Source organism: Streptomyces sp. NPDC096324 (assembly GCF_044763015.1).
Lineage (GTDB): Bacteria > Actinomycetota > Actinomycetes > Streptomycetales > Streptomycetaceae > Streptomyces.
Map to the genome: position 1 here is coordinate 170,374 of NZ_JBIWFK010000008.1, position 363,307 is coordinate 533,680.

The 363,307-nt window shown below is 71.7% G+C and carries 310 protein-coding genes and 6 pseudogenes (1 of these 316 cut by a window edge); 154 read left to right on the forward strand and 162 right to left on the reverse strand.

What is annotated here, in order from left to right; all coding sequences use genetic code 11:
* Nucleotides 1–176, forward strand: the 3' portion of a protein-coding gene (locus ACIQ7M_RS23270; RefSeq protein WP_403647353.1) for a ferritin-like domain-containing protein. 556 nt of this gene lie to the left of the window's left edge; the window shows 176 of its 732 coding nt (coding positions 557–732); its start codon lies beyond the left edge, outside the window; the stop codon is at nt 174–176.
* Between the two features lie 204 nt (nt 177–380).
* On the opposite strand, the gene ACIQ7M_RS23275 is transcribed toward ACIQ7M_RS23270, so the two are convergent.
* The 4 genes from ACIQ7M_RS23275 to ACIQ7M_RS23290 all read right to left on the reverse strand — a co-directional run bounded on the left by ACIQ7M_RS23275 (nt 381) and on the right by ACIQ7M_RS23290 (nt 5,170).
* Nucleotides 381–2,159: a phospholipid carrier-dependent glycosyltransferase gene (locus ACIQ7M_RS23275; RefSeq protein WP_403647356.1), complete on the reverse strand. Its 1,779-nt coding sequence runs from the start codon at nt 2,157–2,159 to the stop codon at nt 381–383.
* Between the two features lie 203 nt (nt 2,160–2,362).
* Nucleotides 2,363–3,025, reverse strand: coding sequence for an HdeD family acid-resistance protein (locus ACIQ7M_RS23280; protein ID WP_386979969.1), 663 nt, complete (start codon nt 3,023–3,025; stop codon nt 2,363–2,365).
* Between the two features lie 143 nt (nt 3,026–3,168).
* A complete protein-coding gene (locus ACIQ7M_RS23285; RefSeq protein WP_403647360.1) occupies nt 3,169–3,366 on the reverse strand; it encodes a hypothetical protein in 198 nt (65 codons plus the stop codon).
* A gap of 178 nt (nt 3,367–3,544) precedes the next feature.
* Nucleotides 3,545–5,170 carry an MFS transporter gene (locus tag ACIQ7M_RS23290; protein WP_403647363.1) on the reverse strand — a complete coding sequence of 542 codons (1,626 nt, stop codon included), beginning with the start codon at nt 5,168–5,170 and terminating at the stop codon, nt 3,545–3,547.
* Between the two features lie 315 nt (nt 5,171–5,485).
* On the opposite strand from ACIQ7M_RS23290, the gene ACIQ7M_RS23295 reads away from it, so the two are divergent.
* Nucleotides 5,486–8,149 (forward strand): LuxR C-terminal-related transcriptional regulator, encoded by a 2,664-nt coding sequence (locus ACIQ7M_RS23295; RefSeq protein WP_403647365.1) that lies wholly within the window; start codon nt 5,486–5,488, stop codon nt 8,147–8,149.
* Between the two features lie 70 nt (nt 8,150–8,219).
* Here the strand turns inward: ACIQ7M_RS23295 and ACIQ7M_RS23300 are convergent, their stop codons facing one another.
* The 10 genes from ACIQ7M_RS23300 to ACIQ7M_RS23345 all read right to left on the reverse strand — a co-directional run bounded on the left by ACIQ7M_RS23300 (nt 8,220) and on the right by ACIQ7M_RS23345 (nt 19,765).
* Nucleotides 8,220–8,639: a hypothetical protein gene (locus ACIQ7M_RS23300; protein WP_386979960.1), complete on the reverse strand. Its 420-nt coding sequence runs from the start codon at nt 8,637–8,639 to the stop codon at nt 8,220–8,222.
* A 117-nt stretch (nt 8,640–8,756) separates the two neighbouring features.
* Nucleotides 8,757–10,076 carry an alpha-glucosidase/alpha-galactosidase gene (locus ACIQ7M_RS23305; RefSeq protein ID WP_403647368.1) on the reverse strand — a complete coding sequence of 440 codons (1,320 nt, stop codon included), beginning with the start codon at nt 10,074–10,076 and terminating at the stop codon, nt 8,757–8,759.
* A complete protein-coding gene (locus ACIQ7M_RS23310; protein WP_403647371.1) occupies nt 10,073–11,059 on the reverse strand; it encodes a carbohydrate kinase family protein in 987 nt (328 codons plus the stop codon). The genes ACIQ7M_RS23305 and ACIQ7M_RS23310 overlap by 4 nt, the downstream gene beginning before the upstream one ends.
* A 6-nt stretch (nt 11,060–11,065) precedes the next feature.
* On the reverse strand, nt 11,066–11,896 hold the full coding sequence (locus ACIQ7M_RS23315; RefSeq protein ID WP_389839991.1) for a carbohydrate ABC transporter permease: 831 nt from the start codon (nt 11,894–11,896) through the stop codon (nt 11,066–11,068).
* Nucleotides 11,893–12,855, reverse strand: coding sequence for a carbohydrate ABC transporter permease (locus ACIQ7M_RS23320; RefSeq protein ID WP_386979949.1), 963 nt, complete (start codon nt 12,853–12,855; stop codon nt 11,893–11,895). Before ACIQ7M_RS23320 ends, ACIQ7M_RS23315 begins: the two co-directional genes overlap by 4 nt.
* Nucleotides 12,856–12,923: 68 nt before the next feature.
* Complete coding sequence (locus ACIQ7M_RS23325) at nt 12,924–14,216, reverse strand: ABC transporter substrate-binding protein (RefSeq protein ID WP_403647376.1); 1,293 nt, start codon at nt 14,214–14,216, stop codon at nt 12,924–12,926.
* Between the two features lie 11 nt (nt 14,217–14,227).
* Complete coding sequence (locus ACIQ7M_RS23330; RefSeq protein WP_403647379.1) at nt 14,228–15,073, reverse strand: endo alpha-1,4 polygalactosaminidase; 846 nt, start codon at nt 15,071–15,073, stop codon at nt 14,228–14,230.
* A gap of 221 nt (nt 15,074–15,294) precedes the next feature.
* Nucleotides 15,295–15,819, reverse strand: coding sequence for a universal stress protein (locus ACIQ7M_RS23335; RefSeq protein ID WP_403647382.1), 525 nt, complete (start codon nt 15,817–15,819; stop codon nt 15,295–15,297).
* A gap of 5 nt (nt 15,820–15,824) precedes the next feature.
* Entirely contained in the window at nt 15,825–17,093 is a 1,269-nt protein-coding gene (locus ACIQ7M_RS23340) for an arsenic transporter (protein ID WP_403648178.1), read from the reverse strand.
* A 296-nt stretch (nt 17,094–17,389) separates the two neighbouring features.
* Nucleotides 17,390–19,765 carry a SpoIIE family protein phosphatase gene (locus ACIQ7M_RS23345; protein ID WP_403647385.1) on the reverse strand — a complete coding sequence of 792 codons (2,376 nt, stop codon included), beginning with the start codon at nt 19,763–19,765 and terminating at the stop codon, nt 17,390–17,392.
* Nucleotides 19,766–20,316: 551 nt separating this feature from the next.
* Here ACIQ7M_RS23345 and ACIQ7M_RS23350 point away from each other — a divergent pair.
* The gene (locus ACIQ7M_RS23350; protein ID WP_403647388.1) at nt 20,317–22,299 is read left to right on the forward strand and encodes an RICIN domain-containing protein; all 1,983 of its coding nucleotides are present in this window, start codon (nt 20,317–20,319) and stop codon (nt 22,297–22,299) included.
* A gap of 26 nt (nt 22,300–22,325) precedes the next feature.
* Here the strand turns inward: ACIQ7M_RS23350 and ACIQ7M_RS23355 are convergent, their stop codons facing one another.
* Both ACIQ7M_RS23355 and ACIQ7M_RS23360 read right to left on the reverse strand, forming a co-directional pair.
* The gene (locus ACIQ7M_RS23355) at nt 22,326–23,300 is read right to left on the reverse strand and encodes a 2-hydroxyacid dehydrogenase (RefSeq protein WP_403647391.1); all 975 of its coding nucleotides are present in this window, start codon (nt 23,298–23,300) and stop codon (nt 22,326–22,328) included.
* Nucleotides 23,297–24,466, reverse strand: a complete 1,170-nt coding sequence (locus tag ACIQ7M_RS23360) for a lactate 2-monooxygenase (RefSeq protein ID WP_403647394.1) — start codon at nt 24,464–24,466, stop codon at nt 23,297–23,299. The genes ACIQ7M_RS23355 and ACIQ7M_RS23360 overlap by 4 nt, the downstream gene beginning before the upstream one ends.
* Before the next feature lie 113 nt (nt 24,467–24,579).
* On the opposite strand from ACIQ7M_RS23360, the gene ACIQ7M_RS23365 reads away from it, so the two are divergent.
* Entirely contained in the window at nt 24,580–25,791 is a 1,212-nt protein-coding gene (locus tag ACIQ7M_RS23365; RefSeq protein ID WP_403647397.1) for a PucR family transcriptional regulator, read from the forward strand.
* 7 nt (nt 25,792–25,798) lie between these two features.
* Here the strand turns inward: ACIQ7M_RS23365 and ACIQ7M_RS23370 are convergent, their stop codons facing one another.
* The gene (locus ACIQ7M_RS23370) at nt 25,799–26,350 is read right to left on the reverse strand and encodes a hypothetical protein (RefSeq protein ID WP_386979926.1); all 552 of its coding nucleotides are present in this window, start codon (nt 26,348–26,350) and stop codon (nt 25,799–25,801) included.
* 342 nt (nt 26,351–26,692) lie between these two features.
* Here ACIQ7M_RS23370 and ACIQ7M_RS23375 point away from each other — a divergent pair, with 342 nt between their 5' ends.
* Nucleotides 26,693–27,115 (forward strand): protease inhibitor, encoded by a 423-nt coding sequence (locus tag ACIQ7M_RS23375; RefSeq protein ID WP_384802129.1) that lies wholly within the window; start codon nt 26,693–26,695, stop codon nt 27,113–27,115.
* A gap of 320 nt (nt 27,116–27,435) precedes the next feature.
* Nucleotides 27,436–29,013 carry a phosphatase PAP2 family protein gene (locus ACIQ7M_RS23380; protein WP_403647400.1) on the forward strand — a complete coding sequence of 526 codons (1,578 nt, stop codon included), beginning with the start codon at nt 27,436–27,438 and terminating at the stop codon, nt 29,011–29,013.
* Nucleotides 29,014–29,034: 21 nt separating this feature from the next.
* Here the strand turns inward: ACIQ7M_RS23380 and ACIQ7M_RS23385 are convergent, their stop codons facing one another.
* Entirely contained in the window at nt 29,035–30,537 is a 1,503-nt protein-coding gene (locus ACIQ7M_RS23385) for an MFS transporter (RefSeq protein ID WP_403647403.1), read from the reverse strand.
* Between the two features lie 213 nt (nt 30,538–30,750).
* On the opposite strand from ACIQ7M_RS23385, the gene ACIQ7M_RS23390 reads away from it, so the two are divergent.
* Complete coding sequence (locus ACIQ7M_RS23390; RefSeq protein ID WP_403647406.1) at nt 30,751–31,287, forward strand: SRPBCC family protein; 537 nt, start codon at nt 30,751–30,753, stop codon at nt 31,285–31,287.
* Between the two features lie 4 nt (nt 31,288–31,291).
* Here ACIQ7M_RS23390 and ACIQ7M_RS23395 read toward each other — a convergent pair whose 3' ends face one another.
* The 4 genes from ACIQ7M_RS23395 to ACIQ7M_RS23410 all read right to left on the reverse strand — a co-directional run bounded on the left by ACIQ7M_RS23395 (nt 31,292) and on the right by ACIQ7M_RS23410 (nt 37,457).
* Nucleotides 31,292–34,120: an NHLP bacteriocin export ABC transporter permease/ATPase subunit gene (locus ACIQ7M_RS23395; protein ID WP_403647409.1), complete on the reverse strand. Its 2,829-nt coding sequence runs from the start codon at nt 34,118–34,120 to the stop codon at nt 31,292–31,294.
* Nucleotide 34,121: 1 nt separating this feature from the next.
* A complete protein-coding gene (locus ACIQ7M_RS23400; protein ID WP_403647412.1) occupies nt 34,122–36,344 on the reverse strand; it encodes an NHLP family bacteriocin export ABC transporter peptidase/permease/ATPase subunit in 2,223 nt (740 codons plus the stop codon).
* Nucleotides 36,341–37,150, reverse strand: a complete 810-nt coding sequence (locus tag ACIQ7M_RS23405) for an HlyD family efflux transporter periplasmic adaptor subunit (protein ID WP_403647415.1) — start codon at nt 37,148–37,150, stop codon at nt 36,341–36,343. Before ACIQ7M_RS23405 ends, ACIQ7M_RS23400 begins: the two co-directional genes overlap by 4 nt.
* A gap of 91 nt (nt 37,151–37,241) precedes the next feature.
* Nucleotides 37,242–37,457, reverse strand: a complete 216-nt coding sequence (locus tag ACIQ7M_RS23410) for a type A2 lantipeptide (RefSeq protein WP_326783939.1) — start codon at nt 37,455–37,457, stop codon at nt 37,242–37,244.
* Between the two features lie 700 nt (nt 37,458–38,157).
* Here ACIQ7M_RS23410 and ACIQ7M_RS23415 point away from each other — a divergent pair.
* A complete protein-coding gene (locus tag ACIQ7M_RS23415; protein WP_403647418.1) occupies nt 38,158–39,540 on the forward strand; it encodes a S1 family peptidase in 1,383 nt (460 codons plus the stop codon).
* Between the two features lie 175 nt (nt 39,541–39,715).
* Here ACIQ7M_RS23415 and ACIQ7M_RS23420 read toward each other — a convergent pair whose 3' ends face one another.
* The gene (locus tag ACIQ7M_RS23420) at nt 39,716–41,884 is read right to left on the reverse strand and encodes a SpoIIE family protein phosphatase (RefSeq protein ID WP_403647421.1); all 2,169 of its coding nucleotides are present in this window, start codon (nt 41,882–41,884) and stop codon (nt 39,716–39,718) included.
* 299 nt (nt 41,885–42,183) lie between these two features.
* Between ACIQ7M_RS23420 and ACIQ7M_RS23425 the strand changes: the two genes are divergently transcribed.
* Entirely contained in the window at nt 42,184–44,613 is a 2,430-nt protein-coding gene (locus ACIQ7M_RS23425; RefSeq protein WP_403647424.1) for a SpoIIE family protein phosphatase, read from the forward strand.
* A gap of 12 nt (nt 44,614–44,625) precedes the next feature.
* The gene (locus ACIQ7M_RS23430) at nt 44,626–45,132 is read left to right on the forward strand and encodes a metallophosphoesterase family protein (protein WP_386979897.1); all 507 of its coding nucleotides are present in this window, start codon (nt 44,626–44,628) and stop codon (nt 45,130–45,132) included.
* A 55-nt stretch (nt 45,133–45,187) separates the two neighbouring features.
* Here ACIQ7M_RS23430 and ACIQ7M_RS23435 read toward each other — a convergent pair.
* Nucleotides 45,188–45,850: pseudogene (locus ACIQ7M_RS23435) on the reverse strand (XdhC family protein); the annotation flags it as partial.
* Between the two features lie 603 nt (nt 45,851–46,453).
* Nucleotides 46,454–46,675, reverse strand: a pseudogene (locus tag ACIQ7M_RS23440) (XdhC family protein); the annotation flags it as partial.
* Nucleotides 46,676–46,891: 216 nt separating this feature from the next.
* Between ACIQ7M_RS23440 and ACIQ7M_RS23445 the strand changes: the two are divergent.
* Together ACIQ7M_RS23445 and ACIQ7M_RS23450 are read left to right on the forward strand one after the other, a co-directional pair.
* Complete coding sequence (locus tag ACIQ7M_RS23445) at nt 46,892–48,877, forward strand: GTP-binding protein (protein ID WP_403647428.1); 1,986 nt, start codon at nt 46,892–46,894, stop codon at nt 48,875–48,877.
* A gap of 111 nt (nt 48,878–48,988) precedes the next feature.
* Nucleotides 48,989–50,857 (forward strand): endoglycosylceramidase, encoded by a 1,869-nt coding sequence (locus ACIQ7M_RS23450; RefSeq protein WP_403647431.1) that lies wholly within the window; start codon nt 48,989–48,991, stop codon nt 50,855–50,857.
* Nucleotides 50,858–50,864: 7 nt separating this feature from the next.
* On the opposite strand, the gene ACIQ7M_RS23455 is transcribed toward ACIQ7M_RS23450, so the two are convergent.
* Nucleotides 50,865–52,124 (reverse strand): YncE family protein, encoded by a 1,260-nt coding sequence (locus ACIQ7M_RS23455; protein ID WP_403647434.1) that lies wholly within the window; start codon nt 52,122–52,124, stop codon nt 50,865–50,867.
* A gap of 228 nt (nt 52,125–52,352) precedes the next feature.
* Here ACIQ7M_RS23455 and ACIQ7M_RS23460 point away from each other — a divergent pair, with 228 nt between their 5' ends.
* Nucleotides 52,353–53,024, forward strand: a complete 672-nt coding sequence (locus ACIQ7M_RS23460; RefSeq protein ID WP_403647437.1) for a TetR/AcrR family transcriptional regulator — start codon at nt 52,353–52,355, stop codon at nt 53,022–53,024.
* A gap of 539 nt (nt 53,025–53,563) precedes the next feature.
* Here the strand turns inward: ACIQ7M_RS23460 and ACIQ7M_RS23465 are convergent.
* The gene (locus tag ACIQ7M_RS23465; RefSeq protein WP_403648181.1) at nt 53,564–54,793 is read right to left on the reverse strand and encodes a glycosyltransferase; all 1,230 of its coding nucleotides are present in this window, start codon (nt 54,791–54,793) and stop codon (nt 53,564–53,566) included.
* A 194-nt stretch (nt 54,794–54,987) separates the two neighbouring features.
* Between ACIQ7M_RS23465 and ACIQ7M_RS23470 the strand changes: the two genes are divergently transcribed.
* Nucleotides 54,988–55,980 (forward strand): polyprenyl synthetase family protein, encoded by a 993-nt coding sequence (locus ACIQ7M_RS23470; RefSeq protein ID WP_403647440.1) that lies wholly within the window; start codon nt 54,988–54,990, stop codon nt 55,978–55,980.
* A gap of 275 nt (nt 55,981–56,255) precedes the next feature.
* On the opposite strand, the gene ACIQ7M_RS23475 is transcribed toward ACIQ7M_RS23470, so the two are convergent.
* Entirely contained in the window at nt 56,256–56,621 is a 366-nt protein-coding gene (locus tag ACIQ7M_RS23475; protein WP_386979877.1) for a nuclear transport factor 2 family protein, read from the reverse strand.
* A gap of 171 nt (nt 56,622–56,792) precedes the next feature.
* Between ACIQ7M_RS23475 and ACIQ7M_RS23480 the strand changes: the two genes are divergently transcribed.
* Complete coding sequence (locus ACIQ7M_RS23480) at nt 56,793–57,086, forward strand: hypothetical protein (protein ID WP_403647444.1); 294 nt, start codon at nt 56,793–56,795, stop codon at nt 57,084–57,086.
* 133 nt (nt 57,087–57,219) lie between these two features.
* On the opposite strand, the gene ACIQ7M_RS23485 is transcribed toward ACIQ7M_RS23480, so the two are convergent.
* The 3 genes from ACIQ7M_RS23485 to ACIQ7M_RS23495 form a co-directional block, all read right to left on the reverse strand.
* Nucleotides 57,220–58,122 carry a helix-turn-helix transcriptional regulator gene (locus tag ACIQ7M_RS23485; RefSeq protein WP_403647447.1) on the reverse strand — a complete coding sequence of 301 codons (903 nt, stop codon included), beginning with the start codon at nt 58,120–58,122 and terminating at the stop codon, nt 57,220–57,222.
* Nucleotides 58,123–58,424: 302 nt separating this feature from the next.
* Nucleotides 58,425–60,173, reverse strand: a complete 1,749-nt coding sequence (locus ACIQ7M_RS23490; RefSeq protein WP_403648184.1) for an ABC transporter ATP-binding protein — start codon at nt 60,171–60,173, stop codon at nt 58,425–58,427.
* 96 nt (nt 60,174–60,269) lie between these two features.
* A complete protein-coding gene (locus tag ACIQ7M_RS23495; RefSeq protein WP_403647450.1) occupies nt 60,270–60,842 on the reverse strand; it encodes a rhodanese-like domain-containing protein in 573 nt (190 codons plus the stop codon).
* Between the two features lie 82 nt (nt 60,843–60,924).
* Between ACIQ7M_RS23495 and ACIQ7M_RS23500 the strand changes: the two genes are divergently transcribed.
* Nucleotides 60,925–61,212, forward strand: a complete 288-nt coding sequence (locus tag ACIQ7M_RS23500) for a metal-sensitive transcriptional regulator (protein ID WP_369486316.1) — start codon at nt 60,925–60,927, stop codon at nt 61,210–61,212.
* A gap of 3 nt (nt 61,213–61,215) precedes the next feature.
* On the opposite strand, the gene ACIQ7M_RS23505 is transcribed toward ACIQ7M_RS23500, so the two are convergent.
* Nucleotides 61,216–61,959, reverse strand: coding sequence for a sulfite exporter TauE/SafE family protein (locus ACIQ7M_RS23505; protein ID WP_403647453.1), 744 nt, complete (start codon nt 61,957–61,959; stop codon nt 61,216–61,218).
* 215 nt (nt 61,960–62,174) lie between these two features.
* Nucleotides 62,175–63,527: pseudogene (locus ACIQ7M_RS23510) on the reverse strand (rhodanese-like domain-containing protein); the annotation flags it as partial.
* A 310-nt stretch (nt 63,528–63,837) separates the two neighbouring features.
* Here ACIQ7M_RS23510 and ACIQ7M_RS23515 point away from each other — a divergent pair.
* From ACIQ7M_RS23515 to ACIQ7M_RS23535, 5 genes are all read left to right on the forward strand, one after another.
* A complete protein-coding gene (locus ACIQ7M_RS23515) occupies nt 63,838–64,923 on the forward strand; it encodes an S-(hydroxymethyl)mycothiol dehydrogenase (protein WP_403647456.1) in 1,086 nt (361 codons plus the stop codon).
* Nucleotides 64,923–65,552: an MBL fold metallo-hydrolase gene (locus tag ACIQ7M_RS23520; protein WP_403647459.1), complete on the forward strand. Its 630-nt coding sequence runs from the start codon at nt 64,923–64,925 to the stop codon at nt 65,550–65,552. Before ACIQ7M_RS23515 ends, ACIQ7M_RS23520 begins: the two co-directional genes overlap by 1 nt.
* A gap of 165 nt (nt 65,553–65,717) precedes the next feature.
* Complete coding sequence (locus ACIQ7M_RS23525; protein WP_403647461.1) at nt 65,718–66,644, forward strand: SDR family oxidoreductase; 927 nt, start codon at nt 65,718–65,720, stop codon at nt 66,642–66,644.
* 61 nt (nt 66,645–66,705) lie between these two features.
* Nucleotides 66,706–67,536 carry an SDR family NAD(P)-dependent oxidoreductase gene (locus ACIQ7M_RS23530; RefSeq protein WP_403647464.1) on the forward strand — a complete coding sequence of 277 codons (831 nt, stop codon included), beginning with the start codon at nt 66,706–66,708 and terminating at the stop codon, nt 67,534–67,536.
* 57 nt (nt 67,537–67,593) lie between these two features.
* Nucleotides 67,594–67,947 (forward strand): VOC family protein, encoded by a 354-nt coding sequence (locus ACIQ7M_RS23535; RefSeq protein WP_386983677.1) that lies wholly within the window; start codon nt 67,594–67,596, stop codon nt 67,945–67,947.
* A 127-nt stretch (nt 67,948–68,074) separates the two neighbouring features.
* Here the strand turns inward: ACIQ7M_RS23535 and ACIQ7M_RS23540 are convergent, their stop codons facing one another.
* Nucleotides 68,075–69,475 (reverse strand): pyridoxal phosphate-dependent decarboxylase family protein, encoded by a 1,401-nt coding sequence (locus ACIQ7M_RS23540; RefSeq protein WP_403647467.1) that lies wholly within the window; start codon nt 69,473–69,475, stop codon nt 68,075–68,077.
* A 260-nt stretch (nt 69,476–69,735) separates the two neighbouring features.
* Between ACIQ7M_RS23540 and ACIQ7M_RS23545 the strand changes: the two genes are divergently transcribed.
* Together ACIQ7M_RS23545 and ACIQ7M_RS23550 are read left to right on the forward strand one after the other, a co-directional pair.
* Nucleotides 69,736–70,431 (forward strand): L,D-transpeptidase family protein, encoded by a 696-nt coding sequence (locus ACIQ7M_RS23545; protein ID WP_403647470.1) that lies wholly within the window; start codon nt 69,736–69,738, stop codon nt 70,429–70,431.
* A 71-nt stretch (nt 70,432–70,502) separates the two neighbouring features.
* Entirely contained in the window at nt 70,503–70,694 is a 192-nt protein-coding gene (locus tag ACIQ7M_RS23550) for a hypothetical protein (protein WP_365488181.1), read from the forward strand.
* Nucleotides 70,695–70,817: 123 nt separating this feature from the next.
* Here ACIQ7M_RS23550 and ACIQ7M_RS23555 read toward each other — a convergent pair whose 3' ends face one another.
* Both ACIQ7M_RS23555 and ACIQ7M_RS23560 read right to left on the reverse strand, forming a co-directional pair.
* On the reverse strand, nt 70,818–72,206 hold the full coding sequence (locus ACIQ7M_RS23555) for a S1 family peptidase (RefSeq protein WP_403647473.1): 1,389 nt from the start codon (nt 72,204–72,206) through the stop codon (nt 70,818–70,820).
* Between the two features lie 349 nt (nt 72,207–72,555).
* Nucleotides 72,556–73,908 carry an NAD(P)/FAD-dependent oxidoreductase gene (locus ACIQ7M_RS23560; protein ID WP_403647476.1) on the reverse strand — a complete coding sequence of 451 codons (1,353 nt, stop codon included), beginning with the start codon at nt 73,906–73,908 and terminating at the stop codon, nt 72,556–72,558.
* A 258-nt stretch (nt 73,909–74,166) separates the two neighbouring features.
* On the opposite strand from ACIQ7M_RS23560, the gene ACIQ7M_RS23565 reads away from it, so the two are divergent.
* The 4 genes from ACIQ7M_RS23565 to ACIQ7M_RS23580 all read left to right on the forward strand — a co-directional run bounded on the left by ACIQ7M_RS23565 (nt 74,167) and on the right by ACIQ7M_RS23580 (nt 77,588).
* On the forward strand, nt 74,167–74,802 hold the full coding sequence (locus tag ACIQ7M_RS23565) for an HAD family acid phosphatase (RefSeq protein WP_403647479.1): 636 nt from the start codon (nt 74,167–74,169) through the stop codon (nt 74,800–74,802).
* 55 nt (nt 74,803–74,857) lie between these two features.
* Complete coding sequence (locus tag ACIQ7M_RS23570; protein WP_403647482.1) at nt 74,858–75,244, forward strand: PPOX class F420-dependent oxidoreductase; 387 nt, start codon at nt 74,858–74,860, stop codon at nt 75,242–75,244.
* Nucleotides 75,245–75,635: 391 nt separating this feature from the next.
* A complete protein-coding gene (locus tag ACIQ7M_RS23575) occupies nt 75,636–76,613 on the forward strand; it encodes a polysaccharide lyase family 1 protein (RefSeq protein WP_403647485.1) in 978 nt (325 codons plus the stop codon).
* 168 nt (nt 76,614–76,781) lie between these two features.
* A complete protein-coding gene (locus ACIQ7M_RS23580; protein WP_403647488.1) occupies nt 76,782–77,588 on the forward strand; it encodes a pectate lyase in 807 nt (268 codons plus the stop codon).
* 75 nt (nt 77,589–77,663) lie between these two features.
* Here ACIQ7M_RS23580 and ACIQ7M_RS23585 read toward each other — a convergent pair whose 3' ends face one another.
* From ACIQ7M_RS23585 to ACIQ7M_RS23600, 4 genes are all read right to left on the reverse strand, one after another.
* Entirely contained in the window at nt 77,664–78,038 is a 375-nt protein-coding gene (locus ACIQ7M_RS23585) for a Zn-ribbon domain-containing OB-fold protein (protein ID WP_386983692.1), read from the reverse strand.
* A 231-nt stretch (nt 78,039–78,269) separates the two neighbouring features.
* Nucleotides 78,270–79,040 (reverse strand): TetR family transcriptional regulator, encoded by a 771-nt coding sequence (locus ACIQ7M_RS23590; RefSeq protein WP_403647491.1) that lies wholly within the window; start codon nt 79,038–79,040, stop codon nt 78,270–78,272.
* Between the two features lie 375 nt (nt 79,041–79,415).
* Entirely contained in the window at nt 79,416–79,775 is a 360-nt protein-coding gene (locus ACIQ7M_RS23595) for a luciferase family protein (RefSeq protein WP_386983657.1), read from the reverse strand.
* A 145-nt stretch (nt 79,776–79,920) separates the two neighbouring features.
* Nucleotides 79,921–80,601 (reverse strand): DUF6445 family protein, encoded by a 681-nt coding sequence (locus ACIQ7M_RS23600; RefSeq protein ID WP_386983655.1) that lies wholly within the window; start codon nt 80,599–80,601, stop codon nt 79,921–79,923.
* A gap of 212 nt (nt 80,602–80,813) precedes the next feature.
* Here ACIQ7M_RS23600 and ACIQ7M_RS23605 point away from each other — a divergent pair, with 212 nt between their 5' ends.
* Nucleotides 80,814–81,572 carry a peptidoglycan-binding protein gene (locus tag ACIQ7M_RS23605; RefSeq protein ID WP_403647496.1) on the forward strand — a complete coding sequence of 253 codons (759 nt, stop codon included), beginning with the start codon at nt 80,814–80,816 and terminating at the stop codon, nt 81,570–81,572.
* A gap of 227 nt (nt 81,573–81,799) precedes the next feature.
* Entirely contained in the window at nt 81,800–83,632 is a 1,833-nt protein-coding gene (locus ACIQ7M_RS23610; RefSeq protein ID WP_403647499.1) for a hypothetical protein, read from the forward strand.
* Here the strand turns inward: ACIQ7M_RS23610 and ACIQ7M_RS23615 are convergent.
* Nucleotides 83,626–84,303, reverse strand: a complete 678-nt coding sequence (locus tag ACIQ7M_RS23615; RefSeq protein ID WP_403647502.1) for a nucleoside/nucleotide kinase family protein — start codon at nt 84,301–84,303, stop codon at nt 83,626–83,628. The two genes, ACIQ7M_RS23610 and ACIQ7M_RS23615, sit on opposite strands and share 7 nt — an antisense overlap.
* Before the next feature lie 129 nt (nt 84,304–84,432).
* On the opposite strand from ACIQ7M_RS23615, the gene ACIQ7M_RS23620 reads away from it, so the two are divergent.
* Both ACIQ7M_RS23620 and ACIQ7M_RS23625 read left to right on the forward strand, forming a co-directional pair.
* Nucleotides 84,433–85,170, forward strand: coding sequence for a beta-phosphoglucomutase family hydrolase (locus ACIQ7M_RS23620; protein ID WP_403647505.1), 738 nt, complete (start codon nt 84,433–84,435; stop codon nt 85,168–85,170).
* Nucleotides 85,167–87,512: a glycoside hydrolase family 65 protein gene (locus ACIQ7M_RS23625; protein WP_403647508.1), complete on the forward strand. Its 2,346-nt coding sequence runs from the start codon at nt 85,167–85,169 to the stop codon at nt 87,510–87,512. Before ACIQ7M_RS23620 ends, ACIQ7M_RS23625 begins: the two co-directional genes overlap by 4 nt.
* Nucleotides 87,513–87,536: 24 nt before the next feature.
* On the opposite strand, the gene ACIQ7M_RS23630 is transcribed toward ACIQ7M_RS23625, so the two are convergent.
* From ACIQ7M_RS23630 to ACIQ7M_RS23655, 6 genes are all read right to left on the reverse strand, one after another.
* Nucleotides 87,537–88,793, reverse strand: a complete 1,257-nt coding sequence (locus ACIQ7M_RS23630) for a serine hydrolase domain-containing protein (RefSeq protein WP_403647511.1) — start codon at nt 88,791–88,793, stop codon at nt 87,537–87,539.
* 212 nt (nt 88,794–89,005) lie between these two features.
* Nucleotides 89,006–90,469 (reverse strand): CAP domain-containing protein, encoded by a 1,464-nt coding sequence (locus ACIQ7M_RS23635; protein ID WP_403647514.1) that lies wholly within the window; start codon nt 90,467–90,469, stop codon nt 89,006–89,008.
* 103 nt (nt 90,470–90,572) lie between these two features.
* The gene (locus ACIQ7M_RS23640) at nt 90,573–90,914 is read right to left on the reverse strand and encodes a YkvA family protein (protein ID WP_403647517.1); all 342 of its coding nucleotides are present in this window, start codon (nt 90,912–90,914) and stop codon (nt 90,573–90,575) included.
* 60 nt (nt 90,915–90,974) lie between these two features.
* The gene (locus tag ACIQ7M_RS23645) at nt 90,975–91,910 is read right to left on the reverse strand and encodes an MBL fold metallo-hydrolase (protein WP_403647520.1); all 936 of its coding nucleotides are present in this window, start codon (nt 91,908–91,910) and stop codon (nt 90,975–90,977) included.
* A gap of 51 nt (nt 91,911–91,961) precedes the next feature.
* Nucleotides 91,962–92,345 carry a hypothetical protein gene (locus ACIQ7M_RS23650; protein WP_382779871.1) on the reverse strand — a complete coding sequence of 128 codons (384 nt, stop codon included), beginning with the start codon at nt 92,343–92,345 and terminating at the stop codon, nt 91,962–91,964.
* A 422-nt stretch (nt 92,346–92,767) separates the two neighbouring features.
* Nucleotides 92,768–93,694: a MurR/RpiR family transcriptional regulator gene (locus ACIQ7M_RS23655; RefSeq protein ID WP_403647523.1), complete on the reverse strand. Its 927-nt coding sequence runs from the start codon at nt 93,692–93,694 to the stop codon at nt 92,768–92,770.
* A 196-nt stretch (nt 93,695–93,890) separates the two neighbouring features.
* On the opposite strand from ACIQ7M_RS23655, the gene ACIQ7M_RS23660 reads away from it, so the two are divergent.
* Nucleotides 93,891–94,289, forward strand: a complete 399-nt coding sequence (locus ACIQ7M_RS23660) for a hypothetical protein (protein WP_386983633.1) — start codon at nt 93,891–93,893, stop codon at nt 94,287–94,289.
* Between the two features lie 11 nt (nt 94,290–94,300).
* On the forward strand, nt 94,301–95,122 hold the full coding sequence (locus tag ACIQ7M_RS23665; protein WP_403647526.1) for a DUF1206 domain-containing protein: 822 nt from the start codon (nt 94,301–94,303) through the stop codon (nt 95,120–95,122).
* Between the two features lie 114 nt (nt 95,123–95,236).
* Here ACIQ7M_RS23665 and ACIQ7M_RS23670 read toward each other — a convergent pair whose 3' ends face one another.
* Together ACIQ7M_RS23670 and ACIQ7M_RS23675 are read right to left on the reverse strand one after the other, a co-directional pair.
* Nucleotides 95,237–96,529: a ThuA domain-containing protein gene (locus ACIQ7M_RS23670; RefSeq protein ID WP_403647529.1), complete on the reverse strand. Its 1,293-nt coding sequence runs from the start codon at nt 96,527–96,529 to the stop codon at nt 95,237–95,239.
* A gap of 32 nt (nt 96,530–96,561) precedes the next feature.
* Nucleotides 96,562–98,715, reverse strand: a complete 2,154-nt coding sequence (locus ACIQ7M_RS23675; RefSeq protein WP_403648187.1) for an RICIN domain-containing protein — start codon at nt 98,713–98,715, stop codon at nt 96,562–96,564.
* A gap of 812 nt (nt 98,716–99,527) precedes the next feature.
* Here ACIQ7M_RS23675 and ACIQ7M_RS23680 point away from each other — a divergent pair.
* The 5 genes from ACIQ7M_RS23680 (at nt 99,528) to ACIQ7M_RS23700 (ending at nt 105,348) form a co-directional block, all read left to right on the forward strand.
* A complete protein-coding gene (locus ACIQ7M_RS23680) occupies nt 99,528–100,322 on the forward strand; it encodes an SDR family oxidoreductase (RefSeq protein WP_403648189.1) in 795 nt (264 codons plus the stop codon).
* A 149-nt stretch (nt 100,323–100,471) separates the two neighbouring features.
* The gene (locus tag ACIQ7M_RS23685; RefSeq protein ID WP_403647532.1) at nt 100,472–101,947 is read left to right on the forward strand and encodes a cytochrome ubiquinol oxidase subunit I; all 1,476 of its coding nucleotides are present in this window, start codon (nt 100,472–100,474) and stop codon (nt 101,945–101,947) included.
* Complete coding sequence (locus ACIQ7M_RS23690) at nt 101,944–102,987, forward strand: cytochrome d ubiquinol oxidase subunit II (protein ID WP_403647535.1); 1,044 nt, start codon at nt 101,944–101,946, stop codon at nt 102,985–102,987. Before ACIQ7M_RS23685 ends, ACIQ7M_RS23690 begins: the two co-directional genes overlap by 4 nt.
* A 34-nt stretch (nt 102,988–103,021) precedes the next feature.
* Complete coding sequence (locus tag ACIQ7M_RS23695; RefSeq protein ID WP_403647538.1) at nt 103,022–104,806, forward strand: cation:proton antiporter; 1,785 nt, start codon at nt 103,022–103,024, stop codon at nt 104,804–104,806.
* A gap of 107 nt (nt 104,807–104,913) precedes the next feature.
* The gene (locus ACIQ7M_RS23700) at nt 104,914–105,348 is read left to right on the forward strand and encodes a hypothetical protein (RefSeq protein ID WP_386983622.1); all 435 of its coding nucleotides are present in this window, start codon (nt 104,914–104,916) and stop codon (nt 105,346–105,348) included.
* An 18-nt stretch (nt 105,349–105,366) separates the two neighbouring features.
* Here the strand turns inward: ACIQ7M_RS23700 and ACIQ7M_RS23705 are convergent, their stop codons facing one another.
* Nucleotides 105,367–107,190: a glycoside hydrolase family 15 protein gene (locus tag ACIQ7M_RS23705; RefSeq protein WP_403648192.1), complete on the reverse strand. Its 1,824-nt coding sequence runs from the start codon at nt 107,188–107,190 to the stop codon at nt 105,367–105,369.
* A 192-nt stretch (nt 107,191–107,382) separates the two neighbouring features.
* On the opposite strand from ACIQ7M_RS23705, the gene ACIQ7M_RS23710 reads away from it, so the two are divergent.
* Together ACIQ7M_RS23710 and ACIQ7M_RS23715 are read left to right on the forward strand one after the other, a co-directional pair.
* Nucleotides 107,383–108,336 (forward strand): DUF389 domain-containing protein, encoded by a 954-nt coding sequence (locus ACIQ7M_RS23710; RefSeq protein ID WP_403647541.1) that lies wholly within the window; start codon nt 107,383–107,385, stop codon nt 108,334–108,336.
* Between the two features lie 74 nt (nt 108,337–108,410).
* Nucleotides 108,411–109,394, forward strand: a complete 984-nt coding sequence (locus ACIQ7M_RS23715; RefSeq protein WP_403647546.1) for an aldo/keto reductase — start codon at nt 108,411–108,413, stop codon at nt 109,392–109,394.
* A gap of 77 nt (nt 109,395–109,471) precedes the next feature.
* Here the strand turns inward: ACIQ7M_RS23715 and ACIQ7M_RS23720 are convergent, their stop codons facing one another.
* Together ACIQ7M_RS23720 and ACIQ7M_RS23725 are read right to left on the reverse strand one after the other, a co-directional pair.
* Nucleotides 109,472–110,155 carry a DUF2238 domain-containing protein gene (locus tag ACIQ7M_RS23720; protein ID WP_403647549.1) on the reverse strand — a complete coding sequence of 228 codons (684 nt, stop codon included), beginning with the start codon at nt 110,153–110,155 and terminating at the stop codon, nt 109,472–109,474.
* Between the two features lie 239 nt (nt 110,156–110,394).
* Nucleotides 110,395–111,423 (reverse strand): hypothetical protein, encoded by a 1,029-nt coding sequence (locus ACIQ7M_RS23725; protein ID WP_403647552.1) that lies wholly within the window; start codon nt 111,421–111,423, stop codon nt 110,395–110,397.
* Between the two features lie 252 nt (nt 111,424–111,675).
* Here ACIQ7M_RS23725 and tgmA point away from each other — a divergent pair, with 252 nt between their 5' ends.
* Entirely contained in the window at nt 111,676–111,867 is a 192-nt protein-coding gene (gene tgmA / locus ACIQ7M_RS23730) for a putative ATP-grasp-modified RiPP (protein WP_037617579.1), read from the forward strand.
* Between the two features lie 14 nt (nt 111,868–111,881).
* A complete protein-coding gene (gene tgmB / locus ACIQ7M_RS23735) occupies nt 111,882–112,835 on the forward strand; it encodes an ATP-grasp ribosomal peptide maturase (RefSeq protein ID WP_403647555.1) in 954 nt (317 codons plus the stop codon).
* A 23-nt stretch (nt 112,836–112,858) separates the two neighbouring features.
* Here tgmB and ACIQ7M_RS23740 read toward each other — a convergent pair whose 3' ends face one another.
* Entirely contained in the window at nt 112,859–114,511 is a 1,653-nt protein-coding gene (locus tag ACIQ7M_RS23740; protein ID WP_403647558.1) for a serine/threonine protein kinase, read from the reverse strand.
* A gap of 398 nt (nt 114,512–114,909) precedes the next feature.
* Here ACIQ7M_RS23740 and ACIQ7M_RS23745 point away from each other — a divergent pair, with 398 nt between their 5' ends.
* Both ACIQ7M_RS23745 and ACIQ7M_RS23750 read left to right on the forward strand, forming a co-directional pair.
* Nucleotides 114,910–116,403 (forward strand): serine hydrolase domain-containing protein, encoded by a 1,494-nt coding sequence (locus ACIQ7M_RS23745; protein ID WP_403647561.1) that lies wholly within the window; start codon nt 114,910–114,912, stop codon nt 116,401–116,403.
* A 110-nt stretch (nt 116,404–116,513) separates the two neighbouring features.
* A complete protein-coding gene (locus ACIQ7M_RS23750; protein ID WP_386985308.1) occupies nt 116,514–116,990 on the forward strand; it encodes a hypothetical protein in 477 nt (158 codons plus the stop codon).
* Here ACIQ7M_RS23750 and ACIQ7M_RS23755 read toward each other — a convergent pair.
* The gene (locus tag ACIQ7M_RS23755; RefSeq protein WP_037617573.1) at nt 116,975–117,190 is read right to left on the reverse strand and encodes a hypothetical protein; all 216 of its coding nucleotides are present in this window, start codon (nt 117,188–117,190) and stop codon (nt 116,975–116,977) included. The two genes, ACIQ7M_RS23750 and ACIQ7M_RS23755, sit on opposite strands and share 16 nt — an antisense overlap.
* A gap of 147 nt (nt 117,191–117,337) precedes the next feature.
* On the opposite strand from ACIQ7M_RS23755, the gene ACIQ7M_RS23760 reads away from it, so the two are divergent.
* Nucleotides 117,338–117,829, forward strand: a complete 492-nt coding sequence (locus tag ACIQ7M_RS23760; protein ID WP_403647565.1) for a VOC family protein — start codon at nt 117,338–117,340, stop codon at nt 117,827–117,829.
* Between the two features lie 46 nt (nt 117,830–117,875).
* Here ACIQ7M_RS23760 and ACIQ7M_RS23765 read toward each other — a convergent pair whose 3' ends face one another.
* The 9 genes from ACIQ7M_RS23765 to ACIQ7M_RS23805 all read right to left on the reverse strand — a co-directional run bounded on the left by ACIQ7M_RS23765 (nt 117,876) and on the right by ACIQ7M_RS23805 (nt 126,778).
* Nucleotides 117,876–118,226, reverse strand: coding sequence for a UBP-type zinc finger domain-containing protein (locus tag ACIQ7M_RS23765; protein WP_403647568.1), 351 nt, complete (start codon nt 118,224–118,226; stop codon nt 117,876–117,878).
* Nucleotides 118,223–119,677 (reverse strand): ATP-binding protein, encoded by a 1,455-nt coding sequence (locus tag ACIQ7M_RS23770; protein WP_403647571.1) that lies wholly within the window; start codon nt 119,675–119,677, stop codon nt 118,223–118,225. Before ACIQ7M_RS23770 ends, ACIQ7M_RS23765 begins: the two co-directional genes overlap by 4 nt.
* Complete coding sequence (locus ACIQ7M_RS23775) at nt 119,674–121,350, reverse strand: FAD-dependent oxidoreductase (protein WP_403647574.1); 1,677 nt, start codon at nt 121,348–121,350, stop codon at nt 119,674–119,676. Before ACIQ7M_RS23775 ends, ACIQ7M_RS23770 begins: the two co-directional genes overlap by 4 nt.
* Nucleotides 121,351–121,445: 95 nt before the next feature.
* Nucleotides 121,446–122,789: a DUF4032 domain-containing protein gene (locus tag ACIQ7M_RS23780; protein WP_403647577.1), complete on the reverse strand. Its 1,344-nt coding sequence runs from the start codon at nt 122,787–122,789 to the stop codon at nt 121,446–121,448.
* Nucleotides 122,790–122,837: 48 nt separating this feature from the next.
* The gene (locus tag ACIQ7M_RS23785; RefSeq protein WP_386985320.1) at nt 122,838–123,662 is read right to left on the reverse strand and encodes an amidohydrolase family protein; all 825 of its coding nucleotides are present in this window, start codon (nt 123,660–123,662) and stop codon (nt 122,838–122,840) included.
* 262 nt (nt 123,663–123,924) lie between these two features.
* Nucleotides 123,925–124,770 (reverse strand): N-formylglutamate amidohydrolase, encoded by an 846-nt coding sequence (locus ACIQ7M_RS23790; protein ID WP_403647580.1) that lies wholly within the window; start codon nt 124,768–124,770, stop codon nt 123,925–123,927.
* A gap of 178 nt (nt 124,771–124,948) precedes the next feature.
* Entirely contained in the window at nt 124,949–125,401 is a 453-nt protein-coding gene (locus tag ACIQ7M_RS23795) for a cyclic nucleotide-binding domain-containing protein (RefSeq protein WP_403647583.1), read from the reverse strand.
* Nucleotides 125,402–125,562: 161 nt separating this feature from the next.
* On the reverse strand, nt 125,563–126,366 hold the full coding sequence (locus ACIQ7M_RS23800; RefSeq protein WP_403647587.1) for a VOC family protein: 804 nt from the start codon (nt 126,364–126,366) through the stop codon (nt 125,563–125,565).
* Between the two features lie 196 nt (nt 126,367–126,562).
* Nucleotides 126,563–126,778, reverse strand: a complete 216-nt coding sequence (locus tag ACIQ7M_RS23805) for a DUF4177 domain-containing protein (protein WP_103547584.1) — start codon at nt 126,776–126,778, stop codon at nt 126,563–126,565.
* A 228-nt stretch (nt 126,779–127,006) separates the two neighbouring features.
* Here ACIQ7M_RS23805 and ACIQ7M_RS23810 point away from each other — a divergent pair, with 228 nt between their 5' ends.
* From ACIQ7M_RS23810 to ACIQ7M_RS23825, 4 genes are all read left to right on the forward strand, one after another.
* Entirely contained in the window at nt 127,007–127,648 is a 642-nt protein-coding gene (locus ACIQ7M_RS23810) for a DUF6629 family protein (RefSeq protein WP_403647591.1), read from the forward strand.
* 166 nt (nt 127,649–127,814) lie between these two features.
* Nucleotides 127,815–128,573 carry a L,D-transpeptidase family protein gene (locus tag ACIQ7M_RS23815; RefSeq protein WP_403647594.1) on the forward strand — a complete coding sequence of 253 codons (759 nt, stop codon included), beginning with the start codon at nt 127,815–127,817 and terminating at the stop codon, nt 128,571–128,573.
* A 143-nt stretch (nt 128,574–128,716) separates the two neighbouring features.
* Complete coding sequence (locus ACIQ7M_RS23820; RefSeq protein WP_403647597.1) at nt 128,717–129,415, forward strand: response regulator transcription factor; 699 nt, start codon at nt 128,717–128,719, stop codon at nt 129,413–129,415.
* Nucleotides 129,412–131,277, forward strand: a complete 1,866-nt coding sequence (locus ACIQ7M_RS23825; protein WP_403647600.1) for a sensor histidine kinase — start codon at nt 129,412–129,414, stop codon at nt 131,275–131,277. Before ACIQ7M_RS23820 ends, ACIQ7M_RS23825 begins: the two co-directional genes overlap by 4 nt.
* A 39-nt stretch (nt 131,278–131,316) precedes the next feature.
* On the opposite strand, the gene ACIQ7M_RS23830 is transcribed toward ACIQ7M_RS23825, so the two are convergent.
* Together ACIQ7M_RS23830 and ACIQ7M_RS23835 are read right to left on the reverse strand one after the other, a co-directional pair.
* The gene (locus ACIQ7M_RS23830; RefSeq protein ID WP_403647603.1) at nt 131,317–133,218 is read right to left on the reverse strand and encodes an AMP-dependent synthetase/ligase; all 1,902 of its coding nucleotides are present in this window, start codon (nt 133,216–133,218) and stop codon (nt 131,317–131,319) included.
* A gap of 203 nt (nt 133,219–133,421) precedes the next feature.
* Nucleotides 133,422–134,774, reverse strand: a complete 1,353-nt coding sequence (locus tag ACIQ7M_RS23835) for an MFS transporter (protein ID WP_403647606.1) — start codon at nt 134,772–134,774, stop codon at nt 133,422–133,424.
* A 394-nt stretch (nt 134,775–135,168) separates the two neighbouring features.
* Between ACIQ7M_RS23835 and sthA the strand changes: the two genes are divergently transcribed.
* The 4 genes from sthA to ACIQ7M_RS23855 all read left to right on the forward strand — a co-directional run bounded on the left by sthA (nt 135,169) and on the right by ACIQ7M_RS23855 (nt 140,143).
* Nucleotides 135,169–136,572, forward strand: a complete 1,404-nt coding sequence (gene sthA / locus ACIQ7M_RS23840) for a Si-specific NAD(P)(+) transhydrogenase (RefSeq protein WP_403647609.1) — start codon at nt 135,169–135,171, stop codon at nt 136,570–136,572.
* Between the two features lie 303 nt (nt 136,573–136,875).
* A complete protein-coding gene (locus ACIQ7M_RS23845) occupies nt 136,876–137,817 on the forward strand; it encodes an NADP-dependent oxidoreductase (RefSeq protein WP_403647612.1) in 942 nt (313 codons plus the stop codon).
* A 104-nt stretch (nt 137,818–137,921) separates the two neighbouring features.
* Entirely contained in the window at nt 137,922–138,779 is an 858-nt protein-coding gene (locus tag ACIQ7M_RS23850) for an AAA family ATPase (RefSeq protein ID WP_386985347.1), read from the forward strand.
* On the forward strand, nt 138,776–140,143 hold the full coding sequence (locus tag ACIQ7M_RS23855) for a VWA domain-containing protein (RefSeq protein WP_403647615.1): 1,368 nt from the start codon (nt 138,776–138,778) through the stop codon (nt 140,141–140,143). Before ACIQ7M_RS23850 ends, ACIQ7M_RS23855 begins: the two co-directional genes overlap by 4 nt.
* 49 nt (nt 140,144–140,192) lie before the next feature.
* On the opposite strand, the gene ACIQ7M_RS23860 is transcribed toward ACIQ7M_RS23855, so the two are convergent.
* The 9 genes from ACIQ7M_RS23860 to ACIQ7M_RS23900 all read right to left on the reverse strand — a co-directional run bounded on the left by ACIQ7M_RS23860 (nt 140,193) and on the right by ACIQ7M_RS23900 (nt 150,092).
* Nucleotides 140,193–141,164 carry an alpha/beta hydrolase gene (locus ACIQ7M_RS23860; RefSeq protein ID WP_403647618.1) on the reverse strand — a complete coding sequence of 324 codons (972 nt, stop codon included), beginning with the start codon at nt 141,162–141,164 and terminating at the stop codon, nt 140,193–140,195.
* Between the two features lie 178 nt (nt 141,165–141,342).
* Complete coding sequence (locus ACIQ7M_RS23865; RefSeq protein ID WP_403647621.1) at nt 141,343–143,202, reverse strand: M1 family aminopeptidase; 1,860 nt, start codon at nt 143,200–143,202, stop codon at nt 141,343–141,345.
* Between the two features lie 228 nt (nt 143,203–143,430).
* Entirely contained in the window at nt 143,431–144,093 is a 663-nt protein-coding gene (locus ACIQ7M_RS23870; protein ID WP_403647624.1) for a spherulation-specific family 4 protein, read from the reverse strand.
* Complete coding sequence (locus ACIQ7M_RS23875) at nt 144,090–145,019, reverse strand: NAD-dependent epimerase/dehydratase family protein (protein WP_403647627.1); 930 nt, start codon at nt 145,017–145,019, stop codon at nt 144,090–144,092. The genes ACIQ7M_RS23870 and ACIQ7M_RS23875 overlap by 4 nt, the downstream gene beginning before the upstream one ends.
* A 7-nt stretch (nt 145,020–145,026) precedes the next feature.
* Nucleotides 145,027–145,740, reverse strand: a complete 714-nt coding sequence (locus ACIQ7M_RS23880) for a sugar phosphate nucleotidyltransferase (protein ID WP_386984010.1) — start codon at nt 145,738–145,740, stop codon at nt 145,027–145,029.
* Nucleotides 145,741–145,811: 71 nt separating this feature from the next.
* Nucleotides 145,812–146,813, reverse strand: a complete 1,002-nt coding sequence (locus ACIQ7M_RS23885; RefSeq protein ID WP_403647631.1) for a GDP-mannose 4,6-dehydratase — start codon at nt 146,811–146,813, stop codon at nt 145,812–145,814.
* Nucleotides 146,814–146,925: 112 nt separating this feature from the next.
* Nucleotides 146,926–148,314 carry a hypothetical protein gene (locus ACIQ7M_RS23890; RefSeq protein WP_403647634.1) on the reverse strand — a complete coding sequence of 463 codons (1,389 nt, stop codon included), beginning with the start codon at nt 148,312–148,314 and terminating at the stop codon, nt 146,926–146,928.
* Entirely contained in the window at nt 148,311–149,846 is a 1,536-nt protein-coding gene (pelF, locus tag ACIQ7M_RS23895) for a GT4 family glycosyltransferase PelF (protein WP_403647637.1), read from the reverse strand. The genes ACIQ7M_RS23890 and pelF overlap by 4 nt, the downstream gene beginning before the upstream one ends.
* 84 nt (nt 149,847–149,930) lie before the next feature.
* Entirely contained in the window at nt 149,931–150,092 is a 162-nt protein-coding gene (locus ACIQ7M_RS23900) for a hypothetical protein (protein ID WP_403647640.1), read from the reverse strand.
* A 477-nt stretch (nt 150,093–150,569) separates the two neighbouring features.
* Here ACIQ7M_RS23900 and ACIQ7M_RS23905 point away from each other — a divergent pair, with 477 nt between their 5' ends.
* Nucleotides 150,570–150,917: a PRC-barrel domain containing protein gene (locus ACIQ7M_RS23905; RefSeq protein ID WP_386984018.1), complete on the forward strand. Its 348-nt coding sequence runs from the start codon at nt 150,570–150,572 to the stop codon at nt 150,915–150,917.
* 359 nt (nt 150,918–151,276) lie between these two features.
* Nucleotides 151,277–152,518, forward strand: a complete 1,242-nt coding sequence (locus ACIQ7M_RS23910) for an NAD(P)/FAD-dependent oxidoreductase (RefSeq protein WP_403647643.1) — start codon at nt 151,277–151,279, stop codon at nt 152,516–152,518.
* A 7-nt stretch (nt 152,519–152,525) separates the two neighbouring features.
* On the opposite strand, the gene ACIQ7M_RS23915 is transcribed toward ACIQ7M_RS23910, so the two are convergent.
* Together ACIQ7M_RS23915 and ACIQ7M_RS23920 are read right to left on the reverse strand one after the other, a co-directional pair.
* Nucleotides 152,526–154,910: a SpoIIE family protein phosphatase gene (locus ACIQ7M_RS23915; protein ID WP_403647646.1), complete on the reverse strand. Its 2,385-nt coding sequence runs from the start codon at nt 154,908–154,910 to the stop codon at nt 152,526–152,528.
* 133 nt (nt 154,911–155,043) lie between these two features.
* On the reverse strand, nt 155,044–155,736 hold the full coding sequence (locus tag ACIQ7M_RS23920) for a TetR/AcrR family transcriptional regulator (protein WP_403647649.1): 693 nt from the start codon (nt 155,734–155,736) through the stop codon (nt 155,044–155,046).
* A gap of 91 nt (nt 155,737–155,827) precedes the next feature.
* On the opposite strand from ACIQ7M_RS23920, the gene ACIQ7M_RS23925 reads away from it, so the two are divergent.
* The gene (locus ACIQ7M_RS23925) at nt 155,828–156,520 is read left to right on the forward strand and encodes a class I SAM-dependent methyltransferase (protein WP_403647652.1); all 693 of its coding nucleotides are present in this window, start codon (nt 155,828–155,830) and stop codon (nt 156,518–156,520) included.
* Nucleotides 156,521–156,725: 205 nt separating this feature from the next.
* Here the strand turns inward: ACIQ7M_RS23925 and ACIQ7M_RS23930 are convergent, their stop codons facing one another.
* Genes ACIQ7M_RS23930 through ACIQ7M_RS23945 form a run of 4 tightly spaced genes read right to left on the reverse strand, consistent with a single transcriptional unit; the run spans nt 156,726 to nt 159,584 of the window.
* Nucleotides 156,726–156,920, reverse strand: a complete 195-nt coding sequence (locus ACIQ7M_RS23930) for a hypothetical protein (protein ID WP_403647655.1) — start codon at nt 156,918–156,920, stop codon at nt 156,726–156,728.
* Nucleotides 156,920–157,345: a hypothetical protein gene (locus ACIQ7M_RS23935; RefSeq protein ID WP_403647658.1), complete on the reverse strand. Its 426-nt coding sequence runs from the start codon at nt 157,343–157,345 to the stop codon at nt 156,920–156,922. Before ACIQ7M_RS23935 ends, ACIQ7M_RS23930 begins: the two co-directional genes overlap by 1 nt.
* Nucleotides 157,346–157,392: 47 nt before the next feature.
* Nucleotides 157,393–158,883, reverse strand: a complete 1,491-nt coding sequence (locus tag ACIQ7M_RS23940) for a sensor histidine kinase (RefSeq protein WP_403647661.1) — start codon at nt 158,881–158,883, stop codon at nt 157,393–157,395.
* Complete coding sequence (locus ACIQ7M_RS23945; RefSeq protein ID WP_403647664.1) at nt 158,880–159,584, reverse strand: response regulator transcription factor; 705 nt, start codon at nt 159,582–159,584, stop codon at nt 158,880–158,882. Before ACIQ7M_RS23945 ends, ACIQ7M_RS23940 begins: the two co-directional genes overlap by 4 nt.
* Nucleotides 159,585–159,856: 272 nt before the next feature.
* On the opposite strand from ACIQ7M_RS23945, the gene ACIQ7M_RS23950 reads away from it, so the two are divergent.
* The 8 genes from ACIQ7M_RS23950 (at nt 159,857) to ACIQ7M_RS23985 (ending at nt 166,810) form a co-directional block, all read left to right on the forward strand.
* Nucleotides 159,857–160,744, forward strand: a complete 888-nt coding sequence (locus ACIQ7M_RS23950) for a hypothetical protein (RefSeq protein ID WP_403647666.1) — start codon at nt 159,857–159,859, stop codon at nt 160,742–160,744.
* Nucleotides 160,745–160,823: 79 nt separating this feature from the next.
* Nucleotides 160,824–161,717, forward strand: coding sequence for a hypothetical protein (locus ACIQ7M_RS23955; RefSeq protein WP_403647669.1), 894 nt, complete (start codon nt 160,824–160,826; stop codon nt 161,715–161,717).
* 229 nt (nt 161,718–161,946) lie between these two features.
* Nucleotides 161,947–163,908 carry a hypothetical protein gene (locus ACIQ7M_RS23960; protein WP_403647672.1) on the forward strand — a complete coding sequence of 654 codons (1,962 nt, stop codon included), beginning with the start codon at nt 161,947–161,949 and terminating at the stop codon, nt 163,906–163,908.
* A gap of 193 nt (nt 163,909–164,101) precedes the next feature.
* Nucleotides 164,102–164,836: a DUF4232 domain-containing protein gene (locus ACIQ7M_RS23965; RefSeq protein WP_403647675.1), complete on the forward strand. Its 735-nt coding sequence runs from the start codon at nt 164,102–164,104 to the stop codon at nt 164,834–164,836.
* A 418-nt stretch (nt 164,837–165,254) separates the two neighbouring features.
* Nucleotides 165,255–165,419, forward strand: a complete 165-nt coding sequence (rpmG, locus tag ACIQ7M_RS23970) for a 50S ribosomal protein L33 (RefSeq protein ID WP_384794120.1) — start codon at nt 165,255–165,257, stop codon at nt 165,417–165,419.
* An 87-nt stretch (nt 165,420–165,506) separates the two neighbouring features.
* Nucleotides 165,507–165,767, forward strand: coding sequence for a type B 50S ribosomal protein L31 (locus tag ACIQ7M_RS23975; RefSeq protein WP_403647679.1), 261 nt, complete (start codon nt 165,507–165,509; stop codon nt 165,765–165,767).
* A gap of 52 nt (nt 165,768–165,819) precedes the next feature.
* Complete coding sequence (ykgO, locus tag ACIQ7M_RS23980; RefSeq protein WP_361693717.1) at nt 165,820–165,942, forward strand: type B 50S ribosomal protein L36; 123 nt, start codon at nt 165,820–165,822, stop codon at nt 165,940–165,942.
* A gap of 262 nt (nt 165,943–166,204) precedes the next feature.
* Nucleotides 166,205–166,810, forward strand: coding sequence for a GPP34 family phosphoprotein (locus ACIQ7M_RS23985; RefSeq protein ID WP_386984041.1), 606 nt, complete (start codon nt 166,205–166,207; stop codon nt 166,808–166,810).
* A 280-nt stretch (nt 166,811–167,090) separates the two neighbouring features.
* Here ACIQ7M_RS23985 and ACIQ7M_RS23990 read toward each other — a convergent pair whose 3' ends face one another.
* Nucleotides 167,091–168,248: a hypothetical protein gene (locus ACIQ7M_RS23990; RefSeq protein WP_403647683.1), complete on the reverse strand. Its 1,158-nt coding sequence runs from the start codon at nt 168,246–168,248 to the stop codon at nt 167,091–167,093.
* Between the two features lie 312 nt (nt 168,249–168,560).
* Here ACIQ7M_RS23990 and ACIQ7M_RS23995 point away from each other — a divergent pair, with 312 nt between their 5' ends.
* From ACIQ7M_RS23995 to ACIQ7M_RS24020, 6 genes are all read left to right on the forward strand, one after another.
* Complete coding sequence (locus ACIQ7M_RS23995) at nt 168,561–169,535, forward strand: LacI family DNA-binding transcriptional regulator (RefSeq protein ID WP_403647686.1); 975 nt, start codon at nt 168,561–168,563, stop codon at nt 169,533–169,535.
* Nucleotides 169,536–170,108: 573 nt separating this feature from the next.
* Complete coding sequence (locus ACIQ7M_RS24000; protein ID WP_403647689.1) at nt 170,109–171,419, forward strand: ABC transporter substrate-binding protein; 1,311 nt, start codon at nt 170,109–170,111, stop codon at nt 171,417–171,419.
* An 8-nt stretch (nt 171,420–171,427) separates the two neighbouring features.
* The gene (locus ACIQ7M_RS24005) at nt 171,428–172,408 is read left to right on the forward strand and encodes a carbohydrate ABC transporter permease (protein WP_403647693.1); all 981 of its coding nucleotides are present in this window, start codon (nt 171,428–171,430) and stop codon (nt 172,406–172,408) included.
* Nucleotides 172,405–173,301 carry a carbohydrate ABC transporter permease gene (locus tag ACIQ7M_RS24010; RefSeq protein WP_386984047.1) on the forward strand — a complete coding sequence of 299 codons (897 nt, stop codon included), beginning with the start codon at nt 172,405–172,407 and terminating at the stop codon, nt 173,299–173,301. The genes ACIQ7M_RS24005 and ACIQ7M_RS24010 overlap by 4 nt, the downstream gene beginning before the upstream one ends.
* 49 nt (nt 173,302–173,350) lie before the next feature.
* Nucleotides 173,351–174,694, forward strand: a complete 1,344-nt coding sequence (locus ACIQ7M_RS24015) for a glycoside hydrolase family 36 protein (protein ID WP_403647696.1) — start codon at nt 173,351–173,353, stop codon at nt 174,692–174,694.
* On the forward strand, nt 174,691–176,721 hold the full coding sequence (locus ACIQ7M_RS24020) for a beta-galactosidase (protein ID WP_403647699.1): 2,031 nt from the start codon (nt 174,691–174,693) through the stop codon (nt 176,719–176,721). The genes ACIQ7M_RS24015 and ACIQ7M_RS24020 overlap by 4 nt, the downstream gene beginning before the upstream one ends.
* Before the next feature lie 8 nt (nt 176,722–176,729).
* Here the strand turns inward: ACIQ7M_RS24020 and ACIQ7M_RS24025 are convergent, their stop codons facing one another.
* From ACIQ7M_RS24025 to ACIQ7M_RS24060, 8 genes are read right to left on the reverse strand one after another with little or no spacing between them, the layout of a single operon-like run.
* Nucleotides 176,730–177,143 (reverse strand): gas vesicle protein K, encoded by a 414-nt coding sequence (locus ACIQ7M_RS24025; RefSeq protein ID WP_403647702.1) that lies wholly within the window; start codon nt 177,141–177,143, stop codon nt 176,730–176,732.
* On the reverse strand, nt 177,133–177,378 hold the full coding sequence (locus ACIQ7M_RS24030; RefSeq protein WP_382780063.1) for a gas vesicle protein: 246 nt from the start codon (nt 177,376–177,378) through the stop codon (nt 177,133–177,135). The genes ACIQ7M_RS24025 and ACIQ7M_RS24030 overlap by 11 nt, the downstream gene beginning before the upstream one ends.
* Entirely contained in the window at nt 177,375–178,253 is an 879-nt protein-coding gene (locus ACIQ7M_RS24035) for a GvpL/GvpF family gas vesicle protein (protein ID WP_403647705.1), read from the reverse strand. The genes ACIQ7M_RS24030 and ACIQ7M_RS24035 overlap by 4 nt, the downstream gene beginning before the upstream one ends.
* Nucleotides 178,234–178,647 (reverse strand): gas vesicle protein, encoded by a 414-nt coding sequence (locus tag ACIQ7M_RS24040; protein ID WP_403647708.1) that lies wholly within the window; start codon nt 178,645–178,647, stop codon nt 178,234–178,236. Before ACIQ7M_RS24040 ends, ACIQ7M_RS24035 begins: the two co-directional genes overlap by 20 nt.
* 57 nt (nt 178,648–178,704) lie before the next feature.
* Nucleotides 178,705–178,956, reverse strand: coding sequence for a gas vesicle protein GvpG (locus ACIQ7M_RS24045; protein ID WP_403647711.1), 252 nt, complete (start codon nt 178,954–178,956; stop codon nt 178,705–178,707).
* A 10-nt stretch (nt 178,957–178,966) separates the two neighbouring features.
* Nucleotides 178,967–179,680 carry a GvpL/GvpF family gas vesicle protein gene (locus ACIQ7M_RS24050; RefSeq protein ID WP_403647714.1) on the reverse strand — a complete coding sequence of 238 codons (714 nt, stop codon included), beginning with the start codon at nt 179,678–179,680 and terminating at the stop codon, nt 178,967–178,969.
* Between the two features lie 3 nt (nt 179,681–179,683).
* A complete protein-coding gene (locus ACIQ7M_RS24055) occupies nt 179,684–180,148 on the reverse strand; it encodes a gas vesicle structural protein GvpA (protein ID WP_403647717.1) in 465 nt (154 codons plus the stop codon).
* Between the two features lie 27 nt (nt 180,149–180,175).
* Nucleotides 180,176–180,526: a gas vesicle protein gene (locus ACIQ7M_RS24060; protein ID WP_403647720.1), complete on the reverse strand. Its 351-nt coding sequence runs from the start codon at nt 180,524–180,526 to the stop codon at nt 180,176–180,178.
* Between the two features lie 166 nt (nt 180,527–180,692).
* Between ACIQ7M_RS24060 and ACIQ7M_RS24065 the strand changes: the two genes are divergently transcribed.
* From ACIQ7M_RS24065 to ACIQ7M_RS24075, 3 genes are all read left to right on the forward strand, one after another.
* On the forward strand, nt 180,693–181,664 hold the full coding sequence (locus tag ACIQ7M_RS24065; protein ID WP_403647723.1) for a histone protein: 972 nt from the start codon (nt 180,693–180,695) through the stop codon (nt 181,662–181,664).
* A gap of 4 nt (nt 181,665–181,668) precedes the next feature.
* Complete coding sequence (locus ACIQ7M_RS24070) at nt 181,669–182,685, forward strand: SRPBCC family protein (protein ID WP_403647726.1); 1,017 nt, start codon at nt 181,669–181,671, stop codon at nt 182,683–182,685.
* A gap of 348 nt (nt 182,686–183,033) precedes the next feature.
* Nucleotides 183,034–183,204 (forward strand): hypothetical protein, encoded by a 171-nt coding sequence (locus ACIQ7M_RS24075; protein ID WP_403647729.1) that lies wholly within the window; start codon nt 183,034–183,036, stop codon nt 183,202–183,204.
* Nucleotides 183,205–183,297: 93 nt separating this feature from the next.
* Here the strand turns inward: ACIQ7M_RS24075 and ACIQ7M_RS24080 are convergent, their stop codons facing one another.
* A complete protein-coding gene (locus tag ACIQ7M_RS24080) occupies nt 183,298–183,834 on the reverse strand; it encodes a DUF5709 domain-containing protein (RefSeq protein WP_403647733.1) in 537 nt (178 codons plus the stop codon).
* Nucleotides 183,835–184,072: 238 nt separating this feature from the next.
* Here ACIQ7M_RS24080 and ACIQ7M_RS24085 point away from each other — a divergent pair, with 238 nt between their 5' ends.
* The 4 genes from ACIQ7M_RS24085 to ACIQ7M_RS24100 all read left to right on the forward strand — a co-directional run bounded on the left by ACIQ7M_RS24085 (nt 184,073) and on the right by ACIQ7M_RS24100 (nt 191,785).
* The gene (locus ACIQ7M_RS24085) at nt 184,073–184,246 is read left to right on the forward strand and encodes a CsbD family protein (protein WP_386984072.1); all 174 of its coding nucleotides are present in this window, start codon (nt 184,073–184,075) and stop codon (nt 184,244–184,246) included.
* 399 nt (nt 184,247–184,645) lie between these two features.
* The gene (locus ACIQ7M_RS24090) at nt 184,646–186,157 is read left to right on the forward strand and encodes an MFS transporter (protein ID WP_403647737.1); all 1,512 of its coding nucleotides are present in this window, start codon (nt 184,646–184,648) and stop codon (nt 186,155–186,157) included.
* A gap of 388 nt (nt 186,158–186,545) precedes the next feature.
* On the forward strand, nt 186,546–188,834 hold the full coding sequence (locus ACIQ7M_RS24095; RefSeq protein WP_403647740.1) for a M4 family metallopeptidase: 2,289 nt from the start codon (nt 186,546–186,548) through the stop codon (nt 188,832–188,834).
* A gap of 407 nt (nt 188,835–189,241) precedes the next feature.
* Nucleotides 189,242–191,785, forward strand: a complete 2,544-nt coding sequence (locus ACIQ7M_RS24100) for a discoidin domain-containing protein (protein WP_403647743.1) — start codon at nt 189,242–189,244, stop codon at nt 191,783–191,785.
* Nucleotides 191,786–191,886: 101 nt separating this feature from the next.
* Here ACIQ7M_RS24100 and ACIQ7M_RS24105 read toward each other — a convergent pair whose 3' ends face one another.
* The 8 genes from ACIQ7M_RS24105 to ACIQ7M_RS24140 form a co-directional block, all read right to left on the reverse strand.
* Nucleotides 191,887–192,216, reverse strand: coding sequence for a hypothetical protein (locus tag ACIQ7M_RS24105; RefSeq protein WP_403647746.1), 330 nt, complete (start codon nt 192,214–192,216; stop codon nt 191,887–191,889).
* A gap of 276 nt (nt 192,217–192,492) precedes the next feature.
* Nucleotides 192,493–193,341: a Ppx/GppA phosphatase family protein gene (locus ACIQ7M_RS24110; protein ID WP_386986355.1), complete on the reverse strand. Its 849-nt coding sequence runs from the start codon at nt 193,339–193,341 to the stop codon at nt 192,493–192,495.
* A gap of 301 nt (nt 193,342–193,642) precedes the next feature.
* On the reverse strand, nt 193,643–194,119 hold the full coding sequence (locus tag ACIQ7M_RS24115; protein ID WP_386986357.1) for an ATP-binding protein: 477 nt from the start codon (nt 194,117–194,119) through the stop codon (nt 193,643–193,645).
* A 151-nt stretch (nt 194,120–194,270) separates the two neighbouring features.
* Complete coding sequence (locus tag ACIQ7M_RS24120) at nt 194,271–194,711, reverse strand: OsmC family protein (protein ID WP_403647750.1); 441 nt, start codon at nt 194,709–194,711, stop codon at nt 194,271–194,273.
* Nucleotides 194,712–194,763: 52 nt separating this feature from the next.
* Nucleotides 194,764–195,444, reverse strand: coding sequence for a response regulator (locus ACIQ7M_RS24125; protein WP_386986362.1), 681 nt, complete (start codon nt 195,442–195,444; stop codon nt 194,764–194,766).
* Nucleotides 195,441–196,805 carry a sensor histidine kinase gene (locus ACIQ7M_RS24130; RefSeq protein WP_403647755.1) on the reverse strand — a complete coding sequence of 455 codons (1,365 nt, stop codon included), beginning with the start codon at nt 196,803–196,805 and terminating at the stop codon, nt 195,441–195,443. Before ACIQ7M_RS24130 ends, ACIQ7M_RS24125 begins: the two co-directional genes overlap by 4 nt.
* 207 nt (nt 196,806–197,012) lie before the next feature.
* Complete coding sequence (locus ACIQ7M_RS24135; protein WP_403647758.1) at nt 197,013–197,861, reverse strand: ABC transporter permease; 849 nt, start codon at nt 197,859–197,861, stop codon at nt 197,013–197,015.
* Nucleotides 197,858–198,793 (reverse strand): ATP-binding cassette domain-containing protein, encoded by a 936-nt coding sequence (locus tag ACIQ7M_RS24140; RefSeq protein ID WP_389851117.1) that lies wholly within the window; start codon nt 198,791–198,793, stop codon nt 197,858–197,860. The genes ACIQ7M_RS24135 and ACIQ7M_RS24140 overlap by 4 nt, the downstream gene beginning before the upstream one ends.
* Nucleotides 198,794–199,033: 240 nt before the next feature.
* Between ACIQ7M_RS24140 and ACIQ7M_RS24145 the strand changes: the two genes are divergently transcribed.
* The 6 genes from ACIQ7M_RS24145 to pgm all read left to right on the forward strand — a co-directional run bounded on the left by ACIQ7M_RS24145 (nt 199,034) and on the right by pgm (nt 206,906).
* Entirely contained in the window at nt 199,034–199,654 is a 621-nt protein-coding gene (locus ACIQ7M_RS24145) for a TetR/AcrR family transcriptional regulator (protein ID WP_403647761.1), read from the forward strand.
* Nucleotides 199,651–200,427 carry a hypothetical protein gene (locus ACIQ7M_RS24150; protein WP_403647764.1) on the forward strand — a complete coding sequence of 259 codons (777 nt, stop codon included), beginning with the start codon at nt 199,651–199,653 and terminating at the stop codon, nt 200,425–200,427. The genes ACIQ7M_RS24145 and ACIQ7M_RS24150 overlap by 4 nt, the downstream gene beginning before the upstream one ends.
* A 188-nt stretch (nt 200,428–200,615) precedes the next feature.
* On the forward strand, nt 200,616–202,796 hold the full coding sequence (locus tag ACIQ7M_RS24155) for an MMPL family transporter (protein WP_403647767.1): 2,181 nt from the start codon (nt 200,616–200,618) through the stop codon (nt 202,794–202,796).
* 343 nt (nt 202,797–203,139) lie between these two features.
* Entirely contained in the window at nt 203,140–203,973 is an 834-nt protein-coding gene (locus ACIQ7M_RS24160) for a PP2C family protein-serine/threonine phosphatase (protein WP_386986381.1), read from the forward strand.
* Nucleotides 203,974–204,096: 123 nt separating this feature from the next.
* On the forward strand, nt 204,097–205,092 hold the full coding sequence (locus ACIQ7M_RS24165; RefSeq protein WP_403647772.1) for an MASE1 domain-containing protein: 996 nt from the start codon (nt 204,097–204,099) through the stop codon (nt 205,090–205,092).
* Between the two features lie 173 nt (nt 205,093–205,265).
* The gene (gene pgm, locus ACIQ7M_RS24170) at nt 205,266–206,906 is read left to right on the forward strand and encodes a phosphoglucomutase (alpha-D-glucose-1,6-bisphosphate-dependent) (protein ID WP_403647775.1); all 1,641 of its coding nucleotides are present in this window, start codon (nt 205,266–205,268) and stop codon (nt 206,904–206,906) included.
* A 40-nt stretch (nt 206,907–206,946) separates the two neighbouring features.
* Here pgm and ACIQ7M_RS24175 read toward each other — a convergent pair whose 3' ends face one another.
* Entirely contained in the window at nt 206,947–208,065 is a 1,119-nt protein-coding gene (locus ACIQ7M_RS24175) for a serine hydrolase domain-containing protein (protein ID WP_403647778.1), read from the reverse strand.
* Between the two features lie 246 nt (nt 208,066–208,311).
* On the opposite strand from ACIQ7M_RS24175, the gene ACIQ7M_RS24180 reads away from it, so the two are divergent.
* The 3 genes from ACIQ7M_RS24180 to ACIQ7M_RS24190 all read left to right on the forward strand — a co-directional run bounded on the left by ACIQ7M_RS24180 (nt 208,312) and on the right by ACIQ7M_RS24190 (nt 210,774).
* Complete coding sequence (locus tag ACIQ7M_RS24180; RefSeq protein WP_403647782.1) at nt 208,312–209,010, forward strand: TetR/AcrR family transcriptional regulator; 699 nt, start codon at nt 208,312–208,314, stop codon at nt 209,008–209,010.
* 53 nt (nt 209,011–209,063) lie between these two features.
* The gene (locus tag ACIQ7M_RS24185) at nt 209,064–209,534 is read left to right on the forward strand and encodes a DUF5990 family protein (RefSeq protein ID WP_386986394.1); all 471 of its coding nucleotides are present in this window, start codon (nt 209,064–209,066) and stop codon (nt 209,532–209,534) included.
* Nucleotides 209,535–209,742: 208 nt separating this feature from the next.
* Nucleotides 209,743–210,774 (forward strand): medium chain dehydrogenase/reductase family protein, encoded by a 1,032-nt coding sequence (locus tag ACIQ7M_RS24190; protein WP_403647786.1) that lies wholly within the window; start codon nt 209,743–209,745, stop codon nt 210,772–210,774.
* 39 nt (nt 210,775–210,813) lie between these two features.
* Here ACIQ7M_RS24190 and ACIQ7M_RS24195 read toward each other — a convergent pair whose 3' ends face one another.
* Nucleotides 210,814–211,137 (reverse strand): putative quinol monooxygenase, encoded by a 324-nt coding sequence (locus ACIQ7M_RS24195; protein WP_403647789.1) that lies wholly within the window; start codon nt 211,135–211,137, stop codon nt 210,814–210,816.
* Nucleotides 211,138–211,331: 194 nt separating this feature from the next.
* On the opposite strand from ACIQ7M_RS24195, the gene ACIQ7M_RS24200 reads away from it, so the two are divergent.
* Together ACIQ7M_RS24200 and ACIQ7M_RS24205 are read left to right on the forward strand one after the other, a co-directional pair.
* Complete coding sequence (locus ACIQ7M_RS24200) at nt 211,332–211,979, forward strand: DUF2975 domain-containing protein (RefSeq protein ID WP_403647792.1); 648 nt, start codon at nt 211,332–211,334, stop codon at nt 211,977–211,979.
* Nucleotides 211,979–212,233 carry a helix-turn-helix domain-containing protein gene (locus ACIQ7M_RS24205; RefSeq protein WP_386986404.1) on the forward strand — a complete coding sequence of 85 codons (255 nt, stop codon included), beginning with the start codon at nt 211,979–211,981 and terminating at the stop codon, nt 212,231–212,233. The genes ACIQ7M_RS24200 and ACIQ7M_RS24205 overlap by 1 nt, the downstream gene beginning before the upstream one ends.
* Here the strand turns inward: ACIQ7M_RS24205 and ACIQ7M_RS24210 are convergent.
* The 4 genes from ACIQ7M_RS24210 to ACIQ7M_RS24225 all read right to left on the reverse strand — a co-directional run bounded on the left by ACIQ7M_RS24210 (nt 212,226) and on the right by ACIQ7M_RS24225 (nt 216,406).
* Nucleotides 212,226–213,026: a phosphatase PAP2 family protein gene (locus tag ACIQ7M_RS24210; RefSeq protein WP_403647795.1), complete on the reverse strand. Its 801-nt coding sequence runs from the start codon at nt 213,024–213,026 to the stop codon at nt 212,226–212,228. The genes ACIQ7M_RS24205 and ACIQ7M_RS24210 overlap by 8 nt on opposite strands.
* Nucleotides 213,027–213,980: a YihY/virulence factor BrkB family protein gene (locus ACIQ7M_RS24215; protein WP_403647798.1), complete on the reverse strand. Its 954-nt coding sequence runs from the start codon at nt 213,978–213,980 to the stop codon at nt 213,027–213,029. It lies immediately after the preceding gene.
* Nucleotides 213,981–215,723, reverse strand: a complete 1,743-nt coding sequence (locus ACIQ7M_RS24220) for a diacylglycerol kinase family protein (protein WP_403647801.1) — start codon at nt 215,721–215,723, stop codon at nt 213,981–213,983.
* Between the two features lie 185 nt (nt 215,724–215,908).
* On the reverse strand, nt 215,909–216,406 hold the full coding sequence (locus ACIQ7M_RS24225; RefSeq protein ID WP_403647804.1) for a lamin tail domain-containing protein: 498 nt from the start codon (nt 216,404–216,406) through the stop codon (nt 215,909–215,911).
* Nucleotides 216,407–216,574: 168 nt separating this feature from the next.
* Here ACIQ7M_RS24225 and ACIQ7M_RS24230 point away from each other — a divergent pair, with 168 nt between their 5' ends.
* The 4 genes from ACIQ7M_RS24230 (at nt 216,575) to ACIQ7M_RS24245 (ending at nt 218,596) form a co-directional block, all read left to right on the forward strand.
* Entirely contained in the window at nt 216,575–216,844 is a 270-nt protein-coding gene (locus tag ACIQ7M_RS24230) for a DUF6400 family protein (protein ID WP_386987940.1), read from the forward strand.
* A complete protein-coding gene (locus ACIQ7M_RS24235) occupies nt 216,831–217,088 on the forward strand; it encodes a hypothetical protein (protein WP_386987938.1) in 258 nt (85 codons plus the stop codon). Before ACIQ7M_RS24230 ends, ACIQ7M_RS24235 begins: the two co-directional genes overlap by 14 nt.
* A 395-nt stretch (nt 217,089–217,483) precedes the next feature.
* Entirely contained in the window at nt 217,484–217,975 is a 492-nt protein-coding gene (locus ACIQ7M_RS24240) for a hypothetical protein (protein ID WP_403647809.1), read from the forward strand.
* Nucleotides 217,976–218,224: 249 nt separating this feature from the next.
* Nucleotides 218,225–218,596, forward strand: a complete 372-nt coding sequence (locus tag ACIQ7M_RS24245; RefSeq protein WP_403647812.1) for an alpha-amylase — start codon at nt 218,225–218,227, stop codon at nt 218,594–218,596.
* 19 nt (nt 218,597–218,615) lie between these two features.
* Here the strand turns inward: ACIQ7M_RS24245 and ACIQ7M_RS24250 are convergent, their stop codons facing one another.
* Together ACIQ7M_RS24250 and ACIQ7M_RS24255 are read right to left on the reverse strand one after the other, a co-directional pair.
* Entirely contained in the window at nt 218,616–219,116 is a 501-nt protein-coding gene (locus ACIQ7M_RS24250) for a cysteine dioxygenase (protein WP_403647815.1), read from the reverse strand.
* A 39-nt stretch (nt 219,117–219,155) separates the two neighbouring features.
* The gene (locus ACIQ7M_RS24255; RefSeq protein WP_403647818.1) at nt 219,156–220,046 is read right to left on the reverse strand and encodes an amidohydrolase; all 891 of its coding nucleotides are present in this window, start codon (nt 220,044–220,046) and stop codon (nt 219,156–219,158) included.
* A 147-nt stretch (nt 220,047–220,193) separates the two neighbouring features.
* Between ACIQ7M_RS24255 and ACIQ7M_RS24260 the strand changes: the two genes are divergently transcribed.
* Nucleotides 220,194–221,198 (forward strand): LacI family DNA-binding transcriptional regulator, encoded by a 1,005-nt coding sequence (locus ACIQ7M_RS24260; RefSeq protein ID WP_386987926.1) that lies wholly within the window; start codon nt 220,194–220,196, stop codon nt 221,196–221,198.
* Between the two features lie 43 nt (nt 221,199–221,241).
* Here the strand turns inward: ACIQ7M_RS24260 and ACIQ7M_RS24265 are convergent, their stop codons facing one another.
* From ACIQ7M_RS24265 to ACIQ7M_RS24275, 3 genes are all read right to left on the reverse strand, one after another.
* Complete coding sequence (locus ACIQ7M_RS24265) at nt 221,242–221,901, reverse strand: hypothetical protein (RefSeq protein WP_403647821.1); 660 nt, start codon at nt 221,899–221,901, stop codon at nt 221,242–221,244.
* Nucleotides 221,898–223,547 carry a serine/threonine-protein kinase gene (locus ACIQ7M_RS24270; RefSeq protein WP_403647824.1) on the reverse strand — a complete coding sequence of 550 codons (1,650 nt, stop codon included), beginning with the start codon at nt 223,545–223,547 and terminating at the stop codon, nt 221,898–221,900. Before ACIQ7M_RS24270 ends, ACIQ7M_RS24265 begins: the two co-directional genes overlap by 4 nt.
* A gap of 118 nt (nt 223,548–223,665) precedes the next feature.
* Nucleotides 223,666–224,526, reverse strand: a complete 861-nt coding sequence (locus tag ACIQ7M_RS24275; protein WP_403647827.1) for an oxidoreductase — start codon at nt 224,524–224,526, stop codon at nt 223,666–223,668.
* Nucleotides 224,527–224,756: 230 nt separating this feature from the next.
* On the opposite strand from ACIQ7M_RS24275, the gene ACIQ7M_RS24280 reads away from it, so the two are divergent.
* Nucleotides 224,757–225,497, forward strand: coding sequence for a flavodoxin family protein (locus ACIQ7M_RS24280; RefSeq protein WP_403647830.1), 741 nt, complete (start codon nt 224,757–224,759; stop codon nt 225,495–225,497).
* Between the two features lies 1 nt (nt 225,498).
* Here ACIQ7M_RS24280 and ACIQ7M_RS24285 read toward each other — a convergent pair.
* Nucleotides 225,499–226,411: pseudogene (locus tag ACIQ7M_RS24285) on the reverse strand (PucR family transcriptional regulator).
* Nucleotides 226,412–226,415: 4 nt separating this feature from the next.
* On the reverse strand, nt 226,416–226,985 hold the full coding sequence (locus ACIQ7M_RS24290) for a TetR/AcrR family transcriptional regulator (RefSeq protein ID WP_386987908.1): 570 nt from the start codon (nt 226,983–226,985) through the stop codon (nt 226,416–226,418).
* An 83-nt stretch (nt 226,986–227,068) separates the two neighbouring features.
* Between ACIQ7M_RS24290 and ACIQ7M_RS24295 the strand changes: the two genes are divergently transcribed.
* The gene (locus ACIQ7M_RS24295) at nt 227,069–227,560 is read left to right on the forward strand and encodes an FBP domain-containing protein (RefSeq protein WP_403647834.1); all 492 of its coding nucleotides are present in this window, start codon (nt 227,069–227,071) and stop codon (nt 227,558–227,560) included.
* A 197-nt stretch (nt 227,561–227,757) separates the two neighbouring features.
* Here the strand turns inward: ACIQ7M_RS24295 and ACIQ7M_RS24300 are convergent, their stop codons facing one another.
* The gene (locus ACIQ7M_RS24300) at nt 227,758–228,462 is read right to left on the reverse strand and encodes a hypothetical protein (RefSeq protein ID WP_403647837.1); all 705 of its coding nucleotides are present in this window, start codon (nt 228,460–228,462) and stop codon (nt 227,758–227,760) included.
* 406 nt (nt 228,463–228,868) lie between these two features.
* Here ACIQ7M_RS24300 and ACIQ7M_RS24305 point away from each other — a divergent pair, with 406 nt between their 5' ends.
* From ACIQ7M_RS24305 to ACIQ7M_RS24315, 3 genes are all read left to right on the forward strand, one after another.
* Nucleotides 228,869–229,309 (forward strand): ATP-binding protein, encoded by a 441-nt coding sequence (locus tag ACIQ7M_RS24305; RefSeq protein ID WP_403647840.1) that lies wholly within the window; start codon nt 228,869–228,871, stop codon nt 229,307–229,309.
* Between the two features lie 177 nt (nt 229,310–229,486).
* Complete coding sequence (locus tag ACIQ7M_RS24310; protein ID WP_403647843.1) at nt 229,487–230,011, forward strand: hypothetical protein; 525 nt, start codon at nt 229,487–229,489, stop codon at nt 230,009–230,011.
* Between the two features lie 85 nt (nt 230,012–230,096).
* Nucleotides 230,097–232,199, forward strand: a complete 2,103-nt coding sequence (locus ACIQ7M_RS24315; protein ID WP_403647846.1) for a glycoside hydrolase family 15 protein — start codon at nt 230,097–230,099, stop codon at nt 232,197–232,199.
* A gap of 20 nt (nt 232,200–232,219) precedes the next feature.
* Here ACIQ7M_RS24315 and ACIQ7M_RS24320 read toward each other — a convergent pair whose 3' ends face one another.
* Both ACIQ7M_RS24320 and ACIQ7M_RS24325 read right to left on the reverse strand, forming a co-directional pair.
* The gene (locus ACIQ7M_RS24320; protein WP_403647849.1) at nt 232,220–233,041 is read right to left on the reverse strand and encodes a maleylpyruvate isomerase family mycothiol-dependent enzyme; all 822 of its coding nucleotides are present in this window, start codon (nt 233,039–233,041) and stop codon (nt 232,220–232,222) included.
* 181 nt (nt 233,042–233,222) lie between these two features.
* A complete protein-coding gene (locus ACIQ7M_RS24325) occupies nt 233,223–237,305 on the reverse strand; it encodes a discoidin domain-containing protein (protein ID WP_403647852.1) in 4,083 nt (1,360 codons plus the stop codon).
* Between the two features lie 324 nt (nt 237,306–237,629).
* On the opposite strand from ACIQ7M_RS24325, the gene ACIQ7M_RS24330 reads away from it, so the two are divergent.
* Nucleotides 237,630–237,977, forward strand: coding sequence for a DUF1330 domain-containing protein (locus tag ACIQ7M_RS24330; protein ID WP_403647856.1), 348 nt, complete (start codon nt 237,630–237,632; stop codon nt 237,975–237,977).
* Between the two features lie 185 nt (nt 237,978–238,162).
* On the opposite strand, the gene ACIQ7M_RS24335 is transcribed toward ACIQ7M_RS24330, so the two are convergent.
* Nucleotides 238,163–239,392, reverse strand: a complete 1,230-nt coding sequence (locus ACIQ7M_RS24335; RefSeq protein ID WP_403647859.1) for a carbohydrate-binding protein — start codon at nt 239,390–239,392, stop codon at nt 238,163–238,165.
* Between the two features lie 185 nt (nt 239,393–239,577).
* Nucleotides 239,578–240,216, reverse strand: a complete 639-nt coding sequence (locus ACIQ7M_RS24340; RefSeq protein WP_403647862.1) for a TetR family transcriptional regulator — start codon at nt 240,214–240,216, stop codon at nt 239,578–239,580.
* A gap of 451 nt (nt 240,217–240,667) precedes the next feature.
* On the opposite strand from ACIQ7M_RS24340, the gene ACIQ7M_RS24345 reads away from it, so the two are divergent.
* The 3 genes from ACIQ7M_RS24345 to ACIQ7M_RS24355 all read left to right on the forward strand — a co-directional run bounded on the left by ACIQ7M_RS24345 (nt 240,668) and on the right by ACIQ7M_RS24355 (nt 248,274).
* Nucleotides 240,668–242,089 carry a lipase family protein gene (locus ACIQ7M_RS24345; protein WP_403647865.1) on the forward strand — a complete coding sequence of 474 codons (1,422 nt, stop codon included), beginning with the start codon at nt 240,668–240,670 and terminating at the stop codon, nt 242,087–242,089.
* A gap of 173 nt (nt 242,090–242,262) precedes the next feature.
* Nucleotides 242,263–245,220: a hypothetical protein gene (locus tag ACIQ7M_RS24350; protein ID WP_403647868.1), complete on the forward strand. Its 2,958-nt coding sequence runs from the start codon at nt 242,263–242,265 to the stop codon at nt 245,218–245,220.
* A gap of 234 nt (nt 245,221–245,454) precedes the next feature.
* On the forward strand, nt 245,455–248,274 hold the full coding sequence (locus ACIQ7M_RS24355; RefSeq protein ID WP_403647871.1) for a hypothetical protein: 2,820 nt from the start codon (nt 245,455–245,457) through the stop codon (nt 248,272–248,274).
* A 96-nt stretch (nt 248,275–248,370) separates the two neighbouring features.
* Here the strand turns inward: ACIQ7M_RS24355 and ACIQ7M_RS24360 are convergent, their stop codons facing one another.
* The 3 genes from ACIQ7M_RS24360 to ACIQ7M_RS24370 form a co-directional block, all read right to left on the reverse strand.
* Entirely contained in the window at nt 248,371–249,240 is an 870-nt protein-coding gene (locus ACIQ7M_RS24360) for a nuclease (protein ID WP_403647874.1), read from the reverse strand.
* Nucleotides 249,241–249,429: 189 nt separating this feature from the next.
* Nucleotides 249,430–250,260: an aldo/keto reductase gene (locus ACIQ7M_RS24365; protein WP_403647877.1), complete on the reverse strand. Its 831-nt coding sequence runs from the start codon at nt 250,258–250,260 to the stop codon at nt 249,430–249,432.
* A gap of 189 nt (nt 250,261–250,449) precedes the next feature.
* Nucleotides 250,450–251,604, reverse strand: coding sequence for a S1 family peptidase (locus ACIQ7M_RS24370; protein WP_403647880.1), 1,155 nt, complete (start codon nt 251,602–251,604; stop codon nt 250,450–250,452).
* Nucleotides 251,605–252,024: 420 nt separating this feature from the next.
* Between ACIQ7M_RS24370 and ACIQ7M_RS24375 the strand changes: the two genes are divergently transcribed.
* The 4 genes from ACIQ7M_RS24375 to ACIQ7M_RS24390 all read left to right on the forward strand — a co-directional run bounded on the left by ACIQ7M_RS24375 (nt 252,025) and on the right by ACIQ7M_RS24390 (nt 258,763).
* Nucleotides 252,025–253,191 (forward strand): serine/threonine-protein kinase, encoded by a 1,167-nt coding sequence (locus tag ACIQ7M_RS24375; RefSeq protein ID WP_403647883.1) that lies wholly within the window; start codon nt 252,025–252,027, stop codon nt 253,189–253,191.
* A 372-nt stretch (nt 253,192–253,563) separates the two neighbouring features.
* Nucleotides 253,564–255,318 carry a hypothetical protein gene (locus ACIQ7M_RS24380; protein ID WP_403647886.1) on the forward strand — a complete coding sequence of 585 codons (1,755 nt, stop codon included), beginning with the start codon at nt 253,564–253,566 and terminating at the stop codon, nt 255,316–255,318.
* A gap of 162 nt (nt 255,319–255,480) precedes the next feature.
* Nucleotides 255,481–257,574, forward strand: coding sequence for a SpoIIE family protein phosphatase (locus tag ACIQ7M_RS24385; RefSeq protein ID WP_403647889.1), 2,094 nt, complete (start codon nt 255,481–255,483; stop codon nt 257,572–257,574).
* Between the two features lie 58 nt (nt 257,575–257,632).
* The gene (locus ACIQ7M_RS24390; protein ID WP_403647892.1) at nt 257,633–258,763 is read left to right on the forward strand and encodes a YihY/virulence factor BrkB family protein; all 1,131 of its coding nucleotides are present in this window, start codon (nt 257,633–257,635) and stop codon (nt 258,761–258,763) included.
* A 2-nt stretch (nt 258,764–258,765) separates the two neighbouring features.
* Here the strand turns inward: ACIQ7M_RS24390 and ACIQ7M_RS24395 are convergent, their stop codons facing one another.
* Nucleotides 258,766–260,844, reverse strand: a complete 2,079-nt coding sequence (locus ACIQ7M_RS24395) for a SpoIIE family protein phosphatase (RefSeq protein WP_403647895.1) — start codon at nt 260,842–260,844, stop codon at nt 258,766–258,768.
* Nucleotides 260,845–261,091: 247 nt separating this feature from the next.
* Here ACIQ7M_RS24395 and ACIQ7M_RS24400 point away from each other — a divergent pair, with 247 nt between their 5' ends.
* On the forward strand, nt 261,092–263,572 hold the full coding sequence (locus ACIQ7M_RS24400; RefSeq protein WP_403647898.1) for a SpoIIE family protein phosphatase: 2,481 nt from the start codon (nt 261,092–261,094) through the stop codon (nt 263,570–263,572).
* Nucleotides 263,573–263,639: 67 nt separating this feature from the next.
* On the opposite strand, the gene ACIQ7M_RS24405 is transcribed toward ACIQ7M_RS24400, so the two are convergent.
* From ACIQ7M_RS24405 to ACIQ7M_RS24425, 5 genes are all read right to left on the reverse strand, one after another.
* Nucleotides 263,640–265,358 carry a SulP family inorganic anion transporter gene (locus ACIQ7M_RS24405; protein ID WP_403647901.1) on the reverse strand — a complete coding sequence of 573 codons (1,719 nt, stop codon included), beginning with the start codon at nt 265,356–265,358 and terminating at the stop codon, nt 263,640–263,642.
* A 54-nt stretch (nt 265,359–265,412) separates the two neighbouring features.
* Nucleotides 265,413–268,136 (reverse strand): cation-translocating P-type ATPase, encoded by a 2,724-nt coding sequence (locus tag ACIQ7M_RS24410; protein ID WP_403647904.1) that lies wholly within the window; start codon nt 268,134–268,136, stop codon nt 265,413–265,415.
* A gap of 1 nt (nt 268,137) precedes the next feature.
* On the reverse strand, nt 268,138–269,103 hold the full coding sequence (locus ACIQ7M_RS24415) for a polyphosphate kinase 2 family protein (protein WP_386984602.1): 966 nt from the start codon (nt 269,101–269,103) through the stop codon (nt 268,138–268,140).
* 41 nt (nt 269,104–269,144) lie between these two features.
* Nucleotides 269,145–269,648 (reverse strand): three-helix bundle dimerization domain-containing protein, encoded by a 504-nt coding sequence (locus ACIQ7M_RS24420; protein ID WP_403647908.1) that lies wholly within the window; start codon nt 269,646–269,648, stop codon nt 269,145–269,147.
* Between the two features lie 528 nt (nt 269,649–270,176).
* A complete protein-coding gene (locus tag ACIQ7M_RS24425) occupies nt 270,177–270,629 on the reverse strand; it encodes a phospholipase (protein WP_389845594.1) in 453 nt (150 codons plus the stop codon).
* A gap of 306 nt (nt 270,630–270,935) precedes the next feature.
* Between ACIQ7M_RS24425 and ACIQ7M_RS24430 the strand changes: the two genes are divergently transcribed.
* The 4 genes from ACIQ7M_RS24430 (at nt 270,936) to ACIQ7M_RS24445 (ending at nt 273,551) form a co-directional block, all read left to right on the forward strand.
* Nucleotides 270,936–271,382, forward strand: coding sequence for an SRPBCC domain-containing protein (locus ACIQ7M_RS24430; protein ID WP_386984596.1), 447 nt, complete (start codon nt 270,936–270,938; stop codon nt 271,380–271,382).
* The gene (locus ACIQ7M_RS24435; RefSeq protein WP_403647913.1) at nt 271,379–271,732 is read left to right on the forward strand and encodes an ArsR/SmtB family transcription factor; all 354 of its coding nucleotides are present in this window, start codon (nt 271,379–271,381) and stop codon (nt 271,730–271,732) included. The genes ACIQ7M_RS24430 and ACIQ7M_RS24435 overlap by 4 nt, the downstream gene beginning before the upstream one ends.
* Before the next feature lie 297 nt (nt 271,733–272,029).
* Nucleotides 272,030–272,629, forward strand: coding sequence for a cysteine hydrolase family protein (locus tag ACIQ7M_RS24440; RefSeq protein ID WP_386984592.1), 600 nt, complete (start codon nt 272,030–272,032; stop codon nt 272,627–272,629).
* Nucleotides 272,630–272,639: 10 nt separating this feature from the next.
* A complete protein-coding gene (locus tag ACIQ7M_RS24445) occupies nt 272,640–273,551 on the forward strand; it encodes a GlxA family transcriptional regulator (protein ID WP_403647916.1) in 912 nt (303 codons plus the stop codon).
* Between the two features lie 17 nt (nt 273,552–273,568).
* On the opposite strand, the gene nhaA is transcribed toward ACIQ7M_RS24445, so the two are convergent.
* A complete protein-coding gene (gene nhaA, locus ACIQ7M_RS24450) occupies nt 273,569–275,470 on the reverse strand; it encodes a Na+/H+ antiporter NhaA (protein WP_403648195.1) in 1,902 nt (633 codons plus the stop codon).
* A gap of 172 nt (nt 275,471–275,642) precedes the next feature.
* Here nhaA and ACIQ7M_RS24455 point away from each other — a divergent pair, with 172 nt between their 5' ends.
* Nucleotides 275,643–278,030 carry an ATP-binding cassette domain-containing protein gene (locus ACIQ7M_RS24455; protein WP_403647919.1) on the forward strand — a complete coding sequence of 796 codons (2,388 nt, stop codon included), beginning with the start codon at nt 275,643–275,645 and terminating at the stop codon, nt 278,028–278,030.
* A 102-nt stretch (nt 278,031–278,132) separates the two neighbouring features.
* On the opposite strand, the gene ACIQ7M_RS24460 is transcribed toward ACIQ7M_RS24455, so the two are convergent.
* Both ACIQ7M_RS24460 and ACIQ7M_RS24465 read right to left on the reverse strand, forming a co-directional pair.
* The gene (locus tag ACIQ7M_RS24460; protein ID WP_403647922.1) at nt 278,133–278,615 is read right to left on the reverse strand and encodes a potassium channel family protein; all 483 of its coding nucleotides are present in this window, start codon (nt 278,613–278,615) and stop codon (nt 278,133–278,135) included.
* 179 nt (nt 278,616–278,794) lie between these two features.
* On the reverse strand, nt 278,795–280,024 hold the full coding sequence (locus ACIQ7M_RS24465) for an epoxide hydrolase family protein (protein ID WP_403647925.1): 1,230 nt from the start codon (nt 280,022–280,024) through the stop codon (nt 278,795–278,797).
* Nucleotides 280,025–280,222: 198 nt separating this feature from the next.
* Here ACIQ7M_RS24465 and ACIQ7M_RS24470 point away from each other — a divergent pair, with 198 nt between their 5' ends.
* Nucleotides 280,223–281,629, forward strand: coding sequence for an FG-GAP-like repeat-containing protein (locus ACIQ7M_RS24470; RefSeq protein WP_403647928.1), 1,407 nt, complete (start codon nt 280,223–280,225; stop codon nt 281,627–281,629).
* A 31-nt stretch (nt 281,630–281,660) separates the two neighbouring features.
* Here the strand turns inward: ACIQ7M_RS24470 and ACIQ7M_RS24475 are convergent, their stop codons facing one another.
* Entirely contained in the window at nt 281,661–282,038 is a 378-nt protein-coding gene (locus ACIQ7M_RS24475) for a winged helix-turn-helix transcriptional regulator (protein ID WP_386984580.1), read from the reverse strand.
* Nucleotides 282,039–282,145: 107 nt separating this feature from the next.
* On the opposite strand from ACIQ7M_RS24475, the gene ACIQ7M_RS24480 reads away from it, so the two are divergent.
* Nucleotides 282,146–282,511, forward strand: a complete 366-nt coding sequence (locus ACIQ7M_RS24480; RefSeq protein ID WP_403647931.1) for a DoxX family protein — start codon at nt 282,146–282,148, stop codon at nt 282,509–282,511.
* A 121-nt stretch (nt 282,512–282,632) separates the two neighbouring features.
* On the opposite strand, the gene ACIQ7M_RS24485 is transcribed toward ACIQ7M_RS24480, so the two are convergent.
* On the reverse strand, nt 282,633–283,805 hold the full coding sequence (locus tag ACIQ7M_RS24485) for an amidase domain-containing protein (RefSeq protein ID WP_403647934.1): 1,173 nt from the start codon (nt 283,803–283,805) through the stop codon (nt 282,633–282,635).
* A 90-nt stretch (nt 283,806–283,895) separates the two neighbouring features.
* On the opposite strand from ACIQ7M_RS24485, the gene ACIQ7M_RS24490 reads away from it, so the two are divergent.
* From ACIQ7M_RS24490 to ACIQ7M_RS24500, 3 genes are all read left to right on the forward strand, one after another.
* Nucleotides 283,896–284,852 carry a GlxA family transcriptional regulator gene (locus tag ACIQ7M_RS24490; RefSeq protein ID WP_403647937.1) on the forward strand — a complete coding sequence of 319 codons (957 nt, stop codon included), beginning with the start codon at nt 283,896–283,898 and terminating at the stop codon, nt 284,850–284,852.
* A gap of 117 nt (nt 284,853–284,969) precedes the next feature.
* Nucleotides 284,970–285,968 (forward strand): type I glyceraldehyde-3-phosphate dehydrogenase, encoded by a 999-nt coding sequence (gap, locus tag ACIQ7M_RS24495; protein WP_386985064.1) that lies wholly within the window; start codon nt 284,970–284,972, stop codon nt 285,966–285,968.
* 88 nt (nt 285,969–286,056) lie between these two features.
* Nucleotides 286,057–286,374: an antibiotic biosynthesis monooxygenase family protein gene (locus ACIQ7M_RS24500; protein WP_403647941.1), complete on the forward strand. Its 318-nt coding sequence runs from the start codon at nt 286,057–286,059 to the stop codon at nt 286,372–286,374.
* Nucleotides 286,375–286,433: 59 nt separating this feature from the next.
* On the opposite strand, the gene ACIQ7M_RS24505 is transcribed toward ACIQ7M_RS24500, so the two are convergent.
* The 5 genes from ACIQ7M_RS24505 to ACIQ7M_RS24525 form a co-directional block, all read right to left on the reverse strand.
* Nucleotides 286,434–287,615 carry a hypothetical protein gene (locus ACIQ7M_RS24505; RefSeq protein ID WP_403648198.1) on the reverse strand — a complete coding sequence of 394 codons (1,182 nt, stop codon included), beginning with the start codon at nt 287,613–287,615 and terminating at the stop codon, nt 286,434–286,436.
* A 191-nt stretch (nt 287,616–287,806) separates the two neighbouring features.
* A complete protein-coding gene (locus tag ACIQ7M_RS24510) occupies nt 287,807–289,102 on the reverse strand; it encodes a glycosyltransferase (protein ID WP_403647944.1) in 1,296 nt (431 codons plus the stop codon).
* A 126-nt stretch (nt 289,103–289,228) separates the two neighbouring features.
* Nucleotides 289,229–289,756 carry a hypothetical protein gene (locus ACIQ7M_RS24515; RefSeq protein ID WP_403647948.1) on the reverse strand — a complete coding sequence of 176 codons (528 nt, stop codon included), beginning with the start codon at nt 289,754–289,756 and terminating at the stop codon, nt 289,229–289,231.
* A gap of 8 nt (nt 289,757–289,764) precedes the next feature.
* Nucleotides 289,765–290,280, reverse strand: a complete 516-nt coding sequence (locus ACIQ7M_RS24520) for a SigE family RNA polymerase sigma factor (protein ID WP_386985070.1) — start codon at nt 290,278–290,280, stop codon at nt 289,765–289,767.
* Between the two features lie 128 nt (nt 290,281–290,408).
* Nucleotides 290,409–291,746, reverse strand: coding sequence for a flavin-containing monooxygenase (locus tag ACIQ7M_RS24525; protein ID WP_403647951.1), 1,338 nt, complete (start codon nt 291,744–291,746; stop codon nt 290,409–290,411).
* A gap of 256 nt (nt 291,747–292,002) precedes the next feature.
* On the opposite strand from ACIQ7M_RS24525, the gene ACIQ7M_RS24530 reads away from it, so the two are divergent.
* The 4 genes from ACIQ7M_RS24530 (at nt 292,003) to ACIQ7M_RS24545 (ending at nt 296,214) form a co-directional block, all read left to right on the forward strand.
* Nucleotides 292,003–292,653: a TetR/AcrR family transcriptional regulator gene (locus tag ACIQ7M_RS24530; RefSeq protein ID WP_403647953.1), complete on the forward strand. Its 651-nt coding sequence runs from the start codon at nt 292,003–292,005 to the stop codon at nt 292,651–292,653.
* Complete coding sequence (locus ACIQ7M_RS24535; protein WP_403647954.1) at nt 292,653–294,365, forward strand: GMC oxidoreductase; 1,713 nt, start codon at nt 292,653–292,655, stop codon at nt 294,363–294,365. Before ACIQ7M_RS24530 ends, ACIQ7M_RS24535 begins: the two co-directional genes overlap by 1 nt.
* Nucleotides 294,362–295,072 (forward strand): acetoacetate decarboxylase family protein, encoded by a 711-nt coding sequence (locus ACIQ7M_RS24540; protein WP_403647957.1) that lies wholly within the window; start codon nt 294,362–294,364, stop codon nt 295,070–295,072. Before ACIQ7M_RS24535 ends, ACIQ7M_RS24540 begins: the two co-directional genes overlap by 4 nt.
* A gap of 215 nt (nt 295,073–295,287) precedes the next feature.
* Nucleotides 295,288–296,214: an SGNH/GDSL hydrolase family protein gene (locus ACIQ7M_RS24545; protein ID WP_389845546.1), complete on the forward strand. Its 927-nt coding sequence runs from the start codon at nt 295,288–295,290 to the stop codon at nt 296,212–296,214.
* A 93-nt stretch (nt 296,215–296,307) separates the two neighbouring features.
* Here ACIQ7M_RS24545 and ACIQ7M_RS24550 read toward each other — a convergent pair whose 3' ends face one another.
* Nucleotides 296,308–297,744: a cellulose binding domain-containing protein gene (locus ACIQ7M_RS24550; protein ID WP_403647961.1), complete on the reverse strand. Its 1,437-nt coding sequence runs from the start codon at nt 297,742–297,744 to the stop codon at nt 296,308–296,310.
* A gap of 297 nt (nt 297,745–298,041) precedes the next feature.
* Between ACIQ7M_RS24550 and ACIQ7M_RS24555 the strand changes: the two genes are divergently transcribed.
* Nucleotides 298,042–298,929: a GntR family transcriptional regulator gene (locus ACIQ7M_RS24555; protein WP_403647964.1), complete on the forward strand. Its 888-nt coding sequence runs from the start codon at nt 298,042–298,044 to the stop codon at nt 298,927–298,929.
* Between the two features lie 21 nt (nt 298,930–298,950).
* Here ACIQ7M_RS24555 and ACIQ7M_RS24560 read toward each other — a convergent pair whose 3' ends face one another.
* Nucleotides 298,951–299,724, reverse strand: a complete 774-nt coding sequence (locus tag ACIQ7M_RS24560) for a crotonase/enoyl-CoA hydratase family protein (RefSeq protein ID WP_403647967.1) — start codon at nt 299,722–299,724, stop codon at nt 298,951–298,953.
* A gap of 72 nt (nt 299,725–299,796) precedes the next feature.
* Entirely contained in the window at nt 299,797–301,005 is a 1,209-nt protein-coding gene (locus ACIQ7M_RS24565; protein WP_403647970.1) for a cytochrome P450, read from the reverse strand.
* A 376-nt stretch (nt 301,006–301,381) separates the two neighbouring features.
* On the opposite strand from ACIQ7M_RS24565, the gene ACIQ7M_RS24570 reads away from it, so the two are divergent.
* A complete protein-coding gene (locus ACIQ7M_RS24570) occupies nt 301,382–302,209 on the forward strand; it encodes an alpha/beta fold hydrolase (protein WP_386985088.1) in 828 nt (275 codons plus the stop codon).
* Nucleotides 302,210–302,282: 73 nt separating this feature from the next.
* On the opposite strand, the gene ACIQ7M_RS24575 is transcribed toward ACIQ7M_RS24570, so the two are convergent.
* Nucleotides 302,283–305,123 carry a SpoIIE family protein phosphatase gene (locus tag ACIQ7M_RS24575; protein ID WP_403647974.1) on the reverse strand — a complete coding sequence of 947 codons (2,841 nt, stop codon included), beginning with the start codon at nt 305,121–305,123 and terminating at the stop codon, nt 302,283–302,285.
* 433 nt (nt 305,124–305,556) lie between these two features.
* Between ACIQ7M_RS24575 and ACIQ7M_RS24580 the strand changes: the two genes are divergently transcribed.
* Entirely contained in the window at nt 305,557–306,612 is a 1,056-nt protein-coding gene (locus ACIQ7M_RS24580) for an AI-2E family transporter (RefSeq protein WP_403647977.1), read from the forward strand.
* 78 nt (nt 306,613–306,690) lie between these two features.
* Here ACIQ7M_RS24580 and ACIQ7M_RS24585 read toward each other — a convergent pair whose 3' ends face one another.
* On the reverse strand, nt 306,691–307,137 hold the full coding sequence (locus ACIQ7M_RS24585; RefSeq protein ID WP_389845526.1) for an SRPBCC family protein: 447 nt from the start codon (nt 307,135–307,137) through the stop codon (nt 306,691–306,693).
* Between the two features lie 110 nt (nt 307,138–307,247).
* A complete protein-coding gene (locus ACIQ7M_RS24590; RefSeq protein WP_403647982.1) occupies nt 307,248–307,820 on the reverse strand; it encodes a hypothetical protein in 573 nt (190 codons plus the stop codon).
* A 96-nt stretch (nt 307,821–307,916) separates the two neighbouring features.
* Here ACIQ7M_RS24590 and ACIQ7M_RS24595 point away from each other — a divergent pair, with 96 nt between their 5' ends.
* From ACIQ7M_RS24595 to ACIQ7M_RS24610, 4 genes are all read left to right on the forward strand, one after another.
* Complete coding sequence (locus ACIQ7M_RS24595; protein WP_403647985.1) at nt 307,917–308,426, forward strand: molybdenum cofactor biosysynthesis protein; 510 nt, start codon at nt 307,917–307,919, stop codon at nt 308,424–308,426.
* A gap of 237 nt (nt 308,427–308,663) precedes the next feature.
* Complete coding sequence (locus tag ACIQ7M_RS24600) at nt 308,664–309,026, forward strand: ArsR/SmtB family transcription factor (RefSeq protein ID WP_403647988.1); 363 nt, start codon at nt 308,664–308,666, stop codon at nt 309,024–309,026.
* Complete coding sequence (locus ACIQ7M_RS24605; protein WP_403647991.1) at nt 309,023–309,565, forward strand: SRPBCC family protein; 543 nt, start codon at nt 309,023–309,025, stop codon at nt 309,563–309,565. Before ACIQ7M_RS24600 ends, ACIQ7M_RS24605 begins: the two co-directional genes overlap by 4 nt.
* Complete coding sequence (locus tag ACIQ7M_RS24610; protein ID WP_386987612.1) at nt 309,562–310,116, forward strand: TIGR03086 family metal-binding protein; 555 nt, start codon at nt 309,562–309,564, stop codon at nt 310,114–310,116. The genes ACIQ7M_RS24605 and ACIQ7M_RS24610 overlap by 4 nt, the downstream gene beginning before the upstream one ends.
* Nucleotides 310,117–310,145: 29 nt before the next feature.
* Here ACIQ7M_RS24610 and ACIQ7M_RS24615 read toward each other — a convergent pair whose 3' ends face one another.
* Nucleotides 310,146–312,368, reverse strand: a complete 2,223-nt coding sequence (locus ACIQ7M_RS24615; RefSeq protein ID WP_403647994.1) for an FUSC family protein — start codon at nt 312,366–312,368, stop codon at nt 310,146–310,148.
* A gap of 466 nt (nt 312,369–312,834) precedes the next feature.
* Between ACIQ7M_RS24615 and ACIQ7M_RS24620 the strand changes: the two genes are divergently transcribed.
* The 3 genes from ACIQ7M_RS24620 (at nt 312,835) to ACIQ7M_RS24630 (ending at nt 317,334) form a co-directional block, all read left to right on the forward strand.
* Nucleotides 312,835–314,904, forward strand: coding sequence for a serine/threonine protein kinase (locus ACIQ7M_RS24620; protein WP_403647997.1), 2,070 nt, complete (start codon nt 312,835–312,837; stop codon nt 314,902–314,904).
* An 87-nt stretch (nt 314,905–314,991) separates the two neighbouring features.
* Nucleotides 314,992–316,074, forward strand: coding sequence for a MerR family transcriptional regulator (locus ACIQ7M_RS24625; RefSeq protein WP_403648000.1), 1,083 nt, complete (start codon nt 314,992–314,994; stop codon nt 316,072–316,074).
* Nucleotides 316,075–316,449: 375 nt separating this feature from the next.
* Nucleotides 316,450–317,334, forward strand: coding sequence for a lamin tail domain-containing protein (locus ACIQ7M_RS24630; protein WP_403648003.1), 885 nt, complete (start codon nt 316,450–316,452; stop codon nt 317,332–317,334).
* A gap of 185 nt (nt 317,335–317,519) precedes the next feature.
* On the opposite strand, the gene ACIQ7M_RS24635 is transcribed toward ACIQ7M_RS24630, so the two are convergent.
* The 5 genes from ACIQ7M_RS24635 to ACIQ7M_RS24655 all read right to left on the reverse strand — a co-directional run bounded on the left by ACIQ7M_RS24635 (nt 317,520) and on the right by ACIQ7M_RS24655 (nt 323,327).
* Nucleotides 317,520–318,542: an ABC transporter permease gene (locus ACIQ7M_RS24635; RefSeq protein ID WP_403648006.1), complete on the reverse strand. Its 1,023-nt coding sequence runs from the start codon at nt 318,540–318,542 to the stop codon at nt 317,520–317,522.
* Complete coding sequence (locus ACIQ7M_RS24640; protein ID WP_384796568.1) at nt 318,539–319,501, reverse strand: ABC transporter permease; 963 nt, start codon at nt 319,499–319,501, stop codon at nt 318,539–318,541. Before ACIQ7M_RS24640 ends, ACIQ7M_RS24635 begins: the two co-directional genes overlap by 4 nt.
* The gene (locus ACIQ7M_RS24645; protein ID WP_403648010.1) at nt 319,494–321,068 is read right to left on the reverse strand and encodes a sugar ABC transporter ATP-binding protein; all 1,575 of its coding nucleotides are present in this window, start codon (nt 321,066–321,068) and stop codon (nt 319,494–319,496) included. The genes ACIQ7M_RS24640 and ACIQ7M_RS24645 overlap by 8 nt, the downstream gene beginning before the upstream one ends.
* A gap of 1 nt (nt 321,069) precedes the next feature.
* Entirely contained in the window at nt 321,070–322,170 is a 1,101-nt protein-coding gene (locus ACIQ7M_RS24650) for an ABC transporter substrate-binding protein (RefSeq protein ID WP_386987593.1), read from the reverse strand.
* A 143-nt stretch (nt 322,171–322,313) separates the two neighbouring features.
* Entirely contained in the window at nt 322,314–323,327 is a 1,014-nt protein-coding gene (locus tag ACIQ7M_RS24655; RefSeq protein WP_386987590.1) for a LacI family DNA-binding transcriptional regulator, read from the reverse strand.
* Nucleotides 323,328–323,486: 159 nt separating this feature from the next.
* Here ACIQ7M_RS24655 and ACIQ7M_RS24660 point away from each other — a divergent pair, with 159 nt between their 5' ends.
* Entirely contained in the window at nt 323,487–326,090 is a 2,604-nt protein-coding gene (locus tag ACIQ7M_RS24660; RefSeq protein ID WP_403648014.1) for a PA14 domain-containing protein, read from the forward strand.
* A 245-nt stretch (nt 326,091–326,335) separates the two neighbouring features.
* Nucleotides 326,336–327,538: an MFS transporter gene (locus ACIQ7M_RS24665; RefSeq protein WP_403648017.1), complete on the forward strand. Its 1,203-nt coding sequence runs from the start codon at nt 326,336–326,338 to the stop codon at nt 327,536–327,538.
* 8 nt (nt 327,539–327,546) lie between these two features.
* On the opposite strand, the gene ACIQ7M_RS24670 is transcribed toward ACIQ7M_RS24665, so the two are convergent.
* The 3 genes from ACIQ7M_RS24670 to ACIQ7M_RS24680 all read right to left on the reverse strand — a co-directional run bounded on the left by ACIQ7M_RS24670 (nt 327,547) and on the right by ACIQ7M_RS24680 (nt 329,901).
* The gene (locus tag ACIQ7M_RS24670; protein WP_403648020.1) at nt 327,547–328,017 is read right to left on the reverse strand and encodes a hypothetical protein; all 471 of its coding nucleotides are present in this window, start codon (nt 328,015–328,017) and stop codon (nt 327,547–327,549) included.
* Between the two features lie 37 nt (nt 328,018–328,054).
* Nucleotides 328,055–328,660: a hypothetical protein gene (locus ACIQ7M_RS24675; protein ID WP_403648023.1), complete on the reverse strand. Its 606-nt coding sequence runs from the start codon at nt 328,658–328,660 to the stop codon at nt 328,055–328,057.
* A 311-nt stretch (nt 328,661–328,971) separates the two neighbouring features.
* The gene (locus ACIQ7M_RS24680) at nt 328,972–329,901 is read right to left on the reverse strand and encodes an alpha/beta hydrolase (RefSeq protein ID WP_403648026.1); all 930 of its coding nucleotides are present in this window, start codon (nt 329,899–329,901) and stop codon (nt 328,972–328,974) included.
* A gap of 109 nt (nt 329,902–330,010) precedes the next feature.
* On the opposite strand from ACIQ7M_RS24680, the gene ACIQ7M_RS24685 reads away from it, so the two are divergent.
* Nucleotides 330,011–330,457: a MarR family winged helix-turn-helix transcriptional regulator gene (locus tag ACIQ7M_RS24685; RefSeq protein WP_389845476.1), complete on the forward strand. Its 447-nt coding sequence runs from the start codon at nt 330,011–330,013 to the stop codon at nt 330,455–330,457.
* 254 nt (nt 330,458–330,711) lie between these two features.
* Nucleotides 330,712–331,008 carry a hypothetical protein gene (locus tag ACIQ7M_RS24690; protein WP_386988460.1) on the forward strand — a complete coding sequence of 99 codons (297 nt, stop codon included), beginning with the start codon at nt 330,712–330,714 and terminating at the stop codon, nt 331,006–331,008.
* Nucleotides 331,009–331,125: 117 nt separating this feature from the next.
* On the opposite strand, the gene ACIQ7M_RS24695 is transcribed toward ACIQ7M_RS24690, so the two are convergent.
* Both ACIQ7M_RS24695 and ACIQ7M_RS24700 read right to left on the reverse strand, forming a co-directional pair.
* Nucleotides 331,126–331,686 carry a GNAT family N-acetyltransferase gene (locus ACIQ7M_RS24695; RefSeq protein ID WP_403648031.1) on the reverse strand — a complete coding sequence of 187 codons (561 nt, stop codon included), beginning with the start codon at nt 331,684–331,686 and terminating at the stop codon, nt 331,126–331,128.
* 167 nt (nt 331,687–331,853) lie between these two features.
* Nucleotides 331,854–332,381 carry a MarR family winged helix-turn-helix transcriptional regulator gene (locus tag ACIQ7M_RS24700; protein WP_403648034.1) on the reverse strand — a complete coding sequence of 176 codons (528 nt, stop codon included), beginning with the start codon at nt 332,379–332,381 and terminating at the stop codon, nt 331,854–331,856.
* A 96-nt stretch (nt 332,382–332,477) separates the two neighbouring features.
* Here ACIQ7M_RS24700 and ACIQ7M_RS24705 point away from each other — a divergent pair, with 96 nt between their 5' ends.
* Complete coding sequence (locus ACIQ7M_RS24705) at nt 332,478–332,840, forward strand: HGxxPAAW family protein (RefSeq protein WP_403648037.1); 363 nt, start codon at nt 332,478–332,480, stop codon at nt 332,838–332,840.
* A gap of 54 nt (nt 332,841–332,894) precedes the next feature.
* Here the strand turns inward: ACIQ7M_RS24705 and ACIQ7M_RS24710 are convergent, their stop codons facing one another.
* Complete coding sequence (locus ACIQ7M_RS24710) at nt 332,895–333,149, reverse strand: hypothetical protein (protein WP_403648041.1); 255 nt, start codon at nt 333,147–333,149, stop codon at nt 332,895–332,897.
* A gap of 94 nt (nt 333,150–333,243) precedes the next feature.
* Nucleotides 333,244–334,335 carry a PP2C family protein-serine/threonine phosphatase gene (locus tag ACIQ7M_RS24715; protein ID WP_403648044.1) on the reverse strand — a complete coding sequence of 364 codons (1,092 nt, stop codon included), beginning with the start codon at nt 334,333–334,335 and terminating at the stop codon, nt 333,244–333,246.
* Nucleotides 334,336–334,616: 281 nt separating this feature from the next.
* On the opposite strand from ACIQ7M_RS24715, the gene ACIQ7M_RS24720 reads away from it, so the two are divergent.
* From ACIQ7M_RS24720 to ACIQ7M_RS24755, 8 genes are all read left to right on the forward strand, one after another.
* Complete coding sequence (locus ACIQ7M_RS24720; RefSeq protein ID WP_403648047.1) at nt 334,617–335,393, forward strand: hypothetical protein; 777 nt, start codon at nt 334,617–334,619, stop codon at nt 335,391–335,393.
* Nucleotides 335,394–335,730: 337 nt separating this feature from the next.
* Nucleotides 335,731–336,099 carry a hypothetical protein gene (locus ACIQ7M_RS24725; RefSeq protein WP_403648050.1) on the forward strand — a complete coding sequence of 123 codons (369 nt, stop codon included), beginning with the start codon at nt 335,731–335,733 and terminating at the stop codon, nt 336,097–336,099.
* Between the two features lie 502 nt (nt 336,100–336,601).
* Nucleotides 336,602–336,745, forward strand: a complete 144-nt coding sequence (locus ACIQ7M_RS24730; RefSeq protein ID WP_403648053.1) for a hypothetical protein — start codon at nt 336,602–336,604, stop codon at nt 336,743–336,745.
* A 183-nt stretch (nt 336,746–336,928) separates the two neighbouring features.
* Nucleotides 336,929–337,693 (forward strand): MerR family transcriptional regulator, encoded by a 765-nt coding sequence (locus tag ACIQ7M_RS24735; RefSeq protein WP_403648055.1) that lies wholly within the window; start codon nt 336,929–336,931, stop codon nt 337,691–337,693.
* Between the two features lie 811 nt (nt 337,694–338,504).
* On the forward strand, nt 338,505–339,407 hold the full coding sequence (locus tag ACIQ7M_RS24740; protein WP_403648058.1) for a CAP domain-containing protein: 903 nt from the start codon (nt 338,505–338,507) through the stop codon (nt 339,405–339,407).
* A 237-nt stretch (nt 339,408–339,644) separates the two neighbouring features.
* The gene (locus tag ACIQ7M_RS24745; protein ID WP_403648201.1) at nt 339,645–340,007 is read left to right on the forward strand and encodes a MarR family winged helix-turn-helix transcriptional regulator; all 363 of its coding nucleotides are present in this window, start codon (nt 339,645–339,647) and stop codon (nt 340,005–340,007) included.
* Nucleotides 340,004–341,440 (forward strand): MFS transporter, encoded by a 1,437-nt coding sequence (locus ACIQ7M_RS24750; protein ID WP_403648061.1) that lies wholly within the window; start codon nt 340,004–340,006, stop codon nt 341,438–341,440. The genes ACIQ7M_RS24745 and ACIQ7M_RS24750 overlap by 4 nt, the downstream gene beginning before the upstream one ends.
* A 33-nt stretch (nt 341,441–341,473) precedes the next feature.
* Nucleotides 341,474–341,656: a hypothetical protein gene (locus tag ACIQ7M_RS24755; protein ID WP_403648064.1), complete on the forward strand. Its 183-nt coding sequence runs from the start codon at nt 341,474–341,476 to the stop codon at nt 341,654–341,656.
* A gap of 146 nt (nt 341,657–341,802) precedes the next feature.
* Here the strand turns inward: ACIQ7M_RS24755 and ACIQ7M_RS24760 are convergent, their stop codons facing one another.
* Both ACIQ7M_RS24760 and ACIQ7M_RS24765 read right to left on the reverse strand, forming a co-directional pair.
* On the reverse strand, nt 341,803–345,318 hold the full coding sequence (locus ACIQ7M_RS24760) for a ricin-type beta-trefoil lectin domain protein (RefSeq protein ID WP_403648067.1): 3,516 nt from the start codon (nt 345,316–345,318) through the stop codon (nt 341,803–341,805).
* Nucleotides 345,319–346,332: 1,014 nt separating this feature from the next.
* On the reverse strand, nt 346,333–346,572 hold the full coding sequence (locus ACIQ7M_RS24765; protein ID WP_403648070.1) for a hypothetical protein: 240 nt from the start codon (nt 346,570–346,572) through the stop codon (nt 346,333–346,335).
* Between the two features lie 561 nt (nt 346,573–347,133).
* Between ACIQ7M_RS24765 and ACIQ7M_RS24770 the strand changes: the two genes are divergently transcribed.
* From ACIQ7M_RS24770 to ACIQ7M_RS24780, 3 genes are all read left to right on the forward strand, one after another.
* Nucleotides 347,134–347,595 (forward strand): DUF2867 domain-containing protein, encoded by a 462-nt coding sequence (locus ACIQ7M_RS24770; RefSeq protein WP_403648073.1) that lies wholly within the window; start codon nt 347,134–347,136, stop codon nt 347,593–347,595.
* 316 nt (nt 347,596–347,911) lie between these two features.
* Nucleotides 347,912–349,513, forward strand: coding sequence for an SAM-dependent methyltransferase (locus ACIQ7M_RS24775; RefSeq protein WP_403648076.1), 1,602 nt, complete (start codon nt 347,912–347,914; stop codon nt 349,511–349,513).
* 289 nt (nt 349,514–349,802) lie between these two features.
* Entirely contained in the window at nt 349,803–350,120 is a 318-nt protein-coding gene (locus ACIQ7M_RS24780; RefSeq protein ID WP_403648204.1) for a UBP-type zinc finger domain-containing protein, read from the forward strand.
* Between the two features lie 140 nt (nt 350,121–350,260).
* Here the strand turns inward: ACIQ7M_RS24780 and ACIQ7M_RS24785 are convergent, their stop codons facing one another.
* Complete coding sequence (locus tag ACIQ7M_RS24785; protein ID WP_403648213.1) at nt 350,261–350,383, reverse strand: hypothetical protein; 123 nt, start codon at nt 350,381–350,383, stop codon at nt 350,261–350,263.
* Between ACIQ7M_RS24785 and ACIQ7M_RS24790 the strand changes: the two are divergent.
* Both ACIQ7M_RS24790 and ACIQ7M_RS24795 read left to right on the forward strand, forming a co-directional pair.
* Nucleotides 350,363–350,714: pseudogene (locus ACIQ7M_RS24790) on the forward strand (SpoIIE family protein phosphatase); the annotation flags it as partial. The gene ACIQ7M_RS24785 and the pseudogene ACIQ7M_RS24790 sit on opposite strands and share 21 nt — an antisense overlap.
* A 155-nt stretch (nt 350,715–350,869) precedes the next feature.
* Nucleotides 350,870–351,496 carry an O-methyltransferase gene (locus tag ACIQ7M_RS24795; RefSeq protein ID WP_403648079.1) on the forward strand — a complete coding sequence of 209 codons (627 nt, stop codon included), beginning with the start codon at nt 350,870–350,872 and terminating at the stop codon, nt 351,494–351,496.
* 44 nt (nt 351,497–351,540) lie between these two features.
* Here the strand turns inward: ACIQ7M_RS24795 and ACIQ7M_RS24800 are convergent, their stop codons facing one another.
* Nucleotides 351,541–352,275, reverse strand: coding sequence for a DUF4142 domain-containing protein (locus tag ACIQ7M_RS24800; protein ID WP_403648207.1), 735 nt, complete (start codon nt 352,273–352,275; stop codon nt 351,541–351,543).
* Between the two features lie 668 nt (nt 352,276–352,943).
* A complete protein-coding gene (locus tag ACIQ7M_RS24805) occupies nt 352,944–353,996 on the reverse strand; it encodes an Lrp/AsnC family transcriptional regulator (protein ID WP_403648082.1) in 1,053 nt (350 codons plus the stop codon).
* A 200-nt stretch (nt 353,997–354,196) separates the two neighbouring features.
* Between ACIQ7M_RS24805 and ACIQ7M_RS24810 the strand changes: the two genes are divergently transcribed.
* Nucleotides 354,197–354,535 carry a hypothetical protein gene (locus ACIQ7M_RS24810; protein WP_403648085.1) on the forward strand — a complete coding sequence of 113 codons (339 nt, stop codon included), beginning with the start codon at nt 354,197–354,199 and terminating at the stop codon, nt 354,533–354,535.
* 142 nt (nt 354,536–354,677) lie between these two features.
* Here ACIQ7M_RS24810 and ACIQ7M_RS24815 read toward each other — a convergent pair whose 3' ends face one another.
* Nucleotides 354,678–355,685 (reverse strand): alpha/beta hydrolase, encoded by a 1,008-nt coding sequence (locus ACIQ7M_RS24815; RefSeq protein WP_403648088.1) that lies wholly within the window; start codon nt 355,683–355,685, stop codon nt 354,678–354,680.
* Between the two features lie 148 nt (nt 355,686–355,833).
* On the opposite strand from ACIQ7M_RS24815, the gene ACIQ7M_RS24820 reads away from it, so the two are divergent.
* On the forward strand, nt 355,834–356,340 hold the full coding sequence (locus ACIQ7M_RS24820) for an AsnC family transcriptional regulator (RefSeq protein ID WP_403648092.1): 507 nt from the start codon (nt 355,834–355,836) through the stop codon (nt 356,338–356,340).
* Nucleotides 356,341–356,636: 296 nt separating this feature from the next.
* Here the strand turns inward: ACIQ7M_RS24820 and ACIQ7M_RS24825 are convergent, their stop codons facing one another.
* Nucleotides 356,637–358,436 (reverse strand): endonuclease/exonuclease/phosphatase family protein, encoded by a 1,800-nt coding sequence (locus ACIQ7M_RS24825; protein ID WP_403648095.1) that lies wholly within the window; start codon nt 358,434–358,436, stop codon nt 356,637–356,639.
* Nucleotides 358,437–359,015: 579 nt separating this feature from the next.
* Here ACIQ7M_RS24825 and ACIQ7M_RS24830 point away from each other — a divergent pair.
* Nucleotides 359,016–359,825: pseudogene (locus ACIQ7M_RS24830) on the forward strand (IS5 family transposase).
* Between the two features lie 355 nt (nt 359,826–360,180).
* Here the strand turns inward: ACIQ7M_RS24830 and ACIQ7M_RS24835 are convergent.
* The gene (locus ACIQ7M_RS24835; RefSeq protein ID WP_403648098.1) at nt 360,181–360,693 is read right to left on the reverse strand and encodes a PadR family transcriptional regulator; all 513 of its coding nucleotides are present in this window, start codon (nt 360,691–360,693) and stop codon (nt 360,181–360,183) included.
* 94 nt (nt 360,694–360,787) lie between these two features.
* Between ACIQ7M_RS24835 and ACIQ7M_RS24840 the strand changes: the two genes are divergently transcribed.
* Entirely contained in the window at nt 360,788–361,339 is a 552-nt protein-coding gene (locus tag ACIQ7M_RS24840; RefSeq protein WP_403648101.1) for a hypothetical protein, read from the forward strand.
* Between the two features lie 776 nt (nt 361,340–362,115).
* Nucleotides 362,116–363,307: FG-GAP-like repeat-containing protein (locus ACIQ7M_RS24845; RefSeq protein ID WP_403648104.1), on the forward strand; the 1,192-nt coding region annotated here is incomplete at its 3' end.

A 363,307-nucleotide genomic window follows, 5' to 3' on the forward strand; every position in this document is an offset into this window, starting at 1 on the left:
TGTGGCGACTTCTCCTGCTCGCGGTCTCGCTCGTCGTCGCCGTCGACCACGGTCCGGCACTGCGCCGACTCGGGATCGGACGCCTGCGGTTCGTCGCCGACGTCATGACCTCGTCCCACGCGGTGGTCTCGGCGGTGCTGGTGCCACGCCCCGACGCGTGGACGAGTGAGTCCTGACGGCAGGCCGGTGACAAGCCGCTTCGCCCCCGAACCGCACTCCCCGACTCCCGCCGACCCGTACACGGTGGCGCGAGTGTCGGGCTGTTGTACGTTCCCGGCCGTCGTACAAGGGGAACGCGCGGCACGATCGAGGTGGCGGTGCTGACTCCGTTCCTCGGCGTCGCCTGGTTTCGGCACGCACTTCGCCAACTGTGCCTTCGCTCAAGCCCTCCGGAAGACGGTCATGGAATGGCCGACCTCCTCGATTGGCCTGCTCGTCGCCAGCAGCTTCTTCAGCCGGGTGTGGGCCCCGTCGATCGCGCTGTCGGAGACGACCAGCAGACCGTGCACCCGGGACATGGGTACCGTGCGGGGGTCGGTCGCGTGGATGCCGTAGGCGGACGGTACGCCGGCGCCCTTGTAGACGAGCCACACCTTCTCGTGCGGGTAGCGCCCCTTCAGCCGGTCGGCGAGGCGGCCGAGGTCCTGGCCCCAGTCGACGTTCGAGTCGTGCAGCCGCAGATAGGTCCTCGCCGTGCCGCCGAACGCCTCGTTCGAGTACGGCAGGTAGTACGGGTACGTCAGCAGTGAGCTGACGGCCACGAACAGGACCAGCGCCGCCGTCCCGGTCCGCGCCCGGCTCGGCCACCGTCGGCGCACCGCTTCCGCCCACGCCGGCAGGCCGGCCGCCTCCGGGCGGTGCCCGCGCACCGCGACGGCACAACCCGCCGCGATCGCGAGGAACACCGGCACGAACAGGACGTAACGCACGCCGACATCGCGGGAGCCGGTCATCGCCGAGACCAGCAGCAGCGCCGGGGGGACCAGGAGGTACGGGGCCGCGGGGCGCAGTCGGCGTACGGCCAGGAGGGTGAGCGAACCGGCCGTCCAGAGCGCCGTCATGCCGAGCGGGGTCTTCACCAGCAGCGCCGCCGGCAGGTAGTACCAGAGAGACCCGTGATAGGGCCGGCCGAAGAGGAAGCCCCGCCAGGTGGCGTTCTCGAAGCGGAACTGGACCTGCATCCCGTCCCGGTAGGGCCGCGGCAGGGGCAGATGGTTCACGAGCAGCGCGTGCAGTCCGTGCACGGCCGGGAGGTCCGAGGGTGCCGTCCAGCGCAGCCGGGGATCGACGGCCAGATAGGTCGCCCACACCACGGCGAGGGCCACCAGGGTCATTCCGGCGACGGCCGCTGCGGCGAGTCCGAGCAGCCGGGCCCTCGCCCGCGCGTCGCCCGTCGGTGCCGTGCCCGGGTCGGCGTGGCCGGCGTGCCACACGGACACCACCGCGAGGAGCAGCACCACCGGTACGGCCGGCAGCATGCTCATCTTGGTCGCCACCGCCGCGCCGAGCGCGGCGGCCGAGAGCGGCAGGTACAGGAACGGCCGGCGCCTGGCCCGCCACACGAGCCACACCGACGTCAGCAGGAAGCCCGACGCCGGCACGTCGAGCGTGGCCAGCGAGCCGTGCGCGATCACGTCGGGCGAGAAGGCGTAGAGCGCGAGGGCCACCAGCGCGCCCGTACGGCCCGCGAGTTCACGGGCGAACGCGAGGACGACCAGCCCGGACAGCAGCGTCACGACGATCACCGGCAACCGCGCCCACAGCATCACCCGCCAGGGATCGTTGCCGGACTCGTACAGCACGTGCCGCCCGAGCTCGGTCTGGTCGCCCGTGAACGCGGGGTCGAGGTGCGGGTGCGCGAACAACAGCCCGGTCCCGATGATCAGTTTGCCCAGCGGCGGATGCTCGGGGTTGTAGCGCAGGTCGTGCTGCTGGACGTAGACCGTGGCGGTGCCCACGTACACGGGCTCGTCGATCGTCGGGGTCTGCTCGACGGCCGTGCTGACCATGGCGACGGCCATCTGGACCAGCAGCAGGGCCACGGCCACCACGAACGCGGCGCGTCTGTGCCGCCGCAGCCGCCCGAGGAGCGCGCGCGGCGCCGTCGCGCTGTTCACCGGCACGCGCTCGTCGTGCCTGCTGGCCAGAAATGTCGGCATGCCCTTTGGTACGTCCGCTCCGTACGAGCCTGCTCATCGGGCGGCCCACGGATTCGGGTACGCGCCGAGGCGCCGGCCGGATCATCCGGCCGGCGCCCGGGCAGGGCAGTCACGAGTATGCCCGGCGTTCCGCGCGACTCCGGGAGCCGCGGGCGGCGATGTGCGCGGGGCCGGGGGCTCGGCCCTTTCGTCGGTGTCCCTCCTCAGTAGGGCGAGGCCGGGTCGCGCGGCGCGACGGCCACGGCCCGGCGCAGGGCGGCCCGCCAGGCGAAGGCGATCGCGAGTTCGACCAGGCCGATCAGCACCATCCACAGACCGAGCAGCCGGGTCAGGGCACGGGCCGACTCGGTCGGCAGCGCCAGGACGACGATGCCCGCGATGACGCCGATCGCCGCCCCGCAGAGGACGAAGCCGCGGTGCGGCAGGTCCCTGGAGGAGAGGGCGGTGTACGCGGTCAGCACACCGGACACGAGCCAGACGACGCCGAGGATCAGCGAGAGCGCGGCGATGGTCTGCATCGGGTTGCGCAGACACAGGACGCCGGCCAGCACGTAGAGCACCGCGATCAGCAGTGTGGCGAACCGGTTGCCCTGCTCCCGGTGGCCGAACACGGACACGAACCGGAACCCGCCGATGACCAGCAGGTAGAGGCCGAGGAGAACCGCGAGGACGTGCAGGGTCTCCTCCGGCCAGACCAGGACCAGGATGCCGGGGATCAGCGTCGCGACGGCCGAGCCGAGGAGCCAGGTCCAGGAGGCGCCGACTCGGTCCAGCAGCACCACGGGGTCGCCCGGGGGCGCGGAAGCCGGGCGGCCGGGCCCGGGCTCCGGCCCGGTGTGCGGTGCCGAACCATGCGATTCCGTCATGGTTCCTCCTCACGCGGTCGAGCGGATCACGCGGTCGAGGGGACCGGTCGTGGACCGCCGACGGGACGGTGGGTGGATTCCCGCCGTCCACGGTCCCGTGCGCCAGGCCCCGGCGGCTCACCCCCGGCGGGTGATCCTCGCGGTCACCCCGGCAGTTGGCGCATCTCCACGACCCGCAGGCCGAGCGACCGGCAGCGGGCCAGGAGCCCGTACAGATGCGCCTCGTCGACGACGGGTCCGAACAGGATGGTCTGACCCGAGATCAGCACGTGGTCCATCTCCGGGAACGCCTCGGTAAGCGTCTCCGACAGATGTCCCTCGACGCGGATCTCGTACTGCATGCGGGGCTCCCCCCGGCGGGCGGCCTGGGGCGGGCGGTCGGCACCCTTCCCCACGATCATCCGCCGCCCCGCCCCGCCCGCCCTCACCCGCAGGAGGTGAACCTGGGACCGGGCGCCGCCTCGCGCGGTCACGCCCGTCCGGGCCACGCGCGTCCCTGCCCGTGCGAGCCCCGCGCGGTCACGCCTGTTCGAGGGGAACGGCCGAGCCGCCCGTACCGGGTTCCTTCCCTCGGCCCGTTCGTCCGGTCGGCAGATGCGTCGTGACCAGGAAGCTCGCCAGCGTGATGCCCCCGGCCGCGAGGATCGCCGCCTTCAAGCCGTTGAGCTGCGCCGTCGCGTAGGAGTCCGTGACGGCGTCGACCTCGGCCGGCGGCAGCCCGGCCTGTTCGGCCGCCGAACGCACCTGGTCGGTGGGGACGAAGCTGATGCCCGCCTCCAGCGCGACGCCGGTCTTCTCGCGTGTCTCCTGCGACAGGTCCGGATGGTCCGCCACCTGGGTGAGGAAGGCCTGCGCCAGGGCGCCGACGAGGATCGACCCGATCAGCGCCGTACCGAGCGCGGAGCCCAGGTTCTGGGCGGTGAACTGGAGCCCGCCGACCTCGCTGCGCTCCTCCTCGCCGGCGCTGGACTGCACCACGTTGCCGAGCTGGGAGGCGAGCAGCCCCATGCCGACGCCCAGCAGGGCCATGGCCCCGGCGAACTGGGCGTCGTCGATGACCGGTTGGATGGTCGCCAGCAGCCAGGTGATGGCTCCGAGCAGCGTCAGCAGGGCCAGCCTGACCACACGGCGCGGCCCCATCACCCGCCCCAGCCTGGAGGCCAGCACGGAGGCCGCCAGCATCGTGACGGACACCGGGAGCAGCCGCAGCCCCGTCTGGAACGCGTCGAATCCCTGCACCACCTGGAGATACAGCGGGATGGCGAAGAACAGCCCCAGCAGGATGAGGTTCTGGCTGACCAGCGTCAGCAGCCCGGAGCGCAGCGGCAGCCGGTGCAGCAGCGACAGATGGATCAGCGGATCGGTGCCCTGGGCCTCCCGGCGGCGCTCCCACCTCGCGAAGGCCGCGAGGACGAGCACCCCGGCGGAGACGACGAACAGCGTCGGGGCGAAACCGAGGACGGTGAAGGGCGGGTTGCGGGGCTGCACCCACCCCCAGGTGCCGCTCTGGAGGACGCCCAGCACGCCCAGGCCGAGTCCGGCCGCCGACAGGAAGGCGCCGACGCCGTCCAGCCGGGGGCGGGACTCGGGCCGCGGCTTCTCGGGGATCGCCCGGCGGAAGCACAGCATCGCCACCACGACCACGACCTCGCCCGCGAAGACCAGCCGCCAGGTGAGGTACGTCGTCACCCAGCCGCCCAGCAGCGGTCCGACCGCGATACCGGCGCCGGCCAGCCCGCCGATGACCCCGTAGGCGACGGCACGGTCCCGCCCTCTGTAGGACTCCGCCACCAGGGCCGCCATGGCCGGCAGCACCAGCGCGGCCCCGAGCCCCTCGATCACCGACCAGCCGAGCGCGAGCATCCACAGCGTGGGGGCCACCGCGGTCAGGGCCGACCCCACGCCGTAGACGACGAGCCCGACGAGGAACAGCCGACGGCGTCCGAGGATGTCGCCGAGCCGTCCGCCGGTGGCCATGAAAGCGGCCATGACCAGCGCGTAGAGGGTGATGACGGCCTGGATGGCGGTGACCTCGGTGTCGAAGTCCTCCACGAGCTGGCTGATGGACACGTTCATGACGGACGTGTCCAGGACCATCAGGAACTGGGCCGTCCCGAGGACGGCCAGAGCGTGCCAGTGTTTCACCGGTGACCACCTCATCGATTCGGCCCGCGAGGCCGCTCCACCGGACGGCGGCGTCCGGCCCGGCCCCGCGTCCACGGCACCTCCATGGCACCCGGAGTCACGCCTCCCCGCCATCCGGGGATCCGCTCCCATGACACCCGACGCGAGGTGCCCGCGCCTCACCCCCGCCGGGGGACCGGAAAGCCTGTCTTGCGACATTCGGGACAGCGGGTGACGATCAGTGTGCGGGGGTTACACCGGGGAGGGAGTCGTGGACCCGGACCACATCGGATCGGACGCGTCGCCGCTGCCGAGACATCGCGGAGGCAGGACCCCATGGCCGGGCTGCTGACACCGGGTGGTGACCCGCTGCTCGCCGTCCGGTTCACCGTCCCGGACCTGACGGAGACCTTCGTCCGCAGGCCGCGGCTGACCGGACGCCTCACCGAGGGCGTGCGGGGTCCCCTCACGCTGGTCAACGGGCCCGCGGGCGCCGGGAAGACACTCCTGGTCGCCCACTGGATCTCCACGAGGGACCGCCCGGACGACGTGGCCTGGCTGACCGTGGAGCACGAGGACACCGGCCCCGGCATCTTCTGGACGTACGTCCTGGAGTCCCTGCGGCGCCATGGAGCGGCCGTCCCCGACGACATCGGCAGCCCGTCGAGCCCCGGCGACGTGGACCACTCCCTGCTGACCCGGCTGGCGGCCTGGCTGAGCGAACGCGCGGAACCCGTGATCCTGGTGCTCGACGAGTTCGACCGGGTGGGCGCCTCGGCGGAGGTCGCCGACGAGCTCCAGTTCGTCCTGCGCCACGCGGGCGGCGGACTGCGGCTGGTCGTCGTCAGCCGTACGGAGCCCCAGCTACCGCTCCACCGCTACCGGGCCGCCGGAGCGGTCGCCGAGGTCCGGGGCGCCGACCTGGCGTTCGTCCCGGGCGAGACGGCGGCCCTGCTGAACCGTCACGACATCCGGCTGTCGGACGAAGGCGCCCGGTCGCTGACGGAGTGGACCGGAGGCTGGGCGGCCGGACTGCGCCTGTGCATCCTCGCGGCCCAGCACGTCGACGACCCGGACACCTTCATCAAGAACTTCGAGGCGGGCCAGAGCACGCTCGCGGACTTCCTGCTGGCCGAGGTCCTGGAGGCGCAGGAGGAGGAGACACAGGATCTGCTCCTGCGGTCGAGCATCCTCGACCAGATCCACCCGGATCTGGCCAACGCCCTGACGGGCCGGGACGACGCGGACGCCATCCTGGCCGGGCTCCAGCACGCCAACGCCTTCGTCGAGGCGATCGGCCACTCGTGGTACCGGCTGCACCCCCTGTTCGCGGAGATCCTGCGGGTCCACCTGCGGGTCAGACTCCCGGGACTCGAGCCGGAGCTGCACCGGCGCGCCGCCCGCTGGCTGAGCGAGTCGGGCCTGCTGGCGGAGGCCCTGCCGCACGCGGCGGGTGCCGGGGAATGGGACCTCGCGGCCGGCCGGTTCGTCGACGAGCTGGCCATGGGCGAGCTGCTGACGGGACTCGACGCCGAACGCCTCGACGGACTGTTCGCCGCCATGCCGTCGGACGCGGCCGGGCCGGCGGCCTGTCTGGTGCGCGCCGCCCGCGAACTCGTCCGCCACGACGTCGACCGGGGCCTGGACCATCTGCGCCGGGCGGAGGAGCACTTGGCGGGGGAGGGGGCCGGTCCCGCGGCCCTGCGGCTGAGCCACGCCCTGCTGCGGGTGTTCGCGGCCCGGCTGACCGGCTCCGCCGACCGGGCGCAGGCGGCGGCCGAGGACATGACGGCGGCGGAGCTGTCCCTCCCGGCCGAACTGCTGGAACGGCACCCCGAACTGCCGGCCCTGATGCTCACCGGACTGGGCTCGGCACAGCTCTGGGCGGGGCGGCTCGACGCTGCCCGGATCTCGCTGTCCGCCGCCACCCAGGTCGACGACGGACCGTCCACCGCGTCACCGCGGCACGAATCCCTCGGCCGGCTCGCCCTGATCGACCTTCTGTGCGGGCGGCCGGGCCGCGCGGAGTCGCACGCGCGGGCGGCGGTCGCGGGGGCGGAGCGCTCCGGACTGCCGCCCCCCGCCCGCACGGGCGTCGCCCAGCTCGTCCTGGCGGCGGTCGCCGTCGAGCGCGACGATCTGGCGGCGGCGCAGACCCACCTGGACCAGGCGACCGCCTCCAGCCCGGTCGCGCACGATCCCGTCGCGACGGCGGGCCTGGCGCTGGTGCGCTCCCGGCTGCTCCTGGCCAAGGGACATCCGAAGGAGGCGCTGCGCGTCCTGGGCGAGCTGAAGCGCCCGCCGCACGGGATCGAGCCCTCGCCGTGGGTGACCGACCGGGCCGCGCTCACGATGTCGACCGCCTACCTGGCCCTCGGTGAACCGCTCGCCGCGATGGACGTGCTCGTGGAGGAAGGGGCGACCGGGCCGGAGGCCACGGCCGCCGCGGCCCGTGCCCGGCTCGCCACCGGTGACCGGGAGGCGGCGCGCGCCCTGCTCGACGCACTGTCCTCCGAGGTGGACGAGGGGCCGGCCATCGCCGTCCGGGTGCTGCTCGCGCGGGCCCAGACGGCGGACGCGCTGGGGGACGACTCCACCGCCCAGCGGCTGGTGGCGCGGGCCCTGCGGACGGCCAGGCCGGAGCATCTGAGACGGCCGTTCCTGGAGGCCTGCCCCTGGCTGCGGACCTATCTGCGGCACCGGCCCGTGCTGGTCCAGGGCCATGAATGGCTCCCGGAGGCGGCCGTGGTCCGGGGCACCGGCCGGGCGCCGCGGGCGGGTGACGAACCGTCGGTCGCGCCGGTGATCGAACCGCTCAGCGAGCGCGAGCAGGAGGTGCTGGAGCGGCTGGCGCAGATGATGTCGAGGGACGAGATCGCCGCCGATCTGCATCTGTCGGTCAACACGGTCAAGACCCATCTCAAGAGCGTCTACCGCAAGCTCGCCGCGACCCGCCGCGGCGAGGCCGTACGACGGGCCCGCGACCTGCACCTCCTGTGAGCCGCGGACCCGTCGCGTCGGACGCCGGCCGGTCCGGGCGAGCCCGGTCCGGCTCCGGCGCCGTCGTCGGCTACGGGGTGTCCGAGTCCGGCCGTGCCACGCAGAGCGCCCAGATGACGAATCCGTACAGGGCTATCAGCGTCAGCGACCAGACGGGGTAGTACGGGATGTCCAGGAAGTTGGCGATGATCAGCAGCGCGGCGATGCCGACACCGATCACCCGGGCCCAGGTGGCCGCCGTGAACAGGCCGAGGCTCACGACCACGGCGACCGCGCCGAGTACCAGGTGGATCCAGCCCCAGCTCGTCAGGTCGAACTTGAAGACGTAGTTCTGTCCGGTGACGAAGACGTCGTCCTCGGCGATGGCCATGACGCCCCGCAGGATGTCCAGGACGCCGGAGACGAACAGCATCACCGAGGCGAAGATCATCAGGCCGCTCGCGGCCGTCAGGGTGGCCTTGGAGCGGGTGTGATGCTGGGTGGTTGCCATGGCGAGACCTCCGTTGCACGGGCTGCGACCGCAGCCACTCACCCCCGAGCCTGCGACACCCGGGCCCCACCGGCCTCACCCCCTGAGGGTGACGGTGAACGGACATCCGCCCCCGGCTCAGTGGCCCAGCAGCACCCTCAGCTCGGGCTGGAGCAGATCACCGTGAGCCCGTACGAGGTCGTCGCACAGGTCCCAGATGCGCTCGACGGGGAGAGCCGCGGCCGTCGCGGGGTCGGCCATCGCGGCGTGCCGGATGTGGCGCGGCTCGTTGTCCGTGGCGGCGCGGACCACCAGGTCGGTGACGGACACGTACGCGCTGTTCAGCGCCGCGCACTGCGGGGGCAGCGCGCCGACACGGGTCGGCCGCACTCCCAGCGCGTCCGTCAGGCAGGGGACCTCGACGACGCAGTCCGCCGGGAGGTTGTCGATCAGACCGCGGTTGGGCACATTGCCGTAGATCGTGCGGGGGGTGCCGGTCAGGGTGCTGTGGATGATCTGCGGGGCGTACTCCAAGGTGCCCTCGACGGGGAGGGGCACCCCGGAGGCCAGGGCGTCGCGGGTGCGCCGGTAGCTCGCCGCGTTCTCCTCGATGATGTCCAGATAGGCGCCCACCGGCAGTCTGAGCCGCTCGATCTCGCTGTCGTGGTGGAGGTACCACGGCACGTACTCCGAGGAGTGCTCGCTCGTCTCGGTGGGGTAGTGGCCGAGGCGGCGGTACATGTCCACGCGGACCCGGCGCAGCAGCTCCGGATCCTTGGCGATGGCCTCGTCCAGGAGCGGGTGGAGGTCCTGGCCCGCGCGCTCGAAACGCAGCACCCACGCCTGGTGGTTGACCCCGGCGGCCAGATGGGTGACCTCCTCGAAGGGGACGCCGACGATCTCGGCGAGGTCGTGCATCGTCCAGTGCACCGAGTGGCACAGGCCGGTGACGCGCAGCTTCGGGGCGATGCGGCTCAGATAGAGGACGTTCATCGCCATGGGGTTGGTGTAGTTCAACAGCATTGCGTCCGGGCAGAGTTCGGCCATGTCGGAGGCAAGTGCGCGGAGCACCGGGAAGGTGCGCAGGGCCCGGAAGATGCCGCCGACGCCGAGGGTGTCGCCGATGGTCTGGCGCAGTCCGTAGCGGGCGGGCACGGCGAAGTCGGTGCGGGTCGCGCCGTCCATGCCGACCTGGATGATGTTGATGACGAAGTCGGCGTCCTCCAGTGCCGCCCGGCGGTCGCGATGCGCGGTGACGGTGGGACGCGCGCCGCGAACGTCGGCGATGTACCGGGCCGCACCCTCGGCGGTGTCGAGCCGCTCCTGGTCGATGTCGTGCAACGCGATCCGCGCGTGCGCGAGTTCGGGGAACGTGAACAGGTCGGCCAGCAGCCCCTGGGTGAACACCACGCTCCCGGCTCCGATGAAGGCGATCTTCGGGGCGGTGACGTCGTTCATGAAGGACTCCTGGTCTCGCGGGTGCGGAGGGCTGGTGGAACGGCGGGGAGGTGCGCGCGGGCCGCGGCCAGGGCCTCGTCCCAGGTGGGCTGTGCCGCTGTGCCGCCGTGCGCTCGTGCCGAGAGCGAACCGCAGGCCGCGGCCACCGTGAGCGCGGAGCGCAGGTCGAGGCCGCGCAGGGTCGCGGCGACGAAGCCGGCGTCGAAGCTGTCGCCCGCGCCGACGGTGTCCACGGGGTCGACGGCCACGGCCGGCGCGTGCGTGAGCCGTGTCCCGGTGTGGGCGAGGGCGCCGTTCGCGCCGTCCTTGACCACGACCGTCGGCCCCCGGCCGGCCAGGACGGCGGCGGCCGCGCCGGGTTCGGCCGCCCCGGACAGCGCCGATGCCTCGGCCGCGTTGGGCAGCAGGAAGTCGGTGAACTCCAGCACGGGACGCAGGAGTTCCGGGTCCCAGCGGCCGGCAGGATCGTCATTGGTGTCGAGGGATGTCGTCGCGCCGCCCTCCCGTGCCAGGGCGAACAGTGGTGCCAGGGAACGCGCCAGACGGGGCATCAGGAAGAACGAGGCCGCGTGCACGTGCCGGGAGGCCCCGATCAGCTCCGGCGGCACGTCCTCGGCACCGGTCGCGGTGAGACAACCAGGCGCCGTGAGGATGGCCCGGTCCCCGTCCTCGGCCGTGACGACCGTCGTGAGCGGCGTGGGCCGCACCGGATCGGTGACCAGGAAGGCCACGTCGACGCCGCGCCCGGCCAGCGCCTCGCGCACGAAGGCGCCCGCGGGATCGTCACCCACCCGGCCCGCGAACGCGACCCGCAGCCCGAGCCGCGCGGCCCCGCACGCCATGATCGCGGCCGAACCGCCGAGCACCAACCCCGCGTGCTCGACGAGCTGTTCGCGCTGCCCGAACTCCAGAGGGCCGCGCAACGGGCCGACGACGACATCCGGGTTGGCGTCACCGACGACGAGGAGATCGAAGGATTTCATGGTGGCCTAGCCCTTCAGACCGCTCGAAGTGAGCGACTGGACAAAGGTCTTCTGCGCGAGCAGGAACGCGACTAGCACGGGCAGCACGGTGATCACGTTGCCCGCCATCACCGCCGACCACCGCGTGTGGTGCTGTCCCTGGAAGGTCGTCAGACCGAGCTGCAAGGTGTACCGGGTGTCGTGGTTGATCGCGATGAGCGGCCAGGACAGGTCGTTCCAGGTGCTCAGGAACGTCAGCACCGCCACCGTGGCCAGCGCGGGCCGGGCCAGCGGCAGCACGATCGAGAACAGCACCCGCAGTCGCGAACACCCGTCGATCCAGGCCGCCTCCTCCATCTCCCGGGGCAGCCCCAGGAAGAACTGCCGGAACAGGAAGACCGCGAACGGGGTGACGAGCGAGGGCACGATCAGCGCGCCGAGCGTGTCGATGAGACCCAGCTCCTTCATCACCAGGAAGGTCGGGATCATCGTGAGCTGGAAGGGGATCACCATCGTCGCGAGCATCAGGGCGAGCAGCGTCCGCGATCCGGCGAACCGCATCCGCGCGAAGGCGTAGCCACCGAGCGCTCCGAGCAGCAGATTCGACAGGACGGCCGCGACCGCGACGATCAGTGAATTGGCGAACCAGCGCGGGAACATCGCGTTCCCGAGCACATAGCGGTAGCCGCCCAGGTCGATCCCCTTCGGCCACAGCGCGGGCGGGAACCGGTTGATCTCCGCGTCGGACATCACGGAGCTGAGCACCAGCCACACCAGCGGCAGCGCGAAGCACAGGGTCAGCGGCGCCAGCAGCAGATGCCAGCCGCTCGGCCTCCGGGAGATGACGGGTGAACTCATCGGACCGCTCCTTCGGTACGTTCCTGCCGGCGCCGTACGAGACGCAGCACGCCGCCCGCCACCAGCAGGGCGACCGCGAGGACGTACGCCGCCGCGGCCCCGTAGCCCGCCGTGAACGTCTGGAACGCCTGCTGCCAGACGAAGTAGACGACCACGCCGGTCGAGCCGAGGGGGCCGCCCTTCGTCGTCACATAGATCAGGTCGAAGACCTGGAGGGCCGTGATGAGCTGCCACAGCAGCAGGAACACGGTGACCGGGGTGAGGGTCGGCAGGACGATGTGGCGCAGCACCCGCCAGCGGCCCGCCCCGTCGATCCGCGCGGCCTCCACGAGTTCGGGCGGCACGTCCTGGAGCGCGGCCAGATAGACGACGACGCAGAACCCGACCCCGCTCCACAGCGAGATCAGCACCAGCAGATAGATCGCCTGGTCCGGATCGGTGAGAAAGCCCTGCGGGGACAGCCCGAGCTTGTGCAGCAGGGAGTTCGCGGCACCGAACTCGGGATCGAGGATGAACGAGAAGAGCACGCCCTGCGCGGTCGCCGAGACCACGAACGGAACGAAGACGAGCGTGCGGTAGAGGCCGATGAACCGGATACGACGGTTCAGCGCCAGGGCCAGCATCAGCCCGCCGAGGAGGCTGAGCGGTACGTACAGGGCCGCGTACAGCAGGGTGTTGCCCACGGCCGTACGGAAGTTGGGGTCCTGGGCCAGGGCGCGGTAGTTGTCGAGGCCGACCCAGCGGCCCGGGGTGACCAGGTCGTCGGCGCGGAACGAGAGCAGCAGCGACCACACGACGGGCACGATGCTCAGGCCGAGGATCACGACGACCGCGGGGCTGATGAAGGCCCAGGCGGTGGCCGTCTCACGGCGGCCGCGGCGGCGGGCGGCGCGCCGCGCGGCGGCCGGGGTCACCGCGGGGCCGGGTACGACGGTGAAGGCACGGGGAAGGGTGGACATGACGGCCTCCTTCAGCCGGAAGTCGGCTGGGAACGTCTGAAGTCGGTTTCACCGGGGACGAGTTGAGGTCACCTGGGGATGAGCAGGGCCGCGTCGGCCGTGTCGGCGCACCGGCGGAGGGCGTGGGCGGGGGAGTCCTTGCCGAGGAGGACCGAGACGATCGCCCCGCCGAGCGCCTGGGAGATCTGCGGGTAGGCCGCGTGCACGGGCCGGACCCGGGCGGAGGCCAGGGTGTCGGTGAACACGCCGAGTCCGGTGGTCGTGCCGGCGTGCTCGCGCCACTCCGGACGCCCGGCGGTGCCGGAGCCTAGAGGGAGGCTGCCCGCCGCGATGTCCCAGCGCGCGTCCTGGGCCGGCCGGTTCATCCAGCGCACGAACTCGACGGCCGCGCGGGAACGGGCGGAACCGTTGTCGAACACGGTCCAGGTGTCAGGACCGGAGATGGTGACCGGCCTGCCGCTGTACGTCGGGAGCGGGACGACGTCGTAGTCGACCTTCGCGGTGATGATGTCCGGCAGCTGCCAGGGTCCGGTCGCCACCATCGCCATCCGGCCGCTCAGGAACACCTGGTACATCTGCTCGCTGCCGGGCTTCGGGTCGACGTACACGCTCTTGTCCTGGGCCAGTCGGGCGACCGTCGTGAGGGCCCGGGTGCCCTGCTCGGCGAAGCCGATCCTCTTGCCGTCGGCGGCGACAACCTCGCCGCCGAGGTCCCAGATCATCGGCCACAGCCGCCAGACGGTGTCCTCGTCGCCGGTGCCCGGCCAGCCCGTGCCGAACACCCCGCGCCCGGGATCGGTGAGTCTGCGCGCGGTGTCGGTGAAGTCGTCCCAGCTCCAGCCCGCCTTCGGGAAGGGGATCCCGGCCTGCCGGAACAGCTTCTTGTTGTAGACGACGGCCAGCGAGTCGAGCACGGCCGGGGCGGCGCGCACCTTGCCGTTGACGGTCACCGCGTCCCGTACCGGCGTCCAGAAGGAGCTCCACGGCGGGTCGCCCTCGTGCAGCGCGGCCGTCAGGTCGACCACGCGGGGGCTGCGGGCGACGCTCGCCAGGTCCGAGCCGAAGATGTAGGCGATGTCGGGGTACGAGCCGGCGGCGAGCGCGGCCGTCACTTTCTGGAGCATGGCGTCGGCCACCACCCCGCCGCCCGAACTGTCCACGCGGACGTGTGGATGGGTGCGGTTGAACTCGGAGACCAGGGCCTCCAGGGCCTTTCTGGCCGTGTCGCTCTGCCCGTGCCACAGCTCGACGGTCACCCTGCCGTCGGCGCCGACGCCGTCCGAGGGGTTTCCGCAGCCCGCCAGCGCTCCGGCGGCGGCCGCTCCCAGGAGCAGCCGGCGCCGCGCGATCTCGTGTGTCATCCCGGCCCCCGTCAGCGCGTCCGGCGGACGTAGTCCGCGCTGCCGGGCGTCGAGACCTTCACGTCCCGGCGCACGATGCTCAGCCGGCCGCCGAAGGCCGCACGGGCCTTGCGCAGACCGCCGTCGGTGTACTCGATCACCACCACCCGGTCGTGGAAGGCCTTCGCGTACGTGCCGCACTCGTCGTACTCGCCGCACTCCTCCGCCACCGCGAAGTCGAGCCCGGTCCGCGACCGGAGTCCCGCCAGTTCGGCCGTGTTCTTCTGCCCGATCGCCAGATGCCGGGCGTGCGCTCGCCGGGCGAGCAGGGTGATGAAGGCGGTGGCGTCGTCCGAGGTCAGCAGGTTGCGCGAGCGGGTATAGCTGTCGTAGTTGTCGGGCTCGACCGCGTCGAATCCCTTGTCGGCGCAGTCGTCGAACCACCGGCCGACCCGCTCGGCCACCCTCCGCCGCTTGTCGGGCGTCCGGATGTCCAGCAGCGCCTCGTTCCAGTCCTTGTCGACGACGACCTTGCCGTCGGCGTCGCGCAGCAGCAGGTCGGCGGGCCACTGTCCGCGTTCCTCGGGCTGGGCCTGGAAGGCGTTGACGTAGCAGATGTTGTAGAGGCCGCGGGCCGGTGAGGACGAGCGGTCGCGGCTGACGACGCGGACGTCGGCGGCCGGGGGGTAGGCGCCGCCGATCTGGTAGTCGAACCCCGCGTGGAGCGGGGGGAGGCGCACGGCGGTCGCCGTGCGCGCCGGTTTCGGCGAGGCGCTCGTTTCCTCGCCCGCGCCGCAGCCGGCGAGCGCGAGGAGGCCGGCCAGGGTCGTGGCCGTGCCCAGAACTCCGGTGCGGAGAACACGTTTGACGGGGGGCATGTCCGCTCCATCAATCGCGAGTACGTCCCCGCCTCGGACGCTTCGAGCGATCCTGGCGACTTTGGCCGGACTTGAACCTGGTCCGTTACCGGCTGGGCGCACCTCTGCGTGCCGGGTCGCACCACGGCACGCTGAGGATCAAAGCGCGCATGCCCGACTTCGTCAAGTGACCGCCTCGGCCGTGGGCGCCGCAGGTAGGCTGCTCCGCCCGGCCGGTGTCCTCAGGGACGCGGGTGGTGCGGATGGTCCGGGTGGTGCGGCGGATGCGGGGGCGGGGGCGGCAACGTCGTGACGTCCGGTGCCGGTTCGGGCCACACGAGCAGCACCGGGCAGGGGGCGTGGTCGACGACGAAGCGTCCGGCCGGTCCCAGGCTGTGCGGGCCGAGCCGGCTGCGGTCGCCGTCGCGGGCAAGGACGAGCAGACCGGCGCCCTCCGCCGCCGCGACGACCTCCCGCTCCACCCGGCCGGTGCGCTCCACACGGGTGGCCGGGCCCCCGAGCCGATGGGCCGCCGCGTCGAGGAGCTCGGCCGCGGAGGCCGTGCCGAGGGTCTCCAGGAGGTCGCCGGGATCGGGCTCGGAGCGTCCGCGTCCGAGGAGCCCGGCGAAGGCGCCGTGCGCGAGACCGGGCACGGCCGGGTCCGTGACATGCAGCAGCACCACCTCACTCGCCCCGGGAGCGTGCGTCCCCACGGCGTCCACGCACGCGGGCCAGGTTCCCTCGACCAGCCAGACGACCACCCGCATGTCCATCAGCCTCCGATGACGTGGAGCGAGACCCACAGCGCCAGGACGGCGGGGACCAGCGCCGCGGGCACGGCGATCAGGCCCAGCCGGGTGAACTCCTTCAGGTCGACGCCGTGTTCGTGCTGATGCACGATACGACGCCACAGCAGCGTCGCGAGGGAACCCGCGTACGTCAGATTGGGCCCGATGTTGACGCCGAGCAGGACGGCGAGCACCGCGCCCGCGCCCGAGTCGGCGGCCAGCGGCAGCAGGACGAGCACCGCGGGCAGGTTGTTGATCAGGTTGGCCAGGACGGCGGCGATCGCGGCGATGCCGAGCAGGGCAGGCAGCGAGCCGCCGGTCGGAAGGAGGTCGTCGAGGGCGTCGGCCAGCCCGTTGTCCACGACCGCGCGGACGACGATGCCGAGCGCGAGGACGAAGGCGAGGAAGGACGGAGCGGCCGCGCGCACCACGGTGAGCGGGGTGGTGCGGCGCCGGACGAGAGCCCGGCCGGCCAGCACGAGCGCCCCCGCGGCGGCGGACCAGGCCGGGTCGATGCCGACGGCCGAGGCGAGGACGAAACCGGCGAGGGTGCAGCCCACGGTGATCAGGGCGAACAGCGGCACCTCCGGCGGTTCCTCCGCGCGCCGGGCGGCCGCGCCCGCCGCGAGGTCACGGGCGAAGAAGCGCCGGAACACCACGTACTCGGCGCCGATCGCGACCAGCCAGGGCAGCACCATCAGCGCGGCGAACCGGGTGAAGCTCAGACCACTGGCGGTGAACGCCAGAAGGTTGGTGAGGTTGGAGACCGGCAGGAGCAGCGAGGCGGTGTTCGACAGGTGGGTGCACGCGTACACGTGCGGCTTCGGGCGTGCCCCCATCCGCGCCGCCGTCGCGAAGACGACGGGGGTGAGCAGCACGATGGTGGCGTCCAGGCTGAGCACCGCCGTGATCGCCGAGGCGAGCGCGAACACCGCGGTCAGCAGCCGGCCCGGCTGCCCCGCGGCCCAGCGCGCCATCCAGGCGCCGCACGCCTGGAAGAGCCCTTCGTCGTCGCAGTACTTGGCCAGGACGAGGACCGCCGCCAGGAAGCCGATCACCGGACCCAGATGGGCGGCCTCCTCGCGGGTGTGGTCCCAGGAGATCGCCCCGGTGGCCAGGACCAGGCCGGCGGCCGGCACGGCCACGACCGCCTCCGGCCAGTTGAACGGCCGGACGACCGCGCACACGAGGACGGCCGCGAGCAGGACGACGGACAGGGTCTCGGCGAACGGGCTCGCGAGAGCGGCGGCCAGGGGGGCGTCGGCCGCGCCGGGAACGCCTTGGACGAGCGGGCTGTTCAGGATGGTGTCCTCCGGGCGGTGATGGCGGCGCCCGCCATCACATCAGACGGGGCGGCGCGGGCCCGTGAAGGCCCTCCCCCGCGTCGCCGCCCGCCCGGCCTCCGACTCCGGACGGCCGCGACACCGGGTCGGCGAACGGTCCCCGAACGGCGCCCACTCGTCGCGGAACGGTGCCGAACGGCCCTCACTCTCGTGGGACGGCCCCCCGCAGGGCGCTCACTCGTCGTCGGCCGGTCCCGGGAAGGCGCTCATTCCTCGCCGAGCAGGGACAGCTCCGCCCAGATGGTCTTGCCCTCCGGCGTGTGCCGGCTGCCCCAGCGCTGGGTGAGCTGGGCGACGAGGAGCAGCCCGCGCCCGCCCTCGTCGAACGTCTTCGCCCGGCGCAGATGCGGCGCGGTGTGACTGCTGTCCGAGACCTCGCAGATCAGGATCTCGGTGTCGTGGATGAGCCGCAGCCTGATGGGCGGCTCGCCGTAGCGGATGGCGTTGGTGACCAGTTCGCTCACCACCAGTTCGGCCGTGAAGGTGGCCACGGTCAGGCCCCAGAGCTCCAGTTGATCGGCGACCTGCTTGCGGATCGGCGCGACGAGGGAGGGGTCGGCGGGGATGTCCCAGGTCGCCACGTTGGACGGGGCGAGGCCCTGCGTACGGGCGAGCAGCAGCGCCACGTCGTCCGGTGCGCCGCCCGCGGGAAGCAGCGCCTGGAGGATCGCGTGGGCCGCTCCCTCCAGATCCCGCGACGACTCCTCGAGGGCCCGGCAGAACAGCCGGAGGCCGGCCTCGACGTCCCGGTCGCGGCTCTCCATCAGGCCGTCGGTGTACAGCGCGAGCACCGTGCCCTCGGCCAGGTCGAGTTCGACCGACTCGAAGGGCAGCCCGCCCAGGCCGAGCGCCGGACCGGGCGGCACGTCGATCTGCCGGGGCGGCCCGTCCGGCGGCAGGACGACGGGCGGCGGATGGCCCGCGCTGGCGAGCGTGCAGCGCCGGGACACCGGGTCGTACACGGCGTAGACGCAGGTGGCGCCCACCTCTCCGGTGGTCCCCTCGGCCCCGGCCTCGACGGACAGCCGTACGACGAGGTCGTCGAGGTGGGTGAGCAGTTCGTCCGGGGCCAGATCGATGTCGGCGAGGGTACGGACGGCGGTGCGCAGCCGGCCCATGGTCGCCGAGGCCTGGATGCCGTTGCCGATGACATCGCCGACGACCATCGCGACCCGCATCCCGGACAGCGGGATCACGTCGAACCAGTCGCCGCCGACCCCGGCACGCGCCGCGGGCAGATAGCGCGAAGCCGCCTCCAGGGCCGCCGTCCGGGGGAGGGACTGGGGGAGGAGACTGCGCTGGAGGGCGAGCGCGGTCTGCCGCTCGCGGGAGAAGCGGCGGGCGTTGTCGATGCAGACGGCGGCCCGGGCCGTGACCTCCTCGGCGAGCAGCACGTCGTCCGCGGTGAAGGGTTCGGGCCGCCGGAACCGGCTGAGGACGACCACCCCGAGGGTCCGGCCGCGGGCCCGGACGGGCACCGACATGGTCGCGTGGACGCCGTACTCGCGCACATGTCTGCCGCGCGGTCCGTCCCAGCTCAGCCACTCCTCCAGCGTGCCCGTCGCGTTCGGCGCGACGAGGGGCCGGCCGGCGAGCAGCGAGTCGGCCTGCGGCGAGGACGCGGGATAGACGTCGATGTCGCCGGGTTCGAGGACCGCCTCCGGGCTGCCCGCGTTCACCGACCGGTGGGCCGCCCGGCGGAGCGTGACCGGGGCGGCGGGGGGCCCGACGTCGTACTCGCCGCCGTCCTCCGGCGGGTCGAGCAGGTCGACGCTGACGAAGTCGGCGAGGGCGGGGACGCAGACGTCGGCCAGCTCCTGGGCCGTCCGGGTGACGTCGAGGGTGGTGCCGACGCGCACGCTCGCCTCGTTGACCAACTGGAGCCGCTCGCGGGCGCGGTACTGCTCGGTGAAGTCGTGCGCGGACACGCACACGCCGATCACGCGTCCATGGGTGTCGGTGAGCGGGGCGATCCGCGCGAGCCAGTGGTGCGCCCGGTCCTCGCCGCCGCCGCGCGCGTACGTCTCCACGGCACGGGCCCGGCCGGACGCGAGGACCTCGGTCATCTCCCGCTCGAGCAGCTCGCCGTTCCGCCGGGAGCCGATCTCGGAGACCCTGAGGCCCCGGATGCGGTCCTCGGGGAGGCCGGTCACCTCGGACATCGCGTCGTTGAGGCCGTACAGCCGCAGCCGTTCGTCGTAGACGGCCATGGCGCAGGGCGCCTGCGCGAGGACGGCGCGGACGAGCGGGTCCTCGAGGGTACGGGGCTCCCGGCCCTCCAGCGGGGTGACCACGAGCCAGGCGCCGTCCCGCTCCAGGCGGTGGGCGAGCAGCCACACGGACAGGATCCGGCCGTCGCGGTGGCGCAGGGCGAGCACTCCGTACCGGCGGTCGCCGGCCGACCCCGGGAGCGAACCCGGGGTTCCGGGGGCCAGGAGATCCGCCGCCGGGCGGCCCTCGACCTCCTCGGGGGTGTGACCGAGGAGCCGGCGGGCGCCCTCGCTCCAGTGGATCAGGGTGCCGTTCCCGTCGATGACCACCCGTGCGGTGGCGGCCTCGTCGAGAGGGTGGACCGGGCTCATCGTCGCCACTTTCCCTTGTACGCACACTCACAGTGAACCTGCGCGTCGTCCGGGTTCCAGACTAGTGGCTGTGCGTCGTGCGCACCCTCGAACACGGAGAGCCCGGACAGTCGTGCGTGCGGGACGGCCCTGCGCACGGATCCGCGGGCCGTTGTGCTCCGCGCGCAGGGAGCGTGCGTGAGAACCCGGTGCGCGCGCACGGTTCGCACGCGGCGCGGGAAGCGGGGAAGGCCGGTACGGCCCCGCCGGGTCGCCGTTCGCTTTTGACGGGATTTCAATAAGGCTGATCTCGCTCGTGCGCCTTGTTGGTGACGAGTGTGTTGTGCGAGGGTGAGCCTCCCGCGCTTGGTCAAGGGCCGGGTCTGAATCGCTGTCCGCCATTCCCGGCTGTCGACGAGCCCAAGAGGCTCCGGAGCGACGGTCGCCGCACGGCCTTCGTCCCCGGCCGTTCTCCCGGCGCTCCGTCAAAAGGTCCACACCAATCGGGATTCCTTTTCGACGGGCAAGCACGACCTGTGTGCCACCTTGCACCTCGGAAGGAACCCGCTCCCGTGCGCACCCCCCACCCGCCGCAGCCCGATCGTCCGCCGGGCGGATATTTCGGCGAGCCCGACGACGAACTCGCCGCTGTGCTCAGAGGCGGGGCGGAGGCCGACACCACCCGTCCCGTCGCCCTGCTGACGGCCCGGCACTGGCGGCCGGCGTACGACTACGCGGTGATCTGCCTCGCCACTTCGTCGCGGGTCGCCTCCCTGGTGACCGACGCGTCCTTCCACCACGTCCTCGACCGTATCGGCGAGGGCGGGCAGGCCCTCGCGCTGCGGCCCGAACTCCTCGTGACGGTACGGGACACGGTCCGGACCTGGGCCGCGGACGACCGGATGTGCGACGCCCTGCCGGCCCTGAGGAAACCCGCGGGCGGCCGCGGAATGCGCGCGGCGAAGTCCATGACGGGCGAGAACCGCAAGCTCGCCGAACACGCCTTCCTCGGTCTTCCGGGCGCCGCCCGATGCCTGTTGTGGCACACCGAGGTGGAGGCCGAATCGCTGTCCGTGCCGGCCGGTCTTCTCGGCATGGAGGAACCCATCGCGGTCGCCGCCTGGGAACAGGCCCGCGAGCAATTCCGGCAGGCCTGTCTCCGGGCTCATCTGGAATTCGCCCCGACGAGGGAATGCCGTTTCCACAACCGGCTCCTCGACGCGCCGATCCGGCGCGGCGACGCCCTGCTGCCGGATGTGCGGCAGCATCTGTCGGAGTGCTCCTACTGCCGCCACGCGGCGGCGCAACTCGGCCATTTCGAGGGCGGGTTGGGGGTTCTGATCGCCGAGGCCGTGCTCGGCTGGGGCGCCCGCCGCTACTTCGACTCGCGCCGGTCACGCGGACGGCAGGGGCTGCTGCCGCGCAGCGTCTCCCCGTTCCGGGGCAGGCGGCAGCGTGGCGGTGACGGACCCACGAAGAGCGGACGCCTCCTGGGAGAAGGACGCGGGGCGGGCCGCGAGCGGTCCGGAGAGGGCACCCGCTCCGGGGGCGACCTACGCGCGGAGAGCGGCGAGCCCCCGGCAGGCCGTCGACGCTCCGGCGCGGCCGGACGCCGCAGCGCCGAGGGGCCCCTCGGCGCGGGCGGAGACCTCGGTGCCGACGGACGCCTCGACATGGGCGTGGGACCCGGTGCCGAGGGGCGCTCCGGCGCGGGCGGAGGCTTCGGGGGCGAGGACTTCTCCGACGCGGGCGGAGGCGTCGAGGCCGAGGGGCGTTCCGGCAGGGGCGGCGGCCTCGCGGCCGACGGGCGCTCCGGCGCGGGCCCCGGCGCCGAAGGACGCTCCGAAGCCGGTGCGGGCCCGGGGGAGGGCAGGCGGTCCGGCGGACGACGGCGTGCGCAGTCCCCGTCCTCGTCGACGGGACGCCGGGCCGCGAGGTCGGCGGAGGGGTCCCAGCAGGTCCTGGTCACCGGGGCCGGACTGTCGGCCGCCCTCGTGGCGACGGTCCTCGCGGTGAGCCTGTGGCCGAACGAGGAGGGCGGCACCGACTCCGCCGCCGCCATCGGCGCCAGCAGCAGCCGGACCCTGTCGCCGGGTTCGCAGGTCCCGCCCGTGATGTCGACGCCGTCCACCGCGGCCGGAGTCGCCGCGAAGGGTGAGCGGACCCGGCTGCGCAACGTGGACGCCGACCTGTGCCTCGACGTACGCGACGCCAGGGCCGTCGAGGGCGCCGAGGCCACGCTGGACGTGTGCTCGTCCGCCTGGACCCAGCAGTGGGTGTACGAGAAGGAGGGGCTGCTGCACAGCGTGGCCAGTCCCGGGCTCTGCCTCGACGCGGAGGCCGACGACGGCGTCCTCGTGCTCGGCCGCTGCGCCGTCGAGGACACGGAGCGGCGCGAGGACCTGCGCTACGACCTCACCGACGAGGGCGAGCTGCTGTCCCGCGGGCGCGACGGACTGGCCGTCGCACCCGCGTCCACGGACCCCGGCGCCGACATCGTGGTCAAGGTCCGCGACTACTCCGACATCCAGCGCTGGCGGACCGAACGCCCTTAGACGGGGGCCGAGTCCGCCGTGGCCGGTTACGAGACGACGTCCTGGGGCGGCTTGCCCGCGATGAAGTCCGCGGCGTTCTGGACCGCCGCCAGGGCTATCCGTACGAGTGTCTCGCGGGTGACACCGGCGACGTGCGGGGAGAGCACGACGTTCGGCGCCTTGAGCAACCGCAGGGCCGGGGTGGGCGGTTCGGGGTCGAAGACGTCGAGGCCCGCTCCGGCGAGGGCGCCCGCGTGCAGCGCGTCCGCGAGGGCGTCCTGGTCGATCAGGGCGCCCCGCGAGGTGTTGACGACGAACGCGGTCGGCTTGAGCAGCGCGAGCCGTTCGGCGTCCAGGAGATGACGTGTCGCGTCGGTCAGCGGCGCGTGCAGGCTCACGTAGTCCGACACGCGCAGCAGTTCCTCCAGTTCGACATGGCGGGCGCCGAGCCGGGTCTCCGTCTCGGCGGACGCGCGCGTGGGACCGGCGTACACGACGCTCATGTCGAACGCGACCGCGCGCCGCGCGACCTCCTCGCCGATGTGGCCGAGTCCCACGATGCCGAGCGTCTTGCCGGACAGCTCCGTGATCGACTGCTGAAGCCGGGGCAGCGCCCAGTCCGCCTCGGTCAACGCCGTGTGCGCGGGCACCAGTTGCTTGGCCAGGGCGAGCATGAGGGCGAAGGTCTGCTCGGCCACGTTCTGCTTCTCGGCGCCGCTGGAACCGATGTTGCACACGGGCACGCCCCGCTCGCGGGCCGCCTCCAGGTCGACGTAGTCGAAGCCGTGGCTCGCGCACTGGATCAGCTCCAGGTCCGGTGCGGCGGCGATGTGCTCGGCGGTCACCGGTCCGAGGCCGGTGACGACGACATGCGCCTCGCGCAGCGCGGCCGGGTCCTCGTCCGTGGCCTCCACGACGGTGACGCGGGCCTGTCCCGGGAAGAGGGTGGCGAGCGCCGCTCCCGCCGTACGGCCGCCCACGTGCGGAGAGACGACGGCGAGCACGTTCCTGGTGACGGTCATGCGGTCTCCTCGATGAGGTCGTCGGGGCCGAGCGAGGCGGGGCGGGCGTGTCCGGACAGGGCGAGGGTCAGATCGAACTCGGCGAGCAGACAGCGGACGACGTGCTCGACGCCCGCCTGGCCGTCGAGGCCGAGACCATAGGCGTACGGGCGTCCGACGAGCACCGCCCGCGCTCCGAGGGCGAGCGCCTTGAAGACGTCGTCGCCGGTGCGGATGCCGCTGTCGAAGAGCACGGTGAGACGGTCGCCCACCGCCGCCGCCACGCGGGGCAGCGCGTCGGCGGCCGCGACGGACCCGGCCACCTGCCGGCCGCCGTGGTTGGAGACCACCACGCCGTCCATCCCGGCCTCGGCGGCCTTCCGGGCGTCGTCCGGGTGCAGGATGCCCTTGAGGACGATCGGCCCGTCCCAGTTCTCCCGCAGGAAGGCCAGGTCCGGCCAGGTCTTGCCGGGGTCCGCGAACATGCTCACGAAGTGCATCACGGCCGCGTTCGGATCCTCGTGCACCGGCTTGGCCAGTCCCGCCCGGAACGCCGGGTCGGAGAAGTAGTTGGCGGTGCCGACGCCGTGCAGGAAGGGCAGGTACGCCTGGTCGAGGTCACGCGGGCGCCACGCCAGCAGCGGGGTGTCGAGCGTGACGAACAGCGCGGTGAACCCGGCCGCCTTCGCCCGGTCCAGGAAGCTGCGGGTGACCTCGCGGTCCTTCGCCCAGTACAGCTGGAACCAGCGCTCGCCGTCGCCCATGGCCTCGGCGACCTGCTCCATCGGGGTGCTGGAGGCGGAGGACAGGATGTACGGGACGCCCTGCGCGGCGGCGGCCCGTGCCGCGGCGCACTCCGCGTCCGGATGCATGATCGACAGCACGCCGATCGGCGCGAGCGCCAGCGGCGCGGGCAGCGGGCGCCCCAGCACCTCGACGGACAGGTCGCGTTCGTGGACGTCCCGCAGCATGCGCGGCACGATCCTGCGCCGGGCGAGGGCCGCGCGATTGGCGCGCGCCGTGCTGCCGTCGCCCGCGCTTCCCGCCACGTAGCCGACCGGACCGGGACCGAGCCGCTGCTCGGTCAGCTCCTCCAGCCGCGTCAGATCGGTGGGCAGCCGCGGCACGGCGCCCGTCATTCCGTTCAGATAGATCTCGTACTGGAAATCGGCCCAGTGCTTCGCCATCCGTACGTCCCGCCTCTCGTCCGCAAGACCGCGCTGTACGAGGTCGATCCTGGCGAGGGTGACAAGTCCCGTCCACCGCGGTGCGCACATCGCGCGGCTGGAATCATCACGGTGTGACAAACAAGCCCTCCGAGGTCCGCGAACGCGTCAGGCAGGAGATGATCGCCGACCCGCGGGTCGTGGAGGCGATCGTCGCGGCGGTGCACGAACAGGTCCCGGTGTACGCGGCGCTCGACGACAGCCGGCTGCCCGAGGTACGGGCCATCGCGGCCTGGGGTCTGGAGCGGCTGCTCCACCTGTGGGCCACCGACGGCACCCTGGGACCGGCCGACCTCCGGCGCTTCCGGGGCATCGCCTCGGCCCGCGCGGCGGACGGGCGCCCGGTGCAGGCGGTGCTGCGCGCCTACCGGGTCGCGGGCACCGTCCTCACGGACGAGGTCGCCGCCCGCGCCCCCGCCCTCGGCGCCGCCGACGCGTTCGCGCTGGCCCGCATGCTCCTCGTCAGCCTCGACACCCTCTCGGAGGAGATGGCCACCGCGTACGCGGCCACCAGCGAGGACCTGGCCACCGACCGGACCCGGGCGTTGCGGGTGCTGCTCGACGACCTGATCGCCGGGCGGCACGCCTCCGTGGGCGCGCTGGCCGACCGCTCCGCCCGGCTGGACGTCCACCTCCCGGACCCCTGCTGTCTGCTGGTGGCCGAGCCTGCCGCCGCGGACCGGTCCGATCCCGCGCACGCGACGGCGACGGACCTGCTCGACCCCGCGTACGGGACCGCGACGGACCTGCTCGACGCGCTGGCCCCGTCCGGCGCCGAGGTGACCTCCCTGGCGACGGTACGGGGCTCCCGCGCCGTCCTGCTGCTGCCGCTCGCGGCGTCGGCCCGCGCGGGGACGGTCCTCGGGGAACGGTCCTGGCGCGGCTGTGTCATCACCGGCGAGGGCCTGGACCGGATCGCGCTCGCGCACCGGCTCGCCGCCGACGCGCTCGACACCGCCCCGGCCCACGCCCACCGGTCCGGGCAGGTGCTCACCGACGCGGACGCGCAGGTCCTGGCCCTGCTCGGGGGCCGCCCGGCGGCCGCGCCGGACCACATCGCGCGGCTGGTGCTCGGACCGCTCGCCGAGCCCGCGCAGCGGCATCTGCTGGACGCCCTCACGACGTACGTCGACGCGGGCTCGGCGAACGCGGCCGCGCGGGCCCTGCACCTGCATCCGCAGTCCCTGCGCTACCGCCTGCGGCGCGTGCGCGAGCTGACCGGCCGCGACCCCCGTGACCCCTGGCACCGGCTCACCCTGGACATCGCCCGGACGATCCGCGACTGAGGCTCCGTCACTCCGCGTCGGCCGGATCGTCCCCCGTCCCGGCGTCCGGGCCCTGCTCACGGACGCGCTGCACATGCTCCAGCGAGTCGCGCAGTTCGCCCAGCCAGTCGTCGGTGTGCCGCTGCACGAGACGGACGCACCAGGCCAGGGCGTCGCTGCGGCTGCGGGCGACCCCGGCCGCGACGAGCGTGTCCAGAACCTGACGCTCCGGCTGGCGCAGCCGGGTCATGACGGGCGCGGCGACATGGGTGAACAGGGCGCGCTCGGTGCCGCACTCCACGCCCCAGGAGACCTTCTTGCGGAAGCGGTGCTCCGCCTCGCGGGCCACCTCCACCCGGTCCTCGCGGGTGCGCTCGCGGAACTCCTGGATGCGGGCCAGGAGCGCCGCCTCCTTCTCGGCGGCCGAGGCGCCCTCGGCGAGCCTCGGCTCGGGGATGCGGCCGACGACGGTGATCTCCTCACGGTCGGCGGTCACCTCCGTCAGGCTCTCGAAGAGATCGTCGGGCAGGCGGCCGGCGAACCAGCCGCGCAGCTTCTCGCGTTGCTCCGATGTAATCATGTAATCACCATTACTCTTCCGTGAGTGCGGCGCAAGGGGTCCGGGAGGAGTCCGCCGACAGCGGAAGTCGAGGCGGCATGCCGGTTCAAGCGGAATGTTTCAGGCCTATTGCTGAGCCGTGTCTTTCCGGCCAGCCGACCGTTAGTGGTCGCCGACGGGCGCACAGTTACGGGCTTCACACGTTCGAATTCTGTGACTTCGCGCCACTGATTCAATACTCAAAGTTACCGAAACGCGTGGGGTCGATGTGTGTTTCCTGTGCGTTCTCGGCAGACTCGCGCTCGCCGAACCGGCACCGACCGAGCCGGTCTCGCATTTCATTCGAGCGGAAGGATGCACACAATGCCGAACACCGCGCGTTGGGCAGCGACTCTCACCCTGACGGCCACCGCCGTCTGCGGCCCCCTCCTCGGGTCCGCCCAAGCAGCCCCCTCCGGGCTCTACGCCCCCTCCGCCCTGGTGCTCACCACGGGCCACGGCCAGACCGCCGCCGCCGCGACTCCGGAACGCGCGGTCACACTCAACTGCGCCCCGACGGCCTCCGGGACCCATCCCGCCGCGCCGGACGCCTGTGCGGAACTACGGGCGGTCAAGGGCGACCTGAACGCGCTGACGCCACGCAACGACGTCTTCTGTACCAGGCAGTACGACCCCGTGGTCGTCACGGTCGAAGGCGTCTGGCAGGGCAAGCGCGTCTCGTACGAGCACACCTTCGCCAACGAGTGCGTGAAGACCTCCTACGGGATGACGGTCTTCGCGTTCTGAGAGACCGGGATCGCGTGGCCGACGTGAACATGGACCGGGATCCGTAGCTGGGGAGTGCGGGACCCGTCACGAAACGCCATGTGATTTCGCACCGAGGGCCGGTCAGACGGAGTGGGGCCGTCGACCGGCCTTCGGCATGTCCGCGTGACGCCGACGCGGGCGCCACCCCGTGGAGTGCGCCGCGGCGCCCACCGGCCGCCCCCCGGCCCGCGCTCGTGCCGTACCACGCCGGGGCGGTCCGTGCGCCGCACGGCCCCTGTCCGTCACCGGTCCGGGTCACCCGGGATGCCGGCGCGGCCGAGGCGGAGTAGCGGTGGAGCATGGGTGCACTCCTCGACTGGGACCAGCGGCTGTTCACACGGGTGGCCACCGTACGGGTGCCCGGAGCCGATCCGGCGCTGCGGCGGCTCAGCCACGCGGCCGACCACGGCCGCCTGTGGCTCGGCACGGCCGCCGGGCTCGGCCTCGTCGGCGGTCCTTCCGGCCGTCGGGCGGCGCTGCGCGGCCTCGGCTCGCTGGCGCTGGCCTCCTTCACCGTCAACACGCTGGTGAAGTGGAGCGCCCGACGCCCCCGCCCGCTGCTGGAAGGCGTCCCCGCGATCCGGCGCCTGGCCCGTCAGCCGCACACCACGTCCTTCCCGTCGGGACACTCCGCCTCCGCCGCGGCCTTCGCCACCGCCGTCGCCCTGGAGTCCAGGCGCTACGGCCTCCTGGTCGCGCCCGTGGCCGCCGCCGTCGCCTTCTCGCGCGTCTACGTGGGTGTCCACTATCCGGGAGACGTCCTCGCCGGTGTGGCCATCGGCGCGGGCGCGGCCGCCCTCACCTGCCGCTGGTGGCCGCTGCGGCCCGTCCTGCCGGAGCGGGAGCGGCCCGCGGCACGGGCGCCCGCGCTGCCGCTCGGCAAGGGACTGGTCGTCGTCGTCGACGAACCGGCCGGTACCGCGGTGTCCGGGGCGCCCGGGTCGTACGCCGGGCGGCTGCGCGCCCTGCTGCCCGAGGCCGAGGTGATCGAGGCCGGCCCCGACGACGACTTCGCCGAACTGCTCGCGGCGGCGGCCGACCGGGCGGTGGAGACCGGCGGCGCGCTCGGTGTCTGCGGGAGCGACGCCAGGACCGGGACGGCCGCCCGCGCGGCGGCCGAACGGGGGCTGGCCCTGGCCGTGTTCTCCGCCGGCACCGCCGACCGCTTCGCGCTGGACGTGGGCGTGCCGGACGTCGAGGACACCGCACTCGCGGTGGTCCGGGGCGAGGCGGTGTCGGTGGACGTCGGCGTCGCCCGTTCCGGGACGGGGGAGGACACCTGGTTCCTGAACGAGTTCAGCATCGGCCCGTACCCCGAACTCGCCCGGCTGCGGGCGGATTTGGAACAGCGCCGGCCCGCCGCGCCGACGACGGCCTTCGCGCTGGTCCGGGTGCTCGGCGCCGCCCGCCCGATCGAGGTGAACGTCAACGGCCGGCCCCGCCGGCTGTGGCTGCTCCTCGCGGGCAACGGCCGCTATGTACCGGAGGGAGTGACTCCCGCGTTCCGGCCGCGGCTGGACGACGATCTGCTCGATGTGCGCCTGGTCGACGCGAGCCACCGTCTCGCCCGCACCCGCGCCGTCGTCGCCGCGGTCCTCGGGGCCCTGGAGCACTCACGGGTCTACGAGGCCGAGCGCGTTCCGTGGGTGGAGCTGGACGGCATCGCCGGAGGGGACACCCTCGCGTTCGACGGTGAACAGCGCCCCGGCGCGCCGGGGTTGAGGCTGGAGAAGGAGTACCGGGCGCTGGTCGTGTACCGGCCCGTCCGGGGGACGGCCGAGCCGGTCCCGCGGGCGCGCGGGACCGCCGCGCGGTCCCGCGGCCGGGGACGGGGGAGGGGCCGCCGTCTCCCTGCGGACGGCGGCCCCTCGGCCTGACGGTGATCCTGCGTCACCCGGTCACATGTGGACGACCGGTGCGGCGTCCGGGTCCTGGGCCGGCGTGCCGCGGCGGTAGAGCACGAGCGCGAGGAGCGCTCCGGCGGCGAAGAAGCCGGCCGACCACCAGAAGGCGGTGGTGTAGCTCTCGATCGTCGACTGGGCCTGGACGAGCTTGTTCGTCACGTCCTTGCCCGCGAGGTAGCTGGTCGCGGCGCTCGCGGCGAGCGTGTTCAGCAGCGCGGTGCCGATCGAACCGCCGACCTGCTGCATGGTGTTGACGGTCGCGGAGGCGACACCCGCGTCCTCGGGAGCGATCCCGCTGGTGGCCAGCGACATGGCGGGCGGCATCACCATGCCGAGACCCGCGCCGATCAGCAGCAGAGGGGGCAGGACGTCGGTGGAGAAGGACGAGCCGATGCCGATGCCGGTCAGCCAGGCCATGCCGAGCGCGGCGACCGCGAAGCCCGCGGGGATGACGGCCTTCGGTCCGATCCGGGGGACCAGGACCGTGGTGGAGACCTGGGCCATGACCATCAGGGTCGCCATCATCGGCAGGAACGCCACACCCGTCTTCGTGGGGCTGAAGCCGAGGTTGAGCTGGAGGTAGTAGGTCAGGAAGAGGAAGACGCCGAACATGCCCGCGCCGGTGATCAGCACGGCGAGGAACGAGGCGGCCCGGTTGCGGTCGAGCAGGACGCGCATCGGCAGCAGCGGGTGCGCGGCCCGTGTCTGCCACCACGCGAACGCGGCCAGCAGGACACCGCCCGCGACGAGGAAGCCCCAGGTGGCGGGCGAGCTCCAGTCGTGCGACTCGGCGTTGGAGAAGCCGTAGACCAGGGAGAAGAGGCCGGTGGAGACCAGCAGGGTGCCCGGCAGGTCCAGCTTGGAGCCCGCCGCGTCACGGTGACCGCTCAGCAGGACCCAGCCGCCCGCGAAGGCGACGACCGCGAAGAGGAGGTTGACGAACAGCGTCCAGCGCCAGTCGAGCGCGTCGGTCAGGAGGCCGCCGAGCAGCAGGCCCACCGCGCCGCCGGCACCGGCGATGGCGCCGTACACGCTGAACGCCTTCGCGCGCTCCTTGGCGTCGGTGAACGTCGTGTTCAGCAGCGAGAGGGCGGCCGGTGCGAGGAGGGCGCCGAACACGCCCTGGAGGGCGCGCGCGGTGACCAGCATCCCGAAGCTGGTCGAGACACCGCCCAGGACCGAGGCGCCGGCGAATCCGGCGACGCCGACCAGGAACGCGGGCTTGCGGCCGAAGAGGTCCGCGATGCGCCCGCCGAGCAGCAGCAGGGAGGCGAAGGCCAGGGAGTACGCGGTGACGATCCACTGCCGGTTGCCGTCGGAGAAGCCGAGGTCCGCCTGGGCGGAGGGCAGGGCGATGTTCACGATGGTGGCGTCGAGGACCACCATGAGCTGGGCGATGCCGATGATCGAGAGGATCCACCAGCGCCGCTTCGACGAGGGCGCGGACGGTGAGTCCGCGGCACCCGCGCCGGTGCCTTTGGTCAGGGTCTGGGACATGGCAGAAGCACTCCAGGGAAGACGCTCTTGCGTGCACGTAAACGAAACGGTTTCGTACACATCGACCCTCCGACCATAAACCCCGATCGAGCGAAACGGCAACGTTTCGCTAGGCGGCCGGGTGTGACGTGCGTCCCATGGGCGTCCCTAGACTGGTTGCGGGGCCTGGAAGCCCTCTGGCCGGGGGACTCTCACCGAAGGACCGAGGACACCATGTCCACCGAAGTCACCGCGGGTACCGGGGCGTATCTGACCCTGGACGACGGCCGCCCCGCCGTCCGCTTCCGCCGCGTCCACGACCTCGCCGCCGACCGCGTCTGGCGGCTCGTGACCGACCCGGACGCACTCGCAGCTTGGTTCCCCTCCCGTGCCGAGATGGAGCTGCGCCCCGGTGGCGCGATCACGTTCAGCGGCGACCCGCACATGCCCGGGTCGACCGGGCGTGTCCTCTCCGTCGACCCGCCCCGCCATCTCTCCTTCGGGTGGGGCGGCGACGAACTGCGCTTCGACCTCGAGGCCCTCGACGGCGGGCGCACCCGTTTCACGCTCACCGACGTGCTCGCCGAGCGGAACACGGCCGCCCGCAACGGCGCCGGCTGGGAGGTGTGCCTCGCCGCCCTCGACCGGACGGTGCGCGGTGAACCGGCCGAGGGCCCGCGGGCCGGCGGGATCGCGGCCTGGAGGGAGATCTACGAGGACTACGTCGAGGCGGGCGTCCCCTCGGGCGCCCCGGTACCGGGCGCGGACTGATCGCTCAGGCGAGCTGCCGCCGCACCAGTTCGTGCAGCCGTCCGCCCGTGTCCGCCAACAGCTCCGCGGGCGGGCCCTGCTGGGCGATCCGGCCGTTCTCCATCACGACGACCCGGTCCGCGTCCAGCACGGTCGAGAGCCGGTGCGCGATCACCACCCGGGTGGCGTTCAGGGCCTTGGTGCTCTCGATCACCGTGCGCTGCGTCGCGTTGTCCAGTGCGCTGGTCGCCTCGTCGAAGAAGAGGATGCGTGGGCGACGTATCAACGCCTGGGCGATCATGAGACGTTGGCGCTGGCCGCCCGAGATCGCGCCGCTGCCCGCCACCAGCGTGTGCAGCCCCATCGGCATCCGCCTGATGTCCTCGGCCAGACCCGCCATCTCGGCCGCCTCCATCGCCTCCTCCGGCGTGTACGCCTCGGTGCCGCAGATGCAGTCGAGGATCGACCCCGTGAAGGGCTGCGCGTGCTGGAGCACCACACCGCACTGCCGCCGTACGGCGGACTGGTCGAGGGCTCCGAGATCCTGGCCGTCGTACAGCACACTGCCCGACACCGGCCGGTCGAAGCCGATCAGCAGCCGCAGCAGGGTGGACTTCCCGCAGCCGCTCGGCCCGACGACCGCCACGAACTCGCCCGGCCGGACGGCGAACGACACGTCGTCCAGGACGAGGGGGCCGTCGTCGGCGTACCGGAACGACAGCCGCCGTGCCTCGATCGAGCCGGACAGGACACCGGGACGCGTGCTCGCCCCGCGCACCTCGGGCGTCGCGTCGAGCACCGGCCTGATCTCCTCGAACATCGGCAGCGCGGCCACCGCGGAGACGAGCGCGCCGGTGATCTGGGTGACCGACGTCAGCAGCATCGTCAGCGACGTGCTGAACGTGAGGAAGTCCGCGGCCGACAGCGAACCGTGCGCCGGGCCCGCCAGGAGCATGAACATCAGCAGGGAGCACAGCGGCAGATACACCGCGCCCATCACCGTCGTCAGGTTCTTGACGCGGCCGACGCGCTGCTGGAGTTCACGGCTGCGCGCGAACTCGCCCGCCCAGGCCGCGTACGCGTAGTTCTCGGCCGCGGCGACGCGCAGCTTGGGCAGCCCGCGCAACGTCTGGAACGCCTGGTTGTTGAGCTTGTTGCCCAGCACCACCAGACGGCGCTGCCCGCGCACCTGCCACAGACCGAGACCCAGGAACACGGCCGCGACGACCACGAGCATGCCGATCGCGGCCATCGCCATCGGCACGCTGTACCAGACCAGCAGGCCCAGGTTCATCGCGCCGACCGTGCCCGCCTGTGCCAGCGTCGGGCCGATACCCGCGAGCAGCCGCCGGATCGCGCTCACGCCCATCGCGGCGCTCGCGAGCTCACCGGTCGAACGGGCGGCGAAGAACGAGGTGGGCAGCCTCAGCAGCCGGTCCCACACGGCCGGTTGGAGACTCGCCTCGATCCGGCCCTCCATCCGCAGCAGGGTGAGGTTCTGGAGCAGCATGAACGCCGCCGACACGACGCTGGTGACCATCAGCGCGAGACAGACCTGCGCGATCAGGCCGTGCTCCGCCTTCGGAACGTATTCGCCGAGCACCCGGCCGGTCGCGATCGGCACCAGGGCGCCGATCGCCACGGTCACCAGAGCGCTGACCGCGAGGGTGCGCAGATCCCCGCCGGCGCCCGCCAGACAGAAGCGCAGCAGCCGCAGCGGGCCGAGCCCCCGCTCGGGCAGCGGGCGGTAGAACATCACCGCCCGAGGCTCGAACTCCGACGCGTTGGCCTTCTCCACCGGCGTCTCCCGCCCGGAGGACGGCTGTACGGCGACGTAGCCGCCGCGCCGCCACAGCAGCGCCACCGGCGCGCCGGACACCGCCCGGCCGCCGACCAGCGGGCCGATGTCGTCACGCCACCAGCGCCCGTCGAGACGTACGGAACGGGTGCGGAGCCGTGAGGCGAGCGCGATCCGTTCGACGGGGTCGAGCCGCTCGCTCTCCGCGCCGCCTCCCGCCCGCTCGGCCAGGGTGATCCCGGCCGCGCGGGCGACCAGCTCGCAGGCCGCGTACGTGGCGTCGGCCTCGGCCGCGGTCGCGCGCTTCGCCGGCCGTCTGCCGATCGAGGCGAGCAGTGTCCGGTCGGCGTGGTCACGGACGGCCTCACCGGCCTTGATGCCCGCCGCGGTACGGTCCTCGTGACCGGCCTCCAGCTCCTCGATCCAGCGGTCGAGCGTGGACAGCAGCCGGTACTGCTGGTCGACCATGCCCTGCCAGAGGCCGGGGTCCATCAGCAGGTCGGCCGCGGCCTCGGCCCCGTACAGCGAGCCGTACTGCACGCTCCCCGGCGGGACTTGCATCCAGAACACGTCGTCGTCGGTGGGCGCGGGGGCGTTCTCGGCGGCCGTCGGCGCCTGGAGGAGGACGGACAGGCCGCGTCCGACGCCGAGCGCGAGGGCGTGCTCCAGCGGGCTCGACGCCGGCGGCACGAACTGGGGGTTGCCGTACGCGTCGTACGACCAGGTCGCCGTGCCGGCCTGCTCGTACAGCTCGCGCAGCCCGATCCGGCGCAGCTCGCAGCCGCGCAACGGCCTCCCCACCAGCGTGTGCTGAGGACCCGTCACCGGACCGAGCAGCAAGGAGCCCGCTTCGAGCCGGCCGAGGTGATGCCAGTGACCCTGCTGGGCCGCGTCGACCGCGAACAGGTCCATCGCGCCCGCGACCACCAGCCACAGGACCTGCGGACCCTCCAGATCGAGACGGCTCAGGCCCGCGCCGCCGACCGGGGTTCCCATGCCGCCGAGCGCCCCGAGCACCACGTCCCGCTCGTGGACGCCTTCGTGAACCGTGGTCATCTCAACGCTCCCTGACCAGACCGGCGTAGGGACCGCCGGCCGCCACCAGTGCCTCGTGCCGCCCGCGTTCCACGACCGAGCCGTGTTCGAGCACGACGATCTCGTCGCTGTCCCGCACCGTGCTCAGCCGGTGGGCGATCACCACGCAGGCGCAGCCGCGCCGGCGCAGGTTGTCCATGACGGTCTGCTCCGTCTCCGCGTCCAGGGCGCTGGTCACCTCGTCGAGCACCAGGACGCTGGGCCTGCGCACCAACGCCCGTGCGATCTCCAGGCGTTGCCGCTGGCCGCCGGAGAAGTTGCGTCCGTCCTGCTCGACCCGGCTGTGGATCCCGCCGGGACGGCGCGCGACGACGTCGTACAGCGCCGCGTCCTGGAGGGCGGCGGTCACCGCGTCGTCGGTGATCGAGGGATCCCACAGCGCCACGTTGTCGCGGACCGTCCCCTCGAAGAGGAACACGTCCTGGTCGACGAACGACACGGACGACGCCAGCGCCCCGCGCGGGATGTCCTCCAGACGGCGGCCGTCGATGCGGATCGCGCCCTCCCACGGCGTGTACAGGCCCGAGATCAGCCGGGACACCGTCGACTTGCCGCTGCCCGAACCGCCGACCAGGGCGACCTGCTGCCCCGGGCCGACCGTCAGCGAGAACCCGGCGAGCAGCGGCTCGTCGAGCGGGCTGTAGCCGAACGTGATGTTCTCCAGCTCCACGAGACCCCGCAGCCGCCGGGTGGATCCACCGGTGCCGGGGCGGTCGTAGAGCGGGTCGGCCCGGAAGTTCTCCACGTCCTTGAGCCGGGCCACGTCGGCCGCGAAGTCCTGGATGCGGCCGGCGACACCGTTGAGCCGGGTGACCGGCGCGGTGAACCGGGTGACCAGGGCCTGGAAGGCGACCAGCAGACCCACCGAGATCTGTCCCTCGACCGCCCGCAGACCGCCGATCCACAGGATCAGCGCGCTGTTGAGCATCGCCAGCGTCGGGGCGACCACCCCCAGCCAGGCGCTCGGCACCCCGAGGCGCTGCTGCTCGTCCAGCGTGGTGGCGTGCTGTCCGGCCCACTTGCGGAAGTAGCCGTCCTCACCACCGGTGGCCTTCATCGTCTCGATCAACTGGAGTCCGGTGTAGGCGGTGTTGGTCAGCCGGGCGGTGTCGGCGCGCAGCTTGGCGGTGCGGGTCGCGCGCAGCCGGATCACCACGCGCATCGCCACCACGTTGAGCAGCGCGACGCCGATGCCGACGGCCGTGAGCTGCGGGTCGTACGTGTAGAGCAGCACGGCGTACAGGACGACGACGACCGCGTCCACACTCGCGGCGGCGAGATCGCGCGCCAGGGTCTCGGCCACCGCGTCGTTCGACTGGAGCCGCTGCACCAGGTCGGCCGGGCTGCGCTGGGAGAAGAAGGTGACCGGCAGCCGCAGCAGATGACGCAGGAACCGGGCGCTGGAGAGCGTCGAGGAGATGAGGCGGCCGCGCAGCAGGTTCGCCTGCTGGAGCCAGGTCAGCACCACCGTCAGCAGCACCGAGGCGCCCATCGACGCGAACAGCACGCCCAGCAGCGAACTCTGACCGCCGATCAGATACTGGTCGATGAACGTCCGGCTGAGCGCCGGGACGGCCGCGCCGACCGCCACCAGCAGCAGGCTCGCCAGCACCGCGACGGGCATCGTGCCCGAAGTGCCGCGCAGCCGGGCGGGCATGGCGCCCAGTACCCCCGGTCTGCGGCCGCCCCCGCGAAATCCGGGGCCGGGCTCCATGACCAGGACGACCCCGGTGAAGCTGGAGTCGAAGTCCTCCATCGGTACGAAACGACGGCCCTTGCCGGGGTCGTTGACGAACACGCCCCGGCGTCCGAGACGCCGGCCCATGCCGTCGTACACGACATAGTGGTTGAACTCCCAGAACAGGATCGCGGGCCCCCGCACCTCGGCGAGCGCGGCCGTGTCCATCTGCATGCCCTTGGCGGTCAGACCGTAACCGCGCGCCGCCTTCAGCAGGTTGCTCGCGCGCGAGCCGTCCCGCGAGACACCGCACGCGATGCGCAGCTCTTCGAGCGGGACGTGCCGGCCGTGGTGGCCGAGCACCATCGCGAGGGACGCCGCACCGCACTCCACGGCCTCCATCTGGAGCACGGTGGGGGTGCGGACGGTCTTGACCCGGGTCCTGGGCACACTGCGCCGGGGCGGGGCGGCGCGCCGTCTGCCGCGGGTGTCCGGCGCGGCGCTCACGGCAGGAGCCAGTCGACGGGGCGCTGACCGGCCAGCCGGACCGAGGCCGTGGCCAGGGTCATGGAGGTGAGCGCGTAGGGCGGCCCGTCCGCGGACGACCACTTGAGGCCGCTGCGGGTGCCCGACGAGCGGTCGAGCCCGACCAGCACGGCGACCGGCCTGCCCTTCTCGCTGAACTGCTCGCCCAGTTGGGCGTCACCGAGGTAGGCGGCGATCTGCTGCCGGGTCTGCGCGCTGCGGCCGACCGTCTTCACATGGCCGCGCAGCACTCCGTAGCGCTGGGCGGGCACCGACTGGACGGTGAGGTCGACGGCGGCGCCCGCGGGAATGGCGGCGGCGCTCGCGGCGGAGACGTACACCGTCGCGTACAGGGGGTCGGTGGCGTGGGCGACCTTCTCCACGGCGGCGACGTTCGCGCCGGTCGAGATGATCGCGCCGATGGTGGCGGCCAGGGCGGTGACACGGCCCGCGGCGACCGTGCGGACGACGGCCGTCTCCCCGCTCGCCGTACGCACCTTCAGTACGGGGGCGTTCCCGGGAAGCCGTTCGCCCTCCTTCGCGAGGACCGCGGTGACCTGCCCGGCGACCGGGCTCTGGAGGATGTAACTGCCCTCCGCGTGGGTGAGGACGGCGGGCGCGCCGACGGTGGAGGCGACGGTGCCGGTCACCGCCCAGACAGAGGCGGCGGCCATGGCGAGGACCGTCACGGCCAGCGCGAGCCGGCCCTGCGGGCGGGCGAGGCGCACCGGAAGGTCGAGCTCTTCGGGGGACCGCAGCTTGGCGAGGGCCTGTTGGCGGAACTGCACGGGACTCTTCTCACCTGTTCGAGAGGCTCACGGCACCCGAGAGTCCCGGAACCTGTGGGGCGGTTCCGGGACTCGGCGGCGTGAAACGCGATCAGAGACCGGCGACCAGGCCGGTGACCGGGGCGGTGTTCAGGCCGGTCACACCCTCGACGGTGCCGATGGCCGTGCCCACGATGCCGGAGACCGGGGCAACGCCGTCCACCAGGCCGGTGACGGTGCCGACGGCGTTCAGCGCGAGGCCACCGGAGACGTTGTCGAGGTCGGCGTCGGAGATCTCGGCGGTCTCGACACGGGGGGTGGAGTTCATGATGGAACTTCCCTTCATATGGATATTCACAAGGGGGAGAGCGGCCCCCTCTGGGGGACAGACGACGGCCGCCACCGCGGGGGTGCGGCTCCCGTTCCCGGGAGCTGTGCGACCTCCGCGGTGCAACGGATCAAAGCACGGCCGCGGGGCGCGCTTCCAATCAACCAGGGCTCTCACCTGCGAACTTGCGCTCCATGGGCGGTGAACCGTGCAGGGGCGCACACGCCTCTGCGGCCACTTCTTCACATGCTGCGCGGCATCGGTTCACCCCGGCCCTTGCCACCCGCGCGCCGAAGGGGGCGGTCCCGGCCCATCGGGGTGCGGGGGGCGCGCGACTGTGCAGATCCCCGGTGCGCCGTGCCCCCGGTGAGCACGGGCTGTGCAGATTCCCTGAATCCGGGATTCCGCCTCCGCTCGTCGACGGAGCGTCACGGGCTGGTCGCCATCCGTGCCGATCGAGGGCGCGGCACCGTCGGCGGCCGGCCGAGGGCCGCGTCCCCGGCTCGCTCGCGCGCCGCGGCCTCGGCGCCTAGGAAATGACCCGGTTGTCTCCGCAATCGACGGCTTTGGCGAAGTCAACTTCCGCAATTTGCAATGGCAGTTGAACACCCCGGGTGGCACACGCGTATCAACCGGCAACCAGGCGCCCCCTAGTCAGCTGCCGGACGCGGCATCGACCCCGTCCCCAGGAGGTCAAGAGTTGAGTCACAAACGGATACCCAAGCGCAAGGCCGCGATCGCGGTAGGCGGCGTGGCGGCGCTCGGAGCGGCAGCTCTGCTGCTGCCCAACGCCAACGCGTCGCAGTCGAACGGGGACGCCGCCACTCCCAGAACCTTCAAGTCGAACGACGTCTCGGACGTCGCCTCCATGCTGGCCTCCCAGCTGGGTGACGCGTTCGCCGGCTCGTACTACGACGCGGCGAACAAGCAGCTCGTCATCAACGTCGTCGGTAACAACAGCAACGTCGTCAACCAGATCGAGCGGGCCGGTGCCGTGGCTCACCAGGTGCAGAACAGCACCGCCGCGCTGCAGGCCGCCGCGAAGACGCTCAAGACCGACGCCACGATCCCGGGCACCTCGTGGTCCGTCGACCCGAAGACCAACGAGATCCGCGTGACCGCGGACTCCACCGTCACGGGCGACAAGTGGAACACGGTGGAGTCGACCGTCAAGAACCTCGGTTCCGGCGTGGCGACCCTCTCGAAGTCGGCCGGCACGCTCAAGACCTTCGTCGACGGCGGCGACGCCATCTTCGGCGGCAACGCGCGCTGTTCGCTCGGCTTCAACGTCACCGCGGGCGACGGCACCCCCGCCTTCCTCACCGCGGGTCACTGCGGTGTCGCCGCCGCCCAGTGGTCGGACGCGCAGGCCGGCGCGCCCATCGCGACCGTCGACCAGGCCACCTTCCCCGGCGACGGCGACTTCTCCCTCGTCAAGTACGACGACCCGGCCACGCAGACGAACAGCGCCGTGAACGTCGGCAACGGGCAGAGCGTCCAGATCAACGCGGCCGTCGAAGCCGCCGTGGGTCAGCAGGTCTTCCGGATGGGCAGCACCACGGGTCTGCACGACGGCAACGTGACCGGTCTCAACGCCACCGTGAACTACCCGGAGGGCACCGTCACGGGCCTCATCCAGACCGATGTCTGCGCCGAGGCGGGCGACAGCGGCGGCTCCCTGTTCACCCAGGACGGCGGCGCGGTCGGCCTGACCTCGGGCGGCAGCGGTGACTGCACGGCCGGCGGCGAGACCTTCTTCCAGCCCGTCACCACCGCCCTGGCGGCGACCGGTGCGACGCTGGGCGCCGGTGACGCGGGTGCGGGTGCGGGTGCGGGCGACGCGGGTGCCGGTGACGCCGGTGCCGGCGGCGCGGTGGACCCGAGCGCGAGCGCCGCGGACCCGGGCGCCGCGGACCCGGGCGCCGTGGACCCGGGCGCCGGCGGCGACGCGGTGGACCCGAGCGCGAGCGCGGTGGACCCCGGCGCCGGCGGTGACGCGGTGGACCCGGGCGCCAGTGACGCGGCGGGCGCGGACGCCGGCCAGAACGCGACGCACCACAAGTCCCACAGGAAGCACCAGTAGTCCGGTGCCGCGGCCTGACAGTGGGCCGCGGCCACGGGTGACGGTCCGGACCTCGTGTCCGCCCCGTGAAGCCGGTGAAACCGGCGATCAAGAACCACTGACCGGCCAACGGAACAGGGAATTCCGGTCGACAGTGGACAGGTCCGGCCCTCCGGCGGGAGGGCCGGACCGCTCCTCATCCGGCGTCGGTCCCACCGCGCGGCCGTACCCGCAGCAGGAGCAGGGCGACATCGTCGGGCCGCTCCCGCGTGGCTTCCCCGCCCTGCTGGAGCAGCGTGTCGGCCAGCTCGTCCAGGGGCTGGTGCCCGTTCGCGGCGAGCCGTCGCGCGAGGTCGGCGAGCGCGTCCTCGATGTCGACACCCGGGGACTCGATCAGACCGTCGGTGTAGAGGGCGAGCACCGACCCGGGGACGAGCGGCACCTCGGTCGTCGGATAGACGGCGTGGGCGTCGATCCCCAGCAGCGGCCCGCCCGCCAGGTCGAGCACCTTCACCTTGCCGTCCGGCCGGAGCAGCAGCGGCGGCGGATGCCCCGCCCGGGCCATCACCGCGACCCCGCGCGCCGGGTCCAGGCGCAGATACAGACAACTGGCGAACAGCTCGGTGCCCAGGTCGATGAGCAGCCGGTTGGTGCTCCCCATCACCTCCTCCGGCGCCTGGCCGACCGCCGTGTACGCGCGGACGGCGGTACGGATCTGCCCCATCAGCCCGGCCGCCGTCACGTTGTGCCCCTGCACGTCCCCGATCACCGCCGCCGCCCGGCCGTTCGAGGACACCATGTCGTAGAAGTCCCCGCCGATGTCCATGCCCTGGGTCGCCGGCAGATAGCGCGCCGCCGCCTCCACCGAGGCCAGCGGCGGCAGCGACGCCGGCAGCAGCGCGGCCTGCAGCCCCTGCGCGAGCTGGAGCTTGGCGTCGTAGAGCAGGGCCCGCTCCAGCGCCTGGGCGATCAGCCCGCTCAGACTGGTCAGCACCGCGCGCTCGTCGGCCGCGAAGTGGTGGGACTGCGCGTACCCGAGGACGCAGGTGCCCACCGGCCGCCCGGAGGCCACCAGCGGCAGATACGCCCACGCGCCCATGCCGTCGGGTGTGGCGTTCCGCGCCGGATACAGCCGCTCCAACTGCTCGCGCGAGTCGAAGAACGCGGGCACGCCGGTGTTCAGCGCCTGGGTGCCCGGGGTCTGCTCGCTCAGCGGCAGCCCGTTGAAGCGCTCCACGATGTGCGCGTCCGGATAGCCCCGGTGCCCGAGGACGTGCATGCGCCCGGCCCGGCTGGCGAGGACGACGAGGGACTGGCTGCCGACGGCGGGCGAGATCTCGTCCGCCACGAGCTGCACCACGTCCTGCACGCCCGCCGCCTCCGTCAGCGCGCTCGCCAGGCTCAGCACATGGGAGATCGTCACCAGACGGGGGCTGCCGTCGCGTCGCTGCGGTCCCGCCCGCGTCATCTCCGACACCGGCCGGGCCCGCGAGATCCGCACGCTCAGCCCGCTCGTACTCGGATACAGCCGGAACGACAGCCATTCGCCCGGCGGGCGCAGCGCGACGAAGGAGGTCACGTGCTGGCTGATCAGCGCCGCCCGGTAGCGGTCCTCGTAGACCGGGTCGTTCAGCCAGGGCACGGCCGCCCACAGCTGGGTGCCCAGGAGACCGCTGACCGGTACCCCGAGCAGCTCGGCCGTCGCCGCGTTCGCGAACCCGACCCGCCCGTGCAGATCCAGCGAGCACAGCCCGTACGGCAGCCGCCCCACCATCCGTGCCGCCTCCACCGAGCCGAGCGTGCCGCCCGGCGCCGTGGGGGAGGGCGTGAGGAGGTCCGGCTCGGGGTGCAGCGGGCGGTTCTCCGCGGCGGCCCGCTCCAGCCGCAGCGCGAGCCGGTCGCAGGCCGCCGAGAGGCGATCGCGCTCCCGGTCGGAGAGGTCGGGCGGATGCGAGCCGGGCCAGGTCACGTAGACGGCCCCGTACACCGTGCCCGCCGTCGCCACCGGAAGCGCGACGAGCGCGAAGGGATACGGGAGCACCACCGCGATCCGGGGATACCTGCGGGCCATCTCGTGCTCGCCCCCCACCCAGACCAGCCGCCGCCCCCGTACGGCCTCGGCGACCGGGATCGGCGCGTTGAGCCCCACCCGCTCCCACGGCGCGGCGAAGGCCCGTGGCAGTCCCGCGGAGACCGTCATCTCCAGCACCGGCTCCTGGGCGGACAGCAGATAGACGGCTCCCGAATGGGCGTCCACGTCGTCCATCATCGCGGCCAGCGCCAGCGACAGCAGCGGACGTCCCACGGGGGCCGGCCGAGCGGCCGGCGCCTGCGCGGTCTCCTGTCCGTCGGACACGGCGACCACCTCCTCGCGGGGCCGTCCACGACCTCCGCCTTCCAGGGGACAAGGCTCCTCCCTGTCGGCCGATCGCGCACGGCGAGCCGACCCGTCCGCCCCGGCGGGCGCCCGGCCCGGCGACCGGTTCCGGCCGGGCGGGACACGAACCGTCACTTTCGTCATGAGAGCGCTGTGTGAAACACATGAACCCCGGTGGATTCGATTTCGTTCGATCGGCCGTCCCGCACGGCCTTCACCGCAGGCCCGACGCGTTCGGAACGGTCACAGGGGCTGCGCCCGAGCCCGGGAAGCGCTGTAATGACGGCGTGGTCAGTGAGGGTGCTGCGGAACGCGGAAGGAGAACGTCGCGTGCCGAACTTGCCCTGAAGACGCTCACCGCGGATCTCGACCCGCGCGAACGGCTGCACCGCCTGCTGGAACAGGCACTCGTCTTCACCGGTGCGGCCGTGGCCGCCGTCTACTCACCGAGTGTGAGCGGCGGTGAACTGCATCTGGCCGAGTCCGCGGGGGTGCCCAGGACGCTGTACGGGCTCCGCGACAGCTACCCCCTGTCCGGCGGCTCCCCGGCCGCAGAGGCCCTGCGCTCGGGACGGCCCTGCTGGCTCGGACCGGAGGAGCTCGCCCGCTGCGCCGACGCCCGGCGGCTGGCCTCCCAGGACTTCTCACTGGCCGTACTGCCGCTGCGGGACAACGGCTGCATGGTCGCCGTCAGCGACGGCCCCGCCGGCTTCGGCGACGAGGACCGGGCCTGCCTCGGGCTGATCGCCGAAGCCGTCGTCGTCCCGCCCGCGCCGCCGGACGCGGCGGCGGACCTGCCCGCCAGCTCGTTCAGCCTCGCCATGGACACCGGACACGTCGAGGTCGACCACGACGTGCTCGAACTGTTCGGACTGTCCCCCACCGCCTTCGACGGCAAGGTCGAGACCCTGCTGTCGATGGCCGTGCCCGAGGACCTCCCGGCACTGATGTCCGCGGTGGAACCGGACCACATGTCGATCGGTGAACGCGAGCTGGAGTTCCGTATCCTCCAGCCGTCCGGCGGCCACAAGTGGCTCCGGCTGCGCGCCCGCCTGCTGCCCTCCGCCGAGGGCCGCCCCGCACGGCTCGTCGGCACCGTCTCCGACGCCTCCAAGCTGCGCTCCGGCCTGAGTGACGTGGGCCGCGTCCAGCGCCTCGCCGCCGCCCTCGCCACCGCCGGCACGGTCCGCGACGTCGGCCAGGCCGTCGTCGCCGCCCTGCGCAAGCCCCTCCAGGCCGACCGGATCGCCGTCGCCGAGCTGGAGGGCGACCGTCTCGTCGTCACGCTCCTGGACCCGCCTCAGCCGGAATTCTGGCCGGAGCTGTGGCGCAGTGAATGGCGCTCGGAGTGGCCCGACGCCCCGGTCCGGGCCATGCCCACGCTCGCCGCGGCCCTCAGCGAGGGTCGGCCCGCCATCTGGCCCGCCGGCGCGGACCTGGAGCCCGCGCTCGCCGAGGTGGGCCCCGGCGGACTCGCCGTGCTGCCGCTGCCCGCGGGCGGCCGCATGGCCGGCGCCTGCCTGATCGGCTGGGACGCCCCGCACGAGTTCGGACCCGAGGAGCGGGCGCTGCTCACCGCCTCCGCGGGCCTCGCCGGGCAGGCCCTGGTGCGCGCCCACGCCTTCGACGCCGAGCACGAACTGATCTCCATGCTCCAGCGGACCCTGCTCCCACGCCGGCTGCCCCGGCTGCCCGGCGCGGTCGCCGTCGCCCGCTATCTGCCCACCACGTCGGGCCTGGACGTCGGCGGCGACTGGTACGACGTCATCCCGCTGCCCGACAACCACGTCGCCCTCGTCATCGGTGACGTGCAGGGGCACAACGCCTCGGCCGCGACCGTCATGGGCCAGATGCGCACCGCCCTGCGCGCCTACGCCGTCGAGGGCCACCCGCCGGACGTGGTGGTCTCGCACGCCAACCGGCTCCTGCTCGATCTGGAGACCGACCTCTTCGCCACCTGCTGCTATGTCGACGTCGACATAGAGGAGGGGTCCGCCTGGTATGTGCGCGCCGGACACATCCCGCCGGTACTGCGTCACCCGAACGGCCGCACCGAGGTCCCCGAGTCCGAGACCGGGCCGCCCCTCGGTGTCATCCGGCAGGCCGACTACCCCATGAGCCCGCTCAGGCTCCAGCCCGGCACCATCGTCGCGCTGACCACCGACGGACTGGTCGAGTCCGTCGAGGTCGACATCGAGGACGGTCTGAGACGTCTCGCCGAAGGCCTGGCCGGCTCGGACCCCGCCCACCTCGGTCTCGTCGCCGACGAACTGCTCACGGGCGCCAACCGCAGCGACGACGTGGCCCTCCTGCTGATGCGGTACGACGGCATGGATGTCCTGCCGCTCCGCGAGAGCTGGACCGTCTGGCGGGTCCCCGAGGCGGTCCGGCACGCCCGCCGCTACACCCGGCGCGCCCTGCGGAGCTGGGGCGTCGGCGCGTACACGGACGCCGCCCTGCTGATCGTCTCGGAGCTCGTCACCAACGCCCTGGTGCACACCGACGGCCAGGTCAGGCTCGACCTCACCCTCGTCAACCACCGCCTGCGCATCGCGGTCGCCGACAACTCGCCCCGCACGCCGATCAAGCCCACCAGCATCGGCTGGGAGGCCACCGGGGGCCGGGGCATCCTGCTCGTCGAGGCGATGTCGGCGACCTGGGGCACGGTGCCGGTGAGCGGCGGGAAGCAGGTCTGGAGCGAGATCGCGCTCGACTGACGAGGGGAAGCCGTGCGACTGCTGCTCATGTCCGACACCCACCTGCCCAAGCGGGCCCGGGAACTCCCCGCCGCGCTGCTCGCCGAGCTCCCCTCGGCCGACGTCGTGATCCACGCGGGGGACTGGGTGGACACCGCCGCCCTCGACCTGCTGGAGGCCCGGTCCCGGCGGCTCATCGGGGTGTACGGCAACAACGACGGCCCGGCGCTGCGGGCCCGCCTCCCCGAAGTCGCCCGTGCCGAGCTGGGCGGCCTGCGCTTCGGTGTCGTCCACGAGACCGGCTCCGCCCAAGGCCGCGAACAGCGCTGCGCGCGGCGCTTTCCCGACCTCGACGTCCTGGTGTTCGGCCACAGCCACATTCCCTGGGACAGCACCGCGCCCACCGGGCTGCGCCTGCTCAACCCCGGCTCCCCGACCGACCGCCGCCGCGAGCCGTACCGCACGTACATGACCGCGACGGCGACCGACGGCCGGCTCACCGAGCTGACCCTGCACCGGCTGCCCCCGCGCACGGGCTGATCCCGCGGCCACGGGGCCGGACACGGGCCACCCGGCGCCGGTTGGCCGGCTCCTCTCACCGGGGATGGATCGCCCCGCCCCTGGCCGCCAGGGGCAGCCCGCTGCCGCCCCAGCGCAGCGCGATGATCTCCGCGGCGACGGACACGGCCACCTCCTCCGGCGTACGGGCCCCGAGGTCGAGGCCGACGGGGGAGCGCAGCCGGGACAGCTCGTGCTCGGGCACACCGGCCGCGCGCAGCCGTTCCAGGCGGTCGTCGTGGGTGCGGCGGCTGCCCATCGCCCCGATGTACGCGGCCGGGCGGCGCAGTGCCTCCTCCAGCAGGGGTACGTCGAACTTGGGGTCGTGCGTCAGGACGCAGATCACCGTGCGCGCGTCGGTCGTCGTGCCGCTCAGGTAGTGGTGCGGCCAGTCCACGACGACCTCCACGGCCGCCGGGAAGCGCTCGGGCGTGGCGAACACCGGACGGGCGTCGCACACCGTGACCCGGTAGCCGAGGAAGGCCCCGATGCGGGCCACGGCGGACGCGTAGTCGATCGCGCCGAAGACGAGCATGCGCGGAGGCGGCGCGAAGGAGTGCAGAAAGACGGTGACGGCGTCCTCCCGCCGCTCACCGTGCGGCCCGTAGTGCCGACGTCCCGTCGCCCCCTGAGCCAGCTCCCCGCGCGCGTCGGCGGCGACGGCGACGTCCAGCCCCCTGGACCCGAGCGACCCGACGACCCCGCCGTCCGGGTCCGTCGGCCCGGGCGGGGCGGAGGCAGCGGGGTCCGGGTCTGTCGAGCCGGGGGCGGCGTCCAGGCTTGCCGAGCCCGGCGTGCTGTCCGGGCCCACCGGGCCGGGTGTGGCGTCCGGGCCTGCGGGGCTGGGCGTGCCCTCCGGGCCGTCGGGGCCCACCGGGCAGGGTGCGCCGTCCGAACCCACCGGGCCGGAACCCACCGGGCCGGGGGTGCCGTCCGGGCCTGCGGGGCTGGGCGTGCCCTCCGGGCCGTCGGGGCCTGTCGGGCCGGGCATGCCGTCCAGACCAGCGGCGTCGTCGGGACCTGCCGGGCCGGGCGTGCCATGCGGGTCGGTGGGGGGCGTCGGGCCGCGGGGCCCCGTTTCGGCCGGGCTCTCGTCGGGCCGGACGGCCAGTGTCGCCCCTCGTGGCGCCGGGCCGTCCAGTACCGTCGCCAGCGTCACCGGGCGGCCCGCCGCCACCGACTCGGCCACCGTGCCGAAGGCCGGATCGCCGGCCGCCGACACCCGCCGGACCAGCAGGGTGATCTCCCCGCCGCAGGTGAGTCCGACGGCGAAGGCGTCCTCGTCGCTGTACCCGAACGTCTCCAGGCGCGCCTCGCCCGAGGCGATCACCTCCCGGGCCAGTTCGAAGACCGCGCCCTCGACACAGCCGCCGGACACGCTGCCCACGACCTCGTCCCCCGGACCCACCGCCATGGCCGCGCCCGGGTCGCGGGGCGCGCTGTCGCCGACCGCCACCACCGTGGCCAGTCCGAAGGGCGAGCCGGCCGTGTACCACGCGTGGAGCGCGGGGAGGATGTCACGCATCGTCCGCTCCTCTCGCGTGCGGTCACACCTCTCGGGTCACCTTCAAGGATCCGCCCCGCGACGAGATTTCGTTGAGCGTTAATACGTTGCCGTCCCGGCCGGCCTCCTGCTGCACTGGCGGGAACGTGTTCACCGGGACCGAGGAGCAGCACATGCGCGCACCGTTCATGTCCACCCAGGAAGGAATCACTCTCATCTCAAAGGACATGACACCCGGTGCATATGCTCAACCTGGGAATCCTGGCGCACGTAGACGCCGGTAAGACGAGCCTGACCGAGCGGCTGCTGCACACGGTCGGGGTCATCGACGAGATCGGCAGCGTCGACGACGGGAACACCCGGACCGACTTCCTCGCGCTGGAGCGGCAGCGCGGCATCACGATCAAATCCGCCGTCGTCTCCTTCGCGATCGACGACCTCACCGTCAACCTGATCGACACCCCCGGTCACCCGGACTTCATCGCCGAGGTGGAACGGGTCCTCGGCGTGCTCGACGGCGTCGTGCTCGTCGTCTCGGCCGTGGAGGGCGTGCAGGCGCAGACACGCGTGCTGATGCGGACGCTTCAGCGGCTGCGCATTCCCACGCTGATCTTCGTGAACAAGATCGACCGCCGCGGAGCCCGGCACGAGGAGATCCTGGCCAAGATCTCCGAACGCCTCACCCCGGCGATCGTCCCGATGGGCGAACCCGGTGAACTGGGCACGCCGGACGCGCACTTCACCCCCTACCCCGCCGACCGGCTGCGGCCGCACCTTCTCGACCCCCTCGCCGGGCACGACGAGGAGCTGCTGGCCGCGTACGTCGAGGACGGCGTGTCGTACGAGCGTCTGCGCGGCGCGCTCGTCCGGCAGACCGGACAGGCCCTGGTGCACCCCGTGTTCTTCGGATCGGCCATGACGGGCGCGGGCGTCACCGATCTCGTCGCCGGAATCCGGGAGCTGCTGCCCGTGGCCGAGGCGGACGCCGACGGGCCGCTGTCGGGCAGCGTCTTCAAGGTCGAACGCGGAGCGGCCGGCGAGAAGATCGCGTACGCGCGGATGTTCTCGGGAACCCTGCGGACCCGCGACCGGCTCACCCTGCGCGACGGCGAGGAGGGGAAGGTCACCGCGATCAGCGTCTTCGACCAGGGCTCGGCGGTCCGCGAGGCGTCCGTGAGCGCGGGACGCATCGGCAAGCTGTGGGGACTCGGCGCCGTCCGGATCGGTGACACCATCGGCGAACCGCCGCTCTCGCCGGCGGGCGGACACCACTTCGCCCCGCCGACCCTGGAGACCGTCGTCTCTCCCGCCCGCCCGGCCGACAAGGGCGCGCTGCACACGGCGCTCACCCAACTCGCCGAGCAGGACCCGCTCATCGGACTGCGGCACGACGAACTGCGCGGGGAGATCTCCGTGTCGCTCTACGGCGAGGTGCAGAAGGAGGTCCTCCAGGCGACCCTGGCCGACGAGTTCGGCGTCGACGTCCTGTTCCGCGAGACGACCCCGCTCTGTGTCGAACGGCCCCTGGGCACCGGCGCCGCGGCCGAGTTCAACAAGAAGGACCCCAATCCCTTCCTCGCGACGGTCGGCCTGCGCGTCGAACCGGCGCCGGTCGGCTCAGGGGTGGACTTCCGGCTGGAGGTCGAGCTCGGATCGATGCCGTACGCCTTCTTCAAGGCGGTCGAGGACACCGTCGCGGAGACGCTGGGGCAGGGACTGCACGGCTGGCAGGTGACCGACTGCGTCGTCACGATGACGCACGCGGGCTATTCGCCGCGCCAGAGCCATGCCCACCAGGGCTTCGACAAGAGCATGTCCAGCACGGGCGCCGACTTCAGGGGCCTGACCCCGCTGGTGCTGACCGCCGCACTGCGCGCGGCCGGGACCCGGGTGTACGAGCCGGTGCACCACTTCCGTCTGGAGGCGCCCGCGGACACCCTCGGCGCCGTGCTGCCCCTGCTGGCCCGGCAGCGGGCCGTGCCGCGGACCACCCGGATCCACGGCTCCTCGTGTGTGCTGGAGGGGATCCTCCCGGTGGTGCGGGCGCACGAGCTGGAGCAGCAGCTCCCGGGTCCGACGCGAGGGGAGGGCGAGCTGGAATGCGCCTTCGAACACTACGCGCCGGTGGCGCGGGACGTGATCCCGGACCGTCCCCGGACCGACCTGAACCCGCTGGACCGCAAGGAGTATCTGCTGAACCTGACGCGCAGGGTGGGAGGTTGAGCCCGCGGCCGGCCGCGCTCGCGGCCGCCGCGCGGGGCGGGGTGAAACGAGAAACTTACTCATGAGTCAGAGGTGTTGACGGTCTCCGGCACCCGCAGGACTGTTGTGAGCATGCCAAAGTTACGTGCGCGTCTGATCGGCGTCCTCGTACTCCTCACCGGATTCCTCACGGCGGCGGGCACCGAGCCCGCCGCCGCGGACGGACTCCCCGACTCCCTGTGGTTCGACCAGCCGGCCGCCGCCGCCCTCACGGTCGCGAACGGCCGCTTCACCGACGGCCTCGGCCGCGAGGTCGTGCTGCGCGGCTACAACGTCTCCGGCGAGACCAAACTGGAGGAGAACGGCGGACTGCCCTTCGCCTCGGTCGCCGACGCGACGAAGTCCGCGACGGCGCTGCGTGCCCTGGGCGGCGGCAACTCCGTGCGCTTCCTGTTCTCCTGGGCGCACGCCGAACCGGTCCGCGGCCAGGTCGACAGCGCCTATCTCGGCGCGGCCACCGACCAGATGCGCGCCTTCCTCGACGCGGGCATACGTGTCTTCCCCGACTTCCACCAGGACCTCTACTCCCGGTACCTCTTCAACTCGGGAAGCTGGTACTCGGGCGACGGCGCCCCCAAATGGGCGGTGACCGCGGGCGGTTACCCGCAGGAGTCCTGCGGCATCTGCCTCTTCTGGGGCCAGAACATCACCCAGAACAACGCCGTCAAGGCGGCGCAGTACGACTTCTGGCACAACTCCTACGGCCTCCAGGACGCCTTTCTCACCACGGCCCAGGCCACGATGACGTACGTCCGGCAGCACCTCACCACGGCCGAGTTCGCGGGCGTCACCGGCTTCGACCCGTACAACGAGCCCTACGCGGGCAGTTACGAGGCGGGGCAGACGAGCCGCACCTGGGAGCGTGACCTGCTCTGGCCGTTCTACGGCAGGTTCCGGGCCCGTATGGACGCGGCCGGCTGGCAGGACAAGCCCGCCTTCGTGGAACCGAACCTCTTCTGGAACGCCAACATCTCCTCCCAGAAGCAGGAGGGCGGACTGCTCGACGCGGGCACCCTCGGTCCGCGTTATGTGTTCAACACCCACTTCTACGACCAGAAGGCCATCTCGGGCATCCTCATGTGGGGCAAGGCGTCGGACGGCCAGTACGCGAGTGACTTCGCCGCCGTCCGGGACCGGGCCTCGGCCACCGGGACCACGGCTCTCGTCAGCGAGTTCGGCCATCCGCTCTCCGGCACGGTCTCGGACAAGGCCCCGACCGTCGACAAGGCGATGTACCAGGCCCTCGACTCCCGCCTGCCCGGTTCCGGCTGGTGGACCGGGGCAGCGTCCTCGGGACCGGTCCTGTCCGGTACCCAGTGGCAGTGGGACATCTACAGCGGCCGTCACCACGAGCTGATGAACGACAACCCCGGCAAGGTTCTGACCTCGGGCGACGCCTGGAACGACGAGGACCTCTCCGCCGTGCGCCTCGACGACTCGGGCACGGCCGTACTGCGCCAGGACGCCCGGCTGCTCGACCGGCTGTACCCCGGCGCCACCGCCGGCTCCACCCTCGCCTTCACCTACGAGGACCGCTCCCGCGACGGCTCCACCACGCTGACCTGGAACCCGGTGCCCTCGACCCTGCCCCAGGTCTCCCAACTGGTGGGCACGGGTCAGTACGGCCTGCTCGTCTGGCGCTCCGGCGGCGGGTCCGCGCCCACCGAACTCCATCTGCCGGCCTCGTTCCCCACCGCGGCCACGACGGTGGTGTCCGATCTCGGTGCGCTGGTCTCCCCGCCCGCCTACACCACGACGACACCCGTGGCCGTGGCTCCCGAGCCGGGCGGGACCGGAAGCCGGCGCCTCCTGCTCACCGCGTCCGGCTCGGGAACCGTGCACTACGCGCTGGTCACGAACGGGGCCGCCGCTCCGTCCGCCGCCCTGCTGAACGGTGCCCGGACCGAACTCGCCGCCTGGGCCGCCGCGCGATTCGGCTGAGTGCCGGTCAACTACCTGACGAACCCATCCAGTTCACCTCGACGTGGCCGAGCCGGACCCGCTGGGGATGGTCGCCGACCGGTACCGACACCGTCTTCCGCCCGGTGGCGAAGTCGATGGCGGTGACTTGGTCGGCGCCGCTCTCGGAGACGACACAGTCCTTGCCGTCCCCGCTCACGGTCGCCCAGTACGGCTTGGAGGCGGGGATCAGCGGCCCCTCCTGGAGGGTCGCGCGGTCGACGACCGTCGCGTAGTCGTCCATGGTCCCCGCGACGCACAGCGCGGTGCCCGACGGGTTCATCGAAATCCCGTGGTGGCGCGAGTCGTTGACCCATGTCGTGCGGTCGCTGCTCGTCGCTGGGTTCTTCGGGAGGGTCTTGACCCGGGTGATCCTGTCGGTGGCCACGTCGTACTCCAGGAAGCCGTTGAAGAACGAGACCTGGAAGTACAGCTTGGACTCGTCCGGCGAGAAGACGGCCGGGCGCACGGCGTCGGAGTAGTCCCTGAGGCCGATGGCGTCGAGGCGCTGACGCATGTCGATCACCTTCACCTGCTTGAAGGTGGCCGCGTCGACGACGGTGATCTTCCGGTCACCCTTCGTCCAGTCCAGCCAGGGTTCGTCGAGAGCGGTGGTCACGTCGCCGATGGCCATGTTCCAGATGTACTTGCCGTCGCGGGTGAAGATGTTCTCGTGCGGTTTGTCGCCGGTGGCGAACGAGCCGAGCTGTCTGCCGGTCGTGATGTCGAGCACGTGCACGGTGTTCGCGGTGGAGGCCGACACCGCGACCCGGGTGCCGTCCGGCGACACGGCCATGTGGTCGGATCGGTAACCCGACACGGCGAAACGCCAGTTGATCCGTCCGGTGGCGAGGTCGATCGAGACGACGTCGGCGAAGCTCGGGCGCGAGACCACCACCGACCGTCCGTCGGGCGTGGAGTACATGTCGTCGACGAACTGGTCGTGCCCCTCGCCGACGCCGTTGCGGATGCCCATGAAATAGGCCCACTTGATGGGGTCCGCGTTGATCGCCGCCATCCGCTCGGCCTTGTCCGGGATGACGTCGACCCGGCCGACCTTCGCGAAGTCGCCGGTGGACTTGATGACGTCCGCGGTGCCTTCCCAGTTGTTCCCGACGAACATCACCTCGCGCAGATCGGAGGCGCCGGCCTGGACGGCGGCCGCGGACGCGGCGGTCGCCGTGCCGCCGAGGGTCAGCGTGAGGGCCGCGGCGAGCGTACAGAGGTGTCTGGCTCTGAGCACGGGCATGGAGGGTCCCTGTCGTAGTGGGGGAGTGCGGGTCGGCGAACCGGGTGACGCGTGCTGTGCGTGCGCGACAAGAGAAGTGGTGTGATCATGACAAGCTGCAATCTGAACACGCGTGCTTTCAAAGTGTGCTTACTGGAAAGTAAGGACTGGGGGAGCCTCTTCACAAGGGGCGGTGCACGAGAAAATCGCCGAAGGGGCGAACGCCGGCTCGGGTCAGGGGAGGAACGCGTGGACGGCAGGGTGAGACGGCCCACCGGCCGGTACGGCGGCCGGACGGCCGAGGAGCGGCAGGCGGAGCGCCGCCATCGCTTCCTCGACGCGGGGCTGGAACTGTTCGGCGCCGGGCCCGGCTACCGGTCGACGACCGTGGCGGCCCTCAGCGAGGCGGCGGGACTGTCCACCCGCCAGTTCTACGAGGCGTTCCGCAGCCTCGAGGACGTGCTTGCGGTCCTCCATCTCCAGGTCAACGACTGGGCCGAGCGGGCCGCCCTGGACGCGCTGGCCGAGGCCCGTGACCTGCCGCTCGCCGAGCGCGCCACCGCCCTCTTCCGCGCCTACGCGGCGAACGTGACGAGTGATCCGCGCCGTATCCGCATCACCTTCGTGGAGATCATCGGCGTGAGCGCGCGGCTTGAGGAGCAGCGGCTCGCCCGCCGGGCCCGGTGGGTGGAGTTCATCTGCGGGGAGGCGGCCGGCGCCGTGGCCCGCGGGGAGGCGGCACCGCGCGACTACCGTCTGGCCGCCACCGCCTTCATCGGCAGCGTGAACGGCCTGCTGCACGACTGGAACGCCGGCTGGGTGGACGCGACCCTGGACGAGGTGGTGGAGGAGCTGGTCCGCCAGCTCCTGGCGATCCTGCGGCCCGCGGGATGGGTCACGGACGGCACCCCGGGCTCGTAGACGGCCGTGGCGGGGCGGAGGCGGGGCGGGTCCGCGGCCCTCAGGACCGTCCGCGGTGGTCCAGTGCTCTGACCGGCAAGGTTCGCCGGGTCGGTGGTCGGGCCGGTTGGATGTGCGGCGACGTCCGTTCCGACCGCTGGGAGGCGTGAGCGGCGGAGCCTGTGCGGCTGAGGCACTCCCGGCCGCCACCGCCTGCGGCAGGCTGCTCAGCAGCGCGTTGGCCGCGGCCGACCCGACCTTGCGTGCCTGGCACTGGGGTCCGTGCGACCCCGAGGGGTTCGCAGCCATGGGCGTCGGCGAAACCCTGCTGCACACCCACGACATCACGCAGGGACTGACCGTGGACTGGCTGCCACCAGCACCGCTGAGCGCAGTCGTACTCAACCGGCTCTTCCCTGACGCCCCGCCCGGAGACCCCACCCAGGTACTTCTCTGGTGCACCGGTCGCGGGGACCTCGACGGCCTCCCTCGCCCAACCTCATGGCGGTGGGAAGCAGCACGATCGGATTGATCGAGCCGGCCCCGGCGAACCCTCCCGGTCAGAGCCCCAGCCGGGTGAGGGTCCTCGCCACCGGGGCCACCCCGTCCTCCGCGCGCAGGCGTTCCGCCAGGGCCCGTGCGTTCCGGCGGTACGCGGGGTCCGTGGTCGCCCGGACCAGGGCCGCCGCCAGCCGCTCGGCGCGCAGTCGGCGTGGCGACAGGGTGCCGGGCGCGACCCCGAGCGCGACCAGCCGCGCCGCCCAGAAACCCTCGTCGAACTGGACCGGGACGGGCACGGCGGGAACCCCGGCCCGCAGCCCCGCCGCCGTCGTGCCGGCCCCGGCGTGATGCACCACCGCCGCCATCCGGGGGAACAGCGCGGAGTGCGCCACCTCGCCGACGGTGACCATGTCGTCGCCGGTGGCGTGCAGCCCGCCCCACCCCCGCTGGATCACCCCGCGCAGCCCGGCGGCCCGCAGCGCACGCACGATCTCGCCGCTCAGCCGCCCGGGATCGGGAACGGTCGCGCTGCCGAGGCCCACGAAGACCGGAGCGGGGCCCGCGTCCAGGAAGTCCTCCAGCGCGGAGGGGAGGCCGGTGCCCTCGCTCACGTAGGGCCACCAGTAGCCGGAGACGTCGAGCCCGCGTCTCCAGTCGCTCGGACGGGGCACCACCAGGGGGCTGAACCCGTGGTGCACCGGCCAGGCCAGCCGCTCGCGGGCGCGCCGGGCCGCGACGGTCCCCGCGGGCGGCAGGCCGAACCCCTTGCGCAGGTCCCGTACCGTTTCCGCGAAGACCCGCTCGACCGCCAGGTTCACCCCGTACCCCGCTGCCCGGTTCACCGTGGATCCCCAAGAGCCGGCGGCGGCCACCGGGGGCGCGAACTCCCTGGTCGGCGCCAGTGGCTGGAGGTGCGCTCCCATGCTGGGCAGGCCCAGGCCCTCCGCGACCGCGTACCCGAGCGGTCCCAGCGAACCGGACAGCAGCAGGACGTCGGCGGCGCCGGCCGCCTCGATCATGCCGTCGGTCAGCCGCCCGGCCAGTGACCGCGCCAGCCCCGCGAGCCTGATGATCTTCCCGGCGCCCGTGGCGCGGTGGAGCCGCCGCCCCGGCCCGGACTCCAGCTCGGCCCGGGGATCGACGGGCAGCGGATGGAACCCCACCCCCGAGCCCGGCACCAGGTCGGCGAAACACCCGTGCGTCACCAGGGTCACCTCGTGCCCGGCCCGCACCAGGCCGTGCCCGAGTCCGGTGAACGGCGCCACATCGCCCCGCGAACCCGCGGTCATGATCGCTACTCGCACGAGATCCAGTATGGCGAGGTTCGAGGCCCCTGACCCGCTCCCCGTACGGTCGGCAATCAGGACTCTCAACAAACCAGCCATGGCGCGAAGTTGCTCTGGCTCGTCATCATGGCGAATGATCGAATCGGCGCTCGAACAATTCAGTGGTGGGGGTGGACTGCGTGCGAGCGAAGTCGTACATGGATCTGCATGGGGAGATGTCCGCGGACATCGAGGCGGAGCGGAACGCCGCGCTCGACCTGCTCGGCCCGGCGGCCGCGTCCGTGCGGGCGGCGGTCGCCGAACTCCTGGAACACCGGACCTTCGCCTACCCCCACTCCGTTCTGCCGATGATCGTCCACGCCGTGGAGACCGGGGCGGCCGGACCGGCCGTCCCGCTGGCCGTCGTCCATGAACTGTGGTGGACCTCCGCGTGCTACCTGGACGACCTCGCCGACGGCCAGGCCGTCTTCGCCGCCGGTCGTCTCCGCGAGAGCGAGGCGCTGCTCGCCACGGTCGTCAGCGGAATACCCCTTCCCCTGCTCGTCGTTCAGTCGCCCCGGATCCCGGAGAAGGCGCGCGGACCGCTGTCGGCCGAGATCGTGCGGTGCTGGATCGGCGCGAGCGAGGGGCAGTTGAGGGACCTTCGCGCGGACATGGGCGCGGTCACGCGCGACGCCGTCGTCACGGCGTACCTCGGGAAGTCCGGCGCTCCATACAGCATGGTCACCGCCATGGCGGCGCGACTGGCCGGCTGCTCGGACGAAAGGGTCGAACTGTGGCGGGAGTTCGGCAACGTCTTCGGCATCCTGTGGCAGATCTTCAACGATCAGCAGGACATCCTGACCGGCCGCAACGAAGACCTCGCGAACGGCACGGTGACCTATCTGCTGGCGTGCGCGGTGGAGAACGCCGGGCACGGCTCCGCGGGCCACGTCCTCGAACTGCACGCCGCCGGACGCCGCTCGCCCGACGCGTGGGCGGCGCTCACCGCCATCCTGCTCGCACCGGACGTGCTGCGCCGCTACGAGGAGGACATCGGCGTCTTCCGCGACCGGGCCCACCGCATCCTGCGCGAACTCGGGGGCGACACGGCCCATTCGGCGGTGCTCCACGACTTCGTGGACCGGGCGTCCCCCATGCTGCTCCGGGCGGCGCTGCCCACCGCCCGGGCGGTCACGCCCCAGCTCTGACGGCGACTTCGCCGCCCTCGACGCCGACGGGCGCCGGGCGGTCGTGACTCACCGGGGCCGGATGCGCGGCCTTCGGATCGTACGAGGTGCCGGGGAACGCGGCTGTGAGCGCGCGGTCCGCAGCAGCGAGTCCAGCAGGGAGGCGGACATCCGCAGGCCCGCCGCCAGGGCTCCCGTCCGGCGGCGACGGTCCGGACGGGAACTCCCCATCGCGGCGCCCGCGGAGAAGGTCCAGGTCACACGAGACGTGACCTGGACCTTCGGCCAGTTCCTCCCTACTCGTCCCATGCCTGTACCAGTGTCTGCTCGATGATCTTGCCGTCGCGCAACGACATCATCGACGTGCTCATCACCCGCACCCCGTCCGCGTACACGCACGTCTCGGTGTAGGCGACGTGGTCGCCCTGGACGACGCACTGGTCCATCTTGTGCGTCATGTCCCGGCTGTAGACGTCGTTGAGCATCTCGGCGATCTCGGTCCGACCGTGTTTGACCATCGGGTGACTGGGCTGGGTGTTGCGGTCGACGATGCGCAGTTCCGCGTCGTCCGCGTAGAGCGACAGCAGATCTGCCGCACTGTGTCCTTCAATGCCCCGGCGCAGCACCTCGGTGTCGAAGGCGGGGGCTGCCGCTGTGCCCATGGGGACCTCCTCAGGAAGGCGCGGACCGGCCACCAGCCGACCACGAAGCGCCTCAGTATCGAGCGTCCTCCGCCTCGGGGCCCACGGCAAACGCAGGCGCCCGATGCGCCTCTCGGGTGAGCGCGGGCCCGGGGCCGTGTCCGCCCCGGGCCCGCGGCCGTTGCTGATTGCATGATCTCAACACGACGTATCGCCGCCGCCGTTGGCCTCGCCATCGGCGTCACAGGGCTTGCCGCGCCGATGGCGACGGCCGCGGGCTCCGAGCCGCACGACGGGAAGGTGAGCCCCGTGGCCACGCTCGACTCGCTCGCGACGAGCGACATCCCCGCCGCGCACCGGAGCGGGCTGCCGCGGCCCTCCGGTCAGCTCGGGGAACTGAACAGGCTGAGCGAGCTGAACCAGCTCCACCGGGCGACCGACCTCACCGCACCTGTCGCCGGCGTGCTTCCGGGTAGCGACGCCTAGGGCCTGTCCGACCTAGGGTCTGTCCGACGGTCGGCGGTCATGGGGGCTCCGGTGGAACGGCGCCGTTCCACCGGAGCCCCCCGGGCGTGGCGGGAGGGCCGTGCGCTGCGGGAGGACCGGGTGCTCTCGCGGGTCACCCCGTCTCCGCCCGTCCGCGTACCGCCGTACGGAAGGCGATGGGGGCCTGCCCGGCGCGCTGGTGGAAGTACTTGGCGAAGTTCGTGGCGCTGGAGAAGCCGAGCCGGTCGGCGATGCGGGCGGCGGCCAGGTCGGTGTGCGCGAGCAGCCGCTTGGCCTCCAGGATCACCCGGCGGTCGATGAACTCCTTGGCGCCGATCCCCGCCGAGTCGAGGGCGGCCCGGGACAGGGTGCGGGCGGAGTAGCCGAGGGTGAGGGCGTAGTCGTCCACCCGCCGGGTGCGTGCGAAGTCCCGCTCGACGGTCGCGCGGAAGCGAAGAAAGGTTTCACTGGGCCCGGTGACAGGGGTGTCGGACCCCTCCAGATGGGCCAGGCGCAGGATCAGCACGTCCAGCAGATGACGCAGTACGGCGCCGTGCGCGTCGCGCGGCAGCCGCCCGGGCGCCTGGAACTCGTGCTCCAGATGCTCGGTCGCCACGCGCAACGAGGCGGCCGCCCCGTCTTCCGGGGTGCGCAGCACACGGGCGTGCGGGTCGTCGAGCCGGGCCGCGCGGACGGTGGCCGCGCCCGGGAAGTCCCGTTCGAAGACGATCAGCGTCCCCTCGGCCCGCGTGAGATCTCCCCACTGCAGGACCTGCCCGGGGCGCGTCCACAGCCAGGAGTCCCGCTCGACGTCATGGGCGGTGAAGTCCACGGTCTGGCGCAGGGTGCCGGAGGCCAGCGTGAGCACCTGGTGGAAGCCGGGACGCTGCGGTACGTCGAGCCCGGTGCCGTGGGCACGGGTACGGGCGCGCAGCGCGGCCAGCGAGATCACTTCCAGGCCGGCGGGCGGGCCCACGGGGGCCGCGGAGATGATCCCGGGGACGGTCTGCCCGGCCGGGTTTCGGTTGTTGACCATGATCAGTCGCCTGCGTATCCGGGTGGGACGTGCTCGCCGCCCGGTCGGGGCCGGCCGTGCGTGGACGACCGCCCCCGGGGCGGAAAGAAGGGCATCACCATAGAGGAGAGCAGGTCCGTCGCCAAGGAACTTCCGCGTGCTTCTCCGCAGGAGCGTGCCGCCGGGGTGTCGATGTGCGGGGGCGCGGGGCAGGCGTGCCGGGCGGCGGGGCGGCGGGGCGGCCGGGCGTCGGCGTCCCCGGCTTGCCGAGGTGTCGGCGTGCCGAGGTGTCGGCGTTCCGGGCCGCGATCACGGTGCCGCGGTCATCCCGCGGCCGCGAGGAACTGGGTGGCGGCCAGTTCGGCGTAGAGCGCGTCCGCCGCGACGAGTTCGCGGTGGGTGCCCACGGCGCGGACGCGGCCCGCGTCCATCACGACGATGCGGTCGGCCGTCGTGACGGTGGACAGCCGGTGCGCGACGACCAGGACCGTGGTCGTACGGGCCACATCGGCGACCGTGTCGCGCAGCGCGGCCTCGTTGACCGCGTCGAGCTGGGAGGTGGCCTCGTCGAGGAGCAGCAGCCGGGGGCGGCGCAGCAGGGCCCGGGCGATGGCGACGCGCTGACGCTCGCCACCGGACAGTTTGGTGCCGCGATGTCCGACGAGGGTGTCCAGGCCGTTCGGCAGCCGGGACACGAGGCCGTCGAGGCGGGTCGTCCTCACCACCCGTGTCAGCTCGCCCTCCTCCGCCCCGGGATTGCCGAGCAGGAGGTTGTCGCGCAGCGAGCCGGACAGCACCGGCGCGTCCTGCTCCACGTAGCCGATGGCGGACCGGAGCCTGGGCAGCTCCCACTCCTCCAGCGCGCGGCCGTCCACGCTGATGACGCCCGCCTCGGGCTCGTAGAACCGTTCGATGAGCGAGAACACGGTGGTCTTGCCCGCGCCGGAGGGGCCGACGAACGCGGTCAGGCCCCGGGCCGGGACGGCGAACGTCACTCCGTGGTGGACGTACGGCAGATCGTCGGCGTAGCGGAAGCGGACGTCCTCGAACGCGACCGTCGCGGGCTCCGTTCCCGGCGCCGGCAGCGGGGCGGGCGGGGCGGCGGGTTCGGCGGGCAGCCGCAGCGCCTCCTGGATGCGGGCGAGCGCGGCGGCACCCGTCTGGTACTGCGTGACCGCGCCGACCACCTGCTGGATCGGTGACATCAGGTAGAACACGTACAGCAGGAAGGCGACCAGGGTGCCGACGTCGATGGCGCCGGTCGCGACCCGGGCGCCGCCCACCGCGAGGACCGTGATGAAGGCGACCTGCATCGCCAGACCGGCCGTGTTCCCGGCGGCCGCCGACCACCGGGCCGCCCGCACGCTCTGCCGCCACGACTCCTCGGCCGCCTCGTGGACGCTTCGCTCCTCACGGTCCTCGGCGCCCGACGCCTTGATCGTCCGCAGCGCGCCGAGGGTCCGCTCCAGCGAGGCCCCCATCACCCCGACGGCGTCCTGGGCCCGTCTGCTCGCCCGGTTGATGCGCGGCACGATCACGCCGAGCACCGAACCCGCGCACAGCACCACACCCAGCGTGACGCCGAGGAGCACCGGGTCGACCAGGCCCATCATGACCACCGTCGCGACGAGGGTGAGACCGCCGGTGCCGAGGCCCACCAGCGAATCGGTCGTGACCTCGCGCAGCAGGGTCGTGTCCGAGGTGATGCGCGCCATCAGGTCGCCGGGCTCGCTGCGGTCCACGGCGGGTATGCGCAGCCGCAGCAGATACGAGGAGAGAGCGCGCCGCGCGCCCAGCACGACCGACTCGGCGGTGCGCCGCAGGACGTACGAACCCAGCGCTCCCACCGCCGCGTTGGTCACGACCAGGGCCGCCATGCCGAGCAGGGAGCGTCCGATCGGGCGGTCGTGCGACAGATCGTCGATGAGCCCGCGCGCCACCAGCGGCAGCAGCAGACCGGTGGCACCGGTCGCGAGCGCCAGCAGGGCGCCCCCGAACAGGGCCCGACGGTGCGGTCGTACGTACCCGAGCAGCAGATGCCACGCGGGCACCTCGGGCTCGGCCTCGGTCAGGCTCACGGTGCTCCTCGCGGGGGTGGGGACGGAACACTCAGGCTACGTCGGCGGTCCGGGCCGTCCTGTCCCGACTGCCCCCGGTCCGGGCGGACTTCAGGACACGCGCTCCGCGAGGGCCGTGAGGGTGGCGTCGAGGTCCGCCGGACGGGGCCGGTTGTGGGGGAGCTTCGAGAGCAGCGCGGCCATGCCGCAGGTGTTCGTGAGCGCGGAGAAGACCAGGCCGCCCGCGACCCCCGCGGACAGCAACTGCCAGGCGGGATGCAGGAGTCCGAGGGCGAGGCCGATGAGGACCAGGGCGCCGGCGGTGAACCGGACCTGGCGCTCCATGGACCAGCCGGCCCGCGTGGTGGTGGCCGGGCGGTGCAGTTCGTGCCCGCGCTCCGCCCAGGCGCCGGTGCCGCCGGTGAGCGTGGCCGCCGGCACACCGTGCTCGGCCAGCAGGGCGCAGGCGTTCGCCGAGCGGTTGCCGGAGGCGCAGACGACGAGCAGTCCGGTGCGGGCGCTCCCGAGCACGGGCAGGGCGCTGCGGAGCCGGTCCAGCGGAACGTTCAGGGCGCCCGGCAGATGGCCGGAGGCGTACTCGCCGGGGGTGCGGACGTCGATGACGGTCAGCTCGCCGAGGCGGCCGCGGGCCTGGTCGACGTCGAGGGAGGCGGGGGTGTTCATGCGGAGTGTCATCCTTGCTCTTCGGGGGTGCCCCGCCGGTGCGGAGTAAGATACCCCTAGGGGTATGGATTGAGGAGTCTTCGTGGAACTGGAACTCGCGGGTGACGAGCTGAAGTCGGTGCTGAACCGGCTGCGCCGGGCGCAGGGACAGATCTCCGGCGTGATCCGGATGATCGAGGAGGGACGGGACTGCGAGGACGTGGTCACCCAGCTCGCCGCCGCCTCCCGCGCCCTGGACCGGGCCGGTTTCGCGATCATCGCCACCGGACTCCAGCAGTGCCTGACCGACGTCGAGAAGGGCGCGCGGAACGGCGAGGACAGTGACCAGATGCGGGCCCGGCTGGAGAAGCTCTTCCTGTCGCTCGCCTGAGCCTCACAGCACGACGTCCAGGAGCATCAGCGCGGCCACGGCCAGCAGGGCCCAGGCGAAGATCCGCTGAAGCGTGCCGCCGGACAGCCGGGCCGCGAGCCGCTTGCCGTCCCACGCGCCGAGGACGGCGGCACCGGCGAACGGCGCGACGACCGCCCAGTCGACGCTCTGCGTCGTTCCCGCGCGGGCGAGCAGCGCGGCGAGCGAGTTCGCCGTGATCACCAGCAGGCTGGTGCCGACGGCGGCCCGCATCCGCAGACCCACGACGTTCACCAGGGCGGGTACGGCGAGGAAGCCGCCGCCCACGCCCAGGACCCCGGTCACCGCGCCGAGGCCGGCGCCGGTGCCCGTGATCCGGCCGGTCCCCGCGGGCGCCCCCGTCGCAGCCGGCGACGGCCGGAGCATCCGGACCGCCGCGAGGCCCGCGACCAGCGCGAACGCGCCGGTCAGTACGGCCGGAGGCAGCAGTCCCGAGACCGCCCCGCCCAGTGCCGCGGGGAGCAGCCCCGCCAGCGCGAACAGCGCTCCGGCGCGCCAGCGGACGGTGCCCTCCCGGGCGTGCGCGGACAACGCGGTCGCCGAGGTGAGGGTGACGATGACCAGACTCGCGGTGGTGGCCGCCGAGGGGGTGAATCCGAGCAGGTAGATCAGGGCGGGCACGGTCAGCACGCTGCCGCCGCCCCCCAGCGCCCCGAGCGCGAGCCCCGTCACGGCCCCGGCGACGAGAGCGAGGATCAGAACACTCACGCGGCGGGTTCCTCGAACGTGCCGGAAGCCGGGCCGGAAGCCGGGCCGGAAGCCGGGCCGGGGTCGGCGGGCGCTGTCGTGTCGGCGGGGGCCGCGGGGGAGGCGGGACCGGTGGAAGCGGCACTGTCGGCCGGACCGGCATGGGCGGTGAGGCCGGTCGGCGCGGCGGCTTCAGCGGGGGTGACCGGAGCGCCGGGACGGGCCGGGGCGCTGCGTGTCATCGGCAGGCCGGAAGCGGCCGCCGCGGCGAAGGCGTCGTCGACGGCCACGACGTCCCGGCCCGTCGCGTCGAGCAGCGAGGCGGCGACGGCGGCCCGCACGCCTCCGGCGCAGTGCACCCAGACGGTTCCGGCGGGTATCTCGCCGAGCCGGTCGCGCACCTGGTGGATGGGGATGTGCACCGACCCCGCGATGTGCCCACCGGCCCGTTCGGAGTCCCGCCGTACGTCCAGGACCACGGTCTCGCCCGGTGTGTGCGCCTGGGCCAGTCCGGCGAAGTCCGCGCGCCGGAAGGCGCGCGGCCGCTCCCCCTCGCGCAGCCAGTCGGCCGGCGAGCCGACCGCCGCCGCGGCCGGCCGGTCCACGCCGACCCGCACCAGCTCGCGCTGGGCGCGGGCGAGCTGTTCCGGGGACTCGGCGAGCAGGGTGACCGGCCTGCCCCAGGGCAGCAGCCAGGCCAGATGGACGGCGAGTTGACCCTCCGCCTCGAAGTTGACCGCTCCGGCGACATGCCCGGCCGCGAACGCGAGCCGGCTGCGCAGGTCCACGACCCATTCGCCGGCCGCGAGCCGCGCGGCGATCTCCGCGGCGTCCGCGGGCGCGGGCGGGGTCAGATCGACGGGGGCCGGGCCCGCGGCGTTGGCGGGGCCCATGTGGGCGTAGTACGCGGGCACGTCGTCGAGTCCGGCGAGCAGGTCCGCGACGAACGTGTCGACGTCCTTGACCAGGGCCTCGTTGCCGGCGCGCTCGCGCCCGACGGTGGTCGCGTCGCCGTCGGCGGTCCCGGCGGAACAGAAGCTGCCGAAGCCGTGGGTCGGAAGGACGGCGGTGTCGTCGGGCAGCTCCGCCGCCAGCCGGTGCGCCGACGCGTGCTGCGCCCGGGCCAGTTCCCCGGTCAGCCGCGGCTCCACCAGGTCGGGCCGGCCGACCGTGCCGATGAGCAGGGAGCCGCCGGTGAAGGCCGCGACGGCCCGTCCGTCCTCCTGGAGGACGTACGCGGTGTGGTGCGGGGTGTGGCCGGGCGTGGCCAGCGCCTCCAGGGTCAGTCCGGCGTCCACCCGCACCGTGTCCCCGTCGGCGACCGGCACCCGCTCGAACGCGACGCGGGCACCGGCCGGGACCAGGTAGGCGGCCCCGGTGAGCCGGGCCAGTTCCAGGCCGCCGCTCACGTAGTCGTTGTGCAGATGCGTCTCGACGACGTACGCGATCCGGGCGCCCCGCCGGGCCGCCGCGGCGATCACCCGATCGACGTCCCTGGGCGGGTCGACGGCGACGGCGGTGTGCGGGCCGCCGGCCAGATAGCTCCGGTTGCCCAGGCCCGCCACCTCGATGGTGTCGACGAAGAACACGGCAGCACTCCTCTCCCGCGGGAAGCCCGAGGGCTTCGCGGCTCGGTGAAAATTACCCCCGGGGGTATATCTCCACCGTAGCAGAGGTACCCCCGGGGGTATCTGAGGGGCGTGGTCGGTGGGCCTTCGGGGCCGATCGGGACTCCCGGGCGGCGGGCCCGGGCAGCGGACGACCGGCGCGACCGGCGGGCCGCGGGTGACCGTCCGCCGTACCCGGACCGGAGCCGCCGCGGCCCACCTGGCCTTCTACCGGCGGGTCACCCCGTAGGGTCGTTCGACGGAAGGTCCACCCAGCGAAGGGCTTACTCACATGGCGCAGGAAGTACGGGGCGTGATCGCACCGGGCAAGGACGAGCCGGTGCGCGTCGAGACCATCGTCGTGCCCGATCCGGGGCCGGGCGAGGCCGTGGTGAAGATCCAGGCCTGCGGGGTCTGCCACACGGACCTGCACTACAAGCAGGGCGGCATCAACGACGACTTCCCGTTCCTGCTCGGCCACGAGGCGGCCGGAATCGTGGAGTCGGTCGGCGCCGGAGTCACGGACGTGGCACCCGGCGACTTCGTCATCCTCAACTGGCGCGCGGTGTGCGGACAGTGCCGGGCCTGTCTGCGCGGACGCCCCTGGTACTGCTTCAACACCCACAACGCGAAGCAGAAGATGACCCTCAAGGACGGCACCGAACTGTCTCCGGCCCTCGGTATCGGCGCCTTCGCCGAGAAGACGCTGGTCGCGGCCGGACAGTGCACCAAGGTCGACCCGGCCGTCTCCCCGGCGGTCGCCGGACTGCTCGGCTGCGGAGTGATGGCCGGCATCGGGGCCGCCATCAACACCGGCAACGTCGGCCGGGGCGACACCGTCGCCGTCATCGGCTGCGGCGGCGTCGGCGACGCGGCGATCGCGGGCTCCCGGCTCGCCGGCGCGGCGAAGATCATCGCCGTGGACATCGACGACCGCAAGCTCACGACCGCCGAGAAGCTCGGCGCGACGCACACCGTCAACTCCCGCACGGCCGACCCCGTCGAGGCGATCCGCGAACTCACCGGCGGCTTCGGCGCCGACGTCGTCATCGAGGCCGTGGGCCGCCCCGAGACGTACACGCAGGCGTTCTACGCCCGCGACCTCGCCGGCACGGTCGTCCTCGTCGGCGTGCCCACCCCCGACATGAAGCTCGAACTCCCGCTGATCGACGTCTTCGGCCGGGGCGGGTCGCTCAAGTCGTCCTGGTACGGCGACTGCCTGCCCTCCCGCGACTTCCCGATGCTCATCGACCTGCACCTCCAAGGACGCCTGGACCTGGGCGCGTTCGTGAGCGAGACGATCGCCCTGGACGACATCGAGGCGGCCTTCGAGCGGATGCACCACGGCGACGTGCTGCGCTCGGTGGTGGTGTTCTGATGACCGCGCGCATCGAACACCTCGTCACCTCGGGCACGTTCGAGCTCGACGGCGGCACCTGGGAGGTCGACAACAACGTCTGGATCGTGGGCGACGACCACGAGGCCGTCGTGATCGACGCCGCGCACGACGCCGACGCCATCGCGAAGGCGGTCGGCGACCGCCGCCTGCGCGGCATCGTGTGCACCCACGCCCACAACGACCACATCGACGCCGCCCCCGCCCTGGCGGAGCGCACCGGAGCGACCGTCTGGCTCCATCCGGACGACCTTCCGCTGTGGAAGCTCACCCACCCCGACCGCATGCCCGACGCCTGGCTCCAGGACGGCCAGGTGATCGAGGTCGCGGGCACCGATCTGACCGTGCTGCACACCCCGGGCCACGCCCCCGGCGCGGTCTGCCTCTACGACCCGGGCCTGCACACGCTCTTCTCCGGCGACACCCTCTTCCAGGGCGGCCCGGGGGCGACCGGCCGGTCCTACTCCCACTTCCCGACGATCGTCGAATCCATCCGCGACCGGCTCCTCACCCTGCCCGCCGACACGGTCGTCCGTACGGGACACGGCGAGACGACCACGATCGGAGCGGAGGCTCCGCACCTGGAGACATGGATCGCCCGCGGCCACTGAAGCGCCTCGCCGTGCCGCCGCCCCGGACGTCCGTCCGTTTCCGCCGCGCGGCGGAAACGCGACGACGCCACACGGATACCTGACAGAAGATGTCCGGCTTCCGCGAGACGCTCGTACACACCACGGGTGAGCGCCCGTGGACACGACGGCGCGTGGAGGTCGGACATGTCAGGGCCCTTGGAAGGCACGCTGCGGGACAGGGTCGCGCTGGTGGCGGGCGCGACCCGGGGCGCGGGCCGCGGGATCGCCGTCGAACTGGGCGCGGCCGGTGCCACGGTCTACGTGACCGGCCGCAGCACCCGTGAACGGCGCTCGGAGTACGACCGCCCGGAGACCATCGAGGACACCGCGGACCTGGTCACCGCGGCGGGCGGGCGGGGCATCGCGGTCCCCACCGACCATCTCGTCTCCGCCGAGGTGGCCGCGCTCGTCGAGCGGATCGCCGACGAACAGGGCCGCCTCGACATCCTGGTCAACGACATCTGGGGCGGCGAGAAACTCTTCGAGTGGGACGCGCCCGTCTGGGAGCACGACCTCGACAACGGACGCAGGATGCTCCGGCTCGCCATCGAGACCCACGCGATCACCAGCCACCACGCATTGCCCCTGCTGCTGCGCCGACCGGGAGGCCTGGTCGTCGAGATGACCGACGGCACCGCGGAGTACAACCGGGACACCTACCGCGTCTCCTTCTTCTACGACATCGCCAAGTCCGCCGTCCTGCGCATGGCGTTCGCCCTCGGGCACGAACTGGGCCCGCGCGGCGCCACCGCCGTGGCGCTCACCCCCGGCTGGCTGCGCTCCGAGATGATGCTCGAAGCCTTCGGCGTGACCGAGGAGAACTGGCACGACGCCGAGGCGAACGAACCGCACTTCGCCATCTCCGAGACGCCGTTCTACGTCGGGCGCGCCGTCGCCGCGCTGGCCGCCGACCCCGAACGCGCCCGCTGGAACGGGCAGTCCCTCTCCAGCGGGCAGCTCGCCCGGGTGTACGGCTTCACCGACCGGGACGGCAGCCGGCCGGACGCCTGGCGCTACATGGTCGAGGTGCAGGACAAGGGGAAGCCCGCGGACGCCACGGGGTACCGCTGACAGGCGGCCCGTGCGTGCCGGCCTCTGTCGCTGCGACGATCATGGAGGTACCTTCCCAGCCATGACAGCGATGAGGCGGTTCGAGGGGTACGGGGTTCTGATCACCGGCGCGGCCCGCGGGATCGGCGCGGCCACCGCCCACCGCCTGGCCGCGGAAGGCGCGCACGTCCTCGTCACCGACGTCGACCCGGTCGCGGCCGGGGAGACCGCCGCCGCACTGCGCGAACTCGGCTCGCGGGCCGAGGCGTTCCCCTGCGACGTGGGGCGGCGGGACCAGGTCGAGGCCGCCGTGGCCCGCGCCGTGGACGCCTTCGGCTCGCTCGACGTCCTGGTCAACAACGCCTACCGGTGCACCCCCGACGCCCCGCTCTTCGAGGACGAGAGCGACGAGGACTGGGCCGCCGACCTCGACATCACCCTGACCGGCGCCTACCGCTGCGCCCGCGCCGCGCTCCCGCACCTGGTCGCCTCCGGCCGTGGGGCCATCGTCACCATCGGCTCCGTCAACGGCATCCAGGACTTCGGCAACCACGCCTACAGCGCCGCCAAGGCGGGCCTGATGTCGCTCACCCGCACCCTCGCCGGCCACGCCGCCGGCCGGGGTGTGCGGGTCAACCTGGTGGCTCCGGGCACGATCCGCACCACGGCCTGGGAGGGCCGCGAGGACGATCTCGCCTCCGCGGCCCGGCTGTTGTACCCGCTCGGCCGGGTCGGCGAGCCGGAGGACATCGCGGCCGCCGTCGCCTTCCTCGCCTCCGGTGACGCCGCCTGGATCACCGGCACGACCCTGTGCGTCGACGGTGGCCTGCTGGGCGTCAACAAGCGGTTCCGGCAGGTGGTCGGGGGAGAGGGAGAGGGAGAGGGAGAGGGAGACGGCGAGGACGGAAGCTGAGCCGGGCGGCAGGTGTGGTGCCGGTCCGTCCCGCGCTCTTCCTGACAGGATGGTCCCATGGAACGTGTGCTTGGAATCGGCGGATACTTCCTGCGGGCCGGCGACCCGGGGGCCCTGAGCGCGTGGTACCGCGACTGCCTGGGCCTGGACACCGACGAGCACGGGCTGTGGCACCCGGACGCCGGGCCGACGGTCTTCGCGGCCTTCGAGTCCGGAACCGACTACTTCGGGTCCCCCTCCCAGCAGACCATGCTCAACTTCCGCGTCCGCGACCTGGACGCGATGCTCGCGCAACTGCGCGCCCGGGGAGCGGACGTGGCGGAGGAGACCCAGGACATGGACGGCGTCGGCCGATTCGGCTGGGTCACCGACCCGGAGGGCAACCGGATCGAGCTGTGGCAGCCCGCCTGACGCGAGGACGGGCCGAAGCCGTGCTGTTCCCCCGCAGCGCGCCGGGAGAAGCTCCCGGCCGGGCGGGCGGCGCGGGGCCGGCCGCCTCGAACGCTCGGCCTCGCGAGTCCGGCCCGGGCGCGGGACCTCACAGGCGCGGCTCCGCGCAGTGCCGCTCGACGGCCGTGAACACCCTGTCCGTGTCCGCCTCGGACGTACGCCAGTTGCTGAACGCGGCACGCAGCCCGTGGGTGCCGTCGTAGGTCGTCGGTGTCACGAAGGCCTCGCCCGAGGCGGCGACCGCGTCGGCCAGCGCCTGCACACGCCGCTCCGTCGGGTCCTCGGCGAGCGTGAAGCACACGACGTTCAGCCGCACCGGCGCGAGCAGCCGCAGCCCGGGGGCACGGGCGATCCGCTCGCCCAGTCGCCGGGCGAGCGCGACGTTCCGCTCGACGATCTCGCGATGCCCCGCGCGTCCGTAGGCCGCCAGCGAGAACCAGGCCGGGAGCGCACGCAGCCGGCGTGAGTTCTCCGGCGTCAGGTGCAGGAAGTCGGGTTCGCCGCCGGGGAGTCCGAGATACGGCGAGGCGTTGTGGAAGACCCGGACCTGGAGGTCCTGCCGACGGGTGAACTGGACGGCCGCGTCGTAGGGGACGTTGAGCCACTTGTGCAGGTCGACACAGACGGAGTCGGCCTCGTCCAGACCGGCCACCAGCGCGGAGTGCGCGGGCGACAGCGCGGCGAACCCGCCGAACGCCGCGTCGACGTGCAGCCAGAAGTCATGGCGCCCCCTGAGCGCGGCGACGGCCCGCAGATCGTCGAAGTCCACCGTGTTCACCGTCCCGGCGTTCGCCACGACGACGGCCGGACGCCCGTCGAGCGCGCCGAGCGCGGCGTCGAGGCGCTCCACGTCCACGGCTTCGCGGTTGCCGGGCAGCACCGGCACCCTGCGCAGGCTGTTCCGCCCGAGGCCGAGCACCGACAGGGCCTTGGTGACACTCGAGTGGGGGCTGCCCGACAGCACGTCCACGGGGCCGAGCGCGCCCGCTCCCTCGTCGGAGACCGACACACCCCGGCGCTCGCCGAGCCACTCCCGCGCGATGGCGAGCCCGACCGTGTTCGAGACCGTCGCACCGCTCACGAACGCCCCGTGGTGCTCCTCGCCGAGTCCGAACAGCTCCCGCAGCCAGCCCAGCGTCTCGTGTTCCAGCGCGCTCGCGAAGGATCCGGCGGCACCCGAGACGTTCTGGTCGTAGGCGCTGGTCAGCCAGTCCCCGGTGAGCGATGCGGGCGTCGCGCCGCCGGTGACGAATCCCAGGTAGCGCGGGCCCGCGGAGCCGGAGAACCCGGGCGCCCAGCGTCCGGCGAACCGGGCGAGGGCGCCCTCGGCACCGGCGCCCTCGGCCGGGAGCGGATCGGGGACGGGCGCCTTGCCGAGCCGGGCGACGGGACGGCCGTCGAGGCCGCTCACCTCCTGGACGGCGAAGTCCCGGGCGGCCTGGAGGAGTTCGGGGAGGCGGTCGAGGTCGCCGGAGAGAGCCGAGTGCATGACGGCAGCCTATGAGCAACATCCCTCGAAAGAGCGGTCCACTTCGGGGAAACCGGACCGGTCCGCGGCGGACGTCCGGCGGTGAGGGGCGGTGTCGGGCGGAGCGGGGCGCCGGCACGTCACCGGGGGACGGGGAACCGGAGCCGTCACAGCGAGGAATGTCACTGTTCTGTGCCTATGGGGCCGGCCGTACAACGCAATACCCTCTAGGGCTGTCTAGCAGTGCAGACGGAACGATGAACACAACAGGAAGGTCCGCCATGGGGGACATTCGCAGGCGGGGAGCTGTCGCGCTCGGACTCACGGGACTGGTGGCGCCGCTCACCCTCGCGCTGGGCGCGACGCCCGCGCAGGCCGCGAGCTGTACGACGGCCGCCGGTCCGTATCAGAAGCAGGTGGAGAAGTTCCTCGGGCGGCCCGTGGACGGCCGGCAGTCCGCCGCCGACTGCAAGGCGATCCAGGCCTTCCAGAACAAGCACGGCATCACCCCGAACATCGGGTACGCGGGCCCCGTCACCTGGGGCGTGATGGATCTCATGAACAAGCAGAAGGCCGTGGGGACCAACCCCAACCGGGACGGCAAGTGCCCGGTCAACAAGGGCCGGATCGCCTGCGTCAACCTCACGCTCCAGCTCAGCTGGATCCAGGACGGCAGCCGGCTGGTCTACGGGCCGGTCCCGGTCCGCACGGGCAGGGACGGCTACGAGACCCGCACCGGCCTGAAGAAGATCTACTGGCGTGACATCGACCACGTCTCGACCATCTACAACGTGGCCATGCCGTACAGCCAGTTCTTCGACGGCGGTCAGGCCTTCCACTCGGTGGGCCTCAGCATGTGGAACCCGCCCGGCTCCCACGGCTGCGTCAACATGACCCCGACGACGGCCAAGAAGTACTGGTCGCTGCTCAAGAACGGGGACGACGTCTACGTGTACGGCCGCAAGCCCGGCACGTGAGTGACGAGCTTCACGGTCCGTTATGTCGCCCGGTGGGCCTTTACTCACATCATCTTCACGTCAAGGGCCGTATGCTTCACGGCATGTGCACCACTCTTGACAACGACACTCAGCGATCCGCTGCCGAAGTCAACGAGGAGATCCGGGCCCTCTGGTTCCGGGCCGGTGGGTCGCTGAACATGGACGAGCGGCGCGAGTATCAGCGCCTGGTCCTCGAGTGGGCGAAGGCCGCCCCGTCGTCCTCGGCGACCCGGGCCGCCTGACCTTCCGCGTCCGGCTGGGCTCCCCGCTCCAGGGGAGCCCTCGCCTCGAACCTCGGCCCCGGACTCCGACGACACGGACTTCGACGACCCGGACCCGGTCTCCCGGCTCCGGGTCCGAACCCCTCAGCCCCAGCTCTGTGAATACTGGCGCCGGTAGGCGTTGCGGTCCTGCTCGGTACGGATGAAGCGGGTCGCCACGAACGCGATGACACTTCCCCCGATGACGAGCAGACCGGGGCCGACAGTGTTCGGGTCGATGAGCTCGGAGACGAACGTCGAGGCCGCCCCGCTCTCACCCACCGCTTCCACCGCGCCCGGAGCCGCCGAACCCGGCGCTCCTCCCTGCGAGGCCATCGCCGACGCCGACGGGGCGACGGACGGCTGGGCCGCACCACCGGCGGCACCCTGCGCGGGCTGGCCCGCGAGCGTCACGCCCAGCGCCGTCAGCGCCTTGGTGACGGGCTGGAAGAACGTCGTACCGCCGCTCTTGCAGTCCCCGTTTCCGCCCGAGGTCACCCCGAGCGCGATGCCCTCGGAGAACAACGGGCCGCCGCTGTCGCCCGGTTCGGCGCACACCGTGGTCTCGACCAGCCCGGTGACCGTGCCCTCCGGGTAGTTGACCGTCGCGTTGAGCGCGGTCACCTTGCCGTCGTGCAGTCCGCTGGTGCTGCCGCTGCGGAAGACCCGCTGGCCCACGGCCGGATCGGCGGCGCCGGTGATCCGTACGCCGTTGCCCCCGCCGATGGCCACGACGTTGCTCGCGTCCGAGGGCTGACGGCCGTTGTCGTACTGGATCAGCGAGAAGTCACTGCCGGGGAACGCCGTCGTGACCGTGCGCCCCTCCTGCTGGCGACCCGTGTTGTCGGAGAACCAGACCGATCCCTCGGGGCCGCAGTGTCCAGCCGTGAGGATGAACTCACCTTGCGGGCTGGTCACGTTGAAGCCCGCCGAGCAGCGCCCGCCGGTCGAGAAGATCGCCTGCGCGCCGTTCACCCGCGTGGTGAACGTGCCCTGGGTCCGCTGCATCCGCACCGAGTCGCCGATGCCGTCGGCCAGTTTCGTCATGCGCGACCAGTCGGTGGCGGAGACCGTGCTGTCGGCCTGGACCACCACCTCGTTCTTCGTGTAGTCCACCGCCCACGCGGTGCCCGGCACCCGGGGCGCCGAACTCAGCGTCTGCGTAGCGGACTTGAGGTCCTGCATGCTGTGCGTCACGACCTTCGGGCGGGCACCCGCCCGCTTCACCGCGTCCGCCGCGTCGGCGTCGGTGACCGCCACGACGGGTCGCCCGTCGGCGGCTATCCAGTTGCCGGCGGTCCGCGAGGTGCCCAGCCGGGACACGAGACCGGCACCCGTGTCCGCCGCGGCCCGCGCCGTACTCGCCGCGGTGCCCGACGCGTCCGACGGTTCGCTCGCCATGGCGCGGGTCACCATGAACCCCCCGCAGAGCAGCCCGCCGACGGCCGCGAGTCGCGCCCCCCGTTGGACGATCCGTCGTCGTGCGTGCCTCATGCCTGGGCTCCCGAAACCGTACGGGGCGGCGTCACCGCCGCCGAAGGCCCCGGTCGAGGGCCCTCCCCTCATACGTGCGCCCCGGCCCGGTTGTTCACCGCCGTCCGGAGTGGTCGAGGAGCTGGCCGATTCGCGTCGGAACGGCCGCTTCAGGAGCGTGCGCGTGTGCCGGTCCCGCCTCCCCGGCCATGGCTTCGGAGCGCCGAAGTCGCCGTGCCCCGGCGGACGTCGACACGGCCGGGGCACGGACGACCGACGCGGCCGACCGGACGGGCGGGACCGTCGGGACGGCCGGAAACGGACGGGACCGTCGGGGCCGCCGGAACGGACGGGACCGTTCGGCCGGACCTCAGGTGAGGGCGCGGGTCCGGGCGGCCACCTCGTCCCGGGTCAGATACACATCCGTACGCTCGAAGTCCCGCAGCGTCCCCTTGCGGTCCGCGAGGAACCCGGTGCGGACGAAGTCGTCGCCCGCCACGGCGTTGAGGAGCCAGTTGGCACCCGTACGGAACCGGGCGACGCCCGTCCGCAGGGCGTACAGGTGGTATCCGCGGGCCACGAGCTGCGCGGGCGCGCCCTTGAGGCCGATGCCGAGCGGCTTGGACACGGCGTCGTGGCCGCCGAGGTCGACGACCAGACCGAGGTCCCTGTGCCGGTACGGCACGGTGGGCTCACCGCGCAGCCTCGCCGTCAGGACCTTGGCCGCGTGCCGGCCCTGCCGGGCCGCGTGCTGGGCGGTGGGCGGGCAGGGAGAGCCGTCGCCCTTGGCAAGGTCGGGCACCGCCGCGGCGTCGCCCAGCGCGAACACCCCGTCGAGGCCCGGTACCCGGAAGTCGGGTTCGGCGACGAGCCGTCCGCGCACGGTCTCCGCGCCCAGCGAGTCGACCAGCGGACTCGCCGCGACGCCCGCGGTCCACACAAGGGTCCGCGACGGCAGCACCCGCCCGTCGGTGAGGGTGACCTCGTCCTTGGTGACCGAGGCGACGGAGGTGCCCAGCGAGATCTGCACGCCGCGTTCGCTGAGCGTCCGCAGCGCGTCCGCGCCCAGTTTGTCCCCGAGCTCGGGAAGCAGCTTCGGGGCGACGTCGACCAGGTGCCACTTGATGAGCTCCGGGTCGATGCGGGGGTGGTAGCGCCGTGCCGCCGCGGTGGTCAGACGCTGGAGGCAGGCCGCCGTCTCGGTGCCCGCGTATCCGCCGCCGACCACCACGAACTGGAGCCGCGCGGCCTGCTCGTCGTGGTCCGGCGTGGCCGCCGCCAGGTCGAGTTGGGCGATCACGTGGTCGCGCAGGTACACGGCCTGGGCGAGCGTCTTCATGCCGCGCGCCTCCTCCGCCAGCCCGGGGATGTCGAAGGTGCGGGTCACGCTTCCCGGAGTGAGCACCAGGTAGTCGTAGCGCAGGTCGACGAGCTCCCCGGTGATCTTCCGGACGACGCACACCTTGGCCTCCGGATCGACACCGATCACTCCGCCCGGCACCAGTGCGGTGCGGGGCAGGATCCGGCGCAGCGAGGGCGCGACGGACTGCGGGGTGACCACACCGGCGGCGACATGGGGCAGCAGCGGCAGGTAGAGCTGATAGCTCGTCGGGCTGATCAGGGTGACCCGGGCCTCGCCAGGGGCGAGGGTCCGTTCCAGGCTTCTGGCGGCCTCGACTCCGGCGAAACCCGCGCCCACGATGACGATGTTCGGTCCTTGCATCAGAGCAGCCTCTCTCCACTGGTGCCAGCCGCGAGCCCAGGCTCACACGGGTCGCGGGCGTGTGCCACTGCACCGCCGCGTACCCCGAAGCGTGTGAAACACGATCTCTACCGATCAGTAACTACCTCTTCCTTCTCCGTACACGCGCTGCCAGGATCATTTCCGCCACGGCGACGGAGCCAGGCACCGTCGCCTTCTCGATGTGCGGGTTCGACCAACTCGCGCACTCCGACGAGCAGATGTGAAAAGGGGACAGGCATGACGCGACGTGGTGTGGTGCGGCGGATAGGTACGGTGTCGGCGGTCGTGGCGTTCGGGATCGGGGGGACGGTCGGTGCGGCCGGTTCCGCCGCCGCGGCCCCGGCCCAGGCGGTCGCGAGCGCCTCCGCGACGGCCGATGTCGACTACGCCACCTGGCAGAGCGATGTCCAGGCCGTCATCGACCAGGCGGTGCCGTACGTCGAACAGCGCACCGCGAACGCAGGCGGCCAGAAGCTCGCGGTCGTGTTCGACATCGACAACACCGCGCTGGAGACGGACTTCCACCCCTGGTACGAGCTGCCCACCCCGGCGGTCAAGGCCTCGCTGGCCCTCGCCCGCTACGCCCACTCCCGGGGCGTGGCCGTGTTCTTCGTGACCGCCCGTCCGGGCATCATCGCCAGTGAGACGAAGTGGAACCTGAAGTGCGCCGGCTACCCGGTCGACGGGCTCTACGTGCGTGATCTGCCCGACCTCTTCGACGAGGTCAGCACCTACAAGACCGGCAAGCGCGCGGAGATCGAGTCCCGCGGGTACACGATCATCGCCAACGTCGGCAACAACACCACCGACCTGGTCGGCGGCCACGCGGAGCGCACGTTCAAGCTGCCGGACTACGACGGCCAGCTGTCCTGACCCGGACGGCTCGGGCGCCGGCGGGGCCGCGGACCGGCGCCCTTAAACTTCGGCCATGGACGAGGCCTCGCTGGACACGCTCGGATCGGGCAAGTACCTGCTGATCACCAGCTATCGCAAGAACGGTACGGGGGTCGCCACGCCCGTGTGGGTGGTGCGGGACGGCGCGGCGCTGTGCGCCTGGACCGTCGCGGACAGTTGGAAGGTGAAGCGGATCCGCAATCGGGCCGACGTCCTGGTCGGTTCGTGCGACGTGCGCGGCAGGCCGACGGGCGAGCCGGTCCCCGCCACGGCCGAGATCGTCGACGCGGCGGAGACGGCCCGCTACCGCAAGCTCCTCGCCCGCAAGTACGGGCTGGTGGGCCGGGTCACCCTGTTCGGCAGCCGCCTTCGCCGCGGCGAGAGCGGCACGGTCGGCATCCGGATCACCCTGTCCCCGTGACGCCTCCGCTGTGACGTCTGCGTCGTGAGGACGGCTTGCGAGCCGTGAGCTGTATCCCGGGAGGGCGCCGAGGGCGCCCTCCCTTTCGCATGCCCGCCCAGCCGTCCACGGCGGCGTGGGTGCGTGGCCGGCACGGGAGTTGGCCGGATGTGTACTGCGGGAGACGTTGACTAGAAAGCGCTTTCCGCCTACGTTCCCGTTCAGCAGCGTGACCCACGTGTGACATCTCGCATACGAGACATCAGCTCTATGAGCCGCACCACCTGGGCAAGTCGCATCATCGAGGCTCGCGTTCGGACCGTGAACGTCGTGTCGCACACCCTGCGCTGTTCAGATACAGGTACGGCATCCGTGTACATGTCCAGAGTCGCCTCTGAAGGGACACACCCGCATGCGTACGCTCCCCCCACGCCGGCGCATTCGCCCGGCCCTGCCGGTCATCGGGGCCGCCGCCCTGGCGGTCACCGCCGCACTCGTGCTGCCCCAGTCGGCCGCGGCGGCCGAGACCGCGCCGGTCGGCTTCGGCGCCGGGACCACCGGCGGCGGCGGCGCGACCGCCGTCACCGTCACGACACTCGCCGCCTTCAAGACCGCCGTCACCGGTGACACGGCCAAGGTCGTGAAGGTCAGCGGCCTGATCTCGCTCAGCGGCCAGGTCGACATCGGCTCCAACACCACGGTCCTCGGCGTCGGTTCGGCGTCCGGGTTCACCGGTGGCGGACTGCGGCTGAAGAAGGTCACCAACGTCGTCGTCCGCAACCTGAACATCAGCAAGCCGGTCGCGCCCGCCGACGGGATCACCGTGCAGGCCTCGACGAAGGTGTGGATCGACCACAACGCCTTCTCGTCGGACCGCGACCACGACAAGGACTACTACGACGGCCTGGTCGACATCACCCACGCCTCCGACTACGTCACCGTCTCCTGGAACACGTTCAAGGACCACTACAAGGGCTCGCTCGTCGGCCACAGCGACAACAACGCGAGCGAGGACACCGGGCACTTGCGGGTGACGTACCACCACAACTGGTTCAACAACGTCAACTCCCGCATCCCCAGCCTGCGTTTCGGCACCGGGCACTTCTACGACAACTACGTCGTCGGCGCCGACACCGCGGTGCACTCCCGCATGGGCGCCCAACTGTTCGTCGAGAACAACGTCTTCCGGAGCACGGCGGTCGCCGTCACCACGAACCGCGACAGCGACGTGGACGGCTACGTCAACCTCAGCGGCAACGACCTCGGCGGAGCCGCGACCGAGATCTCGCAGGTCGGCACGTTCACGAAGCCGCCCTATGGCTACACGGCCGAGCCGGCCTCGACGGTCATCGCCTCGGTGACGTCCGGCGCGGGCACCGGGAAGCTCTGACGCGCCGCCTTCGGGCCCTCGGTCGGCCGACCGCCCCCCCCCCGGGAGTCCGACCGGCATCCCGCTCCGCCGACCGCACTCCACGAACCGCACCCCCACCAACCGCACCCCCACCGACCCCGCTTCACCACCCTGCTTCATCACCCCACGGGAAGAAGGCATCGGGACATGACGTCATCAGCACGTCCGCGCGCCAGGCGGCGCGCCCTCACCGGCACCCTCGCCGCACTCGGCCTCTCGGTCGCCATGGTGATGGCCGACGGCGCCCTGACACCGGCGAGCGCCGCCACCTGGCCCACCGCGACCGGCAGTCAGGCCGTCTCCTCCACCATCTCGGTCTCCGGAACCAAGGACTACGGGATGAAGCGCCTCTACGGCACGGGCGACCTGGGCACGGGCAGCCAGGACGAGGACCAGGGGCCGATCCTGGAACTGGCCGCGGGCGCCGTCCTGAAGAACGTCATCATCGGCTCGCCCGCGGCGGACGGCATTCACTGCCTGGGCAGCTGCACCCTGCAGAACGTCTGGTGGGAGGACGTCGGCGAGGACGCCGCGACGTTCCTCGGCTCCTCGTCGTCCAACGTCTACACCGTCAGCGGCGGTGGCGCGAAGGAGGCCAGCGACAAGGTGTTCCAGTTCAACGGCGCCGGAACGCTGAACGTGTCGAACTTCGCCGTGCAGACCTTCGGCACGTTCGTCCGGTCCTGCGGCAACTGCAAGACGCAGTACAAGCGGACCATCAACCTCAGCGCCATCGAGGCGACCTACAAGGGAAGCAAGCTCGTCGGCATCAACACCAACTACGGCGACAGCGCGACCCTCAAGTCCATCAGGATCGTCGGGGACAGCGGCAAGAAGATCGTCCCCTGCCAGAAGTACGTCGGCAACAACACCGGCGCCGAGCCGACGACGAACGGCAGCGGCCCCGACGGCACCTACTGCAAGTACGCGACGTCCGACATCACCTACGGCTGACGGTCGTCTCCGGCGGCTGAACGGTCCGGCCCCACAGGCCGGTTCGTCCAGCCGCGCACGGCGGCGCGCGGGCGCTCAGCCCCAGCCGCCGCCGTACGGGCCGTCGACGAGCTGGAACACCGGCTGCCGGCGCACCGGGTCCTGGGCGGTGGAGAGCTGGACCCGGTCGCCGCTGTGGATGGCGGCGGGCGAACCCATGACCCGGCCCCTGACCGTGAAGCCCTCCGCCATCTCGATGAGGGAGACGTTGCGGGCGGCCGGGGTGTTGCGGTGGATCACCGTGGAGTGGCGCACGACGCCCGTGCCCGCGCTCGCCTCCGTACGCAGGTCGCTGCCCGCGCACACGGGACACAGCAGGCGGTTGTACATGGCGGTGGCGCACCAGTGGCACCGCTGGAAGAGAAGTACGTCCCCGGCGCGTTCCGCCGAAGCGGTGTCGAGGCGCTCCACGGAACCCGCGTCGAGCACGTCCGTCGACGCGTTGAGGCCCGGGTGAAGGGCGATTCCTGGGTGGTACACGATGTCATCTCCCTGCGCTCGGCCGGAATCTGATGTGCGCGGAACGCCGTGCACGACCACAGGTTATGGCACTGAGTGCCACTCGTAAAGGCACTCCGTACCCTCAAATGAAAGAAGGTCACCGGAGCCGGCCGGCGCCGGCCGCCCGGGGGCGGCCCGCGCTCAGTCCCGCGCGAAGGCCGATTCGATCTCCCGCACCACGCGCCACATGGGCGTCCCGCGACGCGAGACGACGACCACCACGTCCTCCGCCCGCGCCACGTCGTCCGCCTCCACCGCGCCCTCCGCCTCCACCGCCTCCTCGCGTACCGGCTCGGCGGGCGTGGCTCCGAACGTCCTCTGCACGTAGCCGAGAGCCTTGTCGACCGCCACCTCGGCGTCACCCGTTCCGTCCGAACGCAACCAGGAGCGCAGGGCGTTGTTGTGCGCGGCGACCACGGCGGCGGCGACGACGTCGGCGCGCAGCGTGTCCGCGCGGACCCCGGCGGACACCCCGCGCAGATACTCCGCGAGGGCACGCTCGTAACGCCAGACGACCGACAGTTCGTACGCGCGCAGGCCGGGCACCTTCTTGGTGAGGCGATAGCGCTGCACGGAGAACGTCGGGTTCTCCGCGTACATGCGCAGCACCAGCCGGGCGGCGTCGCAGACGCGTCGCACCGGGTCCTGGGTGCCGGCGTCCTCGCCGAGGAACGCCGTCATGTCGGCCAGGCAACGCTCGTGGTCGGGGAAGACCACGTCCTCCTTGGACGGGAAATAGCGGAAGAACGAACGCCGTCCGACGCCGGCGAGGGCCACGATGTCGTCGACGGTGGTCTCCTCGTAGCCGCGCTCCAGGAAGAGCTGGAAAGCGGCTCCCACCAGGGCGTCCCGCATCGGCGGCTTGACGGTGGTCGCGTCGGCGGGTTCCCGGCGCCCCGGTGCCTCGTTCATGGTCGGAAACTAGCATCGAGTCCGAGATGGTGGCACTCGGTGCACTCTCATGGGGGACTGAGTTCCCTGGCCCTTCTCGCCCGACGTGTACGAGAGTCGGCCCGGGGACGGCCCCGGCAGCCCCCGGGCCGATCCTCGGAGAGTGGCGTTCCCTCATGTGGATGATGGGTGCTCACAGGTGAACTCCGCTTGCAGAGAGCGAAGTTGACAGTCCATAAGCAGTGATCGACTATGAGGTCGAGCCATGGCCCGCCGCGTCGTCGCCCCCGGACGACGCGGTGCGAAGAGCCTCGGCACTCGTTCCCGCACGAGTGCCGAGGCTCGATGCGTTCCTGCCGGTCCAGGCGTGTCGGTCCCGGTCGGTCGGGGTGCCGGTCAGTGGTCGTTGCAGGTCGCCGAGAAGATGTCGTCGCCCGCCAGGTGTCCGTTCAGGTGGGCCTGAAGGGCGACGCTCACCAGGGTCAGCAGGAGGTCGATGTCCGAGTCGACCTCCAGATGGATGGTCACCCAGCGGGAGCCGGGCACCACACGAATGGCCGTCGAGGTCTTGAGGTGATCCTCGAAGCGCCGGATGGCCCGGTCGGTGAGGTGCAGGTCGACATCGTGTTCGGAATGGAAATGGACGATCTCGCACTGCGCCGCGCACAGCGCGCGCCCCGTGCCGCAACTCGGCGGGGATTCCGCGAGGTCCGGCCAGTTCGCCAGTCGCGTCATGGCTCTGGAGGCCAAGGTCATGCGCCCATCATGACGAGCACACCTCCCGGCCACCAGAACTTGGCGCGGATGTCATCCCTCCACCGCGTGGGAATGTCCGGTTTTCGCCTGGTAATTGAAGAGGCTTCAACCATCCATCCCGGGATTCCGCCGGGGCCGGTCCGGCTCACGCCATCCAGAAGAAGACGGCGGTCATCCGTTTGTCCTCCATGGTGGTCCCGCAGTAGCCGGTGGCGCTGTGCATCAGGTTGGCGTTGTAGAGGAGCAGCCGGTTGTAGCGGTGCGGGACGCGGATGTCCTCGACGAAGGAGTCCGGCGGGACGAAACGTGTACCGAGGGCCTCGACCAGATTGTTGTGCGGTGCGACGACGACATTGCCGCCCAGTCGGCCGCCGGGCAGAGCCTGCCGGAAGAAGGCCGTTCCGCAGTCCTTGGCGACGTTCGGGTTCAGATAGAGCACCGCCGCGTACCGGCACAGGGCGCGGGAGTCCGTGTGGGGGCGGGGCTCTCCCTCGTCCTTGCCGACGACCTGGACGCAGTTGTGGTTGAGAGTGGCGCCCGACGGGGTCGACTGCTGCCACAGCTTCGGGGCGCCGGTGGCCTTCCTCACCAGCCGTTCCACGCGGGCCAGTTCGCCGGGCTCCAGACCCGGCATCGTCCGCAGGCCCGGCCAGCTCTCCGAGGTGTACGGGTGGCCCTTGGCCCAGTCGTCCCGGCCGACGCACCGGGCCCGTACGGCGTCCGGGTCGGGCAGCACGTCGTCGAAGACCCAGTAGTCTCGGTCGCGTGTGGGCTTGCGATAGGGGAGGACCGGCAACGCCGGTGATCTCGGAGGTTGTGGGGGCATGCGGCCGACGATATTGACGCATCCGTCAGCGATCTCCAGGGAACGGGTCAACCTTCCGCCAACTCGGTTCATGGATCGGCCAATTCGGTTCATGAATCGGCCAAGAGCCAGGGTCGCGGGTGGTCACCGGGTGCGCGGTGAACGTCCCGGGCCGATCCCGCGTATCACTGCACAGGGACGGCGGGAGACCGCGTGCACGGAAGGAGAGCAGTGTGTCGACACGGCCCGAACGCGGGGGGCCCAGCGGGCGCTCCGTGATCGAACCCACGCACATCGAGCGCCGCCGCCGCTCCGAGTCCCTGGCGGAGCTGCTCCGGCAGGTGCGGGAGAAGGAGGGGATGACCGACGACGCGGACGACGCCTTCGCCCCGGTCTCCGCGCCGACACCCCTCGTACGGCTCCTGCCCGTCCTGGAGGAGGACGAGACCGAGGAACTGCCGCCGGTCCCGGGAGGCGAGGACTACACCGCCGACACTCCGCCGGCGTACGGGGTCCAGGCGGCCGAGGGAGCACCCGCCGGTGAAGCACGCTCTCACGAGAAGCGGCCCGGAGGCGCCCATGGACCGGCGCGCGGTCCGGGTCTGCGCCGAGCCGCGATAGCCCTCGCCGTCGCGGCGGCGGGTCTCACCGGCTTCGCCCTCGCCCTCCTGGTGCCGGGCGCGGCTCGGGGCGACGCGTCCGGGGCGGCCGGGGAACACTCCCCGACGGCACCGGCCGACCGTGCCGCCGACCCGGACGGCGCCGGCACGCTCCGGCAGGGGGACAGCGGACCCGAGGTGACGGCCCTTCAGCAGCGCCTGCTCCGCGTCCCGGACGTGTACGACCACGGCAGCACCAGCGGCACCTACGACGCCGCGCTCACGGCGGCCGTGGCCCGCTTCCAGCTCTGGTACGGCATCCGGGGCGACGAGTCCGGTGTCTACGGCGACGACACCCGGGCCGACCTGGAATCCAGGACGGCGGCCCCCTGAGACGGCCGGGGCGGCCGGCGCGGTGACGGTCGCTCCCTCCGCCCCGGCCACCCCCCTCCCCGTCCTGCCGGACACCGCCACGCCCGTGCCCCGGACGCCCCGCTCCCGTGGACCGCGTTGTTCGTGAGGCCGACACCTCCGCTCCCGCTCGCGCTCACCCGCCCACCCGGCGTCCGCGCGATCCTGGCCGCGACGGGGCGACCTCCGGCGCGAGGGGCTGATCCGCCGTGCATCTTCCCTACCAGCGGGGCGCGTTGCACGACCTCCCCGACGATCCGGACGCCTACGACGCCGTCCTCGCGGCCGTCGCCGAACAGGCGCTCGCCCGGATCACGCCCGAGGGGAACCTCGAACACCCCGCCGCCCGCGAGGACATCGGGGACACCTCGCTCGGGATCACCTCCCTGCTGGCCCTCGCCTGGCAGCGCTCCGGGGACGCCCGTCTGCCCGAGGCCGTCCGGCGCAGCCTCGCCTTCCATCTGCGCGAACGCGTCCCCACCGAGGACAATCCCGGCTATCCGAACCTGCGCCGCCGCGACTCGGGCGAGCCGTACGCCCGTTACGTACCGGAGGCGGGCGCGCACCCGCTGGGGGACTGGCCCAGTACGGTGTGGGCGCTGCTCCAGGCCCTGAACGTCCTGGACGCCGGTGACGGCATCCTCGACGCCGAACAGCGCCAGGAACTCGTTGAGTTGGCCCACGGCTACTGGCGCCGGCCGACCGAGGTGACCTTCTTCAACCCGCAGGAGGCGGGCAACCAGGCGATCGCCTGTGTCGTCGGCGGTCTGATGCTCGCCGGTCAACTCCCCGCCGTGCAGGCCGAATCCGTGCGCGCACGGGCCATGCGGCTGTACCGGGAGGAGATCCGCGCCCACCGCGTACGGGACCGGGGCGCCCTGCTGCCGCCCGAGCACCGCGGCGCGTACGACAACAACTACGGGCCCATCTCCCTGTCCTTCCTCGCGCAGGCCCACCGCGTCAGCGGCGAGGACGTGTTCGCCGAGGACGGCGAGGCGCTCGCCCGGTACATCGACGCACGGCTGACCGTCGGCGGGTTCGACGTGGGAGGCCCCCGGTACAGCGAACAGCACTGCGGTTTCGAGGCCGTCCTCGGGCTGCGCTACTTCGGCCGTCGCGTCGGCGCCGACCTCGGACGCTACCGCGGCGACACCCGCTGGGGCCGGCACGCGGTCCACCGCGACGGCGGCGTCGACGGCCACTTCGCGTTCATGCTGGTCTGGCAGATCCAGGACCGCTCACCCTGGCACCGCCTCCCCTCGCAGGGCCCGCTACGGCATCAACTCCGTTCGGGCACCGTCTCGGTGGCCTTCGACGACCGGATGACGCCCGCTCTGGTGGAGGCCGCCGGCACGTACTGCCTGGCCGCCGCGGTGAACAGGCAGCACGGCTTCGGCCCGGTCGCCGAGGGCTTTCTGTACTGCCGTCCCGTGGGCGCGGTCCGCGTCCGTGATCTGCGCGCCGGTCCACTGACCGCCAAACTCGTCACCAAGCCCGTCGTCGGCCCCGACCACGTCCTGCGCCACGTCCGGTCCCTGTACGTCACCGACGGCACCCGGCTGTGGACGACGGTCGTCGTGGAACGCCTGCCGGGCAGCCCCTACCTGCTAGCCGGGCTGCCGTACGCCGCCGACGACGGGCAGCGGGTGCGCCGGACCGCCGAGGCACGTGTGATGTCCGCCGGAGGCCTGCGGCTGACACACCCGCGCTCGACGGGCGCGGACCACTTCGACGCACGGTCGGACACCACCCAGGAGGAGGCGGCCTTCGCGCTCGCCGCCGACCCGCGCGTCCACGGCAACCCGGACGAGGGCTGGCGCCACCTCGTCTCCTCCACGGCCCTCGAAGCGGACCCCGTGCCCGACGCTCCGGACGACCTGCACGTCTTCGCCGTCCGCTACGGACCCGGCGGCCCCTACACCCCCACGTTCGCCGGCTCCTCGGCCCGGCCGGCCTTCCGCACCGAGGAGTTCACCGCCTGGATCGGCGATCCGCGGGGCGACGCGTACGGGGAGCCCGAAGGCGGGATCCGGCCTCACTGACCCGCCGGTCCGCCCGCGCCCGTTCCGACGACCGCCGGTCCGACGACGAGGTCGGCGCGGTCCCGGGTCGCGGCGACCAGCTCGGCGTTGCGCTGATCCGTCCCCAGCACCCACGCCACCGCCGTGTCGTGGTCCTTCCCGAACTCCTCGTGGCGCGCGACCAGCCGCCGGACACGGTCCGCCTCGTCGAGCTCGCAGAACCACACCTCGTCGAGCTGCGCACGAGCCCGCGCCCAGGCGTCCTCGCGCAGCAGCAGGTAGTTCCCCTCGGTGACGATCAGACGGGCCGTCCGGGGAACCGCGAGGGCCCCCGCCAGGGGCTGTTCGAGGACCCGCTCGAAACCGGGCGCGTAGACGAGCTCCTCCTCGTCCTCGCGCAGCCTGCGCAGCAGCGCCGCGTACCCCGCCGCGTCGAACGTGTCCGGAGCGCCCTTGCGGTCCCGGCGCCCCAGCCGGTCCAGCTCGGCGTCCGCGAGATGGAACCCGTCCATCGGTACGTGGGCGACGGGGAAGGACGCGATCTCGCCGAGCCGTCCGACCAGCCGCTCGGCGAGCGTCGTCTTGCCCGCCCCAGGGCTGCCGGCGATCCCGAGAAGGGCGCGCCGGCCGGGCCGTACGAGTGCGGCGGCCCGCTCGACCAGTTCACCGAAGGACGGACCCGCCTCGGTCATACGAGCCCGGACCCGGGCGCGGGGGCAGCGATCTCCATGCCCTCCAGTATCGACGACGGCCCCTGGGCCAGGGCGGTGATGTGGCGCTCGCCACCCGGTGGAGGCCGATCCCGGGGGCAGACTCCTCGTATGACTGAGCTCGGCCTGCCGAAACAGATCCTGGCCTGCCTCTTCGACCTCGACGGCGTCATCACCAGAACCGCGGTGGTCCACGCGGCCGCCTGGAAGCGGACGTTCGACGACTTCCTGCGCCAACGCGAGGGCGACGGATTCCGTCCCTTCGACGACGCCGACTACGCCGCCCACGTGGACGGCCTGCCACGCGCCGACGGCGTACGGTCCTTCCTCGCCTCACGCGGCATGCAACTCCCCGAAGGAACCTCCGACGACCCGCCGGACCGGGAAACCGTCCACGGACTCGGCAACCGCAAGAACGCGCTGCTTCTCGACATGATCCGCACCGACGGGGTCGAGGCCTACGAGGGAACCCTGCGCTACATCGAGGCGGTCCGGGCGCACGGCCTGCGCACCGCGGTCGTCTCCTCCAGCGCCAACTGCCGTGACGTCCTGCGCTCGGTGGGGGCGGAGGACCTCTTCGACGTACGCGTCGACGGTGTCGTCGCCGCCGAACGGCGACTGCCGGGCAAGCCGCGCCCCGACACCTTCCTGGCCGCCGCGAAGGACCTCGGCGTCACCCCGTCCGAGGCCGCCGTCTTCGAGGACGCGCTCGCCGGCATGGACGCGGGCCGCTCGGGCCACTTCGGGTACGTCGTCGGCGTGGACCGTGTGGGCCAGAGCGCCGCCCTGCGTGCCCACGGCGCCGACATCGTCGTACGGGATCTGGACGAACTGGGGGAGCGCCCGTGATCACTCATTCCTCGTACGGAGTCGAGCCCTGGGCCCTGCGCGAGAGCGAGCTCCACCTCGGACTGCTGCCGCAGAGCGAGTCCGTCTTCGCCCTCGCCAACGGCCACATCGGCTGGCGCGGCAACCTCGACGAGGGCGAACCCCACGGTCTGCCCGGCTCCTACCTGGGCGGCGTCCACGAGACACACCCGCTGCCCTACGCGGAGGCGGGCTACGGCTATCCGGAGTCCGGGCAGACCGTCATCAACGTCACCAACGGCAAGATCGTCCGGCTGCTCGTCGACGACGAGCCGTTCGACCTGCGCTACGGACGGCTGCGCTCCCACGAGCGCGTCCTCGACCTGCGCACCGGGCTGCTCACCCGCACCTGCGAGTGGACCTCACCGGCCGGCTCCACGGTCCGGGTGCGCTCCACCCGGCTCGTCTCGTTCACCCAGCGGGCGATCGGGGCCGTCGCCTACGAGGTGGAGGCCGTCGACAGCCGGATCAGGGTGGTCGTCCAGTCGGAGCTGGTCGCCAACGAGCAACTGCCCGGCCGTGACGGCGATCCGCGGACGGCGATCGCCCTGGAGTCGCCGCTGGAGGCGGAGGAGCACTTCGCGGCGGGGGGCCGGCTGCGGCTCGTGCACCGCACCCGGCGCAGCGCCCTGCGGGTCGCCGCGGCCGCCGACCACACGGTCAGCGGCCCGGAGGGGACCACTCTGAGCAGTGAGAGCAGCGACGACGTCGCCCGCCTCACGGTCACCTCCGTGCTGGAGCCGGGCCACACCCTGCGCCTGGAGAAGCTCGTCTCCTACGGCTGGTCCGGCAACCGCTCCCTGCCCGCGCTGCGCGACCAGGCCGACGCGGCCCTCGCCGCCGCCCGGCACAGCGGCTGGCGGCAGCTCGCCGACGAACAGCGCGCCTACCTCGACGACTACTGGGCGCGCGCCGACGTCGAGGTGGACGGCGACGAGCAGATCCAGCAGGCCGTCCGCTTCGCCCTCTTCCACGTGCTCCAGGCCGGCGCCCGCGCCGAGCAGCGCGCCATCCCCGCCAAGGGCCTCACCGGCTCCGGCTACGACGGCCATGCCTTCTGGGACACCGAGACCTTCGTCCTGCCGCTGCTCACCTACACCTCGCCGGGCGCCGTCGCCGAGGCGCTGCGCTGGCGCCAGAACACCCTCCGGGCCGCACGCGAACGGGCCGCCCAACTCGGGCTGCGCGGAGCCGCGTTCCCCTGGCGGACCATAGCGGGATCGGAGGGTTCGGCGTACTGGCCGGCCGGCACCGCCGCCTTCCACGTGAACGCCGACATCGCCGACGCCGTCGTCCGCTACACCGCCGCCACGGGCGACACACGCTTCGAACGCGACACCGGCGTCGAACTGCTGACCGAGACGGCACGGCTGTGGCGCTCCCTGGGACACCACGACCACCAGGGGAAGTTCCACATCGACGGGGTCACGGGGCCCGACGAGTACAGCGCCGTCGCCGACGACAACACGTACACCAACCTGATGGCCCGCGCGAACCTCCTGGCCGCCGCCGACGCCGTCGAGCGGTACCCCCGGCAGGCGGCGGAACTCGGCGTCGACGAGGAGGAGAGCGCGGCCTGGCGCGACGCGGCCGAGGCCATGCACATCCCGTACAACCACGAACTCGGCGTCCACGAGCAGCACGCCGGATTCACCCGCTACCAGCGCTGGGACTTCACCGCCACCCGCCCCGACCAGTACCCGTTGATGCTGCACTTCCCCTACTTCGACATCTACCGCAAGCAGGTCGTCAAACAGGCCGACCTGGTGCTCGCCCTCTACAAGTGCAGCCCCTACTTCGACGAGGAGCACAAGGCCCGCGACTTCGCCTACTACGAACCCCTCACCGTCCGCGACTCCTCCCTGTCGGCCTGCTGCCAGGCCGTGATGGCCGCCGAGACCGGCCATCCCGGCCTCGCCTACGACTACCTGGTCGAGGCCGCGCTGATGGATCTGGAGGACCTGGAGCACAACACCCGCGACGGACTGCACATCGCCTCGCTCGCCGGGACCTGGACGGCCCTGGTCGCCGGCTTCGGCGGGCTGCGCCACCACGGGGCGACCCTGGAGTTCGCGCCCCGGCTGCCGGAACGCCTCAGCCGCCTCGCCTTCTCCCTAGAGGTCCTCGGCCGCCGGCTGCGCGTGGAGATCGGGCAGGACGCCGCCACCTACACGCTGGCGTCCGGTGACCCGCTGGAGATCAGCCACCACCGCGAGCCCGTCACCGTCGACGCCGACAAGCCCCGCAGCCTGCCCATCCCGGCACCGCGGCTGCGCCCCGCCCCCGACCAGCCGCCGCACCGGCGGCCGAACTCCCGGGGGTGAGACGCGGCGCGGGCCGTCGGCGGGTCAGTCGCGGGTGACGGAGGGCGCGATGTCCTCGTGCCGCTCCGCGGGCGCCGCGTCGGGCGTGGCCACGCGTGCCGCCGCCCTGGTCGCGGCCGTGCCGCAGAACGCGGGCTCCAGGGCGCGGTACATCGTGTTGAGCACGGTGGTGTTGTTCGAGGTGTTGGCCAGGGCCGTGAGACTGCGCTTGCCGTCCTTCGTGGTGAAGGCGTACGTGTAGTAGCCCTGCACGGTGCCGGTGTGCCCGTACACGGAGATCCCGCAGGACAGCTCGCGGCGGCGCAGCCCGAGGCCGTAGGACGTGGTGCTGTTGACCCGGGTCCACTTCGTCATCTGGGTGAGCTGGGCGGCGGACATGAGCTTGCCGCGCAGCAGTGCGGAGAAGAAGACGTCCAGGTCGTGCGGGGTGGAGATGATCGCGCCCGCGCTCTGCGCCCAGGAAGCCGTCTGCTTGGTGGAGTTCACCAGGGACGCCCCGGCCGTGTCCGACCTGAGGTAGCCCTGGGCGTGCCGGCCCGGGATCGTGGTGGAGGGGTGGACGTAGAAGGTGTCGGCCAGGTTCAGCGGGGTGAAGACGCGCTTCTGGTACTCGGTGGCGACGGTGTGCCCGGTCAGCTTCTCGATCAGCATGCCCGCGACGACGAAGTTGGTGTTCGAGTACGAGTAGGCGGCGCCCGGCGCGTTGGTGCGCGGCTTCTGCAGCGACAGCCGCACCAGGTCCCGGTAGCCGAACACCTTGTTGCGGACGGCCTCGAAGCCGGAGACGGAACGGGCGAACATGTCGTTGGTGTAGTCGTACAGACCGCTGCGATGGCTCAGCACGTGCCGCACGGTGATCCTGTCGTCGGGCAGGAGCCCCGGCAGATACGTGTTGACCGGCTTGTCGAGCTTCAGCCTGCCCTCGTCGACGAGCTGGAGCAGCACCACGGCGGAGAACGTCTTGGTGACGCTGCCGACGCGGAACCGGTCGTTCGTGCTGATGGTCCGTCCGGTGGCCCGGTCGTCGACCCCCTCGACCAGCCGGTGCACCGTGCCGTTGTCGTCGATTCTGGCCATCGCCCCCGGTGCTCCCTGGGAGCGTGCCGTCCGCAGGATCGCCCGCAGGCCCGCGTCGTCGGGCGCCGCGGCGGCGGCCACCGCGGGCCGTTCGCCGCCGGCGTCGTGCGGGTCCGCCGGCGTCACGGCCTGTGCCGGGCCCGCCAGCAGGGACGCCACGACCGCGCCCAGCGCCGTCCCCGTAACCGCCGTTGCTGAGACCATCTGCTTCTCCCGAGTGCCATCTGCCGGTCCGACGTCCCGGCCCCGGCCGCGCCGCGGATGCGGGCGACGGCACCATCTGTACGCGCTGACGGGGCGCGCGGGTTGCATCGCCATGGGGATGACGCGGAAACGGCGAGGTGGAATCGGCGAATTGGCGGAAAGCGGCCGCGTGCCGGGCGTGCCCGGTCCGTGCGGTACGGGCTGACGCCGGCTCAGCCGCCGAAGAGCTGGGTCCAGTAGGTGCCCGCCCTGCCGCCGCCGGCCAGGCCGATGCCTATGTGGGTGAAGTCCCGCTTGAGGATGTTGGCGCGGTGTCCGGGGCTGTCCATCCAGCCCTGGACCACCTCGGCGGGGGAGCGCTGTCCGCAGGCGATGTTCTCGCCGATGGCGCGGTGGGTGGAGCCCGCGGCGGCGGCGCGGTCCCAGGGCCTGCCGCCCTCGGGGGAGATGTGCGCGTAGAAGTCGCGGGCCACCATGTCGGCGCTGTGGGCCTGGGCCGCGGTGGTGAGCGTCGCGTCGGCGGTGAGGGGCGGCAGTCCGGCCGAACCTCGCTCGGCGTTGGTGAGGGCGACGACCTCGCGAGCCGTCCGGTCCAGGCCCGCCGGGCTGAACGGCTTGGCCCACAGCGCGGTCCAGTACAGGTCGCCCGTGCGGGCGTCGGGGACGTGGGCCAGTCCCGCGTCGGCGAACGCGGGATCGCACAGCGTGCGCCGCGACCGCGCGTCGGAGAGGCAGTACTCGACGAACTCGTGCGGGGTGCGCGGGCCGGAGACCAGATGTTCGCCGATGGTGAGGTAGGCGTATCCGGCCGAGACGACGCGCTGGTGGACGAAGACGCCGTCAGGGACTTCCGAGGCCAGCGTCCCCCGGACCGCCATGGCGCCCGCGTGGCTCCGCGCGGCGGCGGTCAGCCGGGCGTCGAGGCGGACGGGCGGGGAACCGGCCGCGGCGCGCGCGGAGTTCACCGGCCCCAGGAATCCGTCGGGATCGGGGCCGTACTCCGGCGTCCCCGGCGTGCCCGGCATCCCCAGTGTCCCCGGCGCCGTGCCCCGGGCGGTCGCGTCCGGCGCTGCGCCCGGCCGGCCGCCGCCCCGCGCCGAGCCCCGCGCGAAGGCCGGTGCCGGGTCCGGCGCCCGCTGTGGCCTCGGGGGCCGGACGCCCCCGGTGCCCGACGCCGGTCCGCCCGGCGGAGGGGTGTCCTCGGTGACATCGACCCCGAAATCCCGCGCGATGCCAGCGAGACCGTCCGCGTACCCCTGCCCGAGGGCACGGAGTTTCCAGGCCGGACCGTGCCGGTACACCTCGGCGAGGAGCAGCACGGTCTCGCGCTGCGGCCGGGGCGGGGTGAAGCGGGCGAGGACCCGGCCGTCCGGCGCGGTGACCTGAACCGAGGGGGAGGGCAGCCGGCCGAGGGGAGTCGCGAGGTCGGCGGGGCTGACGACGAGGGTGACGCGGGACGCTCCGGGCCTGAGCCGCGGCGGATCGACGGTGAGACGGTCGCCGTCGAGCCGGACACCGGGCGCGGCCGGCTGGTTGTAGAACACGAAGTCCCCGTCGCCGCGCACCTTGCCGCCGTCGTCGGTGACGAGCGCGGACACGTCGAAGGGGCCGGGGACCCTGAAGGTCACGGCCCCGTCCGGCAGGGGCGTGTTGCCCCCGGGAACCAGCTCGCTCATGCCGCCGCCCGTCGATGTCGGTTCCGGGCCCCGCGCCGCGGGTGCGGAGCACGGGCCGTCGACCCCTCAACGGACGGCCCGGCTCCCGCGGTTCCCGTGCCCCCTACGCCTTCCGCGACTCGCGCGGGACCGGACGGGGGCCGCGAGCGGCTGAGGCCTGCGGGCGGAGCGCTCCGGAGGGCACCGCCGAGCGCAGCGAGCGCAGGGCGAGCAGCATGACGCCGATGTCGTCCAGGTAGACGGGGTCGGGCACCAGGTCGGTGGGCAGCAGGAGGTAGGCGACCGCTCCCCAGAACACCCAGCGGGGCCCGGTCGGCAGTCCGGCCCGCCGCAGATCACGGCGGGTGCGTACGAGCCGGCGCAGGAGCACCAGCGCCACCGCCAGCGCGGCGGCGGCGAGCACCGCGGCGATGACGAGGACCGTGGTCCACGAGGTCGAGTCCATGCGTCCGTCCAGAGTTGTCGTCGTGTGCGCTTCCTTCCCGTGTGCCCGCTCGCGCCCCGGCTATCGCCCCCGGGCGGGGCCGTCCGGGGGCACGGCTCCTCGTTCCGGGGTGTCGCGGCGGCAGATGACGAAGTCGTCGAAGGCGTGCCGCCCGGTCCGCGAGCCGATGGACTCGACGGCCCGGCGGATGTCCAGGAGCTGATCCGTGGTCATCTCGAGCGGTGGCTCGTCCGGCTGATAGGTGGTGCGTACGGGGTAGTCCCGCCCCGGTTCCCGGGTCATCTCGATGTGACAGCCGAGTACGTGGGTGACGGGGCGGCGCCCGCAGAAGTCGACGAGCCGGTCGACGGTACGGGTGAAGGCCGGCCAGTCCTCGACGTACAGACGTCCTGGATAGACCGTGTCGCCGGTGAGCAGAATACCGGTCCAGGGGTCGAAGAACGTCACGGCGGCCTCGTGGTGCCCGGGTGTGGCCAGACACTCCAGCACCCGGCCGCCGAGGTCGACGCGCGCGACGGCGTCGGGATCGTCGTGGAACCCGAAGAAGTCCCAGGCGTCGCCGAGGGACGCGTCCACGACCTCGGTGCCGGGACGGCCGGTGAACTGGCCGTCCCCGGCGATGTGGTCGCCGTGCGGATGGGTGTGCAGCACCAGCAGCCCGTAGTCGTCACGGGGATGCCCGGCGAGCCAGGAGTCCATCAGCTCGTCGACGACCCGGCGCAGCGGGAAGTGGTCGGCCGAGGCCGTGGCGCCCGTGTCGATCAGGACGGCCCGCGCGGTCCCGAACAGCAGGAACATGAAGGGCGCCTCGTAGTCGATCGCCATGTTCTGGCGAAGGATCACCGTGTGCTCGTCGTAGGCGTGGACCTGGATGTCGGGGTCCGTGTTGTGCTTGGCCGAGGGCGAGCCGTGGATCCACCGCACGTCGAGCGGTGGGGCCGGCGCGGAATCGTCGCCTCCACGGGCGCCGTCGGTCTGCTGCCCGGCACTGTCCACGCTGTCTCCCTCGGCCTCGGTCCCGCCGGGCCAGTGACAGGGCCCGGGACCTCAGTGTCGCGGGTGCGCGTGGTCCACGAGTGCCTGGGACACCGTACGGATGCTCCGGGCGATGTGCTGGAGCTGCATCACCTCGGCGGCGTACATCTTGATCGAGTGCTCGATGACGCCCTCCTGCAGGCCGAGGCCGGGCAGCTCGGAGCGTGCGGTCTGCAGTGCCGTACGGGCGACCCGTATCTCCTGCTGCACCTGGAGGTGCGCGTGGCGGGCGAGCAGGACGGGGTGCTTGTGCAGGACGGGGTAGCTCGCGTAGCGGCTCGGTACCAGCTCGCGCAGCCATTTCACCGCCGATCGCTCCCAGTCGAAGCTGCCTGGGGTCTTGACCTGGCACGGCCAGTCCGAGGTGATCGGTGAATACGTCAGGGCCATGTTCATCGCTTCCGGGTTACGTCGGCGGGGGACTCTGGGGGCGGCCCCGGCATAGGGGTACCGGGGCCGCCACCACGGGTCTCGAACGCGAGACCCGCTCGAACACCCGGGACCCGATGCGGGTAGGAGCGGAGGCCCCCGGTGCTCATGGGTCGTGACCTGGAAGCATCCGGGGCACGATCCGAAAGAAGTATTTATATATGCCGCCAGAAGCGCAAGGACATGAAAACATTCATGCGTGCTTTGTTGTGAATGATCCCGTGATGCCGGGGTGACAACGGGTGCGGATGAGACGTCCGCGTGATACAGAGCCCCTGTTCGTGACCCTTGTCCGTGACCCCTGCTCGCGACAGGGGCCTTCCGCGGAGGGCGGGGCCTCCCGCGCCCGCCGCGGAAGGCCGGGCCCGGTCCGGGGTCCGGCCCGGGGGTCAGTCCCGCAGGAAGAACTGGTGCTGCTCGGCGACCTGCTCGTACTCCTCCAGGCGCGCCTGGGTGCGCTCCGGATCGGCGTCGGTCATGGCCTGAAGCAGCGCCGCCGACAGCACCACGGGCGCCGCGTAGGAGTCGAAGACGAGACGGGAGCCGGTCCCGGTGGCGAAGGTGACGTCGGCCTCGTCCGCCAGCGGGCCGAGCCCGAGGTCGGTGACGAGGGCCACCTTGAGGCCCGCGCTGCGCGCCACCCGCATCGCCGTGAGCGTCTCCTGGGCGTGCCGGGGCATCCCGAAGGCCAGGACCCAGCTGCCGCCCGCCTCCCGGGACTGGAGCAGCGCGTCGTAGGCGACCGAGCCACCGCGTGTCACCACCCGCACGTCCGGGTGGATGCGGCGGGCGGCGTACGTGAAGTACTCGGCCAGCGAGCCGGAGATCCGCAGCCCGAGCACCGTCAGCGGCGTCGACTCCGACAGGGCCCGGCCGACGCGGATGATCTGGTCGGGATCGGTGAAGTCCCGCCGCAGGTTCTCCAGGTTCTCGATCTCGGCGTCCACCGCGGCCTGGAGTTCGTTGCTCGTGACCTCGGCGGGGGTTCCCGGGGTGCTGCTGCCCAGGGTGCTGAGCGCGATGGCCTGGAGGCGCTCGCGCAGGGCGGGGTAGCCACTGAAGCCCACGGCCGCCGCGAAACGGGTCACGGAGGGCTGGCTCACACCCACCCGCTCGGCGAGGTCGGTGATCGACAGGAAAGCGGCTTCGGTGATGTGCTCGATCAGGTACTGGGCGATGCGCCGCTGCCCGGGAGAGAGCCGGGGGCCGTCGAACAGCTCCCTGAGCTGGGACGTCGGCGCCACGCCGGCCTCGGGTGCCGCCTTTCCCGAGGTGATCGCGGATGCCTGCGCGCGTGCCTGCTGCGGCGATGGCACCGGTGCGCGTCCTCCTTCATGTCCCACGAGAACTCAACATAGCTCACGGACCTTTCTGACCTGGGCCGGTCCGGGCGCAAGCAATGCTCGCGTTACCTGTTTCGAGCGTGGTCGCGGGGTACTCGCACCACCGTCACGACGTGCTCGCGTCCGCGGGCGCGCGTGTCTGTTCGCCGACGCGAGGGAGAGGGTTTTCATGAGCGTGCAACAACTGCCCGCGTCAACGGTTCACGTGATGCTCGGGGACTGTTCCGCGGCCGACGCCAGTAGCGTGCTCGCCGTCCTGTGCGGCCGTTTCGCCGCGGACCGGGAGAGGGCGGACGAGCCCCACGAGTCCGGGAGCGGCCGGCCGACGGTGTGGACCGTGCTGTTCGACACCGCCGGTGATCCCAGCGGCACCGCCGGGCCTGCCGGGGAACTTTCGGGGCAGCCGGTCGTGGAGGCACAGGGTGGCCCCCGGGCGACACAACGTCTGCGGGAGGTTCTCGGTGCCGCCTTCACCGTGCACGAACTGGGCACGGAGGCCGGTGACCAGGAGGTTCAGATGAAACTGCGGCTGGAATCGAGTACGGCGCACGAGACGCGGCCCGTGTGAACGCCGGGTCGGTGGCCCGCGAAGGAGAGATCGGCGCCCGTCGCGCGGCGACCGGCTCCGCACGAGAGGGAGCCGCTCGCGCGGGGCTGGCCGCCCGCGGGGTGATCTATGTCCTGGTCGGCCTGCTGGCCCTGCGCATCGCCTTCGGCGACAGCGGCGGGCGGCAGGCGGACCGGGGCGGTGCGCTGCAGGAGATCGCCACGAAGCCGTTCGGCGCGGCCCTGCTGTGGGCTCTCGGCGCGGGGCTCGTCGGCATGGCGCTGTGGCGCCTTTCCGAGGCGGTGTTCGGCGCCGCCGGACAGGACGGCGGTAAGGCCGGCAAGCGTCTGATGTCCGCCGCGCGGTGCGTGTTCTACGGGTTCGTCGCGTACTCGGTGCTCGCCTTCGCGGCCGGCTCGCGCGGCAGCGGTTCGGGAGATCGCCAGTCGCGGGACGTCACGGCCAAGGCGCTGGGCGTGCCCGGCGGTCAGTGGATCGTCGGCGCCGCGGGCGTGGGTCTGATCGTGGCGGGTGGCTGGATCGCCGTACGGGCCGTGATGCGCAAGTACCACAAGCACCTCAAGCTCGGTGAGATGTCGCGGCGGATCCGCAGGGCGGTCGACACGACGGGCGTGGGCGGCGGGGCCGCGCGGGGTGTGGTGTTCGCGGCGGCGGGAGTCTTCGCGGTCCGGGCCGCGGTGGAGTACGAGCCCGACAAGGCCAAGGGGATGGACGGCACGCTGCGGTCCTTCGCGGCGGCGCCGATGGGCCCCTGGCTGCTGGCCTGCGTCGCCGCCGGTCTCGTCCTGTTCGGTGTGTTCTCGTTCGCGATGGCACGGTGGCGGAGGGTGTGAGGCCGCCCGGACGCCGCCCGGCCTCTGTGCGGCCCGTGTGGTTCCTGCCCGGCGGCGTCGTGAGGGCGCCTCCGCCGTCTGTGTGACGGAGGCACCCTCACGTGTGCGGGCCGGTCAGGGCTGCGCGGCGAGTGCGAAGCTCTGGGCGGCCGACCCGTCACAGCCGCGCTGCGTGAGCTGCGCGCTGTTGGCGGCGGAGCCCGCCGCGCTCAGGCACTTGCCGCTGTGCCGGGCGACGAAGTGGTACCGCCCCGTGCTCTCCCTCACCGGCTGCCACTGCTGATTCTGGCCGCTCGACCAACTCCACAGTTGCAGTGGGGCGTTGTCGGCCGTCGAGCGGTCGGTGACATCGACGACCTGCTGCGGATCCAGGCGCTGGGTGATCCGCGTGTAGCCGCTGTCCGTCGAACGGAACTGGAACTGCTGCGCCCGTGTGCCGTTGCAGGCGTACTGCTGGATCGCGGTCCCGTTCGCCGTCCCGGCCGAACGGGCGTCCACGCAGGTGCCGTTGCCGGAATTGGCCAGGGAGTACCAGGTGGTCTCGGAAACGGGGTCCGCCGGCGGCACCGACGTGCCCGTCCCGCCGAGCCACTTGAGCCCGTCCAGCAGGAACCGGTTCTGGGCCGCGCTCGCGAACGTCGACGACAGGGTGGTGTTCGTCGCGTAGTCCATCGCGTTGTGGCCGAAGTTCGCGTACAGCATCCGGTACTTCGTGTTGGTCCACACGACCGGGTAATAGCCGCTGTACCAGGTCTGGTTCGGGTCGGTTCCCAGCGGGAAGCTGCTGGGGTCGACCGAGGCGAGGACGCGGATGTCCGGGTTCTGTCGCAGGTCGTTGGACCAGCTGTACCACTCGCTGACCGACGAGGTGAAGGTGGCGGGCAGGTTCACGGTCGAGGGATGCGTCCGGTCCTCGGTCTTCAGGACGGCGATCGTCGGACCCCAGGTGTTGGACCTGAAGTTCCCGCTGCCCAGGAACTGGTTGTGGTACCAGGGCCAGCTCTGCGCGTCGGTGGTGAAGGCGGAGACGTGGAAGCCCATCCAGCCGCCGCCACCGCGCATGTACTGCTCGAATCCGGCGCGTTGCGCGGCGGTCTGCGGCAGGTCGTCGAGGAACAGGACGACTTGGTACGCGTTCACACCGCCGTTGCTCAGCAGGTCCCAGTTGTCGCTGGCCGTGTAGGTGAAGCCGTTCGCCGCGGCCTGCCCGGGGAACCAGTCGTTGGCCTCGTGCACGAAGCTGATGTGGGCCGCGTCCCAGGTGCCGTTGTAGAGGGCGAGCACCTTGAACGGGTCCGCCGCGGCGCTCGCGTTCGCGGCCGGCGGTGCCGCGAGGCCGAGCAGGGTCGCCAGCAGGACGAGGACCCGCAGGACCCCGCGCGCCGGCACGGACTGGCTGATGCGCATCCGGTTCTCCTTCCCGTACGTGTCCGGGGTGCTCACGGGTAGCCGACGAGGTCGGCGACGTTGGTCGAGGAGTTGGACGGGCCGCCCCGGTCGTTGACGACGTGCCGGATGGTGCCCGTGCCGCCGAGCGAGACGGTCACCATGTCCTTGAAGCGCACGCCGGCGTTGTTCGGTGCCTCGATGGCGTGCTCGGCGGCGACGGCGGGGTTGACGTTGAAGTAGCAGTAGCTGCCGAACCCGTACACCTCGTGACCGGTCACCGAGGGCGCGACCTTGTAGGCGGCGTAGCCCTGTGTCGAACCGTTCATCCACGCCGCCTGGCTGGGCGGGTCGTAGGGCATCTCGTTCTGGTAGAAGTACGTGCGGCCGCCGTTGCCGTTCCAGACGGTCTGGTACTTCTGGTAGTGCTCGACGAACAGGCCGTACATGGTCACGTCGTCGCCGTTCACGACCAGCCCGGTGTCGGCCGTGTTGCTCGTCCAGCCGACTCCGCTGCCGTGGTCCGCGCGCCACAGCCACAGGTGGTCGCCGATGACGTCGTCGCTGTTGACGGTGAGGCTGGTGGTGGCCTTGCCGACGCCCGCGCCGCCGACGCGGAAGAACACGTCGTGCAGGGAGCTCGGGTCGGCGCCGTGGTCCGCCGAGGAGCCGCTCGGGCCCATCTCCAGGAGCTGCGCGGAGTTGGTGGTGCCCGCGTCGATCAGCAGTCCGGCGAGCTGGACGCCGTTCACGTCGGCGACCGTCATGGCGGTGACGCCGTTGTCGGGGACGAGGGTGGCGAGACCGAGGCCCAGGACCACGGTGTCGGCCCGGGTGACCCTGAGTGTCTGGTCGAGGTGGTAGACACCCGGCGTCACCAGCAGGTTCCTGCCCTGCGCCAGTGCGTCGTTCATCTGGGCCGCCGTCGCGCCCGGCTTCACGACGAAGAAGTCGGACAGCGGCAGGGACGTGCCCGCCGGGGTGCCCGAACTCCAGCTCGTGCCGCTGGAGTTGGCGCGTACGGACGGGACGAACACCTTCCAGGCGCCAGCCGTGTCGACGTACAGGAAGGGCTTCTCGCGGGAGACCGGCGTCTGGCCCACCGTCGTGTACGGGGGGTTCGGGAAGCTGTTCGAGGGGGCGTTCTTCGCGCCGACGAAGACCATGTTCCAGTTGGAGCCGGTCCAGTTCGACCATTCGGTGTTGCGCGACAGCCACTGCTGCTGCGAACCGGAGTTCACCTGGCCGTCGATCTTCGTGTCGGCCATGTAGCCGCCGCTGGACCAGCCGCCGTCGTCCAGTGCCAGGTTGCCGCGCAGATGCACGCGCCGGTAGGGCGCGGCCTGCGACACCGCCCAGCGGTCCGTCCCGGATGTGGGGGTCACCGACAGGTTCTCCGCCGAACGCCAGAAGTTCTGGGTCGCGTTGCCCTGGAACCAGTCCGCCTCCGCGTGCACCGCGCCCCGGATGTTCACGTCGTCGGGGGACAGGCCGAGGCCCGCGACCTGGGTGTAGAAGCCGACGTTCGCGTCGGCGGCGTAGCTGCCGGGCTTGAAGAGGAAGGCCTTGCGGGCGGTGCCGAACTGGTTGGTCTGCTGCTGGGAGAAGGCCGCGTCGAGGCTGTTCTGGATGGTCGCGGCCGGGGTCGAGGGGTCGAAGACGGTGACGTTCGGGCCCAGGTCCGGTGTCCCGGGCGGCTGTTGGGTGTCCACGGCGGCGACGTGGAAGGACTGCGCCGTTGTGCCGTTGCAGGTGTACTGCTGAAGCTGCACGCTGTCGGCGGTGGAGGCGCTCGGCACGTCGAGGCACTTGCCGCTGCCCCGGTTCACGAAGTGGTAGGCGCCGCCGGCCTCCGCCACGGCCTGCCACTGCTGGTTGGCGCCGCCGCCGTACGTCCAGAGCTGGACGGGCGCGCCGTCCGCGGTCGACACGCCGGTGACGTCCCAGGCCTTGGTGCTGTCGGCCCGGTTGCCGGCCTGGGAGTACCCGCTCGACGTGGCGGCGAACTGCCACTGCTGGGCCTGGCTGCCGTTGCAGGCGTACTGCTGGACCACCGTGCCGTCGGCCGTTCCCGCGGCGCGGGCGTCGACGCACTTGCCGCTGCCCGCGTTGACCACGGTGGCCCAGCCGGCCGGCACCGCGGCCGGCTGCGCGCGTGCGGCGCCCGGTGCGGTGGTGCCCTGCGCCGTGGTCGCCAGACCGGACATCGTCGTCGCCACGAGCGCGGTCACCGTCAGCAGTCTGGCCGTTCGGCCGCGCCCGGAGTCTCTTCGGGATCCGGGCAGGGGGAATCTGGACATGCGGGACACTCCTGAACTGGGTGGGGGGTTCATGTCCGTGAACACTGAATGCATGCATGGAGGTGGGGTGATCGGTGAACCTAAAGGTCTGCACCAAAGACGTCAAGACATGAAACAAAGAACGCCGTCAAATCGCGTTCAAACACGAGGAGTTGAAGGTTCTCGCGGGAAGGGCGCTGGAACTCGGCTCCATGGCAAGGGTGTTCACCTGCCTGATGTCTCCCGGCGTCGCGGTGCCCGGCGATTCACTTCTTGAAGGCCCGTCACGCGCGCCGGCGGGCGGCGTGTCAGGTGTGGGGTTCCTTACAGGGCGATGACATGACGGCGAACCACTCCCGCCTCACCCGCATCTCAGGGCACTCTGGTTCCGGGCCGGTGGCTCCTGTCCTGGAGAGACTCGGAGACCCACCGGCCACCGCGCCGACCGGCATCGCCGGTTCGTGTCCCGCGGCAAGGGAAGCGGCAGCCGCGGAACAGCGCCCCGGAGCACCTCCGGGGCGCCGTGCGTGCCCGGCGGTTGCTCCGCCGGAGGGACCCGGCTACCTCCAATGGCCGAGCGGGGCGAGTCCGCCGTCGCCGACCTCCCACAGGAGTGATTGCCTCGGTGGGGGACCGCCGAGAACCCGAAGCCGGCCCGGCGCGGCGGACGGCGTACGGACGAACGGGAGACGGTGGTGACCGCAGGCACGGACATCGGCGCGCAGCTCGCGGCGCTACCGCTGCTGAAGGGCCAGAAAGCCCTGGTGACCGGGGCGAACTCGGGCATCGGACTGGCGACGGCGATCGCCCTGGGCCGGGCGGGTGCTTACGTCGTCGTCAACTACGTCTTCGGACAGGAGGCCGCCGACGACGTGGTCCGGCAGATCCGGGACTTCGGTGTGCGGGCCTTCGCGCACGAGGCGGACGTGTCCGACGAAGGCCAGGTCGTCGGCATGTTCGCCCGCATGCTGGAGGAGTTCGGCACGATCGACATCCTGGTGGCCAACGCCGGCCTGCAACGGGACGCGCCCGTGACGGAGATGACCGTCGAGCAGTGGCACAAGGTCATCGACGTCAACCTCACCGGCCAGTTCCTGTGCGCCAGGGAGGCGACCAAGGAGTTCCTGCGGCGCGGAGTCGTGCCGGAGGTCTCCCGTTCCGCCGGGAAGATCATCTGCATGAGTTCCGTGCACCAGATCATCCCGTGGTCCGGCCACCTGAACTACGCCGCCTCCAAGGGCGGCGTCCTCATGCTCATGCAGACACTGGCACAGGAACTCGGCCCGCACCGGGTCCGGGTCAACGCGGTCGCGCCCGGCGCCATCCGGACCCCGATCAACCGCAGCGCCTGGGAGACCCCCGAGGCGGAGGCGGACCTGCTCCGGCTGATCCCCTACCGCAGGGTCGGCGACCCCGACGACATCGCCGCCGCCGTCACGGTCCTGGCCTCGGACCTCATGGACTACGTCGTGGGCACGACCCTGTTCGTCGACGGCGGGATGACCCTCTTCCCCGGCTTCGCCACCGGCGGCTGAGGCGGTGGGCGCCCGCGTTCCCGCGGGGCGTGTCCCCGAAGCACCGGGCCCGCCCTCCGGGCGGACGGCGTGACGTCGCGGACACGCCCTGGCCCTCCCCGCAGTTCCCCCACCCGTGTCCACCGCCGCCACCAGCCAATGAGGCCCGCATGAACAAGGCGTTCGTCCTGTTGGCCGGCACCCCCGAGCAACTGCTGCCCGCGCGTGAGCTGATGGCCTTCACCCTGGCCTCCCACATCATCCTCGTGCCGCTGGGCGTGGCCCTGCCGTTCATCACCCTCGTCATGCACCACCGCGCCCTGCGCCGGAACGACCCCGTCGCCCTGCTGCTCGCCCGCCGCTGGTCGGCCGTCATGGCCGTGCAGTTCGCCGTCGGCATCGTCACCGGCACGGTGCTCTCGTTCGAGTTCGGGCTGCTGTGGCCGAAGATGATGGGCACCTGGGGAGACGTCTTCGGCCTCGGTTTCGGGGTGGAGGCCTGGGCGTTCTTCCTGGAAGCGGTGCTGATCGCCGTCTACCTCTACGGCTGGCGCCGCCTCCCCGCGTGGCCGCACTTCTGGCTCGCCACACCGCTGCCGCTCGCCGCCCTGATGGGCGCGTTCGGCATCATCGGCGCGAACGCGTGGATGAACACCCCGCAGGGCTTCGAACTGGACGCCCAGGGCAGGCCCACGGACGTCGACATCCGGTCGGCCGTGTTCACACCGATGTTCGGCCCCCAGTACTGGCACTTCGTCGTCGCGATGTTCCTGACGGCGGGCTACGTCGTGGCCGGGGTCTACGCGGTCGGCTGGCTCCGGGGCCGGCGGGACCGGTACCACCGGCTCGGGTTCTGTGTGCCGTTCACCGTCGCGGCGATCCTCACGCCCGTGCAGTTCTTCCTCGGCGACAACATCGCCCGGCAGGTCTACCTGAAGCAGCCGGTGAAGTTCGCCGCGATGGAACTGGTCTGGAAGTCCGGCTCGCACACTCCCGAGTACCTCTTCGGCCGGCTCCAGTCCGACGGGACCGTCAAGGGCGGCATCAAGGTCCCCCAGCTCGACTCGATCCTGGCCGGCGGCAGCCCCGGCACCGAGGTCACGGGACTCACCTCCGTGGTCGCCGCCGACCGCCCCACCGTGCGACAGGCGACCATCGCGCACTGGGCCTTCGACATCATGGCCGGCATCGGCAGCGTGCTGATCCTCCTCGCGCTCTGGTACGGATGGTGCTGGCTGCGGCGCCGTGACCTGCCCCGGTCGCCGTGGTTCTTCCGGTGCGCGGCGGTCGCCGGGGTGGCCAGCGTGGTCACGGTCGAATGCGGCTGGATCACCGCCGAGGTGGGCCGCCAGCCCTGGATCGTCTACGAGCACATGCGTGTCTCCGAGGCGGTCACACCCACCGGGGCCGGCTCGCTGTGGACGATGTTCGGCGTCGTCGTGGTGGTCTACGCGCTGATGTTCGGCGCGTTCCTGGGCGTCGTGATGAAGATGAGCCGACGCTGGCGGCTCGCGGGCCCGGCCGGGGAAGAGGGCCACGGTCCGGAGGCCGACACGCCGTACGGGCCCCGCCGGGAGAGGGTCGGCGCGGCACACGGTCCCACCGCGCCACCGGAGTCCGGACCCGGGCCGGGGGACACCCGGTGACGGCCACCGTGGCCGCCTGGATCCTGCTCCTGGCGACGGCCGCCTACGCCTGCGGCGGCGGGGTCGACTACGGGGCCGGGTTCTGGGACCTGGTGGCCGGCGGCACCCGGCGGGGCAGGCGGCCGCGCGGACTCATCGACGACGCGATGGAACCGGTCTGGGAGGTCAACAACGTCTGGCTGATCTTCGTCTTCATCCTCATGTGGACCGGCTTCCCGGTCTTCTTCGAGGCGGTCTTCAGCGCCCTGTGGCTGCCGCTGGCGCTGGCCGCCGTCGGACTGGTGCTGCGCGGGGCGGGGTTCGCGCTGCGCAGACCGACCCAGCGGCTGTCCCGGCGCCGGGTCTTCGGAGCCGTCTTCGCCGTCGCCTCCGTGCTGACCCCGTTCTTCCTCGGTGCCGCGGTCGGCGGTGTGGCCTCCGGCCGGGCCGCTCCGGGCACCACGGCCTCCGCCGACGCGTGGGCCGACACGACCTCCCTCGTCACCGGGTTCCTCGCCGTCGCGGCCACGGCGTTCCTCGGGGCGGTCTTCCTCACCGCCGACGCCCACCGCTTCGACGCCCCGGACATGGTCGTGTACTTCCGGCGGCGCGCCTGGTGCAGCCTCGCCGTTGTCGCCGTCCTGGCCCTCGTCGGCCTCGCCGAGACACGCGACCACACCGCGTACGTCTACCACGGCCTCACCCACGGCCTGGGGCTGCTGCTGGTCATCCTGTCGGCGGTGGCGGCGGCGGCCACCGCCTGGCTGGTCGCCGGACGGGCCGCCGGCTGGGCCAGGTTCACCTCGGTGGGCGCGGTGGCCCTGGTGATCGCCGCGTGGGGCGCGGCGCAGCGGCCCTACCTCGTGCCCACCTCCCTCACGGTCCAGGAGGCGGCGGGCGCGCCGGGCTCGCTGCACTGGCTGCTGATCGTCACGGCGATCGCGATCGTGCTCGTGGGACCCGCGCTGGTGGTGCTCTACCGGCTCGACACACGAGGCCTGCTCGAAGCCCAGACCGATGCCGACGTCGAGGGCGGCGCGGGCCGCCCCGGCACCGGCTGACGGTCCGGCACCCCGGAAGGGCGCGGAGACAGCCGTGACGGACAACCAGATCCTCCAGGGCCTCGGACTGATCGCCGTCCTGGCCGTCGGCTCCCAGCTCCTGGCGAGCCGGCTGCGGATCCCCGCCCTGATCGTGCTGCTGCCGGTCGGCTTCACCGCGGGCGCGCTGACCGACATCGTCAACCCCGACGAACTGCTCGGGAACGCCTTCTCCCCGATGGTCTCGCTCGCCGTCGCCGTGATCCTCTACGAGGCGGGGCTCGGCCTGGACATCAGCAGACTGCACGGACACATGCACCGGGTCGTGGCACGACTGATCTGGATCGGCGTCCTGATCACCTGGGGGGCCACCGTGCTCCTCGCCGTACCGCTGCTGGGCATGTCGACGAGTTCGGCGGTCATGCTCGGCGTGATCCTCGTCGTCTCGGGTCCCACCGTCGTCGGACCGCTGCTCCACTTCGTGCGTCCGACCGAGCGGCTGCAACGCATCCTGATCTGGGAGGGATCGCTGATCGACCCGGTCGGCGGCATCCTCGGCGCGCTCGTCTTCCACGCCGTCGTCGCGAGCGGCAGCAGCGATCTGCGCGGCAAGATCGGCCAGTTCGCGGCGAGTTCGGCCGTCGGACTGATCGGGGGCGCGGTGGGCGCCGCCGTCCTGTGGTTCCTCCTCCGCCGGCTGCACCTGGGCGAGGTACTCGGAACGACGGCACAGCTCGCCGCCGCGGTGGGCGTGGCGGCCCTCTGCGACGCGATCCGGGACGACACCGGGCTCATCGCCGCGATCGTGATGGGGATGGCCCTCGCCAACCTGCCGGGCGTCTCCCTCCCGGCACGCCGTCCCTTCCTGGAAACCCTGGTCTCGCTGATCATCGGGCTGCTGTTCATCTCGATCTCCGCCACGGTCACCCCCGCGTCCCTGCGGCACGTCGTCCTGCCCACGCTCGGTCTCGTCGCCGCCCTGGTCCTCGTCGTCAGACCCCTGGTCGCGCTGCTGTCGACCGCGCGAACGGACCTGCCCCGCGGCGAGCGGGCGTTCATCGGCTGGATGGCACCCAGGGGAATCGTCGCCGCGTCCACCGCCTCGACGTTCTCCGCCACACTCGTGGCCGACCACGTCGGCGGCGCCGAGAAGATCCTGCCCGCCACCTTCCTGGTGATCGTCGCCACGGTGACCCTGTACGGGCTGAGCGCGCACCCCGTCGCCCGGCGCCTCGGCGCGCTGCGTCCGGCCCGGGCCCGCCCGCTGCTCGTGGGCGGCGACCCCTGGGCGATCGACCTGGGCGGCGCGCTGCGCTCCGCCGGCCTGGACGTGCTGATGTGGGCCGGACGGGAGGAGCAGCGCGACCTGATCCGGGGCGCCGGACTGAGCCTGGCGCCGGGCGAGCTGCTCGCCGCGGCCACCGGCGAGGGAGCCGAACTCGAAGGCATCACCGGGGTCCTGCTGCTCACCGAGGAGGACGACTTCAACGCGCTGGCCTCGGAGACCCTGCGCGGCACGGTCGACGGGTTCGTCCACCGGCTGGGGCCGCCCGGTCTGAGCCATGGCGTGGTGGCGCCCTACACGAGCGGTGACACCCTGTTCGGGTCCGGGCTGAGCAGACCGGAACTGGCCCGGCGCTACGAGGACGGCGCCCGGATCGTCTCCCGCCCCGCCGCCGACGGCATCCCGGACGGACACGCGCTGCTGTTCCTCGTGCGCCCCGACGGGCGGCTGGATGCCGTAACCGGCACCCGGACCCCGCAGCCGGGCGCCGGGGACACCGCGATCCTGCTCGGTCCGGCCCGGACACGGACACCGGGGCGGGTACGGGCGGACTGACGCCGCCCGGCACGGGCAGGCCACCCGGCCGCCCGCCGCACCCCCGTACGACACCAACGGGCCAGTGCGGATTGCGGTCCGCCCCCCGGCTGGATCTCATGGTTTCCATGCAGCGACAAGCTTCCGAGCCCGACGACCTCGTACCGCCGATGGAACGCTCGCACTGGGTGGCCTTCGCCGGGATCCTGCTGATGGTCAGCGCTCTGTTCAACCTCCTCACCGGCTTCGTGGCGGTCTTCAACCACGGCTACTACTCCAAGGTGTACTCCCAGGGCAACCGGTTGCTGATCCTCAACTACACGGCCTGGGGCTGGATCTTCGTCGCCGTCGGCATCGTCATGGCCGTGCTGAGTCTCGGTGTGCTCGTGGGGTCCAGAGGGGCGCGGCTGGCGGGCATCTGCCTGGCCGTGTTCGCTCTGGTCGCGCAGATGATCTTCCTGCCGGTCTACCCGTGGTGGTCGCTGTTCACGATGCTCGTCTCCCTGCTGGTCATCTACGGACTGCTGGCGGAGCCGAAGCATGTGCACGGGGCGCGGGTGTAGCCGGCCCCGGCCCCGCGTTCAGTCACGCAGCCGGTCCAGTGCCCGGTCGAGCGTGGTGGCGGCCATGATCAGCGACAGGTGGGTGAACGCCTGCGGGAAGTTGCCCAGTTGCTCGCCGCTCGGGCCCACCTCCTCCGCGAAGAGACCGACGTGGTTCGCGTACGTGTGCATCTTCTCGAAGGTGTAACGCGCCTCGGCCAGCCTGCCGGAGCGGGCCAGCGCGTCGACGTACAGGTAGGTGCACAGGCTGAAGGTGCCCTCCGAGCCGCGCAGGCCGTCCGGGGAGGCGGCGGGGTCGTAGCGGTAGACGAGGCTGTCGGAGACCAGCGTCCGGCCCATGGCGTCGAGCGTCGCCAGCCACGTCGGGTCCTTCGCGCCCAGGAAGCCGACCCGCGGGACGAGCAGGAGCGAAGCGTCCAGGACACCGCCGTCGTAGTGCTGGACGTACGCCTTCTCCTCGTCGTTCCAGCCGCGGTCCATCACCTGCTCCAGGATGGTGTCCCGCGCCCGGGTCCACAGCGCGGTGTTCCCGGGCCGGCTCCAGTCGCGGGCCAGCCGCAGGCCGCTGTTGAACGCGGTCCAGCACATCACCCGGCTGTACGTGAAGTCCTTGCGTCCGCCGCGGGTCTCCCAGATGCCCTCGTCGGGGCGGTCCCAGTTGTCGGCGAGCCAGTCGAGGGTGCGGGTGACGGCCTTCCAGCCCGCGTAGTCGGCCTGGACACCGATCTGACGGCACTCCGAGAAGCCGTAGAGGGCCTCGCCGTAGATGTCGAGCTGGAGCTGGTCGGCGGCGGCGTTGCCGACCCGCACGGGGAAGGAGCGGCGGTAGCCCTCGAAGTGGTCCAGGACCTCCTCGCCCAGCAGGGGCGTGCCGTCCACCCGGTACATGATCTGGAGCGCTTCGCCCTCCTGGTCCAGGCGTTCCAGCAGCCGCTCGCGCAGCCAGTGGGCGAACGCCGTCGCCTCCTCGGTGAACCCGAGGTCGAGCAGGGCGTGCAGCGAGAGGGATCCGTCCCGCACCCAGGTGTAGCGGTAGTCCCAGTTGCGTTCGCCGCCGACCTGCTCCGGCAGTCCCATGGTGGCCGCCGCCACCGGGGCACCGGTGGGCGCGTAGGTCAGGAGCTTGAGCGTGATGGCGGAGCGGTGCACCATGTTCGGCCAGCGGCCGCGGTACGTGGAGTTGCGCACCCAGTTCTGCCAGAACTCGACGGTTTCCGCCATGTTCTCGTCGGTCCCCGGCACGGTGGGCGGCGGTGGCGCGACGGCGTCCGGACCGTCCACGGTGAACACGGCCACCGCCGACTCGCCCGCCCCGAGGGTGACCGTGCTGCGGACGTCCTGGCCGTCCCGCTCCAGGGGGAAGGTGGTCTGCAGGAACGCGCTGATCCCCGGGCCGCGGAAGGCGGCGCCGTCGGGACCGACGGAGAGTTCGTGTCCGGCCCGCCCGTAGTCGAAGCGCGGACGGCACTCCAAGGCGTACTCCATCGTTCCCCGTACCGTCCGCGCGGTGCGGATCAGACGGTGCCGGGCGGAGGCGGTCCCGGACCGGTCGGGGGGCATCCAGTCGAGGACCTCGCCCACTCCGTCGGGTGACATGAACCGGGTCACCAGGACGGCCGTGTCCGGGTAGTAGAGCTGCTTCCAGGTGCCTTCCGGGCGGGAGGGCGCCAGCCGGAAGTGGCCGCCGCGGTCGTGGTCGAGCAGCGCGGCGAAGATGCTGGGGGAGTCGAAGCGCGGGGCGGCGAACCAGTCCACGACGCCCTTGGCGGAGACCAGAGCGGAGCACTGGAGATCCCCCACCAGGCCGTGGTCGGCGATGGGCGGGTAGCGGTCCATGCTGATCCAATCTCGAGGATCCAGGCATCTTCACTATCCGGCATGCCGCTCGTGCGCGCTTGTCCGCCTGTGGGGAGCCGCGGGCGCGGGCGGTCGCGCGCCCGCGCGGCCGGATTGCCGAACGCCGGGTCGCCGGAGTTACTGGAGGGACCGTTCCCCATCGAGGAGGCGCGCGCCGGTGTCCCGGGAGGTACCCGCATGGACCTGATCCACGTGCGCATGGTGAGTCCCGCCCGGCTGACCGGGGCCGTGGCCTCCCTGCTCGCGGCGGACCCCCGTGTCGTGAACCTCGTGGTGCAGCCGGGCATCGCGCGGAAACCGGACGGCGACGCCCTCTCCTGCGACGTGCTGACCGGAGGGGCCAACGACGTGCTGCGCGGCCTGCGGGAGCTGCGCCTGGACGAGGTGGGCTCCATCGTCGTCGAACCCGTCGACATGGCCATCACCGGACACGCCCTGACGGCCGGTGCCGGTCGCCCCGGACCGCTGGCCCGGGCGCCGGTCTGGGAGGAGGTGGAGGCCCGCATCCGCGCCCAGGGCACGTACGCGCCGAGCTTCTACCTCTACCTGGTGGTCGCCGGGCTCATCGGCGCGGTCGGCATCGTCACCAACTCGCAGATCCTCATCGTCGCGGCGATGGTCGTCGGGCCCGAGTACGGCGCCATCGTGAGCGTCGCGCTGGGCATCGACCGGCGCTCGGGGCGGCGGGTCCGCGAGGGGCTGACCGCCCTGACGCTCGGGTTCGCCCTGGCCATCGCCGTCACGTTCCTCTTCGGTCTGCTGATCCGCGGCTTCGGCCTGCAGTCACGGGCGTTCGAGCTCGGGGTACGCCCCGTCTCCCACCTCATCTCCACACCCGACTTCTTCTCGGTGGCGGTCGCCACGCTGGCCGGGATCGTGGGTGTCGTCTCCTTGTCCGAGGCCCGGACGAGTGCCCTGCTGGGTGTCTTCATCTCCGTCACCACCATCCCGGCCGCGGCCGCTCTCAGCGTCTCCGCCGCCTTCGGGAGCTGGGCCGAGGCGCGCGGAGCGATCATCCAACTCCTCATCAATGTGACCGTGTTGATCGTGGTGGGCGCGCTCACGCTCCGGGGGCAGCGCGCCGTGTGGCGCAGGGTCGGGCGGCGCGCGGCGCGGCCCGCCGACGGATGAGGGCCGCACCGGCCCGCGAGGACGCGCGGAGCGGGGACGTCCGGTCGGGTCCGGGGAAGTGACAGACTGAGGCCATGGACGAGCGCGCATTCGACAGGTCTGGCCAGCATGCTTCCGTCATCGGTCTCGGCACCTGGCAACTAGGGGCCGACTGGGGTGAGGTGAGCGAGAAGGACGCCCTGGCCGTGCTGGAGACGGCGGCGGAGACCGGGGTGACGTTCTTCGACACCGCCGATGTGTACGGCGACGGGCGGAGCGAGGAGACCATCGCCACGTTCCTGCGCGGCCGTCCGGACCTGCACGTCATGGTCGCCACCAAGATGGGCCGCCGCGTCGACCAGATCCCGGAGAACTACGTCCTCGACAACTTCCGTGCCTGGAACGACCGTTCCCGCCGCAACCTCGGCGTCGACCGGCTCGACCTGGTGCAGCTGCACTGCCCGCCGACGCCCGTGTACTCCTCGGACGCGGTGTACGACGCCCTCGACACGCTGGTCGAGGAGGAGCGGATCGCGGCGTACGGAGTGAGCGTCGAGACGTGCGACGAGGCACTGGCCGCCATCGCCCGCCCGAACGTGGCGAGCGTCCAGATCATCCTCAACCCCTTCCGCATGAAGCCCCTGCGCGAGGTCCTGCCGGCGGCCAGGGAGGCCGGCGTCGGCATCATCGCGCGGGTCCCGCTGGCCTCCGGGCTGCTCTCCGGCAAGTACACCAAGGACACCGTCTTCGCCGCCGACGACCACCGGACGTACAACCGGCACGGCGAGGCCTTCGACCAGGGCGAGACCTTCTCCGGGGTCGACTTCGCGACGGGTGTGGAGGCGGCGGCCGAGTTCTCCGCCCTCGCCCCCGAGGGGTACACGCCGGCCCAGCTCGCCCTGCGGTGGATCGTCGCGCAGCCCGGCGTGACCACGGTCATCCCGGGAGCCCGCTCACCCGAACAGGCCCACGCCAACGCGCAGGCCGCGAAGCTGCCGGAGCTGTCCCGGACCACGCTGGACGCCGTCAGTGAGCTCTACGACCGACGGATCAAGGACCAGGTGGAGAATCGCTGGTGACAGCGCGGCGGGCTCCGGCGGCACGCTCCCGGGTCTCCTGGAACCCGTGCCGCCGCGTCCCGCGCCACAGGCGGTGTTCAGCCCTCGGAGGTCCGGCCCGACGCGAGCGCGTCGAGCTGCCGGTCGTGCACGCGGCTGAGCACCAGCACCGAGACGGTCGCGCCGATCAGGGCGCAGAACATGTCCCACTGGGTGTCCCACACGTCCCCCTGCGTCGCCAGGAAGGCGTCCGCGCCGTGGCCGCCGATCACCGCGGCCGCCCACTCGAACATCTCGAAGAGGGCGCTGAAGGCCAGGCACGCGCACACCGTCAGCGGCGCCAGCCACCTGCTGCCGCGCAGCGGTGAGGTCCTGCTGAGCAGCTCCCGCACCAGGACGGCCGGCACGAAGCCCTGCATGAGATGACCGAACCGGTCGTACGGGTTGCGGTCGAGCCCGAACGTGTCGCGCACCCAGTCGCCCAGCGGCACCTGCGCGTACGTGTAGTGCCCGCCCACCGCGAGCACCAGCGCGTGCGCCGCGAGCAGGCAGTACAGCAGGTTCGTCAGCGGGAACCGCCGCCGGCCGAGCACCACCAGCGGCAGCCCCACGAGCACCCACACGGTCTCCAGCAGCCAGGTCGTCCCGTCGTGCGCGTGCCATGCGGACAGCGCCATGCCCGTCACCACGACCCCGAGGAGCGTGGCGGGGAGGGCGTCGCGCGCGGCGCGCCCGGGGAGAGCGGGGTGCGGGCCGGTCGGTGCGAGGGCTGATCCGGGCATGGCGGGCTCCTTCGTCCAGGTGGCCCCATCGTGGTGGAGCGCCGGGGCTCCGGCATGAGTACGGGTACTCACCCGGTCCGCGTGTCATCACCATCCGGGCCCGCGCGGCGCGATGGCGGACATGGTCGTGACGTACCCGCTCGCGACGAACGTCCGTTCCCGCGCGGCCGTGCGGTCGGTTCACCCCCGACCGCACGGCCGCGCGGTTCACCTGCGGCCGAACGCGCCGCCCGGTCGGCTCACTCCCGGTTCGCCGCCCCGCGCAGTGCCGTGATGGCGCTGCCGATCGCCTGCTGGAGCTCCTCCAGGCGCTGCACCATGTCGTCCTCGTAGATGTCGTCGGCGTCGTCGAAGGTCAGCTCCTCGAACACCTTCGTGGCCTTCTGCAGGCTGCTGTAGAACTTCGTCCGGCGTTCCTGGACGCGCAGTTCGGGGTCGGCCTCCACGGTCTCGACGACGAGGTTCTTCATCGTGTCGTACGCCTCGGTGGCCCACTCGCCCGCGTCCTCGCCCTCGTCGAGCTCGTCGAGGAGGGACAGATGCCGCTCGGCCTCGGAGCGCAGCTCCGCCGGAGCGTCCAGGGTCTGTCCGGCCGGCGTCCTGATCTGGCCCTTCTCCGCGATCTGGCGCACGTATCCGATGCGGTCGGCCGCCCTGTTCTCGGTGGCGACCGCCTTCTTCAGCTCGTCCGTACGGGCGATGTCGCGGGCCAACTCGGTCTGGAGCGCGGGGTCTTCCTTCACCCGGTCCAGGAGCGCGGCCCGCGCCGCCTTCGCCGTCGAGGGGTCGGCGAGGATCGCGGCCCGCAGCGCGGTCGGGTTCTCGGCCACCTCCAGTGCCTTGGTGGGGCGGATGCCCTCGGCCTCGGCGGCCTCGGTGATGGCGGCGCCGCGCTCCGAGGCGGCACTGGAGCGGGAGGCGTAGTAGGCCGACCAGGCCTCCCCGTCCGGCAGTTCGACGTCGGCGCCCGGCATCAGGGTCTCGAATTGGGGAACCAGTCCGTCGTCCGCGGCCCTGTCCCAGGCCTTGTAGTAGCGCATGACCCGCTCGGGCGAGCATCCGGCCAGTTCCGCGAACTCCTTCGCGGACACCTTCCGCGTCTCCTCGACGGACTGCCCGCCCGGACGGACGCTGCGCGCCACCTTGAGCGCGAACGCCCAACCACCGTTGCGCGCGTAGGCGCCGAAGTCGTGCGCGTCGCGCTCGATGAGGTCCGGAACGCCGGCCTGCTCGGCGGCGTCTTCGGATGAGGTGATGGCTGCGGTCACCGGGAACTCTCCTGGGGTGGTGGGGCGTTGATGTCACGGAGGATGAAGCTATGGCCTAAGGTCTGCGTGGAATCAAGGTGACACTCGGAGACCGCGGCCCAGCGGACACCCCAGTAAATCCGAAATGTGCAAGCCCAGAAACGACGCGATGTGATGACCTTCACCCCGATGTGGCAGAAAGTGATGAATTCCTTACGGCCGTGTCACGTACGGGTGTGTATTGGCCATCGCGCGACCGCGGGAGGATCTTTCGTGCGACCGTTCACTCTCAACTACGCCCGGCCCTCAGGGCAGTCGGCCGCAATACCCCCGTACCACTTCGACGTGTCCCTGCAACTGAACGTGCTGCCCGACGGCAGACCGGCCGTCAGTGATCGCGCGTTGCTGATGGCTACCGGCACCACGACCTCGACGGCCGGTTCTCAGACGCACTTCGACGACTGACGGATGCCGCGCGCATGACGGTTCTCATACTCACGGCCGAACAGGACGTCACCGCCGACATGGTGGTGGCCAAACTGCATGAGCGGGGCGTGCCCATGGTGCGCCTCGATCCCGCCGACCTGCCCGGCAGGGCGGTGCTGTCCGCCGACTACGCCCACGGTGACTTCGACGGCTATCTGTCGGTCAACGGCCATGTGCTCAGCATGGGAGGTCTGCGCTCCGTGTGGGTGCGCAGACCCGGAGAGCCGGCGGCCCATGCCGCCGAACCCTCCGCATGGCTCACCGCCGAGACCAGGCAGGCCCTGTTCGGCATGCTCTACTCCGCCTCGACCCGCTGGATGAACCACCCGCGCCGCGCCGAGCAGGCCCGGCACAAGCCCTGGCAGCTACGGGTGGCGCACAGCAGCAAGTTCGCCGTGCCGCCCACGGTCATCACGACCGCTCCCCGGGTGGCCGAGCAGTTCGTCCAGGAACACGGGGACGTGGTGGTGAAATCGGCCTCGGGGCCGCCGCCGGGCCAGCCTCCGGCGGCCCTGCCCACCACGCTGGTCGGACCCGGCACGGACTTCTCCGGAGTCGCGGCCGGACCCGCCCTTCTCCAGCGCTACATTCCCAAACGCGCCGACATCCGGCTCACCGGCATCGGTACCCGGCTCTTCGCCGCCCGGAAGACCGCCGAGCCCGGTCAGGTCGACGGCCGGTTCGGCGAGACGGAGAACGGCTGGGAACCCATACCCGTGCCCCACCGCATCGCCCGTTCGGTCCACGACTACCTCGCCTTCACCGGACTCGCCTACGCGGCCTTCGACTTCGCCGAGGACGCGGACGGCATCTGGTGGTTCCTGGAGTGCAACCAGGGCGGCCAGTTCGGCTTCATCGAACTGGAGACCGGACAGCCCATCGCCGACGAGGTCGCCGTGTGGCTGGCGCAGCGAAGGCCCGGCCTCCGCATCCCGGAAGGACACTGACATGGGTCATCGGTGACGGCCGGTCACTCCGTGCCCGTCCGGAAGGAGTCGAGGACGGCCTTCAGCGCCTGCCGCTCGGCGGCGCTGTCCCAGTCGTCGGCCGGGGTCGTCCAGCGCAGCGAGAAGCCCCGGTGGTCGCCGATGAGGAAACCGCGGCCGAGGGTGCGCACCCGCACACCCCCGACCACGGAGTACCACTCCATGTCGGCGCCCTTCATGCCGTGATAGGTCACCGGCCGGATGGCGCCCACGCGTTCGTAGTCGGTGGACACGGCCCGCAGGTTCGGCTCCAGGGCGCTCCAGACGGCGACCGGGTCCGGTCCGAGCTGGGTGCTGTACGTGACGGCCAGGGTGCGCGGGTCGCCACTCGCCCCGAACGTCACCCGGTAGGCCTGGTCGTCGGAGGACTGGGTCTCGACGGGCTTCCAGCCCTTCGGCAGGGCCACGGAGAAGCCCTGGGGCGCCCGGTAGAGGGAGAACCCGGCCGGCAGCGTCGCACCGGTGGTGGCCGAGGCGGAGGGAGTGGGGGAGGGGGACGGCTTCGCGGACGCCGTGGGCGTCCGCGAGGCGGGCGCGCCCCCGGAGCTCGGGGCGGCGGACGGCGCACCGGCCGCGGCCCGTGAGGGTGCCGCGCCGGACACGGCGGTGTCGTCCCCGTCCGACCCACCGCGCATCGCGGCGAACGCCAGGGCGCCGGCGACCGTGACGGCGACGGCCGCGCCCAGCAGCACCGGCCGGCTCAGGGACAGGCCTCCCCGGGTGCGCGCCGGTCGCCCCGAACCCTCGTCCTCCGCGGCCCGGCCCTGGTGGTCCCCGGCGGGATCGAGGAGATCGGGCAGCGGCTCGGGCGGTGTGATGTCCTCGAAGTTCTGCCGGAGGATGCGTGTCAGCGACTCCCGCACGACGGCCTCGGGCACCCGCTCGACGGGGTCCCAGCGCAACAGGCCCAGGATGGCGGGCGAGAGCGGGCCCGCGTCGCGCGGGGCCCTGACCGGCAGTCGCTCCACCGCCCGGAGCGTGGCCTCCGCCTCGCCCCGGTCCCGTACGACCGGCCGCCCCTCGACCAGCGCGTACATCATCGCGCCGAGCGCCCAGAGATCGGCCGGGGGCGCGCCGCCCTCGCCGCGGGCCTGCTCGGGAGAGGCGTACGAGGGAGCGGTGACGCGCGTCGCGTCGGGGGACGCCGTCAGACCGAAGCCGGTCACGGTGACCCTGCCGTGCTCGTCGGACCACACCTGGCTCGGGCCGAGTTCGCCGTGCGTGACTCCCTCGTGGTGCGCGGCGGTGAGGACGTCGAGGACGCCGAGCCCGATACCGGCCGCCCGCACGGGGTCGACGGGACCGTGCAGGAGGAGCTCGGACAGCGGGGCACCCGGCGGCCGCTCCGTGACGGTCCACACGAAGCCGGGCTCCTCGACCACCTCGAGGACCGCGGCCACTCCTCCGTGACAGGCCGGGCCGAGGATCTCGGCCGTGCGCAGGATCCGGTCGGCGGCGGGCTCCGGCGGCTTCTCGCCCCGGTGTCCGGCGGCACGCGACCAGGTCAGGACGACGGGCCGTCCGAAGGCGGTGTCCTCGCCGTGCCACAGGGCCCGGCCCTCCTCGCGCAGGAAGACGTCGAGCAGCCGGTATCTCCCGGCGATCAACTCGCCCGAGGAGTCTTGCGCCTTGGCCATCGTCATCCCTCGTCGTGTACCGGACAGTCGCCTTTCCCAGAAGTACGCGGGAGGTGACGAAGAGTGTTCAACGGGAGACGACTGGAGATGAGTGTTTTTACCCGGGCGCGTCGTCGTCGCTCGTCCGTACGAACAGTTCAGGCCCCCGTTCGCGGGCGGTTCACCGCCAGGCCTCCTCGTCGCGGTAGCCGCCCGAAAGTGCCGTCAGCGCCAACTCGCTTTTCATTTAAGGCAGTTGCCACGTGGCTGGAACAGGAAGGGCGCGGGAGCCGGTGGGACGTGGACAGCGGGGAGCCGTCCGGGAAAGATGCCAGATGCACACAACGCTGTCCGTCCGCCGTGCCCAGTTCGTCGCCCGTCGTCCGTCGCTTCGCCCGAGCCACCCGGAGGCCGTCCGTATGAGTGCCCGACCGCTGCCCCAGAGCCCGCCCGCCGAGCAGGGAGTCGACGCCTCGGGCATCACCGCGTTCCTCGACGCCGTCGAGGCCGACCCGGACATCGAACCGCACAGCCTGATGATCCTGCGCCACGGGCACCTCGTCGCCTCCGGCTGGTGGGCGCCGTACACGCCGGAGCGCCTCCAGCTCCTCTACTCGCTCAGCAAGAGCTTCACCTCGACGGCCGCCGGATTCGCCGTGGCCGAGGGACTGCTGGACCTCGACCGGCCGGTGATCTCGTACTTCCCCGAGTTCGAGGCCGACATCACCGATCCACGCAGTCGCGCCATGCTCGTCCGGCATGTCGCGGCCATGGCCAGCGGTCATCTCACCGAGACCTGGGCCGACGCGATGCGGACCGACCGGACGGAGGCGGTCCGCGGATTCCTGCTGATCCCGCCGGACCGCGACCCCGGCACCGTCTTCGCGTACAACCAGTCGGCCACCTACGCGCTCGCCTCGATCCTCCAGCGCGTGACCGGCCTGTCGCTGACCGAGTACCTGCGGCCCCGCCTGTTCGACCCGCTGGGCATCGGGGAGACCGACTGGACGCGGAACCGCGCCGGCCGGGAGATCGGCTTCAGCGGACTGCACGCCACGACCGACGCGATCGCCCGACTCGGGCAGCTCTATCTGGACGACGGCGTCTGGGAGGGCCGGCGGCTCCTGCCGGCCTCCTGGATCGCGGAGGCGACCCGCGCGCACGTCGCGAACGCGGACGGCAGTCCCGGGGGCGCCCGGTCGGACTGGCAGCAGGGCTACGGATTCCAGTTCTGGCGGGGACGCCACGGATACCGCGGCGACGGGGCGTTCGGACAGTTCTGCGTCGTGCTGCCCGAACACGACGCCGTGATCGCGACGACCGCGGCGACCGACCGGATGCAGGAACTGCTGGACCTGATGTGGCGCCATCTCCTGCCCGCGTTCGGGGCGGCACCACAGCGGGACGCGAGCGAGCGCGACGAGGCGCTGAGCCGACGGCTCGCCCGCCTCGCCCTGCCACCGGTCGAGGCCGCCGCCGAGCCCACGGAACCCCTGGGCACCTGGTCGCGGACGGAGTTCGTGCCCGCCGGAGGCGTCTGCGCGGCCCAGCGGACGCTGACGGGCGTGCTCGTCGCCGAGAGCGACAAGGGAACCGGCGTCACCCTGGCCGAGGGGGACCGGCGACTCGAACTGCGCCTCGAAGGAACCGGCTGGACCGTCGATCCCGGCCGGACGCCCCTGGCGGTGAGCGGCGGCTGGACCGGTCCCGGCACCCTGCGCGTCGACGTGCTCTTCCTGGAGACCCCGCACCGGCTGACCGTGGAGTGCGTCCTCCCCGACCGGACCTTCACCGCCCGCTGGCACACGACCCCGCTGCACGCCCCCTCCCTGCACTCCCTGCGAGCACCGTCGCGAGCGGCGTCAACTGGTCCCCGGAAAACGCCACACCTCGCCACCCCTTCCGCCACGTAGAGATATCCACCACGATGCATATGCCGAGGTCCTGACGGGCGGACGCGGGCCTTCCGACCCGCGCCGCCCGCGTGCCTGCCGGGCGGAGAGAACCGACTCCGGGGTGATGCATGACGAATCTGATGTGGACGCGGAGCGTGGAGTGGCTGGCCGCGGCCGCCACGGACCCGAGGGCGTGCAAGCGCGACTGGGACCAGGGGAGCGGCGGTGTGCTCCTGGAGGCCGGGCGCTACTGGGACGTGCTGAGCGTGCCCGAGCAGCTCGGCCTGCTCGCCCTCGACATCCTGTGGTGCGACCCGGTCCGGCTGCCGGGGCCCACACTGCTCGACTGCGCCGCTCAGCGCGTGGGCTTCTTCCTGCCGCCCGACCCCGCGAGCCGGTGGGAGGGTTCGGGGCTCCGCCATCTCGGCAGGGGTTCCTGGGTCGCCGTACCGCCGCCGTACCGTTCGGCGGGACCGCTCGAATGGATCGTGCCGCCGGACGGGACGGGCGCGCTGCACCCCGCGCTCCCCCTGGAACTGGCGCTGCGCCAGGCCAACGGCACACTCGCCGTCCTGGCACCGCCGGCCGATCAGCCGGTTCCGTAGAAGTGCGCCTGTCCTCCGCGCCACTTCACCCAGGCCGGATCGTCCAGCAGGTCCTCCGCGTCCGGCAGTCCCGCCCGGCCGAGGAACTCCAGCAGATCCTCGTCCGAGAACGCCACGCCGAGGTTCTCACCGCGCGCGGTCACCTCACGGCCACTGGTATCCAGGGCCGGATGCACAACCAGAGGAGCCCGTCCGGACATATATCCAGGATCGCCCTTGGCGCCGCGCCGCGCATCCCGGCGGACGGACCGCGGACGGACGCGGGCCGACGCCGCTCGCCGGACGGCGTGAAAGTGGTTGTATTCAGTACGGAGTGCGTTTCCCGTTCCCCGGGTGAGGAGCTTTCTATGGGCGCCATGGACCTGCCAGCGATCGAAGCGGAGCGTCAGCGGATCAAGGACGCCCATCTGATGGCGGAGAGGCCGCGGAGCACGGCCCGCGGTGTGCACCATGTGGCGCTGCTCTCCGCGGACGTGGAGCGGACCGTACGGTTCTACCAGGGCGTCCTCGGCTTCCCCCTCACCGAGATGATCGAGAACCGGGACTACAAGCGCTCGACCCACTTCTTCTTCGACCTCGGCAACGGCAACCTGCTCGCCTTCTTCGACTTCCCCGGCCTCGACCTCGGCCCCTACGCGGAGGTCCTCGGCGGACTGCACCACCTCGCCATCTCCGTCGACCCCGCCACCTGGCGTGACCTGCGCGACCGGCTCGACGCGGCCGAGGTCGAGTACATGGAGGAGAGCGGTGCCTCGATCTACTTCCGCGACCCCGACGGCGCCCGGATCGAACTGCTCGCCGATCCGCTCGGCGAGATGTACGGCAACAAGGTCCTCTGAGACGGCGGCCGGCGGCCGGAGCCCCCGGGGTTCCGGCCGCGGGGCCTCAGCTCAGCAACTGGGCCCAGTTGGCGGGAACCCGGTCGGCGGGGCCGGGCACGGGCTGGTCGAGCGGGTGGCTCACCGGGGGAGAGAGCTCGGGACCGGCCTCGTAGAGCTCCGAGGTGTCGTAGTCCCAGAACCAGTTCTCGCCCGGCTCGAAGCTCTGGATGACGGGATGCCCGGTGCCGTGCGCGTGCGCGGTGGCGTGCTTGGCCGGGGAGTCGTCGCAGCAGCCGACATGCCCGCACTGGGCGCAGCGCCGCAGATGGAGCCACCATCCGCCGGCGGCGTCGCACTCGGTGCAGCCGGTGCCGCTCGGCGGTACGGACGTGTCGATTCCGTTCGGCGTGGTCATGACCGCTCCTCCGTGGTTTCCGCGGCGGTTTCCGCGACGGTCAGGGGCAGGCGTACCTGGAAGCGCGTGTCACCCGGCACGGACTGCACCATCAGACTGCCGTGGTGCTTGTTGACGACGATCCGCCAGGAGATGTCCAGACCGAGCCCGGTGCCCTCGCCCACCGGTTTGGTGGTGAAGAACGGGTCGAAGATCCGGTCACGGATCTCCTCGGGCACTCCGGGGCCCGTGTCACGGAACTCGACGAGCACATGGTCGCCGTCGGGAGCGGTGTGCACCGTCAGCGTCCCCTCGCCGACCATCGCGGAGGCGGCGTTGTCGATGAGGTTCGTCCACACCTGGTTCAGCTCACCCGGATAGGCGGGGATCCGGGGCAGCGTCCGGTCGTACTCCTTGACGATCTTGATGCCGGAGCCCATCTTGCCGGCGAGCATCATCAGGGTGCTGTCGAGCAGATCGTGCACGTCGGAGACCTGGTAGGGCGCGCGGTCCATCTGCGAGTACTGCTTGGCCGCGTCCACGAGATGCGAGATGCGGGTGGTGGAGTCCTCGATCTCGTTCATCAGCAGCTCGGTCTCGACCGTGTAGTTGAGCCACCGGACGGCGCCTTCGAGCGTCGGCCCGTCCACGGCGGCCGCGACCTGGTCCAGCCAGTCGGTGTCGAGACCCGCCTGCACGAAGGTCGGGGCGAGCTGCCAGCCGCCCGCGATGTCGTGGTCGTCGAGCCAGTCGGCGAGCGCGTCCTCCCGGTCGGAGGCCTCCAGCGGGGTCAGCGGGGTGGCCTTGGCGACCTGTTCGGCGGTCCGCTCCTGGATCTCGACCAGCGTCTCCAGAGCGTCGCGCGCGTACGGCCCCGAGGCGATCATCCCCAGCTTCTGCCGCATGTGGGCCACCCGGTCACGCAGCGCCGAGGTGGCCCGTACGGCCGCCGCGGCCGGGTTGTTGAGCTCGTGCGTGAGCCCGGCCGACAGCGAGCCGAGGGCCAGCAGCCGCTCACGCTGCCCGACGGTGCGCTGGGCGTTCTGGCTGCCGAAGAACATGCCCTCCAGCAGATGGACGGCCATCGGGAACCAGTCCCGCAGGATGGCGGCGAACGTCGCCGCGGGCAGCACGAAGAACCGGGACGTCTCGGTGACCCGCATGGAACCCTTGTACTGCGCGTCACCCGGGTCGCTGAGATAGGCCTGCATGGCCCCCGCGTACACCCCGCGCTTCGACGTGCGGCTGATCTCCACGTCGTCCGCGCCGACCCGGCGCGACATCACGACCGTGCCCTCCAGGAGCACGTAGAAGCAGGTGGCCGGATCACCCTCGGTGTAGACCGGCCCGGGGTCGAACTGCTCCGTACTGCCCTCCCGGCACAGCCGGTCCAACTGGTCGACGTCGAGCTTCTCGAACAGGAACAGCGTGCCCAGTTCCGCCGCGTCGCACGGCACCGGCCGCGCGCTCACGACTGCTCCAGATAACGGTGGACGAGCATGACGGCCATGGCTCCCTCTCCGACCGCGGACGCGACCCGCTTCGCCGACTCGGCGCGCGCGTCCCCGGCCACGAACACGCCGGGCACATTGGTTTCCAGGTGGTACGGGGGCCGGTCCAGCTCCCAGCCGCGCGGCGGCTGTCCGTCGGGCGTCATGTCGGGGCCCGCCACGATGAAGCCGCGGGCGTCGCGCAGGACCGTGCCCTCCAGCCAGTCGGTGAGCGGGGCCGCGCCGATGAACACGAACGTCCACTGCGCGTCGACGAGTTCGGTGTGACCGCTCTCCACATCGCGCAGGGTGAGCTGTTCCAGATGGCCGTCGCCGTGCGCGGAGTCCACGACCGTTCCGGTGCGCACCGAGATGTTCGGCGCGTCCGAGATCTGCTCGATCAGGTAGTGCGACATCGAGGCGGTCAGCGAGGAGCCGCGCACCAGGATGGTCACGGACTTCGCGCCCCGGGCCAGGTACATCGCCGCCTGGCCCGCCGAGTTCGCGCCGCCCACGATGTACACGTCGTGGCCCTGGCAGGCGGCGGCCTCGGTCAGCGCCGAGCCGTAGAAGACGCCGCAGCCCGTCAGCTCGGCGACACCCGGGGCCTGGAGCTGCCGGTAGGAGACTCCGGTCGCGAGGATCACCGCGTGCGCGGAGATCGCGGAGCCGTCGGAGAAGTGGATCGTGCGCGAGGCCCCGGTGACCTCCAGCCCGGTCACCTCACGCGCGGTGAGGATCTCGGCGCCGAACTTGGCCGCCTGCCGCCGCGCCCGGTCGGTGAGCTGTCCCCCGGAGACTCCGTCGGGGAAGCCGAGGTAGTTCTCGATCCGTGAACTCTGACCCGCCTGTCCGCCGGTCGCGGACCGCTCCACGAGCACGGTGCGCAGCCCCTCGGACGCGCCGTACACGGCCGCCCCGAGCCCGGCCGGTCCGCCGCCGATGACGACGAGGTCGTAGAACTCCGATGCCGGTGTCGTGGCGAGCCCGACGTGCGCCGCGATCTCGGGGTCCTCGGGCTCGACGAGCGGTGTGCCGTCCGGGGTGACCACCAGCGGCAGCCGGTCGCCGTCCTGCCCGGCGGCGCTCAGCAGGCGCTGTCCCTCCGGGGTGTCGGAGGAGTACCAGCGGTAGGGCACCTGGTTGCGGGCCAGGAACTCCCGCACGCCCGAGGAGCGGGCCGACCAGCGGTGCCCGACCACCTTGCAGGCGCCCACGGGCCGGTAGTCGCTGGCCCGCCACGCGTCCAGCAGGTCGTCCACGACCGGATAGAGCTTCTCCTCCGGCGGATCCCAGGGCTTGAGCAGATAGTGGTCCAGGTCGATCACGTTGATCGCGTCGATGGCCGCGTTCGTGTCCGCGTACGCGGTCAGCAGCACCCGGCGGGCGCCCGGGTACACGTCGAGGGCCTGTTCCAGGAACTCGATGCCGTTCATCTGCGGCATGCGGTAGTCGGCGAGGATGACCGCCACCTGGTCACCACGCAGCTTCAGCTCCCGCAGGGCCTCCAGCGCGGCGTCGCCCGATTCGGCGCGCACGATCCGGTGGCCCTCGCCGTAGCGGCGCCGGAGGTCACGGGCGACGGCTCGCGAGACTCCGGGGTCGTCGTCGACGGTCAGAATGACGGTCCGCGCCGGACTGGCGGCCTGGGTCATACCTCTCCCACCCCGAGCAGGTCAGTTGCGTTCCGGCCGAGCGGATGCCCGGGGGGCCGCGGGGCCGGTACAGAGCCAATCGTATGTACGATCGGTCACCTTTGCTCGGGAACCGGCCACCCGCCCGTCGGCTCCGCCGCGTCGATGGGGGCCGGCAGGGGGTCGCGGGCCTTCGGGAGGATGTTCGTGACGTAGTCCTTCACGGCCGCGTCCAGGCCGATGTCGTGCTGGGCGCGCTCGGACAGGAACCAGCGGTGTTCGAGCAGCTCGTGGTACAGCTCGGCCGGGTCCATGGAGCCCCGCAGTTCCGGGGGCACCGCCCGGACCGTCGGCCGGAACACGTCCCGCACCCAGCGGTGGGCGAGCACCTCGGGCCGGGCCGCGGGCGGGCGTTCCGCGCGCTGACCGGGCGGGGTGCCCGTGGTGGAGCCGCCCAGGGCCGGGGATCCGGGTGCGGAGGAGCCCGGCGCGTAGTCGTCCTGGGTGGCCATCCAGCTCTCCAGGTCGTTCAGGAGCCTGCGGGCCTGGTTCTCCTCGGTGTCGAGTCCGGTCAGCCGCAGCAACTGGCGCTGGTGGTGGCCCGCGTCGACGACCTTGGGCACGAACGTGACGGTGTCGCCGTTGGACGAGCTCGCGATGTGCATCTCGGCGACGTCGAAACCGAGGTCGTTGAGCCGGCGGATGCGGCGGTCGATGTAGTGGTACTTGCCCGCCGGGTAGACGGAGGTGCGGGTCAGTTCCTCCCACAGGCTTCGGTAGCGGGCGCAGATCTCCCGGCCGAACTCGATCGGGTCCACCGAGGGATGCAGGGCGCCCGCTGCCTCCAGGTCGAGGAGTTCGCCACTGATGTTCACCCGGGCGAGATCGAGGTCGTACTCGCGCTGGCCGGTGCTGAGCCGCGGGTGCAGTTCACCGGTCTCGGCGTCCACCAGATAGGCGGCGTAGGCTCCCGCGTCGCGCCGGAACAGCGTGTTGGACAGCGAGCAGTCGCCCCAGGCGAAGCCGGCCAGGTGCAGCCGCACCAGCAGCACGGCCAGCGCGTCCATCAGCCGGTGCATGGTGGCGGGCCGCATGGTCGTCTCGAACATCGACCGGTACGGCAGCGAGCCGCCCAGGTGCCGGGTGATCAGCACCGACTCCAGGGGATCGCCGGCCGCGTCCGCGCGGCCGGTGACCACGGCGAGCGGGTCGACCGCCGGTATCCCGAGCCGGTCCAGGCCCAGCAGCAGTCCGTACTCGCGCACCGCGGGCCGTTCGGCGAGTTCTTTGACGGCAACCACCTCGTCACCGGCGCGGGCGTAGCGCACGACGTGCCGGGAGATGCCGCGCGGCAGCGGCACCAGATGGTGCTCGGGCCACTCCTCCAGGGGCAGGTGCCACGGCAGTTCGAGCAGGAGCGCGGGATGCTCCGGGTTGGTCGCGCTGAACTGCAGAGCCATGCCGGGCTGCCCTCACCTCGGGGTCGAACACTGGTCGGGGCCCAGCATCTACGAATGATCGCCCAGACGGAAGACGCGCCGGGCGTTGCCCGACAGGAACAGCGAGGTGGTCTCCTCGTCCAGGCCCAGCTCGTCGAGGTGCTCCAGGGCCCGACTCGGCTCGATCATGGGGTAGTTGGAGCCGAACAGGACCTTCCGCCGCCCCCGGCCGCGCAGATACGCGACCAGCTCCGGGGGATAGCGGCGGCTGGTGTAGGCGCTGGTGTCGATGTACACGTTGGCGTGCTTGTCGGCGACCGCGATCATCTCCGTGGTCCACGGATAACCGATGTGCCCGCAGACGATGGTCAGTTCGGGGAAGTCGAGCGCGACCTGGTCGATGTACGGGATGGGGCGGCCGGTCTCGGAGGGGCGCAGCGGTCCGGTGTGCCCGACCTGGGTGCAGAACGGGACGCCGAGTTCGGCGCAGGCGGTGTACAGCGGGTAGTAGAGCCGGTCGGTGGGCGGCAGTTGCCACAGCCACGGAATGATCCGCAGGGCCACGAAGCCCAGTTCCCCGACGGCCCGCCGGAGTTCGCGCACCGCGGCCACCGGCCGGGTGAGGTCGGCGCCCGCCACCCCGCGGAGCCGTCCGTCCGAGCGGGCCACGAATCCGGCGACCTCGTCGTTGGTGATCAGGGCGCCCTGAGGTCCGTACCAGGCCGAGGCCAGGCCGGTGTCCACCCCGGCCTTCGCCAGCGCGGCCAGGGTGACCTCGACCGGCAGCTCCTCCTCCAGCGTCCCCATGCCGGTCCAGCGGCGCAGGGACTCGAACATCTCGTGGTTGGAGTGGCGGAGAGTGGGGTGCTGCATCCACGCGTCGACGACCGGCATGGTCCTGTGCCCTCCCTGAGGCGGTGTCTGAGCGCTTGCTCACCCCGACCCTAGGGGGCCCCGTGCTCCCTGGCCACCCGCTCGCCCGGCGCTCCGCCGCTCCCCGCGCGGTCAGCCGCTCCCTCACCCCACCTGGCCGGTCCGGTTCGCCGTGGCACCTGCGCGATCCGCCGCCCCCTCACCACCTGGCCGGCCAGGTTCGCCGTGGCCACCGGCCGGCCTCGCGCTTCCTGGTCACCCCGCCGGGGTGCGAGGCTCCGCGCTACCCGCCCAGGGTGTCGGTGCTCCGGGTCCACTCGTCCACCGCGTCCACGAGCGCGGTCAGGGCCGCGGCCAGGCGCGCGAACCCGGGACCCACCGGACCCCCCGGCTCCTTCATGTATGTGTCCCGCCGGATCTCCACCATCAGCGCCGTGACCCCCGGCTCCCGTTCGTAGTACCGCAAAGGGACGTACGCGCCCGAGAACGGGCTGTCGATCCCCACCCCGCCGAGCCCCGCGAACGCCTTCTCCGCGAGCGCGACCAGTTCCGGCGGCGTGTGGAAGGAGTCGGTCCCCAGGCAGACCGGCGGCCGCGGCCCGTCCCCGTGCAGTTCGTAGGGCAGCCGGGCCGTCGGATACGAGTGGACGTCGATGACCACGGCCCGCCCGGTGGCGGCCAGCCTGTCGCTCACCGCCGCCGTCATCGCCTGCGCGTAGGAGTGGAAGTAGCGCTCGATCAACGGCCGGGGATCGGTGTCCGCGGGGCGCAGCCGCGCCCGGTGCGTCGTCCGTGTGTAGACCGCGCCCATCCCGACCGCGAGCATCTCCTCGCGCTCGTCCGGGAAACGCTCGGGATCGACGACCAGCCGGGACAGTCGGTTGACGAACCGCCACGGTGTCAGCCCGGCCGCCTCGGCCGCGGCCGAGGCCAGTTCGGCGGTGTGCGCGTCGGTGATGTGGTCCAACTCGCTCTCCAGTGCCGGATCGTCGAGGAGGATGCCCTCGCGGACCGGCGCGGGGATCTCCCTGGAGGAGTGCGGCACGTGCAGGATCACGGGCGAGTGGACCGCTCCCGGCAGGAGCGCGAAGGAGTCCGGGCCGTCCGGGGAAGCGAGGATGTCGTTCATAAGAGATCACTGTCGCAGCCGGGTCCGACAATGGGCAGGACCCCATGACCTCGCCACGTGCGCGCGACCACGCCGGGCGCACTCAGGGACGCCGCGTACGCGCCTCACGACGTGCCCTCGTCATCACGTCGCGTGCGCGCCACCACGCCGGGTACCCGCGGCCACGCTGCCCCCGCACTCAGCCACTGCCCCCGCGGCGCGCGTAGTGCTCGATGAGCGCCGCCCGGGTCGTCTCGAGACGGTGGGCCAGGATCGCGCCGATCGTCCGTGTCAGCGAAAGCTCCAGCGAGGGATCCTGGTCGCACAGCGTCCGAACCTCGGTGGCGTCGAACTCGTAGGCGCGCACCGGGCTGAAGGCCTCGGCACCGAAGTCCCAGGTGTGCGGACGGAACAGCCACGACCAGCCGAGCAGGTCGCCGGGCCCGAGCTGGGCGACGGTGATCCGGCGGTCGGCGACGACCCGCTGGTACAGCGAGACCGTTCCCGAGCGCACCACCCAGAAGCGGTCGGCGGTGCCTCCCTCCTCGAAGATCGGCCCGTCCGCGGGGAAGGACACCTCGCGGGCCACGCTCATCAGCCGATCGCGGTGTTCGGGGGAGAGCGCGTGCAGGAGCCGGAGAGCAGTGGGCATCGCGGACCTCCATCGGGTCGCCGCCTGGACCGCGAGGCCGGCGGCGCCTGTCGTACCGGTGGTATCCCGTCATCTCCATTGGAGCCCGAACGGCGTAATCCGGCGCGTCGGATGACGGGCGGGTTCGCCGTGGGACGGTCGTGCGTGTGTGGTCCGGCGCGTCATCCGGCGGTCCGGGACGTCACCGAGAAGCGAGCCCCGTCGGGGTCGATGATGAGGGCCTCGACCGAGCCGATGCCCTGCTGGTGCGCGGCGCCGCCGTGGGCGCGTGCCGCGCGGACGCAGGCCTCCACGTCGTCGACCGCGAAGTGGATCTGCCAGTGCGGCCGCAGGCTCGGGTCCGGGGCCGCGCCCAGGGCGCCGGAGTGGATCCGGGCCACCACGTCTCCGAAGCTGCGCAGGACGACCTCGTTCTCCTCGTAGTCGACCTCGCAGCAACCCGGGACGGAGGAGGCCCAGCCCAGCACCTCGCCGTAGAAGATGGCGGCGTCGAAGGCGTCGCGGGTGTGCAGACGGATGAACGAGGGGGCCGCGTTGCGCCAGCGTTCCCAGCCGGACACCAGGTCGCCCTCCCAGATCCCGAACACCGCCCCGTCCCGGTCGGCCAGCAGCGCGGCCCGGCCCGGGGGGAGCGAAATGGGGCCCACCGCGGTCGTGCCGCCGCGCTCCTGGCTGCGCGCGACGGTCTCGTCGGCGGAGGCGACGGCGAAGAGCGCGGTCCAGGCGACCGCCGTCTTCGCCACGAAGTCGACCTCCGCGACCCCCGCGACCGGAACTCCACCGACACTGGCGATGCGGTACTGCTCACCCATCCGGGTGCCCGACGCCCACCTCCAGCCCAGAACCGCGGTGTAGAAGCTCTGGGCGGCCCGCAGGTCACGGGTGGTGAGACTGACCCAGCACGGCGCGCCGAAGACCGCCTTGCTGGTGACGACACCGGTGTCGAGAGTTCCGTCGCTCTTCATCGCCGCCCGTCCTGACGCGATCGGCGGACAGCGGTCTCGCGGGGTGCGGGGCCCTCATGGGGCTCCCGGGCGTGAGTTCAGCCGTGAGAGGCCCTCCGTACCGGAAGGCCCCCGACGGCGTCAGCGACACCTGCGGATCCGCTGTCCCATCACCAACAGCATCTCCCGCTTCGGCGCGGCGCGCACCACGCGATCGTCAGACGCGCGGTCGCTCCAGGGTGAGGAGCAGGCCCTCCACGGCGCCGGGGCCTATGCGGCCCTTGACGTCCGCGGCCGTGATCGCCTTGAGCGCCCACCCGTCCTCGGCATGCTTGTTCAGGACCTTTTCCAGCTTGTCACTGTCCAGCGCGTCGCCGATCAGCGATTCACGGAACGTGACGACCTTGTATTCGAAGGTGTAGGGGGTGCTCATGGTTGCGGAGCTCTCCTGCGTGTCGGTTGGCATGGCCGCCCCACCCAATCACTCTTCGCGGCCGTGGCACAGGGGCGAACCGGACCGTAGGGACACCTTTGTTGAAACTTCAGGAAGTGCCGCGCCGGGGAGGGGTCCTGACGGCCGGCCGGAGGGAGGAGCGCGGCCGAGGCGTCGTAGCGTGGACGCGGGTCTACGGAAGCCGTGACGGCGGATTCAGGGGGCGCGATGTGCTGGAGTGCGACGGCCGACCTGGCGGCCGGTGCCGGGGTCGCCGCGGTCGGGGCGGTCTGTGTGCTCCGGGCGCGGCGCCGGACGGATCTCCCGTTGGCCGCGCTGCCGTTGCTGCTCGGCGCCCACCAGATCGTCGAGGCCCGCGTCTGGGACACCGGTGGGGGTACGGGGCCGGCCACCGTGGCCTGGGCCGTGATCGCCCTTCCGCTGCTGGCCGTGTGGGTGCCGGCGGGCGTGCTGTGCGCGGCGCCGAGTCATGCCCGGCGCCGGCTGCTGCTCCCGCTGGCGGCCGGCGTCGCGACCGCGGCCGCCCTCGCGCAGGCCATGACCGTCCGTCCCGTCAGGGCCGAGATCCGCGGCCACACCATGGGGTACGTGATCGATCTGCCCCAACCTGAACTGGTCATCGCGGGCTACCTCCTCGCCACCGTCGGAGCGCTGCTGATCTCCGGCGACCGCGGGCTGGTGCTGCTCGGCTTCCTGACCGGAGCGGGCGCGGTGATCTGCTGGTCCCTGTGGGAGCTGGAGTTCGTCTCCACGTGGTGCGCGTGCGCCGCGGTCGTCTCGGTGACGCTGCTGGGCTGGGTGAACTCAAGGGAGGCCGTCGCCCCGCAGGAGCGGGTGCGTCAGGCCTGAGGTGACGCGTGACACGGAACCGGGGTGATCCGGTGATCCGACGCGGCATCGGTGATCCGAGATCATCCCGGCCGGGCGCCGCACCGGTGATCCGGCGCATCCCGGGTACGCGGCGAACCGTGGATGACCTGACGAGTTCCTCATATGTGTCGGCCAGGGTCGAGGCATGATCAACTCCGCACACCGTGTTCGCGCGGCGATCGTCGCCGTGTCCTTCCTGCTAGCCGGCTGCGGCGGCGGCACGGCCGAGAAGGCCGGCGCCGGAGCCGGCGGCGCTCCGGCGCGTGACGTCGGGGCGACACGGGCGCCCGCACCGACCGCCTCACGCACGGCGGCCCCCGGGCGACTGCCGGGAATCGGCCCGAGGACCCTGGCCGCGATCCCGTCGAGGACCCGTCAGGCCGTCGTGGTGACCGGCAGCGGCAGGGACTCCTCGCGGTCCACCGTCGTGCTGTACGAGCGCACGGAGGCGGGCTGGACGGCGGGCCCGAGCCGGCCCGCGCGCAACGCCCTCAAGGGCTGGACCGACCACCACCGCTCCGGCGACCTGCGTTCCCCGATAGGCGTCTTCACCCTGACGGACGCGGGCGGGCTGCGGCCCGACCCCGGCACCCGGCTCCCGTACGACCGCTCGGGCGCCTTCACCTCGCCCGGCACCGGCTTCGACGGCGAGCCGTTGGCGGGCTCCTTCGACTACGTGGTCGCCGTCGACTACAACCGCAGGCCCGGCACCACCCCCCTGGACTGGACCCGGCCGATGGGGGCCGGCCGCGGCGGCGGCATCTGGCTGCACGTCGACCACGGCGGCCCCACCCACGGATGCGTCGGCCTGCGCGAGAAGGACCTGGTGGAGCTGATGCGCGCACTGGACCCGGCCCTGCACCCGGTGGTGGTCATGGGAGACGCCGCCTCCCTGGCCCGCTGAACGCACGCCGAGGGTTCGCGGGCTGCCGAGTGGTCCCCCCGGCCCCGCCCGCAGTGTGCCGGGGGGTTGTCAGGAAGGTGTCAGGGTGTGGGAAGACCCTCTCACCGGCCGCGGGGCGCCCGGCAGCCCCTACGATCGGCCGCGTGTGCGCATATGTGCTGGTGGCGGAGGACGACGAGAAGCAGGCGGAGCTGATACGCCGTTCGCTGCTGAGCGAGGGGCATACGGCAACCGTGGTCCACGACGGCGCGGCGGCGCTCGACGAGGTCCGGCGGCACCGGCCCGACCTCGTCGTCCTGGACCTGATGCTCCCGGTGGTCGACGGCTTCGGGGTGTGCCGGGTGCTGCGGCAGCACGACGACATCCCCATCCTGATGCTGACCGCCCGCTCCACCGAGGACGACGTCCTGCTCGGCCTGGAACTCGGCGCGGACGACTACATGACCAAGCCGTACAGCCCGCGCGAGCTCATGGCCCGAATCCGTACGGTACTGCGGCGCGGCGGAGGGGCCGCGGGTGAACGGCGGCCCGACCCGGTCGTCAGGGCGGCGGGGATCGTGGTGGACCCGCTGCGGCACACGGTCCTGTGCGACGGGTCGCCGGTGGACTGCACCCCCGGCGAGTACGCGATCCTGCTCGCGATGGCCGGCGAGCCCGAACGGGTCTTCTCCCGGCGGCAGTTGCTGCACCACACCCGGGGCATCGACCGGGCCTCGACCGAGCGGGCCATCGACGTGCACATCATGAACCTGCGCAGGAAGATCGAGGCGGACCCGCGCAGACCGACGCGTCTGGTGACCGTCTTCGGCGTCGGGTACAAGCTCAGGGGCGACCGGCCGTGAGCCGCGCCGTACCGCTGCGCAGGAGCCTGCTCGTGAAGCTCCTGATCACGTCCGTGCTCATCGCCCTGTGCTCCGTGGCCGCGACCGCCTGGCTCGCGGTGCAGACCACCACCCGGGCCATCCAGGAGGAGCAGGGCCAGGTGCTCGCCGAGGACATGGACATCCTGCGGCAGCTCAGCGGATACGCGGCCACCCACGCCGACTGGTCCGGAGTCGACGGGACACTGCGCGCGATCTCGCTGCGGACCGGCCGGCGCATCGCCCTGACCGCGGGCGACCGCACCCCCTTCGCGGACTCCGCGTCCCGCGGGACCTCCCTGCCGCCCCGGGCCGCCGCCACCGTGGATCCGCTGCGCACCGACACCTCCACGGAACCCGGGGCGCAGCTCACCGGAATCGACCCGCGTGCCGTGGGCCCGTACCGGCTGACCACGAACGAGCGTCTGAGGGTCGCCAAGCTCGCCACCGTGCGCCAACTCTGCTTCTCCCGCAACGGCGTTCGCACCCGCGCGGAGCGGATGCCCAGCGGCCGGACCGTGTTGAAGGGCGTGGACGGGACGATCGACCCCGGGTACGTGCCGACCGAATGCGCCGACGGCCTGCTCAACACCCCCACCCCGACCGAACAGAAGGCCCTGGACGCGCTGTCGGCACTCACCCGCACCTGTCTGGACCGGCACCAGGTGCACCTCGACCACTCCGTGGCGCTGCCGCTGGAGGCCGTGAGCGGCGCCACCGCCGTCCCCTACCTGACGGGGAAGCGACCGGTCGACCAGGACGGACCACTCGCCCGCACGGCGAACGCCTGCGTCGCCGAGGCCCGGCGCGGTCAACTCGATCCCTACGTCGCCCCGGTCGCCGAACTCTTCCTCGGCACGGGGGACACGCCCGTGCCCCGCTTCGACATGTCGGCCGCCAACAAGGCCAAGGTGTTCGGGGTCGCCGGACTGGTCCTCGCCCTCACGGTCGCCGTGACCGCGCTGGTCGCCACCCGGCTCGTACGCCCCCTGCGCGCGCTGACCCAGGCCGCGCGGCAACCGCCGGAGCGGCACGTACGCGTGCCCGTCACCACCCGGGACGAGACCGGCGTCCTGGCGCTCGCCTTCAACGAACTGACCGAGCGCCGCGAGCGGATGGAGGCCCAGCGCAAGGCGATGGTCAGCGACATCGCGCACGAACTGCGCACACCGCTCACCAACATCCGGGGCTGGCTGGAGGTGGCCCGCGACGGCATCGTCGACCCCGACCCGGAACTCCTCGCCTCCCTGCACGAGGAGGCCGTTGTCCTGCAGCGTGTCATCGACGACCTCCAGGACCTCGCGGCCGCCGACGCGGGTACGCTGCTGCTGCACCATGAGGAGGTGCGCGCCGACGAACTCCTCGAACAGGTCGCCGCGGCACACCGCGTCGGCGCGGATGCGGTCGGCGTGCGGCTGGTGACCGAGGTGGCCGGCACGCCCTGGCTGGACGCGGACCCCGTACGGATGCGTCAGGCGCTCGGCAATCTGGTGTCCAACGCGACCCGCCACACCCCGGCCGGCGGCACCGTCACCCTCTCCGCGCGCCGCGAGGAGGACGAGGTCGTGTTCGCGGTGGCCGACACCGGCGGCGGCATCGCTCCCGGAGATCTGGCCGACGTCTTCGACCGGTTCTGGCGGGCGGAGAAGTCCCGCAGCCGGCGCACCGGCGGCAGCGGCCTGGGCCTCGCCATCGTGCGCCAACTCGTCGCCGCCCACGCCGGGACCGTCTCCGTCACCAGCGAGGTCGGCACGGGTTCGGTCTTCACCCTGCGGCTGCCCCGCACCTCGCACCACATCCCGCACCACATCCCGCACCCGGCCCCGGTCACCGGCTCCGGCTGAGCACGCAGGAGACGCTTCAGCCGGTCCCCGGCAGCCCGGTCACCGGAACACGTTGTCGGAGTCGTCCAGGATCGACGGGTCGCCGATCATCGCCTCCCGCGGCACCCGCGTCGAGGTCTGGTACATCGCCTCGATCTCGGCCGCGTACCGCTGGGCGATCGCGTCCCGGCGCAGCTTCAGCGACGGCGTCAGCAGCCCGTTGGACATGTCGAAGGGTTCGGGGAGGACACGGAAGACCCGGATGGACTCGGAGCGGGACACGGTGGAGTTGGCCGCCGCGACCGCGCGCCTGACCTCCTCGCGCAGCTCGTTCTCCTCGCGCGCGTCCCGGGCCGGTGTCTCCCCCTTGGCCCGGGCCGCGCGCCAGTGCGTCACGAACTCCGGGTCCAGGGTGATGAGAGCGCCCACACAGGGCCTGTTGTCGCCCACGACGGCCGCCTGATGGATGAGCGGATGGACCCGCAGCCGTTCCTCCAGCGCCGCGGGGGCCACGCTCTTGCCCCCGCTGGTGATGATGATGTCCTTCTTGCGCCCGGTGATGGTCAGATAGCCCTCGGAGTCGACCCGGCCGATGTCCCCGGTCGCCAGCCAGCCGTCGCGGAACGAGGCCGCTGTCGCCGCGGCGTCGTTGATGTAGCCCTGGAACACGGAGGGCCCCCACACGAGGATCTCCCCGTCGTCGGACACATGGATCTCCGTGCCCGGCAGCGGACGTCCGACGGTCCCGAACTTCTCCCGCCCGACCGGCTGGGCGGTGATGCCTCCGCTGGTCTCGGTGAGTCCGTATCCGTCGTGGACGAAGATGCCGATTCCCGCGAAGAACAGGGCGAGTTCGCGGTTCAGCGGAGAGCCGCCCGAGACCGCGCCGCACACGCGTCCGCCGAGTGCGGCGCGCAGCCGCCTGTACACCGTCTTCTCGTAGAGGGAGTGCTGGAGCCGCAGATCGAAACCGGGGCCCGGTCCCGTACCGAGCCGCTGTTGCTCCTCGGCCCTGGCGAAGTCCTGCGCCGTGCGCACGGCACGCTCGAACAGCACGCCACGGCCCGCCCGTTGGGACGCCCGCACGAAGTTCTTGTAGATCCTCTCGAACACGGACGGGACGGCGTACAGATAGGTCGGCCGGAACGAGAGCATGGCCTCGGAGAGGGTCTCCTCCCGCAGATCCGGTTCGTGTCCCATCAGGATGCCGCCGCGCAGACAGATCCCCTGGATCATCAGCCCGTAGGCGTGGGAGAAGGGCAGGAACGCGAGCACCGCCGGCTGTGTGTCCGGCGGGGCCGCCGTCCGCCTCCAGCCTTCGAGCAGTGTGTCGCAGGGGCTCGCCAGGCTGCGGTGGGACAGGGCACAGCCCTTGGGCTGTCCCGTCGTGCCGGAGGTGTACGCGACGACCGCGGTCGAGTCGGCCAGCACGATCCGGCGCAGCGAGTCGACCGCGTTCGCGGGTATCGACCGGCCGCGCTCCACGAGCTGGGCCATCGCGCCGGCGTCCAACTGCCAGACGTGGCGCAGGAACGGGAGCGCGGCGCACGCGGAACCGACCGTCATGATGCCCTGTTCGTCCTCGACCACCACGCCCACGCAGTGCGCGTCCCGCAGGATCCACGCGACCTGCTCGTGCGACGACGTCGGATAGACCGGCACGATCTCGGCGCCCACCGACCACAGGGCATAGCTGAGCACCGTCCACTCGTACCGGGTGCGCGCCATGATGGCCACACGGTCGCCCGGCCGGATGCCGGACCGGACGAACCCCCGTGCCACGTCGACGACTTCGTCCCACAGCTCGGCCGCCGTCACCTGGACCCAGCCGCCCGATGGGCCTTCGGCGCGGCGCGCGAGCTGCGGCAGATCGGGGGTGTTGAGCGCCGTCACGCGGAGGCTGTCGGCAAGTCCCCCCTGGGTGGGTGCGATCGGCGGTGCGGAAAGGTGGGACTGATGCATGCGCCGCTCCGGGATTCTCCTCGACGCGACCTCACCCCCGGAGGCGCCGATGCCAAGGATTACTGAATGTAGCCCACTGGGGAGCGTTCCGTGTCCTGTTCCCGTATGCCGTGGCCGCTGCCGAGTCCTCGTTCGATCGGCCTGTCGGCCGGAGGCGGTGCGGAGCTCCACCCGGGGCGCGGGCACGGCGGGTGTGCCCGGGTCTACGGGCCGGGAACGGCGGGTTCGGATGTGGGGGGTACGCAGTACCACGCGAGCCCGGCGGCGGTCAGGTAGGCGAACGCACCGACGGCCGTGCTGACGCGGAGCCCTTCGCCATAGGTGGTCGCGGTGGCGAGCAGGGTGCCGCCGAGGGCGACACCGGTGGCACTGCCCACCTGGCGGGCCGTGTTGAAGAGGGCGGAAGCCGTCCCCGAGTACGCCGGAGGCGCGGAGCCCATCACGGTCGAGGTCGTGCCGGTGAGCGCGAAGGAGGTGCCGAATCCCACGGCCATCATGGGGGCGATGAGCAGGGGGTAGGCGGGGTCGGCGCCCGCCGCGGTCCAGCCCGCCAGACCCGCGGCGGCCAGGAGCATCCCGACGATCACCAGGGGCCGGTCTCCGGTACGGCGGGCGAGCCGGGCCGACAGGACGGAGGCGAACATGGTCATCGCCACCGCGGGGAGCAGCGCCGCCCCTGCTTCGAGCGCGCTGAAGCCGCGCTGGTGCTGGAAGTACAGGCTGGCGGTGAACACCATGGCGTAGAAGCCGAAGTTGAAGAGCAGGCCGATGGCGGCGCCGCCGCCCAGCGCGCGCGACCACAGCAGGTTCAGCGGCACCGCGGGGGATCGCGCCAGCCGTTCGCGGACGACGAAGGCGACGGCCGCCAGTACGGACAGGCTCGCCCCGGCGAGGACCGCCGGAGAGGTCCAACCGCGTCGTCCCGCCTCGTTGAGCGCGCCCGTCAGCAACGCCACCGCCGTCACCACCGCACACTGCGCGGGCCAGTCGACGGCGCGGGAGACCGACCGGGGCGAGGAGCCCACGTGGCGCAGCGTCAGCAGCAGACAGGCGATGCCCACCGGCAGATTGATCAGGAACACCCATCGCCAGCCGACCGTGGACACCAGCAGACCGCCCAGCAGCGGCCCTGCCGAGGCCGCGATGCCGGCCATGGATCCCCACAGCCCGAAGGCCCTCGAACGAGCGGCCGGAGCGTGATAGGTCTGCCGGAGCAACGCCAGCGAACCGGGCACGATCAACGCCGCCCCCAACCCCTCCACCAGCCGGGCCGCGGTCAGGAAGGGGGCGCCGGGCGCGAGGGCGCAGGCGGCGGAGGACACCGTGAACACGGCCACACCCGTGCAGAAGATCCGGCGGTTTCCCCACCGGTCGCCCAACGCGCCGCCCAGCAGCAGAAAGCCGGCGAAGACCAGGGTGTATCCGTCGGTGATCCACTGGACGCCCGTGACAGAGGCCGACATCTCCCGGCCGATCACCGGCACCGCGACGCTGACGATCGTCACGTCCAGGATCACCATGAAATACCCGGCGCACACGGCGATCAGCGGGAGCAAGGACGGCTCCCCGCTTTCCCCGCCGGCTTGACCCGGGTCGGCTGACGCTTCGTCATCGACCGGTTCTGAGAACGCCATACCCGCGATCCATCCTTTACCAGCATTCTTGACAAAGGCCACATTACGGGTGTCGCCGAGGGCGGGAGAGGACGTCGGTGCGGGAGCCCCGCGCGCTTCCGGCGCCGGGCGGACTCGGCGCGGCAAGTGACAGGGGAGACAGCGGCAAGTGACAGGGGAGACGAGTGATGTCGGCCGCCGGTGAGCGCGCCGCCACCTCCACGCCGCCACGAGACGCGAGCCCCTTGTCGAGAGGCCGGGCCGGCGGGGAGCCACGGGCGGATTTCTCTCATGTTCACCCTTCCGGGAAGCGGTCCCCGGCTGACAGACTCCGTTGGTGCGCGACTTCGACATGCTTGTCATCGGATCCGGCCCGGGTGGACAAAAAGCCGCCATCGCAGCGGCGAAGCTCGGCCGTCGGGTCGCCGTCATCGACCGCCCCGACATGGTCGGCGGGGTCTCCATCCACACCGGAACCATCCCCTCCAAGACGCTGCGTGAGGCGGTCCTGTATCTCAGCGGCCTCAGCCAGCGGGATCTGTACGGCCAGAGCTACCGGCTGAAGGAGGACATCACCGTCGCCGATCTGACCGCTCGCACCGAGCACGTGGTCAGCCGCGAGGTGGACGTCATCCGCAGCCAACTCTCGCGCAACCACGTGTCCCTGTTCGCCGGCATCGGCCGCTTCGTGGACGACCACACGGTCGCCCTGGTCGAGCCGAACGGCAACGAGAAGCGGTTGAGTGCCGACCACATCGTCATCGCGACGGGCACACGTCCGGCGCGGCCCGACACCGTCGAGTTCGACGGGCGGACGATCATGGACTCGGACAACGTCCTGAACCTGGAGCAGGTGCCCCGTTCCATGGTCATCGTCGGCGCCGGCGTGATCGGCATGGAGTACGCCTCCATGTTCGCCGCTCTCGGCTCCAAGATCACGGTGGTCGAGAAGCGGTCCGCGATGCTCGACTTCTGTGACGTCGAGGTGATCGAGTCGCTGAAGTACCACCTGCGGGACCTCGCCGTCACCTTCCGGTTCGGCGAGACCGTCGCCGCCGTGGAGCGGCACTCCCGGGGCACGCTAACGGTCCTGGAGAGCGGCAAGAAGATACCCGCCGACGCGGTCATGTACTCGGCGGGGCGACAGGGCCTCACCGACGAACTCGACCTCGGCAAGGCGGGGTTGTCCGCCGACCCGCGTGGGCGGATCACGGTCGACGAGCACTACCGCACCGAGGTGTCGCACATCTACGCCGTCGGTGACGTCATCGGCTTCCCGGCACTCGCGGCCACGTCGATGGAACAGGGCCGGACGGCCGCGTACCACGCCTGCGGTGAGCCGGTGAACCGGATGCACGACCTCCAGCCGATCGGCATCTACACCATCCCGGAGATCAGCTTCATCGGCCGGACCGAGGACCAGCTCACCGAGGACTGCGTGCCGTTCGAGGTGGGCGTGTCCCGCTACCGCGAACTGGCCCGGGGACAGATCATCGGCGACTCGCACGGCATGCTGAAGCTGCTGGTCTCGCCCGAGGACCGGAAGCTCCTCGGCGTCCACTGCTTCGGCACCGGCGCGACGGAGCTCATCCACATCGGCCAGTCCGTCATGGGCTGCGGCGGAACGGTCGACTACCTGGTCGACGCCGTCTTCAACTACCCGACGCTCGCCGAGTCCTACAAGGTCGCCGCGTTGGACGCGACCAACAAGATCCGCCAGATCGACCGCCTCAGGGACTGACCGCCGGTACGGGACTCCCGTACGGGCTCGCCGTGCGGGATCTCCGTACGAGATCGTCGCGCGAGATCGCCGTACGGGACTTCGCGAACGTACTGCGCGACACGGTCCGGGCATGGCACCGTGGACCCAGGGTCTGGCCCGTCGCTCCCCCCGTGGTGACGGGTCAGACCTCTGTGCCGTCCCGGCAGGAAAGCCGCCCGTCCCGGAACTATCGTGAAGAGCGGCCGGTCCGTGCCGGAGCCCGAGGACCCGGTGGGACCGACTCGACGGCGGCCCTGTGCCGTCCCGACGAGGAGGAGCCGGATGAACGGCACGATGCGGGCGGTACGCGGTCATCGGCGGGGTGGTCCCGAGGAGCTGATCTGCGAGGACGCGCCGAAGCCGGTCCCCGGTCACGGCGAGGTGCTGGTCGAGGTGCGGGCGGCGTCCGTCACGCCGGGGGAGCTGGACTGGGACGCGACCTGGACCGACGGCCTCGACGGCGGCAGCCCGCGGCTGCCGGCCGTGCCGTCCAAGGAGGTCTCCGGGGTCGTGGCCGAGCTCGGCCACGGGGTGACGGACTTCAGGCCCGGCGAGGCGGTCTACGGACTGATCCCCTTCACCCGGGACGGAGCCGCCGCCGAGTACGTGACCGTGCCCGCGGCGGTGCTCGCCGCGAAGCCCGGGCCGCTCGACCACGAACGGACGGCCGCGCTGCCGCTCGCGGGCCTCACCGCGTGGCAGGGCCTGGTCGACCACGCGGGCGTCACGGCCGGGGCGCGCGTGCTGGTGCACGGCGGCGCGGGCGGCGTGGGCTCGCTCGCCGTCCAGGTCGCGGCCGCGCTGGGGGCCGAGGTGACGGCGACCGCCTCGGCCGGGGACGCGGACTTCGTGGCGGGCCTCGGCGCCGAGACCGTGATCGACTACGCCGCGCAGCGCTTCGAGGACGAGGTGAAGGACGTGGATGTCGTCTTCGACACCGTCGGAGGGGACACACTGGCCCGGTCCTGGGAAGTGCTGCGCCCGGGCGGAGTCCTGGTCGGCGTCGTCGAGCCGCCGTCGCCGCCGGAGGGGACGGACGCCCGCGCGGTGTTCTTCGTGGTCGAGCCGGACCGTGCCGGTCTGGAGGAGCTGACGGCACTCGTCGAGGCGGGCCGGCTGATGCCGCAGGTCGACCGGATCCTTCCCCTGGAAAGCGCGCCGGGCGCCTACGCGGCCCTCGAACGCGAGCACCGGCGCGGCAAGATCGTCCTGCGGGTCTCCTAGGCGGGCGTCGCTGCCTGGTGGGGGCCGTCACACGTGACAGCGAGGGTGAACAAGCGCTTAGATAGTGGTTCCGACCTCGTTCGCGCGTGCTGGAGGCCCCGTTGCTGTTCACATCCGTCGACGACGTCTCGGCACGCCTCGCCGACACGGGCTATCTGGCGTCGCCCGCGGTCGCCACCACGGTCTTCCTGGCCGACCGGCTCGGCAAACCCCTCCTCGTGGAGGGCCCCGCGGGCGTCGGCAAGACCGAACTCGCCAAGGCCGTCGCCCAGGTCGCCGGAGCCCGGCTCGTCCGCCTCCAGTGCTACGAAGGCGTGGACGAGTCACGGGCGTTGTACGAGTGGAACCACGCCAAGCAGCTTCTGCGCATCACCGCGGGCCGGGACGAGACGTGGGACGAGACCCGCACGGACATCTTCTCCGAGGAGTTCCTGCTGCCGCGCCCGCTGCTGACCGCCATCCGCGGCGACGATCCGAAGGTCCTGCTGATCGACGAGACCGACAAGGCCGACATCGAGGTCGAGGGCCTGCTGCTCGAAGTGCTCAGCGACTTCCAGGTCACCGTCCCCGAACTGGGCACGATCACGGCGACCAGCCGCCCCTTCGTGGTGCTCACCTCGAACGCGAGCCGTGAACTGTCCGAGGCCCTGCGCCGCCGCTGCCTCTTCCTCCACATCGGCTTCCCCGACGAGGAGTTGGAGCGCAGGATCGTCCGGCTCAAGGTGCCCGGACTCGACGAGTCGCTCACCGAGTCCGTCGTCCGGGTCGTCGGGGCGCTGCGGGAGATGGACCTGCGGAAGGCCCCCTCCGTCGCCGAGACCATCGACTGGGCCCGCACCCTGCTCGCGCTGGGCGCCGGCACCCTCGACGAGAACGTCGTACGCGACAGCCTCGGCGTGATCCTCAAGCACCAGGACGACGTACTGAAGGCGGCGGCCAAGCTCGACCTGGGCGCCGTGTGAACGCCGTGCCGGCGGACGGTGCCGCGGACCGGCTGACCGGACTCGTCGGCGCGCTGCGCTCGCACGGTGTGCGGATCGGCACCGGCGAGACCGTGGACGCCGCGCGGGCGGTGGCGGCGCTGGGCTTCGCCGACCGTGACCGGCTGCGCGAGGGCCTAGCCGCCACCCTCCTCCACAACCCGGGGCAGCGCCGGGTGTTCGACCCCGTCTTCGACGTGTACTTTCCGCGGGGCGTGGGCGGGCCGGACGGCTCGGCGCCCGCGGACCGGGACGAGCTGCGCGAGCGCCTGGCGGCCGCCCTGGCCGCCGACGACCAGGCGCTCATGGGGCAGTTGGCGATCGAGGCCGTCGACGGGTTCGGCGGCTACGGTGGTACGACGGCGACGGACGGCTGGTCGTCGTACCAGACCCTCGACCGACTGCGGCCGCAGACACTGCTGGCCCGTGTGCGGGACACCGTCCGTACGGGGGGCGGCGCGGCGGGGTTCACCGACCGGCTGCTGGAGGACGAGATCCGCCGGCGTATCGAGGTGTTCCGCCGGCAGGTCGCGTCGGAGGCACGGCGGCGGATCGCCGAGCGGCGCGACCGTGACGAGATCGCCCGGCGCGCGGTCGCCCCGACCGCCGACCGCGTCGACTTCCTGTTCGCCGGCCGGGACCGGCTCGCCGAACTGCGCAAGGCCGTGCAGCCGCTGGCCCGCAAACTGGCCACCCGTCTCGCCGCGCGCCGCCGCCGCGCCCACCGCGGCACCATCGACCTGCGGCGCACCCTGCGCGGATCGCTGTCCACGGGCGGGGTGCCGATGCGCCCCGTGCTGCGCAGGCGCCGCCCCGTGCGGCCCGAACTGGTGCTGCTGTGCGACGTGTCGGGATCGGTGTCGGGCTTCTCGGACTTCACGATGCTGCTCGTGCAGGCGCTGCACGACCAGTTCAGCAAGGTGCGGGTGTTCGCCTTCGTCAACCGCGTCGACGAGGTGACCGGTCTCATCGGGCCGGGCGCCGCCGACCCCGAGGGGCTGAGCGCCCGGATCCGCGCGGAGGCGGCGATCACGGGCTGGCACGGCAGCAGCGACTACGGCGTCGCCCTCGGCGAGTTCGCCGAGCGGTACACCGGCGCGGTCGGCTCCCGGACGACCGTCTTCGTCCTCGGCGACGCCCGGACGAACATGAGCGACCCCAACCTGCCCGCCGTACGGCAGCTCACCCGGCAGGCCCGCCGCCTGTACTGGCTGAACCCCGAGGCGCGCTCGCAGTGGGGGACGGGCGACTCGGCCGCTCTCGCCTACGCCGACCTCGTGGAGATGCACGAGTGCCGCAACGCCCAGCAGCTCAGCGCGCTGATCGGCCGCCTGCTGCCCGTCTGAAGGGCCCACGGGCACGGCGGGTCCCGGCCGTCGCCGCGCCAGGAGGCCGTCAGCGTGCCAGCAGCCTGCGCAGCCAGACGAGCCGGGCGGCGCGGGCGGCCCGGGCGAGCCCGGTGTGCGGGGCGAAGGCGTCGAAGCCGTGGAAGCCCCCGGGCCACACGTGCAGCTCGGCCACGCCGCCCGCCTGCCAGATCCGCGACGCGTAGGCGACGGCCTCGTCCCGGAAGGTCTCCGCGGAGCCGACGTCCAGGAAGGCCGGGGGCAGCCCGGACAGGTCCGCGGCACGCGCGGGGGCGGCATAGGCGGGCACGTCCGGGCCGCCGCGGGCGTCGCCCAGCACGGCGGTCCAGGCGGTCTCGTTGGCCGTACGGTCCCAGGCGCCGACGCCCGCCATCTGGTGCGCGGACGGAGTGTCGTTGCGGTCGTCGAGCATCGGATACATCAGGACCTGCCCCAGCGGCCGCGGTCCCTTCCGGTCCCGGGCCAGCAGGGCGAGCGCCGCGGTGAGGCCCCCGCCCGCGCTGGCGCCCGCGATCACGATCCGCTCCGGATCGCCGCCGAGCTCCCCGGCGTGCCGCGCCGTCCACAGCAGTCCGGCGTAGACGTCCTCCACCCCGGCCGGGTACGGGTGTTCGGGTGCCAGCCGGTACTCCACGGACACCACGACCGCGTCCAGCTCCCTCGCCCACTCCAGGACGACCTCCGCCCCGGCCCGGTTGGTGCCGAGGACCATCCCGCCGCCGTGGGAGTGGTAGATCACCGGGCGCGGCCCGTGCTCGGGCGGCGCCACGGGCCGGATGACGAACAGCGAGATGTCGGGGGCCCCCGGCGGCCCCGGCACCGTCAGGTCCGTGGTCGTGAAGGCGCCGCCGTCGGTGAGGTCGTACGCGGGTACGGCGGCCCGCTGCACGGCGCGCAGGGCGGCGATGTCCGCCAGGGTCGGCCCGGACGGCACGGAGGGCCCGGCCGCCGCGAGGGCGGCGTCCAGTTCGGGGTCGAACGGGGGCGGTACCAACAGCATGACGTCTCCTCGTGCCGAGCCCGGCGGCTCCCGGATGCCATGATCGGGCGCCGTGCTCCCGGACCGGGAGCCGCCGTACGGCGGAACCTGCCCCCGGCCCGGCCGGCCATGCCCGCCGCGGTGGCGCCCGAGGGCGCCACCGCGACGAACGGGAGAGGGCCGGACCGGGGAGGACCCGTCAGCCCACGATGCGGTGGGTCGTCCAGAACGACGTCAGGTCCGTGGTCGTGGCGGCCTGGGCGGCCGCCTTGAACTCGGCCGTGGTCGAGACGCCGTACCAGTGCGAAGTGGCGTAGCTCTTCAGCAGGTTGGCCATGACGGTGTCGCCGAGCACGCGCCGCAGGTCGTGCAGGGCGCACTTGCCGTAGCCGTAGACGACGGTGGAGTAGCGGGACGAGTGGGCGTCCCAGTAGGCCATCGAGTTGGTGATGTTCTCCGCGCTCGACGCCCAGGAGACGCTGCTCCAGCAGCTCGTTCCGGTCTTGCCCTGCGCGAGGTCGGTGGCGTAGTCGGTGAACGCCTCGTCGAGCCAAGGGTTGTTGTACTCGTCGTCACCGACGATCCCGTAGAACCACTGGTGCCCGATCTCGTGGGTGAGCGCCGTGGTGCTGACCAGGTCGAGGACGAATCCGGGGTACTCCATGCCGCCGAACCAGTAGTTGTTGTCGATGACCGCGTCCAGCTCGCCGTACGGGTACGCGCCGAAGCGCGCGGCGTGGGCGTCCACCGCGGACTTGGCGGTGGAGAGCATCGACTGGGAGTCGGAGGAGCTGATGCCCGAGACGGAGTAGATGTTGATCGCGGTGCCGGCGGTGGAGGTGCCGGAGATCTTGCTGAACGGACCGGCGGCCCAGGCGAAGTCCCGGACCTTGGAGGCCGTGGCCGTGGTGACCGTACGTCCGCTCGAACCGGCGGTGTCGACCGAGGTGCCGGTGGCCGGGACGAGGAGGCTCGTCGGATGGTCGAGCGTCACCTTGAAGTCGGCGGCCAGGGAGTAGAAGGACTCGCCGTTGTTGGTGTACGGGTCCAGGTGCCAGCCGGAGCCGTCCTTGACCGCGAGTACCGGCAGGGCGTTGCCGATGTTGACGAAGGCCCCGTCGTAGCCGAAGCGGTCGGCGCCGCTGGGCACGGTGATGGCCAGGTCGAAGCCGATCGTCGCGCTCTGGCCCTGCGCCAGCGGTGACGACAGGCTGATCTGGAGCGCTGTGCAGGCCACCGAGAGCGAGCCGGCGGTGCCGCCGCTGACGTTGCTGACGACGATGGGCATCGCGGAGCAGGTGCCGTGGTAGTTGTCCCACAGCCTCAGGTACACCTCGCTGAGCGAGGTGGAGGAGGCGTTGGTGAAGGTCACGCTCTCGTGACCGCTCCAGGAGGTGCCGCTCGTGTTGCTGGTCAGGCTGACCGTGTACCCGGGGGCGGCGGGGGTACGGGTGGAGTCGGCCGGCGGGGTCGTTCCACCCGAGGTGTTCAGGGCGATGTCGTCGAGGACGAAGCTCGTCTGGAGGCTGGAGTCCTCCGTGCCGGTGAAGGCGAGGGTGACGGTCTGGCCGGCGAACGCCGAGACGTCGAAGGTCTTCTGGACGTATCCCGAGGCCTTGTTGAGGTTCGAGTACGTCGCCAGGGTGGTGCTGCCGATCTTCGCCGTCAGCTTGTCGTAGGCCGTCGACGAGGTCGTCTCGGTCGTGTCGATGTGCAGCCAGAACGTGAGACTGGCACTGCTGCACCCGGACGGGATCGTGACGCTCTGCGAGAGCGTGTCCGTGTGGGTGCTGCCCACGCCGTCCAGCCAGGCGAAGGTGGTGCCGCCGTGGGCGGTCTGGCCGGTGCGGCTGGTGATCACGGAGGTCGAGGACTGGGTCCAGGGCGAAGCGCCGCTCTCGAAGCCGCCGTTGGTCACCACCTGGGCGGGCGTGCAGGCCGCCGCGGCGGCCGGTGCGGTGCTCGTCTCGGCGGCCGCGGGGATGCCGGGGAGCGAGACGGCGGCCAGGGCGGCGACGACGACGGCGCGCGCCAGGGCCTTGAGGGGGGTCGGTCTCACACGAAACTCCTTTGAGGCGGCCGGGATTCCGGCAGCTCGGTGGCCGCCCGGGACGACTGGGGTGCGCCGCTGGGTGGCCGCGATCCGCGCACGGGTGCGCGCGGTCGCCTGGTGAGATTTCCGTGCCGTCACCCTGGGGTCAGGGCGACGGCATCGGAAAGCCTCGCAGATTTGACCTAGACATGCCATCAATCCACGGCAAAGGAGAGTGCGCGGGCCGGATGCCGCTCAGGACCCCGGCCGGCTCAGGGCGGGGGTCAACCGCGACCAGGGATTGGGGAGTTCGCCGATCACCGGTCCGGCCACCGCCGCACCGCGGTCACGCGCGGTGCGCACGGCCAGCGGGACGAGTGCCTCGGGGACGCCGTAGACCAGATGACAGAACCGCTCGGGCGGATGCCGCATGGTCCACGCCGGTCTGCTGAACGCCGACACATAGGTGGACCAGTGGCCCTCGAACGTGACGAGCAGATCCGCGCAACGGGCGTACCCCGGCGCCGGGTGGACTCCCATGTTCAGCACGACCGGAGCCGTACCGGTCCGGCGCAGCTCCTGCACCAGCCGCCGGCAACCGGGCAGCGCCTCCGGAGTGGGCGCCACCCGGTCGAGGAAACACCCCTGGGTTCCGTACCAGTCCCGGTGCCGCAGGACCTCGTCCGCGACGAGATCCGGATCGCGCGCGCCGTAGTCCGTGTCGACGTAACCGAGCAGCCGGGCCCCCGCCGAGCTCAGCGCGTCCGCCGCCGCGGCGAACGCGGGATCCGGGCCCCGGCCAGGTCCGTCGGCCGGGTTGATGACGACCCCGTACGTCCCGTCGGCCGCCGCGATCAGACGGTGCCAGGCCCCCGGGTCCTCGGCCGGGTGGACGTACAGTGGAATCAGCAGGCTCATGGGGTGCGGTCGCCTTCGGCCCGCGGGAGGGAACCGGCTCCCGCCGTGGCCCGCCAGAGCGCGGCCAGCGAGTCGTCGAGCGTCAGCGCGGGCCGCCAGCCGAGCGCTTCCTCGGCGGCGGTGATGTCGGAGCACTGCCACGACACCTCGCCCGAACGCGCGGAGCCGCCGCCGTTCTCCTCGATGCGTCCCCGGAACCCGGCGACCCGTGCCAGACCGCCGACCAGTTCGCGCACCGGGACGGCCTTGCCGCAACCGATGTTCAGGACCCGCGGCAGAGGTCCGGGGGCCGTCGCGGCGGCCGCGGCCGCCCGTGCCACATCGCGCACGTCCACGAAGTCACGGTACGCCGAGAGGTCCCCCAGCCGGACGACCGCGTCCGGGTCGGGGCCGGCGTCGCGGAGCAGCCCCGCGATCCGGCCCGGCAGCCCCGTGGACGGTGCTCCGGGACCCACGGGGTTGCCGACCCGCAGTACCACCGCGTCGAGGCCGGAAGTGGTGACGGTGACCGTGCCCGCGAGCTTGGTGGCCCCGTACGGAGTGAGGGGACAGGTGGCCGAGGACTCGGTCACGGCGGTGTCCCGGACGCCGGGACCGTACTCGGCGGCCGACCCCAGATGGACCAGCCGGGCGGCCGGCGCCGCCTCGCGCAGCGCGGCGCACAGGACGGCGGGACCACGGGAGTTGACCTCGGAGAGGGTCACGGCGTCGCCGCCGGTCGCGCCCGCGCAGTTGACGACGGCGTCGGGCGCGGCCGCGGCCAGGGCCGGGACCAGCAGCTCCCGGCGGGCGGTGGCCAGGTCGATGCCGAACTCGGCGGCGGGCGAGCGCCCGCCGCCGAGCACCCGCACGCCCGGGAGGGTGCGCAGGTGCTCGGCGACATGGCCGCCCAGATAGCCGGTGAAGCCCAGGACGAGAATGCGCATGCGGTGGTCAGGCTCCCTTGAGCAACAGCGACTTGCGGGTGGTGAACTCGGCGTTGGCCCGGTCGTAGTCGTCCGGGCGCCCGATGTCGAGCCAGTACCCGTCGAACTCGTAGGCGTGCGGCTCGCTGCCGCTCCGCAGCAGGTCGAGGACCAGCTCGTCGAAGCCCAGCGGCAGCCCCGGTGTGTAGCCCTCGAGCGTGGAGCGCGACAGGCCGTACACGCCCATGGAGACGTGGTAGTCCATGCTCGGCTTCTCGGTGAAGGCGACCACCTTGCGGTCGTCGGTGGTCAGCACGCCGAAGTCGATGCGTACCTTGCGCGCGTACGTCGCGATGGTCAGCGGTGCGCCCGAACCGCGGTGCCGCAGCAGGAGGTCGCCGTAGTCGAGGTCGGTGAGCACGTCGCCGTTCATCACCAGGAACGACTCGGGCAGCCGGTCGCGCATGGTCAGCAGCGGGCCCATGGTGCCGAGCGGGCTCTCCTCGGTGGAGTAGTCGATGGCCAGGCCCCATTGGGACCCGTCGCCGACGTAGGCGCGGATGATCTCGCCCAGGTGGCCCACGGCGATGGTGCAGCTCGTGAAGCCGGACGAGACGAGCTGGCGGAGCACGATCTCCAGGATGGCGTGCTGGTCGCCGATGGGAACGAGGGGTTTGGGCAGGGCGGTGGTGTACGGCCGCAGCCGAACGCCCTTGCCTCCGGCCAGAATCACTGCGTGCATGGGGTGCGCTTTCCTTCGTGGGGCGTGCCGAACGGAATCGGACGTTGTGAACGGTCAGAAGCTGTGAACGGTCAGATGTTGTAGATGCCGGTCTTGTAGCGGGCCAGGTTCGCCGGTTCACGGAAGAACTCGACGGTCCGCGCGAGCCCTTGTTCCAGGTCGTGGGCGGGACTCCAGCCCGTCGCCCCGGCCAGCCGGGTCGCGTCGGCGACCAGCCGCATCACCTCGGAGCCGGCCGGACGGATGCGCCCGGCGTCCTCGCGCACGTCGAGGGCTGTGTCCATCACCTTGCCGATCAGTGCCACCAGGTCGCCGACCGAGATCTCCCCGCCCGTACCGGCGTTGAAGGTCCGGCCCACGACCCGGTCCGCGGGCGCCGTGCCCACGGAGAGGAACGCCTGGGCGGTGTCCTCGACGAAGGTGAAGTCACGGGTGGGCCGCAGATCGCCGAGGGTGATGACGCGTTCGCCCGCGGCCACCTGACCGATGACGGTGGGGATGACCGCGCGCATCGACTGGCGCGGGCCGAAGGTGTTGAACGGCCGCAACGTCACCACGGGCGTGTCGAAACTCGCGTGGTAGCTGTCGGCCAGCCGGTCCGCGCCCGCCTTCGAAGCGGCGTACGGGGACTGGGTGTTGATGGGGTGGTCCTCGGTGATGGGCACGGTCTGGGCGGTGCCGTAGGTCTCGCTGGTGGAGGTGTGCACGAGCCGGGGTGTGCCGAGCGCGCGTACCGCCTCCAGCACGTTGAGGGTGCCGGTGACGTTGGTGTCCACATAGCTGTGCGGTGCCTGGTAGGAGTACGGGATCGCGATGAGTGCGGCCAAGTGGTAGACGCAGTCGGCGCCTTCGGCCAGCCCGCGCACCGAACCCGGATCCCGGACGTCGCCCAGCACGATGTCCACCTGGTCCAGGACGTCGGGGCGCAGGGTCTCCAGCCAGCCGTACGAGGAGAAGGAGTTGTACTGCGCCATGGCCCTCACCCGGTGCCCTGAGGCGACCAGCGCCTCGGTGAGGTGGGAGCCGATGAAACCCTCGGCTCCGGTGACGGCGGCGAGCGGTTGGGTGGTCAACTCGGTGGTCCTTCCGGTTGGTTGTTCGTGAGATGGGCGATGGGTGATGGGTGATGCGGACGAAGGCACGGCGGCCCTCCGGATCCGTGCCGGAGGGGCGGTGCGGGACGGTTCAGGCGTGCGGGGCCGGTCGCCCCAGCAGCCGCAGGGCACAGGCCGCCAGAACCAGGCAGGCCGTACCGCAGGACAGGGTCAGCGCGTCGGGGCCCGGCAGGGAGCGGAGCACGGTGGCCGAGGCGGCACCGCAGGCCGCCGCCAGACAGACCACGGCCGGCAGCCAGGCGGCCCCGAACGCCTGGAGCAGCAACGCGGTCCACAGCGTGGCCGCGAGCAGCAGCAGGGGGGCCGGTTCGGCGCCGGTGAGCAGGGCCGCGGGCAGCAGCGGGAGCACGTAGAGCAGCAGACAGAGGCCGAGGACGCCGGTCGAACGCACCAGGAAGGCGGCGGGCGTCGCGGTCGCCCGCAGCACCGACACCGACATCCCCCGATACCGGTACAGCAGCCACTCCGCCGGTCCCATGCTGACGGTCAGCACGACCACGGCGTACGGGTGCTGCCGGCCCTCCAGCAGCACCAGCGCCCCGGCGGACAGCCCGAACACGCCGTACGGCAGCGACCGCAGCAGCGACGGACGGGCCGCACCCGGCACCGGGGAGGCCGCGAGCGCCGCCCGCAGCGCCCATCCGGCCCCGGCGACCGAGCCGAATACGGACAGCAGTGCCAGCGCGACCCGCGGCACGGGTCCGGGGTCCCACCAGGGCAGCGCCGCCGCGCCGGCGATCAGCGGGGTGAGGGCGGCCAGCAGCAGCCGCTCCCCGCCGAGGACGAGCAGCACCCCGGCCGCCGCGAGATACACCGACTGCGCCGCGGCGACCTCGATCGCGGTGCCGGACCCGCCGGTCGCCACGCCGGTCAGCGCCCCGGCCACCGTGGCCGTGAGCGCGCCGAGCGGTGCCCCCACGAGCAGGGTCAGGCCCGCTTCCCGGCGGCCGACGGCCATCCGCACGTAGGCGCGGTGGCCGAGCGCCTGGCCCCAGGCCCAGGAGACGAGGCCGGCCACCACCAGGACGCGGAGATCACGCCCCGCGTGCCACAGCGGCGCGGTCAGCAGGTAGGCGAGGCCCGGCAGCGCGAACAGCGCCCCGCGCAACGCGCAGCGCACATGGTCCGGACGCCAGGGGTCGGCCGGCCGCGTCGGCTCCGGAAAGGTGCGCGGCACCCGTTCGTACAGCGCGGAGGCGAGCGAGAAGAGGTTCGGATGCCCGTACCGCTCCTGGATGACCTCGGCGGTCAGCCCCTCCGACTCCAGCAGGGCCGCCACCTCGTACGGGTGGACCGCCGGGCCGATGCCGTCCGCCAGTTCGGCGGCGAGCCGGTCGACCGCGTCCCGCTCCGCACCGGGGCCGGGAGCGGACCGGGCGGGCGTGCGGTCGGCGGCGAGCCGCAGGGACAGCGTGTCGCCGCCCGTGCCGCCCGGTTCCAGCGCCATCGGTCCGCTCATCCGACGAGGCTCCTCGACCTGGACGCGGCCGCGCGGCCGGCCGGTACCGCCGACGGGGCGCCGGCGGACGCGGGAACGCGCGGGCCGGTCCCGCCGAGCGCCGACAGTTCGAGGTAGATGGTCCGGAAGGTGTCGACCGTCTGCCGCAGGGTGAACTGCTCGATGACGCGCAGCCGGGCCGCCTCGCCCATCGAGGCGCGCCGCCCGGCGTCGCCGAGCAGTTCGAGGGCGGCGGCGGCCATGGCGGCCGGATCGCGGGGCGGGACGACGAGACCGCTGTCGCCCACCGCCTCGCGCACCCCGCCCACGTCCGTGGAGACGGTCGCCCGCCCGCACGACATGGCCTCGATCAGGGTGAACGGGAAACCCTCGCTGATGCTGGAGAGCATCACGACGCTGCCCGCCGCGTAGGCGTCCTTGATGTCGTCCACACGGCCCTCGAAGGTGACCGCTTCCGCCTGGCCCAGTTCGGCGGCCAGCGCCTCGCAGCGTTCGCGGTAGACCTCGCCGCCGCGCGGGGTGCCGCCGAACAACCGAAGCCGTGCGTCCGGGAGTTGTGCCCGCACGAGCGCGAACGCCCGGATCAGGGTCTCCAGGTCCTTGATCGGGTCGACGCGTCCGGCCCAGCTCAGCGTCGGCCGCTCCGGCTCCGGGCCGGCGTGCGGAAAGGCGGCCGGGTCCACGCCGTTGTAGACGGTGCGGATCGACTCGGGCGCGGCGCCGCCCTGTTCCTCCCACAGCCGGTTGTAGCGGTTGCCCGGGGTGATCAGGGCCGCGCGCCGGTACGTCTCCTCGGCGAGCAGCCGGAAGAAGCCCAGCACGAGCGCCTTGACCGGCCAGCGGTACGGGGCCGTGCGGTAGCCGAGGTAGCGCTCGCGCAGATACACGCCGTGCTCGGTCAACAGCAGCGGGACGCCGTGTCGTTCGAGCGCGGCGAGGCCCGGCAGTACGGCGACGCCGCCGCTGACCGCGTGCGCCACCCCGTGTTCGGGCAGCGGCGCGGTGAGCGGGCGCAGCGCGTGCTCCAGCAGGGCGGTCGCGGTGATGGCGTCGTGCAGGGTCGGCCGGGCCTCGCGGACGGCCAGACCCGGGCGGTTCCACACGCCGGTCAGGACGCCGATCGCCCGGTCGCCGCGCAGGAAGGGACTCAGCGTCCCGTCCGCCGCGGCCCGCGCCATCGCGTACAGGGCTGTGGCGAACCCGTCCTCGGCGCACGGATCGAGCAGCGCGGTCAGGAACTGTTCGTAGGCGGTGGTGAGTTGCCTGCGGCGCCGGCCGCGTGGGGGGCGGCCGGCGGGCGCGGGCCCCCACATGGGGACCGTGACGACGTCCGCCACGTGTGCGGGAATGTCCCACACGGCGGGTTCACGTCCGGTGCCGGTCACGGCGATGACGCCGAAGTCGAAGTCGGGCATGCCGGCGACGAGTTGGTCGCACCAGACACTGACGCCGCCGTGACTGTGCGGGTAGGTGCCTTCGGTGAGCAGGGTGACGCGCGTCGTGCTGGGGCGCGCGCCGCGGGGAACGTGCATGGATGTGCTCCACGGCCGAGGTTGGGGTGGTCGGGCCCGTCCCGTCCGCGAAGGCGCGTACGGGATCTTCGGTCGGTGCGCGGCTCAGTTGTCCGGGCGGTGGGTGAGCTGCTCGGGCACGCCCGTCGGCAGGTCGCAACCGGCTCGTACGTGCGCGGTGTTCGCGTGCGCCGGGCCGGCCGGCGGGCCGGACGAGGCGCAGAGCGCGCCGGCAGTGGGCGCGGTCGCGCGAATGGTCCGCTTCATGCGGTGAAGTCCCCTCCCCGGGCAGGGGTGAGCACCGCTCCCATGGAGCGGACCAACCCCCTGGCGTGACGCCACAGCCCCCCTCAGACGTGGTCGTCGACGCGTTCGTCGCGTCACATAGTGGTCTGTCTGTGGAGCTTTTGTGCGCTTGCTCCAGGACATGACGGAAAAGCGTGTCAATCGGAAGGGTGATCGCCGAGCGCGGCGTCGACACCGGAACCGTCACGGTGAGCGGTCGTCCGATTACCCAGTGAAACGTTACTGTGCTTGTCCGGATTGGGGTCGAGTGGATCCGGAATGGAGTCGTCCGCCCTGCGGGGGTGTCCGTGGTCCACGCCGCGACGAGTTCCGGCTGAAACATCGGTTTCAGGCCACCCCGAACCGGGTCTGTGAAGAACCCGTGGGTCATGGGTGTCAGCGGCCGGGGAGCGGACACCCGTCAACCTCCGGCGGAAAGAACGAGTTGGAGGATTCTTCGTGAACGAGAACCTTTGGGGCTACGCCCCGACCAGCGGGCACACGCCCGACGACGATCTCTCCGGCTACCGGGTGGAGGCCACCGACGGCCACATCGGCAAGGTCGACAAGCACTCCGACGAGGTCGGTTCTCAGTACATCGTCGTCGACACCGGCATCTGGATCTTCGGCAAGGAGGTCCTGCTGCCCGCCGGAACGATCACCTCTGTGCGTCACGAGGACAGGACGATCCATGTGGCCCGGACGAAGGACGAGATCAAGGCGGCGCCGGAATTCGACAAGGAGAAGCATCTCGGAGATCCGCACTACCGCGACCAGCTCGGCGGCCACTACGGCTCCGGCCACTGACGTGACGCCGACCGCCGGTGCCGCCCGAATCCGGGGCGGCGCCGGCGGTCTTTCGCTGTCCTGAGGACACCGTGGGAAACAGGGGACCCCGGCTGGACGGGGGAGACCAGCCGGGGCCGCTTACCTGGTGTGCGGAGGCCGCTCCGCGTCACATAGGGGCCAACATACGGCCATACCGATCTATTCCACCTCGGAGTGCCGGAATGTCGGAATCCCGGAGTGCCGGAATCCCTGGAGGGCCGCGTCGCGCGCTGTCTCCCTCGGGACGCGTGGGGGTGGTCACCGGCGTGGCCCCGCATCCGACGGGCGGGCCCGGCGGGAAGATCGGTTACCGACCCGCTGCTCGGAGGATGGTGCCCATGACCGCGAAGCGCGGTGTGCCCGATGTCCTGATCGTCGGCGCCGGACTCGCCGGACTGGCGTGCGCCCGCGATCTCGCCGGGTCCGGCTTCGAGGTCCGGCTCCTCGAGGCCTCGGACGGGGTGGGCGGCCGGATGCGCTCCGACCCGCACGACGGCTTCGTCGTCGACCGCGGCTTCCAGGTCTTCAACACCTCCTACCCGCAGGTCCGGCGCAGGCTCACCCTGCGCGAGCTGCGGCTGCGGCCCTTCGCGCCCGGCGTCCTCGTCCACACGGAGGACGGACCGCTCCGCTTCGACGACCCCACGCGCGGCCGACGGCGACTGGGCGACCTGCGTCCGGGGCGCCTCGCGGGAACCCGTGACCTGATCGCGCTGGCCGCCCTGTCCGGCCGGGACATGCTCGCTCCCGCCGGATGGCTCAAGCGCGGAGAGGACCGTACGACCCGTACCGCGCTCGCCGCGGCCGGGTTCTCCGAGGAGTTCGTCGAGCGGTTCTTCCGCCCCTTCCTGTCCGGGGTGTTCCTCGAGGACCAGCTCGAGACCTCCGGCCGGGTGTTCCATCTCGTCTGGCGCAGCATGCTGCGCGGCACCCTGTGCCTGCCCGGTGCCGGCATCGGGGCGGTGCCGCGCCTGCTGGCCGGGGCGCTGCCCCCGGACGCCCTGAGTCTCGGCACCCCGGTCACGCGGCTCACGGACGACGGGGTCGAGGTGGACGCCGGAGGCGAGATCGCCGCGCGGGCCGTGGTCGTGGCCACGGGCCCGGGACCGGCCGCCCGGCTGCTGCCCGGCCTCGACCTCCCGGACTACCGCGTCGTGACGACGTACTACCACGCTGCGAACCGTTCGCCGCTGGCCGAACCCGTCCTGCTGACGGACACCAGAAGGCGTTTCCTCAACACCTGCGTCCTGAGCGAAGTGGTGCGCGGCTACGCCCCGCCCGGGATGTCGCTGATCGCCACCTCGGTCCTCGGGCACGACCAGGAGGGCCGGGAGACCTGGCTGCGCGACGCGCTGGCCGAGGTGTACGGCACCGACACCGGTGACTGGGACCTGCTGACGGTGCGGACCGTTCCCGACGCCCTGCCGGCGATGCCGCCCCCGCAGCCGCTCGGCCGGACCACCCGGGTGGCCCCCGGCCGCTACGCGTGCGGGGACCACCGCGCCACGGGCTCGGTCCAGGGCGCGCTGGCGTCGGGAGCCCGCGCGGCCCGCGAGGTCGCGGCCGACCTGGCACGCTAGGGCCTGGTCAGGCGCTGTCCGGGATGCCGGCGTCCGGGGCCTGGGTCAGTGTCTGTTCCGTCCAGATCGTCTTGCCCGGGGCGGAGTAGCGGATGCCCCAGTTGTGGCTCATCTGCGCGCAGATGAAGAGGCCGCGTCCGCCCTCGTCGGCCGTGCGGGCGTGGCGCAGGCGCGGTGCCGCTCCGCCGGCGTCGCTGACCTCGACGGTGAGCGTGGCGTCCTTGATGAGGCGCAGCCGGATCGGCGGCGCTCCGTACCGCAGGGCGTTGGTGACGAGTTCGCTGACGATCAACTCGGTGGCGAAGGCGGTCTCTTCGCCCACCCGCCACCCGCGGAGCCGTTCCTGGGCGTGGTGCCGTGCCGTCGCCGGCGCCGTGGGCTCGAAGTCCAGGTCCCAGGTGGCGACCCGGTCCGGCGGGAAGACCCGGGTGCGGGCGAGCAGCAGGAGGACGTCGTGGTGGCCCGCCGTGTCGCGCAGCCGGTAGAGGACGTCGTCCCGTATGTCGCCGAGGGGGCGGTCCAGATGGGTCAGCGCGATCCGCAGAGGGCCCTTCGCCCGGTCGCCGTCCGGGGTCTCGGGGACCGGGAAGGTCGTGGTGCGCAGCGCGAGCACGCTGCCGTCCCGCACGGGGACGGAGGCGGTGGCGAAGGGGGGTCCGTCCCGGCTGCCCAGAAGGGGGCCCGTCGGGATCTGCGGCACGTGCACCACACCGCCGGGGTGGGCCACGACGGGCGCGGGGTGACCGGCGGAGGCCATGACGCAGGTCTCCTGGAGCGGGTCGTGGATCGCGTAGACGCAGCCCGCTCTGAGCGGCTGCCGGCGCAGCGGATCGCTCGCCGGCAGGGCCTCCCGCTCGTGGGCGAGCCGTACGACCGTGTCGTTGAGACGGGCGAGCAGTTCGTCGGGGTCCAGGTCGAGCGCCGCGAGCGTATGGATCACGGTCCTGATCTGGCCCATGGCGGTGGCGGCGTCGATGCCGCTTCCGCTGACCTCCCCGATCACCAGGGCGGTGCGCGCCCCGGGCAGACCGAAGGCGTCGTACCAGGTGCCCGCTCCCGCGTCGGCCGGGACGTGCAGCGGCGCGAATTCCATGGCCGTACGCGACGGGGGTTCGGGCGGCAGCAGATGGCGTTGCAGAGCCGACGCGATGGTGTGCTCGCGGGTGTAGCGGCGGGCGTTGTCGATGCTCAGCGCGGTGTGCGCGGCCAGTTCCTCGGTGACGGCGAGGTCGTTGTCGTCGAAGGCGTCGTGCGGCCGTACGCGATAGAGGCTGAGCAGTCCGAGCACGGCGCCCCGCAGGGCCAGCGGGGCGGTGAGCAGCACCTGGGCCCCGGAGGCGCGGATGGCGCGGGCACGCTCCGGATCGGCGGACAGCCAGGGCGTGTTCTTGTCCAGCGTGACGGTTCGCGGCTTGAGGTCGCTGAGCACCTGCGAGTACGGCGTCGGCGTCGGCACGGCTCGGACGTCGCCGACGGGATGGGCCTGCGCCCGGTGGGAGGGGCCCTCGAGACGGAAGGCCGCGCGGCGCAGCGGGACGTCGCGCCCGAGGGGGCTGAGCGGGGGGTCCTCGCCCCGCACCACGGCGTCGACCACCTCGACCACCGCGATGTCGGCGAAGCCGGGCACCAGCGCCTCGACCAGTTCCTGGCAGGTCGTGACGACGTCCAGGCTCCGGCCCACCCGTTCGCGTACCGAACCGAGCGCCTGGACACGTCTGTCGCTCCGCATGGACTCCGTGACGTCGGTCATCGAGACGACCACGCCCCGCGCGTTCCTCAAGGGGAACGCCGAGATGTCCGCGAAACGCTCCCGGGACGAGGCGTCCACCGGTTCGAGCCGTACGGCGTGGTCGGTGACCGACGTGCCGTTCGTGAGGACGCCCCGCAGGAGGTCGTCGAGCTCCTGGGGACGGGAGGGGCGCATCACATCGCCGACCGGCCGGTCGAGAGCCTTGCCCGCCGTGACGCCGATCAGCGTGCAGGCCGCCTCGTTGACGCTGAGGACGCGCAGCGCGGGGTCCAGGACGAGGAAGGCGTCGTGCGTGTTGGCGTGCAGGATGTCGAAGACCGCGGTCGGTGTGTCGAGGCGGGCGCCGTCGCCGTCCGCCTCGAACACGCCCCAGGCGACCGCGCCGTCGGAGAGCGGCACCACCTGGATGCGGAGGTCGACCGGGCTTCCGTCGACGTCATGGATGACGAGGGGTCCGGATCCGGGCCTCGTGCCGTAGCCGGAGTCGTCGCCCGCGTCCCCGAGGTCGGGTGCCACCAGGGCGAGGGCCGTCCGACCCACGGCCTCGGAGTCCGACCGCAGCCAGATTTCGCGGGCCCTGCGGCTCCACCGGAGGACGACGCCCGCGCCGTCGACGACCATCAGCGGAGTGGTGGCGGTCATCGACCGTCACCTTCGCCGCGCCTCCGGCCGGACACCCCGGTGTCCGGGAGCGCCGTCGACGGCTGAGTCACCGGCGGAGGCCAGGTCGCGGGCTGTGGCCTTTTCGATCCTTTTGGCCCATAAAACCATCATTCTACGGCGCGAGGTGGTTGCTCGCTGGTGCGGCAGGGGGCTCGGAGGCCCGGTCGACGTCGGGCGGCAGCAGTGACCGCAGGGCCATGTCCGTCAGCCGGGCCTCTTGAGCGGCCCGGTCCGGCATCACCGCACTACGGAGCGGGCGTCCGGCGAGGAGCGAGATCAGCCACCAGGCGGCGGTGTCGGCGTGGATGTCGTCGCGGATGTCGCCGTCGCCCTGGCCGCGGCGCAGCAGGCCCGCGAGGGCTTCGGCGAAATTCCGGTGGATGTTCCGGGCGGCGTCCCCGAGGGCCGGATCGTGGGCCAGGGCCGCCGCGTCGGCGAAGAGGAAGCCGTGGGCGCCGCGCTGGTGGAAGCGGTCCATGTGGGCCGGGTCGAGGAAGGCCGCCAGTACGTCGGGGACGGGGCGTCCGGTGTCCGCGGCCTCGGTCAGGAGCGCGGTGACCGCCGTGGTGACGTGGTCGAGGGCGGCCTGGTAGAGGGCGGACTTCGACCCGAAGTTCTGGAAGACCACCGGTTCCGTGACCCCGACGCGCCGGGCGATGTCCGAGACCTTGCCCCGTTCGTAGCCGGTCTCGGAGAAGACCTCGGTGGCCGCGGCCAGGATCGAGGCGCGCCGCTCGGCGGCGGGCATCCGGGTGCGCGTACGGGTCTTGCCCTGGTGGGCGGAGGTCTTCTCGGCGTCGGTCACATCGGCCATCGTAAGCCCGTTGCGCATTTTCTTAGTCGGGACTAAGTTAGCCACGTACTTAGTCGCAACTAAGTTAAGGAGAGTGACCGGCATGTCCATCGGGCGCCTCATGCAAGGAAAGCCGCACGCGGACACCCCCGGGGTGACGATCGGAGCCCCGCGCTCCTACGAACTGTGCGGAGCGGTCTGCTTCGCGGGCCGGCGCAACCGCGCCTTCTCCCGGCTGGCCGCGCTGAGCGGGGCCGAGAGCGGGGACCGCGTGCTGGACGTGGGCTGCGGCACCGGGTATCTGACCCGGCGGATGGCCGCCGTCGTCGGGCCGCGGGGAACGGTGACGGGCGTGGACCCGTCGCCCTCGGTGCTCGCCTACGCGCGACGCAGGAGGGGCGCCGGACAGGGCGCCGCCTGCGCCTACCGGGAAGGGGTCGCGGAGAACCTGGACTTCCAGGACGGGTCGTTCGACACCGTCGTCACCAGCTTGATGCTGCACCACCTGCCCGAGGAACTCCGGCCGGCCGCACTCGCGGAGATGGGGCGCGTCGTGCGGCCGGGCGGACGCCTGCTGGTCGTCGAGTTCCGGCCGCCGCGCGGCGCCCTCGGGCGTCATCTGGTGCACGGGGGCCTCGGCCACGCCATGTCCCACAACCGGACCGACCTGCTGGACGGGCTCGTCACCGGCGCGGGCTTCGAGATCCGGGGGAGCGGCGACGTCCGCCCGTGGCTGACGTACGTCCAGGCGGAACGTCCGGTGTCCCGGGACCGGACGGACCGCCCGAGCCGGTGACCCACGAGCCGCGGCGGCCGGGGGGAACGACCGGCCGCCGCCCCCGGACAGCCCGGTGGCGCCAACTCCGCGCACCACCCGCGGCGTCGGCTCCCGCGCACTCCGCGCGGCTTCAACTCCCGTATGCCGCACGGTGGATGAAGGCCGCCGGCCGCTGCCTGGTCGGCCGGGCTCGCCCGGAGCGTGAACTCCGTCCATCGTGGCGTCAGTCGTCGGCCATGGCCGACTCGGCCGAACGCGCCGCGGACTCGGCGTCGTCGACCAGTTTCTGCAGATGGGCGACATCCGTGGACGCCGGGCCGGGCGACACGGGGGCGCTCCCGGCGTCACCGGAGCCGCCGCACGCGGTCAGGAGGAGCGCGGTCACGACGAGGGCCAGTGCCGCACGTCCCGCGCGCATCAGGAGCCGGCCCCGTCGTCGTGGCTCGCACACCACTTCTGGACGTCCGCGAGATCCTTTCGGCGGCTCTCCAGCGTCGGGACGAGCGAACGCCGGAAGGTCAGCCGGTGGTCGAGATAGGTCTCGATCTGCGTGTCCCCGGCGGACTTGGCGTTGGCCAGGCGCTGCTCCAGCCTGGCGATCGAACCGCGCTGCGAGGCCTCCCCGTTCAGCCGGCCCAGGATGCGGTCGATCCTCCGGTCGATCTTCGGCGCGCGCTTGCAGAGCGCCTTCGCGCCGTCACCCGTCGGCGCGACCGAGGGGTGCGTCCCGGTGCCGTCGGCCGACGCGGCCCCCGCGCCGCCGAGCAGCGCGCCCACCGCCATCAGCGCGACGACGGTCTTCCCGGCCCTCGGTGCCGCCGGCTTCCTCGATGTCCTCGCCATGCCGAACTCCTTTTCGTTCCGGTGCGGTTGCCCGTACGGCCGGCACGCTAGGAGTCGTCTTTGTGGAATTCTTGTGGCCGGACCCCCGCGGTCGTGATCACCCAGTTGCGCGGTGCGGGGAGTGCCGGCTCACCACCGGGCCCGCCGCCCCACAGGGGGAGTGCGACCTCGATCCGGGTCCCCGTTCCGGCCGGCGGTTCGAGGACACGGACACGGCCCCGGTGCAGGTCGACCTGCTGGGCGACCAGGGTGAGTCCGAGGCCCGAGCCCGGACTGTCCGGGCGCCGCTCGAAGCGCTCGAAGACCGCCGCGCGACGCTCGGGCGCGATCCCCGGCCCCCGGTCGTCGACGCACAGGACGGCGTGGCCGCCGCTCGCCCGCAGCGTGACGTCGATGTGCGCGGGGCGTCCGTCGGCGCAACCGCCGTGCACCAGCGCGTTGGTGAGGAGGTTGTCCACGACCGTGCGCAGCCCCGGCTCCCAGCCGTGAACCCGTAGCCCCGGCGGACAGTCGCCGGCGATGCGCGCGAGCGGATGGCGCCGCCGCCGCTCCCGCACGCTCGCCTCGACCACATCCGCGAGGTCCACCGGACCGAAGGCGTCCGCCTCGACCAGGTCACCGTGGCCGAGCTCGCGCAGCATGACCAACAGCCCCAGCAGCCGGGCGTGTTCGCGGCGCAGGTCGTCCAGGACCTCGGCACGGTCGTGAGCGGGCAGCGCGGGATGCTCGGCGAGGATCTCCAGGTTGGTCTGCATGCTCATCAGCGGCGTGCGCAGTTCGTGCGCTGCGGCCGAGGCGAACGAACGGGCGGTGCCGAGCGCCTCCTCGGTCCTCGCGGCCTGTTCGTCGTAGCGGCTCAGCACCGTCTGGAGGGTGTGCGCCAGATCGTCGACCTCGGCGATCCGCGCCGGCGTGTGGTCGAGGCGGGCGGCGCTGGTCCGCGGATCCAGACCGCTCGCGCTGTCCCGCAGCCGCCGCAGCGGACGGCTCGCGCGGCCCGCCACCGCACCGGCCAGCAGTCCCGACAACGGCGCGGCGAGCAGCGCCACCGTCACCACGCGCCTGCGCACCAGCCGCAGTTGGGTGTCCGCGGCGGTGTCGGGCGCGAAGAGCCAGAGCGTGCCGCGCACCCCGGGACGCGTACCGGACACCCGCTGGGACAGGACCCGCCAGGAGTCCCCGCCGACCCGCAGCGTGACCGGCACCGGCGCGCTCGCTGGAAGCGTCACCCCCTGGTCCGGCTGCGGGCCGCCCGTGTACGTCTCCGACGGGCCGATCAGTCGTACGCCGACATCCAGGGCGGAGGTGAACAGCCGCCTCTCGCGGGCCCGTTCGACCGCCGCCGACCGGTCCGCGGCACTGGCGCGCAGCAGCCCGCGGGCGTCCTTCGCCACGGCCGCCGCGCTCGTCCGCAGGTGGGCGTCCTGCTGGCCGTGCAGATCCGCCGCGACCAGCCGCAGCAGCAGCCAGCCGGTGGCGAGCACCAGGATGGGCACGGTCGCGCCGACGGCGAGGGCGATACGGGTGGACAGCCTCATCGTCCCGCCCCCGGCCCGTCGTCGCGCAGCACGAACCCCACGCCCCGCACGGTGTGGATGATCCGGTCCCGGCCCGGTGCCTCCAGCTTGCGCCGCAGATAGCTCACGAACGTGTCCACCGCGTCGGTGCGCACGTCGAAGTCGTACCCCCAGACCCGGTCGAGGAGCTGATCCCGGCTGAGCACGATGCCCGCGTTGCGCGCCAGGACGTGGAGCAGCTCGAACTCCCGCCGGGTCAGCTCCAGTCGCCGCCCGTCCAGACTGACCGTGCGGGCCGTGGGGTCCAGCGACAGCCCGCCCACCCGTACGGCGTCGGTGTCCTTCGGCGGCCGGCGCCGCAGCAGCGCCCGGAGCCTGAGCACCAGCTCCTGCAGCGCGAACGGCTTCACCAGGTAGTCGTCCCCGCCGGCCTGGAGCCCGGCGATCCGGTCGCCGGTCTCGTCGAGCGCGGAGAGCATCAGGACGGGTACGTCGTTGTCCTCCTCGCGCAGCGTCCGGCACACGTCGATGCCGCTGAGACCGGGCATGGAGATGTCCAGCACGATGGCGTCCGGCGGCGTCCGACGGGCCGCCTCCAGCGCGGACCTACCGCCGTCGGCGAGATCCACGGTGAAACCGCCCAGCCGCAGACCCCGTTCGAGTGACCGCCGTATCGCCGCGTCGTCGTCGACGACGAGGACCCGGCCCCGATCTCCGCCCATCCATCACCACACCCCGGCTCGCAGGAACGGACCGTTCGGGCCGGCCCGTCTCGTCGCCCATCGTGCACCAGAGGCTTCGTCGGCGGACCCGCACGGTACACCCGTACGAAGGTGTGACCAGGCACGAAGCGGTCCGCGCCCCGCACGGCTGTGGCCCGGCACGAAACGGTAACGAAGGACTTCGCGGGGGGTGAGGGAACGGCCGCGCAGCGTAATGTCCCGCGTGTCCTGGGCGCTCGTGGGGGGTGGCCCGGTGTGGGGAGGGGTGTGTCATGGCTGCCATGACGCGGGTTCGAAGAGTGTCCACCGTCGTCCGGGTCCGGCTGATCGCGACGGTCTGCGCGGGGCTCCTGTGCGCGTCTCTGGCCGGGTGCGGCACACACGGTTCGCCCACGGCCGAGGCGTCGACGGCCTCCGCCGGCACCTTGGCGTCAGCGGCGCCGTCGTCCGCGGCCGCGTCCACGCCCGATCCGACGCCCTCGGTCGGCGAGTTGGCGACGCCGACCGGGACTCCGGCCACGGAGGAGGCCACGACGGCCGCCTCCCAGGAACCGGTGCAGGCCGGCGGCTCGGAGGCGTCGGCCCTGTGGGGCAAGGCGTACAGCGGCACCGCGAGCGTCTCCGTCGACATCTACGACTACTGCTCCACCGACGGGTCCCGGCACCTGGCGGGCAGTCAGACGTACTCCATGAACAGCACCCTCGACCTGAGGCGGCCGGAGTCCGGCGGCGACCAGACCGAGAGCAACCCGTTCTCGATGCTGTTCGCGGCGGGCTACGCCTCCCAGGCCGGCGCGGTGTCCTTCCGGTCGTCGTCGGTCAGCACGGTCTCGAGCCAGGACCTGGCGGGCAACTACCGGGATCCGAATCTCCTGCTGACGTACTGGGACATCGACTGGTCCGGCGGCGAGCTGGACGCACGGCTCACGGATCCGCACGCCCGGGAAGCCGTCGTCCTGAACCTGCTCAACTGGCCCGGCCTGCTCGTCGCCTGCCGCTCCGACCTCGGTCAGATGCCCGGCGGCTTCCCGCACGCGCTGGCTGCCGGCACGACGTTCACGGGCCGGCTCGACGGCTCCGGGGCGTCGCTCACCGCCGAGGGAAGCACCGTCGACGGCGTGGTCGCGTTCAAGTTCACCTTCGACGGCACGGCCTCGTGACGTCCATATCGGCGCCCCCCCCGCGGAAGGCCATGACGGCACGGCGGGAGGGCGGGGCGACCGCACCGGGGGCGGCGGGATGACGACACCGGACCGGCTGGACACCTGGAGCATACGGATCGCCGAGCGGGCCGCTCCCGGGGAGCGCGGGTTCGCGGCGCAGACCGCTCGCGCGTACGCCGCGGGCGGCGCTCCCCGCCGCGGCCTCTTCTCCGCGCCGCGTCAGGCGCCCGGAGGCATGGGCGGCGGAGCGGTCGCCGTCCTTCCCGCCGTGCTGGACGGGCTCGCGTACGCCGCCGAGTCGCTGAAATCCGCCCTGAGCAGCCCCGAGTTGAACAACCTGCTGTCCGCGACGGGACTGCTGGTCGGGTTACGGGCCGAGCGGCGCGCCGAGGCCGCGACCCGGCGGCCGCGGGAGGACGGTACTGCGTTACCGGACGACCGCTTGGCGGCCGGGTTGGGCACACCGTCGCGGCCGTCGGCGTCACCGGCACCGCCACGGATACCGTTCCCGTCATCGCCGAGGCCGGTGCCGGACGACGGGGGCGGGCCGGACGGCGCGGCCGACGGCGAGGACTTACCCGGAGCCGTGCCAGGAGTGGCGGTTCCCTCGGGCGGCGCAGACGCCGGTTCGGACACCGCTTCGGGCGCCCCCACGGCGGACGTCGTACGAGCCGCCCTGCGCATGAGCGCGCGGCTCCGGGTCCGCGGGCTGGCCCCGGACGAAGCCGACGAACTGACGGCACGGCTCATCGCCCGGCTGGTCACCGAGGACGACCCGGTGGAGGCCGCGGCCTTCCTCGACGCGCTCGTCGGCGAGGAGCCGCCCCCGCCGTCGCGCGGTCCGGACACCCGGCGCCTGAAGCTGCGCCGACTGCGTTCGGCGGCGTCGGGCCTGCTCCACCGCGCGAGCCGCCCCGGTACGACCCCGCACGGCCTCCGGTCCGGTCCCGACACCACGGACCAGGAATGAGTACGGCGCCGTCGCCCGCACGGGCCCGCAGGTCGTCCGGGCGCGAAGGCGGGTGCCGTGGGGCGTCGACCGGGCAGGCTCCCCGGTCGTCCCGGCGCGCGGACGGATGTCGTGCGGCGGCGACCGGGCAGGTCCGCGGGTCGTCCGGGCGCGAAGGCGGGTGCCGTGGGGCGTCGACCGGGCAGGCCCGCCGGTCGTCCCGGCGCGCGGATCGATGCCGTACGACGTCATGAGGTGGCCGGCATCGCTCAGGCCCGCCCGGTCCTGGGGGCCGCCGCCCTGGCTGTGGCTGACCCTGGCGCTCCTCCTCGCCCAGCTTCCCGCGCTGATCGGACACACCCTCGACGTGAGCAAGGGGCTCGGTCAGGTCGGCGAGGCCGGACGCGGCCGCTTCGTCACCGCGGTGCTCAGCCTGGTCCAGCTCCTGCCCCAGTTCTTCCTGCTCGCCGCGGTTCTCGCCCTCCTCGTCCCGCGGGCACGCTGTCGTCGCGTCGAGCGCCGCTACGGACTCCTGGCCCCCGACGACCCGCTGATGGCGCCCCCGGCGCCGGCATCCGGGAGCCGGGACGGCGGCGCCGACCCGCACTTCGCCGCAGCGATGACGGCGTTCCTCCAGGCGCACGCACCCGGCACCCGGCTGCGTCTGAGCACGCAGGACGGCATCTCCGCCCGCGTCTATCCCGGCGGCGGGCGCACGGTACGCGTCGGTGTCTTCGCCCCGCTCGTCCATCTGTGGCACACGGACATCGACGCGGCCCGAGCGGTCCTCCTGCACGAACTCGGCCATCTGCGGAAGGGCGAGCAGCACGCCACCGGGCTCGGCAGCCCCTTCACCGCCCTGGTCCGCGTCTGGCCGTACGTCCTCGCGGGCTTGGTGGTTCTCCCGGTCACGCTGCTGTTCGTCACGGGAGACGCGACCGCGTCGCTGACGCTCGCCGAGGTCGTCCTGGTCCTCGAGAGCGTGCCGAAGGTGCTGCTCCTCGTGGTGGCCGCGCTCTGGTCGGCGGAGCTCGGCGCGGACCGCTTCGCCGCTCGGGCCGCGGGCGCCGACGCCGTCGTACGCGCTCTGCGCAGCCTGGGGAAGGGCGATCACGGAGGCCTCGCACGGCTCTACCATCCGCCCGTCGGCATGCGCGTCCGGTGTGTGTCGCGAGCCGGGACCACCCGGGTCCGGCTCCTGTCGACGCTGCTGTGGCCGCTTGCCCTGTTCGCCCAGTTGCCGCTGGCGATGCTGGGGGCGTTTCCCGCGTACGTGCTGCTGGGCGCGTCCGCCGACCGGGCCGGCCGGCAGGTTCTCGCGCTGGCCCACGAGTCGCTGGCCGGACAGCCCGCCTGGTGGGCGACGCTCGCCGTCGCGCTCGTCTGGCCGTTGGCGACGGGAGAGGGACGCGTACCGAGGGACACGCCGATGACGGAACGGCCGGGGGCAGCCCGGTCCGCGGCCGTCCACGCGGCGGCCGTCCTGCTTCCGGCGGTGCTGCTGCTCGTCGGACTGTTGCCCCTCGCCCCCCGCCCGGTCGGCGGAGTCTTCGCCGACGACCCGGCGGGGCGGACCACCCCGGCCGCCACGCGGGCACCGGGCGGCGGCGGAACCGGAACCGATGCCGGAGCGGGGGCGGAGGCGGGGGCGGGGGCGGGAAACAGTGGTGAGGCCGGAGCCGGGGTCGGGGCGACGCCCACGGCGTGTCCCGGTCGCGCCGCGCCGCGTGATCCGAGCCGTCCCCCGGGACTCCCGGCCTTCACGGCCGGAAATCCGTCGCCGTCCGCCGGCGGTCCGGATCGTTCGGGGGGACCCCGCACCTTCCGCACGCTCGCCGTCGTCTCCGCCGATCCCCTCTCGGGCATGCGCGCCCAGGCCCAGGAGGTGGCCGAGCGTCTGCGCGGGGCCCGCTGGACCCTGCGCGACGACGGCACCCTGGCGGCCGACCTGGCCGAGGTCCCCGTCCTGCGCACCACATCCGTCGACGGCACGACACGCCTGCTGACCGGGGAACGCACCCGGCGCACGGACGTCAGCGCGACCACGACCTGGATGGACGCCCGCCTCGTCACCGGCACGGGCCCGACGGTCCGGCTGGACCTCGTCAGGGCCGTGACCGGAGCCACGCGAGCGGTGGTCGACTGCCGGGAGTTCACCTCCAGCTCGACCACCGCGCAACGCGTGTCGCTGACCTTGTCGGACAGGCCCTAGGGCCGCCCCGGTGGCCTCCGCCCGGAAGGCCGCGGCTGTCGTCCGGTCCGGCCGTCCCCGGGGATCGGTGGCCGCCGCGTCACCGTCGTGTCACAGGCCTGTGCACGCGTGAACCACGGCAGCCGTCCGTCGATCTACAGCGACGAGTGCCGGTGAACGTCCGGCACCTGAACATCTCAAATCGGGGGACCACATGCAGTACGGGACGCACTCCGGGCCGCGTGTCCGCGGAGCCGCTCTGGCCATGGCGGCCATGTCCGCGGCCACACTCCTCATGACCGCCTGCCAGCCCGGCCCGGACACCGCGGGTTCCGGCACCAGCTCGCCGTCGGGCACCGCGAAGAAGCCGGCGGCCTCGGCCTCCGCCTCCCCGACGCCCGCGAAGCCGTCCGGCGGGACGGGAGCCACGGCCGAGCCCGCGGGCGACTCCTCTCCCAAGACCCCCGCCTCCGTCCCCGCCACCGCGACACCGGCGACGAAGACTAAGACGTGCGCGGCGGAGTCCCTGAAGGCGTTCATGTACCAGGCCGACGTACGGCCCCCGGGCACCGGAACCGGTGCGGCCGTCGTCGAGTTCACCAACATGTCCGGAGCGACGTGTGCCCTCCAGGGGTATCCGACCGTGGCGGGCGCGGCCAACGGCTCCCCCGAGAAGAACAAGCCGCTGACCGTGAGCCGGACGGGCCCCTCGGCCACGGTGGTGCTCGCCCCCGCCGCGAAGGCCTGGGTCAAGATGACGTTCGTCCAGGTCCAGGGCGAGGCCGACGGCTACTGCGTGTCCGGGTCCACCCCGGTCAGCTACCCGACTCTCGTGGTGGGTCTCCCCTCCAGCGGAGCGCACCAACTCGCCATCGAGGGCGGCGGAGTGCTGGCCGAGTGCGACGACAAGGTGACGGTCACGGCCGTCACCGCGACGAAGCCCTCCTGACCGTCACCGGCGCGCCGTCACCGCCGCCGCCACGGCTGTGCACCGGCGGCTTCGGCACCCGCCTGCGTGGGGCGTCCCGCGAAGCCGTCCCCAGGTTGCCGGAGCGGGGCCGTGCCGGTCACGGCCCCGCGTGCGGCGACCGGATCGACGCACCGGGCGGGACCTATGGACCGGGTCCGGCCCGGTCCTGGGGAACGGGCCTCCCCGCACCCGGGAAGCGTGGCTGGACATGATGCCGACCACGGTGAGCCCGGTCGCCGCCGGGCCCTGCGCGAGGTGTGGTCGCGCCGGGTCCGGGGCGTGTCGTACGCCACGTCCGGGGTCCGGGAATGCCGACAGCCGGTGCGCTGTTACAGCTCACGTAACTGATTGGCATGCGCGAGTCAAGGCCCGTGCGTGGTGGGTGAAGGAGGACCTCATGGCACGCAGTACCGCGCGCCCCGTCGTCAAGCTCAGGTCGACGGCCGGGACCGGCGTCACGTACGTGACGCGCAAGAACCGCGTGAACGACCCCGACCGACTGGTCCTGCGCAAGTACGACCCGCTGGCGGGCCGGCACGTCACGTTCCGGGAGGAGCGCTGACCGAACGCCGGGCGTACCCGGCGGACGTACCCGTCGTAGCACCGGCGTATCCGCAGTCGAACCTGCCGTAAAAGAGGAGGGAACCCCATGAGGCCCGACATTCATCCCGCATCCCGTCCGGTCGTCTTCCGGGACCGTGCCGCCGGCGTCGCGTTCCTGACGCGATCCACCGCGCGTTCGGCCAAGACGATCGAGTGGGAGGACGGCGCCGTTCACCCGCTCGTCGACGTGGAGATCTCGTCGGCGAGCCACCCCTTCTACACCGGCAGGTCGCGGGTCCTGGACACCGCCGGCCGCGTGGAGCGCTTCGAGCGCCGCTACGGCCGCGCGGCGTCGAACCGGCACTGACCGCCGGGGCGCGCCGAGTTCGGCGGAAGGCAGCACAGAAGGAGGACAGGCCATGAAGGTACGCGCGTCACTGCGCTCACTGAAGTCCATGCCCGGGGCCCAGGTGGTCCGCAGGCGCGGGGTGGTCTTCGTCGTGAACAAGAAGAACCCGCGTCTGAAGGCCCGCCAGGGCTGACGGCACATCAGATGAGGTAATCCGGTCCGGCCGGCACACCACGTGCCGGCCGGACCGACGCGTGCGGACCACGCCGCGGCACGTCGTCGACCGGCCCGGCCCGCGGCTCACAGACGCACCGGTGTGCCGGGAGTTACGATCACGAGCGTGACGTGCCCTTCCTCCGCGGACGACGGATCGCCCGCGGAGACCGGTGCGGTGGATGCGCTGGATCCGATGCGTGACGGTCGCGCCGGGCGAAGTACTCCGAGGGGAGCCGTTCGTGACCACGGCCAGGGACTTGTTCATCATCACGATGGACAAGGAGCCGCAACGTTCTGTGGGGCAGGGCGACCTGTCGCTCGCCCTCGCCGGAGCCGAGGTGATCGATCTTCTCGCCGGCGAGGTCATCACGCTGGACGGTGACCGGATGACACCGGCGAGACAGCCGGCCACGAACGACCGTCTTCTGGGCGAGGCGGCGTCCTCGCTCGTGCGGCAGGTTCCGTACGAGCGCGTCGAGGACTGGCTCTGGCGCAGGGGGCGCGATCTGGCCAAGGCCTATCAGACCGACCTCGAACAGGCGGGTCAGCTCACCCGGCAACGGCGGAGCCGACTGCCGTTCGGCGGCGAGCGGATGGAACTGGTGGACTCACCGGCCCGCAGCCGGGCGATGCACCGCTGGGCGGCGGACGAGCCCGTCCTCGCCGCGCTCGCCGAAGTCGTCGGCATCCCCGCCGAGGAGGCCGACGACAACTCGTCGGTCGAGGACGAGGCGGTGACGACCGTCCTGGTCGCCGTGCACGACGCGGTGATGGAACTGGAGGCCGTCCGCCAGCGCCGGGCCATCGAGAACGCCGCGTTCGCCAACATCTGGCGCGGCGCCTGAGGCGACCCGGGCCGACCAGGGCCCGTCCCCGATGGGCGACCGCCTCGACGCGGGCGGTTCGCCCGACGCTCGGGAGCGGCGGAACGGCCGTACCGCGCGGGGCCGACGCCGCAGGGCAGGCGCCCGCGCCACGAGTGCCGGCGCCCCCGTCATGAGAGCTGGGGTCCACGTCACGCGGGCCGGGATCCATGTCACGAGTGTTGGCGCCCACGTCCCGAGGGCCGGGTGTGATCGGTGACGGGCGCGGGGGAGGCCGGTGCGCCGTCCCCCGCGCCCTGGGTCACTCGGACGCCTCGCGGGCCCGCCGCTCGCTCTCGCGCGCTTCCTGGAGGTGTGCGTCGACGCGCTGCCCCCGCCGGGGCAGCAGCGAGTCCGTGACGCGTTGGAGCGTCTTCGTCAGCGGATGCTTGTCCTGCCCCTGGGCGGAGACCCGCGCGGCGGACGTGGCGTCGCGGTACTCGGCCATCTCGGAGAGTGCCGCGTGCGCGAGCTCGGTCGCCTCCCGGTACAGGTCGCGCGACTTCGTCATCGCCTCCAGAGCCTCGGAGTACGAGGCCACCAGGGTCCGCGCGTGGACGAGTTCCTCTTCGAGGGTCAGCAGGCTCCACTCCTCGCGCAGCGCCGCGAAGGCCGCCGCGGCGTCGTCCGGCAGCGGCCAGGGCAGCGCCGCGAACTGCACGATCTTGTCGAGGAGTTCCGTGGGCTCGGAACCGTCCAGGAAGACGCTGCGCACCCTGAACGCCTGCTCGTCGAACCCGATCCGCGCCGGTGTGCCGGACAGGATGACGGCGCCGCCCCGCGGCACGGACGTCCCGAGGTCGCCGATCGCCCAGTTGACGGCGTGGAACTGCTCGGGCGTGGCCCGGTGTTCCACGACGCGGTGCAGCAGCGCGGGCGGCAGCAGCCGGACCAGCGGGAGGCGGCCCTCTGCGTCGGGAGTCATCGCCTCGTGCACGACGACGTTGATGCTCCAACTGTGCCGGGCGATGTCCTTGAGCAGACGGCGCAGCGCCGCGTCGTCCTTGGGCAGCGGGTTGACGTCCTGGAACAGCAGCCCGGCCGCGGCGTCACGGTCCCAGGAGAGGTCGCTCCGCTCGGGCCAGAGGAGCGCGGCGGGGGAGGTCCACCCGGGATCCCAGGGCCGCTCCGCCTCGGCCGCCAGCGTCCAGCGCCGCTCGCCGTCCACGTGCGGACGTCCGTCGGTGGTGAGCCGCGCCCGCACGGTCACCTCGTCCTCGACGAACCAGCGGGCCTCGAAGACGTGCCCGTCCGGCGTCGTGGAGTTCTCCTTCTCCAGGAAGTCCTGGATCCTTTCCCTGTTCTTCAGTTCCCGCAGGTGCTCCCGGATGGCCGCCTGCGGGGCGGGACCTGTGTGGCGCCCGGCGGCCAGCCAGACCGTTTCCGGGGCGGTGAGACGCTCTGTGGAGGACTTCGGCATGAGTCACTTTGCTGCTGGGGTGTGGTGTGCCCTCCCAGTATGGTCGCCTTTGGCCAGGAGCCGGGAGGCGAGGCCCCTCGGGATCACGGACCTCCGCCATCGGGTGACTATGGGCTTTTCGTTGACGATTGACTGTTTTGGGGTCATCGCGAAGATTCCGAGCGAGCCCCTGACCCCGGCGCCGGCCCGCCCGCGGCGCGGACCTGCGCGGATGCGGGACGGGTCGCGACCGGCCGGAACCTCGTCGACGGGAGGACGCCGGTAGGGTTGCGGTCGGAGAAGGGGCGGACGCCGATGCGGCAGCGGGTGACCATGAGTGATGTGGCGCGGGCCGCGGGAGTCTCGTCCGCCACCGTCTCGTATGTCCTGAGCGGAAAACGTCCGGTCACGGAGGAGACGCGCACAGCGGTCGAATCGGCCATCGAGCGGCTCGGATTCACCCTCAACCCCGTCGCCCGCAGCCTCCGTACGGGCAAGTCCACCATGGTCGCCCTGGTCGTGCCGGACATCGCCAACCCCTTCTACGCGCTGCTCGCCCGTGCCATCCAGGACGAGTTGCGCGGCCGGGGCTACCACGTGCTGGTGAGCAGCACGGGAGCCCGGCGGGACGAGGAGGAGGCGCTGCTCCACGAAGTGGTGCACCAGCGGTTCGCCGGCGTCGTGATGACGCCGTTCCGGCTCCCCACCGACGCCTTCGACGTGCTGCGCGCCGCCGGAATCCCGGCGGTGGTCAGCGCCGACGTCTCGTTCGGTGACGTCGATCTGGTGACGCCCGACGCCGACGGCGCGGTCCGTGAGGCGCTGGCGCACGTGGCGGCCACCGGCCGGCGCCGCATCGGGGTGATAGCCGGTCCGCTGGACGCCGCGGGCGGTGATCCGCGCCTGGAACGCGTCCGGCGGCACGCGGCCGATGCGGGGCTGCGCATCGCGCGGGAGCACATCGTCCACGGCGAGCACACGCGCGAGGCGGGAGCGGAGGGCTTCGAACGGCTGATGCGCGCGCGGCTCCGGCCCGAGGCGGTGCTGTGCGGCAACGACATCACGGCCGTCGGCGCCATGGACACGGCCGAGCGTCTCGGGCTCGACATTCCCGGCGATGTGTCGCTGGTGGGGCACGACGACATCGAGTTCGCCTCGCTCGTCCGGCCGCGTCTGACGACCATCCGCTACCCGGCGCGCGAGGTCGGCCGCGTCGCGGCCGGGCTCCTCCTGGAGCAGATCGACGGCCGGACGAGGCGAAGGACCGTGCGGGTCGGCACGACCTTCGTGGCGCGCGCGTCGGTCTGACGGCCGCGGCCTCCTCGACCGCGCGCGGCCGTCCGGCAGGCGTGAACCGCCGCCCCCGGTAAGCCTTTTCCCTCGCGCGCCTTTGCCCGATCGATAGTCGAGGCCGGTGGCGTAATCGATTACGTTGCGCGAGACTGAGGGCCGGACGAGCACCGGCCGGGGGTCCGCGACCCCTGACCCGTCATCGGTCTGCCGTATTTGGCAGGGAATGACCCGCTCGTCGATGTGCGCTGCCTGTAAACAAATTCAACCAGCACCTGTTTGCTTTTGAGTGACTGAGTCGCGAAAGCCAACATCGTCGACGCTGTCGTGCGGCGCGTCGCGTGGGGGTCGGCGGACCGGGCGAGGTGATGGGCCCGATGGTCCGTACCAGTGGCGTTACGCCCTTTTGCGAGGCCCATGAGGGTAGTCCGTGACGTGTCGGTCACGTTTCGAGTAAGGCGGGTGCGAGGTCTTGACGCGGTGGCGACATGAGGCTGTCATTACGCCCACGTTGTTCGGTCGAGTTGGTTTCTGATCGATTTCGGCCTCCCCGCCGACCAACTCGACCGAACCCTGCCCTCAGGAGCCGTCATGCACCTTCCCCTCTCGGGTCTGTCCGCCCCAACGCCCAGTCGTCGCACCCTCATCCGCGGAATCGGCGGCGCGGTCGCCCTCGGCGCGGGCGTACCCCTGTTGAGCGCCTGCGGCGGCAGCGGCACGGCGTCGGACCCCAAGACGGTCACCGTCGGCTCCAACGCGTCCGACGCCGTGCCGAAGAAGGCCTTCGCCGACGTCTACGCGGACTTCAAGAAGCAGTCCGGCATCGCGGTCGACGTCAACACGAAGGACCACAACACCTTCCAGGAGCAGATCAACTCGTATCTGCAGGGCACGCCGGACGACGTCTTCAACTGGTTCGCCGGGTACCGCATGCAGTTCTTCGCGGCCAAGAAGCTCGCCTCGCCGATCGACGACGTGTGGGCGAAGATCGGGGACAACTTCCCCGAGGCGATGAAGAAGCTCAGCAAGGGCGAGGACGGCAAGTACTACTTCGTCCCGATGACGACGTACCCGTGGGCGGTCTTCTACCGCAAGAGCGTGTTCCAGCAGTACGGCTACAAGGTCCCCACCACGTGGGACGAACTCATCGCCCTGTGCAAGCGGATGAAGAAGGACAAGCTCGTCCCGATCGCCTTCGGCGACAAGGACGCCTGGCCCGCGATGGGCACCTTCGACCAGATCAACTTCCGCCTCAACGGCTACGACTTCCACGTCCAGCTCATGGCCGGCAAGGCCTCCTGGACCGACGCCAAGGTCAAGGCCACCTTCGACCACTGGGCCGAACTCCTCCCGTACCACCAGGACGGCTTCATGGGCCGCACCTGGCAGGACGCCGCGCAGACGCTGGTCGCCAAGAAGGCCGGCATGTACCTCCTCGGCACCTTCGTGGCCCAGCAGTTCACCAAGAAGGAAGACCTGGACGACCTCGACTTCTTCCCCTTCCCGGAGATCGACTCCGCGTACGGCCAGGACACCGTGGAGGCGCCCACCGACGGCCTCATGGTCAGCAAGGCCCCCAAGAACCATGCCGGAGTGCTCAAGCTGCTGGAGTACATGGGCAGTCCGGCCGCGGAGGAGCTCTACCTCAAGGGCGACCCGAGCGTCGTGGCCGCCTCCAGCAAGGCCGACACCTCCGCGTACTCGGCGCTCCAGAAGAAGGCGTTCGACATGATCGGCGGCGCCAAGACCCTGACGCAGTTCATGGACCGCGACTCCCGGCCCGACTTCACCTCGACGGTGATGCAGCCCGGACTCCAGAAGTTCCTCCAGAACCCCAAGGGCGTGGACAGCTTGCTGTCGTCGATCGAACGCCAGAAGAAGCAGATCTTCGCGACCGCGTGAGCGACATCATGACCACCGAAACGACGACGAACTCCCCGGAGGCGGCCACCGAGCCGCCCCCGGGCGCCGCCTCCGCACCGAAGCGGGCAGCACGGGGCCGAAGGCGCCTGCTGACCCGCCGAGACCGGTTCACGCTCGCCCTCATGGCGGGCGTGCCCACGGTCCTGCACGTGGCCCTGGTCTGGGTCACCGCCCTCGCCTCCATCGCCCTCGCCTTCACCACCTGGGACGGCATCGGGTTCGACTCGATCAAGTGGGTGGGCCTCGAGAACTTCAAGCAACTCTTCAACGACAACCCGCAGTTCTGGCCCGCCCTCCAGCACAACGTCATCTGGTTCGTCGTGCTCATCCTGATCCCGACACCGCTCGGCCTTTTCCTCGCCGTCCAGTTGGACAAGAGGATCCGCTTCAGCCGCGTCTACCAGACCGCGTTCTTCCTGCCGGTCGTCATCTCGATGGCGTGCATCGGATTCGTCTGGCAACTCGTCTACAACCCGGACACAGGCCTGATCAACAGTCTCATCGGCGCCAACGAGCCCGGCCACTACATCGACTGGATCGGCGACCCCGACCTCAACCTGTGGGCCGTCCTCGTCGCGGCCTCCTGGCGGCACACCGGCTACATGATGATCCTCTATCTGGCCGGGCTCAAGGGCGTCGACCCGTCCCTCAGGGAGGCCGCCGCGCTCGACGGCGCCAACGAGTGGCAGACGTTCAGACACGTCATCTTCCCGACGCTGCGCCCCACCAACACCGTCGTGCTGGTCGTCACCATCATCGAGTCGCTGCGCGCCTTCGACCTGGTCTTCGTCTTCAACAAGGGCGCCCAGGGGACCGAGTTGCTCTCGATCCTGGTGACCAACAACATCATCGGCGAGTCGAGCCGCATCGGGTACGGCTCGGCGATCGCCGTGGTCCTGTTGGTCATCTCCCTCGTCGTGATCGTCCCCTACCTGATCGCGACCTTCCGGAAGGAGCGACGAGCGTGAGCGCCTCCACCCTCGCGACCGGAGCGCCCCGGCAGCGCACACCACTGCGCCCGGGCCGCGTCCTGCTGCACGTCTTCCTCGCCGGTACCGCCCTGGCCTGGCTCGCCCCACTGCTGTGGGCGGTCTTCTCGGCCCTGCGCCCGTACAGCGAGACCAGCGACAAGGGCTATGTGTCCTGGCCCGACACGCTGAACCTCGACAACTTCAAGAACGCCTTCGAGCAGTCGGACATGACGCACTACTTCGTCAACACCCTGCTGATCGCGGTGCCGGCCGTGCTGCTCACCCTGTTCCTGTCGTCGATGGTCGCGTTCTACGTCAGCCGCTTCGACTTCCGCCTCAACCTCGCGCTGCTGCTGGTCTTCACGGCCGGCAATCTGCTTCCGCAGCAGGTCGTCATCACCCCGCTCTACCGGATGTACCTGCTCACCGACCTGCCCGGCATCACGGCGAGCGGCAAGCTGTACGACTCCGCGCTCGGCCTCGTGCTGATCCACGTGGCCTTCCAGTCCGGGTTCTGCGCGTTCGTGCTCAGCAACTACATGCGCTCCCTGCCGGACGAGCTGACCGAGGCGGCGCTCGTGGACGGAGCCTCGGTCTGGCGGCTGTACTGGCAGATCACCCTGCCGCTGTGCAAGCCCGCCATGGCGGCCCTGGCGACCCTGCTGTCGATCTGGATCTACAACGACTTCTTCTGGGCCCTCGTGCTGATCTCGACCGGCGAGAACATGCCGATCACCTCGGCCCTGAACAACCTGTCCGGCCAGTACTTCACGGACCCCAACCTGGTCGCCGCCGGCGCCCTGCTCACCGCGATTCCCACGCTCGTCGTGTACTTCGCGCTCCAGCGGCAGTTCGTCAGCGGTCTGACCCTCGGCGCCAACAAGAGCTGAGACGACACCACCCGAAACTCCCAGGCGGCTCCACGTGAAAGAGAACGACGTGCCCCCATCCTTCACCCCCGTGGCCTCCGTACCCGTGGACCCGCGCACCGCGCGGGTCCACGAGGAGGGCTGGCAGTCCTGGAGCCCCAGCGGCTCCTACGCCCTCGACGACACCCCGTATCGCCCGACGAACGACAACTGGGCGACCGTCTGCTACCGGCCGGGCCGCACGGCCCCGCCCGCGACCTTCCAGGGCGAGGGACTGCTCGCGCTGGACCCGGGCGACGGCTCCCCGGTGCGGCTGTGGGCGGCGTCCGACCCGGCCGTCTCGGTGCCCTCGATCCGGCTGACCGTCCACGACGGCCGTGCCGAGATCAGCGCCGACGGCGCGGTCACGGAGTCCGCCCACGCCGGACCGGACGGAATCCAGGGCGCGCTCGCCGCCTGGGCCGACGCCCTCGCGATCCCCGCCCCGCGGCCCGCGCCGACGGTGTGGTGCTCCTGGTACGAGTACTTCACCGCCGTCACCGAGGACGACATCCACGAGAACCTCCGCGCCATGGACACCCTCGAACTCCCCGTCGACGTCGTCCAGATCGACGACGGCTACCAGAGCGCGCTCGGCGACTGGCTCACCCTCTCGGGCCGTTTCCGTTCCCGCGCGGCCCTCGCGGACACCATCCGCGCGCGCGGCCGTCGCGCGGGGATCTGGACCGCGCCGTTCCTTGTCGCGCCGCACAGCGAACTCGCCGCACACCACCCCGAGTGGCTGGTCCACGACGAGCGGGGCGCGCCCCTGCACGCCGGTCACAACTGGGACCACGACCTGTACACCCTCGACATCACCCACCCCGAGGCCCGGTCCTATCTGACCGACGTCTACGCCACCCTGCGCGCCGAGGGCTACGACTACTTCAAGACCGACTTCCTCTACGCGGGGGCACTGGACGGCGCCCGGCACTCCGGGGCCGACGCGCTGACCGCCTACCGCGACGGAATCGCCCTCATCCGCGAGGCCATCGGCCCCGACGCCTACCTCCTGGGCTGCGGAGCGCCGGTCCTCCCGTCCATCGGCCTGTTCGACGCCATGCGGGTCAGCCCCGACACGGCCCCGCACCGGCGCCCCGAAGCCGGCGACCACAGCCAACCCGGCCAGGACGCCGCCGAGTTCACCGGCACCGGCCGCCAGTGGCAGCACCGGCGCCTGTGGATCAACGACCCCGACTGCCTGATGGCCCGCCCCGTCGTCGAGACCCGCGAACGCTGGGCGGCCCATGTCGAGGCCACGGGCGGCCTGATGGCCTCCAGCGACCGACTGCTGTCCCTCGACGAGTGGGGCGTGGCCACCACCCGCCGACTGCTGTCCTCGGGACACGCGCCGGCCTCGGGAGGAGCCGCATGAACGCCGAACGCACCCTCTCCGTCCCCGGCATCGTCTACGGCGGCGACTACAACCCCGAACAGTGGCCCGAGGAGATCTGGGCCGAGGACATGCGCCTGATGCGCGAGGCCGGCGTCACCATGGTCAGCGTCGGCATCTTCTCCTGGGCCCTCATGGAGCCCTCCGAGGGACGCTTCGACTTCACCCGCATGGACCGGCTCCTTGACCTCCTCCACGAGAACGGCATCGCCGCCGACCTCGCCACCCCCACGGCCGCTCCGCCCGCCTGGTTCTTCCGGGCGCACCCCGACGCGCTCCCGGTCGACCGGCACGGCCGCACGCTGACGTACGGCAGCCGGCAGACGTTCTGCCCGAGCAGCCCCGCCTACCGCGCGGCGGCCCTCCGAGTCACGGGCGCGCTCGCCGAACGCTACGCCGCCCACCCGGCCGTCGTGATGTGGCACATCCACAACGAGTACGGCTGCCACAACGCGGCCTGCTACTGCGACATCAGCGCGCGGTCCTTCCGTGACTGGCTGCGCGTCCGCTACGGCGACGACCTGGCGTCCCTCAACCACGCCTGGGGCACCACGTTCTGGAGCCAGTGGTACTACGACTGGGAGGAGATCCTGCCGCCCCGCGCCACCGGGGCCGTCCCCAACCCCACGCACCAGCTCGACTGGCGTCGCTTCTGCTCCGACGAACTGCTGTCGCTGTACACGGCGGAGCGGGACGTCCTGCGCGCGGCCGCCCCCGCGACACCGGCCACCACCAACTTCATGGTCATGGACACCTTCGACGCGCTCGACTACTGGCGGTGGGCGCCGGAACTCGACATCGTTTCCAACGACCACTACCTGATGTCCGCCGACCCGGCCTCCGAGATCGACGTCGCGCTCTGCGGCGACCTCACACGGTCGCTGGCCGCAGGGCCCTGGCTGCTCATGGAACACTCCACGGGCGCCGTGAACTGGCAGCCCGTCAACCGGGCCAAGGTTCCCGGCGAGATGCGCCGCAACGCCCTCGCCCATGTGGCCCACGGCGCCGACGGCATCGCCTACTTCCAGTGGCGGGCCGCGAAGGCGGGCGCCGAACAGTGGCACTCGGCGATGCTGCCGCACGCGGGCACGGACAGCCGCATCTGGCAGGACGTCGTCCGCCTCGGCGCCGATCTCAAGGCCCTGGCCGAGGTACGCGGCAGCACCGGCACCGCCGAAGTCGCCATCGTCTGGGACTGGAACGCCCGTTGGGCACTGGAACTGCCCTCCCAGCCCAGTGGCGACCTCCGGTACAAGGATCTGGTCCGTGCCTGGTACGAGCCCCTGTGGCGGTCCGGCGTGGCCGTCGACTTCGTCCGCCCGGACGTGGACCTCTCGGCCTACCGCCTCGTCCTCGCCCCGAGCCTCTACCTCGTGGACGAGGCCGGCGCCGCGAACCTGACCGGCCATGTCGAGCGCGGCGGCACCCTCGCGATCGGCTTCCACAGCGGGGCCGTCGACGAGAACTGCCACATCCGGCTGGGCGGTTACCCGGGCGCCTTCCGCGACACGCTCGGCATCCGCGGCGACGAACTCTTCCCCCTCCTCCCCGGCGAGTCGGCCGGACTGACCGGCCAGGTGCCCTCGGGCGCCACGGCCACGCTGTGGTCGGAACGGCTGCGCCTGAACGGCGCCGAGCCCATCGCCACGTACACGGACGGTCCCCTGGCGGGGGTCCCGGCGGTGACGAGACACCCCCACGGCGCGGGCACCGCCTGGTACCTGGCGACCCTTCCCGACCCGGACACCCTCACCGCCCTGCTGGACCGCATCCGCGCCGAGGCCGGGGTCACCGACGCCGGTGACCTGCCCCCGGGAGTGGAGACGGTCCGCCGCCGGGGCCGCGACGCCGACTACGTGTTCGTCATCGACCACGCGGGCCGGGGCGCGGACATCCCGGTCCCCCCGGGCACCACCGAACTCCTCACCGGCAAAACCCTGTCGGGCTCCCTGCGGGTCGATCCGGGGGAGGTGGCGGTACTGAGGAAGCCGCGGGCGACGGGCGGGTAGCCGCCGGATCAGTCGGGGGGCGGGAGCAGGGGGCCCAGCGGGCCGAGGTCGAGGTTGAGGTCCTCCATGGTGAGGCCGTGGGTCGCGCACAGGTCGCGCATCCGGTCGTGCAGGACCATGAGCGTCGTACCCAGCCGTTCCTCGTCCTCCTCGCTCAGATCACCCTGGTCGACCCGGCGCAGCGCCTGACGTTCCATGACCTGCCGCAGCAGTTCGACCAGCGTCAGGACCAGCCGCATGAGATCACGCTCGACCGTGTCCGGGTCGGTGTTGATCCGCCCGGCCGCGGCGCGCCCCCGCGTGCCGGGTCGCGGCCGGTCCGTGGGCGCGGCCGGCAGCAGCCGGAAGGCCCGGGCCGCGGCCTCCGCCGCCTCTTCCAGGGGGTCCGCGGCGCCCTGGGTGCCGTCGTCCTCAGCCGGCATGGCCGCCTCGCGGGGGAGCGGACCGGTCCCAGGGCGACGGATTCTCCGCGCTGACGGAGACGATCAGCGCGCGCAGCGAGATCCGTACGAGATCGATGTCGGCGATGGACAGCATCACGTCACCGGTCAGGACCACCCCTCCGGCGAGCAGGCGGTCCAGCAGGTCGACCAGCGCGACCTGACGGTCCGGCAGCGGCTCCAGGGAGGCCGAGGCCGAGGGGCCGGGCACGGTCATGGCGCGACACCCCGTACGTCGCCGCCGGTTCCGCCGGTGCCCGCCACGTCGTCCGTGGCCTCCTGGGGTGGCATCGCGAAGGAGTACGGGGCCCACGGGCCGGTGACCTCCACGCGGACCCCCGGCAGGCCCCGGCCCGCTCGGGCGGCCTCCTCGCGGAAGGCCTCGCCGTGCCCGCGGGGCACCAGGAACGCGTCGTTGAAGACGTTCTCGCCCGCGTCGTCGCCGGCCAGGGGGCCCTGCTGGGGCCGGTGGGCCGCCCGGTCGGTGGCGTACGCGCGGGCCACGTCCGCCACACGCTCGGCCGCCTCCTGGGCCGCCCGATAGACGGCCTCCCGGTCGCCGCGCTGCCGTCTTCGGGCGCTGAGGTAGGCCCGCCCCGGAGTCGTGTCCGCCGACGCGGTGGACTTTGGCGCGGACTCGGCGGTGGCTGCGGCCGCCTCGACGTAGATCTTCACTCCCCATTCGACCTGGTCCGCCAGGTGATCCAGACGCTCGGCGAACACCGGGATCGCGGAGCGCAGCATGTCGCGTGCGCTGTCGTCGTCGACATAGACGGTGGCCAGCCGCAGCGGCAGCGCGGGGGTCAGCGCCGTGACCTCCTCCACGATCGCGTGGTGGGCCCGGGCGACCGCCTCCAGCCAGTTCAGGTCCTCCAGATGCCGTCTGAGCCCCTCCTCGCGGAAGTCCGCGGCCGGCACCGGGCTCACCACGAGAACGATCGCCGTCGCGTCGCCGTCCTCCCCGCCCTCGGCGATCAGGTGGACCGGGGCGCCGGAGACTCCCGCGAGTCCGGCCAGCGTCGGGGCCAGGTCCGGGTGCGCGCGTGCCACGGCGTACGCGTAGGTGACCGGTTCACTCGTTCTCGTCGTCATCGCGATCAGCCCTTCGGCGGGTGGTGCCGCGCGGTTCCGGCTCCACCTCGGGGATGCCCCGGTCCCGGCGCAGGGCGTTCAACTCGGCACGCAGCCGGCGGTTCTGCTCGGCCAGCGAGTGCTCGTCCCCGGCCCCCGACGTGAGCGAGGGGTCGTGTTCCCACCAGTCGATGCCCATCTCCCTGGCCTTGTCGACCGAGGCGACCAGCAACCGGATCTTGATCGTGAGCAGTTCGATGTCGAGGAGGTTGATCCTGATGTCGCCCGCGATGACGATGCCCTTGTCGAGGACGCGTTCCAGGATGTCGGCCAGATTGGCGGACGAGCCCTGCGCGTACTGCGGTGTGGCCCGGGACGGATAGTCGCCCAGGCGGTTGGAGAGCGGTTGACTCACGACGGTGTCCTCGAGTTCTCCCGGGTCGGGGCCGGGATGCGATCGGGATCGGGCCGGTCAGGGCGGGCCGCCCTGTTGGTACGCCCTGATCTCGTCCAGTCGGTCGAGCAGTTGGTCCTCGACCCGGTCGAATGTCTCCTCGTCGATCTCACCGGCGTTCAACTGCCTTTCCAGCTCGGCGAGTTGGAGCCGTATCGGCGCGGGGTCGTAGTACTCGTCCTCCGCGGCCTCCAGAACCCGGTCCATCACCCAGGCGACTCCGCGCACGGGTGCCAGGGGGAGCGTGACGAGTTGTGTGAACAGGCCCATGACCTCTCCATCAGCTGAAGCTGTACGGAGGGAGGGGGCCGTTGAGACGGAACTCGAACCCCTCGCCCATCTGGTGCGCCAGGCTCAGCTCCGTGGCGAGGAAGAGCTCGTCCTGCTCCTCGCTCACCAGGAACGAGACGTTGAGGAAGTCCGTACCGGTGGGCGGAGAGGAGTCGATCTCCCGGGCGAACGGGCGCAGCGCCTCGATCACGCCCGAGGCCAGTGCCTCCTGGCGGGCCCGGACCTCGTTGGCGACCATCTCGCCGAGCCGTACGGCCGTGTCGGGGGCCGCCGTGCCGGCGCGGATGTCGTCGTTGAGCTGCCGGGCCTGCTCCGAATCCGTGAGGATCTCCCGCAGCAGCATCTCCTCGTCCTGCGACGCCTTCAGGTTGTACTCGACGCAGCCCTCCAGCAGGCGCAGTCGGTCGGCGTACTCGTCGCCGCGCTCCTCCAGTGTCTGCTTGACCGTGTCCTCGTCCGGGGCGGTGTAGCCGAACCTGAGGGGCAGCACGGTGCCGTCCGCCAGCAGACGCTGCTGCACCTCCTGGTGACGGCCGATGTCTCTGCGTTTGGGGCGCAGTTCCTCCGGTGCGTCGCTCACGACCGCGCAGAGCGGCCCTGCGGTCACCGTGCGCAGCGGGGAGGCCGCAGCGCCGACCCCTTCGAGCCCGTCGAGGCGCAGCGGATGGTCCTTGAACGTGATCGAGTAGATGTATACGGCCATGGCTCACTCCTCCGCGCGGGACGTGCTGCGCTCCCGCCGGGAAGATCGCTTGGCAGGCCGCCGCCGTCGTTCCACCGTCTCCTCCTCTTCCTCCTCGTCGTCGCCCTTGCCTGTCACTCCCCGGAGGGTGTCGGTGACAGCCTCGGCGGCGCCGCTCAGGGCTCCCTTGGACTTGCCCTTCGCGCCGGACTCCATCGTGTCGCCGACGATGTCGGTGAGCTTGGACGGTGCCTTGTCGCCGGACTCCAGGTCGAGGCGGTTGCACGCCTCGGCGAAGCGCAAATAGGTGTCGACGCTGGCGACGACGATGCGTATATCGATCTTCAGGATCTCGATGCCCACGAGGGACACACGGATGAAGACGTCGATGACGAGCCCGCGGTCGAGAATCAGTTCCAGAACGTCGTAGAGAGTGCCGGATCCGCCGCTCCGGGCGACGTTGCCACTACTCTGCGGCACCATGGTCATGGTGCCTCCCTTCACCGGCGTGATGTATCAGCGCCGGTCGATCTGTCCACGCGTATAGCGGCGCTTCCTCTCGTAGGCCACCAGGTCGCCCTTCTTGTCCAGGGTCACTCGGTAGGTGGCCATCACGCTGGTGGTCTCGGGGACGCGCTCCAGTTCGAGTACCTCCACATCCGCCTCCCAACCGTCGTCGGTGGGTCTGATCGCGGAAACGGACTCGGGGGCTCGGCCGAGCAGCGTGTGGAGTTGTTCCACCGCCGAACGGATGGCATGGGCCGCGCCTCCGGAGCGTGAGCGGGCCGCGCGGTCACCGGTGGGCCGCCGGCGCGCGGCACCACCGTCGGCGCTCGGTCGCCGTTTGGCGGGCTCTGCTGCGGCCATGGTGTCTCCGGTCGTCGGGAGGGACGCCGTACTTGGAAAAAAGCGTGCAATCTCATCATATAGGGGTACTTGGGGCGTCAGGTGTGGACGGCCTGCCCTGAGGCCGCCCGCTGAGCGCGTGGCTCCGGGGGAGGTGAGGGCTGCGTGGTCCGAAGGGAAAAGGTTCATGGATGACACAACCAAGATCGCTCTGGCCGCGGCTGTCGCCGGAGGCTACCTACTCGGGCGTACGAAGAAGGGCCGCCTCGCGTTCGCCGCGGCCACGTATATCGCCGGGCGCCGATTCGCTCTCGATCCGAAGCAGTTGGCCACGGAAGGGCTGAAGCGGCTTTCGGACGTACCGGGTGTCGCGGAGCTCCAGGAGCAGGTGCGCGGCGAACTGATGGACGCCGGCCGCAAGGCCCTGGCGGCCACGGCCGACCGCCGCCTCGGTGAGCTGGCCGACAGCCTCCACGCACGAACACTGCGTGTCGGCGAGAAGCCCGAGAGGGACGAGGACGAAGAAGAGGGCGAGGGCGACTTCGAGGAGGACGCGTACGACGAGGACGAGGGTCCCGACCAGGCGGACGACGAGCGCGACGACGCGTACGAAGACGAGTACGAGGAGGACGAGGAGGACGAGGGCGACGGCGAACCCGAGGGCGAAGCCGAAGAGGAGGAGCCGGAGGAAGAGGAAGAAGAGGAAGAGCAGGAAGAGCAGCCCGAGCGGCCGCGAAGGCAGCGCCGGGGCGCACGGGAGGCGGAGGGCGGGCGCGCCGCCGGATCCCCGCCCGGCGGGACCGCGAAGAAGGCCGCGAGGAAGAGCGCGCCTTCGGCCGCCAGTGGTTCGGGCAGGAGGCCCGCGGCGAAGAAGACCGCGGCCAAGAAGACATCGGCGGCGGAACGGCCGGCGAAGAAGGCCGCGAAGAAGACCTCGCCCCCGGCGAAGAAGACCGCGGCGAAGAAGGCGCCCGCGAAGAAGGCAGCTCCGGCCAAGAAGGCCGCGGCCGAGCGGTCCCCCGCGAAGAAGAGCGCCGGCGCCGCGAAGAAGACCGCTCCGGCGAGGAAGACCGCAGCGAAGAGGGCGCCCGCCAAGAAGACCGCCGCGAAGAGATCTTCGTCCAAGACGGCCAAGAGCGCTTCCGGACGACGGAGGTAGGGCCATGGCCACCAAAGAACGCGAGAAGGACAACGCCGGAGTCTCGGGCCTGGACGCGCTGCGCGACGAGCTCACCGACTTCCTGGGCGCCCAACTGGAACACCTGGTGGAGAAGGCCGGTGACAAGGTCGCGGACGTCACCGACAACCTCTTCGACTCCGCCGAGAACGGCGGCCCCCTGCTCGGAGCCGGTTCTCGCATCCTGCAAGGGGAATCGCCGCTGAAGGCGATCGTGTCGGAGAAGGCCAAGAGCGCCAAGGACAGCGTCGTCGGCAAGGTGAAGGAGGCCTTCGGCGGCGGGGGCGGCGGCAAGGCCAAGTCCGGCAGCACCAAGGTCATGAACATCATCGAGGTGCTGGACGTCGGTGTCCCGGTCCGGAAGGCCTACGACCACTGGACCCAGTTCGAGAAGTTCAGCAGCTTCACCAAGGGTGTGCGCAGTGCCTCCCAGGACGGCGAAGGCGGCAGCGACTGGAAGGTCAAGGTCGGCCCGTCCACCCGGAGTTGGAAGGCGACCGTCCAGGAACAGGTTCCGGACGAGCGGATCGAATGGACCTCGGAAGGCGCCAAGGGCAGTACACGCGGCTGCGTCAGCTTCCACGAGCTCACACCGGACCTCACCCGCATCGTGGTCGTCGTCGAGTACTACCCGTCCGGCTTCTTCGAGAAGACCGGCAACATCTGGCGCGCCCAAGGCCGCCGTCTGCGGCTGGACTTCAAGCACTTCCAGCGCTACGTCACGCTCACCGACGAGGAAGCCGAGGGCTGGCGCGGCGAGATACGCGGCGGCGAGGTGGTCCGCACCCACGAGGAGGCGCTGGAGGAGGAGGAAGCGGCAGCGGGCGAGGAGGACGAGGAAGGCGCGGAGGACTACCAGGACGAGGAGCTCCCCGAGGAAGAGGAAGAGGAGGACGAGGAGCTCCCGGAGGCGGACGAAGAGGTCCCGGAGGAGGACGGCGAAGCGGGGGAGGAGTACGACGAGGAGGACGGGGAGTACGAGGACGAGGACGAGGAGCAATAGGGACGAGCACCCGGGCACGCCGCGTGGGCATGCCGACAGGGCACGGCCCCTTGCCACCCCGTAAGGCGCGGACCTCGCGTGGGCATGCCGACAGGACACCGTCCCTTGCCACCCCGTAGGGCACAGGCCTCGCCGACCCCGTAGGGCACGGACCTCGCCGACCCCGTGGGGCACCGGCCCCGCCACCCGGCCGGGTCCGGTGGCTGCGGGATGCGCGATGCGGCGCGGCCGGTTTCCTCCCGCCCCGGCGGGGGACCCGTGGCGACAGCCCGGAGTCGCACGAACACCGGACCCGACGGGTCCGGAGACAGGCCGAGCCGGGACCGACCGAAAGGATGAGAAGGAGCCATGACCGCCGACATCGGGACCAGGAGCACCTCGCGACCGGAGACGGGATGGGCGCAGGCGCGCCGCCGGCGCCGGACCGACCCGCGGACCTGCCTTCCGGCGACAGCCGGGACATCGGCCCGCCAGGACCGGACCGCCCCCGACTGGAACATCGTCAGGGGTGAGGACTGACCGGACGTCACTTCTCCGTACGGCCCGGCCCGTCCGCGGGCCGGGAAGCCGTCACGGTTCGTTCGGGCCTAGGAAAGCCGACACGGGTGGGCGTCAGGAGGCGGAGTCCGTCTCGGAGCGCAGCCGGCGGATCTCGTCCGCCGGAGGCCGCCGCACGCCCTCGTCCACCAGGCGCTCGGGCATGTCGTCGTCCGGGATCAGGTGGACGTCGGCCTGCTCGGCGGGGTCCGCGTCTCCCTCGGCACCGACGTCCTCGGCGATCATGTCGTGCTCGGCGTCGACGTGGGCGCCCACGTCGAGGGCCAGGAACCTCTCCTCGGGATCGGGGCCCACCTCGTTGTCGAGGGGCTCGCCTCCGTCGTCCCTGAGGTCGTCCGACTCGTCGTCCTCGTCGGGGTCCCGCAGGGCCGGATCCGTCCGCTCCTCGGCCAGCTTCTCGTCCAGGCTCTCCCCCTGGCGCTGTTCACGCGCCGTGGTGCCCAGGTGGTCCACGGCGAGCGGGCGCTCGGGCGGCGACCACCCGTCGTCGAAGGGGTCCGAGCCCCGGTATTCGAGGGTGTCCTCCGGATCGAGGATGCCCTCGTCCTCGCGGATGTCGGGACCTCCCGGCTGGTAGACCTCATCACCCATGACGTCGTCCTCGCTCTGCTGCCCGAGACGGGCACGATCCTCCGGACGGATCCGAATGTCATCGGCCCATGTCTCCAGGCTCACCCAGCACACCGGTTCCGGCATGCCGGAACCGCGTGCGATCACGGAGGGTCACCGAACGGCGGGCGATGATTCTCGATCTCCACGTTTGGTACCCGTGGGACGGGTCACCCGACTCCTGACACTCGAAGCCGATCGTGATGGGGAGTGAGACATCGTGAGTGGCGAGCAGAAGGCCAAGGCCAAGATGGAACAGGCCAAGGGCAAGACGAAGGAAGCGGCCGGGCGCGCCGTGGGCAACGAGCGGATGACCGCCGAGGGCCGGGCCGAGAAGGCCAAGGGCGACGCACGGGCGGCCAAGGAGAAGACGAAGGACGTCTTCAAGGGCTGACAAACGCCGAAAGGGCGGAAGGCGGACTCCCGGTCTCCGGGAAGCCGGCACGGCCGCCAGGCCGACCACGTGGGGCCCGTTCCGGGGAACGGGCCCCACGGTCGTGCGCCCACCGAGGACCCGGGACCGGTCAGCGCCCGCCGAGGACCCGGGACCGTCAGCGCCCGTTGAGGGCCCGGGACCCAGCGCCGCCGAGGGCCCGGGAACGCTCAGCGCCCGCTGAGAGCCCGCCGCCGGCCGCTCCGGGCCGACCGCACGGCGAGAGCGCCGCGCCGGGGCGGACAACGTCCGCCCACCCCGCCGTCAGCCGTGCGCATGGCGCGCGGCCCCCCGAGCTCGTGTTGCCCCGCGCCCCCACGGGCCGAAGATGGTGGGGGGCGGCTGAGAGGAGTCCCCGGCGTGGAACCGGACGCGCAGGAAGACGGACGAGGGGACCCCGCGCGAGGGCCGGCCGAGGGCGCCGATCCGCGGCGTTGGCGCGCCCTGTGGGTCACCCTGACGGCCGGGTTCATGAGCCTGCTCGACGTCACCATCGTCGCCGTCGCCCTGCCCTCCATGCAGCGCGCCCTGCACGCCTCCGCCCCGTCGATCCAGTGGGTCGTCTCCGGCTACGCCCTCACCTTCGCCCTGGTTCTCGTGACGGCCGGACGACTGGGCGACGCGATCGGCCGACGGCGGATCTTCCTCCTGGCCCTGGCCGCCTTCGTCCTGTGCAGTGCCGCGGCCGGCGCCGCGCCGACGATCACCCTCCTCGTCGTCGCTCGACTCGCCCAGGGCGTGGCCGCCGGGTGTCTGGCACCGCAGAACTCCGCCCTCATCCAGCAGATGTTCCGGGGTGCCGAGCGGGGGCGGGCGTTCGGGCTCTTCGGCGCGACCGTCGGCATCTCCAGCGCGGTGGGCCCCGTCATCGGCGGCCTGATCCTGATGCTCGCCGGCGGGCCCCAGGGCTGGCGCTGGATCTTCTACGTGAACGTGCCGGTCGGCGCCGTCGCCTTCCTGCTGGGCCTGCGACTGCTGCCCGAGGTCGCTCCGCGCCGCCGGGAACGGCTCGATCTGCGCGGCGTCCTGCTGCTCGGCAGCGGGGTGCTGGCGCTGATGCTTCCCCTGATCCTGGCCGAGTCCGGCGGCGTACGAAGGCTGTGGTGGCTCTTCCTGGTCGGGCTGGGCCTTCTCGTGGTGTTCGCCTGGTGGGAACGGCGGCTGACGGCGGCCGACGGGCAGCCGCTCCTGGATCCGCGCCTGGTGACGAGCACCCGAGGCTACGCCGCCGGAGCGGCCATCGCCGCCCTGTACTTCGTGGGGTTCAGCGGGGTGTGGCTGGTGTTCGCGCTGTACTTCCAGAACGGCCAGGGCTTCTCCCCGCTGCGCTCGGGGCTCGCGGTGACCCCCTTCGCCATCGGTTCGGCCGCGGCGGCCGTGGTGGCCGGACGGCTCGTCGAGCGGCTGGGCCGGCTGCTGACCGTCTGCGGCCTCACCGCGGTCGCCCTGGGGCTCGGCGGTGCCGTGCTGATCCTGCGCCTCGCTCCCGGGGATCAGACCGTGTGGTACGCGGCGCCGGCCCTGTTCGTCGGCGGGCTGGGCAGCGGATGCGTCATCTCGCCGAACGTCACGATGACGCTCCGGGACGTGCCGGTGCGGATGGCGGGCGCGGCCGGCGGCGCCCTGCAGACGGCCCAGCGGCTGGGCGGCGCCGTCGGTACGGCGGCGCTGCCGGGGCTTTTCTACATGGTGCTCGGCACGGGACGGCACGACTTCCGCTCGGCCCTGGTGATCGCCGTCGGCTCCGGGATCGTGGCCATCCTGTGCGCCCTCGCCCTGGCGGTTCACGACTGGCTGCGCGACCACGAACCCCGGTCGCCGGGCCGCCCCTCCGGGACGCCGCACGAACACACCCACGTGCATCACCCCTGAGACGCGCACGAGGGAAACCGGCCGTGGGGAAGCCCGGGCCGTCGGCCCTGCTCACAGCCAACGCACAGCGGCCGAAAAGGTGTGACGGGCGGATGAACTCGCAGTAGGTAATGGCCAGTTCAAGCCGAAGTCTTGTCCGCTCCATGACAAGGTCATCAGATGGGTGTCACTCTGCTGTCGGCCATGCACGCTTCGTACACGCACCAGTGACCTCATCCCCTCCGGAACGTCCCCTTCCCGCGCACCCGCACCCCGACGATTCACGCGCCGCCGACTCCGCGAGCGCCATCGTGCGGCAGTCGCTGCGGCGCCGCTTCCCGCCCGGGTCTCCACGGACCGGCCGTACCCGACGGCCGGGCCGCCCGGGCCACCCCCCTCGCAGATGGAGATGACCTTGAACCGGCAATCCCCTTCCGCCCCCCGGCGCAGACGCGCCGCCCTCCTCGCCCTCACCGCCGCGAGCTCGTTACTGGCGCTCGCCGTCCGCCCGGCTCCCGCGTCCGCGGCCCCCGCCGATCCGTCGCCCACCAGGACCGTCGCCCGCGTCGCCGCCGAACCCCGGTCCGCTGCCCGCCAGGTCCCGCTGTCGCCCGCCCGGCGTGCCGCGCTGGTCAAGAGCGCGGGATCGGCCGCGAGTGCCACCGCCGAGCGCCTCGGCCTCGGTGCCCGCGAGAAACTCGTCGTCAAGGACGTCACCCAGGACGGCGACGGTACGACCCATACGCGCTACGAGCGCACCTACGCGGGACTGCCGGTGCTCGGCGGTGACCTGGTCGTGCACCTGAAGAGCGGCCGGAGCACCGTGTCCGAGGCGAGCCGGGCAGCCGTCGCCGTACCGAGCCTCACGCCGAGGATTCCCGCCACCGTCGCCGCGGCCAAGGCCCTCGCGCTGAGCCGGAAGGCGTCCGTCACGGGGTCCCGTGCCGACGGAGCGCCCCGGCTCGTCGTCTGGGCCGCGGGCACCCGCCCGGTCCTCGCCTGGGAGTCGGTGGTCGACGGCGTCCAGCGCGACGGCACACCCAGCGAACTGCATGTCGTCACCGACGCGTCCTCGGGCAAGGTCGCCTCCCGGTACGAGGCGGTCGAGACGGGCACGGGGACGGGCCAGTACGTGGGTACGGTGCCGCTCTCCACCACGCCGTCCGGATCCTCGTACCAACTGGTCGACGCCGACCGCGCGGGCCATCGCACCTACGACCTCAACCAGGGAACCTCCGGCACCGGCACCCTGTTCACGGACGACAACGATGTCTGGGGCAGCGGCGCCCAGAGCGACCGGCAGACCGCGGGTGTCGACGTCGCCTACGGAGCGGCGGCGACCTGGGACTACTACAAGCAGGTCTTCGGCCGCAACGGGATCCGTAACGACGGGGTCGCCGCCTACAGCCGGGCCCACTACGGCAACAACTACGTCAACGCCTTCTGGCAGGACAGCTGCTTCTGCATGACCTACGGCGACGGCGCGAGCAACACGCACCCCCTGACCGCCCTCGACGTCGCCGCCCACGAGATGAGCCACGGCGTGACCGCGGCCACCGCGGGCCTCACCTACGCGGGAGAGTCCGGCGGTCTCAACGAGGCGACCTCGGACATCTTCGCCGCGGCCGTGGAGTTCCACGAGAACCTCGCGGCCGACGTGCCCGACTACCTGGTCGGCGAGAAGATCGACATCCGCGGCACCGGCGCGCCGCTGCGCTACATGGACAAGCCCTCCAGGGACGGTTCCTCCCGCGACTACTGGGACTCCTCGCTGGGCGGCATCGACGTCCACTACTCCTCGGGACCGGCGAACCACTTCTTCTACCTGCTCTCCGAGGGCAGCGGCGCGAAGACCGTCAACGGAGTGTCGTACGACAGCCCGACCCACGACGGTCTGCCCGTGACCGGCATCGGCATCGAGAACGCCGCCGGGATCTGGTACCGCGCGCTGACGACCTACATGACGTCCTCGACCGACTACGCCGGTGCGAGGGCCGCCACGCTGCGGGCCGCCGGCGACCTCTACGGGGCCTACAGCCCCACGTATCTCGCCGTCGCGGACGCCTGGGCGGCCATCAACGTCGGGGACCGTATCGCCCTCGGGGTCAACGTCGCCCCGCTCACCGACCAGACGTCCGGGGTCGGCCAGGAGGTCTCCCTCCAGGTGGACGCCTACACCACCAACACCGGTGCGAGCCTGACCTACACGGCCACCGGGCTGCCCGAGGGACTGTCCATCGCCGACACCGGACTGATCTCCGGGACCCCCGTCACACCGGGGACCAGCGACACGACGGTCACGGTGACCGACAGCACCGGCGCGGCCGTGTCGGTGGCCTTCCACTGGCGGATCGCGTACGTCTACGCCAACAGCACCCGCGTCGACATCCCCGACGTCGGCCCGGCGGTCGAGTCGCCCATCACGATCACGGGCCGGCCGGGCAACGCCTCGGCGACCACCGAGGTCTACGTCAACATCGTCCACACCTACCGCGGTGATCTGACGGTCGATCTGGTCGGCCCCGACGGAACCGTGTACTCCCTGCTGAACCGCAGCGGGGGCTCGGCCGACAACGTGGACCAGACGTTCACGGTGGACGCCTCCGCGCAACCCGTCGACGGCACCTGGAAGCTGCGCGTCCGCGACCTCGCGTCGATCGACGTCGGCTACATCCAGCAGTGGAGGATCACGCCCTGATCCTCAACTGACCCGATCCCGCCCGGACCGCAGTCGCGGTCCGGGCGGTCCGCTGTCCGCGCCACTCCATGGCCGCGGGTGTCCCGCCCCCTCCGGGCGGCGGGACGCCCGCGGCCATGCGTCGTCTTCAAGCCTTGACGGAACCGGACGTGCTCCCGCCCGTCGGAGACGCCCCGCGTCCAGGTCGCGACCCCGGAGCGCCCCGCCAACGCGGGCCCGGCACACACAAGTTGAAGAATCTCGTGTCACGGGACTTGCCACCCAGATGGTTCATTACTTAAATCAAAGCGTGAACTAAGCGCGCCGGAAGGCCGGTTCACAGTTCTCCTCTCGTAAGCGGCTGTGTCCACAGTCGCTCAACAAGTGTGTCCGCTCCGCTCGTCACCCCACCCGCATGGAGTCACGGCATGAAACTCAGAACCCTGGGTGTCGCGCTGGCCGCAATGGCCGCGCTCGTCACCCTGCCCTTGCAGAGACCGGCCGCAGCGGCCGAACTCCCCCTGTCCCAGGGCAAGACGGCCACGTCCTCGTCGGACGAGAACGGGGGCACCCCCGCCGCCTACGCCGTCGACGGCGACAACGCCACCCGCTGGTCCTCGGCCGCCACGGACACCCAGTGGCTCCAGGTCGACCTCGGCGCCTCGGCCACGATCACCAAGGTCGTCCTCAACTGGGAGGCCGCGTACGGCAGTGACTACCGCGTCCAGACGTCACCGGACGGCAGCACCTGGACCGACATCAAGACGGTGACCGGCGGCGACGGCGGCACCGACACCCTCGACGTCTCGGGCCAGGGCCGCTACGTACGGATGTACGGCGTCCACCGCGCGACCCCGTACGGCTACTCCCTCTGGGAGTTCCAGGTCTTCGGCACCGGCGGCACCACCACCCCGGCGACCTGCGACACGGCCAACGCGGCGCAGGGCAGGACGGCCACCGCCTCCTCCACCGAGAACGCGGCGAGCCCCGCCTCGGCCGCCTTCGACGGCAACACCGGCACCCGTTGGTCCAGCGCCTTCTCCGACCCGCAGTGGGTCCAGGTCGACCTGGGCGCCTCCGCCGACCTGTGCCGGGTCGACCTCAACTGGGAGGCCGCGTACGGCAGGGCCTTCCAGATCCAGTCCTCCACGGACGGCCAGAACTGGACCGTCCTCAAGTCGGTCACCGACGGCACCGGGGGCACCGCCTCCTACGACGTCTCCGGCAAGGGCCGCTACGTACGGATCTACGGGACGACCCGCGGCTCCGCGTACGGCTACTCACTGTGGGAGGTCGCCGTCCACACCGGCACAGGGAGCAGCGTCCCGCCCGTGCAGGGCGGCGGGGACCTCGGGCCCAACGTCATCGTCGTGGACCCCTCGACGCCCGATCTCCAGGGCAAGTTCGACCAGGTCTTCGCCCAGCAGGAGTCGAACCAGTTCGGCTCCGCCCGCTACCAGTTCCTGATGAAGCCCGGCACGTACAACAACATCAACGCCCAGGTCGGCTTCTACACCTCGGTCTCGGGCCTCGGCCAGAACCCCGACGACGTCCACATCAACGGCGACATCACCGTGGACGCGGGCTGGTTCAACGGCAACGCCACCCAGAACTTCTGGCGTTCGGCGGAGAACCTGTCGATCACCCCGGTCAACGGCACCGACCGCTGGGCCGTGGCCCAGGCCGCGCCCTTCCGCCGCATCCACGTACAGGGCGGCCTCAACCTGGCCCCGAACGGCTACGGCTGGGCCTCCGGCGGCTACATCGCCGACTCCAAGATCGACGGTACGGTCGGCCCGTACTCCCAGCAGCAGTGGTACACCCGTGACAGCTCCGTCGGCGGCTGGACCAACGGCGTCTGGAACATGACCTTCACCGGCGTCCAGGGAGCACCGGCGACGAACTTCGACTCCGGCCCCTACACCACTCTGGACACCACCCCGGTCTCCCGCGAGAAGCCCTACCTCTACCTGGACGGCAGCACCTACAAGGTGTTCGTGCCCTCCAAGCGCACCAACGCCCGCGGTGTCTCGTGGCCGAACACGGCCGGCACGTCGATCCCGCTCGACCAGTTCTACGTCGTCAAGGCCGGCGCGACCGCCGAGACCATCAACGCGGCCCTCGCCCAGGGCCTCAACCTGCTGTTCACCCCGGGTGTCTACCACCTCGACCGGACGATCGACGTGACCCGGGCCAACACCGTCGTCCTGGGTCTCGGCCTCGCGACGATCGTGCCGGACAACGGCATCGACGCGATGCACGTCGCCGACGTCGACGGGGTCAGGCTCGCCGGATTCCTGATCGACGCGGGCCGCTCCAACTCCAACACCCTGCTCCAGATCGGCCCGTCGGGCTCCTCGGCCGACCACTCCGCCAACCCCACGACGATGCAGGACGTGTTCGTGCGGATCGGCGGCGCGGGCCCCGGCCTCGCCACCAACTCGGTCGTGGTCAACAGCGACGACGTCGTGATCGACCACACCTGGCTGTGGCGCGCCGACCACGGTGAAGGGGTCGGCTGGGACACCAACCGCGCCGACTACGGCCTCGTGGTCAACGGCGACGACGTGCTGGCGACCGGCCTGTTCGTCGAACACTTCAACAAGTACGACGTGCTGTGGAACGGCGAGAACGGGCGCACGATCTTCTTCCAGAACGAGAAGGCGTACGACGTGCCCAACGCCGCCGCCGTCACCCACGACGGCATCGTCGGATACGCGGCCTACAAGGTCGCCGACTCCGTCTCCACGCACGAGGCCTGGGGTCTGGGAAGCTACTGCAACTTCACCACGGACTCGTCGATCGTCCAGGCGCACGGCTTCCAGGTCCCGGTGAAGACCGGGGTGAAGCTGCACGACATCCTGGTGATCTCCCTGGGCGGCAAGGGCCAGTACGCCCATGTCGTCAACAACACCGGCGCGCCCACCTCGGGGACGGACACCGTCCCGTCCAAGGTCACGCAGTTCCCGTGATCCTGAACGAGGTCACGCGGTTCCCGTGATCCTGAACGGCGCCGCCTGACCGGTACATGGGTGCCGGCGCTCCACCCCGGTCCGGGGGAGCGCCGGCACCCTCACCGGGCTCGTGTCGTGCCGCGCGGCGTGTCGAGCCGCGTGTCGTGCGGCCGGGCCGCCTCCTCGTCGGGCGGTCCCGCCGGGTCCACCCCGGCGGCGTGCGCCAGGAGACGACGGGCCAGTTCACGAGCCTCGGCGGGGGTCAGCGAGGCCCACACCCCGTGCTCGTCGCCCTGGTCCGGGCCCACGTCCAGGGTCACGCGGCCGATCTGCCGGCCCGGTGTGGGCAGGCGCAGCTCCTTCACGAAGATCCTGCGGCCGCACGAAGTCACCAGCGGCAACTCGCCCGCCCCGGCCGCCCGTAGTCGCCGCTGCCCGGACTCCGTCATCGCTCTCACGCCTTTCCACGAGCAGAACCGCCGGTGGGTCCACCGCACCAGGTGGAACTCCGCGCTCCGGCACCCGCCGGACTGTTCAGGTCAGCGTCGAGTGGTACGGGTTTGTTCCCGGTCTCCGGGCGCGGCGCTTCCCCGCGACCGGGCGCGCGAACCGCCCGTTCGTCGCGTGACGTTCGAACACGGGGCGGTGTCCACGCAATTGACGGACTCCCGCCGGATCGGCGAGGGGGAGCGCGGGCGGCCCGGCCGCCCGGCGACCGGGCCGGGTCAGCGCCGGGTGGAGCCCTTGCCGCGCAGCGCCCCGAGGCGCTCCAGGAGCAGGCCCTCCCGGGTGGACCAGGGGGAGATCTCCACGCTCGTGGCCCGGCAGGCCTCCATCAGCGCTTCCGCGACCATGGCCCCGGCCAGGGACTGGCCGGCCCGGTGACGTGAGATGCCGGGCAGACGGCCGCGGCCCGCCGACCCGTTCTTGGCGAGGACGCCCACCGCGGCCCGTACCTCGTCGAGGGTCAGCCGCTGCGGAGCCCGGGAGCGGTCACGGCCCGCGGTGGTGTAGCGGGCGAGCTGGGTGAAGGTCTTGGAACACGCGAGCACCCGCCCGTCCGGGTCGGCGTGCGGCAGGTCGGCCGCGGCGAGGCGGTCGCTCAGGTGGTCGCGCACCTCGGCGAGCCGTCGCTTCGAGGACACGGCCTCGTCGAGCTTCCAGGTGCGGGTGACCGTACGGGCGCCCAGCGGCAGGGAGTGGGCCGTCCGGGGCTGTCTGGACGTGCCGGACGCGACCTCCACCGTCCCGCCGCCGATGTCGAGCACCAGCAGGGAGCCGGCCCGCTCGCCCGCCCAGTGGCGTGCCGCCACATAGGCCAGCCGGGCCTCCTCCTCGCCGGACATCACCCGCAGCCGGGTGCCGGTGGCGCTGGCCACCTGGGCGAGGACCTCGTCGCGATTGGGCGCGTCGCGGATCACCGACGTGGCGAACGCGTAGACCTCCGGCAGCGCGCCCCGGTTCTCGGCGAGCGTTTCGGCCACGGCCCGCTGCACGCTGCGCACACCCGACTTGTCCAGCCGTCCCGTGGCGTCCAGCGTCTCGTGCAACTGGAGCCGTACCTTTCGGGACATCACCTCTTCCATGGCGACCCCGGCGCGGCGCCGCGCCACGGTGAGCAGAGCGCTGTGACACCCGACGTCTAGTACACCTGCCTGCCGCACTGTGTTAACCACCCGTTTTCCTGTCGAAGGGGATCCGCGAACGCACCATTGTCCCGCAAGCGGGCCACGGTGACGCGACACGATTTCGTTTCGGCTCGTCAGGGCCCCGTCAAGGGCTGGTGAGGGTGCCGCGGCGGCTCCGGGCGGCCGCCCAGGGGGATTTCGCGCGCGCCGCCCTGTGGCCGCTGTCGTACCGGTGACGTGGGTGGCGTCAGGGGGCGGAGTGACTCATGTCACTGTCCGGCGTGTCGGCCAATGTCACGACGGCGGTGATCCGTTTGCCGACGGGCTCCCGGCGCACCTCGAAGGCATGGCACACGGCCATGACGATTTCCAGCCCGTGCTGGCCGACGCGGCCCGCCTCGGCGGCTCGTGCCACCGGCAGCGTCGGGTCGGAATCCCAGACGGTGGCCCTGACGGCGCCCTGGTCGACCTCGAGCGTCAGCAGGCACGGTCCGCCCGCGTACTTGACCGCGTTGGTCACCAGTTCGCTGACGACCAGCGGGACCATGCCCATCACCCGTCCGGAGACGGGCAGGCCGGCGACCGCCTGCACCCGCGTCAGGAAGTCACGGGTGAACGCCCGCGCCTCGGCGATGCAGGCGGAGTCACCGTCGTACGCGACTGAGGCCTCGATCAGTGCACCCCGCTGTTCCTGCTGTCCCGCTTCGCTCACCTGCTGGCCCATACGATCCGTCCCGCGTCCACCTCTTCGACGTTCGCCGTCTGCCCCGGAAATCCGGCTTCACTCCATCCGGCCGCGCATGCGTCCGCGAGGCACGGAAGCGGTGCCCGGAAGCGGCGACGGGTACCGGGCCCGGCACCGGGTCCCGGCACGGTCAGGCCCCTTCGACCGTCACGCTGACGGGAGTGCCGGCCTCGATCGTGCGGCTGACCGTGCAGAGCCGGTCGTGCGAGCTCTTGACGGCGCGGGGCAGGATGGCACGGGCGCGGTCGCCGGCCTCGCCGTCCGGGAACGCCACGGAGAAGGTGACCGCGAGGTCGGTCATCCGGTTCCCCAGCTCGTCGCTGATCTTGTCGCCGGTCACCGTCAGGGTGAACCGCGTGGGTTCCACGTGGCGGGCGGTCGCGACATCGACGTCGGCCGCGGTGCAGCCCCCGATGGCGGCGAGAAGCAGCTCCACCGGGGTGAACCGCTCCTCCCCGCCGGGTCCGGACCCGGTGCCGAAGTCGATCGTCCCGCCCCGCGCGTTCGTCGCGGTGAAGTGCCCGGTGCCCGTGCGCTCGACGGTGACGCGGCGCAGAGTGTCGTCAGTCATACCGCCGACCCTAATCTCGCGCCGCGTCGCCCGCCTCGGACGACCCCTCGGCTCAGTCGGGCGGGTTCGGGCTGACGACCCCGAGGTCGTAGGCGAGGATGACCGCCTGGACGCGGTCGCGGACGCCCACCTTCGACAGGACGCGGCCGACGTGCGTCTTGACCGTCGACTCCGCCACGACGAGCCGGCCGGCGATCTCGCTGTTGCTCCACCCCTCGCCGATGGCGACGAAGATCTCGTACTCGCGCTCGGTGAGGGCATGGAGGCGGGGGTCGTCCATCGGCCCGGCGGTGCCCGACGGATCGCGCGGGAGGTGCCGGGCGTACGTGTCCAGGAGGCGCCGGGTCAGGGCGGGGGCGATCACCGCGTCGCCCGCGGCGACCGCCCGGATCCCGGCGAGCAGTTCCTCCGGATGGGCGTCCTTGAGGAGGAACCCGCTGGCACCCGCGCGCAGTGCGGCGTAGGCGTACTCGTCCAGGTCGAACGTGGTCAGGATCAGCACCCGGGAACGGCCACCGGAGGCGACGACCCGGCGGGTGGCCTCGATGCCGTCCATGCCGGGCATCCGTACGTCCATGAGGATCACGTCCGGGCGCAGTTCGGCGGCCCTGCGGACGGCCTCGCCGCCGTGGGACGCCTCGCCGACGACATCGGTGTCCGGAGTGCTCTCCAGAAGCATGCGGAAACCGAGGCGCTGCAGCGGCTGGTCGTCGACGATGAGGACGCTCGTCACGCGGCACCGCCCGTGACGGCCGAGGGGGCGAGGTCGGTGCCGTCCGGAGGGGTGAGATCGAGGGTGGCCCGCAGGGTCCATCCGCCGTCGGGGTCCGGCCCCGCGACGACCGTCCCGTCGTAGAGCGCCGCGCGTTCTCTCATACCGGGGATTCCGTGTCCTTCGTCGTCGTGCGGCCCGGAGCGCACGGTGCCGGTGCCCGGGCCGGTGTCATGGACGTCGATGTGCAGGAGGGTCTTCTCGACGCTCACCCTGAGATCGACGCGTGTCTCGGGCCCTCCGTGCTTGAGGGCGTTGGTGAGGGCCTCCTGGACGATGCGGTACACGGCGAGCTGGACGCCGCGGTCCAGACCGCCCAGCTCGCCGCTGCCGCGGTGCACGACCACCGGCCCGGCGGCCCGGATCCGCTCGCACAGGGCGTCGATGTCCCCGATCCCCGGCTGCGGACTCAGCTCGGGCGCGCTGGGTGTCAGGGTCTGCTCGCGCAGGACCCCGAGCATGCGGCGCAGTTCGCCGAGAGCCTGCCGGCCGGTGTCACCGATGAGCAGCAGGGCCTGCTTCCCGCGTTCCGGCGCCAGGTCGCTCGCGTACGCGCCGCCGTCGGCCAGGGTGATGATGACGGAGAGGTTGTGGCCGACGATGTCGTGCATCTCGCGGGCCACGCGGGTGCGTTCGGCGGCGGCGGCCAGTCTGCTGCGCTGGTCGCGTTCGACCTCCAGCCGGGTAGCGCGGTCCCGCAGGACGGCGAGCTGGCCGCGCCGGATCCGGACGGCGAGACCGAGCGCGACGGCCGCGGTTATCGTGCTGAAGAGGAAGAACAGCGCGTCGAGCACATGCACGCCGGACGGCAGGCGCACGGCGACCAGTCCCAGCGCGCCGGCGGTGACCGCGCAGGCCAGGGGCAGCCGCCGCAGCTCTCCGTGCAGGACCAGGCTGTACAGGGCGATGAGTACGGCGACGTCGGCGCGCAGCCAGACGCCCAGCGCGAGCTGGAGGATGAGCACGGCGGTGATCACCGCGAAGGCGAGGAAGGGCCTCCTGCGCCGCCACAGCAGCGGGAGCACCAGCCCGGCCTGCAGCGCGAGCGTTCCCGGCAGGGACAGGTGGGTGAACTCGGTGTCGAACGGATGGTGCCGGCCGTCGCCGTCTCCGTCGTGCACGAGGTCCGGCAGGCAGAACAGCAGCGCGACGACAGCCGTCACGGCCGCGTCGAGGATCCAGGGATGCCTGCGGTCGCCCCGCTTGAGCCGGCGGCCGATACGGGACAGCGCACGGGCCAGCGGGTGGTTCCACGGCAGTTCCGCCTCCGCGAAGGGCGGGTCCTCCGCCGGGGCGCGCGGGGCGGTGTCGTCGATGTTCATGGGAGTCACTGGTCCGCGTTCATGGGTCTCACCTGTTCATTGTGGGTCCGGCCGCGTCCTCGTACGCGCCTCCCCGTCTCCTTCACCGGGGCCACCGGGGTCATCTCGTACGGCCGCCACCACAGGGTTTCCCCGTACGGGCGTCACCGCGGGTCCTTCGCGGTGACGCCCGGGGTGCGGGTGCGGTGCCGGTGCCCGTGTCGGGCGTCAGGCGTCCGTGCGGACGAGCCGGTAGGCGGCGCCCGCCAGCGCCAGCACGGTCCAGCCGAGGAACACCACCAGTCCGGCGGTGGGCGACAGCGAGGTCGAGTCGTGCGTCAGCGCGAACATCGACTCGCCCGCGTTGCTCGGCAGGTACGGGCTGATGTTGTCCTGCCACGAGCTCGGCAGCAGCGAGATCAGGCCGGGCACCAGCATCAGCGAGGCGACCAGGACCGAGATACCGCCGGCGACCGAGCGGAGCAGCGCGCCGAGGGCGGTGCCGATCACGCCGACCAGACCGAGGTAGAGGCCCGCGCCCAGCAGGCTGCGCACCACGCCCGAGTGGGACATGGTCAGGGCCGCGGGCGTGCCCGAGACGATCCCGCTGTCGACCGTGAAGGCGACGAAGACACCGACGGTGGCGACGACCAGCGCGACCAGTCCGAACACCGAGGCCTTGGACCACAGCACCGGCAGACGGCGCGGCACGGCGGCCAGCGTGGAACGGATCATGCCGGTCGAATACTCGCCCGCGGTGATCAGCACACCCAGCACGCCGAGCGCCAGCTGCGCGAAGTTCGTGCCGAACACGGAGAGGCTGAGCGCGGTGGCCGCCACGTCGTCCCGGTGCAGGGGACGCCCGGAGTTGAGCTCGGACTTGTAGTGCGCGGCGGCGATCACGCCGAACGCGACGAGGAACAGCAGTCCGAGGCCGAGCGTGATCCACGTGGAGCGCAGGGACCACAACTTGGCCCATTCGGAGCGCAGCACACGGCGTCCGGTGACCTTGTACTCCGGACGGGACGCCCGCGCGGGGGCGGGTGCCCGGCTGTCGGTGACGGTGACGGTGCTCATGCCGCCCTCCCAGGGGCCTCGACGGTGACGCTGGCGTGGTACTCGACGGCGTCGCGGGTCAGCTCCATGAAGGCCTCTTCGAGCGAGACGGTCCGGGAGCTGAGCTCGAACAGCGCGATGCCGTGCTCGGCGGCCTTGAGACCGATGTCCCGTGCGGACAGTCCCGTCACCTGGAGCTCCTCGGACCCGGCCGCACCGGTGATCTCGACGCCGGGACCGGCCAGGACCTCGCGCAGCCGCGACGCCTGGTCGGAGGCCACGGTGACGGTGTCGCCGCCCGCCTGCTGGACGAGTTCACGCACGGTGGTGTCCGCCAGCAGACGCCCTCGTCCGACGACGATCAGGTGGTCGGCGACGAGCGCCATCTCGCTCATCAGGTGCGAGGAGACGAAGACCGTACGGCCGTCCGCCGCGAGTCCGGTCAGCAGGTTGCGGATCCACAGCACGCCCTCGGGGTCGAGGCCGTTGACCGGTTCGTCGAGCATGATCGTGGCCGGGTCGCCGAGGAGGGCCGCGGCGATGCCGAGGCGCTGGCCCATGCCGAGGGAGAAAGCGCCCGCGCGCTTCTTGGCCACGGACTGAAGACCGGTCAGTTCGATGACCTCCTCCACCCGGCGGCGCGGAATGCCGTGGGTGTAGGCCTGAGCCATGAGGTGGTCGAAGGCGGAGCGGCCCGGGTGGATCGACTTGGCCTCCAGCAGGGCGCCGACCTCCTGGAGCGGGGCGCTGTGCCGCGCGTAGTGCTTGCCGTTGACCGTGACGCTGCCGTCGGACGGCGCGTCCAGTCCGACGATCATGCGCATGGTGGTCGACTTGCCCGCGCCGTTGGGGCCCAGGAAGCCGGTGACGGTGCCGGGCTTCACGACGAAGTCCAGCCGGTCCACCGCCGTCTTCTCCCCGTACCGCTTCGTCAGCTGATGTGCCTCGATCATCGAAGTTCCCTTGCTTTCGGGGGCAGGCCCCCCACCTGACTGCTCACCAACCACGCTAGGAGACGTCGGCGCCGGATCCGTGGTACCGCAGAGCCCGGTTGGGCGGAGGCGTGTAGTACCGCGGTATCACCCCGCTACGGCGCTCGGATGACGGGGCCGGTCCGGCGCGGCTCCCGTACACCGCCAAAATGGCAGAGCTGACAATTGACAGACCCGGCGCATGGTGGTGAGGGTGTGACCATGCCAGAGAGAACCGAGAAGCCAGGTCTGCGCGAGCGGAAGAAGGAAGAGACCCGGCGCGGACTGCGCGAGGCCGCCGGCCGGCTCTTCGCCGAACACGGGTTCGCGCAGACGACGGTGGCCGACATCGCCGCGGAGGCGAACGTGTCGGAGCGGACCTTCTTCCGCTACTTCGACAGCAAGGAAGCCCTGCTCCTCCCCGACGGGATCGAGCTCTTCGCCCGCATAGAGGAAGCCTTCCTGGCCCGGCCTGACAGCGACACGCCGCTCGAAGCGGCCTGTGGCGCCATCACGGACGCGGTCTCCTACTTCGCCACCAGCAGCCTGACCGCGCTCGCCCATCCGCTCGGCGAGATCCGCGAACAGGCGCGCGAGGGCCTGTCCCGGCAGTTCCAGCAGTTCGAGGCACGCCTGACCGCACTCGTCCTGGAGCGCCTTCCGGCAAAGGCGCCGGACGCGGACCTCCAGGCAGCCGTCATCGCCAACTGCGCGCTGGGCGCCGCGCGCGCCGTCCTGCGGACCCTGCGCGACCGCCGTACGGCCGGAGTGCCCGTGGAGCCCGACCGTCTGCTCCCGCAGGCGTTCACCTTCCTGACCATGATCGGAGCCACCCCCTCGTGAACCGTCGCCGTCGCTACGCCGTCACCGCCCTATGCCTGACCGCGGTGGTCGCGGCAGCCGTGACCACCGACCTCGTCGTGGAGCACAAGGTGCGGGGCCGGGTCGAGGAGACCGCCGAATGCCGTCTCGGCGCGACCAAGGGGGTGCGGGTCGACCTCGACGACACCCTGGCCGGACTCAAGGCGCTCACCGGCACGGTCGGTGCCGTCCATGTGAGCGCCGAGGGCGTGCGCCGCCAGGGCACCGACATGGACGTCGACGCGCACCTGCGCGACGTGTCCACCGGCGGCGCCACCTCGGGCGGGACCGCCACGGCCACCATCGCCTACGACGCGCTGGACCGGAGTGCCGGTGTCCGGGGCGACGCCGGCGCCGACGGACTGAAGACTGGCACGGACGGCACCCGTCTCACCCTCACGGGCTCCGCGGGCGGTACCGGTCTTCCCGTCACGGTGGCCACCACCCTGTCCACCACGACCCACAGCCTCACCATCACCCCCGCGAGCGTCCTGGTCCTCGGCCGCGAGGTCCCGGTGTCGGAGCTCTCCGCGCTGCCGGGCGCCGGGGGACTCGCGGCCAGGCTCAAGCCCCGCACCATCGAGATCCGGGAGCTGCCCCGGGGCGCCGCGCTCGTCGGCGCCCACGCCGAGAGCGCGGGTCTCGTCCTGGACTTCACCGTGGCCCCCGCCGGTGCGGGGCAGGCGGTGCGGACGGCGAACACGGCGCGTACGGCGTCCGCGTGCGCGTCGGGCAAGGGGCAGGCCGAAAGCTGATCCCACGCGTCCGCGGGGTGCGGGGTGCGGGGTGCGGGGTTCGAGGTGGGGCGCGGAAGGCGGGGCGCGGGGGGCGAGGTGGGGAAGGCGGGGCGCGGGTTCGATAAAAATGGCAGAGCTGACAATTGACGGCGCTGTCATCTTCCCGCTTAAGTTGTGGCAGCCCTGTCACTTCTTCTGGAGGCGCGGTGTCCCTTCCCCCTGCCCCGCTGTCCCTGGCGCCGCTTCCCGTCGCGCCCCGCCCGTCCGCCCTGCACCGCACGGGCGCCTTCTGCGCGCGGCACGCCGTCTGGGTGATCGCCGCCTGGCTGGTGGTGCTGGCGGCCGCGTTCGCGGGCCGGCACGCGGTCGGCGCGACCTTCGGCGACGAGGTCACCCTCCCCGGCAGCCAGGCGAGCAGCGGCGCCGACCTGCTGGCCGAGTCCGACCCCGCAGCGGGCGCGCCCGGCGGAAAGGTCGTCTTCCACGTCGGCTCGGGCAAGGTGTCCGACCACGCCGCCGCTCTGGAGGCGACGCTCGGACGACTGAGGGACCTGCCGCGTGTCACCGCCGTCGCCGCACCCGTGACCAGCACCGACGGCGCGACCGCGTACACCTCCGTGTCCTTCGACCGGAAGCTCAAGTCCCTCGGGCACGACTACACCGAGCGGCTCGACGAAGCGACAACTCCCGCCAGGGACGCGGGAATCGACATCGGCTACGGCGGCGATCTGCACGACGTCGTGCGTCCCCCCGCAAACGACGCCCTCGCCGAGGCGACCGGCGTCGGCGCCGCGCTGATCGTGCTGCTGCTCGCCTTCGGCAGTGTCGCCGCCGCCCTCATGCCGCTGGTCACCGCCCTGATCAGTGTCGGCGTGGGCCTCGGCGTGGTCGGCATCGTGGCCGGCACGCTCACCTTCGCCACCTCGGCACCCACCCTGGCCACGATGATCGGGCTCGGCGTGGGCATCGACTACGCGCTCTTCCTGATCACACGGTTCCGTCAGTACGTGATCGACGGGGACGATCCCCGCACGGCGGTCGGCCGGACAACCGCCGTGAGCGGCAAGGCGGTTCTGGTCGCCGCCGGCACGGTGGCCGTGGCCCTGCTCAGCCTGTACGCCTGTGGTCTGACCATGATCGGGCGGCTGGGGCTCGCCGCCACGGTCGCCGTGGTCGTCACGGCAGCCGCGGCGCTCACTCTGGTGCCGGCGGCCATGGGGCTCGTGGGCCACCGCGTCGACGTCCTCCGGGTCCGTCGCAGGCCGGTCGCCGAGAGCTCCGGTGACCACGACGGATGGCACCGCTACGCGCGCCTGGTCGCCCGGCGCCCGTGGAGGTTCTTCAGCGCCGGACTCGCCGTCGTCGCCGTTTGCGCGATACCGCTCTTCTCGATGCGCCTCGGGCACATCGACGACGGCGCGGACCCGGCGGGCAGCACCACCCGCGACGCCTACGACTGGATCGCCGACGCCGACGGTCCCGGCTTCGGGCCGGGGGTCAACGGCCCCTTCACCCTGGTCGTCGACCTCGCCCACGCGACCGTGTCCGCCGACCGGGTCGCGGGCCGGGTCACCGACGGCCTGACGAGGACGGACGGCGTCGCCCGCGTCACGCCCCCGCGCACCAGCCCGGACGGCAGGATCCTCGTCACCACCGTCGTCCCCACCACCGGCCCCCAATCGGCCGACACGGGGGCCCTGTTCGCCACCCTCACCGACACCGCCCTGCCCCGGACCCTCGAAGGCACCGGAGCGACAGGGCACTTGACGGGCAGCACCGCGGGTCAGCTCGAGTTCCGCGACACCGTCACCGAACGACTGCCCCTGATCATCGGCATCGTGCTCGTCTCCGCGTTCCTGCTCCTGACGGTCGTCTTCCGCAGCCTGGTGATCCCCCTCAAGGCGGTCGCCCTGAATCTGCTCACGACCGGTGCGTCGTACGGCGTCCTGGTCGCCGTCTTCCAGTGGGGCTGGGGCGACGGTCTGCTCGGCCTGAGCGAGCCCGTGCCGATCGAGTCCTACGTCCCCATGATGATGTTCGCCATCGTCTTCGGTCTGTCGATGGACTACGAGATCTTCCTGCTCTCGCGCATTGCCGAGGAATGGCACGCGACCGGTGACAACGAGCGCTCGGTCGGCACCGGCCTCTCGCTCACGGGACGGGTCATCACCTGTGCCGCGCTCATCATGACGGCCGTGTTCCTGTCCTTCACCGGCTCACCGGCCGTCGTGGTGAAGATGCTCGCCCTCGGCCTCGCCATCAGTGTCGTCCTCGACGCCACCGTCGTACGCCTCGTCCTGGTGCCGTCGCTCATGTTCCTGATGGGGCGCGCAAATTGGTGGCTGCCGGCATGGCTGGATCGCCGGCTGTCGAGGTGGTCCGTCTGATACCGGGGACTCGGCGGTCGGGGAGGGGGCTCGGTCGCACGCCCGTCGGCCGAGGGCACGCCCAAGGACGGTCTCGACCCCGGGGACGTCCTGCCGCGGCTCAGTGTGCCGTGGAGGATCGACCCGGCGCGCGGAGGTGAGGTCCGTGCGGCGCGCACCTCGACCTGATCGTCGACGGCCCGCGCCGACCGGGACACGGACCCGGCGGCCCTACCGCTCCGGGCCCGCCGGTGGCCGTGCGGTGTCCGGTCGATGTAAGGTCGCGCCGCCGTGGTCGCTATCATCCGATTGTGGTGTTTTCCTAACATTTCTCTCATGTGTGCCCTTTCCTTCGGGGTGGTCGATGACCCGCAAGCTGCCGACGGGCGACGACGACGAGCTGCTCACCAGGCTCGGATCGCTGACGGCCCAGGCACGTGAACGCGCGGAGTTCCAGCGCTCACAGGTCGAACTGGCCATCGCGCTGCAACGCGGCATGCTTCCGGGGGACATGCCCTCCGCCCCGGGATTCGACGTAGCCGTCCAGTACGCGCCCGCCTGTTACGGACTCAACGTGGGCGGGGACTGGTACGACGCCTTCCGGCTGTCCGACGGACGCATCGGCCTGTCCATCGGCGACGTGCAGGGCCACAACATCGAGGCCGCCGCGTTCATGGGGCAGGTCAGGGTCGGCCTGCGGGCCCTGGCTTCCGTCGCCGGCGACCCGGGGGAGCTCCTCACCCGGACCAACGACCTCCTCCTGTCCATCGGCTCCGACCTCTTCGCGACCTGTACCTTCATGCGGCTCGACCCGGCCACCGGCATGCTGGAGAGCGCGCGGGCCGGGCACATACCCTGCGTCTGGGCGTCGGCGGACGGGAAGTCCGGCATCACCGAGGACGAAGGCGGGCCCCCGCTCGGCATCGAGGCCGGGATGCGGTACCCGGTGACCCGGCACCGCCTCACCACCGGCGGCGTCTTCGTCCTGCTGACCGACGGTGTCGTCGAGGGCCCCTCGATGCACGTGGACGAAGGGCTCGACCGGGTCGTACGGCTCGCCGGAGTCGCCGCCGTCGCGGGCCTGTCGGCCGGTTCACTGGCCGCCCGCGTCATCAAGGGCGCCGAGCGCGTGGGACACGAGGACGACGCGGCCGTCCTCGTGGTCCGCCACGGCCCGCCCACCATCCCGCTCCGGTGACGCGGCAGGCCGTCCGGCGTCCTCGACGGGACCGTCGTCGGGCTCCGGCGACGCGCTCACCGTCGTTCGCGGCGCACGGACGCTCGCCTCGCCGACAGGGCCCCGGCGGTGTCTGATGGCTCTGTGGTGGCTACACAGGAGATGCGCCGGCCGGCCGTCTTCGCCCTTCAGACGCTGGTGATCGCCGCCTGCTACTACGGAGCAGGGCGGCTGGGACTCATGCGGCGGCTCACTGTCGAAGGAGCGGTGTTCACCCCCATCTGGCCGCCCACCGGCGTCGCCGTCGCCGCCCTGCTGCTCCTCGGGATCCGGGCGTGTCTCGGGATCGCGATCGGGGCGCTCCTGGTCGTCCTGTCCCTCTCCTCGTTCTCCACGCTCCAGCCCTCCGCGGCGGGCATCGTCGCGGGCAACACCGTCGCCCCGGCCTGTGCCTACCTCCTGCTGCGCTCGGTGCGCTTCCGCAGCGATCTCAGCCGCCTGCGCGACGGTCTGGCCCTGGTGTTCCTGGCCGCCCTGGCCGCGATGACGATCAGCGCGACCGTGGACGTCGGGCTGCTGGTGGGCACGGACAAACTCGCCCTGGGCGACTTCTGGCCGGTCTGGCTGGCGTGGTGGGTGGGAGACGCGATGGGAGTCCTCATCGTCACCCCGCTCCTGCTGATCCTGTACGGCGTACGCATGCCGATCGACATGACGCGATGGAAGGAGGCCGCCGTCCTCCTGGTCGCGGTCGGCGCCACGGTGCCGATCGCCACCCGCAGCTCCATCAGCCTGCTGTTCCTCGTGTATCCGCTGCTCATCTGGGCGGCGCTGCGCTTCGAGCTGCCGGGCAGCCTGGCCTGCGCTCTCTTCGCCTCCGTCATGGCCACCGTCGCGGCGACGGAGGACGTGGGTTCGTTCCAGGAGCTGAGTCATACCGAGGTCATGGTCAAGCTCCAGGCGTTCAACGGGACCATGGCGCTGACGGCCCTCCTCCTGTCCGCCGTCATCACCGAACAGCGCAACACCAGACGCTCCGTGGAGATGGCCTGCCAGGAGCTGGTGCAGGTCCTCGAGCACCTGACCGCCGGGAACCCCACGCCCCGACCACCTCCCGCGGAGGAGGACGGCCACGCCTGACGGCGGGAACTCCCGCGCCGCCGCCACGTTCTCCCGCGGGTGCCCGGCCGCTCCCCCGAGGAACGCGGTCCGGCGCCGATTTCGGCTGCCGCGACGGCACCGTGCCGCCGTGCGGCCCGTTGGGGAAGGATGAGACCACCAGCGAAGAACCACCGATGTGGAGGTGCGGGCACATGCAGCACGAGCGAGCGGGCCGTCCGGCCGGTCCCGAGGATCTCGTCGACGTAGCCCGGTTGGTCACCGCGTACTACGCGCTCCACCCCGACCCGGCCGAACCCGGCCAGCGTGTCGCCTTCGGCACGTCCGGACACCGAGGTTCGTCCCTGGCGACCGCGTTCAACGAGGACCACATCGTGGCGACGAGCCAGGCCATCTGCGAGTACCGCGACGGCCGGGGCATCGACGGGCCGCTCTTCCTGGGCGCCGACAGCCACGCGCTCTCGGAACCCGCGAAGGTCACCGCCCTGGAGGTGTTCGCGGCCAACGACGTGTCCGTGCTCCTCGACAGCGCGGACGGCTACACGCCGACTCCCGCGGTGTCGCACGCCATCCTCACGTACAACCGCGGACGCTCCACGGGCCTCGCCGACGGTGTGGTCGTCACCCCCTCCCACAATCCGCCCGCCGACGGCGGCTTCAAGTACAACCCGCCGAACGGCGGCCCGGCGGGCTCCGAGGCGACCTCCTGGATCCAGGACCGGGCCAACGAACTCATCAGGGACGGCCTCAAGGACGTACGGCGCATCCCCTACGCCCGCGCGCTCGCCGCACCCGGCACCGGCCGTCACGACTTCCTCGGCACCTACGTGGCAGACCTCCCGCAGGTGCTGGACCTGGACGCGATCCGCGCGGCCGGGGTCCGCATCGGCGCCGACCCGCTGGGCGGGGCATCGGTCGCCTACTGGGGGCGCATCGCCGAACAGCACGCGCTGGACCTGACCGTGGTCAACCCGCTCACCGACCCCACCTGGCGGTTCATGACGCTGGACTGGGACGGAAAGATCCGGATGGACTGCTCGTCGCCCTACGCGATGGCCTCGCTCATCGAACGGCGCGACCGCTTCCAGATCTCCACGGGCAACGACGCCGACGCCGACCGCCACGGGATCGTCACCCCGGACGGCGGCCTCATGAACCCCAACCACTATCTCGCCGCCGCCATCGCCTACCTCTACTCCCACCGGGAGCGGTGGCCCGCCGGGACGGGGATCGGCAAGACCCTGGTGTCGTCCGGGATGATCGACCGGGTCGCCGCCGACCTCGGCCGCCGGCTGGTCGAGGTGCCCGTCGGATTCAAGTGGTTCGTGGACGGGCTGGTCGACGGCTCCCTCGGGTTCGGCGGCGAGGAGTCGGCGGGCGCCTCCTTCCTGCGCCGCGACGGCTCGGTCTGGACCACCGACAAGGACGGCATCATCCTCGCCCTGCTCGCCTCCGAGATCACCGGAGTCACCGGGAAGACGCCTTCCGAGCACTACGCCGGACTCACCTCGCGCTTCGGGGAGCCCGCCTACGAGCGCATCGACGCCCCGGCCTCGCGTGAGGAGAAGGCCCTCCTCGCCAAGCTGTCACCCGCGCAGATCACCACCGACACGCTCGCCGGGGAGCCGGTCACCGCGGTCCTCACCGAGGCGCCGGGCAACGGCGCACCCATCGGCGGCATCAAGGTGACCACCGAGAGCGCCTGGTTCGCGGCCCGTCCCTCGGGCACCGAGGACGTCTACAAGATCTACGCGGAGTCGTTCCTCGGAACCGATCACCTGCGCCGGGTGCAGGACGAGGCGAAGGCGGTGGTCTCCGCGGCCCTGTCCGGCTGAGCCCGGCCCTGCGGCGCCGTGTCCCCGCGGCACGGCGCCCTCAGCCGTACAGCGCCACCCGGTACAGAGCCGCGAGCGCCTCGTCGATGGGATGGGGCCGCGGCACGCCGGAGGAGTCGAGCCTGTTCCACCGCTGGGTGTTCACGGCGACCGCGAGCCGCCGTCTGCCGTCCGCGCGGGTCATGGCGAGCGCTCCACCGCCCCAGACCGTGCCGCCGTGACCCCAGAAGGTGTCCTGGCCGGGTCCCTCCATCGGATGCAGACCGAGGCCGTACTCGATCGTCCTGAGCTCCTGCGAGACGACCGGCACCGTACGCCGCATCTCCGCCAGTGACGACGGGCCGACGATCTCCCCGGCCGACAGCAGGCCGTAGAAGTCGTTGAGGTCCGAGACGGTCGATATCAGCGACGCCGACGGCCCCACCCAGGACATGTCGAACACGCTGTAGTCGCGGGGCGGGTCGATCATGCCGAACCACGCCTCGTAGAGCCGCGAGTGCGGCCCGTCCACGTGCGGTCCCGAGGGGAAGCCGGTGTCCCGGAGCCCGGCCCGTTCGATGACGCTCTCGGTGATGCACCGCTCGGCCGAGGCACCGGTCACCTGTTCCAGGAGCTGGGCGAGGAGCAGGTAGTTGGTGTTGGAGTACACCCCCGGAGTACCGCCGGGGGAGCCGAACGCGGGCGCCGAGACCCCCATCGCGATCAGCTCGGCGGGGTCGAATCGCGTGAACCGGTGGTCGTCCATGCTCTGGGGTCCGGTGTCCGCGATGGCGGGATACGCCTTGAGCGAGGGGTAGGCGTACGGCAGGTACTCGGCGAGGCCGCTGGTGTGGTTGAGCAGCATCCGGACCGTTGTCGCGTCGCCGCGCGCTCCGGGGACCAGTGCCGGAAGGTACCGGCCGACCGGTGCGTCGAGCCCGATCCGGCCGGCCTCGACCTGCCGCAGCACCGCGGCGGCCGTGAACGTCTTGGTGATGCTACCGACCCGGTGCCGCATTCCGGCGGTGACGGGGCGGCCGGTGGTGAGGTCGGCGACCCCGGCCGCGCCGCGCCAGACCAGATCGCCGTCCCGTACCTCGGCGAACAGCCCCGGCACACCGGCTCGGTGGACGCTCTCGACGGCCGCTTCCAGCGCCGCGGTGTCCAGTGGGTTCTTCACGTCATGCGTCCTTTCGACTTCCCCGGAGGCGGGCTCCGCTCGCGGTCGCCCGACCCCGGACAACAGGGCACGAGTGGTCCGTCGGCCCGACTCGTCGGGCGTTCGGCAGGTCTGTGTTCCATTATGCACGCGGTGCGTGCAACGCCAAGTGCACATATGAGTGCATGGGCAAGTGCATGACCGAGTGCATGGCTAAGCGCACAGGTAAGTGCATAGGCTGGGCCGCGACACGGCGAGAGGAGCGGGATGGCAGGCCGAAGGCGTTGGTCGACCGAAGAGATCCTGGACGCGGCCGCCGAGCTGCTGCGCACGAGCGACCCGGACTCGTTCAGCGTGCGCAAGCTGGCCGGGGCCCTCGGGACCGATTCCTCCAGCCTCTACCGGCACTTCCGCAGCAAGACCGAACTGCTGCGCGCGGTCGCCGACCGGATTCTCCTGACCGCCATGGACGGCTACCGCCCCGAGGGCGACTGGAGGCAGCGCGTCACGGCCCTGGCCCTGCGGGTGAGGGAGGCCTTCGGCCAACAGCCCCAGCTCGCCTCGGTCTGGGGACGCCACGCGTCGAGCGGCACCGGTTCCCGCCTCGTCATGGAGGAGGCGCTCCAGGCGTTGCGCGCGTCCGGACTGCCCGATGAGGAGATCCCCGCGCGCTACCACCGGTTCGCGGTCCTCGTCTCCGCGCTGATCGCCTCCGAGGCCGGGGTCGACACCGTCACCCCCGAGGAGCGCGAGCAGGGCCTGGAGCTGTTCCGCGTGGCGGTACTGGGCGCGGACCCCGAACGCTTCCCGGCCCTGGCCCACTTCGCCCGGGACATCCGCCCTCTCGTCGTGGACCGCCGCGCCGCGTTCGAGGAGATCCTCGCCGCCCAGCTCGACGGGATCGAAGCCGCGGTCCGTACGGGCCGGCCCCGCGGCCCGGGAGCACCGGCGGACGGCGGGCTCTAGCTTCGGGGGGCGCGCCGGGTGTCCGTCGGTGGTTCGGCGGCATGATGGCCCGTATGCGCATCCGTATCGACGCCGACGACCTGCCCGGCCGCACCTGCCCCGCCCCCACCGGCCGTGGCACCGTCCCGGTGTACGACAACATCCACGTGGCTGTGCAACGCCGGGACCGTCCGGCCGAACTGCTCGATCCCCAGCCCGGCGACGGTGCCCGCGCGACCTGGACGCTCGACTGCACGGCCACGCCCTCGCCGACGGGGATCGAACTGACGGGCCCCTATGTGCAGCGCCGCCTGGGGCACCTCTTCGTCTATCTGTCCTGGGGCACGGTCGACGAAGCGGGGGTCTTCAGCATGTTCCGCCGCGCCAAGCTGATGCTCGACGCCGTCCCCTCCGACGTGCTCGCCGAGGCCGCCCGTGAGGGGCTGCTCGTCGGGCGGCTGGGGCTGACCGACGCGCACGGCAATCCGCGATGCGCCCGCGTCATGCCGCCGGACATCGAATGGACGGCCGAAGCCGCCGTCTGACAACCGGAGCCGTCTGACAACCGGAGTCGTCCGGCGACCGGAGTACGGCCGGGGCGCCGGTGCGCCCGCCGGCCCCGTCCATGTCGGTCGCGCATCCGCGCTTCGAGTTAGAACCTCTAACGAAAGCTCTTGACGCTCACGCCTGTCGGTTATAGCTTCTAACTAAAGCGATAGCAGATAACTCGCACGGAACGCAGTGGAGGTCGTCATGAACGCCGAAGGGCTCGTCGAGGTCGTCCTGCCGGGCAAGGTGGAGCCGGAGGGGCTGGAGATCCGGCACGGCGCCGTGCCCGTCGCGGGCCCCGGTCAGGTCGTCGTCCGGATGGAGGCGACCGGCGTCTCCTTCGCCGAACAGCAGATGCGCCGCGGTCGGTACTACGACCAGCCGCCGTTCCCCTTCGTGCCCGGCTACGACCTCGTCGGCACGGTGCTCACCACCGGCCCGGGAGTGGACCCCGGCCTCGTCGGCACCCGGGTCGCCGCCCTCCTCAAGGTCGGCGGCTGGGCCAGCCATGTGCGCGTGGACGCGGCCGACGTCGTACCGGTGCCCGACGGGATCGGCGCGGCGGAGGCCGAGACCGTGGTCGTCAACGGCATCACCGCCTGGCAGATGCTGCACCGCAAGGCGCGGATCCGCGCGGGCGGGACCGTTCTCGTGCACGGCGCCAACGGCGGCGTCGGATCGGTCCTGGTCCAGCTCGCGCGCGCCGCCGGAGCCAAGGTCATCGGCACGGCCTCCCCACGCCACCACGACGCCCTGCGGGAACAGGGCGTCGTCCCCGTCGACTACCGCACCGGGGACGTCGCGGCACGCGTACGCCAACTCGCGCCCGGCGGGGTCGACGCCGTGTTCGACCACGTCGGAGGCCGCAGCGCCGTCGACTCCTGGCGGCTGCTCGCCCCCGGCGGGACGCTCGTCTCCTACGGCAGCGCCTCCACCCGCGACGACACGGGGTCCAAGCAGTGGCCCGTGCTCAAACTGCTCGGCCGGGTGTGGCTGTGGAACGCCCTGCCCAACGGCCGCCACGCGTACTTCTTCAACATCTGGGCCGGCCGTGCCCTGTCCCGGAGCCGCTTCCAGGCGCGGCTGCGCGCCGACCTCGCCCAGGTCTTCGGCGCCCTCCAGCGCGGTGACGTCACCGCGCGGATCGCCGCCCGGCTGCCGCTGACCGAGGCGGCCGAGGCCCTGCGGCTGGCCGAGTCCGGCACCGTCGCCGGAAAGGTCGTCCTCAACCCGTAGGGCCGGACCGTCGTTCCGCGGCGCGGTTCCCTAGGGCCGCTACTCGACGACCATCTCGCCCAGCAGGGACCAGTCGTCCTGCGGGATCTTCATGTTCACGATGCGCGGTGTCGAGGTCAGGTGCCGGGGCAGGGCCTGCTGGGCGGCCTTGAAGTGCGCGGACTGGACGTGGGACGCCCCGGCCTCGTCGTCCCGGAAGGCCTCGACCAGGACGTACTCCGTCGGGTCGTCAAGGCTCCGGGACCAGTCGAACCACAGACAGCCGGGCTCGGCGCGGGTGGCCGCGGTGAAGTCGGCGGTGATCTCGGGCCACTTCTCCGCGTCCTCGGGGCGGACGCTGAACTTGACGGTGATGAAGATCATGAGGGCTCCTCGCGTCGGTGTCGAGCCATTCTGCGCCGCTCGCGGCGGGTGAACACCAGGGGCCTGCGGGCCGATCAGGGGAACCCCCGCGTCCGGATCGCTCCCGTCCGGCACCCGGCCTCGAACGGCCTTGCGGAGCCCCGTCAGGCTCTGTATCGTTTTTCGATAACATCGATAATCGATATGGGGGAGTCATGGCGAGGGTACGCAATCCACTGGAGCCGATGTCGAGCGCGGTCACGATGATCGTGGCGCTGTTCGCGGCGGTGACGGTCCTGGGCGTGTTCGGTTCGATGTTCATGGACGGAGTCAGCGTCCTCGGCATCGGGGACACGACGATCTGCGTCACGGACACGACGACGACGGTGGGCGCCGACGACGAGTCGTCCCCCATGGGGTTCAGGGCGGCGCCGGGGGTCTCGATGGGCCTGGACGCCAACCCGAGGTTCTGCACCGACGATCCCAGCGCGGTTCAGGGCCTGCTCAACACCGCGACCCAGCTTCCCTCCTTCGTCTTCACCGTCGGAGCGCTCCTGCTTGTCCTGCGACTGATCAGAGGAGCCGAGGGCGACGGCCTCTACACCGCGCGGACGGCGCGGCGGCTGCGCAGCGTGGGCTGGTGGCTGCTGGCCGGAAGTGTGCTCGCCGCGATCACGGAGTCCGTGGGCGAGAAGGCGCTGATCCATTCACTGAGCAGAGGCGGCGATGTCAGCGCCCTGTCCGGGCTCGTCTCGTGGGACGCTCCGTACATGGCGATACTCACCGGCCTCGGCGTCCTCTCCTTCGCACGGATCATGCGCGTCGGCGTCGCCATGCGAGAAGACCTCGACGGAACGGTCTGATGCCCGAGGACAAGGAGGAGCACGCGATCGAGGTCCATCTCGACCGTCTGCTCGCAGCACGCGGGATGACCCTGGCGGAGCTCGCGGACCGGGTCGGTGTCACTCATGTGAACCTGTCGATCCTGAAGAACGGCCGGGCCAGAGCCGTACGGTTCACCACGCTGACCCGTCTCTGTGAGGTGCTGGAGTGTCAGCCGGGCGACGTCCTCAGCTACCGCCCGCCCGAGCGGGGGACCGGAGGGACCGTCATGTGACGGCCCGTTCACCCGGTCCGGGCGCGTCCGCTTCGGGCTGTTCGTCGGTGAGTTCGGGCTCCAGACCTTCACCGACCTCGGCCCGGCGCCTCCCGGTGTCGGCCCGCCAGGCCTCGAACGCCCAGGCGGTGAGGGTGACGACGGTCAGGCCGAGCAGCCAGCCGCCCAGCACGTCGCTGAACCAGTGGACGCCCAGCGCGACGCGGGTGAAGCCGACACCGACGACGGAGAGCACGGCGGCGCCCCAGCACAGCGCACGCCAGGAGCGCGGCACCAGGGGCAGCAGGACCAGCAGCAGGATGGCGAACGAGGTGGTGGCCGTCATCGCGTGGCCCGACGGGAAGGAGAACCCGGGCGCCCGTGCCACCGGATCCTCCAGCGACGGACGTGCCCGCTCGACGACCGTCTTCACCAGGAGCCCGATGAACCCGCCGGCCACCGCAGTGACCGCGGACCACGCGGCCAGACGCCAGGCCCGGCGGTACACGAGCCACACCGTCAGCAACGCGACAGCCGTACGCAAGGTGACCGGATCCCAGACCCGGTCGGAGAGGAAACGCAGCGTACCCGTCCAGGCGGGATGTCCCAGGGCGATCTCGTGGAGCCGGCGGGCGGCGCCCGCGTCCAGCCGGCGCAGGGGCTGCCATCTGCCCTCGATCAGGACGAGGAGCAGCCCGAACGGCACCGCGGTGATCGCGGCCACCGCGGCCGAGCCGAGCAGTCGGGCGCCGAACCGGCGGTCGGCCGCCCGTCGGCGCTCCCGCAGCTTCTGGATCGTCACGCGCGCCGCCATTCAGACTCCCGGATCGGGTTCGACCGGACCGGGGCGACGGGCGCGCGAGGCTTCGAGCTGCGCGGCGAAGGACAGTCCGAGGAACAGGGCGATCGAGGTCAGATAGGCCCAGAGAAGGAGGGACATGAAGGCGCTGAGGGGGCCGTAGACCGTGTCGAAGCTGCCGCTGACCCCGAGGTAGAGACTCAGCAGCCAGGTCAGCGCCGTCCACAGCACCAGGTACACGGCGGCGCCGAAGACCAGCCAGGTGTAGCCGGGCTGGCGGCGGCGGGGTGAGCGGCGGAAGATCGCGCTGGCCGAGATGAGGGCGAGGAGCAGACCGGAGGGCCAACGCAGGACATCCCAGGCGGTCTTGGCGGCTCCGTCGAGGTGATAGACCGTCACGACGGCGGACGCCAGGTCGCCGCCGGCCACCATCAGGACGAAACCGAGGCCGAGCGGGATTCCCGCGCTCAGGGACATGACCAGGCCGCGCAGATACTTCCGGTGGAAGACGCGGTCGCGCTCGTTCCCGTAGATCCGGTTGGCACCCCGCTCGATCTGGCACATGGCGGTGGTCACGTTGACCAGGGAGAAGGCCAGTCCGAACCACAGGGCGACCTGCGCCCCGTCGCCCGCCGTGTGCCGGCTGCGGCGCAGCGCGTCGTCGACGACGTCGGCGCTCGGGCCCGCGGCGATCCGGCGGATCGTCAGCTCGGCGACTCTGCCGATGTCCTCGGTGTGCATGACCGAGGACAGGCCCACGAACGCGATGGCGAGCGGGATCAGGGCCAGCACCGTCTGGAGGGCGAGCGCACGGGAATGGCTGAACCCGTCGGCGTAGCGGAACCGGACGAACGCGTCGCGCAGCAGGGGCCAGCCGCCGTAGCGGCGCAGCGACGCGAGGGCTTCGTCGGCGGAGAGTTCGTCGCCGGACATGGCGTGGGTCTCCGGGACCTTCGTCGCGGTACCCATTCACTTCTCCCGGGAGGGCAGCATGACGGTCAGCGCGCCGGGGACGACCTCGGCGGTGAGGCGCTGGCCCGGGCCCACCGGGTCCCCGTCGAGTTCCCTGGACTGAGGCGTGTCGAAGGTGAGTTCGGCGCGCTGGAAGGTGAAGAACTCCACGGGGACCTCCTGGTGGTCCTCGCCCGCTGCCGCGAGGGTGTGCGCGGTGGACGGCCGTTGAGGTGTGGCGCGCCCGCGGAGCAGTGTCCGCAGGGCCCGGAGCCAGCCGCCCGGTCCGCGCGGGTCGAGGACGAGGAGGTCGAGCTGTCCGTCGTCGGGGCGGGCGGCGGGCAGCAGCGTGACCCCGCCCTGCACGGTTCCGACGTTGGCGACGAGCACCATGCGGGCTGTGCGGCGGAACGCGGGGGCTCCGTCGAGCCGGATCGTCACCCGCATACGTGGTGTGCGCAGGGTGCCGATCCCGGCCAGTGCGTAGGCCGGCCAGCCGAGGGCGGCCTTGGCACGAGGATCGGTGTGCTCCATCATCGCGGCGTCGAGACCGGCCCCGGCCATCGCGGCGAACCGGGTGGCGGTCAGGCCGTCGCCCTCGACGGCCGCGAGGTCGAGCGGGTGCGGAGCGCCTGTCAGCGCGGCTTCGAGCGCTTCGACCGGGGAGAGCGGCAGACCGAGATTGCGGGCCAGCAGATTGCCGGTGCCGCAGGGGACGACGGCCAGGGGGACGCCGCTGCCGGCCAGGGCGTCGGCGACCGTGCGGACCGTTCCGTCACCGCCGCAGACCACCACGAGCGTCGCGCCCTCGCGGACCGCTCGGGCCGTCTGTCCGGCCCCGGGATCGTCCGCGGTGGTCTCCAGGAACACGGGGGCGCGGTGGCCGTGCCGTTCGAGGGTCCGTCGTAGTTCGTCGCGCTCGGACGCGTCGGTCACCGTGGGATTGAGGATCACGGCGGTCGTGCCGGGCGGACGCTCCTCGACGGCCGGTGCGGTGGGCGTGCCGCCCGTGGACGGCGCCGCGGTCACGGACGGGTCGACCAGCAGGGCGCGCCCCACGATCAGCAGGGACAGCCCGCCGTTGACGAGGCCGCCCAGGACGTCGGTGGGGTGGTGCATGCCCCGGTAGAGCCGGGCGGCAGCCACGAGCAGCGGCAGGAGCAGCAGCAGCCCGGCCACGACCCTGCGCCACGGCCCCCGGACCCGGGAGAGCGCGAGAACCGCCAGACCCGCGTAGAGCGCGGTCGCGGCGCCGGTGTGCCCGGAGGTGTAACTCGACGTGGGCGGCGACGCGTCGAGGCGGTCCACGTCCGGCCGGTGGCGGTCCACCGACTCGGTGATGGCCAGGAAGACCAGCGACTGCAGCGAGACGGCGACGGCGAGGAAGACGGCCTGACGCCACATCGGGAGGCGGGGTATCAGGAGCAGCCCCACACAGGCCGCGAGCGTGATGGCCACGACCGTGAGGGTGTTGCCGGCCTCGGAGGCGACGGACGACAGCGCGGTGAGGGTGCCGGTGCGGACGTGTTCGAGGCGCTCGTTCACGGTGTCCTCGGCCGTCAGCGGCCACAGCCCGCGGGCGGGACCGGTGATCAGCAGTCCGAGGCCCACCATCGACGCGGCCTGGCACGCGGTCAGCGCGGCGATGCGGGCGGCGGTCCGGCCGGTGCCCCGGGGCAGCGCGAACGAGCGGGCGGAGCCCACGGCTTCGGTGCGGCTGACGGTCGGTCCGGCGGCTCTGTCCGGTACGGCGGTCGGCATCGGGTCTCCCAGGGGCAGCGCGTTACGGCCGGATTCCGCCCGGGACGCGCTTCCTCCCGGGTCCACGGCCGTCTGCCCCGGATCGCCGCGAACAGGCCTGTCACGACGTGCTTCCGGACGAGACACGGTCCGCCCCGGGTGGCGCGACCACGCGGTCGCGCCACCCGGGGCGGTCGTGTTCCGGCTCAGCCGTGGTACGTGATGTAGCCGTTCCCGTCGCGGTCGTTGGCCGACTTGGTGTACGAGTGGACGTCGGCGCGGGCGCCGGACGACTTGTACAGGTAGATGCTGTCCTTATCGTTGTTCCAGATGAAGTTGCAGTTCTGGCGGTAGACGACGTTGGCGGCGTCCGAGTCGGTGCCGTGACCGCCGCGGAGCTTCACGGAGTCCCCGGGCTCCAGGTAGTGGTTCGCCGGGAAGGTGAACTTGTTGCCCGTCGCGTCCTTGACGACGTACCCCTTCAGGTTCACGGTCGTGCCCGACGAGTAGTTCTTGATCGTCAGGTACTCGTTCTTCGTGTTGCCGCTGGAGCAGCTGTTGGAGTCCCGGCCGGGCGCGTCGTACTGGACGGCCTTGATCTTCAGCGCGGACGAATACTCCGTGGCCTGGGCCGGAGCCGTGGCGACGGCGGCGAGCGTGCCGGCAGCGGCGGCGGTGACAGCCAGGGCAGTGCGGATACGCATGAGGAATCCCCCCTCAGTGGTGCGAATGGAGCCCCGCGAGCATACCGATGATGTGATCAATGGATGACGAAGTTGTGAGGGACTCGTAAGACCCTCTGGTCGCGGGCTCGCTGTGACTTCGCCCACCTCCTCTTGTCCGACAAGAAAGGCATACCTAAGTTCTCTCCCATGGCCCCACGAATCCCCCCGCTCCCCAGCGGCCCCGACCCCGAGCTGGTCGAGTTCTCGGTCGACCTCACCGCCCAGGAGGTCCTGCGACAGGCCCAGGTCCTGGCCGTCCTCGGCCCCGACTGGGACCCGATGGAGGTGATGCGCCAGGAGGAGGCCGCGTACGCCCTGCTGTACTCCGGGCTCGACGAGGAGCAGCGGCGCGTGTACGACGACCTCGTCGCGGCCGGCGTGCTTCCCGATCGCGGAGACGGCCGTGCTGCCGCTTGACCCGCAGGCGGACGTCGGGCGGCGCGCCTGGGTGACATGCCCGAACTGCGCGGACAGTCACGGATGCGCCTCCTGCGAACAGCGGCGGTCGTGCTCCGACCACTGGCGCTACCTGCTCTCCACCACCGGAAGCCTCCTCCACCTGCAGTGTCCGTCGTGCACCCATGTCTGGGTCCACGAGACCGGATTCGGCGCCACCCGGTCCTTGTGGAGCCGCATCACGGGCGGTCGCCCCGGGCGCTGACCCGGCGGACCGGCGTCGCGGGCACATCTGATCCGCCCACCCCTGATGGTTCGCACGTCACGGCGGGGTTATCCTCAGGGCCCCAGGCGGGTCGAACTCGTCCGACGCGCCGCTGTGGGAAGATCACAGCCCCGCACGACAGCAGTCCGGGCCGCACGCCATCGCTCGTAGATTCGAGGACGCTCGCGGCCCACCGGTGGATGACGGACCGGCCCGCGCGGGTAAAGACACTCCATGCGCATCTGCGCGAACATCCCACTGCCGAAGGACTGCCGGTCTTGGACCTCCCACACTCAGAATCTCCTGCCGCGCGGCGTCCCGGACGCACCTGGACCGTCCGCATCTCCGGCCACAGCGACCGCACCGCGTCGGTCACGTGCTCCTCTCCCTGCGCCATGCCGCCGCGGTCCCGTGACCTCGCCGCGCTGCGCCGTTTCGCCGAGGCCCACATCGGGGCGCACGCCCGTGCGGCCACCGTGCACGCGGACGCCGCCTGCGCCTGCCGGCAGGCGCAGTGCGCCTCGCACGAGGGCAGCCAGGTGCACTGCATGGGCAGCGTGCTGCTGGTGCTGCGCCATGATCCGGCCATTGCCCAGGTGTGGAACCTGATGGAAGTCTGCGCCGCCTGCGCCCCCTTGATGACGCACACCCGCGTCCTGGGTCGCGCGCTGCCGCGCACCCGCACGCCGTCCGCGCCCTCCGCTCCGGCGGCCACCACCGGTGCCCCCGCGGTCGCTCCCGCGGTTCCCGGCGGCTTCAGCGCTCCGAGCGGACCCGGCTTCAACAGCGCGGACGCGCCCCCGGCACCGTCGCGCCGCCGCTCGGGCGGACGTGGCCACGCCCAGGCCCGGCAGGGCCGACGGGACCAGGGCAGATCACGCGGCTGACCGCGGGCCCGGCCGCGCCCGGCCGACCCGCGGTCCCGCCCGCCATCGGCCCGGCGCCGAGCGCTTGGCGTGACAGAGGTGTGCGCAAGGCCCGGAGCGGGACATTTTCGTGAACGGCACCTGTTCGGTTGAGAGTTCATCATCGACTGAAAGGTGTTGCATGACTTTGCGCAATTCTTGCAGGCGTTGCAAGGTGGCTCGCGCCGCGGCTCCACGGCCGCCGCATTCGCCGACCTGAAGGACGCCTCCATGTTCACCACCAGCCGCTTCGTCCATCCGCGCGGGCTCAGGGCGGCTCTGGGCCTGTCCGTCGCGGTGCTGGGTCTGTCCGGTGCCGCCGGCGCACCCGCCGTCGCGCACGACGCCGGACCGGGCGTCCTCGCGAGCGGTGCCGTCGACGCGACGCCCGTCCCGGACTGCGTCCACTACTACAGCGACTGGCGCTACACGACCGTCGTCAACGACTGTGACACCACCGTGGACGTCACCGTCCAGTACACCGAGTACCAGGACGCGCCGTGCCGCACCCTGCCTCCCCGGGCGATCGCCACCTTCGCCGGCTACGGCCCCCAGCTCAACCACGTCACCGGCCTGAGTGCCTGCACGCCGCCGAGCTCCTGACGTCGCCGGCCGGACGCCGTCACGCCGCCGGGCTGTCCAGGGGGCGCAGCTCGTCGGCGTACGAGACGGAGACGCGGCGCATCAGACCGTCCTCGCTGATGTCGTACTGCCCGAGGCGCCACAGCGGCGGCGAGTAGGCGTGCAGGGAGACCGCGTCGTCGGTGGCGCCGGTGAGGCGGTGGATGTGGTCGGGGCCGAAGCAGAACGACTGGCCCGCGCCGACACCGACGGACAGATGGAGGCCGCCGATACGGGGATTGGACTCGGTCAGCGCGCCCTGGACCACCCGCACGGCACCCGAGGAGATGTCGTGGTCGTGCCAGCCGGTGTCGTTCCGCCGGGTCCAGCACAGCAGCCAGAGGTCGACGTACGCGTCGCGGTGCAGCGAGACGTAGTGCCGCTCCTCGTGGGAGAAGGCGACCAGGTCCCGCCACAGGCCGGGCCGGGCGGCGAGGTCGTCGACGAGCTGCCGCAGCTCGTGCTTGTCGAGCGTGCGGTCCGGCAGGGACGAGTACGTCACGGCGGGGTTCCCTTCCAGAAGTGGTCCGCGGGGCGGCGCTCAGGCGCGGCCGCGCAGCAGACGGGCGGGGTTGACGGTGCGCAGGGCGTGGACGGCGGCGTCCGCGCCCAGGTCGGGGACGACGGGCGGTGCGTAGGGCCGGTCGCTTCCGCTGACGACGCCGTCGATGCCGACGGCCCGGACGAGCGCGTCCACGGCTCCCGTGCCGTACGAGGACGTGTCGTAGAAGACGTCGAAGTCGACCTCGCCACGGCCGCCTCCCCGCGCCGCGAGCCGTTCGCCGTGCAAGGGGGCCAGACCGGCGAGCGCGGCGAAACAGACGCGCAGCCCCGGGTGGCGGGCGCGGCCGAAGGCCCGGAACGCGAACCACGCGGCGTGGAGCTGCTGTTGATAGGGGACCAGAGCCGCCCACCAGGGTGGGGCCGCGGGAGCGGGCGGTGCCGGGCCGGGGTGGACGAACAAGGGCTTGCCGAGCCGGGTGAGGACGTCCAGGAACGGAGCCCGACCGTGCCAGCCCGCCGCGTCCAGGAGCGCGGTGGCCGGGAGTTGGAGACCCACGCAGCCCCGGCGGAGTTCGCGTTCCACCGCCTCGGGGTCCGGTTCGCTCAGGCAGGCGGAGGCCCACACGCCGAAGGGCGCGGGAAGGGCGAGTGCCCCGTCGTGGAAGGCGCTCAGCAGGGGCAGGGCTTCCGCCGCGGGCAGGTGCTCGACGCCCAGCGGGCCGGACAGGGAGACCAGGGCGAGTTCCAGACCGTCGGCGACGGCCAGACGCGTCCGGGCGCCGATGTCGTGGTCGGCCGGATCCACCGCGTAGGGCGGCTCACCCTCCAGGCGCAGCGTCCAGCCGTCGAGGTGCGGCGGCGCGGTGCGCGCACGCAGCAGCTCGACGAGATCCGGTGGCCAGATGTGCTGGTGGACGTCGACGGGCATCCTGAAGTCCTTGAAGAGTCCGAGCGGTCGCCGCGCGGGAGCGTCATGAGTTAAGCGCTTCAGTGATGCGCTTAACTTAAACGGTTAACAACCGGTTGTGTCAATCACTCGCCCGTACCGCGGGCGCGGCCCGGTAGGCTTCCCGGCATGGTCAGGCCCCAGAAGCGCACCACCCTCAGGGAGGTGGCCGAGGCCACCGGCCTCTCCACCGCCGCCGTCTCCTACGCCCTGCGCGGCAAGCAGGTCTCCAAGGAGACCGAGGAACGGGTGCGCAAGGCCGCCGCCGAGCTCGGCTACGAGGCCGACCCCATCGCCCGGGCCCTCGCGAGCGGCCGCACCAGCATGGTCGGCGTGCTCGCCGGCGACCTCCAGGATCTGTGGCAGCAGCAGCTCATGGCGGCGATCGGCCGGGAACTCCTGGCGGGCGACCGCTACGCCCTGATCCTGGACGCGGGCGGCGACCCCGACCGCGAGCTCGTTCTCGCCAAGCAACTGCGCGACCAGCGTGTCGACGCCCTCGTGGTGTCCCCGGTGAACCCCGCGGCGAAGCAGTGGTCGGCGATCGCCGACGCGCTGCCGGTCGTCGCCGTCGGCGACTCGCTGGGCCGGGCGCGCACGGCCGGACAGGTCATCTTCGACAACCGGGCCGGGATCGACGCCGTGCTGGAATACCTCCACGGTCTCGGCCACCGCAGGGTGACGGTCCTGACCCCGACCCGGCCGAGCACGCCCGACCGGCCCGCCGACGTGTATGTGCGCGAGGCGGCGGACCGCATAGGGCTGCTGGCCGAACTCGTGCCCTGCCCACAGGAGTTGGGTGCCGCGACCGTCGTCGCGCGGCGGGTCCTGGACGGGGAGCGGCGCGCCACGGCCGTCTTCTGTTTCTCCGACTCCCTGGCCTACGGCGTGTACGCGGCCGCGGCCGAGGCGTCACTCGTCGTGGGACGCGACGTCTCCGTGGTCGGCTTCGACGACCACCCCGTCTCCCGGGTCCTCGCGCCGCCGCTGACCACGGTCGGCTGGGGACTGGCGCAGATCGCCGCGGAGGCCGCCCGGTTGACCGCGTCCGCGATCGAGGGAAAGCGGGCGCGCAAAAAGGCGATCCTGTGCGCCCCGGCCATGTGCGTGCGCGGTTCGGCCGTGGCCGTGTGACGGTCACCATGGCGGCGGGACAGCCGGGCGGGTGCCCGTGACGTCAGGGGCAGTGGTACGTGAGCTTCGTCGACACAGTGCGGTGCACGGGGGAGAGCAGGCGCAGCTCGGCGCGTGCCGCGTACCGGCCGTCGCCCTGGAACGTCCACAACAGGTGCATGCGCGCCTGCTTCTGATCACGCGCCAGGTCCTCGTGCAGGATGTCCGAGGCCGTGCCGTCGCTGCGGACCCAGCGGTACGTGAGCTCACCGGCCCTGCCGTTGGTCGACACCGTGGCCGTGATGTCGGTCGTCTCGTCGCAGCCGGGGGACGGTGACGCGGCGGAGACCGTGACGTCGTCCACCGCGAGGGACGGCGGGGAGCGGTGCCACAGGAGGAACGCGACGACGGCCAGCAGCACCACGCCCGGCAGCGCGTGCCGACGCCAGGTCCGGCGCCGTACCCGCACGGGCGGGGCGACACGGCCGATCCGGCGCATGGTGTCGGCGGTCACGCCGGGGCCGAAACGCAGCAGCGTGCCCTCGACCCGGTCGGGCCGGACCTCCCCGGCCGTGCCGCCCGACAGCTCGATGGTCGCCGAGTTCTCGGTGAGGGCGAGGGTGTCGGAGGAGTCCGGCCGCTGGATCCAATGGCTGGCCAGCACGGTCGCGCTGTAGTCGTCGTCGGGGGAGGAGGCGCCCGAGGCGCTCTGGTTCTGGTTCATCCGATCGAACACCGCCGGGTGAGAAGCTGCTCCCAGCCGCCGCCGTCGGCGGAGGCCGGCTGGGTCCTGGCCTGCACGCCCCAGTAGCAGCCCGTGCCCTGGAACGTGTGGTCGAGGGCGATGGTGTACTGGGTCGCACCGCTGCGCCGGTACGTCTCCGCCGCCCCGTCCTGCGTTCCGGACTGGCCGCTGACCTCACCGGTGAACCACGCGACCGTGAGCGTGACCGGCCCGGTGCCGTCCGTCGTGACGGTGACCGTCGCCGCCGCCGTCGAGGTCCCCGTCTGCCGGAAGCCGCTGAACACGACGGACTTGACGCCGACGGTGGGGGAGGGCGACGGGGAGGTCGTGGTGGGCGAGGCCGACGTCGTGGCCGGCGTCGTCGGCGGTGCGAGGGTGGCCGACGCGGACGCGCTGGTGGTGGCGGACGCCGACGTGGACGGCCCGGCGGTGGAATCCGTGGCCGAACCGGACGGCGTGGGCGAGGCCGACGTGGACGACGAGGCCGACGGCGTCGGGGAACCGGAGTCCGCCGTCGCCGTGGGGCCGCCGTCACCGGTCGGCTGCGCGCTGGTGGTGGCCAGTGCCTCCGCGGCCCTACGGGGTGTGCCGAAGTCCGGGGCGTGCCGGTCGATGCCGTACGTCAGCAGGAGGGCCGCGACGAGCGCCGCGACGGACACCAGGAGCGAGCGGAGACTCGGCCGCCAGATCCGGAGCCAGTCCGGTGTCCTGGCGAGGATCGTGCGCGCGGTGTCCGTGGCGTGACGCGGCACGGAGGGGGCGGAGGGAAGCAGCAGAAGGAACAGGGCGGCGAGCGCCGCCAGTTGCCGACGGCCGCGCTCCTCCCAGTCCGGACCGTACGCTCCGCCGGCCGTCGCCTCGAGTTCCGCGACGAAGTCCTCGGCGTGGGCGGGCCGTTGTCCGGGCGCCTTGGCGAGACCCCGCTGCACGAGCGAGCGGACCGGCTCGGGGACCTCGTCGGCGGGAATGACTCCGTCCACGTGCTGGAGGGCGAGTTCGGCGAGGTTCTCGCCCGTGTAGGGCTTGTGGCCGGTCAGGCACTCGAAGAACGTCGCGGTCGCGGCGTAGACGTCGGCGGCCGGCGAGGCAGGCGCGCCGGTCCACTGCTCGGGAGCCATGTACGACGGCGTGCCCGCGATGCCGGCCGTGGTGCCGTCGGTGGCGGCGATCCCGAAGTCCACGAGCTTCGACGTGCCGTCGGGGCGGACGAGGACGTTCTCCGGCTTGTAGTCACGGTGGACGACGCCGACGCGGTGGGCGTCGGCGAGGCCGAGCAGCGAGCCCTTGAGCAGGACGAGAGCGGCCTCCGGGTCGAGCGGGGCCTGCTGGGCGAGCAGGACCCGCAGGCACACCCCGTCCACCAGTTCCATGACGATGGCCGCGCCGTCGGGTCCCTCCACGTACTCGTAGAGACCGGCCACGTGGTCGCTGCGCAGCCCGCCGAGCAGCCGCGCCTCCGCCCGGAACTCCTGTACGAAGCCCGGACGCGTGCGCAGCGACTCGCTGAGGTACTTCACCGCGACCGGATGCCCGGTCTCCTCGTGCACGGCCAGCGCGACGCGACCGCTCGCCCCCGAACCGAGCTCGCGGGACTCGGTGTAGCCCGGTACCGCCCATGTGCTCATGACTCATGCCTCCCCGAGACGTGGGGCAGTCCGGTCCCCACGCGCTCCAGTCAGGTGCTGAGACACGATCGGGGCCGCTTCGGTTGCAGACGGCGCGGAACGGATCGTGGGGTGTACGTCACCCCAGTTCGGCGAGGTCCTCGGCGGTCAGTTCCAGTGCTCCCGCGGCGATGTTCTCCTCCAGATGTGCCAGGGAGCCGGTGCCGGGGATGAGGAGGATGCCCGGAGAGCGGGCGAGCAGCCAGGCCAGCGCCACCTGAGGCGTCGTCGCCCGGTGGCGCGCGGCCACGGCCTCCAGGTGCTCGGCGGTGACGGGCTCGAAGCCGCCGACCGGGAAGAAGGGGACGTAGGCGACACCGGCCTCGGCGCAGGCGTCGACGAGGGGATCGTCATCGCGCCGGGACAGGTTGTAGAGGTTCTGGACGCAGGAGATCGGCGCGATCTTGCGGGCCTCGGCGAACTGGTCGGCCGAGACGTTGGAGATGCCCAGGTGCCGGATCAGGCCCTCCTCGCGCAGCGCCATCAGCGCTTCCAGCGGCTCGGCCAGGGAGGTCGCGCCCGCCTCGCCCACATCACCCATCCGGAGGTTCACCACGTCCATCCGGTCCAGGCCGAGCGAGCGAAGGTTCGCCTCGACGCCCCGGCGCAGATTGCCGGCCGTCAGACCCGTCTTCTCCGCCGCGGGCAGCGCGATGTCGGCGCCCTCGACCAGGGCGCCCACCTTGGTCACGATCACCAGGTCGTCCGGGTAGGGGTGCAGCGCCTCCCGGATCAGCTCGTTCGCCGACACTCCGTCGCGCGCGTAGTAGTACGAGGTGTCGATGTGGTTCACCCCGAGCTCCACGGCGCGTCGCAGAATGCCCAGCGAGGTTTCCCGGTCCGGCCGCTCGCCCCGCGGCCAGCCGGTCAGCTTCATCGTGCCGTAGCCGATACGCGCGACATCCAAGTCGCCGCCGAATTCCCATCGTTCAGTCGTCACGACCACCACCTTAGGCGGTGTCCGCGACGTCGCGGCCGCCCGGCGCCGGAGCCGAGGGCCGGGTTCGGGCCCGGCGGCCCGGAAGCCGTGTCGGTCGTACCGCCGAGTCGTTCGAGGACAAACCGGGACACACGCGAGACGCTGCTCCGGGGCAACCGGTCGGACCCGGCATCCGGGTCACCCCGTTCCCCGGCCCTCACCGCCTCGGCCCCCGTACGAAGGAGTCATCCGTGACCGAGTCACCGTCCACCCCGGCGACCGACGACGCGTACCGCTTCGAAGACCTGCGCGCGCTGTTCATCAACTGCACCCTCAAGCCGGCACCGGCGCTGAGCCACACCGAGGGGCTGGTCGACAAGAGCAGCGCGATCATGGAAGCGCAGGGCGTCACGACCGAGGTCGTACGCGCCGTGGACCACGACATCGCGCGCGGTGTCTACCCGGACATGACCGAACACGGCTTCGCCGCGGACGACTGGCCCGCCATCCAGGAACGGGTGATGGCCGCCGACATCCTCGTCCTCGCGGGGCCGATCTGGCTCGGAGACAACGGCTCGGTCACCAAGCAGGTGGTCGAGCGGCTCTACGGTTCCTCGGGGGTGCTCAACTCCGCGGGCCAGTACGCGTACTACGGGCGTGTCGGAGGCTGCCTGATCACCGGCAACGAGGACGGCGTGAAGCACTGCGCGATGAACCTCCTCTACAGCCTCCAGCACCTCGGCTACACCATCCCGCCGCAGGCCGACGCGGGCTGGATCGGGCCGGCGGGACCCGGCCCGTCGTATCTCGACCCGGGTTCGGGCGGTCCCGAGAACGACTTCACCAATCGCAACACCACGTTCATGACCTGGAACCTGATGCACATGGCGGCCCTGCTGAAGCGGTCCGGGGGCATTCCCGCCCATGGCAACCAGCGTTCGCGATGGGACGCGGGCTGTCGTCCGGACGCCCCCAACCCCGACTACCGCTGAGTCACAGACTCCGTGCGGGCCAGTTCAGCAGCCGGGCGCCGATGACGGCGGTCTGCAGCGTGTAGCGGTGTGCGGGGTCGACGGGGTCGGTGCCGGTGAGCTGGTGGATGCGTTCGAGGCGGTACGTCAGCGCGCGCACGCTCAACGAGAGCCGGCGGGCCCGCCGCGGCGGCGACGCAGCCCGTCTCGAAGTACGCGGTCAGCGTCTCCAGGAGGGGCTGGGCGCCGCCGCGGGCCGAGGTGAGCGGTCCCAGCGCGACGAGGACCGGATCGGCCATCGCCTGGCGGTCCCGGGTCAGCACCGGGTACACGAGCAGGTCGGCGGCGCGCAGGACGGGCGCGTCCAGTCCGAGACGCTCGGCGAGTTCGAGGGCGTTCAGCGCCTCCTCGTAGGACTGGACGACCCCGCCGGGTCCGGGCCGGGGCCGGCCGACGGCCACCCGTCCGCCGCCGGCGGCCGCGTTCGCCTGCTGGGCGAAGTGGGTGAGGACGTCGTCCTGGTCGCCGGGTGCGATGCACAGCATCCTGCCGTCCTTCGTGGTGAACAGGATGCTGCGGTCGCCGAAGCGGGCGATGAGCGCCCGCTCCACCTGGCGGGGTACCGGCGCCGACTCGTCGTAGGCCGTCGGGCCCTGCGCGACGGCGACGGCGTGTGTGGGGGAGAGCCGCAGACCGAAGCGTTCCGCGCGCTCGGCCAGCCGGCCCAGGTCGCTGCGCCCGTAGAGGAGGTCGTCGATGAACTCGCGCCGGGCGGCCTCCTCCTTGCGTACGGCGAGGAGCTGGGCCCGGCCGTAGCCCTCGGCGAAGGCGTCGATGACCTGTTGGACCGCGGCCGGCGCGCCGTCGGCCGAACCGGGTGAGGCGGGCCAGGCGGCGCGGGCGGCGGAGAGGTGGGCGCTGATGAGGGCGGGCAGGGACTCAGGGGGCCGGCCAGTTGCGCAGCAGGGCGTCCAGGGCGTCCAGGACGCGCGCCCAGCTCTCGGAGGAGTCGGGGGCACTGTGGCTGAAGCCCCCACTCGACTCCAGGCTCACATAGCCGTGGAACACACTGCCCAGCAGACGGACGGCATGGGTCTCGTCCGGTTCCGTGAGGTCGTAGCCCCGCAGGATCGCCCGCATCATCCGCGCGTGCTTGACGCCCGCGCTCGCCGCCGCGGTCTCGGGGTCGAGCGGCAATCGGGCGGCGGCATAGCGGCCGGGGTGTTCCCGGGCGTAGTCGCGGTAGACGTTCGCGAAGGCGGTCAGGGCGTCCCGTCCGGCCCGTCCGGCCAGCGCGGCGGCGCCCCGCTCGGCGAGTTCGTCCAGGGCGAGCAGGGCGATACGGGTCTTGAGGTCCTGCGAACTCTTCACGTGCGAGTACAGACTCGCGACCTTGACGTCGAACCGCCTGGCCAGGGCCGAGACGGTCACCTGATCGAAGCCGACCTCGTCGGCCAGCTCCGCTCCCGCCCGTGTCAGGCGTTCGGCGTTCAGTCCCGCGCGGCCCATGTGCTTCCTCTCTCTCGCCCTCTCCCTCGGCGTAACTGATTATGCATTTGCCTAAAGCCTTTAGGCAAATTACCGTGAGTCTTATGAAGCCGTTGACCGAGCAAGAGATCCGTACCGCGTTCGTGAACTGCACCAAGGGTGAGGCGAAGCGTCTGTCCGTCCCGCGCGACCTGGCGGAGCGGCCCTGGGACGACCTGGACTACCTCGGCTGGCGGGACCCTCAGGCGCCCGATCGCGCCTATGTCGTGGCCGAGCTGGGCGATGGGCTGAAAGGCCTCATGCTGCGCTGTCCCAGCGCGATGGTGGGGCAGCAACGGCGCAGCATGTGCTCGATGTGTGTGACCACCCACACCGGAGGCGTCTCCCTGATGGTCGCGCCCAAGGCGGGGAAGGCCGGGCAACAGGGCAACTCGGTCGGCGCCTACCTGTGCAGCGACCTCGCCTGTTCGCTGTATGTGCGGGGGAAGAGGGACGCGGGCGTCGGAGGGCGGCTGCACGAGTCGCTGACGCTGGAGGAGAAGATCCAGCGGACCGTGGCGAACCTCGCCGCTTTCATCGCCAAGGTGACGGCCTGACCGGAACGGCACGGCATGGCTCGGTGCGGCACGTGCGGTGCGGTGCTGCATGGCATGGCATGGCACGACTCGGTGTGGTGCGGTGGCGGGCCGCGGCGCGAACGCCGCGGCCGTGGCACCGGACTTCACCGATCTCCGCGGGGCCACGAGGCCGCGTGGATGTGCAAGCCCCGTACGGCGAACGGGGTTCGACCGCTTCAGTCGCTGTCCGTCTTCGCCGCCGCCTTGACCTTCGCCTCCGCCTTGACCTTGGGATCGGCCTTTGCGGGCTGTTCCGCGGCGGTCGACGGCGCCGGCGGCTCGTCGGCCTCGACGGCCGTGTAGAACACGGACGTGCCCTGCTTGGCGCGGTGCGCGTGGCTCTTGGCCACGAGGTTCTCGAGGGTCGTCCGGACGACATTGGTCTGGATGCGGCGCTCGGGATGCGTCTGGACCAGTGCCGTGGACACCTCCGCGGCGGAGCGGGGTTCCCGCTGCTCCGTGAGGTAGCGGCGGATGAGTTCGATGAGGGTGGGCTGCGTCGAGGTGTCCTTGGCCGTGGGCCTCTTGGCCGCCGACGCCCGCGCCGCCGTGGCCTTCCCGCTGTCGGCCTTCTTGCTGTCGGACTTCCTGACCCGGGCTCGCTTGCCTTCGGCGGACTTGGCGGGGGCCTTCTGACGGGGCACCGAGGCCGCCGCCGTCGGCTCGGGGCCGGTCCCGACGGGCGCGGCCGTCGCCCCCAGCGCCTGCCGCAGGTTGGTGAGCACGGAGTGGTCGTGCCGCAGAGCGTTCAACTGCTCCTGCAGCGCCTCCATTTCCGCACCGATGCGCTCCTGTTCCTTGGCGTTGCGCTCCAGGTCGGCGACCACCTGGGCCGTGTACTGCGATGTCAGTTCGGTAGACGTTGTTGTGGTGTCGGGCACGATGGGGCCTCTCTTCGGAGCGCGGTCGCCACATGAACACCCCCAGGAAGATGCCGTGGGGCAGGGCGTGTTGGTGTCGGACCGGGCTGCATGGCTGGGCGACCGCACGTGGTGCGTATGCCCCGGCTTACAGATAGTACGGACAGTGTTGGCCCGTTGTTCCCTTCGCGTGCGGGTTCGCCCCAAAGGGGAGTTCGGTTCGTCCCACGGAATTGACTCCCCCAGGTGTCACCCGGGCACCGGAGCGGGCACATGAACCCCGGCCCCAACTCCTCGCCGGGGGCAGGTGTGGAGGGCCGCGGTGGTGTGCCAGGAGTGTCGGTGGTGTGCCGACTGTCCCGGCGGCGGGCGGGTACACGACCCGTACGACAGGGCACGGACGAACGAGCGGGAGCGAGGTCGGGCGATGGCGGTCAGGGCGATGGGCTGGGCGCACTCGTTCCCGGTCTCCGGAGGGGTGCGCGCCGGGCGGCGCTGGACCCGCGGGCACCTGGAGTCCTTGGCGTGGACGGCCGAGGAGCCCGACACCGTGGACGCCGTCGTGCTGGCGGTCTCCGAGCTGCTCACCAACGCCCACGTCCACGCCCACAGCGACGCGCATCTCGTCCTCACCTGGGACGGCGACTGCCTGCACGTGAGTGTCCACGACGAGGACTCCACCCTGCCGCTCCAGCGTGACCCGGAGCCGGGAGCGGTGTCCGGCCGCGGGGTGGGCATCGTGCGGATGCTCGCCGACGAGTGGGACATGAAGTGCCAGCGGCACGGAAAGACGGTCACGGCATGCTTCCGCCCGACCGGCGCCCGACGGGATGACGCCGAGGCTCGGCAGGCTGGTGACGGCGCCTGACAGGGCGGCGCCGAGGCTCGGCAAGAGGGTGACGGCGCCCGGGAGCGGTGTCGTGACGAAGCCCGGCAGGTGGTGACGGCGTAGGCCGACTCTCCCCCCACGGCCGGCGGCGCCCCGTGCGCGCCCGGACGGCCCACTCGGCGGGCGGGGCCCTGCACCGCCGCCTACCGTGAACGGGTGAGCGGCTCCAGCGTTCCGCCCGAGGGCGGGGACGGCGCAGACCGGCCGGCCGGCCACCGAACCGACTACGCGGGCGCCATCTACGGCTCGATCCTGGCCGCCTCCGTCGTGGCCACGGCCGGAACGACGGGGGAGTTCCCGCGTCTCGAGGCCGTCGTGCTGCTGGTGGTCACCGGCCTGGTCTTCTGGGCGACCCATGTGTACGCCCAGATCGCCGGCGAACGCATCGTCGGCCAGGGGTGGTCCCTGCGCCAGATCCGCCGGATCGGCACGCACGAGTGGTCCATCGTCGAGGCGGCCACCCTGCCCGCCGCGGCCGTCGCCCTCAGCGCCCTCCTCGACATGAGTGTGAACACGGGCCTGTGGATCGCTCTGGGCATCGCGGTGGGCCAGCAGGTCATGTGGGCGTGCCTCGGCGCCGTCCGCGCCGGCGCCTCCCGGGGGCTCGTCGTCGCCGAGGGTTTCGTGAACCTGGCCCTCGGACTGATCATCGTCGCCGCCAAGGTCGTCCTCAAGCACTGAACACCCACGACCACCCCGGACCTCGGACGGCTGGTTAGCCTGGAGCGGAGGGGGAGGCTCGGGTGACGGCCCAGAGGAGGCCGGTATGGCCGGTACGGCAGACACGAATTCCGGGGTCGGCGCCGACGACGGGACGCGGGGCGCGCCCCGCGCCTCGCACGGCGCGGACAGCGGGCCGCAAGACGAGCCCGGCGCCCAGCACGGCACGGGCGGCAGTACACAGAGCGCGCCCGGCGCCCGGCACGGCACGGGCGGCGGTGCACAGGACCAGCCCGGCGCCCGGCATGGCACGGCCGGCGGTCCACAGGACGGCTCCCGAGCCTCGTACGGCGCGGACGGCGGGAGACACGGCGCACCCGGCGCCCCGTTCGGCACGGGCACCCCCCGCTACCTGTCGATCGCCGACCACGGCCTGATCGGCGACCTGCGCAGCGCGGCCCTGGTCGGCACCGACGGCACCATCGACTGGTACTGCTGCCCCCGCTTCGACGCGCCCAGCGTCTTCGCCTCGATCCTGGACGCCGACAAGGGCGGCTGCTTCGAACTCGCCGCGGACGTTCCGGCGCGCACGAAGCAGTTCTACTTCCCCGACACGAACGTGCTGATCACCCGGTTCTTCGCGGACGACGGAGTCGGGGAGATCCAGGACTTCATGCCGGTCGTCGACGACTCGCGCGAGACCGACCGGCACCGCCTGATCCGCCGCGTGGTGTGCGTCCGCGGAACCCTGCCCTTCCGCGCGCGCGTCGCCCCCCGCTTCGACTACGGGACGACTCCGCACACCGTGCACATCGACTCCGGCCAGGCCGTCTTCGCCACGCCCGCGCTGAGGCTGGCCCTGACGGCCACCGTGCCCATCGAGGCGGCAGGGAACGACGTGTGGTCGCTGTTCAAGCTGCGCGAAGGAGAGACCGCGGTCTTCACCCTCGACCAGGTCACCGACGAGGTGGCTCCGCGGTTCTGCGCCGTGGCGGAGGCCGAGCGGGAGTTCGAGGCCACCGTGCGCTACTGGCGGCGCTGGCTGTCGCAGTCGCGCTACCGGGGCCGCTGGCGGGAGATGGTGCACCGCTCCGCGCTCACCCTGAAACTGCTCACGTACGCCCCCACCGGCGCCATCATCGCCGCGCCCACCACCAGCCTGCCGGAGCGGATCGGCGGCGAGCGCAACTGGGACTACCGCTATGTGTGGGTCCGCGACGCCGCGTTCTGCGTGTACGCGCTGCTGCGTCTCGGCTTCAAGGACGAGGCCGAGGCGTTCATGAACTTCCTGTGCGCGCACGTCCAGTGCGAGATACCCGCGGACATCGGCCCGGACGGCCCCCTGCAGATCATGTACGGCATCGACGGGCGTCGTGACCTGCCCGAGCGCGAGCTGAGTCATCTGGAGGGCCATCGCGGATCGTCCCCCGTACGCGTCGGCAACGGAGCCGTCGGCCAGCTCCAGCTCGACATCTACGGGGCCCTGATCGACTCGCTCTACCTCTACGACAAGTGGGGGCAACCCCTCTCCAGCGCGCACTGGAACAGCGTCAGCGGAATCGTCGACTGGGTGTGTGAGAACTGGGACCAGCCGGACGAGGGAGTCTGGGAGACCCGCGGAGGCCGCAAGCCCTTCCTCTACTCCCGCGTCATGTGCTGGGTGGCCATCGAACGCGCCATGCGGCTGGCCCGGCACCGCGGCCTGCCCGCCGACCTGAACCGCTGGGGCACCGCCCGGGACACGATCTACCGGCGGATCATGAGCGAAGGCTGGTCCACGGCACGCAACGCCTTCACCCAGACGGAGAACAGCGACATCCTCGACGCGTCGCTGCTGATGATGCCGCTCGGGAAGTTCATCTCCCCGACCGACCCGAAGTGGCTCGCCACCCTCGACGCCCTGGGCGAGGAACTGGTCTCCGACTCACTGGTCTACCGCTACGACCCACTGGCGAGCCCCGACGGCCTCAGCGGAGAGGAGGGCACCTTCTCGATCTGCTCGTTCTGGTACGTCGAGGCACTCACCAGGGCGGGCCGCCTGGACGAGGCCCGGCTGGCCTTCGAGAAGATGCTCACCTACGCCAACCACCTCGGCCTCTACGCGGAGGAGATCGGCCACACCGGGGAACAGTGCGGCAACTTCCCCCAGGCCTTCACCCACCTCGCCCTGATCAGCGCCGCCTTCAATCTCGACCGCAACCTCGGCTGACCCCCGGCGGGACCGCGTGCTCAGGGCGCCGTGAACAGGCCGGGGAAACGGGGCGCGAGCCAGGGCTTGCGGCCCCGTACGAGGATGCGGCCGCGCAGGATGGGGCCGACCTGTCCCAGACGGCCGAGGCCCATCAGCAGGAAGGTGACGGGTTCGATGGAGATGGTGCAGTCCGGTCCGGCCGGCGGCTCCGGGTCGACGGTCAGCACACCGTCGGCCAGGGTCACACCGAACCCGCCGCCACCCCACAGCCGTATGTCATAGCGGGCGTTCATACCGGCGGTGCGCAGCGGGTCGGTGACCCGTGGCATCGCCGTGAGCATGAACGGCAGGGTCAGCCGGACCCGGGCCCGGTCGAGCATGTGCGGCCGCTCCAGGGCGCGGGCGAGGTCGTAGCCGTGGCCGAGCATGTGCGTGAGCAGATACGACCCCAGCTCCTGGGGGCTCATCGAGCCGAGCGGGGTGACCACGGGCCCTTCGGAGGTGTCTTCCTCCAGGGCCTTCACACAGGCGTCGGCGTGCTCGACGATCATCGCGGCCAGGGGCTCGGCGCCCCGTTCCCCGAACTCCGCCAGCGACCGCTCGTTGGCCCCGGCGAGACTCTGCGGCGTGCCGTCCCCGTAGGGGCGCGCGTGGCCCGCCGCGAGCCCGGCCATCAGTTCGTTGGCCAGCGCCAGATGGGCGGCCGCCTCGCCGACGCTCCACTCGGCCCCGGGGATCCGGCGTTCCATGTCGGCGTCGGCCCGCAGCAGCGCGGCGATCTCCTCGGCGGTCTCGCGTATCGCGGCGGCCAGCCCCTCGGGCAGCCCCCTTCGCACGTCCTGCCCAGCCACTGCGTCCACGTCCTCGCCCATCCTGTCTCCTGCCGCCGTCGCCTCCTCCGGTCCGCGGGCGGACCGGAGGAGGCGACGGATTACCGGTCACCGGGCGTACAGAAGACCAGGCAACCGGAGCGGCGACAAGACCCTGAGCAGCGAGAACGCGCTACGAGGGCGGACTTCGGTGGCAATGCGGGCATTCGCGTCAGGAATGCGCCGACGTCGGGTGACCGTTGTACGCCTCCACCTCCAGCGAGGGGCGGCCGGAGGGCAGCGCGGCGGCGGGCCAGGACAGGGTGACCTTCCGGGACTCGCCGGGCAGCAGCCACAGATAGTTGTCGCTGTACAGCGTCGGCAGGACGCGGTCACCACTGGCACGGTCCACGAGGGAGAGCCTGGTCATCGCGGCGACGGCCTTGCCCCGGTTGCCCACGGTCGCGGTCATCTCGTGGCGCGCCCCGGTCCGGGAGACACGGGTGACCGAGGCGGACAGCCGGACCTGTTCGGCCTCCGTGAGTGCCTTCATGGCCGCCGGGGTGCGGTAGCGCCAGTAGGTGTTGCGCGACAGCGGACGGCCCGCGGCGTCCTCCAGCGTCAGCCGGAGCAGGTGCAGGTCGGGCAGCGCGTCGGTCCACGCGAGGGTGAACGCCCGGGTGGTGGCCGCGGCCGGGACGTCGACGTCGGTCGTCCGCGCGGCGCCGAGCTGCCGGCCGGAGAGGTCGTGGAAGCGGGCGGTGACCCTCGCACCCTTCACCGCGGCGCGGGTGTGATTGACGGCGATGACCTGTCCCGTCCTCGGGTCCGCCTGCACATGCAGGGGCTCGCAGGCCGAACGGGCTCCGTAGTAGGTGCCGTTGACGTCGAAGTCGTAGTCGTAGGTCTGCCAGACCGTGCTGTGCCACGCGGGGTGGGACATCCACAGCATGAGACCACTGGCGTCGTCCCACAGGTTCGCGTTCCAGGCCTCGAACATGGCCCGGGTGTTCTCGTAGTTGACGAACTGGGCCTTGCGGGCGAAGTCGTCCAGGTCCGTCGCGGTGCCGAGGCGCGCCTCGACGGCCGCCTTGTAGTTCTGCGGCGCCTGGTTACCGCGCTCGCTCCAGTCGTGGTAGTACCACGCACCTCGGATCGGCCACTCGGGCTCGTCGCCGGTCATGTTCCGCAGGCTCGCCGCGGTGGAGACGACCGGCATACCGATCTCCGTGTGGAATCCGAAGCTGTCGCTGCCGTACGTCGACGGCTCGTAGTACTTCTCCGGCTCCACCCAGCCGTAGGGGCCGCCGCCGGTGATGATGCCGCCCGCCGAGTTGTTCTGGTACAGGATGCCGGGCGCCTGCCGTTCGACCGCCTCGCGCATGCCCTTGTCGATGGCCGCCGGCGGATTGCCCTCGTTGGCGCCGCACCAGACGACCACGCACGGGTGGATGCGGTAGCGCAGCACGGTGTCCCGCGCGGTGGAGTTGAACGCGTCGTGGTCCGGCGGGTCCATGCCCCAGGCGTTGGGGAAGTCGTTCCACACCAGGATTCCGTGCTCGTCACAACTGGCGTAGAACTCCTCGCGGTTGATGCTGCCGACCCAGTTGCGGATCATGGTGAAGTTCATGTCGCGGTGCATGCGCACCGCCGCGTCCATGCGGGCCGCGGGCATCCGGCGCAGCAGCTCGTCCCAGCCCCAGTTGCCGCCGCGGGCCAGCACCCGTACGCCGTTCACGCTGATCTTCAGCGGTTCGGGGGTGTTGGTCACCGACTTGACGTCGGTCCACGCGTCCCCGTCGTCGGACACCTGGATCGTGTACGTCTTCGGGTAGGCCGCCTCCCACACGATGGCCACCCGGTCGAAGCGTCGTGCGGCGCCGAGGTCGACCCGGAGCCACTGATGGTCGGCGTACTGCGAGGACCAGCGCGTGCCGGGGTCGCCGTCGGTGGCGGCGGACGCCGGGTGGCCGTCGTCCTCGGTGGAGGCGGTGACCGTTCCGCGCAGCGCGAGGTCGGTGCCCGGATCGGTGCTGTCGAGCACGGAGAGGGACCACAGCGAGTTGCCCCAACTGGTGTTCCGCTTACCGCAGTCGATACGTACGAAACGGGCGGTTCGCGGCGCGAACTCCTCCACCTGGAGGCTCGCGTCGCCGTCGTTGAAGGGCAGCGGAACCGCGGTGTTGTCGACGGTTCGCGCGTCCTGCCAGTCGGAACCGTCGGCGGACACCTGCACCACGTAGGTCCGGGCGTACGCCTTCTCCCAGACCAGGTCGACCCGGTCGAACGACTGGGCGGAGCCCAGGTCCACCTCGATCCACTGGTCGTCCCGGTAGGCGGACGACCACCGGGTGGCCGGGTCGCCGTCCGTGACGTTGCCGGCTCCGTGGCCGTCCTCGTCCACCGAGGAGGCGGTGGCGTCGGCGTGCAGGGCGAGGTCCGTACCCGGCCGCGAACCGTCGAGGACCGAGAGGGTCCACAGCGAGCTGCCCCAATCGGTGGCGCGGGTCAGGCACTTGATCCTGATGTGCCGGGCCCGCTGGGCGCCGAGGTCCAGGGACTGCGTGTACGCGTCGCCGGTGGCGACGAAGGGGAGCGGTACGTCGTACTCGTAGCCGAACTGGCGTATGCCGAAGCGGGTGGCGCGCCGGTCGCTCTCGGTGCCGTCCACCCGGGCGACGAGGGTGAGGTCGTGCAGGCGGGGGCTTCCGAGGCCGTTGGGCCACCAGAGTTCGGGATCGCGCAGCCGCAGCCGGCCGAAGGCGTCGGGAGCGAACACGACGTCGACGGTCCGGCCGGCCGGGACGGTGACCGTCTTCGAGACCCGTACGTCGTCGAACGCGGCGGTGACGGTCGCCTCGTGGTCGGCGCTGTCGGCGTTGCGCACCGGGACGACGATGGTGAGTTCGGCCGTCGAGGTGTCGGGCAGGTCCGGCAGCACGGTGTCCACCCGCGGGTCGCCGATGACGACGTGCCCGGTGGATCTCAGACGGACGTGGTTCCAGATCCCGGCCACCCGGTCACGCACGGCGGGCATCCAGTCCCAGCCCGAAGAGGCCAGGTAGGTCGGCGAGTTGAGGTTCATCTGACCTGCTCCGGCATCGACCCAGGCCTCGCCGGCCGGGCCCTTGTCCCCGGGGCTGCCGGGGACGGGCATCGGCGTGATCCGCACCGCCAGCGCGTTCTCGTCCTTCACCCGCAGGAGGTCCGTGACGTCGTGTGCCGAGCGGGCGAAGGGATACAGCAGGTCGCCCACGCTGTGCCCGTTGAGCCAGATGTCGGCCTTGTGGTTGATGCCGTCGAACTCGAGCCAGACGCGGCGTCCGGCGCCGGTCCGCAGGCCGCGCGGCACCGTGAAGTCCCGCTTGTACCACCAGGCGTGGCGGGAGAGTGCCTCCGGGACGCGCAGGTTGTTCAGGCCGGCGACGGGGTCGGGCAGCTTGCCCTGGTCGACGAGGGAGGCGAGGACGGTGCCGGGCACGGTGGCGGGCAGCCAGCTCCGGGTGTCCACGCCGGTCTTCGACAGCGCGGCGCCGTCTCCCCCGGCCCAGTCGTCCATGGTCAGCGTCCAGCCGGACTCCAGCGGTACGGTGCCGTCCTCGGCCACCTTCAGCGCGGGGGCGTGGCCGTCGTGCGTGCCCCAGTCGGTCCAGCCGGTCGCCGCGGGCCGGTGTTTCCGCGCCGTGCCGAAGACCTCGAACCCGTTCAGGCCGAGCGGGTTGGCGCTGGACCGCTTGCGGGAGGTCAGCCGTACCCAGCGGGCCGTGGCCGGCTTGGGGAGCTGGATCTCCACGACGCCGCCGGTTCCGGCGGTCGTACGGTACACACTCGACCAGGACGTGTGGTCACGCGATGTCTCGACGACGAAGTCGACCGCGTAGCTCGACAGGATCTCCCTGCCGGTGGTGCCGTCGGCCCAGTTCCCGCTCGCCGGAGGCGTGAACACCGGGTCGCCCGCGTCGGCCTCGAAGGTGAGCCGGATCCAGGTGACCTCGCAGTCCGCCTGGAGATCGACCGAGATCCACTGCGGGTCACCGCCCGCCGCACGCCATCCGGTGCCGCGCACGCCGGGGGAGTGGACGCGGTCCACCACGAACTCGCCCGGCGTGGGGGCGTAGTCGGTGGAGGAGACGGTCACCGGCCGGTACACGGCCAGCTCTTCGGCGGACGCCCGCGTGCCGTCGGGGCCCGGCCGCTCGGCGGCCGAGGCGGTGCCCTGGAGCGTCGTACCCAGGCCGAATCCGGCCAGCAGGGTGGAGCCGGTCACGACGACCGATCGTCGGGAAGGGGAGTGCGCAGGATTCGGCTGAGCCATCAGCGGGTTGTCCAATCACACGGTGGTGCTTGCCGAGTACGGGGTTTGGCAACGTTGTCAGGATGAATGACAACGTTGCCAAAGATGTGACGTGTGATCGCTCCTGTCAAGGGTTCCGTCGTCGATCGCGCTCCAGCCGAAGAGCGGGAACCGGACGAAGTCGGCTCCCGGAGACCGCTGTTCCGGATCCGCCGTGACGCCGGGTCAGGGGGTTCGTCGGGGCGCCCGAGCGGGCGCGGGGCCCTTACCTCCCGGGTAATCGACTCCCCTGGGCGCGGCGGGCAAGGTTGTTCGTGTACGGAGCCCCGACGGCCGGAGGATGCCATGACCGCGTACGCCATCGCCCATCTGCGGGAGGCCGTGCCGCACCCGGAGATCGCCGACTACATCGAGCGGATCGGTGCCACCTTCGCGCCGTACGGCGGCCGGTTCCTCGTGCACGCCGCGCGGCACGAGGTGGTGGAGGGCGACTGGCCGGGCCATGTCGTGGTGATCGGTTTCCCGGCGATCGCCGAGGCGCGTGCCTGGTGGGACTCGCCCGCCTACCGGGAGGTCGCCCCACTCCGCTCGCGGCACATCGAGGGGGACATCATCCTGGTCCCGGGTGTCCCCGAGGCGTACGACCCGACGGCGACGGCGCGGCTGATGCGGGAGGGGCTCGCGGCAGGGTAGCCCCTGCCGGGTGCCGGGTGCTGGGTGCCGACGGGAGGATGCTGTCGACGCGTCGAGGGGGATCGTGGCACCCGGTGCCGGGTGCCACGATCCCCCTCAGTGGTGCGGCGCGGCGGGGAGGCCTTGAGCCGATGGCCGCGGACGGTGCGCCGGGCGGGCACGCCCCGTCCGGCGCCGAACGGATGTCAGCAGGTGCCCTCGTCCTGCCACGGACCCCAGTCGACGCCGGTCGGCGTCTCGTTCTGGGTCCACCACTTGGCCTTCCAGTTGTGGTGGTTGTACGAGGCCTCGTTGCCCGCGGTGTAGACCGTGGCCGCGTTCCAGGCCGCCTTGCAGCCGCCGCCCGGCGTGGGGGTCGGCGTCGGTGTGGGCGTCGGCGTGGGGGTCGGGGTGCCGGTGGGCGGCGTCGCGCCGGCGAACTTCACCGAGTACTTCGCGAAGTCCCAGGAGTTCTGGGTCACGCTGGAGCACGTGCCCGACGTACGGCCGCCGTTGTCGGCGGGGGAGCACTGGCGGTCGCGGTTCAGGGACCAGAAGGTGAAGCGGTCCATGGCGTGGCTCGTGGCGAAGTCCAGCACTGTCTGGAAGTCGGCCTGGGAGAAGTACTCGCCGGTGTCACTGCGGCCGTTCATGCCGGAGAAGCCCTCGTGGGCGTACGCGGTCGCCTGGTCCCAGCCGAACGTCGACTGGAGGATCGTGTTGAAGTTGGCGAGCGCGCCGGTCTGGGACGCGGCGCCGTTGAAGCCGCCGTCGAAGGGCATGATGGAGAAGTTGTTCGGGGTGAAGCCCTGCGACTTGGCCTCCAGCAGCATCTGCTTGCCGAACCAGCCGGTTCCGTCGGCCGTTCCGGCCGTGGTGACGGACACGTACAGGCCCGGGTTGTTCTGCTGGAGGATCTTGGCGGCGCCGATCTCGTTCCTGACGGCCGCCGTGTTCTCGTACTCCGGCTCCTCGAGGTCGAAGTCGATTGCGTGCAGTCCGTACTTGGTGATGACCTGCTGGTACGCGGCGGCGGTGGAGGCGGCGTCCGAGCAGGCCTGGCCGAGCTTGGTGCCGCCGTAGCCGCCGATCGAGACGGAGACGTCGCCGCCCTTGGCGCGGATGGTGTTGATGACCGACTGCACGGCGGTGTCCGAGGACACCGCTGCGGTTCCGTCCCAAGTCGGCGTGCAGCCACCGCCGTTGGGGGCGAGGATGAAGGCGAGCTGGAAGGCCTTGAGGCCGGTCGCGTCCATGATGGCGCCCGCGTCCGGCGGGTCGTTGTCCAGCGGCATCAGGTAGGGGGCGGCGGCGTACCACCGGTTGCTGAGCGCTGTGGTCGCGCCCGAGGCGCTGCCCGCGACGAGAGCGGTCGTGCCGACCGCGGCCAGGCTCACGGCGGCGGCCGCGCCCAGACATGCGCGAAGACGTCTCACTGTGCCTCCAGAGGGGTGGGGGAGGCTCCAGCTTCCGGGTTCTGTCACGATCACGTCAATATGTTGGACTAGACCAAATGAGGCTTTGGACTAGACCAGGCGAATTCTTTACCCGCCGCCGCTCTCACGTCGCCCACGAGCGGCGCTCAGTGCCAACCGGGCTGCCGTAGCGGCCGTTGCCGGTGTCAGTAGGGCAGGCCCTCCGAGGCCGCGTGGAGGGCCGCGTGCATGCATGCGGCGAGATCCTCCTCGGAGGCCTGCGCCGCGTCGGCGAATCGTACGGCGAAGTCCTCCGCGGCCGCGCGCAGCGCGCCGTTCACGGTGGCCGCGTGCACCTTCACCCGCAGATCGTCCGCGCTCCTGCCGGAGCGCCGGGCGAGGACCTCGGTGAGGACGGGCAGCGCGTCGTCGTGGGCCTGGAGCCAGACGGCACGCAGTGCGGGCTCCGCGGGGGTCATGCGGATCAGGTCGAGTACCGCCGGGTCGGCGGACGGCAGCGTCCCTCGGCGGCAGGAGCGGGTGAGGAAGTCCAGTAGGCCGGTCTCGGGCGGCCAGTGGCGCAGTTGGTCCGTGGCGGCGTCGAGTCCCGCCGTCAGTAACGGGCGTACGCAGCTCTCCTTGGTGGGAAAGTGGCGCCACAGTGTGCGGGTCGAGACGCCCACCGCCTCCGCGATCTGGTCCCCCGTGGTGCTCGTGACGCCCTGGGAGACGAACAGGCGCACGGCCTCACGGGCTATGTCCAGCCGGAGAGCCTCCTTGCGTCGTTCGCCCAGTGACGGCCGCGTGGCCGTCGTGGCCCGGTCTGCGGGTGCCGCTTCGCGCACCGTCGCCCCACCACCCCTGTCTCATCGACCGGAGCAGCATAGCGAGCCGCGCAGAACTGACGCGCGCAGACATCTTGTCACTGAGTGACATCCGATCCTACTCTCCTGATGTGACTCGGGAGTAACTAGCGGGTGTCGAACGGGACTTCGACGTCCGTCGCTTCCGGGAGCAGAGACAGGAGCGATGCCCCACCACGCGCCGCCGGCCGACGGCGCGCGGGCGGTTCCTTCGCCCTGTCCACCTCCGCGATGTGGCTGGGCGCGTGGTCCCGTCCTGCCCAGGTCCACGTCCGGGCAGTGTCATTTCCCCCCTCACCGACCCGTCACCGCCACCGCCGGTCCAGCGGTGGCGGTCCGGTCGGCACCCCTCAGCCAGAACCGGCGTCACGCCCTTGACGCCGTCGGCATCCCGCACGACCCCCACGTTTCGACGAAGCAGGGAGTGAGCCGCATGCATCGACCCCACAGCACCCCTCGGCCGCATCCGTCCGCCGGCCGACGCCCGCGCGCCGAGCGGAAGCAGCCCTCCGCGCGCCCCGAGTCCGCCGCACGCGACCGCGGCCGCCTCCTCGCCACCGCACTCGCCGTTCTCGCCTGTCTCAGCATCCAGGCGCTCCCCGCGGCGGCCGCCGACGCGGGCTCGGTGGTGTCCCGGGGCGTGACCATCCCCGCGTTCTACACGCCGCCCGCGAACCTCCCCGCGGCCAACGGCGCCCTGATCCGCAGCGAACCCCTTCCCCTCGCGCTCAGCCTGCCCGGCCTCGACGGTCCGCTCCCCGGCACCGCGACCCGCCTGATGTACAAGTCGACCGACTCCAACGGACAGCCCGTCGCCGTGACCGGCGCCTACATCGAGCCCTCGGCCGCCTGGAAGGGCGGCGGCGCGCGCCCCCTGGTGGCCGTGGCCCCCGGCACCATGGGCCAGGGCGACCAGTGCGCGGCCTCCATGGGCCTCGAACACCCCATCACCTTCAACGGCGAGACGGTCTCGGTCGGTTACGAGGACCTCGCGGTCTACCGGCTCCTGGCCAAGGGGGTGGCGGTGGTCGTCACCGACTACGTCGGGCTCGGCGCGACCGACCGGCTCCACACGTACGTCGACCGTCTCGACGGCGGCCACGCCCTGCTCGACGCCGTCCGCGCCGCCCGCGGGCTCACCGGGGCCTCGGTCGCCGCCGCCTCGCCCGTCGGCCTGTTCGGCTACAGCCAGGGCGGCGGCGCCAGCGCGTCGGCGGCCGAACTCCAGCCCACCTACGCCCCGGACATCACCCTGGCCGGCACCTACTCCGGCGCACCGCCCGCCAACCTCACCTCGGTGATCAAGGGCATCGACGGCAGCGCCCTCGCCGGCGCGCTGGGCTGGTCCCTCAACGGCTTCCTCCAGTCCGACCCCGATCTCCAGGACTTCGCCGACGCCCACATCAACGCCGCGGGGAAGGCCGCGCTGAACGACCTCTCCACGATGTGCGTCGGAGACGCCATCCTCGGCTACGCGTTCAAGAAGAGCACCGCCTGGACGACGGACGGCAAGTCCGTCAGCCAACTCGTGGAGAGCACACCGGCCCTCCAGGCCACGCTCGCCGACCAGCGCATCGGCAACCTGAAGCCGACCAGTCCGGTACGCCTGGTCACCGGCGTCCAGGACGACATCGTCCCGCACGCCCAGGCACGTCAACTCGCCGTCGACTGGTGCCGCAAGGGCGCCGACATCACCTATGACGCCATCGTCCTGCCCAACCTCGGCGACGGTCTGCTCCTCAACCACGTCGCCCCCCTCATCGCCGACCAGGGCGACGCCATCTCCTGGCTGACCGACCGCCTCTCCGGCAAGCGCGCCTCCTCCAACTGCTGGACGATGCCCCTCCAGCCCTGACCCTCCGGCGCGGGCTCCGGCGACCCCCCACGGCGCCGGAGCCCGTGCGTGTCCCATCCGAAAGGCAAGCGGTCGTCATCGTTCAACGAGTGCCTATTCACGGCAAAGCACCCTGAAGCCGTCCGGGAGTTCCTAGGCTCGCCTCCTCTTTCCCAGCCTCCGGGAGGACCCGCGTGCCGCAGCCCCATCGGACGAACGAGAACGATCTCGTCCTCCCCAGCGGTTTCGACGACATCGTCCGAGTGATCGACCGGTACGTCGTCGACCGCCGCAACGGCGCTCCGCACGGGCGGCAGAGCCCGGGACACCGGCTGCCCGCCCTGCTGTTCACCCGCGAACCCGCGCCCGGCGGGACCGTCTCGGGCACCACTCCGGCCGACGCCGCGACGCCGGACACCGGGCAGGGCGAGCCCGATCCCGTGCTGTCGGCCCTGGTGCACGCCTACCACCACCGCCTCGTACGCCTGAGCACCGGCGAGACGGGCCACCTGGCCAGCCTCGCGCCCCACGCGCTGGTCGACGAGGAACTGCTCGCCTGCGAGCACCCCGGCGAGGACACCGACCGGCCCGAGGGCCCCCACGTACGGCTCCTCGACCGGGTGGCCCGGCAGTTGCGCGTCACCATGCCGGACGGCTCCGGCACCTTGCGGCTGACCGAGTTCGACGCCTGTCTGTCGGTGCTGCGCGCCGACATCGCCGACGGGGACGTGCGGGACGAACGGCGGGCGCTGCGCGACCGGATCTACGACAAGTACGCCTGGAAGTTCGGGTTCGCCGCCGAGGTCACCGCCCTCGGCGACGAACTCGGCGCGCGGCAGTGGTCGGCCATCACGAGACTGGTGACCACACCGCTGGCCTGGCTGTGGCGGTGGTCGTACGGCGTACGGATCGACCGCGGCGCACGCTTCCGGTGGGTCGGCGGGATGCTGGACGAGCCCGGGCGCAGCTTCCTCAACGCCGCCCTGTCCCTGCGCGACGCCCACCTGCGGTCCCGGGCCCAGGACCGGGCCGACCGGGAGGCGGGGGTCGACGCCGGGGCTCCGGCGGCCGCGGCCGCCAGGTCCGCCGCGTCCGCCGTCTCGGCCCGCGACGAGGCCGTGGTCCGGCAGGTCCTGCTGACCGCACTCCTCCACGACCTCGCGCGGGCGGCCCGCCCGCCGGTGTGGAGCGCGCGCAGACCACGGCGGCGATGGCCCTTCGTCCTGCTGCTGCCGACGGTCGGCGGCGACGACTCCCCGAGCCGCAAGCTCCTGAACTCCTTCTCCGCCGTGTCCGAGGAGCCCGGGACCTGCCCGCTGCTCGTCCTCGGCGCCGCCACGGCGGACATCCCGCCGTACGCCGTCGCCCTGCCCCGGCCGGGCATCCCGGGCCAGAACGCCCGGCCGAGCACCTACGGCGCGACGGCCCAGGCGGTGGCCTCGGTGCTCGCCGCGGGCGCCTCCGGACACTCGGCCGAGGCGGTACGCGCGGTGCCGCTCTCCCGTGTGCCCGACAACGGCACGAACGCCGAACGGCCCGCGGTGCAGCGGACCGTGCGCTCCCGCGAGCGGCGCGGGAGCGACTGGCTGCGCCCCGCCGTGGCCGGCGTTGCCGTCCTGGCGGTCCTGGCCGTGATCGCCGCCGGACTGTCGCGGGTGCCGGGGCTCGGCGGGACACATCACCGAACCGAGCCCCGGCCCGTGTCCCGCGCCACCGACACCTGGTGTCCGCGGGTCGGCACGGGCGAGCGCGTGGGGCTCACCGACGGCAGCGACGGCTGCGAGCTCGCCCATGGTCTGTACGCGCCCGAACTGAGGTCTCTCGAAGCCCGGTTGGGCCGCCAGAACGCGGACGTCGACCGGTCGAAGCCCTATCGCACGCTCGTCTTCTTCGCTCCGCTGAGCGTCGGCTCCACCTCTCGCCGCACGGTGCCCACAGGCTTCCAGATGCTGCGGGGAGCGCTGCTCGCCCAGGACCAGGTGAACCACCTGAACCTCAAGTCCCAGATGCCGATCCGGCTTCTCGTCGCCAACGCGGGGGAGTACTTCACCTACGGCTCGCACGGCGGACTCAACACCCGGAACGACAGCCATGTGGATGTGGCTCACATGATCGTCCGGCGCATTCACCGGGACCACATCGCCGGTGTCATCGGCCTCACCCAGAGCCGCCCGGAGTCCCTCCAGGCCGCGATCGAACTCGACGCCCAGGGCGTCACCGTCCTCGGCACCGGAGTCTCCGGTCAGCCCATGGTCGAGGGCGACTCCCCGGTGTCGTACTTCCAGCTCTCGGCGCCGGACGAGCGGGTCGCGCGCGTCATGGCGTCCTTCGCCCGGCGCTCACCCCGGCTGGCGGCCCTGGCCAAGGCCGCGCCGGGGCACAGCGCGCCCGCCGCCGTCCTGGTCTTCGACCCGCACGACGCCTACTTCAGCGTGGACCTGAAGACTCGGTTCACCCGCGCCTACGGTTCGGCCGGGCCGGTCTACCCGGTGCCGTACGGCGAATCGAGCAAGGACAGCCGGACGGCCGCGGTGGCGGCCGGTGTCTGCGCGCTGATCCGCAGGACCAACGGCTTCGTCGTCTACGCGGGCCGGTCCAGCGTCATGTACGACCTCTTCTACTACCTGCAGAGCGACAAGCAGTGCCGTACGCGTCAGGGCCGTGTCGCCGTGCTGGCCGAGAGTCCCGCCCCCGGGCTGGTGCAGCATCCGGAGACGATGCCGAGGGAGTTCGGCTCGCTCAGCCTCTTCTACAACCAGTTCAGCCTGCCCGACGCCAAGGGGCCCTTCGCCACGAGCTTCAAGGAGTCCTACGACGTCTCCGCCGACAGCGACGGCGCCGCGGGCTACGACGCGGTGCGGGTCTTCTTCCGGGTGATGAACGACATGCTGGACACCGACCCGCGGTTCACCCCCAGTGCCGTCGTCACGTATCTCCAGTCGACAGGAGTCACCGACTTCGTCGGCGAGTCGGGGATCATGACCTTCGGGAAGGGCCGCAAGTATCCGGTGAACAAAGAGGTCGACATCCGGGAGATCACCGCGGACGGCTCCATCGTCGACGACCTGACGTGCGGGGCGGTGGACGTGAAGGCGGCTCCGGTGACGCGATGGGGACCCTCCGGCACCTTCATCTGTCCCGAGGACGACTGAGACCCTCCTCCGGCACGCGTCCGGGCACGGACGCGTGGCCGGGGCCGGCCGCCGACACCGCGCACCCTCCTCGCCGGACCGACCGACTCCGCTTTCCGGTAAGGGAGTTGGGGACACGAAAGATCGCCGGCACGAGGCAACCCTCCGGCTCCCTCCTCCGTCCTCGTGGGACGGGGGAGCGCTTCGGGACCAACGGGGCGACGGGGGTGATTGCCGACCAGGAGGAGAAGAACCTTGTTCCGTGTCCGGCGCACAGGGGTTGTGGCCGCGGTGTTACTCGCGGCGCTCGCGGGATCGCCAGGATCGTCCCAGGCACACCAGAACACGGCCGGTTCCGCGCGGTCCGCGGGACTCGCTTCCACCACGGACGCCGACGACCCCGGCGGACTGCCCGCCGGATGGAGCCTCACCGGTGAGGGAGCGGCACGGCAACTGGTCTGGCGCTCGGACAAGCCGGTGCCCATCAGCGACGCGGGGGTCGCCTTCTACTCCGGGGACCGCTTCCTCGGCCGGCCCGTCGGATCGTCCGACGGCCGCTCCTTCCGGCTCGCCCTGGGCCCGGCATCACTCGGGAAACCGTCCGACCTCCAGGCGCGGACCGGTGAACGGCGCCTGGACGCCGCGGGAGCCGGGGCCGTCCGGCCCACCGCGCCGGACGGCCCCGGGGAACGGCCCGGACTGTCCGGCCGGCCCGCGACACGCCTCCCGGTGAACGCCGTCGACCCCGGGAAGCCGGGCCCCTACCGGACGGCCACCGGCGACTACGAGCTCCCCTCGGTCAGCCTGCCCGGCCTCCCCGAGCGCGTGGAGATGCGCGCCGTCGTGGTCGCGCCCGTGAACGCCCGGGGACACCGGCCGCTGGCCCTGTTCCTGCACGGCCGTCATGCCACCTGCTACACCGGCCACGGCAACGACACCGGCGGCGAATGGCCCTGCCCCGCGGGCAGCAGGCCCATACCGAGCTACCGGGGCTACCTGGCCGACCAGAAGCTGCTGGCCTCGCAGGGATACGTGACCGTGTCCATCGCCGCCAACGGCATCAACGGTCAGGACTACGCGGCCGAGGACGGCGGTGCCCAGGCCCGGTCCTCCCTGGTGCGGCAGCACCTGGCCCGCTGGGCGAGCTGGTCCGCCGGCCAGGCCTCCGCGCCCCGGATCGTAAGGCGGTCGGCCCCCGCGGACCTGTCGCGCGTCCTGCTGGTCGGCCACTCGCGCGGCGGCGAGGGCGTGAACCGGGCCGCCATGGACAGCCTCTACCCCGCCCCGGCCGACCAGGACGGCTACCGCGGGCCGGTGCGCTGGCACATCCGGGGCACCGTCCTCATAGGCCCCACCATCTTCGGGCAGAACCCGGCGCCCGACGTGCCCTCCGCGACGATCCTGCCCGGCTGCGACGGCGATGTGTCCGACCTCCAGGGGCAGATGTACGTGGACGCGACCCGCGGAGTCAGCCGCGGTGCCGCCCTGCACAGCTCCGTCTACATGGTCGGCGCCGACCACAACTTCTTCAACAGCGAATGGACTCCCGGCCAGGCCCAGGCCCCCGCGGAGGACGACTTCTGGACCGGCGACCAGCCCGACCGGGTGTGCTCGCCGGGAACCGCCACACGTTTGACGGCCCGCCGGCAGCAGACCGCGGGCGCGACCTACATCGCCGCCGCCGCGCGGCTGTTCGTCGCCGGTGACGACCGCGTACGGCCGCTGCTCGACGGCTCGGGGCGGCGCGCGCCCTCCGCCGGACCCGCGCGGGTCCTCACCCACGCGGTCGGCGGACGCCGTACCCCGGCGTTCCTGCCGGACGGTCAGGTCTCCGTCGACGGCGGGACGCTGTGCCAGGAGGTGACCGAAGTCGTGTCGGCGGCCTGCCTCGGCTCCGGAAGGAGCGGTGTCTCGCCGCACTTCGCCCCGTGGGCGGCGTCGCGGGAGCCGGGCCGGCGTGCCGTGGCCCTGCGCTGGACGGCCGCCGGCTCCACGGTCCGGATCCGCTCGGAGCGGCCCGTCTCGATCGCGGACTCCCGGGTTCTGGCGATGCGTCTGATCGTGCCGCCGAACACCAGGGACACCCGGTTCGACATCGGTCTGACCGACGCCGCCGGCCACCGGGCGACGCTGGGGCGCGTCCGCCTCGACGGTCTGCCCGGCACCGACCGCACCGCCTCCTACTGGGGCCAGGAGGTCCGGCTGCCGCTGGCCGCCGCGATCCGCGCGGGAGTCGATCCACACCGGCTGAAGTCCCTGGAGATCGTCCCGCGCACCCGCTCCGGGCAGGCGTTTCTGCTCGACGCGTGGGGATGGCGCGCCGGAACCCCCGAGGTGCGGGCCGCTGACCTCGCCCGTGTCGACGTCGGCCGGCTGACCGTCGACGAGGGCGACACGGGCTCGCGGACCTACCACGTGCCGGTGAAGGTCACCGGACACGGCAACGGCACCGTCCGGTTGTTCGTCGCCGATCCGGACACGGGCCGGACCACCTCGCGCGAGGTGACCGTACGGGCCGGTGACCCGGCCCCCGACGTGCGGGTCGAGGTCCGGGGCAACGAGCGCTACGGCTACGACGTGTCCCACGACGTCTTCGTGAAGGCCGTCCACGGCGCGGTGATCGGCGCCTACCGGGGCGGTGTCACCGCGCGCAACGACGATCCGATGCCCACCTTCAAGGTGACCCCGCCCTCCGCCCGCGCGGCCGAGGGCCGCAAGCTGACCTGGCGGGTCGCCCTCTCCGCACCGGCCGACGTGGACATGCAGTCCGACATCGCCGTCGTCCGCGTCACCGGCGGCCACGAACTGTCCACCACCGACGTGGATCCGCAATGGCTGCGGAACATGTCAGGCAAGGAACCGCTGCCGTCACGGCCGCTGTCCCAGGTGAACGGATTCTTCCTGTTCGTCGGCATACCCGCGGGCCGCACGAGCGCCGAGTTCACCGTCCCCACGGTCCGGGACCGGCTCGCCGAGCCGGAGGAGACGGTACGGCTGCGCATGACCGTCTACGACGAGACGGGCCGCCCGCACGACGGACCGGAGTTCACCGGCACGGTCCACGACCCGGCGTAGCCCGCCACGGCCCGCGCCCCGGCCGGACCCGGACCCTCGGGACCGGGCCTCCGGCCGGCGCGCGGGCGCCGTGCCCCGGCGGCTGCCCGTGGACGCCTACTTCTCGTCGAAGACGAGATCTTCCGGAGGGAGGTTGAGCCGCACGGTGTCGCCGTTCGTGACCTCCACGATCGTGTCGAAGCCGGTCCACTGTCCGGTGGACAGGACGAACAGCCGGTCCTCGCGCTGCTCCAGATAGGGCCGGAAGCCCTCCAGGGACGGGTCGCCGTCATTGAGCTGGAGGTAGTCCGCCAGCCGGCGGAAGAGCTTGGGCAGCAGCACCGCGGACTCGGTCAGCGTGGCCGGGCCCTCCACCTTCGCCCCGCTCCGGGTCTGGTCCGACGGCCACAGCCCGAGCCCGTCCTGGCGGGCCTGCCGCGCCGCCCCGGACAACTCCCGCCGGAGGCCGACGTAGAGGTTGCGATAGAACGTCGGGTAGGCCAGGCCATCGGCGAGCTGATGATGATTGGCGGTCTGCCGCAGGTGCTCGGCGGTGACCGTGACGAGCGTCCCACTGGCAGCCGGGGCCTCGGTTCCGCGGCCCGCGAGAGCCACACAGCGCCCGTGGACGTCCGCGCTGCGCGTCAGGATGTAGCCGGGTACGGACTCGGGCGCACTGTGTTTGACGATTCCGTTCGCGCCGCGCTCCACCTCCTCGAAACCCAGCCAGGCGAGCAGCGCCTCCGCGGCTTGACCGGCGTACGGCGCGGGCTGATGGAGTTCGGGCCCGTGCGGCGGCCGGTAGTGGGTCTCCAGGGTGTCGATGCCGTCCAGCCGGAGCTGTGCCCCGCCGGCCAGATTGCGGCGCACCTTCCGTCCTCGCAGCAGGTCCCACTCCCCGGGATCGTCCGGGACGAAGCGAACCGAGTCGCCGTCGGGACTGGCCCCGACGATTCTGTACGACCCCTTGATCAGCAGCATCGGCATGCCGTTCCCCCATCGTTCGCAAGGCCCCTCCACGATGACCCGCGCGGCATCGCGCGGCACCTCGGCGGAGCGCGATGGGTACCCGAAGTCATGCAATGGGCGGACCGTGGCACCGCGTCCGGCAGCACGCGGCGTACGACGCACGCCCACCCCGTCGCGGAGACCCGGTACGAGCGGGGCTCCGGGGCCTCAGAACTCCTCGTGTGCCGTGGGGTCCCCGCCGAGGCGTCGGCGCGGGCGGTCGGCGACGGCCGTCATCTCGGCGGGGGACAGCTCGAATCCGAACAGGTCGAGGTTCTCCCGTTGGCGCCCGGCGTCGGCGGACTTGGGGATGGGCACCGCGCCGAGCTGTGTGTGCCAGCGCAGCACGACCTGACCGGGTGTGACGCCGTGCGCCTCGGCGATCTTTCCGATCCCGGGGTCGTCGAGGAGCCGGGAGCCACGGCCCAGGGGGCTCCAACTCTCCGTGACGATGCCCTTGTCGGAGTGGAAGGCACGCAACTCGTCCTGGGGAAGCAGGGGATGGAGCTCGATCTGGTTCACCGAGGGAAGCACTCCGGTCTCGGCCTCCAGCCGGCCGATGTGTTCGGCCGTGAAATTGGAGACGCCGATCGCGCGCACCAGCCCCGCGTCACGGAGTTCGATCATCGCCCTCCACGAGTCCACGTACTTGTCCACGCGGGGCAGCGGCCAGTGAATGAGGTAGAGATCGACGTAGTCGAGTCCGAGACGGCCGCGCGACTCCTCGAACGAGGCGAGCGTCTCCTCGTGACCGTGGTGCCTGCCCGGCAGTTTGGTGGTGACGACGATCTCCTCGCGCGGGACGCCGGAGCGGGTGACGCCCCGCCCGGTACCGCTCTCGTTGCGGTAGTTGACCGCCGTGTCGACGAGCCGGTACCCCATGCCGAGCGCGTGGCTCACGGCCTCCTCGGCCTGTGCGTCGTCCATCGGCCAGGTGCCGAGGCCGACGGCCGGGATCTTCGTACCGTCATGGGCCGTGCGGTCCGGGATGCTGATCACGGGGAACCCTTCCGAAGCTGCGAGAGGTACCCGCCCATCGTGCCCGGCCACCGCCGTCGCGGCGACGCGGGCGCGCCGCCGCACCTGCCCGACGGGCCCGGACCGGGCGCCATGTTTCGTGACGCGCGTGGCGGACGACTCGTGGGTGCGCCGGCCCGCTCGGCGTGCGAGCGGGCCGGCGCGGTCGGTTCAGGCGGTGTGCAGGGTGAGCCCGTAGCGGTTCAGGATCTCGTTCACGGGCTGGTACCAGGTCTGGCCTCCGCCGGTGCAGTTGCCCCATCCGCCGGAGGTGACGCCCTGTGCCTGGTCGCCGCTGATGAACGAGCCGCCCGAGTCGCCGGGTTCGGCGCAGACACTCGTCTTGGTCATCTGGTGTACGGCGCCCTGGCTGTAGTTGACGGTCTCGTTCTTCGCGAGGACGGTGCCGCAGTGCCAGTGGGAGGTCGAGCCGGAGCGGCAGATCGACGCTCCGACGGGTGCCTCGCCGGAGCCCCGGACGAGCTGGTCGGAGACGGTGCCCCAGCCGAGGACGACGGGCACGGTCCACCAGCCGCTTCCCACGTTGACCCAGGCGTAGTCGTTGTCCGGGAACGAGGAGCCCTGGAAGTTGCCGATGTAGCTGTGGTCCCAGCCGCTGACGCCCGCGCCCGGCTGGGCACAGTGCCCGGCGGTGACGAAGCCGCCGTACACCGAGAAGCCTATGGAGCAGCGGACGTTGCCGGTGTAGTACGGGTCTCCGCCCACCGTGCCGGCCGCGTACGTCCTCGGGGCCCGGTCGGTCCGCCGCACGACCACGGGACCGGACGCGCGGGCGCGGGCGACGAAGGTCCGGACATCGTTGTCACTCTTGTGCGCGGACACCACGTCGACGACGACGGAGTTGGCGCGGGGGTCGACGTGCCAACCGCTCACGCCGGCCGGTGCGTCGAGCGCGTCGACGCGTGCCATGGTCCTGTCGAGCTGTCGCGCGCTGTGCTCGACCAGGGTGACGCGGGCGCCGGTCGCCTCCACGGCATCGCGAGACGCGCCCTTGGTGACGGCGACGACGAGTCTGCCGCTCCCGGCGTCGAACCAGGAGCCCCCGTACGAGGCGCCGGCCACGCGACGGGCGTTGCGTTCGACGCCGCGTGCGGCGGTTTCCCGGGCGAGCCGGGTGGTCGCCTGCTGCCGGGTGAGTCCGAGGTCGTGCTGCATGGCGGAGAGGACGGCCGAGGAGGCGGGTGCCCGGGACGCCGTGGCGGTGAGGGGGGCTTCGCCGGCGGCGGCCTGGGTGAGTCCGAGTGTCGCGGCTCCGGCGAGCAGGCCGGTGGTCAACGCGATGCGCAGAACTGTGGTGCGTCTCACGGTGGTTGCCTTTCGTCGATCCGATGGTCGGTGAGTGGGGCGAAGGGCAGGAGAGAGCGCTCTCAGAGTTGCGTGAACGAGGGTAGCGGGAGGCTCCTGTCAGGTCCATACCAATGCGCGGACCGCTCGCCGGGCCCGTCCGGAGTGCGGCGGCTTCGGGTGTTCCGGGCCGCCGTGACCGCTACCTCGGGTTGTGGTCCGTGTGACCCCGAAGCGGCTTTCGGAGTCACTTTCCGTCAGTGTCCGATGGCACATCGAACGGTTCCTCGCGATCGTGCGGCCGAGGGTGAACAGCGTCTGATCACCGTCGTGTTGGCAGTAGGCTCAACCTGCTGCGGCGCCCCGATGATCACTCATGCTCGGTAGGGAATCGACCTGTGGCGATCGACGGGATCCCAACTGCGTGAGGATGAAGCACAAGTGCTGATAGCGGGGCGGTATCGGCTGCAGACAGCTCTCGGGCGGGGCGCCATGGGGGAGGTGTGGCGGGCCCAGGACGAGATGATCGGCAGGTCCGTGGCCGTGAAGCTGCTGCTCTCCCAGGACGCCGACCCGACGGCCGCGGCCCGGTTCCGTCTGGAGGCCCAGACCGCGGGCCTGCTCAACCATCGTCACGTGGTGGGTGTCCTGGACTTCGGGGCCTACGAGAACCGGCTGTTCCTCGTGATGGAGCTGGTCGAGGGTGACAGCCTCGCCGGAGTCCTGACCGACGCCGGACGGCTTCCCGCCGACCGGGTCGCGCGGATCGCCGCCGAGGCCGCCGCCGGGCTGGCCGCCGCCCACCAACAGGGCATCGTGCACCGGGACATCAAACCGGGCAATCTGCTCCTGGACGCCGAGGGAAGCGTCAAGATCGGCGACTTCGGGATCGCCCGCTTCATGGACGATCCGGCGGGCGGTCTGACCGCGACCGGGCAGATCGTCGGCACCAGTCTGTACCTCGCTCCCGAGCGGGCCCTGGGCAAGACCGCCGGGCCGCCCTCCGACATGTACTCACTGGGCTGCGTCCTGTACCAACTCCTCACCGGACGGCCGCCGTTCCAGGCGGGCAGCCCCGTCGCCGTCCTCCATCAGCACCTCGACACCGCTCCCACTCCGCCGCGGGAGCTGGGCGCCGATCTGCCGCCCGCCTTCGAGAATCACCTGCTCGGTCTGCTCGCGAAGCAGCCCGAGGACCGGCCCACCGCGCTCCAGGCGGCCGCCTGGTACGGCTCGGGCTCCTGGCAGGGGCGTGCCGAGCCGCTCCCGGCCGCGCTGCCGGAGCCGGGACGCCACCGGCAGGCCCCCCGGGCCGCGGGCCCCGCGACCACGTACGCCCTGCCGTCGGTGATGCGGGACACCGCGGGCGGCGGCCACCGGTCGCGCCGGCGCCAGCGCTCGGGGGTCGGCGAACTCCTCGCCGACCGGCGGAGAGTCGTGGGCGCGGCCGCCGGAGCCGTGGTCTTCCTGCTGGCGGTGCTCGTGGGCGTGGCGGTGTTCTCGCCCGACAGCAGCTCCGCCGACACCCCTGAGCCCGGCACGACCGTCGGGGTCGAGTCGTCCGCTCCCGCCGCCACGTCACCGGGAGGCGCCTCGACCGGCTCGTGAGGGCCCGTACGACCGGATCCGGGCCGGGTGCCCGCGTGCGTGCGCTTTCGGGCGCTCGCGGCAGCGGCCGATACCCTCGCGGTCCTGACGTCCCTGGCCGCACCCCCGGTTTCGCCATGGCTGACGCACCGACACAAGCCGACGCGGCCCGACCCGCCACGGACGTGGGCACGAGGCGGCACACCGTGATCCTTCTGACCGGCTACGTCGTACGTGTCCGTTGCGGCGGCCGAAAGGGCGGCGGCCTCCGTGCGCGGGGCGGACCGGAACAGTTCCCCCACCGTGGGCGACGACCCGATTTCGCGCGGTCCGGGCAACCAATACGGGGGCTCGGCCGTCCTTTGGACGAGGATCCCCGACGGGAGGGCGCCGATGGGCCTGGTGCGTGCACTACTGCCGTTGTCGCGGGCGGCGGCCCGGATCGGCCCCGGTCCGGGGCGGCGGCTCCTCGGCGCGCTCCTCACACACTGCGTGTCCCCGTACTGGGTGCTGTTGAGGCCGCCCCCGTCGCGGCGCCGGCAGGCCTGGGCCGAGGAGGCGGTGGCCGTGTACCGGGCACTCGCCGGGGCGGAGGGCGCGCGCCCGCGGGACCGGGACCTGCTGGCCCGCAGCCTTGTCCAGCACGCCTACACGCTGGTGCTCGTCGGTCGCTGTGAAGAGGCGTACTCGACGCTGGACGCGGCCTCGGACGTGCCGGGCGCGCGGTGGCCGGCGGGGCAGCGGGCCCTCCAGCTGCATCTCCGGGCGCAGGCACAGTTCGGCCTGGCACGCCTGGACGACGCGCTCGGCTCGGCGCGGGAGTGCGTGGCCGCCTACCGGAGCCTCGTTCCCGCCCGCCGGGACCGGAGCCTGGGCGCTCTCCCGGGTGCGTTGCGCACCTATGCGCTGGTGCTGGCGGCCCTGCGCCGCAGGGAGGAGTCGGTGGCCGTCTACGAGGAGTGCGTCGCCCTGCTGCGGAGCATGTCCTTGCGGGAGTTGAGTCACGCGTTCCTGGTACGCGTTCGCGCGCTGTGCGAACTCACCTCGGGACTCGTGGTGTTGGGCCGGTACGAACAGGCGCTGTCCGTCGGCCGGGAGGCCCGGGACGCCGCCGACCCGATGATGCTGCGGGCCGTGCCCGAGATCGTGCGGCCGTTGAGGGTGGTCCTCTTCGCGGACCTGGCCCGTTGTCTGCGGGTGACGGGAGACCTTCCGGCGGCCCGGACGACCGCCGCGGAGGCCGTGGCCGAAGCCCGGACCCTGGCGGGGCGGGATCCGGCGGCGGGCGAACCCCTGCTCGTCATGGCGCTCGACCGCCTCGGCGACCAGCTCGATGAACCGGAGCACCGTCCGGCGGAGTTGACCGTCCGGCGGGAGGCGGCCGACCTGTCCGCCGCCCTCGCCTCCGAGCGGCCGGACGTCTACGACCCGCTCCTCGCTGTCTGCCTCGACCGGCTGGCCGGCTGTCACACGGACGCGGGCGACCAGCGTGGCGCGGTCCGGGCGGGTGAACGCGCCGTGGCCGCGTACCGGCGTGCGGCAGACCTCGACCCCCGGGCGCACGAGCCGCAACTCGCCCGCGTGCTGGCGGACTTGAGCCGGTCGCGGCTGCACGACGGAGATCCCGAGGGTGCGATCGGGGCCGCACGGGAGGCGGTGGCCCTCACACGCCGTCTCGCCGAGACCGACCGGCCCGTCGACCACGCGCTGACGGCTCGCCGTTTACGGGTTCTCGGTCGTGCCCTGCGCGACGGCGGCGACCACGGGGCGGCCGTCGCCTGCTACACGGAGTCCGAGTCCATCCTCGTCGACGCGTCGGCGGGTTCCGAGGCCGGCCCGTACGCGCTCTCCCTGGCCGCCGCACGTCTCGGTCTCGCCCTCACGCTCGACGCGGAGGCCCATGCCCGCCTGGCCGACGGCCGGGCCGACGACGCCGTCGCCGCCCTGCGCTCTCTGCTCGCGCTCACCCGCCGCACCGACCAGCCGGACGTCCACGCCCGTTGTGTCACCTCGTTCGCGGGCGCCCGAGCGGAGTACCCGGGCACGGTCGTACCCGCCTGGAGCCGGGCGACCGGGCAGGACTTCCCCACCTTCGTGTACCGCCTGTCCGAGACCGTGAGCGGGGACCGGCCGCCGGGCGGGAACTGAGCCCCCGAGGCACTCCGGCCCAGCCGGCCACCTCCTCGGCCGACTCGCCGGTGAGCGCCGGGGCGCGGCTCCGGTGCTCCGGTCGCGCGTCGCCGGTGAGCGAATATGGTGGAACTCTGACAAACCGGAATGTTTAGGTGGTCAACGGTCTACGGAAGTGTCATGGGTGCATCGCTCGGCGGACATGGCCGACCGGACGCGGAGCTCGACCAGGCGGTTCTCGGGGCTCTCTTCTCCGAGTCGACCGTGGGTCTCCACGTCCTCGACACGCAGCTTCGCCTGGTGCGCTTCAACACGGCGGCCCGTTTCGTGAAGGCGTTCGCCCTGGAGGAGGCCCTGGGGCGGCACCCGAGGGAGTGGGGCGGTGACTTCTACTCCGGAAACTACGAGTCGACGCTCCTCGAGGTGCTGGACACCGGTGTGCCCGCCCTGGACGTGGAGGTGCGCGGCCACCTGCGCCCCGACCAGCCCGAGATCGTGCTGTCGGTGTCCTGCTTCCGGCTGGAGGACACCGCGGGCGGCGTCCTGGGGGTGGCGACCGCGGTGGTGGACATCACCGAGCGCAAACGGGCGGCGGCGCGGCTGGCACTGCTGGAGCGGGCGGGCGGGCGCATCGGCACCACGCTGGACATCTTCCGCACGGCGCAGGAGTTCGCCGACGAGATGGTTCCGGCGCTGGCCGACACGGTCGTGGTCGAGGTGCTGGACTCCGTCCTGCGGGGCGAGGCCGGTGCCCCGGGCACCGTCCTGGAGTACGGGGCTCTGCGGTGCACGAGCCGTCGTGCCACCGCCCTGGACGCCGAGCGCTACCTGCCCTCCATCGGCGAGGCGATCGGCCTGTCCGCGGCGACCCCCTTCGCGCAGTGTCTGTCCGACCTCCGGCCCCGGATCGTCCGGCACCTGACCGCCGACGCGGACTGGCTGGAGCGTGAGTCGGTGCGCGGGCGCCGGCTCGCCGAAGCGGGGGCGCATTCGCTGCTCGTGCTGCCGCTCGCCGCCCGCGGTTCCGTGATCGGGCTGGCCCACTGCTACCGGGACCGCACGCGGCAGGCCTTCGAAGACGGTGACCTCGCGCTGGCCGCCGAACTCGCCGACCGGGTGGCCCTGTGCCTGGACAACGCCCGGCTGTACGCCAGGGAGCGTTCGGCCGCCCGCGTCCTCCAGCTCAGTCTGCGGCCGGCCCGGGTCCTCGGTCACGACGCCGTGGAGACCGCCTACAGCTACTGCCCGCTGGGCGCGGGCGGCGACTGGTTCGACGTGATTCCGCTGTCCGGGTCGCGGGTGGCCCTGGTGACGGGCGACACGGTGGGCCGGGGGCTCGAAGCCGCCGCCACCATGGGCGAGGTGCGGGCCGCGATCAGCGCGCTGGCCGTCCTCGACCTGGCACCCGAGGAGGTCCTGGAACGGCTGCACGCCCTGGTGACCCGGCTCCACGGAGAACGGCCGAGGCGAGCGGACACCACCGCGGACGACGAGCGCCAGGACACCACCTGCCTCTACCTCGTCTACAGCCCCGTCACCCGCCGCTGCGCGGTCGCCAGCGCCGGGCACCCGCCTCCGGTGCTCGCCCTGCCCGACGGGACCGTCGAGTACGCCGTGGTGCCCGCAGGACCGCCGCTCGGCCGCGGCCTGGCGAAGTACGCCACCGCCGAGTTCGAGGTCGCGGAGAACAGCGTCCTGCTGCTGTGCAACACCGCCATGCTGCGAGCCGTCTCGGACAACCCGCGGGACCAACTGGAGCGCGTCGGCGCCGCGTTGCAGCCGGTCGACCGGCCGCTGCAGGAGATCTGCGACGAGGTGCTCTACAAGCTGGCACCGGAACAGATGGAGAACGACGCCGTCCTGCTGCTGGCCCGTACCCGCGGCCTGGGGCCGGACAAGGTCGCGTCCTGGACGGTCCCCAACCACCCGGCGTCCGTCGCCGACGCCCGCTCCCGCACCGAGCGCGCGCTCGCGGACTGGGGACTGGAACAGCACGCCTTCACCGTCACCCTGGTCGTCAGCGAACTCGTCACCAACGCGGTCCGCTACTCGGACGGCCCCATCGGCGTGCGCCTCATCCTCGAAGGCTCCGCGGTCGTCTGCGAGGTGACCGACGACAGCAGCACCGTGCCCCACCTCCGGCACGCCGAGGAGGCCGACGAGGGCGGCCGGGGCCTCTACCTCACCTGGCAGGTCAGCCGGAGCTGGGGGACCCGGCCCGAATCCCGCGGGAAGACGATCTGGGCGGAGGTCGCCCTGTCCGAGGAGGACTGAGCGCCCAGCCACCCGCCGGGCTCCTGCCACCCGCCGGGCTCCTGCCACCCGCCGGGCTTTGGCCGCCCGCCGGGCTCCCGCCGACCGGGTGGCGCCGCGCGGGCCGCCGGGCCGGACGCGGACGGCGGGCCGTGTCGGCCGACCCGGCCCGGACAGCCGTCCGTTACGCTCGCAGCGCCAAACCGGGCCCGAGGACACGGAGGACACGACGGCGGGGATCAATCGCGAGCGCCTCGTCCGGACGCTGACGTTCTGGCTGCGTCCCGCGTTCGCGCTGCGCGTCGTCAACCGGTTCCAGAAGATCGTGGGCTTCGACCGCTCGATGGCCCTGGCGTCCAGCGCGCTCACCGCACTCGTCCCGCTCACGATCCTCATCGGCACCGTGCTGAGCAGCTTCTCGGACTACGACGCCGCCGACCGGATCATCCAGCGCTACGGCCTCACCGGACAGGGCGCCGAGGCCGTCAAGTCGCTCCTCGCCCCCGCCGAGGGTGCCGGCGCGAGCGTGGGTGTCTTCGGAAGCCTGTTCCTGGTCATCTCCATGCTGAGTTTCTCGCGCGCCGCGCAGCGACTGTTCGAACAGGCATGGCAATTGCCCCCGCTCAGTGTCCGCAACACGAAGAACGGTCTGTGGTGGATCCTCGGGCTCGGCGGCTACGCGGTGGTCACCGGGTGGCTTCACACGCTCCTCGGGGGAAGCCGGTTCGGGCTGGTGGCCTCGGCGTGCGAGATTCCGGTGAGTGCCGCCTTCCTCGTCTGGAGCGGCTGGGACCTGTCCGCGAAGCGGATCCCCTGGCGCGACCTGCTGCCGTTCGGCATCACGGCGGCTGTCCTGACCGCGCTCTACTCGGTGGGCGCGACCGTGTATCTGCCACGCCTGTTCAACTCCTATGCCGCGCGCTACGGGGCGGTGGGCGCCGTCTTCGCGATGATCTCGGCGCTCTTCGCCGCGATGTTCGTCGTCGTCGCGTCGGCGGCCCTCGGGCACGAGATGCGCGATGAACTCGTCCGGATCCGCGCGGGCGACCGTCCCTCCGACGACGAGGTCCGCCGCGAGTGGGACAACGTGGTCGACCAGGCCCGGTCGCGCTGGCGCACCACCCGGGAGCAGGTCTCCTCCCGCCGACGCTCGAAGGACTCGAAGAACGGGAAGGACACGAAGGACGGTAAGGACACGAAGGGAAAGTAGGGCTACTGCGCGCGGGCGATGAGCAGGGCGACGTCGTCGTGGTCGTCGGAGTTGCGCAGTCCGTACAGGAGAAGGTCGCAGATCTCCTCGAGCGGTCTGCTCGGCTCGTCGAGGAAGGAGAGCAGGAGGTTCAGACGGTCGTCGATGGGATGCAGCCGGGTCTCGACGAGGCCGTCCGTGTACAGGACGAGCAGATCGCCCACGTCGAGTTCCACCGTCGTGGTCTCGAACGGGACACCGCCGACCCCCAGGGGAGCGCCCGAGGGAAGGTCCAGCAACACGGGGGTCACGGGGCTGGTGCCCGAGCGGACCAGCGCGGGCGGCATGTGTCCGGCGTTGGCGATGCGGACCCGTCTGCTGCGGGGGTCGTACACCGCGTAGATGCACGTGACGATGTAGTGCTCCAGATCGCACGTGATCTTGTCGAGGTGCTGGAGCACCTCGCCGGGGTCGAGGTCGAGGTCGGCGTAGGCGCAGGTGGCGGTGCGCAGCCGGCCCATGGTGGCGGCGGCGTCGATGCCGTTGCCCATGACGTCGCCCACGACCAGCGCGGTCCGGTCGTCGGCCAGCGGTATCACGTCGTACCAGTCGCCGCCGACCTCGCTCGTGGCCTGGGCCGGCTGATAGCGGGACGCGACCTCCAGACCGGAGAGATGCGGCGGATGCTCGGGCAGCAGGCTGCGCTGGAGCGTGACGGCGGTGTTGCGCACGCTCTGGAACCAGCGGGCGTTGTCGATGGCCACGGCGGCGCGGGTGGCCAGTTCACCGGCGAGCACCACGTCGTCGTCGTCGAAGGGGAGCGGATTGCGGGTGCGCTTGAGGTCGAGGGCGCCGAGCACCTCACCGTGCGCGATCAGCGGCACCGCGAGATACGAGTGGACGCCGGCCTGCGCCAGGAGAGCCGTGCCCTCGGCGTCGCGGGCGATGCGCGGCAGATCACCCTCGCCGACGTGCCGCACGAGGACCGGTCTGCCGGTGTGCACGCACAGGGTCACCAGCCGGTCGCCCTCGTACGTCGCGAGGTCACCCGGAGGGTCCGCGGCGCGCAGGGCCACGGTGGGGTGGGACGCCTTGAGGGCGAGTGCGCGGAAGAACTCCGGGCCGTTGTCCGGCCTGCGTTTGCGGCGGCAGGCGAGTACGGAGTCGAGAACGTCCACGGCGACCACGTCGGCCAGTTCGGGCGCCGCGATGTCGGCCAGCTCGCGGGCCGTCTGCTCCACCTCCAGGGTGGTGCCGACGCGGGTGGAGGCGCTGGCGACGAGCGCGAGCCGGCGCCGCGCGCGGTCGGCCTCGGCGGCCGCGCGATGGCGTTCGGTGACGTCGACGACGGAGGCGGCCGCGCCCAGGACCCGTCCGCCCGGGTCCTCCAGCCGGTAGAAGGACAGGGACCAGGCGTGCTCGTGGTCGGGATCGGCGGGCGGGCGGCCCACGTGGTACTGGTCGAGCAGTGGTGTTCCGGTGGTCAGGACCTGGCGCAGCGCCGACTCGACGGTGTCCACGTCGGGAAACGGCAAGGTCTCCCGCAGATGACGGCCGACGTGGTCCTCGGCGGGGATGCCGTCGATCCGTGACAGGGCCGGGTTGACCATGAGATAGCGCAGGTCGGGGTCCATCAGGGCCAGTCCGATGGGGGACTGGTTGATGAGCTGCTCGCACAGTGCCAGGTCGGTCTCGACGCGCTGGAGCAGGGTGTGGTCGGCCGCGATGCCCAGGGCGTAGACGTCCCCGAGATCGTCCAGGAGCCGCATGTTGCGGAACTCCATGACACGGGTGCTGCCGTCCTTGTGCCGGATGGGGAACGCGCCCGCCCAACTGCGTCCCGTCGCCAGGACGTCCGCGAACAGCTCGGTGACGGCCTGCATGTGCTCGGGGTGGATGATCAGACGCGCCGCGTACTTGCCGAGGGCCTCCTCCGCCGTGTACCCGATGAGCTCCTGGGCCTGCGGGGTCCAGAACACGATGCGCCCGTCGACGTCGAGGACCAGCGCCCCCACGTTCAGGACGTCCAGCAGACCGGTCGGCCGGGTCGATTCGGGTGCGCGGCTCGCCGCACTGTCGGACTGCGTGGACTCGGCTGTCATCCCTGGCCCTCCTCCACCGGCCGGCGCGGTGTGCCGGGCTCCGTGGCCGCCGCCGGGCACCTGAATACCCGATCGCGGCCCTTCCATGCTGCGCCTTGCCCCCGGCCTTGCCCACTCCAGGGCTTGCATGGACATGTTCATGCTCGATGGCCGGGTGTGGCGCGGTGCCGTTCCCCGGTGATCGTCCGCCGGGTCTGCACATCGGGCGGACAAGCAGGAACATGGTCGTGTAGAGGGTGAGAGCTTCATGGTTTCTGCGCAGGAAGGTTCCGACGCGCCCGTGTCCGAAGGACCGGGCGGTCCCCTTGACGCGTCCACCGACGCGGCGGCGGTGGTCTCCGGCGACGGTGTGGTGGTGGGCTGGACCAGGGGTGCCGAGGCGCTTCTCGGTTACCGGGCGGCCGAGCTGGCCGGCTCCTCGGCCGCTCGCCTGCTCGCGCTGCGGGACCCCTCGCGGGTGGCGGCGGTCGCGGATCGCTGCCGCGCCGGAATGGGCTGGAGCGGACACATCCCGGTGCTGCACCGCGACGGCCGGCGCATCGACGTGGACCTGCGGGTCTCCGCCTCGTTCGGCATGGACGGGGGCGAGTGCTTCCTGATCTCGGCGAGGGACCGCAGACGGGCGTGGACGGTCGGCCCGGCCTTCCTCGACGGCTTCCTGACGCACTCGCCGGTCGGCATGGCGGTGCTCGATCTGCAACTGCGCTACGTCTGGATGAACGACACCCTGGAGCACCTGGGCGGTGTGCCCCGCGAGCAGCGGCTCGGGCGCCGCCTGACCGAACTGCTGCCGGGGCTGCAGGCGGAGACCATCGAGGGACTGATGCGCAAGGTCCTGGCGACCGGCGAGCCGATGATCGACTACGAGTACCTGGGATGGAGCTGGGCCGACCCGCACCGCCGGCACGCCTACTCCACCTCGTTCTTCCCGCTGCTCGGCGTCGACAACTCGTACACCGGCGTCTGCTACATGGTCCTGGACGTCACCGACCGGTGGAACGCCCGGCAGATCCTGTCGCTGGTCAACGAAGCCGGGACCACCATCGGCGGGACCCTCGACGTCATGCGCACGGCCCAGGAGATCGCCGACTTCGCCGTTCCGCGCTTCGCGGACTTCGTCATCGTCGACCTCCTCGAATCCGTCCTCAGCACCGAGGGACACGGAGCCTGGCTGTCCGACGCCGGACCCGCACCCGCCAAGCCGATGATGCGGCGCGCGGGCATGAGCTCGGTGCGGGAGGGGTGCCCGGAGGCCGTGGCGCGGATCGGCGACCGGGCGGACTTCCTGCCGCCGCCCCACGACGTGAACCTGCTCACCAACGGGGACCCGGTCCTCATGCAGGTCCTCGACCCGGACGACGACCTGTGGATCGCCGAGGAGCCCGAGCGGGCGGCCAGCATCCGCCGGTACGGGCTGCACTCGCTCATCTCCGTGCCGATGCGGGCGCGCAACACCGCCCTCGGACTCACCACGTTCCTGCGCTCGCTCAACCCGGTCTCGTTCCAGCCCGACGACGTCCTGCTGGCACGCGAGGTGGTGGCGCGCGCGGCGCTGTGCGTCGACAACGCCCGCCGCTACACCCGCGAACACACGGCCGCGGTCACCCTCCAGCGCAGTCTGCTGCCGCACGCCCTGTCGGGCGGGACGGCCCTGGAGGTGGCCTCCACCTATCTGCCGGCGGACCCCAGCGGCGGGGTCGGCGGTGACTGGTTCGACGTCATCCCGCTGTCCGGAGCCCGGGTCGGCCTGGTCGTCGGTGACGTGGTCGGTCACGGCATCACCGCGGCGGCCACGATGGGCCGGCTGCGCACGGCCGTGCAGACCCTCGCCGACATGGAACTGCCCCCCGACGAACTGCTGGCCCACCTCGACGACCTCGTGCTGCGGCTCAGCGAGGAGCGCACCCAGGAACAGCGGGCCGACCGGAGCACCACGGAACAGGAGGCCACCACCACCTCCTTCCTCGGAGCGACCTGCCTCTACGTCGTCTACGATCCCGTCACCCGGCGCTGCACGATGGCCAGGGCCGGACATCCGCCCCCCGTGTTCGTCGCCCCCGACGGGCGCGTCTCCTATCCCGACCTGCCCGCCGGGCCCCCGCTCGGCCTCGGCGGGATGGCCTTCGAGAGCCAGGAGAGCGAGATCGAGGAGAACACCCTGATCGGCCTCTTCACCGACGGTCTCGTGGCGGGAGCGCACTACGACATGGAGCTCGGCATGGAGCAGCTCGGAGAGCTGCTCGCCCGGCCCGACCCCGACCTCGAAGCGCTGTGCGCGGACGCCGTACGGCAGCTCGTGCCCGTACCGCAACCCGACGACATCGCCCTGCTCCTGGCCCGCACCCACACCCTGGGCGACGACCACGTCGTCTCGTGGGAGGTGCCGGTGGACCCGGCCGCGGTCTCCGAGATGCGGGCCCGCGCCACCCGGGCGATCGAGGCCTGGGGGCTCGGGGAACTGACCATGACCACCGAGCTGATCGTGAGCGAGCTCGTCACCAACGCGATCCGCTATGCAGTACCGCCCATCAGACTGCGGCTGCTCTGCGACACCCGGCTGACCTGCGAGGTGTCCGACGCCAGCAGCACCGCCCCCCGGCTCCGGCACGCCCGCAGCACGGACGAGGGCGGCCGGGGCCTGTTCCTGGTGGCCCAGCTCTCCCATCGGTGGGGAGCCAGGTACACGGCGGAGGGAAAGATCATCTGGGCCGAGCAGGAGATTCCCTGAGGATCCGGACCGCGCTCTTCCCCGAGAGTCCGGGACCGCGGGGAGAGCGGTCCCGGCGGGGCGCCTTTCAGTCCCCGTCGCCGGACCAGGCACGATAGGCGGCGACCGCCGTGGGCAGGGTGGGGAAGATCCGGTCCTCGCCGACGGACTCGCTCAGCCCGTACGCGTCCAGGTCGTCGCGCAGGTCCTGCTTGACCCGCGCCATCGCGAACTCGATGCCCCGCCTCCCGAGTTCCCGGCGCAGCTCGTCCAGCGAGTCCAGGGCGGTGATGTCCACCTCGACATTGGCCTCCGCGTTCAGGACGAACCACCTGACCGGTACCTCCTGTTCGGCCACCGCGTCGAGGGCGCTGCGCCGGAAGTCCTCCGCGTTGGCGAAGAACAGCGGGGAGTCGTAGCGGTAGACCAGCAGCCCGGGGATCACCCGCGCGTCCGGGTAGTCGTCGACGTCGTGCATGCCCGCGAGTCCCGGTACGAGACCCTGGACCGCGTCGTGCGGGCGCGCCACCCTGCTCAGCAGTTCGACGACCGACAGGCCCACGGCCACCAGCACCCCGTAGAGGATGTCGAGGGCGAGGACGCCGACGAGACAGCCGAGGGCCAGCAGGAGTTCCCGGAGCCGGAACGACGCCAGCCGCCGGAAGCCCGCCAGGTCGATCATCCGGATCGCGGCGTAGACGACCAGCGCACCGAGGACGGCCTTGGGGGTGTCGGTGAGCAGGGGACTCAGGAACAGCAGGACGGCCAGCACGGAGACCCCGGCCGTGAGTCCGTACGCCTGGGTGTGCGCGCCCCCGGACTGCGCGAGGGCCGTACGGCTGGCGCTGCTGCTCACCGGGAACCCCTGGAGGGTGCCGGCGCCGAGGTTCGCGGCGCCCAGGGCCAGCAGCTCCTGGTTCGCGTCCAGCGCCGTACCGCCGTCCTCGGCCGTGAAGGCGCGCGCCGTCAGGATGAAGTCGGTGTACCCGACCAGCAGGACACCGACCGCGGGCAGCAGGAGTTGGGGCAGCGTGTCGAGCGGGGGGAAGTCGGGTCGGGGGAGTCCGGCGGGGATGTCCCCGATGACCGCGATGCCGTGGTCCTGGAGGCCGAAGAGCGAGACCACGGCCGTACCGGCGACCAGGACCAGCAGCGGCCCCGGGACGCGCCAGCGGAAACGCGTGGCCAGGTACAGGACGACCAGCGTCGCGGCGCTGAAGACCACCGTGGCGGGATGGATCTCGTCCAGGTTCCCGAAGAAGGAGGCCAGTTTCGGGAAGAACCCCGAACCCTCCGTCGGCACTCCGGTCAGCTTCGTGAGCTGATCCACCATCATGATCAGTGCCACGCCCGCCAGATACCCGATCAGCACGGGCCGGGAGAGCAGATCGGCCACGAAGCCCAGCCGTGCCGCCCAGGCCACCACGGCCATCAGCCCCACGGCGACGGCGAGCGCCGAGGCCAGCACCGCGTACCGCTCCGGATCGCCGCCGGCGAGCGGCCCCACGACCGTGGCGGTCATCAGCGCCGTCGTCGACTCGGGCCCCACCGACAGCAGCCGGGACGAGCCCAGGAGCGCGTACAGCACGATGGCGGGCAGGATCGCCCACAGACCCACGACGGGCGGCAGCCCCGCGACACTGGCGTACGCCATCACCTGCGGCACCAGATAGGCCGCCACCGTCACTCCGGCCAGCAGGTCTCCGCGCAGCCAGCTCCGCCGGTAGTGCCTGAGGACCGGGAGTCCGGGCAGCACCGGAACAGGGGGGCGCCACCCTCCGCTCGGGGTGCCGTGGTGCTTCGACACGGGCCAGTCCTTCGGATCGCGCCGGCGGTTTCCTGCGGCGAGGAGCCCGCGTGCTCAGCCGGTGCGCCGCGCTCTGCGGGCCAGGAGCTTACCCACCTCCCACACGACCAGGAGAGCGACGGCGGACAGCAGGGCCCAGCCGAACTGCCGCAGGTCGATCTCGGTGGTGCCCAGGATGCGGCGGAACCCGTCCATCTGCGTCACCGCGACCGCGAGGACGAACTGCGCGAGCGCCGTCCAGTTCATCTGCTTGCTGTCGAAAGTGCTCGGCGTCAGCACCGACTCCGTCTCGCTGCGGCACTCGAACGCGGCCACGATCAGACAGAGCGAGAACGCCGTGAACGCGATCGAACTGCCGATGCCGACACTGTCGTAGCGGGATTCGCCCAGCTTGATCAACCCGAGCAGGATCAGGGTGATCGCCAGACCGCTCAGACCGACGGTCACCATCACCGGCCGTGTCAGCACCGACTCTCCCCGAGGCCGTGGCCTGCGCCGCATGAGCCCCTCGCTCTCCTGGTCGAAGCCGAGCGCGAAGCCGAACGAGGCGTTGACCACGAAGTGGATCCACAGCACCTGCGGCGGCGTGAAGGGTTCACCGGCCGCGATGTTGAAGATGGTCGCCCCGAGGAAGGTCAGGACGAACGTGACCAGCAACAGCAGCACGAAACGGATGTACTTGGTGAGGTTGTCGTAGAGCTTGCGGCCCTGTTCCACCGCGTAGACGATCGTCGTGAAGTTGTCGTCGGACAGGATCATCCGCGCCGCGTTCTTCGCCACGTCCGTACCACTGCCCATGGCGATGCCGATGTCGGCGGCCTTGATGGCGGGGGCGTCGTTGACACCGTCGCCGGTCATCGCGACGACGGCACCCTTCTTCTTGAGCGTGTCCGCGAGCATCACCTTGTGCTCGGGCGCGACCCGTCCCACCACACCGATACCGTCGATACGGGCCAGCCGCTCGCTCTCCGGCAGCGCGGCGAAGTCGGCGCCGAGGACGGCCTCGCCGGGAATGCCGAGCTGCCGGGCGATGGCGGCACCCGTGGTGACGTCGTCCCCGGTCACCATGCGGACCCGGATGTGGGCCGCCTGGGCGCTGGCCACGGCGGCCTTGGACTCCTCACGCGGCGGGTCGACCATCCCGACCAGACTCGTCATCCGCAGCCCGGTGACATAGCCCAGCAGGTCTCCGTCCGGATCGAACTCGGCCGGGTCCAGGTCCCGGGTGGCCGCCGCCATCACCCGGCGTCCCTCCCCGCCCATGCGCTCGCCCTGCTCGTCGGCCCGCCGGCTGAGCTCCGCGTCCCACGGGACGGTCGTGCCGCCCGACAGCGCGCTCGTCACGCGGGCCTGCACCGCCGGGGCCGCGCCCTTGACGAAACAGCGCACCACCGGGCGCCCGGCCGCGTCGACCGCGGAGTTGAAGGTGGCCATCAGCTTGTAGCCGGGGTCGAAGGGCAGTGTGGCGAGCCGGGGCAGCCGTTCGCGGGTGGCCTCGATGTCCAGCCCCGCCTTGTGGGCCAGCACCAGGAAGGCGCCCTCGGTGGGATCGCCCACGACCTCGCCGTCCACCAGCTTGCCGTCGTTCGCCACGAGGTACGGGAGGATCGCCTCCTCGATGCCCTCGGAGGAACCCGCGGCGTGATGGATCCGCCCTTCGAGGCCGTAGCCCGTGCCCGAGACGGTGTAGCGGTCGGCGGGCGTCACCACCTCCACCGCCGTCATCTGGTTCATGGTCAGGGTGCCGGTCTTGTCCGAGTTGATCGCCGACGTGAACGCCAGGGTCTCGACGGACGGCAGCTCCTTCACGATCGCGTTGCGCTTCGCCAGACTGAGGCTGCCGACGGACAGGATCGCCTGCGTCACCGTCGGCAGGGCCTCGGGGATGGCGGCGATCGCCAGCGAGACCGCGCTGACGAACAGGGCGTCCCACGCCTGGTCGCGGCGGTACCCGAGCGCGAACATCACGATCATGGTCAGGCCCGCGGCGGCCGTGATCCACAGCGTCAGCGTGTCCAGCTCCTTGGTGAGCGGCGCCTCCTCCCGCTCGGTCGCCGACAGCATCTCCGAGATCTTTCCGAGTTCGGTGCCCTCACCCGTCCCGGTCACGATCACGAGACCGCTGCCGTGGGTGACCGGGGTGTGCATGAACGCCATGTTCGACTGGTCCCCAGGACCCAGCAGGACCTTCGGCAGGGTCGCGGAGTCCTTCGACGCGGGGACGCTCTCACCGGTGAGCGCCGACTCGTCGATCTGCAGCGCGTGGGCCTCGACGATCCGCCCGTCCGCCGGAACCTGGTCCCCGGCGGAGATGTGCAGGACATCGCCGACGACCACCTGCTCCGCCGGGATCTCCGACTCGCTCCCGTCACGCCGCACCCGGGCCGTCGCCGTGAGCATGGACTGGAGCGCGTTCATCGCGCTCTCGGCCTTCCCCTCCTGACGCAGGCCCACGACCGCGTTCAGCAGGGTCAGCAGCACGAGGAGGATCGCGGTGCTCCACTCGGCGATCGCCAGTGAGACGACCGCGGCCACCAGCAGGACGACCTGCATATAGCTGCGGTACTGCTCGACGAACCGCCGCCACGCCGGCTTCGACTTCTCCTCCGGCAGCGTGTTCGGCCCGTTCTCCGCCAGCAGTTCCGCGACCCGGGCCGCGGTGAGTCCCGAGGCGGGGTCGACACCGAAGGCCGACGCGACGTCCTGTGGCTCACGCGCGTACCAGAGCTCCGGAGCGACACGCTCCGGAGCCTTCGGGCCGCTCGACTGCATCACCATCTCAGCTCTCCGATCCGGATCCGGTGCGTCCCCGCCGCCGGGCCGCGTACGGATCGGCCGGCGCGCCCTTGGGAGCGTCGGCCTCCAGTTCCCGCCGCGCGGCCCGGAGATCCTTGCGCGCCTTCTTGCCGACCACCGGGAAGGCGGGGTCGATGTCCATGAGCGTGTGCACCAGTACCGCCGCCGTGGCGATCCGCGCGAACCACTTCCGGTCCGCCGGGACGACGTACCAGGGCGCCCACGGCGTACTCGTGTGCGAGAGCATCTCGGAGAAGGCGTGCTGGTACGCGTCCCAGTACCGGCGCTCCCGGACGTCGGCGGCGGAGAACTTCCAGTTCCGCTCCGGCACGTCGAGCCGCTTCATGAAACGGGTGCGCTGCTCCTCCTTGGACAGGTTCAGGAAGATCTTCACGACCTTGAACCCGTTGTCGGTCAGGTAGCGCTCCCAGTCGTTGACGGCACGGTAGCGGCGGTCCCAGATGTCCCGCCCGCGCACGTCCTCGGGCAGTCGCTGGCGGTCGAGGACCTCCGGATGGACCCGGACGACCAGCACCTCCTCGTAGTGCGAACGGTTGAAGATCGCGATGTCACCGCGGGCGGGCAGCCTGGCGGCGTACCGCCACAGATAGTCGTGGTCGAGCTCTTCCGTGGAGGGCTGTTTGAAGCTGCTGACCTTGACGCCCTGGGGGTTCACCCCGCTCATGACGTGCCGGATCGTGCCGTCCTTGCCTCCGGCGTCGAGCGCCTGGAGACACAGCAGGACGCCGTACGTGTCCTGGGCCGCCAACCGTTCCTGATACTCGGCGAGCAGTGACACGCCCGTGCGCAGCAGCTCCACCCCCTGCTTCTTCTTCAGACCGCCCTTGTAACGGGGGTCGAAGTCCTCGCCCAGGTTCACCCGTGACCCCGGCTCGACCCGCAGCGGCTCGATGAGCTTCGCGACGCGCGCGGCCCTGGCATCCGTCATGACGACCCGCCTCTTCTCCTGTCACGGTGAGCGCCGCGCGGTCACCGGCCCTCACCGACACCACCCAGGTCGGACGCGGACGCCGGCGCGGGACGCAGCCTGGCGGGCAGCCACCGGCCGAGCAGGGGAGAGCGGCGCGGGCTCCCGGCGGACCGCTCAGCCGTTCCCGCCGTTCGCGGCTCCCCGCTCCCCGGGTCGCCCACGGAGGCGGGCGAGGGGGCGGCCCCCTCCCCGGCGAGGCCGGCGAGCAGCGCGCGGACCCGGCGCTCGACCAGAATGGGGACGTACGTCCTGACCTTGGCCTGCTGGAAGGGGCCGCGGGCCGTCGCGATCACCTGGTCCACGACGGACGGGGCGACGGAGGGGTACGCGGCCTTCATGCGCGCGGTCAGGTGACGAAGGGCGGCCGCCTCGTCCTGGCGGACGTCCTCGGCAGCCGTGGGGTCCGCTGTCGCGAGGGTCTCCGCGGGCGGGGCGGGAGCGCGGCTCGCTCCCTGGGGTGCCCTGTTCTCGTCGGCCGCGGCTTCCGGCTCGTCCGTCTTCATAGTTTCGACCACCCGCGCGCTCGCAAGTCCCGAGCCACACGGGGCGGCGACCGCAAGGCCCACGGTCACGATCCGGCTGCCCCGAGAACGGCTCGACGGCCGGGTTACGAGGCCGTCCCACTCATTCTGAGTCCGCCCGGTCGAAACCGCCTGACGGACCGGGTCCGCCCGGGTCCGGACCGCAGCACAGACGGGCGGCTCTCGCCGGGTGCCAGGGATCGAGGGTCGGCGCTCGCGGGGCGCGGCGGTGTGCGACGACCCGTGCCACCCGACCCGCGCCCACGACGGTGACACCCCCCGAGCGCGTCCGGTGGACGACACGGGGGAGGGCATGCCGAGGGACGGCGGGGCGGGTGGCGGGGGTGTGCTCCGGCGACCTGGCGGGCGTCGATCAACCTGACGGACCGGGGATCCGGCGATCCGTCATCGACCTTGAGGTGGCCGGGAGTTGGTTCACATCAGAGGGTGGTGCGGGCGGACACATGTCATCAACGGCTCGTACGGTGTCCGTCGTTCATGGGCAGGGCCTCAGCCGAAGACCTTGACCGCCTGGTAGTAGGTCCACGCGGTGCTGTCGCAAGAGACCTTCGTGGCGCCGCTGTAGTTGGCGCAGACGCGCCCCAGGTCCGCGTAAAGCATGCTGTCGAGACGGGACTTGTTGGCATCGAAGGTGCCGGCGGCCTTGTAGTTGCGATAGCCGAAGTCGTGGCGGGCACATGAAGTGGCGAAGGGGAAGCCGAACGGGTTGTCCGGCGACGTGGAGCAGTAGTCGGTGGACCAGTCGAACGCGTAGGCCGACCAGGCGGACTGGTTCCCGCGGGCGGCGACCCAGGCGTTGTAGCTCGACGCGCTGGTCTGGGTCCAGTTGGACAGGACTTGGGGCTTGTCGGCAGGCGCGGCGCTAGCGGCTGTGGCGGTCGCCGTGACGGCCACCAGGGCCATGGCCGAGGCGGCAAGGCCGGTGGCGAGTCTTCGGTGCATCCCAACACCTCCATGAGGCTGCGACCCGCCCATCGGGCAGCAGGTTCATGACAGGAATGATCGGCACCGCGACCCTCTTTGACTAGTGCCTGGACCCCAACAATCAATTAACTCAGTGGAGTTGGGGGGACATGTTTCATCCCTGCGACCACCATGGCGGCCTATGGCTGGATGTGTTCCTTCGGGTTGAGGCTGTCCCGGTCGGATCCCATTGGCGTACCCATGACGTGCAACCGCAGAGTTGCTATGGAGTGCGTGATGTGCAACCCTGGAGTTGCATCATTGATGGCTTCGAAGGAGTACGTCATGACCGAGGACCGGATCGAACGCGAAACCCTGATCGAAGCGCCCCTGGAGCGGGTCTGGCCACTGGTCGCCGTGCCCGGATTCTGGGTGGCCGACGAGGACAGCCTGCCCACCACCGAGGGCAGGGCGGGCGAGTCGACCGTGGTGAAGAACGCCCAGTACGGCGAGTTCCCGGTGCGGGTGGAGAAGGTCGAGCCGCCCACCTACGTCGCCTACCGCTGGACCAGCGCGTTCCCTGGAGCCCCGCTGAGCGACGCCAACAGCACACTGGTCGAGTTCACCCTGATTCCGGAGGGCGCGAGCACGCGGCTGCGCGTCGTCGAGAGCGGCTTCGCCGCGCTGTCCGGCTCTCCGGAGCTGCGCCACAAGGCCCACGAGGACAACACCAACGGCTGGCCCCAGGTCCTGGAGGCGTTCAAGAAGCGCGCCGCCCAGCCGTCGGTGTGACCGAGGAACGAGGCGAGACCGAGGAGGTCGACGGCGTCCTCGCCGCGCTCGCCGATCCGACGAGGCGGCACCTGCTCGATCTGCTGGCGGCCCGGGGCGAGATCACGGCCACGAGGCTGGCCGAGGAACTGCCCGTCTCACGGCAGGCGGTGGTCAAGCACCTCGCCGTGCTGGACGCGGCCGGGCTCGTCACCGGACGCCGGGTGGGGCGGGAAGTGCGGTACGCGGTACGGCCGGCCGCGCTGAACGCCACCGCACAGTGGATGTCCGCGCTCGCCGCCGACTGGGACCGGCGCCTCGCGCACGTCAAACACGTCGCCGAGGCCGCGGAGCGCGCCGCGCGCGGGTGATCGCCCTGGAGCGGTTCCCCGCCGCCCGGCTCCGGGCGGCGGGGAACACCTTCATGCCCTCTGTTCATGGGCAGGGCTCTCGGGTGTTCATGTCCGTCCCCTGTTCATGGCTCCGCCGCCCTCATGTTCATGTGCCCGGTCCATGTGCCCCGTTCATGTGTCGGGTCCGTGTGCTCAGTCCGTGTGCACAGTCCATGTGTCCGGTTCCCCGGCCCCGGACCGGTGTGACCGGATCGGTCCGCACCCGGACCCGATGAGGTCTGTCCCCCCGACGTGCGCGCCGGTCAGAGTGGGGACATGACCCGAGCACTGATCGTCATCGACGTCCAGGAATCCTTCCGTGCGCGCCCCCTGTGGGAGACCATCTCCGACCCGAAGATCGCCGACCGGGTGGACCGGCTCGTCCGGCTCGCCCGCCGGGCCGGCGACACGGTGGTGTGGGTGCTGCACTCGGAGCCCGGCAGCGGCGACGTCTTCGACCCCGCCCTCGGCCACGTCCGGCTGATGGACGAACTTCGGCGCGAGGACGGCGAACCACTGATCCACAAGACCTCGCACAACGCCTTCACCACCACCAACCTGCAACAGCTCCTCACGGAACGCGGCGTCCGCGAGCTCACCGTCTGCGGTATCAGGACCGAGCAGTGCGTGGAGACCACCACCCGCCTCGCCAGTGACCTCGGCTACCGGGTCACCTTCGTCACCGACGCCACCGCCACCAACCCCATCCCGCACCGGGACGCCCCGGCCGGGCAGAGCGTGGCGGACCTGCTCGCCGACCCCCGCACCCTCGCGGCCGAAGACGTCATCAGGCGCACCGAATACGCCCTCGCCGGGCGCTTCGCCACCATCGCCACGGTCGACGAGCTGGAGACCGCCGCCGCGTCTCGGGCATGATGACCGGATCGTGAGCCACATCGTCTTCTTCCTGGTGCCCGGAGTACATCTGCTGGACCTGGCCGGCCCCGCGCAGGTCTTCTCCACGGCCGCCGACTTCGGGCACCCCTACACCCTCGGCTACGTCGCCGAGCAGCCGCACGTCGTCACCGCCCAGGGGCTGCCGCTGGTGGCCCGGACCGAGTGGCCCGAGCTCGGCCCCGAGGACCTGGTCGTCGTGCCCGGCTGGCGCGCGCCCACCCTCGGCGACGGCCCTTCCATCGGCGAGGCCGCCCTCCAGGCACTCCGGGACCACCACGCGCGGGGCGGCACCGTCGCCAGTGTCTGCGCGGGAGCCGACGCGCTCGGCCGGGCCGGACTGCTCGACGGACGACGGTGCACCACCCACCACGACGTCCAGGACGAACTCGCCCGCCGCCACCCCCGGGCTGACGTGGTCCGCGACGTCCTGTACACACAGGACGACCGGGTCGTCACATCGGCGGGCATCGCCAGCGGGATCGACCTCGCCCTGCACCTGATCGCCGGCCGGCACGGCCCGGCGGTGGGCGCGCAGGTCGCCCGGGACATGGTGGTCTACGCCCGGCGCAACGGCCATGAACCCCAGGCCAGCGCGATGCTCCGGCACCGGTCCCACCTGGACGACACCGTGCACCGCGCCCAGGACCTGCTCGACGCCCGCTTCGACCGGCCGGTGCCGCTGCCGGAACTGGCCGCCGCCGTGGGAGTCAGCGAACGCACCCTCACCCGGCTCTTCACCCGTGCCACCCAGGGCCTCACACCGCTGCGCTATCAGCACGCCCTGCGGCTGGAGCGCGCCGAGCACCTCATCAGCCACGGCGTCACCGTCGACGCCGCCGCCCGCGCCGTGGGCTTCGAGGACGCCCGCATGCTGCGCCGTCTGCGGGCCCGCGCGACCTGAACCCCGTCGAGCGGACCTCAGGGCTCCTGTCCCGCGCCCGTCAGCGTCGTCCGCTGCCGCGCGGCACGGACGGCCGCGGTCAGGGAGACGATGTCGTACGCGCCGTAGTGGCGGCGGCCGTTGACGAAGAACGTCGGCGTGCCCGAGACACCGCTGAGGTCCGCCGACTCGACGTCCATGGCCACCCGGGCCGCGCTCGCGCCGCCCCGCAGGTCCTCCCGGAAGCGGCCGCTGTCGAGGCCCAGCCGGGCCGCGTACCGGAACAGGTCCTTCGGTCCCAGGTCGCCCTGATGTCCCATGAGGAGGTCGTGCATCTCCCAGTAGCGGTCCTGGTGGGCCGCGGCCTCGGCGGCCTGCGCGGCGAGCTGGGCGTTGGGGTGCACATCGGAGAGCGGCAGATGGCGCCACACGTAGCGGACGTCCCCGAAATCGGCGAGCAGTTCGCGCACCACCGATTCGGCGAGACCGCAGTACGGACACTCGAAATCGCCGTACTCGACGAGCGTCACCGGCGCGTCGACCGGCCCGCGCACATGGTCGCGCTCCACGTCGACCGGTTCGCTCAGATCGACGATCGTCTGACCGGTACCGAGGAGCGCCCGCGCCCGGGAGCGTCCGCCGAGGGCACCGATCACCAGGGTGACGACCCAGGTGAGGAGGAACGAACCGGCGACCGCGGCCAGAATGCCGATCTTCGCCTGCTCCAGCCGGTCGCCGTCGAAGGCCAGCGACGCGATGAGCAGTGCCACGGTGAAGCCGACGCCCGCCAGCGTGCCGCCCGCGGTGATCGAGCCCCAGCCGACGGGCGGGTGCAGACGTCCACGGCCGAGGCGCGTGGCCAGCCAGGTGCCGCCGATGACGCCGACCGGCTTGCCGAGCAGGTAGCCGAAGAAGATGCCGAGGGTGACCGGTGAGGTGAAGGCCTCGGCGAGCTGATGGCCGCTCAGGGAGATGCCGGCGTTGGCCAGGGCGAACAGCGGCACGATCACGTAACTGGTCCAGGGATGGAACATCTGCTGGAGCCGTTCGTTCGGCGAGAGCGTCGAGGCGAGGCCGCGGCGCACCGTGCGCGCCAGCTCCGGCGTCGGCTGTTCGCGAAAGCGCCGGAACAGTCGGCTCGCGCGCTCCAGATCGCTGCGCTCGGCTGTGTACGCGTAGGTCAGCATGCCCATCGCGAGACCCGTCACCACCGGGTCGACACCCGACTTCAGGAGCGCCACCCAGATCGCCACACCCAGCACACCGTACAGGGACGGAATCCGGGCCCCGATCGTGCGCCGCAGCAGCAGGACGACCACGAACAGGCCGAGCGCCGTCAGCAGCGCGGGCAGCGCGATGGTGTCGCTGTAGGCGAAGACGACGACGGCCAGGGCCAGGAAGTCGTCCACGACGGCGATGGTGAGCATGAAGACCCGGAGGCTGTTGGGCAGACGGTGGCCGAAGACGGCGAGCATGCCCAGGGCGAAGGCGGTGTCCGTCGACATGGCGGCACCCCAGCCGTGCGCGGCCGAGCCGTGGCCCGAGGTGATCACCAGGTACACGACGACGGGGACGACCATGCCGCTGAGGCCCGCCAGCAGCGGCAGGGTGACCCGGCGCCGCTCGCGCAGCTCGCCCAGGTCGAACTCGCGCCGCGCCTCCAGACCCACGACGAAGAAGAACAGCGTCATCAGCCCGCTGTTCACCCACTCGCGCAGGTCCAGCGACACCCCGCCCGACCCGACGCGGATCGACAGCTCGGTGCCCCACACCGACTCGTACGAGCCGGGAGCGATGTTGGCCCAGGCCAGGGCCAGCAGGGTGGCGGCGAGCAGCACGGCGGCGCTGCCGGTCTCCGTGCGCAGGAACGCGCGCAACGGGCTGCGGGCGCGCAGAGTGCACTGGGTCTGGCCTGAGAGGGGCGACGCGTCGGACGGCATGGTCATCCTCCGATTCTCGCTCCCGACCCGGTCAGGATTCGAGAAGCGCCGACGGCCGTGCCTCCCCTAGCGTGGCGCGTGAACGGTGTCCTCCCGCGTGAAGCTGGTTGGATCGAGTCAGGCGATGCCGGTGGGACCGCGAGGGCGGCCCCACCCGACAGATGGAGACACGATGAGCAAGGCCACGAGGACGGACCCGGGGCCGTCCGCGCCGCATGGTGCCGACAGCCACGATCTGATCCGGGTGCTCGGCGCGCGCGAGAACAACCTCAAGGATGTCAGCATCGAGATCCCCAAGCGCCGGCTGACGGTCTTCACCGGCGTGTCCGGCTCGGGCAAGAGCTCCCTGGTGTTCAACACGATCGCCGCCGAGTCGCAGCGGCTGATCAACGAGACCTACAGCAGCTTCGTGCAGGGTTTCATGCCCACGCTCGCCCGGCCCGAGGTCGACGTCCTCGAAGGTCTCACCACCGCGATCATCGTCGATCAGCAGCGGATGGGCGCCGACCCCCGGTCCACGGTCGGTACCGCCACCGACGCCAACGCGATGCTGCGCATCCTGTTCAGCAGGCTCGGCAAGCCGCACATCGGCCCGCCCAGCGCGTACGCGTTCAACGTCCCCTCGGTCAGCGCGAGCGGTGCCATCACCGTGGAGCGCGGCGCCAAGAAGGCGGTGAAGGCGACCTTCAACCGCACCGGCGGCATGTGCGTGCGCTGCGAGGGCCGGGGCACCGTCTCCGACATCGACCTCACCCAGCTCTACGACGACTCCAAGTCGCTCAACGACGGCGCGATCACCATCCCGGGCTACGGCTCGGACGGCTGGAACATGCGGCTCTACAAGGAGTCGGGCTTCGTCGACCCGGACAAGCCGATCCGCAAGTACACCAAGAGGGAGTTGCACGACTTCCTCCATCACGAGCCGACCCGCATGAAGATCGCGGGCATCAACATGACGTACGAAGGGCTCGTCCCGCGGATCCAGAAGTCGATGCTCTCCAAGGACAAGGAGGCGATGCAGCCGCACATCCGGGCGTTCGTGGACCGGGCCGTCGCCTTCACGGTCTGCCCCGAGTGCGAGGGCACCCGGCTCAGCGAGGGCGCCCGCGCGTCGAAGATCAAGCGGATCAGCATCGCGGACGCCTGCGCCATGCAGATCAGCGACCTCGCCGAATGGGTCCGGGGCCTCGACGAGCCCTCGGTGGCGCCCCTCCTCTCCGCGCTCCGGCAGACCCTCGACTCGTTCGTCGAGATCGGCCTCGGCTACCTCGCCCTGGACCGCCCGGCGGGCACGCTGTCCGGAGGCGAGGCGCAGCGCGTGAAGATGATCCGCCACCTCGGCTCCTCGCTCACCGACGTCACCTACGTCTTCGACGAGCCCACCGCAGGTCTGCACCCCCACGACATCCAGCGGATGAACGACCTCCTGCTGCGCCTGCGGGACAAGGGCAACACCGTGCTCGTCGTGGAGCACAAGCCGGAGACCATCGTGATCGCCGACCACGTCGTCGACCTCGGGCCCGGCGCCGGGACGGGCGGCGGTTCCGTCTGCTTCGAGGGAACGGTCGAGGAACTGCGGAAGGGCGACACCGTCACCGGCCGCCACTTCGACGACCGGGCCAAGGTCAAGGAGACACCGCGCGAGCCCACCGGCACGCTGGAGATCCGCGGCGCCTCGGCGAACAACCTGCGTGACGTGGACGTCGACATCCCGCTCGGGGTGCTCGTCGTGGTCACCGGCGTCGCGGGCTCCGGAAAGAGCTCCCTGGTGCACGGTTCCATCCCGGCCGACGAGGGCGTGGTGTCGGTCGACCAGGCTCCGATCCGCGGTTCGCGACGGAGCAACCCGGCGACCTACACCGGTCTGCTCGACCCGATCCGCAAGGCCTTCGCGAAGGCCAACGACGTGAAGCCGGCGCTGTTCAGCGCCAACTCCGAGGGCGCCTGCCTCACCTGCAACGGCGCCGGTGTCATCTACACGGACCTCGCCGTGATGGCCGGCGTCGCCACCACCTGCGAGGACTGCGAGGGCAAGCGGTTCGACGCCTCGGTCCTGGAGTACCACCTCGGCGGCCGCGACATCAGCGAGGTCCTCGCGATGTCGGTGGACGAGGCCGTGGAGTTCTTCGGCGCCGGGGAGGCGCACACGCCGGCAGCGCAGCGCGTCCTCGCGCGGCTCGCCGACGTCGGGCTCGGCTATCTCACCCTCGGCCAGCCGCTCACCACGCTCTCCGGCGGCGAGCGACAGCGGCTCAAGCTCGCCACGCACATGGCCGACAGGGGCGGCGTGTACGTCCTCGACGAGCCGACCACCGGCCTGCACCTCGCCGACGTGGAGCAGTTGCTCGGACTGCTCGACCGGATCGTCGACTCGGGCAAGTCGGTGATCGTCGTCGAGCACCACCAGGCGGTCATGGCACACGCCGACTGGATCATCGACCTCGGCCCCGGGCCCGGCCACGACGGCGGGCGGCTCGTGTTCGAGGGCACTCCGGCCGACCTCGTCGCCGCCCGCTCCACCCTCACCGGCGAACACCTGGCGGCGTACGTCGGCGCCTGACCGAGGCCGGGGCATCTGGTTCCGGGCTGCGGGCTGCGGGCTGCGGCTACGGGCTGAGGGCTGAAGGGTCTGGGCTCCCTACTCCGTGCTCCGTGCGACGGATCACCCGTCGTACGGAGGCCCGGTGCCCCCCGCGCCCGGCTCAGGCGCGTTCTGCTGGAGTCTGCCCCGCTGGACCGCCGACACCAGGAGCCGGGCGGCCACGCCGATCAGCAGGACGTTCACCACCATCTGCCCCGTGACGAGTAGCCGGGCCGCCTCGGTGTGCGGGGTGATGTCCCCGAAGCCGACCGTGCTGAAGACCGTCACGGTGAAGTACAGGGAGTCGGTCCGCGAGAGCGTCTCGCTGAAGCCGCTCGCCGCGCCGCGCCCCATCAGATAGTAGGTCGTCGCGAACAGGAGGATGTAGAGCGGGGCGGTGGTCGCCAGCGCCTCCATGGCCCGCAGTTCGGGCCGCGGGGCCAGGGTGATCTCGCGGATCTGCCAGGCCAGGAGCAGCGCCACCGCCATGATGCCGCCGACGAGAACGAGGATCGTGGCCAGGTTGAAGGTCCTGTCGAGCGGGAGCAGGTAGTAGGCGGCCACGAGAATGGCCGAGGTGAGAAGTGATCGCAGGCCGGAGCGGATCGCGTCGCGATGACTCCTCCACGAAACCCTGCCCACCGCTGTGCCCGCTGCCTTCCGCCGTGACCGTGCGACCGTGCCGGCTCGTGGACCCAACCTCGCCGGTACCGGTGCCCCGACGCCGTAGACACACCCAGTGGTCACCGGGATGGCGGTGTCTTTCGCCAGGCGCCGGACGCGGACTCCGTGCCAGGCCGGTCGGTCGTCGCGGCCCGGTAGGGGCGGAAGAACGCGCGCAGTTCCTCCGCGTAGATCTCGGGTTCCTCGAACGGGGCGAAATGCCCGCCGCGGGCCGGCTCGGTGAGATGGGTGAGATTCGTCGTCCGCTCCAGCCACGCCCTCGGCGGGCGCACCAGGTCGGCGGGGAAGAGGGCGAATCCCGAGGGCACCTCGACCCGGCGGGCCAACTGGGCGGGCGGGATCGCCGCGTTCGCGCTGTACATGCGCATCGACGAACCGATCGTCTTCGTGAGCCAGTACAGCGTCACGTTCGTGAGGATCTCGTCCTTGGTGAAGGACCGCTCGACATCGCCGTCGCAGTCGCTCCACGCCCGGAGCTTCTCGACGATCCAGGCGGCGAGCGCGGCCGGCGAGTCGGTGAGCCCCACGGCGGCCGTCTGGGGTTTCGTGCGGTGCATCGCGGCGTACGCGCCCTCGGCACCGCCCCAGGCCGCGGCCCGCGCCATCCACGCGCGCTCCTCGGGCGTGAGTTCGGCGGGGTCTCCGGCGAACACGGGCAGACCACCGTCCATGCGGTGGACGGCCACGACACGGCCGGGATGATCGAGTGCCAGGTAGCGGCTCACATGGCTGCCGATGTCGCCGCCGGCCGCGCCGAAACGCTCGTACCCGAGGACGTCCATGAGATCGGCCCACAGACCGGCGACGGCGATCGAGTCGAGCGGCGGGCCGGTGGGGCGGTCGGAGTGCCCGTAGCCGGGCATGTCGGGGACGATCACATCGAAGGCGTCGGCCGGATCGCCGCCGTACGCGCCGGGATCGGTCAGCAGCGGGATCACCTTCGTGTACCGCCAGAACGAGTCCGGCCAGCCGTGGCTGAGCACCAGCGGCAGGACGGGCCCGGCCGGTGCGACGGCCCGGGCGTGCACGAAGTGGACGCCGAGTCCGCCGAGCCGTACACGGAACCGGGGGAGCCGGGCCAGCTCCGCCTCCCGGGCCGGCCAGTCGAACCCGTCGGCCCAGTACGCGACGAGCTCGCGCAGGTATCCGAGGTCCGTCCCGAGCGACCACCCGGCGTCCTCGGGGGCGTCCGGCCAGCGTGTCGCCCGCAGCCGTGAACGCAGGTCGTCGAGCGCGGCCGGGTCGGTCCGCGCGGTGAACGGCTCGGGGCGGGGCGGGACATCGGACATGCGTCGCATCCTAGGGAGCGGGCCGGCCGACTCGCGGGCGCCGGGGCTCGCGGCGGCCGCGCGCCCCTCCGGACGGTCGCGTCACGGTGAATCCGGGGTGAAGGGGCGGCGTACAACCATCGATGGCGTGCGCGGGTCTTGTCGGACACCGGGCGTCGGGACGACCGACGCACGATCACCGTCCCCAAGGGGTTGGCCATGTCCTCGCGAAAGCTCCGCCTGCCCGTGGCCGCGGCCGCGGCCGTCGTCCTGTCCGCCACGGGCGCCGCCCCTGCCGTGGCCTCCCCGGCGAACGCCTCCTCGGGTGCCCCCACTGCCGCCGTACCGGGGTCGGTGCGGGCCGACTTCGACGGTGACGGATATCCCGACGTGGCGATCGGCGCCCCGGGCGGCACGGTCAACGGCCGTTCCGGGGCGGGATACTTCACCGTCGTCTACGGCATGGGCCAGGGCCCCGACGGCGTCAAGCGCCAGGTGATCAGCCAGAACCGCTACGGAATCCCCGGCACGGCGGAGGCGGGCGACCGCTTCGGCAGTGACCTGACCGCGGCGGACCTCGACGGCGACGGTTACACCGACCTCGTCGTCGGATCTCCCGGCGAGGACGTCGGCGGCGCCCGCGACGTCGGACGGCAGACCGTGCTCTGGGGCAGCGTGGGCGGGCTCATCACCGCGGCCGTCGCCGGCGAGGGCAGGGCGGCGACCCGGGCCGGCGACTTCGACGGGGACGGTCATCCGGACCTCGTGACGGCGTACGAGACGCGGTACGGGCCCATCAGCCGTGCCGGTGTCCCGGCCCGCACCGGCCCGCTCGTCGACACGGACCTGCGCATCCACGCGATGGCGGCGGGCGACGTGGACGGCGACGGCAGGACCGACCTCGTCGTCAGCGGCGGCTCGTTGGACTCGGACGGCGGCACGGTCCCGCCGCCCCGCCTGCGGTTGCTGCGGGGCACCGAGGACGGCCTCGTGGCGGGTCCGTTCATAGCCACCGCCGCCGACACCGCGTCCGCGGACAGCATCGCCCTCGGCGACATCGACCACGACGGCCGCCTGGACGTCGTCTTCGGCCGCAGCACCGCCACCGGCGGCGGGCTCGTGGGCACCGTACGGGGCACGCGGGACGGATTCGCGGCGCGGGCCACCCTGATCGGCCAGAACACGCCGGGCGTTCCCGGCACGGGGGAGAGCGGCGACCGCTTCGGCACCGACGTCTCCGTCGGGGACGTCACCGGTGACGGATACGCCGACGTCGTCGCCGGGGTGCCCGGGGAGGACCACGCCGGACGGACCGACGCCGGCACCTTCGCCGTCCTGAGGGGGAGCCGGACGGGCCTGTCCGGCAACGCCGTCCAGGTCTTCAGCCAGAACACGGCCGGGGTGCCCGGCACGGCCGAGAACGGCGACGCGTTCGGCGGCGGCACCGCCGTCGTCGGCGGGTACGTCCTCGTGTCGGCACCGAAGGAGAACAGCGGCTCCGGAGGTGTCTGGGTCTTCCCCGGCATCGCCTCGGGCATCACGGCGACGGGATCGGTGAGCTACGGACCGCACACCCTCGCCGCGCCCGAGCCCGGCGCGAACCTGGGGGCCGCCTTCCAGCGCTGAGCCCGGTGACACCCCTGGCCCCCCACGGGCATCACCCCGCCCGGTCCTCGTAGGCGGCCCGGCCGGCCTCGATCTCCGCGATGTGCTCGATCGCCCAGCCGGCCAGCGCGAGGGCCGGCGGAATGAGGCTCTCTCCGGTGGGGGTCAGCGCGTACTCGACGCGGGGCGGGACCTCGGCGTACGCCGTCCTCGACACCAGGCCGTCGCGCTCCAGGTTCCGCAGGGTCAGCGTGAGCATCCGCTGCGAGATGCCGGGAATCTGCCGCTGCAGATCCGTGAAGCGCAGCCGGCCCTGTTCGAGGGTCGTCACGATCAACAGCGTCCACTTGTCGCAGATCCGGTCGAGGACGGCGCGGATCGTCCGGCCGCCGTCCCCGCGGATCATGCAGGTGTGCTCGTACTGCGACACGACAACTCCCTGTGGGTAGCGCACATCCATGTGCCTTTTGCAGACCCCCCGACAGTGACCCATCATGGGGCAACTTACGTCTGGTAACCATTGTGCGAGGGACCGCCATGAGCATCGCCTACTGGATCGTCGCAGCACTGCTGGCGGCCTTCTACCTCTATGCCGGAGGCATCAAGATCCTGCGGAACCAGGAGCAGTTGCGGCCCATGATGGGATGGGTCGACACCATACCGATGCCGGTGGTGAGGCTCATCGGGACGCTGGAGGTCCTCGGCGCGGCAGGCCTGATCCTGCCGCCGCTCACCGGGATCGCGCCCTGGCTCGCCGTCACCGCCGCGACGGGTCTCGTCCTGATCCAGGTCGGCGGCATCACCGTCCACCTCTCGCGCGGCGAGGCACGGATGATCGGACTCAATGTCGTCCTGCTGGCCACTGCCGCGGCGGCCGTCTGGCTGGGGACCACCTGGCTCTGAGCGGTCCGGTCCGCCGTGCACGACGGGACCGGAGCGTTCCGCGGGGTGCGATGCCCGCGGAAACGCGAAGGGCGGGAGCCCGGCACGTGGTGCCGGGCTCCCGCCCCGAGGACGCGACCGCTCAGGTGCGGTACGCGTAGTACGCGGCGTTCGGGTACGACGCGATGATGCTCGCCAACGACCGGTTGTAGGTGTTGGTCGAGTGGTACGACACGTACGGCACACCCTGCGGGCTGCGGTACGTGACGATCATCGTGTGGTCCTTGGACCCGTCCTTGTTGAAGTCCATCTGGATGACGTCACCGACGTCGGCCTGATAGACGTTCGCGAGGTTCGTCGTCCGCTTCGAGGACAGGGCGAACCACGAGAACTCGTTGACGCCGACGAACGAGTCCGACTGGATGTCGGCGTTGCCGAACCACTTGTGGAAGTCGTTCACGTAACCGGGAACGTGCTTCCAGCCGCCCGCCTTCAGGGACTGGCTGACGAAGTTCGTGCAGTCTCCGCCCGCGCCCTCCCCGTTGAAGTTCGGGTAGGCGGGGTTGTAGTCCTTCCAGTACTTCGCGGCGTACGCGGCCATCGCCTTGTAGTCGTAGCCGGAAGCCGTGAAGTTCTTCGGCTTGGCCGGCGCCGGCTTCGTGATGGCGGCACGGGTCGCCGCGGGCGGCGTGGTGTCACCGGTCATCGGCGTGGCGACGAACGTCGTGGCCTCGACCTGGTTGACCGCGACCCCGTCGTCCGTGTCCTGGACGCCCGTGAGCTGCCAGTCGCCCTTGTGGTCGGCCTTGAACGTCAGCGTGTGGTGCGCCTCGAAGCCGGTGGTCTTCGGCTCGGTGCCCGTCGCCTTGTCGTAGGCCAGCGTCGTCGTCTCGGTGACGTCGACCGTGGCGTTACGACCCTTCACCCGCGTACGGTCCAGCGACACCGTGGTGTTGGCCGAACGGTACTTCTCGCCGAGCTCCGCCAGACGGGCCTTGCGGCTCTCCAGCTTCGTCAGCGCGGACTTCTCGGAACGCGACTGGGCCGAGGACAGGCGTACGTCGCCGGAGAACCGCGACGTCTTCCGCTTCGATCCGTCGTCGCCCACCAGGGCGTCGGTACGGTCGGTGAAGACCGCGTCCGCCAGCCGCTGGAAGGTCGCCTTCGTTGCCGCGTCCACCTTGGGGTCGGCGTTGACACTCGCCGCGCCCGCGGACCAGTTGGGCAGCAGGGCTGCGCCCGCGACGACCGAGGCGGCCGCCGCGGTGACTATGGTTGCGCGTTGCCGCTTACGGCTCAGTTTCCTTGATTTCAATGGGGATCCCCTCTACACCGGTATTCAATACCGGAGCCGCATCCTCGCACGACGTGTGTGGCTCCTGTGAAGGGGGTTACGCTCTTCACCGTGTCGGCATCTCCCTTGCACCGCGTCGCCGTTCTCGTGCTCGAGGGGGCCAAGCCGCTCGATGTCGGCATCGCCGCACAGGTGTTCACCACCCGGGCGAGCATGCCGTACGAGGTGAGGGTGTGCGGCGCGGAGCCCGGCCTCGTCACCGGCGGCGACGGCCTCTCGTACCACGTCGCCCACGGCCTCGAACAACTCGCCCGGGCCGAACTCGTCTTCGTCCCCGGCTACCGGTCACCGGACCGCGAGGACCCGCCACCCGCCGTCGTCGCCGCGCTGATCGAGGCCCATGAGCGGGGCGCGCGCCTCGCGGCCATCTCGACGGGCGCGTTCGCGCTCGCCGCCACGGGGCTGCTCGACGGCAGGCGGGCCACGACGCACTGGCACTACACGCGGGCGCTCGCGGCGAAACACCCGCTCGTCAACGTCGACGAGAACGTCCTGTTCGTCGACGAGGGGAGTGTGCTCACGTCGGCGGGCGCCGCCTCCGGCATCGACCTGTGCCTCCACATCCTGCGCGGCGACCTCGGGGTGGCCGCCTCCAACCACGCGGCCCGCCGCCTGGTCGCGGCCCCCTACCGCAGCGGCGGCCAGGCACAGTACGTCCCGCGCAGCGTCCCCGAACCGCTGGGCGAACGGTTCGCCGCCACCCGCGAATGGGCCCTGCACCGGCTCGACGAGCCGCTCTCCCTGGAGGCGCTCGCCGAGCACGCGGCCGTCTCGCCGCGCACCTTCTCGCGGCGCTTCGCGGAGGACACGGGATACACGCCGATGCAGTGGGTCATGCGTGCCCGCATCGACATGGCCCGCGAGCTCCTGGAGCGTTCGCAGTGGAGTGTCGAGCAGATCGCCGCAGGCGTGGGCCTCGGCACCGGAGCCAACCTGCGGCTGCACTTCCACCGGATCCTCGGCACCTCCCCGAGCGAGTACCGGCGCACCTTCACCAAGGGCGAATAGCCCGCCACGGACCCTCCCCGGCCGGTTGGCGCGATCCTTGCGGACCATGGCGATCTCGCCGCTGTCACCGCCCGGCACCGCGCGCGAGTCTTGGAGGGAGCCGAAGGGACAACAATCATGACTCGTATCGCCATCAATGGATTTGGCCGCATCGGACGCAACGTGCTGCGCGCCCTGCTCGAACGCGACACGGACCTCGAAGTCGTCGCGGTGAACGATCTGACCGAGCCCGCCGTCCTCGCGCGGCTGCTCGCCTACGACTCGACCTCCGGCCGGCTCGGCCGCCCGGTGACCGTCGACGGGGACACCCTCGTCGTCGACGGCCGGCGCATCAAGGTGCTCGCCGAGCGCGAACCGGGGCAACTGCCCTGGGCCGAGCTCGCCGTGGACGTCGTACTGGAGGCCACCGGCCGCTTCACCTCGGCGAAGGCGGCCGGAGCGCACCTCGACGCCGGTGCGCGGAAGGTGCTCGTCAGCGCGCCCGCGGAGGGCGCCGACGTGACGCTGGCGTTCGGTGTCAACAACGACGCCTACGACCCGGCCGTGCACACGATCGTCTCGAACGCGTCGTGCACGACCAACGCGCTCGCCCCGCTGGCCGCGGTGCTCGACGACCTCGCCGGCATCGAGCACGGCTTCATGACGACGGTGCACGCGTACACCCAGGAGCAGAACCTCCAGGACGGCCCGCACCGCGACGCCCGGCGGGCCCGTGCGGCCGCCGTCAACATCGTGCCGACCACGACCGGTGCCGCCAAGGCGATCGGCCTGGTGCTGCCCAACCTGGAGGGCAAGCTGTCGGGCGACTCGATCCGGGTGCCGGTGCCGGTGGGCTCGATCGTCGAGCTCAACACCACCGTGGCCCGTGACGTGACCCGTGACGAGGTCCTGGCGGCCTACCGCGCCGCGGCGGAGGGCCCGCTCGCCGGTGTCCTCGAATACTCGGAGGACGCGCTCGTCTCGTCCGACATCACGGGCAACCCGGCCTCGTCGATCTTCGACTCGGCGCTCACCCGTGTCGACGGCCGCCACATCAAGGTGGTCGCCTGGTACGACAACGAGTGGGGCTTCTCCAACCGCGTCATCGACACGCTCCAGCTCCTCAGCGCCGGCTGAGCGGGAACCGGGGCGAGGGGGCCGTCCGTGCGGGGGCATCGGGCGGCCCCTGATCCATGTGCCGTCCGCGGTGCGGCAGGATGGGGGCATGAGCGTAGTCAAGATCAACGTCCTGACCGTCCCCGCCGAGCAGCGGGAAACCCTCGAGAAGCGCTTCGCCTCGCGTGCCGGCGCCGTGGAGAGCTCCGACGGCTTCGAGTGGTTCGAGCTTCTGCGCCCCGTCGAGGGCACCGAGGACTACCTGGTGTACACGCGCTGGCGTGACGAGGAGTCGTTCCAGGCGTGGATGGAGGGCCCGATGAAGTCGGCCCACCAGGGCGGCGGCGACCGCCCGAAGCCCGCCGCGAGCGGGTCCTCGGTCTGGTCGTTCGAGGTCGTGCAGCAGGCGGCGCCCAAGAGCGCCTGACACCCGCCGCGCCAGGATCGTGTGCCCCGCACCGGGGATCGGGTGCGGGGCACGTTCCGTCACGGGATCCCGACCTCGAAGAGCACGTACCCGGCGTAGGAGCCCGAGGCGAGCGCCGCGACGGTGAGGACCGTGCACAGGACCGGGGTGCTGAGCCGGCGCATGGCGGTGGCGCAGGGGATGAGGAGCGGGAACGCCGGGAGCAGGTAGCGGGACACGTTGCCGAAGATCTGCTGGCTGCCCAGGACGAGCGCCATGGTCAGCAGGGTGCTGACGGTCAGCACGAGCGGCGGGCGCAGCCGGAACAGCAGGGGCAGGGCGATCAGGGCCAGCAGGACGGTGCCGGCGGCGATGACGTCCTCGTGGGGGTAGGCGAAGAGGTAGTCGTAGCGGCCGACCATCAGGGACGAGAGCACCTTGACCGTGTGCCGTCCGTAGTCGAACGAGTGGGCCCAGGCCTTGTCCTGGAGCGTGAAGTACCCGCCGTAGTCGCCCATGCGGTGCCCCACCCAGCCGAGGTAGCCCGCCAGCCCGACGGGGGCGATCAGCACGGCCGCCACCGGGCGCAGGACCGCGTCCCGGCGCCGTGCTCCGTCCGGGGCGGGGCGGTCCCCCCAGCGGCGCACCGCGCGCCGGTGCCGGACCACCTCCATGAGCGCGGCGAGGGCGAGGGCCGCGATCAGCGCGGTGGCCGTCGGCCGGGTGAGGCCCGCGAAGCAGGTCAGGAGGCCCGCGGTGAGCCAGTTCCGGCGCATCACGGCGTAACAGGCCCAGGCGGCGAGGGCGACGTAGAGGGACTCCGAGTAGCCCGACCACTCCACGCCGGAGCCTGGCCACACGGCCCACAGCCCGGCGGCCGCCAGCCCGGCGCGCCGGCCGCTGACGCGGGCGGTCACGGCGTGAATGCCCAGCACGGCCATGAACGAGGCGGCGACGGAGACCACCAGGCCCGCGCCGAGCAGCCCGAGCCCGGTGCAGGAGGACACCAGGCGCATCAGTGCCGGGTACAGCGGGAAGAACGCGGCGGAGTTGCCCTCCAGGGTGATCAGGCCGGTGGCACCGGGTACCGGCACGAGCGCGGGATGGTAGCCGTGCGCGGCGATCTGCTGGTACCACCAGCCGTCCCAGGTGGCCAGGACGTCCCAGACGTGGGCACCGCCCCCGAAGCGGGGGTTCTTCCGGCGGAAGTCCCCGGAGGAGTCCAGCAGGTACATGAACACGCAGAAGCCGACGAGCTTCATCGCGCCGTACAGGGCGAGCGCCGGCCCGTGCAGCCTCGCGGCCCGGCGCAGCCGCTCCCGCCGGTCGGGGCCGCCGTCCGGGCGTGTGCCGCCCGGGTGCGCGCCGTCGGGTCGTAGGGCTGGGCGCCAACGGGCCGAGTTCCGGGGCCTGTCGGTCTGACGGGCCCACGTGGTGGTGAGGCCGGGCTCGTTCATCGGGGCCCGCCTTCCGCGCCGTCGCCCCGGGCGGCGGTGGCGAACACCCAGGTGCGCATGAGCAGGAAACGCAGCACCGCGGCCGCCAGGTTCGCCGCGACGAGCACGACGATCTCGGTGGAGCGTCCCGGGGCGCGCGTCCAGTGGTGCAGCGCGGCCAGTGAGCCGCTGGTGAGCGCGAGTCCGAGGCCGAGGACGGCCAGCCCCTTGGCCTGGTGGCGCAGGACGCCGCCCCGGCCGCGCAGCCCGAACGTGAGCCGTCGGTTGGCGGCCGTGTTGGCCACGGCGCAGACCGACAACGCCCAGACGTTGGCCGCCTGAGGGCCCGTCATCGGACGCAGGGCCGCGTACAGCAGGACGTACCCGATCGTGCTGAGCACCCCCACGGCACAGAACCGCAGCAGTTGAGCCGTCGGGGAGGCCGGTGGCGCGCTCTCGGAGACGCGCCCGAGGCGTGCTGTGGGCAGCGTGCCACGGGCCAGCGCGCGGCCGATCCGCGCGATGCCGCGCAGGTCGGCCACGGCGGTGGAGACCAGGTCGACCCGGCTGTCGGGGTCGTCGACCCAGTCGACCGGCACTTCGTGGATACGCAGCCCGGCGCGTTCGGCGATCACCAGCAGCTCGGTGTCGAAGAACCAGCCCGAGTCCTCCACCAGCGGCAGCAGCCGCTCGGCGACGTCCCGGCGGACGGCCTTGAAGCCGCACTGCGCGTCGGAGAAGCCGACGGCGAGCGTGGACCGCAACAGAGCGTTGTAGCAACGGGAGATGATCTCGCGCCGGGGGCCGCGGGTCACCCGGGAACCGCGGGCCAGCCGGGTGCCGATGGCGATGTCGGAGTGCCCGGATATCAGCGGGGCGACGAGCGGCAGGAGTGCGTTCAGCTCGGTGGACAGGTCGACGTCCAGGTACGCGAGCACCGGCGCCTTCGAGCCGGACCACGCGGTGCGCAGGGCACGTCCGCGTCCCTTCTCGTCGAGTCGTATCCACGTGGCCTCCGGCAGCTCGGCGGCCAGCCGGGCGGCGATCCGCGGGGTGGCGTCGGTGCTCGCGTTGTCGGCGACCGTGATGCGGAAGGGGTACGGGAACGTCTCGCGCAGATGGGCGTGCAGCCGGCGCACGCTCGGTTCCAGGTCGGTCTCCTCGTTGAACACGGGGACGACCACGTCCAGGACGGGTTCCGTGTGGTCCGCCGCCGACGGAAGCCGGACAGGGCGCCGGACGGGGAGCCGGTCCGAGGGCACACGGTCGGATTCCTCGAAGTCCGTGGGGGCGCACCGCAATGCCTTCGTCATGTTCTGTCCTGTTCTGTGCGCTGTCGCGGGGCAGGCCGAAGACGCTCACGGCCGGACCGCGTTGAGGGGTGCGGAGAGGGATGCCGGGTGCGGACGGCGGCGCCGCCCGCGAAATGCGCGCCGGGGCTACCCGGTGCTGCTGACCTCGACCGACGACGGTTCGGGGCCCGACGGGGGTGGCGAGGACGTCGGGGTGTTCCTCGGCGTCGCCGTCTCGGTGGCGGGCGCGCTGGTCGTCGCCGTTCCCCCGTCGCCGGGGTCGGAGCCCACCGACGTCGAACTCTCCGTCGCCGTGGGCGTGTCCGGGGGGCCGGAGGTTCCGGTGGTGCTCTCGGCCGTCCCGGTGGCCGACTCGGTGGGTGCCCCGCTCGACGACGGGGTCGGTGACGGGGTGACGTACGGGGTGGCGGGGGTGTCGGTGGGCCGGGGCACGGGGCCGAGGGGACGGTCGCGGTCCGGGGCGTGCGGCAACAGGAACAGGCTGAGGCTGATCCCGGCGGCGGCCAGGACACAGCTCGCGGCCCGCTGCGCCGCGCGGATCCGGCGACGGACGCGGACGCCGTCGCGGAGGCCGTTCTGCTGTGCGGGCTCGAAGGGGGTGTGTTCCTGGGCGTCGCGCATCATCCGCGCCAACTCCCGCTCGAAGTGATCCATTCTTTCCTTCACCCCACCGGCTCGATGACGTCCGCCAGGATCTGGCGCAGCCGCGCCACACCGCGTGACGCGTGGGAACGGGCGGTGCCGAGCGGGCAGCCCAAGACCTCCGCGACCTGTTTCTCGGGCAGGTCCTGGTAATAGCGCAGCACTACGGCCGCCCGCTGCCGGGGCGGCAGTTGGGCGAGCGCCGCTTCGAGGCGCGACCGTTCCACCACGGCCGCGGACTCGTCGCCGGTGTGCGCGAGATCCGGCAGTACCTCCACGGGGCGCTCGCCCCACCACCGCCGACGTGCGGAGCGGGCGGCGGCGCGGGCCATGACCTTGCGTACGTACGCCTCGGGCGCCTCGTCGGCCACCTTCGGCCAGACGAACCAGAGTTTGACCAAGGCCTCCTGGAGCAGATCCTCGGCGCGGTGCCGGTCACCCGCGCAGAGGAGGCGGGCGAGGTGGAACAACGCCGACCAACGGGCCGCGACGAATCCGTCGAACCCGCCGGTCCCCTCGGCTGTTGCCTGTCCCATCCGCACCCGTCCCCGCATTGCCGGCTCGTACACCTGGGGAAAGACGCTGGAGGGCGCCCCGCTATGCACTCGGGGCGCGTGATCTGGGTCACGCGTGATGGGATCGAGGGCCGTCCGGGGCGGAACCGTCAGCGGCCGGCGGTGCCCCGCCGGACCCGGGCCGCGCCCCTGCGGCGTTCCGTCCGCAGTTCGCGGAGATAGGACTGTGCGTCCACCTGGATGGTGTGCCGGGTCGAGGCGACATAGCGGCGCGCCAGCCTCGCGCGGTATGCGTCGGTCTCCTGGCGCATCCGCTCGGGTCCGGGCAGCGCGCACCGGCCCTCCAGCAGGTCCGCCACCCAGTGGGACTGCGCCTCCGCGAGCGGCATGATCGCGCCGAGGGGCTGGACCAGCCCGATGAAGTAGAGGCCGGGACGGTCCGGCGCGACCACGCGGTGGTAGAGCGCGATGTCGTTGCCGGACGGATCGATCACCTCGTCCTTGAGGAACGGGAACGCGATGTCGTAGCCGGTGCAGTAGACGATCGCGTCGATCTCCTCGGTGCTTCCGTCCTCGAACGTCACCCGGTCGCCCTCCAGCCGTACGGGAGCCGGCTTCACGGCGAGGTCGCCGTGGCCGAGGCGCGAGAGCAGGTCGTCGGAGATGGTGGGGTGCGCGGCCAGGACCCCGTGCCGGGGCGTCGGCAGCCCGTAGTCCCTCAGGCGGCCCCGGCTGAGCCGGAGCAGGAGCCGTAGGCCCTGTGCCTGCATGGACAGCGGGGCCCTCGCCAGCCAGGAGCCGGTGAGATGGTCGGTGGGCACACCGAAGAGGTACTTGGGCAGGATGTGCGCGCCGCGCCGCATGGCGAGGACCGTGCGACGGGACACCCGCGAGGTCTCCACCGCGATGTCGCAGGCCGAGTTGCCGATACCGAGGACGAGGACACGTCTGCCGGCGAAGGGCTCCGGTGTCCGGTAGTCGTGCGAGTGCGTCTGCGTGCCGGTGAATTCCTCGGCTCCCGGAAGCGACGGCCGGGGCCAGCGGGCCTTCCAGTGATGGCCGTTGGCGACCAGGACGGCGCCGTAGACCCGCTCGGCGGTGTCCCCGGAGTCCACGTGGCGTGTCGTGACGCTCCACCTGCCGTCGGGCAGGGGTTCCACGCGCACGGCCTCGGTGCGGAAGGTGATCGACGGCCGCAGCCCGAAATGGTCCACGAAGTTGTCGAAGTACTGGGCGATGTGGAAGTGGCCGGGGTAGACCGGAGAGTCCTCCGGCATGGGGAAGCTCGCGTACTCCATGATCTGGCGCGAGGTGTTGATGTGCAGCGAGCGGTACGCGGAGGACATCCCGTTGTCGTTCAGGTAGCGCCAGTTGCCGCCGACCTCCGACCCGGTCTCGTAGCAGTCGTACGGGATCCCGCGCGCCGCCAGTACCTGGCAGGCCGCGATCCCGGACGAGCCCGCCCCGATCACGCACACCCTCTCCATGCCCGCCCCCTCGTGTGACCGCCCTGGTGACCACCCGGTCACATGACCAGGTGGTCACAGGCTGCTGTCCACCGGCCCGCCGTGTCAATGACCATGACATGAACGGGGGTTCGGAGTGACGGCAGCCCAACGATAGTGTCTCCAGGGTCCGTTCGAAGTCGGCCCCTTTCCGGTCGGCCTCGTTGACAGGGCGTCCGCGCCGCACCGACCATGACCGGGCGGTCACATGACCGCCCGGTCATCGTCAGGAGCACGCATGCCCACTTCCACCTGGACCCGCCTGTCACCGGTGCGGCGCGAACGGGTCCTGGTCGCCGCGATGGACGAGTTCGGCACCCACGGCTACTCCACCGGAAGCCTCAACGTCATCGCCCGCGAGGCCGGCGTCGCCAAGGGCTCGCTGTTCCAGTACTTCGAGGGCAAACTCGACCTGTTCGCCTACGTGGCCGAACAGACCTCCCTGCGCGTCTACACCGCCATGCAGCCCTGGCTCGACGGATACGACGGCTCCACGGAGTTCTCCCGGTACCTCACCGACGCCCTGGAGGTCTGGTTCGACTACTTCGCCGGCCATCCACTGGAACGCGGGGTCACCGCGGCCACCAACATGGAACTCGACCCCGCCGTCCGCAACGCCGTACGCGCCCCGGTGCAGGACCTCTACCTCGCCGGCCTGCGCCCCCTCGTCGAACGGGCCGTCGCGGCCGGTGACCTGCGCAAGGGCGCCGACGTCGACGCGCTGCTCTCCCTGCTGCTCGTCCTGCTGCCGCACCTCGCGCTCGCGGCCCACGCCCCCGGCTTCGAAGGACCGGTACGCCTCGCGGGCGAGCACCCCGAGGTCCGCCGGGCGAACATCGCCCGCCTGATCGGCCCGGTCCTCGCCGACTTCGTACCGAAGGGGCCCTGATGGACGCACCCGACTACGACGTGCTCGTCATCGGCTCCGGATTCGGCGGCAGCGTCACCGCGCTGCGCCTCACCGAGAAGGGGTACCGGGTCGGCATCCTGGAGGCGGGCCGCCGCTTCGCCGACGCCGACTTCCCCCGGACCTCCTGGCACGTGCGCGACTACCTCTTCGCTCCCCGCCTCGGCTGCACGGGCATCCTGCGCATGACGCTGCTCGGCGACGTCCTCGTCCTGACCGGCGCGGGCGTCGGCGGCGGCTCGCTCGGGTACGCCAACACCCTCTACGAGCCGCCCGAAGCCTTCTTCCAGGGCTCGCCGTGGGCCGGCATCACCGACTGGCGCGGCGAACTCGCGCCGTACTACGCCCAGGCCCGCCGCATGCTGGGCGTCACCCCCAACCCCCTGCTCACGGACGCCGACCGACTCCTCAGGGACACCGCGGACGACCTCGGCTGCGCGGACACCTTCAGGGCCGTGCCGGTCGGCGTCCACTTCGGGCCGCCCGGCACGGCACCCGGCGCCCGCGTCGCGGACCCCTACTTCGGCGGGGCGGGGCCGGACCGCAACGCCTGTCTGCACTGCGGCGCGTGCATGACGGGCTGTCGGCACAACGCGAAGAACACCCTGCCCAAGAACTACCTGGGCCTGGCCGAACGCGCCGGTGCCGAGGTCCTCGCCCTGCGGACGGTCACGGACGTCACCCGGCACGGCGAGGGCTGGGCCGTCACCTCGGTACGCACGGGCGCAGGCCCGCCGCGCCGCAGACGGACCCTGACCGCACGGCACGTCGTCTTCGCGGCGGGCGCCCTGGGGACGCAGCGGCTGCTGCACCGGCTGCGGGCGAGCGGCTCCCTGCCCGACGTGTCGCCCCGCCTCGGGCTCCTGACCCGCACCAACTCCGAGGCGATCCTCGGCGTCAGGGCCAGGGACAGGGCCACCGACTTCAGCCGTGGCGTCGCCATCACCTCCTCCGTGCACCTCGACGAGAACACGCACGTCGAAGCCGTCCGGTACGGCCGGGGAAGCAATCTGCTCGGGCTGCTCGGCGCCCTGCTCGTCGACCCCGTCCGCGGCCGGTCCCGGCTCCTCACCGGTCTGGCCGCGATGGCACGCAACCCGCGGGACCTGCCGAGCCTGCACAACCCGCGCCGCTGGTCCGAGCAGACCGTCGTCCTGCTGGTCATGCAGTCCCTCGACAACTCCGTGACGACGTACCTCCGTCGCGGCCTCACCGGGCGCGGGCGGCTGACCAGCCGACCCGGCGAGGGCACCCCCAACCCGACCTGGATACCCGCCGGACACCGGGCGGCCCGCCGGGCCGCCGAGCGCATCGGCGGCCAGGCCTGCGGCACCTGGGCCGATCTGTTCGACATCCCCACCACCGGACACCTCATCGGCGGCTGCGCCGTCGGCGAGAATCCGGAGACCGGCGTGGTCGATCCGTACCACCGGCTGCACGGACATCCGGGCCTGCACGTCATCGACGGGTCCACGATCTCGGCGAACCTCGGTGTGAACCCCTCCCTCACCATCACCGCCCTGGCCGAACGGGCCGTCGCCCTGTGGCCCAACCAGGGGGAGGAAGACCCCCGGCCCGGACCCGGCCTGCCCTACCGCCGCCTGCGCCCGGTCCCGCCGAGGCACCCCGCCGTGCCCGCAGGCGCACCGGCCGCACTGCCGCCGGAACCCCCCACCGGAAAGGACACCCCGTGACGCGCTACCCCGAGGAACCCTGGCATCTGGCCGGCCGGATGTATCTGTCGCTGTGGCTGGTGCCGGCCCGCGAACTGCCGCGGGTGGCCGACGGCACCCGGCCGGTCACCATCGCCGGGCGCGGAGCGGTCGGCGCCGCCTGGGTCGTCTACGAGAACGACAGCGTCCTGCACTACAACGAACTGCTCCGGGCCGTGCTCGTACGGGACGGCCGCCGTCCGCGGGTCTGCATCACCGACATCTGGGTCGACAGCCCCGCCTCTATGGCGGGCGGCCGCGAACTGTGGGGAATCCCCAAGGAGTTGGCGGACTTCGCCATCGACAGGACGGCCGGTGTCCGGACCGGCGCGGCGACGGCCGAGGGCGTCCGGGCCCGTGCGACGGCGGCCGACGGCGTCCGGGCCGAGGCGGCGACGGACGAGGGCGCCCTGGCCGGTGCCGTCTTCGAACCCGGCCGCCGGCTGCCGGGCCGCTGGCCCCTCACCTATCGCGTCACACAGACCCTCGACGGCGCGTTGAAGACCAGTTCCGTCCGCTCGCACTCGGCCGTACGGACGGCCCGGGCCCACTGGACCGCGCAAGAGGAAGGCCCGCTGGGGGAGTTGGGCCGACGTCCGCCCCTGGTCAGTCTGGCCCTCGACGACTTCACCATCCGCTTCGGGGACACGGCACGCACAGCGGCCGCGCGGCCGACGGCCGCGCCGTAGACCGCGCGCGACCGGCTGAACCGGCCGGTCGGTGGACGAGAAATGGACAAGTGGAGGGCGATCAAACCCTGTTCCGGCGGCCTACCGGCCGGTATACAGACCAGGTTGGGTCTGCCGGGCAGGAGCCGTCCGGCCTGTCGCGGCGCCGCGATCCCGTGCGCCGCGGGACGCCGGTACCCGTTTTGCAGGCTGTCACGGTTTCAGGGGAGGGCACGATGAACGATCACACGCGTCCGGAAAACGCCGTTCCAGGGCGGCGGGGCGCCCTGGCGCTGGGGGCCGCGCTGAGCAGTTGCGCGCTCGTCGCGGGCGTCGCGGCGGCAGCCCCCGCCCAGGCGGGCGACGGGCACAAGGGGCATGGCGTCAACTACGTCGCGCTCGGCGACTCGTACACGTCGGGGCCGCTGATCCCTCAGCAGATCGACGCGAACTGCGCGCGCTCCGACCACAACTACCCCTCGATCACCGCGGCCGCCCGCAAGGTCGCCACGTTCACGGACGTGAGCTGCTCGGGCGCGAAGACCGACGAGATGTGGAAGGCGCAGGGCACCAACGGACCCCAGCTCAACGCGGTGAAGCGCGACACCGACCTGGTGACCGTGCAGATCGGCGGCAACGACATGGGCTTCGGCTCGATCATCGCCACCTGTGCCGGGCTCAGTTCGAAGGACCTCGCGGGCAACCCCTGTCAGCAGTACTACGGTGCCGCGGGCTACGACCAGCTCACCCTGAACATCCTCCAGACGGCGCCCAAGGTCGCCCGGGTGCTGCGGGAGGTGCACGCCAGGGCGCCGCACGCCCGCGTCGTCGTCGTGGGCTACCCGGACCTGCTGCCCGACGACGGCAGCGGCTGCTACCCGACGGTGCCGTTCGCCGCGAAGGACTTCCCCTATCTGCGCGACACCGGCAAGCGGCTCAACCTGATGCTGCGCGCGGTGGCGGCCCTGAACCGGGCGGAGTACGTGGACACGTACGGGCCGACCGTGGGCCACGACATGTGCAAGGCGCCCGCCGACCGCTGGATCGAGCCGCTGCGCCCGACCGCGCCCGCGGCTCCGGCCCACCCCAACGCCACGGGCCAGGAGGCGATGGCCCGCGCGGTACTGGCCGAGCTGAGGCATGGGGCCGGCCACCACCACTGACCGCCTCCGTCCGACGCCCCGGCCGTCCCCCGCGGCCGGTCCCCGCCGGCGAACGCCCACGCGTCCGCCGGCGGGGTCCTGGGCCCGGCCGTGTCAGGGAGCCGGCACCTCGTCCACGAACGTGGTGCCGGCGCCGCGGTAGGCGGTCACCTTGGCGGCCACCTGGGCCGGGGTGAGCACCTGGTCCTTGACGTGCAGGACGTAGTCGACCTGTTCGTCGTACGCGCGTGCCCCGGTCGAGGTCTGCCCGGCGAGGTCGATCAGCCACTGGTTGAAGTTGATCGACATGGGCCGCTCGGGCAGGTACTGGGCGTCGTGCGTGCCGAAGAGCTGTCCGTCGATGTAGTACTTGATGCTGCTGTTGTCGATCGTGAGGACCAGGTCGTGCCAGCCGGCGTAGCTCTGGCGGGCCTCGGTGTGCTGGTTGACGGCCTGCCAGGGGTCGGGGTTGTACGTCTCCCAGGAGGTCGTGTACAGGATGTTGCCCGTCTCGCCCCAGCCGCCGTTGGGCAGGTACTCGAAGTCGTACTCGGCGTAGTCGTCGGCCATCGGCGCGGTGAGGTCGTTGATGGTGAAGAACGTCTGCACCAGGTGGTCGCCGTCGGGGCCGGACTGCGGCGCGTCGGCGAACTTCACCCGCGCCGCGTAGGTGCCGTTCTTGAACTTCATGCTCTTGGAGACGACTTCGGTCTGCCGGGTGGACTCGGCGGTGCCCGAGGTCGACGTCCGGAGGTTCATCACCGAGTTGCCCGACACCACGGGGAACGTCACCTTGGACGGGTCCCAGGTCGCGCCGGGGACGCCGGGGCCACCGGAGTTGGAGCGGACGTTCCAGCCGTGCGCGGAGATCGCCGGGTCGGTGGACGACGAGTAGCTGAAGTCGTCGAACAGCGCCTTGCCGCTCCCGGGCGGGTCGGTGGGCGGATCGGTGGGGTCGGTCGGATCCGTGGGGCCGTTGCCCTCGGGCGCCGTGCCCCACACGGTGGTTCCGCCGAGCTGGGCGGTGACCTTGTTCCAGTCCGCGTACGAGGTCTGCGCGCCGTTGAAGGAGTAGTCGTCCGCCTGGTTCACGGACTGCCAGCTCGACTGGTAGAAGCGAAGCTGCATGTCACCGGTGTCGGCGCCCGGTGCCAGCGCGCCCGCCGTGGAGGTGAAGCCGACGTCCAGATAGCGGTCCGCCGTCGCGGTGGGGTGGGCCAGGGTGCCGAACGTGCCGGTGACGTTCGCGCATCCCTTGACGGCCCAGGAACAGGCGAAGCGGTAGCCGGCACTCGCCGAGTCCGCCTTGAAGTAGTAGCGGATCCTCACCTGGCTCAACTGCACGGTCGTGGAACCGGTGTTGCGCACCTTGAACCAGGGCTCGCTCTGGTCGGCGGTGGCGCCGCTCGCGCTGGTGCGGTACTGGACGGCGAGGCCCCCGGCCGCGGCGGCGGGGGCGGACATCGGAACGGCCACCAGGGCGGTGCCGCCCAGCAGGGCCGACAGGGCGAGGGCCACGCGACGGCGGCCTGTGAGGGGGCGGTTTCTCATGGGGGTTCCTTTCGATGGGCTCCCGCCGGCCGCGGGAGGTGGGGGTGCTCAGGAACGCGTGGAGACATGCCGTGCTTGACCAGTTGGCCGATGGGTTTTACCAGTTGACGTCGCCTGAAAAGTGGCATAGACCAATGCACTCGTCAACCCCCCTGTATTCAAAGGGAGTTGGCTGAAGTGGGCGGCGTGCTTCACTGTTGGGTCGAGCGCGTCGGAAGCAAACCCCGGGACCAGCAGACCAGTTAGGGTCAGGGGCCATACCAGTTGGCCGGCACCGACGACGAGCGAGGGTCAAGCATGGAGATCGATCCCGCCGCCTCCCGCGCGGTACTCAAGCGGGAAAGGGTCCGGGACACGATCCTCGAACTCATCGAGGAACGCCGTCCCGGCGACGCCATCCCCTCCGAGCGGACGCTCTGCGCGCGACTCGGGGTGTCCCGGCCCACCTTGCGCGCGGCCGTGGACCAACTCGTGGTCGCCGGACTCCTGGTGCGTGAGCACGGGCGGGGCATGTTCGTGGCCGCCGAGAAGATCACCCAGGAACTCGTCCCCGACCGGCGCAACTTCAGCCTGCCCCGGGCCGCGGGCACCTGGACCAGCAGACTCCTGGAGTTCAGCACGACGTCCGCCGGCGCCCGGGTGGGCCGCAGGCTGCGCATCTCCCCGGCCGCGGACATCCGGTACGTGGCCCGGCTCCGCCTCGTCGACGGCGCACCCATGGCCATCGAGTACCTGCACGTCCCCGCCGCCCTGGTGCCCGACCTGACCAGTGACGAACTGGAGAACGGCGACCTGTACGAGCACCTCGGTGAACGCCACGGGATCCAGGTGAGCGAGGCGGTCCAGTCGATCGAGCCGACGGTCCTGACCCGCGACGAGGCGGGACTGCTCGATGTGCCGGAGCTGTCCCCGGCGCTGCTGTTCGAGCGCCTCACCTCGGACGCCTCGGGCCGGCCGGTGGAGTACGTCCACTCGATCTACCGCGGGGACCGCTACCGCATCGTCTCCCGCCTGGCGCTCGGGCCCCGCTCCGGGCACCCGTCGCGCCGCGACGGACACCACCCCGGGATCCCGCCCGGCGACTTCCTGCCGGGCGAACCCGTCACCTTCTCCACCCGGGGCGTGGTGGCCGGCGGCCTGTTCGAGCAGGGCGGCGGACCGGGAGAGGGCGGCCCCGCGACGTGACGGCGGCGGACGTCACGTCGCTCACCGGCTCCAGGCCGGGGGCCGCTTCTCGGTGAACGCCCGCGCGCCCTCGGCGGCGGCGCGGGTGGTGAAGACCGGCGCGCTCAGCGGATCCTGGACGGTGTAGGCGGTGTGGTCGTCGAGGCCGCGGGTGTCCTGGACGACGCGCTTGGTGACGTGGACGGCGTCGGGGGAATGGGCCTGGACGCGTTCGGCCAGGGCGATCGCCGCGTCGAGTGCTCCGCCCTCGGGGGTGAGCCGGTTGACGAGTCCGTACCGTGCCGCGTCGGCGGCCGGCAGGGGAGCCGCGGTCAGCAACAGCTCCATGGCCACGTGGTAGGGGAGCCGGCCCGGGAGGCGGACGGCGCCGCCCTCGGCGGCGATCAGCCCACGGGCGACCTCGGGCAGGGCGAAGAACGCGGTGTCGGAGGCGGTGATGAGGTCGCAGGCGAGGGCGAGTTCGAAGCCGCCCGCGACGGCCGCGCCCTCCACGGCGGCGATGAGCGGCTTGCGGATCCGGGCGCGGGTCAGTCCGCCGAGCCCGCGGTCGGCGACGAGCGGAACGCCTTGATCGGGGAAGGCCTTGAGGTCCATCCCTGAACAGAAGTGGCCGCCCGCCCCGGAAAGGACGCCGACAGCGAGAGACGGTTCGGCATCCAGCCGGGCGAGGGCCGAGTCCAGGGCGCCGGCCAGCGCCCGGTCGACGGCGTTGCGGACGTGGGGCCTGTTCAGCGTGATGAGCAGGACGCCGGGACGTGGTTCGGACGTCATCACCACGGGTTCGCTTGTGTCCATGAGACGTGCTCCTGGTCGGGGGTCGTTCGGCGCGCGGGCCCGCGGGCCCGCGCGCCTTCGGGCAGGGTCGGGTCAGATCCGTACGACCGGCAGTTCGGCCAGCCCGCGCATGACCCGGGCCGGACGCCAGGGGAGTTCGTCGTCGGGCTTGGCGAGCCGTACCGGGCCCAGTCGTTCGAGCAACCGGGGGAAGGCGACCGTGCCTTCGAGACGGGCGAGAGCGGCACCGATGCAGAAGTGGGGGCCGTGGCCGAAGGCGAGATGGTCGTTGGGGGTCCGGCCCACGTCGAGCCGGTCGGCGTCGGGGAAACGGGCCTCGTCCCGGTTGGCGGAACCGATCAGGAGGCTGACGATGTCCCCCCTGCCGATCGACCGACCGTGCAGGCGGATCGGTTCGGCGGCGCACCGGAAGGTCGCGTCCCGCACGGGGGAGTCGTACCGGAGCAGTTCCTCGACCGCCGTGCCGACGAGCTCCGGGCCGGCTTCCGGTCCGGTCAGCAGGGCCGCCTGGTCCGGGTTCCGGAGCAGCGCGAGCGTGCCGTTGCCGATGAGGTTCATGGTGGTGTCGTGGCCGACCAGCAGCAGGAGGTAGGCGGTCGAGCGCAACTCCTCCTCGCTCATCGCCCCGCTGTGGTCGCCGGCCCGAACGAGAGCGCCCAGCAGGTCGACCCCGCTGCTCTCGCCGCTCGTTCGCTTTCCGGCGATCAGGCGGTCGAGGAGCGCGTGCAGATCTCGTGCCACCCGGGCCGGATCCCGGCCCGGATCCGGTGCGATGGTGGCCATGAGCGTGTCCCTGGTGGCCGCGTTGTCGAGTTCCCCGGGGACACCGAGGATCGCGCAGATCATCCGGAAGGTGAGAGGAGCCGCGAAGGCCGCGATCACGTCGACGTGGGTGTCGTGCTCGATCCGGTCCAGCAGACGGTCGGCGGTGTCCGCGATGAACGGTTCGAGACGGGCGATGCGGCGCGGTACGAACGCGGCGTTCACCAGGGTCCGCAGACGGGTGTGGTCCGGAGGATCGGCGTGGACCAGATGCCGGTTCAGCCCGGGCGGCCCCGGAACGTAACCCGGCACCCGGTCCGGGTCCTTGCTCAGCCGCCCGTCGGTCAGCAGGGCTCGGACGTCCGCGTAGCGGGAGACCTGCCACACGGTGGGCCGACCGGGCCTGCGGTCCGCGTGAGCGGGCGCGTTCCTGCGCAGCCAGGCGAAGTAGGGATACGGGTCCCGCACCCGTTCGGACAGGAGATGAGGGGGCGGGGACGGTACGCGAGGAGCGGGCACTCTGGCTCCGGAAACGGTGATCGACACGGACGCCGCGCCAACGCCGGGAAGCGACCGAAAGATACGGAAAGCGTCGCGATCGCACGCGACAGGAGAGACAAGATCGCCCTGACGGCTCAGTCCGGCCACGGGTGCGGAGGCGCTGTCCGCCCGCCGCGACGCCGCGTGGCACCTGGGCTAGTGTGAGGTGGACAACGTACTCATTCCGGTCGATTCGCGCTGCCGATCTCCCTGTCGCACGGGCGGGCGGCGTACGAGGCCGACAGAGTACGTACCCGACGGCTCACGCGGACGACGGCATCGTCGGTGGGACCCGAGAGGCCGCCGACGGCGCGCGAAGCGCCGGGATCCGGACCAGATTCGAGAGGACCCGTACATGCCCTTCGCCACCGCCAAGGACGGCACGCAGATCTTCTACAAGGACTGGGGATCCGGTCAGCCGGTCGTCTTCTCGCACGGCTGGCCGCTCACAGCGGACGCCTGGGACGCCCAGATGAAGGTGATGGTGGACAACGGCTTCCGGGCCGTCGCCCACGACCGCCGCGGCGGCGGACGCTCCGGCCAGCCCTGGGACGGCAACGACCTCGACACCTACGCCGACGACCTGGCGGCGGTCATCGAAGCCCTCGACCTCCGGGACGTCATCCTGGTCGGCCATTCGACCGGCGGCGGCGAGGTCACCCGCTACATCGGCCGGCACGGCTCCGGCAGGGTGGCCAAGGCGGTCCTCGTCGGCGCGATCCCGCCTCTCATGCTCAAGACGGCGGAGAACCCCGAAGGCCTGCCGATCGACGTGTTCGACGAGATCCGCAAGGGCGTCGAGACCGACCGGTCGCAGTACTACCAGGACCTCAGCGCGCCGTTCTACGGCGCCAACCGGGACGGATCGACCGTCACCCAGGGAACGCGGGACCAGTTCTGGCTCTGGGGAATGACCGTCGGCATCAAGGGCGCCTACGACTGCGTCAAGGCGTTCTCCGAGACCGACCTCACCGAGGACCTCAAGAAGATCGACGTCCCCACCCTCATCGTGCACGGCGACGACGACCAGATCGTTCCCATCGTGGCCGCGGGCGACAAGTCCTCGAAACTCGTCAAGGACGCCGTCTACAAGGTGTACCCGGGTGCTCCCCACGGCCTCGCGATGGTGCCGAAGTTCGCCGAGGTGTTCAACGCCGACCTGCTGGACTTCGCGCGTAGCTGACGTCGGATCAGCAGCTTTCCCGTAGAGCCCCCGTGGCCCGGTCGATGCGCCGCCCGCGGGGGCTTTCCGGGCGTTACGACCGGCTCGAGAAGTCCTGATCCGGATCCTCGCCGGGTGCTTCCGAGTCGTCGGGAAGGGCCTGTTCGGTCCAGATGGCCTTGCCGTCCGGGGTGTAGCGACTGCCCCAGCGCTCACAGAGCGCGTTGATGAGCTGGAGCCCGCGGCCCCCCTCGTCGGTGTCCGTGGCCCGGCGGATGCGGGGCATCGTCAGACTCGCGTCGGACACCTCGCAGACCAGCGTCCCGCTGCACAGGAGGCGAAGGCCGATGGGGCCGCCGGCGTGCCGGATGACGTTCCCGACGAGCTCGCTGGCCAGCAGCTCCGTCGTCATGACCAGGTCGTCCAGGTGCCATTGGGCGAGTTGCTCGCGTACATGGCGACGGGCCTCACCCGCGGCCTCCGGGCCCTCCGGCAGCGCCCAGGAGGCCACCTGCCGGTCGGCCACATGGTGCAGGCGCGCGATCAGCAGTGCGGCGTCGTCGGCGGTGGGCCCGCCCGGGAGCAGCCCCTCGGTCACGGAGTCGCACAGGTCCTCCGGATCGGGAGACCCCGCCGCGCCGCCGAGCAGACCGGCGAGCTGGGCCATGCCCTGGTCGATCTCCCGCTGCGGTGACTCGACGAGCCCGTCGGTGTAGAGGACCAGAAGGCTCTCCGCGGGCAGTTCCAGTTCCGTCGTCTCGAAGGGCGGGAACGCGGCGCCCAGGGGAGGGTTGACGGCGATCTCGGGGAAGTAGGTGCTTCCGTCCGGCCGGACGACGAGCGGCGGCGGGTGCCCCGCCCGGACCACGACGCACGATCCGTCGGTGGAGTCGTACAGCGCGAACAGACAGGTCGCGTAGGCGTGGTCGCCGAGGCCGCCCACGATGTCGTTCAGGTGGCCCATGATCTCGTCGGGGGGCAGTTCCAGGGCGGCCAGGGTGTGCAGAGCGGTACGCAGCCGCCCCATGGTCGCGGCCTCGGACAGACCGTGGCCCATCACGTCCCCGACGACCAGGGCCACCTGGCCCGCGGACAGCGGGATCAGGTCGTACCAGTCCCCGCCCACGTCCAGGCTCTGCCCGGCCGGCAGATAGCGCGCCGCGGCGGTCGCCTCGGGAACGGTGGGCAGCCCCCGGGGCAGCAGCGCCTGCTGGAGTTCCTCGGAGCGGGTGAGCTCGGCCTCGTAGAGCCGTGCCCGCTCCAGCGCGTGCGCCACCAGGGCGCTGATGGTGATGAGGAGCGTGCGTTCCTCCGGCGTGAGGTGCCGTGCGGTGTCGAAGGCGATGACACAGACGCCGAAGGTGTGGCCGGATGCCGTCAGCGGGAGGAAGGCCCAGCCCTCCATGCCGGTCGGCGGCAGGCTCTCGGCGTCGGGGAAGGCCGTGACCCATTCCTCGCGCGACGAGTAGAAACGGGGTTCGCCGGTCAGGATCGCCTCCCCGGCCGGACCGGCGTCCGCCAGATCCCTGCCGTGTTCCCCGTGCATCTGCCGCAGGAAGGAGTCCGGATATCCGACGGACCCGATGTGCGCCAGCTTCCGGTCCTCGATGACGAGAACGAGCAGGCCCTGGGCGCCGAACGGCGGCAGGACACGCTGGGCGACGGCGGTCACCACGTCCTCGGAGGTGGTCGCCGCCGCGAGCTGCGTGGTCAGTTCCGCCGTCCGGCTCGCGCGCTCGGCCGCGTCGCGTACGGCCGCCGCCTGCTCGGCCTCACGGCGACGGCGCTCGGTGACATCGGTGAAGTACACCGTCAGACCGCCGGGGACGGGCACGAGGCGCAGGTCGTAACAGCGCCCGGTGTCGGCCAGCGCGATGTCGAAGGCGGCCGCCGTGGACTGCGCGGCACCGCGCCGGCACCTGGCTTCCAGATCCGGCACAGGGCTCAGGGCGGGCAGGTCCCACAGGTCCCGGCCGAGGAGCTGCTGGCCGGACGTGCCGAGAATGCGTTCCGCCTCCAGGTTGGCGAAGGTGATCCGCCCGTCGTCGTCCACGGACAGGAAGGCGTCGCTCATGTGCCGCAGGGCGCGGCTGAGCGCGTCGCGGGTCGAGCGTGCCGCGTCGCTCGCCCAGCCCTTGCCGACGATGCGCGCGACCTGGCCCTCGTCGTCGAGCACGACATGACCGGAGGCGCGTGTCCAGGTGTAGCCACCGTCGTTGCGCCGGACCCGGTACTCGGCCTCGAACGGCGCGTGCGTGCGGATGGTGCGTTCGGCGGCGGCCAGGGTGCTCGCGAGGTCGTCGGGGTGGACCACCTTCATCCAGGTCTCGACACCGGGCACGAACTGTCCCGGCTCGGTCTGGTAGACCTTCATGGCCACCTGGTCCCACTGCAGCTCGCCGGTGCGCACGTCCCACTCCCACGAGCCGACCGGAGTGGCGTCGAGGTCGGTGCCCATGCGTTCCGGCGCCGGCATCTTCTGCAGCCGGTTCATGGTCCAGTCGGCCACCGCGCCGAGGAACGCCCGCTGTTCGGGTGGGGGCTCCTCGTTGTCACCGGTGAGACAGGTGATCGCGCCGATGGCACGGCCCTCATGGACCAGGGGTACGGCGAACCAGCCGGACCGCGACAGCAGCGGCGCGGTGGGTTCCTCCAGGTCGGAGGGGAGCGCGGCCACCCATACGTGCTCACCGGAGCGCACGGCGCGGGCGGTGGCCGTGGGTCCGTCCTGGTCGACGATCTCCCAGGCGCGGGTGACCGACGACGGCAGTCCGGTGGAGGAAACCAGACGCAGGGCCGACATCGGGCCCCGCAGGTAGACGGCCCCGCCGACGCAGCCCAGCTCCGCGATGGAGTGCTGAAGGGCGAGCCGGAAGACCTCGCTTTCCGTGATGCCGTCGTCAGCGGTCTCAAGTAGGTCCAGCCGCCTGATCACAGACCCAATATAGGGGCGAATGCCTTAAATGACATTAAAGGGGTGATGCGTCGGTGGGAGGTCCCCGGACCGGAGACGGCGACGGCCGAGGACCGTGTCTCCCGGGTTGCGGGGTGCGATGCGCGACACCACGCTGGCCAGGACGCCCGCGTGATCGACGGCCCGGGGTCGCCCGCGTCCCGAGGCCGTGCGGCGGTCTCCGGCCGGGCGCGCGGGGCGGCGGGCACGACGACGGGAGGACGGTGGCACACAGGTGAACGCCGGATCGCGCCGTCCCGACCGGCGGCCGGGCGAGCCCGGCACGGGTCGTGGCGAGGGCCGCCCGCGTCACGTCGTCGGGAACCGTTCCTCCCGCGGCGTCCGGACGGTCACGCGGGCCCGTACGGCCGCCGCGGACGGGCCGCACGGCACCGGAGACCCCCCGGGTGCCCCGGTGCATCGCGGGCTGTGGGTGGCCGCGGCCTACGCGTGGCGGCTGATCGTCGTCGGCGTGGTCGGCTACACGGTCTTCGCCCTCCTGGGCAAGCTGCAACTGGTCGCCGTGGCCCTGTTCCTCGCGCTCGTCGTGACGGCCGTCCTGCGTCCCCTCGCCGATCTGCTGGCGCGGCGCCTGCCGAGGACCCTGGCGGTGATCATCAGCATCCTGGGAAGCATCGTGCTGGTGCTCGGTGTCATGGCGCTGGTCGGCGGTGTCGTGGCGAGCGAGTCCGGGGACCTGGGACACGAGTTCGCCGGGGGACTGGGCCGGATCGAACGATGGCTGGAGGGCTCACCCTTCCATCTGAGTCACGCGGTGCTGTCGAACCTTCAGGGCAAGGTGGCCACGTTCGTCTCCGAGCACCGGTCCGTGGTGATCAGCAGCGCCCTCAGCGGCGCCGGCCGCGCGGTGGAGTTCGTCACCGGCCTGGTGCTGGGGCTGTTCTGCTCGCTCTTCTTCATCCGTTCCGGGGACAGGTACTGGCGCTGGTTCCAGGAGCTGATGCCGGAGAGTGTGCGGGACCCGTGGGACCGCGGCGGCCGGGCGGCCTGGCGGACGTTCGCCGGCTACACACGCGGCATCATCATCGTGGCGGCCACGAACGCCGTACTCGTCGGCATCGCCCTCACCCTCCTGGGCGTCCCGCTGGCGCTGCCGCTCACGCTGCTGGAGTTCTTCGCCGCGTTCATCCCCCTGGTGGGCTCACCCGTCGCGCTGGGCGTGGCGACGGTCGTCGCGTTGGCCACCAAGGGGCCGGTCGTCGCGATCATCGTGCTCGCCCTGATCGTCGTCATCGGCCAGATCGAGGGGCACGTCCTGCACCCGCTGGTCATGAGCTGGGCGGTCCGGCTGCACCCCGTGGTCGTGGCCGTCTCCGTCATCGCGGGGAGCATCCTGGCCGGTGTGACCGGGGCCGTCGTGGCGGTACCGATGGTGTCGGTCGCCTGGTCCGTGATCACCGAACTACGGGCGCGCCCCGAGCCGGAACCCCCGGGGCGCGCACCGCGTTGACATCGTGACGCGCCCGGAGCGCGCGCGGGGGTGACGCCGGATCCGCCGGGCGCCGGAGGCTCCCCGGATCCGCCGGGGTCAGGAGGCCTCGACGGCCGCCTTGATCCGCCGGCCGAAGGCGTCCGCGTCCTTGCGGGCCGCGCTCAGCGCGAAGCCCACCAGGAGCTTGCCGATGCCGTGCCCCTCCAGGACGTTGAAGATCCGCACCCGGGTGGTCCCGGCGCCGGTGGACTCGAAGTCGTAGCCGCCCTCCGACGCCATGACGGTGTTCTTCGAGATCTCCGCCCAGCGGATCCGGCGGGACGGCTCGAACTCCGTGATACGGAACTCCCGGCCCGTCTTCATACCCGCGTCCTTGACCGTGCTGGTGAAGACGGTGCCGACGGCCGTCGGGCCCTCCGGAGTCTTCGTGATCGTCTGCACCCTCGGGCTGAACTCCGGGTCGTTCGTGCCGGCGGCGAGGTAGGCGAAGACCTCCTCGATGGGCCGGTTGATCTCGGTTGTCGCCTCGAACTGACCGGACAAGGTTCCTCCTGTGCTGCGATCACGGACCGCCCGCTGAGGGCGCGCGAAGGTTTGCCGCGCCCGGTCAGCCTAGGCGCCGGAAGCCGAGCAGGCGCGTCGCGTGGGAATCTTCAGCGGTCGAAGACGTCGGTCAGGCGCACGGTGTAGCCGTCCTCCTCCATGAGGACGACGGTGACGCCGAAGGGGTTGGGATGGTCCAGCTCCATCGGGGTGAACGCGTACTCCACGGCCGCCTTGACCGGGGGCGGCAGTTCGCCGTCCGGTCGCGGCGCGGGGGCCTGGACCCAGTCGAGGGCGGTCGCGTCCTTCTCCGCGGTACCGGCGGACGAGGACTCCTCCGTGTAGGGGAACTGGTGCAGCACATGCCCGTCCGGGGTGGCGCGGACCATGTTCAGGCACGGGGAGGGGCCGACGACGGGCAGCTCACAGGCCGCGGCGACCTCCTGGGTCTCCCAGGCCAGGACGACCTCGTCCGCTCCGGCCGCCGCCGCGATGTTCGACAGCGCCGCGATGCCGGTGAGCGCGTCGGCGCCGGGCTCGGTCGGCCGCACCCAGACCAGTCCGACCAGCTCGCCCCGCACGAGCGGCATGATCACCGGCCGGGGCACCGCACCCTCGCGCACTCCCTTGACGTAGGTGCCTTTCATCGAGCTGACCAGCGTGTCCCACGTTCGCGTGTCCACGGAAGCCCCTTTGCCGCTGTCGTCTTCGATCACCGCCGACCCTGTCACGCGGGCTGTCCCCGTGTCAGGCGGACGTCGTCCCCTACGCTCGATGAGATGGGGCGCGTGGAAATCCTTCAGCTGCTGGTCTCGCCCGTGCACCGGTTCGAGGGCCGCCCGGGCGACGGAGTGCCCCCGCTGCCCGACGCGGACCTGGTGACGACCGCCCAGGTGCGCGCCGGACTCGGGATCGTCGGCGACCGCTACTTCAACCGTCCGGCCCATCGGAACGCGTCGATCACCCTCATGGCCGCCGAACGCTTCCCGCCGGGACGGGCCACGGCGGCGGACCTCCGGCTGACCCGGCGCAACGTCCTGCTCCGAGGGGTGGACGTCGACTCCCTGGTCGGCGCGACGATCTCCCTGGACTGCGGCACCGGGCCCGTGGTCCTCGCCGTAGGCAGGGCCGCCAGACCCTGCGCCTGGATGGACACCACGCTCGGCCCCGGCGCGCGACGGGCGCTGCGCGACGGCGGCGGGATCCGCTGCCGCCCGCTGACCGACGGCACGCTCGCGGTCGGGCCCGCCGAGTTCGCGGTCCTGGAGCCGTCGCCCGCGAAGGACTGACACCCTGGTGAGGTGCGATCGGTGGCGGTCGCGAGGAGCGGACCGGCACCCCTTGCCCGGCACGGCGTCCGCGTTGCCCGGCACGGCGTACGCGTTGCTCGATACGACGTACGCGTTGCTCGGTGCGGCGTGCTCGGCGCGCCGCACTCGGCACGCCGTAATCAACCAGTTGGTTGACTAAGCCGTCGGCCCGTCGTACGGTTATTCAACCGACTGGTTGATTACGTGAGGTGAACGGTGCCCGACGACCGGCTGTCCCGGGTGTTCTCGGCCCTGGCCGACCCGACGCGGCGCGACATCGTGGCCAGGCTGGCCACGGCGGACGCCACGGTCAACGAACTGGCCGAGCCCTACGACGTGACGGTGCAGGCCGTGTCCAAGCACATCAGGGTGCTGGAGGACGCCGGTCTGGTCAGCCGCAGCAGGGACGCCCAGCGTCGGCCCTGCCATCTCGAGGGCGAGGTCCTCGACCTGATGACGCGATGGATCGAACGCTACCGCCGCGAGGCGGAGGACCGTTTCCGCCGGCTCGACGCCGTCCTCGGACAGATGGCGGACCAGGCGGGCGAAGACACCTCGGGGAAGAAGGCGGCATCGTGAGCACCACGCACCGCGGCGACCGGCGCGAGACCCGGATCGAGGCCGACCCGGCGCTGCCCACCATCCTCATCACCCGCGAGTTCGACGCGCCTCCGGAGCGTGTGTTCAGGGCGTACACGGACCCCGATCTCGTCGTGCGGTGGCTCGGCCCGCGCCGGATGACCATGCGCATCGACGTGTACGAGGCGCGCACCGGCGGCTCGTACCGCTATGCGCACCGCGAGGACGACGGCACGGAGTACGGCTTCCGCGGGGTGTTCCACGAGGTGCGCCGCGACGAGCGCATCGTGCAGACCTTCGCCTACGACGGCTTCCCGGACGGCGTCAGCCTGGAGACCACCCTCTTCGAGGACCTCGGCGGCCGGACCCGGGTCACCACCACCTCACTCATGGCGTCCGTCGACGCCCGCGACGCGATGATCAGAAGCGGCATGCGGCGCGGTGTGACCGAGGGCCATGAGCGCCTCGACGAACTGCTCGGCGGCGGCCCGAGCGAAGACCCCGGATCACGAACCGAGACGGAAGGCCTCAGATCATGACAAGCGCAGCCGACGAGTACCGCACCATCGCCGGGGACTTCACGGAACGGGTGCGCGGAGTGCGTCCCGAGGCCTGGGACCACCCCGCGCCGGTCGAGGGGTGGGTCGCCCGCGACGTGGTGCGCCACCTGGTCGAGTGGTTCCCCGACTTCCTGAAGTCGGGCGCCGGGGTCGAACTGCCGAAGGGGCCCTCCGTGGACGACGACCCGGTGAAGGCCTGGACGGTGCACAGCGACGGGGTGCAGGCACTGCTCGACGACCCGGCGACGGCGCACAAGACCCTCTCGAACCCGCACATCGGGGAGGTCCCGCTGGACCAGGCGGTCGACCGCTTCTACACCGCCGACGTCTTCATGCACACCTGGGACCTGGCACGGGCCAGCGGCCAGGACGAACGCCTCGACCCCGCCAGGTGCGCCCGGTTGCTCGACGGCATGCTGCCGCTGGACGACGTGCTGCGACAGAGCGGGCAGTACGGGCCGCGGGTGGAGGTCCCGGAGAGCGCCGACGTGCAGACGCGCCTGCTCGCCTTCATCGGACGCACCCCCTGACAAACCCTCCTCCCGGCGGACCGGTTCCGTCACCCTCCCTCGCCTGCCGTGGCATCGCGTCCGCCGGCCGATGGTGATCCGTCGCCCCGGGTCGCGGGCGACGGCCCGTCCGGACCGCTCCCGCCGATCGCCGTCAGCTCCGCCGCGAGGGTCCGCAGCCAGGTGTCGACATCGACCAGCTCGGGCAGTACGGCAGCCGGGGCGGCGACGACGACCTCGTGCGGGAGGGGTACCGGTGCCGCCCGGACCCCGTCGGGCGGGAAGGCCGCGGCGCTGTCCATCGCCGCGGCCAGTCGCCCCGCCGACTCGTTCGCCCACCGGACCGCCTCGGGCGGCGCCGGACCGTACGCCAGCCGGGGCAGCCAATGCGATCCGACCACCGCGTGGGAGACGCAGTTGAGCGCCAGATGCCAGTCCGGTCCGCTGTCGGCGGCCCCTCTGTCGCCCTCCGTCCGGTACTGCGCGTAGGCGCCCTCGGCGATCCGGAGCCGGTGCCGGGTCAGCTGCAGAGCCTCCTCGGCGGCGCGTCGCCGAGGAGGCGAATCACCGGACGCCCCGGATGGGCCGGACGCCCCGGACGCGTGGACCACGGCGGACACGGTGTCCCGCACCAAGGGCCCCGCGCAACGCAGCACGTCCGCCACACCGCGCCGCACCTCGGCGTGGGCTCCGGCGGGCCAGGCGAGCACGCCGCACAGCAGCCCGATCGTGCAGCCCGCCAGGACGTCGAGCAGCCGTGTCTCCGCCAGCCGCCAGTCGGCCGTGGCGAGCTGGCTGAAGACAGCGGACACGACCAGGGTGAACAGACCCTGCGCCCAGGCCGGTCCCGCGATCGGTCCCACCGCGAACGCCACGAACATGGCCGGCACCAGCACGGCGGCGTACACCTCGACATGCCCGCCGGCCTCGTAGATCAGCACACCGGCGACCAGCGCGCCCACGAGCGTGCCGACCGCCGCCGAGCGCACCGTGGACCAGGTCGCTCCCGCGGTCGTGCGCCCGAGCGTCAGCACGGCCAGCAGCACCCAGAAGCCGTGCGAAAGGTCCAGCGCCCCGGCCACGGCCCGGGCCGCGCCGAGGCCGAGAGCGGTGCGTACGGCGTTCTGGAACAGGACGGAACGCAGCGTGAGGTTGCCGGTCAGACGCAGTACCAGGAGTCGCGTCGTGGAGGGCTTCGCGTACCAGAACTGTTCGGGCGGCAGTCCCGCCGAGTCGCGGCGCCCGCCGATCGCCACGGCCACCGCTGCCTGCGCGGTCAGGGCGGAGTCCGCCGCGACCAGCAGGCCGGAGCGGAATTCCAGCAGCCGCTGCGGGGCTTTGGCGTCCGCGCCGAGCCCGGTACCGGACGGTTGCCCGCGGACGGCGACGAAGTCGGCGACCATCTCCTCCAGGGACTCGGGCGCCGGCACGGCGCGTGCGCCCCGCAGAGCGCCCGCCGTCGCGGCGCAGCCGTCCGCGACACCGCGCAGCAACTCCTCGGAGGGCGGATCGGCGGCTGTCGCGGAGTCCGGCCGCTCGGCCATCCGGGCGAGCTGGTTCAGGACCCGCCGTGTCGCGGATCCGGCCTGCGCGAGTCCGCGGTCGGTGCGGCCCGCCCCCGTCGGACGCGAGGCCGGCGGCGCCTGTGACAGACGCAGCCCCAGCCCTTCCTCGCGCAGGCGCCGGGCCCGCTCGGGAGCGTGCCGGTGACCCCGGGCGAACGCGAGTGCCGAACCGGCCGCGAGATCCAGGGCATCGGCGATCCGCGCGCGGTACGGCTGAACGGACGGGGCGGGCAGGAGCAGCAGTTCGCACAGGACCAGCAGGGCGACACCGGCCAGCAGGCCGCAGAGGCGCTGGGGCAGGGTGTCCGGCTCGTACGGCGGAAAGCACGCCAGTACGTAGAAGAGCAGCAGTCCCGGGACGACACCCGCGGCGGCGGGTCCGTACGCCGAGACGAAGGAGATGGCGAAGCCGATCACCAGCATCCCCGCGACGGCGGACGCGGTCGTCACGGCGAGAGCGGTGCCGAGGGCCGTCAGAGCGACGGCCGCCGGCAGTGCGAACAGGATGGTCCGGGCCCGGTCCCGGCCGCCGCCCGGGATCGGGGAGAGGACGCCGAGCGCGATCGGCGTGAAGAGGGCGTAGACGGCGACGACCGGTTGGTCGAGTACGTAGAGGGCCGAGTAGAAGCCCGCGGCGGTCGCGACCGTGACTCGCGCGGACTGCCGCGCGGCCCGTACACGACCGGGGGAGAGGGGCCACTTCGGCATCGACGTTCCTTCCCCGGCGCCTCCCCGGGGCCGTCCCCGCCGTACGCCCATTGTCGACCGGGACGGGATCGGGGGCACGTCCGGGCCACGCCTCCACTCCGCCGTGTGCCCGGCTCCGTCCGGCCGGACGGGTCCACCGTTCCGCCGGCTCGTTGCGGAGACCGGCGCATCCACAACAGGGCGTCCTGGTAAGCGAGTTGAACGGATCGGGGCCGGAAAGCGGCCTGTTGGGGGCCGCGCCCGTGACACGGTCCGCAAGCGTCTCGTCACCCGGCACATGACAGCCTGCCGTCTGATCAGGGGTTTCTCTACCCAGGATGCGGGGGAGCGCATAACATCCGGACGGGAAGTCACCCGGAAGGCATGTCGGGGCAATCCGCCGGGACCCGGGACCGCCCCCGACCATCCGTCACCACTTCGCCTCCTCACCTGCTCAACCGTTCAGTCCCGCACGAAGGAACCATCAGTGAGCGAATCCGGATCCTCCGGGAGAGTCCAGCCGGCCCAGGCCGGCGATCCCTCCCGAATAGGTCCGTACCGGATCGTCGGTCGTCTCGGTGCCGGAGGCATGGGTACCGTCCATGCCGGAGTGGCCTCCGACGGAACGCGCGTGGCGGTGAAGGTGATTCACCCCTCGCAGGCCCAAGACCCGCATTTCAGGGCCCGTTTCAGGCGCGAAGTGGAGATGTCCTCCCGTGTCACCGGTCCGTACCTGGTCCCGCTGCTCTCCGCCGACGCGAACGCCGGCACCCCGTGGCTCGCCACCGAATACGTCGCCGGGCCGACACTGAACCAGCAGGTGTTCGCCCGAGGGCGGGTCACCGGACCCAGTCTGTACGCCTTCGCGGCCGCCACCGCCCAGGCGTTGGCCGCCGTCCACGCGGCCGGTGTGGTGCACCGCGACGTGAAACCGCAGAACGTCATCCTCACGCCCTCAGGACCCCGTGTCCTGGACTTCGGCATCGCGCACGCCGACGACGACACCCGGGCCACCCGTCCGGGAGCCACGACCGGCACCCCGGGCTGGATCAGCCCCGAGCAGTACCGGACGGGAGACGCGGGGCCCGAGAGCGACGTGTTCGCCTGGGGCGCGCTCGTGGCGTACGCGGCCACCGGCAGGTCCCCCTTCGGGACGGGCGCGTCCGACGCGGTCGCGTTCCGCGTGACGTCGGGCGAACCCGACCTGGACGGCGTCCCCCTGCCCCTGCGCGAGATCGTGCGAGGGGCGCTGGCCAAGGAGCCGGGGGACCGTCCCCAGGCCGCCGACGCCGCCGAGGAGTGCTTCGAGCTCCTGGCCGCGCAGCTCATCCAGGCGATGCGCGCCGACACGTTGTTCACGCGGGCGGAGGACATGATCACCGCGGTCTGGGACATGCCGCCCGTGGACGATCCCGCGTGGCCGCGGCCCGCGAGGCGGGGGCGGAAGCCGTGGGCGGGCATGCTCGTCGTCGCGGCGGCGGTCATCGGGGGTGTCGCGGGCGGAGTGGTGGCCCTCATGCCCGGCAAGCCGGAGGGCGACCGTCACGGAACCTCGAACACCGCCTCCGTTCCCGCCTCCTCCCGTCCCGTCGTCTCCACCCCCGCCTCCTCCGCCCCCGTTTCCTCTCCGACCGCGATCCCGCAGCCGTCCGGAACGGTCCTGAGCACGGACGCGAGGACGAAGGCGAGTACGGCCGAACAACGTGAGCAGTCCACGGGCGGCCGCCCGGCGAGTGCGCAGAGCTGGGCCGAAGCGCGGTCGGCGCGCGGTGAGGGCGAGCACGACGTGGCCCGTGCCGTCCTGCGCGACCAGGGAGTTCTCGTCCAGCGACTCGGCGACGCCATCGACCTGGCCCCGAGAACCGTGAGGTTCCACGCCTCGCGCGGGGAGGTCTACCTCTCGTACCGGCTCACCTCCGACGAACCGGGAACGATGTACGCGGAGACGGAGGTCGCCGGTCTGATGTGCCGGACGCTGCGGGACGTCGTCCTGGGGCTGCACCCCGATCTGCCGTACCACGCCTTCGTCATGGTGAAGGAGGCGCCGGGCCGCGACCCGCTGGTGACCTGGGACGACGACTTCCTCGCCGACGCGCGGTGCACGTCGGCCGACGACGACGATCTGAGCCCCGCCGGCGTCGGGCCGGACTGGGAGCCGGACGAACAGGGCCTCGGCCAGGCCATGATTCCCAGCACCGACAGCGCCGAGATCAGCGTCGCTGAGCGCGCCACCCGGAGGATCATCGAGCGGACCAACGTGATGCGGACGGCGCTCGGCACGGATCGCGCGCTCGGCAACGAGGACCTCAAGATGGGCTTCGACCCGGGACGCTCGGCCCTGTACGTGTGGTCGGACTACGGGTCGTGGAACCAGCGGCAGGCCGCGACCTGGGCCGACATGGCGGCGGGCGAGGCGTGCCGGGCTCTGGTGCGACAGCGGGACAGCGCGGGTGGCGCGTGGTCGTACTCCCGTTACGCCGTGGCGGAGCGGGAGGGCTCCGGCCATCTGATGATGCGTTGGGGCACGGCGGGAAACCTGGCCGACTGTCCGGCCTGACGCGAGCCGGGGTCGAGTCGCCCGAGCGGGACCGGGGTTGACCCTCGACCTGGTCGAGGGCGCAGGGTTCCGGGTGTGGAGAGCGAGATGCGCAGCATTGGCGAGATGGCCCGGGACAGTGGACTGAGTGTCAGCGCCCTGCGGTTCTACGACCGTGGCGGTGTGCTGGTCCCCGCCTGGGTGGACCCGGTGAGCGGCTACCGCTGGTACGGCCCGGAGCAGCTGGAGGAGGCACGGCTGCTGGCCCGGCTGCGCCGGGCCGCCATGCCGCTCGCGGACATCCGTCTGGTGCTCGCGGGCTGGTCCGGCGCGGACACCGATCTGGTGCGCACGCTCCTTCAGGCACATCTGCGCCGCCTGGAGGCGGGGCTGTCCGATGCCCGCGACGAGTTCTCCACGCTCCGAGCACTACTCGACAGCAGGGAGAAACCCATGACATCGCCCCGTACCGCCGTCGTCCGTCTGTCCGTCCCCGCGCCGGAACTCGCCGACGCGCTCGACGCGGTCCGCTTCGCCGCCGGCCGGGACCCGGAACTGCCCATGCTCGCCGGTGTCCTGTTCGACATCGAGGGCGAGACGCTCGACGTCGTGGCGACGGACCGCTACCGGATGGCCGTCGCGCGGGCGGCCACCGGCGGGCACGCCGACACGCGCGTGCAGGTCGTCGTTCCGAGCCCGCTGGTGGACGCGATGCGGGCCCTGTTGAGCGGTGAGGAGCCGGTGCGGCTCGCCGTCGACGGTGACCGCGTGACGCTGGAGAGCGGAGACGGACAGGCGACCGGCCGCTGCCTCGACCACGAATTCCCCGACTATCGCCGTCTCGTCCAGGCGCCGGACGGCCGCAGGGTCCTGGTCGACGCCGGGTCCTTCCGGGAAGCGGTCGAGACCGGTCCGGTCGTCGCGAGTGACGTCAGCGGGCCGGGCGATACGGCCGCCGACCTCACCCTGCTGAAGGTGGCGGGCGACGGAACGGTGGCCATCGGCGACGACCGGTGGAGCGACCAGAACCAGATCGCCGTCAACCGTGAGTACCTGCTGCACGCGCTCGCCGCCGGTGCCCGCGACGAGCTGACCCTGGAGATCGGTGCCCCCACCGCGCCCATCGCGATCCGACGGCCCGACGACGAGCACACGTTCTCCATGCTGATGCCGGTCCGCCTGGAGGACTGAGCGGACGGTCCGTCACCGGTCTTTGCCCGGCTCGGACCGGAAGGGTGTTACTCACTTTCGGGTGACGTGCGGGTGACGTGTGCTGACGCTCGACATGACCCGATACGCCCTAGATGTTGCGTGCGTAAGGGAGTTGAGGATTACGGCCCATCATTTTTCAGCTTTCCGTAGTTAAAGGCCATATACAGACGCCTGTAACTGATATGTCCGCAATTGGTAACAGGCGTCGGGTGTCGTCCGTCATGGGCGGGGATGTGCAGCAAGTTATGAGTCCTCGGCCACCGGGCCGGGACTCGCACAGGGTCGCACCGTGCGGGTTCCCCGAGAGGGGCGCCCGCACGGGGTGTGCCGGCTCTCGAACCTTGAGGAGCATTCATGTCCGTTTCCACGTCTGTCACTGCTCGGCGCGTGGCGGCCGCGGCCATCGCGGCCGGCGCTCTGGTCGGCTCGGCTTCCGTGTCCGCCTCGGCGGCCGCCCTGCCGCACGCCGACCGCACGCACGTCGCCATCAGCAGGGTCCAGAGCGACGCGCCGGGCTTTGACGACCGCTCCGCTCGTTCTCTGAACGCGGAGTGGGTGGAAATCACCAACGCGGGTCGCCACGGGGTGAACCTGAACGGCTGGACGCTGTCGGACCGCGAAGGCAACCGCTACACGTTCCACCACTACACCCTGGGCGGCCGTGCCACCGTCCGGATCCACACCGGCTACGGCCGCGACACCAGCCGTGACGTCTTCCAGGACCGCCGCAACGAGGTCTGGGACAACCGCTCCGACACGGCCACGCTGCGCACCGAGCGCGGCCGCTTCGTCGACAGTGTCTCCTGGAGCCGGCACTACGACCGTGACGACCGCCACGGGCACTGGGACGACCGTGGTCACGGCCGCCACGACCACCGGGGTCACGGGGACGACCGCGGCCACGGCCGTGACGACCACCGGGGTCACGGCGACCACCGCGGTCACGGCGACGACCGCGGTCACGGCCGCGACGACCACCGCGGTCACGGCGACGACCGCGGTCACGGCCGCGACGACCACCGCGGCCACGGTGACCACCGCGGCCCCGTCCTGGGCCAGCAGGGTCCGCGCCAGGGTCAGGGCCAGCAGGGCCAGGGCCAGGGCCAGGGTCAGCAGGGACCGCGTCAGGGCCAGGGTCAGCAGGGTCAGCAGGGCCAGCAGGGTCAGGGCCAGGGCCAGCAGGGTCAGCAGGGCCAGGGTCACCAGGGTCCCCGTCAGGGCCAGGGCCAGGGTCACTGAACCGCGGCCCCTCGCTCACCCGCCCGGGGTGTACGTGGGTGGCATCCCGTAGGCATGGGGAGATGACCGGCTCGAGTTCCGGGCCCGCCCGGACCCGATGACGTACGAAACCGCAGGACGGCATCGCCGCGAAAGGCCCGCACCGATCGGTGCGGGCCTTCCGCTGTCCGGACGGGTCGCGGCCCTCACAGCACCCGGCGTCTGCGTCCGAGCCAGGTCTGCGCGATGACCACGACGGCCAGGAAGGCGCCGCTGACGACCTGTTGGTAGGCGGAGTCCAGCGAGCCGATCTGGTTGATGACGTTCTGGATGACCTTCAGGAGCAGCACCCCGACGAGCGAACCGCTGATGAAGCCGAACCCGCCGGTGAGCAGGGTGCCGCCGATGACGACCGCGGAGATCGCCTCCAGTTCCATGCCCGAGCCGAGGATCGTGACGCCCGACGCGAGCCATGCCGCGTTGAGCGCTCCGGCGAGTCCCGCGCACAGCCCGGAGAGCGTGTAGACGGAGATCTTCGTACGGGCCACGGGGGCGCCCATCAGGGCCGCGGCGTCCTCGTTCCCGCCGACCGCGTACACGTACTGCCCGAACCGGGTGCGCCTGAGGACCACCGCGCCGAGTACGAACAGCGCGACGGTGATCCACACGGGTACGCCGACGCCGAGCAGTGCCCCTTGCCCGATCTTCGCGAAGAACGACCCCTTCTCCACGAGATACGTCTTCGAGCCCTCGTCGGTGACGGAGAGCAGGATGCCCCGCGCGCCGAGCATCGAGGCCAGCGTGACGATGAACGGAGCGAGCCGCGAACGGGCGATCAGCAGGCCGTTGACGAGGCCGATCAGTCCGCAGACGGCCAGCGGCAGCAGCAGCGCGGCGACCGCCCCGTACTGGGACGCCCAGGCCGCGAGCACGCCGCCGAGCGCGAAGAGCGAGCCCACCGACAGGTCGATGCCGCCGGTGATGATGACGAAGGTCATGCCGAGCGCGACCACGGCGAGGAACGCCGAGGAGAGCGCCATGTTCTCCAGGTTGTCGCCGGTCAGGAAGGTGTCGAAGCCGATGGACGCCGCGGCCATCGCGACGAGCAGCGTGACGAGCGCGCCGTGCTGCTGGGCGAGGGCGCTGAGCCGTTCGGAACGGCCGGCGCCGGCCGGTTCCTCCTCCGCCGTGTTCTTCGCGCGCACCGGAATGTCCACGTCGGTCGTCATCGCTTTCCTCGTTCCCGGGCCGCGTACACGGCGAGGACGATCACCACGGCCTGGGCGATCTGGGTCCACGACGGCGGCAGATCGTGCTTGATGAGCGTGGTGGTGAGCAACTGGATGAGGACGGCGCCGGCGACAGTGCCGCCGATCCGGATCCGGCCACCGCTCAGCGGTGTGCCGCCGACCACGACCGCGGTGATGGCGGACAGTTCCATCAGGTTGCCGAGCGAGGACGGGTCGCTCGCGGTGAGGCGGGCGGTGGCGAGGACACCCGCGACGGCCGCGAGGACGCCCGAGCAGACGTACACGAGGATGAGGACGCGCCGCACCGGCAGTCCGGCGAGCCGGGCCGCGGGGCGGCTGTCCCCGATGGCGAGGAGACTGCGCCCGAAGGTCGTACGGCGTACGACGAAGCCGACGAGCAGGGCGAGGGCCGCGGCGATCAGGACGACGTACGGGACGCCCAGGACATCACCGGAGCCGAGTTCCGCCATGGCCGGGTCGTGGACGTCCTTGAGCTGGGGGAGGAGCACCAGGGCGAGACCGCGCCCGGCGACCATCAGGGCGAGTGTCGCCACGATCGGCTGGACGCCGACGAACGCGATGAGCGAGCCGTTGGCGACACCGATCACGGCGCCGCCGACCAGCGCGATCAGGACGGCGATCCCCGGGCCGTAGCCGAGATAGAGGGACAGGAGGGAGGTGGACAGGGCCATCACCGAGCCCACCGCCAGGTCGACGCCCTCGCTGCCGATCGCCAGCGCCATGCCGAGCGCCACGATCAGGACCGGGGCGACCTGGACCGCCTGGGTGCGGAAGTTCTCCGTGGACAGGAAGTGCGGGGTGAAGACGGTGTTCACCAGGAACAGGACCACGACCCCCAGGTAGACGCCGTACTCCTGGAGCAGGGCCAGCAGACGGTCGCGGTCGGCTGTCACCCGGCCGAGCGTCAGTTCAGTCATCGTGGCCTCCCGGTCCTGTGCCCTCGTCGGTGGCCGCGGCCGTGACCGTGGCCGCGACGGTGAGGGCGGCGGGTGCGGTGGCGATCGCGCGCATCAGCCGGTCCTCGGTGACGGCGTCGCCGGTCAGCTCCTCCACGACGGCGCCGTCCTTGAGGACGATCACCCGGTCGCTGCCCTCGATCAGTTCCTCGGGGTCGGAGGAGATGAGCAGGACGCCCAGCCCGTCGTCGGCCAGTTCGTCGATCAGTTTCTGCACCTCCGCCTTGGCGCCGACGTCGATGCCCCGGGTCGGCTCGTCGAGAAGCAGGACCTTGGGCTGCATGGCCAGCCAGCGGGCCAGCAGCACCTTCTGCTGGTTGCCGCCGGACAGTTCGCCCACTTTCTGCCGGGGGCTCGCCGCCTTGATCCGCAGCCGCTTCATGAACGTCTCCACGATGCGGTCGATACGCGCCTCGTCGACCAGACCGAAGCGTGAGAGCCCGGGCAGCGCGGCGAGCGCGATGTTCTCGCGCACCGAGAGACCCGGCACGATCCCCTCGGCCTTGCGGTCCTCGGGCAGCAGGCTGATGCCGGCCCGGATCGCCGCGGGAGTCGAGCCGGCGCGCACGCGCACACCCCCCACGACGACCTGCCCGGAGTCGGTGGGCAGCGCCCCCGCGATGGCCTTGGCCGTCTCGCTGCGCCCCGAACCGAGCAGCCCGCCGAGCCCCACCACCTCACCGGGCCGCACCGAGACGGACACGCCGTGCAGTTGGTGACGCACGGTCAAGTCGCTTGCCTCCAGGACGGGTTCGGCCCCGGTGTCATGGCCGCCCGCGAACTTGGTCAGGCCCTCCTGCCGTACGTCCGCGATCTCCCGCCCCAGCATCAGCGCCACGAGCCTGAGCCGGTCGAGTTCGGCGATCCGGCCCGTGTGCACGACCTTGCCGTCGCGCAGCACGGTGACCGCGTCGCAGATCTCGTACAACTCGTCGAGCCGGTGGCTGACGTAGACCACCGCGATGCCCCGCTCGCGCAGCATCCGGATCACCCCGAACAGGGTCCGTACCTCCCGGGGTTCGAGCGAGGAGGTCGGCTCGTCCATGACGACGACCCGGGCGTCGACCGAGACGGCTCGGGCGAGGGCCACCATCTGCTGCGCCCCGACGCCCAGTTCGCGCAGGGGCCGGCGCACGTCGACCCGCAGGCCGAGCTCGCCCAGTGCCGCCTCGGCCTGCCGGTGCATGCTCCGGAAGTCGATCAGGCCGAGGCGGCCGCGGGGTTCACGGCCGAGGAAGAGGTTGCGGGCCACGCTCATCAGCGGGACCAGGTTGACCTCTTGGTAGATGGTGGAGATCCCCGCGTGCTGCGCCTGGAGCGGGGTGGCGAAGCGGACCGCAGCGCCGTCGTACATCACCTCGCCCTCGTCGGGCTGGTAGACACCGGTGAGGACCTTGATGAGGGTCGACTTGCCCGCGCCGTTCTCGCCGATGAGGGCGTGCACCTCCCCGGCGCGGGCCGTGAAGTCCACGGAGGACAGGGCCTTCACGCCGGGGAAGGTCTTCGACAGGCCGTTCACTGACAACATGTCAGTAGGCCTTGCCCAGGTCGGTCTTGGCGTTGTCCTTGGTGTACGCGCTGTCCTGGATGACGATGTCCTGGGAGACCTTCTCGCCCTTGGTGAAGGTGTCCAGGGTCTGGAAGGCGAGTGGTCCGAAGCGCGGGTTGGACTCGACGACGCCGTCGATCCAGCCGTCGACGATGCCCTGGACGGCGTTGCGGGTGCCGTCGATCGTCACGATCTTCACCGCGCCCGGCTGCTTGCCCGCCCCCTTGAGGGCGTTGACCGCGCCGAGGCCCATCTCGTCGTTCTCGGCGTAGATCCCGGTGATGCCGGGCTTGGACTGGATGAGGTTCTCGGTGACCGACTGGCCCTTCTCCCGGGCGAATTCACCGGTCTGCTTGAAGACGATCTTGAGGCCCGGGGCCTTCTCCTTGATGCGGTCCTCGAAGCCCTTGGTGCGTTCGGTCGTCACGTTGTTGCCGGCGGCGCCCAGCAGGATGGCGATCTCGCCCTTGCCGCCGGTCGATTCGATCATCTGGTCCGCGGCCCGCTTGCCCTGCTCCACGAAGTCGGAGCCGATGAAGCTCACGTAGTCCTTGCAGGCGGTGGCGTTGATCTTGCGGTCGATGGTGATGATCGGGATGTGCTTGGCGGACGCCGAGCGCAGGACGGGCTCCCAGCCGTCGGAGTTGAGCGGCGCGATCACGAGGAGGTCGGCGCCCTTGGCGATGAGGTCCTGGACATCGCTGATCTGCTTGGAGAACTGCGACTGGGCGTTGGCCGTCAGCAGCTTCACGCCCAGCTTGTCCGCCTCGGCCTTGATCGACGCGGTCTCGGCGATCCGGAAGGGGTTGGCCTCCTTCTCGGACTGGGAGAAGCCGACGGTGGCCGACTTCAGGTCGATCTTCTTGGCGCCGTAGGCGTCGATGGCGCAGGTCGGGCCGGAGCCCGTGGACGGAGAGGCGACGACCTGGCCCTGGTCGCTCGCTCCGGCGGAGCTCGTGTCCTTGCCTGCGGTGTCGTCCTCGGACTTCGCGCATCCGGAGACGAGCGCGAGGCTCGTGATGAGGCCGGTGGCGAGGAGGGTCCTGGCGGAGGTGCGGTGACGTGGTGCGAGCGGCTTCATGGAGTCCCCAAACGGCACGGCCCCGGCGCTGAGAGCGCTCCCGGGGATGATCGGCTCTTGCGGTCGGCTCGGTGTACTCGTCGTTCCGGGGAGGTTTTTACATCGTTGGAAGAGACCTGTAAACCCCTCCGTCCGAAATCCCGTCAGCGCCGCCCCAGCGTGCTCTCCCGCTCAACCAGTCTGAAATCAGCCGTCAGTTCACGTCCGCCGGGCTCGGTCCGGCCCGACAGGCTGCGCAGCAGGGAGGCCACCGCCATCCGCGCGATGGCCTGCTTGTCCGGCGAGATCGTCGTCAGGGTGACCGCGCCGAACCGGCCCTCCTCGATGTCGTCGAAGCCCACCACCGCCACATCCCACGGAACCCGCAGGCCGCGCTCGTGCAGCACCCGCATCGCACCGATCGCGACCAGGTCGTTGTACGCGAAGACGGCGTCCGGGCGCACCCCGGAGTCCAGCAGCCTGGCCATCGCCCGCGCGCCCTCGTCACGGTCCCAGCCGCCGACCGGCACCACGAGTTCGTCGGGGGCCGGCACCCCGGCCTCCGTCAGCTCCGCGCGCCAGCCCGCCAGTCGCAGATGCGCGGGCCGGTTGGCCGAATCCGTGCGGGCCCCCACGTAGGCGATCCGCGAGCGCCCGCGGCTCAGCAGATGACGGACCGCGCTGCGCGCGGCCGACACGTTGTCGATCGCGATGTGGTCGTAGGGAAGTTCGTACTGCCGCTCGCCGAGCAGCACGAGGGGCACGTCGTCGGTGCGGGAGCGCAGATCCTCGTCCTCCAGCTCCAGCGGGCTGAGGATCAGACCGTCGATGACGTTCGCCCGGAAACCCTGGCTCACCAGCACTTCCTGTTCCCGGTCGCCGCGCGTGTGGTCCAGCAGGACGGTGAACTCGTGCTCGGCGGCGGCGTCGATCACGGCTCCCGCCAGCTCCGCGAAGTACGGGTTGCCCAGCTCGGGGACGGCGAGGGCGATGATGCCCGTGCGTCCTTTGCGCAGGTGGCGCGCCGTGAGGTTGGGCCGGTAGCCCAGCTCGTCGATGGCCTCCTGGACCCGGGCGCGCATGGCCGGGGTGACGTGCGGATAGTTGTTCACGACGTTGGAAACCGTCTTGATCGAGACGCCGGCGTGCTCCGCGACGTCCTTCAGGCTGACCCGCAAGGGATCTCCTCTTCATCGATGTGCGCCTCTGTCACCTGGCCGTTTGTCATGACCCTGGACAGAGGCCGGGACCCGTGCTGTGATGCCCACTCCCGCTACTTCCAACGTTGTACAGACTGAAGCAACGAGCCGCCACCCTTCCTCAGCCAAGGAGGATCCGTGCGCAAAAGCAGACTCCGAACCCACATGGCGCTCCTGATCGTCGCCGTTCTCGGCCTCGCGGGACTCACCGCGGCCCCGGCCGCCACAGCGGCCGACGACCCGGTGGAAGTCCACGGCCTGAAGGGCGAGTACTACACCCAGTCCGCCCCCGGCGCCTTCGACTTCCACGAGCTCAAAGCCACCGGATTAGACACCAACCTCGATTTCGACAACCTGGAGCCCCGGCTCTCCTTCGCCACCGGACAGTCGGACGACGTCAACGTCCGCTGGACCGGCCGGATCGTCCCCGAGAAGACCGGACCGCACACGTTCTCGATCATCGGGGACAACGGATTCCGGCTCTGGGTCGACGGGCACCTCGCCATCGACCACTGGGTCGACGACTGGGACCGCGAACAGACCTCCCAGCCCCTCGACCTGACCGCCGGCCAGGCCTACGACATCAAGGTCGAGTACTTCGAGCACTTCGGCGGCTCCAACCTCCATCTGCGCTGGACCCCGCCCGGCGGCAGCAGGACGGCCGTCCCGCAGTCGGCACTCCGGCTGCCCGACGGATACGCCTACGACGGGGCCGTCGCCACCACCGTCCAGGCCGACGGCCGCAGCCTGCGCCTCGACTTCGCCCAGCCGCTCACCGAACCCCCGGCGAGTCTGACCGACCACGTCGAAGCCGTCATCGGCGGCGCCAAGTGGCCGCTGACCACGGCCACGTTGGACCCCGCCGACCCCAAGTCCCTGATCGTCGGCCTGAAGGAACCCGTCGTCGGCAACAAGTCCGGTACGGCCAAGGGCACCGCCGACCTGCGCTACGACGGCCAGGGCGGCCTCTCGGGAACGAACGGCAACGTTGTCAACGCCTTCTGGAGCAGCGGCCCCAACGGCTCCACCCACGAGCTGCGGACGAAGTGGGCCGACGCCGTCGAGGCCGGCAAGGCCAAGACCGCGTACCCCCGCCCCCAGCTCACCCGGACCGACTGGCGTGATCTCAACGGCTCCTGGCAGTTCGCCGCGGCCAAGGCCGGCGAACAGCCCCCGGTCGGCAGGAAGCTCGCCGAGAAGATCCGCGTGCCCTACCCGGTGGAGTCCCAGCTCTCCGGCGTCGAACGGCACGAGGACCGCATGTGGTACCGCCGCACCTTCACCGTCCCCCGCGACTGGAAGGTCGGCTCCGGCAAGCGCCTCCAGCTCAACTTCGGAGCCGTCGACTGGCGGGCCGAGGTCTACGTCAACGGCACCAAGGTCGCCGAACACGAGGGCGGCTACGACAAGTTCGGCGCCGACATCACCGCCGCGCTCAAGCCCGGCCGCACCCAGGAACTGATCGTCGGCGTCTACGACCCGACCGACGCGCAGAGCGGCGAGAACCCGCCGGTCGGCAAGCAGCGCCTCGACCCCAGCGGCATCTGGTACACCCCGTCCTCCGGCATCTGGCAGACGGTGTGGATGGAGCCCGTGGCTGCCGACCACGTCGACTCCCTCAAGCTGACGCCCGACGTCAAGAACAGCCGGCTCACCGTCGAACCGAAGGGCGTCCGGGACGGAGTGCCGGTCACCGCGACCGCGTACGCCGGACACCGCAAGGTCGCCACCGTGAAGGGCCGCACCGGGCAGCCGCTCGTCCTGAAGATCACCGACCCGCACCTCTGGTCACCCGACGACCCCTTCCTCTACGACCTGAAGGTGAGCGTCGGCGCCGACCGCGTCGGCAGCTACTTCGGCATGCGGTCGATCGCCGTGGAGCAGGTGAACGGAACCCCGCGCACCGTCCTCAACGGCAAACCCGTCTTCATGATGGCCACCCTCGACCAGGGCTTCTGGCCCGACGGCCTCTACACCGCACCCACGGACGAGGCCCTCGCGTACGACCTGAAGGCGCACAAGCAGATGGGCTTCAACGCCGTCCGCAAACACATCAAGGTCGAACCCGACCGCTGGTTCTACTGGGCCGACCGGCTCGGTCTGATGGTCTGGCAGGACATGCCCGCCATGACGGCGGGAGTCAACCCGAGCGCCGCGTCCCGCGCCGAGTACGAGCGCGAGATGAAGCAGATGATCGACGAGCACATCAGCAGCCCCTCGGTCGTCATGTGGGTGACCTTCAACGAGGGCTGGGGCCAGTACGACGAGGCCCGCATCGCCGACCAGGCCAAGGCCTGGGACCCGACACGCCTCGTCAACTCCATGTCGGGCATCAACCTCGGCGTGGACGGCGGCACCGGCGACATCATCGACGAACACGGCTACCCGAGCCCCGCGCTGCCACCGAACCCGGACGGGAAACGGGCCCTGGTCAGCGGCGAGTACGGCGGTCTCGGACTCGCGGTGCCCGGACACGCCTGGTCCGTGCAGCAGTCGTACGTGGACGTCGACCCCTCGGCGTACACCGACGACTACCTGGCCCGCCTCGCCGAGGTCCACAAGCTCGCCTGCAAGGGCGGCAACGGCGCCGTCTACACCCAGATCTCGGACGTGGAAGGAGAACTGAACGGCCTGATCACCTACGACCGCGCGGTGGTCAAGCCGGACGTGGCCCGGCTCAAGGCCGCCCACGAGGCGCTGATCCACGACGCGTCCCAGGCGACACCGGCCGGCTGCTCCTGACGACGGGGCGCCCGGAGCACGCCTCCCCGCCGCTCCGGGCGCGCATCGCACCGGCCCCCTGACAGGCCGTCGGCGCGGTCCGCCCTCCCACCACGGGAGGGCGGACCGCGTCCAGTTCCTCGTTGCCCACCCATGACGAGCACTCGGAAGGCCGGAGATCACCCATGGCCGCCCCCGGCTCCTCGCGCTCCGCGCGGCGGCACGTCGGTCCGGATCGTGGCGGCCACGACGTTACTGTCGGCGGCATGGACGGTGATCGCCGAGGGTGGCGCCAGTGTTTGCTCAGCGGGGCGGTGTTCGCGGTCTGCATGGCCGGCACCACACTGCCCACCCCGCTCTACGGCCTCTACCAGGAGAAGTTCGGATTCTCCGAGCTGACCGTCACCGTCGTGTACGCCGTCTACGCCTTCGGGGTCATGGGCGTGCTGCTGCTCGCGGGCAACGCCTCGGACACCGTGGGCCGGAGGCCGGTGCTCCTGTGGGGCCTCGGCTTCGCGGCGGCGAGCGCCGTCTGCTTCCTGGCCGCCACCGGGCTGGGCTGGCTGTACGTGGGGCGGCTGATGTCGGGCCTGTCCGCGGGCCTGTTCACCGGAGCCGCCACCGCCTACGTGATGGAACTGGCACCGCCGGGCGGTCGTGCCCGGGCCACCTTCGTCGCCACGGCAGCCAACATGGGCGGACTCGGCTGCGGTCCGCTGATCGCGGGTCTCCTCGCGCAGTACGCCCCCTGGCCGCTGTACCTGCCGTTCGCCGTACACCTCGCCCTGGTGGCACTCTCCGCCGCCGTGGTGCTGTGGCTCCCGGAGACCGTCCGCGAACGCCGCCCGCTGAACACCGTACGACCGCAGCGGCCCGGACTGCCCCCGCAGGTCCGGCCGGTGTTCACACCACCCGCGATCGCCGCGTTCGTGGGGTTCGCCCTGTTCGGGGTGTTCACCTCCGTCAGCCCCGCGTTCCTCGCCGAGTCCCTGGACGTGACCAACCACGCGGTGAGCGGACTGGTCGTCGCCCTCGCCTTCTTCGCCTCGACCGCCGGACAACTCGCCGTCGGCCGGGTCGGCGTGGGACGGTCCCTGCCCCTGGGCTGCGCCGCCCTCCTCGTCGGCCTCGCCCTGCTCGCCGGCGCGCTGCGCTGGGACCTGCTGGTCCTGGTGGTGCTGAGCGCGATCGTCGGCGGGGCCGGTCAGGGCCTCGCGTTCCGCGGCGCCCTCACCACTGTCGCCCAGGCCTCACCCGAAGACCAGCGAGCGGCGGTGATCTCCACCCTGTTCGTGGTCGCGTACGCGGGCATCTCGGTGCCGGTGATCGGAGTGGGTGTACTGGTGGGGCCCATCGGCCTGGAGGGCGCCGGGCTGGTGTTCATCGCGTGCATGGCGGTACTGGTGTCGATCGCGGGCGTCTATTTGCTCCGACGGCCGGTTCCTGTCGAGTCCGGCCGCGACGCGTGACGCATGACTCACCTCTGGAGTTTCAAGCCCCTAGGTGATGTGAGGCCCTTGTCCGGGTGCGCGCGGAACGTCGCTGTCCAGACGGTGGGCGGACAGGATGTGCCGTTGGGGTGTTGCTCGGTCAGCCTGGCACGGGTGCTGTCCTCGACAACCGTGTCACCGGTCTTCACCGACGTCACGGTGAGTCGCACCGGCACGGTGGACGCGCCGACGTCGTCGGGGAGTTGAACCGACAGCGTGGCGAACGGGTCGTCGGGACGGCCCGACTTCCGTTCCTCGCAGTGGCTGTTCACACAGAGCCAGATGCTCGCCGCGTCCTGGCCACCGAAGTCGGCGGGCCGCCACAGGACGGAGACCCGCGAGTCGTCGTCGGCCATGGTGCACGAAGTGTCCTGGCCGAGGAGCGAGCATCCGGCCAGGACCGCCACCACCACCGGTAGGTGAAGGGTCCGGAGCATGGCGGCGCCGTCTCGCGTCATCTGTGCTCCGGGGCCAAGATCCGTTGGGAGACGGACTCTAGTACGGACCGCCGCGGAAGAGCAGGCTGCCGTGGTGGCGTGGGCGGTCGCCGCGTTCGTGGGCCGCGTCGGAACGGTCGGCGGGAGCCGAACGGTCCGACAGGGCACGGAGGGTCGACAGGCCCGCGAGGACCTCGTCGCGACGCCCGGCGGATTTCATCCAGGCCGGCAGCCGGGCGAACATCGCCCTGGTCGGGGAGGCGCGACGCTCGCGCAGCCGGGCGCCCACGAAGGCGGCGAGGGCGTCGACGTGCTCTTCGTCGTAGGCCCACAGAATCCGCCCGGCACAGCGGGTCTGAAGCCAGAGCGGCCGCCGGAAGAAGGGGTCCTCGGTGCCGCCGGGCACCGCGCCGACCAGGGCGGTGTCCCGTTGCCCGGCCGCCCAGTCGGCGACGGCTCCGCAGCCCGCGCACGCGAGGCGGCGCGGCCGGAAGAGCAGGTCGCTGACGTACTTCGACGGCGGCCCGATGTCCGGCCGGGGGACCACCAGCGCGCGGCCACCGCACCTCGGGCAGACCACGAGGATCCGTCCGGTGTACCGGACGAGCCACGTGCCGTGGTCGCGGTGGCGGACCGGATCGGGCTTCGCCGGCTCGGAGTTCATGCCGCACACCCTGCCAGGCCCGGCTCGTCCATGGCGACCGGGATACGGCGCGAGGGCGACGTCCGAGGCCGACGAGCCCGTACCACCACGTCCTCCGTACCGAGCGTGCGCGCCGGCGGACCGAGGCCCCTCTCCCCCTCCCGAACGGCCGCGAGACTCCCGTCCCCCCGACTGGGTTCCCCGTCCCCCCGACAGGGTTCCCCGCCCCCATCGTGGGGTTCTGCCACCAGCGAATTTGAACCCGTGATGTCGGCGACGGTGCTCCTGTGGCCGTCGCCGACATCACGGGGAGGCCGCCGGGTCGGTCGGTGTCAGTGGACCGGTTCGAGATGGTCGGCGCCCGGGCGGCCGGCGCTCAGGTGGGCGGCGAGGAAGCGGGCGGCGCGGTCGAGTGCGGCGTCCGCCTCGTCGAGGCGGCCGTAGTGGTGCTGGAAGACGTGGGGGAGGCCGGGGCCGACTTCGAGCGTGACCTCGACGCCGTCGGCGCCCGCGCGGCTGGCCAGTCGGACCGCGTCGTCGAGGAGTACCTCGTTCGCCCCGACCTGCACGAGGAGTGGGGGAAGTCCGGTGAGGTCGGCGAACACCGGGCTGGCGAGGTGCTGCGCCCGGTCGCCCGCGCCGATGTAGAGATCGGCGCAGGCGCGCACGTCGGCCGCCGTGAAAATGGGATCGGCGCCCTCCTTGGAACGGATGCTTTCCCCAGTGAGGGTCAGGTCGACCCAGGGAGAGAAGACGACCACGGCGGCCGGCTGTGGCAGCCCGGCCTCCCGGGCGGCGAGCAGCGTGGCGATGCTCAAGCCGGCTCCGGCGGAGTCACCGGCCAGGACGAGGTCCCGTGGGTCGGTGCCCGACGCCAGCAACTCGCGGTAGGCCGCGAGCCCGTCGTCGAGGGCCGCGGGGAACGGGTGCTCGGGCGCCAGCCGGTAGTCCACCGACGTCGCGCGCAGCCCGGCGCGGCGGGCCAGTTCACCGACCAGCCCCGCGTGGGTGTCCGGTGAGCCGACGACGTAGCCACCGCCGTGCAGGTAGAGCAGCCGGCCGCGGCCGGAGGCTCCGGCCGGCTCCAGCTCCAGGGCCGGCCGCCCGCCCAGGACGGTCTCGCGGGTGACCACGTCGTCCGGCGCGGGGCGGGTGAGGGCCGCGGCGAAACCGTTGCGCTGCTCCTCGGGAGTGGGCGGCTTCTCGCTGCGAGGGGCGGAACGGAGTATGGCGTCCAGGGCGTCGCGCTGCTGTCGGGACATGTGGGGCCTCCATGGGTCGGGGTGCGAGGATGGATTCCTGGGAATCCACCTGCCCGCCTCAACTGTATTCCGAGGAAGATGATTCCCTGGAATCTACTGGAAGGCCAATGTGAGCCACATCACCCCGATCTTCATCGACCTGGTCCGCGTCGAGACTCGGCTCTACAACGCGGTGAGCGCCCGGCTGCGCGCCGAACAAGGGCTGGGACTGGGGCAGTTCGAGTTCTTGGAGATCATCGACCGCGTGCCCGGGTGCCGCGTGCTCGACATCGTCGGCGAACTGGCGATCACCGTGGGGGCCGTCAGCAAGGCGGTCGACCGGCTGGTGGCCGCGGGCTGGTGCCTACGGGTCGCGCACCCCCAGGACCGTCGTTCGTCCGTCCTGCGCCTCACATCCGAGGGTCAGGAGCGATTGGCCGCTTCCCGCCCCATCGTCGAGAGCGAGCTCACCTCACTGACCGCGACGGTTCCCGCCGACGACCTCGCCCGCATCGGCGCAACCCTGGCCGGCCTTCGCGCGACCTTGGAGGCGGGCCCCCACGGCCGGGCGGAATGACGGGACGAGCCCCGCGAACGACAGCGGACCTCCCGGAGTCGAAGAACCGGGGCGGTGGGGGGAGAGGTCGGGGCGTCGTCGTCGACGGGTCCTTGTGCGCCAAGGTCGACGCCGTCGACGCGGAGCTCATGCTGGTGCCCCGAGTGCCGGGTCGGCGCGTGTTATGGGGCCTTGCCTCGAAGCGTGAATGTCCACGCGGTGCGGGCGAGTTGCGGATTTCACGGGTGTGCCGGCAACTGATTATGATCTTGGCCATGTCTGTGCAGAACTCGAACTCCGACAGAGCCCTGTCGCGCAAGCAGCGCCTTCAGGAGAAGCAGCGCCGTCAGTTGGCGGTCGTCGACACCGTGGACAAGGCCGAGGCCAAGGTCCGCAAGGCCGAGGTCGAGGTGGCCATGGCGGTCGCCGAGGCGGTCCAGGTGTTCGGCGGCATGCAGGAGGCGTCGGAGGGGCTCGACATGCCGATCCAGACGGTCCAGCGGTTCCTTGGCATCGCGCAGGACGAAGCGGTGAGCGCCGACAACGTCGTAGAGTCCGTCGGCGGATCCTGACCCCCTGCGTAGACGGCGGGCCCTCGCGGGAGAGCGTGGGCCCCGCACCGGGGATACGGCATTGCGGCCGGACATCTCGCCGGTGGTGGAGCCCGCCCCAGCCATTGGTGCCGAATGTCAACCGTCGGTCGTCACCGTGGAGATGGGCGAGGGCTCCGCGCCGTGAACCGGCACGGCCTTTTCGAGAAGGGTGAACGACTTCCGAATGCCGCCCGGTTGGGGCTTGCCCGCCTTGTGGCCGACGACCTGGTAGCCGGCGTTCAGGTAGTACGAGTTCAGGCGGGCGTTTCCGGCGAGACAGTCCAGGCGCACCAACGCCCGTCCTGCCGAAGCCACCCGACGCTCGGCGGCCCGGAGCAGCAACTGCCCCGTTCCCGGAGGGGTATTGGTCCGGTCCACCATGAGGCGGTGGACGTAGCCGGCCAGGGGTGGTTGTGGCCCCCAGGCGTCATCATCGGCCCACCACAGTTCCCAAGCCCCGACCAGACGGTCGGCGGTTTCCGCGACCCAGACCTCTCCGCTCGTCATGACTCTGCGGAAGTGATCCTCGCCCAGTTCACCCGGCTGCCACTGGCCGGTGATCCCGTGAGCGAGCATCCATCGAGCGGCATCGTCACGCAGACGAACGACGGAAGCCACGTCGGGCTCAGTGGCGAGGCGAAAACGTATGTCGTTCACATCGCGATCCTCGCACGGAGACGAACCACCGTGGCTGTGCCGGCGGTCGCGCCATGTCGTACTGAGAGGTCCTGACAGGAGCCGTTGTTGCTGTGACTCGGCTTCGGTGTCGGGGGAGACCACGGTCACGGCCACGACAAGTACCGCCTTCGCGGGGCGCGGGATCGTCACCCTCGATGAGACGGAGTCCCGTCGGCGGGCGGTGACGTGGGCACTCCCTCCCGGATCTCGTGCAACGCCTCGTCGAACATGGTGCGGGCCTTGGTGAACCAGTCCGCCAGTACGGCGATCTCATCCGGCCCGTAGTCGGCGAAGAGCGCCGCCAGTCGCTGGTAGACGGGGCCGTAGATCTCGAGAACGCGTTCCTGGGCGGTCTCCTCCATGACCACGTACACGCGTCGGCGGTCGCCCGGGTCCGCGGTTCGCCGGATGTAGCCCGCCTTCTCCAGGCGGTTCAGCACTCCGGTCACCGCTCCGGTGGTGAGCCTGGCCCGTTCCGCCAGATCGCCCGCGACGAGTGATTCGCCGGCCGTCGACGCCTCCATGAGAAAGCCCAGGCAGGTGAGGTCCGTGACGTTCAGGCCCATCCGGCGGGCGATGTCCTGCTGTCCGAACTGGGCCGTGGCGATCATCCGGTCCATGGCGTAGAGCGCGTGGTCCGCCGTCGCGGCCGGGCGAGCCTTGTGATCACTCACGGTTCCTCTTAGTATCTAAGATAATTAGCTCGCGAGGTAAGAGATCTCGCGATGGGGTCATCCCTACCATTTTCACAGCTCTCGAGGGGCGAGATCATGTTCATCCACGGTGACGACGACCACGACCTGGGCCACACGGTCGCCGGCTGGAGCGGTGCGGGCATCGCGGCGCTGGGATTCGGGTTCTGCGGACTCGCGATGATCAGGGCGTCGGGACTTCTCGTGCTCGCCGGAGTGGCGGTGCTGGTCCTGGCGGCGCTGGCCACATGGATGCTGCACCTGGCGGGCTGGGGCAAACCGAGCGGCCCTCGTCCGGTGGCCCAGTGGGGCTGGCGGGTCAGAGACGTCACCGCCCGCGACGGTCACAGCGACTGCCTCGGCTGCCGCCTCGCGGGACGCCGGGCCCCTCGTCGGCACGTCGCGGAACGCCCCGCCGAGACCGCCGTCGCCGACGCCTGAGCGGATCAGGTGGCTGAACGGCCTTCCGCGACCGGGGCGACTCCCGGACCTCGTCTAGTTCAGGGGCTCGTAGAACGGGCGGTCAGGGACGGAGGAGCCCGCCATGACGTCGTCGCCCTTCAGGTACGCCAAGAGCCAGTCGTACGGCCCACCGCTGATCAGGACGGGCCCGCAGGCGTCGGTCAGGGCCCGGAAATCGGCGGGGAAGGAGACCCCGAGTTCCTGCTCCAGACGCGTCCAGGGAGCGGCATCGGACCAATGGAATCCGGGGTCTCCCAGTAGCGCCTTGATCTCCTCGAGTGTTGCCATGATCTTCCCCTACCGGCACGGCTGTGATCACGGGAGCATCCCATGCCCCGCCGTGGCCGGAATCGGGTCCCCGGCGTCGCCCGGCCCGCGCGCGTTACGCGGTCTCGGACTCGTGGGTGATCGCCAGCAGTGCCATGTCGTCGGTCCGCCGGCCGCCGGTGTGCTGGTGCACGTCGGCCAGCAGGGCGTCGAGGAGGGCGTCCGGACGGCTGTACCGCGTCAGGTCGGACCGGCCGGCCGGATCGTAGAACTCTCCCCTCGTGTCCCGGGCTTCCGTGAGTCCGTCGGTGTAGAGCAGCAGAGTGGCGCCCTCCGGGAACGTCACCGTGTCGACGGGTTCCGGACCGGCGGCGAGAGCGGTCAGGCCCAGGGGCAACGCCGGCCGGCTCGGTTCGACATACCGCACGCCATCCGGCGACAACAGCATGGGTGCCGGGTGACCGCGGTTGACCAGGCGGACCTGGTTCCCGTGCCGGGGGAACTCCGCGACCACGCTCGTGATGAACCCTTCGAGTTCGGTCACGCCCCCCGACTGCTCGATCTCGAGGGCGACGGCTCGCTCCAGCCGTTCCACGAGCGCGGTGAGGCTGGGTTCTTGCAGGGCCGCCTCACGGAAGGTGCCGATGCTGTCCGCGACGGCCCTGACCGCGTTCAGACCCTTGCCGCGCACATCGCCGATCACGCAGCGCACGCCGAACGGCGTATCGACCACCGCGTAGAGGTCTCCGCCGATCTGCGCGTCCGACTGCGCGGCCTCGTACCGGGCGGCGAACCGCAGCGGCCCGCTCGTCTCCGGCGGGTCGCGCAGGACGGCCCGCTGGACGGCGGCGGCGATGTCACGGGCCGAACGGAGCTGCTTGTGCAGATGGTGGAGAAGGCGATTGAGGAAGATCGAGATCACGGCCACCGTCGCGACCATGGCCAGTTCGCTGAACTCGGTGGCGGTTCCGTGAAAGCCGAAGTACCCGAACATGGCCAGGTCGAGGAGGAACGCCGTCACCCCGGTCACGACGGTCCCGCGCAGGGACAGCAGAGGAGCGGCCGTGAGGATCGCTGCCGCGTAGAGAGCGGCGGCGCTGACAGTCGGCGGCGTGGCGAAATCGATCACCACGGCCGTGCACAGCAGAACCGCCGGCAGCAGGGGCCTCCACCTTCCCAGCCGCTGCCACACCGTCAGCCCGGCCACGCGCTGCTCCAGACGTCGACTGATCTCCCGGCCGGCCCAGGCTATGGGCTGTCCGTCCGCCCCGCCGTCCCATCGCCGTCCGGCTCGCACGCGACGTGACGGCTATGACCCGAACGCCGCACACCGGGGGCACCCGCGGCGGCCGATCCGGCGGCGCGTGACACCCGCGCGGGGCCTTAGCACACGGACCGCGGACCGCCCGGCAACTCCCGACTTCGCGTCCCGCGGGGTCCTGGCGGCCCGAATAATTCGGCACCCGGTACAGACGAAGAGGGGATCCGGTGGCTCGTCGCACCAACACGTCCTGCCTGGGCGTGGCCGTCAAGGGGTATCTGCTGCTGAACCTGTGGACCGCCGTCGGCTACGCCCTGGCGCTGCCGGTCACCCTGCCCGACCTGATGGCGTCTCAGGATCCTCCACTGCACGTCCAGGGCCCGGTGCAGTACGCGGTCCTCTACGGCGTACCCGTCGCCGCCGCCGCGGGCGTGGCCCTTTTCGCGAGCCGCCGAGGGTCCGTCGCCCGATGGATCGTCGTCGTTCGCGCGGCAGCGGTGCTCGTGCTCGGCCAGATCGCCGCCCACTGGGCCGCGGCCCGGTTCGACGCGCCGGAGTGGAGTGCCCGCGCGATGGCGCAGTGCGGTGCCGCCGGTCTCACCGCGTACCTGTGTCGGGTGGCGGTGCGCCGGTGGGACAACCGCGGTCTCCCCTCGGGAAGCCGTCGCCCGGGGCCGGGCGAGATCTGGCACGCGGTGGTTCCGTTCCGGGACAACGAGGGCAGCAAGGAACGCTACTGCGTGGTCATCGGGAGCCGTCCCCACTACGCGGAGGTCCTCAAGATCACCAGCCAGAACAAGGACCACCGCGACGACCACATCCGCATGCCCAACGAAGGCTGGGACCTCACCTCGGGCAAGGACCACTGGGTCGAGATCGGCCTTCAGCCGCTCAGGGTTCCGTACCAGGATTTCACCGACGGCCGCCCCAAAGGTCGTTGCCCCCGATCGGTCTGGCGCCGGCTGCGGGCCGAGAGTCCGGCACCCGCGGCAACCGGGGTGTGAGAGACCCCGGCATCCGTGACCTGCGTCCGGGGTGTCAGGACCCCGGCATCGGGACCGTTGGCCAGGGTGTCAGGACCCGGCATCGGGGACCGTTAGCCAGGGTGTGAGGGCATTGGCGCTGGTTCGCGGGTCACAGCAAGGACACGAAGCGTTCGCGATCATCCACTCCGAGTCACACAGGCGCCAGAATGGCGGCGCTCAAAGGCGTCCTTGGGGGGACCCTGCACACAAGATCCGTCGCTGTTGGCCGCAGGGGTGACCAGGCGGACCTCCTGGCCGAAGACCCTCACCGGACCGGAACGATCAAGTAGCCAGCCCGAGCCTGGGAGAACCCGCCATGCAACGCCGTGCCGTCATCGCCGCCGTCACCGCACTGCTCGTCTCCGTCCTCGGCGCATGCAGCAGCGCCGCGCAGTCCAGACGTTCCAAGTCGTCGCCCACGTACGCCGCCGACAGTGTCAACGCCCGCTGCCGGGCGCAGGATTGGCCCCAGCCCATGCCCGACGTCGAGGGCCGGCCGTTCGACCCGCTCGGCAAGGACCTCATGTGCTTCGACAACATCGAGGCCGTGGCGCCCGACGGACATGACGTGATGACCGACGCGGGCAGCGGGTTGGGGGCCTGGACCGTGGTTTCCAGTACGCCCGGCCCGGGTGTCAAGGTCCGGATCACCACTCCGATCACGCTCGAGCTCCGGAGAGGATGAAAGGCTTACGGAGGAACGCGAGCAACAGGGCGCCACGCTCGGGACTGTCTGTCGTGACATCAGTGCCCTGGGGCCGGCCAGTCGAACGACCCTTGGGCAGCCGAGGTGCGACCGCTGCCCCGCTCCACCCCGGAAAGGGGCAGCGGGCGCACCCTGGGTGCGAAATTCCAGACGCTCGGCCCGACTTCCTGGTCTTCGACGACCGGGAGTGGACCTTCACCAGCAGGCCCGCCTCGTTCCATTACTCACGTAGGGTGCAGCGGTGTTCCATCGGCTTTCGGTCAGTGTGTTGCCACCGGGCTCCCGATGGGCTGCCCAGATGTCTCTCCGGATCGATGGTGAGGACGTGGTGGCAGCGGCAATCGGAGAGGGAGGCCGCGGCCCGTTCGCGGAGGAGACACTGCCCGCTGATGGCCCGGGTCCCCTCTGGGCGACAGACGAGGGACGACGTGTAGTGCTGGGTGAGCCCAAGTGCACGGGTGGATGCTGTGGCTACCTGTCCGTGTTCGTGCAGCGTCGCGGCGGGATCGTGGAGTGGTCTGACTGGCAGGTGCCGGTTGATGCGGCGCGCCCTCCGGCCTTTCACTTCGACGCCGATCAGTACGACGCCGAACTGACGCGAGCGCTGGCAACGTTCGCCTCGTGACGGTCCGCCGTGTGGTTGGTTCCCCGCGCGGCGGCCGGGCCACCCTGATCGAGCGCGGTGCCGGACTCCTCGTTGCTCCAGCCAATGGAGACAGCTTGGCGGAGGTCGTTCTCAACGAGAGAGAACGACCTCCAGGCCGAGCAGGCTTGTACCTCACGCGACGTCAGGGAGCATCGTTGAGGCATGGGCATCGACCAGACGTGGAAAGTCGGAACGCTTGCCGAGGCGAGTGGGCTGACTGTTCGTACCTTGCATCACTGGGACCGGATCGGGCTTCTCAGTCCCTCCAGGCGTACGGCCGTCGGACACCGTGAGTACACCGAGCAGGATGTGATCCGCCTGTATCAGGTACTCGCGCTGCGTCGTCTCGGACTGGGGCTGGAGAGCATCACCACGTGCCTGGATGCCGGAGTCGACCCGGTCCGACTGGTGAGCGAGCACCTGGCCGGCGTCGAAGCCTCCATCGCGGCCCTTGAGACCCTGAGGCAACGGCTGGCCCACATCCACGGCGAGTTGGTCTCCGACCAGGCACCGGAGATCTCCGCGTTGATCGGCGCGCTCCAGACGATGGGCAGCACGGGACCGGAGAGCAAGCAGGCGCTGCGGCGGCACCTCGACAACGACCAGATGCAGACTCTGCATGACCGGGCGTCAGCGCTGGGTCCCGCCGCCTACTACCTGCTTCAGGTCGAGTGGCCGGAGCTGTACCGCAGGGCCGAGGCGCTGCGGACCGCCGGGGTGGAGCCGGCGGCGCCCCAGGTGAGGAAGCTGGTGGAACGCATGGATGAGCTGAGCTCGCTGTTCACCGGGGGCGACAGTGACGTTTCGGTCGCGGTGCGGTCCGCCTGGCAGCACGAGCCGGCCGCCATGTCCGGTGACCCGACGGCTCCGGCCGACACCTGGCACGCCCTGACCGCCTACCTCGACCGCGCCCGATCCACCGCATGACCGTTCGTCCTGGTAGTGCCTGCCCCGTTCGTCCCGGTAGTGCATGCCCCGTTCGGACCGTACCCGCCTGACACCTGACACCTGACCCGACGGATCCGCTCCGAACCCTGCACCGGCTCCCACCCCGCCCTGCGAGCGGTGCGGGCTGCCCGTCACCGGCCAGGAGGGGGAATACGAGTTGTCCGCTCCGCCCGAGGACGGTCGGCACTGCCCGACGTGCCGCGGCGACATGCGCCAGTACCCGGCTCTGCGGCAGGGGCTTTTCGGACGGCGGATGCGCGGTGCTCTGCGACGACTCCGTGGACCGCTGGGCACGACACTGAGACGGCCGCCAGACGATGCCCTTGCACGTGGTCCGGACGACCAGCAGGGCCCAGAACTGGACAGTGCTGCCGTTGCACACGACGTCGGTGACATCCCTCACGCGCCCGGTCCCCATCAACGTGCCGCGATAGTACGTGGCGTGTGGCCGATATAGGCGGATCTGGCGTATGGAAGCAGGCATACACGACATCTCGGCCGGGGCTGCCGGGCCGGGTTACCGGCCTCGAGCTGCCGGACCGCCTCTGCCGTCCTTCTGACGAAGTGTGAGGCGCCGTCGGTGTCTGGCGCGGCGGCCCGGCACAGTCCCGGGCCGGATTCAAGGGTGCCCCTCGTCTACTAGGCGAGGTAGTGGAAAGCCCCCGTTGCCGTGTCCTCCCGCGGCTTTTAACAATGACGGCCCGCAAGGCGTCCCCGCAGGTCAAGCGCAGTGTCTGTGCGAAACCGAGCCCGCCGGAGGCGCGAGGAGAGTCGACCGAACGAGGTCCGCATGAGGAACCGCAGGAAGCACCGCAGCAAGACGCGTCGCCGGCCCATAGCCGTCGCCGTCCTGGCGATGGGCGCGGTGGCGGTGCCGTCGGCTGCCATGGCGTGCATGGGCGATGGAGGAGCCGAGGCCACCACTGCCACGTCCAGCAGTCCCTGGGCGGACGGGAGGAAGGCGTCCTGGGACGGACACCGGACGGACGGGAGGAAGACGTCCTGGGCCGGGCACCGGGGGCGGGAAGCCTGGACCGCGAAGCCCAGGGCGACGGCTTCGCCCTCGGCCTCGCCGACGACCTCTCCCAGGACTGCGGCGCCCGCCCCGGAGAAGCCCAAGGCGCCCGTCACGAAGGCGACCACCCCGCCCGCCCCGACGAGGACCGCCGCCGCGCCGAAGCCGACTGCCGCGTCCCCCTCGACGACGACTGCCGCGTCCCCCTCGACGACGACTGCCGCGTCCCCCTCGACGACGACCGCCGCGCCGAAGCCGCCCACCGCCACGGCTCCCGCCGCAGGCACGGCGACCCCCGCGTCCGCCGCCGTCGCCCGTGTGGTCGCCCTGGTCAACAGCGAGCGCGCCAAGGTCGGTTGTTCCCCGCTCGCCCTGAACGCGAAGCTCTCGCAGGCCGCCCAGGCCCACAGCGTGGACATGGCGAGCCACAACACGATGTCGCACACCGGTTCCGACGGGTCCGACCCGGGACAGCGGATCACGCGCGCGGGCTACCTCTGGAGCAGCTACGGCGAGAACGTCGCGTACGGGTACTCCACGCCCGAGCAGGTCATGGCCGGCTGGATGGCCAGTGCCGGCCACAAGCGCAACATCCTGGACTGCGGCTTCAAGGAGATCGGCGTGGGGGTGGCGCAGCCCGGCAACTACTGGACACAGGACTTCGGCACGGCCCGCTGACGCTCACGACGCCCACCCCCGGTCACGGCCCGCCGACCATCACGCCGGCCGCGGCCGCTCCGCTCGCCCCGGAGCGGCCGCGGCCGGCGGGGGTGCCGACATTTCCATAAACCATGAATATAAAATTGCTATGCTTCGGGCATGAGTCGTCAAGACACCACTCCTGGCGCGTCCGCCGCCATCGGGGCAGCCCTCTACGGCCTGGCCACCAGGGCCGCGAGACGCCTGCCCCGGGACATGAGCCTGACGTCCGCCGCCACCCTGGCCACCCTGGACCGGACCGGCCCGCGGCGCATCACCGATCTGGCCGCGGTCGAAGGCGTCACCCAACCCGCGATGACCGCCCTGGTCCGGGTGATGGAGGAGTCCGGTCTGGTCGAGCGGCGGGGTGACGCGTCCGACAAGCGGGTCACGCTGGTGTGCCTGACCGAGGCCGGCGCCTCCTATGTCGGGACGCGACGCCAGGCGGGCGTCCACGCGTTCGAGCGGTTGATCGGCGAGCTCACCGGCGACGAGGTCGAGGCGCTGGTGGCGGCCCTTCCGGCGCTGAAGCACCTGTCAGAGCTCGAAAGCCAGGACCGCGAAGGGCCGAAGCGGTGACCGGCCGGCCGGTCGAGGGGGTCGTGGTCAAGGCGCTCCCGGCTGCGGCGCGTTCCGAGGCGCGGCTGCTGGTGCCCGCCCTGATGTTCATCGCCCTGGTCGTGGCGGCGGTCGCCAGCCTCGGGACGCCGCTCATCACCAGCGTGGCGACGTCGTTCCACGTCTCGCTCGGCAGCGCGCAGTGGACGCTGACCGTCGCGCTGCTCAGCGGCGCCGTCGCCACGCCGGTCCTGGGCCGGCTCGGAGCCGGCCCGCACCGGCGGGCCACGGTCCTCGCCACGCTGGCGGTCGTCGTCGCCGGCAGCGCGCTCACCGTGCTGCCGCTGCCGTTCGCGTGGCTGCTGGCCGGCAGGGCGGCCCAGGGCGTCGGGCTCGGGCTGACGGCGCTGATGATGGGCGTGGCCCGGGACCACCTCCCCGAGGAGCGCGGCGCGGCTGTGATCGCCCTGATCTCGGTGGTCTCGATCATCGGGGCCGGCGTCGGCTACCCGCTGGCCGCACTGCTCGCCGAGCTCGGCGGGGTACGGGCCGCCTACGGCCTCGGCCTGGTTGTCACCGCCGCCGCCCTCCTGACCGCGTGGCGCTCCATGCCCGAAGCCCCCGAAGGCCGCTCCGCCCACGTGGACGTGGCAGGCGCGATCGTCCTGGCCGCCGCGCTGCTCCTGGTGCTGTTCCTCGCCGGCGAACGAAATCTGTGGAGCCGGCACCTCGCCGTGGCGGCGGGCCTTGCCGTCGTCGCGGTGGTGCTGCTGTGCGTCTGGGCCGTCATCGAGCTGCGCGGCACGACGCCCCTGGTCGATGTGCGGGCGGTGCGGCACCCGGCGGTCGCCGGGGCGAATCTCGCCATGTTCGTCGGCGGGATCGGCATGTACCTCCTGCTCACGCTCATCACCCGGTACGCGCAGACGCCGCACGGCGCCGGATACGGCTTCGGGCTGACGACCTTCGTCGCCGGGCTGGTCCTCATCCCGTTCTCGGTGCTGGGGTTCGTCGCCGGCAAGCTCACGCCGCGGGTCCGGACGCGGATCGCCGACCCCCTGCTCCTGGCGGGCAGCGCCGTCGTGGTCGGCGGCGGGTTCGCCCTGTTCGCGGCGGCCCGGTCGGACCTGGCCGAACTGTTCGCGGCGATGGGCGTGCTCGGCTTCGGCGTCGGCGGCTTCTCGGCCGCGATGCCCGGCGTCATCCTGGCCGTCACCCCCAAGAGCGAGACGTCGAGCGCCATGAGCTTCAACTACGTCGTCCGCAGCGTCGGGTACTCCCTGGGCAGCGCCATCGGCGGCCTGATCCTCGCCGCGGGCACCGGCCCCGGCCACCTCTTCCCCGACGACGGTGCCTACACGACCGCGGCGCTGGTCGGCATCGGTGCCATGGTGATCACCACGCTGACAAGCCTCGCTCTCGCCCGCCGACGCTCGTCCGAGACCAACCCGTGAGCCAGATGCACTCATCCCAACACGGGAGGTTCCATGCCCAAGGGCTACTGGGTCAGCGCCTACCGCACCATTTCAGACCCTGAGAAGCTGCCTGCTCACAACAAGCTGGCCGGTCCGGCCGTCGCGGCGCACGAGAGTGCGGCCTGCCAGGAGGCGCTGGTCGCCCTCTCCGACGGCGTCGAGTGCGACTTGCGCATCGTCGAAGGCATCGACTGACCGAGGTCGAGTCGGATCGTCACTGAAGATCCACCATCGTGTTTTTCGCTGGTGCGGCTGCTGGTGTGGCGGGGTTCATGGGTGCTCGGTCGCGGTTGTGCTCGCGGGCCGGGTTGGCCCGCGAGCACGTCACGTGACTCCTGGCTTCAGCCGATGGGTGCTGCTGCGTCCAGGTTCCTCTGCGCGGCGGCGGCTCGGCCGAGTTCCAGCAGGGGCTCATCGGCCGCATTCTGCGCCCTGTCACTGTTGTTGGACGGTGGGGGGTTTCCGTCGGTCGACGGGGGCGGCATCGGCACGTGGACGCAGGAGGATTTGCCGGACTCCAGTGAGCCGTTGAACGCGCTGATGCAGAACTCGAAGTTCCAGTTGCCCGGGAACAGGAAGGCGATCTGGTGCTCGGGGCTGTCCGTGATGTACGGGTCCTGCGTGTTCGAGCCTTCGGGTTCGTTCACGTTGCGTACCCACACCCGGTACCCGGCCGCCTCCGGGGATCCCTTCCAATTGAGCCGGACAGTGGTGGCGTCGAGGGACGTGACCGTGACGTCCGTCGGGACCGGTGGTACCCCCGCGCCGATGGTCACGGACCGGGCCATGCCGGGCATGCCGCCGCCCGCCTTGTTCCAGGTCGCGACGGCGACGAGGTAGTGGTGGCCGGGCACGAGGCCGTTGATGCGCGCCTGGTTGTTCGTGACCGCCGTACTGGCGACGTACCCGCCCGGCACGTCCTTGTCCCAGGTGATGACCTCGTAGCGGTCAATGGTGTCCGTGTGCGGGCCTGTCGGCGTGTCCCAGTACACGTCCATGCCCGTCGAGTTCGGCGATGTGCTGATGTTCGGCGGCGGGGGCGCCGTCTCGGGGTGCGCGGTCGCGGTGGCCGGCTTCCATGCCGACGCGCCGTCGGTGTAGTTGTAGGTGCGGACCTGGTATTCCCAGGTCCAGCCGTCCTCGGTCCAGGTGGTGTCGAACCGGTTGGACGGCACGACCACCTCGTTCCAGTTCGCCGCGCCGACGAGCCGGTAGCGGACGGCGTAGCCGCGGGCGCCGAACACCGGGTCCCAGGTCACCTTGATGCCGCTGGGGACGGACTCCGCCTTGAGGCCCGACACCGGGGAGATGGGGCGGTCGGGAAACGTGGCGATGCTCTCCGGGACCGACTCTCCGATCCCGAACTCCCGGTTGAGGGTGCGGGCATATGCGTAGGCGATCTGGTACTCACCTATGAGATTGGGGTGCAGGCCGTCGTATCCGGCGGAGCACTTGGCCGGTGCGCAGGCGTATCCCCCTGCCCAGTCGACGAGTTTCACGGGGGAGGCGGGGGTGCTCCAGGTCGGGATGGCATCCTTGAGCAGGGCGTTGTACTGATCGGTCTTGTCGACCAGGTCCTGCCGGCCGTCGATGAACAGACGTTGCGGGACGTTCGCCACGGCCATCTTGACGTCCGGTTTGGCCGCCCGGGCTCGGTCGACCAGGACTTTCATGCTGTCCAGGGTGCCGTGCGCGTCGCTGACGAGCCAGCCCATGTCGTTGAACCCGATCCCGAAGAGGATCAGGTCGGGCTTGTACTGCGCGACCATCGGCCCGATCAGGTCCTTGTCCTGAGCGGCCTGGCGGCCCCATACGGCGAAGTGATCGCTGTCGAAGCCGGGTTCGATGTCCTGGCTGTAGGCACCGAAGACGGGTGGGTTCGCCACCGACGGGTTCTCGGGCGGCTCGCTCTGGAGCCGCGGTGGGGCAGGAGGCCCGGTCGGATCGGGCTGCTTGGTGCCCCGGTACGGGCCGACGAAGTCGACGGGCACGTGCTGGTCCTTGAACCACTGCCACAGCCGGTAGCGCCAGGTCCAGTCACCCTCCATGCCCTCGCTCATGGAATCTCCCACCACCATCACCTTCAGCGGGGGCTTCGTGGTCGAGTCCCCGGGCTCGTCGGGGCCGCCGGTGGTGTCGAAGGGGGCGAAGAACCAGCGCTGGGAGGCCTTGGGAGAGGCGCAGTCCGTGGCGTCGACGATGTCGCCGGTGAAGCTGCCGCGCGGTGCGAGGTCCAGACAGCCGACCTGGAAGAAGATGATGCTTTTGTTCTTCAGCCTGAACGTGTCCTCACTGACCGGGTCCACGACCCAGGTCTGGGCGAGGGAGCTGTTGCAGGGCTGCATGTCGACGGCGGCGAGGCCTTGTTGCGACTCGAACGGGACCATCTCCGCGCAGCGGTCGGTCAGCGGGTCCCGCATCCGCAGTTCCGTGCTGCTGGTCCACTGGGGGACCCACTGCTCCTGGTTGGGGTTGGGCTGGTTGCGGTGCAGGTAGGCGCGTACATGCGTGCCGGGCAGTCCGAGGGGCTCGGCAGCCATCATCCGGCCGGTCTGGATGTTCTCCAGACCGAAGGGCCCGGAGTGGGCCACGGGCAGGTCGCCGGTGGAGAAGTTGACGTTGGGGTTGGAGTCGGCCGTGGGTGCGAGGTACCAGTGCTGGCTGTCCAGGTTCTGGCACGGGCCGAGCTGGAAGCGGGAGGTGTCCTGCGGGCTGTGCGACGTGCCGACGTCCAGGCACAGGCCGAGTGCGGCGCTGCGGATCTGGTACTGCTCGTTGCCGAACGACAGCAGCCGCCAGCGCTGGCCGTAGTGGGCGGAGCAGTCGCGCAGCACGGGCATGTAGTGGCCCGGACTGTCCGGCTCCGCGTTGAGGCACCGACCTCCGGCGAGCCGGATGCGGGCGGTCTGGGTGCCGTCGTACTCGAGGTCCCAGTGCTGGCCGGGCTCTCCGTCGCGGTCGGCAGTGGTGACGGATTCGCCGTCCCGCGAGCCGTCCATTGCGCTCCGCAGCACTCCGCCGTTCTGCATGTTCTCGATGGAGCGCGGGCTGGTGAACAGGGAGTGCGGCTCAGCCGACGCGCGCAGTCCGCCGACGGCGACGGCGTAGTGGTCCGACGAGGCGCCGTTGAGCCGCCGCGTGGGATGGTCCTGGATGCGGGTGGAGGACACCACGTAGTCCAGCTCGCGGTGCTGGTCGTGGGTGGGCAGGCCGGTGCTGTAGATCTGGGCGCCGACGGGGACGGGGAAACGGCCCGGCTCGTTGTTGAAGTCGGCCCCGACCGTCCATGCCCGGCCCGGTACCCGGTTCACGAAGGACGCGATGTCGGCGAGCATCTGCTCCGACTCGTTGTCCGGCTCCTGGGTGCCGGTGGGCCGGCCGTGGAAGGTGAAGTACCAGTCGTCGCCGAAGCGCACGCCGAGCGCGGCCCGTCCGCCCGCCACCGGGCTGGGCACGGCCGTCACCTCGTCCGGCTCGCGCTGGGTGACCACGGCGATGTTGTTGCGGCCGCCCACGTAACTGCCGCCCCAGCGGTCGGTCTGCAGAAAGTACACCTCGTAGGACGCGTGTCCGAACTGCCAGCGGTGGTGCTGGATGAAGCCGGCCCGGCCCACCGGCGGCAGCCCCGGGACGGTGATGTTGTTCACCGGGAGGCCGGGCGGCGTCGGGCCCGCCTCCTGCAGCGTCACGATCTCGGCGGCCTGGATGTAGTCGCCGATCGTGGTGGTCCACTTGCTGTCCTGCCCGCTGGTGGCACCGAGCATGTTGTAGGTGATCAACGGGGTGATGTTCAGCGGCGCCGCCTGCGCGGATGCCGTCGGCAGGATCGCCAGCGCCGCCGCCGCGACGAGCGTCATCAGGGCGGTGAGCAGGGATGTGTATACAGACGACGCCGACGTCGATGCACCTGTGCGTCTGGACGGAGGACCGGTAGCTGCGGGCCTGGATGTGGACAAGGGTAAGGAGCGGCTCGACCGCCTCATGTGTTCTCCCCGTACGTCGGACGGCGCGCCGCGCGCCCGCGTGACACCACGTGAGTGCACGCAGCGCCGGTTGCCGGTCCCGGCGAGGTATCCGCCGGGACCCGGGGCCACGCTGTCAGACGGTCCGCCACCGCAGGAACGTGTCCTCGCTCACGCCCCCGGGGTTCCGGCCACCCGTCCCGGCACTGTCGCCACCTGGCAGGACCAGCGACACACCGCTCATGGCAAGGCGGCACACCGCAGCCGACAGCCGGCTCAGGTGATGTGGCCGCGACGGCACCGACTCCGATGGGAATCAAAGTGCCTGTATCAGCCGCATGGTGACGGCGCGTCACCATAGCCTGCCGGACATGGTCGGAGCGTGACCGGCCGGACGGAGGCCGCGGTGCTGTCCTCGTTGCTGCATGAATGGCTCGGACTGATCGTCGCTCTCGCCGATCAGACGCTCATGGTGACCGGCACCCGGTACGTGTGACATGGCCGGCCCGGCACGCTGGACAGGGGATGTCCGGTCGGCAGCGGACGATGTGCGACCGCCGCGGTGCTACGACGCTCGGGTCAGGGACTTCCTGGAGGAGCCCGGAGCAGCGGCGCCGCTGGTGGTGGCCACCGTCACCGCCTGCCTGCTGGTGCGGCGCTCGCGCGGCGGTGCTCTGCGGCAATGGCACCACCCCGTTCACCTGATCGTGTTCGACGTCCTGAAGACCAGAGGTATCGAGCTTCTCCACCGGCCACACCGGGAACGGATACGACCGTCTTGGCGCCCGAGTGAGCCGAAGCGCAGATCATCAAGCATGTGCTCCATGTGCTCCAGGCTGGTCGAACAACAGGCCGGGATGCCGACTGAGGGCACATTCGCCGTCTCGCACGTCGCCCAGGTGCAGGACACTAGGGCAGCGGGAAGGCTGTGCACGTCGGGTTGTCCAGGCATGCCTGCATCTCGTCCGAGGGGTCGGAGTTGAGTAAAGCGTCGGTGTCGGCGTTCCTTCTGTCGATGGCCTTGGACCACGCGTCGACGCACACCGCCCGCTTCTGGGTGGCGCTGAGTTCGGGTGTCTTCGTCGCGGTGACAGTGGCTTTCGGTTCACTTCCGGGGTTGGAGCAACTGGCCAGCGTGAGAGCGGGCACGGGCTCTCGGTGAGCTGTCCTGGACTAGGACAGCTCCGGCCACCGAACTCGAGGCCACCCCGGTCACGGCATTGCCTTCATTCAGCTCCAACGAGCGGCCGTTGAAGTCCAGTTCTCCCGACGCGCTTCCTCCAGGGCCGGGTGCGACGGTTGACGGCGCACTGGTGGCCCCGGTGAATGCTGGGGGTTGAGGGGTTGAGTTCAGGTCAAAGGTGAGGCGGAGGATCAGGACGGCGTGCACGCTGTCAGTTGTGCTGCACCGAGTTCCCGCAACAGGCGCCACTGCATTCAGGGCGGCCTGGCCCATGCGCGCATCCGCGCGTTGGGTGAGCGGGCCAAGTGGGAGCGGCATCCGGACGGTCCTCTTGATGAGAAGGACACGGTCAGGGCGTGCCGGCACAGCGGTGCTGACGACGGTACCGAGGGCTGAACGAGGACGAGCGCTACGGTCGGTCCGACTGCGCTGCCACGCACAGGAGTCGTGACCGCGCGTACGAGGGGACGGGACGAACCATGGGGCACAGGGCAGGAACGCGCGTACGCAGGAGCGTCGAACCCGTCGTGGACGCGGCAGTGGTGAGCCTGGGCGGATGCGATCACGTCGACGCGGTCGCGGTGGACCTGGCCCCGGGAACCAGCGCCCCGGACTTCGCCCGGACGGTGCTGGCCGGGACACCGGAGTGGGTGCACGGCCTGCTGACCGTGCGAGACAAGCTGATGTCGCCGTTCGGGCTGCACGTCCAAAAGCGCGTTGCCCCCGAGGAGATCCGGGTCGAACCCGGAGCGCGGCTGGGCCCCTTCCGGGTCCTGACCGTCTCCGACGACGAGGTGCTCGCCGGCGACGACGACAAGCACCTGGACTTCCGCACATCCTTCGCCGTACGGGAGGCGGCCGCGGGCCTGGAAGGCGTGTGCACCACGGTCGTCCGCTATCACCGGCGGGCCGGACACCTGTACTTCAAGGCGATCCAGCCCTTCCACAACCTCATCATCCCGAGGGTCGTCGCCCGCGCCCGCTCATAGCGACGACACGGACCGACCCGTGCGGGCGGCCCCGAACGTCCGTGACGGAAGCCCCTTCACGCTGCCAGACGGGCACAGGCGCAAACACGGCGCGTCATGTCACCTTCGGCTCTCACGGCGGTCTGGTACGGTGCACGACGTTGGTCTGAGAGCTGTTCGAGGCATGAGGAGGTGGGTTGATGACCGTCGGGTTCGGTGCTGCCGTGTGCAGTGCTTCCGCCATCCCCGCCTTCCGGGCCCGGGGCTGACGCCGCGACCCTTCGTCCGTTCAGTTCTCCGGGTCCTTGATCTCTCGACAAGGAACCCTTCTCTCGCCATGAGTGACTCTTCGATCGACCTGACAAAGTTTCAAGACCTCATTGCTGTCCGCGGTGCACCTCGCGCCGCGACCTACCCCGCCGACTGGGTACTCGAGAACCAGATGGGGCCCAACGCCCTCTGGCTCGTCGATGAGCTGACCGCCGCGATGGACCTCCGTCCCGGCATGCGCGTCCTCGACCTCGGCTGTGGGCGCGCCCTGACTTCCGTTTTCCTCGCCCGCGAGTACGACGTCCATGTCACTGCCGCAGACCTGTGGATCGACCCGTCCGAGAACTGGGAGCGGATCCGCGCGGCCGGCGTCGAGGACTCGGTCGTCCCGCTGAGCGTCGACGCGCACGACCTGAAGTTCGCCGAGGAGTACTTCGACGCGGTGGTCTGCGTCGACGCCTACGAGTACTTCGGCACGGACCACTGGTTCCTGCGGTCCCTTCTGCGGTTCGTCCGGCCCGGCGGGCAGATCGGCGTCGTCACCCCGGGCACCACGCGGGAGCTGGACGGACGCGCGCCCGAGCACCTCGCGGCGTGGTGGGACCGGGAGTACAACGGCTGGCACACCCCGCGGTGGTGGCGGCGGCTGTGGGAGTCCTCGGGGAAGGTGGACGTCGACCGGGCGGACCTCCTCCCGGACGGCGCGGCGAACTGGCTCGCCTGGGAGGAGGCTGTCCTCGCGGCCGACCCCGAGCGAGGCTCGGCCGGCGTCGCCGCGATGCTGCGGGCGGACGCGGGACGGACGCTGGGATTCGCCCGGATCGTCGCTCGGAAGCCGGAAACGGAAGCAACCGGGGACGGGGGCGAGCGGACCTCGCTCTGGAAGTCACCCGTCGCCGAACCCGGCGTGCTGGCCGCGCGGTTGACGCTGCCGCGGTATCCGCGGAGCGCGGCGTACGACCCGGCGTGGGTCATGGCCAACGTGATGGGACCGCACCCGCTGTGGCTGATGGAGTGGCTCACCGGCGCGATGCGGCTGGAGCCGGGTATGCGGATACTCGACCTCGGCTGCGGGACGGCTCTCACCTCGGTGTTCCTGGCCCGGGAGTTCGGCGTGCACGTCACAGCGGCCGACCTGTGGATAGCCCCTGGGGACAACTGGCGAAGGGTACGGGAAGCCGGCACCGGCGCGGGAACGGTCACGCCACTCAGCGTCGAGGCACACGCACTCCCGTTCGCGGACGGTTACTTCGACGCGGTCGTGAGCGTGGACGCCTACCACTACTTCGGGACGGACGTCCGCTACCTGCCGACGCTGGCACGGTGCGTGCGGCCCGGCGGGCACATCGCCATGGCGGCACCGGGCACTCGGGTCGACCTCGACGCCGAGCCGGTGCCGGAGCATTTGTCGCCGTGGGCGGCCGACGCGGACTTCTGGACGTTCCGGACCGCCCAGTGGTGGCGACGGACCTGGGAGCGCAGCGGGGTGGTCACGGTGGAGACCGCGGACGCTCTGGAGGGCGGCTGGCGGGAGTGGGTGCTGTGGAACCGCGCTTGCGCGGAGTTCGCCGACCCGGAGTGGACATCCGGCCCGGCCCAGGAGGACCCGATCGTCGCTGACACGGGGCGTTTGCTGACCTTCACCAGGGTGGTGGCGTCCCGGGACTGAGCCCTCCGACGCCGCGCGCCGCACGACAAGGCCGGGCCCGGACTCCCCCCGGGGACGGTATGCCGGGCGACATGTTCAGCAGGACCGCCCAGATCCAGGGCCGGGTGCGGCCCGTGCGGAGGTATTGGTCGACCGCTTTCGTGATGACGCAGCGGTTCTGCGAGTAGGTGCCGTGGCCCTCCGCTTTCACGTCCGCTGCGTGCATCCATGTGTACCTGTACGCGCGAAGTACGTGTGACCTGCTTGCGGCGACCGCCGGGAGGTGAGGGGCGACACCATGACGAAGTGGATGGTTCGGCCGGACGGTGGCCGTCCGCAGGGCCGCGGCTGCCCCCATGCCGCCGACGGGAGCCCGGCACCGGCACCCCGGAGCCGGATGTGCTTGGAGTGCTCCGCCCAGGGGCGCGAGGAGACGCGTCTGAGGATCTGCCTGACCTGCGGCCATGTGGGATGCAGCGACAGCGCGCCAGGCGCCCACGCCACCGCACACCATGAATCGAGCGGTCACCCCCTCGCACGGTCCGCCGAGCCGGGCGAGGAAGCGTGGGCCTGGTGCTACGTCGACGAAGTGTTCCTGTGTGCGCGCGACGAGCGCTCGCCGCAGTGAACGGTGAAAGCCGGGTTTCCCGGCAGCCGCGTGCGGGCCGGGCGAAAACGGACGTCGCGCGAAGGTCACGGTGGAGCAGGAAGAGCCTTCGGTTAGACACACAGCCCGGCAGGCAGGCCGTGGTCGCGAGCGAGACCGGGTCAGGTGCGCGGCGGGTGGGTGGCGGTGTCGAGGTAGAAGGCGTCGATGCTCTGGACGGCCTGCTCGAACTCCTCCAGGTTGACCGGCTTGGTCACGCAGGCGTTCGCGTGGCCGGCCACCACGAACCCCTCCTCACCACTGTCCAAGGCACCGGCGGACTGACCGCCGCCCACGGAATGGCACTGGGTATCGCCCCGGAAGTCGGTGTCTGGCCCGCCACACAGGTCTCCCTGCCGGCCTCCGGCGCCCTGGCCCTGTACACCGACGGCCTCACCGAGGGACGCAACGGAGAGAAGGGCGAGCGGCTCGGCGTCGAAGGGCTCCTCGCACTGATCCGAGACCTGCCGCCCGGCCGCCCACGTCGACCGCCTCATCAACCAGACCCAGACACTGAATGCCGGCCGTCACACCGACGACGTGGCCGTACTCCGGCTCGACTGGGGACACCGGTGACTCCCGGTCCACGTGGCCTCCCGCAGCAGGCTCTTGACGGCAGCCGAGGCGCACCGGGACGGGGGCGGCTTCCATCGTCCATGACCTGCCGACGCCGGTACGCGCGACGGGAATTGTCGTTGCGTGCGATGACGTGATCCCCACATCATCTGCGCATGGACGACACGCCGAGCCGTATCCCGACGGCCCTGCCGGCATTGCGCTCCATGGCGCGAGACGCGGGCTTCATCATGTCCAGCGAAGACCGCACAGGAAGCCTTCTGGCAGCACTCGCCGCAGGCCGGCCCGGGTGCCGGATCCTGGAACTCGGTACCGGAGTCGGAGAAGGCACCGCCTGGCTCCTCAGCGGCATGGACCCCGATTCCTGCCTGACCACCGTCGAACTCGACTCCTCCCTCCAAGGCTTCGCCCAGGAGCGACTGGGTGCCGACCCGCGGGTCACCTTCGTATCCGGAGACGGTGGCGCCTGGCTGGAAGACTTCGACGACGCCCCCTTCGACCTCGTCTTCGCCGACACCTGGCCAGGCAAGTTCACCCACCTCGACCAGGCCCTGGACCTCGTGGCTCCCGGCGGGACCTACCTGATCGACGACCTTTCCCCCCAGCCCGGCTGGCCGGAGAGCCACGAAGCGTCCGTCAAACGTCTTCTGGCCGAACTGGACGGACGCGAGGACTTCCGATGCGTCCGCATGGCCTGGGCGAGCGGACTGCTGATGGCTGTGCGCACAGCCCGACGGCCACGAGTCGACCGTGATCACCAGCTCGGCCCGGTGTTCCCGTGACCATGGACTCCGCGATGAGCATTTCAGAGGCTGGTCCGGGAGTCCTATCCGCCGTTGTTCTGTGTTCCGTTCAGAGCGGGGCCCAGGTCCAGTGCGGTGGACGTCGGGTTCGGCGGCGGGTTGAGGACGACCTGGGGCTGTCCAGGCGCCGGGGGAGGCGGAGTCATGTCCGACTTGGGCAGCTTGGGTGGGGTGGTCTGGTTGAAGACCGTCGTGTCGAAGTCGACGAGACCGGTCTTCTCCATCACGGTGATGTGGTCGAGCACCGTATTGTTCGCCTGATCGGCCAAAGCGCGGATCAAGCTGTTCTTCGTGGTCGAGCGAACCTTGGCGATCGCGTTGAAGATGGAACCGTGAGTCATGCGCAGGATATTGGCGAAGTCGGTGTCGAACTGCCGCCCCGACTCGGCCTGTAGCTGGGTGACGAAACCTTGCTGCTGGGGGCTCGCCACGTTGGGCAGCGTGATGTTCAGCATCGGCGCGATCTTTCGGCAGCTGACGTCCAGAGCGGCATGTCCGTCCACGAGGTGCTGGCTCGCCACTTTGACGGCCTTGCTCTCTCCCTTTTGCAGGCCGATCAGGCCGAGCGGGTGCTCCCACAGCCCGGCCGCACGCACCTTGACCACGAAGTCCCGCTCGCCTTCGGTCAGCGGCCCCCATTGTGTATTGGCGATGATCCGGTCGTTCGAGGTCGACGTCGTGCTGATGCCGAGCATCGCCGGGTAGACGAGGGCGCCGAGCGTCAGGGCCAGAGCTCCGCCCACAAAGAGTGTTCCCATCATGCTTCCCGCACGCTGCACCGCTTCTCCTGCCCGTTGGCTTTGCCGCCGACCTGTCGTCACCTGGTCGGGGCGGTTGGAGGGGAGTACGCACCAGAAGCCGCTTGGACTCAGCAGGTCCGGTGTCAATCTCACAGGCAACACACAGGAGGATTCCGGACGGCGACGGGGTCATGAAGGAACCAGGCCGGCAAAGCGCGGCCTTGGACCGGCTGCCGCTCCCGCCACGGCCGGTTCAGAGCTTGGCGGGCCAGAGCCGTACGAGGTGACGCTCCATCCCATGGCCGGTGCCCTTGCCCTCCGACAGGGCTGCCGCCTCGGCCCGTCCCACACCTCGACGCCAACCGACGCTCATCGTTCCACCTCGCCGTCGACTGTCCTCCGAAGGATCCTCCAGGGTGAGCCGGGTCCGCGATGGCGCGCGCGGAACTCCGGAGGATAGGCACGGGGCATGACTGCCAGCCTTCCGTGAAGGGCTGTCAGTTGGCCACCACAACTGGAACCTGAGAGGTGGGGCAGGTCATGTCCCAGTCCTGGCGGGCGGCATAGCGGAAGGAGTTCCGCAGCAGGTGGACCACGCAGGTCTGCGCGATCGGTCCAGGGCCGGACCGTTGTCGCGGCCTTCCTGAAAGCGAGCAGTCCCCGGGCACGTCGTTGCGCGCCCGTTGTCAGTTGTAGCTCTTGGACGCGGCGTTCACCCGGCCCTGGCCACCTGGTACCGGCTGGACTGGTGCGGGGGTGCGTTTGGCGGCGCGGCTGACGATGGCCGTCTCGACGTGGGTGATGCCCAGGCCGGCCAGGTCGCGGGAGAGGAAGCCGTAGAGGGCTGTCAGGTCCGGGAAGTACGCGGCCGCGTGCAGGTTCGAGGGTCCCGACGTCGCGAACGCGCCGTGCACCGCGGGGTGGTCGGCCAGCGCCTGCCCGGCGGCGGCCAGATGGTCGGGGGCCACGTGCAGCAGGAGCTTGGCCTCGATGGGCAGCCCGAGGCGGCGCGGATCGACCAGGACCTGGGTGATCAGGCGGCCTTGGGCGGCCAGTTGGGAGAGGCGGCGGCGCACCGTGCTCTCCGGGTGGCCGGTGTGGGCGGCCAGGGCGGCCGCGGTCAGGCGCGCGTCGGGGGTGAGGGCGTCGATGAGGGACTGCTCCAGGGCGTCGGCGTCGACGCCGTAGGGGCCCGGAGAGCCGGAAGCGGTCGCCCCGGGAGCCGGCTCGGCCGGGGTCAGCGCCGCGCGTTCGGGCCCGGTCAGCACCTGGTGGCGCCACTCGGAGGTGAGGCGGAAGACGTGCAGGATCGTGGCGCTCTGCAGGGACGTCACCGCCTGGGTGGAGGGCAGTTGGCGGAAGACCAGCGGGTCGCGTGAACCCGGCTCGGTGCGGGCGACCGCGAAGATCTCGTCACCCGAGGTGGTGACGTCGATGAACGGGATGTCCTCGCGTGCCGCGAGCGCGGCCACGATCGTGTCGAGTTTTCCCCGCAGGACCCGGATGCGCAGGAACAGGGCCCCTGCCGAGCCGCCGTTGCGCGGTCGCGCGACCGGTGAGATCACCACGCGCACGGTGCCGTCGCCGCCGAGCGCGTGCAGGCGGCGGCGCACGGTGGCGGGGCTGAGCCCCAGCACCTGGGCCGCCCGCTCCGCGGTGAGGCGGCCGTCGCACTGCAACGCGGCCACCAGCCGCTGATCCATGAGACTCAGTACGGAATCCGCCGATACGCGCGCCATGAAGGCAACCTTCGCTCATTCCGTCGGGGCGCGACACCCGTCCCGGGGATCGCACTCCAAGAATGGATGTCATCCGCCAAGTCGCCGCGGTCAACCGAGGATCCCGCGGGGAGGCGTACGTACCTCGAGTTCGACGGCAGCCCGAGCGGCTAGAGGCTTGATCGACACGGACGAAGATTCGCACCCACACAGGAGTCAGGATGAAGATCTCTCGGCTGGCCACAGCAACCGCTGCGGTCGGCGTCGTTGCCGCCATCGCTGCCGTGCCGGCAGCCGCCGCAGTCAACCAGTACCCCGACCGCATCACGGCGGTCACCCCGGCGAACTTCCACAGTGACGGTGTGCCGGCGGTCAGCCCGGCGAACTTCCACAGTGACGGTGTGTCGGCGGTTACCCCGGCGAACTTCCACAATGACGGTGTGTCGGCGGTCACCCCGGCCAACTTCCACAGTGACGGTGTGCCGGCGGTCAGCCCGGCGAACTTCCACGCCGACGGCACTACGGCCGTCACCCCGGCCAACTGGGTATCGATCGTCTGAGGCCGCCGCTGAAGGCGTTCCGCAGAGCCTTCCTGGTCACCGTCTTGCTCCCCTCGGCAAGGCGGTGTCGGTCCGGCAGCAGACGCGCCGTCGTTGGTGACCCATATCCCCGCGAGCCGACCACACCCTCCGTCACCACCGACTACGAAACAGACCCGAACGCTTTACGGTCCCGATCGAGGGGCTCCAGATGCTTCTTCAGGAAGGAGATTTCCGCCGTGACGGCCTGCTCGTGCGACTCGAGGAACGGAGCGTAATGACTGCCCGTCAGGTGAACCACTTCGGACTGAGGAGCGTTCAGGGCGGCCCGGATGGCGGGGCCGGGAAGCACACTCTGGTCCTGGTCGCAGACGACGACCAGCAGGGGGCACCGGATACGTGAGGCCTGGCGGCCCGGCCGGTACGCGCCGATCTGCAGGGCGATCCGTGCGGCGACTGTCTGTTCCCAGTTCGCGTGGCGGCGGTCGGGATCGAGGGCCCGGTCGCCGTCCATGGCGTCGGGCGTGGTGAGCGAGGCGACCGCGCCGCGTGGTCCTGCGGTCGGGACCAACAGCGGCGGCCGCCCGACGCGGCTCCCGAGCACGTCCGCGATGCCCCGTCCGAACAGACGTAGGGCCGCCAGGGGCGTCATGGAGCGCAGCGCGTGGGGAGCGACTGCGGGGCCGTCGACCAGCGGGGTCTGCGCGATCGCGCAGGCCAGTCGCGGCTGGTCGGCCGCGACACGGAAGATATGGCCGCCTGCGAGCGAGAAGCCCCAGACCGAGATCATGTCCGGGTCGACGTCCGGCAAACCGGTCGCGCACTGGATCGCGGCGTGCCAGTCGGCGACCTGCTCGTCGAAGCGGACGATCTGCCGCGGCGCGCCTCCGCTCTCCCCGAACCGTCGGTGGTCGAAGGCCAGGACCGCGAAACCGGCGTCGTTGAACCGCGCGGCGAACAGGTCCGAGGCCGGCTCTTTGGTCACCGAGGTTCCGCCGGCCATGATCACACAGCCGCCGTTCGACCCCGGATAGTGCCAGGCGGCACACGAGGTGTCACCGCTGGCGAAGCGTACTTTCTCCCGTTGCTTGAACGCGGGCACTTGAACCTCCGTAGCAAATCGTCGTTCTGGGAGTGCTCTGAAAGCGGCGGGTCTGCGGCGTCGTCGCATCGCAGGCCCTTCCAGGGCTGCCGGTGACGGCCTTGGAGGGGGCCTGCGGTCAGCCGATCAGGACGGGCGCGGTGGATGTTCTCCATTCTTGGGGTGCGATCCCCGGGACGGGTGCCGCGCCCCGACGGAATGAGCGAAGGTTGCCTGCATGGCGCGCGTATCGGCGGATTCCGTACTGAGTCTCATGGGCCAGCGGCTGGTGGCCGCGTTGCGCCTCATGGATCAGCGGCTGGTGGCCGCGTTGCAGTGCGACGGCCGCCTCACCGCGGAGCGGGCGGCCCCGGTGCTGGGGCTCAGCCCCGCCACCGTGCGCCGCCGCCTGCACGCGCTCGGCGCCGACGGCACCGTGCGCGTGGTGATCTCACCGGTCGCGCGACCGCGCAACGGCGGCTCGGCAGGGGCCCTGTTCCTGCGCATCCGGGTCCTGCGGGAAAGCAGTCGAGTCCGGCCTGCCGCTCCCCGGTGTCCCGGTCTCGGCTTTGCCTGCTCGGACGGCTTGCCAGCGGCGTTCGAAGGAGGGCAGGTCAGGTTCGATCATCTCCGCAGCAACGGGCGCCTTGCGTACGGTGATTCCGAGGTTGCGCATTTGCGGGTGACGTCTTGCGTCGTGGGCCGAAGCCGAGATACGGCCGAAAGGGACAGCGGGGCCTGCTGAGGCGGGGAAGCGGGTTGCCGGCTGCGGCGTGCGAGCCGGTAGCCGCACGCCGAAGGGCCAACACTCAGCACGGCGCGACCGTACGATGCCGGCATTCCGCCGCTCAAGATCGCCCTGCTGTCGCTTCCGGTATCCCTTCCGGCCGTAGCTCGGCTGACCCTCCCCGGGACATTCTCCGGGGGTCTGCTTTCTGGGGCACGCTCACTCGCGGTCGGATCAGAAGAACGACGACTCGCAGGGGAACCGAGCCCGCCGGAGCTGCTGCAGCCCCGGCGGGCTCGGTGCGCTTCAAGGGCTCAGGGCTTCACCGTCTTCCAGCGCTCAGCCGCGATGTCGTTGCAGGAGGCGAGGATGACGATGCCCCGGTCGGCGTCGGGGGCCAGCAGACAGAGATGGGTGGCTTCGTTGCGGTAGCGGACGGTGCCGTCCGCGTAGGTTTCGGCCAGCCAGCGCTGGCCGGCCGCGTCGACGCCGCGCGCATCGTCACACGACCGCACCATGGCGTCAGTCTGCTCGGTGGCGTGCTCGTCGCGGACACCCAGGCAGTAATTGTCGCCGAACACACTCTTGAGGCGAACCAGGTTGTCGCCAGGGCTGATGCGCTGGATGTTCCAGCCGAAGTCCAGGCGCTCCTGGCGCAGCCAGTAGACCCACCACCACCACGGCGGTGTGGGCGCGGTACGGATGCCGGTCCCGGGATAGCCGCCGGTCATGATGCGGCCACCCTTGAAGGCGGATTCCAGGCGGATGTTGCCGGTGGCTGTCGGCCAGTCCCTGGGCAGTGCGGCGGCGTTGTCCCACCAGCGCTGGGCGATGTCGTCGCTGCACCGCGTCGCAGTCACCTGCCTGTTGGACGGCGTCAGGCAGAGCTGGGGGAAGGCCACGTTCCGCCACAACTGCGGTCCCCCGTTGTCCTGGTTCCACTCCGGATCGGGCCGCGGGTCGGTGATCGTCCACTGTGCCCGCGGGTCGTCGCACGAACCGGCGACGATCGGGGAGTCGGACGCTGCCCGGCTCATCCTTAACACAATGGATAGACAGCCCGTGAGGTACCGGATGATGTGCGTGCCCGCTCCGGTGGTGAATATCCGGGCGGTCTGGCTGTTGTCGTGACGGGGGGCGGCGATCCCGAACGAGCCGTTCGGGTTCGCCTGCATCACGGTGCCGGTGATCGTCCCCACTCGGGAGGAGTAGGTGTACGACGGGACGGTCGTCTGGGCCGGCAGCGGCGTCCTTCTGTAGTGCACCTCCGCGTGGTCTGACCCGGCACCGCGCGGGACGGTCGCGGTGAAGCCGCCGGGCAGACCGTGGGCGATCGCGTAGTCCAGCTCGCTCGGCTCGTCGCCGTTGATGTACGTGGCCCGATTGGGGCGCAGCAGGCTCTCGCCCGCCTGCAGGTGCAGCTGGTTTCGCGCATCGTCGGTGGGGACGTTGAGGATGTTCACGTTGAAGTCGCCGACCATGACCCAGTTCGTGCCGTGCTGGGCAGGCTCCGCCGCGAAGTCGCGCACTTGGCGCAGCAGGCCCTGGACGTCGTTGCGATTCCGGGCGTGGGCGTTCCAGTACCAGGTGCTGCCGAACCTCAGTCCGAGCAGCGGACGATCCCGGTAGTGGTCGCCCGGGGCGTTCGGGGCAGGGTTGTAGCCGGGGTTGTCCAGCACGTAGACCTGGTCGGCCGGGGTGTCGGTGATGGTCGCCAGGTTCACCCGGCCGCCTCGCCAGGTGTCCTCGCCGGTCGCGCTGATTCTTTGGGGGTCGGTCTGCATGAAGTACACGTAGCGCTCGACACCCCCGGCCATCCAACGGCTGCGCTCGTAGTTGCTGGGCTGGCCGTATGGGCGGGTCCTGCCGATCCGCACGTCGCGGATGTAGTCGTCCACCGGTGCGGGGGGCCCGGAGCCGACCTCTTGCAGCGCGACCAGCGGGACCTGCTGGACCAGCTGCGTGATCTCATTTGTCCACCGGGCGCCGTTGTTGGAGCCGAGCATGTTGTACGAGGCGAACGGTGAAGTGCCGTCGCGGCTCACGGCGTGTGCCGGCGTGGCGGTCAACGGAACGGTCAGCAGGGCCGTCACCGCGCTCAGAACGGCGAGCACAGCGGTGATCCACCGCCGGGACGGTAATCGCGTTCTTGTGGTCCACAGGGGCGCCATGGCCTGCGGACGTTCGTCTCTGCTCAACGGTCGAACCTTTCCAGTCGGTCCCCGCGCCGGGCGGCGCGGGGTACTGCCCAGGTCAACGGCTCCCCGTGGCGGCGCTCTGCTGCCTGCGGCAGCAGAGCGGGAGCGAAGCCCACCCCCGATCCGCTGCCTGGCGGACGGTGCGCAGACCGTCCCATGAGTGGTTGCCGGCCCTCGATCACAGTAGACGTGAGGTCCCGCTGACGGCGTTCGGATATCCATCGATATCCGGCCTTGTCCACCGCCTCGCCCCCCATACCGACTTTCAGACGGCTGACCAGTGTGAATGCAAGCGTGAAGTTCGTACGCCCACTTGCCTTGCCGGCCCCGCGCCACGGGTCCCTGATCGTCTTGGGAAGACACAGCCGCCTGGCGATATACCGCGCCGGAGCGAACTCCTATAAGCCGACGCAGCATTGTCCTTAACTGATCGTTTCAGAATGAATCTTGTTGGGAGGCTTGGCAGTTGGGTGTTGTGTCGGCAGGAGCTGCTGGGTGTCCGCTGATCTCGTGCCTGATGACCTGTGGGAACGTGTGGCCCCGCTGTTGCCGCCTCGTGCTCCCAGACGACATCGCTATCCCGGTCGGTTGCCTGCGGATGACCGGGTTGCACCGCGTGGCATCGTCTATGTGCTGTGCAAGGGGGGTGAACTGGCGGGACGTTCCCGCGGAGCAGGTCGGCTGTAGCGGGGTGACGGCTTGGCGGCGGTTGCGGGACTGGACTGAAGTCGGGGTCCGGCCGCAGCTGCACGAGGTGCTGCCGGCCGAATTGCGGGCCGCAGGCCTGCTGGACATGGGCGACGCGGCGATCGACGGCTCACATGTCCGGGCGCTGAAAGGGGGGCTCACACCCGGACCTTCGCCGGCGACCGGGCCCGGCCGGCAGCAAGCACCACTTGATCGTCGACAGGTACGGGTACTCCCTTGGTCGTTTCGCTGACCGGCGGGAATCGTCACGATGTCACTCGGCTGACGCCCCTCCTGGACGCGATACCCCGCATCCGTGGCGTGCGTGGGCGGCCACGTCACCGGCCGGGCCGGCTGTTCGCCGACCGCGGCCACTACTACGACAAGTACCGCCGTCTGTTCCGGGCCCGCGGCATCACGCCGAAGTTCGCCCGGAAAGGGACCGCCCACGGATCCGGACTCGGCAAGACCCGCTGGGTCGTCGAGCGAACCGTCGCCTGGCTCCACCAGTTCAAACGACTCCGGATCCGCTACGAGATACGAGCCGACCTCCACCTCGCACTGCTCCAACTCGCCTGCAGCAGCATCTGCTTGAGGCGACTCCGAACCTCATTCTGAAACCATCAGTTGAGAAGACGTTCCAGGACCTGCTCCCCGCACCCGCGGGGATGGCCCCCGGTGCATCGCTGCGGCGGTGCGTCCGTCGAACTGCTCCCCGCATCGGCGGGGAAGACTGGACGACGTCTGCGCCGGGCGATCACCCGACACCTGGGCTGGGGGCTCAAGGCTGTGTCGCGCTATGCAAGTGCCGTCCGCTGGCGGGACACCCTCCACGAGGGCCGGCCCTGGTCCAGTCGGCTCGACCCCTACAAGTCCTATCCGGAACGACGGTTCGCCGAAGGCTGCACGAGCGTCACCCGGCTGCACCGGGAACTGGCCGCCCGAGAACGCGCCCGTCACCTACCGGCACGCCCTAGCGGATCTGGTCGGCCGCCCACGCGGCCCACTTGCGGCGCATTGTGTTGAAGCGGAGGCCGTACTCCAGGGCGATCCTGCCGTTCACCGACAGCGGGTCGTCGCCCCAGTCGATGGAGTCGGCCAGTCGACGCAAGGCCTCGTGCTCCTGCTCCGACAGCTCCATGAGTTCGGTGAGGTAGCTGCGCGCCTGGTCGGGTGTGATCACGTTGAGGAAGAAGACCCGCAGCAGGATGTCGCTGCGGGTGTGGCGTTGGGGCTTGATCTCCGTCAGCCAGTGGCGCAGTTCCGCCAAGCCCTCGTCGGTGAGGGTGTACTCCTTACGGCCACGCGGGCCCTGGGTCGAGACGCTGATCAGGCCGTTGTCGGCGAGCTTGGACAGCTCCGTGTACATCTGGCTCTGCGTGGCGGGCCAGGCGTTGGCCAAAGAGGTCTCGAAGCGCTTCAACAGGTCGTAGCCGCTGGCAGGGCGCTCTGACAGGAGTCCGAGGAGGGCGTGTCGAAGGCTCATGCCATCAGTTTACCTTCCACTCTTGACATGTCGAGGGTGGACATTCTAGTTTCGACATGTCAGAACAGGAACGTCAGCAACTCGGGGGTCTTCGATGTCGTACTTACGCGCCTTCCTTCCATGGATCGTCTTCGCGGTGGTCCCGTCCGCCCAGTGGCAGTGGGGGGCGCTCGCTGGTCTGCTGGTGGCGGTGGCGGTGATTGCCCAGCAGCGGCGGACGGGAGTCGGGTTCGACGCGCTGATCATGGAAACCGGCTCGGCCGTCTTCTTCGCGGTCCTGGCAGTCGTCGCCTTCGCAGACCCCCATTCGGTTGCACACGCCTACTCGGCGGCGCTCTCCTCGGCGACCCTGGCTCTCATCGCCGGGGCCTCACTGCTCGCGGGCAAACCGTTCACGCTGGGCATCGCCAAGCGCACCACCCCACCCGAAGCCTGGAGCCTCAAGCCCTTCGTCCGGGTCAACGTGGTCATCACCGCCGTATGGACCGCCGCCTTCGCCGTCACGGCCGGCGCCCTCGCGGCCCTCGCCCACGCCGGCCAGGGCCACTCCATGACGGCGACACTTGTCCAGGCCGCCGGATTCGTCGTCCCCGTGCTGTTCACCGTGCGCTACGTCGCCGCCGCCCAGGCCAAGGCCAGGGGCTAGCCAATACCGACCATTCGGTGCCGGACGTTCCTCGGGCAAGCGTGCCCGGGTCTGCGGCGCGATCGGACCGGATGGCGCTCTGCGAAAGGGCCCGGGAAGTGCGACGCCTGACGGAAAGACCCTGATCCACAGTCACCGCTCTTGAGCCAATCACCGCGCGGCCATCCGGGGGGATCGTCATGACCAGGACCACTCACTCGACCACTACCGTCGCCTGCTCGCTGAACCTGCCCGCCCTTCCGGCCCACACCCCACCGACCGGCTCAGGAGACCAGCCGGGGCGGCGAGCCGAGGCCCACCACGGGGGTTCACGGGCGCACCGTCCGCAGGCACACCGGTCGGCGTCGACATCCCCACCTGCCGGGCCGGTGGCAAGGGCGGCTGACTGCCACTCACCTTCGCGACGCGGGTCACGCGCTGGAACGTCCCAGCACCACATCGCAGCGCACGGCATCGCCTCGTAGCGAAGCTGATCCCGGCCCCGGCCGCCAAGCCTCCTCCTCAGGCGCAAGGCCCACCACCGGCCTCCGGCATGCCGTCGGATGGGACGTACCCCGACTGAAGCCCTGAGGGCGGGAGTCGCGAGCCGAACCCCGGCCCGACGTCACTCTACGAAGGTGGGCGCCAGCGTCGCCGCCCTCTCCGACTCCCACGAGCTGCGCCGCCAGATCGTCGCGTCCGTGCGACAGCGATCCCGCTCGCCCTCTTCACAGTTCAGCTCCTGGTCCTCCGGACCCGGAGAACCTCTGCGCTACAAACCTCATCAGGAGGATGTCATGAACATGATTAAGCGTCTCGCCCTGTCCGTCGCAGTCGTCGGCGCGGTCACCGCCATGACGCTGGGGCAGGCCGTCGCCGACACCCCGGCACCGTCCGCCGCCGCGTCCAGTACGGCGAACTCGGGCTTATTGACCCACTTCATCCCGACCGTGCCCAACCCGACGACCGCCTCAGTGGCGCAGTTGGCTGCCGCACCCAGGCCGGTCGGCGCCTTCGCCGATTTGACCGCGGATTCCTCGGCAGGGGGCAGCATCAGCAGGGCAGACGTCATTGCCCGGGCCCAGTCGTGGGTCGACGCAGGCGTGCCGTACAGCATGACCAGCTACCGCACCGACGCCAACGGCAAGTACCGCACCGACTGCTCCGGCTTCGTCTCCATGGCCTGGCACCTGGACTCCTCCAGTGGGAACAACTGGGGCGAGACCACCGGCACTCTGCTGAACTACACCTCTTCCATAGCCAAGGAGTCCCTCAAGCCGGGTGACGTCCTCCTCAACCCCGACTCGGGCGCCAGCGGCCATGTGGTCATCTTCAACGGATGGACCAGCTCCGATCACTCCACGTACGACGCGCTGGAGGAGTCCGGCAGCAGCGGCGCCGTCCACCACAGCATCCCCTACCCCTACTACAGTGGTCATGGCACCTTCAGCCCCCGCCGCTACGACAACATCCAGGACACCAACAATCGCGCGGACGTCACGGGTGACGGCAAGGCCGATCTGATGGTGTTGAGCACCGACGGGACGATCGGGCTCCGTCCGGGTTCGGGGACGAGTTTCGGTGCCGGCACGACGGTCAGCGCGGGCTGGCAGAACTTCCTGGGCGGCGCCGGTCAGGGCCGCCTGTACTACGCCGACATCAACGGCGACGGCAACAAGGATCTCCTGGTCCAGGGCACCGACGGCACCATCGGCGTCCACGTCAACAACGGCTCCGGCACCAGCTTCGGCGCCAACCAGCCGCTCTCCTCCGGCTGGCAGAACTACCTCGGCCAGCCCGGCCAGGGCCGCCTGGCTTTCCCCGACGTCAACGGCGACGGCAAGGCCGACCTGGTCATCCAGGGCACCGACGGAACCATCGGCGTCCACCTCGGCTCCGGCACCAGCTTCGGCGCCAACCAGCCGCTCTCCTCCGGCTGGCAGAACTACCTCGGCCAGCCCGGCCAGGGCCGCCTGGCTTTCCCCGCGT

Excerpts from the sequence above, each read along its gene's own strand:
- ACIQ7M_RS23925 (WP_403647652.1), top strand. The coding sequence starts at position 155,828 with ATGTCCATCGGGCGCCTCATGCAAGGAAAGCCGCACGCGGACACCCCC.
- ACIQ7M_RS23875 (WP_403647627.1), bottom strand. The coding sequence starts at position 145,019 with ATGCGCATTCTCGTCCTGGGCTTCACCGGCTATCTGGGCGGCCATGTC.
- ACIQ7M_RS23640 (WP_403647517.1), bottom strand. The coding sequence starts at position 90,914 with ATGGACTCGACCTCGTGGACCACGGTCCTCGTCATCGCCGCGGTGCTC.
- ACIQ7M_RS23960 (WP_403647672.1), top strand. The coding sequence starts at position 161,947 with ATGAGGTGGCCGGCATCGCTCAGGCCCGCCCGGTCCTGGGGGCCGCCG.
- ACIQ7M_RS24035 (WP_403647705.1), bottom strand. The coding sequence starts at position 178,253 with ATGACGACGAGAACGAGTGAACCGGTCACCTACGCGTACGCCGTGGCA.
- ACIQ7M_RS23950 (WP_403647666.1), top strand. The coding sequence starts at position 159,857 with ATGGCTGCCATGACGCGGGTTCGAAGAGTGTCCACCGTCGTCCGGGTC.
- ACIQ7M_RS24415 (WP_386984602.1), bottom strand. The coding sequence starts at position 269,103 with ATGACGGATGCCAGGGCCGCGCGCGTCGCGAAGCTCATCGAGCCGCTG.
- ACIQ7M_RS23295 (WP_403647365.1), top strand. The coding sequence starts at position 5,486 with ATGGCCGGGCTGCTGACACCGGGTGGTGACCCGCTGCTCGCCGTCCGG.
- ACIQ7M_RS24110 (WP_386986355.1), bottom strand. The coding sequence starts at position 193,341 with ATGTCCCGAAAGGTACGGCTCCAGTTGCACGAGACGCTGGACGCCACG.
- ACIQ7M_RS24465 (WP_403647925.1), bottom strand. The coding sequence starts at position 280,024 with ATGTCCGATGTCCCGCCCCGCCCCGAGCCGTTCACCGCGCGGACCGAC.
- ACIQ7M_RS23780 (WP_403647577.1), bottom strand. The coding sequence starts at position 122,789 with ATGGCTCTGCAGTTCAGCGCGACCAACCCGGAGCATCCCGCGCTCCTG.
- ACIQ7M_RS24360 (WP_403647874.1), bottom strand. The coding sequence starts at position 249,240 with ATGCCGATGCTGCTGATCAAGGGGTCGTACAGAATCGTCGGGGCCAGT.
- ACIQ7M_RS23360 (WP_403647394.1), bottom strand. The coding sequence starts at position 24,466 with ATGGCGAAGCACTGGGCCGATTTCCAGTACGAGATCTATCTGAACGGA.
- ACIQ7M_RS24760 (WP_403648067.1), bottom strand. The coding sequence starts at position 345,318 with ATGACGCTCGTCGCGGCGGCGGCGCTGGCGATCCTGCCGACGGCATCC.
- ACIQ7M_RS24510 (WP_403647944.1), bottom strand. The coding sequence starts at position 289,102 with ATGACGAAGGCATTGCGGTGCGCCCCCACGGACTTCGAGGAATCCGAC.
- ACIQ7M_RS23370 (WP_386979926.1), bottom strand. The coding sequence starts at position 26,350 with ATGATTACATCGGAGCAACGCGAGAAGCTGCGCGGCTGGTTCGCCGGC.
- ACIQ7M_RS24440 (WP_386984592.1), top strand. The coding sequence starts at position 272,030 with ATGACCCGAGCACTGATCGTCATCGACGTCCAGGAATCCTTCCGTGCG.
- ACIQ7M_RS24130 (WP_403647755.1), bottom strand. The coding sequence starts at position 196,805 with ATGAACATCGACGACACCGCCCCGCGCGCCCCGGCGGAGGACCCGCCC.
- ACIQ7M_RS24230 (WP_386987940.1), top strand. The coding sequence starts at position 216,575 with ATGGCCCCACGAATCCCCCCGCTCCCCAGCGGCCCCGACCCCGAGCTG.
- ACIQ7M_RS24755 (WP_403648064.1), top strand. The coding sequence starts at position 341,474 with ATGCCCAAGGGCTACTGGGTCAGCGCCTACCGCACCATTTCAGACCCT.
- ACIQ7M_RS23525 (WP_403647461.1), top strand. The coding sequence starts at position 65,718 with ATGTCAGGGCCCTTGGAAGGCACGCTGCGGGACAGGGTCGCGCTGGTG.
- ACIQ7M_RS24650 (WP_386987593.1), bottom strand. The coding sequence starts at position 322,170 with ATGAAGCCGCTCGCACCACGTCACCGCACCTCCGCCAGGACCCTCCTC.
- ACIQ7M_RS24245 (WP_403647812.1), top strand. The coding sequence starts at position 218,225 with ATGTTCACCACCAGCCGCTTCGTCCATCCGCGCGGGCTCAGGGCGGCT.
- ACIQ7M_RS23815 (WP_403647594.1), top strand. The coding sequence starts at position 127,815 with ATGATCAACTCCGCACACCGTGTTCGCGCGGCGATCGTCGCCGTGTCC.
- ACIQ7M_RS24190 (WP_403647786.1), top strand. The coding sequence starts at position 209,743 with ATGAACGCCGAAGGGCTCGTCGAGGTCGTCCTGCCGGGCAAGGTGGAG.
- ACIQ7M_RS23685 (WP_403647532.1), top strand. The coding sequence starts at position 100,472 with ATGAACAAGGCGTTCGTCCTGTTGGCCGGCACCCCCGAGCAACTGCTG.
- ACIQ7M_RS24345 (WP_403647865.1), top strand. The coding sequence starts at position 240,668 with ATGCATCGACCCCACAGCACCCCTCGGCCGCATCCGTCCGCCGGCCGA.
- ACIQ7M_RS23560 (WP_403647476.1), bottom strand. The coding sequence starts at position 73,908 with ATGCAAGGACCGAACATCGTCATCGTGGGCGCGGGTTTCGCCGGAGTC.
- ACIQ7M_RS24255 (WP_403647818.1), bottom strand. The coding sequence starts at position 220,046 with ATGCCCGTCGACGTCCACCAGCACATCTGGCCACCGGATCTCGTCGAG.
- ACIQ7M_RS24315 (WP_403647846.1), top strand. The coding sequence starts at position 230,097 with ATGGCCGGTACGGCAGACACGAATTCCGGGGTCGGCGCCGACGACGGG.
- ACIQ7M_RS24205 (WP_386986404.1), top strand. The coding sequence starts at position 211,979 with ATGCCCGAGGACAAGGAGGAGCACGCGATCGAGGTCCATCTCGACCGT.
- ACIQ7M_RS24810 (WP_403648085.1), top strand. The coding sequence starts at position 354,197 with ATGAAGATCTCTCGGCTGGCCACAGCAACCGCTGCGGTCGGCGTCGTT.
- ACIQ7M_RS24505 (WP_403648198.1), bottom strand. The coding sequence starts at position 287,615 with ATGAAGCTCGTCGGCTTCTGCGTGTTCATGTACCTGCTGGACTCCTCC.
- ACIQ7M_RS24410 (WP_403647904.1), bottom strand. The coding sequence starts at position 268,136 with ATGGTGATGCAGTCGAGCGGCCCGAAGGCTCCGGAGCGTGTCGCTCCG.
- ACIQ7M_RS24470 (WP_403647928.1), top strand. The coding sequence starts at position 280,223 with ATGTCCTCGCGAAAGCTCCGCCTGCCCGTGGCCGCGGCCGCGGCCGTC.
- ACIQ7M_RS23455 (WP_403647434.1), bottom strand. The coding sequence starts at position 52,124 with ATGCCCGTGCTCAGAGCCAGACACCTCTGTACGCTCGCCGCGGCCCTC.
- ACIQ7M_RS23555 (WP_403647473.1), bottom strand. The coding sequence starts at position 72,206 with ATGAGGCACGCACGACGACGGATCGTCCAACGGGGGGCGCGACTCGCG.
- ACIQ7M_RS24595 (WP_403647985.1), top strand. The coding sequence starts at position 307,917 with ATGGGGCGCGTGGAAATCCTTCAGCTGCTGGTCTCGCCCGTGCACCGG.
- tgmB (WP_403647555.1), top strand. The coding sequence starts at position 111,882 with ATGACGGTTCTCATACTCACGGCCGAACAGGACGTCACCGCCGACATG.
- ACIQ7M_RS23385 (WP_403647403.1), bottom strand. The coding sequence starts at position 30,537 with ATGTCCCAGACCCTGACCAAAGGCACCGGCGCGGGTGCCGCGGACTCA.
- ACIQ7M_RS23535 (WP_386983677.1), top strand. The coding sequence starts at position 67,594 with ATGGAACGTGTGCTTGGAATCGGCGGATACTTCCTGCGGGCCGGCGAC.
- ACIQ7M_RS24645 (WP_403648010.1), bottom strand. The coding sequence starts at position 321,068 with ATGTTGTCAGTGAACGGCCTGTCGAAGACCTTCCCCGGCGTGAAGGCC.
- ACIQ7M_RS23305 (WP_403647368.1), bottom strand. The coding sequence starts at position 10,076 with ATGAACGACGTCACCGCCCCGAAGATCGCCTTCATCGGAGCCGGGAGC.
- ACIQ7M_RS23310 (WP_403647371.1), bottom strand. The coding sequence starts at position 11,059 with ATGAAATCCTTCGATCTCCTCGTCGTCGGTGACGCCAACCCGGATGTC.
- ACIQ7M_RS23300 (WP_386979960.1), bottom strand. The coding sequence starts at position 8,639 with ATGGCAACCACCCAGCATCACACCCGCTCCAAGGCCACCCTGACGGCC.
- ACIQ7M_RS23860 (WP_403647618.1), bottom strand. The coding sequence starts at position 141,164 with ATGCTGTTGGTACCGCCCCCGTTCGACCCCGAACTGGACGCCGCCCTC.
- ACIQ7M_RS23870 (WP_403647624.1), bottom strand. The coding sequence starts at position 144,093 with ATGAGCCTGCTGATTCCACTGTACGTCCACCCGGCCGAGGACCCGGGG.
- ACIQ7M_RS24840 (WP_403648101.1), top strand. The coding sequence starts at position 360,788 with ATGTCGTACTTACGCGCCTTCCTTCCATGGATCGTCTTCGCGGTGGTC.
- ACIQ7M_RS24220 (WP_403647801.1), bottom strand. The coding sequence starts at position 215,723 with ATGCCGACCGCCGTACCGGACAGAGCCGCCGGACCGACCGTCAGCCGC.
- ACIQ7M_RS24520 (WP_386985070.1), bottom strand. The coding sequence starts at position 290,280 with ATGGGACAGGCAACAGCCGAGGGGACCGGCGGGTTCGACGGATTCGTC.
- ACIQ7M_RS23375 (WP_384802129.1), top strand. The coding sequence starts at position 26,693 with ATGCCGAACACCGCGCGTTGGGCAGCGACTCTCACCCTGACGGCCACC.
- ACIQ7M_RS24200 (WP_403647792.1), top strand. The coding sequence starts at position 211,332 with ATGGCGAGGGTACGCAATCCACTGGAGCCGATGTCGAGCGCGGTCACG.
- ACIQ7M_RS24260 (WP_386987926.1), top strand. The coding sequence starts at position 220,194 with ATGGTCAGGCCCCAGAAGCGCACCACCCTCAGGGAGGTGGCCGAGGCC.
- ACIQ7M_RS23670 (WP_403647529.1), bottom strand. The coding sequence starts at position 96,529 with ATGCGCATCAGCCAGTCCGTGCCGGCGCGCGGGGTCCTGCGGGTCCTC.
- ACIQ7M_RS24295 (WP_403647834.1), top strand. The coding sequence starts at position 227,069 with ATGAAGCCGTTGACCGAGCAAGAGATCCGTACCGCGTTCGTGAACTGC.
- pelF (WP_403647637.1), bottom strand. The coding sequence starts at position 149,846 with ATGCACGTTCCCCGCGGCGCGCGCCCCAGCACGACGCGCGTCACCCTG.
- ACIQ7M_RS24805 (WP_403648082.1), bottom strand. The coding sequence starts at position 353,996 with ATGGCGCGCGTATCGGCGGATTCCGTACTGAGTCTCATGGATCAGCGG.
- ACIQ7M_RS24070 (WP_403647726.1), top strand. The coding sequence starts at position 181,669 with ATGGCCACCAAAGAACGCGAGAAGGACAACGCCGGAGTCTCGGGCCTG.
- ACIQ7M_RS23900 (WP_403647640.1), bottom strand. The coding sequence starts at position 150,092 with ATGAAGCGGACCATTCGCGCGACCGCGCCCACTGCCGGCGCGCTCTGC.
- ACIQ7M_RS24635 (WP_403648006.1), bottom strand. The coding sequence starts at position 318,542 with ATGACGACCGACGTGGACATTCCGGTGCGCGCGAAGAACACGGCGGAG.
- ACIQ7M_RS23755 (WP_037617573.1), bottom strand. The coding sequence starts at position 117,190 with ATGTCCGGACGGGCTCCTCTGGTTGTGCATCCGGCCCTGGATACCAGT.
- ACIQ7M_RS23600 (WP_386983655.1), bottom strand. The coding sequence starts at position 80,601 with ATGCCCCCACAACCTCCGAGATCACCGGCGTTGCCGGTCCTCCCCTAT.
- rpmG (WP_384794120.1), top strand. The coding sequence starts at position 165,255 with ATGGCACGCAGTACCGCGCGCCCCGTCGTCAAGCTCAGGTCGACGGCC.
- ACIQ7M_RS23285 (WP_403647360.1), bottom strand. The coding sequence starts at position 3,366 with ATGCAGTACGAGATCCGCGTCGAGGGACATCTGTCGGAGACGCTTACC.
- ACIQ7M_RS23660 (WP_386983633.1), top strand. The coding sequence starts at position 93,891 with ATGAGCGTGCAACAACTGCCCGCGTCAACGGTTCACGTGATGCTCGGG.
- ACIQ7M_RS23565 (WP_403647479.1), top strand. The coding sequence starts at position 74,167 with ATGACGCGACGTGGTGTGGTGCGGCGGATAGGTACGGTGTCGGCGGTC.
- ACIQ7M_RS24795 (WP_403648079.1), top strand. The coding sequence starts at position 350,870 with ATGGACGACACGCCGAGCCGTATCCCGACGGCCCTGCCGGCATTGCGC.
- ACIQ7M_RS23570 (WP_403647482.1), top strand. The coding sequence starts at position 74,858 with ATGGACGAGGCCTCGCTGGACACGCTCGGATCGGGCAAGTACCTGCTG.
- ACIQ7M_RS23275 (WP_403647356.1), bottom strand. The coding sequence starts at position 2,159 with ATGCCGACATTTCTGGCCAGCAGGCACGACGAGCGCGTGCCGGTGAAC.
- ACIQ7M_RS23485 (WP_403647447.1), bottom strand. The coding sequence starts at position 58,122 with ATGGTCAACAACCGAAACCCGGCCGGGCAGACCGTCCCCGGGATCATC.
- ACIQ7M_RS23700 (WP_386983622.1), top strand. The coding sequence starts at position 104,914 with ATGCAGCGACAAGCTTCCGAGCCCGACGACCTCGTACCGCCGATGGAA.
- ACIQ7M_RS23575 (WP_403647485.1), top strand. The coding sequence starts at position 75,636 with ATGCGTACGCTCCCCCCACGCCGGCGCATTCGCCCGGCCCTGCCGGTC.
- ACIQ7M_RS23615 (WP_403647502.1), bottom strand. The coding sequence starts at position 84,303 with ATGACCGAGGCGGGTCCGTCCTTCGGTGAACTGGTCGAGCGGGCCGCC.
- ACIQ7M_RS23675 (WP_403648187.1), bottom strand. The coding sequence starts at position 98,715 with ATGTCCGGTCTGGCGACCACGGCGCAGGGCACCACCGCACCGGGCGCC.
- ACIQ7M_RS23765 (WP_403647568.1), bottom strand. The coding sequence starts at position 118,226 with ATGACCACGCCGAACGGAATCGACACGTCCGTACCGCCGAGCGGCACC.
- ACIQ7M_RS24135 (WP_403647758.1), bottom strand. The coding sequence starts at position 197,861 with ATGAGCACCGTCACCGTCACCGACAGCCGGGCACCCGCCCCCGCGCGG.
- gap (WP_386985064.1), top strand. The coding sequence starts at position 284,970 with ATGACTCGTATCGCCATCAATGGATTTGGCCGCATCGGACGCAACGTG.
- ykgO (WP_361693717.1), top strand. The coding sequence starts at position 165,820 with ATGAAGGTACGCGCGTCACTGCGCTCACTGAAGTCCATGCCCGGGGCC.
- ACIQ7M_RS24710 (WP_403648041.1), bottom strand. The coding sequence starts at position 333,149 with ATGGCAACACTCGAGGAGATCAAGGCGCTACTGGGAGACCCCGGATTC.
- ACIQ7M_RS23785 (WP_386985320.1), bottom strand. The coding sequence starts at position 123,662 with ATGCCGGTCGTCGACGCGTGGATGCAGCACCCCACTCTCCGCCACTCC.
- ACIQ7M_RS23890 (WP_403647634.1), bottom strand. The coding sequence starts at position 148,314 with ATGAGCGGACCGATGGCGCTGGAACCGGGCGGCACGGGCGGCGACACG.
- ACIQ7M_RS24095 (WP_403647740.1), top strand. The coding sequence starts at position 186,546 with ATGACCTTGAACCGGCAATCCCCTTCCGCCCCCCGGCGCAGACGCGCC.
- pgm (WP_403647775.1), top strand. The coding sequence starts at position 205,266 with ATGCAGCACGAGCGAGCGGGCCGTCCGGCCGGTCCCGAGGATCTCGTC.
- ACIQ7M_RS24210 (WP_403647795.1), bottom strand. The coding sequence starts at position 213,026 with ATGGCGGCGCGCGTGACGATCCAGAAGCTGCGGGAGCGCCGACGGGCG.
- ACIQ7M_RS23945 (WP_403647664.1), bottom strand. The coding sequence starts at position 159,584 with ATGGGCGGAGATCGGGGCCGGGTCCTCGTCGTCGACGACGACGCGGCG.
- nhaA (WP_403648195.1), bottom strand. The coding sequence starts at position 275,470 with ATGCCGTCCGACGCGTCGCCCCTCTCAGGCCAGACCCAGTGCACTCTG.
- ACIQ7M_RS23975 (WP_403647679.1), top strand. The coding sequence starts at position 165,507 with ATGAGGCCCGACATTCATCCCGCATCCCGTCCGGTCGTCTTCCGGGAC.
- ACIQ7M_RS23590 (WP_403647491.1), bottom strand. The coding sequence starts at position 79,040 with ATGAACGAGGCACCGGGGCGCCGGGAACCCGCCGACGCGACCACCGTC.
- ACIQ7M_RS23450 (WP_403647431.1), top strand. The coding sequence starts at position 48,989 with ATGCCAAAGTTACGTGCGCGTCTGATCGGCGTCCTCGTACTCCTCACC.
- ACIQ7M_RS24480 (WP_403647931.1), top strand. The coding sequence starts at position 282,146 with ATGAGCATCGCCTACTGGATCGTCGCAGCACTGCTGGCGGCCTTCTAC.
- ACIQ7M_RS24745 (WP_403648201.1), top strand. The coding sequence starts at position 339,645 with ATGAGCCTGACGTCCGCCGCCACCCTGGCCACCCTGGACCGGACCGGC.
- ACIQ7M_RS24740 (WP_403648058.1), top strand. The coding sequence starts at position 338,505 with ATGAGGAACCGCAGGAAGCACCGCAGCAAGACGCGTCGCCGGCCCATA.
- ACIQ7M_RS24555 (WP_403647964.1), top strand. The coding sequence starts at position 298,042 with ATGGAGATCGATCCCGCCGCCTCCCGCGCGGTACTCAAGCGGGAAAGG.
- ACIQ7M_RS24675 (WP_403648023.1), bottom strand. The coding sequence starts at position 328,660 with ATGAACTCCGAGCCGGCGAAGCCCGATCCGGTCCGCCACCGCGACCAC.
- ACIQ7M_RS24100 (WP_403647743.1), top strand. The coding sequence starts at position 189,242 with ATGAAACTCAGAACCCTGGGTGTCGCGCTGGCCGCAATGGCCGCGCTC.
- ACIQ7M_RS24395 (WP_403647895.1), bottom strand. The coding sequence starts at position 260,844 with ATGACAGCCGAGTCCACGCAGTCCGACAGTGCGGCGAGCCGCGCACCC.
- ACIQ7M_RS24140 (WP_389851117.1), bottom strand. The coding sequence starts at position 198,793 with ATGATCGAGGCACATCAGCTGACGAAGCGGTACGGGGAGAAGACGGCG.
- ACIQ7M_RS24050 (WP_403647714.1), bottom strand. The coding sequence starts at position 179,680 with ATGGCCGTATACATCTACTCGATCACGTTCAAGGACCATCCGCTGCGC.
- ACIQ7M_RS23280 (WP_386979969.1), bottom strand. The coding sequence starts at position 3,025 with ATGACGGAATCGCATGGTTCGGCACCGCACACCGGGCCGGAGCCCGGG.
- ACIQ7M_RS23830 (WP_403647603.1), bottom strand. The coding sequence starts at position 133,218 with ATGCATCAGTCCCACCTTTCCGCACCGCCGATCGCACCCACCCAGGGG.
- ACIQ7M_RS24265 (WP_403647821.1), bottom strand. The coding sequence starts at position 221,901 with ATGAACCAGAACCAGAGCGCCTCGGGCGCCTCCTCCCCCGACGACGAC.
- ACIQ7M_RS23520 (WP_403647459.1), top strand. The coding sequence starts at position 64,923 with ATGACCGCGCGCATCGAACACCTCGTCACCTCGGGCACGTTCGAGCTC.
- ACIQ7M_RS23810 (WP_403647591.1), top strand. The coding sequence starts at position 127,007 with ATGTGCTGGAGTGCGACGGCCGACCTGGCGGCCGGTGCCGGGGTCGCC.
- ACIQ7M_RS23315 (WP_389839991.1), bottom strand. The coding sequence starts at position 11,896 with ATGAGTTCACCCGTCATCTCCCGGAGGCCGAGCGGCTGGCATCTGCTG.
- ACIQ7M_RS24195 (WP_403647789.1), bottom strand. The coding sequence starts at position 211,137 with ATGATCTTCATCACCGTCAAGTTCAGCGTCCGCCCCGAGGACGCGGAG.
- ACIQ7M_RS23320 (WP_386979949.1), bottom strand. The coding sequence starts at position 12,855 with ATGTCCACCCTTCCCCGTGCCTTCACCGTCGTACCCGGCCCCGCGGTG.
- ACIQ7M_RS23635 (WP_403647514.1), bottom strand. The coding sequence starts at position 90,469 with ATGAGCGAGCTGGTTCCCGGGGGCAACACGCCCCTGCCGGACGGGGCC.
- ACIQ7M_RS24545 (WP_389845546.1), top strand. The coding sequence starts at position 295,288 with ATGAACGATCACACGCGTCCGGAAAACGCCGTTCCAGGGCGGCGGGGC.
- ACIQ7M_RS23465 (WP_403648181.1), bottom strand. The coding sequence starts at position 54,793 with ATGACCGCGGGTTCGCGGGGCGATGTGGCGCCGTTCACCGGACTCGGG.
- ACIQ7M_RS23540 (WP_403647467.1), bottom strand. The coding sequence starts at position 69,475 with ATGCACTCGGCTCTCTCCGGCGACCTCGACCGCCTCCCCGAACTCCTC.
- ACIQ7M_RS23880 (WP_386984010.1), bottom strand. The coding sequence starts at position 145,740 with ATGCACGCAGTGATTCTGGCCGGAGGCAAGGGCGTTCGGCTGCGGCCG.
- ACIQ7M_RS24240 (WP_403647809.1), top strand. The coding sequence starts at position 217,484 with ATGCCGCCGCGGTCCCGTGACCTCGCCGCGCTGCGCCGTTTCGCCGAG.
- ACIQ7M_RS24735 (WP_403648055.1), top strand. The coding sequence starts at position 336,929 with ATGGGCATCGACCAGACGTGGAAAGTCGGAACGCTTGCCGAGGCGAGT.
- ACIQ7M_RS24030 (WP_382780063.1), bottom strand. The coding sequence starts at position 177,378 with ATGACCGTGCCCGGCCCCTCGGCCTCGGCCTCCCTGGAGCCGCTGCCG.
- ACIQ7M_RS23995 (WP_403647686.1), top strand. The coding sequence starts at position 168,561 with ATGAGTGATGTGGCGCGGGCCGCGGGAGTCTCGTCCGCCACCGTCTCG.
- ACIQ7M_RS23410 (WP_326783939.1), bottom strand. The coding sequence starts at position 37,457 with ATGAACTCCACCCCCCGTGTCGAGACCGCCGAGATCTCCGACGCCGAC.
- ACIQ7M_RS24290 (WP_386987908.1), bottom strand. The coding sequence starts at position 226,985 with ATGGGCCGCGCGGGACTGAACGCCGAACGCCTGACACGGGCGGGAGCG.
- ACIQ7M_RS24380 (WP_403647886.1), top strand. The coding sequence starts at position 253,564 with ATGGGCCTGGTGCGTGCACTACTGCCGTTGTCGCGGGCGGCGGCCCGG.
- ACIQ7M_RS24535 (WP_403647954.1), top strand. The coding sequence starts at position 292,653 with ATGGACGCACCCGACTACGACGTGCTCGTCATCGGCTCCGGATTCGGC.
- ACIQ7M_RS24145 (WP_403647761.1), top strand. The coding sequence starts at position 199,034 with ATGCCAGAGAGAACCGAGAAGCCAGGTCTGCGCGAGCGGAAGAAGGAA.
- ACIQ7M_RS24610 (WP_386987612.1), top strand. The coding sequence starts at position 309,562 with ATGACAAGCGCAGCCGACGAGTACCGCACCATCGCCGGGGACTTCACG.
- ACIQ7M_RS24530 (WP_403647953.1), top strand. The coding sequence starts at position 292,003 with ATGCCCACTTCCACCTGGACCCGCCTGTCACCGGTGCGGCGCGAACGG.
- ACIQ7M_RS23630 (WP_403647511.1), bottom strand. The coding sequence starts at position 88,793 with ATGGTCTCAGCAACGGCGGTTACGGGGACGGCGCTGGGCGCGGTCGTG.
- ACIQ7M_RS24570 (WP_386985088.1), top strand. The coding sequence starts at position 301,382 with ATGCCCTTCGCCACCGCCAAGGACGGCACGCAGATCTTCTACAAGGAC.
- ACIQ7M_RS23930 (WP_403647655.1), bottom strand. The coding sequence starts at position 156,920 with ATGCGCGCGGGACGTGCGGCACTGGCCCTCGTCGTGACCGCGCTCCTC.
- ACIQ7M_RS23325 (WP_403647376.1), bottom strand. The coding sequence starts at position 14,216 with ATGACACACGAGATCGCGCGGCGCCGGCTGCTCCTGGGAGCGGCCGCC.
- ACIQ7M_RS23545 (WP_403647470.1), top strand. The coding sequence starts at position 69,736 with ATGGGGGACATTCGCAGGCGGGGAGCTGTCGCGCTCGGACTCACGGGA.
- ACIQ7M_RS24385 (WP_403647889.1), top strand. The coding sequence starts at position 255,481 with ATGGGTGCATCGCTCGGCGGACATGGCCGACCGGACGCGGAGCTCGAC.
- ACIQ7M_RS23515 (WP_403647456.1), top strand. The coding sequence starts at position 63,838 with ATGGCGCAGGAAGTACGGGGCGTGATCGCACCGGGCAAGGACGAGCCG.
- ACIQ7M_RS23845 (WP_403647612.1), top strand. The coding sequence starts at position 136,876 with ATGAACGGCACGATGCGGGCGGTACGCGGTCATCGGCGGGGTGGTCCC.
- ACIQ7M_RS23330 (WP_403647379.1), bottom strand. The coding sequence starts at position 15,073 with ATGCCCCCCGTCAAACGTGTTCTCCGCACCGGAGTTCTGGGCACGGCC.
- ACIQ7M_RS24400 (WP_403647898.1), top strand. The coding sequence starts at position 261,092 with ATGGTTTCTGCGCAGGAAGGTTCCGACGCGCCCGTGTCCGAAGGACCG.
- ACIQ7M_RS24160 (WP_386986381.1), top strand. The coding sequence starts at position 203,140 with ATGACCCGCAAGCTGCCGACGGGCGACGACGACGAGCTGCTCACCAGG.
- ACIQ7M_RS23480 (WP_403647444.1), top strand. The coding sequence starts at position 56,793 with ATGATCTCAACACGACGTATCGCCGCCGCCGTTGGCCTCGCCATCGGC.
- ACIQ7M_RS24775 (WP_403648076.1), top strand. The coding sequence starts at position 347,912 with ATGAGTGACTCTTCGATCGACCTGACAAAGTTTCAAGACCTCATTGCT.
- ACIQ7M_RS23470 (WP_403647440.1), top strand. The coding sequence starts at position 54,988 with ATGGATCTGCATGGGGAGATGTCCGCGGACATCGAGGCGGAGCGGAAC.
- ACIQ7M_RS23775 (WP_403647574.1), bottom strand. The coding sequence starts at position 121,350 with ATGACCCAGGCCGCCAGTCCGGCGCGGACCGTCATTCTGACCGTCGAC.
- ACIQ7M_RS23750 (WP_386985308.1), top strand. The coding sequence starts at position 116,514 with ATGACGAATCTGATGTGGACGCGGAGCGTGGAGTGGCTGGCCGCGGCC.
- ACIQ7M_RS24045 (WP_403647711.1), bottom strand. The coding sequence starts at position 178,956 with ATGGGCCTGTTCACACAACTCGTCACGCTCCCCCTGGCACCCGTGCGC.
- ACIQ7M_RS23740 (WP_403647558.1), bottom strand. The coding sequence starts at position 114,511 with ATGGCCAAGGCGCAAGACTCCTCGGGCGAGTTGATCGCCGGGAGATAC.
- ACIQ7M_RS24725 (WP_403648050.1), top strand. The coding sequence starts at position 335,731 with ATGCAACGCCGTGCCGTCATCGCCGCCGTCACCGCACTGCTCGTCTCC.
- ACIQ7M_RS24270 (WP_403647824.1), bottom strand. The coding sequence starts at position 223,547 with ATGAGCACATGGGCGGTACCGGGCTACACCGAGTCCCGCGAGCTCGGT.
- ACIQ7M_RS23390 (WP_403647406.1), top strand. The coding sequence starts at position 30,751 with ATGTCCACCGAAGTCACCGCGGGTACCGGGGCGTATCTGACCCTGGAC.
- ACIQ7M_RS23530 (WP_403647464.1), top strand. The coding sequence starts at position 66,706 with ATGACAGCGATGAGGCGGTTCGAGGGGTACGGGGTTCTGATCACCGGC.
- ACIQ7M_RS23620 (WP_403647505.1), top strand. The coding sequence starts at position 84,433 with ATGACTGAGCTCGGCCTGCCGAAACAGATCCTGGCCTGCCTCTTCGAC.
- ACIQ7M_RS24820 (WP_403648092.1), top strand. The coding sequence starts at position 355,834 with ATGGCGCGCGTATCGGCGGATTCCGTACTGAGTCTCATGGGCCAGCGG.
- ACIQ7M_RS23475 (WP_386979877.1), bottom strand. The coding sequence starts at position 56,621 with ATGGGCACAGCGGCAGCCCCCGCCTTCGACACCGAGGTGCTGCGCCGG.
- ACIQ7M_RS23915 (WP_403647646.1), bottom strand. The coding sequence starts at position 154,910 with ATGACCGCCACCACTCCGCTGATGGTCGTCGACGGCGCGGGCGTCGTC.
- ACIQ7M_RS23940 (WP_403647661.1), bottom strand. The coding sequence starts at position 158,883 with ATGAGGCTGTCCACCCGTATCGCCCTCGCCGTCGGCGCGACCGTGCCC.
- ACIQ7M_RS23760 (WP_403647565.1), top strand. The coding sequence starts at position 117,338 with ATGGGCGCCATGGACCTGCCAGCGATCGAAGCGGAGCGTCAGCGGATC.
- ACIQ7M_RS24330 (WP_403647856.1), top strand. The coding sequence starts at position 237,630 with ATGACCGCGTACGCCATCGCCCATCTGCGGGAGGCCGTGCCGCACCCG.
- ACIQ7M_RS24000 (WP_403647689.1), top strand. The coding sequence starts at position 170,109 with ATGCACCTTCCCCTCTCGGGTCTGTCCGCCCCAACGCCCAGTCGTCGC.
- ACIQ7M_RS24525 (WP_403647951.1), bottom strand. The coding sequence starts at position 291,746 with ATGGAGAGGGTGTGCGTGATCGGGGCGGGCTCGTCCGGGATCGCGGCC.
- ACIQ7M_RS24325 (WP_403647852.1), bottom strand. The coding sequence starts at position 237,305 with ATGGCTCAGCCGAATCCTGCGCACTCCCCTTCCCGACGATCGGTCGTC.
- ACIQ7M_RS24815 (WP_403648088.1), bottom strand. The coding sequence starts at position 355,685 with ATGCGACGACGCCGCAGACCCGCCGCTTTCAGAGCACTCCCAGAACGA.
- ACIQ7M_RS24430 (WP_386984596.1), top strand. The coding sequence starts at position 270,936 with ATGACCGAGGACCGGATCGAACGCGAAACCCTGATCGAAGCGCCCCTG.
- ACIQ7M_RS23720 (WP_403647549.1), bottom strand. The coding sequence starts at position 110,155 with ATGCCCGGATCAGCCCTCGCACCGACCGGCCCGCACCCCGCTCTCCCC.
- ACIQ7M_RS24180 (WP_403647782.1), top strand. The coding sequence starts at position 208,312 with ATGGCAGGCCGAAGGCGTTGGTCGACCGAAGAGATCCTGGACGCGGCC.
- ACIQ7M_RS23580 (WP_403647488.1), top strand. The coding sequence starts at position 76,782 with ATGACGTCATCAGCACGTCCGCGCGCCAGGCGGCGCGCCCTCACCGGC.
- ACIQ7M_RS24080 (WP_403647733.1), bottom strand. The coding sequence starts at position 183,834 with ATGGGTGATGAGGTCTACCAGCCGGGAGGTCCCGACATCCGCGAGGAC.
- ACIQ7M_RS24780 (WP_403648204.1), top strand. The coding sequence starts at position 349,803 with ATGGTTCGGCCGGACGGTGGCCGTCCGCAGGGCCGCGGCTGCCCCCAT.
- ACIQ7M_RS23355 (WP_403647391.1), bottom strand. The coding sequence starts at position 23,300 with ATGACCGTCACCAGGAACGTGCTCGCCGTCGTCTCTCCGCACGTGGGC.
- ACIQ7M_RS23335 (WP_403647382.1), bottom strand. The coding sequence starts at position 15,819 with ATGCGGGTGGTCGTCTGGCTGGTCGAGGGAACCTGGCCCGCGTGCGTG.
- ACIQ7M_RS24225 (WP_403647804.1), bottom strand. The coding sequence starts at position 216,406 with ATGCGTATCCGCACTGCCCTGGCTGTCACCGCCGCCGCTGCCGGCACG.
- ACIQ7M_RS24455 (WP_403647919.1), top strand. The coding sequence starts at position 275,643 with ATGAGCAAGGCCACGAGGACGGACCCGGGGCCGTCCGCGCCGCATGGT.
- ACIQ7M_RS23650 (WP_382779871.1), bottom strand. The coding sequence starts at position 92,345 with ATGAACATGGCCCTGACGTATTCACCGATCACCTCGGACTGGCCGTGC.
- ACIQ7M_RS24115 (WP_386986357.1), bottom strand. The coding sequence starts at position 194,119 with ATGGGCCAGCAGGTGAGCGAAGCGGGACAGCAGGAACAGCGGGGTGCA.
- ACIQ7M_RS24305 (WP_403647840.1), top strand. The coding sequence starts at position 228,869 with ATGGCGGTCAGGGCGATGGGCTGGGCGCACTCGTTCCCGGTCTCCGGA.
- ACIQ7M_RS24670 (WP_403648020.1), bottom strand. The coding sequence starts at position 328,017 with ATGACGCGAGACGGCGCCGCCATGCTCCGGACCCTTCACCTACCGGTG.
- ACIQ7M_RS24705 (WP_403648037.1), top strand. The coding sequence starts at position 332,478 with ATGTTCATCCACGGTGACGACGACCACGACCTGGGCCACACGGTCGCC.
- ACIQ7M_RS24680 (WP_403648026.1), bottom strand. The coding sequence starts at position 329,901 with ATGTCCCGACAGCAGCGCGACGCCCTGGACGCCATACTCCGTTCCGCC.
- ACIQ7M_RS23795 (WP_403647583.1), bottom strand. The coding sequence starts at position 125,401 with ATGCCCACTGCTCTCCGGCTCCTGCACGCGCTCTCCCCCGAACACCGC.
- ACIQ7M_RS24005 (WP_403647693.1), top strand. The coding sequence starts at position 171,428 with ATGACCACCGAAACGACGACGAACTCCCCGGAGGCGGCCACCGAGCCG.
- ACIQ7M_RS24625 (WP_403648000.1), top strand. The coding sequence starts at position 314,992 with ATGCGCAGCATTGGCGAGATGGCCCGGGACAGTGGACTGAGTGTCAGC.
- ACIQ7M_RS23745 (WP_403647561.1), top strand. The coding sequence starts at position 114,910 with ATGAGTGCCCGACCGCTGCCCCAGAGCCCGCCCGCCGAGCAGGGAGTC.
- ACIQ7M_RS23805 (WP_103547584.1), bottom strand. The coding sequence starts at position 126,778 with ATGAGCACCCCCTACACCTTCGAATACAAGGTCGTCACGTTCCGTGAA.
- ACIQ7M_RS24075 (WP_403647729.1), top strand. The coding sequence starts at position 183,034 with ATGACCGCCGACATCGGGACCAGGAGCACCTCGCGACCGGAGACGGGA.
- ACIQ7M_RS23955 (WP_403647669.1), top strand. The coding sequence starts at position 160,824 with ATGACGACACCGGACCGGCTGGACACCTGGAGCATACGGATCGCCGAG.
- ACIQ7M_RS24120 (WP_403647750.1), bottom strand. The coding sequence starts at position 194,711 with ATGACTGACGACACTCTGCGCCGCGTCACCGTCGAGCGCACGGGCACC.
- ACIQ7M_RS24690 (WP_386988460.1), top strand. The coding sequence starts at position 330,712 with ATGTCTGTGCAGAACTCGAACTCCGACAGAGCCCTGTCGCGCAAGCAG.
- ACIQ7M_RS23495 (WP_403647450.1), bottom strand. The coding sequence starts at position 60,842 with ATGAACACCCCCGCCTCCCTCGACGTCGACCAGGCCCGCGGCCGCCTC.
- ACIQ7M_RS24020 (WP_403647699.1), top strand. The coding sequence starts at position 174,691 with ATGAACGCCGAACGCACCCTCTCCGTCCCCGGCATCGTCTACGGCGGC.
- ACIQ7M_RS24500 (WP_403647941.1), top strand. The coding sequence starts at position 286,057 with ATGAGCGTAGTCAAGATCAACGTCCTGACCGTCCCCGCCGAGCAGCGG.
- ACIQ7M_RS24105 (WP_403647746.1), bottom strand. The coding sequence starts at position 192,216 with ATGACGGAGTCCGGGCAGCGGCGACTACGGGCGGCCGGGGCGGGCGAG.
- ACIQ7M_RS23790 (WP_403647580.1), bottom strand. The coding sequence starts at position 124,770 with ATGAACGACATCCTCGCTTCCCCGGACGGCCCGGACTCCTTCGCGCTC.
- ACIQ7M_RS23395 (WP_403647409.1), bottom strand. The coding sequence starts at position 34,120 with ATGACCACGGTTCACGAAGGCGTCCACGAGCGGGACGTGGTGCTCGGG.
- ACIQ7M_RS24215 (WP_403647798.1), bottom strand. The coding sequence starts at position 213,980 with ATGGGTACCGCGACGAAGGTCCCGGAGACCCACGCCATGTCCGGCGAC.
- ACIQ7M_RS23345 (WP_403647385.1), bottom strand. The coding sequence starts at position 19,765 with ATGAGCCCGGTCCACCCTCTCGACGAGGCCGCCACCGCACGGGTGGTC.
- ACIQ7M_RS24185 (WP_386986394.1), top strand. The coding sequence starts at position 209,064 with ATGCGCATCCGTATCGACGCCGACGACCTGCCCGGCCGCACCTGCCCC.
- ACIQ7M_RS24560 (WP_403647967.1), bottom strand. The coding sequence starts at position 299,724 with ATGGACACAAGCGAACCCGTGGTGATGACGTCCGAACCACGTCCCGGC.
- ACIQ7M_RS23990 (WP_403647683.1), bottom strand. The coding sequence starts at position 168,248 with ATGCCGAAGTCCTCCACAGAGCGTCTCACCGCCCCGGAAACGGTCTGG.
- ACIQ7M_RS24425 (WP_389845594.1), bottom strand. The coding sequence starts at position 270,629 with ATGCACCGAAGACTCGCCACCGGCCTTGCCGCCTCGGCCATGGCCCTG.
- ACIQ7M_RS24640 (WP_384796568.1), bottom strand. The coding sequence starts at position 319,501 with ATGACTGAACTGACGCTCGGCCGGGTGACAGCCGACCGCGACCGTCTG.
- ACIQ7M_RS24665 (WP_403648017.1), top strand. The coding sequence starts at position 326,336 with ATGGACGGTGATCGCCGAGGGTGGCGCCAGTGTTTGCTCAGCGGGGCG.
- ACIQ7M_RS24615 (WP_403647994.1), bottom strand. The coding sequence starts at position 312,368 with ATGCCGAAGTGGCCCCTCTCCCCCGGTCGTGTACGGGCCGCGCGGCAG.
- ACIQ7M_RS24055 (WP_403647717.1), bottom strand. The coding sequence starts at position 180,148 with ATGACCATGGTGCCGCAGAGTAGTGGCAACGTCGCCCGGAGCGGCGGA.
- ACIQ7M_RS24800 (WP_403648207.1), bottom strand. The coding sequence starts at position 352,275 with ATGGGAACACTCTTTGTGGGCGGAGCTCTGGCCCTGACGCTCGGCGCC.
- ACIQ7M_RS24630 (WP_403648003.1), top strand. The coding sequence starts at position 316,450 with ATGTCCGTTTCCACGTCTGTCACTGCTCGGCGCGTGGCGGCCGCGGCC.
- ACIQ7M_RS23550 (WP_365488181.1), top strand. The coding sequence starts at position 70,503 with ATGCTTCACGGCATGTGCACCACTCTTGACAACGACACTCAGCGATCC.
- ACIQ7M_RS24060 (WP_403647720.1), bottom strand. The coding sequence starts at position 180,526 with ATGGCCGCAGCAGAGCCCGCCAAACGGCGACCGAGCGCCGACGGTGGT.
- ACIQ7M_RS23965 (WP_403647675.1), top strand. The coding sequence starts at position 164,102 with ATGCAGTACGGGACGCACTCCGGGCCGCGTGTCCGCGGAGCCGCTCTG.
- ACIQ7M_RS23380 (WP_403647400.1), top strand. The coding sequence starts at position 27,436 with ATGGGTGCACTCCTCGACTGGGACCAGCGGCTGTTCACACGGGTGGCC.
- ACIQ7M_RS23800 (WP_403647587.1), bottom strand. The coding sequence starts at position 126,366 with ATGAAGAGCGACGGAACTCTCGACACCGGTGTCGTCACCAGCAAGGCG.
- ACIQ7M_RS23910 (WP_403647643.1), top strand. The coding sequence starts at position 151,277 with ATGACCGCGAAGCGCGGTGTGCCCGATGTCCTGATCGTCGGCGCCGGA.
- ACIQ7M_RS23710 (WP_403647541.1), top strand. The coding sequence starts at position 107,383 with ATGGACCTGATCCACGTGCGCATGGTGAGTCCCGCCCGGCTGACCGGG.
- ACIQ7M_RS23595 (WP_386983657.1), bottom strand. The coding sequence starts at position 79,775 with ATGACCTTGGCCTCCAGAGCCATGACGCGACTGGCGAACTGGCCGGAC.
- ACIQ7M_RS24515 (WP_403647948.1), bottom strand. The coding sequence starts at position 289,756 with ATGGATCACTTCGAGCGGGAGTTGGCGCGGATGATGCGCGACGCCCAG.
- ACIQ7M_RS23935 (WP_403647658.1), bottom strand. The coding sequence starts at position 157,345 with ATGGCGAGGACATCGAGGAAGCCGGCGGCACCGAGGGCCGGGAAGACC.
- ACIQ7M_RS24835 (WP_403648098.1), bottom strand. The coding sequence starts at position 360,693 with ATGAGCCTTCGACACGCCCTCCTCGGACTCCTGTCAGAGCGCCCTGCC.
- ACIQ7M_RS24550 (WP_403647961.1), bottom strand. The coding sequence starts at position 297,744 with ATGAGAAACCGCCCCCTCACAGGCCGCCGTCGCGTGGCCCTCGCCCTG.
- ACIQ7M_RS24025 (WP_403647702.1), bottom strand. The coding sequence starts at position 177,143 with ATGCCGGCTGAGGACGACGGCACCCAGGGCGCCGCGGACCCCCTGGAA.
- ACIQ7M_RS24420 (WP_403647908.1), bottom strand. The coding sequence starts at position 269,648 with ATGAAGACGGACGAGCCGGAAGCCGCGGCCGACGAGAACAGGGCACCC.
- ACIQ7M_RS23715 (WP_403647546.1), top strand. The coding sequence starts at position 108,411 with ATGGACGAGCGCGCATTCGACAGGTCTGGCCAGCATGCTTCCGTCATC.
- ACIQ7M_RS24065 (WP_403647723.1), top strand. The coding sequence starts at position 180,693 with ATGGATGACACAACCAAGATCGCTCTGGCCGCGGCTGTCGCCGGAGGC.